390 protein-coding genes, 1 tRNA gene and 1 riboswitch (1 of these 392 cut by a window edge) are annotated in these 461,373 nt (G+C 42.7%); of the genes, 175 read left to right on the top strand and 216 right to left on the bottom strand.

Going from position 1 to position 461,373, the window contains the following annotated elements; all coding sequences use genetic code 11:
* Positions 1-182 precede the first annotated feature (182 nt).
* Positions 183-1,721, bottom strand: coding sequence for a tetratricopeptide repeat protein (locus BC643_RS00235; RefSeq protein WP_120271170.1), 1,539 nt, complete (start codon positions 1,719-1,721; stop codon positions 183-185).
* A 301-nt stretch (positions 1,722-2,022) separates the two neighbouring features.
* Positions 2,023-2,154 (bottom strand): bacteriocin, encoded by a 132-nt coding sequence (locus BC643_RS00240; RefSeq protein ID WP_120271171.1) that lies wholly within the window; start codon positions 2,152-2,154, stop codon positions 2,023-2,025.
* A gap of 105 nt (positions 2,155-2,259) precedes the next feature.
* Between BC643_RS00240 and BC643_RS00245 the strand changes: the two genes are divergently transcribed.
* Positions 2,260-5,178 (top strand): CHAT domain-containing protein, encoded by a 2,919-nt coding sequence (locus BC643_RS00245; RefSeq protein WP_120271173.1) that lies wholly within the window; start codon positions 2,260-2,262, stop codon positions 5,176-5,178.
* Between the two features lie 66 nt (positions 5,179-5,244).
* On the opposite strand, the gene BC643_RS00250 is transcribed toward BC643_RS00245, so the two are convergent.
* Both BC643_RS00250 and BC643_RS00255 read right to left on the bottom strand, forming a co-directional pair.
* Complete coding sequence (locus tag BC643_RS00250; RefSeq protein ID WP_120271174.1) at positions 5,245-5,829, bottom strand: RNA polymerase sigma factor; 585 nt, start codon at positions 5,827-5,829, stop codon at positions 5,245-5,247.
* A gap of 522 nt (positions 5,830-6,351) precedes the next feature.
* Positions 6,352-7,086, bottom strand: a complete 735-nt coding sequence (locus BC643_RS00255) for an energy transducer TonB (RefSeq protein WP_120271175.1) — start codon at positions 7,084-7,086, stop codon at positions 6,352-6,354.
* 146 nt (positions 7,087-7,232) lie between these two features.
* Here BC643_RS00255 and BC643_RS00260 point away from each other — a divergent pair, with 146 nt between their 5' ends.
* Positions 7,233-9,062 (top strand): BamA/TamA family outer membrane protein, encoded by a 1,830-nt coding sequence (locus BC643_RS00260; RefSeq protein ID WP_120271176.1) that lies wholly within the window; start codon positions 7,233-7,235, stop codon positions 9,060-9,062.
* Positions 9,063-9,158: 96 nt separating this feature from the next.
* Here BC643_RS00260 and BC643_RS00265 read toward each other — a convergent pair whose 3' ends face one another.
* Together BC643_RS00265 and BC643_RS00270 are read right to left on the bottom strand one after the other, a co-directional pair.
* Positions 9,159-11,327, bottom strand: coding sequence for a S9 family peptidase (locus BC643_RS00265; RefSeq protein ID WP_120271177.1), 2,169 nt, complete (start codon positions 11,325-11,327; stop codon positions 9,159-9,161).
* 190 nt (positions 11,328-11,517) lie between these two features.
* A complete protein-coding gene (locus tag BC643_RS00270; RefSeq protein ID WP_120271178.1) occupies positions 11,518-14,472 on the bottom strand; it encodes a DEAD/DEAH box helicase in 2,955 nt (984 codons plus the stop codon).
* A 283-nt stretch (positions 14,473-14,755) separates the two neighbouring features.
* On the opposite strand from BC643_RS00270, the gene BC643_RS00275 reads away from it, so the two are divergent.
* From BC643_RS00275 to BC643_RS00290, 4 genes are all read left to right on the top strand, one after another.
* A complete protein-coding gene (locus BC643_RS00275) occupies positions 14,756-15,586 on the top strand; it encodes a sulfide/dihydroorotate dehydrogenase-like FAD/NAD-binding protein (RefSeq protein ID WP_120271179.1) in 831 nt (276 codons plus the stop codon).
* 2 nt (positions 15,587-15,588) lie between these two features.
* Positions 15,589-17,109 carry an NADPH-dependent glutamate synthase gene (gltA, locus tag BC643_RS00280; RefSeq protein WP_120271180.1) on the top strand — a complete coding sequence of 507 codons (1,521 nt, stop codon included), beginning with the start codon at positions 15,589-15,591 and terminating at the stop codon, positions 17,107-17,109.
* A gap of 19 nt (positions 17,110-17,128) precedes the next feature.
* Positions 17,129-18,115, top strand: coding sequence for a dihydroorotate dehydrogenase-like protein (locus tag BC643_RS00285; protein WP_120271181.1), 987 nt, complete (start codon positions 17,129-17,131; stop codon positions 18,113-18,115).
* Positions 18,116-18,201: 86 nt separating this feature from the next.
* Positions 18,202-20,568, top strand: coding sequence for a LysM peptidoglycan-binding domain-containing protein (locus tag BC643_RS00290; RefSeq protein WP_120271182.1), 2,367 nt, complete (start codon positions 18,202-18,204; stop codon positions 20,566-20,568).
* Between the two features lie 57 nt (positions 20,569-20,625).
* Here the strand turns inward: BC643_RS00290 and rocD are convergent, their stop codons facing one another.
* Both rocD and BC643_RS00300 read right to left on the bottom strand, forming a co-directional pair.
* Complete coding sequence (gene rocD, locus BC643_RS00295) at positions 20,626-21,846, bottom strand: ornithine--oxo-acid transaminase (RefSeq protein ID WP_120271183.1); 1,221 nt, start codon at positions 21,844-21,846, stop codon at positions 20,626-20,628.
* 136 nt (positions 21,847-21,982) lie between these two features.
* A complete protein-coding gene (locus tag BC643_RS00300) occupies positions 21,983-24,031 on the bottom strand; it encodes a vWA domain-containing protein (RefSeq protein ID WP_120271184.1) in 2,049 nt (682 codons plus the stop codon).
* A 345-nt stretch (positions 24,032-24,376) separates the two neighbouring features.
* Here BC643_RS00300 and BC643_RS00305 point away from each other — a divergent pair, with 345 nt between their 5' ends.
* Complete coding sequence (locus BC643_RS00305) at positions 24,377-25,261, top strand: MerR family transcriptional regulator (protein ID WP_120271185.1); 885 nt, start codon at positions 24,377-24,379, stop codon at positions 25,259-25,261.
* Between the two features lie 110 nt (positions 25,262-25,371).
* Complete coding sequence (locus BC643_RS00310; RefSeq protein WP_147377088.1) at positions 25,372-26,613, top strand: alkaline phosphatase family protein; 1,242 nt, start codon at positions 25,372-25,374, stop codon at positions 26,611-26,613.
* Here the strand turns inward: BC643_RS00310 and BC643_RS00315 are convergent.
* The 6 genes from BC643_RS00315 to BC643_RS00340 all read right to left on the bottom strand — a co-directional run bounded on the left by BC643_RS00315 (position 26,610) and on the right by BC643_RS00340 (position 29,979).
* Complete coding sequence (locus tag BC643_RS00315; protein WP_120271187.1) at positions 26,610-27,008, bottom strand: YciI family protein; 399 nt, start codon at positions 27,006-27,008, stop codon at positions 26,610-26,612. The two genes, BC643_RS00310 and BC643_RS00315, sit on opposite strands and share 4 nt — an antisense overlap.
* 25 nt (positions 27,009-27,033) lie before the next feature.
* The gene (gene msrA, locus BC643_RS00320) at positions 27,034-27,594 is read right to left on the bottom strand and encodes a peptide-methionine (S)-S-oxide reductase MsrA (RefSeq protein ID WP_120271188.1); all 561 of its coding nucleotides are present in this window, start codon (positions 27,592-27,594) and stop codon (positions 27,034-27,036) included.
* Between the two features lie 63 nt (positions 27,595-27,657).
* On the bottom strand, positions 27,658-27,954 hold the full coding sequence (locus BC643_RS23715) for a DUF6787 family protein (protein ID WP_120271189.1): 297 nt from the start codon (positions 27,952-27,954) through the stop codon (positions 27,658-27,660).
* Between the two features lie 128 nt (positions 27,955-28,082).
* The gene (locus BC643_RS00330; protein ID WP_120271190.1) at positions 28,083-28,658 is read right to left on the bottom strand and encodes an SNARE-associated domain-containing protein; all 576 of its coding nucleotides are present in this window, start codon (positions 28,656-28,658) and stop codon (positions 28,083-28,085) included.
* Between the two features lie 70 nt (positions 28,659-28,728).
* Entirely contained in the window at positions 28,729-29,304 is a 576-nt protein-coding gene (locus BC643_RS00335; protein WP_120271191.1) for a flavodoxin family protein, read from the bottom strand.
* Positions 29,305-29,322: 18 nt separating this feature from the next.
* On the bottom strand, positions 29,323-29,979 hold the full coding sequence (locus tag BC643_RS00340; protein ID WP_120271192.1) for a DUF4159 domain-containing protein: 657 nt from the start codon (positions 29,977-29,979) through the stop codon (positions 29,323-29,325).
* Positions 29,980-30,162: 183 nt separating this feature from the next.
* Between BC643_RS00340 and BC643_RS00345 the strand changes: the two genes are divergently transcribed.
* Complete coding sequence (locus tag BC643_RS00345; protein WP_120274081.1) at positions 30,163-31,398, top strand: aminotransferase class I/II-fold pyridoxal phosphate-dependent enzyme; 1,236 nt, start codon at positions 30,163-30,165, stop codon at positions 31,396-31,398.
* Here the strand turns inward: BC643_RS00345 and BC643_RS00350 are convergent.
* Positions 31,395-32,099, bottom strand: a complete 705-nt coding sequence (locus BC643_RS00350; RefSeq protein WP_120271193.1) for a 16S rRNA (uracil(1498)-N(3))-methyltransferase — start codon at positions 32,097-32,099, stop codon at positions 31,395-31,397. The two genes, BC643_RS00345 and BC643_RS00350, sit on opposite strands and share 4 nt — an antisense overlap.
* Before the next feature lie 16 nt (positions 32,100-32,115).
* Positions 32,116-32,610: a SixA phosphatase family protein gene (locus tag BC643_RS00355; RefSeq protein ID WP_120271194.1), complete on the bottom strand. Its 495-nt coding sequence runs from the start codon at positions 32,608-32,610 to the stop codon at positions 32,116-32,118.
* A gap of 63 nt (positions 32,611-32,673) precedes the next feature.
* Here BC643_RS00355 and BC643_RS00360 point away from each other — a divergent pair, with 63 nt between their 5' ends.
* From BC643_RS00360 to BC643_RS00370, 3 genes are all read left to right on the top strand, one after another.
* Positions 32,674-33,180 carry a metallophosphoesterase family protein gene (locus BC643_RS00360; RefSeq protein ID WP_120271195.1) on the top strand — a complete coding sequence of 169 codons (507 nt, stop codon included), beginning with the start codon at positions 32,674-32,676 and terminating at the stop codon, positions 33,178-33,180.
* Positions 33,181-33,261: 81 nt separating this feature from the next.
* A complete protein-coding gene (locus BC643_RS00365) occupies positions 33,262-33,918 on the top strand; it encodes a helix-turn-helix domain-containing protein (RefSeq protein WP_147377089.1) in 657 nt (218 codons plus the stop codon).
* Positions 33,915-34,643 (top strand): DUF3307 domain-containing protein, encoded by a 729-nt coding sequence (locus BC643_RS00370; RefSeq protein ID WP_120271197.1) that lies wholly within the window; start codon positions 33,915-33,917, stop codon positions 34,641-34,643. The genes BC643_RS00365 and BC643_RS00370 overlap by 4 nt, the downstream gene beginning before the upstream one ends.
* A 14-nt stretch (positions 34,644-34,657) precedes the next feature.
* On the opposite strand, the gene prmA is transcribed toward BC643_RS00370, so the two are convergent.
* From prmA to BC643_RS00415, 9 genes are all read right to left on the bottom strand, one after another.
* The gene (gene prmA, locus BC643_RS00375) at positions 34,658-35,488 is read right to left on the bottom strand and encodes a 50S ribosomal protein L11 methyltransferase (protein ID WP_120271198.1); all 831 of its coding nucleotides are present in this window, start codon (positions 35,486-35,488) and stop codon (positions 34,658-34,660) included.
* A 15-nt stretch (positions 35,489-35,503) separates the two neighbouring features.
* Positions 35,504-36,244: a TerB family tellurite resistance protein gene (locus BC643_RS00380; RefSeq protein WP_120271199.1), complete on the bottom strand. Its 741-nt coding sequence runs from the start codon at positions 36,242-36,244 to the stop codon at positions 35,504-35,506.
* Positions 36,237-36,824, bottom strand: coding sequence for a dephospho-CoA kinase (coaE, locus tag BC643_RS00385; RefSeq protein ID WP_120271200.1), 588 nt, complete (start codon positions 36,822-36,824; stop codon positions 36,237-36,239). The genes BC643_RS00380 and coaE overlap by 8 nt, the downstream gene beginning before the upstream one ends.
* Positions 36,817-37,824 (bottom strand): CdaR family protein, encoded by a 1,008-nt coding sequence (locus BC643_RS00390; protein WP_120271201.1) that lies wholly within the window; start codon positions 37,822-37,824, stop codon positions 36,817-36,819. Before BC643_RS00390 ends, coaE begins: the two co-directional genes overlap by 8 nt.
* 66 nt (positions 37,825-37,890) lie before the next feature.
* The gene (yajC, locus tag BC643_RS00395) at positions 37,891-38,208 is read right to left on the bottom strand and encodes a preprotein translocase subunit YajC (RefSeq protein WP_120271202.1); all 318 of its coding nucleotides are present in this window, start codon (positions 38,206-38,208) and stop codon (positions 37,891-37,893) included.
* Positions 38,209-38,218: 10 nt separating this feature from the next.
* On the bottom strand, positions 38,219-38,644 hold the full coding sequence (locus BC643_RS00400) for a DUF1573 domain-containing protein (protein WP_120271203.1): 426 nt from the start codon (positions 38,642-38,644) through the stop codon (positions 38,219-38,221).
* Entirely contained in the window at positions 38,641-39,603 is a 963-nt protein-coding gene (gene nusB, locus BC643_RS00405) for a transcription antitermination factor NusB (protein ID WP_120271204.1), read from the bottom strand. The genes BC643_RS00400 and nusB overlap by 4 nt, the downstream gene beginning before the upstream one ends.
* Positions 39,604-39,673: 70 nt before the next feature.
* The gene (locus tag BC643_RS00410; protein WP_120271205.1) at positions 39,674-40,414 is read right to left on the bottom strand and encodes a rhomboid family intramembrane serine protease; all 741 of its coding nucleotides are present in this window, start codon (positions 40,412-40,414) and stop codon (positions 39,674-39,676) included.
* Positions 40,415-41,440, bottom strand: coding sequence for a threonine aldolase family protein (locus BC643_RS00415; protein ID WP_120271206.1), 1,026 nt, complete (start codon positions 41,438-41,440; stop codon positions 40,415-40,417).
* 223 nt (positions 41,441-41,663) lie between these two features.
* Between BC643_RS00415 and BC643_RS00420 the strand changes: the two genes are divergently transcribed.
* The gene (locus tag BC643_RS00420) at positions 41,664-42,971 is read left to right on the top strand and encodes a cryptochrome/photolyase family protein (RefSeq protein ID WP_120274082.1); all 1,308 of its coding nucleotides are present in this window, start codon (positions 41,664-41,666) and stop codon (positions 42,969-42,971) included.
* 141 nt (positions 42,972-43,112) lie between these two features.
* Here the strand turns inward: BC643_RS00420 and BC643_RS00425 are convergent, their stop codons facing one another.
* Positions 43,113-45,005 carry a YgiQ family radical SAM protein gene (locus BC643_RS00425; protein WP_120271207.1) on the bottom strand — a complete coding sequence of 631 codons (1,893 nt, stop codon included), beginning with the start codon at positions 45,003-45,005 and terminating at the stop codon, positions 43,113-43,115.
* A 130-nt stretch (positions 45,006-45,135) separates the two neighbouring features.
* Here BC643_RS00425 and BC643_RS00430 point away from each other — a divergent pair, with 130 nt between their 5' ends.
* From BC643_RS00430 to BC643_RS00460, 7 genes are all read left to right on the top strand, one after another.
* Positions 45,136-46,926, top strand: coding sequence for a GNAT family N-acyltransferase (locus tag BC643_RS00430; protein WP_120271208.1), 1,791 nt, complete (start codon positions 45,136-45,138; stop codon positions 46,924-46,926).
* Positions 46,927-47,017: 91 nt separating this feature from the next.
* The gene (locus tag BC643_RS00435; protein ID WP_211337941.1) at positions 47,018-47,887 is read left to right on the top strand and encodes a hypothetical protein; all 870 of its coding nucleotides are present in this window, start codon (positions 47,018-47,020) and stop codon (positions 47,885-47,887) included.
* Between the two features lies 1 nt (position 47,888).
* The gene (locus tag BC643_RS00440; RefSeq protein WP_120271210.1) at positions 47,889-49,229 is read left to right on the top strand and encodes an NAD(P)-binding domain-containing protein; all 1,341 of its coding nucleotides are present in this window, start codon (positions 47,889-47,891) and stop codon (positions 49,227-49,229) included.
* A 46-nt stretch (positions 49,230-49,275) separates the two neighbouring features.
* Complete coding sequence (locus BC643_RS00445) at positions 49,276-50,859, top strand: hypothetical protein (RefSeq protein WP_211337942.1); 1,584 nt, start codon at positions 49,276-49,278, stop codon at positions 50,857-50,859.
* Positions 50,838-52,076, top strand: a complete 1,239-nt coding sequence (locus BC643_RS00450) for a cytochrome c3 family protein (protein ID WP_147377091.1) — start codon at positions 50,838-50,840, stop codon at positions 52,074-52,076. Before BC643_RS00445 ends, BC643_RS00450 begins: the two co-directional genes overlap by 22 nt.
* A 34-nt stretch (positions 52,077-52,110) precedes the next feature.
* Positions 52,111-53,739, top strand: coding sequence for a porin family protein (locus BC643_RS00455; protein WP_147377092.1), 1,629 nt, complete (start codon positions 52,111-52,113; stop codon positions 53,737-53,739).
* Positions 53,740-53,830: 91 nt separating this feature from the next.
* Complete coding sequence (locus tag BC643_RS00460; RefSeq protein WP_120271214.1) at positions 53,831-54,553, top strand: GW dipeptide domain-containing protein; 723 nt, start codon at positions 53,831-53,833, stop codon at positions 54,551-54,553.
* A gap of 46 nt (positions 54,554-54,599) precedes the next feature.
* Here BC643_RS00460 and BC643_RS00465 read toward each other — a convergent pair whose 3' ends face one another.
* Positions 54,600-55,838, bottom strand: coding sequence for an S-adenosylmethionine:tRNA ribosyltransferase-isomerase (locus BC643_RS00465; protein ID WP_245994828.1), 1,239 nt, complete (start codon positions 55,836-55,838; stop codon positions 54,600-54,602).
* Between the two features lie 281 nt (positions 55,839-56,119).
* Between BC643_RS00465 and BC643_RS00470 the strand changes: the two genes are divergently transcribed.
* Positions 56,120-57,181: a Smr/MutS family protein gene (locus BC643_RS00470; protein ID WP_120271215.1), complete on the top strand. Its 1,062-nt coding sequence runs from the start codon at positions 56,120-56,122 to the stop codon at positions 57,179-57,181.
* 58 nt (positions 57,182-57,239) lie between these two features.
* Here the strand turns inward: BC643_RS00470 and BC643_RS00475 are convergent, their stop codons facing one another.
* A complete protein-coding gene (locus tag BC643_RS00475) occupies positions 57,240-58,214 on the bottom strand; it encodes a glycoside hydrolase family 5 protein (RefSeq protein ID WP_120271216.1) in 975 nt (324 codons plus the stop codon).
* A 623-nt stretch (positions 58,215-58,837) separates the two neighbouring features.
* Here BC643_RS00475 and BC643_RS00480 point away from each other — a divergent pair.
* Positions 58,838-58,920, top strand: a tRNA-Leu gene (locus BC643_RS00480).
* A 56-nt stretch (positions 58,921-58,976) separates the two neighbouring features.
* Here BC643_RS00480 and BC643_RS00485 read toward each other — a convergent pair.
* Positions 58,977-61,220: a nitric-oxide reductase large subunit gene (locus tag BC643_RS00485; protein WP_120271217.1), complete on the bottom strand. Its 2,244-nt coding sequence runs from the start codon at positions 61,218-61,220 to the stop codon at positions 58,977-58,979.
* 111 nt (positions 61,221-61,331) lie between these two features.
* Here BC643_RS00485 and ric point away from each other — a divergent pair, with 111 nt between their 5' ends.
* From ric to BC643_RS00525, 8 genes are read left to right on the top strand one after another with little or no spacing between them, the layout of a single operon-like run.
* Positions 61,332-62,054 carry an iron-sulfur cluster repair di-iron protein gene (gene ric / locus BC643_RS00490; protein ID WP_120271218.1) on the top strand — a complete coding sequence of 241 codons (723 nt, stop codon included), beginning with the start codon at positions 61,332-61,334 and terminating at the stop codon, positions 62,052-62,054.
* A 6-nt stretch (positions 62,055-62,060) separates the two neighbouring features.
* The gene (locus BC643_RS00495) at positions 62,061-62,501 is read left to right on the top strand and encodes an RrF2 family transcriptional regulator (protein ID WP_120271219.1); all 441 of its coding nucleotides are present in this window, start codon (positions 62,061-62,063) and stop codon (positions 62,499-62,501) included.
* 3 nt (positions 62,502-62,504) lie between these two features.
* The gene (locus BC643_RS00500; RefSeq protein WP_120271220.1) at positions 62,505-63,014 is read left to right on the top strand and encodes a hemerythrin domain-containing protein; all 510 of its coding nucleotides are present in this window, start codon (positions 62,505-62,507) and stop codon (positions 63,012-63,014) included.
* A 19-nt stretch (positions 63,015-63,033) separates the two neighbouring features.
* A complete protein-coding gene (locus BC643_RS00505; protein ID WP_120271221.1) occupies positions 63,034-63,498 on the top strand; it encodes a hypothetical protein in 465 nt (154 codons plus the stop codon).
* Positions 63,473-64,141, top strand: a complete 669-nt coding sequence (locus BC643_RS00510; RefSeq protein ID WP_120271222.1) for an HPP family protein — start codon at positions 63,473-63,475, stop codon at positions 64,139-64,141. The genes BC643_RS00505 and BC643_RS00510 overlap by 26 nt, the downstream gene beginning before the upstream one ends.
* Complete coding sequence (locus BC643_RS00515) at positions 64,059-64,766, top strand: aspartate/glutamate racemase family protein (RefSeq protein WP_120271223.1); 708 nt, start codon at positions 64,059-64,061, stop codon at positions 64,764-64,766. Before BC643_RS00510 ends, BC643_RS00515 begins: the two co-directional genes overlap by 83 nt.
* Positions 64,756-64,959, top strand: a complete 204-nt coding sequence (locus BC643_RS00520) for a ferredoxin (protein ID WP_120271224.1) — start codon at positions 64,756-64,758, stop codon at positions 64,957-64,959. Before BC643_RS00515 ends, BC643_RS00520 begins: the two co-directional genes overlap by 11 nt.
* Positions 64,956-65,219, top strand: a complete 264-nt coding sequence (locus tag BC643_RS00525; RefSeq protein ID WP_120271225.1) for a DUF2024 family protein — start codon at positions 64,956-64,958, stop codon at positions 65,217-65,219. The genes BC643_RS00520 and BC643_RS00525 overlap by 4 nt, the downstream gene beginning before the upstream one ends.
* A 15-nt stretch (positions 65,220-65,234) precedes the next feature.
* Here the strand turns inward: BC643_RS00525 and BC643_RS00530 are convergent, their stop codons facing one another.
* From BC643_RS00530 to nrfH, 4 genes are read right to left on the bottom strand one after another with little or no spacing between them, the layout of a single operon-like run.
* Entirely contained in the window at positions 65,235-66,020 is a 786-nt protein-coding gene (locus tag BC643_RS00530) for a cytochrome c biogenesis protein (RefSeq protein WP_120271226.1), read from the bottom strand.
* Positions 66,020-67,240, bottom strand: coding sequence for a cytochrome c biogenesis protein ResB (locus tag BC643_RS00535; RefSeq protein WP_120271227.1), 1,221 nt, complete (start codon positions 67,238-67,240; stop codon positions 66,020-66,022). Before BC643_RS00535 ends, BC643_RS00530 begins: the two co-directional genes overlap by 1 nt.
* A gap of 11 nt (positions 67,241-67,251) precedes the next feature.
* Entirely contained in the window at positions 67,252-68,751 is a 1,500-nt protein-coding gene (gene nrfA / locus BC643_RS00540) for an ammonia-forming cytochrome c nitrite reductase (RefSeq protein WP_107824057.1), read from the bottom strand.
* Positions 68,752-68,769: 18 nt separating this feature from the next.
* Positions 68,770-69,354, bottom strand: a complete 585-nt coding sequence (gene nrfH / locus BC643_RS00545; protein ID WP_107824060.1) for a cytochrome c nitrite reductase small subunit — start codon at positions 69,352-69,354, stop codon at positions 68,770-68,772.
* A gap of 267 nt (positions 69,355-69,621) precedes the next feature.
* Here nrfH and BC643_RS00550 point away from each other — a divergent pair, with 267 nt between their 5' ends.
* The 10 genes from BC643_RS00550 (at position 69,622) to BC643_RS00595 (ending at position 79,272) form a co-directional block, all read left to right on the top strand.
* Complete coding sequence (locus BC643_RS00550) at positions 69,622-71,130, top strand: PepSY-associated TM helix domain-containing protein (RefSeq protein WP_120271228.1); 1,509 nt, start codon at positions 69,622-69,624, stop codon at positions 71,128-71,130.
* Positions 71,131-71,243: 113 nt separating this feature from the next.
* A complete protein-coding gene (locus BC643_RS00555) occupies positions 71,244-71,819 on the top strand; it encodes a TetR/AcrR family transcriptional regulator (protein ID WP_120271229.1) in 576 nt (191 codons plus the stop codon).
* 13 nt (positions 71,820-71,832) lie between these two features.
* On the top strand, positions 71,833-72,171 hold the full coding sequence (locus BC643_RS00560) for a cupin domain-containing protein (RefSeq protein ID WP_120271230.1): 339 nt from the start codon (positions 71,833-71,835) through the stop codon (positions 72,169-72,171).
* A gap of 88 nt (positions 72,172-72,259) precedes the next feature.
* On the top strand, positions 72,260-74,578 hold the full coding sequence (locus tag BC643_RS00565; RefSeq protein WP_120271231.1) for an efflux RND transporter permease subunit: 2,319 nt from the start codon (positions 72,260-72,262) through the stop codon (positions 74,576-74,578).
* Positions 74,579-74,589: 11 nt separating this feature from the next.
* Positions 74,590-75,360: an outer membrane lipoprotein-sorting protein gene (locus BC643_RS00570; protein ID WP_120271232.1), complete on the top strand. Its 771-nt coding sequence runs from the start codon at positions 74,590-74,592 to the stop codon at positions 75,358-75,360.
* A 24-nt stretch (positions 75,361-75,384) separates the two neighbouring features.
* Entirely contained in the window at positions 75,385-75,615 is a 231-nt protein-coding gene (locus BC643_RS00575; RefSeq protein ID WP_120271233.1) for a DUF2798 domain-containing protein, read from the top strand.
* A 2-nt stretch (positions 75,616-75,617) separates the two neighbouring features.
* Positions 75,618-76,868, top strand: coding sequence for a DUF1302 family protein (locus BC643_RS00580; protein WP_120271234.1), 1,251 nt, complete (start codon positions 75,618-75,620; stop codon positions 76,866-76,868).
* Positions 76,869-76,884: 16 nt separating this feature from the next.
* Complete coding sequence (locus BC643_RS00585; protein ID WP_120271235.1) at positions 76,885-77,340, top strand: TetR/AcrR family transcriptional regulator; 456 nt, start codon at positions 76,885-76,887, stop codon at positions 77,338-77,340.
* Between the two features lie 167 nt (positions 77,341-77,507).
* Positions 77,508-78,761, top strand: coding sequence for a DUF438 domain-containing protein (locus BC643_RS00590; protein WP_120271236.1), 1,254 nt, complete (start codon positions 77,508-77,510; stop codon positions 78,759-78,761).
* Positions 78,754-79,272: a DUF1858 domain-containing protein gene (locus BC643_RS00595; protein WP_120271237.1), complete on the top strand. Its 519-nt coding sequence runs from the start codon at positions 78,754-78,756 to the stop codon at positions 79,270-79,272. Before BC643_RS00590 ends, BC643_RS00595 begins: the two co-directional genes overlap by 8 nt.
* Before the next feature lie 2 nt (positions 79,273-79,274).
* Here the strand turns inward: BC643_RS00595 and BC643_RS00600 are convergent, their stop codons facing one another.
* Positions 79,275-80,030: a Crp/Fnr family transcriptional regulator gene (locus BC643_RS00600; protein ID WP_120271238.1), complete on the bottom strand. Its 756-nt coding sequence runs from the start codon at positions 80,028-80,030 to the stop codon at positions 79,275-79,277.
* 138 nt (positions 80,031-80,168) lie between these two features.
* Here BC643_RS00600 and hcp point away from each other — a divergent pair, with 138 nt between their 5' ends.
* The 3 genes from hcp (at position 80,169) to BC643_RS00615 (ending at position 83,474) form a co-directional block, all read left to right on the top strand.
* A complete protein-coding gene (hcp, locus tag BC643_RS00605; protein WP_120271239.1) occupies positions 80,169-81,812 on the top strand; it encodes a hydroxylamine reductase in 1,644 nt (547 codons plus the stop codon).
* Positions 81,813-81,921: 109 nt separating this feature from the next.
* Positions 81,922-82,233, top strand: coding sequence for a cupin domain-containing protein (locus tag BC643_RS00610; RefSeq protein WP_120271240.1), 312 nt, complete (start codon positions 81,922-81,924; stop codon positions 82,231-82,233).
* A 50-nt stretch (positions 82,234-82,283) separates the two neighbouring features.
* On the top strand, positions 82,284-83,474 hold the full coding sequence (locus BC643_RS00615) for a DUF438 domain-containing protein (RefSeq protein ID WP_170154412.1): 1,191 nt from the start codon (positions 82,284-82,286) through the stop codon (positions 83,472-83,474).
* Positions 83,475-83,495: 21 nt separating this feature from the next.
* Here BC643_RS00615 and BC643_RS00620 read toward each other — a convergent pair whose 3' ends face one another.
* The 30 genes from BC643_RS00620 to BC643_RS00760 all read right to left on the bottom strand — a co-directional run bounded on the left by BC643_RS00620 (position 83,496) and on the right by BC643_RS00760 (position 114,105).
* On the bottom strand, positions 83,496-84,056 hold the full coding sequence (locus tag BC643_RS00620) for a glycoside hydrolase family 108 protein (protein WP_120271242.1): 561 nt from the start codon (positions 84,054-84,056) through the stop codon (positions 83,496-83,498).
* Positions 84,053-84,463 carry a hypothetical protein gene (locus BC643_RS00625; RefSeq protein ID WP_120271243.1) on the bottom strand — a complete coding sequence of 137 codons (411 nt, stop codon included), beginning with the start codon at positions 84,461-84,463 and terminating at the stop codon, positions 84,053-84,055. The genes BC643_RS00620 and BC643_RS00625 overlap by 4 nt, the downstream gene beginning before the upstream one ends.
* Complete coding sequence (locus tag BC643_RS00630) at positions 84,460-84,792, bottom strand: hypothetical protein (RefSeq protein ID WP_120271244.1); 333 nt, start codon at positions 84,790-84,792, stop codon at positions 84,460-84,462. The genes BC643_RS00625 and BC643_RS00630 overlap by 4 nt, the downstream gene beginning before the upstream one ends.
* Position 84,793: 1 nt before the next feature.
* Positions 84,794-85,426, bottom strand: a complete 633-nt coding sequence (locus BC643_RS00635; RefSeq protein ID WP_120271245.1) for a P-loop NTPase family protein — start codon at positions 85,424-85,426, stop codon at positions 84,794-84,796.
* 14 nt (positions 85,427-85,440) lie between these two features.
* Entirely contained in the window at positions 85,441-86,307 is an 867-nt protein-coding gene (locus BC643_RS00640; protein ID WP_120271246.1) for a hypothetical protein, read from the bottom strand.
* A gap of 1 nt (position 86,308) precedes the next feature.
* Positions 86,309-88,636, bottom strand: a complete 2,328-nt coding sequence (locus tag BC643_RS00645) for an LPD1 domain-containing protein (RefSeq protein WP_120271247.1) — start codon at positions 88,634-88,636, stop codon at positions 86,309-86,311.
* Positions 88,633-92,580: a strawberry notch C-terminal domain-containing protein gene (locus BC643_RS00650; protein WP_120271248.1), complete on the bottom strand. Its 3,948-nt coding sequence runs from the start codon at positions 92,578-92,580 to the stop codon at positions 88,633-88,635. The genes BC643_RS00645 and BC643_RS00650 overlap by 4 nt, the downstream gene beginning before the upstream one ends.
* Complete coding sequence (locus BC643_RS00655) at positions 92,558-93,688, bottom strand: class I SAM-dependent methyltransferase (protein ID WP_120271249.1); 1,131 nt, start codon at positions 93,686-93,688, stop codon at positions 92,558-92,560. Before BC643_RS00655 ends, BC643_RS00650 begins: the two co-directional genes overlap by 23 nt.
* A gap of 13 nt (positions 93,689-93,701) precedes the next feature.
* Entirely contained in the window at positions 93,702-94,202 is a 501-nt protein-coding gene (locus BC643_RS00660; protein ID WP_147377093.1) for a hypothetical protein, read from the bottom strand.
* A 2-nt stretch (positions 94,203-94,204) separates the two neighbouring features.
* Positions 94,205-96,706 (bottom strand): hypothetical protein, encoded by a 2,502-nt coding sequence (locus tag BC643_RS00665; RefSeq protein WP_120271251.1) that lies wholly within the window; start codon positions 96,704-96,706, stop codon positions 94,205-94,207.
* Positions 96,707-96,725: 19 nt separating this feature from the next.
* Complete coding sequence (locus BC643_RS00670; protein ID WP_147377094.1) at positions 96,726-97,331, bottom strand: hypothetical protein; 606 nt, start codon at positions 97,329-97,331, stop codon at positions 96,726-96,728.
* Positions 97,332-97,348: 17 nt separating this feature from the next.
* Positions 97,349-97,825, bottom strand: a complete 477-nt coding sequence (locus BC643_RS00675; RefSeq protein ID WP_120271253.1) for a hypothetical protein — start codon at positions 97,823-97,825, stop codon at positions 97,349-97,351.
* 13 nt (positions 97,826-97,838) lie between these two features.
* Positions 97,839-98,015, bottom strand: a complete 177-nt coding sequence (locus BC643_RS23345; RefSeq protein WP_170154413.1) for a hypothetical protein — start codon at positions 98,013-98,015, stop codon at positions 97,839-97,841.
* Between the two features lie 11 nt (positions 98,016-98,026).
* Positions 98,027-99,148 carry a hypothetical protein gene (locus BC643_RS00680; RefSeq protein WP_120271254.1) on the bottom strand — a complete coding sequence of 374 codons (1,122 nt, stop codon included), beginning with the start codon at positions 99,146-99,148 and terminating at the stop codon, positions 98,027-98,029.
* A 14-nt stretch (positions 99,149-99,162) separates the two neighbouring features.
* Positions 99,163-99,528, bottom strand: coding sequence for a hypothetical protein (locus BC643_RS00685; RefSeq protein WP_120271255.1), 366 nt, complete (start codon positions 99,526-99,528; stop codon positions 99,163-99,165).
* Positions 99,515-100,291: a hypothetical protein gene (locus BC643_RS00690; RefSeq protein ID WP_120271256.1), complete on the bottom strand. Its 777-nt coding sequence runs from the start codon at positions 100,289-100,291 to the stop codon at positions 99,515-99,517. Before BC643_RS00690 ends, BC643_RS00685 begins: the two co-directional genes overlap by 14 nt.
* 19 nt (positions 100,292-100,310) lie before the next feature.
* The gene (locus BC643_RS00695) at positions 100,311-100,700 is read right to left on the bottom strand and encodes a hypothetical protein (protein WP_120271257.1); all 390 of its coding nucleotides are present in this window, start codon (positions 100,698-100,700) and stop codon (positions 100,311-100,313) included.
* Positions 100,701-100,778: 78 nt separating this feature from the next.
* Entirely contained in the window at positions 100,779-101,621 is an 843-nt protein-coding gene (locus BC643_RS00700; protein WP_120271258.1) for a hypothetical protein, read from the bottom strand.
* Between the two features lie 63 nt (positions 101,622-101,684).
* Positions 101,685-102,347: a hypothetical protein gene (locus BC643_RS00705; protein WP_147377095.1), complete on the bottom strand. Its 663-nt coding sequence runs from the start codon at positions 102,345-102,347 to the stop codon at positions 101,685-101,687.
* Positions 102,348-102,381: 34 nt separating this feature from the next.
* Positions 102,382-104,892: a hypothetical protein gene (locus BC643_RS00710; protein ID WP_120271260.1), complete on the bottom strand. Its 2,511-nt coding sequence runs from the start codon at positions 104,890-104,892 to the stop codon at positions 102,382-102,384.
* Between the two features lie 170 nt (positions 104,893-105,062).
* Positions 105,063-105,413, bottom strand: coding sequence for a J domain-containing protein (locus tag BC643_RS00715; RefSeq protein ID WP_120271261.1), 351 nt, complete (start codon positions 105,411-105,413; stop codon positions 105,063-105,065).
* Positions 105,410-105,643 carry a DUF4248 domain-containing protein gene (locus BC643_RS00720; protein ID WP_120271262.1) on the bottom strand — a complete coding sequence of 78 codons (234 nt, stop codon included), beginning with the start codon at positions 105,641-105,643 and terminating at the stop codon, positions 105,410-105,412. Before BC643_RS00720 ends, BC643_RS00715 begins: the two co-directional genes overlap by 4 nt.
* Before the next feature lie 409 nt (positions 105,644-106,052).
* Entirely contained in the window at positions 106,053-106,943 is an 891-nt protein-coding gene (locus BC643_RS00725; RefSeq protein ID WP_120271263.1) for an Rpn family recombination-promoting nuclease/putative transposase, read from the bottom strand.
* Positions 106,944-107,314: 371 nt separating this feature from the next.
* Positions 107,315-110,533 (bottom strand): DNA primase, encoded by a 3,219-nt coding sequence (gene dnaG / locus BC643_RS00730; RefSeq protein WP_120271264.1) that lies wholly within the window; start codon positions 110,531-110,533, stop codon positions 107,315-107,317.
* A gap of 3 nt (positions 110,534-110,536) precedes the next feature.
* Positions 110,537-110,827: a hypothetical protein gene (locus BC643_RS00735; RefSeq protein WP_120271265.1), complete on the bottom strand. Its 291-nt coding sequence runs from the start codon at positions 110,825-110,827 to the stop codon at positions 110,537-110,539.
* Between the two features lie 73 nt (positions 110,828-110,900).
* Positions 110,901-111,212, bottom strand: coding sequence for a DUF4406 domain-containing protein (locus BC643_RS00740; protein WP_120271266.1), 312 nt, complete (start codon positions 111,210-111,212; stop codon positions 110,901-110,903).
* A gap of 17 nt (positions 111,213-111,229) precedes the next feature.
* Complete coding sequence (locus BC643_RS00745) at positions 111,230-111,412, bottom strand: hypothetical protein (protein WP_120271267.1); 183 nt, start codon at positions 111,410-111,412, stop codon at positions 111,230-111,232.
* Positions 111,412-111,702, bottom strand: a complete 291-nt coding sequence (locus BC643_RS00750; RefSeq protein WP_120271268.1) for a MerR family transcriptional regulator — start codon at positions 111,700-111,702, stop codon at positions 111,412-111,414. The genes BC643_RS00745 and BC643_RS00750 overlap by 1 nt, the downstream gene beginning before the upstream one ends.
* A 162-nt stretch (positions 111,703-111,864) precedes the next feature.
* Positions 111,865-112,614, bottom strand: a complete 750-nt coding sequence (locus BC643_RS00755; protein WP_120271269.1) for a hypothetical protein — start codon at positions 112,612-112,614, stop codon at positions 111,865-111,867.
* Between the two features lie 117 nt (positions 112,615-112,731).
* Positions 112,732-114,105, bottom strand: coding sequence for a site-specific integrase (locus BC643_RS00760; RefSeq protein WP_120271270.1), 1,374 nt, complete (start codon positions 114,103-114,105; stop codon positions 112,732-112,734).
* 592 nt (positions 114,106-114,697) lie between these two features.
* On the opposite strand from BC643_RS00760, the gene BC643_RS00770 reads away from it, so the two are divergent.
* From BC643_RS00770 to BC643_RS00780, 3 genes are all read left to right on the top strand, one after another.
* Positions 114,698-116,227, top strand: a complete 1,530-nt coding sequence (locus BC643_RS00770) for a beta-N-acetylhexosaminidase (RefSeq protein WP_120274084.1) — start codon at positions 114,698-114,700, stop codon at positions 116,225-116,227.
* A 139-nt stretch (positions 116,228-116,366) separates the two neighbouring features.
* Positions 116,367-117,473 (top strand): phosphotransferase enzyme family protein, encoded by a 1,107-nt coding sequence (locus tag BC643_RS00775; RefSeq protein ID WP_120271272.1) that lies wholly within the window; start codon positions 116,367-116,369, stop codon positions 117,471-117,473.
* A 9-nt stretch (positions 117,474-117,482) separates the two neighbouring features.
* On the top strand, positions 117,483-118,142 hold the full coding sequence (locus BC643_RS00780) for a carbohydrate-binding family 9-like protein (protein ID WP_120271273.1): 660 nt from the start codon (positions 117,483-117,485) through the stop codon (positions 118,140-118,142).
* A gap of 62 nt (positions 118,143-118,204) precedes the next feature.
* On the opposite strand, the gene BC643_RS00785 is transcribed toward BC643_RS00780, so the two are convergent.
* From BC643_RS00785 to BC643_RS00795, 3 genes are read right to left on the bottom strand one after another with little or no spacing between them, the layout of a single operon-like run.
* On the bottom strand, positions 118,205-119,806 hold the full coding sequence (locus BC643_RS00785) for an efflux MFS transporter permease (protein WP_120271274.1): 1,602 nt from the start codon (positions 119,804-119,806) through the stop codon (positions 118,205-118,207).
* 2 nt (positions 119,807-119,808) lie between these two features.
* Positions 119,809-120,870 (bottom strand): HlyD family secretion protein, encoded by a 1,062-nt coding sequence (locus tag BC643_RS00790; RefSeq protein ID WP_120271275.1) that lies wholly within the window; start codon positions 120,868-120,870, stop codon positions 119,809-119,811.
* A complete protein-coding gene (locus tag BC643_RS00795; protein ID WP_120271276.1) occupies positions 120,870-122,198 on the bottom strand; it encodes a TolC family protein in 1,329 nt (442 codons plus the stop codon). Before BC643_RS00795 ends, BC643_RS00790 begins: the two co-directional genes overlap by 1 nt.
* 105 nt (positions 122,199-122,303) lie before the next feature.
* Between BC643_RS00795 and BC643_RS00800 the strand changes: the two genes are divergently transcribed.
* From BC643_RS00800 to BC643_RS00860, 13 genes are all read left to right on the top strand, one after another.
* Entirely contained in the window at positions 122,304-123,110 is an 807-nt protein-coding gene (locus BC643_RS00800; protein WP_120271277.1) for an AraC family transcriptional regulator, read from the top strand.
* A 355-nt stretch (positions 123,111-123,465) separates the two neighbouring features.
* Positions 123,466-125,097: an arylsulfatase gene (locus BC643_RS00805; RefSeq protein WP_120274085.1), complete on the top strand. Its 1,632-nt coding sequence runs from the start codon at positions 123,466-123,468 to the stop codon at positions 125,095-125,097.
* Between the two features lie 107 nt (positions 125,098-125,204).
* The gene (locus tag BC643_RS23350; RefSeq protein WP_170154414.1) at positions 125,205-125,363 is read left to right on the top strand and encodes a hypothetical protein; all 159 of its coding nucleotides are present in this window, start codon (positions 125,205-125,207) and stop codon (positions 125,361-125,363) included.
* A gap of 181 nt (positions 125,364-125,544) precedes the next feature.
* Positions 125,545-126,123 carry an RNA polymerase sigma factor gene (locus BC643_RS00815; RefSeq protein WP_120271279.1) on the top strand — a complete coding sequence of 193 codons (579 nt, stop codon included), beginning with the start codon at positions 125,545-125,547 and terminating at the stop codon, positions 126,121-126,123.
* A 145-nt stretch (positions 126,124-126,268) separates the two neighbouring features.
* Complete coding sequence (locus BC643_RS00820) at positions 126,269-127,297, top strand: FecR family protein (protein WP_170154415.1); 1,029 nt, start codon at positions 126,269-126,271, stop codon at positions 127,295-127,297.
* Positions 127,298-127,414: 117 nt separating this feature from the next.
* Positions 127,415-130,738 carry a TonB-dependent receptor gene (locus BC643_RS00825; RefSeq protein ID WP_120271281.1) on the top strand — a complete coding sequence of 1,108 codons (3,324 nt, stop codon included), beginning with the start codon at positions 127,415-127,417 and terminating at the stop codon, positions 130,736-130,738.
* Between the two features lie 12 nt (positions 130,739-130,750).
* Positions 130,751-132,301 carry a RagB/SusD family nutrient uptake outer membrane protein gene (locus tag BC643_RS00830; RefSeq protein WP_120271282.1) on the top strand — a complete coding sequence of 517 codons (1,551 nt, stop codon included), beginning with the start codon at positions 130,751-130,753 and terminating at the stop codon, positions 132,299-132,301.
* A 210-nt stretch (positions 132,302-132,511) separates the two neighbouring features.
* Positions 132,512-133,489, top strand: coding sequence for a glycoside hydrolase family 43 protein (locus BC643_RS00835; protein ID WP_170154416.1), 978 nt, complete (start codon positions 132,512-132,514; stop codon positions 133,487-133,489).
* Between the two features lie 30 nt (positions 133,490-133,519).
* Positions 133,520-134,551 (top strand): glycoside hydrolase family 43 protein, encoded by a 1,032-nt coding sequence (locus BC643_RS00840; RefSeq protein ID WP_120271284.1) that lies wholly within the window; start codon positions 133,520-133,522, stop codon positions 134,549-134,551.
* Positions 134,552-134,567: 16 nt separating this feature from the next.
* The gene (locus BC643_RS00845; protein WP_120271285.1) at positions 134,568-136,340 is read left to right on the top strand and encodes a sugar-binding protein; all 1,773 of its coding nucleotides are present in this window, start codon (positions 134,568-134,570) and stop codon (positions 136,338-136,340) included.
* 42 nt (positions 136,341-136,382) lie between these two features.
* A complete protein-coding gene (locus BC643_RS00850) occupies positions 136,383-137,474 on the top strand; it encodes a glycoside hydrolase 5 family protein (RefSeq protein ID WP_211337943.1) in 1,092 nt (363 codons plus the stop codon).
* Between the two features lie 149 nt (positions 137,475-137,623).
* The gene (locus BC643_RS00855; RefSeq protein WP_120271286.1) at positions 137,624-140,350 is read left to right on the top strand and encodes a glycoside hydrolase family 78 protein; all 2,727 of its coding nucleotides are present in this window, start codon (positions 137,624-137,626) and stop codon (positions 140,348-140,350) included.
* 278 nt (positions 140,351-140,628) lie between these two features.
* The gene (locus BC643_RS00860) at positions 140,629-140,805 is read left to right on the top strand and encodes a histone H1 (protein WP_120271287.1); all 177 of its coding nucleotides are present in this window, start codon (positions 140,629-140,631) and stop codon (positions 140,803-140,805) included.
* A gap of 176 nt (positions 140,806-140,981) precedes the next feature.
* Here BC643_RS00860 and BC643_RS00865 read toward each other — a convergent pair whose 3' ends face one another.
* From BC643_RS00865 to BC643_RS23355, 23 genes are all read right to left on the bottom strand, one after another.
* Positions 140,982-142,379 carry a DHA2 family efflux MFS transporter permease subunit gene (locus BC643_RS00865; RefSeq protein WP_120271288.1) on the bottom strand — a complete coding sequence of 466 codons (1,398 nt, stop codon included), beginning with the start codon at positions 142,377-142,379 and terminating at the stop codon, positions 140,982-140,984.
* 315 nt (positions 142,380-142,694) lie between these two features.
* Positions 142,695-143,375, bottom strand: coding sequence for an SAM-dependent methyltransferase (locus BC643_RS00870; protein WP_120271289.1), 681 nt, complete (start codon positions 143,373-143,375; stop codon positions 142,695-142,697).
* 80 nt (positions 143,376-143,455) lie between these two features.
* Positions 143,456-144,028, bottom strand: coding sequence for a hypothetical protein (locus BC643_RS00875; protein ID WP_147377097.1), 573 nt, complete (start codon positions 144,026-144,028; stop codon positions 143,456-143,458).
* Positions 144,029-144,170: 142 nt separating this feature from the next.
* Positions 144,171-146,798, bottom strand: coding sequence for a phosphatidylglycerol lysyltransferase domain-containing protein (locus BC643_RS00880; protein WP_120271291.1), 2,628 nt, complete (start codon positions 146,796-146,798; stop codon positions 144,171-144,173).
* Between the two features lie 164 nt (positions 146,799-146,962).
* A complete protein-coding gene (locus BC643_RS00885) occupies positions 146,963-147,694 on the bottom strand; it encodes an NAD-dependent epimerase/dehydratase family protein (protein WP_120271292.1) in 732 nt (243 codons plus the stop codon).
* A 55-nt stretch (positions 147,695-147,749) separates the two neighbouring features.
* A complete protein-coding gene (locus BC643_RS00890) occupies positions 147,750-147,926 on the bottom strand; it encodes a MarR family transcriptional regulator (protein ID WP_120271293.1) in 177 nt (58 codons plus the stop codon).
* A gap of 205 nt (positions 147,927-148,131) precedes the next feature.
* Positions 148,132-148,704: a Crp/Fnr family transcriptional regulator gene (locus tag BC643_RS00895; RefSeq protein WP_120271294.1), complete on the bottom strand. Its 573-nt coding sequence runs from the start codon at positions 148,702-148,704 to the stop codon at positions 148,132-148,134.
* A gap of 53 nt (positions 148,705-148,757) precedes the next feature.
* The gene (locus BC643_RS00900; protein ID WP_120271295.1) at positions 148,758-148,952 is read right to left on the bottom strand and encodes a hypothetical protein; all 195 of its coding nucleotides are present in this window, start codon (positions 148,950-148,952) and stop codon (positions 148,758-148,760) included.
* A gap of 93 nt (positions 148,953-149,045) precedes the next feature.
* Positions 149,046-150,347 carry a glycoside hydrolase family 88/105 protein gene (locus BC643_RS00905; RefSeq protein ID WP_120271296.1) on the bottom strand — a complete coding sequence of 434 codons (1,302 nt, stop codon included), beginning with the start codon at positions 150,345-150,347 and terminating at the stop codon, positions 149,046-149,048.
* Positions 150,348-150,762: 415 nt separating this feature from the next.
* Positions 150,763-151,632, bottom strand: coding sequence for an alpha/beta hydrolase (locus BC643_RS00910; protein WP_120271297.1), 870 nt, complete (start codon positions 151,630-151,632; stop codon positions 150,763-150,765).
* A 369-nt stretch (positions 151,633-152,001) separates the two neighbouring features.
* Entirely contained in the window at positions 152,002-152,760 is a 759-nt protein-coding gene (locus tag BC643_RS00915) for a YybH family protein (protein ID WP_120271298.1), read from the bottom strand.
* A gap of 241 nt (positions 152,761-153,001) precedes the next feature.
* A complete protein-coding gene (locus BC643_RS00920) occupies positions 153,002-153,325 on the bottom strand; it encodes a hypothetical protein (protein WP_120271299.1) in 324 nt (107 codons plus the stop codon).
* Between the two features lie 89 nt (positions 153,326-153,414).
* Positions 153,415-153,894, bottom strand: coding sequence for a hypothetical protein (locus BC643_RS00925; RefSeq protein ID WP_120271300.1), 480 nt, complete (start codon positions 153,892-153,894; stop codon positions 153,415-153,417).
* Positions 153,895-153,940: 46 nt separating this feature from the next.
* On the bottom strand, positions 153,941-154,492 hold the full coding sequence (locus BC643_RS00930; RefSeq protein WP_120271301.1) for a DUF4231 domain-containing protein: 552 nt from the start codon (positions 154,490-154,492) through the stop codon (positions 153,941-153,943).
* A 149-nt stretch (positions 154,493-154,641) separates the two neighbouring features.
* Positions 154,642-155,367, bottom strand: coding sequence for a hypothetical protein (locus BC643_RS00935; RefSeq protein WP_120271302.1), 726 nt, complete (start codon positions 155,365-155,367; stop codon positions 154,642-154,644).
* Between the two features lie 12 nt (positions 155,368-155,379).
* Positions 155,380-155,742 (bottom strand): hypothetical protein, encoded by a 363-nt coding sequence (locus tag BC643_RS00940; protein ID WP_120271303.1) that lies wholly within the window; start codon positions 155,740-155,742, stop codon positions 155,380-155,382.
* 98 nt (positions 155,743-155,840) lie between these two features.
* A complete protein-coding gene (locus tag BC643_RS00945; RefSeq protein ID WP_120271304.1) occupies positions 155,841-156,407 on the bottom strand; it encodes a YdeI/OmpD-associated family protein in 567 nt (188 codons plus the stop codon).
* A gap of 116 nt (positions 156,408-156,523) precedes the next feature.
* On the bottom strand, positions 156,524-157,174 hold the full coding sequence (locus tag BC643_RS00950; RefSeq protein WP_120271305.1) for a porin family protein: 651 nt from the start codon (positions 157,172-157,174) through the stop codon (positions 156,524-156,526).
* Between the two features lie 129 nt (positions 157,175-157,303).
* A complete protein-coding gene (locus BC643_RS00955; protein WP_120271306.1) occupies positions 157,304-157,858 on the bottom strand; it encodes an REP-associated tyrosine transposase in 555 nt (184 codons plus the stop codon).
* 93 nt (positions 157,859-157,951) lie between these two features.
* On the bottom strand, positions 157,952-158,539 hold the full coding sequence (locus tag BC643_RS00960; protein WP_120271307.1) for a DUF1287 domain-containing protein: 588 nt from the start codon (positions 158,537-158,539) through the stop codon (positions 157,952-157,954).
* A 92-nt stretch (positions 158,540-158,631) separates the two neighbouring features.
* Entirely contained in the window at positions 158,632-159,606 is a 975-nt protein-coding gene (locus tag BC643_RS00965; RefSeq protein WP_120271308.1) for a ligand-gated ion channel, read from the bottom strand.
* Positions 159,607-159,725: 119 nt separating this feature from the next.
* Positions 159,726-160,958 (bottom strand): HEPN domain-containing protein, encoded by a 1,233-nt coding sequence (locus BC643_RS00970; RefSeq protein WP_120271309.1) that lies wholly within the window; start codon positions 160,956-160,958, stop codon positions 159,726-159,728.
* 314 nt (positions 160,959-161,272) lie between these two features.
* A complete protein-coding gene (locus BC643_RS23355; RefSeq protein WP_170154417.1) occupies positions 161,273-161,437 on the bottom strand; it encodes a hypothetical protein in 165 nt (54 codons plus the stop codon).
* A gap of 107 nt (positions 161,438-161,544) precedes the next feature.
* Between BC643_RS23355 and BC643_RS00975 the strand changes: the two genes are divergently transcribed.
* Complete coding sequence (locus tag BC643_RS00975; RefSeq protein WP_120271310.1) at positions 161,545-164,283, top strand: glycosyl hydrolase; 2,739 nt, start codon at positions 161,545-161,547, stop codon at positions 164,281-164,283.
* Between the two features lie 1,041 nt (positions 164,284-165,324).
* Here the strand turns inward: BC643_RS00975 and BC643_RS00980 are convergent.
* Complete coding sequence (locus BC643_RS00980) at positions 165,325-166,359, bottom strand: hypothetical protein (RefSeq protein WP_147377098.1); 1,035 nt, start codon at positions 166,357-166,359, stop codon at positions 165,325-165,327.
* 487 nt (positions 166,360-166,846) lie between these two features.
* On the opposite strand from BC643_RS00980, the gene BC643_RS00985 reads away from it, so the two are divergent.
* The 5 genes from BC643_RS00985 to BC643_RS01005 all read left to right on the top strand — a co-directional run bounded on the left by BC643_RS00985 (position 166,847) and on the right by BC643_RS01005 (position 172,665).
* Positions 166,847-168,178, top strand: coding sequence for a di-heme oxidoreductase family protein (locus tag BC643_RS00985; protein ID WP_394340500.1), 1,332 nt, complete (start codon positions 166,847-166,849; stop codon positions 168,176-168,178).
* A 122-nt stretch (positions 168,179-168,300) separates the two neighbouring features.
* Complete coding sequence (locus tag BC643_RS00990) at positions 168,301-169,569, top strand: hypothetical protein (RefSeq protein WP_120271313.1); 1,269 nt, start codon at positions 168,301-168,303, stop codon at positions 169,567-169,569.
* A gap of 25 nt (positions 169,570-169,594) precedes the next feature.
* Positions 169,595-170,701 carry an imelysin family protein gene (locus tag BC643_RS00995; RefSeq protein WP_120271314.1) on the top strand — a complete coding sequence of 369 codons (1,107 nt, stop codon included), beginning with the start codon at positions 169,595-169,597 and terminating at the stop codon, positions 170,699-170,701.
* Positions 170,702-170,804: 103 nt separating this feature from the next.
* Positions 170,805-171,716, top strand: a complete 912-nt coding sequence (locus BC643_RS01000) for a hypothetical protein (protein WP_120271315.1) — start codon at positions 170,805-170,807, stop codon at positions 171,714-171,716.
* Between the two features lie 67 nt (positions 171,717-171,783).
* On the top strand, positions 171,784-172,665 hold the full coding sequence (locus BC643_RS01005) for a fructosamine kinase family protein (RefSeq protein WP_120271316.1): 882 nt from the start codon (positions 171,784-171,786) through the stop codon (positions 172,663-172,665).
* A 390-nt stretch (positions 172,666-173,055) separates the two neighbouring features.
* On the opposite strand, the gene BC643_RS01010 is transcribed toward BC643_RS01005, so the two are convergent.
* Both BC643_RS01010 and BC643_RS01015 read right to left on the bottom strand, forming a co-directional pair.
* Entirely contained in the window at positions 173,056-173,706 is a 651-nt protein-coding gene (locus tag BC643_RS01010; protein ID WP_211337944.1) for a response regulator transcription factor, read from the bottom strand.
* Positions 173,699-174,658: a sensor histidine kinase gene (locus BC643_RS01015; RefSeq protein ID WP_120271318.1), complete on the bottom strand. Its 960-nt coding sequence runs from the start codon at positions 174,656-174,658 to the stop codon at positions 173,699-173,701. The genes BC643_RS01010 and BC643_RS01015 overlap by 8 nt, the downstream gene beginning before the upstream one ends.
* A gap of 355 nt (positions 174,659-175,013) precedes the next feature.
* Between BC643_RS01015 and BC643_RS01025 the strand changes: the two genes are divergently transcribed.
* On the top strand, positions 175,014-178,328 hold the full coding sequence (locus BC643_RS01025; protein ID WP_120271320.1) for a UvrD-helicase domain-containing protein: 3,315 nt from the start codon (positions 175,014-175,016) through the stop codon (positions 178,326-178,328).
* 36 nt (positions 178,329-178,364) lie between these two features.
* Here BC643_RS01025 and BC643_RS01030 read toward each other — a convergent pair whose 3' ends face one another.
* Positions 178,365-179,270, bottom strand: coding sequence for a hypothetical protein (locus tag BC643_RS01030; protein ID WP_120271321.1), 906 nt, complete (start codon positions 179,268-179,270; stop codon positions 178,365-178,367).
* A 180-nt stretch (positions 179,271-179,450) separates the two neighbouring features.
* Here BC643_RS01030 and BC643_RS01035 point away from each other — a divergent pair, with 180 nt between their 5' ends.
* Positions 179,451-179,738 carry a hypothetical protein gene (locus BC643_RS01035; protein WP_120271322.1) on the top strand — a complete coding sequence of 96 codons (288 nt, stop codon included), beginning with the start codon at positions 179,451-179,453 and terminating at the stop codon, positions 179,736-179,738.
* A gap of 23 nt (positions 179,739-179,761) precedes the next feature.
* Here BC643_RS01035 and BC643_RS01040 read toward each other — a convergent pair whose 3' ends face one another.
* From BC643_RS01040 to BC643_RS01075, 8 genes are all read right to left on the bottom strand, one after another.
* A complete protein-coding gene (locus tag BC643_RS01040; protein WP_120271323.1) occupies positions 179,762-180,124 on the bottom strand; it encodes a bleomycin resistance protein in 363 nt (120 codons plus the stop codon).
* Between the two features lie 11 nt (positions 180,125-180,135).
* A complete protein-coding gene (locus tag BC643_RS01045; RefSeq protein WP_120271324.1) occupies positions 180,136-180,969 on the bottom strand; it encodes an MBL fold metallo-hydrolase in 834 nt (277 codons plus the stop codon).
* 297 nt (positions 180,970-181,266) lie between these two features.
* Positions 181,267-181,788 carry a class I SAM-dependent methyltransferase gene (locus tag BC643_RS01050; RefSeq protein WP_120271325.1) on the bottom strand — a complete coding sequence of 174 codons (522 nt, stop codon included), beginning with the start codon at positions 181,786-181,788 and terminating at the stop codon, positions 181,267-181,269.
* Between the two features lie 160 nt (positions 181,789-181,948).
* Positions 181,949-182,659, bottom strand: coding sequence for a hypothetical protein (locus BC643_RS01055; protein WP_120271326.1), 711 nt, complete (start codon positions 182,657-182,659; stop codon positions 181,949-181,951).
* Between the two features lie 120 nt (positions 182,660-182,779).
* Entirely contained in the window at positions 182,780-183,157 is a 378-nt protein-coding gene (locus tag BC643_RS01060; RefSeq protein WP_120271327.1) for a hypothetical protein, read from the bottom strand.
* Positions 183,158-183,201: 44 nt separating this feature from the next.
* Positions 183,202-183,390 carry a hypothetical protein gene (locus BC643_RS01065; RefSeq protein WP_120271328.1) on the bottom strand — a complete coding sequence of 63 codons (189 nt, stop codon included), beginning with the start codon at positions 183,388-183,390 and terminating at the stop codon, positions 183,202-183,204.
* 155 nt (positions 183,391-183,545) lie between these two features.
* On the bottom strand, positions 183,546-184,094 hold the full coding sequence (locus BC643_RS01070) for a hypothetical protein (RefSeq protein WP_147377099.1): 549 nt from the start codon (positions 184,092-184,094) through the stop codon (positions 183,546-183,548).
* A gap of 328 nt (positions 184,095-184,422) precedes the next feature.
* Positions 184,423-185,439, bottom strand: a complete 1,017-nt coding sequence (locus tag BC643_RS01075) for a LacI family DNA-binding transcriptional regulator (protein WP_120271330.1) — start codon at positions 185,437-185,439, stop codon at positions 184,423-184,425.
* A gap of 190 nt (positions 185,440-185,629) precedes the next feature.
* Between BC643_RS01075 and BC643_RS01080 the strand changes: the two genes are divergently transcribed.
* The 9 genes from BC643_RS01080 to BC643_RS01120 all read left to right on the top strand — a co-directional run bounded on the left by BC643_RS01080 (position 185,630) and on the right by BC643_RS01120 (position 197,796).
* Positions 185,630-186,022 carry an L-rhamnose mutarotase gene (locus tag BC643_RS01080; protein ID WP_245994831.1) on the top strand — a complete coding sequence of 131 codons (393 nt, stop codon included), beginning with the start codon at positions 185,630-185,632 and terminating at the stop codon, positions 186,020-186,022.
* 1 nt (position 186,023) lies between these two features.
* Positions 186,024-187,064 (top strand): aldo/keto reductase, encoded by a 1,041-nt coding sequence (locus tag BC643_RS01085; RefSeq protein WP_120274088.1) that lies wholly within the window; start codon positions 186,024-186,026, stop codon positions 187,062-187,064.
* A 101-nt stretch (positions 187,065-187,165) separates the two neighbouring features.
* Complete coding sequence (locus tag BC643_RS01090; protein WP_120271331.1) at positions 187,166-188,008, top strand: amidohydrolase family protein; 843 nt, start codon at positions 187,166-187,168, stop codon at positions 188,006-188,008.
* A gap of 24 nt (positions 188,009-188,032) precedes the next feature.
* Positions 188,033-189,049 carry a zinc-binding alcohol dehydrogenase family protein gene (locus BC643_RS01095; RefSeq protein WP_120271332.1) on the top strand — a complete coding sequence of 339 codons (1,017 nt, stop codon included), beginning with the start codon at positions 188,033-188,035 and terminating at the stop codon, positions 189,047-189,049.
* 139 nt (positions 189,050-189,188) lie between these two features.
* Positions 189,189-191,939: an alpha-L-rhamnosidase gene (locus tag BC643_RS01100; protein ID WP_120271333.1), complete on the top strand. Its 2,751-nt coding sequence runs from the start codon at positions 189,189-189,191 to the stop codon at positions 191,937-191,939.
* A gap of 47 nt (positions 191,940-191,986) precedes the next feature.
* Positions 191,987-193,105 carry a sialidase family protein gene (locus tag BC643_RS01105; RefSeq protein ID WP_120274089.1) on the top strand — a complete coding sequence of 373 codons (1,119 nt, stop codon included), beginning with the start codon at positions 191,987-191,989 and terminating at the stop codon, positions 193,103-193,105.
* A gap of 42 nt (positions 193,106-193,147) precedes the next feature.
* A complete protein-coding gene (locus BC643_RS01110) occupies positions 193,148-194,074 on the top strand; it encodes a dihydrodipicolinate synthase family protein (protein WP_120271334.1) in 927 nt (308 codons plus the stop codon).
* Between the two features lie 51 nt (positions 194,075-194,125).
* Positions 194,126-195,613, top strand: coding sequence for a sodium:solute symporter (locus tag BC643_RS01115; protein ID WP_120271335.1), 1,488 nt, complete (start codon positions 194,126-194,128; stop codon positions 195,611-195,613).
* Between the two features lie 179 nt (positions 195,614-195,792).
* Positions 195,793-197,796 (top strand): fructose-1,6-bisphosphatase, encoded by a 2,004-nt coding sequence (locus tag BC643_RS01120; protein WP_120271336.1) that lies wholly within the window; start codon positions 195,793-195,795, stop codon positions 197,794-197,796.
* Between the two features lie 35 nt (positions 197,797-197,831).
* Here BC643_RS01120 and BC643_RS01125 read toward each other — a convergent pair whose 3' ends face one another.
* A complete protein-coding gene (locus BC643_RS01125) occupies positions 197,832-200,651 on the bottom strand; it encodes a PAS domain S-box protein (RefSeq protein ID WP_120271337.1) in 2,820 nt (939 codons plus the stop codon).
* A gap of 209 nt (positions 200,652-200,860) precedes the next feature.
* Here BC643_RS01125 and BC643_RS01130 point away from each other — a divergent pair, with 209 nt between their 5' ends.
* The 7 genes from BC643_RS01130 to BC643_RS01160 all read left to right on the top strand — a co-directional run bounded on the left by BC643_RS01130 (position 200,861) and on the right by BC643_RS01160 (position 206,702).
* Positions 200,861-201,649 carry a polysaccharide deacetylase family protein gene (locus BC643_RS01130; RefSeq protein WP_120271338.1) on the top strand — a complete coding sequence of 263 codons (789 nt, stop codon included), beginning with the start codon at positions 200,861-200,863 and terminating at the stop codon, positions 201,647-201,649.
* A 51-nt stretch (positions 201,650-201,700) separates the two neighbouring features.
* Positions 201,701-201,798: riboswitch (TPP riboswitch) on the top strand.
* 106 nt (positions 201,799-201,904) lie between these two features.
* Positions 201,905-202,702 (top strand): hydroxyethylthiazole kinase, encoded by a 798-nt coding sequence (gene thiM / locus BC643_RS01135; RefSeq protein ID WP_245994835.1) that lies wholly within the window; start codon positions 201,905-201,907, stop codon positions 202,700-202,702.
* Positions 202,703-202,704: 2 nt separating this feature from the next.
* Complete coding sequence (thiE, locus tag BC643_RS01140; RefSeq protein ID WP_120271339.1) at positions 202,705-203,340, top strand: thiamine phosphate synthase; 636 nt, start codon at positions 202,705-202,707, stop codon at positions 203,338-203,340.
* Complete coding sequence (locus BC643_RS01145; RefSeq protein ID WP_120271340.1) at positions 203,340-203,987, top strand: TenA family protein; 648 nt, start codon at positions 203,340-203,342, stop codon at positions 203,985-203,987. The genes thiE and BC643_RS01145 overlap by 1 nt, the downstream gene beginning before the upstream one ends.
* Before the next feature lie 97 nt (positions 203,988-204,084).
* Positions 204,085-204,891 carry a bifunctional hydroxymethylpyrimidine kinase/phosphomethylpyrimidine kinase gene (gene thiD, locus BC643_RS01150; RefSeq protein WP_120271341.1) on the top strand — a complete coding sequence of 269 codons (807 nt, stop codon included), beginning with the start codon at positions 204,085-204,087 and terminating at the stop codon, positions 204,889-204,891.
* Positions 204,892-204,999: 108 nt separating this feature from the next.
* Entirely contained in the window at positions 205,000-205,611 is a 612-nt protein-coding gene (locus BC643_RS01155; protein ID WP_120274091.1) for an alpha-ketoglutarate-dependent dioxygenase AlkB family protein, read from the top strand.
* 281 nt (positions 205,612-205,892) lie between these two features.
* The gene (locus BC643_RS01160; RefSeq protein ID WP_211337946.1) at positions 205,893-206,702 is read left to right on the top strand and encodes a hypothetical protein; all 810 of its coding nucleotides are present in this window, start codon (positions 205,893-205,895) and stop codon (positions 206,700-206,702) included.
* 155 nt (positions 206,703-206,857) lie between these two features.
* Here the strand turns inward: BC643_RS01160 and BC643_RS01165 are convergent, their stop codons facing one another.
* Positions 206,858-207,397, bottom strand: coding sequence for a glutathione peroxidase (locus BC643_RS01165; protein WP_120271343.1), 540 nt, complete (start codon positions 207,395-207,397; stop codon positions 206,858-206,860).
* A gap of 203 nt (positions 207,398-207,600) precedes the next feature.
* Between BC643_RS01165 and BC643_RS01170 the strand changes: the two genes are divergently transcribed.
* The 7 genes from BC643_RS01170 (at position 207,601) to BC643_RS01200 (ending at position 213,765) form a co-directional block, all read left to right on the top strand.
* Complete coding sequence (locus BC643_RS01170; RefSeq protein ID WP_120271344.1) at positions 207,601-208,704, top strand: DNA polymerase III subunit gamma/tau; 1,104 nt, start codon at positions 207,601-207,603, stop codon at positions 208,702-208,704.
* 140 nt (positions 208,705-208,844) lie between these two features.
* The gene (locus tag BC643_RS01175; protein WP_120271345.1) at positions 208,845-209,354 is read left to right on the top strand and encodes a hypothetical protein; all 510 of its coding nucleotides are present in this window, start codon (positions 208,845-208,847) and stop codon (positions 209,352-209,354) included.
* A 106-nt stretch (positions 209,355-209,460) separates the two neighbouring features.
* Positions 209,461-209,973 carry a ferritin gene (locus BC643_RS01180; protein WP_120271346.1) on the top strand — a complete coding sequence of 171 codons (513 nt, stop codon included), beginning with the start codon at positions 209,461-209,463 and terminating at the stop codon, positions 209,971-209,973.
* 85 nt (positions 209,974-210,058) lie between these two features.
* Entirely contained in the window at positions 210,059-212,245 is a 2,187-nt protein-coding gene (locus BC643_RS01185) for a RelA/SpoT family protein (RefSeq protein WP_120271347.1), read from the top strand.
* Positions 212,246-212,356: 111 nt separating this feature from the next.
* Entirely contained in the window at positions 212,357-212,794 is a 438-nt protein-coding gene (locus tag BC643_RS01190; protein ID WP_120271348.1) for an organic hydroperoxide resistance protein, read from the top strand.
* A gap of 19 nt (positions 212,795-212,813) precedes the next feature.
* Complete coding sequence (locus BC643_RS01195; protein WP_120271349.1) at positions 212,814-213,290, top strand: glutathione peroxidase; 477 nt, start codon at positions 212,814-212,816, stop codon at positions 213,288-213,290.
* Between the two features lie 49 nt (positions 213,291-213,339).
* A complete protein-coding gene (locus tag BC643_RS01200) occupies positions 213,340-213,765 on the top strand; it encodes a MarR family winged helix-turn-helix transcriptional regulator (protein WP_120271350.1) in 426 nt (141 codons plus the stop codon).
* Positions 213,766-213,770: 5 nt separating this feature from the next.
* On the opposite strand, the gene BC643_RS01205 is transcribed toward BC643_RS01200, so the two are convergent.
* Positions 213,771-213,992 (bottom strand): hypothetical protein, encoded by a 222-nt coding sequence (locus BC643_RS01205; RefSeq protein ID WP_120271351.1) that lies wholly within the window; start codon positions 213,990-213,992, stop codon positions 213,771-213,773.
* Positions 213,993-214,019: 27 nt separating this feature from the next.
* Entirely contained in the window at positions 214,020-214,616 is a 597-nt protein-coding gene (locus tag BC643_RS01210; protein ID WP_120271352.1) for a nitroreductase family protein, read from the bottom strand.
* 102 nt (positions 214,617-214,718) lie between these two features.
* On the opposite strand from BC643_RS01210, the gene BC643_RS01215 reads away from it, so the two are divergent.
* The gene (locus BC643_RS01215) at positions 214,719-215,000 is read left to right on the top strand and encodes a tetratricopeptide repeat protein (RefSeq protein ID WP_120271353.1); all 282 of its coding nucleotides are present in this window, start codon (positions 214,719-214,721) and stop codon (positions 214,998-215,000) included.
* On the opposite strand, the gene tolA is transcribed toward BC643_RS01215, so the two are convergent.
* The 5 genes from tolA to BC643_RS01240 all read right to left on the bottom strand — a co-directional run bounded on the left by tolA (position 215,001) and on the right by BC643_RS01240 (position 223,142).
* The gene (tolA, locus tag BC643_RS01220) at positions 215,001-216,080 is read right to left on the bottom strand and encodes a cell envelope integrity protein TolA (RefSeq protein ID WP_120271354.1); all 1,080 of its coding nucleotides are present in this window, start codon (positions 216,078-216,080) and stop codon (positions 215,001-215,003) included.
* Positions 216,080-216,487 (bottom strand): ExbD/TolR family protein, encoded by a 408-nt coding sequence (locus tag BC643_RS01225; protein WP_120271355.1) that lies wholly within the window; start codon positions 216,485-216,487, stop codon positions 216,080-216,082. The genes tolA and BC643_RS01225 overlap by 1 nt, the downstream gene beginning before the upstream one ends.
* A gap of 5 nt (positions 216,488-216,492) precedes the next feature.
* Positions 216,493-217,194 carry a MotA/TolQ/ExbB proton channel family protein gene (locus BC643_RS01230; RefSeq protein ID WP_120271356.1) on the bottom strand — a complete coding sequence of 234 codons (702 nt, stop codon included), beginning with the start codon at positions 217,192-217,194 and terminating at the stop codon, positions 216,493-216,495.
* A 95-nt stretch (positions 217,195-217,289) separates the two neighbouring features.
* Entirely contained in the window at positions 217,290-218,669 is a 1,380-nt protein-coding gene (gene nhaD, locus BC643_RS01235; RefSeq protein WP_120271357.1) for a sodium:proton antiporter NhaD, read from the bottom strand.
* Positions 218,670-218,795: 126 nt separating this feature from the next.
* A complete protein-coding gene (locus BC643_RS01240; protein WP_120271358.1) occupies positions 218,796-223,142 on the bottom strand; it encodes a translocation/assembly module TamB domain-containing protein in 4,347 nt (1,448 codons plus the stop codon).
* 145 nt (positions 223,143-223,287) lie between these two features.
* On the opposite strand from BC643_RS01240, the gene tsaD reads away from it, so the two are divergent.
* Positions 223,288-224,325 (top strand): tRNA (adenosine(37)-N6)-threonylcarbamoyltransferase complex transferase subunit TsaD, encoded by a 1,038-nt coding sequence (tsaD, locus tag BC643_RS01245; RefSeq protein WP_120274092.1) that lies wholly within the window; start codon positions 223,288-223,290, stop codon positions 224,323-224,325.
* Positions 224,326-224,445: 120 nt separating this feature from the next.
* Complete coding sequence (locus BC643_RS01250) at positions 224,446-225,405, top strand: CobW family GTP-binding protein (protein WP_120271359.1); 960 nt, start codon at positions 224,446-224,448, stop codon at positions 225,403-225,405.
* A gap of 131 nt (positions 225,406-225,536) precedes the next feature.
* On the opposite strand, the gene BC643_RS01255 is transcribed toward BC643_RS01250, so the two are convergent.
* Genes BC643_RS01255 through BC643_RS01265 form a run of 3 tightly spaced genes read right to left on the bottom strand, consistent with a single transcriptional unit; the run spans position 225,537 to position 227,210 of the window.
* Entirely contained in the window at positions 225,537-226,232 is a 696-nt protein-coding gene (locus BC643_RS01255) for an LrgB family protein (RefSeq protein WP_211337947.1), read from the bottom strand.
* Positions 226,216-226,584 (bottom strand): CidA/LrgA family protein, encoded by a 369-nt coding sequence (locus BC643_RS01260; protein ID WP_120271361.1) that lies wholly within the window; start codon positions 226,582-226,584, stop codon positions 226,216-226,218. Before BC643_RS01260 ends, BC643_RS01255 begins: the two co-directional genes overlap by 17 nt.
* Positions 226,585-226,607: 23 nt before the next feature.
* Complete coding sequence (locus BC643_RS01265; protein ID WP_120271362.1) at positions 226,608-227,210, bottom strand: beta-phosphoglucomutase family hydrolase; 603 nt, start codon at positions 227,208-227,210, stop codon at positions 226,608-226,610.
* Positions 227,211-227,441: 231 nt separating this feature from the next.
* On the opposite strand from BC643_RS01265, the gene rpsF reads away from it, so the two are divergent.
* The 4 genes from rpsF (at position 227,442) to BC643_RS01285 (ending at position 229,749) form a co-directional block, all read left to right on the top strand.
* Positions 227,442-227,789: a 30S ribosomal protein S6 gene (gene rpsF / locus BC643_RS01270; RefSeq protein WP_120271363.1), complete on the top strand. Its 348-nt coding sequence runs from the start codon at positions 227,442-227,444 to the stop codon at positions 227,787-227,789.
* A gap of 3 nt (positions 227,790-227,792) precedes the next feature.
* Positions 227,793-228,062, top strand: coding sequence for a 30S ribosomal protein S18 (rpsR, locus tag BC643_RS01275; RefSeq protein WP_120271364.1), 270 nt, complete (start codon positions 227,793-227,795; stop codon positions 228,060-228,062).
* A gap of 16 nt (positions 228,063-228,078) precedes the next feature.
* Complete coding sequence (gene rplI, locus BC643_RS01280) at positions 228,079-228,525, top strand: 50S ribosomal protein L9 (protein WP_120271365.1); 447 nt, start codon at positions 228,079-228,081, stop codon at positions 228,523-228,525.
* Between the two features lie 177 nt (positions 228,526-228,702).
* Positions 228,703-229,749: a Gfo/Idh/MocA family oxidoreductase gene (locus BC643_RS01285; RefSeq protein WP_211337948.1), complete on the top strand. Its 1,047-nt coding sequence runs from the start codon at positions 228,703-228,705 to the stop codon at positions 229,747-229,749.
* Here the strand turns inward: BC643_RS01285 and BC643_RS01290 are convergent.
* Together BC643_RS01290 and BC643_RS01295 are read right to left on the bottom strand one after the other, a co-directional pair.
* Positions 229,736-230,680, bottom strand: coding sequence for a DUF6807 family protein (locus BC643_RS01290; RefSeq protein WP_120271366.1), 945 nt, complete (start codon positions 230,678-230,680; stop codon positions 229,736-229,738). The two genes, BC643_RS01285 and BC643_RS01290, sit on opposite strands and share 14 nt — an antisense overlap.
* Before the next feature lie 190 nt (positions 230,681-230,870).
* On the bottom strand, positions 230,871-232,859 hold the full coding sequence (locus BC643_RS01295; protein ID WP_120271367.1) for a peptidase U32 family protein: 1,989 nt from the start codon (positions 232,857-232,859) through the stop codon (positions 230,871-230,873).
* Positions 232,860-233,382: 523 nt separating this feature from the next.
* Here BC643_RS01295 and BC643_RS01300 point away from each other — a divergent pair.
* Positions 233,383-235,818 (top strand): PAS domain S-box protein, encoded by a 2,436-nt coding sequence (locus BC643_RS01300; protein ID WP_170154418.1) that lies wholly within the window; start codon positions 233,383-233,385, stop codon positions 235,816-235,818.
* Between the two features lie 23 nt (positions 235,819-235,841).
* On the opposite strand, the gene BC643_RS01305 is transcribed toward BC643_RS01300, so the two are convergent.
* On the bottom strand, positions 235,842-237,173 hold the full coding sequence (locus BC643_RS01305; RefSeq protein ID WP_120271369.1) for a carboxypeptidase-like regulatory domain-containing protein: 1,332 nt from the start codon (positions 237,171-237,173) through the stop codon (positions 235,842-235,844).
* A complete protein-coding gene (locus BC643_RS01310) occupies positions 237,170-237,757 on the bottom strand; it encodes an RNA polymerase sigma factor (RefSeq protein ID WP_120271370.1) in 588 nt (195 codons plus the stop codon). Before BC643_RS01310 ends, BC643_RS01305 begins: the two co-directional genes overlap by 4 nt.
* A 111-nt stretch (positions 237,758-237,868) precedes the next feature.
* Here BC643_RS01310 and BC643_RS01315 point away from each other — a divergent pair, with 111 nt between their 5' ends.
* Entirely contained in the window at positions 237,869-239,707 is a 1,839-nt protein-coding gene (locus BC643_RS01315; RefSeq protein ID WP_120271371.1) for a vWA domain-containing protein, read from the top strand.
* A gap of 118 nt (positions 239,708-239,825) precedes the next feature.
* Positions 239,826-240,236, top strand: a complete 411-nt coding sequence (locus tag BC643_RS01320; protein WP_120271372.1) for a secondary thiamine-phosphate synthase enzyme YjbQ — start codon at positions 239,826-239,828, stop codon at positions 240,234-240,236.
* A 120-nt stretch (positions 240,237-240,356) separates the two neighbouring features.
* Here the strand turns inward: BC643_RS01320 and BC643_RS01325 are convergent, their stop codons facing one another.
* A complete protein-coding gene (locus BC643_RS01325; protein ID WP_120271373.1) occupies positions 240,357-241,220 on the bottom strand; it encodes a helix-turn-helix transcriptional regulator in 864 nt (287 codons plus the stop codon).
* Between the two features lie 150 nt (positions 241,221-241,370).
* Between BC643_RS01325 and BC643_RS01330 the strand changes: the two genes are divergently transcribed.
* From BC643_RS01330 to BC643_RS01355, 6 genes are all read left to right on the top strand, one after another.
* Positions 241,371-242,471, top strand: coding sequence for an L-rhamnose/proton symporter RhaT (locus tag BC643_RS01330; protein WP_120271374.1), 1,101 nt, complete (start codon positions 241,371-241,373; stop codon positions 242,469-242,471).
* Positions 242,472-242,484: 13 nt separating this feature from the next.
* A complete protein-coding gene (gene rhaM, locus BC643_RS01335) occupies positions 242,485-242,799 on the top strand; it encodes an L-rhamnose mutarotase (RefSeq protein ID WP_120271375.1) in 315 nt (104 codons plus the stop codon).
* Between the two features lie 43 nt (positions 242,800-242,842).
* Entirely contained in the window at positions 242,843-244,108 is a 1,266-nt protein-coding gene (locus BC643_RS01340; protein ID WP_120271376.1) for an L-rhamnose isomerase, read from the top strand.
* A 94-nt stretch (positions 244,109-244,202) separates the two neighbouring features.
* Entirely contained in the window at positions 244,203-245,555 is a 1,353-nt protein-coding gene (locus BC643_RS01345; RefSeq protein ID WP_120271377.1) for an FGGY-family carbohydrate kinase, read from the top strand.
* A gap of 30 nt (positions 245,556-245,585) precedes the next feature.
* Entirely contained in the window at positions 245,586-246,740 is a 1,155-nt protein-coding gene (locus BC643_RS01350) for an iron-containing alcohol dehydrogenase (RefSeq protein ID WP_120271378.1), read from the top strand.
* 24 nt (positions 246,741-246,764) lie between these two features.
* Positions 246,765-248,060 carry a class II aldolase/adducin family protein gene (locus BC643_RS01355; protein ID WP_120271379.1) on the top strand — a complete coding sequence of 432 codons (1,296 nt, stop codon included), beginning with the start codon at positions 246,765-246,767 and terminating at the stop codon, positions 248,058-248,060.
* Between the two features lie 67 nt (positions 248,061-248,127).
* Here the strand turns inward: BC643_RS01355 and BC643_RS01360 are convergent, their stop codons facing one another.
* From BC643_RS01360 to BC643_RS01415, 12 genes are all read right to left on the bottom strand, one after another.
* Positions 248,128-249,288, bottom strand: a complete 1,161-nt coding sequence (locus BC643_RS01360) for an MFS transporter (protein ID WP_120271380.1) — start codon at positions 249,286-249,288, stop codon at positions 248,128-248,130.
* A gap of 100 nt (positions 249,289-249,388) precedes the next feature.
* Positions 249,389-250,183, bottom strand: coding sequence for an EFR1 family ferrodoxin (locus BC643_RS01365; protein WP_120271381.1), 795 nt, complete (start codon positions 250,181-250,183; stop codon positions 249,389-249,391).
* 88 nt (positions 250,184-250,271) lie between these two features.
* Complete coding sequence (locus tag BC643_RS01370; protein WP_120271382.1) at positions 250,272-251,966, bottom strand: FAD-dependent oxidoreductase; 1,695 nt, start codon at positions 251,964-251,966, stop codon at positions 250,272-250,274.
* Between the two features lie 18 nt (positions 251,967-251,984).
* Positions 251,985-252,767 (bottom strand): MBL fold metallo-hydrolase, encoded by a 783-nt coding sequence (locus BC643_RS01375; protein ID WP_120271383.1) that lies wholly within the window; start codon positions 252,765-252,767, stop codon positions 251,985-251,987.
* Positions 252,764-253,183, bottom strand: a complete 420-nt coding sequence (locus BC643_RS01380) for an acyl-CoA thioesterase (protein ID WP_120271384.1) — start codon at positions 253,181-253,183, stop codon at positions 252,764-252,766. Before BC643_RS01380 ends, BC643_RS01375 begins: the two co-directional genes overlap by 4 nt.
* Before the next feature lie 10 nt (positions 253,184-253,193).
* Positions 253,194-254,030 (bottom strand): Mrp/NBP35 family ATP-binding protein, encoded by an 837-nt coding sequence (locus BC643_RS01385; RefSeq protein ID WP_120271385.1) that lies wholly within the window; start codon positions 254,028-254,030, stop codon positions 253,194-253,196.
* Positions 254,023-254,892, bottom strand: a complete 870-nt coding sequence (locus BC643_RS01390; RefSeq protein ID WP_120271386.1) for a nucleotide-binding protein — start codon at positions 254,890-254,892, stop codon at positions 254,023-254,025. Before BC643_RS01390 ends, BC643_RS01385 begins: the two co-directional genes overlap by 8 nt.
* Positions 254,889-255,746: a nucleotide-binding protein gene (locus BC643_RS01395; RefSeq protein WP_120271387.1), complete on the bottom strand. Its 858-nt coding sequence runs from the start codon at positions 255,744-255,746 to the stop codon at positions 254,889-254,891. Before BC643_RS01395 ends, BC643_RS01390 begins: the two co-directional genes overlap by 4 nt.
* Positions 255,747-255,953: 207 nt before the next feature.
* Complete coding sequence (locus BC643_RS01400; protein WP_120271388.1) at positions 255,954-256,289, bottom strand: NifB/NifX family molybdenum-iron cluster-binding protein; 336 nt, start codon at positions 256,287-256,289, stop codon at positions 255,954-255,956.
* A 14-nt stretch (positions 256,290-256,303) separates the two neighbouring features.
* Entirely contained in the window at positions 256,304-256,540 is a 237-nt protein-coding gene (locus tag BC643_RS01405; RefSeq protein ID WP_120271389.1) for a DUF5320 domain-containing protein, read from the bottom strand.
* Positions 256,541-256,551: 11 nt separating this feature from the next.
* Complete coding sequence (locus tag BC643_RS01410) at positions 256,552-256,998, bottom strand: NifB/NifX family molybdenum-iron cluster-binding protein (protein ID WP_120271390.1); 447 nt, start codon at positions 256,996-256,998, stop codon at positions 256,552-256,554.
* A gap of 168 nt (positions 256,999-257,166) precedes the next feature.
* Positions 257,167-258,195, bottom strand: coding sequence for a LacI family DNA-binding transcriptional regulator (locus tag BC643_RS01415; RefSeq protein ID WP_120271391.1), 1,029 nt, complete (start codon positions 258,193-258,195; stop codon positions 257,167-257,169).
* A gap of 228 nt (positions 258,196-258,423) precedes the next feature.
* On the opposite strand from BC643_RS01415, the gene kduI reads away from it, so the two are divergent.
* The 3 genes from kduI (at position 258,424) to BC643_RS01430 (ending at position 261,494) form a co-directional block, all read left to right on the top strand.
* A complete protein-coding gene (gene kduI, locus BC643_RS01420; RefSeq protein ID WP_120271392.1) occupies positions 258,424-259,266 on the top strand; it encodes a 5-dehydro-4-deoxy-D-glucuronate isomerase in 843 nt (280 codons plus the stop codon).
* A gap of 33 nt (positions 259,267-259,299) precedes the next feature.
* Positions 259,300-260,094 (top strand): gluconate 5-dehydrogenase, encoded by a 795-nt coding sequence (locus tag BC643_RS01425; protein ID WP_120271393.1) that lies wholly within the window; start codon positions 259,300-259,302, stop codon positions 260,092-260,094.
* Positions 260,095-260,261: 167 nt separating this feature from the next.
* On the top strand, positions 260,262-261,494 hold the full coding sequence (locus tag BC643_RS01430; protein ID WP_120271394.1) for a nucleoside recognition domain-containing protein: 1,233 nt from the start codon (positions 260,262-260,264) through the stop codon (positions 261,492-261,494).
* A gap of 79 nt (positions 261,495-261,573) precedes the next feature.
* Here the strand turns inward: BC643_RS01430 and kdsA are convergent, their stop codons facing one another.
* Positions 261,574-262,380 (bottom strand): 3-deoxy-8-phosphooctulonate synthase, encoded by an 807-nt coding sequence (kdsA, locus tag BC643_RS01435; protein ID WP_120271395.1) that lies wholly within the window; start codon positions 262,378-262,380, stop codon positions 261,574-261,576.
* A gap of 345 nt (positions 262,381-262,725) precedes the next feature.
* On the opposite strand from kdsA, the gene BC643_RS01440 reads away from it, so the two are divergent.
* Together BC643_RS01440 and BC643_RS01445 are read left to right on the top strand one after the other, a co-directional pair.
* Positions 262,726-263,466 (top strand): sensor histidine kinase, encoded by a 741-nt coding sequence (locus tag BC643_RS01440; protein WP_120271396.1) that lies wholly within the window; start codon positions 262,726-262,728, stop codon positions 263,464-263,466.
* Entirely contained in the window at positions 263,456-264,541 is a 1,086-nt protein-coding gene (locus tag BC643_RS01445) for a response regulator (RefSeq protein WP_120271397.1), read from the top strand. The genes BC643_RS01440 and BC643_RS01445 overlap by 11 nt, the downstream gene beginning before the upstream one ends.
* Positions 264,542-264,558: 17 nt before the next feature.
* Here BC643_RS01445 and pdxH read toward each other — a convergent pair whose 3' ends face one another.
* A complete protein-coding gene (gene pdxH / locus BC643_RS01450) occupies positions 264,559-265,191 on the bottom strand; it encodes a pyridoxamine 5'-phosphate oxidase (RefSeq protein WP_120271398.1) in 633 nt (210 codons plus the stop codon).
* A gap of 90 nt (positions 265,192-265,281) precedes the next feature.
* Between pdxH and BC643_RS01455 the strand changes: the two genes are divergently transcribed.
* From BC643_RS01455 to BC643_RS01465, 3 genes are all read left to right on the top strand, one after another.
* On the top strand, positions 265,282-265,884 hold the full coding sequence (locus BC643_RS01455) for a thioredoxin family protein (protein ID WP_120271399.1): 603 nt from the start codon (positions 265,282-265,284) through the stop codon (positions 265,882-265,884).
* Between the two features lie 411 nt (positions 265,885-266,295).
* Positions 266,296-267,864: a response regulator gene (locus BC643_RS01460; RefSeq protein WP_120271400.1), complete on the top strand. Its 1,569-nt coding sequence runs from the start codon at positions 266,296-266,298 to the stop codon at positions 267,862-267,864.
* A gap of 27 nt (positions 267,865-267,891) precedes the next feature.
* On the top strand, positions 267,892-268,278 hold the full coding sequence (locus BC643_RS01465) for a response regulator (protein ID WP_120271401.1): 387 nt from the start codon (positions 267,892-267,894) through the stop codon (positions 268,276-268,278).
* Here BC643_RS01465 and BC643_RS01470 read toward each other — a convergent pair.
* Positions 268,270-269,481, bottom strand: a complete 1,212-nt coding sequence (locus BC643_RS01470) for a hypothetical protein (RefSeq protein WP_120271402.1) — start codon at positions 269,479-269,481, stop codon at positions 268,270-268,272. The two genes, BC643_RS01465 and BC643_RS01470, sit on opposite strands and share 9 nt — an antisense overlap.
* A gap of 127 nt (positions 269,482-269,608) precedes the next feature.
* Here BC643_RS01470 and BC643_RS01475 point away from each other — a divergent pair, with 127 nt between their 5' ends.
* The 14 genes from BC643_RS01475 (at position 269,609) to BC643_RS01540 (ending at position 290,939) form a co-directional block, all read left to right on the top strand.
* On the top strand, positions 269,609-271,558 hold the full coding sequence (locus tag BC643_RS01475) for an OmpA family protein (protein ID WP_120271403.1): 1,950 nt from the start codon (positions 269,609-269,611) through the stop codon (positions 271,556-271,558).
* Positions 271,559-271,734: 176 nt separating this feature from the next.
* Complete coding sequence (locus BC643_RS01480; protein ID WP_120271404.1) at positions 271,735-272,949, top strand: outer membrane protein assembly factor BamB family protein; 1,215 nt, start codon at positions 271,735-271,737, stop codon at positions 272,947-272,949.
* Positions 272,950-272,985: 36 nt separating this feature from the next.
* Entirely contained in the window at positions 272,986-274,227 is a 1,242-nt protein-coding gene (locus tag BC643_RS01485) for an outer membrane protein assembly factor BamB family protein (protein ID WP_120271405.1), read from the top strand.
* On the top strand, positions 274,228-275,652 hold the full coding sequence (locus BC643_RS01490) for an outer membrane protein assembly factor BamB family protein (protein ID WP_120271406.1): 1,425 nt from the start codon (positions 274,228-274,230) through the stop codon (positions 275,650-275,652).
* A gap of 11 nt (positions 275,653-275,663) precedes the next feature.
* Positions 275,664-276,632: an NHL repeat-containing protein gene (locus tag BC643_RS01495; RefSeq protein ID WP_120271407.1), complete on the top strand. Its 969-nt coding sequence runs from the start codon at positions 275,664-275,666 to the stop codon at positions 276,630-276,632.
* Positions 276,633-276,815: 183 nt separating this feature from the next.
* Positions 276,816-277,424 carry a 4Fe-4S dicluster domain-containing protein gene (locus BC643_RS01500; RefSeq protein WP_147377100.1) on the top strand — a complete coding sequence of 203 codons (609 nt, stop codon included), beginning with the start codon at positions 276,816-276,818 and terminating at the stop codon, positions 277,422-277,424.
* Positions 277,425-277,426: 2 nt separating this feature from the next.
* Positions 277,427-278,716 carry a 4Fe-4S binding protein gene (locus BC643_RS01505; protein WP_120271409.1) on the top strand — a complete coding sequence of 430 codons (1,290 nt, stop codon included), beginning with the start codon at positions 277,427-277,429 and terminating at the stop codon, positions 278,714-278,716.
* On the top strand, positions 278,694-280,595 hold the full coding sequence (locus tag BC643_RS01510) for an outer membrane protein assembly factor BamB family protein (protein ID WP_120271410.1): 1,902 nt from the start codon (positions 278,694-278,696) through the stop codon (positions 280,593-280,595). Before BC643_RS01505 ends, BC643_RS01510 begins: the two co-directional genes overlap by 23 nt.
* On the top strand, positions 280,567-282,918 hold the full coding sequence (locus tag BC643_RS01515; protein ID WP_120271411.1) for an NAD(P)H-dependent oxidoreductase subunit E: 2,352 nt from the start codon (positions 280,567-280,569) through the stop codon (positions 282,916-282,918). Before BC643_RS01510 ends, BC643_RS01515 begins: the two co-directional genes overlap by 29 nt.
* A 57-nt stretch (positions 282,919-282,975) precedes the next feature.
* Entirely contained in the window at positions 282,976-284,538 is a 1,563-nt protein-coding gene (locus BC643_RS23700) for an FAD-dependent oxidoreductase (protein ID WP_120271412.1), read from the top strand.
* Positions 284,539-284,540: 2 nt separating this feature from the next.
* Positions 284,541-285,650, top strand: a complete 1,110-nt coding sequence (locus BC643_RS01525) for an outer membrane protein assembly factor BamB family protein (RefSeq protein ID WP_120271413.1) — start codon at positions 284,541-284,543, stop codon at positions 285,648-285,650.
* Positions 285,651-285,662: 12 nt separating this feature from the next.
* A complete protein-coding gene (locus BC643_RS01530; protein WP_120271414.1) occupies positions 285,663-286,946 on the top strand; it encodes a glycosyltransferase family 4 protein in 1,284 nt (427 codons plus the stop codon).
* 94 nt (positions 286,947-287,040) lie between these two features.
* Complete coding sequence (locus BC643_RS01535; protein WP_120271415.1) at positions 287,041-287,715, top strand: ABC transporter ATP-binding protein; 675 nt, start codon at positions 287,041-287,043, stop codon at positions 287,713-287,715.
* Positions 287,712-290,939, top strand: a complete 3,228-nt coding sequence (locus tag BC643_RS01540) for an ABC transporter permease (protein ID WP_120271416.1) — start codon at positions 287,712-287,714, stop codon at positions 290,937-290,939. Before BC643_RS01535 ends, BC643_RS01540 begins: the two co-directional genes overlap by 4 nt.
* A 33-nt stretch (positions 290,940-290,972) precedes the next feature.
* On the opposite strand, the gene BC643_RS01545 is transcribed toward BC643_RS01540, so the two are convergent.
* The 11 genes from BC643_RS01545 to BC643_RS01600 form a co-directional block, all read right to left on the bottom strand.
* Positions 290,973-291,827, bottom strand: a complete 855-nt coding sequence (locus BC643_RS01545; protein WP_120274094.1) for a pirin family protein — start codon at positions 291,825-291,827, stop codon at positions 290,973-290,975.
* 154 nt (positions 291,828-291,981) lie between these two features.
* Positions 291,982-293,583 (bottom strand): DUF5123 domain-containing protein, encoded by a 1,602-nt coding sequence (locus BC643_RS01550; protein ID WP_120271417.1) that lies wholly within the window; start codon positions 293,581-293,583, stop codon positions 291,982-291,984.
* Positions 293,584-293,639: 56 nt separating this feature from the next.
* Positions 293,640-295,523 carry a RagB/SusD family nutrient uptake outer membrane protein gene (locus tag BC643_RS01555; protein WP_120271418.1) on the bottom strand — a complete coding sequence of 628 codons (1,884 nt, stop codon included), beginning with the start codon at positions 295,521-295,523 and terminating at the stop codon, positions 293,640-293,642.
* Between the two features lie 11 nt (positions 295,524-295,534).
* A complete protein-coding gene (locus tag BC643_RS01560; RefSeq protein ID WP_120271419.1) occupies positions 295,535-298,780 on the bottom strand; it encodes a SusC/RagA family TonB-linked outer membrane protein in 3,246 nt (1,081 codons plus the stop codon).
* Positions 298,781-298,927: 147 nt separating this feature from the next.
* Positions 298,928-300,304 (bottom strand): pectate lyase, encoded by a 1,377-nt coding sequence (locus BC643_RS01565; protein WP_120271420.1) that lies wholly within the window; start codon positions 300,302-300,304, stop codon positions 298,928-298,930.
* Positions 300,305-301,113: 809 nt separating this feature from the next.
* The gene (locus tag BC643_RS01575) at positions 301,114-301,500 is read right to left on the bottom strand and encodes a DUF302 domain-containing protein (protein ID WP_120271422.1); all 387 of its coding nucleotides are present in this window, start codon (positions 301,498-301,500) and stop codon (positions 301,114-301,116) included.
* Positions 301,501-301,608: 108 nt separating this feature from the next.
* Entirely contained in the window at positions 301,609-301,947 is a 339-nt protein-coding gene (locus BC643_RS01580; protein WP_120271423.1) for a 4a-hydroxytetrahydrobiopterin dehydratase, read from the bottom strand.
* 48 nt (positions 301,948-301,995) lie between these two features.
* Entirely contained in the window at positions 301,996-302,568 is a 573-nt protein-coding gene (locus tag BC643_RS01585; protein ID WP_120271424.1) for an NADPH-dependent FMN reductase, read from the bottom strand.
* A gap of 229 nt (positions 302,569-302,797) precedes the next feature.
* Positions 302,798-303,436: a carbonate dehydratase gene (can, locus tag BC643_RS01590; RefSeq protein WP_120271425.1), complete on the bottom strand. Its 639-nt coding sequence runs from the start codon at positions 303,434-303,436 to the stop codon at positions 302,798-302,800.
* A 22-nt stretch (positions 303,437-303,458) separates the two neighbouring features.
* The gene (locus BC643_RS01595) at positions 303,459-305,045 is read right to left on the bottom strand and encodes a SulP family inorganic anion transporter (protein ID WP_211337949.1); all 1,587 of its coding nucleotides are present in this window, start codon (positions 305,043-305,045) and stop codon (positions 303,459-303,461) included.
* Positions 305,046-305,117: 72 nt separating this feature from the next.
* On the bottom strand, positions 305,118-305,318 hold the full coding sequence (locus tag BC643_RS01600) for a hypothetical protein (RefSeq protein ID WP_147377101.1): 201 nt from the start codon (positions 305,316-305,318) through the stop codon (positions 305,118-305,120).
* 511 nt (positions 305,319-305,829) lie between these two features.
* Here BC643_RS01600 and hrpB point away from each other — a divergent pair.
* The 4 genes from hrpB (at position 305,830) to BC643_RS01620 (ending at position 310,975) form a co-directional block, all read left to right on the top strand.
* Positions 305,830-308,322, top strand: coding sequence for an ATP-dependent helicase HrpB (gene hrpB / locus BC643_RS01605; protein ID WP_120271427.1), 2,493 nt, complete (start codon positions 305,830-305,832; stop codon positions 308,320-308,322).
* Between the two features lie 95 nt (positions 308,323-308,417).
* Entirely contained in the window at positions 308,418-309,749 is a 1,332-nt protein-coding gene (locus tag BC643_RS01610) for a DUF5723 family protein (protein WP_147377102.1), read from the top strand.
* 93 nt (positions 309,750-309,842) lie between these two features.
* Positions 309,843-310,580, top strand: a complete 738-nt coding sequence (locus BC643_RS01615; protein ID WP_120271429.1) for a DUF2293 domain-containing protein — start codon at positions 309,843-309,845, stop codon at positions 310,578-310,580.
* Positions 310,580-310,975 carry a YchJ family protein gene (locus BC643_RS01620; RefSeq protein WP_120271430.1) on the top strand — a complete coding sequence of 132 codons (396 nt, stop codon included), beginning with the start codon at positions 310,580-310,582 and terminating at the stop codon, positions 310,973-310,975. The genes BC643_RS01615 and BC643_RS01620 overlap by 1 nt, the downstream gene beginning before the upstream one ends.
* 56 nt (positions 310,976-311,031) lie before the next feature.
* Here BC643_RS01620 and tal read toward each other — a convergent pair whose 3' ends face one another.
* Positions 311,032-312,075, bottom strand: a complete 1,044-nt coding sequence (tal, locus tag BC643_RS01625) for a transaldolase (protein WP_317127719.1) — start codon at positions 312,073-312,075, stop codon at positions 311,032-311,034.
* A gap of 491 nt (positions 312,076-312,566) precedes the next feature.
* Between tal and BC643_RS01630 the strand changes: the two genes are divergently transcribed.
* Positions 312,567-313,982, top strand: a complete 1,416-nt coding sequence (locus tag BC643_RS01630) for a TonB-dependent receptor (protein WP_120271431.1) — start codon at positions 312,567-312,569, stop codon at positions 313,980-313,982.
* Between the two features lie 150 nt (positions 313,983-314,132).
* On the opposite strand, the gene BC643_RS01635 is transcribed toward BC643_RS01630, so the two are convergent.
* Positions 314,133-316,583 (bottom strand): helix-turn-helix domain-containing protein, encoded by a 2,451-nt coding sequence (locus tag BC643_RS01635; RefSeq protein ID WP_120271432.1) that lies wholly within the window; start codon positions 316,581-316,583, stop codon positions 314,133-314,135.
* A gap of 327 nt (positions 316,584-316,910) precedes the next feature.
* Here BC643_RS01635 and BC643_RS01640 point away from each other — a divergent pair, with 327 nt between their 5' ends.
* The 6 genes from BC643_RS01640 (at position 316,911) to BC643_RS01665 (ending at position 327,353) form a co-directional block, all read left to right on the top strand.
* Positions 316,911-321,545: a hypothetical protein gene (locus BC643_RS01640; RefSeq protein WP_120271433.1), complete on the top strand. Its 4,635-nt coding sequence runs from the start codon at positions 316,911-316,913 to the stop codon at positions 321,543-321,545.
* A 227-nt stretch (positions 321,546-321,772) separates the two neighbouring features.
* Positions 321,773-321,985 (top strand): hypothetical protein, encoded by a 213-nt coding sequence (locus BC643_RS01645; protein ID WP_120271434.1) that lies wholly within the window; start codon positions 321,773-321,775, stop codon positions 321,983-321,985.
* 360 nt (positions 321,986-322,345) lie between these two features.
* Positions 322,346-324,973 (top strand): MGH1-like glycoside hydrolase domain-containing protein, encoded by a 2,628-nt coding sequence (locus tag BC643_RS01650; protein WP_120271435.1) that lies wholly within the window; start codon positions 322,346-322,348, stop codon positions 324,971-324,973.
* A 521-nt stretch (positions 324,974-325,494) separates the two neighbouring features.
* Complete coding sequence (locus tag BC643_RS01655; RefSeq protein ID WP_147377103.1) at positions 325,495-326,172, top strand: hypothetical protein; 678 nt, start codon at positions 325,495-325,497, stop codon at positions 326,170-326,172.
* 267 nt (positions 326,173-326,439) lie between these two features.
* Positions 326,440-326,892, top strand: coding sequence for an IS200/IS605 family transposase (gene tnpA, locus BC643_RS01660; RefSeq protein WP_120271437.1), 453 nt, complete (start codon positions 326,440-326,442; stop codon positions 326,890-326,892).
* A 248-nt stretch (positions 326,893-327,140) separates the two neighbouring features.
* Entirely contained in the window at positions 327,141-327,353 is a 213-nt protein-coding gene (locus tag BC643_RS01665; protein WP_120271438.1) for a DUF5808 domain-containing protein, read from the top strand.
* Here the strand turns inward: BC643_RS01665 and BC643_RS01670 are convergent, their stop codons facing one another.
* A complete protein-coding gene (locus BC643_RS01670; RefSeq protein ID WP_120271439.1) occupies positions 327,354-328,568 on the bottom strand; it encodes an MFS transporter in 1,215 nt (404 codons plus the stop codon).
* 180 nt (positions 328,569-328,748) lie between these two features.
* Between BC643_RS01670 and BC643_RS01675 the strand changes: the two genes are divergently transcribed.
* Together BC643_RS01675 and BC643_RS01680 are read left to right on the top strand one after the other, a co-directional pair.
* Entirely contained in the window at positions 328,749-329,738 is a 990-nt protein-coding gene (locus BC643_RS01675) for a lipoate--protein ligase (RefSeq protein WP_120274097.1), read from the top strand.
* Between the two features lie 129 nt (positions 329,739-329,867).
* The gene (locus BC643_RS01680) at positions 329,868-331,073 is read left to right on the top strand and encodes a porin (protein WP_120271440.1); all 1,206 of its coding nucleotides are present in this window, start codon (positions 329,868-329,870) and stop codon (positions 331,071-331,073) included.
* A 43-nt stretch (positions 331,074-331,116) separates the two neighbouring features.
* Here the strand turns inward: BC643_RS01680 and BC643_RS01685 are convergent, their stop codons facing one another.
* Entirely contained in the window at positions 331,117-331,593 is a 477-nt protein-coding gene (locus tag BC643_RS01685) for a hypothetical protein (protein WP_120271441.1), read from the bottom strand.
* Between the two features lie 338 nt (positions 331,594-331,931).
* On the opposite strand from BC643_RS01685, the gene BC643_RS01690 reads away from it, so the two are divergent.
* Positions 331,932-332,117: a hypothetical protein gene (locus BC643_RS01690; RefSeq protein ID WP_120271442.1), complete on the top strand. Its 186-nt coding sequence runs from the start codon at positions 331,932-331,934 to the stop codon at positions 332,115-332,117.
* 108 nt (positions 332,118-332,225) lie between these two features.
* On the opposite strand, the gene BC643_RS01695 is transcribed toward BC643_RS01690, so the two are convergent.
* From BC643_RS01695 to BC643_RS01710, 4 genes are read right to left on the bottom strand one after another with little or no spacing between them, the layout of a single operon-like run.
* Entirely contained in the window at positions 332,226-332,819 is a 594-nt protein-coding gene (locus BC643_RS01695; protein WP_120271443.1) for a nucleotidyltransferase family protein, read from the bottom strand.
* Positions 332,812-333,828 (bottom strand): XdhC family protein, encoded by a 1,017-nt coding sequence (locus BC643_RS01700; RefSeq protein WP_120271444.1) that lies wholly within the window; start codon positions 333,826-333,828, stop codon positions 332,812-332,814. The genes BC643_RS01695 and BC643_RS01700 overlap by 8 nt, the downstream gene beginning before the upstream one ends.
* A 17-nt stretch (positions 333,829-333,845) precedes the next feature.
* Positions 333,846-336,038, bottom strand: coding sequence for a xanthine dehydrogenase family protein molybdopterin-binding subunit (locus BC643_RS01705; RefSeq protein ID WP_120271445.1), 2,193 nt, complete (start codon positions 336,036-336,038; stop codon positions 333,846-333,848).
* Between the two features lie 35 nt (positions 336,039-336,073).
* Complete coding sequence (locus BC643_RS01710) at positions 336,074-336,529, bottom strand: (2Fe-2S)-binding protein (RefSeq protein ID WP_120271446.1); 456 nt, start codon at positions 336,527-336,529, stop codon at positions 336,074-336,076.
* A 172-nt stretch (positions 336,530-336,701) separates the two neighbouring features.
* Between BC643_RS01710 and BC643_RS01715 the strand changes: the two genes are divergently transcribed.
* Genes BC643_RS01715 through BC643_RS01725 form a run of 3 tightly spaced genes read left to right on the top strand, consistent with a single transcriptional unit; the run spans position 336,702 to position 341,997 of the window.
* Positions 336,702-338,006, top strand: a complete 1,305-nt coding sequence (locus tag BC643_RS01715; RefSeq protein ID WP_120271447.1) for a TolC family protein — start codon at positions 336,702-336,704, stop codon at positions 338,004-338,006.
* Entirely contained in the window at positions 337,981-338,922 is a 942-nt protein-coding gene (locus tag BC643_RS01720; protein ID WP_120271448.1) for an efflux RND transporter periplasmic adaptor subunit, read from the top strand. Before BC643_RS01715 ends, BC643_RS01720 begins: the two co-directional genes overlap by 26 nt.
* 51 nt (positions 338,923-338,973) lie before the next feature.
* The gene (locus BC643_RS01725; protein WP_120271449.1) at positions 338,974-341,997 is read left to right on the top strand and encodes an efflux RND transporter permease subunit; all 3,024 of its coding nucleotides are present in this window, start codon (positions 338,974-338,976) and stop codon (positions 341,995-341,997) included.
* Positions 341,998-342,068: 71 nt separating this feature from the next.
* Here BC643_RS01725 and BC643_RS01730 read toward each other — a convergent pair whose 3' ends face one another.
* Both BC643_RS01730 and BC643_RS01735 read right to left on the bottom strand, forming a co-directional pair.
* Positions 342,069-343,724, bottom strand: a complete 1,656-nt coding sequence (locus tag BC643_RS01730; RefSeq protein WP_120271450.1) for an AMP-binding protein — start codon at positions 343,722-343,724, stop codon at positions 342,069-342,071.
* 208 nt (positions 343,725-343,932) lie between these two features.
* Positions 343,933-344,832 (bottom strand): helix-turn-helix domain-containing protein, encoded by a 900-nt coding sequence (locus BC643_RS01735; RefSeq protein WP_120271451.1) that lies wholly within the window; start codon positions 344,830-344,832, stop codon positions 343,933-343,935.
* 204 nt (positions 344,833-345,036) lie between these two features.
* Between BC643_RS01735 and BC643_RS01740 the strand changes: the two genes are divergently transcribed.
* Positions 345,037-346,020 (top strand): aldo/keto reductase, encoded by a 984-nt coding sequence (locus BC643_RS01740; RefSeq protein ID WP_120271452.1) that lies wholly within the window; start codon positions 345,037-345,039, stop codon positions 346,018-346,020.
* 105 nt (positions 346,021-346,125) lie between these two features.
* On the opposite strand, the gene BC643_RS01745 is transcribed toward BC643_RS01740, so the two are convergent.
* The 6 genes from BC643_RS01745 to BC643_RS01770 all read right to left on the bottom strand — a co-directional run bounded on the left by BC643_RS01745 (position 346,126) and on the right by BC643_RS01770 (position 352,138).
* Entirely contained in the window at positions 346,126-346,761 is a 636-nt protein-coding gene (locus BC643_RS01745) for a DEAD/DEAH box helicase (RefSeq protein ID WP_120271453.1), read from the bottom strand.
* 255 nt (positions 346,762-347,016) lie between these two features.
* Positions 347,017-347,385 (bottom strand): hypothetical protein, encoded by a 369-nt coding sequence (locus BC643_RS01750; protein ID WP_120271454.1) that lies wholly within the window; start codon positions 347,383-347,385, stop codon positions 347,017-347,019.
* 47 nt (positions 347,386-347,432) lie between these two features.
* Positions 347,433-348,413 carry a hypothetical protein gene (locus tag BC643_RS01755; protein WP_120271455.1) on the bottom strand — a complete coding sequence of 327 codons (981 nt, stop codon included), beginning with the start codon at positions 348,411-348,413 and terminating at the stop codon, positions 347,433-347,435.
* Positions 348,413-350,191, bottom strand: a complete 1,779-nt coding sequence (locus BC643_RS01760; protein WP_120271456.1) for an AAA family ATPase — start codon at positions 350,189-350,191, stop codon at positions 348,413-348,415. Before BC643_RS01760 ends, BC643_RS01755 begins: the two co-directional genes overlap by 1 nt.
* Before the next feature lie 665 nt (positions 350,192-350,856).
* Positions 350,857-351,240: a UvrB/UvrC motif-containing protein gene (locus BC643_RS01765; RefSeq protein ID WP_120271457.1), complete on the bottom strand. Its 384-nt coding sequence runs from the start codon at positions 351,238-351,240 to the stop codon at positions 350,857-350,859.
* On the bottom strand, positions 351,224-352,138 hold the full coding sequence (locus BC643_RS01770) for a helix-turn-helix transcriptional regulator (protein ID WP_120271458.1): 915 nt from the start codon (positions 352,136-352,138) through the stop codon (positions 351,224-351,226). Before BC643_RS01770 ends, BC643_RS01765 begins: the two co-directional genes overlap by 17 nt.
* Positions 352,139-352,543: 405 nt before the next feature.
* Between BC643_RS01770 and BC643_RS01775 the strand changes: the two genes are divergently transcribed.
* The 7 genes from BC643_RS01775 to BC643_RS01805 all read left to right on the top strand — a co-directional run bounded on the left by BC643_RS01775 (position 352,544) and on the right by BC643_RS01805 (position 356,636).
* Positions 352,544-353,008 carry a hypothetical protein gene (locus BC643_RS01775; protein ID WP_120271459.1) on the top strand — a complete coding sequence of 155 codons (465 nt, stop codon included), beginning with the start codon at positions 352,544-352,546 and terminating at the stop codon, positions 353,006-353,008.
* Positions 353,009-353,012: 4 nt separating this feature from the next.
* On the top strand, positions 353,013-353,459 hold the full coding sequence (locus tag BC643_RS01780; RefSeq protein ID WP_120271460.1) for a hypothetical protein: 447 nt from the start codon (positions 353,013-353,015) through the stop codon (positions 353,457-353,459).
* Positions 353,460-353,471: 12 nt separating this feature from the next.
* Positions 353,472-353,681 carry a hypothetical protein gene (locus BC643_RS01785; protein ID WP_120271461.1) on the top strand — a complete coding sequence of 70 codons (210 nt, stop codon included), beginning with the start codon at positions 353,472-353,474 and terminating at the stop codon, positions 353,679-353,681.
* 47 nt (positions 353,682-353,728) lie between these two features.
* Positions 353,729-354,340, top strand: a complete 612-nt coding sequence (locus BC643_RS01790; RefSeq protein WP_120271462.1) for an HAD family hydrolase — start codon at positions 353,729-353,731, stop codon at positions 354,338-354,340.
* The gene (locus tag BC643_RS01795; protein WP_120271463.1) at positions 354,337-354,960 is read left to right on the top strand and encodes an amidophosphoribosyltransferase; all 624 of its coding nucleotides are present in this window, start codon (positions 354,337-354,339) and stop codon (positions 354,958-354,960) included. Before BC643_RS01790 ends, BC643_RS01795 begins: the two co-directional genes overlap by 4 nt.
* A 23-nt stretch (positions 354,961-354,983) precedes the next feature.
* Positions 354,984-355,958 carry a DNA-processing protein DprA gene (locus BC643_RS01800; RefSeq protein ID WP_120271464.1) on the top strand — a complete coding sequence of 325 codons (975 nt, stop codon included), beginning with the start codon at positions 354,984-354,986 and terminating at the stop codon, positions 355,956-355,958.
* A gap of 231 nt (positions 355,959-356,189) precedes the next feature.
* Complete coding sequence (locus BC643_RS01805; RefSeq protein ID WP_120271465.1) at positions 356,190-356,636, top strand: TerB family tellurite resistance protein; 447 nt, start codon at positions 356,190-356,192, stop codon at positions 356,634-356,636.
* A gap of 180 nt (positions 356,637-356,816) precedes the next feature.
* Here BC643_RS01805 and BC643_RS01810 read toward each other — a convergent pair whose 3' ends face one another.
* The 18 genes from BC643_RS01810 to BC643_RS01900 form a co-directional block, all read right to left on the bottom strand.
* Complete coding sequence (locus BC643_RS01810) at positions 356,817-359,738, bottom strand: CHAT domain-containing protein (RefSeq protein WP_120271466.1); 2,922 nt, start codon at positions 359,736-359,738, stop codon at positions 356,817-356,819.
* Positions 359,739-359,753: 15 nt separating this feature from the next.
* Positions 359,754-360,146, bottom strand: coding sequence for a hypothetical protein (locus tag BC643_RS01815; RefSeq protein WP_147377104.1), 393 nt, complete (start codon positions 360,144-360,146; stop codon positions 359,754-359,756).
* A 598-nt stretch (positions 360,147-360,744) separates the two neighbouring features.
* Positions 360,745-361,830 (bottom strand): tetratricopeptide repeat protein, encoded by a 1,086-nt coding sequence (locus BC643_RS01825; RefSeq protein ID WP_120271469.1) that lies wholly within the window; start codon positions 361,828-361,830, stop codon positions 360,745-360,747.
* Entirely contained in the window at positions 361,784-362,176 is a 393-nt protein-coding gene (locus BC643_RS01830) for a hypothetical protein (RefSeq protein WP_120271470.1), read from the bottom strand. The genes BC643_RS01825 and BC643_RS01830 overlap by 47 nt, the downstream gene beginning before the upstream one ends.
* 15 nt (positions 362,177-362,191) lie before the next feature.
* Positions 362,192-365,176 carry a type I restriction endonuclease subunit R gene (locus tag BC643_RS01835; RefSeq protein ID WP_120271471.1) on the bottom strand — a complete coding sequence of 995 codons (2,985 nt, stop codon included), beginning with the start codon at positions 365,174-365,176 and terminating at the stop codon, positions 362,192-362,194.
* A gap of 6 nt (positions 365,177-365,182) precedes the next feature.
* A complete protein-coding gene (locus BC643_RS01840; protein ID WP_120271472.1) occupies positions 365,183-367,798 on the bottom strand; it encodes a GmrSD restriction endonuclease domain-containing protein in 2,616 nt (871 codons plus the stop codon).
* Positions 367,791-369,776, bottom strand: coding sequence for a DUF262 domain-containing protein (locus tag BC643_RS01845; RefSeq protein WP_170154419.1), 1,986 nt, complete (start codon positions 369,774-369,776; stop codon positions 367,791-367,793). The genes BC643_RS01840 and BC643_RS01845 overlap by 8 nt, the downstream gene beginning before the upstream one ends.
* Before the next feature lie 124 nt (positions 369,777-369,900).
* Positions 369,901-370,128: an HTH-like domain-containing protein gene (locus BC643_RS01850; protein ID WP_170154420.1), complete on the bottom strand. Its 228-nt coding sequence runs from the start codon at positions 370,126-370,128 to the stop codon at positions 369,901-369,903.
* 5 nt (positions 370,129-370,133) lie between these two features.
* The gene (locus tag BC643_RS01855) at positions 370,134-371,423 is read right to left on the bottom strand and encodes a restriction endonuclease subunit S (protein WP_120271474.1); all 1,290 of its coding nucleotides are present in this window, start codon (positions 371,421-371,423) and stop codon (positions 370,134-370,136) included.
* On the bottom strand, positions 371,423-373,237 hold the full coding sequence (locus BC643_RS01860) for a type I restriction-modification system subunit M (protein ID WP_120271475.1): 1,815 nt from the start codon (positions 373,235-373,237) through the stop codon (positions 371,423-371,425). The genes BC643_RS01855 and BC643_RS01860 overlap by 1 nt, the downstream gene beginning before the upstream one ends.
* 71 nt (positions 373,238-373,308) lie before the next feature.
* The gene (locus BC643_RS01865; RefSeq protein ID WP_120271476.1) at positions 373,309-374,382 is read right to left on the bottom strand and encodes a hypothetical protein; all 1,074 of its coding nucleotides are present in this window, start codon (positions 374,380-374,382) and stop codon (positions 373,309-373,311) included.
* Positions 374,379-375,944, bottom strand: a complete 1,566-nt coding sequence (locus BC643_RS01870) for an AAA family ATPase (RefSeq protein WP_120271477.1) — start codon at positions 375,942-375,944, stop codon at positions 374,379-374,381. The genes BC643_RS01865 and BC643_RS01870 overlap by 4 nt, the downstream gene beginning before the upstream one ends.
* Positions 375,945-375,975: 31 nt before the next feature.
* Complete coding sequence (locus BC643_RS01875; protein WP_120271478.1) at positions 375,976-376,989, bottom strand: helix-turn-helix transcriptional regulator; 1,014 nt, start codon at positions 376,987-376,989, stop codon at positions 375,976-375,978.
* 462 nt (positions 376,990-377,451) lie between these two features.
* On the bottom strand, positions 377,452-378,228 hold the full coding sequence (locus BC643_RS01880) for a hypothetical protein (RefSeq protein ID WP_120271479.1): 777 nt from the start codon (positions 378,226-378,228) through the stop codon (positions 377,452-377,454).
* Between the two features lie 69 nt (positions 378,229-378,297).
* Positions 378,298-381,549: an SNF2-related protein gene (locus tag BC643_RS01885; protein WP_120271480.1), complete on the bottom strand. Its 3,252-nt coding sequence runs from the start codon at positions 381,547-381,549 to the stop codon at positions 378,298-378,300.
* Entirely contained in the window at positions 381,542-382,915 is a 1,374-nt protein-coding gene (locus BC643_RS01890) for an EH signature domain-containing protein (protein ID WP_170154421.1), read from the bottom strand. The genes BC643_RS01885 and BC643_RS01890 overlap by 8 nt, the downstream gene beginning before the upstream one ends.
* 37 nt (positions 382,916-382,952) lie before the next feature.
* Positions 382,953-383,657 (bottom strand): OmpA family protein, encoded by a 705-nt coding sequence (locus BC643_RS01895; protein ID WP_120271482.1) that lies wholly within the window; start codon positions 383,655-383,657, stop codon positions 382,953-382,955.
* Positions 383,654-385,453 carry a MotA/TolQ/ExbB proton channel family protein gene (locus BC643_RS01900; protein WP_120271483.1) on the bottom strand — a complete coding sequence of 600 codons (1,800 nt, stop codon included), beginning with the start codon at positions 385,451-385,453 and terminating at the stop codon, positions 383,654-383,656. Before BC643_RS01900 ends, BC643_RS01895 begins: the two co-directional genes overlap by 4 nt.
* A gap of 1,072 nt (positions 385,454-386,525) precedes the next feature.
* On the opposite strand from BC643_RS01900, the gene maoP reads away from it, so the two are divergent.
* The 4 genes from maoP to BC643_RS01920 are packed head-to-tail and all read left to right on the top strand — an operon-like array spanning position 386,526 to position 392,271.
* Positions 386,526-386,912, top strand: coding sequence for a DUF413 domain-containing protein (gene maoP / locus BC643_RS01905; protein ID WP_120271484.1), 387 nt, complete (start codon positions 386,526-386,528; stop codon positions 386,910-386,912).
* A gap of 18 nt (positions 386,913-386,930) precedes the next feature.
* Positions 386,931-387,761, top strand: coding sequence for a DNA-deoxyinosine glycosylase (locus tag BC643_RS23470; protein WP_211337950.1), 831 nt, complete (start codon positions 386,931-386,933; stop codon positions 387,759-387,761).
* Positions 387,762-387,790: 29 nt separating this feature from the next.
* Positions 387,791-389,398, top strand: a complete 1,608-nt coding sequence (locus BC643_RS01915; RefSeq protein ID WP_120271485.1) for a hypothetical protein — start codon at positions 387,791-387,793, stop codon at positions 389,396-389,398.
* Positions 389,395-392,271: a phospholipase D-like domain-containing protein gene (locus tag BC643_RS01920; RefSeq protein ID WP_120271486.1), complete on the top strand. Its 2,877-nt coding sequence runs from the start codon at positions 389,395-389,397 to the stop codon at positions 392,269-392,271. The genes BC643_RS01915 and BC643_RS01920 overlap by 4 nt, the downstream gene beginning before the upstream one ends.
* A gap of 1,226 nt (positions 392,272-393,497) precedes the next feature.
* Here BC643_RS01920 and BC643_RS01930 read toward each other — a convergent pair.
* The 7 genes from BC643_RS01930 to mnmE all read right to left on the bottom strand — a co-directional run bounded on the left by BC643_RS01930 (position 393,498) and on the right by mnmE (position 400,603).
* Positions 393,498-394,901, bottom strand: a complete 1,404-nt coding sequence (locus tag BC643_RS01930; protein ID WP_120271488.1) for a replicative DNA helicase — start codon at positions 394,899-394,901, stop codon at positions 393,498-393,500.
* A complete protein-coding gene (locus BC643_RS01935; RefSeq protein WP_120271489.1) occupies positions 394,898-395,599 on the bottom strand; it encodes a hypothetical protein in 702 nt (233 codons plus the stop codon). Before BC643_RS01935 ends, BC643_RS01930 begins: the two co-directional genes overlap by 4 nt.
* A gap of 228 nt (positions 395,600-395,827) precedes the next feature.
* Positions 395,828-396,286: a helix-turn-helix domain-containing protein gene (locus BC643_RS01940; protein WP_120271490.1), complete on the bottom strand. Its 459-nt coding sequence runs from the start codon at positions 396,284-396,286 to the stop codon at positions 395,828-395,830.
* A 122-nt stretch (positions 396,287-396,408) separates the two neighbouring features.
* Positions 396,409-397,320 carry a hypothetical protein gene (locus tag BC643_RS01945; RefSeq protein ID WP_120271491.1) on the bottom strand — a complete coding sequence of 304 codons (912 nt, stop codon included), beginning with the start codon at positions 397,318-397,320 and terminating at the stop codon, positions 396,409-396,411.
* 18 nt (positions 397,321-397,338) lie between these two features.
* Positions 397,339-398,562, bottom strand: coding sequence for a site-specific integrase (locus BC643_RS01950; RefSeq protein ID WP_120274100.1), 1,224 nt, complete (start codon positions 398,560-398,562; stop codon positions 397,339-397,341).
* A 53-nt stretch (positions 398,563-398,615) separates the two neighbouring features.
* A complete protein-coding gene (locus tag BC643_RS01955; protein WP_120271492.1) occupies positions 398,616-398,969 on the bottom strand; it encodes a helix-turn-helix domain-containing protein in 354 nt (117 codons plus the stop codon).
* 236 nt (positions 398,970-399,205) lie between these two features.
* Positions 399,206-400,603 carry a tRNA uridine-5-carboxymethylaminomethyl(34) synthesis GTPase MnmE gene (gene mnmE, locus BC643_RS01960; protein ID WP_120271493.1) on the bottom strand — a complete coding sequence of 466 codons (1,398 nt, stop codon included), beginning with the start codon at positions 400,601-400,603 and terminating at the stop codon, positions 399,206-399,208.
* 290 nt (positions 400,604-400,893) lie between these two features.
* Here mnmE and fabG point away from each other — a divergent pair, with 290 nt between their 5' ends.
* The 4 genes from fabG to BC643_RS01980 all read left to right on the top strand — a co-directional run bounded on the left by fabG (position 400,894) and on the right by BC643_RS01980 (position 405,692).
* The gene (gene fabG / locus BC643_RS01965) at positions 400,894-401,640 is read left to right on the top strand and encodes a 3-oxoacyl-[acyl-carrier-protein] reductase (protein WP_120274101.1); all 747 of its coding nucleotides are present in this window, start codon (positions 400,894-400,896) and stop codon (positions 401,638-401,640) included.
* A gap of 99 nt (positions 401,641-401,739) precedes the next feature.
* Positions 401,740-402,618, top strand: coding sequence for a PfkB family carbohydrate kinase (locus BC643_RS01970; RefSeq protein ID WP_120271494.1), 879 nt, complete (start codon positions 401,740-401,742; stop codon positions 402,616-402,618).
* Between the two features lie 38 nt (positions 402,619-402,656).
* Positions 402,657-404,543, top strand: coding sequence for a SpoIIE family protein phosphatase (locus BC643_RS01975; RefSeq protein WP_120271495.1), 1,887 nt, complete (start codon positions 402,657-402,659; stop codon positions 404,541-404,543).
* A 183-nt stretch (positions 404,544-404,726) separates the two neighbouring features.
* The gene (locus tag BC643_RS01980) at positions 404,727-405,692 is read left to right on the top strand and encodes a mechanosensitive ion channel family protein (RefSeq protein ID WP_245994838.1); all 966 of its coding nucleotides are present in this window, start codon (positions 404,727-404,729) and stop codon (positions 405,690-405,692) included.
* Positions 405,693-405,713: 21 nt separating this feature from the next.
* Here BC643_RS01980 and BC643_RS01985 read toward each other — a convergent pair whose 3' ends face one another.
* Entirely contained in the window at positions 405,714-408,230 is a 2,517-nt protein-coding gene (locus tag BC643_RS01985) for an ATP-dependent Clp protease ATP-binding subunit (protein WP_120274102.1), read from the bottom strand.
* A gap of 278 nt (positions 408,231-408,508) precedes the next feature.
* Here BC643_RS01985 and gyrA point away from each other — a divergent pair, with 278 nt between their 5' ends.
* Together gyrA and BC643_RS01995 are read left to right on the top strand one after the other, a co-directional pair.
* Complete coding sequence (gene gyrA, locus BC643_RS01990) at positions 408,509-411,007, top strand: DNA gyrase subunit A (RefSeq protein ID WP_120271497.1); 2,499 nt, start codon at positions 408,509-408,511, stop codon at positions 411,005-411,007.
* Between the two features lie 75 nt (positions 411,008-411,082).
* Positions 411,083-412,267 carry a tetratricopeptide repeat protein gene (locus BC643_RS01995; protein ID WP_170154422.1) on the top strand — a complete coding sequence of 395 codons (1,185 nt, stop codon included), beginning with the start codon at positions 411,083-411,085 and terminating at the stop codon, positions 412,265-412,267.
* A 795-nt stretch (positions 412,268-413,062) separates the two neighbouring features.
* Here the strand turns inward: BC643_RS01995 and BC643_RS02000 are convergent.
* The 10 genes from BC643_RS02000 to BC643_RS02045 all read right to left on the bottom strand — a co-directional run bounded on the left by BC643_RS02000 (position 413,063) and on the right by BC643_RS02045 (position 422,126).
* Positions 413,063-413,242: a hypothetical protein gene (locus BC643_RS02000; protein ID WP_120271499.1), complete on the bottom strand. Its 180-nt coding sequence runs from the start codon at positions 413,240-413,242 to the stop codon at positions 413,063-413,065.
* A gap of 94 nt (positions 413,243-413,336) precedes the next feature.
* Positions 413,337-413,807, bottom strand: coding sequence for a methylglyoxal synthase (locus tag BC643_RS02005; RefSeq protein ID WP_120271500.1), 471 nt, complete (start codon positions 413,805-413,807; stop codon positions 413,337-413,339).
* 236 nt (positions 413,808-414,043) lie between these two features.
* Positions 414,044-414,550: a flavodoxin gene (locus tag BC643_RS02010; RefSeq protein ID WP_120271501.1), complete on the bottom strand. Its 507-nt coding sequence runs from the start codon at positions 414,548-414,550 to the stop codon at positions 414,044-414,046.
* A gap of 10 nt (positions 414,551-414,560) precedes the next feature.
* Entirely contained in the window at positions 414,561-416,606 is a 2,046-nt protein-coding gene (locus BC643_RS02015; RefSeq protein WP_120271502.1) for an alpha-ketoacid dehydrogenase subunit alpha/beta, read from the bottom strand.
* 5 nt (positions 416,607-416,611) lie between these two features.
* Complete coding sequence (locus BC643_RS02020) at positions 416,612-417,916, bottom strand: dihydrolipoamide acetyltransferase family protein (RefSeq protein ID WP_120271503.1); 1,305 nt, start codon at positions 417,914-417,916, stop codon at positions 416,612-416,614.
* Positions 417,917-418,094: 178 nt separating this feature from the next.
* Positions 418,095-418,556: a hypothetical protein gene (locus BC643_RS02025; RefSeq protein WP_120271504.1), complete on the bottom strand. Its 462-nt coding sequence runs from the start codon at positions 418,554-418,556 to the stop codon at positions 418,095-418,097.
* Between the two features lie 80 nt (positions 418,557-418,636).
* Positions 418,637-419,941 (bottom strand): serine hydrolase domain-containing protein, encoded by a 1,305-nt coding sequence (locus BC643_RS02030; RefSeq protein WP_147377106.1) that lies wholly within the window; start codon positions 419,939-419,941, stop codon positions 418,637-418,639.
* Positions 419,942-419,961: 20 nt separating this feature from the next.
* Entirely contained in the window at positions 419,962-420,873 is a 912-nt protein-coding gene (locus tag BC643_RS02035) for a dihydroorotate dehydrogenase (protein ID WP_120271506.1), read from the bottom strand.
* A complete protein-coding gene (locus BC643_RS02040) occupies positions 420,861-421,640 on the bottom strand; it encodes a dihydroorotate dehydrogenase electron transfer subunit (RefSeq protein ID WP_120271507.1) in 780 nt (259 codons plus the stop codon). Before BC643_RS02040 ends, BC643_RS02035 begins: the two co-directional genes overlap by 13 nt.
* A gap of 36 nt (positions 421,641-421,676) precedes the next feature.
* Positions 421,677-422,126 carry a helix-turn-helix domain-containing protein gene (locus tag BC643_RS02045; protein WP_120271508.1) on the bottom strand — a complete coding sequence of 150 codons (450 nt, stop codon included), beginning with the start codon at positions 422,124-422,126 and terminating at the stop codon, positions 421,677-421,679.
* A gap of 792 nt (positions 422,127-422,918) precedes the next feature.
* Between BC643_RS02045 and BC643_RS02050 the strand changes: the two genes are divergently transcribed.
* Positions 422,919-424,142 carry a metallophosphoesterase gene (locus tag BC643_RS02050; RefSeq protein WP_120271509.1) on the top strand — a complete coding sequence of 408 codons (1,224 nt, stop codon included), beginning with the start codon at positions 422,919-422,921 and terminating at the stop codon, positions 424,140-424,142.
* Here BC643_RS02050 and BC643_RS02055 read toward each other — a convergent pair.
* Together BC643_RS02055 and BC643_RS02060 are read right to left on the bottom strand one after the other, a co-directional pair.
* Positions 424,113-426,983, bottom strand: a complete 2,871-nt coding sequence (locus BC643_RS02055) for a TolB family protein (protein WP_120271510.1) — start codon at positions 426,981-426,983, stop codon at positions 424,113-424,115. The two genes, BC643_RS02050 and BC643_RS02055, sit on opposite strands and share 30 nt — an antisense overlap.
* An 85-nt stretch (positions 426,984-427,068) precedes the next feature.
* Positions 427,069-427,743, bottom strand: a complete 675-nt coding sequence (locus BC643_RS02060; protein ID WP_120271511.1) for a hypothetical protein — start codon at positions 427,741-427,743, stop codon at positions 427,069-427,071.
* Positions 427,744-427,954: 211 nt separating this feature from the next.
* Between BC643_RS02060 and BC643_RS02065 the strand changes: the two genes are divergently transcribed.
* The 3 genes from BC643_RS02065 to BC643_RS02075 all read left to right on the top strand — a co-directional run bounded on the left by BC643_RS02065 (position 427,955) and on the right by BC643_RS02075 (position 432,161).
* Positions 427,955-428,884 carry a helix-turn-helix domain-containing protein gene (locus tag BC643_RS02065; RefSeq protein ID WP_147377107.1) on the top strand — a complete coding sequence of 310 codons (930 nt, stop codon included), beginning with the start codon at positions 427,955-427,957 and terminating at the stop codon, positions 428,882-428,884.
* A gap of 143 nt (positions 428,885-429,027) precedes the next feature.
* Positions 429,028-431,052, top strand: coding sequence for a hypothetical protein (locus BC643_RS02070; protein WP_147377108.1), 2,025 nt, complete (start codon positions 429,028-429,030; stop codon positions 431,050-431,052).
* A gap of 62 nt (positions 431,053-431,114) precedes the next feature.
* A complete protein-coding gene (locus BC643_RS02075) occupies positions 431,115-432,161 on the top strand; it encodes a DUF6340 family protein (RefSeq protein ID WP_120271514.1) in 1,047 nt (348 codons plus the stop codon).
* A gap of 16 nt (positions 432,162-432,177) precedes the next feature.
* On the opposite strand, the gene lgt is transcribed toward BC643_RS02075, so the two are convergent.
* The 7 genes from lgt to BC643_RS02115 all read right to left on the bottom strand — a co-directional run bounded on the left by lgt (position 432,178) and on the right by BC643_RS02115 (position 440,606).
* Positions 432,178-432,999 (bottom strand): prolipoprotein diacylglyceryl transferase, encoded by an 822-nt coding sequence (lgt, locus tag BC643_RS02080; RefSeq protein WP_211337951.1) that lies wholly within the window; start codon positions 432,997-432,999, stop codon positions 432,178-432,180.
* A 79-nt stretch (positions 433,000-433,078) separates the two neighbouring features.
* Complete coding sequence (gene secA / locus BC643_RS02085; protein WP_120271515.1) at positions 433,079-436,393, bottom strand: preprotein translocase subunit SecA; 3,315 nt, start codon at positions 436,391-436,393, stop codon at positions 433,079-433,081.
* Positions 436,394-436,881: 488 nt separating this feature from the next.
* Positions 436,882-437,352, bottom strand: a complete 471-nt coding sequence (locus BC643_RS02095) for a hypothetical protein (protein WP_120271517.1) — start codon at positions 437,350-437,352, stop codon at positions 436,882-436,884.
* A gap of 210 nt (positions 437,353-437,562) precedes the next feature.
* Positions 437,563-438,702: a pyridoxal phosphate-dependent aminotransferase gene (locus BC643_RS02100; RefSeq protein ID WP_120271518.1), complete on the bottom strand. Its 1,140-nt coding sequence runs from the start codon at positions 438,700-438,702 to the stop codon at positions 437,563-437,565.
* 81 nt (positions 438,703-438,783) lie between these two features.
* Positions 438,784-439,284 (bottom strand): hypothetical protein, encoded by a 501-nt coding sequence (locus tag BC643_RS02105; protein ID WP_120271519.1) that lies wholly within the window; start codon positions 439,282-439,284, stop codon positions 438,784-438,786.
* A gap of 46 nt (positions 439,285-439,330) precedes the next feature.
* Positions 439,331-439,903, bottom strand: a complete 573-nt coding sequence (locus BC643_RS02110; RefSeq protein ID WP_170154423.1) for a porin family protein — start codon at positions 439,901-439,903, stop codon at positions 439,331-439,333.
* Positions 439,904-440,015: 112 nt separating this feature from the next.
* On the bottom strand, positions 440,016-440,606 hold the full coding sequence (locus tag BC643_RS02115) for a thioredoxin family protein (RefSeq protein ID WP_120271521.1): 591 nt from the start codon (positions 440,604-440,606) through the stop codon (positions 440,016-440,018).
* A gap of 283 nt (positions 440,607-440,889) precedes the next feature.
* Between BC643_RS02115 and BC643_RS02120 the strand changes: the two genes are divergently transcribed.
* Entirely contained in the window at positions 440,890-441,102 is a 213-nt protein-coding gene (locus tag BC643_RS02120) for a hypothetical protein (protein WP_120271522.1), read from the top strand.
* Between the two features lie 28 nt (positions 441,103-441,130).
* Here the strand turns inward: BC643_RS02120 and BC643_RS02125 are convergent, their stop codons facing one another.
* The 3 genes from BC643_RS02125 to BC643_RS02135 are packed head-to-tail and all read right to left on the bottom strand — an operon-like array spanning position 441,131 to position 443,510.
* Positions 441,131-442,093: a D-2-hydroxyacid dehydrogenase gene (locus tag BC643_RS02125; RefSeq protein ID WP_120271523.1), complete on the bottom strand. Its 963-nt coding sequence runs from the start codon at positions 442,091-442,093 to the stop codon at positions 441,131-441,133.
* Between the two features lie 51 nt (positions 442,094-442,144).
* Positions 442,145-442,468: a DUF4907 domain-containing protein gene (locus BC643_RS02130; protein ID WP_170154424.1), complete on the bottom strand. Its 324-nt coding sequence runs from the start codon at positions 442,466-442,468 to the stop codon at positions 442,145-442,147.
* Positions 442,449-443,510: a Kelch repeat-containing protein gene (locus tag BC643_RS02135; protein ID WP_245994840.1), complete on the bottom strand. Its 1,062-nt coding sequence runs from the start codon at positions 443,508-443,510 to the stop codon at positions 442,449-442,451. Before BC643_RS02135 ends, BC643_RS02130 begins: the two co-directional genes overlap by 20 nt.
* Positions 443,511-443,877: 367 nt before the next feature.
* Here BC643_RS02135 and BC643_RS02140 point away from each other — a divergent pair, with 367 nt between their 5' ends.
* Together BC643_RS02140 and BC643_RS02145 are read left to right on the top strand one after the other, a co-directional pair.
* Positions 443,878-445,215: a DUF4270 family protein gene (locus BC643_RS02140; RefSeq protein WP_120271525.1), complete on the top strand. Its 1,338-nt coding sequence runs from the start codon at positions 443,878-443,880 to the stop codon at positions 445,213-445,215.
* Positions 445,208-446,473, top strand: coding sequence for a hypothetical protein (locus BC643_RS02145; RefSeq protein WP_147377109.1), 1,266 nt, complete (start codon positions 445,208-445,210; stop codon positions 446,471-446,473). The genes BC643_RS02140 and BC643_RS02145 overlap by 8 nt, the downstream gene beginning before the upstream one ends.
* 17 nt (positions 446,474-446,490) lie before the next feature.
* Here the strand turns inward: BC643_RS02145 and BC643_RS02150 are convergent, their stop codons facing one another.
* From BC643_RS02150 to BC643_RS02165, 4 genes are all read right to left on the bottom strand, one after another.
* Positions 446,491-447,219, bottom strand: coding sequence for a LytR/AlgR family response regulator transcription factor (locus BC643_RS02150; protein WP_120271527.1), 729 nt, complete (start codon positions 447,217-447,219; stop codon positions 446,491-446,493).
* On the bottom strand, positions 447,216-448,298 hold the full coding sequence (locus BC643_RS02155) for a sensor histidine kinase (RefSeq protein ID WP_120271528.1): 1,083 nt from the start codon (positions 448,296-448,298) through the stop codon (positions 447,216-447,218). Before BC643_RS02155 ends, BC643_RS02150 begins: the two co-directional genes overlap by 4 nt.
* Before the next feature lie 205 nt (positions 448,299-448,503).
* Positions 448,504-449,754, bottom strand: coding sequence for a 2-oxoglutarate dehydrogenase complex dihydrolipoyllysine-residue succinyltransferase (odhB, locus tag BC643_RS02160; RefSeq protein WP_120271529.1), 1,251 nt, complete (start codon positions 449,752-449,754; stop codon positions 448,504-448,506).
* A 14-nt stretch (positions 449,755-449,768) separates the two neighbouring features.
* A complete protein-coding gene (locus BC643_RS02165) occupies positions 449,769-452,495 on the bottom strand; it encodes a 2-oxoglutarate dehydrogenase E1 component (protein ID WP_120271530.1) in 2,727 nt (908 codons plus the stop codon).
* A 222-nt stretch (positions 452,496-452,717) separates the two neighbouring features.
* On the opposite strand from BC643_RS02165, the gene BC643_RS02170 reads away from it, so the two are divergent.
* The 3 genes from BC643_RS02170 (at position 452,718) to BC643_RS02180 (ending at position 455,871) form a co-directional block, all read left to right on the top strand.
* Positions 452,718-453,146 carry a QcrA and Rieske domain-containing protein gene (locus tag BC643_RS02170; protein ID WP_120271531.1) on the top strand — a complete coding sequence of 143 codons (429 nt, stop codon included), beginning with the start codon at positions 452,718-452,720 and terminating at the stop codon, positions 453,144-453,146.
* Between the two features lie 69 nt (positions 453,147-453,215).
* Complete coding sequence (locus BC643_RS02175) at positions 453,216-454,217, top strand: alpha/beta hydrolase (RefSeq protein WP_120271532.1); 1,002 nt, start codon at positions 453,216-453,218, stop codon at positions 454,215-454,217.
* A gap of 136 nt (positions 454,218-454,353) precedes the next feature.
* Positions 454,354-455,871, top strand: coding sequence for a DUF4301 family protein (locus BC643_RS02180; protein ID WP_120274105.1), 1,518 nt, complete (start codon positions 454,354-454,356; stop codon positions 455,869-455,871).
* Positions 455,872-455,930: 59 nt separating this feature from the next.
* On the opposite strand, the gene rimO is transcribed toward BC643_RS02180, so the two are convergent.
* The 3 genes from rimO to BC643_RS02195 all read right to left on the bottom strand — a co-directional run bounded on the left by rimO (position 455,931) and on the right by BC643_RS02195 (position 459,185).
* Complete coding sequence (rimO, locus tag BC643_RS02185; protein WP_120271533.1) at positions 455,931-457,226, bottom strand: 30S ribosomal protein S12 methylthiotransferase RimO; 1,296 nt, start codon at positions 457,224-457,226, stop codon at positions 455,931-455,933.
* Positions 457,227-457,371: 145 nt separating this feature from the next.
* The gene (ftsY, locus tag BC643_RS02190) at positions 457,372-458,322 is read right to left on the bottom strand and encodes a signal recognition particle-docking protein FtsY (RefSeq protein WP_120271534.1); all 951 of its coding nucleotides are present in this window, start codon (positions 458,320-458,322) and stop codon (positions 457,372-457,374) included.
* Positions 458,323-458,417: 95 nt separating this feature from the next.
* Positions 458,418-459,185 (bottom strand): XRE family transcriptional regulator, encoded by a 768-nt coding sequence (locus BC643_RS02195; protein ID WP_120271535.1) that lies wholly within the window; start codon positions 459,183-459,185, stop codon positions 458,418-458,420.
* A 114-nt stretch (positions 459,186-459,299) separates the two neighbouring features.
* Between BC643_RS02195 and BC643_RS02200 the strand changes: the two genes are divergently transcribed.
* Both BC643_RS02200 and BC643_RS02205 read left to right on the top strand, forming a co-directional pair.
* Positions 459,300-460,604 carry a putative DNA modification/repair radical SAM protein gene (locus BC643_RS02200; RefSeq protein ID WP_120271536.1) on the top strand — a complete coding sequence of 435 codons (1,305 nt, stop codon included), beginning with the start codon at positions 459,300-459,302 and terminating at the stop codon, positions 460,602-460,604.
* 3 nt (positions 460,605-460,607) lie between these two features.
* Positions 460,608-461,373: the 5' portion of a TIGR03915 family putative DNA repair protein gene (locus tag BC643_RS02205; RefSeq protein WP_120271537.1), read on the top strand. Its footprint extends 5 nt past the window's final position; only the first 766 of its 771 coding nucleotides appear in the window; the start codon lies at positions 460,608-460,610; its stop codon lies off the right edge, out of view.

Here is a 461,373-nt window from a genome sequence, read left to right on the forward strand (position 1 = left end):
ACTTTTCGAACGGATTTGGATAATTAGGAATTTCATCATGAATACCGAAAAGATTCTTTGCGTAACCAACGATGGATAATTTGAACTAAGGAACTTTTGAACTAAGGATTTGTCAGTATTAACGCACGATCTTTATTTGCTAACTTATCTTTTAAAATATCTTTTGTCTGTTTTAGTTTTTGTTATTCCATTTCAGCCATTTTCCGAAGTATTGCCGATGCTTTTTCGCTGTAGTAGCCATTGTTTTCGGCAATGCGCTGGAATTGTTTGAAAGCTTTTCTTCGGTTATCGTTTTGCAGGTAGCAAAGTGCAGCGTACCATTGTGCTTGTTCGATAAACAGGTTGTTTCTTTCTTTGATTACCTGGTTGTAGGATCTGATCGCGTTGTCGAACTGTCCGAGTTCCTGGTAAGCCATCCCCTGGTAGAAGTTACCCACCGGGTTGGAGGCGTCTGTTTTCAGGATTTCTTCGAACAAGCCTACTGCTTCGGCATATTCAGCCTGGTTATATTTATGGAGTGCGATGCTGATTTGGCTGTCCAGGTCACTGTTGTTTGAACGGAAGATACCGGTTGCTTCATAAGGTCTGAAAAACTGGCTGTAAAGCTCTCGTTCGTTGGTGACTTTGTTTCGGCTCAACAGGCTGGTAATACTGATCAGCAGGATGAGCGAGGCAGCAATTGTAGCCACAGCAATGCGTGAATTCGGGATTCGTGCGATGAATGATCTTTCTTTGCGTTTTTCCTTGATGATATCTTTGCTGATGCGGTCAAGTTTATCACGCAGATGCATTACATCTTTTTCCAGCAGGGCAGTGTCAATTTCGCGGTGCAGATCAAGTTCTGCAACTAAATCAGGATTGTTTGATAGTTCTGATTCAAAGGAAGCCAATTCGTCTTCGGAAAGCTCCATATTCAGGAACTGGTCAATTTCCTCGATTTTACGGGATGTGGAAGACTCGGTTTGCTGGATGGATGCCAGGGTTGCCCGCAGGTCCATAATGTCGGTTTCAGCTGTTGCCAGGTCAATTTCCCGGTGCAAGTCAACATCTTTGAATAAACCTTCATTGATGGCCAGTTCACTTTCAAAATCTTTCAGTGAATCAGGGTCTAAATCCTGGTAGATGTACTGGTCAATCTCTTTAGAACTGAACTCGTGAGCCGGCATGTTTGCAGAGATCTGCTGCAGGTTTGCTCTCAGGTCGGCGATATCTTTCTCTGCCATTGCTTGCTGTACTTCAGCAAAGATAGCTTCGTCGAAAGGTGTAAGTTCAAATTCTTCGTCGTTTGATTGACTTTCCTGGAATTGTTCTTTGTAGTACTGGTGAATGTTTTCTTTTTCAGCGACACGATGTTGTGCCAGGTGCAGTTTTGGTAAACTTTGCCCGAAGTTAATAATATCGCTGATGTCGACCGGTGACTTAAATTCTTTGAAAGATGACATGTCTTCAGATAATTCGAAGCTGTAGTTTTGCCCTTCAGCAACAACGAAGTCTTCCAATTCTTCTTCAGATTCCTGTTTTGCAATTGCTTGCAGGCTGCTGCGTAAATCCATGATGTCAGTTTCCTGGATGGCTGCTTCAATGTCCAGGTGAAGTTCCATTTCTTCCTCCACGTCAGGATTGATGGCCATTTCTGCATTGAAATCTCTTAGCTCGTCGCCGGTCAACTCCTGGCTAAGATATCGGTCAATGTATTCGGTTATGTTTGATTTACGTATCATCTTTCTTTAATTTTTCTTATTAAGCACACACAAAGAACAGTTTGAGTCGTTTTGCTATTTTGTAGTGTTAATTTATCAGTATGAAAAACTATGACTTTTATTTGATGTCAAATACTACAAAATACTTCGATAAAATACAGTGAGAAATACGTTTTGAGATACAGTGAGAAAATTATCGTAACTACTTGTTTGCCATTAGATGGAAATATTTTGCTTTTAGTTTAAATCCGTACTTTAATTTATAATTTATTGAAGCTGTGGATTTTATTTCCAGTTGGCATAAGGTAGTCGTTCGATTTTACTAGTCAAGGTCTTCAACGTAGATGTCAATATCTTTACTGATTCCGCCTTTAACTTCGTTTAATTCATTTTTTGTTAATACTTCGAATGAATCAAAAATGTTTTTTTCGTTGTTAGCAAATAAAGTTTTCATTACTTTTAAATTTTAATGGTTAATACTTAAAAATTCCTTAATTATCCTTGTTCGCTTTTTTATTCGGGAAATAGGGAAAAGGTAACCCCACAAAAAGAGAGAAAAATGAAAAAAATAAACAGGACTAGGCTTAAGTCACTCATAATGAGTGTTTTTAGTTTTATTTTTTTCTTAGTTTTTTTACAACTTCATTCGAATGCGGGTGCTCAGGGATCGAAGACAGCAGTTTCACTGGAGGATACTATTAAAGCAAAGCAATATAATAAAGAAGGTATTTTAGCTGGTCGGCTGGGCGATTTTGAATTATCGAGAGATTATTTTGAAAAACTTAAGGAAATTAGAGAAATACAGTACGGTGCAAATTCGCATAGGCTAGCGGGGACGCTTATTAATATTGGTATTCAAAATAAGAACTTAGGGGATTACGACAAAGCTATTGATGATTACTTAGAGGCTGAAAAACTATACATCCGTGAATATTCCTCGGAGTATCCTAGATTGGGCTTTGTTTATGGAAACTTGAGTACTATCTATAAGATTAAAGGAGATTATTTAAAAAGCTATGAATATAGCGTAAATGCATTAAGGTTATTTTCGAAGGAACCTGATCATTATTATTCAGGGATGATATTATCTCAAGCTGGTATTGCAGAATCGTTGTTCTCATTAAAACGATATGAAGAGGCGATCAAACTATGCGAAGAGCACATGGGGCAGGTTACCGATGACGTCAAATACTACTACTCCAGTTTGCTTGCAAGGATCTATTCAGAGCTTGGTGAAATAGATCTGGCTGAGCAATATTACCACGAGACGTTTGCTCTGCAAAAAAAGACTGGAGGAATTAACAGTTACGATTTAGGTATTGAATATACGGATTACGTCAAGTTTTTACTTTCAATAAAAAAATATGACGATATTCCTCGTTATAATGATTTGTCGGAGGAGATAATCGCAAAATACTTTACAAAGAAAAGCATTCAGTATGCGTCAGTCATGCTAAACTACGCTGATTATTACTCATTGCGATATTCTGAAGCCAGTTATTTGTCTGACTTTAATCTGAAAAAGCAGGATGATTTCTACAAAGCGCTGGATTTTTATCAAAAATCAATTATCGCAGCAACAGGTACATTTGAGAATACAGATCCTAAATCCAATCCGACGGTTGAGCAGTCTGTTTCAGAACTTCAGTTGTTGGAAATACTGAAGAAAAAAGCGCAGTGTTTTTCAGCATTGGGAGATCTGAAACTGAATATGAATAAAAAGAACGAAGCGGTTGACTATTACAAATCGGGGCTTGATGCGATGGAGTTGGCAATAGAATTGGTTCATCAGATCAGGACGGGGTTTGTTTCCGAAGATAGTCGACTTTTTCTTTCGGAAAACCAGCAGTCAACTTTCGTAGAAGCGGTGAATTTAAGTTATAAACTTTACAAGCAAACAGGAGATGAGTCGTACGTAGCAAAAGGTTTTGAGCTGACAGAGAAAAGTAAGTCGGCAAGCTTTCTCGCGGCAGTGAAAGATTCCAGGGCAAAACAATTTGGCGGCATCCCGGATAGCTTACAGAGTCGGGAAGATGTACTAAAAATCAATATCTCCAATTATAAGCAAATGCTATATGAAGAGAGTCAGCAGGAAAGCCCGGATTCAATAAAATTGGCATTATATAGTAGTAAGGTATTCTACTACTCGGAGAAATACACTCAACTGGTGCAGTTATTAGAAGATTCGTTTCCGAATTATTACTCGTTCAAATATGCTAATGAAGTCGCCAATCTGGATGAAATCAGGAATCGTATAAAAAATCACGATGCAATTGTTGAATATTTAATTGATGAACCTAAGGAGGGGCAGTATTCAGGGGGCTTGTTCCGGTTTGTTATCACAAACAAGGAGTTTAGTTTTTCAAGGACACCAATTGATTCTACATTTATGAATCGAATTGAATTTGTCTACCAGTTCTTGACCAGTTCGAATTATCAGTACACTACAAAAGCGGATTATCAGCACTACGCTGGATCAGCATATGAATTATATCGAGACTTGTTCGCTAATTTGAATCAAGACCTGGAAGGAAAGAATTTGGTGGTTATTCCGGACGATAAATTATCGTACATCCCGTTTGACGCTTTGTTGTACGAGCAGCCAGACACATCGGTGATGAACTTTCGGAATTTACCTTACTTGATCAAGAAGCATTCGATTAGCTATACTTACTCGACGACGTTGCTGTTTGAATATTTTGAGCAGAAGAAAAAAGCAGATCATGGTCTTTTAGCCTTCGCTCCGAGTTATGTGAATGATAATCGGGATTACACGGAAGTCGCTGAATTTCGGGCGGGTTTGTTGCCGTTGCAGGCTGTTGATAAAGAAGTCGAGTATGTCAGTGAATTTATGAGTGGTGATATTTTTAAGGACTCGTTGGCACAAGAGACTCGTTTTAAACAATTGGCTAAAGATTACGATGTCTTGCACCTGGCTATGCATACGATCATGAATGACACTTTGCCAATGTATTCGAAACTGGCCTTTGCGAAGCCCACGGCGGACGAAAAAGAAGACGATGGTTGGTTGAATACCAGCGAAATTTATAATATGCAGCTAAACGCCCGAATGGCCGTGCTTAGTGCGTGTAACACAGGTAGCGGAAAGATGCAAAAAGGGGAAGGTGTAATGAGCTTGGCTCGCGGATTCTTGTATGCCGGTTGTCCCTCTATAATAATGACGCTTTGGGAAGTTGAAGATGAGTCGGGAGCTGAAATTATGCGGAGTTTTTACCGATTCCTTTCCAATGGTAAAAATAAAGCTGATGCACTGCGATTGGCGAAACTGGAGCATATCGAAAATGCAGATCCTTTGAAGGCGCATCCTCACTTTTGGTTGGCCTATGTTGCCGTAGGTAATACATCTCCTCTGTTTATGGGAAAAGACCTTTATTTTATCGGAATCGTCGTTGTAATCATCCTTGCATTGGTGGTAGATCAGCTGAGACGCAGAAAAAAGAAGATACGTAATGGATAGCCCAATAATAAAAAAGTCTTCATGGATTCCATGAAGACTTTTTTATTGGTACCGAGTAAAACGATTTTACAGGTTATTCTCCAATATCTTTTTGTATTCAATGTCTTGTTTAATACTTTTTACCAAGTATTCTTTGCACTTGTATTTGCGTTTCTTTGCGTACTTTTCGCTTTGGAATCCCATGACTTGAGCGATTTGTTTTAGCGGAACTTTATCGAAGAACATCTGAAGTACTTTTTGGCAGTCAGTTCCCAGGTTCTTAAAATGCTTTTGATACAAACGATATTTTTCGTTCATATCTGCTGTGGCTTCAAAAGCATTGTCGTAAATATCCGCGTGAAATTCGTGGTTGTCTTGAATCTTTTCACGTTCGTTTTTGCGCTTTTCAAGCTGTTTTAGCCAAAGAAAGCGACAAACAGAGTACAGGTATGTCTCGAATGAACAATCCAGCACCAAATCGTTCGATTTCAGTTTACGATAAATAATAATGATCGCTTCCTGAAAAATATCATTCGAGTCGTCATCATCTCCACTATTCTTTTTGATAAAGAAATTGATTTTATAAAAGAAGTTTTTATAAATGTATTGGAGAATTAAGTTATCATTCCTAAGAATCCCGTGCAGGAGTTCTTCATTCGTATAGTTTACCATATCATTCTCTTTCTGAATTTAAAAAAATTAAAGCCCCAGATTCAACTAATACAATAGAGGAAATCAAGCAATCCAAATTCTTTTGAAATTCCTGGTTAAATATGTCTATAAATTGTTTAAAAAACAAGTAGATAGAGGCAAAATTTTTGTTGAGAAGTGCTGGTGATTTAGGATTCATTAACAAACTGAAGTAGATTAATGAGTTGATTGCTATAGATTTCAGCCATTTACTATAACACTATTTATTTTGTTAATTCTTTCTCTGAATTTCTTAATGTTTACCTAGAAAGCTTTATTCGATAGGGATTTTTATACCGAGCGGGGCAATCGGGGTGGTGGGATAGGGAGATAAAAAATAAAAGGTAGACCCTCTGGCCTACCTTTTCTCACTAAACTAACTAACCTAACTAAACCTAAACTTATGAAAAAAAACGTATCACAAAGATATGCTCTAAAACAGTAAAAGAGTTGAAAAATTTGTTAATTGATGTTAAAAGAGTGTTCTTTTTACACAAAGGCTGATTATTGGGCCACAAATGTGTAAGAAATAAAGCCTTTTTGGAGTGACGGCGCGTCGTTTTTCGCGTTAAAGATGGTTCGAAGTGCTGCTTGCAATGCATATTCCGGAAGCATTGGGTCCGAAATACCCGAATAGGGGCGTAGTTGCGCTTTGATGACTTTACCCGATGGAGCAACCCAAATGTCTACTGTTATTTTTCCTCCTCCGCGTGCCAAGTAAACCGGGATAGGAAGCTTGACGTGATAGCGATCCTCGAGGTTGTAATGGATGTTACTTTCTCCGGAGTAGATCGTATTGGAAATTTTATCGGGATCCATGCCTTCTGTCGTTTCTTCGGGCATTTGAATCTGCTTCATTTCCGGTATTTCCTTCGATAATTGCTTGTTCACATCAGCGACTAGCTTTTGAGCTTCAGCAATCTCCCGTTGATAGTCCTCGTCAAAAAAAGGATCCTTCTTCGCTGCGTCATTGACTGCGCGGTTACTTCTGCTGGTTTGGGACGCGGAGCTCTGATCGTTTGCAGGGGTATTCTCGTCTTCGTGTTGCTCCTTCGCCTCCTCTTTGGTCTCGGGTTGAATTTCGGGTTGACTGAAATCGATGACAATCTCCTCCTCCTTTACTTCTCCTTCAATTTTAACATTGGCCAGTAGGATTGCACCCAAAAGCAAAATGTGAAATGCGAGAGTGCCTATTATGCCGTAGATATTATCGTGATATAATTTTCTTAATCGCTGCATGGAGGGCAAAGTTATAATATGGAAATCAATTTTATTATTAAAAAGTACAAGCTACAACTTAATTTTAGCTACTTTGAAAATAATTTAAGCAGGCAAACTTTAGTTTTTTTAGGAGGTCTTCCTAATTTTAGTATTTGGTAAGTCGAATGGGCGCAAAATCGTACATATTATTTATTTTCCTTTTGGCCTTGGTGATTCAAGCGCAGGGTGAACATTTTCTACCTGATACAACAGCTACCACTTCTTCTCAAAATGCGATGTTCCCGGATAGTGTTACCGACAAAATCAAGCAAAATAGTTTCACACGTTTTGTTTATGAACGGATCGTTAGTGAGAAAAGCCATTCGAACGAACTCTTCGACCAATATGAACGTCTGGAGAGCCTGGAAGGGAAGAAAATCGCATCAATTACGATAAAACAGCTGGATATTTTCGGACCAACGTTCGAGGATACTGCGAAGGTAACCGATGTTGGGATTGAAAAGTTTGCGAACAAAGTACACACGCGGACGAGCGAACGGATTATTCAAAAGAATATCCTTTTTCATGTGGGCGACGAGTTGGATCCGGAGCGCATCCTGGAAAATGAGCGTATTATCCGTTTGCTGCCTTTTATAAAGGATGTTCGTATTCGCGCGAAGGTGAGCGCTATGGACACCTCATATGTGGAAATGACGGTAATTACGAAAGACGTGTTTGCCTTTGGGATGCGGGCCCGGTTTCGGTCGGTTGACTCCGGTGAAATTGAAATGTACAACCAGAATATTTGGGGGGCTGGTCACCAGATTGCAGCTGCCGCTGTTACCAGTGTTGATGAAGAGCCAAATGTAGGATTCGAATCGTCCTATTCCATCAACAACATCCGCGGGCATTTTGTGAACCTCTCCTTGGCGTACGCAAATACTTACAGGCGCGAAGGCGTTTTGCTGGATGCCGAAAAGCAATTTCTTCGAACTAGTACGAAATGGGGTGGTGGTTTGGTTTCTTACAGGCTTTTCAGATCAGATCGTTTTTACGAGAACGATGCGCTGCGTTTTGAAGAACCTTTGGATTACAGATCGTTCGATGCCTGGGCAGGGTATGCTTTTCAGGTTGGCGGAAATACCTCGCAGGATAATTTGCAGCTTGTTTTGGCTGGGAGGTACCGGAATTTGAACTTTTACGAACGTCCGGATCCGGGGGAAGATAACAACCAACTCTTTTCGAATTCGAACTTCTACATGGCAAGTATCGCTTTGTCGCGTCGCTATTACATTCGCGACCACCACATTTTGGGATACGGAATCACGGAAGATATTCCGAAAGGTTTTCTCCACGAATTTGTGCTCGGATTCGACGATAATGAGGCCACCGATCGCTGGTATTCTCATTTGTATTTTTCATCCGGAAACCTCATTAATTACAAACCTTCGTATATGTTTTTATCGGTGGGATTGGGCAGTTTTTTTAATGCAAATCGGATGGAGCAAGGGCAGTTTGAATTGAACTGGAACTACATTAGCCGGCAGTTTCGGATGGGGGCACAGTTGGGGCGCCAGTTTTTGAAGCTTCGCTATGTATACGGAATCAATCGTTTTGACCAGGAGAACCTGACATTGAAAAATAACTACGGGATTCGCGGATTTTATTCTGACGAAGCGCTTGGACAGCAGCGTTTGGTGTTGAGTACCGAAACGGTCATTTTCCAACGAAAGAGCATCTTGAATTTCAATTTTGCTTTTTTTGGCTTTGCAGACCTCGGGATAATTGGATCTGCTGATGAGAATATTTTTACGCAGAATTATTATACAGGAATTGGCGGTGGTGTTCGCTTGCGAAACGAAAGTTTAATCTTCCGCACCATTCAGCTTCGACTTTCATTTTATCCGGGGCACCCGCCTGATGCCAGTGGCTTTGGCTTTAGTTTGCGCGAGTTGAGTGGAACCAGTTTTTACAGCTTTCAACCTCGCAAACCAGAACCCCTTCAGTATAAATAATATTGGGTAACCGAACTTGTGAGAAACAAAAAATCTACCTGCTTGGAGTGAAACGAAAGTTCCAGACAGGTAGATTTTTTTGAAAGTAGAGGAATTTTAGAACGCCTGGCTAATATTTTGCTTTTGTGGCGACTCCTTCAAATAATCGAAAAAGTACTGGCTGATTTTTTGCATCAGGTGTACCCGGTCTTTACCGCGAACATTGTGTTCGTGCGTTGGGTAAGCGAAGAAATCAACCTGCTTGTCTTGCTCAATACATTCACGTAAAAACTTCATGCTGTGTTGCATGACAACCGTTTCGTCCTGAACGCCGTGAATCAGCATGAGTTTGCCCTGCAAGTCGGCGACATGGTTCAGCATGTTCGATTCGTTGTAGCCTTCAGGGTTTTCCTGCGGGGTGTCCATGTAGCGTTCGCCGTACATCACTTCGTACATGTCCCAATCCACAACCGGGCCACCGGCCACGCCAACTTTGAAGGTCTCCGGTTGGCGAGTCATCAGGTTCAGTGTCATAAAACCACCAAAACTCCAACCATGCACGCCAATTCTGTTTTGATCGACATAAGGCAGACTTTTCAGGTATTCAATGCCCTTCATTTGGTCTTTCGTTTCCTCAATCCCAAGCTGGCGGTGAATAACTTCTTCGAAGGCCTGGCCACGGTTGGCTGATCCACGACTATCGACGGTGAACAGAATATAGCCTTGCGAAGCCATATAGTAAAACCACCAATCGGCAGCGTTGTGCCAGGTGTTTCTCACCAGCTGAACATGAGGACCTCCGTACACATAAACAATGGTCGGGTATTTTTTATTCGGGTTGAAATTCGTTGGCAGAATCATTCGTGCATACAAATCGGTTGTACCGTCGGCGGCCGTCAGTTTAACGATTTTATTTTCTCCCAGTTGATAGTCCGCTAAGGTATTTTCAGCTTTCGAAATATTATAGACGAGCTTTCCGCTACTTGTCAACAAATCGGTTTGACCTGGATTCTCATCGGCCGACCACTTGTCGGTAAAATAGGTGAAAGAAGGAGAGAAGTCGGCATCGTGCGTTCCTGCTTCGGAATCCAGTTTCTCAATAGCGCCGTTTTTGATGTTGACGCGGTAGATGTGACGGTCCAGCGGGCTTTCTTTAGTTGCTTGAATGTACGCGTAATTTTCCTTGGCATCGGTGCCGTAGAACTCGGTTACTTCCCAGTCTCCTTTGGTCAGTTGCTTGATAAGCTTCCCGTCGGTATTGTACAGATAAACGTGGAACCAGCCGTCGTTTCTGGTCCAGTAGTAAAATTGGTTGTCGTTGGTTTTCGAAAACAGAATTGGGTGCTGCGGTTCAACGTAAGTCGAGCGGCTTTCTTCCAATATCGTTTTAACTTTCTCGCCACCGGCAACGCGGTATTGATTAAGCTGCATGTGGTTTTGCTCACGGTTCAACTCGGCCATATAAATGAATTCTTCATTTGGTCCCCAGCTGATGTTGGTCAGGTAATGGTCGTCTGGTCCCCCTGATTTCAGGTAGGTTGTTTCGCCGGTTTCGGTGTTGTAAATTCCCAAAGTAACCTGGTGGCTGGTCATGCCGGCCATTGGGTATTTAACAGGTGTTTCTTCTGCCTCGCAAGTCATAAAATCCACCAGAGGATAGTCTTTTACCATACTTTCGTCCTTGCGGTAAAAAGCCAGGTATTTGCCCGACGGGGACCAGAAAGTGCCTTTTTCAATACCAAATTCGCGGCGGTGAACATAGCGCCCGCAAACGATTCCTTCTTGTGTTTCGTTTGTTACCTGCATCTCTTTTCCACCTTTCAAAATGAACAGGTTTTGACCTTTTACGTAGGCTACTGATTGCCCTTCAGCACTAAAATCGGGCACTTCTGCGCCTTCGGGGATTTCCAGTGCGCATTCGAATTGACTGTTTTTGAGATTGAAAACAGAAATTGTATTTCCTGAATTAAATACCAGCTCATTCGCATTTTGAGTAGTGAATGCAGGGATTCTCGCGAAATCAATTTCTTTTTTGGATGCAGCGTCTTTCAATGCAGTGCCGCTAATCAGTAATTTTTTGTCATTTTTCTTTACACCTGTTTCCCAGATCGTGTCATTAGCGACGTAAATCAGTTTGTCATCGCTTAGCCATTGTAACCGGCTAAGTTGACGCGGGTACAAATACGAATAACGGCCTAAAACAGCATCCTCAATGCTCATTTGCTTTTGCGAGAAAGCAGTCAGGGTAAAAAGGAATGCACTTAAAATGAGGTAGATTCTCTTCATATTATTTAAAAAATTTCAACAGTCTTTAATGTTGTGATTTGCTTCAGAACGGGCGCACAAAAATACCCTTTTAACATTGATGATCAATGAGATTTGACAGGCACGCACATTGGCAATTCCGGCTAATGAGTAACAGGTATGGCCGAAAATTACAGTTTTGGGGAGAGGAACACAGTACTTTGATTAATCTCTAACTAAATAAATTCAGGATTTCGTCCTTGGTAATAGCTTTGAACGGATTATTGGAATTGATGAATTTCTCAGCCAGCGACGACTTGCGGTCCTGGAGTTGAAGGATTTTTTCTTCAATACTGCCTTCGGTAATAAACCGGTAAACCATTACTTTTTTGTTCTGTCCAATACGGTGGGCACGGGCAATGGCCTGCATTTCGGCGGCCGGGTTCCACCAGGGGTCGATGATGAAAACGTAGTCGGCCGAAGTGAGATTGAGGCCAACGCCACCTGCTTTTAGTGAAATCAGGAATACCCGGTTGTTCGGATCATCCTGGAAACTTTTAATCACATCTTCCCGATTCGCCGTTTGGCCGGTAAGGAGTGAATATTTCCATTTTCGTTCCTCGAGCTGTGCTTTCACCAATTCGAGATGTTTTACGAACGATGAAAAGATCAATACTTTGTGCTTCTCGGCAATTAAGCTTTCAAGTGTATCCAAAATTTCATCAAACTTGCCCGACTCGGTCTCGTCGGTTCCCTGCAACATCGACGGGTGGTTGGCCAACTGGCGTAGTTTAGTTAATCCTTGTAGCACCACAAAGGCTGATTTTTCGACACCTTCCTGCTCAATGTTTTCCAAGATGCTGTTGCGAATAGCTGATTTTTCCTCTTCGTAAATGCGCTTCTGCTCGCGAGCCATGCCGCAATAGCGGATTTGCTCTGTTACCGGCGGAAGGTCGTCGACCACCTGTTCCTTGGTACGGCGTAATACAAACGGACGAATCAACGTTTGCAGCTTCTGCTGCTTTTCCGGATCGTTTTTCTTTTCAATCGGTGTGATGAATTCACGTTTAAAATAGGCGAGGTTGCCCAGCAGCCCTTTGTTTACAAAATTGATTTGCGCCCAAAGATCCGACAGTGAATTCTCGATTGGCGTGCCGGTCAACACCAGCCGGTGTTTCGCTTTTACCTGCGAAATGGTCTGGTAGGTTTTCGATCCGGGGTTTTTGATGTATTGACTCTCGTCCAGAATGACATAAAAGAACTCAATATCCTTCATCATTTCAAAATCATTTCGAATTGTGCCATAGCTGGTAATGATGATGTCGTAATAATTGGCCAGACTCCTGAAACTACCCGTCTTTTTGCGTTGCAACCCAAAGTGCTTGTACACCTTCAGCGACGGCGTAAATTTCTGGATTTCGTTATTCCAGTTGTGGAGCAGGGAAGTGGGCATCACAATCAGGCTCGCAGACTGCTGTTTCTCTTTCTCTTCGGGCTGTTCGCTATCGTTCGACTGTTCCGTTGCAAACAAATTTCCTTGTGACGAATCCGAGTCGAAATCGGGAATTTCGATTGTTCGTTTCAAACGTTTCAGCTTGAGCAATAGCGTGAGTGTCTGAAGGGTTTTCCCCAGTCCCATGTCGTCGGCGAGGCAACCGCCAAACTGATTTTCATAAAGGTTATACATCCACGAAAATCCCTCGTGCTGGTACGAACGCAGTTTCGCTTGCAGGTTGGTTGGTACCACCACCTTTTGTCCGGCTTTGTTTCCAATTTCCTGCAGCCGGTTGAAAAAGCTCTTGTCGATTCCTTTCAGCCGTTTTTGCAACAACTGGTAGTGGTGCTTTTTCAGTCGCAGGCTATGACCCTCGGTCTTTGCAAAAGGGATAATATCGCTGTATTCGGCAAACCATTCTTTGGGCAGAATGGCAATTTCGCCGTTGGGTAGCTCAAATTCGCGGATGCCGCCCAAAATATTTCTTTTCAACTTAATAAACGGAATGAGGAATTCGCCGAATTGCACATTGCCGTAGATGTCAAACCAGTCTTCTCCCTCTTTGATCTCGATTTCCAAATTCTGATGGTCGGTTGAATAGACCCGGTCGAGGCGGTTTTGCGTGAATTCAAATCCGGCTTCTTCCAGTTTCTGTTTGTTCCGGTTCAGCCAGTTGATCATCTCATACAGCCGGTCTTTTTCATTCAGCAGGTCCATTCCTTTGGGTGAAAAGCTCCCGTTCTCTTCTTTTAATTGCAGATCGGTTAGGAACTGAATTTTAGCTTGCTCCCAAAGCTGATCCCGCTTAATTTTTTGAAAATGATACTGCCCGTTTTTTACTTCAAAATCGACCAAAATAGTACTTCGGCTGTTAGCCAAATATTCATTCGCCCCGTAACGAAAACGTGGCATCAATACCGCTTCCATGCGCAGGTTGGGTTCCAGCGAAAGTAGAGCCTGTTTGTCGGCGTTTCCCTCGCTGATGCTAAAACCGCTGGCCTTCACAGGGAAGTCGCGTAGCGTATTCAGCACGAAAGTCTTGTAATATTTTTCTTCGACTTGAGATGGAATGAAAATCGATTCTTTCTCCAGGAAAGGGAGTAGCTTTTTGGCGCTCAGTTTTTCAAAGACATAAAGTTTGCTTTGGTGCAGAAAAGCTCCCGGCTCGTTGGTTACCACAGTAATTTGCTTGTGCAGCAGCGGCAAGGTTTTGTTCTTAAACGAAAGCTCAAGGTTGTAGTGTGTGCCTTCTGATGTCCGATTGAAGCAGAAGTGAGCCTCCGTGAAAACATCCGTCACTTCAATCAGGTCTTCCTCATACAAATTGGAATACTTGGCCTGCTTGTAAAATAGGCGGGTGTTGCCATTCATTAACAAGTGGATAATTCGCCCCAAATATTTATCGATGTATGGGCTGATGTGGTTTTCGAACAAATCGGGATCCAGTTGCTGGAAAAACTTGCTGTTTTCTTTCTTCTTCGAAAATTTCTGAACCAGTTTTTCATCGCTGTATTGTTCCACCAGTTTTACCAATTCAGCCTGTTCTGCATCAAGTTGAAGGCTGCTAATATCGCGCTGTTTCACCATCTTAACGATGGTGTAAAACGAAACTTTTTTTTCGATTAAAAAAGCCTGAAATAAAAGCCCGAATGTTCGGTGTTCGGTTAACCCGATGATCAATTCCTGAGACATGGTCGCGCAACTTGTTAAAACTCAATGCAGATTTTTCGCTCCCGCTTTTTCGATGCTTGACAGAAACAAAACTTCAAATATAATCAAAAGGCCTTTTGCGAGGACATCTTTAGGAATTTTTAAGATTTGCTTTAATCGTATGGTTTCGGCCCTAAGGAGTTATTGGTCGTCGGCTCTGCGGAATCGTTAAGAATGTGCTGAAAAAAATGACAAATAGAAGGTTTCTTAATGGCACTGTGTTATTTTTGCAGCTCAAACTAAGATCGCTAACAGACATTATTGAATGAACGAAATTATCAACGTTGAATCGTTTTCGGAAAACGTGGTGAAATTGGTGGTGAAAGCCCCGCGAATCGCGCGTTCCCGGAAACCGGGTCATTTTATTATACTGCGTATCGACGAGAAAGGCGAACGCATTCCTCTGACCATTGCAGCTGCCGACGAAAAAGCGGGAACCATTACTTTGGTGGCTCAAAAAGTTGGTGTAACCTCCAAACGCCTGTGCGAAATGAAGCCGGGCGATAGCATCCTCGACCTTGTTGGTCCGTTGGGTAAGGCAACACACATTGAAAAAGTAGGTACGGTGTTGGCTTGCGGCGGTGGCGTTGGTGTGGCTCCGCTATTGCCGATTGTGGAAGGTTTTAAGAAAGCCGGTAACCGCGTAGTAACCATTTTGGCTGCTCGTAGCAAGGATCTGATTATTCTGGAAGACGAAATCCGTAAATGGTCGGACGAGGTGATTGTGATGACCGATGATGGATCGCACGGACGAAAAGGTTTGGTTACTGCAGGCGCTGAAGAGGTGATTAAACGCGAAAAAGTGGACGAGTGCGTGGCCATTGGTCCGGCAGTGATGATGAAATTTACATCGCTGTTGACACAAAAATATAACATCCCGACTCAGGCAAGTTTGAATGCCATTATGGTCGATGGCACCGGTATGTGCGGCGCTTGTCGCGTAAGCGTTGGCGGACAGACGAAGTTCACCTGCGTGGATGGTCCGGAATTCGACGCCGAAAAAATTGATTTTGATGAATTGATTCTTCGCCTTGGTGGCTACAAAGCCGAGGAAAAAGAAGCTTTTGAACGTTTTATGCAAACTGTAACAATTTAAGCATGCAGGAAAACCTGAAAGAAGAGCGTGAGCAAGCGTGGCGGGTAGAGCTGCGTGGCAAGATTAAAAATAAAGACCGTGGCCTGATTGAGCGGGTAAAAATGCCCGAGATGAATGCCATGAAACGGGTTTGTTACCAGGATCGAGAAGTTAACCTGGGTTTGGATGTGCAAAGTGCGGTTCGTGAAGCACAACGATGCATGGACTGTGTCAATCCTACCTGTATGGAAGGTTGCCCGGTGAGTATCAATATTCCCAAATTCATTAAAAATATTGAACGCGGCGAGTTTTTGGAAGCCGCTAAAACCCTGAAGGAAACGTCGGCATTGCCGGCTGTTTGCGGTCGTGTTTGTCCGCAGGAGAAACAGTGTGAAGCCAATTGTTTCTACACCCTCAAATTGAAGAAAACACCGGTTGCAATCGGTTATCTGGAGCGCTTTGCTGCCGACTACGAACGCGAGAGTGGGCAGGCAAGCATCCCGGAAACAGCGCCGAAAAATGGCATTAAAGTAGCCGCTATCGGTTCTGGCCCGGCGTCCTTGGCATTTGCCGGCGATATGATCAAGCTTGGCTATGATGTGACCGTTTTTGAAGCGCTACACGAAATTGGTGGCGTGTTGAAATACGGTATTCCCGAGTTTCGCCTGCCAAATAAAATTGTGGATGTTGAGCTGGACAACCTCGAGAAGATGGGTGTTCGTTTCGAGCGCAACTTCATTGTTGGGCGCACCGCTTCCTTCGACGATTTAAAGGCTGAAGGCTACCAGGCCTTCTTTGTGGCGAGCGGGGCTGGTTTGCCTCGTTTTATGAATATTCCCGGAGAGAATTACAACGGAATTCTTTCTTCCAACGAATACCTGACCCGTGTTAACCTGATGAATGCAGCTGACGACAGTTTCGATACGCCTGTGTTGAAAGGAAAGAATGTTGCCGTGGTTGGTGGTGGAAATACCGCGATGGACTCGGTTCGTACAGCCAAGCGATTGGGAGCCGACCGCGCCATGATAATTTACCGCCGGTCGCGCGAAGAGATGCCGGCGCGGGTTGAAGAAATTCACCATGCGGAGGAAGAAGGCATCGAGTTCATCAACCTGACCAACCCAATCGAGTATTTCTCGGATGAGAACGGCCGGGTAAAAAGCATGAAAGTTCAGCGAATGGAACTGGCGGAAGCCGATGCTTCGGGGCGCCGCCGTCCCGTGGTGATCGAAGGATCGGAATACGAGATCCCGGTGGATGTGGTCGTGGTAGCCATTGGTGTATCGCCCAATCCGCTCGTACCATCTGAGTTGCCGCAGTTGAAAGTGAGCCGTTGGGGAACCATTGACGTGGATTCGGAAACCATGCAAAGCTCGATGCCGGAATTGTTTGCCGGTGGCGACATTGTGCGTGGCGGAGCAACGGTGATCTTGGCCATGGGTGATGGTCGTCGTGCTGCGGCTGGTATGCACCAATACCTTTCGGAACAAAACGCTGCCCTGGCCAACGCTGGTCAGGCGAATACAAGTCAAGCTAAGAACTGATTTAAACCTGATAGAATTTATGGCGAACTTATCAACCCGTTTTTTTGGCCTGGATTTAAAAAGCCCGATCATTGCAGGAAGCAGCAGTTTGACTGCCAAAGTTGATCAAATTGAGAAAATCGCAAATGCCGGTGCAGGTGCTGTGGTCTTAAAATCGCTTTTTGAAGAAGAGATTCATTTGCAATTTCAGGCTGAAATGGGTGCTCGCAGAGAGCTTGCTGCCGATCCGGAATACCTGGATTATTTTGACTATGTAATTAAAGAGGAAAGCCTCAAACGATATATTCAGCTCATTACTGATGCGAAGAAGAAGGTTAACATCCCTGTGATTGCCAGCATCAGTTGCTCCTCTTCGTCGGAGTGGATTCAATTTGCCCGCAAAATAGAAGAAGCCGGAGCCGATGCTTTGGAATTAAATTTGTTTATCATCCCCTCGAACGAGAGCAGGAGCCATGCGGCAAATGAAAATTTCTACTTCGATACGGTAAAAAAGGTGATGGAAGTTGTGAATATTCCGGTTACGGTGAAGATCAGCCATTATTTTTCGAACCTGGCGAAAGTGGTTTGCGAATTGTCGCAGATTGGCGTTGCCGGAATCACGCTGTTTAACCGATTCTATTCTCCTGACATCGACATTAAAACGGAAGAAGTCGTAACAGCGGAAATTTTGAGCAACGGAACGGAATATGTCATGCCGTTGCGCTGGACCGGAATTCTGAGCTCGAAAGCGGCTTGTCCGTTGGCTGGCACAAGTGGTATCCTGAAGGCTGAAACAGCAATTAAGTTTTTGCTGGCTGGCGCGAATGCCGTTCAAATTGCAACCGCAATTTATTCGGAAGGACCGGAAGTAATCGAAAAGTTCAATGGTGAAATCTCCCGTTGGATGGATGAGAAAGGCTATCAGACAATTGACGAATTCAAGGGCAAACTTTGTTTAAAAACCAAGCAAATTGATGCATGGGAAAGAGCACAGTTTATGAACTATTTTGGTGGATTTAGTTATTAAGTTTTAAATTAGCCTTCTGTGTCCGAATTTCGAAAGATTGGCTTCCAATCCAATAAAAGAAAGATAAGAAATTGAATAAAAATAGAATGAAATATCACGCGTTTGTATTGGCGTTTACGCTGAGTTGTTTTGTTGCAGTTGCACAGCCAAACAGCGATAACAGCCAATATGTGAGCTATAAAGTGCAGCAAGGAGAAACGGTTTTCTCGATCAGCAAGGCTTTTAATGTAAGTCAGGATGAGCTGATCGCCGCAAATCCGTCTTTGAAAGCAGGTTTGCGTACCGGGCAGATGTTGCAAATACCGGCCGGAGCAAATTCGCAACAGGAGGAACAGCCTTCCTTTTTAACTTACAAAGTGAAACGCGGAAATACTCTGCATTACATTGCAATGCGCTTTGGTGTAACCGTGGAAGATATTTTGAAATACAATCCGGATGCGAAGAAAGGGATTTCGAAGGGCGATGTCCTGCGAATTCCGGATAAAGATGATTTGGCCCGGATAAAGGCTCAGACAAAAGTGGTAGCGCCGACGGTTGTTGAGCCCACCACCACCAAGCACATCGTTAAACCGGGGGAGACGCTTTATGGTATTTCACGGCAATACGAAGTTGCTATTTCCGATATTTTAAGCTTGAATCCTGAGGCGGGAAAAGGTTTGGGAGTAGGGATGGTGTTGCAAATTCCGGCGCTGCAAACACAAGCTCAGCAGCCGGTACAACCAGTTGTTGATCCGAACCAGGCTTTCGACCCGGGTTCATTCTTCGTTCATTTGGTTGAAAGCGGGGAGACTTTCTGGAGTCTCGAACGCAAATACAACACCACTCGTCAGGAGCTGGAAGCTTACAATCCGGTTCTCGTAGAAGGATTGAAAACAGGATTGCGTATTCGGATTCCTTACAAGAGTGTTCCTAATTTTGAAGTTGTTCCTGATAATGACAGTGCATTCGATAAGCACACGGTTGTTCGTGGCGAAACGGTTTATGGACTGGCCAAACGTTACAATGTCAGTATTGCCGAGTTGAAAAAAGTAAACCCGGTTTTGGATTATCGAGGTTTGGTTGAAGGTGAAACTGTTTTGATTCCGAAAGAGGATCAGAAATTTGTAAGCAGCACGCCGGAGAATCCAAGCACAGAATCGTATGATGACAATTCAGAAGAAGACAATTTCCGCTATTCGCTGGAATTTAGTTCGGAAGATATGCCTGCAGTTTGCCAGCCGAATCCGGCGGCTCGTTTCGAGGAATACAACGTTGCTTTGTTGCTTCCTTTGTACCTGCCGGCCAACGATACCATTAACCGTGTAAAAGTTTTACCCGATCCGCAGAGTCCGGATTACGAGCAGCAAAAACAAATGATGGCTGATTCGTTTGCCATCCGCGAGGATCGTATGATTTACGCTCGTTCGGAAAGTTTTCTTCAGTTTTATGAAGGAGTTTTGGTTGCCGTTGACAGCTTGAAAAAAGCGGGAATGAACGTCAAATTGCACGTGTTCGATACCAACCAAAGCGCGGCTCAGGTTCAGACAATTTTGTACAAACCTGAGTTTCGAAATATTGATTTGATTATCGGGCCGGTTTTCCCGGAGCTGCAGGGACCGGTTGCTGAATATGCCCGAATGAAAGGCATTCCGATGGTTTCACCATTGTCATCATCGGGTAATTTGGAAGAAACAAATCCTTATTACTTCAAAATAAACCCGTCGAAAGAATACTTGATTCAAAAAACAGCCGCCTATATTGCTGACGAATATTTTGACAAGAATCTGATTGTATTGTCGATGGGAAATTACCAGAACCTGCCCGAGGCACAATTGGTGAATTTAACGCGTGAGAAGTTTTTCTTTTCACCCTATCGCGAACAAAGCAAACAGGTGCTATTTCACGAATATAACCTGCAGCAGGAAGGCGCGTTGGGACTGACACGCATTTTGAGCAAGGATCAGGAAAATGTTTTCATCATCCCTTCGGAAACCGAGGCGCAGGTGAGCGTGGCGGTTACTAACCTGAATGCCGCCGCTGAAAATTATCCGGTGACCTTAATCGGCCTTTCAAGCTTTCAGCGTTTCAAAAGTATTCAGACAGAATATTACCATCATGTGCACATGAACACGCTTAGCCCGTACTACGTGGATTACAAGGCGCCGGCAGTGAATGATTTTATCCGTAAATTCCGTCGGAATTTTGCCGACGAACCCAATCAATTCAGCTTCCAGGGCTATGATGTCGGTTTTTACTTTATGTCGGCCTTGTTTAACTACGGAAAAGACTTTATCGGCTGTTTGCCTTATCACCGGGTAAAACTCACCCAAGGGGAGTTCTACTTCGAGAAGGTGAATCGTACGGGTGGTTACATGAATGAAGGTTTGTTTATTCTGAATTACGAGCCGGATTACACAATCCGATTGAAGGGGACGACAGGAAAGTCACTTTATCAGTACAGTGAAACCAATTAAAAGACATAGAAAAGGGAAGACGAAAATCTTCCCTTTTTCATTTTTATAATTTTGAGACTAAGACAATTCTTCGAATGTTTTTTTGATTCGTCCAAGCGCATCAAGCATTTGCTCTTCAGTGATGATTAAAGGAGGTGTGAAGCGAATGATGTGTTCGTGGGTTGGTTTCGCCAAAATCCCATTTTCCTTAAGAGCCAGGCAAACGTCCCAGGCTGTTTTGCCGTTTGTCGGTTTGATGACAATCGCATTCAACAATCCTTTGCCCCGAACAAGCTGGATAAACTCTGATTTTACCGCTTGCATTTCGCTACGGAATAGTTCGCCCATGCGGGTGGCATTTTCAGCCAGCTTTTCTTCCTGCAAAACTTCCAGTGCGGTAACAGCTACTTTGGCAGCAATCGGGTTTCCACCATAGGTTGAACCGTGTTCACCCGGCTTGATGGTTAGCATGATTTCGTCGTCGGCTAGCACACAGGAAACCGGGTACAAGCCGCCGGAAATTGCCTTCCCAAGAACCAGTATGTCTGGACGCACACCTTCGTGATCGCAAGCCAGCATTTTTCCTGTTCGTGCCAAACCTGTTTGAACTTCGTCGGCAATAAACAGCACGTTGTATTTTTTGCACAAATCGGCTGCTTTTTTCAGGTAGCCATCTTCCGGTAGATAAACGCCGGCTTCGGCCTGGATTGGCTCAACCAGGAACCCGGCGACATTCGGATCTTTCAGCGCGTTTTCCAGCGCTTCAATATCGTTGTAAGCAATGTTGACAAAACCGGGCGTGTAAGGGCCGTAATCGTTGTAAGCATCCGGATCAGATGACATGGAAATGATGGTTATGGTTCGCCCATGAAAGTTCCCGTTGCAGACAACGATTTTCGCTTCATTTTTCGGAATTCCTTTCACTTTATAAGCCCACTTTCGGGTCAACTTCAGGGCGGTTTCGTCTGCTTCGGCCCCCGAATTCATGGGCAGCATCTTGTCGTAGCCAAACAGTTTGGTGCAGTATTCTTCCCATTCACCCAAAACATTGTTGTAGTAGGCTCTCGAGGTCAGGGCTAATTTGCCCGCCTGCTCAACCAAGGCGTTGACAATTTTAGGGTGACAGTGCCCTTGGTTAACGGCCGAGTATGCGGCCAGAAAATCGTAGTATTTTTTACCTTCCACGTCCCACACAAAAACTCCTTCGCCACGTTCAAGTACAACAGGTAGCGGGTGATAATTGTGAGCGCCAAAGCGGTCTTCGCGGTCCATGTAGTATTTTGCGTCTTTTGTTTCCATAAAATCGTTTTAAGTGATTTTAATGCAGATTTATGGAATATCTGTGGTTCTGCAAAATTCGTTGGTCTGTTGGATAATACTTTCAGCCCTGAGCAATGTTATTGTTTCCGACCGAAAAATTGCTTATTCATTTAAGCTATTTCCAAAACCGAATAACCAGGAGTTCCGCCAGCAGAAACAAAATGGCCAGGATGATAAAATATTTCCAAAGTTCAATCACATTTAACGAATCCAGATCGTATTGGCCAATGGCATTTGTTTCGGGCTGAGCTAGCTGGAAATTGCTTTTTGAGGCAATTGCTTTCAGCTCATCAAGGCTATAGAAATTCATGTCCGATTCCCGACTGCTGTAGTTGAAGGCCAGCGCACCAAATACTGTGTCGTTGCCAATCAAATCGTAAAAACCTGCTTCGTTGACAAAGTCGGAAGTTGAAAAACGGATGCTTTCTGTTGTTCCTGCAGCAAGCGGAATTTGTATACTGAAATTGCCTTCGTGCTGTTTCATTGTAATGCTCTCAGGCACGGCAAAAGTTGCATCGGTTTTTAGGTTGATGACTGTGTTCGGTTGTAATTCGTATTGAATCGTTTGTGGGAAATAGGAGTGTAGCGCCACGTTGAAAATAACCGGCACGAATAGCGCATTTCGGAAGAAATCGGTGGATTCGCTTGTGAGGGGAAATGAGAATTGATAGACCCGTCCGAGTTTATAGGGGAATTCGTAAAGTGCGGTACTGCCGTCGTTGTTGGTTAAAACCTTGCTGCCAAGGCTCTGGAAAGGCAGCTGCATGGGGTACGATTTATAAAGCGACGGAAGGTTAACCCGTTCGTAGTCGCGAGTGAATACATCGCGGAAAAGATGATTCTGAAGATTCAGCCCATCTATCTTTAACGGCGAATCCTGAATACTTCCATATGTCGCAACATTCAGTCGTCGCAATAACACGTTGTAGTTGTCAATGTCGGCCGTTTCGCCCGGGAACATAATGATGCTGCCACCAGCTTCTGCAAATTTTACAAGTGCATTCTGTAAACCTTCCGACAGTTCCTTCAAATCGATCAGATAAATGCATTGGAAAGCGGAAAAACGCCCGAGTTGGAGTTTGTTGGAAGTCATTGTGCTTAGTTTGACCTGCTCGTCGTCCGAAAAAAGTTTCTCGATCCATTTTACTGCTTCTGAATTTTCGTCTGAAATCTCCAGTGCGCGAACTTCACTCTCAACTTTATAGCTGAAATAGAATGCATTGTCGTAGGTAATGGGGTAGTCGTCCAGTTCCAGTCGGCAATAATGAATGCCTTGTTTCAGATTTTGATAGCTGACCTCCGTTTCAATCGTCTCCTGTGCTTTCAGGCTGACGGCCTGAAGAGCTTTGAGCGAATCGTTCAGGTAAAATTTCAGCGGGATGTTATTGTAGGCTTTTGCCGACTGGTTGGTGATCCGCACTTTCAGAAGTTCCGTTTGTTCCTGCAAACGTCCCGGAGTTTCGAGCCAGCACGTATCGATCAGCAGATTGTCGGTGCTTTGTTGTGCAAATGGAATGACAAAAACTTGTGAAGTGCTATCTGGTTTTATCTCACCGAAATCGGAGAAGTTTTTTTGAAAATCGGAGAGTAAGTAGATGTTGCTTGTTGTTTTGGCGTTGCTCGACTCGATTTGGGTTTTTAGAGTTGCCACAGCCCGGCTTATTTCCATGTTTGACGCGCTGCTTTTCACTTTTCCTATTTCGCTTATCAGCTGGTCTTTCGTTAGGCTTAAACGTGAAACCGGATCCGGGTCGTTGGTCAGAATCACAAATTTGGTTCCCGGTGAAAATGAATTCGCCAGCTCAATGGCTTCCAGTTTTGCTTTGTCCAGCAACGTCCCTTTGTCCGACAAGCCGTTCATTGAGAATGAATTGTCGAGATAAATTCCAACGACAACTTCATCTTGCAATCGGGCTTGTTGGTTTAGTGGAATATATGGACGTGCAAAAGCCAAAACGATAAATGTTACGGCGCTAATTCGGCAAAGCAGGATGATCAATTGTTTCAGGTTATTCCTTTTTTTCGACTCGTTCATTAGCGTTTTCAGAAAGGCTACCTGGCTGAAATAAACCGTCTTGTATCTTTTAAATTGAATGAAGTGAATCAGAATTGGCACAATTACCAAAAGCAGCGCAAGCAGAAACAGGGGATCGGCAAATTTCATTTCTTCTTGATTGAATAACAGGTTAAATCAGATTTTCGCAGGCTTGTCTCTTTTTGAACTTTCTCAACCATCAGATATTTTCACTGCGAAAACCTTCGTCTTTTGAAAATACAATATGTATCCAAATATAGATTAAAAGTGCTGTTCCTGAAATAGAAGTCCCATTTATGGAATTCCAATCTTCCATAGTTACCTAACTATTTTGTTTATTATTACTCGCAAAATTTAAAACAAAACTGCCGACACTTCTGTTTCTTGTATAAATTTGTTTAATCATTTTTATAGAATGATAAACTGGTTGTTGATTAGATTGAAGTGTAAAAGGTTGAACTGCAAGGTCGAATTATGAATTACTACACAATAAAAGATCTCGAATCGTTGTCGGGAATTAAAGCCCACACCATCCGAATTTGGGAAAAACGCTATGGCTTGCTTGTCCCGGATAGAACGAGTACAAATATTCGGTTTTATACTGATGATGAACTGAAACATTTGCTGAATGTGGCTGCTTTGGTGAAACGGGGTCACAAAATATCGAAGGTTTCGGTTTATACTGCACAAAGAATTCGCGAAGAGGTATTGAAGTTGAATCGCGAAGCGAGTTCGATGGATGATTTCATAGATCAGCTGGTGATTCATATTCTCAATTTCGATACGGAAAAATTAGAGGATTTGCTGGATACACTTCAAAGCCGGTTTGGTTTCGAGAAGATGATCACAGATGTGATATTTCCACTGTTCCAGAAAGTTGGAGTTTACTGGCAGATTGGTAGCATGTTTCCGGCGCAGGAGCACATGGTTTCGAATTTGGTTCGACAGCGTATTATCGTTGAATCGTCCAAGATGAATCATGCGCGTAATGGCAAAACTGTTTTGTTGTTTCTTCCCGAGAATGAGCAGCACGAATTAGGTCTTCTTTTTAGCCGGTATCTCGCTCAAAAGGATACCTTCGATACCATCTATTTGGGACAAAATGTTCCCTTCGCAGATATTCATGCTTTGGCCGGAACGAAAGCGGTCGATCTTATTGTGACCGTTTTTGTGAATGCAATGGAAAAAGAGGACATCGAAAAATACCTGCGTGATCTTCGTTCTTTGTTCGGAAATGTCCCGGTTTCGGTTAGCGGGTTGCAGGTTAAAGCCAAGGAACCCGCGTTGCCCGCAAACGTCTATTTTATTAATAATATTGAAGCTTACCGCGACTTGTTGGCAAAAGTGAACCGAGGCTAACTGTGTTAACAACAATTTAATAAAATTTTTCTCCGAGTTCCCCCATGTTTCAGTAGTTTCACGTTTTTATTCGAGGGTGTTAAACCTGTCATTTTAATTTGTCTTATTCCGTGAAATACTGTATAGTTCCCATTTTACTTATTTCTTCGTGGTTCGCGATTTCGTGTACACGCTCATCTGCATCAACAGAAGATGAACCCCGGAGGCCTTATTTGGTTGTGCTTTCTTTGGACGGTTTCCGGTGGGATTATCCGGAAATGTACAATACTCCAAACTTGGATATGTTAGCCCGTAAGGGGGTGAAAGCCCAGTCGATGGAGCCTTGTTTCCCAAGTAAAACATTCCCGAATCATTATTCAATTGCAACGGGTTTGTATCCGGAGCATCATGGTATTGTTTTAAACACGTTTTCTGATCCTGAAGTCGGAGATTTTAAACTGAGCGATCGCGCAGCGGTACAAGATCCGGACTTCTATTTGGGTGAGCCGATTTGGGTAACTGCCGAGAAGCAAAATGTGCGAACGGCCTGTTTTTACTGGCCTGGATCGGAAGCGCCAATCGAAGGAATTTATCCCAGTATCTGGAAGAAATACGATCAATCAGTTTCATATGAAAGTCGGATTGATTCGGTTGTGTCGTGGTTGAAGAAGCCGGAAGGTACACGGCCTCATTTGATTATGACTTATTTTGACGAACCGGATCATGCCGGACATGCCAACGGACCTTTTGCAACGGAAACGAAGGCGGTTATTGAACGCGTTGATAGTCTTGTTGGGGTTTTGGGCGCTAAGCTGGAAAATCTGGATATTGCAGATTCAATCAACTTTGTTGTGGTTAGCGATCACGGAATGGGGCAAATAACTTCGCATAAAAGCATTGCTTTGGCGAATTTCATTAACGAGGAATGGGTGGAGAAAATTCGCGGTGGTAACCCGGTTGTCATGCTAAAACCGTTCGACAATTACGTGGACACCGTATGGCGCGTTTTATCAAGCATTCCGCACGTGAAAGTGTATTCGAGAATGAACATGCCCGAAGAGTATCATTATACCGAGAGTAATCGAATTTTAGATTACGTCTGTGTAGCTGATAGCGGCTATGCGCTGTATTGGAAATGTTCGAATTTTACAGATGGCGGTACACATGGTTACGATCCGGCGAACAGTGATATGCATGCCATTTTTTACGGCGAAGGGCCCGCATTCAAAAAGAACTACGAGTCGACATCCAGCATCCGGAATATTGATTTGTACTCGATGTTCTCCGAAATTTTGGGAATCGAACCGGCAAAAAATGACGGAAGTATTGATGGAGTCGCACAATTCCTGATCGATCCGAAAAGAGCAAATTAAGGCAACTTAGTTCCTTTTGCTCCCCACCAGTAAAAGGCCTGCATTTTCAGACGTTTTGCTTTCACTGCGGGATCTTCGCCTTCGAGTGCCAATGCTTCTTCAATCGTTTCTACATCAAAAATCAGAAGTCCCCGGTATTCGCCTCCGTTTTCAAAAGGGCCGGCAACGACGAGTTTGCCGGAGTCTGCCATCTTATTGAGATGAGCGAGGTGTTGTTCCTGAATTTTCGCCGCTTCAAGTGAATCCTGGCTTCGTTCGGTGCCCGAAAGCAAATGCATAAAAACATAGCGTTTCATTACATAGGTCGTATCACCCTCGGTCATACTAAATTCCCGCTGCGCGAAAGCTGATACGGAAATCAGGAAAGCGGAGATGACAAAAAGTAGTTTTTTCATCGGAATTAGATTAGACGGTTTCAGTTTATTTGACGGAGCTTTTCAGCCGATCTTTGAAGATTTTTCTGAATTTCTCCAGTTTCGGAATTACGACAAACTGGCAATAGCCCTGGCCCGGATTATTGGCCACGTAGTTTTGATGGTAGTCTTCAGCCTTGAAAAAATTTGTCCATTCCGTGACTTCTGTAACAACTTTAGCTCCGAAGATATTTTCATCGTTCAACTGTTTGATGATGGTCTCGGCAATTGCTTTTTGTTCCGGATTGTGATAGAAAACAGCCGACCGATATTGCGTTCCAACATCAGCTCCTTGTCTATTCAAGGTTGTTGGATCATGCGTTGCAAAGAAGACCTCCAGGATCTCCGGAAAACTAACAACCGTTGGGTCAAACTCAATTTCGACGACTTCTGCGTGCCCGGTTTGACCGGTGCATACTTCGCGGTAAGATGGATTAATGATTTCGCCACCCGAGTAGCCGGATGCAACGTAAATCACTCCTTTAAGTTCTCGGTAAATCGCCTCGGTGCACCAAAAACAACCGCCTCCGAGTGTCGCTATTTGGGTTTCTTTTTTTGATTCTGCCATAAGTTGAATTGAAATGAGATTGTAAAATAAATTTACCCGGGTCTTCGCTGCTCGAACAGTTTTTTATTTGATTCTGATTCCGAATCTACGGAGCATTTTCTTTTCGAATCGCCAGAAAAAGACGAATTGTCCTAACAGTGTTCCTAGTGTCAACAAGCTCAGTTGATAAATGGGGACGATGGTGACCACATAAACTAATACTTTGAATAGGAATGGCCAGCTTGGATCGAAATGGATTAGGTGAAAAACAAACTTGCGAATAAATAGCGTTAGGCTTCCACTGACAGAAAACACGAAGAAGATGACGAAAAGCTGCAAGTTTGAATCGACCTGCCAGCGGTCTTTTAATTTGTTTAGCATTCAAATCGTTTTTTCAAGGTCACTGACCTTTGATCGTTGATTAGTTGTTTGCCGAGCAATCTGATAAACCTTTTGAAAGTCGAAACCTGATCACTCTGTTGGAAATAACAGCGATCAACAAATATGGTTTAAAACTGGTGGGTTTGGAAAATAATGAAGCCGTAGATGGAAAAGCGAAGGATACGAAACAAGGCGAAATATAAGTATCTTTTTAAGGGGTACTCTGTGGTTCCAACCAACATGCTAATGAGTGCCCACGGCAGGGGAGTGAGTGCTGCAGCAATAATCAGAACGGAGCCAAACTTGCGAAATAGTGGCCAGTATTTCATGAAAAATTTTCGACTCATAAATCGGAAAAAGACGGTTCGCTGGAGGTACCTTCCAATAAGAAAGGATAGATAGCCGGCTCCATAAGACACCCCCGCAAAGAATATCAGGTTGAGTGTATAATGTAGCACGTCGCCGCCATGGTAAGCCCATAACATGAAAAACTCAGGTGGAAACAGTCCGAATAAAACTTCCGACCCGATGTAGATGAGATAAATAAGTGTTGGATTACTGTAGAATTTCTTCAACCAAACTTCCTGGTTTTCTGCAATGATATATTCCTTGAACAGGTAATACGCAACTCCAATCACCAAGGCATAAATCAGGGCTCGTCCCAGATTTTTAAGCAGAAAACCGGTTTTACTTTGGTTGATCATCAATTGTCTTTCTTATTCCGAACTAAAAGTTACTAATTAAGTCTCAATGGATGGTAAAAATGATTGGATATTAGTCCTTCAATTTACTCAGCAACCAAGCCATGTTTTCGCCCAGCGTCGCAATTATTTCCATCCCTTCAGTGTCGTTAACCACGTCGCCTTCGGCTTTGCCAAAAGCGAAATTCCAATAGGATGAACCAGGAATAATCATTTGGTTGATCAGGAAGAAATTATTGATGGTGTCGAAGGTGTGCAGTTGACCACCTCTTCGCACTGAAATAACAGCTGCACCTACTTTTCTTTTTAAAAGATGGCCGTTTCCCCGTGTTACGTATCCCGCCACGTCTATCAAGGCTTTCATTTCGGTAGTAACATCGGCAAAATAGACCGGCGACCCTAAAATAACAGCGTCGGCCTCAAGCATTTTGGCAATGCATTCATTCAAGGTGTCGTTTTTTATATGGCAGCGTTTGTCCTTTATTTTCCGACACTTGCCGCACGCGGTACACCCGTGAACAGGTTTCCCACCCAGTTGAAATATTTCAGTTTGAAATCCAGCTTCTTCTAAAGGTTTAAATGCCGTCTCCAGCAATATTTTTGTGTTGCCGTTTCGTCGCGGACTACCGTTGATGCCAAGTATTTTCATAAGAATGGTTGCTGATTTTTAGTTGCTGAATACATAGGAAACGATGTTTGCACCCATTTCGAGTGCTTTTTTGCGCACTTCGGGACTATCTCCATGCACAGCCGGATCTTCCCAGCCATCGCTGATATCTGATTCGTACGTGTAAAGACACACCAGTTTATTGTCAATGAAAAGCCCGAATGCTTGCGCCCGTTTGCCGTCGTGCTCATGTATTTTGGGAAGACCTTCAGGGAAGTCAAATTTTTGATGGAAAATAGGGTGGCTGGCAGGAAGCTCAACAAATTCCTGTTCCGGAAAAATCTTTTTCATTTCGCGCCGAATATAGGTATCCAGCCCGTAATTATCGTCGATATGCAGAAACCCGCCTGATTCGAAATAAAGTTTTAGATTCCGGCATTCGTCGGGCGTGAAAATCACATTGCCGTGACCAGTGAGATGCAGCATGGGGTAATTGAATATTTCGGGGCTGCCTGGCTCAACGGTTCCCGGATCGCTGGCAAAGTTGGTATTCAATTCGCGGTTGCAAAAGCTCATGAGATTGGGAAGAGCAGTTGGGTCGCCATACCAGTCTCCGCCACCATTGTATTTCAATAGGCCGATCTTCAGGGTCGATTCCTGCGCCCAACCCAAGTTAATCGACAAAAAAAAGGCGGTAAAAAAAAGCAATTGTTTCATTGTTTATCGGCTGAAACTCAAAGATAGCAAGAAAAGGCTTGTTTCAAATAATGTTAAAGGATAAGCCGGAACATTAATTTGAAAAAACTAATTCGGGCGAAAGCTGTTATTTTTGCGGGCGCTTTTAGTGCGGATCGAAATCCGACGGCGCTAAATATTAGACCGATTGTTAAAAAAATACTGATGGAAAAAAGTTTTACTACCCGTTCGCTTAATATTCCTTTCCCGAAAGAAGATCCTCATCGGGCTTTGGATATGCCTGTTTACGAATCAATTGCTTTTGATTTTGCCTCGTCTGAGGATATTGCAGCCAATTTTAGAGGCGAATTGCCTGCTCACGTATATTCGAGAACTAGCAACCCGACGGTTGAATATTTCGAGCGAAAAATGAAAACATTGACCGGTGCTTATCAGTCGTTGGCGTTGGCGTCGGGAATGGCAGCTATTTCAAATACGATTTTGGCGCTGTGCAAAGCGGGTGATAACATTATTTCCAGTAATCATTTGTTTGGGCACAGTTTTGCCTTGCTTGATCAAAGTTTTGCCAGTTACGGCTTAGAGACTCGGTTTGTTGATACCAATAATCTGGCTGAGATTGAGTCGAATATTGATGAGAATACGCGTTTGATTTATTTTGAAACGGTAACCAATCCACAGCTGGAAATCGCAGATATTGAAGCAATCGTAGCGATTGCCAATAAGCATCAAATTGTGTTGGTTGTTGATAGTACCGTTACGCCGCCGGTAAGTTTTAGTTCAAAGTCGCTTGGTGTCCATGTTGAAGTGATGTCTACAACAAAGTTTATTTCAGGCGGAGCGACTTCTTTTGGAGGTGTAATTCTAGACAACGGTCTGTATGATTGGTCGAAGAACCCGAATACAAAAGATTTCCGGGAAAAGTTTGGAAAAGATGCATTTATCGCTCGTTTGCGGAAAAACTATTATCGCAACACCGGTGGTGCAATGACCGCACACACGGCTCACTACCAGATTTTAGGTTTGGATATTCTGGAATTGCGGTTTGAACGAAGCTATCAGAATTGCATGGCTTTGGGCGAATTCCTGTCGCAACATCCAAAGGTTAAAAAAGTAACCTACCCCGGACTGAAAAGTGACGTTGGTTATGAACTAGCGATGAAACAATTTAATGGTAAACCCGGAACAGTTATGACTTTTGATTTGGAATCTCAAGCAGCCTGTTTTGCCTTTATGAACGAATTGGAGATTATTCGTCGTGCGACCAATTTGAACGATAACAAATCACTGATTATACATCCATTCTCAACAATCTATGTTGAATTTCCGGAAGAAGAACGGAAAGCAATGGGAATTCAGCCTACAATGATGCGTCTCTCGGTTGGGATTGAAGCTGCCCCTGATTTGATCGCTGATATTGAACAGGCGTTGAGTCGAATTTAATCTTCTAAAATGAGGTTACAAGTGTGACAGGCGACTATGGCAGCTGTTTCAGTCCGTAGTCGGCTGTTACCCAAAGTGACTGGGGTGCAGCCGCTTTGCAAGGCTTCTTCTACCTCTCGTTCTGAAAAATCGCCCTCGGGACCAATCAAAATAAGGTTGGACGGACTCTGAATTATTTCGTTTTTTAATTGCCGTTTATCCAATTCGTAGCAGTGCGCGATAAATTTCTTTCCGTCAAATGGAGTTGCTATTAATTCGTTGAATGGCGTTAGTGGGTTCAATTTAGGCAAGTAAGCTTTGATCGATTGTTTCATGGCTGAAACAATCACTTTTTCCAGTCGGTCATCTTTAATCACTTTTCGCTCCGAATGTTCACACAGGATTGGTGTGATTTCATCGATCCCGATTTCGGTTGCTTTCTCCAGGAACCATTCGAGCCGGTCGATATTTTTGGTGGGAGCTACTGCAATGTGCAGGTATGATTTCCGTTTCCCAAATTCAGCTTCTTTCGTGATAACTTTGATCTGGCACCGCTTGGGATTGGCGTCTGTAATTTCAGCCGTGTAGAAATTGCCAATACCATCGATCAGTTTTAACTCGTCGCCATTATTTAATCGAAGAACCCGAACTGCGTGTTTGGATTCCGTTTCATCTAAGGTATAAATCTCAGTTTGTAGATCGGGAGTAAAAAAAAGCTGCATGATCTGTTTTTAATGGTTAGCGGAAAGATCTTGGTTTCAGGTGGGCGACCAAATCTCCTTCCCGTGAAGCAATATTTTTCCAGTTTTCAACCTTGAACTCAATGACTGCAGTTGAGCAGGTTGGTGTGTCGCTGTTGAAGAAGCGAACCAAGTTGTTGATCAAATAATGAATCGTCGGGTTATGTCCAAATACAAATACGGAGCTAATATCTTCAGGGAGGTCGTGTAATAGTTCAATAAAATCCTGGGTTGTCAGGCCGTCGTATAAATCCTCTTCCTTTCGGATCTTCTTTTTGTCGTAGCCGTAGGTCTTCGCATAAACTTTCGCCGTTGAATAAGCTCGTTTGGCCGGACTGGAAATAATTAAATCGGGAGCAATACCGGATTCTTTTAGTTCTGCGCTTAAGATTTCTGCGTCCTCTTTGCCGCTTGGTCTCAGTTTGCGGTTAAAGTCATCTTCGTAACCATAAGGAACCGCTTTGGCGTGCCGGACAATTATTACACGTTTCATCCTTTCAATTTTTTGAGCTAAAATAAGCTATTTTTACGCGATAGAAACACTGAAATTACAAAAATGAAGCGGATAGGTTTACTATCGGATACACATGGCGCGATTAGCGATCGGGTGCTGAAATTCTTTGAAAATGTTGATGAGATCTGGCATGCAGGTGATATTGGAACAGTAGAAGCAGCTGATCAATTGGAGGCTTTTAAGCCTTTTAAGGCTGTTTATGGAAATATTGATAATCATGTTTTAAGGAGGATGTACCCTGAAAATCAACGATTTTTTTGCGAGGAAGTTGACGTATTGATGACGCACATTGGGGGATACCCGGGAAAGTACGAATCTAGAATAAGAAACGAGCTCTATACGAAACCGCCGAAACTTTTTATTTGCGGTCATTCACACATCCTGAAAGTCATCTTCGACCAAAAACTCAATTGTCTCCACATAAATCCGGGCGCTGCTGGTTATAAGGGCTTTCATAACGTTTGTACTGCCGTTCGATTTGTAATCGACAAACAAGACGTCAAGGATCTTGAAGTGCTAGAATTTGAACGGAGTAAATTCGATGAATAAAGTATAGTTTATATAGACTATAAAAATAAAATATAGATTAAATGGTCTAATATGTTTCAATATAGATAAAATGACGTATATTTGAGTGTGGAAAAAATAGCAGTCATATCAGTTGATGTTATCGACTCTTCGAAATTTGAAGAGTCCAGTTATTTACCGTCCTTGACACAGTTGGAAGATCCCGCTCAAACCTATTTGAGAAAAGCCGGAGATATGCTGTTAACGAGTAGAGGAGATAGCTTTCAGGTTATGCTGAATGACTGGCAAACTTCATTTTTAAAGGCTATTTACCTAAAAGCCTTTTTCAAGAAGCAAGTCGCTACGTTAAAATCAAGCAATAGAAAAAAGAATCTGGATGTCAGGCTATCGCTAACTGTTGGTTGGGTGAAGCAATTACCCGAGGATATTGGAAAAACAATGGAAGAACCGTTTATTATCTCGGGAAGAGCGCTGGATAAGATGAAAAGTAAGGGGCAAAATTTCATTGTAACAACCAACAATGACAATATAAATCACGAGCTTGAGCTTGAGTGTGCTTTTTTAGATGACATTTTAAACGGATGGACAGCAGCCCAAGCTGAAGTTATTTATTATCTTGTACAAGGTCTGAAGCAAGTTGAAATCGCATCGGATTTAGGTTTAACCCAACCGTCGGTCAGTAACCGGATTCAGCTTGCTAAATGGGGCCTCATTGAACGGATGAATAAACGTTTTGTTGAATTAATGCAGAGTATATGATTCTATTTCTTCGCTTGCTATTTGCGCATCTTTTGGCAGATTTTCTGTTTCAGCCTACAGCTTGGGTTATTGATAAGAATGAGCGAAAAATAAGGTCGGTAAAATTGTTTTATCATATTGTTGTCGTAACAGTACTGTCCACTCTCTTTACGCTGGATTATTTTAGCTGGCGGATTCCTGTGTTCATCTTCGTATTTCATTACCTGATTGATTTGATAAAAATCTATTTCAAACCATCCATTTCAACCAATTTAAGCTGGTTCCTTTTCGATCAATTTTTGCATCTGCTCCTCATTTTCTGGATTTCTGCTTTATTGGACGAATCGGTGCAAGCTGTTAGTTGCGAAATTTGGGGAAAGCTCAGCAATCCGGATGTTTTTATCTACGTGATAGCCTATTTCCTGATTGTTTGGCCGTCGATGGTTGTGGTAAACCTGGCAACTAAAGAATGGCAGAAGCAAATTGCCGAAAGCGGGGAAACAAATCTCTCGAACGGAGGCAAATGGATCGGCGTACTCGAAAGGCTGCTGGTATTGACTTTTGTACTGGGTGGACAATTTCAGGCCATTGGATTTTTGATTGCAGCCAAATCTATTCTTCGCATTTCGGTGAAGAGCGAAGAGAATGCCCGAATCATGTCAGAGTACGTGTTGGTGGGAACTTTAATCAGTTTCACAATTGCAGTGTTCGTTGGCATTGGAACCAGGGCGATTCTGCAATTGTGAAAAAGATTATCGGGTTACTTTTCGAAAGAACAAGCCACCCAATTATTTTTTACTTTCAGTGTTAGTTTTCGTAAAAACAATTCGGAAGCCCTTCCTACAATATCTTCCAAATCATCTTTGTAGAACCCGCTAACAATCAGAATTCCATCCTCATTCAGTACACTGACGTATTTTTCAATATCCTGAAGAATAATGTTTTTCTGAATATTTGCTAAGATCAAATCGTATTTTTTGTTGCCCAAAAGAGAGGCGTCTCCAATGAAGGCTTCCATATTGTTAACATTATTCAAACGGCAGTTCTCCACAACACTCTCGAACGCCCAGCTGTCTATGTCGATAGCAGTAACTGATTCGCAGCCTTTCATCGATGCAAAGATACCCAGGATACCGGTTCCGCATCCCATATCCAGTACCGTTTGCCCTTCGACATTCAATTCGTCGATGTGCTCGATCATTAGCGATGTGGTTTCGTGATTTCCGGTACCGAAAGCCATATTGGGCTCAATCACGATTTCGTATTTTGCTTCCGGATATTGTGTATGGAAAGGGGCTCGAATCAAGCAATCGGGGCCAATAAGTAATGGTTGGAAGTAGTTTTTTTCCCACTCTTCATTCCAATTAATATCGGGCATTTCCTCTGTTGCAAAGGACACGTCGAAAGGAATATCGCTGAGGATACGCGCGATCTCAGTCTCTTCAACTTTTCCCGTCGGGAAGAAGGCGTTTAACTCGTCCTCCGTTTCATCAAAACTTTCGAATTCCAATTCGGATAAATACGCGGTCAAAATCTCCCGGTTAACTTCGTTGTCGGGAGAAAGTTTAAATGCAGTTTTTATGTATTGCATAAATTAAAGTGACAATTACACTAAGTTTCTTTCTTTTTTTAGTTGTTCGTAGGCTTCATTCACCTTTTGAAACTTCTCATTCGCAGCTTTCTGGAAGTCCTCTCCTAAATAGCTGACTTTGTCGGGATGGTATTTCATCGCCATTTTGCGGTAAGCTTTTTTGATTTCTTCGTCGGTAGCCGAAGGTTCGATTTCCAGAATTTTGTAAGCAGCTTCGGTATTGGCAACAAACATCGATTTGATGGACTCGAAATCTTTCCCGGTGATGCCCATGTTTTGGGCGATATGGTCGATTAAGTTTGCTTCAGAAACGTCAACCTTGCCATCAGCTTGGGCAATACCAAACAAGAAGTGCAGCAACTGCAGACGAGAAGAATAATCCATGTTCTTCTGAATCTGTTGGCAGACTTCAGTTACCGGAATGTTCTGATTCAACAAATCGCGCAGAAGTTTCAGTGCTTCCTGTGCAGATTCGGTACCAAAAGTTCGTACAAAGAAATCCTTGACGTAGTTCAATTCCGACTTTAGCACTTTGCCGTCCGATTTCATAACAGCCGCAACCAAAACCAAGAGACTCATTACATAGCCACCGGTTGTTGTTGTCGAGGAGCTGTATCCGTTTGTTCTGTTCGTTGTTGTTAGCGGGTTGTTTTCGTTTTCAAACATTGAGCCGACCACAAATCCGATAATCCCTCCAATCGGGCCTAAAAAGGCCCAGCCCAATCCGCCGGCAATCCATTTTCCAAATTTACCCATGACTTCTAAATCGTTTATCTAGTTCTATTAATTTCGGAACAATGAGTTCCTTGTTATCATTTTTTACAATGAAACTGGCAAGTTCCATTTTCTGTTCATCCGTCCACTGCTTTTCTATCCGGGCTTTGACGCTTTCTTCCGTTGAATTTTCGCGTTTCATAACCCGCGCAATTCGTTCGGCTTCGGGTGCCGTTACCAAAATCGTGTAATCCATCATTTGGTAAAAGCCACTCTCGAACATGATGGCAGCTTCGTGAATAATGTAGGGTGACTTCTGCAGTTCGACCCATTTGTTGAAGTAAATTCGTACCTCGGGGTGAATGATTCGGTTTACTTTTTCGAGTAAAGTTGGCGAATTAAAAATCAGGCCCGCTAATTTTTTTCGGTCAATGAGCTGATTTGGCAGGTAAATGTCGCTACCAAATTCGGCGATCAATTGATTTTTGATGGCTTCGGACGAGTTGATCAGTTTCTTTGCTTCTGTATCAGCTTCGAAAACTGGTATTCCGAGCGTTCTGAAAAAGTGGCAAATGGTTGATTTTCCACTGCCAATTCCACCGGTTATTCCAACTTTAATCATTTGATTTTTCTTCAATTAGATATTCCACCTGATCCGGAGCAACCGAAACATTCAGAATATTCAGAGGTTTTGAATCCAGGTTGACTTTAAGTATCTCTTTCTTTTCTTCGATATCAGAGTAGGGGACAGTTAGTTCGAAATTGGCATCGGTAATTTCCGAAAAATGGCTCAGGCCGACCAAAAAGCTCACTTTCACTTTCTCGGGGAAAAGCTTGATAATAACGTTATCCGGAACGCCGGTAACGAGAACAGGAACAGACAAGTTTTTCTCGGTATATTCCTCCAGCGGAATCTTCAGAATTACGCGCTTCGGATCGATCGTCAGGTTGTCGTAGCTTTCGAGTAATACGTTGCGCTGAATATTTTTTTCAAGCTCTTTGTAGTGTTGCTTTTTCGTCTGAATATATTTCAAAGTATCCAGCGTTGATTGTGCGCCGGCAACTGTTACAGAATCGGGTTCGGTTGAAATTTCGCCGCTGACGTAATACTGTTGTTTGAGTGAATAAGTAATGTTCGGTTGTACTTTTACTTTGCGACGAACGATCTTGTCGAACTCGAAATACAATGAATCCGGTTGGATCTCTATAATTTGAAGTTCGTTGCTTACCTGCCCCGAGATTCGGTTGATGAATTGGCGTGTTCCGATGCGGAATTTCGAGTTTTCGGAAGACTCCATGCGATGCCCGGTAAAATCATTCACATTGAACACCAACGGTGAAAAAGCCATGCTCAACTTATGGCGCAAAATCGTGAAACCGTACGAATTTACTTTCAATGTAAAATGGTCGGGCGGCGAATTGGCCAGGATTTTATTGTTGGGCAAATTGGTGTACTTTACCGGGAATGATAAATCCACTGTGTACTCTTTATTCAATGCATTTAAAAACCAGAATAAAGTGGCAATTACGAGGCAGACCAGGAAGACCATAAGTCTTCGGTCGTCTTTCATCCGCAACGTTTTGTAGAGCGCGTGAATCTTATTGAACCAAATTTTTTCCACGAAACCAAAGATAAAAAAAAGGGCAGACTAACAAGCCGGCCCTTTCGTATTTCTGATAATGTCAATTTATTTTTGTTGCGGAACGTCAGACATGTCTTTCACGACAGCTGATTTGTCAACACGAAGTTTTACATTGTCATCAACTTGTAACAGAACGTAATTTTCTTTAATCTCTGCTACTTTTCCGTAAATACCTCCGGTTGTAACAACTTTATCGCCTTTTGCCAGGCTTTCGCGGAACTTGCGCAGTTCCTTTTGTCTTTTCATTTGTGGTCTGATCATGAAGAAGTAGAACACCACGATAATCAAAATCATGGGTAAGAATGTCATGATCGGATTTGCTTCGGTTCCCGCTTGTTGGGGTGCCATCAATAAGTAATTCATTGGTCGTTATTTAATTGTATAAATTTATCAATTCGTTTTCAACTCTCGCTGTAATCATCAGCTTTTGAGGTTCATTGCCGTCGTTGGCGAATACCTGAATTTGCTTGACAACATTTCCAACTTCACCCGACGAATTGAAGACCACCTCAATAAAATTGTAATCTCCGGCTTTTACAGCTTCCGGCGGATAGCTAATTTCCAAACATCCGCAGTCTACTTTTGTGCTGTCGATTACCAGGTTACCGGTGCCTTCGTTTGTAAATCGGAAACTGTATGAAAGAACCTCTCCGGCGTGAACGGTTCCAAAATTATGGATTTCTTCCTGAATCGCAAATTTTGGATCCCCTTTTGGCTCTTTTGAATAATCGTTTGATTTTGTGGAACTTTTACAAGCCTGAAAACCAAGTAGGATTAATATGAAAATGAATAATTTCATTCTTCTGCAGCTTCCTCTCCAATTAGCCCGCGACCTGCTTTCTGAATCTGATTTTCTTTCTTCAATGCCTTGAGCGCCTTGTCCAAAATACCGTTGATGAAGTTGCGGCTTTTTTGCGTGCTATAATATTTCGAAAGCTCAATGTATTCGTTCAAACTCACTTTAGTCGGAATGGACGGGAAGTACAAAAATTCGGCAATTGCCATTTCCATAATCAGGTTATCGAGGAAAGCAATTCGCTCAACATCCCAGTTTACGGTGTGTTGTTCAACGATTTTTTTCAACTCATCGTGATTCAGCACACATTTGCGGAACAGGTTCTTCACAAAGTCGCTGTCTTCGTCATCCTTGAACATGGGCATCAAAGCCGAGTTCTCGTTGGCAAATTCTTTGAATTTCTTCACAGTCTTGATGTTCATGCTAACCACAAAATCAAGATCGTCGTTCCAATAGATGCTTTCTTCTTCCAAAATAGAAGACAATTCTTCCGATTGCAGGATGATTTCAGCAAACAGCAATTCGAGCACTTTTTTGTCGTCCTGATAGTTTCTTTCCGGTTTCGACATGTATTCGGTGTAGAAATCAGAATTAACAAGTGCTGTATAAAGTTTCTTGATGAGCTCTGGTTCGTTCGTCCAACTCAGTTTCGACTGTTCCAACTGCTTGATCAGCGCTGCGTTGTTCCGGATCTGGTAGATCAGGTGGTTGGTGATGAACCGTGTGTTTGGATTCAGGTCTTCTTCGGTTGGGAAGTGTTTTTTCTTGCGGAGTTCGATGATTGAATTAGCGTGATCCGCAATTTCTACTACTAACTGAAATAAATAATGGTAAAGGTCGTAGGTTTTCTGGACACTGAAAAAGAGTTCTTTTTCGGTTTGGTTAATCGATTTTTCCGGAGATGTATAGAAGGCGTATAAAACCTGTAATACTTTGGTGCGGATAATTCTTCTGCTAATCATGTTTATAGAACTGTTATCTTTTTAAGAGGGCACAAAGTTAAAAAATTTATTTAGCCCCGTTCAAAAGCGATCAGCTTTTTTTGTTTTCTTCTTCGTCACCGCTTATGTCCAGATAGTGAGTTTGTTCCCCTTCTTCCCGGTCTGTGGGCTGATCCGAATCTTCTTCGCTTTCGTCATCATCCTCATCTTCCCAATCAAAACGGCTGCGTTGTGGCCCGTGTTTACGGTAAAAAATACTCAAAACGAATCCGCTAATCGCTCCCCAAAGGTGGCTTTCCCACGAAACACCCGGTTCGATGGGGAACATTCCCCAGAACATGCCGCCGTAAAGGAAAACAACGATGATGGAAATCGTCAGCAACTTGACGTCGTTGCGCAGTATGCCGCTAAAAAAAAGGAAAGACCCCAGCCCGTAAATCAGTCCGCTGGCTCCGATGTGCCAGGCTTCGCGGGCGCCCACCCAAACGCAGATCCCCGAGAAGAGGTAAATGAGCCAGAAAATTCGCCAGGCCAGGTTGCGATAAAAATAGAACAAGGCGACCGAAAGCACGAAGAAAGGCACCGAGTTGGCAAAAATGTGTTCGAGGCTGCCGTGAATAAAGGGTGAAAAGATAATTCCTCTTAGTCCCTCGAGGGTGCGTGGGAAGATGCCGTACTGCGCAAACTGATTGTCGAGAATATTCTCAATGAGGAATACCAACCAAAATCCCAATACAAACAGGGCGGGGAAGACCATGCTGTATCGGAAGATCTTCTTCTCGATCTCCCGATCCCGGTGGCTTTTGTTGGGATAATAGTTGAATAACGGCATTTACAATAATTCTTTCAGCGCCTTGGCAAAACCGAAAACATCTTCTTCGGTGGTGTCGAACGAGGTCATCCAACGAACCTCGGAGCGCGATTCATCCCAAATATAAAAGAAATATTGCTCTTGCAGCTTCGGGATAATTTCGGCCGGAATAATGGCGAAGACCCCGTTGGCCTGCGTTTTTTGAGTCAATCTAACGCCCGAAATTTTGGCTACTTCGCTCTCTAAAAGCAGTGCCATTTTATTAGCGTGAAGTGCATTGGTTTTCCACAAATCATTTTCAAAATAGGCCAGAAACTGAGCACTGATGAAACGCATTTTCGAGTACAGTTGCATGCTTTGTTTGCGGATGTATTTGGTAAAACGCGATTGTTGCGGGTTGAAGAAAATTACAGCTTCACCCATCATCATTCCGTTCTTAGTTCCACCGAATGAAAGGACGTCGATTCCGGCATCGCGGGTAAACGCTTTGAAAGGTAAACCCAATGCTGCCGCGGCATTCGCAATGCGGGCTCCGTCCATGTGAACGAACAAATCGTATTCATGCGCCAGTTTGGTAATGGCTTTAATTTCTTCGACTGTATATAATGTACCAAGTTCGGTTACCTGCGAAATGGAAATGACGCCCGGCTGAGCGTGGTGCTCAAACCCGAAGCCATGCAGGTGTTTTTTGATTTCCTCCGGGTAGATTTTGCCTTCCCGTGTTTTAATCGGAATTAGCTTGCAGCCGGTTAGTTTTTCGGGCGCCCCGCATTCATCGACCTGGATGTGTGCTGTTTCGGCGCAAAGAACCGAATTGAAGCTTTGGCTCAGGCTAGCCAGCGAAATGACATTGGCGCCAGTGCCGTTGAAGGCGAAGTAAACGTCGATGTCGTCACCAAATTCCTGCTTAAAACGTTCAACAGCTTTTGCGGTTATCGGGTCGCCGCCGTAACCAACCATGTGGCCGTTGTTAACTTCGCTCATGGCCTGCATAATGGCCGAGTGAACTCCGGCGTTATTGTCGCTTGCAAAACCTCTTTGATTCATTTAGGGTGAAATTTCGGATTAATTGAATTGTTGTATCAAAAGACCAAACTTAAAAATTTGCTCCCAATTTAACGAACCCAAGTCAGGTCATTTTCGAAAGTCGGTAATTTATTGGCGAAGTTGATTTGTTTGGGGGTATGATGCTGTCCGTCGCAGGATGTTTTCAACTTTTAGCCCAAACGCGTGTTATGACATTACGCTAACCAACAATCAACAACAGCTAATGAACAAGCAAGAAGTAGCAATTTTCTGGTTCCGGCGCGATTTGCGGGCTGACGACAATCATGGTTTTTACCAAGCTTTAACTTCCGGCCGTCCGGTACTTCCCATTTTCATTTTTGACACGGAGATTTTAAACGATCTGGAGCAGACCGATTCGCGGGTAACTTTTATTCTGCACGAAGTACAAAAGTTGCAGGATTTGTTTGAGCAAAACGGCAGTACCTTTTGGATTTACCAGGGAAAGCCGCTGGATGCTTTCAAGCGTTTGTTGACAGAGTATGCGGTGGCAGAAGTGTTCACCAACCTGGATTACGAGCCTTATGCCCGTGAGCGCGACAAATTGGTTTACGAGTACTTGGGAACACAGAACATTCGCCTTCGAGCTTTTAAAGACCAGGTGATTTTTCACAAAAACGAGGTGGTCAAAGCGGACGGTAAACCATACACGGTGTTTACGCCCTACAGTAAAACATGGCTTTCCAAATTAACTTCGCGTGACTACGAAGCTTTCCCTTCGGAAAAACATTTGGGGAATTTGGTGCAGACCGATCCACTGCCAAAATACCATCACCCGGATCTTGGATTTAAACACGGGCCATACAATGTTCCTCCGTTGGAACTGAATGTTTCGCTGATGGAATCGTATGCCGAGAACCGAGATTTTCCAGCAGTGGCGGGCACTTCGCGGTTAGGAGTCCATCTTCGTTTTGGTACGGTTAGTATCCGGAAGGTGACGGCAGAAGCAGTCAAACATTCGTCAACTTTTTTGAATGAATTGATTTGGCGAAATTTCTACATGGACATTTTGTGGCATTTTCCGCATGTAGCCCAATCGTCATTCAAACCGGCTTACGATTTTATAGCCTGGGATAACTCTGAAAAACTTTTTGCCCGCTGGTGCGAAGGAACAACCGGTTACCCGCTGGTGGATGCCGGCATGCGCGAACTTAGCGCTACCGGGTACATGCACAACCGGGTGCGCATGGTAACCGCCAGTTTCCTCTGCAAGCACTTGCTGATTGACTGGCATTGGGGAGAAGCCTGGTTTGCCGAAAAGCTGCTCGATTTTGAACTGGCCTCAAATAACGGGGGCTGGCAGTGGGCTGCCGGATCGGGTTGCGATGCGGCGCCGTATTTCCGGGTGTTCAACCCCGAATTGCAGCAGCAGAAGTTCGATGCCGACTTTCGATACATTAAAAAATGGGTGCCCGAATACGGCACGTCGGCTTATCCGTCGCCGATTGTTGAGCACAAAACGGCACGGGAACGGGCTATTCGCGTTTACAAGGAAGCATTGAATGAACGATAGTCGGAGAGCAGGGGTTTAAAGGATGACATCTCTTCGAAAAGATGTCATCCTTTAAATTCAGATAACTTAAAAACGAAAAAGGATGCTACCCGTTAGAGCAACACCCTTCATTCTAAATATAATCTTTAACCTATAAACGTTTTAATTCAGGATCTTTTTCAACAGATCCGGTCGGTTTAAACGAGTCAACTCTTCGCGGATTTCGCGTTGGTATTCACGTTTGTACCAGAAGAAGAACTTGCGCTGGCTCAGCTTTTCCTTTTTGCTTTTGGCGGTAAACACTTCCTCCATGGTGTACGGGTGGAACCCGGTGTAGAAGATCACCGTTGCCAATGTCATTGGCGTAGGGGTGAAGTCCTGTACCTGTTCCAGTTTGAAGTCAAGCTGTTTGGTCTCGGCTGCCAGGTTGGCCATGTCGGTACTTTTACAACCCGGGTGACTGGAGATGAAATAAGGAACCAGCTGTTGGTTCAGCCCTTCCTGCTTATTAATCTCGTTAAACACCTTGTTCAATTTATAGAACAATCCAAACGAAGGTTTCCGCATAATGCGAAGCACGTCGTCTGACGTGTGTTCCGGAGCCACTTTCAACCGGCCCGATACGTGGTGTTTCACCACTTCACGCAGGTATTCCATATTATTTTTGTTGACCTGCTTGTCTTTGGTTTCGTGCAGAATCATATCGTAGCGAATACCGCTCCCAATGAAGGCTTTCTTCACTTTTGGGTGCTTGCGAACCTCTTTGTACAGGTCGAGCATTGGTTTGTGATCGATGTTCAGGTTTTTGCAGACATCGGGCCAAATACACGACGGACGCTTGCACTTGTTGCAAATTTCCTGGTGAATACCTTTCATCTGGTACATGTTGGCCGAAGGGCCCCCCAAGTCCGAAATGTAGCCTTTGAAGTCGGGCATTTCGGTCACCTTGTCCAGTTCGCGCATCACGGAAGCCTGCGAACGGCTGGCAATAAATTTGCCCTGGTGGGCCGAAATGGTGCAGAAAGTACATCCGCCAAAACATCCCCGGTGAATGTTGATTGAGTGACGAATCATATCGTAGGCAGGGATCGGCTCTTTGCTCTTGTATTTCGGGTGTGGCAAGCGCGTATAAGGCAACTCGTACACACGGTCAATTTCTTTTTCCTCCATCGGCGGCCACGGCGGGTTTACAACCACCTGCTTGTCACCGGTACGCTGGATCAGCTTGTTGGCTTCAACTTTATTCGACTCTTCTTCGATGTGCATAAAGTTGTGCGCAAACTTTTTCTTATCCTGCAGGCACTCCTCAAAGGAATACAAGTCGAAGGTATTCCATTTCTTCTGTGTTGCGTAATGCTCGTCCTCGTCAACCAGGAATGCCGTTTGCGGCAGGTTGGTCAAACTCTGAGGATTCACGCCTTTTTGTACCAATCGGGCGTAATCAACAATTGATTTTTCACCCATTCCGTAGAACAGCAAATCAGCTTTCGAATCGATCAGAATCGAAGGTTTCAGTTTGTTTTGCCAGTAATCGAAGTGTGTAACACGGCGCAGCGACGCTTCAATACCACCAATTACCAACGGAATTTCCGGGTAAAGTTTCTTCAGAATATTGCTGTATACAATGGTGGCATAATCCGGCCGCTTGTCGGCTTGTCCGCCGGGAGTGTACGCATCGTTGTGGCGTTTGCGCTTGTTCGCCGTGTAGTGGTTCACCATCGAGTCCATGTTGCCCGAGGTAACGGCAAAGAAAAGTCGGGGAGTTCCCAGCTTTTTAAAGTCGCGCAGGTCGTCCTGCCAGTTTGGTTGCGGCACAATGGCCACACGCAGACCTTCTGCTTCCAAAACACGGCCAATTACGGCAGCGCCAAACGATGGGTGGTCAACATAGGCATCACCCGTAAACAAAATGACATCCAGTTGGTCCCAACCTCGCTCTTCAACTTCTTTCTTGGTTGTTGGTAACCAATCGGTTGTTTTGTATTTCTGATAAAGTAAATTCACTCGTCTTGTCCAATTATAATTGTGGTGCAAAGGTAATTGGCTTTTAGTCATTTTAAAAGACTTTTGGGTCTTATTTTTAATGAACTCAGGTAGACAAAGTGGATTTTATAAAAAATTAGTGGGCAATTGTGACGAAATAGAAATTAGATTTTTACATTTAGCATCCTATTTTAACGACTGAATGGAATTAGTAAATCCGAAGGATATCCTGAAAGCCAGTCCGTATCTGGCTTATCTTGGAGGAGAGAATTTGGCGAAGTTTATCATGTATGTTTTGCGCTTTAGTAAGCTGAATAAAATATACCAGCAGATTGCCGATAAACATGGAGTGGAATTTATAGATGCGCTGATCGACCTACTGGAAGTAAACTACGAGTTCGACGAGCGTGATCTGAAAAAAATCCCGAAAGAAGGTCCTTTCATAGTGGTTGCCAACCATCCGTTCGGCGGGCTGGACGGTATTCTGCTTATAAAACTGATTAGCCAGGTTCGACCCGACGTGAAGGTACTGGCGAATTTCCTGTTGAAACGGATTGAGCCGATATCCGATTTCTTCATGGGCGTGAATCCGTTTGAATCGCACAAGGAAGCGGGCTCGAGCATAGGTGGTGTGAAGAACGCACTGGAGCATGTGAAGAAAGGTGGTGCGCTGTGTATTTTCCCGGCCGGTGAAGTTTCGAGCTATGATGCCGATAATAAAATTACTGACCGCCAATGGCAATACCCGGTGCTGAAATTTATTAAGAAAGCGAATGTGCCGGTTGTGCCGATTTATTTCAATGGAAAAAACTCGCGGCTATTTCATTTAATCGGGAAAATTCACCCGAATCTTCGCACGGCCAAGCTGCCGTCAGAATTGCTCAATAAGAAAAACAAGCTTGTTAAAATCCGGATTGGGATGCCCATTTCGGTGAAAGAACAGGCGAATTTCCCGGAGATTTACCAATTTGGGCGCTACTTGCGAGCTAAAACTTACAGTTTGTGCAGCAGTATCGAGGTGAAACGCTTTTTTAATTATTCGCTGAAGCGTCACACGAAAGCTGAGCCAATTGTTCCGCCTACTCCGCCTGATTTGATTCGGGAAGAGATTGCTCAACTGAGCAGTGAACACTTTCTGTTCAAACTGAAAAACTTTTCAGTGTACTGTTGCCCGACACCAAAAATTCCGAACCTGCTGAACGAGATTGGCCGTTTGCGCGAGATCACTTTCCGCGAAGTGGGCGAAGGCACCAATCAGAGCATCGACCTGGACGAATTTGATTTGTACTATAACCAGTTGTTTATTTGGGACGATGACGCCCAAAAACTGGTCGGCGCATACCGGATTGGTAAAGGTGCGGATATTTTGCACGACTACGGAACGGCCGGTTTCTACCTGCAAAGTCTCTTTAAAATGAAGGAAAGCTTTGAACCGGTTCTGCAGCAATCGCTCGAGTTGGGCCGCTCGTTTGTGGTCAAAGAATACCAACGCCAGCCCATGTCGCTGTTCCTGCTTTGGAAAGGAATTTTGTACTTCCTGTTAAAGAACCCGGAGTACCGTTACCTGATCGGGCCGGTGAGCATCAGCAACAATTATTCGAAGATTTCGAAAGAGCTGATCATCAAATTTATCATGACCCATCATTTCGATTGGAACATGGCACGGTTCATAAAGCCTCGGAAGGCTTTCAAATTTAAAAGCGAAGATCCCAACATCAATGTCATTATGGAAAATTTGGGTGATATCAATATGCTTGACAAGTTTATCGGCGACGTAGATGAACTGAATACTGGGCTCCCTGTATTGCTGAAGAAATACATCAAGCTGAATGCGAAAATTGTCGGTTTCAATGTCGACCCAAAATTCAACAATTGCCTCGATGGGCTGATCTTGCTGGATGTGATGGACGTCCCGAAGAGCACCATCGAATCGCTGTCGAAAGAGGTAAATGACGGTTCCATTTTAAATCGCTTTTATTCCCATCGTGAATAGTCAACAGGCGTCAGATTATAGCTGATGCTAAACCTGTTATAGAACTATTGGTAGACTACCACGCCTTTTTCTTTCGTTTGAAAAGGAAAAGATGAGGCAGACCTGGCGCTTGGTTTCTCGCACGACTATGGTTCTGATAGTCGTGTTTACTTTCTTCTTTTTGCTATTGGAAGGCTATTCCTATTATCGTTTGGGAATTGAAGATCGTTTTTACCACGCTCAGCATCAATTGTTGAAGCCAAGCGGTTTACTGGGGCATGGCTTGGGAATCATCGGCTCGTCTCTGATCGTGATTGGAGTATGCATGTACATGATTCGTAAGCGCGTACGTCGGTTTTCGCGCATCGGTGTACTGAAATACTGGCTTGAATTTCATATTTTCCTTTGCTCGTTGGGACCTGTTCTGGTCCTGTTTCACACGGCTTTTAAATTCGGCGGAATTGTTTCTGTTAGTTTTTGGTGTATGGTTGCAGTGGTCGTCAGTGGTATTATTGGCCGGTACATCTACCTGCAAATTCCGCATACCATCGAGGGGCGCGAAATGAGTCTGGCAGAGTTGGAAATGAAGAAGGCTCATTTTAAAGTGTTGTTGCAGGAAAAGTACCAACTCAATTCGCCGCTTGCCGATGAGATTTTGCAAGCCGTAAAGGCTCGGCCGAGCCGGCCGGGCGGGGAAAGTATTAGCCGATTTGTCGAAAAACTTTTGTTTCAACACAAATTACTTCAACGAGTCAGAATGCTTCTGAGAACGAACCATTTCGAACCCCAAACGCGTAAAGAACTATTGCGTTTAATTCGGTATGAAATCAGCCTGAATCGTAAAATTGACCGCCTCGTTACCATGCAAAACTTGTTTCGTTATTGGCATGTAGCGCATTTGCCTTTTGCATTGGTGATGCTGTTGATCATGCTGATTCATATTGGTGTTGCACTGGCTTTTGGTTACCGATGGATCTTTTGATATGAGTGAAACGTTGATTGAAAATATTGTCATCTATGGTGTTGTCGTTCTTGTTTTTGGGCTGACGATGTGGTTCTACCTTCGCAAACTTCGAAATCAAAATCGAATGATTACCGAAAAGATTGTGCAGGCTAAATCTGAAGGACTTTATGAGCCGGTTTCGCTGCACCCGGTTGTCGATCCAAAATCCTGCATTCAAAGCGGCGCCTGCATTGTTGCATGTCCCGAAAAAGATATTTTAGGAATAGTGAATGGTCGTGCTACAACGATTAATGCGTCGCGCTGTATCGGGCATGGCGCTTGTTTTCATGCTTGTCCGACCCAGGCAATCACTTTATATATTGGAACCGAAAAGCGTGGCGTAGACTTACCGCATGTCGATGAGAATTTTGAGACCAACGTGCCCGGCCTGTTTATCGCAGGCGAGATTGGAGGTATGGGCTTGATCCGCAATGCCGTTGAGCAGGGGCGTCAGGCAGTTGAGAATTTGGCAAAAGGATTGGATCGAAAGGTTGCGGCTGACTACGATTTGGTCATCATAGGTGCCGGGCCTGCTGGTATTTCGGCTTCACTGGCAGCTAAAAAACTCGGACTAAGTACACTCACTCTGGAACAAGATTTTCTGGGAGGCACAGTCTTTAGTTTCCCGCGTTCTAAAATCGTCATGACTTCTCCGATGGATCTCCCGTTGCATGGCAAAGTGCGCCTGTTTGAAACCAGCAAACAGGAATTACTCGATCTCTGGCAACAGGTTATTGAAAAGCATGAGATCCGTATTCGTGAGAACGTAAAAGTCGAATCGATTAGCCGGTTAAACGGACATTTTGAAATTTCGGTTTTATCCGATGAAATCTACACCTCCCGCAGAGTTTTGTTGGCCATTGGTCGTCGCGGAACGCCGCGAAAATTGAATGTTCCGGGAGAAGAAAGTCCGAAAGTTGCTTACCGTTTGCTCGATCCGGAACGAATACGGGAACAGCAGATTTTAGTTGTTGGTGGAGGAGACTCAGCTATTGAGGCAGCGCTGCTGTTGGCGGATCAAAATGAAGTGGTATTGTCATACCGGGGTGCTGCTTTTAACCGGTTGAAACCTGCAAATAAGCAACGAATTGATCAGGCAAAGCAAGAAGGGAAAGTGACGATTTTGTATCAATCGAATGTTGTTCGGATTGAGCCTCAGTCTGTATCAATTTTGCTTGATGGGGAAGAAAAACAAAGAGAGATTGAAAATGATCTCGTATACATTTTCGCAGGCGGAGAGTTACCAACTCAATTTTTAGAGAAAGCAGGAATAAAGATTACGCGGAAATTTGGTGAGTCTGTGCTGAAGCATAAAAAATAGGAACTGTCGGTTCGCCAGTCGATTCATATAGTCGGAAATAAAACAATTGAAAAAGCTAATCTACATACTGTTGTTGCTGATAACGCCTTTCGCGGTGTTTGCCCAAATCTCTCCGGGCGATTTATCGCAGGCTCACGAAAAGCTTGAAGGCTTAAGTAATTGCACGCAATGTCATGTGTTGGGCGAAAAGGTCACTAACCAGAAGTGTCTGGCTTGTCACGACGAAATTCAAAGCCTGCTTGCCAGTAGTGAAGGTTATCATGCTTCGGTTGAAGTGAAGGGAAAAGATTGCTTTGCCTGCCACAGCGAGCACCATGGTCGCAGTTTTCAGTTAATCCGCCTGGATCAAGATTCGTTTAATCATGACTTAACCGGTTACAAATTAGAGGGAAAACACGAGGCAGCAAAATGTGCAGATTGTCACCAAATGAAGAATATCAAAGCCCCCGCTCTGAAGAAAAAAGAGCGTACTTTCCTGGGCTTAGAGCAGCGTTGTTTTTCCTGCCACGAGGACTATCACCAAAAAACACTTTCGGCTGACTGTGCTTCCTGTCATGGATTCGATTCGTTTAAACCGACGGTGAAGTTTGATCATCAAAAGACAGCTTTCGCATTAAAAGGAAAACATGAGCAGGTTGCCTGCGAAAAGTGCCATGAGAGAACGGCGCAGAATGGCAAGCCTTTTCAACATTTTTCGGGTCTAAAGTTTGAGAGTTGCGCGAACTGCCATAAGGATGTGCATGAGAATAAATTCGGGCCGAATTGCAGCTCTTGCCATAACGAAAATTCGTTCCATCAAGTGGCGGGAATGACCAATTTCAATCATCAGAAAACCAATTTCCCGTTGGAAGGTAAACACCGGCAGGTTAGTTGCCGATCCTGTCATCAACAGTCATTAACGGCTCCGGTGGCGCATGCGAAGTGCGCAGATTGTCATCGCGATTACCACCGCGGACAGTTTACCAACGAAACGAGTAAGCCGGATTGTTCGGTCTGCCATGATGTAACCGGCTTCACCACTTCATCGTTCACCATAGAACAGCACAATCAACTGAAATTTAAACTGGAAGGGGCACATTTGGCCACACCTTGTTTCGCCTGTCATCAAAAAGGAATTCGGTGGGAGTTCCCACAAATTGGAGAGCGATGTGTGGACTGTCACGAGAATATTCATCGCCGCAAAATTGCTGAAGAATATATGCCGCAAGAAAATTGTCAGCTGTGTCACAATGTAATAGAATGGAGAGATGTAACTTTTGATCATCAGAAAACGGGTTTTACATTGACCGGTAAACACACGATAATCAATTGCCGTTCGTGTCATTTTAAGGAAGAAGGAGACATCGTTGAGCAGCATTTTTCGGGTTTGGGCAAGGACTGTGAAAACTGTCACCAAGATCCGCACAGAGAGCAATTTAAGGTAGATGGGAAAACGAATTGTGCCAAATGTCACCAGTCTTATGCCTGGAAACCGAGCCGTTTCGATCACGACCAAAGCCGCTTTCAGCTGGAAGGTCAGCACGCTCAAACAGCCTGTGTTAGATGTCATCCTTCGCTTGAAGATGAGGAGGGAACATTCACGAAATACAAACTAAAAGCAGATATTAAATGCGCAGATTGTCATTACTGATTTTATTAGTGGGGATATTTCAGCTTTGCTTCTCTCAATCGCCTCATGGCAAGAACTTCCATGTAGATTGTGCAGCTTGTCATTCACCTGAAAGCTGGGAGCTGTTGCAGCTGAGTAAAACCTTCGACCACAATCAAACTTCGTTTAAGTTGGACGGAGCGCATCAAGCAGTTGATTGTAAGGCTTGCCACAAGAGTTTGGTTTTTACTGAAGCTGAGCGCGAATGTGTGGCCTGCCATTTGGATATGCACAACACTACCTTGGGAACGGATTGCAAAAGGTGCCACAAGCCGCAAAACTGGATTGTGACCAATACGACTCAACTGCATCGCGAAGGTCGCTTTCCCTTGATGGGAGCACATCGGACGGCTGATTGTTTCCAATGTCACCAGTCGGCCAGCAATTTGCGGTTTGAACCGCTGAACATAGAGTGCGTGAGTTGTCACCGGTCGGATTATTTGGCGACGACAAGTCCGAATCATCAGGAAGCCGGTTATTCAACCAGTTGTGAGGATTGCCACGGTGCTCAAGCGGTTTCGTGGAATGCGGCAAACTTCGAGCACGACTTTTTCCCTTTGCGTGGCGGACATGCGATTAGCTGTTTTGAATGCCATACCAGCGGTACCTTCGGAAAATTGCCAACAGATTGTATCGCTTGTCACCAGGCGGATTACAACTCAACAGCTGAACCGAATCACCTGCAAGTTGGATTTTCGACAAATTGTACCGAATGTCACCAACCGACTGACGGAAGTTGGGGATCTGCTAATTTCAATCATGATTTCTTTCCATTAACCGGCGGACATGCCATCAGTTGCTCGGAATGCCACACCGGAGGCACAGGTACCAAGCCGTCGACCGACTGTTTGACCTGTCACCAAAATGATTACAATTCGACTACTGATCCCAACCATCAGCAGGCCGGTTTTTCAACCGACTGCAGTTTGTGTCACTCGCCGGATTCGGACTGGGATGCGGCCGATTTCAAATCGCACGACAGCCAGTATTTCCCGATTTACTCGGGGCGGCATAATGGGGAATGGAGTTCTTGTTTGGATTGTCATTCAAACACATCGAGTTATGCGGATTTTACCTGCTTTACTTGTCATGTTCACAATCAAACTGAAACTGACGGTCATCACCAGGAAGTGGCAAACTACTCGTATCAAAGCTCGGCATGTTATTCTTGCCATCCGACCGGCAGAGCTGAAGATTAATTCATTCAATCGACAATAGAAAATGACACCAGACATGCATAAACATCGGCAATATCGAAGCTATCAGATTCACGGCATTCTATTGGTGTTATTTCTTTGCATGTCGGTTTCCGGTCGGGCGCAAAAGGATTTCACAGGAAAGGTGACTTATGTGACCAGCCAGCATGTTTATGCGCGTTTCGACGGTGCGAATGATTTACAGGTGGGTGACACCATCTTTATTCAAACGGACGGCCAGATGAAACCTTTGATGGTGATTGAGTCAAAATCGAGTTATTCGGCCGTGGGTAAGCCATTCCCCGGAAATGTAGTGTCACTTGGTCAGGAAGTTGTTGGGCGTTCGGCGATAACAATAAAGGCGGAGGAAAAAGTAGAATCCGAGAAGTCTGTTTCTCCGGATGAAGAGTTAGTCGCTGCCTCAGACAGTGTCGTTCAAACAAAAAAAGGAGGTGAGTTTAAGCAGAATATTCGTGGCCGAATTTCGCTTTCCTCTTATTCCTCGCTGTCAAATGCAACTTCATCTGATTCTCATCGGATGAGATTCAGTCTTTCCTTACAAGCGAATCATATCAATAACAGTCGTTTTTCTGCTGAAACGTACACCAACTTTAGCTTTTTAAGCTCTGATTGGGCGGCTGTTCAGGATAACCTTTTTAATGCACTGAAAATTTACAGTTTGGCGGTTCGTTATCAGGCAGGGGAACAGTCAGAAATTTGTTTGGGGCGGAAAACCAATCCCAATCTTTCGAATGTTGGCGCTATCGACGGACTTCAGTTCGAAACCGGTTCCGAACATTTCCGCGCGGGAGCTATTGCCGGTTTTCGCCCCGACTATTCAGACTATGGTTTCAACGCAGATTTGTTGGAATACGGAGCTTACATCGCCCATCAATCCGAAAATGAAGAAGGAGCAGTGCGTAGCTCGCTTGCTTTTTTCAACCAAACCAACAATGGCAAAACCGACCGGCGCTTTCTGTACTTGCAGCACAGTAATTCGTTGGCAAGAAACCTGTTTTTGTTTCTGTCGAGCGAAGTTGATTTGTACCAGAATCACGACAACATTTCTACCAATACGTTTCGGTTGACGAGTTTCTACATTTCGGCGCGCTACCGGTTTAATCAGCAGCTTTGGTTAGATGCTTCTTACGATAACCGTAAAAATGTGATTTACTACGAGACATTTAAGAGCCTCGTTGATCAGCTAATGGAAGAAGCGACCCGGCAGGGTGTTCAGTTTCGCGTAAATTACCGTCCATTCCAGCTCATAACCATCGGATTCAATGCGAACTATCGGAAACGGGATTCCGATCCCAAATCATCCACTTCATTTTACAGCTTTTTATCCTTTAACCAAGTTCCGGGGATTGACGCAACTTTCACACTGTCAGCCAACGTATTGAAGACGGTTTATGTTGACGGTTCAGTTTTTGGACTACGGGTTTATAAAGATTTTCTGGATGATAAACTTTCATCTGCGGTGGGGTATCGTTATGTTGACTACCGGTTTCCTGGATCCGAAAGCAGCCTTCTTCAGCATGAAGCAGAAATCGATTTGACTTGGCAAATTACCCGCAAACTCGCGCTTTCCCTGAATTATGAGGCTACTTTCGAGAAAAGGGATCATTACAACCGGATATATATCAATTTGACAAAACGGTTTTGAATTCAGAATTCTCAAATCTTTGATTAACTTTCCATGGTTATTTTGTTAGTTAACTGATGAAATCTAAATCAAGAATAAAAACTTTAAAGTAATGAACATGAGATTTTTTGCCGTGATGATGATGGGAGTTGTGCTGATGACTTCCTGTGTGAAAAAGAAAAAAGAAGCTGTTCAACCCTTGGATACCAGTGCCGGTAGTGAGATGGTGCACGCGGTTGCGGTTAAAAAGGCGTTGCAGGCCAATGCTTATACTTACCTGTTGGTTAGCGAAGGCGACCAGGATTACTGGATTGCTGTGGACAAGATGGAGCCTGAAGTTGGCGGAACTTATTTCTTCGCCGATGCGATGGAAATGAAAGAATTTAAAAGTAACGACCTCGATACCATTTTTGCCAGCGTATTTTTCGTTCAGAAGTTGAGTACCACAAAGGATGCCAGCACGATGAGTATGAAAAATCCGCACGGAACTGCGCCTGGACGCCAGTCTGTTGATCAGGATGAATCGATTTCGGTTGCGCCGGCAGAAGGAGGAATCACCATTGCTTCGTTATTCGAAAACAAGGCCGATTATTCGGGAAAAGACGTGATTGTCAGCGGTAAAGTGGTGAAAGTGAACAACGGTATCATGGGCCGCAACTGGGTGCACATCCAGGATGGTACCAACGCAGATGGATCTTATGATCTGACGTTGACTACCGACGCCGAAGTGGCTGTTGGCGACGTGGTGACCATGCAGGGAACGGTTGCACTGGATAAAGATTTTGGTGCTGGTTATTTCTACGATGTGATTGTGGAAAGTGCCACCGTGAAATAGCGAACAATAAAATCAAGATATTGAAGGAGCAGCGATGCTCCTTTTTTTATGCTTTCAAGTAGAGGTTGCTGTCGCCGTAGCTCAGGAAACGATAATCGTTGGCCAGCGCATGGTCGTACACACGCAGCCAGTCGTTGCCGATAAAAGCAGAGATAAGCAGCAATAATGTACTTTGTGGCTGGTGAAAATTGGTAATCATTCCCTCCACAATCCGGAATTGGTAGCCCGGCACAATGATGATTTTGGTATGCGCGCCAATAACCGGCAATCCGTTCTTCAACATGTAGGCAAGAATGGCTTCGAGCGATTCCTGCTTCGAGTAGCTCTTTTCAGTTTCGTAGGGCAGCCACTGCTCAATATCCAGCTCGTTGAGGGCGCTATCGGGCTTTTGCAGTAGTTTCACCCCGAGCCAGTACAAACTTTCCAGTGTGCGGATCGAGGTGGTTCCAACGGCAAGCAATTTGCCTTGGTGATCCAGCAGTTTTTCAATCAGATCGCGGCGAACAATAATCTGCTCGGCGTGCATTTCGTGTTCGCCAATGGTGTCGGCTTTCACCTGTTTAAAGGTTCCGGCGCCCACATGCAGGGTTACTTCTTCGCACTCAACCTGTTTATTCTTCAAACTTGAAAAAACAGCGTCGGTAAAGTGTAGTCCCGCTGTTGGTGCGGCCACCGATCCTTTTATTTTAGAGTAAATCGTTTGGTAACGTTCAATATCGCTTTCCTCGGTATCGCGGTGCAGGTAGGGAGGAATGGGTAAAATGCCGGCGGCCTCAATCAGGCTGGCAAAATCGGCTTCGGGGCAATCCCAGCTAAATCTCACCTGCACCGAACCGTCAATTTGATTCAGCTTTTCAGCTTTAAAAGCAACCGTCTTTCCGTTCAGTTGAAGGTCTTTTTCAAGTACTTCGTTTTTCCATTTCTTCAGGTTGCCCACCATGCAATTCCAACTACAGCTTTCGGTTTGTTGAAAAGCGATTTGGTAATCGGCCGGCTGCAGCGGGTCGAGGCAAAAAATCTCGATGTTGGCACCGGTCGCCTTTTGGAACAACAAGCGCGCCCGGATCACCTTCGTGTTGTTGAATACCAACAGGCTTCCCTCGGGCAAAAAATCGGGTAGGGAAGTAAACCGCGAGTCGGTGATGTTGCCATCTTGCCAAACCAACAATTTGGACTGGTCGCGCTGCGGCAACGGGTATTTGGCAATGCGCTCGTCGGGCAATTCGTAGTTCAGCGCCTGTGCACTGAGGTTGAAAACGCTTGTGTTGGTATTCATATTATCCATCGGCGGCAAAATTACAAAAAAAGGTCTAATGGCGAAGGGCAGAGAGCAGAGGGCAGGGAGTAAAGAGACTTGGAACTCGAAACTCGAAACATTGGTGGCCAAGTCTTGTTTGAGGTTGCTTCGAGGTGCTCGCAATGAGAATTTACTGGTCGTCATACAGTGGGAGTGAAGTAATCAATTATTAGTTTCCGAAAACAGTTAACCTGCAACTCGAAACTCGAAACTCATAACTCGCAACTCACAACTTAGTTTTTGTTACTTTTGTGTCAAAATAGAAAGCTATGTATCAAATAGGAGATCGGGTTAAGTTTATGAATGCCGTAGGTGGTGGCATTATCACCAAGATTGTAGGCAAAAATATGGTTCATGTTGAAAACGAAGATGGGTTTGAAATACCGGTGATGACTTCGGAAATTATCATGGATGAAATCGATCAGGAAGCCGTGACCAACAGCGATAAGAAACCGGACGTGAGCGATTTTATTCGCCAGGGCATGAAAAAGCCAAAGACCGAAGACCGAAAAGTGAAGGTTGAAGAACCGATTACCATTATTCGCGGTAACGACGAGCCGAAGTTTTACCTGGCTTTTCTGCCCGAGAATGCACGGAATCCGCTGGACGGGCAAACAAAGATTTACCTGGTTAACGACAGTAATTTCTTCATCCTCTATCATTATAGCCATTTTGCGAACGAGCAGTATGTAACCCAGGAAGCGGGCAAACTGGAGCCAAATACCAAGTTGCTGCTGGGCACCCTGTCGCAGGCCGACATTGCAGGCCTTCCGGCTTTTGCGTTCCAAATGATGTTCTACCGCGATAAATCGCCGAAGCTGGAAAAGCCGCTTCGCAAGCGCATCACCATTAACCCCGTGAAGTTTTACAAGTCAGGCAGTTTCAAACAGTCCGACTTCTTCTCCGGAAAAGTCATGCTTTACAAGCTGAACGAGTCGGAAATGGAAAAGGCGTTGAAAGAGTTAACCGATAAGGATGTGAAACAAGCAGCCCGTGAAAAGGAGCCCGCTCGCGCACCGCAACCGGTAAAAGTTGAATTGCCCGAGTTGTTGGAGGTGGATTTACACATGCACGAGTTGATTGACGACACCGCAGGTCTTTCGAATAAAGATATGCTGGATATTCAAATGAAGACGTTCCGCGAAAAGATGGAGGAAGCTATTTCGTCGAACGCGGTGAAGAAAGTTGTTTTCATCCACGGTTTGGGCAACGGCGTTCTGAAAACAGAACTGCGCCGCGAGCTTTCAACCAAATACAAAAAATACGCGCACCAGGATGCCAGTTTCCAGGAATACGGCTACGGAGCAACCATGGTGATCATTCGCCGGTAAAACCAATCAAAAAGCGGAGTTGATGATTTTTCAACTCCGCTTTTTCTTTCAATCCGATCTATTCATTCAGATCATTCAATATTTTACGCAAATACAATCCGTTTGGGGTTAGTTCGTCCTCTGTCCAGTTGCCATTAATGTTGGCTCCCGGCTTTAAAAAAGCGGTTGTTTCTTCTTTATCAGTGATGTTCCAGCAAGCCCAGCTTAGTTGGTGGTCTTCCATCCATTTTAGCCAGATGCGGTTGCGTTCCATATCAAATTTGCCATCGCCATTTGCTTCGCCAACACCCCATTCGGTAACAAACAGGGGCAATCCTTTAGACAAGGCATAGTCGGCCTTTTGGCGAAGTTGTTCCTGGTGGTTATTGTCCGACGCGTAAAAATGGAAGGAATAGCAAATGTTTTGGTAGCCGGTAATCGGATCATCGGCAGCCTCATCAACATTCTGATCCCAGCGCGGGCTTCCCACAACAATCAGGTTTTCTGCGTCGTACTCACGAATCACAGAAATAACCTGTAAGGCATAATCTTTGACCACTTCCCAACTTTGGTAATCAGGTTCGTTGAAAATTTCGTAGATCACTTGCGGGTTTCCTGCATACTTCTGTGCCATTTCAGCAAAAAAGGCTTTCGATGCTTCGACATGCTTTTCTGCATGGTGGTCATGCCAGTCGATCAGGACATAAACCCCGTTTTCGAGGGCGCGATCAAAGACCGTAGTAACTAATTCTTTTTGAAAATCCGGATTGTCCAGAAAGCCACCTTCCGGCTCAATACCCATGGAGACCCGGATCAGGCTGACTTTAAAATCGGAGCAAATCCAGTCGACAACATTGGTGTTGTAATACTTTTGGCCGTTCCAAATACTCCACGAAAAGCTAAGCCCACGGAGTTGCGGTGCTTGGCCGTGCGCATCAACTATTTGTCCGTCGGCAATCGTGAGCGCTCCGTGTTTTTCAATCGGAGTTTGCGCGTTTGCGGCTTGAATCCCGCAGAGGAGGATCATAAGTAATACGAGATGAAAAGTTTTCATTGTGTGTTGGGTTTTAGTAAAAGTTATCGTGTGTTGTTCGAATTTAAGATGGGACGTGGAAAATTCCTTTTTGTGAGTTCAGTAAAAGCAGCAAGCGAGACGATCTGTTCGGGATTGATTTCATAGGTTGTTCGGTTTGCAAGTCGTTTATAACTTGGTAAATTAGGTCGATCGCCAAAATACTAAAATATCCGCAGAAAAGCATCGAGTTGCAAGTTTAGATTGTCATTGAAGGATGAGCTGAAAGCTGCTTGTCTATGTTTTTGATAGATAAAGGAATTGCGTTGATTAAGAGTGGGTTGAGTAGATGTTGACTATTTCTTTTCTACACATTGAAAATAATTTATGCTTCCGAAGATTGATGTTTTGATTATTTTTTTAGTTTTGCACTCACATTTGAAAAGGGGCTTATTGCTACAATGGTTCTTTTTCGTTTTGGTTTTCTTGCCCAGGTGGTGAAATTGGTAGACACGCCAGCTTGAGGGGCATTTACGAAAATTTAGTGTTAAAGAGCTGCAATAGCTGATTAATACTAGGTTTTAAAAGAACTTGAAACAAAAATACAGAATTTATTCGGAAACAATTCGGAAACATTCTGTAAAAAGATAATTTTACTGTCACCAGCCCAGGTGCTGAAATTGGTAGACAGGCGCGGTTGAGGGCCGCGTGTACTACGTACGTGCGGGTTCGAGTCCCGCCCTGGGCACACAAAAACTCCCGACTGATATTTCAATCGGGAGTTTTATTTTTTATACAGATAGATTACTTCTTAAGTGACCATCCACCCTTTAAACCAAAGATGAAATATCCAAGATATAAAGCTCCAACGGCAAAGATTGTGTCTCCAATGGCACGTAACCAGCGCAATGTTTCCATTGTTGGAGTTCCTAAAAATTCAGCAGAACGAGCATACCACAAACCGTGCTTAACACTTGCTACAGTCTGTGCAAGTCCAACAGGAAGAACACTAATTAACACCATTAGTAATAGTCCAATATTCATTGACCAGAATGCAATTTTAATCGGTTTCTCTTTCCAATCTACCTTTAAATTCATATCACGTAATACAAACAACATTAGACCAATCCCAAGCATGCCATAAACTCCAAATAAAGCGGTATGTCCATGAACAGGTGTAGTATTAAGTCCTTGCATGTAATATAATGCTATTGGAGGGTTGATTAAGAATCCAAATATCCCTGCACCCAACAGGTTCCAAAATGCTACTGCAATAAAAAAGTATATAGGCCATTTGTAAGCATTTACCCAGTTTGTAACACGACTAAGTTTTAAATTGTGATATGCTTCAAATCCCATAAACACCAGAGGGGCGACTTCCAATGCACTAAAAGTTGCCCCAAGTGCCAGAACCGCCGTTGGTGTTCCTGTAAAATACAAATGGTGGAATGTACCGATAATTCCGCCTGATAAGAATATTATGGTCGAGAAAAGTACACTTGATGTAGCAACCTTTGCATTAATTAGCTGCATTCTAACAAATAGAAATGCAATAGCAACAGTAGCGAAGACCTCAAAGAATCCTTCTACCCAAAGATGAACAACCCACCATCTCCAATACTCAGCAACCGCCAGGTGTGTTTGTTGTCCCCACATTAAGCCAGCCCCATAAAATGCAGCAATGGCAATAGATGAAATTAAAAACATAAGTAGCAAGTGACGGTTCTCGTTGCGTTCTTTCAGAGCTGGTAGTAATGCTCTACCCATTAAAAACAACCAGATAAACAGCCCTGCAAAAAGAAAAATTTGCCAGAACCGTCCTAAATCGACATATTCATAACCCTGATGACCAAACCAGAAGTTTTGTGCTAATCCTAATTTTTGCATAATCCCCATCCATTGTCCTGCTAAAGAACCAACCACGATTACAAGTAATGCACCAAACAATACATCAACTCCAAGTTTCTGAAATTTTGGTTCTTTCCCGGATACTGCCGGAGCAATAAAAAGACCTGTTGCCAGCCATGATGTGGCAATCCAAAAGATAGCCAATTGTATATGCCATGTTCTTGAAACAGAATAAGGTAAAAAATCAGCTAATGGAATCCCATAGAATCCATTTCCTTCTACCCCGTAGTGTGCTGTTATTACACCCATAATAATTTGTACTATTATTAAAGCAGTAACCACCCAAAAATATTTAAGTGTAGCTTTCATTGAAGGTGTTTGCTGAATACCAGAGAGAGGATTGACTTCCGGCACATTGCCATGTTCGTCTTCTTCTTTTCTGTTTGCAGCGTAATACCAAGCTAACAATCCTATACCTACTAAAAGGATAATAACACTAAAACCTGTCCAAAGGTGTAATGCTCCTGTAGGTTCATTGGCAACTAGCTTTTCAGGAGGCCAGTTATTTGTATAGCTTATTTCCTGCCCTGGACGTTCTGTTACTGTTGACCATGTTGCCCAAAAGAAGAAATTATTCATTTTGGACATTCTTTCTTTATCTTTTATAGTATTCGCTGGAATAGCGTATGCCTCTCGTAGCTCTGCTAAATTTTCATCATCCATAAAAAGAGAGGAATAATGACTACCAACAACATTAATAGCCTCTGCTCGAATATTTGAAATATGTAAAGTTTTTGTTTGTGTATTATAAGTATTGGTTCTCATTTCCTTTTGAACCCTTTTTTCGAGCATTGCCTTTTTTTCTTCATCAAGCTCATTGTAGTTTTTGCCAAACTCGGTTTGTGCAAAATGGTTTAAGATATATAAAGCTTCACGGTGCAGCCAATCCGCAGTCCAATCAGGAGCTTGATACGCACCATGCCCCCAAACTGTTCCTACTTCCTGTCCTCCAATTGATTGCCAAATATTCTGACCATCCTTAATGTTTTGTCCTGTGAAAAGTAAATTTCCATTACCATCAACTACTTTTTCAGGTATTGGTGGGGCTTCTCTATATATTTCCCTTCCGTAATAACCTAAAATTCCAAAGGAGATAACCATAACCAGGATAAATCCAATCCAAAGTTTTTTTGTATTCATAATTCATCTGATTTTAAAATGTATTGACAAATGTATAGAATTTTTATAAAAGGACATTGATGTCCTTTTATAAAAATTCTATATCTTTGCAGAAACAAAAAATAAAACGATATGAATATTGATACAAGAACCAGTGTGGGAGACATCGTAAAAGCTAATTTTAAAACAGCTCAAATTTTTGAAAAGAATAATATTGATTTTTGCTGTGGTGGGGGAATTAGTCTTGATGAAGCCTGTGAAAAGAGTGGAATAAATATTGAACAATTAATACCGGAATTGACTGCTACAATCCAGCTAAATGACCCTGATTCAAAGTACATCGACGAGCTGGAACTCAATGAACTTTGCGACTACATTGAAAAAAGACATCATACTTATGTAAGTGAGACCATTCCATTTCTTCAACAAAAATTACAAAAACTTTGTGATGTGCATGGAGAAAATCATTCTGAGTTACACGAAGTAAAAGCATTGTTTGATGGTGCAGCAGAGAATCTTAGTGTACACATGAAGAAAGAAGAATTAATTTTATTTCCTTATATAAGAAAAATGGTAAAGTCAAAAAAGGAGGGTAAAACAGCAAAAGATGAATATGGTGATGCAGTCGAAACTATTGATACCATGCATGAAGAACATCAAACAGAAGGTGAGCGTTTTGAGAAAATATCAAAATTGACTTCTTCATATACATGCCCCCCTGATGGATGTGGTACATACCAAGTTACTTATCAGACACTAAAGGAATTTGAAAACGACTTACATCGTCATATTCATTTAGAAAACAATATTCTGTTTAAGAAAGCTTTACTTTTGGAAAGTGAATTACTAAAATAAATAAACATGCTATCTAAAAGTACAGAATATGCTATAAGAGCGTTAGTTTTTGTTCAGTTAAAAAATTGGGAACAAAAGAGACCTGGTGTTGGTGAAATTGCAAAAGAAATTGAAGCTCCGGAAGCTTATACAGCAAAAATTCTCCAAACTCTTACGAAGAATAAACTGATGGATTCGATGAAAGGGCGTGGTGGAGGTTTCTTTTTCAATGACAATCAATCGAACTTAACGCTTTATGATGTAATTCATGTAGTTGAAGGAGATGCTTGTTTTCACAAATGTGGCTTTGGACTTAAGCAATGCAATAATGATAATCCTTGTCCTTTGCATGAGCAATACAAAATTGTTCGAGATGGATTTTTTGAAATAGTGAAAACAGAAACAATACAATCCTTATCAGAAAAGATTAAGCAGGGAGAAGCGGTTTTAAATAGATTAAAAAAATAGAAAATGAAAAATATAACTCAAATATTATCAGACGAACACCAAATAATTTTAAAAGTTATTGATGCTGTAAATTCAGAATGTGACGAACTAGAAAAAGGTAAAACTTTAGACATTAGCTTTTTTCAGAAAACAATCAACTTTATAAAAAACTATGCCGACAAGTTCCATCATGCAAAAGAAGAAGACATTCTTTTTAAAGCCATGTTGGAAAATGTTGAACATCTACATTGTAATCCTATTCCGGTGATGTTACATGAGCATGATGAAGGTCGAACATTTGTGTACGGTATGGAACAAGGTGTTTCTGAAAATAATACCGATAAAATAATTCAAAATGCACGAGGATACGGAATGCTTTTGCGAGACCATATTTATAAAGAAGATAATGTTCTTTATCCTATGGCAGAGGAAGCGTTATCTGATGAGCAGAAAGAGTTGGTGAATAAAAAATACACCGAAGTAGAATTACTTCTCAACAAAGAAATGAATGTGAATGAATTAATTTTTGTGTAATTTTTTGAGATATTATTGAATGAGTTGGTATTTAAAGTTCAAAGCTTTCTTATTTCCATTTTGGGCTGGACTAATAAGTGCTATAAGTTTTCTTGAAGCTTGGATAAAGTTCAGGGCAGATGGAGTTACTAGAGAAATAGGATTAAGCATAGGTAGCCTTGTGTTTACTGTTTTAAATAGGATAGAATTAACCATTTTATTAATAATATGGTTACTATTATTTCTACAAAACAAAAGACATGTATTTAAAATTGTTTCTGAAAATATTCTAATTTGCTTAATTAGTTTGGTTCTGTTATTACAAACTATTTGGTTATTACCTAACCTAGTTCATAGAGCGGAAGAAATTATTGCAGGGAATCAGCCTTCGAGTTCCTCTGTCCATATGGTTTTTATAATTTTTGAGGCTATAAAGCTTATTTTGCTTGTTATACTATCTTTTAAAGCTAATCGAAATAATGAAGAATTTACACCGAAGATATAGAGTTGTCAAGTATATAATATATCGTCAAACCTTAGTGAATCCACAAGATCATCTATGGACGTTTATTGGTGCTTTCTTAGGTATTGGAATAATTGGTTTTACGCATGAAGTATTTTCATCATTTAGTGTAAGTGATAAAGTCTTTTTAATAGGGTCGTTTGGAGCGTCTGCAGTATTAATTTATGGAGCAACAAATAGTCCATTGGCTCAACCCCGAAATTTAATTGGTGGACATTTAATAAGTGCCTTTATTGGAGTAAGTGTATATAAACTTTTATCCAGCTTTGATATTTTGTGGCTAAATGCTGCCTTAGCTGTTTCCATTTCAATAATTGCAATGCAATGTACAAAAACCTTGCATCCGCCTGGAGGAGCAACTGCATTAATCGCAAATCTGGGAACCCCTAAGGTCTTAAGTTTGGGGTATTTTTATATTCTTTATCCTGTAAGTACTGGTGTTGGTATTTTACTTTTGATTGCACTTATAACAAATAATTTACCGAGGGACCGGTCATATCCAAACAAGCAATTATTCAGAATTAATATTAAAACTTTAGCTAATGAAAACAATTGGAATATTAGGCGGATTAGGACCAGAAGCAACCGTGGATTATTACAAAGAAATAATAAAAGGCTTCGATAAAATTAACGGAGATGGTAGTTTGAATTATCCTGAGATTGTAATTTTTAGCGTTAATATGGCAAAGTTTATTGGATTACTTGAAGAAGGGAAATATACTAATGCCGCTTCGTATATCGCTTCATGTGTGGATAATATTAGAAATGCCGGGGCTGACTTTGCTGTAATAAGTGCCAATACTCCACATTTACTGTTTAATGAAATTCAAGCGCAAGTTAACATACCATTAATTAGCATTGTTGATGTATGTGCTAAACAAGCCAGGAAGATTGAAGTGAAAAAATGTGCATTATTAGGTACAAAATTCACAATGCAAAACGACTTTTATCATAAAGTATTCAATCTGCACAATATTGAAATAGTAGTTCCTGATGAAAAGCAAATAGAGATTATAAACCAAAGACTCTTTAACGAACTAGAATTAGGAATATTTAAAGAAGAAACAAGGCAGGAAATACTTGAAATAGTCAACAAATTGAAGGAACAACATGAAGTTGATTCAGTAATTCTAGGCTGTACCGAATTTCCATTAATGTTTACCGAAGACAATTATCTGGAATTACCCTTTTTAAATACAACCAAGATACATGTAGATGCAATAATCAAAACCTGTTCAAATGGCAATTGATAAGATATGGCGTGACGATGATATCAACACATGTGTAGCGTGTAAAATATGTCAATCTTTTGCTCCACGAGTCTTTAAAGTATTCGATAAGATGATTGTGATGCCTGGTGTTGATTACGATAAATATGAAAATGAAATACGTGAGGCTGTTGAAAGTTGCCCCACAGGAATAATTAAAATTGAATATAAATGAAAGTAGCTGTTTGGGATACATATGTGCAACGTACCGATGGGAAAAAAATGCACTTTGATATTATTGTACCGGAGAATGTAAAGGATTCTAATGTGATATTTCACTATGGACATGAATACCTTAAATACAAAGATGTTAAATCGAAAAAACTTACCACAAAAGAATGTGAGTTTTGCCATATTGAGTATGCCACGCAAGAAGTTATCTCAGATATAGAATCTAAGGGGTATCATATTGTTGAAATGGAAAATTGTATTTGAAATAAAGGCATCTGCTTAACTAGAATAAACATGCACACTATTTTGTGCTGCCGGAAGGTAGTTAATACCAAACCAACAAATAAGCAGAACAACAAAAGCAAACATTAAAATCAGAAAAACGCTTTTGTGGCTTAAATTACTTTTTATCCTGAAATGGATATGAATAAGATAAACAGCCCATGTGAGAAATGCCCATGTTTCTTTGGGATCCCATGTCCAATAATGCCCCCATGCTTCTTTTGCCCATAAAGCTCCGAATATTAGTCCTAACGTAAGAAAGCCAAAGCCTATATAAACGATGTTATCTGTTTTAAGTACAAAATCCTCTTTCAGATTATCTTTTCTAATTGCATATAATCCAAGCAATCCGTAAAGTGCAGATAAACCTAATAAGGCGTAAGCAATCATATACACAATTACATGAGGTACAAACCAAATGCTTTGCAATGCTGGCATGAGTGTTTTACTGTGAATTTCAGGATTTAGGTAGTTCAATAATAAAAATAGAATAGCCATACCAAGTGAATACATAAGCATTAACTTGATTTTCCATCGCTTAAATATTACATAGCCTGAAATTGCCAGGAAGAATGAATACCAAAGTCTTGTCTCTCCAAGAGTTCTTAATGGTGGGCGTTGGAGATTTGTCCAAAGTAAAACGATAAATACAGCCAAGCTTAAAGTACCAAGGATTGCAGTCAAATTGGCGATTTTGCCCAACTTGTCTGAAAGAGAAGTGCCAATGGCCAGAATCCATGTTGCCAACGAAATAATTGCGAATATTTCAAAATTATGCCACATTACACATCCTCCTTCCTTTTACCAGTCCATATCAAATAGAAAGTTCCTGCAATGAGTAAGAAGAATCCCAAATATACCGATGGCAGCCAAGGGTCTTTAACCAGTTCCAAAATGCTTTTCGTTGACCAACGTCCCATTGTTTCATCATAACTTGTCTGATAAATCTTCCATCCGGCAATCTTGATTGGTTTATTTACCTCAATGATGGTATCATACACAGCTCCGGCTTTTTCATAAACCGTAATTTCAGACAGGAAACGTTTTGCTTCGGGTTTGGTCATAAGCATTATTGTGCTTGAATCAATCTGATACATTTCCTGACGATACAAAATGCTTGGACTTGAAATCCAAATAGTATCAATCGCTTCATTATTGGATTTTAGAATCTTTAAGGATTGAGTTGCCCCCATACCCAGAACAGGCTCAAACCTATTCATAACAGGAGCTGAACTCATTAAAAGTTTGTCAATCTTTAAATCAAAATCCTTATAGTTGAATTGTAAGCCCTCGTGTGGGTCTATCATTAAAGGTTTGTTGTTTTGGTTGATTATCTCTCCGGTACTGTTTTCCACAAAAGCAATTTTTGCAGGGTATTCTTCAATGGAGAAGTCTCGTAGCTTTATAGCAAAATTTAATTCTTCTGTTCTGTTTCCATTTTCAATTCCATACCAAGTAGTTTTGCCTTCTTCAAGATACATATTCAGTTTTTGTATGTCTCCTGCACCTAAATGAGCCGATGCAATACACAGCCATAAACCGAAATGGTTTAGAAAGAAACCGATATTCCTCTTGGAAAGCTTTGTGATGCGTTTAATGGTCACTGTTCCAAGTATGATTAAAAAGAAAACTACTCCAATTGTATAAGTCCAGCTCGATGTAACATCATACAGAAAGAATAAGGAATCTGATGGTTTTTGCGGAATTAAGGCTAGCAATAACGAAGGTACTACGAATGAAGTAATCCCGGCAATTGATGCCGGAACACTATAAAACCATTTGAAAACCGCTCTTTTTTTAGATAACAGATATAGCAATAACGATAAATTTGCTAATAGTGCTATTGAAACAAAGTTGGCTGGCCAAGATATTTTAGGCGCAGTAGTACCTGTTATAAATTCAATTCCTAATGATGCCAAAAATAAGGCAAAAGCTATTAAGAAGCTTTCGGGATACTTCCAGGGAAGCACCCATAAGCTCTTTTTTTCTTTAGTATTTTGCAAGGTAATTTATTCTAATATTTCGATTCTCTTTGACTGGCTTCTTCAAGCCATTGTGGAACTACAGTTCCTAAAAATTCTTCTTTGTCAGAATTTAGTTTAGCCATATCTAAACCAATATATTTCTGGGCTTTCGCTTTGGTCGAAATATCAGGCATTTCAACTTCTTTATTGTGTCCAAGGTGTGCCAATAACCGAGTAAGCTTAATTCTTGCTTCTTGTGCAATATTGATACCCGATGAAACAATACGACCTGTTTCAACAGGTGAGTGGAATGATGCGCCATGAGCGGCTACGGAATAATCCCAACGCCATTGAGCATGTCGAATATCCATAAGTATTGCTTGCATTTGTTCTTCATTCGCACCTTTATCCCATGCTGCTTTAGCTTCTACGTGTGCTTTAACCAATAAATCTTCTAGAATATTTACATTTTCTTTAATCTTATCCTGACGAGAATATACATCGGCAATGAGTTTATGAGCCTCTTCACGGTGACAAACCTGACATGAATTGGCGACATTATTAAGAGGACTTTGAATGTGATGGTCTGTAAATTTCACACCACCTTGGCTTTTATATGGCATGTGACAATCAGCACAAGATACACCACGTTCTGCATGCACTCCTGTTAAGTAAGTTTCATAACCTGGGTGTTGGGCTTTTAACATAGGGGCTTTACTCAGTTTATGTGTCCAATCAGCAAATTCCATATCATCGTAATAAACCTCCATTTGTTCTACAGACATTCCATTATCCCAGGGGAAGGTTAAATATGGAACACCTTCAATTTTCTTTTTATTGAAATAATATTCCACATGGCATTGAGCACAAACCAGGCTTCTCATTTCCTGATGTGTAGCTTTTGTAATATCCTTTCCTTGTCGCTCAAACGCTTCAATTAATGCAGGGCGAGAAATGCGTAGTTGCATAGTATTTACATCGTGGCAATCGGCACAACCAATTGGATTCACAATTTCAGCTCCCCACTTTTCCCATGAACCTTTATAGAACTCTGCAATTCCAACTTCATTCATCATTCTTGGAACATCGGGGCTTTTACAAGTCCAACAAGTATTGGGCATAGGGCTTTTTACACTATCATTCGGTGCTCCTGTTCTAAGAATATTACGAACATCTTCTACTGCATAATAATGTCCTCTCCCTTGGTTATATTCTTTTGAAAAACCATATCCTGCCCAAAGAACAACCATTCTTGGGTCTTCCTCTAATTCATCAATTGTAGCAGAACCATTGTATTTACTTCTAAAGATGGTGTCAGAGGTTTGATAATAAGATTCAAACTCACGAGGAAAGTTAGCTCCCCATTTTTCGTTACGTGGTTCAAACTGAGAAAAATCGTTTTTGGGTGCATAGGCAAACACCGCTTCACTTCTTCTTTCTACAACACTCGATGCTAATAATCCTAAAAGGAATACAACTACAATAGTTCCAAGGAAAAGAACCCAACCTTTCCAAGGTTTTTCTTTGATTTGTTCGCTGAATGATTTCATATCTTTAGTTCTATGTTATTATTCTGTTTCTTCTAATGCTTCTTTTAACCAATCGGGCACTGGACTTTCGGGTAACGGCACTTTAGCGTTAGGTGTACTCGAAAGGCTGTTGACTCTGCCATGAGGAACTTCACGATGGCATTCCCAACAAGTTCTGTCAGTTCTGTCAGAATGAAAATCGGCATGAATGGTATTCATTTTTGCATCGGTAATAAGGTTACTATGGCAACGAATACAATTTTGTTGCACTACATGATGACCTTCTTCTTTTATTTGTATAACCTGTGGCTCGGCACGCATTGTAAAGATTGAAGCGTGTCGCATTCCATCTTTTCCTTTGAAATAATATTTATTGAATACATTATTGTGAGGTACATGGCAATCGTTACAGTTTGCCCATTCACGATGAGAACTGTGCATCCATGTAGCATATTGCGGAGCCATGATGTGGCAATTTACACAGGTTTTTGGGTCATCGGAAAGGTAAGATGATGCATTGGAGACATAGAATAGAAAGAAAAAAAGACCTAAGAGAATTGCTGAAACGATAATGACAGGTATCTTCCATTTATCAGGAGGTAAAATCTTTTTCAATATGCTCATAGCCTCAAATTTCGTTTTTACATTAAACAATCCTCCCCACAAATTCATTATTTCAAAACAATGAATACTCAACCTTCTAATGCAAATATATGTTACCAAGAACAAAGAAGCTGTACCATATGTTACAGCTTGCAATTTTTCTGTTTTTTAATATTGCATTAGATAAATTTAAGAAATTTTCAAGAAACAGAAATAACAATATTTATCTTTTAAGGCATATAAGCAATTGTTATTTAGATAAAAACAAACTCTCAGATAGATTACTTTATGGGAAAACTTTATAAGAAACTACATAAATGGCCAGGGCTAATCATTGCCTTTCTGCTACTATATTTCTCGGTTACAGGCATCATTATGAATCATCGTGAATTCTTCTCAGGTTTTGATATTTCACGTAACAACCTTCCAAAAGAATTCCGTTATCAGAATTGGAATAATAGTGCAGTAAAAGGTAATATTATTTTAAATGGCGATAGCATTTTAGTATATGGTAATATTGGGGTATGGCTTACCGATTCTAATTTTACTGATTATAGTTCATTTAATTATGGTTTCCCAAATGGAAGCGATAACCGTAAGGTTTTTGACCTGTATCAATCAAATGACGGAAATCTATATACAGCAACGCAATTTGGTTTGTTTGCTTTTAGTAAGGAGAAAAAGCAATGGATAAAGTTTGAATTGGATGTTGACATTAAACGCTTTGTGGCTATTGAATGTGTCAACGATACGCTCTATGTTTTAAATCGTTCCTATTTATTTAAAGGTAAGTCGGAAGGAATAAATACCCAATTTGAGAAAATTGAACTCAAAAAACCACGAGATTATAAAAATGAAGTCTCACTTTTTGAAACCATGTGGCAGATTCATTCAGGTGAGATTTTGGGGATTCCCGGAAAGCTGTTTGTTGATGCTTTGGGAGTAATAATCATTTTCTTATCGTTGACAGGAATTATTTATTTCTTTTTCCCGGGATGGATAAAGAGAAGAAAGAAGAAAACGAAATCAGTCACATCAATTGTAAAGACTAATCGTTGGTCATTAAGGTGGCACAATAAAACAGGAGCCTGGTTATTTGTGTGCCTGATAGTCTTGTTTTTTACAGGTATGTTCTTGCGTCCTCCGCTACTTATTGCAATTGCATATTCAAAAGTAAGCCCTGTAAAATATTCTCATCTCGACCAGCCTAATCCCTGGTACGATAAATTAAGGGACATAAAATTTGATAGTGAACGAAATGAATTCCTTCTGGCAACTTCGGAAGGTATCTTCTATATGGATAAAGACCGTCTTGCACCAATTGCTTTTAAAATTCAGCCTCCTGTAAGTGTTATGGGAATTAACGTGCTTGAGCCATTTAATGATGGGGCGTACATTATAGGTTCGTTCAGTGGTTTGTTTTTATGGCATCCGGCTCATCCTGAAATTTATAATTATGCCCAGGGTAAATTACATGTAGGCAATACATCAGGCAGACCTATTGGTGATTTTAAAGTTACAGGATTAGTAACGGATTTGGGAGGTAAGCAATATATGATAGACTACGATAAAGGTGCAGTTCCTTTATATCATGAAATGAAATTTCCTGAAATGCCTAATAATATTCTTAAAGAATCTAAAATGTCACTATGGAACTTATCGCTCGAAATTCATACGGGACGTTTCTTTCGTTTTCTTCTTGGTGATTTTTATATCCTCTTAGTTCCCTTATCAGGATTGGTAAGCGTTATGGTTGTATTGAGCGGATATTTGCTTTGGAGAAAGAAGTTTCGGTAAAATAATTTCTTTAATTACTGACAGTAAGTGTTATATGGGGTTTTAATGAAAATTAATTGAAAAAAAAGCATAAGTTAGCGAACATTAACTAACTTTGTTTCGTAATAAGAAATATGATGCAAACAGAAAGACAAATACAAATAATTGAAGAATCAATAAAACTCATAGCTTTGAAAGGTATTCAGGGTTTTACGATAAAAAACTTATCTAAAGCAATAGGTATTTCAGAACCTGCAATTTATCGTCATTTTGAAAGCAAAACAGCTATTTTGGTTGCAATACTTGATAGTTTCAAAGAAATGGCCGGAATGATGTCGTCATTACCTTTTGATGAGGAGCAACCCGCAGTTGAAAAAATTGCCTTTATTTTTTTTAGAATGCTTGATGTTTTTACTGAACAGCCTACCATCATACCTATTGTATTTGCAGAAGAGATATTCAAAAACGATAATATGCTGAAAGAAAAGATTAACGAAATACAAAACCTGAATTTGCAGAAGATAGAAACAATCATTGAGCAAGGACAGGAAGCAGGCAATGTAAGACAGGATATTGATAAATCATCGCTTGCAATAATATTTTTAGGTTCTTTTCGCTTGCTTATTAAACGTTGGGATTTAAACAATTATAATTTCGACTTAAAAGAAGAAGGAACAAAGCTTGTAAATTCATTTAAACTAATATTATAAAATATTTAATCGTATGAAAATTGTAAAAGTTTCAGAAACAGAAATTAAGCAAACTCCGCATAAGATTGATGCACGAGAGCTTTATAATCACGACAATGCACAAGTGGTTCATATTATGTTGAAACCGGGAGAAAGTCTTAAACCTCATAAAACTCCCGTTGATGTATTTTTCTATGTATTGGAAGGAAGTCCTGATATTTTTATTGGTGATGAAAAGCAGACTGTACCTCAAGATAATTTAGTCGAAAGCCCTAAGAATATAACACATTATTTTGCGAATAACACAGAAAATAATGTTCGTGTTCTTGTTGTAAAAGCACCCAAACCAATGGAACAAACAAAACTGTTATAACTGAAATACTGCTCAATAAGGAAAGCGATTTATAGAATCGTTTTTTTTTAAACAAATAGTTAGTGAGTATTAACAAACATATAAAATTATGGAAAATTTATTGACAAAATTGTTACGCTACAAATGGCTTACCATGTTATTCATTGCAATGATTTCTGTGTATTTTATTTCTGAAATGAAAGAGAATACACGCATGGAAACCGACTTGGACGAATACATGCCCAAAGACCACCCAGCGTTTGTTTATAGTGACGAAGCTGAAAGTTGGTTTAATATTAAAGACGGTATAGTAGTGGCTGTTGAAAACAAATCAGGCATTTACAACACTGCAACACTTGATACGCTGAAACAGCTTACCAAACGCTTACAGAAGTTTGAAGAAATAGATAAAGATGATGTAAAATCACTTTATAATGCCGATAATATTGTGGGGTCAGATGGGAGTCTGGATGTGAAACGCTTTTACAAACGTGTTCCAAAAGCAGAGGAAGAATTACAGGAACTGAGAAAAAGTGTTCGAGAAAATGAAATGGTTTATGGACGCTTTATATCCACAAACGAGCAGGTTGCAGTTATTATTGCAGAAATTGGCGATGATGTGTTTTCTCAAGAGTTTTATAACAATATTCTTAAAACTGTAAAACAATCAGAAACAGATGATATAACTATCCATGTAGCTGGTCGTCCAATTGTTGAAGGCGAAATGGCGTTGCTTGCCCCTGCTGATATGAAAAAAATGGTTCCAATCGTGATATTGGTAATACTAATTGTTCTTTTCATCACTTTAAGAAGTATTAAAAGCACTTTCATCACTCTTGGCGTGGTTTTTCTTTCTACAGTTTGGGCTTTTGGTCTAATGGCGAGTGTAGGAATTCCAATTTACGCTGTTTCAACAATGATTCCGGTAATGCTCATAGCCATAGGGGTAGCCGATGGCATTCATTTATATAGTCATCTTCAAACCTATATGGCTCACAATCCCGGAGTTTCAAAAAAAGAAGCGGTAAGCGAAATGCTCAACCACATGTGGAAACCTGTGGTTATGACTTCAATTACTACTGCTGTTGGCTTTATCTCATTGCTAACATCGGAGGTATATCCAGTAAAATATTTCGGAATCTTTACTGCTTTCGGAGTAATGGCAGCCATGTTTTTCTCCTTGATATTCTTGCCTGCCGGAATCATGATTTTTGGTTTGCCAAAAGTCAAAAAAGCTAATATTGATAATGATATGGAAGGACATTCGCATTCAAAGTTGGCAAATAGTTCTGCTGCATGGATAGTGAAGAATAAATATGTTTCGATTCTGGCAACAGTTGTTATTGTTGCAATATCAATAGTTGGAATGCAAAAAATATGGATTAACTCCAGCTTCCTGGATAAGTTTGAGAAAGACAGCGATATTGTTCAAACAGATAAGTTTATCAATGAAAATTTTGGCGGTACCAGTACATTAAATCTCATTTTGGATGCCAATGGCAAAAAAGATGTTTTTAAAAATCCGGAAGTACTCAAACTTGTGGATAGAATGCAACAGGATGTGGATGCCCAATTGGAGGTTGTTGGCAATAAATTCTCACTTACCGATTACATTAAACGCATGAACAAGGTAATGAATTCCGATAACGAAGCATTTAATACGATACCCAACAGCAATGAGATGATAGCTCAGTACCTTTTACTTTATGAAATGTCAGGTGACCCGGAGAACCTAACCAAAGTAGCAGATTACGATTACGCCAAACTCAACATTACATTTCAGTTAAAGAAGGACGATTCAAAATCAATAAATGCCGCACTTGATATAATTAATTCTTATGAAGATGATTTTGAAACACTTGATATTTCAATGAATTATGCAGGAAGCGGATACAAAGGGCTTGTTTTTACAGACCTCATTCTGGAAGGTCAGATAAAAAGCCTAATCATGTCCATTTTAATTATCATAATCTTGTTGTCTCTAATGTTCAGAAACCTTGTGGTCGGTTTAATAAGTGCTGTTCCAATTATTATAACGGCTCTTATCAGTTTCGGCATTATGGGCTTCCTGAATATTCCTCTTAGTACAACAACAGCATTACTTTCAAGTATTGCAATAGGTATCGGTATTGATTATGCCGTTCATTTTCTGGAACAATACCGTACAAATGCAGCTAATTACAACGATAAGTATAAAGCGGCACAACTTACTATGGCACATTCAGGTAAAGCTATAATATTTAATGCCATTGTTGTAATCGCAGGCTTTATGGTATTACTTTTTTCAGTGTTCCCTCCAAACCGGGAACTTGGGGCGTTAGTATCGCTCAATATGTTTACCAGCTTCGCAGGAACACTCACTATTATGCTGGTACTGCTATACATCGGCAATATTTTCATCAAAAAGAATAATAATAAAAACAATTAAAATTTTAAGGTATGAAAACAATAAAATTAATAGCAATAGCATTGCTTACAATAATCGGATTAAGCGCAAATGCACAGCTTACAGGCGAACAGATAGTAGAGAAAGCGTATAACCGTGAAACCGGAAACGACCAAACATCAACACTTACCATGACCCTTACAAATGCTTCAGGGCAAAACAGGGTGCGTACCATTCAGCAATACACCAAAGATTTTGGCGACAACGAAAAAAGCATTATGTTTTTCCAAGCTCCTGCCGATGTAAAGAACACTTCTTTTATGAACTGGAGCTACGATACCGACCAAGCGGATGACCAATGGATTTATCTTCCGGCATTAAAAAGGGTAAAACGGATTTCAAGCGATAGCAAAAGTGACTACTTCATGGGGTCTGATTTTACGTATGACGACTTAGGAGACCGCAAGCTAAATGCAGATATACATAAACTGCTCCGTGAAGAAACTATAAATAGCAAGGCGTGTTACGTTGTAGAAAGCATCTCCAAGGATGAAGAATATATGTATTCCAAAACAATTACATGGATTGATAAAGAAACCTTTATTGGTGTAAAGAAAGAGTTCTATGATGAAGATGAAGAATTGCTTAAAATTCTGACCATTAAAAAAGTTGAGACAATTTCAGGGTTTCAGATTATCACCAATTCGGAAATGAAGAATATTCAGAAAAATCATTCTACCAGTATGGTATTAACAAACGTGAAAGTTAACACAGGCATTCCAGCCAGTAATTTCTCTGAGCGAATGATGACGAGAGGAATATAATATTAAGATTTTAATCAGACGGAAATGAAAATAAACAAAAAATACGAAGTGCCTTTAACTCTTTTTTTAATGGTATCAATTATGACATCTGTTATAACTTTTGCAAGTATAGCAATGCATCATGGTATAAGCCAGGGATTTATCACAAAATGGATACAAATGTGGGGGATGGCTTTTTCAATGGCATATCCGTTGGTTTTAGTAATCATGTCACCAATAAAAAGATTTGTAGCGCAACTTGTTAAAAACGAATAAATATGAGAAAGAATATAGCAATATTACTAATAGGCTTAGTGTCAGGTTTCGCAACCATGGCACAAAGCCCTGATATTTCCGGTTTTGTAAGAACTTATGAAGGTGTTAACACGGAAACAGGTGATTTCTCTATTATCCAGCAAACCGCCAGTCTTAACTTTGAAAAACGAGGCGAAAAGGTATCTTTCAAGGCTAACCCAATGTTATACTTGTATAATACCGATAGTTTGCAACTTCGACTAAGAGAGGTATACATGGATATGTACTTTAAAAACTTTGATATTCGTATTGGTAAGCAACAAATAGTGTGGGGCAAAGCTGATGGCGTGTTTATAACTGATATTGTTTCACCTCTTGACCTATCGGAGTTCCTCCTTCCTGATTTTGATGAAATACGCCAAGGTGTTATTGCGTCTAAGATTGATTATTATTTTGGCAACAGTACCATTGAGGCTATCTGGATGCCTGCTTTTTCTCCCAATCTTCGACCCGATGCTCGTTCTGATTGGTATATAGCTCCTGATTTTCCTGTTACTCCTACATTTGATTGGAGTAAAAATGCGGTAAATCCTTCACTGGAAAACGGTGAACTGTTTCTTAAATGGTCGGCTATGACCTCAAAAATTGATTTTGAACTGATGGGCGGTTACACATGGGATGATAACCCGGCAATGCATGTTCAGAAAACAATTTCAATAGACACAATACAAGGAGTACCTACACCTGTTTTAACCGGAATATCGGTAACTCCCCAACATCATAGACTCTCTGTGATTGGAGGTTCATTTAGTACTGAAATAAAAGGTCTTATTCTAAGAGGTGAAGGAGCTTATTACAATGGTAAATACTTTCAAACAGAAAACCCTTTGGCGACTGATGCTTTGGTTCAGAAAGATTACTTAAACTATGTTGTCGGACTTGATTTTAGTATTAAAGATGTAAAACTGAGTGCCCAGTTTATTCAAAAATATATTTTAGATTACGAAGACGGTATAAACGAAAATGAATTTCACAATACAGCCACCTTTCTGGCACGATATGATATGATGCGGGAAACGTTGCACCTTGAACTATTTTCTTATATAGGCTTGTCTGACAGCGATGCCCTGATACGTCCAAAAATAAGCTATGATTTTGATGATAGTTTTTCGCTGCTCTTCGGGGCTAATATTTTTGTAGGTGATGAAGGCGGTCAGTTTGGGCAATATCGGGATAATTCAATGATTTATACTAAAATAAAATATAGTTTTTAATCTATATCAGACTGCAATGGAAACAAGTCAACGAATTTACGATGCAGCAAAACATGCATTTCTTAAATTTGGTTACCATGGAACAACAATTGATAAAATTGCCAGGTACGCAGGCTCCGGTAAAGCAATGGTTCATTACTATTATAAATCTAAAGATGAATTGTTTAAATTGATATTTAAAGATTATATTATGTTGCTGTCTGATGCATTAAATAAGCATAAAGCAGAAAAATCACATCCTATTAATCAAGGGATTGAATATCCTGAACTATATGAAATAGCGTGGTTCATAGCAAGTGAGTTTAAGTATAACCATGAATTAGCAATAAAAACAATTCGGGAGAATAAAGAACTGACAGCCATTTTTCTAAAATCATATAACAATCCTGGTTGGTTAGAGAATTTTCAAAATATTATTACTGCACAATTACAGGCAATATTTATTAGAAATAATTTCAAAATTCAGAATTAGTATTAATAATAATCCGGCTTTTGCAATCGTGGTATAAGATTGAAATAACAGGACTATAAGCAGGTACGAACAATTTGACAAAACATAACAATCATGTTTTTGTTTAACTTACACATTAAATCAATAACTTGTATCTATGATGATTTTATTAAAAAAATTCAATTGTTATGAGCGAACTTATTAATAACTCAAAATATCGTAAAGAGCGATTAAAAGAACTGATTCTAAAACTACACCAGGGAGAATCGGCAGAAGCTGTTAAAAAAGAACTGGTTGAAACACTAAAAAGTATTCCTTACGGAGAAGTTGTGGAAGTGGAGCAGGAACTGATGCAAGAGGGATTACCCGAAGAAGAAGTTTTAAAACTTTGTGATGTTCATGGTTCGGTTCTCGAAGGCAATGTAGATTTAAGCGGAGCAAAAGATATTCCTGCCGGGCATCCGATTGATGTATTTAAGAATGAAAATATTGAGCTGAAGAAAGTAGCTGAAAAAGCAAAAACTTTGCTAAAGGCGTTAAGTGCCGTTGATGATTCGGAGTTTCAGCAATTTATTTTTGGGTTACAAGGTGTGTTTAATCAGTTGATGGATTTAGACAAGCATTACCTTCGTAAAGAGTACCTTGTATTTCCACACTTAGAGAAAAACGAAATTACTGGCCCGCCCAAAGTCATGTGGGGTAAACATGATGAGATAAGGGAACAGTTGAAAGGTTGTATCGAGGTTTTAAATACGAAAGAAATTACTAAAACAGACTTAATTGATTCTCTCGATTTGTTGTTTTTTCCTACTCTACAAGCTATAATTGATATGGTACAGAAAGAGGAGGAAATTCTGTTTCCAATGAGTATGGATGTACTAACTACTGAGGACTGGTGGAGCATACATAAACAAACGCTGGAATTTGGTTTTTGCCTGTATGACCCACAAGTTGAATGGAAACCCGAAGGGCTAACCGATGAGAAAGATGATACAGGGGTTACTTCTGACGGAAGCATTCAATTGCCCTCCGGAAGTTTTTCTGCAAAGGAAATAATGGCAATTCTAAATTCCGTTCCATTCGACATGACCTTTGTCGATAAAAATGATAAGGTTAAGTATTTTACCCAAGGAAAAGAGCGAATATTCGTCCGCAACCGTTCAATTATCAATCGTGATGTACGTTTGTGCCATCCTCCAGGAAGTACCCATATTGTAGAAAAGATTTTGGAGGATTTTAAATCGGGTAAAGCTTCTCATGCTCCTTTTTGGATTCAGATGAAGGGCAAGTTTATTAAGATTGAATACTTTGCTTTACGTGGAGAAGATGGTGAGTACCTTGGTACACTTGAAGTTTCTCAAGATTTATCTGAGAACAGGGCTTTAGAAGGTGAAAGACGTATTTTAGAATACACAGACAATAAAGAAAAAGACAATGGATAAACTGATAATTACTCCCAAAACGAAGATATTCGACTTGTTGGAAGCATATCCTCAATTGGAGGATGTGCTAATAGCAGTTGCTCCACCGTTCAAAAAGCTGAAGAATCCTGTATTACGAAAAACCATTACAAAGATTACAACTTTAAGTCAGGCATCTGTAATTGGTGGTATCAAAGTTGAAGAACTCATAAACAAGCTTCGTGCAGAAGTAGGGCAAACAGCAACTGACTCAATTGAAACAGAAGACAGCAATTATACTACAGAAAAGCCTGATTGGTTTGATGAATCCAATATCTCTGAATCAATAGATATAAGAGAAATGCTAAATGCCGGAGAACAGCCAGTGCATGAAGTCTTAGCTTTATTAAAGAAACTTGATTCAGGAAAAATACTTAAAGTGATTGCACCTTTTATTCCTGCTCCACTTATTGATAAGTCCCTTAGTTTAAATTATGAACATTGGCTCAATAAAAAGGGGGATGAAGAATTTTTGGTGTACTTCAAAGCATAGTTTTATTTTAATAAGCCCGAAAGGGCTTTTTTATCCACAATTTTTATATTTCGTCCCTCTGCTTCAATAATACCCTCATTATGCATTTCACGTATTACCCTTCCCAATGATGGGCGTGAAACACCAAATATATTGGCAAGTTCACTTTGCGAATTTTTAAGCGTAAACTCCGTTTTATCTTCTCGTCTGACCTGTTCAAGCAGATAATTTGCAAATTTGCCTCTGATGGATTGCAATCCTAATAACTTAATCTTTTTTGTGAGTTTCTGTGCCCGGTTGGATATAATATCGAGATAGTTTTTTAGCACAGTATTTTCATTACAAAACAAGTTCATTAAGTCTTGTCGTGGAATAAACAAAATTTTGGTTTCTTCAACTGCAATTACATCAACAGGAAGTGTATTATCTTCTCCAAATAAAAAAGCTGAAGCAATAGTATCAGGAGCACGAAGTTCTTCAATACGCAAGGACTTTCCCTGAAAATCCATCATTTCCCCAACAGCAGCTCCTTTAACAATAATTTTCAGGCTATTGCATTTATCTCCACTACTGGCAATCAGTTCATCTTTTTTGTATGTTTTTACCTGGTGGTGGACTTTTTTAATTATGTGGCCAATTTCTTCCGATTTTAAATCCTTAAAAATATAGCTCGATTGTAGCGCATCTACATAATTTAAAAAGCAGAAACTACATTTATCATTACAAGGCTGAATATATTTTTCATTAAAACATTTTTTTTCTGTTGTTATATTCCGCATATACCGTGATTTAGAAATTTTTTTTACACAAAAATAGAAAAAAACACGCTTCCTGTAACAAATGTTACAGCTATTACTCTCAAAATGCCACAACTTTGTATCGTTGATTTGAAATTAAAAACTTAAAAAGATAAAATTATGAGCATGTTTTGTTATCAGTGTCAAGAAGCTTCAAAAGGTACAGGATGTACTACGGTTGGTGTTTGCGGTAAGCAAGATTCTACTTCAAACTTACAGGATTTATTAGTGTATGTAACCAAAGGTGTTTCTTTAGTTGCAGAAGTTGCAAAAAAGAATGCTGTTGCAATTGACAAAGCCGACAAATTTGTTTTTGAGGCATTATTTGTGACCATTACCAACGCTAATTTCGATGATAAAAAAATCACCGATAAAATTATTGAGGGTATTCAGGTTCGTGATGCTTTAAAGAAAGAATTAGTAGGTAAAGGCGTAGAAATCCCAAACCTTCCGGCTAATGCGACTTGGGTTGCAGAGGGCGAAGAAGCAATTAAAGCAAAAAGTGAGATTGTTGGAATTTTAACTGAACAAAACGAAGATATTCGTTCATTAAAAGAGTTGTTAACCTACGGATTAAAAGGGATGGCTGCTTACGCCGAACATGCTTTTAATTTAGGATATACTGACGAGAAAGTATTTGCATTTATGCACAAGGCATTAGTTGCCACTACCCGAACTGATATTACAGTTGATGAATTGGTTGGCTTAACTTTGGAATGCGGTGAGTATGGAGTAAATGTGATGGCTTTATTAGACAAAGCAAATACCGAATCTTATGGAAATCCTGAAATTACAAAAGTAAATATTGGTGTTCGTAATAATCCGGCTATCCTTATTAGCGGTCACGACCTGAAAGATATGGAAGAGCTGTTAAAGCAAACCGATGGAACCGGAGTTGATGTTTACACACACAGCGAAATGTTACCAGCTCACTATTACCCTGCATTTAAAAAGTACGAACACTTTGTAGGAAATTACGGTAACGCATGGTGGAAACAAAAAGAAGAATTTGAATCATTTAACGGTGCAATTCTATTCACGACTAACTGTATTGTTCCTCCAAAGGATAGCTACAAAGACAGAGTTTATACAACTGGTGCATCAGGTTTCGATGGTTGTACTCATATTCCGGACAGACAAGACGGACAACCAAAAGATTTTTCTGCAATCATTGAACATGCTAAGAAATTACCTGCTCCGACCGAGATTGAAACAGGAGAAATTATTGGTGGATTTGCACACAATCAGGTATTACAATTAGCAGACAAAGTAGTTGATGCTGTTAAAACTGGTGCAATTAAGAAATTCCTTGTAATGGCAGGATGTGATGGTAGAATGAAAGGACGTGAATACTATACTGATTTTGCAGACCAGTTACCACAAGATACTGTTATTCTTACAGCAGGATGTGCGAAATATCGTTACAACAAGTTACCATTGGGTGATATAGGAGGTATTCCTCGTGTATTGGATGCAGGACAATGTAACGATTCATATTCTTTGGCTGTTGTTGCTCTTAAACTAAAAGAAGTATTTGAATTGAATGACATTAACGAACTGCCAATTGCATATAACATTGCATGGTACGAGCAAAAGGCTGTGATTGTATTATTAGCTCTTTTACACTTAGGTGTGAAAAATATTCACCTGGGGCCAACATTACCAGCTTTCCTTTCTCCAAATGTTGCAAATGTTTTAGTTGAGAACTTTGGGATTGCAGGAATTGGAACTGTTGAAGAAGATTTGAAACTTCATTTGGCTTAATATAAAACATACTCATTTTTAAACGCTGCAAAAGAGATATTTTGCAGCGTTTCTTTTATCTAATAAAATTTTAATCGTAAATTTTATTATCAATTTCAAGATTTAAACGATGATTTATCCTTATTACGAGAAAAGTGCAGTACTGAAAACAGAGCAAGCGTATGGCTACCTATTGGCAGAAACAGATAACAATGATATTGTTGAATTACACATTTTAAAAAATGGTTTGGTTCCGGCACATGCACTCCCTGTTGATGTTGTTTTTTATGTTATTTCAGGCAGAGGGAAAATCACTATCGCAGATGAAATTACCAATGCCTTGAAAGGAGATGTTATTGCCGTGAAAAAGAACTTGGACAGAACATGGCAAAATCCTTTTGACGAACTTTTGAAGCTTCTGGTAATTAAACAGAAACCTTAATTGGGATTTGCTGTTAATTTTATTATTGAAGGTAATTAAAACAGATGCTTATGTCGGAATTCACAAATACAAAACAGGCAAGGGTAGAAAAACTGCTTGAGGTTTCTAAATTAATTTTAGAAACCGGTAATGCTCATTCGTTTATAGTTGATAACAAGGATTTTATTCCTACGGTAATACCTACTGATTTTATAAACCTCTTTGACGAGATTATAAAACAAGGGCACAAGATGGAGGATATAAAAGTGCTGACAAATAAAGTCCTTAATATTTTCCATGTTCCTATACGTGATTTTGTAAGAGTTGAACCCAAACCGGATTCATTTCTTGGTGTGCTAGAACAGAATAACCATGAAATGGAGGTGCTTTTGGATAAAATCCGTCCTTTTTTTAAGCAATTTGTGAAGGAAACCGACAATACTGATCTGCATAAAAAACTTATAGAACTGTTTACTCAACTCGAAGTATTTGCAAAGCACTATACAATTAAGGAGAATGTGCTATTCCCAATCATTGAAGAAACATGGCCGGACTATCGCTGTTTACAGATTATGTGGTCATTTCACGATGATATTCGCAGAAATATTAAATCCGTTATTACTCAATTACAGGTAGGAAATATAGACCTAAAAATATTCAATAAATGTGTTGGCGACATATTCTTTAATATGCACGCCATTAAATTCAGGGAAGAGCGTATTCTCTTTCCTTGCATATTATCAACCATCAGCGAAAGCCAGTTAGAAAAGATGAATCGTGAAGGCTTTGAGCTGGGCTATCCATTTATTCAACCTAATTTAAAGATGGACAAAGAATTCAAACCAGATTATGAAGGAAACCTTGTAAATCTTGGAACGGGCAAAGTAAGTATCGAGCAAATCAAACTCATTTTTAATCACCTTCCGGTGGATATTACTTTTGTTGATGAAAACAACAAAGTTTGCTATTTCTCAACACCACCTAAACGAATTTTTCCTCGAACAACTGCAATTATCGGGCGTGAAGTAAGTAACTGCCATCCGCCTGAAAGTGTTCATGTAGTTGAACAAATTGTAGAATCGTTCAGAAGTGGAGAAAAAGACCAGGCTGATTTTTGGATTAAAATGCGAGGGGAATATATCCTTATTCAATATTTTGCTGTTCGTGACGAAAACGGAAACTACAAAGGCGTTATTGAAGTCTCTCAGGAAATTTCGGGCATTAAGGCTTTGGAAGGGGAAAAGAGGTTGTTGGATTGGTAGATATTTCGGAAGGGATATTTTCTATTCTTCAAACTCAATCTTCCCAATCCGTTTCAACCAACCTTCTAAAAATAAATGATTATTACCTTTTTTCGCAATGGAATGGTAATACCTTACTCTTGCTCTATGAATGGCAACAAATAAAGTTCTTGGGTCGCAATCATTAATTGCTAATAAAGTTTGGTCCCCGATAATTCCGTCCATTTTCAGGTCTGCACCAAAGAATTGATTTAATACTCGTTGAACACCTCTGGCTCCCCAATGGCCGCTATTAACACACCAATCAAAGATTATTTCTTGTATTGAGCCGTGTAAAATACCATCAATACTGAACTTCTCATAAAATGTATGGCAATAAAAATCCTTTACCATACAATTCAGTTCAGGAATATCAATGTGCAGGTTCCAGGGGATTTCACCGTATGTTTCCTTATAGGCATCAATGTATTCCCATCCTTTCCAATTGGGATGTAAATTCCGGGCAATACCCATGTAGGTTTCTCCTCCTTGGTCGCCCTCTACGTTGGCATAGTAGCCTTCATGCTTGATTACTCCATCGAATAATTCATCGAATGTTTTCATTTTTCACGTCTGTTTTTAAGTTTGACATCGTTTACTCCAGATATTGCACCACCGAAAAGAAAATCAATAATGGTGCTTAGTTTGGTGGATATTCCACCGTTAATGCTGCTTATGAAAGCAATTTGCCAATCGTCAAGCTGAATTGTATTGAAAACAAAGTAGTTCAGCATCACGAAAGTCAAACCACACCAAGCAATCAGGAAGAATATCGCAAAGGATTTTTGCAACCAACTATCCTGAGCGTACAGGCTTCTTGCTGAATTTCTATCGGTGACAGCCATTTTAAAGAGTTCCATTTTTCCCTGGAGCTTTTCTTCCTGTGTGGTGAAAATCTCATCAATTAGTTTTGTTCCTTCTTTTAATGTTTCTGCTGTTGCTGCTCCTGCAAGCTTTTTAAATAGTTTCATTTCTCTACAAATTTTAAAATGGTATCGAGCTTCTCATTAAGCTGTTTAATGGTTTGGTGGAATAGTTCCTTGCTTACATATATTTCCTTAGAGCTGTCCCTTAAATCTGATATTCGTTTGTGCAACACAACAAACTTGTTTTCGCATGAAGCAAGCTCCTTAGTCATGTGCTGAATATCCTTTTCAAGCAAATCAGTTTTGGCATCCACCGTTTCCTTAGTGGCATTTTTTGAGATAGCATTGCGGATAATGAAGGAAACGACACCAACGATAAGCGAACTGAAAGCACCGATAACAAGCCAATAAAATTTAATTGTCATTTCTTCCATGCTAAAAGATTTTAATGGTTTCGGTACTGCCCTCCGGAAAGCGGTTTTTCTCCATTGTTGCACTTTGATTTTCGATGTGCATAATGGCATCCACTATATGCTCCCACTTCGTTCCGCCTTTGGAGCTGCCATCTCTGTTTGCCTGATTGATGATTACAAATGAGGTGTTCGGAAACTGTTTCTTCAGCTCTTTAAATTCCTCGTGAGAAATATCCGTTGTTTGGGTACTGTCGATAAATACCACATCGTAATCCCTGAATAGCTTCGGATTGTAGTCCTCGATGATTCCAATTGGGCTATTAATACCAAGCCTTACAACTTTCTCTTGCATTGTTCCTTTTGCACCTTCTTCATTGGCTACATACAGGACTTTATAGCCATGCTGTTTTACCAATTCATCGGCAAACATCAGGGCTACGGTACTCTTGCCATGAAAGCGTGAGCCGTAAATCATTATATAGAATGGGATATACAGCTTGCCTAAAAGTTTACCGAACTTTCCCCTGATTGAGATGGTCTTAAAGTTCATCTTGGCAAGGTCGTTTGCCAAAACAACCTGGTCGGATGCAATGACTGCGGTTCTTGTGGTGCCGGGATTGAATGCCCTGTTTTGTGAGCCACTACTTTTGGGCATGGAAGTAGTGGCATTTACTTTCCCAATCCGGCAATGCCTTGTAAGCCTTTTAACTGAACATTGGTAACAAGTAGTTTGTCGCTCTCCAGATAATCATGTAAATGCTTTTGAACGTTTTTAACCTGTTCAAATTCCTTGTCAGATTTGTCAACCTTACCATTTTTTAATGAGTTGGTAACTGTGGTAAGTAAGCGTTGCGCTTTTGCCTTTGTGATATTGCCATACAGGTTGATAAACCTTTTAATCAATGCAACTGCCGGAGTAACACCATAGTCATCCACTATCTTTTTCAGCTTCGTGTATAACGAATCCGGAACTTCAAACTTGCAAGTACCATTCATATCCTTGTATGTCTTGATAAGGTCATTGCTGATACTTTTTATTTCAGAGGCATACTTGCTTGTTTTGCGTATGGTCTTTTCGGTAGCTGCCTTTTGAATCACCTTGTACAAAAGCGATACCTGACGTTCTGTAACCTTCTTATTGTGGAAGTTCAGATAACGCCTGATTACTTTTATCTCCAACGGCATCAAATCAACCTCGATGGGTTTTCGTTGTGCTTTTTTGGGTGCTGCCGTTTTCTTTGTGGCTGTCCGTTTTGGTGCTACTTTCTTGGTCACATTTTTTGTCGATTTTTGTGACGAGGTAGTTTTCTTCTTCGCTGGTGCTTTCTTAGGTGCAGGGCTTTTCTTTTCTGAATCCTTTAGGTAAGGTTCAACGATTTTGAAATGATTATCAAGCATCTCTTTTATGTCCTTATCCTCATTGTAGAAATCGGCAAATGAATCGAACTCTTTATGTGCTTCCTGTGCTGCTTCCGGCAACTTTTTGAAGTCAATATTTTTGGTGGCTTCCTTGTAGTTTTTAACTGTAAGTTTCATATCACGATATTTTTAATTGTTTTTGTTTAATGCGAATTGCTTTAGCCCTTATTTTGGCAAGTTTCAGTTTGCGCTCTTTGCCCACTATCACACCTTTGTTCACGCTGCCTTTCTCGGTCAGGTCGATGTATTCATCGGCTCTTTTATCGGTAAATGGCTCAAATGATTTAATGGATAAATGTTCCTTGATTGCATATATCAGGTTGTCAAAGCACTTGTTAATGTAAATGCGTTCCTGACCTTGCGGATATACAGGATGAGAGAACATTCCACCTGATACCAAATAGTTATTTACCCGGTCCTTTTCCTTTAGCTTGTCGTACACATAGCACTCGAAGCTTCGGGCAAACATCTCGGCAATATCTTTCCAATAAGCACCTTGAAGTTTGGAATAGTGATATAGGTAGCTGTCGGTTCTGCGCATCTTAGTCTCGTCAAAATCATTGTAGCTAACCGCTTTATCTTCCAAGGCATAATACCCAAAGCGAAGCATTAGGATAAGCGAAACGATACTTGTATGCACCACCGACTGCCTCTCCTGAAATGTCGGTACAACCTTCTTTAAAGAGGTTTTCAGAATATCCTTAAACCAATCTTTTGTTGGTGATGAATTACCACCAATGAAATACTTCTTACGATACCCTAAACTTTCAATGATGGTATTCAGATAGCTTTCTGAACGTAGCGGTTTGGTTGATAATTCCAAGCCATTCAGATAGTGGTCAAAGAAATGCCCCCACTCATGGGCTACCGAGCCGTCACCGTTTCGTTTGGTCAGGTTGATGAGCTGCCGTGTTGGGTAGTAAGTAGCCATTGCTTTGCCACCACGACCAAAAGCTCCAAATGCAATAGCAAGGGCTTCGTTTATGGATAGGTTGATGTCAAGCACCTCGCACAAATCAACGATGGCTGCAACAAAGTGGCGAATATGTTCTCTGGCTTCATCATCCTTCACGTAGTTTCCTAAAGTGAGCGATTTAAAATGAAGCTTCTTGATAACCGTGTTTTCATCCGCTTCTTCAATTAATAAACCGCCTGTGCGTTTGATATATGATAACGGTACGGCTTCTATTTTAGGCTTGCTACTGCTTTTTGAATTGCTGGATTTCTTTGTTTCTGCCCAGCTCCAATCCGGTTTAAATTCCTTGTATGGGAATCGTTCTTTTTGCTCGTTATATTCTCTTTGGGCATCATTAATAAACCGAGTACAAACTTGAGTAACATACCTTACATAGTCCTCCACAGTCCGAACGCTGCTCAACATGCCTCCCTGAAAAGTCAGGTCGTTTTGCTTGTGGCGTTTCATATCGGCAGGAGAAAGAATTTGCTTTGCAGAATCAATGCAATCCTGTTGGCGTTTTATCCGCTTGTCGGTGTATTCCTTCAACCTTTTTGCATGGGGTTCAGCCAGTTCTTTGGTGATACCTGAATACTGATGGGCTTTCATGTAAGTTTCCTTAACCGCTGATGTAGTCCGATAGCCTTTAATGGTAAAGACAATATTGCGAAGTGCCTTACCGAATATCATCCCAAAATCATGCTTGCCCACAATCTCACCATTATTGGCAATGGTATCGAGCTGCTGCAAATCTGTAATTGAAATGGCATCGTTTAAAACACTTACAAAAGCCTCCGCCATTCTCACATATTGCTCCCTGGCTTCTTTAGTGTTGGCATGTGGCTTTGCCGGGAATGCCTGACGAACCTTTACTTTCAAAAAGGCACAACCTGAATCCGTTCCATTTTCTTTTTCTGCCTGTGGGTCAACCTTTGGAAATACCTTATCCTTTTTAACCAGCTCGATGGCGGTAGCTTCATCTTGTTCGATGCTGTTTAAATCACTACTGCTGATAAGCTTGTTGTACATGGCTTGTTCTTTCCTGGAACCATGAACACGCTTCCCTGCATCTTTAAATTCCCGGTTCTTTTGCTTCTCTTGTAAAGCCTTTTCAACTTCCGTATCAATATCACCAAGGTTATCATTGGGTGTCGCTAAGTTGGCGCAGTAGTTTTCGTATAAAGACCAATCACCGTTGATAATGAAGAAACCATCTTTAGGATTAGGCTTATAACCTTGTTTTGTTTTGTAGCCATTCCGACCTTCAATGAATCCTTGTTTGGTTAAAATCCAAACGAAGTCACCCTTTCTCGGCTTATATCGTGTGGCAATAATATCGGTCGCTTTCTCAAAACCTTTATAGATGGGCAAAGCATTGACATTAACGCCCTCATTAAAACCATTGGCTAAGATGGAAGCCTTTGATTTTCCTTTGGTGCGAATATCCTTGTGAATGGCTTTGTACTTTTTATAAAACTCCTTTTCCGTCATAGTATGGTCTTGATTTTAGGATGAGTACCAAGCCCGGCAACTGCCCGAAGCTGTTTCTGCTTAATCAGGATAGCCTTTGCACGGAGCTTCACAAGCATTAATTGCTTACCTGTGTCAATGCTTACCTTTTTACCTTTAGGTGCGGATTGCTTTTGTTTGGCCAGTCGTTTGGGAAATTCCTTTTTGTCCTGTTCAAACATCTTCATCGCCTCATTGGTAAGGCTATCAGTTGAATTGCCTCGCTTTGTTCCCTTATCCAAAAACTCATCGTAATAATGGCGAGGAATTTTAACCGATAAACTGAATCGTTCACCAAGCAGATTAAGAAGTTTGGGCATCTTACTTTCTTCAACCGAAGCCCTCATATTGCCCGAAACCATTTCAAAACCATCCCGATTATTAACCAGGAGCTTTACCACTTCTTTATCGGTGTAAATGGGAATATGCGTTTTGGTTTTCGGCATGATAACCTTAAAAGTGCCATCATAATGCCTGGCTATTGTAATCCTGTTTTCGGTGGCAATGGTAGCACCATTACGAAGGCTCATAATGTGCTTTTGAAGTTTGGCGATTGGAGCTACAACATAGTTGTCTGCCTTATTATCGTTATTGTCGGGCGACCATGCCTCGCTCATTAAAATGCCTTTCTGAACACCTCTGCCTTTGGTGGTGAAGCTCACCAACTTGCCCGAAAAGTCCGCAGAGCCTTGTAATATGTTTCCTGTTACGATGTATCGGATTTGTCGGTCTGCCGTGAAGTCTTTAATGGCTTCATCCCAACGCTCAATCAAACTTTCCTTTTGCCCTGTTGTGAGCTGCATACTACGGCTCATTACACGCTCAATTTCTTTGGCGGTGTCTCCCGATGCAGGAAGAACGATGTATTTACGGCTGTCAGATATGGCAAAGCGAAGCTTCACCGATGAAGGAGCATAAGGATTCTTGCGTTTGGGATTAATGTCAAAACCAAGAAACACGCAATAGGAATTGGAACTGCTATCTGTTTCAAAACTTACTGCCGGATAGAAATAACCATGACCGACCTTGAAGAACTTGAAAAAGTTGTTCAGGTAGCGTTTACGGTTCTCGCTTTGTGTTTTGGTCTTGGTTATCTCGGCTTGTTTTCCGTCTTCAATTTCTTCGGTTCTTTCAGCGACATAATCTCTTTGGGCTGCTTTGTCATATACAGGAATTTTCTGATAGCCCTTCTCATCGGTAATACCATTAAAAAGGTCTTTGTATTTTTCTTCCAGCTCCTTTAAATCTGTTGTAAGCTTGTTTTGTACAAACTTCTCGTGAGCCGAAACTATTTCTTCAGAAATGCTATCTGGGTGTTTACCGCTTAGTTGTTTTTGAATCAGCTTTTCAAGTTCTTCTTTACCATAGGGCTTTTTAAGTACGTTACATTCACACTTTTCCAAATAGGTATCGTTACCAAATACCGAACGTCCACCTTTTCCGGCAATCACAACACGCTTTTCAAGAGACTCTGCTTTTAGGTTCAGGACTTCCACTTCAAGGTCGTACTCATCGGCTTGCTTGAGGTATTCGATGTAATCGTTGTATCGCTCAATAACCTCTTGGTAAAACTTCTCCTGTTCCTTTACTGATAAAACAGCCACACGCCCTGTTACTTTTGAAGCATCACCTTCTGATGGTGTTTCATCGCTTTCTTTACCCTCAAATTTGAGTGGGTTATCCAGGGCTTTGTTTAGCTCTTCATTTTCCAACATGTATTGGCGAACCACTTTATCACCGTACTTATTCAGAAAGTCATCGGATTCTAATTGTGATTTGCTACTTTTCTGGTTGGAGGTGGTATTGGCATCCAATGATTTCAGCTTCTTTTTGAGCATCATCATAAACCGCTTTTGTGCCGGGATGGATGAGATAATGTAATCGTAAATCGGTTTCATTATCTGCCCTGTGCGGTTGATACGTCCACGCTTTTGAATTTCGGTATTGATGTTCAGTTCAGGTTGGAGTATCACCATCACACGTTGCTTCACCTTTTCTGCTGGAACTTTATCGGTAACAATAGCATGTGCCGAAGCTCCTGTTGAACCACTTTGATTAATCAGCAAACAATCAATTTCATTGTCGTTGAATTGACGAAACAAATCGGCTGTGTTTTCCTTTTTTCGGCTCATCACCAAGGCGGTGGTGTTTTTCTTGTTCAGGTTCTTGTACTGAACACAAAGCTTTCGACCTGTAACTTCACCAACTGAATAGCCGGCTTCTTTTATTTTTTGGATTATCAAATCAAGCGGACTTATAGTAATACCTGTGGATGCCTGTTCTATTCTCCTGATAATATCGTAGTAAGCCAATTGTGCATCTTCCGATAAATCGGCAATATTGAATTGTTTGCCTTGTGATTCTCCGTCAATATCCTTTTCGGTGTATCGAAGAACCGAATCCAATCCTTTTTCCAATACGGTTGAGAAATCACCGTTTATCACATCATCGGGTTTTGCCATTCCTTCTAAAAAGCTTCCCATTGTGGAGGCAAAAGCAATGATAGGTTTCTTGCCTTTTTTCAACCTGTTAATAGCATGGTCGGCAACATGGGCAGCGTTCAGGCTAAAGAGCAATTGATTAATGACGTTAAAGACTTTTGAGAAATACGGAATATTATCAACCCCGGCTTTCTCTGTTCCTTTTCGGGTTTCTACCTCTTTACTTTCGGCTGCTGCAATCTTATCAAGCTGTTCAACCTGTTTGTTGATGTATTTCTCCTGGAACCCGATAATATCACGGATTATGGAAGTAACCTTGTCGGCAGTTTCAGCTTGTTCTTTGGCTTTTTCTTTCAGCTCGATGTAGTTCACTTCCACACCTTCAAAAGAGCGTTCGCGCCTAATCATTTGCCCCTCTGAAACCAATTGGGCTGCCAATACTTCCTGCAATGCTACACCACCTTTTGTGATTGCTTCTACCAAATCCTCTTTGCTCATATTAGCATCGCTCATTGAAGTCTTTTGAGCGTAAATTGGCATATTATCAGGTCGCTTTGCAAAAGTTGCAGATAAGAAACAAACACCTTTGGTTTGCCTTAATACATCTTGCATAAACTCACCTGTATTTGAGCTTCCCGAAGCATTGTGAGCTTCATCCATAATGATGATATTGCCAATACTTGCAGCATTTAAAAATTCCTGTTTGGCAGGCTTTTTCGGTTGATTGAACTGCGAATAAGTGGCACAAACAAAGTTGTAATTATTGGGTACTTTCTTACCCTTGATAATCCTTTCTTGTGTAGGCTTTTCTGGAGCTGTATAAATGACTTCACCGCTTTTATCTTTCACATTGGTTTTGCTCTCTTTAGTGTTCACGATAAACGGAACCAGGGCAGAACTTCCAATGTCCGACAAGTCTCGATACAGGTCAGTAAACAGGTTGGGCTTTTCGGATAAGAACACAGGTTGCAGCCCACTTTTAACACCGTAGCGGATTAAAGCTGCTGCGGTTCTTCCTTTACCAATTCCTGTTTGGTCGCCAACTATGATTCCCTGGCCACGCTTCTCGATATTGTAAATGGCTAGTGAAACCGCATCAATCTGTTCGCACGAAAGCGACTTGACAAGTTCATCATTGCTGTAATCGAGTTTCTCGGCAACATAGTCAAACAAAGGCATCCCTATACTTTTCTTTACTTTCCGGATTGCGATGTGCATTTCATGTCCCATAGAATCAGGAACAGTTGTATCCAGGATAAAACCTTTTTCGGCTGTTGGGATATATGCCATGCCCAGCCCTTTATGACCGAACATTCCTTGTAAATACTCATGTTCATTTTGAGCCAGCTTTTTGGTGCGGACAAAGCTTTTGTTGTTGGTGGTTTTAAAACCCAATTCAATAAGCCTTGCTGATATATGTTTTGGAGGAACGCTACCAAACTTTATGGTAATGCTGTTCTTACTAAATGTTATTGCTTGTTTCATACTGCTTCTGTTTTATGAGAATTGCTTTTGCTCTCAACCTGGCAATGTTCTGATTGATTTTCGTAAGAGTTTCTGGAGATGGTTGAAGTTGAACCCTGTCCCAAAGTTCTTCATGGGTATTTACAACGGTGCTGTGTAATTTATTTTTAAGCGGAGCTGCTCCATCGGGAACTGCTTTTGCTCCATCAATTAGAATCAATCGGGTATTGATTGAAGTTCCTTGTCTGGAATAAAGCTTTTTACCGTTAATCGGGATAATATCTTCAATGTTGTAAAAGTGATAGAGGTAATTCAGGAAAATGCGGTTAGTTCCTGCGGTAACCCGACCGTGTTCGTCCCAAGTGGTATGACCGCCAATGATAATAGCTGCCTTACCGTCATCTTTCATGCAACGCAAAGCGTTCAATGCCATCGCATGTTCCAATCGCTTGATTTTAAACTTTCCGAAAATTTCAGGTTGAGAAAGTGAACCGAAAGGTGGATTCGTAACTATGCCGTCAAAATTTCTGTCATAAGCTGCCGGAGGTTTTAAAGCATCCCAAGAGCTGACCTTTGCAAAAGGTTGTTCTTTCAGGTTGGCAAGTCTTACATCATCCAACTCGTTAACATGGGTATAATGATATGGTAAAGCAATGGTTAAAAGTCCGTTTCCTGCCGATGGCTCTAAATACCTTGGAAAGTATTTTTTGTCATCCGTAAGATGAGCATTGCCGACAATTTTACCCTTTGTACTTCCTTTTACAATGTTCTTAAAAGCTTTGTAGCCTGATAAACTACCTGATTTTAAGATATAACTCGATGCCAGGAACGAAATGGGTGCCGGAGTGGAATATTGCTGCATCAACACACTCATGCTTGTGCGCATGGAAAGATTGACCTGTGATTGATACAGGGCTACAATATCAAGGTACTTTTCGTAAGTGGTTAACGAACTGTCGTGTGCTATCTCTCTTGCGTTAAGGATTATTGCCAGTTCGGTAAATTCTTTCACCAAGTTCTTATTGGCGATACCGAAGCTTTTGGCAATGCTTTCAATAGTGGTTTTAGAGTGCTTACGTCCGCCTTTTAAATCCTCACGAATCCTTGATATGTAGCCCTTTTTATCCATGAACAAACCAGAACTACATGATTGTGTGAGCCAAATAGAAAAGACCTACGAATATCTCTGCTGCCATTGTCAGCTCCAAACACCAGATTCGTTTGTCGGCAAAGCCTGTTGCAATTAAAGCCGAAATAGCAATGATGATAGTATATTCGATATTACCGAAACTGAAATAATAGCTTAATCCAAGGAGCGCAAAACCTCCAATTGCAGATACATAGTGCGCAATACGGATAAACAGGTTTCGTTTAAAGTCGGAAAATACACCGACTAAAAAGATTCCGATACCACCACCGATAACCCACCAATCGGCAGATTCTTTAATGAAAATACCTGTTATGATGATGGCCAGTCCACAAACCCACATCACTATCTCAAATACAAGCTTGTAAGGTTTGCGTAAAAAGTAATTGCTATCGGAAATTGATTTGCGGATGCCATGAACCGCTATGATGGAAGTAAGATAAACTACCAAGGCTATAAATGCCGTGAAAAGGCTTGCTATTACTAATACTTTCATAATTATTGGAGTGTAATGGTTTTGTCTGTTTCGTCTTTGAAAGTGAGCTTCAGGTTGTTTCCTGCAACATCTACCGAAAGGCTATCCACATCGGCATCCACGAAGTTTTTCATGAAGTTGATTTGGAAGTTCAGTATCTCAGTCAGCTTTGCTTCCCAATCTTCACCTGAGAAAATGCCGGAATCAGCATACACCTGTAAGAACTTTTTCAGGAAGTCAGGAATGTTCTGTAAGTTGACATCCCAATCCGCCCCAACTGTGGCATTTTCTTCAATACCTGAAAGCTTATCTTCGTCTGCCTGTGGGTAACTGCGTTTAGCATTATTGGCTTCAATGGCTGCTGCCTGTTCTACCGATATGGTAACAGGTTTATTCTGAATATTGGTGTCCCAATCTGCTCCAACAGTTGCACCTTCTTCAATTCCTCCAAGCTTTGTTTCATCCGCTTCGGGATAAGTGCGTTTTGCTGTATTCGCTTCGATAGCCGTAGCTTGTTCCTCTGAAATAGTGGTAGGCTTATTGGCAATATTCGTATTCCAATCTGCCCCGGCTGTGGCGTTTTCTTCAATGCCCGAAAGTTTGTCCTGGTCAGCTTGTGGGTAGCTTCTTTTTTGGGCATTGGTTTCAATGGCTGCTGCCTGTTCTGCCGATATGGTAACAGGTTTATTCTGAATATTGGTTTCCCAGTCAGCTCCAACAGTAGCACCTTCTTCGATTCCTCCAAGCTTTGTTTCATCCGCTTCGGGGTATGAACGTTTTGCGGTGTTCGCTTCAATAGCCGTAGCCTGTTCCTCTGAAATAGTAGTAGGCTTATTCTGAATATTGGTATTCCAATCAGCCCCGGCAGTTGCGTTTTCTTCAATACCTGAAAGCTTATCTTCATCGGCTTGGGGATAGCTTCTTTTTTCGGTATTTGCTTCAATGGCTGCTGCCTGTTCTACCGATATGGTGACAGGTTTATTTTGAATATTGGTTTCCCAATCACCTCCAACTGTCGCACCTTCTTCGATTCCTCCAAGCTTGGTTTCATCAGCTTCGGGGTAAGAACGTTTTGCCGTGTTTGCTTCGATAGCGGTAGCCTGTTCCGCTGAAATTGTAGTTGGTTTGTTGGCAATATTTGTTTCCCAATCAGCTCCAATAGTTGCATTTTCCTCTATGCCTGAAAGCTTATCTTCATCGGCTTGCGGATAACTGCGTTTAGCATTATTGGCTTCAATGTCGGCTGCTTGTTGTGGGGAGATAGTTACAGGTTTGTTCTGCACATTCGTGTCCCAATCAGCTCCAACGGTGGCATTTTCTTCAATCCCTGCCAACTTGTTTTCATCGGTTTCGGGATAAGAACGTTTTTGTGTATTTGCCTCGATAGCTGCTGCCTGTTCTGCCGATATGGTAGTCGGCTTATTCTGAATATTGGTATTCCAATCAGCTCCGGCAGTTGCACCTTCCTCAATCCCTGCAAGCTTTTCTGCATCTGCTTGTGGGTAGCTGCTCTTTTTGTTATTGTTCTCAATTGCCGTTGCCTGTTCTGCACTAATGGTTGTTGGTTTGTTTTGCAGTTCTTCAAAATTTGAAGTCAGGTTCATATCGTTTTCCAACTGCGAAAGCTTTGTTGGAATGGCAATATTGATATTTCCATCAGGATCGGTTACAAAACCACCATGTACCTCAATACCACCATTGGGCATGTACACAGGACTTTTCTCTGAAATGAGCAAGTCTTCAACATTCCCGGCGATTATCAGACCACCGCTAATTTGCTGAACAATGGTTTTTGGTCTGTATTCCGGAGCGGATTTTGAACGTGCTATATTGATGAATGAACCAACCGAAGCCCTGTCAAGAATGGTGTCCTGAATATCCCTGTTCATCTTGAAGTAGGTATCAGAAAACACAATCTTATTGTAGCCCCTGTCAAATACACACGACTGATTGACCTTCGCCTCGAAACAGCAATCATCAATGTTGGTGGTACTGTTCAGGAAAGCTATTGCACCGCTTCCGGCATCGGTGTATTCAAAGCGTATGTCGGCAAAGTTGATAGCACTATTGTAAATCTCAATAGCCTTATCACTTTGGAAAATCACAGGCTTAACGTATGTTCCAACTACACCATCGACCTTATTGCTCAATGAGCAGATGTTGATTTGATAGGAGAAATCACGAAGGACCAGGAACGTTCCCAAATCGTTGATGTAAGTACCATCCTCGAACATGATGCTGATACTTGCACTTTTGTTTGTGTGATACTTCAATGCTTTGGGCAGGGAATCAAACAGCCTTTGAAGCTTTGAAAACGGAGTTCCCGATGGAATAATAATCGCTTTGCGTTCAACATCGTATTCAAAACCTGTTATCTGCTGGTCTTTACTCATGTCAAACACGCCTTGAAACACCTTGTATTGTTCGTGTTCCATACCCAAATAAGCGTACTGGCCATCCGAAGCCCATTCGCCTTTTTTCAATAACGGTGGGGTCGTTCCCCTAAACATTTTTATCGTTCCCATATCTAAAGTCTTTTAATTGCTAAATCATTGCGTAGGCTTGCTCAAACAATTGGTTGGAGACGTAATTACCACCTGTCTCAACCTTTGTCATTGAAAGCACCAATAAGCGTAGTGTGTTTTTTGTAGGCAGGAGCTTTGCGCTCTTGCTGACCTTTAAATCCTTGCAAACCGTCTGGATGTAATGGTCTGTATTGTTTTCAAATCGGGGAGCGTATTCTTCAACCAATAACGGCACGGTGTTTTTGCCCTTTTCAATATCATGCTTGAGGTCTTTAATCATGGCACGAACACCATAAACCGGAGCAATAAACATTTCAAAACGTCTGTCTTTGTTTTGCTCTTTGGGCAGTTTACCGTTCCACTTGATATTGGTAAAAATCAGGTTTCCCGGATTGTTGTTGCGGATGCCCCTGGGTGCATTTGAGAGGTAGGTATTGCCACCGTTCCAATTCTGAAAGTTTGAGGGCAGTTCGTTATTGTTGGTAGTTAGAACGTTTGAACCACGAGGAGGCAATAGCCCACGCTTGCGTTTGTTTCGTCTGCGAATCATTACAATTGTGGTTACTATTGCCCCTGTGGTTAACACCCCTCCCGAAATAAATAATATCTTTTTCTTCTTGTCCATAGCTTTATTGTTAGAGTTTAGAGAGGGATTCCCCAACTGTCGAACTTGGGTTTGATTTTGGAAATTTCACTTTCGCTGAGTTCCTGTCTGAACCAGCCAATCAGGTTGAAGTCCTGACCTAAAAACGCTGCCCTGGTTCCCCATAAATACTGTTTCATGCCAAAGGCTTTAATCACCAATAGCATATCATCTTTGCTCTGTATCTTATCAATAGTGGAGTAGATAACCTTTTCATCTGTACCAAAGTCGAGCATTGCACCGTACAGCGTATTAGCATATAAAGCAGCATCAGAAGCAGAAATAGTCAGGTTTTGCCTGTCTATAACCGTATCTTTTATTGATGGAGCAACCCTTGATGAAGTGCCATCAGGGTTCTTCTTAAATAATAGCTTTTTAACAGCGTAAATACCGATACCAACGCCCAAAATGGGCAATCCGTATTTAATGCCGTTTGCTATTAATGTTGCTTTATTTACTGGTGGTAACTGTTGCACGGTGCTGAGTTTTTTAGATGTATCGTAATGCGGTCTTTACAATCTTTGGGTTCTTGGCAACCTTGGTCAGAAGCTTAATCATGTCCTGTTGCTCAACTTTGTTGACTGCATTTTGCAAAAGGTTTCCTACTTGCTGAACTACTTCCGTACTGTCAGCTTCAATGGTGATTCCTACTTTAAACTTTCTCATAATCGTATGTTTTAATCGTTATCTAAATCTGCGTTATCAAACTCTGCATTCCCCGGTTCCGGCTCTGATATGCCATTCACGGCTTGATTCAGGAACAGGAGGGTTTTATTAATCAGCTCCGCTTTATCAAGGCATAAGCCAACGATGTTTGCAATCTTGGCTACATCTTGTAGTTCCCATGTCATAAGGGCATCAGATAGCTTTTTGATAATCTCAGCTTTCTTGCGGTCTTCGGGTGTATTAGCTGTACCTATGTCGGTAATCTCAACATTGGTTTCAGGGAGCTGCGTTGCTTCTTCCTCGGTATCATCAAGCATTCCCAAAGCACCTTTGAGTTCTTCGGCTGATAAGCCTAATAATTCTGCTGTTTTTGGACTGTTGGTAAGCAAGCGTGAACCGATACCCACCAATGCTCCCGTGGCAACTCGTTTCATCACTTCATTGGGAGCATACCCGGCAAGACGGCTTTCAAGGTCTGTCTTATCGGTTTTCAGTTCCCTGTTTTCACTTTGGTATCGGTCTTTTTCGGCTCGTAGTTCTGCATTTTCATTGCGTAAACGCTCATACTTTTCTTCCAAAGTATTGTAGCGTGTCTCGAACTTAAAATCATCCAATTGCTTTTGGTAGCTGATTCGCTCAACTTCTTTGTTGTTGCCCGATAAGGCATTGAATACACCAAACAGACCGTCAAGCTTAGATTTTACGGCAGGGTTATCTCCTGAAAATAATCCTAACAAGGAATCCAGTTCACCCAATCCATTGGTGTTGTTTTGGATTTGGCTCTGTTTCATTTCTTCCTGGATAATGGTTTGTATTTCGGCTCTTTCAATGGGTTCTTTGGGTGGGTTCAAAAGCTTACTGATATTTACTGTGTAGCTGTTCAGACTTCTGGCATTGGGGCTTTTGCCTCCAAACACATCAACCCTGAGTGAACCATGAGACTGCTTTGCTTTTTCAATGGCACTTTCAATGTCTCGGTTAAACTTATCCGTTCCGGAGGTTCTTGAAGTGAGTGCCGTTTCCTGTGCTGCGGTAACCAGGTATATTTCGTAAGCGTAAGGATACTTTTGTTCGTCCTCCGAACGCTTTATAAATTCGTATATGCTTTGTATTTGCTCTCTGTAATCCAACATAGTCGTACTTTTTATTAACTCCCACTTTGTGGGTTTCGGTGGGGAATAATCTTTACAAACTCCAATCGGTAAGGCTTAAAGTTTTCCGTTTGGGTTTTGATGTCTATGTAATCGGTGAATACCTGGTATCGGTACTCATCCATAAAGTCGTATTCTTCGGGTGTAGCGGTAAACACATTATCGCTGCTTATGAGTTCCATTTCATCAATGGAGCTTGGCAGACCTTTAGTGTTCAGAATCCACATGTCGTTTTTCAGGTCCAGCGAAATATCAGAATCAGTTACCATTATCACCGTTGGTTTTAATTGGTAGCTGTCTATGGTTCGCATCCCTGAAACACGGTCTTTTGCGATGGTATGTAATAACTCACTCGTGTTCATATTCAATGTAGATTCTAATGGTTAGCGTATTGTCTCCGCTGTTTTTATTGCTCTTAAAAACCGTATGGATATTGCTGTTCACTTCCAAAGGCTCATGGAATGGGATAACCTCTTTGCTTAAATGCTTTACCTTTCGGTTTGCAGTAAGCATGTAATCACGTAGTAGAAAACTGTTGCCATTTACCAATAGGCTGATATTGCCACATTCATAAGGTTCTGGCTGTTTGTAAGCTTTAACAGGACGGAGAAAAATTTCGGATTTATGCAGATAGGCAAAGGTCAATGTTTCCTGTGCTATCAAATCGGCAAATTCAAGGCTTGTAATGATTTGACCTTTTTCAAAAAGCCCGGCTTCGTTGTAGAGATAATCAGCAAACTGCGTATTGAAAAGCTCTGCAATGCTGTTGTTCAGGTTGCTTTGTTGGTCTGCATCGAGGCAAGTAAATTTGATGTTGTTGCTCAAAATATCAACGATTGCCGGAAGTATATCACTTTCAAAAAAGTCTTTGCTTTCTGCTTCGCTTGCCCTTGTGCGTAGGTAAGAATAGAACAGGTTGGTAATCCCATCGGTCAGTAACAAATCGGATATTAAAGCTTGGGGAAAAGCTAAATCCTGTGTTACATCTTCCAATTCCGATTCCTTTTTAACCAGGGCGTTTATTGCAATGCCTGTAATCAGTTTACAGGAAGCAGGGAGTAAGTCCTGTTCGTTGATGTGTTTGTTGCCAACTGAGGTTTTTGTAATTACAAAATATCGTTTCATTGTCGGGAGATTTTTAGCGTTATTTCTTTTTCTCTACCTCGGCAAGCAGATATACACGAACATTGTAGCTTTCATTAACAGCCAGGTTCTCGCTGTCGTCTTTGTAAATGACACGTACAGGGCTGTTCTTGGCTTTTTCATCCAAAGGAAAAGCTACGTCCTTAATGCTCATATCATCGTTATGGTGAAGCAATGCCACCTCGGTATCATCAGGGATTATCTCTGTATCATCAATCCAAACCCTAAGTGTGGCTCCGGGTAATGCCTGTTGGTTGGATAGGCGTAAGAAAATGCCTTTGATACGGTCATGCTCTGTTTTGGTATTGCCGTTAAACTCGTAGGTCTGACCTTTTTTGACCTCGAATTTCACGACCTGTAATTTGCGTATGTTGTTGTCTTGTACTTCCATTTTTGAAATGATTAAGAAGAAAAAAGGGGCGGTTAACAACCGCTGACCGCCCCTGAACGATTATGACATATCAAGCTCTTATGCTTTCTCTGTGATAGTTCCCAATAGCGTTACCTTAACGGCAGGGTGGTAAATCTTATCACCTGATACCGATTTCGGCATGTTCAGCTTTGGTGTAATATCCATTGATGGCTTTAACCACTTTGGATTGGCAAGCTTGTATTGGAATTTGCGTTTTGTGGTATCGGTATCGTCAAACACCGCACATGAGATTTCAGGTACAATAACCTTCGTGCCTAACGTCATCTCGAAAGTACCGTTCAAGATTGCAGGAGGTAAAGCAAACTGACCAAAAGCAAAATCTGCCGGGTCGTTGTCTTCTTCCGATGCTCCATGAGCGTACTCAAGAACAATATCAGTTAACAGGAAATACTTTCCTGAATCCAACTGCGCACGGTTCAGGTTGGTGCGACCAGCCTTTTTATCATCCGATGCCTCCATCAAATCAATATCGGACTTATCCTTAATCGACTTAACGGTGTAGATTGCCGTGTCAACGGTTTGCATACGTGCATCTTTCAATGCTTTCTGCACTTCCGGTGGCAATTGCTGTCTGCGAAGTTCAAACTGACCTTTTGAAGTCAGGTCTTTGGTAAGCCCTGTTTTTACAGCCGTACTTCTTGCTCCGGCATTGTATGACCTACGTACAGCACGTTTACGGCTGGTTCTTCTGCGACTTCTTCGCCCTCTGCGTCTTGTTCTACGGCGTGAACGACCTAAATCGCCAATGCCTTCGACCGCATCGTCCTGGTCTTCTTCTTTCTCTAAAGCATCTTCCTCTTTTTCAAGAATCGCTTCTTCTAAACCCTCTATTTCTTCCATCGAAGGGTACAAATCATTTTGCTCATTAATTTCTGCCATGATAATTTGTTTTGCGGCTTAATAGCCTTGTTATTAAATTGATTAAATGTTATTTAGTGAGAATCAGGATGCCATCATATCGCCCGAAAAGATGTCATAGTCCATGCTATCGGGGTCGAGGTTTTGGATTTTACCAACAGGCTCATCATAATCATCCGAACTGCCAATCGGCTCATCGCTCATTGCATAATCGCTGGCTGCGTTTCCAACAGGGTCATCACTCATCGAATAGTCCGATGCTGCACCTGATACCGAAGCCTGAATTTCACGCTCGATGTCAATGTCGGCTGCCGGGAGTGCTTGCGTAATTGGGTTTAAGGCACGTAGTCCGTCCATTTCGTCCACATCGCTGTAATCTTCATCACCGATAATGCCTTCTAATCCTTGTAAGATGGTTTTACCTGTGGCTTTCTTGATGATGGATTCAACACCTGCACCTGCTGCACCTACCAAGCCCAGCTTTACATACTCGTTTTTGGTAAACTGCGTACCCACCAAACCGCCCATAGTAACGGCTGCCGGAACGATATAGGTTTTCATTTCGTTGCCCAACAAACCGCTAACGGTCTGGCTCTTTTCCAACTTCTTTAAAGCGTACTTGCCAACTGCAAACCCTGCTACGGCAGCAATGGGCTTGCCTATGTTGTTGGTAGCTTTCATAAAGTCAATCTTTGTACCTCTTGAACTTCTCCTTGGGGTACTTGACGTTGATTTTTTAACTGCCATGTTTTCTAAATTTTAATTATTGATTCACAATTATTTATTGAAGCTTGATGCTTCCTAAATCTTCTTTATTGCTTGTTTTCTTGGGGGATGATTTCCGCTTTGCCGGAGTGCTGTCTTTCTTGCGGAACATGAGATAAGCTCCTGTTCCAATAAGAGCTGCAACACCTAAACCAATACCGACTTTTGCACCTTTGCTCAGTTTCTTTTTGCCTGATGCAGTAGGGTTTGTTGTAGTCGATTGTGGTGTGTAGTTCCCGGATTTCATTATGGGTTGGGGAGTGTAACTGCCGGACTGTGGCATGATACTATTGGATGGAGGTATCACGCTGTTTGTTGGTGGAGCATAAGCCTCGGTTGTAGGAGCTGCCTGATTGGTAAACTGAGATACTGCTTCGGTTGCAGGAGCTGCTTTTTTGAATTTACTCTTAACCTTGGTAAAAATGTTTTTGATAGGCTTTAACCAGCTTCCGATTTTTGCCAATACACCACTTGCTGCGGTTACTGAAGCTGCTGTTGCGACTGCACCCATATTTCCCAATTCTGCCAATTCGCCAACGGCTTCCAAGCCTTTCAAATCAGCAAGTAGTCCATCAATTCCTTTAAGTGAGAAGTCGGAACTCTTTTGTTTTGCACCTTTCAGGATGGCTTTTCTAAGGTTCTTTTCTCTCCCTTGTAAACCAGTAAACAGTTTCTTGACTTTGCGGTGAGTTTTTTTGAGTTTGGCTAGTTTTGTTGAGTCAATTTTGTATTTGCTGGCAAGGTTATCTGGCAAATATGCATATTGTAGCTTTTTAGCGATACCAAACATGTTTAAGCGAAGAGCTGCCAATAAACCATTTCGGATAGCAATTGATAAGGGATTAAAGCGGATAATGGCTTTAACTACTTTTTTAGCCACCTTTCCGACTTTCTTAGCAGCTTTTTTTACACCTTTTCCAATCTTTTTCCCAATTCTTTTCAATGATTTAAAGAAACCACCAAGACCTCTTTGACCTTCAAGCCCATCAATTTCTTCATCATAATCATCCAATTCTGATAAACCATCAATAGCATCCGAATCATATTTTATTAAGCCTTTAGCTGATAACTGATTTTCAATTTGAGCTAATTTCTCAAGAACTTTATCTCGCTGTGGAGTATTCCAAAACTTGATAGCCTGGTCCAACATGGAAATAAATTGGTCAGGGTTTTGGACGTGAGCCATTCTATCCTTGTTGTCCCGATTCTTTAAAAGATAATTCCGGGTACGGACTAAATAGTTGTAGGTAGCATCTTCGGCATCACCCAAGCCGTTTATGGCATCGTCAAAGTCAACACCTGAAACAATGGCAATAAGGTCTTCATGATTGGCTTGTGCCTGAACACCGCCAGCTAAGTCAATGCCTGATAAAACCGATATGGGTAATCCTAAAGCACTTGTGCCTGTTATGCCGTCAATACCTCTAAGCCCTGCTAATTGTAGCGGAGACATATCAAAATCAGACCGTTCAAAGCTGTATGGCTTTTGGTAATCGAACTTTGAAAGAACAGGGTCAATAACAATTTCATCTTCGGAATCACCAACGGCAGGAATAATCACATAGATATGCTGAAAGTTCTTTTTACCGTCATACTTGGTAATACGGAGCTTGAACGGAATACCCAAGCACTTTAAAAGAGAACCCACAAAAATGCTGTAATCATCACAGTCAATTCCTGCATCTGATTTACCTCTTTGTTTGAACTTGATTTGTCCGTCTAACCATGAGCGAGAAGGAGTACGGAGCTGTTCCGTTCCGTCATCGTCCTTATGGTACTGCAAGTAGTTGTACGAAAAGTTGAAGATGTTACGGCAAGATTCTTTGAGTGAATCACCTTGAAGCATATTGGCCAATTCCTCGACTTCCCGAAAGTGTGTACCGATAATATCAATACAACTTTCAACGGTTTCAATTACGTTGCCGTTTTTTATAAATGTGTCCTGTCCGTTTGCCTTTTTTATAAGGTGGTTGAAACGTTTACCGTTTTGGGTGTTTCGTGGGCCGGATACAATGCCCAATTCGCCCAATGCTAATCCGTTCATATTTTGTTCCTCTGATAATGATTGCGTGGTAGTGAGAGTTTCTCCATTAACGCTGATGGTCATGGTGAAAGTCATATCAGCTTTAAGCTGCTGTGTATTGGAAAGCACGGAAAGAGTAAGACCTTTACCCATAAGGTTCAGGTATGGAACTTGAAAAACAATTTCAGGCTCTTGTGTTTTGCCTGCACCAATGGTAAGTCCTTTAATATCTGGGGTAGAATAAGCGACTGCCGAACCTTTGTAGTTTGCAACAACCTGGTTAACGGCTAATGTGATGGGGGCTTTTGTGGGATTGTAGCAGCGAAGCTTTACGGCAAACTGAACTTCCTGTAAGTTCATCTTGTGGATGCGGAATCCTAAAAGAGCAAAATTCATTTTTGCCCCGGCAAGAAGCTTTTTGCCTTTTTTAATGAGGTAGAAACCACCACCAACGGCTGCAACTGCTGCTAATGTGCCTAATATTTTCTTTGTGCTTGCTTCCATAATGGAAACAAACATATAGTAGGCTTATGGTGGGGGTGTTGGGGTTTAATGGAGCTTGAGGGAGTTTGTAAGTGTTTGAAGATATTTGTCAAAAATTGAGCATAAAAAAAGTCGGTAGTGTGCCGACTAATTTGGTTATCCAAACAAAAGAATAATTTATTACTACCAAATTATAATTCATTCAAAATGTCAATTACTTGACTTAATAAAGTTTTCTTTAGGGTTGATTCTGAGGTTTGCATTTTCAGTCGTAGGTAATTTTGAGGTACTTGTTTTTTAATCAGGACTTTGGCAAGCTTACTCATCTCGTTTATCAATTCCTTTTCGATAGATGTTGTTTTCCGTATAGGAGTAACAACTTCTTGTTCTTGCTGCAAGTTTAATAGAAATTCCTTGTATTCAGTTTGCATCTCCTGAAAGTCAACGTCAGTTCCGCCTTTATCGGGGTGTAATTGTTTTGCTAATTTTCGGTAATGTAGTTTGGCTTGTTCAATATCGGTTATACCTAAGAAATACTTCATAGCTGTTCAAATTCTTCAAGTGTTATACAAAAATGTTCCAGGATTAAGAGGAGCTGTTGTTTGTTGTAGTAATGGCGTTTGGTTTGCCCTGTACTGGCTATCTGTTCTTTTAATTGGGGACACAATTCAATATCCCTTCGTAGTTGTTGCATAGCTGCATCAACTGAAACGCTATCAGGGTAAAGTTTCTTCACCAAATCCTGCTTTAATATGGTTCTGCGTACTATCATAGTGTTGGATTTGGGTTGAAAAATGAGCGATAACGCACCTGAATTATTGAGAAAAGCAGCCTTGTAGAGTATATTTCAATTGCTTTTGAGGGCTTTTGAGAACTTTTTAGCTTATACAGACTGCTTTTGAGGACTTTAAGACAAAATCTTAAAGACTTTTTTGAATATTGATTTTTTTGGAGGAGACTTTCTGCTATTAATTGAATAAACGGTCGCTTTGTAACCAACAAAAACCTCGAATCGAGACTTGCATTTAGAATGTAATGAAGATTTTTGGGCATAATCTATATAATTATACCCTTGACGGCTATGAATGTAAAGATAGCTTTTTTTAGTCTTGCTTTAAAAAAAAGCAATAAAAAACCCGATACCAAAACTGATACCGGGCTATATCGTAGATTAACTACTCTTAATGAGAGTTGTTTGTCCGAATTTTTTGAATATCCTCAATAGCAATATCTGTTATTTCGGATATTTCTTTATCCGAATAACCTTTTGCAATCATTTTTACAACAACTTCTTTCTTACCTAGGTATTTCAGTTCGTTAGCTGCCTCTGCAAAAGCATCTTTAACTTGTGGTGAAATTGTTTCCATAATCTCATCAATTTTATCAGGTTCTAAACCAGAAACTTTATACAAATATAACGCTATTTTTTGGAAAATAGTTTCGTCAATTTCCTTTAACTGGCTGAACATTTCTCGTGCCAAATCAGGGTTGTTCTTGATAAAGCCAATCAGATTGTCACTCCGTTTCATAAACCATACGGCTACTTTTACACTTGGTCGCTTAAAGTGGCGGATTATAGCATGGTCTTCAATATCCTTTGTGTCGAATAAGGCATAATCAAATAATGGTACAAAGCGTTTTAGTTCCTCCGGAACCTGAACAAAACCCGAATCCGTCCATTTCGGTTTTCCATGATAGAATACCATTGTAATTACAGGAGTAAGTGGCTGTTTGTTAGCTGCTTGATTTTCCCAAACATTCAGAATATAGCGAAGTAACTGTAAGTGTATGTTTTTATCGGGATAACTTTTGTGTTCGTACAGAAGCGATACTTTAATATTGGTATTCCCATAAAACATATTGCATGACACATCTTTAAAGTAGGGGGCAAGTTCCTGGTCAACGTATTCGGTTGGGTCATAAACAAGTGTTTCGGGTTTCAAACCTTGGAGCACTTCTTTGGGCAATGTGCCTAATAGCAAATCTTCAAGATTCTCTTTTACAGAGAAAAGGCTTTTAAAGAAATTGTCGTGAATATTATTGTTTTTCTGTACGTTACTGTTCTTTTTCATCGCATTAAAAGTGTTTATAATGTATATTTATCTTATTCCTGTTTTATTGAAAATTCTTTTGTTTTCAGAGCCTATGGTTTTTTTCAAAAACTGTCCTCATTCCTCATTTATATCCTAAAATGTTAAATGTCAGTTATATATAGTGAGGACTTTGAGGATGGGTGAGGGAAAGGGTGTGCTTTTTCCTCTTTTGTCCCTCAATATTCCCTCAGGTTTCCCTCAGTCGTCCTCACTTATTATTAGAATAGAAAAGTTTATAGTATTATATATCAGTATATTATTATACTCTATACTTAGTAAGTGAGGAAATGAGGACGGTTTTTGCATTACTACCATTTATAAGCTTTAATAATGTGTTTTGATTTATATATTTAGATGAAGCGTTCAAGCTCAATACCTTGGTCTTTCAAGGTATCATAGTTTAGTATGTATGCACTTGTTCTATTGCTTCCGAACTGTACGTTCTTTCTGCGATAGTCAATAAATGAACGATGTTTCTTTAGGTATTCACCAATCACAGCCTGGTCTAACACGGTTATACCTTCTTTGCGAGCTTGTTCCCTGTATAAACCATGTATTGCTCCAACTCTTAGATAAAGATGCTTTACGCTATTTTCAGCAACTACGATTCTATAATGTGTATTATCCGATATTTTATAAAGATTAAGCAGGGATTGTAGCACATGAAAGTATTGCTCCACTTCATCACTTTGGTTTTGTACTGATATGGTAAGTCTTGCAGAACGTATTAAGGCTGTTTTTGCTGTTTGATAATCAAAAGGGAATTTCAAATCAGATTGTTCCATTAGTATTTTCATAGGAGTGAGTACCGATGAAATATTCAAAACAGTTCTGCGGTCAACGTTACCAAATTCGCTTATCAGCTCATCCATAACCTCAGAACTAATACCAGGTTCTTCTTTAGCATAGTTCTCCTCAATTAAATATCGATTGTCGAATACTGAACAGGTAATATTGGTAAACTGCAAACTTTCTTCAGCTGCTTTGAATTCTTTTAGGTCTTCATAGTTTCCCCGATTGGTATCATCAAATTCTCCTAGCAAGCTACGACTTGAGAGAGCCGGGTCTTGTGTTGGTAAATCCTGACCGCTAATAATACCCGAACCCCTGGGCTTTGCAATACGAGTTTCGTTACCTCCAGATTTTACCCCTGTAAGCTTTCCATTGCGGTCGGCAATACCTTTTAACGCCTCGATGGTATTTTTATGGATGCTGTTCTTATACTCATTGCCCCAAAACGGATGGTTGGTTGTAGAGTCCATACTTCGCTGCATACCTGTACTTGTACTACCGGAAGCAAGGTTAATACCGTCTTCCATAGGTGGCTTGCCAAACATATACATGATACTTCGAGCTGCGGTACTTTTACCTGATTGTCTTTTACCAAACAGGAACAACAATGGGAAGTACCCGAAATTGGCTTTATAAATTACATCGCTGAAAACGGTTGCTATGTAGTAGGCAATAAGTAGTTCTGCATTACCAGGATAAACCTTGTACATTGATGATGCCCACTTGCCAAAATTCCAATTGCTGTTCTTTGGTGGTTGAATATACTTTGAGTTTTCCTTAAATGGGTTTCCGCTATCGCTGGTACCAATTCTCAGTAACTTACCATAGGGTAGAAAGAAGAAATGTAAAAGATGTACCTGGCCCTGTTTGATTTTATCTTTCAGGTTATCTGTACCATATTTACCAATAAACTCTGAGGTGGTATTGAGTACATGAAAGGTATCTCCAATACGAATCTGGCTTTCGGGTGGAATTTCTTTAAACTCATCCATGCTGCTTATTCGTTTTGCATGGGTGGTAACACCGTACTCATCAATCTCATGGAATGTTTTATCGTAATACAAACCATTGGCAAATACCCAAAAGTGGTTCTTTTCATTGTAGCCAACCCTTTCTAGTTCCTTTGCTTCGGGTATGCCTAAAAGCTTAACGTTTTTAATGCTATCGAGTTGTGTGTCGTTCCCATACCAAAAGAAACCATGCCTACGGTGAACTTGCTTTTTAAACGATGCAGGAGTACAAAAGTCATCTGATGATATGGTGGCAAGTCGTTTTCGTCCGTATTGGCTCATCAGGTTAAGAATGTATTTAAGGTCTGTTCGCCCTTGTGCATCCCTATGGAAAACACAAAATAAAGCCTCAAAAGTGAAGTTTGATATTTGTTTCGGATTTTTACCTTCCACAGTCCAGTAAGCCCCTTTTTCTTCATAAAACTGATTTTCTAAAAGGTTTTCCTGTTGCTCTTTTTTCAGTTTTATAATGTCGTTGATGTTCTCCTTTTTCTTAACTTTTTTTTCTGTTGGCTGGCTGTTTTCCTTTAGTGCATCCTGCCAAGCTTTTTTAGGTTTAATCTGTTCAGAAACAAAGTCAAGATAAACCTCCTGGTTGGTTTTATCATAGCAACAAATCAGGGCAGCCATCCGCTTAATTACTTCCGATCTCTTAACCGGGTCATTTGCAAATCGTTCAGCGTATTCAGAGGTTTTGTATATGATGTAATCTTCCTGTTTTTCATCGTACTGAAGAAACGTCTCGCTATCGGTAAAAAGTGAATCAGGGTCTTGTTTCTCGGGTAGTACAACTACCGAAACATGGAATTGATTTTTAATCAGTATTTCAGCATTCCGACACATGGCATTTCGTCCGGCACTATCGCCATCGTAGATAAGTGTAGCTTTATTGGTGTATTTTTTCAGGAGTTTTGCTTGTGCATTGGTTAAAGCTGTTCCGCCTGTTGCAACTGAATTAATAACATCAACAGAGTGCATCCGAAGTACATCGGTATAACCTTCTACTATATATGCCCGGTCTTCGTTTTTAATGGCGAATCTTGCAATATTTAAAGCATACAATTCATTCCCTTTAGTGTAGATGCAGCTCTCGTGTGTATTCAGATATTTAACCTTTGGGTTTTCATTCAAATCACGTCCTGCGAAAGCAATGGTTTGTCCTTTGGAATTGCAAACAGGAAATATCAATCGGTTGTAGAAAAAGTCATAAATGCCTTTGTCGTTGCTTTTCAATACGCCAATTTCTTCAAGTATTTCCGTTTTTACACCTTTCTCCCTGGTATGGGCAAGTAGAGCATTTCCACTTGGAGCATAGCCAACATTAAAGCTGCTGTTTTCAGGAATGACAATGTTTCGCTGTTTTATGTAATCCTGTGCATTCTTATGATTGACCTGTTCTAGGAAGAACCTTTCAATGATATTACAAGCTATTTTCAGGCTTTCTTCATGTTTGAATTTGGCTTCATCCCAATTGGTGCTTTTCTTCCATTCAAAATTGAGGTTCAAAAGTTTTGCGCCAATCTCAACGGCTTCTTTGAACTCAACATTTTCATGCTCTTTAATAAACTCAATGGCATTACCACCTTTATCGCAACCGAAGCATTTGAAAATACCCTTTGCCGGATTAACACTGAACGAAGCCGTTTTTTCGTTATGGAATGGACAACACGCTTTGTAATTGCTCCCTGCTTTCTTTAGTGTGACAAAGTTGGAGACAACCTCATAAACTTCATCATTGATTTGCTCTATAACCCTTTTTGCATCCATCGGCTACCAATCTTTACCTGTCAATAATTCACGGTTGTTGCTATCGAGGCTCATAAAGAACTCGTGAACGTTACCTCTGAAATCATAAAACTTGTCTAACAAGTGATAGCCCATGTCTGAACCCCAAATCTTGTAAAAGAGAGCATTCAACTCAAGCTGAGAATCCTCAATCATTTTCTGAACTTTTGTGCCATCAAACGGGATGCTGTTATAGCCGTTTTTCTCATAAAAACTCTTTATGCGGTTATCGAAATAGTATAACTTCGATACCGTATTGGGTGCTAATGCTGTCATAATAATTTGTTTTGAAAATGAACTTTTGTGTAAATGGCAGGATTGCCCTTGTTCAATCCTGCCTAAACCATTATTAGCCGTCAAGGGTGGTTATTAAATTTTTTATATCATTAAATGAAAAGCAGAGGTTTTTTTTCTCTTTCATTGCTGCCGTAAGTTCAATTCTTGCAGTAGTACTATCTTTCCATTTAGGTAACATGTAAATGGTGTCGCTTTCGAGAATTAAACCCAGGCGATGAGTAAGGCTTTTAGACCAACCAAGCCTATCATGTAATTTTTCATCGGGATTAACTATGGTACATCCTAGATTCAATAATTGCCTTTTTAAGCTATGAATGAAATTTTCATCGGTTTCGTAATGAATTCCGGAGAGATATATTGTCATTGCTTACGATATTGAATTTATGGACGACCTAATAAATCATAAATCATCTGAACTTGTTTTGGGGTGTATGCTCTGCCTCGATATTCACCAAGTTCATCTTTTATTGGCTCAAGCCAACGTTGAAGGGTTAAATAGCTTATATTGTATGCCTCCGTTAATTGATGCTTACTTTGAGCGACTGGTTTTTCATTGTTTTCCATTATCTGAATGTTAAATGGTTAGTATTTGCCTCCTCTTTAAGCCTGTTTATCTCGCTTGCATAAATCTGCCAGGAACCGCCTTTAAATTCCTGTCTAGCTTTTAACATGTTTTTCTTGCAATAATGAATGACAGTAGTGTAGGGCATACCTGTCAGTTTGCTGAATTGATTGGGTGTGTAAAATTCAGGTTTGTCTTTTTCCGATAGTCTGTGAATCTCGCTTATGATTTTCTCAGAAAAACTGTTTAAGTCAGCTACGGTAACTAAATTGTTTAAATCTTCTTTCTGCATAATCGTATGTTTTTATTTCTACATCAATTTGTAAGCGAACATACATTTGCTGCAAACACGAAAAAAGGGACAGTGGGGGATGTCCCCCTTTGTCCCCTTTTGGTAACTATCATTAAATCAAGATGTAATAAAATTGATTTTTTTGAAAAAAAATTACAAATGCTATACGGTATTTGCTCTTGCCAACTCTTCAAGTAATGATTCGACCCTGTTTTTTACGTTGTCATTTACCTCTGTAAACTGTTTTCTAATTTGTGCTGCTTTGGGAAATTCAGCCTTTTTAGTAGAAAAATTCTCAGCTAGTATCCTGGATAAATGAGTACGGTTAAAATTTGGGTCAACTGATACTTTTTCCATAATCCTAAATGAAAGATATGCAAGTTCCGGACTTGAGAGGTTTGTTTTAAACCTTTTCTGACTAGACCAATTGCTAGTATCTATTTCAATACCATCGTTTAATGCAGTAAGTTTTAAGACATCGACAGCATTTTCAATTTTATCAATTCGAAGCGTGAAAACTATATGGAGTTTTCGGTAAGCTGTTCTCGCTTTTTTCAGGTACTTCTTTTGAAAATATTTTGGAAAACAGCATTTAAACCTCACTTTTTGCAAGGAGATACAATCGTGACTTTGAGATATTAATTGAATAAATTGCTCATTAAGATGTTCCCTGGTGTAAAGAAACTCATCATAGAGATTATGTAGAAAGGCTTTTCTTGACTGTTTTGAATTTAAACTAAACGGTAAGCTTTGTATTTCTTTTCTGAACTCATTTAGGTATTCATCCAATCTTTCATTGTATTCCTGTTCAGATGAAAACTCCTCGGTAAATGTTAAATACCGTTTTCTAAACTTCCTGGAGTATTTCACCTCAATCTTTCCAATCTTCTCTATAAAATCATATACGAACATTATGTGTTAATTTGAAAATGTTAATAAAAAATAATTATCAACGTGCAAAAGAACTGCGTATGTTCCCTTGTGATTTATTATTGTGTTCGTATATGATTTCATTTCTTGTCTTCTTAATTATTCAACTTCATAAGAGAATTTTGTGGAGCAAGATTGACAATGAAGCGTAAGCTTTTTAATTCTTATCACTCCCTTTTCAAATCTTAATACTTCATTGTCGCAGTTCGGACAAATGGCTAGAGAGTTGGTTAAATTTTCATTATTGAGGTTATTTAATCTATTCCATTTCGACATTTCTTCTTTTCGCTTGTCATCAATGATTTTCGCATAAATCTGAGTAGTTCTTAAATCATTATGCCCCATAATATCAGATACAGTCTCAAGAGACATACCTAATGTCAATGCACTAACAGCAAAAGTGTGTCTTGTGCAATGAAATGAGAGGTGTTTTTTTATGCCCACCTCATTCATTATAAAGCGTAACATGGGATTTATATCGGAACTGCTTCGCACGAAGCCTTTATAAATTTTATCGTTTGGCTTTTTATCACCATCTAAGTCCAGAACAGATTTTAGCCTTTCGGTAATTGGAATTCTGAGCATTTTTTCTTTATCCCTTCTGCTCTTATCCATCTCCATTATTATCATGTTGTTCTCAATATGTTTGTATCGTAATTTTCTTAGGTCAGATAGCCTTAATCCACAATAACAACTTATTAAAATGTGCTGGAGGGTTTCCTGGTACTTCATACCAGTTAGGTAAGTTTTTCCACGCTTATCTTTCTTGTAAATTTTCAGGAACTCTTCTTGATTGTAATAGTCGTGAAGCATGTCCAATTCTTTAAGGGTAAGATGTTCCTTTTTACCATCTTCTTTTAAGAAAGAAAAATTGTGAAATGGATTCCGGTCGATTATTTTCTTTTTGTAAGCGTAGGTTATGTACTTTCTTATCATTGATATATTACCATAAATAGTATTGGCTTTGTTATCTAATGATTCGATAAGGTAGTTTCGGTATTTTTCAAGCCAATTTTCATCAATCTCGTAAATCGTTACATTGGCTTGGTATCTTTCAAGCTTTACAATATCTAATGCTAGACCTTCATAGGTGGATTGCTTGATTCTGTTGCGTTCTTCCTTTAATCTGGTCTTAGCAAATTCAATAAAGCTTCCATTAACCTCACTATTGGAGTAGAGGCTTAAAATATTCTCAAAAGTTACTGATTGTTTTCTTCGCTCTAATTCGATGATGATTTGTTCAACCTCACTTTCCTTATCTTTTAAATAGAGGTTGTTTTTTTTCGCATCAGGCACTTCCCTGATTTCTTTAATCTTTTTGGTTTTGGGATTGTAGTACTCAGGTTTAAGAAAAAGATTTAAAGGAATCTTTTTAGTTTTTCGGTTTAGAGTTACCCTAATGTAAAAACGAGACGTACCATCTTTTTTTGTGTACGAGCTGTCTAAAAAAATACTTACTGTAGCATTTGCCATAATTTAATAAATTTGTGCTATGGCAGTCTTTAGAGCTATTCGGAAACAATTCATAACAACCAATATTTATTCGGAAACAATTCGGAAACAAATATTGTATTTGTTGTAAATATGGGTTCGAATAAGTCGCACTAAATCGGAGTAAATGCGACAAAAAGCTAGTAAATACAGGCATCTTTAAAATAGATTGTAAATTAGATTACAATAATATTTGTATCCCACTAGTTTGAGGGGCTGGTGCCCGTTTTAGGGCGTGCAGGTTCGAGTCCCGTCCTGGGCACAAAAGGAGTTGATTATCAGCTCCTTTTTTTTGTTTCGCACCTATCCGGTTTTATCAGCTATTCTAAATTTAAACTAATTTCTGAGTTCAAAACGATCCCTGCAAACAGTTCAGAAAATGTGGGCAGCAGTATCCTCAATTTTTGTTTCACCTGACTTGTGTGATAAAGACAAAATTGTCTTAAGTATTGATTATTTCTGATCTCTCATATGTGAGAATTCAATCATTGTGTTAGTATTATTGCGAAATAATTCAGATTTTAGGATGCAATTATTTCGCTCGAAAAATACATTCATTTTAATTATACTTTTTATGAGATTGAGATCATGTTCCATGCTGCCGATAGCATTCCTTTTTGTTTTTTCGGCGTGTACCCCCAAGGTGCAGACCGACCTTACTAAAACAGCTTTCATTCCGAAACCGGCTAGTGTTACAGCAACTGGCGACGCATTTGAACTTGACGGTTCAACCGGTATATTTATCCAGGAGGGAGCCGACCATTTGGAGAGTACTGCGCAATTTTTGGCAAAAGCCCTGGGGTCGTCAGCTGCAGTTGAAGCTGTTACGGATGCTCCTTCCAAAGGGATTTATCTTTCATTGGATGCAACCGGTCAAATTCCGGCTGAGGGGAACAAAATGACCATCGACAGTAAATTAATTCATATCGAAGGAGGCGATGAAGCAGGTTGTTTCTACGGAATTCAGACGTTGTTGCAAACACTCCCGGCCAGCATTGCTGAAGGGGAAAAGTTAATTGTTCCAACCGGGGCGATCAGTGATGCTCCTGTATATGGATATCGTGGCGCGATGCTCGATGTGGCTCGCCATTTCTTCTCGGTAGAAGACGTGAAACGTTTTATCGATTTCCTGGCTGAGTACAAAATGAATACCCTGCATATGCACCTGACTGATGATCAGGGGTGGAGAATCGAGATCAAATCTTGGCCAAAACTAACTGAAATTGGTGGCAGCACCGAAGTAGGTGGTGGCGAAGGCGGTTTCTATACCCAGGAACAATACAAAGACATTGTGGCTTACGCCGCAGCAAATTTCATCACGATTGTGCCCGAAGTGGATATGCCGGGTCATACCAACGCCGCTCTGGCATCGTATGCCGAGTTGAATGCCAACGGAAAAGCGACAGACCTTTATACTGGTATTGAAGTTGGTTTCAGCTCGTTCGATACGCGCAAGGATGTTACTTATCAGTTTATCGATGATGTCGTTCGCGAGGTTTCGGAACTTTCGCCAGGCCCGTATTTCCACCTGGGGGGCGACGAATCGCACGCAACCAAGCACGATGATTACGTGTATTTCGTAAATAAAGTGCAGGGAATCGTTCAAAAATACGGCAAGCAGGTGATTGGCTGGGACGAGATTGCAAACGCGGATGTGGTGGAAAATGCCGCCGTGCAGTTCTGGGCTGATGCTGAAAACACTTCATTGGGATTGGAAAAAGGTGCCAAAGTGTTGGTGTCACCAGCCAGTCGCGCTTACATGGATATGAAATATGATACGACAACTGTATTGGGGTTGAAATGGGCCGGAACCATCGAGGTGGATCACGCTTACGATTGGCAACCCGACACGGTTGTGGCAAAGCTAACCAAAGAACAGGTATTGGGGGTTGAAGCGCCTTTGTGGAGCGAAACCATCACCAATATGGATGAGCTGGAATACATGGTTTTCCCAAGACTTCCGGGATATGCCGAAATTGGCTGGACCAAAAACGAAGACCGTAATTGGGATGAGTATAAGGTTCGTTTGGGCAAATTCGGTAAACGATTCGAAGCACAGGGCATTGACTTCTATCGTTCTGCGTTGGTGCCCTGGGAGGAGTAGTCAACGATAAAATTAAAAGGGCTTTATCAGAATTTAAAGCTCCAAAACGTGTACAGGTATCTATTCGGTTCGGCCGGTAGACATCTGTACATGTTGTTTTAAAGAAGTATTTCGGTAAAACTAAATTAACGATACAATTATGAGATACGAGGAGAGCGAATTGAGAGCGATTATTGGCAATTTTATAATCGAAGGAGAGCTTGCGAAAATCATTTTATATGGAGATGGTTTGATCAATCAAACTTATTTCGTGGAAACTGCTGGAGAAAGCAGTCCAGACTACATCCTTCAAAATAAGAACACGAATATTTTCAAAGATATTCCCGGTATGATGAACAACATCCAACGGGTGACGGCTCACCTGAAAGCTAAAGTCAAGCAGGCTGGTGGGGATCCGGAGCGGGAGGCGATGACGGTGATTGAATCCAAATCGGGAGAGCCGTTTTACAAGGACGAACAGGGAAATTTCTGGACTTTGTACCTGTTTATTTCCGACACGCAAACCTATGAAAGTGCTGATACGCCCGAGGACGCTTACGCCGGAGGTAAGGGAATTGGTAAATTTCAACGCATGCTTGCCGATATGGAAGGCGAGCTCACGGATATTTTGCCGGGATTCCACAACATGCGTTACCGTTTTCAGCAGTGGGATGCCGTTTTGGCAAAAGACCCGGTTGGGCGGAAAAAAGAACTTTCCGCAGAAATTAATTGGATTGAAAGCCGTAGAGCAGAGATGATGGATTTCTGGAAACTCGTGGAATCGGGCGAAATTCCTATTCGTGTGACGCACAATGATACGAAGATTAACAACATTCTTTTCGATCAAAAAGGCGAAGTGCTTTGCGTCATCGACCTGGATACCGTTCTGTCAAGTACGGTGTTGAATGATTTTGGCGATGCCATTCGCTCGTACACCAACACGGGCTTGGAAGATGATCCTGACTTGTCGAAAGTGGGCATGGATATGCGAATTTTCGAAGGTTTCACAAAAGGCTATCTGTCGGAGGCCAGAGCCTTTCTTACGGAGTCGGAAAAACATTACCTGGCGTTTTCGGCGAAGTTCATTACCTATGAGCAAGTGTTGCGTTTTCTTATGGATTACATTGACGGAGATAATTATTATCGGGTAAATTCGGAAGATCACAACCTGGTGCGTACGCGCGCGCAATACCAGTTATTGCTGAGTATTGAAGCGCAGATGGATGCGATGAACGCCATCGTTAAGGAAAGTTGTTCGACCATTTAAAAAGGTGCTATGGAATATAAAGTCAAAAAAATAGAGAGTCCGTTGACTGTTGATGGTGATTGGGATAAGGAAGTTTGGCAACGAGCGGAAAGCCTGACGCTGGATCACCACATGGGTGATATCCTGAAGTTTCGCCCCACAGTAGAAGCGAAGTTGTTGTACGACTCAACAAGTTTGTATGTGATCTTCAAAGTAAATGATCAGTTTGTCAAGTGCCGGACAACCGAGCCAAACGGTCCGGTGTGGACCGATTCCTGCGCCGAGTTTTTTTTCGCGCCAAACTTGTCGGTTCCCGAACGTTATTTCAACCTGGAAGTCAATTGTGGCGGAACTCCGCTCATGTTTTACAATTTGGTTCCGCGCAAAGATTTTACCGTTGTTGATGCTGACGAATTGGCGAAGCTGGAGATAGCGCATTCACTTCCTAAAAGTATAGAGGAGGAAATAAGCGAGCCGATTCAATGGACGCTGGAGTATCGCCTGCCCCTGGATTTGATTTCGCGTTATGCCGAAATTGAAAAACCGAAAAGCGGTGTGATCTGGAATGCCAACTTCTACAAAATTGCAGACGAAACATCGAACCCGCATTACCTCACCTGGAACCCGGTGCAAAAGGCAGAGCCTGATTTCCACTTACCGGAGTTTTTCGGGAAGCTTTTGTTTGAGTAATTCGACTTCTAAATCATACAGAGAAGGGGCATGTACTTGAAAGCACATGGCCTCTTTTTTCGTTAAATCGGGATCAGTTTTGTGCGGATTTTTTTGATGTGATAATTAAAATGCGGAATTGTTGCAATCAACAGCAAAACTGCAAAAAGCATGCAGCTCATATAAATGTAGTAGTCCCGCGTGAAAAGTAAATTATCCTGTCCGGCAACGGCTTTCCCAAGCAGGTTCATCGCTCCCGAACTGCTCTCCGCTGCCGAGGCTCCGTGTTGCAAAAGTGCTTGTTTGTATTCGCCCAGGCGATCTGCCAGTAGTGGTTCGTCGGCTGTAATATTTCCGCTAAATGCCTGGTAATGTATTTTCCGAAATACCAATCCCGAGTAACTGGTCAGCGCCATGCTGCTGGTAAAGGTAATTGCCCGGAAGAGAACCCCGGTTACCGAGGCTGAAAATCCGATTTCGGCTGGAACTGCGGTGACATAGAAAACAACAATCGACAAAATGAGCATCCCGTTTCCGAACCCCTGCAGGAAGAGCGGCAAGAGTAAATCTTCAATTTCTGCCTGGTGGTTCAAAACAGATAGCGCAAAAAGGTGATACCCCAACAGTGCGCCAAAGCCCATCATCCAAATGATCCGAATCCGGGTGCCGGCCAAAAGATAACGGGCAGCTAAAAAGGCTCCCAGTACAATACCCACGAAGTTGATCAACATGGTGTAGCCGTAGTGGTAAACATCGAGCTTTACATTGTTTGTGATAAAACCATTGAGTAGGCTCATATCTCCTTTGCCCAAATAGAATAGTACCAGCAGGCCCATTCCAATTCTAAAGTTGCGGGTTTTGAACACGCGTAGGTTTATGTACGGATCTTTCAGGATGATCTGCCGAACAATGAATAAGCCTAACAGAACGATGGAGGCCGAAAAACAAAGAATTATTCGAAGACTCCGAAACCAGTGGTAGTATTGTCCATATAAAATAACGTAGGCCAGCAACAGTAATCCAGCAGCATACAGAATATAGCTAACCCATTCCAGTGATTTTAGCGAAATTTTCCCATTACGACGGAGGTCAATCCCATTCCTTAAAATAATAGATAGTAGGATAATACCTGGTAAAATGCCGAATACACCCACTAAAAAGATTGCGTTAAAGTTGAAATTTGAAAAGATCCAGGCATCGACGATGTACGCCAGCGGAGCCGTTCCGAAAAGTGCGGAGTACATGGTCGCGTAGCCCAGCACCCGACTTCGTTGCGCGTGAAATTGGTTAAACACCAGGTTGAAGACAATGCCAATCAATCCTAGCGAGATGGTGCCGGCCAAAAAGCGGACAACAAGTAAAACCGCGAAACTGTGGTTCAGGTACATTACCAGGTTTGCAGCGATGGACAAGGCTACACAGCCAATGAGGTAGGGCTTTGATGAGAAGTAGTTGAAGAAGCGCGCCTCCATCGGGAAGCCTACCACAATTGAAATGTAGTAGATGATCACCGAATAGCGAATGTCGATCTGATCGACGCCAAAGTAGCTGGTCGCGGTGCTCATTCCACCCAAATATATCCCCAAAGCACAGGCAACGGGCAATAAGAAAAGGGCCAGAGCCACGTAGATTAACCACGTGGGGACCCAATCCTTAAAAATCCGTTTGTTATTGTCGTTTGGCATATTTAATCTTTGACGATAGAAACTTCCGCGTTCATTCCGGCTTTCAATTTGCTCATCACCGGGTTGTTGCCGTTAAAAGTGATTTTCACCGGGAAACGCTGGGTGACTTTCACAAAGTTTCCGGTTGCATTGTCCGACGGCAGCAAACTGAATTGTGATCCTGTTGCGGGCGAGAAGGATTCAATTACACCGGTGAACGACTCTCCCGGGAAAGCGTCCACCGTGATCAGCGCTTGCTGCCCTTCGTGCATGTCGGCAATTTGTGTTTCCTGGAAGTTGGCCACCACCCATTTGCCCTGTTGCTTGTCGACCATGTAGCCAACTGTTTGCCCGGCCTGGATGAATTGTCCTTCCTGCAGTTTTTTGGTTCCCATAAAACCGTTGGACGGTGCAAGGATCACCGCATACTGCAAGTCCAGTTTCACTTTTTCTAGTTCAACCTTTTTCTGTTCCAGGTTGGCTTGTGCCACTTCGAGTTTGGCTTGTGCATCCGATACCTGGTCCTGCGAGTTGACAAAGGTGTTTTTCACCGCTTCGTAGTTCGATTTCGCAATCTCCAGCTGTGTTTTAATTCCTTCAAACTGTTGCTGGGTAACGGCTTCACCTTTTAAAAGCTCTTCGTAGCGTTCGTAATCTTTTTGCTGGCGCCACAGTTGGGCTTCTGCAGCACTGATTTGCGCTTTGTGAATGCTTGATCCACTCGACGCCACCCGAATATTGTTTTGCAAGACTTTTAGTTGTGCTTCGGCTGATCCGATTTCAGCTTCAACCTGGTGCAGCCTTACGGTTGCTTCATTTTTATCCAGAATAACCAGGGTGTCGCCTTTGGCAACCTGCTGGTGGTCGGTGTACCGGATTTCCTGAACGAAGCCACTTGTCCGGCTCAAAATCGGGTTGATATACTCTTCAATCTGAGCATCATTGGTTTGCTCATACCGGTAAAAATCGTACAATTTAATTCCTCCCCAAATCAGCAAAATGCCCAAAATGCATAATGCTGCCACATACGAAATCTTTAAGACCGCATGATCTACTTTTCGATATTTTGCTAATTGATCGCTCATTATAATTCGCCTGTAATTTTTTGTAATTGATAGAAGTGCATGCGCGCCGCGATGTAGTTGTTGACTAAATCGAACTGCGCTTGTTGCAATTGGGTGTCGGCTTCGAGTAAATCGGTAAGTAAGGCCAGCTTGTTGAAGTAGGTTTGGTTCACAATCCGGTAGTTTTCCTCGGCTTGTTGTACGCTTATTTTACTTACTTCAATGTTGTCCTGATCTTCTTTGAAGCGTTTGTAAGCTTCATTGATTTTCGTCCGCAGGGTTTCCTCGGTTTGCTCTTTCGCCAGGTATTGTTGCTGCACTTCGAGCGCTGCTGCCGACTCCTTGTGTTTGTTGTGATACAGCGACGAAAGGTTGTATGAAATCTTTACCCCGGCAATCCCCAGTAAATACGGGGAAGTGGAGTAGGGGTACAACATGATCTGCGGATACGAATAGCTGTATTTCCCAAACATCCCGATACGCGGAAGTTTCTCAGCTTTGATTTCCTTTTGCTCCAACTCCGACATGGAGATTTGTGTGTCGGCCATTTTTTCGAAAGGCGACTGTTTAAGGGCCACCGAAATATAGTCGGCATAGAGCATTGCGGTATCAGGGACGGCATATTCAATGCTGTCGGCTAGTTGCAGCGGGTGTGCATCTTCGTAACCCATGAGCAGGTTCAAATGCTGTCCGGCCAATGCCTTGTTGTTCTGCATCTTTTGCAGGTTTACCTTTTGCTGCGAAAGCTGCAATTGCGCCCGTAACAAGTCGCTCTTTAACACAACTCCGTTGTCATACAACTGGGTTATCTGATCCAGACGTTTCGAGTTGCGGTAAATGTTTTGCTCAATGATTTTCTCAAACTCGTTGGTCCGTAACAGGTCCAGGTAGTAACTCGCTACTTCGTAATGAATTTCAGATTGGGAAGCCTGTGCAATATGTTCGGCCATGTCGGCCTGGGCTTCTGCCTTTTCAACCGACAGCTTTGTTTTTTTGCCATTATAAATGTTGAAGTAAGCCTCGATATTGGCATCGTAAGTGCTGTGATCTTCCAGCGGAATGTATTCCGCTTCGTGCAAAATTCCATTTACAAACACGGGAATGTTAGCCAGCTTTCCGTAACTGGCGTCAACTTCCACCGAAGGAAGCCAGTTCTGCTTGATGTCTAAAACGTGCTCGTTCTTGATTTGCTGGTCGATGCGTTGCGAACGCAGCTCGGTGCTGTATTCGTCGGCTCGTTGCCAGGCTTGTTGTAAATTGATTGGTATATTGGTTTCGGTTGTCTCTTGCGCTGTTGCCGGTTGATTAAAAATCACGCAGAAAGCAAAAATCCATAGAACTATCCTCATATCTTGCGCCTCAAATAAAATCTCGCTGCAAATTTCTTACTATTTTTCGAGGCTTATTTTAGACAATTCGCCATTTGTTTTGTAATTCGCGCCAAATACCCGAAAATGGAAAAGAAAAAACTCAATCTGGATGAAATTAGCGAAAAGGAAGACGTGTTTTATGTTGTTTATTCCAACAGCGAGCAGGAATTCCCGATGCACAAACACAACAAACACCAGTTGTATTATGTAGAAAACGGAATCGCGTTTTTCAATACGCCTACTTACTCATTCTTTTTGCCTGCGCACCATTTTCTTTGGATTCCGGCAGGTGTTGAGCACAACATTAGCTCGCGCACAGCAGTGAAAATGGTGTATTGCCTCTATATCCCAACGTCAATCACCCGTGGAATACAGAAGCTGGAAGAAGGAACCGGCATTTACCCGGTGAACAACCTGATGGTTGAAATGATTAATTACACCCGCGATTGGTATGGTGAAGTCGGGGCGGAACAGGCGACCCGGTACCAGTTTTTGCAGACGTTGACCAATGTGTTGGTGGAGGCAGCCGGGAATATGTCGCTTCCGGTGGAGCTGCCCACAACCGACAACGAGGATTTGCGCCTGGTATTAAAACACATTCATCACCACATCGATCAACCCCTGAACCTGAAGTCGATCGCAGAGCAGCTGGGATACAGCACCCGTTCGTTGTCGCGCTTATTTCAAAACAACATCAATACCTCATTCCTACAGTATGTCAAGCGACTCCGGGTAATTAAAGCCATGGAGCTGCTGTTGCAAACCAACCTGTCGGTCAGCGAAATTAGCTACCGCTGCGGGTACAATACGCTTTCCTCATTTAGCTATGTTTTTCAGAAACTGGTGCATGTTTCGCCGGCCGAGTTTCGCAAGCAGACCCGGCAAATCTAGTCGGCCGGTTTGTATTTGTTTTGTTCTGATGCAGCTCATTTCATCAGAAGATGTCTTTTCACTATATTTTAACGAATATGGTAAATTGAACTCAATTTTTTTCAAAAGAAGGTGAGTATTTGGGTGTGGTCAATTGTATTCTTTTACATAGGATGTACAAGTACCGTGACAACTATTCCGGAATAGAGCACTTTGGCTAAATTGGACTGGTAAAATTCAAGATATTTCAGTAGAGATATTTAAAATGAGTAGTCGTTTATACGTGAAACAGATTGCCCGTTCATAAACGCAAAATCGTACGTTTTTCACCGATGGTGCTAAACACCAATAGAATTTGAAATCAAACAAAGTTGATATGAATAAATTGATCTTTTCTTGTTTGCTCTTAAGTGTGGGACTATTCTTCACCGGCTGTACTTCGAAAGAGGAGCCCAAGCCGGATCGCCCGAATATTTTGTTGATCATGCTGGATGATTCGGGATTTTCGGATTTGGGTTGTTATGGCGGCGAGATCCAAACGCCCAACATCGATCAGCTGGCAGCAACCGGCGTTCGGTTTACCCAAATGCATAATGCGGCCCGTTGTTGCCCAACGCGTGCTTCTTTGTTGACCGGATTATATCCCCAAACTGCCGGGATAACAGGAATGGGGGTCAATCTGAAAATGAATGCTGCTACGATCGCTGAAGTATTGAAGGACAATGGCTACCATACCGGCATGACCGGAAAATGGCATTTGTCGACAACGAGAGCGTTGCCCGAAAATGACGAACAACTACAGTGGTTGGCTCACCGCAAGGACCACGGGCCTTTTTCTCCTTTGGACAATTATCCAAGCAATCGTGGTTTCGAAGAACATTGGGGAACTATTTGGGGGGTTGTTGATTATTTCGACCCCTTCAGTTTGGTGCACAACGAAGAGCCAATCGAAAATGTGCCAGACGACTTTTATGTAACGGATTTTATCACGCAAAAATCAATTGATTTGTTGGACGAATACAGCAAAGACGATAAACCGTTCTTTTTGTACGTGGCGCATAATGCACCGCACTGGCCTTTACACGCATTGCCCGAAGATATTGAAAAATACAAGGATACCTACAACGATGGATGGGAAGTATTGCGACAAAACCGGTACGAACGAATGGTTGAACTGGGCTTGATCGATACGGTTGCTTACACGCTTCCGGAAAATTCATCGGGCCGAAAATGGGATGACTGTGAAAACAAAGATTACGAGGCAGCATGTATGGCGGTTCATGCAGCGATGGTTGACCATGTTGACCGGGGAATTGGTCAACTTATTGACGAACTGAAAAAGAATGGTCAATATGAAAATACGCTGATTTTTGTATTATCCGATAATGGTGCGTCGTACGAACGTGGCTACCCACCCGGTTTCGATCGTCCCGGCTTTACCCGTGATTCAACCATCATTGAGTACAATGCGCAAAATCCCGGTTCGCAAACCACCTGGAATTACATTGGTGATGCATGGGCAAGCGCGTCAAATACGCCTTTCCGCTATTGGAAAAAAGAATCTTATGAAGGTGGCAGCTCAACACCGTTTATTGTTCACTGGCCTCAAAAGCTGGCAGGCATGGAAAACACGATCAACCGGGGACTTGCCCACGTGATCGATATCATGCCGACTTGTTTGGAGCTGGCTGGCGTTGAATATCCCGATAGTATAAATGGTTTGAAAACAAATAAACTGGATGGAACCAGTTTGATGCCGTTGTTGATGGGGGAAACAACTTCGATTCACGATACGCTATTCTGGGAACACGAAGGTGGGCGCGCGATTCGCATCGGAGATTGGAAAATGTCGGCTCTACCGAACAGATCCTGGCAGCTGTTTAATATTACAGAAGACCATACTGAAATGAACGATCTGGCGGCGCAGCATCCGGAAAAAGTCAATGAAATGGATGCTGTTTGGCAGGAGTACTTCGATGAGGTGATGCGAAAGGCGCAAGCTAATTAGCGTTGACAGAAGAAGGGATGTGATGCTCGAAGAAGCTTTCACCTTCGGTTTGCGGGTTGGGCTACAGGAAATACATTGCTCCCCAAAGAAGTGCTACACCGGATTGGTTGAATAATAAGGCTGTTGTAAAAGGCCTGTCTGATGAAGCACAATTATTCAACCTGAAGAATGATGCCGGTGAAAACAAAGATTTGCATGCACTTTATTCGGATATTCAGAAAAAAATGGGGCAGACGTTAAACGGGATTTTAGAAGAGTCACAATAAAATCTCGATTTGGATTGGGAATGAGTTGTTTATGTTTATTTTTTTTCATGCTTAAATGGCGTGAAACTGAACCTAAATGTCAGGTTGTGAATTGTTTCACTACGCTTCTGATAATTTAAGTAAAATTGTTCTTCTCATTATTTCTTTAAATTAGCGCTGATTTGGTTCCATTCCATTAACTATGCAGACGAATCTAAACGAAAACCAACTAATCGATCGCTTGAAGAGGGATGATGCTCTTGCTTTTGATTCTCTTTTTAAGATTTACGGCACCAAGCTGTATTCGTTTGCGCTGAAATACCTGAGATCAGAAAGCGAGTCGGAAGAGTTGGTGCAAGAGGTTTTTGTGAAAATATGGGAAAACCGGAAAGCATTGAAAACCGACCTTTCCTTTAAGTCTTACCTCTTTACAATTGCGTTGAACCAAATCCGAAAGTACTTCAACAAACGCGCAATTACATTAAATTACCTCAATCAGCTCGGCGGCGAAGATTTCGAAACGAATAAGACGGTAGAGTCAATCGATTATGCATCTCTCTTGAAAAGGGTCGATGAGATCGTCGACGGCCTTCCTGATCGCAAAAAGCTGATCTTCCAAAAGAGCAGAAAAGAAGGTAAATCCTCGAAAGAAATAGCGACTGAATTGGAAATCACCATCGGTACTGTCGATAATCAAATTTCAGATGCATTAAAGATTATCCGGGAAGCGCTTCGAAAAGAAGATCTGGCGCTGCTGTTATTCCTGACCTTATTCCTCTAAAAAAAAATCAAGCTGTATCGGTCTTATAATGAGCTTGATTTATTCTGATTGTATTTTTTTTCAATTTAACCCATGAGATGTTTATCCCTGGCGGATATAACATACAGGACGGGAGAAAAAGAATATCCTAAAAATGCAGGATTGTATGGATGACGATTTAAAAAAGCTATTGCAGAAATACCAAAGCGGTAAAATTGCGTTAAAAGATGAACTGAAACTGTCGAAACGATTGGCAGATCATCTGGACGAGGATGCAGAACAGCTTCTCCGAAATGATATTCAAGATCATTTTGAAAACTCGGATGAAGAGAATAAAGACCTGAGCGGTGTTTTGTCCGAGATCCATCATCGTATTCATCTCAATCAATCCGCGCAAAAGAAAAGCAAAATTCGTCTGCTTTACCAGTTGGCTTCCAAAGCGGCGGCTGTCCTTTTCATTCCGCTTTTGCTGTTTGCTGTTTACCAATGGTACAATGCGGCAAAGCCTGTTAATGGCGACGCTCTGGTTGAGATCGTTGCACCAAGAGGCGCACGAATCACTTTCCAATTGCCAGATGGAACCAATGGCACACTGAACGCCATGTCGCATTTAAGCTATTCTCCTTCGTTTTCGAACAATCGCCATGTTGCACTTTCGGGTGAAGCCTACTTTGATGTGGCAAAGGATAAAAAACACCCGTTTACGATATCTGCCAACGACAATGTCGTTAAGGTGGTCGGAACTAAATTTTCCTTATCGGCCTATCCTGAAGACAAGTTGACTGAGCTGGTTTTAGAAGAGGGAAAAGTGCTGTTTACACCTTCCAATTCAAACAAACCAATCGATATTATCCCGGGAGAGAGACTTGTAAGCTCCGATCGCGGGGTGGAACAATCAAAAGTTGAAACCTGGAAATATACAGCCTGGAAAGACGGAAGGCTTGTTTTCAGGAACGACTCGATGGAAGAGCTTGCGCGTCGCATCTCACGATGGTATAATGTTGATGTACACATTGACGATCAGGGGCTGGAAGAATATGTGTTCCGGGGTGTATTTGAGAATGATTCGCTGGAGGAGGTTTTACGTCTGCTGAAATTAACTTCTCCAATTGCTTATCGGATTGAAGATCGGCAACCAAATGCTGACGGAAGTTTCAGTAAAAAACGAGTAATAATCACTAAAAATAACAACTAGCACGATGCACGAAAATTGCAAAAGTCCTTAACAGAAAAAAACAGGCGGGCGCTCCACCGCACACCTGTTTTAACGTGTTAAATATCACTGTAGTTAATAATTTAACGGTCTAAATTTATGAAAAAAAAGTCAGAATCCCGGGCATGGGAGAGCTATGCCCTAAAAAAATGCTTCAAGATTATGAAGGTCTTTTTGTTTATCCTATTTCTGAGTATCGGACAGCTCCTGGCAGTCGACTCCTACTCGCAAAGAACAAAGCTATCTCTTGAACTAAACCATACCGAATTATTGCGCGTTCTCGATGAGATCGAGAATCAAACAGACTTCTACTTCCTTTTTAATGAAAAATTGATTGATGTTGATCGCAAGGTCAGTATCAGTGTGAAAGATCAGGATATTCAAGCCATACTCAGCCAGTTATTTGATGATTCGAATGTTGAGTACCAGGTTGTTGATCGGAAAATCGTTTTATCTCCCAAAGATGTTTTTGAGGTTCAGGCCAATAAAGATGTGAAGGGTACGGTCAAAAATGCTGAAGGCGACCCGATTATCGGGGTAACGATTGCCGTAAAAGGAACAACCCGAGGCACGATCTCTGACGTCGACGGAAACTTCTCTCTAATCAATATTAGCCCTGACGTCACGCTGGTTTTTTCATACATCGGAATGGAACCACAGGAAGTGTTGGTGGGCTCGGAAACCGTCTTTGATATTGTGATGAAGGAAAGCGCCATCGGCCTTGAAGAAGTAGTTGCGATCGGATACGGAACAGTGAAGAAGGCTGACCTAACGGGCGCCGTGTCTGTTGTGAAAGCTGATGATTTCAAAAACGTGACCGCCTTAAACGTGGGGGATGCTATCCAGGGCTTGGTTGCCGGTGTAAATATCCGCTCGAGCGGTGGTATCGGTAGCGAGCCAACGGTGGAGATTCGTGGTTTGGGAAACTTTACCAACAACAATCCGCTGTATATTATCGATGGTTTGCCAACTTCGGGAAACCGCGACTTCAACGTCAATGATATTGAGTCTATTCAGGTATTGAAAGATGCTTCGGCTGCTGCAATCTACGGTTCGCGTGCTGCAAACGGTGTAATCATTATCGAGACTAAAAAAGGCTCGGCAGGCGAAATGAAGGTGAACTACACCGGTAAAGTCAGTATTGACAATCTGCCGATGATGGATTTGATGAGCCGGGACGAATGGATTGACATTACCACACAAGCTTACGAAACCGCAATTGCAGATGGTGTGCCTGATGTACATGCTGTTCCGGATTGGATGGATGGTAATACCGATTGGAATGATGCGGTATTTCAAACTGCGATTGTGCAGGATCACAACCTGTCATTTTCCGGTGGAAGCAAGGATGGGAGATACCTGGTGTCGACCAACTACTACGATAATCCGGGTACCGTTTACGGAACGTCGATGGAGCGGTACAGCTTCCGCGTTAACACGGAAGGTAAAAAGGGAATCTTCACGATCGGGGAGAACCTGGCGGTGAGCAATACCTTTGTTGAAAATCAGAACTCAGTTTTTTCGAAGCACATCGACGTGTTGCGGATGCTCCCGATTATACCGATCTACAACGAAAATAACCCCGGTGGTTACGGGTACGGTGATGAAGCAACAGCCAGAACTTTTGGTTCGAACCCGATTGCTACGGAAGATTTGATGTACAACAGCGACGAAAACCTTCGATTGAGAGGTAATTTGTACGCTACCCTGGATATTATAGATGGCTTGCAGTACAAAGTGAATTTGGGTTACGAAACAAGCCAGGACAATCACAAATGGTTGCGCAAAGTCGGAAACTTTACCCTGAACCAACCTTACGAGCCGTCAACCCGCTACGAGAACAAAGGCAAGTACGTCAACAAATTGATTGAAAATACACTGACCTACAAAAAACAGTTTGGCAAACACGATATCAATGCTGTAGTTGGTAATTCCTACCAGAGTACCTACTACGAAATGATTGCTGCTCAAAAGAAAAACCTGGTACAAGTGGGTGACTATTATTTCGATGTGATTGACGCCGGTACAACCGACCCGAATGCCTGGGGAAATATTGGCGAATCGTCATTGATTTCATACTTCGGGCGTTTGAACTACACCTTTGCCGAAAAGTATTTGTTGAGTGCTACTTTCCGTGAGGACGGTTCTTCAAAATTTGCTCCTGACAACAAGTGGGGTTTCTTCCCTTCAGTTTCGGCAGGTTGGAGAATCAGCAAAGAGAACTTTTTCAATGTTCCCTGGATCAACGATTTGAAATTGCGCTACAGCCACGGTACATTGGGTAACGTGAACATTGGAAACTGGGATTATGTCGCTGTATTGAACTCGTTCCCGATTGCAGTATTTGGAGCTGATCAGCACCTGGAAACTGGGATGACCCAGATAAAACTGGTAAACAGTGATCTGAAATGGGAAGAACAAACACAGGAAAACTTTGGGCTTGATATTGCTGTACTGGAAAACAAACTGCAGTTCAGTGCTGAATACTTCATTTCGACAACGAAAGATGTATTGACACCGATGCAGATTTTAATGACCACAGGTAATGATGGTGGCAACCCACCGGTGAATGCTGCCAGTCTTCGGAATAAAGGTTTCGAGCTGACCGGAACATGGAGAGATAAAAAAGGCGACTTTTCGTATTCAATTGGCGGTACATTTACCCGTTTAAGAAACGAAGTGCTGGAGTTTGGCTACGGTAAAGTGGAGCAATATACCTGGATTACAAAAACCGAAATCGGTCAGCCGTTGGCTATGTTCTACACGATTAAAACCGATGGTCTTTTCCAAAGCCAGGAAGAAGTGCTGGCTCATACCAATTCAACCGGAACAGTTATTCAACCCAATGCCAAGCCTGGTGATATTCGCTATGTGGATGTGAACGATGACGGACAAATCAACAATGAAGACCGCACAATCACCGGTAATCCATGGCCAAAATTTGAAATTGGCTTAAACGGTCAGGTATCATACAAAAACTTCGATTTCAGCTTTGCCGGATTTGGTTCATTCGGACAAGATGTGTTTAACGGGGCGGCCAGCTGGATGGGTGGTTTCTCGGATAACACCAACCACTTGTCTGGTTACAAAGGATGGACGGCTGAAAATCCGAATACCAAAAATCCTCGCGTCATTTACGCGGATAACCGCAACGCCCGTGGCGATCAGGACCGCTGGATTGAAAAAGGTTCCTACTTTAAAATCAGACAAATGACCTTGGGATATACGTTTGATATTCCGAAGTTGAAACAGGTTTTTGATGACCTGCGCGTTTCTGTAACAGGCCAAAACCTGGTTACATTTACGAACTACAGTGGACTCGATCCCGAGTTTAAATCACCGGATATTTGGGTTAAAGGACAGGACGATGCGGCCTATCCGTCACCAAAATCAGTTGTATTCTCACTTTCATTTCAATTCTAAACCCGGATCATTATGAAAAAGATATTAATATATAGTTTATTGGCGGTGGTACTCTCACTGGCCTCCTGTAACGAGGATCTGATCGATATTCCGAACCCAAACTTTCCAACCACCGATACATTCTGGAAATCACCGGATGATGCGCAACTTGGTTTGGATGCGGTTTATACCATGTTTTACAAACCAGGCAGCTGGACCCGTTGGATTTACTTCCGCTACGATTTGACTTCAGACGAAGGATACAGCCAAAGTCCATGGAACGAGTTGAAAGAATGGACACGCTTTATCTACTTCAATTATAACTTCTGGGAAGGTAACGCCTGGATGTGGCGCGACCACTACAAGGCAATTTTCCGTTGTAATCAAGTTTTGGATTTCGTTCCTGAAATTGAATTTGACAATCAAACAGATAAAGACCAGATTTTAGCACAGGCTAAATTTTTACGCGCGTTCTATTACTATAACCTGGCCATCATGTTCGATAATGTGCCACTGGTATTGAATGCCTCAAGCCCGGATGATACGCCTGCACAAAATACCGAAGCTGAGGTTTATGCACAGATCAAGCTTGATTTGCAGGATGCAGTTGCGTCGCTGCCTGACCAATGGGATTCGAGCAACATGGGACGTCCGACCAAAGGGGCTGCCCTGGCATTATTGGGCAAAGTGCACATGCAATTGCACGAATGGCAGGCTGCCAAAGATGCGCTTTCGTGGTTGGTTGAAGGAGCCGGTGCAAGCTATTATGATTTGGTGTCGAATTACAAGGATAATTTCATGCACACAACCGAGAATAATATGGAATCGGTTTTCGAAATTCAGTTTTCGGATGTGAACCCTTCCGGCGATGGTGACGAGCCCAATCAGAATGTTGGGTCGAACCGGGCACAGTTTTTTGCTCCTCGCGGTATTGGCTGGTGCGATGGCCAACCTCGGAGCTGGCTGGTTGATGAGTACAAGAAAGAAGCTACTGTAGATGGGGAGATCGATCCGCGATTGAGAGCAAGTCTTTTCTATCCTGAAATTCAAACAGACTACCCGGATGAAAAAATTTATGGTCGCGACTGGCAAGCCGGTTGGGGAACCGATTGTTTCTTCCGGAAATACCAGGGTGACTATTATCGCGATCACGAAGACTACTATTCACCAATTAACTTCCGTGTGATTCGTTATGCCGATGTGCTGTTGCTTTATGCTGAATGTTTGACCGAACTAGCCAGCGGTACTCCTCCAGCACTGGCTATCGAGTGTGTGGATCGCGTGAGAGAACGGGTGAACCTGCCAACATTGGAGAACAGCACGTTGTATGCTTCTGTCGTAACATCGAAAGATGCATTCCTGAAGCGCCTGCAAATGGAGCGTTCTTTAGAACTTTGTCTGGAAGGCGTGCGTTGGGCCGACCTGAAACGTTGGAATCTTTGGGATACTGCTGAAGGTTTGAACGAACTGATCGGACGCGACCCGGACTTCAGCAACTTCGTTGTGGGTAAATCCAGCAGGCTGCCGATTCCACAATCGGAAGTGGACAACAACCCGAACCTGGATCAAAATCCGATGTACTAGTTGTTATTTCTATATCAAAGGCTGTGCTGTACGTATGCGATGAATTTCCGGGGAAGACCATTGAGTTAATCCGGAATACATCGAGGCTGCAGTACAGCCTTTAAAACTAATTTCAAGACAAAAGCAGTCGATTTTTGCTCAAATGAGTGTGTGTTTTTGTCGGTTAAATGGTATTACTATAAAATGATAAAATTTATAACCTACAGACCAATGAATCTATTTCTTCAGCTTGCCCTGTTTCTTTCGATTTTCGCCTGCAATAAGTCTTCGGACGATGGAGCAATTGTCGATGAAAAGCCGAATCCTGTGACCTTTGGTGATCCGTTCATTCTGGAGCATGACGGAACCTTTTACATGTATGGAACATCGAATGCTGAAATCGGAATTCAAGTTTTCCAATCTACTGATTTGAAACATTGGAGTGGACCAGCCGGAGAACGCTATGGTTATGCTCTTTACCGTGACGACGTTTGGGGTAACTATGGCTTTTGGGCGCCTGAAATTTATGAATTAGATAACCGTTTTTACATGTTTTTCTCGGTGCAGGAACACATTGCTGTTGCTGTTAGCGATAGTCCGCTGGGGCCATTCGTTCAGGAAAATAAAACACCGCTGCTCACAACCCAGGCCATCGATACCCATTTGTTTATCGATGAAGATGGTCGCAAATACCTTTACTACGTCGCCTTTACGGATGGTAACGTGATCTGGATGTGCGAAATGAATGACGACTATTTGTCGATCAAGGAAAATACAATTCAGGAATGTTTTGGTGTTAGTCAGCCTTGGGAAAACAGTCAGAAAGAGCCGGTTGCCAAAGTAACGGAAGGTCCGTATATCCTGAAACACAACGGACTTTACTACCTTGTTTATTCGGCCAACCATTTTGCCAGCCCCGACTATGGCATCGGTTACGCAACGGCACCTTCGCCAACCGGACCGTGGACGAAGTATGAGGGAAATCCGATTGTTGCATCAGATAGTGATATTGTAGGAACCGGGCATTGTGCCTTTTTCACCGATTTGGAAGGAAATCTGAATGTGGTGTACCATTCCCATTATAGCAAGACCAGCGTACAACCCCGTTTGGTGCACATCAACCAATGTCGTTTTGTGACCAATCCGAACGGTGGTCCCGATATTCTGGAAATCGTTGCTCCAAGGATTGATCCAATCCTGGAAAACTAAACTTTCCGCTTAACCTAACGAACCAACACAATGAATTTCAATAAAATTAAAATATTCCTTTACGCAGCTTTACTGCTGTTTGCTTGTACCAGGGTGAGGGCACAGCAACCTGATCCACCGGGACAAGTGGATAATCCGAATGAAGCAGTGAACCAAGCCTATCTTTTTGCGCATATGATCCACGAAGATTATGGGCGGTTGTATTACACGGTGAGCCTGGATGGTTTACACTGGCATGCACTCAACAACATGAAGCGTGTGTTTGAGGATTACAAAGGACACCCTGATATTTGCAAAGGCCACGACGGAAGATATTATATTGTTGGTAACAGAAGCGACGCTTCACCGGATATCAACATCTGGGTTTCCGACGATCTGATTAGTTGGGAATTGTACAATACGTTTACCCCGGATTTAAAGAGTACTCCTGACTATTCGTATGCACTGCAGCGAATTGGGGCCCCAAAGCTTTATTTCGACGAAGACTCAAAACAATACGTGCTCAGCTGGCACACGCCGCATAAAGAAGGGGGCGAGACGTATTGGGCCAGCCAACGTACGTTGTACGTTCTGTCCAAGGATTTGAAAACATTTTCCGATCACCCAACCCGTTTATTCGATTGGGACATGGGAACAATCGATGTGTTTATCCGCAAGATCGGGGAGAGCTACTATGCAATCTTAAAAGATGAAACTTACCCCACGCTTTACTGGACGACCGGGAAAACGATTCGTATCGCGAAAGCCCCGTCGTTGTTGGGGCCTTATTCAGAACCCGGACCGTCAATCAGCCCGAATTTTCGCGAAGCTCCCATGCTCATTCCTTCTCCAGATGGGAAAATCTGGTATATGTACTACGAACAGTACCCGGGAGTTTCCTATGGGCTTTCCATTGCCGATAATATGAACGGCCCTTGGTTCCAGGCGTCTGGCTATACATTTTACAGCGATTGGGACAAGTACAGTCTTCCGGCAAAAGTTCGCCACGGCTGCATGATTACCATTTCGAGGACTGAGTATGACAAGCTGGTCGAGCATTTTGGAATAGAAGAAGAGGATTAATGCAATTGACAGTTAAATGATTCAACCAGGATATAAAAAACAAAAAACGAAATTGTTGACGGTGCTGATCGGTTGCTTTGTCAGCCTGTCGTCCTCCTGCTCGTCCGGTGGCGGTGATGACATTGTGCCGAAAACTGAACCTGCCATTCACGAAAATATAGATGGTATTCGGATTGCCTGGGATTACAGCACGCGAGTGAAAATTGCGCCGGCTGATGATCAGTCTGCAGGCTATTACGGATATGCTCGAATGAGGGAGTTGCATGACGGGCGTCTGGTTTGTGTGTACGAAACTTCATACGGTAATATTGAACTGGTCTTTAGCGATGATAAAGGAGCCAGCTGGGGAGAGCGTCAAACCATATTTGCGACCGAAAATAATATTGCGATGGCGGTGCCCGATCTGATTGAGTTGACCGATCACTCGCTGTTGGTCGCTTGTAATCCGCGTCCGCGACAACCATACTCGGATGACCGGAAATTTGGAATCAAAGTATGCAAAAGTCCGGATGGCGGTCAAAGCTGGGACGAGGAACAAGAGATTTACCAGGCACAGTCGATTTTTGAAGATGGTTGTTGGGAACCGTCGTTTGTACAGCTACCCAGCGGCGAAGTTCAGCTATTCTTTGCGAACGAAGGTTTTTTTACCAGTAGTTCGGAGCAAAATATTTCCATGTTCCGATCGCTCAACAACGGAGACAGTTGGGCCGCGGAGCCTGTTGTGGTCGGATTTCGGCCGGGACGGCGTGATGGAATGCCTGTGCCTCTTCTTTTGGAAGACAAAGGCGAAATTCTGGTTGCTGTCGAGGACAATAAAGTCGGCGAATTCAAGCCAACGATTTATCGGGAGAAAATACCAAACAATTGGAATGACGTATTTATTTCAGCGGATGATTCGCGCAGATCGTATCACCCTATGACTGACCGGCTTGCTGATGACATTTATGCAGGTGCTCCGTATTTGGCTCGCCTGGAAGCAGGGGAGGTGTTGCTTTCTTATCAAACCACACTCAATCGGAGCAAACAGTGGGATTTATCTTCAATGGCAGTCGAAATAGGCGATGAGAGCGGTTTACTTTTTGGCAACCGAACCATTCCTTTCGATATTCCCATTACAAGAAGAGGGCTGTGGAACTCACTCGCGGTAATCGATGGCAATACGCCTGTAGCAATAACTTCTACTGATGCCTGGTCTACGAATTCTGTTCAGGTATGGATGATCAAAGGGCATGTCATTCCTGAGTTTGTAATTCGCCAGGGAACGGCTAGCGTGGACGGTCAGCTGGATGATGCTTGCTGGGATGGCGAATGGCCGTATTTTGTTGGGCATAAGGGTGTTTTGCGCATGTATGCTAGCTTGAGTAAAGATCAGGAGAACCTGTACTTGGCGGCCCGGATTGAAGACACTGATTATTCTTCATCGAATACAAATGAGCTTGTTTTTCAATTTGATACCGAACGGAAAGGTTACGAAAAACCACACCAGGGTATTTTTGCGGTTCATTGCCAAAGGGACGGTGCCATTTCGATTGAAGAAGGATCGTTTGGAGAATGGGAACCGGTTGAAAGTGTTTCGGGTGTTGCTTACAAGGTCGTTCAATCCGGAAGCAGCTATTTCATAGAATTGGCAATCCCGTTAAGCCTGTTTCATTCTGAATTCACGACTGGCAAGCATATGGGGATCAACTTCCAACTCAATTATAGAACGAAAAGCGGTTCCTTGATTCAGGAATCTATGGCAACAGACGACCCGGGAAAACCATACAGCTGGAGCCCGTTAAGATTTTAAATTTGAGTATACTAACATATTTACCTAATGCATATGAACAACATGAATAAAAAAATCTACTTAGGTGTAGTCGTACTGATGATGGCTTTTACGGCTTGCCAAAATTCACCGAAGAAGACGCAGGAAGAAGCGGAACCAGTTGCAAAAATCTGGACGAAAGAACAGGCTCAGGCCTGGCAGAATGAGAATGGTTGGTTGCGTGGTTCTAACTTCAACCCCAGTACCGCCATTAACCAGTTGGAAACCTGGCAAGCTGAATCTTTTGATACGGCCACGATCGATCGCGAGCTGGGTTGGGCCGAGAACATTGGGATGAACTGCATGCGTGTTTACCTCCACCACGTTGCCTGGGAAGTTGATAAGGACGGTTTCAAAGGTCGAATGGATAAATACCTGGATATCGCCGACAGTCACGGTATCAAAACAATCTTTGTAATTTTTGACGATTGCTGGAATCCAACTTACCACGCCGGTAGACAGCCCGATCCGAAACCGGGCGTACATAACTCGGGATGGGTACGCGATCCGGGAGATTTGCTGTACGAAGATTCTACTTTGGTCGATGAGCTGGAAGTGTACGTGAAAGATGTTTTGACGACTTTCAAAGACGACAAACGTATCGCGCTTTGGGATTTGTACAACGAACCTGGCAACTCGAATTACGGAAACCGCTCGATGCCGTTGCTGAAAAAAGTGTTCGATTGGGGATGGGAAGTGCGCCCGTCACAACCCTTGTCGGCTGGCGTTTGGAATCTCTCTTTGTCTGATTTGAATAAATTCCAGGTTGAAAATTCTGACGTCATCACTTATCACAACTACGAAGGGCCGGAAAAGCACCAGGCAGCAATCGATACGCTCAAGTTGTACGGTCGTCCGTTGGTGTGTACCGAGTACATGGCTCGCCGCAACAACAGCTTATTCACCAACATTATGCCAATATTGAAGAAGGAGCATATTGGCGCCACCAATTGGGGATTGGTAGCCGGAAAATCGAATACCAAGTATGCCTGGGATGAGCCGATTTCGGATGGATCAGAACCACCATTGTGGTTCCATGAAATTTTCCATACGGACGGAAAGCCTTACAAGCAAGAAGAAGTTGATTTGATCAAGAGCCTCACACTCGGAGAATAATATTGAAAAAGTTTAAGCACAGCCGCAATGCTTGCTTGAAAACGTCTGTTACTGCATGTATTTCGCCGGATGTATAAGGTGAGTTACATGCAGTTTTTTTAACTTGTAGAAGCCTGCAAACATTCAATAATAAAATCGAATACAGCAAAATGAAGATTACCAAATTTTGGACGAAGCATTGGCTATTCGTCCTGTTGCTTGCCGGTTTGTCCATACCGGCATTAGCAAAAACAGAAGTCACAAACTTGGTGTGTGAATATCACGTCAATCCGATTGGCTTGGATGTACACCAGCCGCGTTTAAGCTGGAAACTTCTATCAGACGATACGGATGTGATGCAAACCGCTTACGAGATCCGGGTAACCGACGGTAGTGCAAACGGAGATCTGCTGTGGACTTCCGGAAAGGTAGATTCTGACCAATCAGTCAATCTTGTTTATGAAGGTCCTGAATTGAAATCGGGGCAGCGTGTTTATTGGCAGGTGCGCGTTTGGGATCAAAACGGAAAAGCAAGTACCTGGAGTGATACCGCCTTTTGGGAAATGGGGCTTCTGAGTCCTTCGGTATGGACTGCATTCTGGATTACGGGTGACATGGTAATGAAAAATGCTAAAGAAAGACCAAGTCCATATTTACGTAAAGAATTCCCTGTTGCGAAAAAGGTAAAATCAGCACGGGTGTATGTCACTGCTTTGGGGCTTTACGAGCTCTATTTGAACGGCCAAAAAGTGAGTGCCGATCTTTTTACGCCAGGCTGGACCAGCTATAACAAACGACTGCAATCCCAAACATACGATGTTACCGGTATGCTTCAATCGCAGAATACCATCGGAGCGATTTTGGGAGACGGATGGTACCGGGGCAACATTGCCTGGAGAGGGAATAACTATTTTGGCGATCAAATTGCACTTTTATGTCAACTTCGGATTGAATATACGGATGGAACAAGTGAGATTGTGAAATCGGATGATAGCTGGAAAGTGGCTACCGGTCCGATCATTTCTTCTGATATCTACAATGGCGAAACCTACAATGCAAATTTGGAAATACTAGGTTGGGCAAGCGCCGGATTCGATGATGCAAAATGGCAACCGGCAGCAGTAATCGACTACACGAAAGAAACTTTAATCGCACCGCAAGGAGAAGTGGTGAAAGTTTGTGACGAAATAAAGCCTCTGAAATTGATTACTACGCCAAAAGGCGAAATCGTTTTTGATATGGGACAGAATATGGTCGGCTGGGTGCAATTGAAAGCAGAAGGTGTGAAAGGCGATACGATTACCCTGAAATTTGCCGAGGTACTGGATAAAGACGGCAACTTCTACACGGCAAACCTTCGGGCCGCAAAAGCTACGGATAAATTTATCTTGAAAGGAGAAGGGGAGGAAACCTTTGAGCCTCATTTTACCTTTCACGGTTTCCGCTATGTGCAGCTGATTGGTTACAAGAAGGAGGCAGAGTTGAGCATGATCACCGGGAAGGTTATTCATTCGGATATGAAGCCAAGTGGATCATTTAGTTGTTCCAATCCACTGATCAATCAATTGCAACATAACATTCAATGGGGACAAAAAGGCAATTTTCTGGATGTGCCGACTGATTGTCCGCAGCGTGACGAACGATTGGGCTGGACCGGTGATGCACAGGTTTTCAGCATGACTGCGGCTTTCAACTACAACGTGGCAGCTTTCTTTACAAAATGGTTAGGTGATGTAGCGGCCGACCAACTTCCCTCGGGAGCAGTTCCTCATGTTATCCCCGATGTTTTGAAAGGGGAAGGCGGCTCAACTGCCTGGGCTGATGTGTCAACAGTCATTCCCTGGAATATGTACCTGGTTTATGGCGACAAGCGGATTTTGGAACGACAATACACGAGCATGAAGGCTTGGGTTGACTACATGCATAACATGGCTGGCGATGATAATTTGTGGACAGAGAACTGGCATTTTGGTGATTGGCTGGCTTTTGCAACAACAAATTCAGACTATCCGGGAGCAACAACCGAGAAAGATTTGATTGCAACCGCTTACTATTCGTATTCGTCGGGAATCCTGGCAAAAACTGCCCGACTTCTGGGTAAGGAAGATGATGCTGCGAACTATCAAAACCTTTCGGATGATATTAAATCAGCATTTGTTCAGGAATACGTGACTCCGCACGGGCGCTTGGTCTCGCATACCCAGACTGCATATTCTATGGCGCTGTCCTTTGATCTTTTGCCCAAAGATTTAATTCCGAAAGCTGCTGCATATTTGGTGCAGGATGTCAGCAAATTTGGGCACCTGACAACCGGATTTGTAGGAACACCATTGCTTTGCAAATCTTTGTCGGATAATGGGTATTCCGATCTGGCCTTTATGTTACTGAACCGAAAAGAATACCCGTCGTGGTTGTACCCGGTTACGCAGGGAGCAACGACAATCTGGGAACGCTGGGACGGTCAAAAGACTGACGGAACATTTCAGGATGTTGGTATGAACAGTTTTAACCATTACGCCTATGGAGCCATCGGCGAATGGTTATACAGCTATGTGGCGGGGATCAATGTCGATCCGCAAAATCCGGGATACAAGCACATCATTTTAAGTCCACATGTGGGAGGAGACCTGACGAATGCTTCAGCTAGCTACAATTCCGTGTACGGTGAAATTAAATCCGACTGGAGAATCGAGGATCATGATTTTGTTTACAATGTTTCAATTCCTGCTAATACAACAGCAACTGTCGTTCTGCCAAAAGCCAAAGGAAAAGAATTGCTTGTTAATTCAAAACCGGTGAATGACGAATTCAAAGCGCGGATTGATTCGGAAAATGATCAAATGCAGATTCATTTAGGATCTGGAGGCTATTCATTTAGGTATCCTTTATCAGACTAAAAGGTATGAAAAACAACTTTTGAGAAGACCGGAGCGTTGCCAAACTGGCGATTGGAGCGGCTTTTATTGCGTTCAAAGTTGGTTTTTAGCCTCGCTGAAAACATGATTTTTGGCAGGTCTCTTGTTTGATGCTTTTCGGCAGATCGTTCATTTCAAGACTTTTGTAGTAGAAAAGTGCCCGAAAAGCCCGAAAAATAAGGAATAATAGCTGTTAAGCAGTTTGGAGTTATCAATAAAATTCTATTTTTGAGGAAACAAATACTTAAGAGAATTACATTATGAAAGAACTTTTGGAAAAAATCAATGCCGAGATCGCATCTTTTCAGGAAAATGCAACTGCACAATCAGAAAATGGTAACAAAGCTGCAGGTACTCGTGCACGCAAGGCTAGCTTGGAACTGGGTAAACTTATGAAGGAGTTCCGCCAGGTTTCATTAGAAGAGTCTAAAAAGTAATTCCATATTCTCCCTGCTCTGATAACCCGGGCAGGGAGAATCTTTTATAATTCGGTGGATGGACAATGATTGTTTGCTGACAAAGATCCAGATCCGTTTTCTGCTTTCCCTTTTCAACTCGTAATACCTGCATCAATCCAATATCAGGCTTTCTCACTACGAGTAATTTATTTCGACTAATTCTTCTCCTTATTTCTGACGTTCAGTCCGTCATATTTATTAATTGAAAAATATTCCACCACACTAATCAATGCCATGATTGCTGTGATTTTCAAGGCCAGCTGAAAATCGACTACGGCGTAATGTCCGCTCGCTGTATTGTGAAAGGAAGCTGCTAAATGTAACAGAATTGCACCTGTTGCAACTCCAATAGCGATGCTAATTTGCTGCATGGTGTTGGCAAGTGTATTGGCATGACTCATGGATGCCTTCGGTACATCGGCAAAAGCCAGTGTATTAAGACTGCTAAATTGCATGGAACGGGTCATGCCGGAGAAAAATAGTAAAGGGATCAGAATCAGGTAGGGCGTTTCCGGCTGCAGGTACGATTGTAGAAATACTGCCAGAGCAAGCAGGATACCGTTCACAATAAGCACCACCCGAAAGTTGAATTTGCGCGTTATCCAGATCGTTGCAGGCTTCATCGCTAAGTTACCGGTCATGCTGGCCATGTACAACAGACCAGCATCGAAGGCATTCAAGCCAAATCCAAGTTGAAAAAACAGCGGTAACAGGTAGGGAGCCGTGTTCATGACAATACGGATCAGGCCGCCGGAGAGAATATTGACCCGAAAGGTTTTTATTTTCACAACCGAAAAATCGATCAGCGGCGAATCAATGTTGATGGAGCGCCATACCGACAAACCAATAAGAACTGCAGACAGCAGAAACAAGGCCAAAATAGTCAGTTTCCCGGTAAGTTCTTCTGCTGTCAATTCGAATACCAGTATCAGGCTCAGCAGGCCCAGACTGCTCAGCAAAAATCCTTTCCAGTCGAGTTTTCGCTGGTTTGTTTCGGTGCGGCTGGGAATATACTTGAATGCCAATAACAAGGCAATGGCACCTAAGGGGATGTTAATGAAAAATATCCAGTGCCACGATTGGTAGGTCGTGAAATAGCCACCGATGAAAGGCCCTAAAATAGGACCGATAAGTCCCGGCCAGGTGATCAGTGCAATTGCAGTAACCAGGTCTTTCTTATCGGTGTGGCTCAGCACAGCCAGTTGTCCGACCGGAACCATTAAAGCACCAGCAATGCCCTGCAAAACCCGTGATGCAATAAATGTAGGAAACGAATTGGAAAAGCCGCACAAAACAGAGCTCAGCACAAAACCAACAATGGCTGCGCTAAACACCTTTTTGACACCAAAGCGATCTGCCACCCAGCCACTGACCGGAATAAAAATAGCGACCATAATAACGTAAGCCGTGATGCCCATGCTCATTGATGCAGTGCTCACACCAAAATCCTCAGCCATCTGCGGAATGGCGGTTGTAATTGCAGTGCCGTCGATCGTTTGCATCAGGAAAGTGCCCCCGACGATGAGTGATATAATAAGTGATAATCGTTTCATGATTAATTTCCTTTCTCTCTGACTAAATTTTGTGGCATTTTTCCCTGCAGACAGCACGAATAGATGTCATCCACAATGAGGACTGTGACCTGTCGGTTAATATTCAATATTAGAATCGTTGGACAGATCGCCTAATCACAGATGTTGGGGATTAGCCTTTCATAAGGTTGGGATCCCTGGGTGTCGGGAGTTTTAATGGAAGTAGACTGTAAAAGTATCTTATATGCGACACTAGTCTTTGCACAATTCGAGGAAAAAGTTGTACAATTCCGGTAGCTCTTTCTGTGGGGCAGGGCGTTGGTCTATCTGCTTGTCCTATTTCTGTTTTAGGATCAGCATTTCGTTGCCGCCTTTCTGAAATTCGTAGTCAACCTTTTCAATATGGACGAGGAAGTCCTTTTCAAAATGGTGAATTAGTTCATGCAGCAGTGCTGGTTTTTGGGCGTCCAGATCCAGGATCGGGAAAATGCGGATTTCGCGGGCAACCCGCAGCATTTCGGTAATTGAGGCGCGGTGAAATTCAAATCCCAGCTGCGCATATAAAATCAGGAAGTGGGAGCTGAGTGCCAGGTCGAACGATTGATCTTCAAATACAGTTTGATTGGGTAGCTCGTGGTTGATGTATCGGCCTGACTTTCTACCGTTCTCAAAATCTTCCAGAAAATCGTTCATGGCCGACAGCCGAGTGCGTTCCAACTCGTCGATATTCCTGATCTTCGTCCAAACGAAATTATCGAGGTTGTTTCGGGTTTGTTTCAGAACGACATCTTTGGTTTCGGCTATGCGCTGGCGCAAATCCGAAGCGGAGAACCGGTAGATAGGATCAATGGATACAACCTGTTTGTTCTGCGCAGTCATTTCCTTGTTGAAGCTGGCCGGTCCGTCGCCAAAGCTGATGATCCGTTTATCCAGATCAGATTCAGTTAGGCTGAATAGGCTTTTATATTCAGCTAAAGTGCGTCCCCAAGGGACAGTTTGCTTTAATTCGAAGGGCATGAGGTATTCGGTCTTATTTTTGGGTTTGAATAAAATATTTGGAGGTGACAATCCATACAAATCTGCTTTAGAGGTATAAGCTATTCATTTACCAGATTCCATTTCTGTTGCGATTTGCGATCGTAGAACTCGATGACTCCTAAGTCGGCTGCCTTTATAAAATACGAGATCCTGGGCGAGAGATTGGCAGTATCTTTCGAAATAACAAATACTTCTGAATATTGAAAACCATTGATCAAAGTATCTTGCATGTATGCAACCTTAATTGAATCAGCAAGAGAGCTTTGGCTAGGGATGTGGAACTTGAAAAAATCACTTTTGGTAATGTTGACGTTCATTCCCCAATTATCAGAGTTATCACTGTAATCCTCGCGTATTTCGTAGCCGTTATCTGCTTGTGAGGTTGAATAGTAACTTTCGGCTTCACACCAAACATCCATAATTAGGACGCCTCTAAATGAATATGGCTCGGTCATGTAATAATCGACCACACTTAATTCGATTGTATCGCTTTTGTTTGTGTATTTTAGTGTTTCACCGATCGAGTAAGGAACCCATTTCATTTCGGATTCGTCAAAACCAGGACATTTGTACTTGCAAGCAAAACTGGTCAATATTAGCAAACTAATTAGAAAATATTTTAGTTGTTTCATGCGCTGGCAGTTTTGTTTGAGGATGCATTTAGATCATCTTTAGTCGCCCTTTGTCTTTCTCAAAAACGTTTCAAATTACGAAACATAAATGAAGAATAGTTCAGTTCGAAGCAATTTGGAATCAATCTGCAAAAGAGTGGTTTCAGGGTTTCACAACCTTTTTCAATGCTGCGGGAACGCTGAACAGGTCGTAGTCGTTGGTGTAAATCAGGTATTTGTTTTGCCACTCGGGTCCGAACTTGTCCTTGAATTCCTTCAGGCCTTTGTAGTGTGCAAACGAGCGCATTTTTTCGTAGGCAAAACGGATGCCGCGTTCGGGGAAGTTTTTACCTTCTTCAATGCCGGCCATGGCGGCAAAACCCAGGTTAGCTGTTTTGTAGCCTTTGTCTTTCAGGTAGAAAAACAGTTCGGCCATCAGGTACTCCAGCAAGCCGTTAGGGCTGTCTTTGGCATTGCGAATCAGGTCGTAGGTGGTGTCGCCCGGCTGGTAGTCGGGGATGATGTTGGCAAAAGCGAGAATTTTTTCTTCTGCATCTTCGACGGTAATCACAGTTTGCTTTTTTAGCTCATCGGTATCGAACAAGCCTTGCGAAAATACCAGCTCGTCGTAATTCCGTTCCTTTTGCCATTCCACCGAGACAGCGTTCAGTTTTTGCAGCAAACCTGCTTTTAATGGTGGCTCGTAAACCTTGGCGACCAATCCCAATTCTTTCTGTTTGTTGGACGAGGTGCGAATGGACTTCTTCGCTTTGCCCTCAATGGTAAACGTTGTTAGGTCGAGTACCGCTTCCTGCCCAATCAGCAATGCTTTCTTTTTTAATTGCTCGTAGACGGGCAGGCTACTTTCAGACACACGGTAAAACAGGCTCTTCATGCCGTTGGCCGTGCAAAAGCTATCGAACTCGCGAATGACCATCGCTAGTTTCTCGGTGTCGGCACAAACGGGGTCTTCCAGTACGACGGCGTAATTCCCTGCCGGGCGGTAGGCCACAAAAGCTTCACCTTCGGCACTGAAAAAAAAGCTTTTGTCGTAATTGGTTTTGAAGTAGTCGAGCGGTGAGTGGCCGTACTTTTGCACAAGTTCCAGTGCCGCTTCCCGCTCATGTTCTTCAGCTTTGGCTTCGAAAAAGTAAGGGCGAACCAGGGTGTAAAGCAGAAAGCCAATGGTGAGGCCGCCTGCTGCATTCAGCGAATACAAAAAGTTGAGCGCGAATTTATCAGCCGGAACCAGTGCATCGCTTTGATAAAAGAAGAAGTTCTGAATGGTGTATCGAAGCGACTGTGCCAGACTAAAATCAGTATTGAAATGTTGCTTATCGAGAAAATAGAAGCCGATGACGCCGTACAACAACATTGCTCCGGCAGCAATGAATGCCGCATTGATCCCAATATTGGCCAGTTTGGGATTGCTGCGCACAAAATACTGGCGGCGTGTGAGGAGCAACGACTCCATGGTAAACAAGGCCAGCGACGCTTCTTCATAATCAATGGCTTTCGTGAGGTGGCCTATCGCCGAAATGGCTGCAAGGACAACCGTGATGTACCAGGCCGACCGGACACCCTTCAGCAAAAAGGCGGAAATGAGCAGCAGGAAAATTCCAACGACAAACACGGCATAGTTCGACAGGTTGATCGCGTACCACGGCAGAAAATCGAGCAGCAAGTGTAACCGGTAATGAATGGCTGGCGTGAGCACCGACGCAATGTTGACCAAGCCGAGAGAGAAGGTGAGTACAACCGGTACGATGCGCAACAAAATGTTGTTGCGGACAAACACGAAACTGAATCCGCCAATGAACAGCAGCAGCCAGAACTCGAAAAAACGGTAAAGGAAGGTGACCGAAACAGCTTCGAGGGTTGAAAAACCGTAGCGGGTGAGGATGAAACCCATCGACAGTTCGATGGCGCCCAGCCCGCGCAGGAACGGGGAGATGAGCAGGAACATCACCGAAACAATGTAGCCGATTATTGCTCCTTCGACCGACAGCGGATACCCCAGCGCACGCATGGCAATGAGCAGGTGCGCAATACCCACAAACTCGATAACAATGGAGATGAGCACCGTACGCATAAAATGTTTGCGGTTAAACCGAATGGCCTTTAATTCGGCATATTGGGCTTCGAAAGGTGGATGCAGTTTCACGATGAGCTGATACAACCATCCTTCGCTGGTGACCGAACGAACAGCAAGCACGATGCCACCGACAAGCAGCAGCAGTCCGACAAAGGTGTAAATCACTTTGGACGAAAGGCTGTTAATCAACAGCGAGTAAGCCAGCGCCGGAATGGCCACAATCACGACCGACAGGATACCCACAAAAGCATAAATGGAGGAGGCGACATGGATTTTCGATTTCGAAACCTGTTGCTTTTCAATACTCCGCGTGAAGAAGGCCAGTGACGAAATCCCCCCGGCCGGCAAAAATACGCTGATAAAATTTCGTTTCACAAACAACAGCATGGCACTGCGCAAAGTCACGCGTTCGCCCACCGCACGGAAACTGTATTGGTACATCACCCCCTGCAGGAAAATAAAAAAGCTCGTAATAGAGATTCCGATTAGTACCCAGATAACTGAGGCGTGTTGCAGTGTTGTTTTTACCTGCGACAGTTCCGTCTTCTCGTGCTTGATGAAATACAGGGCCAGTGCAATAAACAAAAAGGCCAGGATGCCTTGCAGAATGATGGTTCGGTTTTCCCGAATCCGGCTGACGTCGAGAATTTTTGAGCGCTTGATTTTCTTTGCTTCCCGGGTATTGCTTGAACTCATAGTTGACAATTCGTGATTCGTACCGGTTTCCGATTCCGAATTTAGTAAAAATATATGGCAACAAAACAGGGGCTGGAAGAGGGAGTATTCTTAGTCCGGATCAGCAGTATCAGCCTGAAAAAAGTGGCGCGGATATAGTCCCGCGCCACGAGTATGATCTAGTTTTAATTACTGGTTAATCTCCAATCTGCATTCCAACCTAATGTGCCGGTTGCTTTTTCGGTAGAGAGTGATGCGTCGGCCTCCGCTACATTATAGATACCTGTCTGTCCTTTTGTAACTGCTATTTCAGCAGCTTTTGCTGCGGCTTCAACATGAACTGAAGCCGGGGCAATTGGGTTTTCGAAACCTGTTTTCGGACCATAAAGGAGTCCATATCGAAGCACAATCCCTTCAACACCCGATTCCAATACTTGGCGCTCCAGGTTTCGGATACCCTCGGCTGTTTCACCATACACCGGATGCGCAGCCGGTAATAAGGGGTCTTCTTCTACATGTGGTGTTTCACCCTCGTCGTAAATAAAGGAGATACTTTGTGCGATAATTCGTTTGCAGCCTGCCTGTACGGCCGCATCAACTAAATTTTTGGTTCCCTCTGTTCTCAGGCGCGCATTGCGAACCAATGCGGCAGTCATTTCCAGCTCGTTAAGTGCGTAGGGGAGGTCGGTCAGCTGATTGATAACGACTTCCGGTTGAATTTCTGCAAGTACGCTTTGCAAACGTTCTGTATCATATACATCTACGACAACTGGTTCTACGCCCATTTTTTGAAGAAGTGCAGCCTTCTCTTCAGAGCGGGTTGTTCCGTAAACTTTCCATCCATTTTCAATCAGTAGCCGGGAAAGCGGCTGGCCAATGGCTCCTGCTGCTCCTGCTAAAAAGATTTTTTTCGACATGTTTGTATGTTTTAAATTTTGAATAATGTGAGTTGTGGCTTCCTTGGAGGAAGAATTATTTGGCCTGCCAGTAACAGCGTTTGGGAGAGATAATGGCTTCCTCCTTTTTTAATTGCTCCATGGCTTTGTCGACTTGCTTGCGCGGCAGACCAGTCAGTTCGACGATCTTTCCGGCGTTTAAGGGAGTAGCCTCTTTTTTGATGACTTCCAGCACCTGTTCTTTTGTGTCCATTCTGTTTGTTTTTGTTGTTAATTGATGGAAACAAAGGTATTTCGTGGCCGATTCAAAAAACTTAAACTGGTTTAAGAAAAGCAGGACATGTAGCGTTGGTCACCGCGATTCATTGGATTTAAATCAGAGGATTGTTTTAAATAGTGGCAGGCCGAAACCGAGCAATGGAAGCGGTGATCAATGAATTTGGAAAATCAGACCGAAATTAAGAATTCTTTTTTCGCAGTTCGCTGAGATATTCTGGTGTTAGGCCCAGGTATGAAGCCACCATGTATTGGGGCACACGTTGAATAAAATCCGGAAAGCTGGCGGCGAAATGCTGGTAGAATTCCTCCTTGGACATTTCGTAAACGTATTTGGATCTTAACTGCGACGCTGCGAGATTCCGCTGCATGACTATTCTAAAATACCGTTCCAATTGAGGCAGTGCTTCCAGCAACTCATCATACACCTGTCGATCGATTGAAACGACGCGGGAAGTCTCTATAGCCTGAATAAAATAATCAGAAGGGGTGTTGTCCATAAAACTGAAAAAGTCGGTTAGCCACCAACCTTCAAGGGCGAACTGCGTAATTTGTTCCGCTGATTTTTCATTGATGAAATACATTCGTAAACAGCCTTTTTCGACGAAGTAAAGCGATTTGCTAACATTGCCGTTCAAAAGGATCAGCTCCTTTTTCCGGGCTGTTTGGTGTTTGATAAAGGTGTTCAGAAGCAGGACTTCGTTCTCACTTAGGTTCACCAATTTGCGGATATGCTCAACGAGTGTGATTTGCATCGTAATTTTCCTTCTTTTTGAACGATTGAACAGGTTTTAGTCCGATTTACCTCTTATTCCGAATCGCCAGCTTTCTTATTCGAGCGGATAAGTAAAACCAAAAAGTAAAGGGTACCAATGCCAATGCAAACACTGCCGGCAATTTCAAGGACTCTGCTTTTATTGTGCAAAATACCAAAGCCCAGAATGACCAGCAGAACCGCAACAACATCCCAAACCCGCAACAGCGGTTTTTCTTTTTTCGTCATCCTGCAAATATAGAATTATTGCCGGCATTGCGGCGTCCTTTCTGAAGCAGGAAACAAATCCGTTGAATTCTCGAAGATCACTGAAATCAGCTTTTATTTCTGCTTTTCAAATTCCAGGCAGGCCATGATAAACGGGCCGAGCACTTTCCCTTCGGTGATGTTATTGATCATCACATCCTGGCCGCACAGGTAATAGTCGGCGTCGCCCTTGCGGGTGCTGCTCAGGCCTGCTGATTCGCAACTTTGAATGATTTTGATTTTGCCGTCCGGTTCCTCTACAACAAACTGGTCAATCAAGCCTTTGTAAGCCTTTAAGGCAACCGGTTTGTAGGTGTCGCTATCCAGAACTCCCAGGCGGATTCCCTTGAAATAAGCATAGGTGAACATCGACGAAGCGGATGATTCCAGGTAGTTGTTCACACCGCACGAACTGGCCAGGCTATTGTCGTACTGCAGCAGTTGGTACCAGCAACCCGACTGCTGATCCTGGCGGGCAGCCAGTCCGTCGGCCACGAGGTTGACATAGTTAATCAACCGAGGGCGGGCAGGATGATCTTTGGGCATGTATTCCAGCACATCAACCAGGGCGGCAAAGAACCAGCCTTCTCCACGGCCCCAGAACTCCTGCGAACGTCCGGTCTCCGGATCAGCCCAGTGCGAAGAGGCTGCATTACCCGGCTCAGCCGCCCAGGCATGGTAGTTCAGTTTCTTCTTTGCGTCCCAGGTATGGGCAAAAATGGTGTCGAACTGCATGGCAATGTCATCCCACGATTGGGCGTTTTTCGTTTCACCTTCTTCCAATCCAAAGTTTCCCTGCCATTCGGCATACAAGGCCGGTCCCATGTACAAACCGTCCAACCACATTTGGTTGGTGTATTGCTTTTTGTGCCAGAAACCTCCTGCTCCGGGAAGGGGAGACTCAATTCGTCGGTGATCATATTTTAGCTTGTTCCGGCAGATGGTGACGTTCTCTTTATAGGTTGCCGCTTTGCAGTCTTCTCCCCGGGCTTTGGCTGCCCGATACAGTTCGAAATAGATTTTCCCGGCGTTCAGATCGTCAATGTTACTTTCTCCCAAACGCATTTCAATGTGGTCGGCATAGTCTTCCACGGCGTTGTAAAACGGAGCGCTCCACGCTTCTTCCTGGTAATACTCCCAGGTCATTAATATTGCTTTGGCAACCAGGCCGGGAACATAGTCCCATTCAATATTTCGTTCTGTTGTGGCTGTTTTAAAGTGGGTAGTCGCCGACTTGTTTCTGAAATCACCCATTCGCGAGTTAATAATCCAGCGCGAATAAATGGTGTCAGGCTCAAAATCAGCAGCCTGGCTTTGGCTCAAAGTTAATAAACCGATCAGGCTTAAGGCGAGAAGTTTTAGTTTGTCTGTTTTCATGGGTTTAGCAGTATTTCGTTCGATTGCTGCAAATTAGCACAAATATCGCAGATAAACCTAGTTGATTGCAGGGAATCACCAGCAGGGACGAAAGTAAACGAATAAGAATGACTTTTCATAATTGAGGAGAAGTTGTGATCCGATTGGCCTATTTTTCTCGAGACCGGAATCAAACGGAAAGCTTAGTGAAACCGGGAAGCTCCGACTTCAGGAGGAGATCACCCGGCTGAACTTGGCTTTCCGGAAGATGGAGGTTGAAGATAAAAATCAGCCTTGCGTTTTCTGTTTCGTCTTTGGGGCAAGCCAAAGATGAAAACCTGTCCGGTAGGACAAAATATTCGTTTTGAACAAAAGTAGGAGTGAATACAGCAAGGTTGTGCCAGTCACGAATTTTAATTCCGAGAACAGCTTCGTTCTAGCGAAACTGATCTACCCAATGGACGAAAGCTTTCTTCCAGTTCGAGACTTCCAGACTTTCGTCGTAGGCCAGGCCAAAGCCGTGGTGACCATCGGGATAGACCCACAATTCGGAATGAGGCACTTTCTGCTCAACCGTTTCCAGGTAGGAGATCACTTTATCAAAGGGTAGTTTCTCATCGTTTTCAGCAATAGCCATAAAAACGGGAGGAATCTTTTCCGGATTGTCTGCACTTTTGATCAGCCGGGCGTTGTTACCATGATAAATCAGCGCCACAAAGGCCGGGTTCCATTCGTAGGCGCCTTCGTAATATTTGTAAATCATGCGTTCGGCCAGCCAGCCACCGGCCGAAAAGCCCATCATTCCAACTTTGTCGGCATCGAAGTTCAAACTGTCGGCCAGCGCTTTCAATGTTAGCATACTGGTGCAGGCATCCTGGTAAACAGCTCCTTTGTAATCGTCGAAGTCGATGATCCAGTCATTATCTTCATCCCGCCAGTTGGTTCGGTATTTCACCACCATGCAGGTAATGCCCTGCTGGCTAAGCCACAAAGCAATATCGGTTCCTTCTTTATCGAGCCACACATTGCGCAGGCCGCCACCGGGAAAAATAACCACAGCCAGGTGTCGGTTCAGTTCGGGTTTGGCCGGAAAGATTAGATAACTGGGCGTTGTAACGAATCGGTAAACACGGTTTAAACCCGACAATGACTGCGCAGGAACACCCGAGTCGACGAACATCTCCGCCTCCGGGTATGTGACCGGATTATCGGTAATGCCGTTGGGATACAAGAGTTGTTCGGTGGGAAGTTGGGCCAGCAGTTGCATCGTGAACAGCAGGCCGAAGAGTGGTAGTAGTCTTTTCATGAAGCTGTAATTTAGTTAGTTGAGTCAGCTGCCTAAATTACAAATTGTTTCAATTCGGGCGATTCCAATTCAGCCTGATTGTCAGCGAATAAAGCTAATCTGGAATTGTTCTGCATAAGCGGGTTTCGTCTGTTCTTGAAAAGAGGATGTCCCAAAATTCGAAGGAATATTTTTATAACAAATTGAAAACCGCACTGAAGTTTACCCCTCCCGACCTCCCCTAAAGGGGAGGCTTAAAGTCCCCTTCAGGGGATTTAGGGGTCACAGCCAGGAATGGACTTATAACTTGCTTTTTTAGAAAAAATTCCGATCGGCCTTTGGAACATCCTCCATATGGGTGATCAATCTTTCACACCCCCAATTCAATGTTTATTCAATTTTTCCAACTTTCACGTAAAGCTGAGTTTTCAGCACGCCGCTTACCGATTCTGGGATGCTGTCGGCCACATTGTTGAAAGCGTCGCTGTCGTGAATTATTTTGTAGATCTCCGGATTTTTCCAATTTCCGCGAATGAAATAGTTGTACGTATCACTCTTGTCTTCTTTTATTTGCAGCAGCTTGTAGCCGCAATCCCAGTAACCAAGTGAAGAAATCGCTTCGTTTAGTTTTCCGATTGTTCCGCTTAGTTCATCCAGCGCAGCATCGTCAGGTACTTTTAACAGGTGAACACTGGCGTAGTCGGTATCTTCGGGATTTGGTAAATGAGAGCTGTGGAAGTAGCTCAACAACCATTTGTTATTTACCTTTTTCAGAATGTAATCTTCATAGGTCAGAAAGTGAATGACCGCCGGCCCGTTGGTGAAGCTGGCATCAAACTCCACGATTGAACTTGCCATGTTGCCGGATACATCTGTGCTGACAAAGTTGAGCTTCATTACAACGGTTGAACCTTCAATACCCTTAAATAACCCCATGAAATCGTCCAGGCTTTCAAACTTCATCCCGTCTTCGAAAGCAGAAAAGTCGGGCGTGCAGAATGTCTTCATCGTTTCATAATCGAATTTTTGCGCTGCGGAATAAAAGTCGTTGATGGCAGCTTCTACATTGGCCTTTTCTGCCTCCGGATTGGGCTGCTGACAGGCAACGAGCAAAGTTGCCATGACCACGAATAGGAAAAACTGTTTCATGATGAATCAAAGTTTTGGTTAATACCGTGGTTACGATATCTGCGCTTGTAGGGTTCGCATGGAGCTGATGCGACCACTGGCGCTCTTCGCAGCTTTGGTTTTTCCTCTAAGCTCAACTCTGGCAGTTAGGACTTATTTTCTTCGTGATTGGAGAGATCGAGGGTGGTTTTTGGTAGGCTATTTATGCAGATCCTGACGAATGAACGTAAAATTCGGGGGCGCAAAAATAGAGACCAAACATCTATTTAAAGCGGATAAAGACATCGATGTTGTTTTTGTCAATCATGGTTAGTGTATCATTGCGAACGAGATACTTAGCCTTGTAGATCGAACCATCGTAGTCAATAAAAATCGAGTCACCTTTGGTTGTGTATTTCACGTAGGCAAAGTCATCGGGGTAGTAGATGGAATCTTTCAGGATTTCAAAATTTGCATTTTCATTGGGCGAGCTTCCCCAAATGCCCAGCAGTCTGTCTTGATCCTGTCCTTCTGATCTTGTTTGGTATGCAATAAGTAGAATCACAAGGAACAGTGAGAGCGGGATTAGTTTTCGAAATGAGTACATGGTTTTAGTTTTTATTCGTTCGTGCAGATTTCAAATCTATTTCTAAAAATGGAAATGTTATAACATGACTGAAGAACTCCCTGCAAGTGCTACTTTCTGACGATATAATAAGCAGCGTCTAAGGTTGGTCTTCTCCAAATCTCCACTCCGTTGTACCATAGGCACGTTTTTCTTATTCCGTTTGGCAATTTGTCGAAAGTTGCAACAATGGTGTCAGTATCATTTTCATCCCACTCAATAAAAGTAATGCTGGTCGTTTTATAGTGGTTCAGCACAACGCCGAGCTGATATTCGTTCTCGTGTTTTACAACTCTCGAACTGCGGGGATTGGCGTGATTTGAGCTGATAGCTTCTGTGATTTCTCCATTGGCGACATACCATATTTTTATTTGAGACGCGTCGAAATGACCTGTTACTTCAGGGTCTAACAGGTCTTCGTTTTGCGCGTTAAATACTGAAAATTGAAAGCCGTAATCATAGAGGGAATTGTTAATTGTATTTTCTTCTTCTTTCTCACAGGCCGTAAGGCTAATGATAGCGAATAAAAAGAGGCTAATCATTTTTTTCATAGGGTTTGGTTGAATTTAGTGATCAGTGAATTAGTTGCAATACGGACTATTCTGCTTGCCTGACAGTTTTATCCGAATTAATCATTTCCGAGCTGATTAAATAGCTGTTTATTCGTTTGCATTCATTCATGCATAGAAATATGATCTCTCTTGTTAAAGTTTGTTTGTCGCCGACGCCAATTCTCCAGCGATCTACGATTTCATTTTGTAGCCACTTAATTTCGTAAACCGCTTTGATCTGTAAGTTGCGCATGGTGCCCCTGGGAAACAACCCGTCAATTAAGATGCATAAACTGGATATACTCCCCAGAATCGCGGCTAAAATATTAAACTCCAACAAAGCTAAAATTCCGGTGGTTGCAGAAAAAACTATTGCCGGAATCTTTAAAATCCAGAACCAAAGCAGGTTTCGTTTGGCTTGCTTTGAATTGGAATTCGCCCAGTTTTCCAATTCCTGGATTTTGTTTTGAATCTCTATTGGTAATTCTTCCAGCTCCTTTTTTTGATTGTCAGTGCCGTATCTGCCATCACTTCCTCCTATGTCGTAAAAAGCATAGTCAATAGCATCATAGTCGAAGTCGTCTGTTTTTTGCTGCATATATTGATGTTTGGTTTGTTAATTCAATTCGTTCAAAATTTGATTGGGTTTCTTAGTGAAGCTGATATCTGTTTTAATTCGAGTCAAAAAACGTCGGGATTGCAAATTATTGCTGGATCGGATTTGTAATCCTAACGAGCTCGGGAATGCTAATAATACAAGCTATTTAAAAATAGTTCGATATTGGCTCTTGTTCTTTTTTTCGGGTTGATAATTGTTTCAGATTGCCTGTTTTCGATGTTTGCAAGAATCCATAACTCACCGTTTAGAAATTTCAATCCAAACCGGCTTTCATCGTACCAGCCAAATTCTTTTATTTTCTTGTCACGGGAAATAATTTGTTCGTTAATGGTCAATAAATCAATGCTCAAAACTTCTTCCGGAGTTGTGGTTTCAACTTTGGCGGTTAAAGTCGCGGCACTTCCAAACAAGGATAACTCAATGCATCCTCGGGCTTGATGACTGCGATGACTCATGAAATCAGTTTGATATGAAAACTGAAGATTCCCGCTGATCGATTTTTGATAGGCGTCCTGTATGATGTCTTTGTCCCAATCGTTTTCGCTCGCTAGTTTCATAAAACTATCGAAAACGATTTCCAAAAGAACTGCCCGCTTGCTATTTTCATCCAGCCGTTCAAAGTCTTCGCTGTTCAGATAGACCCGGTTTTCTGATATACTACCAAAGCGCAGGATACCTGTTGCTGATTCAGAATCTAAAAATACAATGTTAAGTCTCCGCCTTGAGCCTTTTAAACGATTGTCAAGGTTTTTCAGGAACAACCAGAAAATTTCCTTATAAAATGGAAGGGTATAGTTTTCCCACAGGTGCTCGGGACTGTAATAGATCTCCAGGTAAGGATTTACAAAGTTCATTTTGTGGAAGGTCTAGTTTGTTATCAGTTTATTGATTTCGGCTAAGAACTCCCGAATTTCTCCAATATCGCCATCTTTCACTTTCCGGGACAATACGCGATGGTCGGTCAGCTCAATCTCCAATTCGTAGATATCCCGGTAGTCTTCCATTTCAGTACTAGGGACGACAAAACCATTGACCTCCCGTTGAGCGAAAAGTTTGTTGAACCAAAAGCCTACTTTGGTCTCTACCGGTGCGTAAGCTTTGTCAAACGAAATGCTTTTGATGGTGCTGAACTCCAACACATGTTCTTCCGAGTCGTCGTCGAAGAAAATAATGTGCTCATCTCTGATTTCAAGCCCCAGGTATTTCAAGATATCGTAATCGTCCAGCATCGCTTCTTGTGTTCGAATATGTATAGAAAATTCTATTTTCCAATAACGCTTTTAATCGGTGCAGATTGTAAATGCACACGAGTATTTTATATAATCTTTCAATAGTATTTTTCAATCCCTCCAAATCCTTTAATCGGTTTATTTTCCCGGGTTTTGGCGATAAAGTTGTTTAGCCGCTTTTCAAATTCTTCCGGTCTTTTCCGGGCACTGTCAATGTAGGCAATCCGAATTCGTTTATAGGGTTCCGAAAAGTTTTGATAGTTTTCCCAAACGGCTTTCTTCGATTTTAACTGCGCGATGATGTCTTCGGGAAAAACGAATTCTTGTTGAACTCGTTTTGAAACATCATCCCGAATGGAGTCGTGAATCAGCTTGTTTTCAAACAGCCATTTTAAGCGCTCCAGGTTCGGTTGCGAGAACGATGAGTTCTTGCGTCGTTTGCAAAAACGTTGAATAGCGGTCTCTTCGTCGAGCGACTTTATCGTCGTGTCAATCCAGCCAAAGCACAAGGCTTCTTCAACGGCATCGTTGTACAAGATCCGTTTTCTGCCCGTCTTCTTTAAAGGGTATTCCAACCAGATATCATCAGCGGTCTCAAAATTGGCTTCGAGCCATTTTCTCCAGTCTGCCCGGTCGGTAAAATAGATCGTTGTTATTTCATGCATGGCTTTATCCTCCGCTACCGCGCGATTGCATCGCGTTGTTTTTCAATAGGCTATTATTAGGTCTTTTACGATTCCCTGTCCTCCCGCATAATCAACGGCGCTGCTATATTTGCTTTTTATTGCCAGTTTTTTATTCTCATTTTTAATATGATTTGAAAATATCGATTAGTGTCTTTCGATTCATCGGGATTTTGTATTTCAGAATTTGTCCAAATGAAGTCTTTTGATACTTCAGTCAAACCATGACTATATCTTAAGCTAGTCGTAACAAATTCATTAATTTTGAGGCTAATTCCAATCATACCAGATAATTCGAATCGATTAAGATATTTCACAATATCCTGTGTGTTGGAATCATACTTGTTTTTGGCACTTATCAGATAGTCGATTTCCGGTCCAATGGATATAAAGAACCTATCTGATAAATAAAAGTCGGATAAAATAGGTATTTGAAGATAGTATAATCTCAATTTGTTTTTTTGGTCATTTGAATTGTAAGATTGGTTCCAACCTTTTCGAATTATACCAGGCTCTACTGATAATCCCCAAAAACCGTTATCCTTAAAACTTAGATAACCATTTATATTGTAGGTGCCAATCGATGAAATCTCGTATGTAAGATTGTTCTCTGCAGAATTTGAGAGGTGTAAACTTGCACGGTCAAAACCTGCTGCAATTCCTAAATCAAAATTCTGAGCATTTAAATTCATGCACGAGAAGAATAGTATTCCTATGAAGGTTAGTTTTAATTTCAGTTTTTTATTCATGCTATTCTAGTTTAGTTTTTAATCTTAGGTTACATTTTGCTGGATCGGGTTTGTAATCCGATCCGTTCTGATTCAGGATTGCAAATCCTGACGAGCAGGGGCTACCGCGCGATTGTATCGCGTGGTTTTTCAATAGGCTATTATTAGGTCTTTTACTATTCCTTGTCCTCCTGCATAATCAACGGCGCTGCTATATAGATAGTCTTCTGCCCGAGATACCAATCCCGCTTCAATCGGATTTTGGTGGATGTAATCTATTTTCTCATCCAAAACTTTATTGCTCCATAGTTCAATTGGATGATTATCATGTCTCCAAAACTGATATTCATTTACATTTGATGCATTATTTCCCGCCTTCCTAAATTGAGCGAGTAAAAACTCTTTCCGGCTCTCCTGTGGATTTTCGATTATGGCCCTTACGATTGCTTTGCTGGTAAACCGTTTGAAATCGCCAATTAATAATTCAGGCTTTTGCGTCCCACCACTTTTGAAAATTAAATGCACATGACTCGACATGATGCACCAGGCATAAACCTGCATCCGCTTTTCTTTTTGACAATATTGCAGGCTATCGACGATGATGTTTTTGTACTCGTTGCGAATAAAAACATCCAACCACTCTACAACAGCGAAGCTTATAAAGTAAACTCCTTCAGGATTATGAAATTTGTAGTTGCGGCTCATATCTGCATCTTATATCTAAGGTCTGTTAAATTTAACTACCTGCTACCTATTTAACCACGCGATGCAATCGCGCGGTAGCGGGGGAGTGCGAGACTATTTCTCATAGCGGTAATGCCCGATTATCCGGTAACGAAACAAGCAATCTTCCAAAACCTGCCCCTGGCCAATGTTGTGGATGATGAGGTGCCTCGTTTTGTCGGCCGATTGTTTACGGCTCACAATGCCGATATGCGTGATGCTTCCTCCAAGGTTCCAGCAAACCAGGTCGCCGGGTTCATAATCGCTTGGGTTGTTGGTTATTTCTTTTTGTTCTCCAAATTTCGCGAAAAAGCACATCAGGTTTGGAACCCGCCGGTGATCAATATTTTTATCCGGGCGGCTTAATCCCCAGAGCTTCGGATAGCTGTCAAAATGTTGAAGCATATCCTCGTGAACCTCTTTTTGTAAGTCGATGCCAAGTTTGCGGTACGCCCGGATCACTACATCGGTACAAACGCCTTTATCATTTGGAACGTCGCCATTGGGGTAAGCGATGGTGAAATACGCCGGATCATAATGAACCGCTTGTTGGGTGAGCGTTAAAGCCGAATCTGCCAATTGGCTATAAAAGCTGTCTTGCCCATTGGCTGAGTTCAACGCCAGGCAGATGAGAAAGAGTTTTAGGAATAGGCGAGGCGTCATAGCTACGGGTTGATTTGGTTATTTCTTAATTCACAACTGCAGGGCGTTGCTTTATCTACCACGCGATACAATCGCGCGGGAGTATGGCATTTTTATAATATTAAAATCAGACCAATAACTATTGCTATAGGATATAAAACACGCCCAGAGTATTCTAGAATATTTGCGAGTTTTATTTTCTCATTTTTTTCTAATCTGTATGTATATACTGTTTGAATTAGTGCCAAACAGATCATTGTATAAAATAAGTAAAAAATGAGATCAGACTTGGTGATATAACCGATATTGGGAATATCACCTACGGTAGAAAGTTGAACTGCAATGCATGCAAGTAAAGCAGTGACCGTACATCCAACAGCTACATCTAGTTTATTCGCAGGGATATAAAATACTAAATAAGCAATTAATGAAAGTAGCACACAGGGTATGATAATCTTGAGCAAATAGGATCGGGAATTTCGTTTTACCGTTACTTCATAATTTAGTCTGGAATAATTTGCAGAAAGTGAATAATCAGGATCGCCAAATGTAGTTTTATATATTTTAGTTGATTTATTAAACTTAGATGAAGCCAGTTTATATTCGTCTAAGGTTATTCTGTCATCAAACCCCTGAAAAGCAGAATTTGCATAGGATAAAGTATCTGGATTTAATACTAGAAGATCTTCCGGCAAGTTCGCACTTTCAATTATGATGGGGATAACTTGTCTGTCTTTGGGGTAGTCTCTAAAATTCGGAGTATAGTTGAATTCACCTTTGCAAGTGCCTGAAACTATATAATAGAAAATTGTCTTTCTTGTATCTCCAATAACAATTTCAGCATCCGGTCTGGCATTAATAAATTCCAACGTTGAATATTCACTAATGAGGCTATCCGGAACGCTTAAAGGTATTTTACACCACCAGTAAAAATTCACATAAAAGATAGCATCAGAACTATTGATAGAAAAATCGTTGATATGTAATCCCACATCTAAGTTTATAGCTTGGTTTTCATCATTACTGAAGCAATTTAGTGTCATAAATACTGAAATAATTAAAAACGATGCTTTTAAACCTTTTTTCATGACAAGGGAGCGTTAAATTGTTAGGTATCTGGTTAGTTGTTTGGTAAGGTGATGGATTCGATAATGAATTTTTTCCTGTAGCCAGCAAGTGTTCGTGTATTCTAAAAAGCGAGAGATATTCAATTCTTCATCTCTTGTTTTAATTTAGCCAAACCTTCTTGACCAGCGAGACTGCCTTTTAAACGTCTTATGGCAGTCACAGGATAGAGATTGTTTGGACCTTTAAATTCCCAAAGTTCTACAAGTCCTTTTCTTTCAAGAAGATTTATCAGGTCGTAACTCGATCGATAATCATATCCTTGTGAGCCAAGAAAGTTAGTGACGAAGTGTTTGAGACTGACAAAGTTGTCTCTTGTTTTTGCTGCCCAACTTTCCGATTCATCAAGTTTTTCTAGTAATTTCTCTTCAGAGATCACGTTGTAGCTAGCGAAATTTTGTGTAATGTTTTCCTTAATTAGATCTTTTTCATCGAGGCTAAATGATATGTTATCTATTTTTTCATTTGCTTCTTTGATGATGTCGAATAGATTTTTGCAAATTTCTTCAGATCTTTCAAGGTCTTTAGCTGTAAATAAATTATTGTGGGCAACCTTGTGCCTTATCTTTTCAAGCTCTTCCCATTTTTGCTGGAATTCTTTATCCTTAAATGTATCTTTAAAGAACTTTGTATAATTACTTTCAAGCTCCCTTTTTAGAGTTTTAATCGCTTCAGGAGTTTCCTCTAAAGCAAGTACTTTATTAGCGATGTCATCTCTACTCAAAAAGCCAGAAGATTGAGAATGGACAATTTTTCCAAGCTCATTAAAGTCAATTAAATAGGCCTTATTATCAATATACTCAGAAAAGTCAGTTTCATTATTTTTTCTTTGAATGACCTTTTTCTTCATTTCCGCATCTGCAGTAACATTCCACCAACTAACCCCTAACTTAGTTATGAAAAATTTGATGAGGTACTTTCTTAACTGATTTTCAACCTGATTTATTTTTGGATAAATCTCACATGAAATTTTAGCAGATACATCGTCCGATAAAATGTATAGGTAACTATATCCCTGATTTTTTAAGTGAGCTAAAATTCTCAATCTAAAAACTTCTAGTGGTTCATAGTCTCCCTTACATTTTATTAAAAAAGTGTTTTTTAAGCTAGTATCACTTTCTTCTTCTCGACTCAGCTGCTTAATTCCTAGTGTCAAGTTTTGTTTTTCATCAGAAATTGAGGCCTCACGTTGTTTGGGTTCTATCCATAAATCCCCATTAGCCATCAATGAGTAAGCAAGATTCTTTTCGTTCTTTATTACAGATTTCTCAGAAGAGTCTAGACAAAGAACTTCAAATACATAGTTTGTTTTCATATAAGGCGATAATTATAATTGACGATTGTATAAGGCATGCTGTTATTATTTATTTTTCGAATCATATATAAGTCACCACCTTATAATTATTAGACGATTTATAATATTGGCTTTATTTTCTATTTAAGGAATTACTAATAATCGAATTTTGAAAATACCAATAATTTCTAATATTGATAACAGGTGTTGATAAAATGTGGATAATGAGAGCTTAAAAGGAATGAGTCTAGTTAACTAGTATGTGATGAAATGAACGAAATAGCGATAACAAAAAAGAAAAAGTGCCTGCGTAGTAGCTGTTCGCGGGGAACGGCTTAGAGAACGTAGCTGCTAACCGGATCGCTCCATTTGCGGGAAGGGTTGGAGCCGGCATAAGCGGCGCGGAACAGGTATTCTTTCCCGGGAGTGAGGTCGTCAATCTGGATCATATGCCTGGTGCTGGTCGTTTCGCGCCAAATGCGTTGCAATCGGTTGCGCAAACGCTTCGCCCTTCCCGTTAATTTTTTATTTTTGTAGACTTGCAGCCTGCCCGTTTAACTACTCAAGACAAGATCGTTTCCGGCAGGGGGAACAAAAACTACTAATTATGAAACAATTAAGCCGTTTTCTGCTGGCTCTTCTCCTTGTGGGTGCCGGCCTCAGTTCGAAAGCACAAACACAATCCGATTCAAACACGTATTGGCCTGCCATCAAGCAGGAAGCCAAACCCTGGACCCGCTGGTGGTGGATGGGGAGCGCCGTTGATAAGCCCAACATCGATCGCCTGGTAAAAGAATATGCCGGTAAAGGCATTGGCGGGGTAGAAATTACTCCGATTTACGGGGTGAAGGGCGATGAAGCCAATTACATCGATTTCCTGTCGCCCGAGTGGGTAGCCATGCTGAAGGAAACGGTGGAAGCCGGAAAGGCCAACCAACTGGGTGTGGATATGAATACCGGAACGGGCTGGCCTTTTGGTGGCCCCATGGTCACCGACGAATATGCCGCCAAAAAGATGCTGTTTCACCAACTGGGCGAATTGACCGACGACGAAGTGAAGCACTATCTGGAAACCGTGAAAAGCTCGGAAACAGAAGATTTGATTGCGTTGTCGGCTTACAACGATGCCAACCATCGGGTTGACCTGTTAAACGAAGGCAGCTCACTGTATGATATTTCGGCTGAACACCGTCAGGTGATTGCCATTACCGAAGCCAACACAGGCCAAAAGGTAAAGCGTGCTGCTCCGGGCGGCGAAGGGCTGGTGTTTAACCACTTCTCGAAAAAAGCAACCGACCATTACCTGGAGACTTTTGATGCCGCTTTCAAGGGTGATCCGGGCGTTCGCTGTTTCTTCAACGACAGTTACGAGTTGGAGTCTGCCAGTGCAGCCAGCGAGTTGTTCGATACCTTCAAGGCGTTAAAAGGCTACGACCTGGCGTTGTATGCCAAAGAGCTGAGTGGCGAGGGAGATGAATCGACCATTGCTCGTATTAAATCGGATTACCGCGATGTGCTGGGTGATATGCTGTTGCACAACTTCACCCAAACCTGGACCAACTGGGCGCATTCGCACAACGCTATTACCCGCAACCAGGCACACGGCTCGCCAGGTAACCTGATTGATTTGTACGCGGCGGTGGGTATCCCGGAAGTGGAGACTTTTCAGGCAACAAGCTTCCCGTTTCTGCAGGATTTCATCGATAGCAGCGATGCCAAACATACCGAAAGCAACAAGTTGTTTAAGAAGTTCGCTTCGTCGGCGGCGCACATGAAAGGAGAGGCGTTAGTGTCGAGCGAAAGCTTTACCTGGTTGAATGAGCACTTTAAAACACCGCTTTACCAATGCAAGGCCGAGCTGGACGAGTTATTTATAAAAGGGGTGACGCACCTGTTTTTCCACGGAACGGCTTATTCGCCTGAACGCGCCGGATGGCCGGGATGGTGTTTTTATGCTTCGGTCCACATGGATCCGAACAATCCGCAGTGGGAGCACATGGATGCGATGAACGAATACATTGCCCGCTGCCAGTCGGTATTGCAACAGGGACAGCACACCAATGATTTCCTTGTCTTCTGGTCGCCTGATGATTACAACACGGATGCTAAATCGCTGGATAAAAAGCTGACACTCCACAATTCAGAGAGCTGGGTGAAGATGCCGGAAATTGAAAAGCTGCTGGACAAAGGCTACCTGTTCGATTTTGTAACCGACCGCATCATTGCCAATGCCAAGGTTGACGGTAAAAATGTGCTGACTTTCGGCAAGGTGCCTTACAAAGCGATTGTAATGCCGGGCATTGAACGCATCAAGCTGGAAACCTTTAAAAAGCTGTTGCAGCTGGCCGAGGACGGAGCAACTATCATCTTCAGCAATCTGCCTGAAGAGGTGACCGGCTTTAAAGATTACGAAGAGAAAGAAGCAGAGATGGCCGAATTGGTGGCTGGTCTGAACTTCGAGGACAATGGCCGCTTCCAGGTGGCTGCCACCGGCAAAGGTGCTATTTATGTGGGCGACCCGGAAGCTGCTTTGACCGACGATGGTATCACCCGCGAAACCCTGATGGATCATCACATCAAAAGCATTTCGCGCAAAACGGATTCGGGGTACTACTATTTTATTGCCAACCACGAAAAAGAAGCGGTGAACGACTGGCTTCCGTTTAAATATTTCGCGAAGAATGCGCTGTTCATGAACCCGATGGATGGTAGCCTGGCTGTTGCTGAAACCGATGGCAATAAAGTGAATGTGCATCTCCGCCCCGGTGAGTCGATGATCGTTTATTTCACCGATGATGATTTGACCGGTGTTCCGGCTTACCAGTCGCTGACAGAGGGTAACACAACGGTGCTGTCGAACGACTGGAAACTAAAAGCTTTATCGGGTGGCCCGGAACTGTTCCCCGCGGCAACCATGGCCGAACCTACTTTCTGGACCGATCTGCAAGGCGACGATTACAAGAACTTCTCGGGATCGGCCGAATATTCAACCACCTTTAAAATGGGCAAGCCCAAAGCAGCGAACTACTTGTTGCGTTTGGACAAAGTTGAAGCATCGGTAAAGGTTTTTGTGAACGACAAAGAAGTGGGTACTCTGTGGAGTTTCCCCTTCGAACTGGAAGTTGGCCCGTACCTGAAGAAAGGGGAGAACACACTGCGCCTGGAAGTTTGCAACCTGGCTGCCAACCGCATTCGCTACATGGATCGGGCGGGTATTGAGTGGAAGATTTTCACCAACATCAACATTGTGAACCTCGACTACAAACCGCTGGACGCATCGAACTGGGACGTACTGCCCTCGGGCATCAGCGGCAAAGTGAAACTGATTGAGCAAAACGCCAAATAGGCGAGAAAGATATTTCAACTGAATTTTCAAAAGTCCCCGTCAGCAGCTGTTGGCGGGGATTTTTTTATTTGTTTAGACTCACCCCAAGCTCACTTCGTTCTCTTTTCCCCTCTCTACCCGTTGAGAGGGGATCGGATCGTCCATATCCTTTAGGATTGTGACGATTCAGAGGAGAGTTTATTCAGTTGAACGATGCCAGCGGCATCACATGTTTATAGAAAATAAGGTAATGTGAGCAATTCGACTCCAGCCGGAGTCGAATGGTTAGAAGCGTCTTCTAAGTGCTAAAAACATTTGAATCCTCCGGATTCTACGCAAACCCGTCACAGGAACGGTCCTCCTTCGTTCAATTGCTCCACCAAACGGACTGTCTATTCTGTATGTTTTTAGAGTTTTCCGGTAGTTGACTCACCCCAAGCTCACTTCGTTCGCTTTTCCCCTCTCTACCCGTAGAGAGGGGATCGGATCGTCCATATCCTTTAGGATTGTGATGATTCAGGGGAGAGTTTCTTTAGCTTGAACGATGCCAGCGGCATCACATGTTTATAGAAAATAAGTGAATGCGAGTTGTGCGACTCCAGCCGGAGTCGAATGGTTAGGGGGCTCTTCTCAATCTATAGACATTTGAATCCTTCGGATTCGATTTCCATTTATCAAGCAGTTTTGATTTCTAAACGCTTCAACCACCGATTTTCATAACGCAATTTTCAAAAGGCGGATAGTGCTCCTAAGATGCTTTGGTACGAAAGAAGTCTTTTGAAGGATCGGCCTATTTTCAGCAAGAGAGAGAAGCGAAATGAAAACTTAGTGGAAACGGGAAGTTCCGGCGATAGCCGGAAATCACCCGTTGAACTTAGTTTTTGTAAGCTGAAGCTCGTCGGTGAAAATCAGCCTTGATTTTTTTGACTACTTTTTGTGTCAAGACAAAAAGTAGTTGGGGGTTGGGGCGACGCCCCATAAAAAGACTTGTATTATAGGCAGAAGTCTTTTGTTTTATCGCTGGCGGGAAAGCACTTTCCTTGGAAGCGAGAGTATCCTCGTTTACTTAGCTAAGGCACGCTGTTCATCCGCTTGTGTTGCTTTCTGAATCAACGCTTTGCCGGCTTCGGTGTATTCGGCTGCGTACTCCAAATCGCCAGCCAGGCATTCAATATTTAAGTTCAGGATATTCGAGCTGTTATCGTCGTCGGTTGCATCCATGTGAACCCGCAGCGTCTTTAGACGGGGGAAATACATCAGCTCGGAAGCCAATCCGGTGTTTACATTTCCAGCGGTGCTGAGCAGTTCATTTTCGATGTACTTGATAAAGTCCACCGAGGGATTTTTTTTGCCGTACTCCCAGCTTCTGTTCCTAACATAAACGTCCACCAACGAATCGGACCAGCTTGCATTTTGGGCATACAGGTAAGTGGAGTAGGATTTGTAACCGTTTCGGGCCATGATGTAATTCCCGAGCGCATTTTGGTGCTGGCGAATTGCTAATTCGAGGTAGGGCGAGAAAATAGCAGGGAGTTCTTCATATGTCGACTTTTTCGTGAAGACTCCGCGAACAGCACCATTCAGCGGGATTTCAACTTCTCCGCTTTGAAGATCGGCAACTTTCACAAACCGGTCGAGGCGGCACAACTCGAAAACACCTGTATTGATGTATCCTTTCTCTGCATCGGCTTCAAGTACATCTTTGGCCCCGTTTTTCCCGGGGTTGGAGTGTATTTCCACGACATTGTCAAAAATGTAGGCATGCCCGGAAAAGAACTCCCTTTGGGGAGCCTTTGCTGCTTTTTTATCCTGGTAAAACACCTCTTTGTAAACTAAAACAGGATGGGCAAATACCTTTTGCTGAGTGTTTTCATCAATCTTGACGGGATAATTTGCTTTAAAATCGTAGATGAACAGATGAAACCGAACAAGTGATTTCTTCGATTTCGACCAGTTGGGTTGCAGGTCGACAACTGATTCATACATACCATTCAAGTCACTCGTTGCCACTGCAGAAGCATTGGCTTTCTCCGGACTATTAGCATACAGCACATTGACTATCAATAAAATGATAAATAGGGGGATAAATCTTCTCATTGGTCGACTTGTATTTGAAATTAAGAAATGGATACTCCTCAATTCGCGGTAAAAAATTCTAAGGACTGATTCGCTTATCGCAAAATACAGCACCGACACATCTGTTAAGATGGTTTGTTTAGAACCCGATAAATAATGTTTATGGAACCCGAATCGCGTTAAAATGAACGTTTTGTTCAGCCTGTAAGTTAATTTACGACTAAATCACCAAAATCGAAACATGCGAAATCGAAAAAAGATTGATGCCATGTAAAATTTAATCGGAAAGTATTATCTATATCAATCTTAGACAAAAGCTGTTTTGCATCCGGCAGTTCTATCGGGGGAGAACCACATCTGAAAATCCTGAACATAAAAAGATTTGAATATCCCAATTAATGGGGATTGATGGGCGGTTGTTGGCTGGGTATTTTTGACCCCGAACACAACCAATCTCTCTATGAAAAAATTGAATGCAAAGATTTGCTTTGCCTTACTCTGCTTTGTCGTGGCCTCATGTGCCAGCAAAGACGACGAAAATCTACCCTCGACACTTGATGGAGAAGCAGCCGGAGGCGACATGACTGTTTACCTGAGTACCAGTCAGGCTTTTGGTACACCGGCGCCGAACTTAAGTGCTGAAAATCTGTCTCTTCATCAAAGTGGTGACATTGCCTTTGAGGCAACTTTCGTGTCCAATCCTTCGCCCCGAAACGGTGGCCTGGGCCCTGTTTTTAACAACAATGCCTGTAACTCTTGTCATCCGGCTGATGGGCGTGCTTCGTTCCCTTCGAATGTGAATGCCATGAGCGGCTTTTTCTTCCGCATCAGCCTTCCCGGAACTGGTGAGCACGGTGGTCCCAAACCAGTGCCCGGCTTTGGAACCCAGCTGCAGCACCAGGCTTTGTACGGTTACGAACCTGAAGCGAAGCTACAGGTAACTTACAGCGAGCGGATCGTGGAATTGGCGGATGGTACAGAAGTGAGTCTGCAGGTTCCCGAGTACGAAATCATTAACCCCTACATGGAACTGCCTGTCGATGTGCAGCTCTCGCCACGAATTGGGATGCCGGTGTTTGGGCTGGGTTTGCTCGAGGCTATCCCTGCTAAAGCTATTCTGGCCAATGCTGATCCGGACGATTTGGATGAAGATGGAATTTCCGGAAAAGCCAACTATGTGTGGGACGTTGTCACGCAATCGATGCAATTGGGACGCTTTGGCTGGAAAGCAGGAGCGGCAAGTATTCTGGCACAGTCGGCCGGTGCTTACAGTGAAGACATGGGCTTGACGACCTACCTGCATCCGATACCCGCAACTTATGGCCAGACCAACGGCGATACTGCAATCACAACCATTGAAGTGGCCCGCGAAGAGCTGGAGAAAGTCGTTTTCTACGGCCAAACGCTTGGGGTTCCCGCAGCCCGTAATTTCGATGACGTGCAGGTGATCAAAGGCCGGCAGGTGTTCGACAAGTTGAATTGTAAAGCTTGCCATGTACCCTCGTTCACAACCGGCGCCGATTACACCCTGGCCGAAGCCCGCAGTCAGCAAATTTATCCCTACACCGATATGCTTTTGCACGATATGGGTGATGATTTGGCCGACAATAGAGGCGAGTTTGAAGCAAACGGAAAAGAATGGAAAACCCGCCCGCTGTGGGGAATTGGGTTGACCAAGCTGACTAGTGGACACACAAGCTTTTTGCACGACGGACGTGCCCGCAACCTGACTGAAGCGATTGTTTGGCATGGTGGCGAAGCTGAAGATTCGCGCAACGGTTTTATCGAACTTTCTGCTGCCGATCGGGAAGCATTGCTGGCTTTTTTGAACGCCCTGTAATTCAGATTGAAATATAAGAAACGCAACTGTCAAATCTGAAAATCCCTAGAAATTGGGATTGTAGGTCAAAATTGAAGGACGTTGCTTTGCATAATAAAATACACACTTACAGATCCTATTGTATGAAAAAATTGATTTTACCGGTCATGGTCATCGTATGCTTGTTTGTTACAAACAGTGCGAATGCCCAGGTTCAGGATTCAACCTTTACCGGAGGTTTTAGCAAGTATCGCTTTGGCGGCTATGGCGAAATCTTGTACCAGCACATGGACTACGGTGCCGACCGCTACAACGATCCGGCAGGGGCGCCCAGCGAGAACCGCGCTTCAATCACTATTCCTCGTGTGGTCTTTTCCTTCGACTATAAATTCACCCCCGATATTGTACTGACGTCAGAAATTGAATTTGAATACGGCGGAACCGGTTCTGCGTTGGAGCTGGAATACGAAGAGTTCGGCGAGTATGAAATGGAGGTGGAAAAAGGCGGTGAAGTGATGTTGGAACAATTGCACCTGACCAAATCGTTCAGCCCTTACTTTAATGTTCGCATCGGGCATATGATTCTTCCGATCGGGCAAACCAACAACCGTCACGAGCCGATTCTTTACTACGGAACTGTTCGCCCGGAAAGCGAAAGCAGCATCATTCCACTTACTTGGCACGAAACCGGTCTGTCTGTTTTGGGTCGGTACCGAGCCTGGACATACCAGTTGTTTGTGGTGAATGGTTTGGACGCGAATGGCTTTTCGTCGGGCTACTGGGTGCGTGATGGTAAGCAAGGCATTTTCGAAAATGTGAAAATGACTGACCCTGCTTTTGCCTACCGCATCGAAAATACCCGCATTCGCGGATTACGACTAGCCTCGTCGGGTTATTGGGGAAACAGCACCGGAAACACGCAAAAGCCTGCCAAAATGGAACATCTGGACGGTCGCGTAGCTATCATAACGGGGGAGTTTGAATACAACACCCGCAGACTGTCTGCCCGCGGTAACGTGATTTACGGCGACCTGACTGACTCGCGCGAAATCTCGTCGATCAACCAAACGATTTCTTCAAACATCCAGTACCAGCGCACGCCGGTGGCTAAAAATGCCTTGGCTTACGGCGGTGAGTTTGGTTACAACTTCTACTTGAAACAGCCGGGCTCACGCGTGACTCCTTTTGTGCGTTACGAGTACTACAACTCGATGGAAAATACCGATGGTGATCAGTTGGCCGACGAGCGCTACCAGCGCGATATTGTTACCTGTGGCGTCAATTATTTCCTGAATCCGGCTATTGCGCTGAAAGTGGATTACAGCCACCGTCGCATCGGTTTGGGCGACTACAACAGTGAAAATACCCTTGGACTGGCCTTGGTTTACACGGGCTGGTTCCTATCCAAATAATCTCAAATCCCATTAATCTCACATCATGAAAAAAATTGGAATTTTTATTTTATCACTTTGCTTGTTGAATAGTTGTTCGGACAACGACGACTCAATCGGCGGCGAAGAAAGCTACGACTACACTGAAATTATTGAAGACTTTGTCGACAATACAGCCATCCCGACTTATGCGGATATGAAAGATAACTCGATTGCCATGTTGAGCTCGGTGGAAGCCTTTGTTTCAACTGGTGCTCAAGCTGATTTGGATCAGGCTTGTCTGGACTGGAAAGCTACACGTAAAGCCTGGGAATCGAGCGAAGCCTTCCTGTTCGGACCTGCTGACTATCAAAACCTCGACCCGTTATTGGATTCATGGCCATTGGATCAGGCGCAGCTGGATCAGGTGTTGGCCGGAAATCAGGAATTGACAGCCGATTTTGTTCGCGAAGGACTGGGCGCATTGCTGCGCGGTTTCCACACGCTGGAATATTTGTTGTTCCGCGACGGAGCAGCGCGCACGGCAGCTGATGTGACCGACCGCGAAAAAGAATACCTGGCAGCTGTAACCGAAGTATTGCGCGACGACTGTATCACCTTGTGGGCGCTTTGGGCTGGTGTTGAAGACGGAACGCTGGAAGCAGAAGTGATGGATGACCTTGGCGTTGATGTGAGCAGTCCGTTTGGAACGCAGTTGAAAAACTCCGGTCAAGCCGGAAGCAGCTACCTGTCGCAAATCAATGCCGTTGAAGAAATCATTGAAGGTATGATTGGTATCGCTGACGAGGTGGCCAACGGTAAGATTGCTGAGCCGGTGGGTAGCGGAAACGTGTTGGATGTTGAATCGTGGTTCAGCTGGAACTCGCTGACCGACTTCAAAAACAACATTCGCAGTATTCAAAACAGTTACATCAATGGTTACGACGGAAGCACGCCGGGAGCAAGCCTTTCTGCTTATGTGGCAGAAATGGATGCGTCGGTTGATGCGTCAGTAAAAGCAAAAATCCAGGTTTCGCTGGACGCCTTGAATGACATTCCGGAGCCATTCCGTAATAACCTGAATAACGAGGAAAAAACAACAGCAGCCATCAATGCCATCAACGCGTTGGCTACGGCGCTGCAGAACGAGTTAAAACCCTTGGTTGTGCAATAACGACCAGTCTCCGAGTTAACTGTGATTTTTTATTTTGAAAAACTCTTTCCGGATCCCATGTCCGGGAAGAGTTATTTTGGTTTTAAACAATTCCCTTCGAAACATGAAATTGAATTTCAGATCGGTTTTTACCAAGCATCTCATCGCGGCAGTAGCCCTTGGCTTGATTCTTATCCTGCCTTCTTTTGTACCCACCGGAAAGGAAAATTTAACCGTTGAGCAAATCAGCTATACCAGCGGATCTGAAGAGTTGGCTTTCTTTCAGGTGCGCAATGCGAAGGGCGTTCCGGTGTATTACTACCGCGATATTGATCAGTACCCCTGTAACGATTCGGTTTGTGCGCGGATGGTCTTGCGTTTGTACTGGGACATTTGGGGAAATTTTCTGAAGATCGGCTTAGCCGATGGACAGCAGTTGACAAAGATCGGGCATCAGCCGTTTACCGACAAGGATTACGAGCGCCTGCATCGTTTGCTGAACGACCCGAAATGTAACCTGCAGTACTATAAGATGGATGACCTGACCGATAAGGAATCCGAGCATGCCTATTACAATGTTGATGCCGTTTCGGCGGCAACGGTCGTCAATTTCACCTTCGATTCGGTAAAGGGAGCTGTGAAAACCTGTTACACGCTTTGGAAGATTGTGCATGGCGATATAGTGGCTCAAATTCGGAAAGAAACCGCTGCTGATTTGAATGAGATGATGGGGAACGAGAATCTGAAAAAGTTGGTGATGCTGGTTGAAACCGAAAAAGTGGGAGATGACACACTTGATTCGTTAAATGCAGAATTGGATCTGCAGCAGGAAGCCGGGTTTTTCAGCCTGATTGAACTGAACCGCAAAAATCCTTCCTCCTCCAAAGAATTCATGGAGCAGCTGAGCCTGAGCTTTACCCAATCCGGCTCGGTGAAAGAGGTGGCAAGCTACAATTATCTACTGCTCGAAAAGTACATGAAGAAGTCGGTTCGCAACTACGAACTGTCGCTGGATTATTTCGAAAGCGAGCTTTAAAAACCGCCTTCATTTTTCGAATTCTGCCTCTTGCATCGAATGATAATCTTGTATTATCTTTCAGCCTATGACTGAAAGCATCATCAATTATCTGGAAGAGGAACTGGTTGAAATGTTGGGCTCCGGGTTTCAGGTTCAACGCCGGGAACCGGTTGGCGGAGGCTGTATCAGCCACGCTTTTCGACTTTACACCACCAAAGGGACGTTTTTTCTCAAATGGAATCATTCTTGTGCCGACGATTTATTTGTTCGTGAGGCGGAATGTTTGCGCGAATTAAAGAAGTTTGCCGGAGGTGAGTTGATTGTGCCCGAAGTGATTTTAGCCAGCGAAGCCGATGAGCTCAGTGGCTTCATTTTGCTGGAAAACCTGGAAAACGGCAGTGTCCCTTCACAGGATGTGAAGCTGGGCAGAGGGCTGGCACATTTGCATCGTTACCAGGAAAAGGATTTTGGTTTTGATCATGATAATTATTGCGGTGCTACTGCTCAAATGAACGAACGGAAAGAGTCGTGGCTGGAGTTCTTTATGGAAAACCGCCTGGGTTTTATTATCCGCCTCATTCAAAATAGCCGAAACATTTCTGCTGCCGATTTGCGGACATTTGAATCGCTGATTGAGCGCCTGGATCGTTTCATTTCGTCTGATTCGCGCGCCTCGTTGATTCACGGTGATTTGTGGTCGGGCAATTATTTGTACACCGCGAAAGGCCCGGCAATTATCGATCCGGCATCTTATTATGCAGACCGGGAAATGGAGCTGTCAATTATGCAGATGTTTGGCGGTTTCTCGCCCAAAACATGGGCTGCTTATAAAGAAGCTTTTCCGTTGAGCTCGGGTTGGGAAGATCGGGTGCAGATATACCAGCTTTATCACATCCTGAACCACTACTACCTGTTTGGTGGCGGTTACCTGCAACAAGCAGTTAATGTAGCCAGAAAGTATCTTTGATAGATTTCTGGATACCTGGATTATCGGATTTCTGGACGAGAAGACAGTTCTATGTTTTTAGTCTGATAATCTGAATATCGAGCAATCTGAAAATCTAAAAATAGATCTCTAGATTTTGGGATACTGAATTTCTGGATGATCGATTTCTGGACAAGAATAAACGTCTTTAGTCTAAGAATCTGAATGTCCGGTAATCCGAATATCTGAAATAGATCTCTGGATTTCTGGATGATCGATTTCTGGACAAGAAGGTACGTCCGCGTCTTTAGTCTGATTATCTGAATATCTGTCGTCTGACTATCTGAAGCAGATTGCAGGACAAGAAAACAGATCTCTTATGATCTTATAATCCAATAATCTGAAGATCCGAGTATCTGGTAATCTGATCATCTAAATCTCCACCAGCTTATTTTTGATGGCGTACATCACCAGCTGAGCGGTGTTTTTACATTCGCTTTTTTCGAGGATGTTGGCACGATGCTTGTCAACAGTGCGTTTCGAAATGAACAGTTGGTCGGCAATTTCCTGGTTCGAGAATCCCTGGCAAATCAGGATCAGAATTTCAATCTCACGCTCGGATAATTCCGCTTGTGGTTCCCGGTTTTTGGAGCTTGTTCGCAAGCTGTTCACCAGGTTCTGCAAAAGTTCGGTCGAGAAGTAGTTGCCACCTTCATAAACGGTTTCGATGGCTGTTTTCACTTCGTTCATGTCCGAGTTTTTCAGCAAAAAGCCCTTCACCCCGGCATCCACCATTTTGTAATAGTAGTCTTCTTCGCCGTACATGCTGAGGGTAATAATTTTCAGGTCCGGGTATTTTTCAAGCGCCAGGTTGGCTGCTGCAATTCCATCCATTACCGGCATTTCAATATCGAGCAACACAATGTCCGGAACTTCCGTTTCCAGCAGTTCCAAAAATTCCTGCCCGTTGGCTGCTTCGCCGGCAACTTCGTATTTGTCGATGGTATTCAGTAAAATCCTTAGCCCGTTTCGAAAAAGGGTGTGGTCGTCGACCAACATGATCTTACAAGTCGAATCATTCATTTGCAGTACCTACTTTAATATTTACCTGGGTTCCTTTTCCGGGGGTGCTGTCCACGTGTATTTCCCCTTTCAGCGAGTTGATTCTGGAGAAAATATTGGAGAATCCCATTCCGCCATTGTTGGCCTGGTTCAGGAGTTTGTCCATTTGGAAGCCTTTCCCGTCGTCTTTATACACAATGGTAAGATTTTTTTCCTCGATGTTCAAATCGATTTCAATCTTTTTCGCTTTCGCATGCTTGATGGTGTTGTTGATTAACTCACAGATAACACGGTAAAGTACCACCTCGGTATTGGTCTCGAAACGCTCGTCACCCAAATTCGATTTCAATTTGATATGAAGGGCTTTGGTAGCGTTTATTTTGTTGATGAAGTTGCGAATGGCCCGCGCCAGCCCGAAATTATTCAGCACGTGCGGACTCAGGTTGTCCGAAATTTCTTTCAGCGATTTGATGGCTTCGTTGATCACCATTTCGGTGTTGTTGACAATCTCCTTCGAGCTTTTATCGTGCTCTAGTTGAGACAGGGTTGAAACCGACATTTTCACGGTCGAAAGCAGCGGACCCAAACCATCGTGCAGGTCTTTGGCAAAACGTTTCCGTTCTTTCTCTTCCGTTTGAATAATGGCATTCAGGAACATTTTCTCCGTTAACCGCCGCGAATCTTCCACCCGTTTCATGTACTTGAAGATTTTCTGAATGAAGAAAACCCCGGTCGCGAAAGTCAGTGACATGATCACCCCCGACCAAACCATAAACTCGCCCAGTTCCTGCGACTTGAAGTTGCTCACGTAGGGCAGCAGTTCCACTAGCAGGCGGACGGCCATTACCAGGAAGCCGATGGTGAGCAGCACCCACGAGAAGTTGTATTTGGTTTCTTTAATCAGCTTAATGGCGACCCCCACGGCAAATACCTGCAGAATGATCGCGATAACCAATAGAATCTGGAGAATCATGTTTTTCGGTTTTCGATTGGGATTGCTTAATGTTTAACGCGTTTATCCTATTCAATTTTAAAGCACCGATTGTCGAATTGCCCCCTAAATCCCCTGAAGGGGACTTCGCCTCCCCTTTAGGGGAGGTTGGGAGGGGTAATATCAGAATCGGTAGTTCCATTCATTATGAAAATGAAAAGGATTCGTTTTTACGTTCAAAGGTAAATCCCTAATCCGTTGAGCTACAAATGTACAAACATTCGTTACTTTTCAGAATGAATAGGCGGCTCAAAAAAGCGCTTTTCCGGAGATCAAATTTTTGTACTTTTAGCTTTCGGAACCCTTCTGGGAAAACTCATCAACTCGAATTGTACGCATGTCTCAACTTCAAATTTACAAAGCTTCTGCCGGCTCCGGGAAAACATTCCGACTGGCTGTTGAATACCTGAAAATCGCGCTTTCCGGCGATTGGAATTACAAAAACATCCTGGCGGTGACCTTTACCAACAAGGCGACAACGGAAATGAAGGAGCGGGTAATTGAGGAGTTGTACAAGCTGGGAAAAGGCGAGCAATCGGCTTACCTGGACGTGCTGCAAAACGAAATGGGACTGGCAGCTCCGGAGATTGTTGTTCGGGCGCAGAATGCGCTGAAGCACTTGTTGCACGACTATTCGCGCTTTTCTATCAGTACCATCGACAGTTTCTTTCAGCGAGTGATTAAAGCTTTTAATCGTGAGCTGGGCATCAACACGGCTTACCAGGTTGATTTGGAAGACGACCGCATTCTGGATGAAGCTGTAGACCAGTTGTTGCTGTCGATTGATGATGATCCTGATTTGCTGTCGTGGCTGAAACAGTTTGCCGAAGACAAGATCCGCGAAGGGGGAGGCTGGAGCCTGAAAGGAGACATTCTATCATTGGGACGACAGATTTACAATGAGACCTTTCGTCAGTTGAGCCCGGTACTGAATGAAAAACTCAGCGACAAAAAATTCATTCGTCGTTACCGAAAGGAGTTGCGTCAGATCATCGTGAACTTTGGAGACACACTAAAGGCGCTCGGTGAGCAAGGCGTTGAGATCATGCGGCAGGGCGGTGTTTCGGTTGACGATTTTAAATACAAAAAATCGGGCGCTGCATCAGCTTTCGATAAAATGACCCGCAACGAATTTGAGCCCGGCAAACGGGTGCTCGATGTGGTGGAAGACGTGGCGGCGCTGCACGACAAGAAAGCTTCGGCTCATGTCATCAATATTGCCCATCAGTTGCAGCCGCTTTTGGCGGAAGCAGTGACTTTTCACACCGAAAACATTTCGAATTACAATACAGCCGGCTTGATTGTCGATCAACTTTACACCCTGGGGATTTTGGTCGATTTGCAGGAAACCGTGCGCAAGCTGACCCGCGAAAAAGGCGTGATCCTGATTTCGGAATCGGGAAACCTGCTGAAGCAGATCATCGACGAGTCGGACACACCTTTTATTTACGAGAAAACCGGTGTGTACTACAAACATTTCATGATCGACGAGTTTCAGGATACCTCGGGTTTGCAGTGGGGCAACTTTCGCCCGCTGGTGGGCAACTCGCTGGCCGAAAACAACCTCGGCATGTTGGTAGGCGACGTGAAACAAGCAATCTATCGCTGGCGTAACGGCGACTGGAATCTGCTGGCCACGGAAGTGGGACAGGCGTTCCCCGCGAATGGCGCGGAGGAAAAGGCTTTGACGCAAAACTGGCGTAGTTCGGGAACAGTGATTCGTTTCAACAACCGGGTGTTTCAGGTGGTGCCGCAGCTGATGCAAACACATTTCTCAGGCCAGGTGCAGGAGGCAGGCATTCCCGACGATTTGTTTGGCGATGCCATTCTGAAAATCTACCAGGAAGGTTTACAGGAAATTGGTCGCGAGAAGACGATTGACGCCGGCTACATTCACATGCGTTTTCTTGAAAAGAAGAAAAGCGGCGAAGAGCCTACCAACGAAGAGCAGGTGCTCGAAGAACTGGTTGAAGCCATTAAAGCGGCACAGGACCGGGGAGTGGTTGCCCGCGATATGGCTATTTTGGTGCGTACCAAGGCCGAAGCGAAAGTCATTGCCGATTGCCTGTTGACCGAGAAAGCGACAGGCGAAGGACACTACAATTTCAATGTGTTGTCGGGCGAAAGTTTGTATGTGAAAAATGCGGCTTCGGTATCATTTCTCGTGTCGATGTTGCGCCTGTTGAAAGACCCGGACGACGAGCTGTCGCTGTCGTTTGCCAATTACCAGTATTACGCTACCATCGACCCGGTGTTGCGAGACATGAACAAACAGGTGGATTGGGCAGTGGAGCAGGAGGTTGCCCAATTGCAAATGGACTTTGCACCGCGTTACGAGCCGGAGTTGACCGAACGTTTTGAAGATTATCGAAATAAAGATAACAAGCTGTTTGAGTTCCTGAAGAGTGGTTATTTCAACAACCACCTGGCAGCACAGAATCTGCAGGAAGTGATTTTCAGCCTGAGCAACCGTTTCTGCTTGTTCGACTTTAACGATGAACTGGCTTATTTGCAGGCCTTCATCGATCACGTGTCGAACTACATGAAAAACCGAAGTGCCGATTTGGCTGGTTTCCTCGACTGGTGGGACGAGCAGGGACAGCGCAAAACCATTGCTGTTTCCGAAGAGCTGGACGCGATTCGCATTCAAACCATCCACAAAGCCAAGGGGTTGGAGTACGATTGTGTGTTTATTCCTTTTTGCGATTGGTCGCTGGGTATTTCGGGCCAGCACGCACCTATGCTGTGGTGTCGCCCGGCTGTGGCTCCTTTTAACCAGTTGGAACTGGTGCCCGTGAAATACGGAAAGTCCATGGGGATGTCGCATTTCTTCCGCGAGTATTTCAGTGAGATTCGTAACAACTACATCGACAACCTAAACATGTTGTACGTGGCCTTCACTCGGGCGAAAACGGCACTGTACACCTGGTCGGAATACGGAAAAAGCCTCGGCACAGTCGGCGATTTGCTGAAGATGTGTGTCAATCTGGAGGAAGGCTTTTCGTTTAACGGGCGAGAAGATATTTGCAGCCCGCTAACCAGCCATTTCGACGAGGAAAAGCAACTGCTGGAAATTGGTGCGTTAACAGCCAGCGAAGCCAAAGTTGCAAAAGAGAACCGGGCATTAACGTTGGATGCTTTCAAGTTTAAAGATTTCAGCGCTTATCTGCGTTTGCGGAAGAATCACGAGAACTTCTTCGAGCCGGGTGATTCATATGATAAAAAGATCAATCGCGGACGCTTGGTACACGAGGTGCTGTCGCGTATTGAAACGGCCGATCAGCTGGAGCAGGCTTGCGACGAGCTTGTTTTTAAAGGGATGATGAACGAAGAGGAAGCCGATGAAATGACTGAACAATTGGCTACATTGCTCGAGGATCCGGAAGTGTCGTCGTGGTTTGATGGTTCGTACCGGGTGCTGAACGAGCACAACATCATTACTGGCGTGGGCTACATGGGCGTAAAACGCCCTGACCGGATTATGCTCTCGCACGACGAAGTAATTGTGGTAGACTACAAGTCGGGTGAGCACGAATCGGAAAAGTACGTGAAACAGGTAAGCGAGTACATCGAAGCCATTGAAAAATGTGGTTACCCGAATGTAAAAGGCTTTATCTGGTACACCCGGATGAATAAGCGGGTGAGGGTATAGTGGACTTTTGGGTGACTTACCTTTTTCAGTCTTTGCTCAGTATTTCTGGTTATTTTTAGGGGTGAAAGGAATAATCAGTCCCAGCCATGGAACGGCGATAAAACCATCCATATCCTCGACAATTGGAATCAGCGCTCCATAGTCCAGTGAAATTTTCCGCCAAACTGTTCGTCCGCCAATGAGGAGGGTAACGACAAATTCATCGCCGTCGTTTATAAAATAGTTTTCCGTCAGGAAATAGCCCTTTTTACTTACTCTTCTGATGGCCGAAAAAGAAAATACCGGAGTTTCGCCCCAGCCGTCGCCGGTAAAACCGTAGCCCAAACCCAGGCTGATGTTTTTGTCCTTTTTCCCGAAGGTGAGATTTCCGTATGCCAGTCCAAAAAAGCTGTCACTCTCTCCAATGACGTCACCAATCAAGGCGCCGGCTGCCAGGTTCAATTTGTTCTCAACCAACGGGATTGAAAACTTCGGCGTGATCCAGAGCGGATTGGCATCGCCACCCATCAGCATGATGGGGATGGTACCGATTCCGATGGAAAAGTTTTTTGAAATGCCGGCGCTGAACTGGTTAAAAAAGATCCAGACGTTTTGATAGTAAGCTTCACCTTTGCCAAGCGAATAGCCACTGGGAGCCCAAAAATAACGGGTCGATTGCAGGTGATCCGGCATGTATTCCTCATTGACCATCTTGTTGGTATCTATCCGGATCATGCGTGAAATATTAGCTCGCGAGATTTCAATAAGGCCGTAAGTTTCGGTTTGCAGCTTAATTGCTGCCGGAGTTTCTTCAGTAATGGTTCCGATAAATTCGTTATCGTCGACAGTAATGATTTGCCAAACGGTGGTCGTATCGCTAGCCGTCTGATTGACCTGGGCCTGCACTGACAAGATACTTAGAATAAATACCACGATCAGTATCCCAATAGAACGAGTTTTCATAGGTTAGAATTGAAGTTTGGTATTGAATAGTGAAATTTACGTAACATAACCCTAAAGGTTTATGCCTTGGATCGTCATGCCTGTATTTTGGTTTGAAACATAAGATTTGCTACATTTAGGATTTAGCTTTGTGTTAATTTTAAACGACAAATTTTATTGGAATAACTAAATCGAACACTTATGGGAGGAATGTGGGGCGCCATTGCAGCCATGAAACAGAGTCTGGATCAGAACCGGGCGCAGTTGAAACATCACCGGTCGATGAAAAAGCAGCTGGACGACAAGGGCCTGACGACAAAGATCGGAATGGACCTTGAATTTAAAAAAGTAAGCGACAAAGAGCTGGAGCAAATAAAGGCGAAGATTCGGAAAGATGCTAAAGCGGCTACTATTCGGGCGACCATTGCAGGTGTCATCCTAAGTCTTATTATCGCCGTGATATGTTATTATTTTTTGTTTAGCACCTAATTTTCTGTGCAATAATAGATTCTCTATCTTTCCAGACTTCCCCCAAAGGTCAGTAAATTGTTGTCGGGGTCAAGAATCGAAAACTCGCGTTGGCCCCAGGGCTTGTTTTCTAATCTTCCGTTTGGGTGAATCGGTGTTCCCCGATCCAACAGCGATTGATAATATTCTTCAATTTGGTCGACCCGAATGTAAATCTGTCCGTAGTTTTCGGAGGGATCCAGTTCTTTAAATTCAAAAAAGTGAATCTGGATCTGATCTTTTTCCAGCATCAAATAACCGGCAAAATCAGCACTCCCGAATTCTTTAAACCCCAATTGATTGAAGTAGAATGCACGCGTAACAGCTTTGTTGCGCACCGGTAATTTAGGGTGAACGGCGGTTAGCATGGGCATTGTGTTTATTGGCCAATTGCTTTTTCCATTAAGATACGCCAAACATTCATATGCAGCCATTCGTCGTAATTCATCAACTCTTCGTGCTGGGGCATTTGCACTGTTTTGGGGATTTCAAAAAACGGAGTGCCGTTTTTCATGGCGCTATCTACAGCGGCGTATAAATCTTCGAAATACTGGATTTGCAGATCCAGATCTTTTCTGGTTCCGATTGGGCGGACGTGCGCCATGAGCAACTGGTCAAAATCCAGTTTTTCCATTTCGTACAAGGTTTCAAGCCAAAGTTGGGGTTTCGCATCCGGAAGATAGGCGTACAGCACACGGTCAGGAACTACCAGGTCTACCGTGAAAACTGTGTTATATTCCGGAAATCGAAAAACGGTCATGCCGTCGCCGTGATTTTTACTGTAGTAGTACAGTTCGATATCTTTCCCTCCAAGTGAAAAAACACTTTGATGATCGTTCCAGAGAGAATCCGGACTTACCACTTTCTCGTTTGGCGACATATTTTGAGCAGCTAATGTATGAGCGATAAACTTAGCTCCCTGATCTTTGTAAATTTTGCCGCCTGAATTGTGATCCCAATGATTATGGCTGTATATCACATATTTGACTGGCAAATTGGTGTGCCTGCGAATGGAATTCATGGTTTCAGCAGCAATGCGGTCGTTTATGGGGTCAATCACAACAACACCTTCCGGAGTAATGTAATACAAGGAATAGACGCGATCGCCAACCATATAAAGGCTGTCTTGCGCCTGGTATTCTTTGATTTCAGTCTGGGCAAATACACTGTTTACCAGGAGCAACAGCAATACTAAACAGCTATATTTTATCATTTTACTTTTGTCTTTACAGAATAATTGAATTTGATTTCTGAAGCTTAGAGAATTTCTATGCTTTGTCGAATTTTAGGATTGAACGAAGCTTTTAGTTTCTCTAGTCCCTGATACCAACGAAAAACACTCCTGATTGTTCTGCAAAAATTTTCGCTTGTTTATAGCACAGTGCAGACTCTACACTTGAATTCGTTAGCGCAGCCAGTTGATTTGGTTGCTTAAAAGACGCTAGGGAAAAAAAGTAGCCCGACAGGCTTGCCGAATTTGTGATTGTAGAACCGATTCGTTGCAGAGCGACTATTTCTTTACAAAATTGATCGTGTAGTTTTTATCGTTTCCATAAATTTTGTAGAATTCGAAACCTGAATTTTCGAATAAGTCTTTGACCTCAGAAATCGTCAATTTATCCGGATCTCCTGCCAACTCCGATATCGAGATTATCCCGTCTTTTTTCATCAGCCGATAGAACTCCCTGATGTAGTCTTGTTTGTTTTCAATTTCACCGATGACGGTTACCATAAAGATTCTGTCGAAAGACTCGTCCTGCAGGTCAATTTTTTTCCCGTCGCACAGGTAGTAGTCGACGTTTTCAATTCTCTTTTTCTGGATGCGTTTTCTGGCATATTCGAGCATTTCTTGTTGAATATCAGCCAAAACCAATCTGCCTGTTTGCAGTCGTTTGGCTATTGGAATGCTGAAATAACCGGGGCCGGGCCCAACTTCCAGTACACTTGAGTCTTCTTTTAATTCGAGCCTCATTATCAGTTGCTTTGGCGAAAGAAAAATATTCCGCAAGGGAAGCAATAATGTAAAGGCCATTTGGTGCGGAAAAACTCCTTTAGATGCAAATCGGTCTACGACATTTTTTGTTGTCACTTTATTCTAATTTGGCTGTTACTTTATTTTATGACGGATTGGCAAACCTGTGTAAGTGTGCACATGTTTAATCCCCACAATACGGTGTCGTCCCTACCTTGCTTCAGTTTCTCTTGAGCTTATTTTTTTTCTTCGTTTGTATCATTTCCCCGGTTTTATAGGTCTCCCTGAACTGAATTATCCGCAATTTCGCCAGGTTGGAAATTTGATAAATATAGTCGATGAATGCGATGAATTCTTCATGCTCTTTTGTCGGCAGACCAGCTTTAATTAACTTATCGAGGTAGGAGTGAGGGTTATTGTATTGAATCGTTTGATGGGTTTTATTGTCAAAAATTTCAACGGTATAAACGCCCCCGTCCAGGATGGAGGAGAAGAAATCCCGGTTCTTAAAACGATAAGTGTATCCATCTTTGGATAGTAATAATTCGATCTCATCCTGATTCGGAATTTTTGCGTCAATAAAATGGTTCAGTTTATTTTCAAATTCTTTCCAGTCAATTGATTTCTTTATTGAATCCTGAAACGCGAACGTGGTTTGGTCATCGAGGAACTTGAAATAGCCTAGCCTGTAATTCCAGTTGTGGTCAAAATTCCGCGTAATTTGAACGAGCTTGTCCGGATAGAAAAAGTCGCAAACCCACAATCGTAGTTCATATTGAATAGAGTCTGAGATAATTTCCCGTTCCAGTTCAGTTCCTTTGGCACAGTCCAAAAGAAGCTCTTCATCGCTTTTGGCGGTAAACGTGTTCTGCCCGTTAACTGTTGCCGAAAACAGAACTAGGATAATTACGATGTAGTTGGTTACATTCATTGAGTTGTTGTATGCGGTAGGATGTTGTTTTGAACTTCGTAGAGCATTTTGAGAATCTGCAGACGGTGCATCACTAAACCCGGGCAGCAATATTTACTTTGTTTGGGGTGGATTTTTTATTTAATCAGAATTTTGGTTTTGATCTTTCAAATTTCTTTTGTCTTTCCACTCGCTATATTCACTATTTGTAAAATAAACAATTGTTTCAGCGATACGCCCTGTTATGGCTAGTAATAGGAATAACAAACCTAATCCTATTATTAGAAATATATTCTCATACTCTTTAATTGATTCAATATTTGAAATGTATTCTCGGATTTGAGAAATAAGAAGACCACTAACAAAAAATGATGGTAAAAAACTGAATAGTCCGAAATAAATAGACTTTTTTCTATAACTGATTATTTCATCAGGACAAAAAAAGAAAGTTATGGTTTTTCTCATCCTGTAAATTGGAATCAAACAAATTGCCACAAATAAGTATCCCAGAATTTCCATCACCAGCGAATTTTTTACTTAAGACAAAATTTACCTCTCGTTTTTTAATTGTTTTTTTCAATTGCTCTGTCTACTGCATCTACAAGTCTTGTTTTCAACTCCTGATTCATTTTAGCTTGTGAAATTTCTTTTTTGGTCGATTTGAAAATAATGTTTCCAAAATCATTGGTTTGCATTATCTCTTTGGCTTTTACACCAATCCAATTCCAAGCTTTATTTATCGTAGTAAGCATGTTTTCTTATTTAAGTACAACGAAAAATTGGATGTTGCGTGGCGTTTGCGGTGAGGGTCAGTGTCGACCGAAGGAAGACCTGACGCGGGATGCAACGCTACGCACACGCGGACACCCGCCATTCAATATTCCAAAATGTTACCGTTAGTTATTTTTTATTCTTCCCAATCGCCAAATGTAATTATGGAAAGTGTGTCGTTTTTAAATTTATATTTGGTGTAATTATCACCTCGCTCATCTTTACAAACAGAAATCTGGTTGATTTTATTAATCGTTGAATCAGTGAATTGAAAGTAGTAATTAATTAACTCTGTTTTATTCATTCCTATTTTAATTCCACTTTTTAGTCTTATGTGAGGATTAGTAACTTGTCCCTTCCCAAGGAAAAGTTCTAAATGGTCAGAATATTCTGATTTCCATTTTACTAGTCTTACCGTGTCTTTGTCTTTACTAAAAATAATTGTTTTCGACCCTCCTTCAGTCACTTTTGTAATTTCATAACCTGTCAAGTAACTTGAAATGTCATGCTCAATTAAGAATCCAAACGGGTTGTACAATTCGTCTAAACAGCATAAGCTAACTGTAGAATCCTTAAAGGCCAAGAAATATCGGTTGAATTCTCCTTCAGGAGGGTTCTCTTTTATTTTCTCTGATTTTAAAGGTGCTGTTTTAACGTTTTCGTTTATTAATTCTACCTTTTCCATTATGGCTGTGTTATACAGGTTTGTATCACTTAAAGATTTATTCGATTTCTTTTCTTCACAACCTATAAAAAGAAGCAATATGGATATGAATAAAATGGTCTTTTGCATCTTGGTTTTTAATTAACGGTAACGTTTCAGTAAACGCAATTGTCTTTATTTTCCTTAGATCTGTTTTATGCTATTGTTCTTTCCATGCCAAATTGGAGTGGAAAAGCAAAATTCCACTTTTTTGTTTTCCAATTTACAAAACGTTACAAAAGATATAAGTCGGTCAGTACAATTTGACATCGTTCCAAATAAGCGAAGCGGTTGGTTTGTTGGAGTAGTGTTATTGGGGTTTCTCGGAAGATTCCCGTTCGACCAGTTTGGTTTCAAGGATCACGGTTTCGGAAAGTGCGGCCGAGTGCAGGCGTTTGAAAAACAATTCAGCGGTTTTTTGGCCCATCTCAAAAGTGGGGTGGGTGACCGAGGTTAGCGGCGGATCGACAACGGTGGAGTGAAACTCGTCGGTGAAACCCACAACACCCATGTCGTGCGGGATGCGGAGCCCTGCAGTTTTGATCGCTTTCATGAGGCCAAAGGCAACCGTATCGTTAATGCCGAAAACAGCATCCGGTGGAATGGGAAGCTGCAGCAGTCGGTTCATCGCCGCCTGTGCCGACTCGAAGGTTAAGTCACAGGTTTCAATTAGCGCAGCATCAATTGGCAGTCCGCAGGCTTCGAGACCGGTCAGGTAGCCAGCCATGCGCTCTTTGGAAATACTCAGGTTATCGGGCCCCGAAACGTAAGCAATCCGTCGATAGCCTTTCGAATAAAAATGGGCAACTATTTTCTGTGAAGCGTCTGCATTGTCGGCAATTACCGCCGAAATCTGATTCGTCAGGCAAACCCGGTCAAACATCACCAGCGGAATATCAGCCTTCAGCAACTGCTCGAGATGTTCGGTGTTCGTGGTTTCTCGGCTCATGCAGATGATCAGTCCTTCAACCCGGGCCTGCAACAGGTTAGCGATCGATTCCTTTTCCTTTTCGAGCTTTTCGTTCGAGCTGGCAATCACCACGAAGTATCCCTTCTCTTTGGCAACACTTTCAATGCCCGAGATAATCGACGAGTAAAAGTGCGTCACCAGGTCGGGCACGATAATGCCAATCATTCGTGTGGCCTGTTTCAGCAGTCCCATTGCCAGTGGATTGGGGCTGTAGTTACGCTCGGCAGCCAAACGTTTCACCTTCTTCCGGACTTCCTCGCTGATGTCGGGATGGTCTTTCAAAGCCCGGGAAACCGTTGAAATGGATACATTCAACTCCCGGGCCAGATCTTTCAGTGAAACGTGTCTTTTACTCATGTCCGAATTCTTGTTTCACAAAAATAATCTTTTCGACCTTTTAGCCGATCGAAAGTCGTAAAGGTGCTGTGTTTTAGAACATTTTTTCAGTTCCGCAAAGCTTTGCGGAAAGCTTTGCATGAAAACGACTTGTGTTCAAAGCTTGGTAAACGAGCGGATTTCAGCCACATTTGCAGGAAGAAGAACATGAATGATGAAATTTAAACGCTACTGTAAAACGCTCATGCTTCAGAATGATCCTCAGTTGATCGAAGCATACCTGGCTGTTCACGCCAAAGGAAATACCTGGCCAGAAATCGGACAGGGAATGAAAGAAGTCGGAATCCTTGATATGGAAATCTACCGGCACGAGAACCGCCTGTTCATGATTATGGATACCGTCGCTGATTTTGATCACGACAAAGCCATGGCCGAGTTGGCGACAAAACCGCGTCAGGGCGAGTGGGAGGCTTTTGTGTCCCGTTTTCAGGTGACTTCGGAGTCGGCAACGGCAGATGAAAAGTGGCAGCTCATGGAACGAATTTATGAACTGGACCAACAAGAGGACTACAAGGCAGAAGATGGCCAGCAAAAAGAAATTTAGCATGAAACCAACGACACTAGGCTCAACTGATCTGATTTGTCCCCCGATTATTTACGGTACCAGCTACCTTGGGAACCTTTACCGCGAATTATCGTGGGAGGAAAAACTCTTGCTGATGCAGGAATGGTTCCGGGTTTCGGATGGTAAGGTGATGATCGACAGTGCCGGTAAATATGGCGCCGGTCTGGCTTTGGAGGTTATTGGTAAAGGTTTGCTCGAATTGGGCATTTTACCACGACAAATTACCATCAGCAATAAACTGGGCTGGTACCGGGTACCGCTTGAAACGGAAGAGCCAACGTTTGAGCCGGGAGCCTGGGCAAATTTGGAATACGACGCCGTGCAGCGCATCAGCTACGATGGTATTCTGGATTGCTGGAAGCAGGGATGCGAGTTGCTGGGAGGCATTTACAAGCCCGAAGTGGTTTCGGTGCACGATCCCGATGAATACCTGGCTGCGGCTTCTGATGAAGCAGATCGTGAAAAGCGGTTGGAAGATATTTTGGGAGCCTACAAAGCTTTGTTCGAACTGAAGGAAAAAGGCGAAGTGAAGGCGGTTGGGATTGGCTCCAAAGATTGGCTGGTCATCAAAGAATTGTACGAGAACGTGAAGTTCGACTGGGTGATGTTTGCTAATAAATTTACCGTTTATCACCATCCGAAGGCCATTGTCGATTTTCTGAAACAGCTCGGTGACGACGGCGTTGGCGTGATTAATTCAGCCATTTTTAACGCCGGCTTTTTAACCGGAGGCGACTATTTCGATTACCGGCTGGTGAGCACAGAAAACCCGGATGACAAGCCTTTGTTCGACTGGCGCGAGAAGTTTTTCGCTGTTTGCGAGCAATTTGATGTTACTCCCGGCGATGCTTGCCTGAAGTTTGCCTTGTCGGCTCCTCAAATCCAAGCGGTTGCTTTAAACCCAAGTAAACCGAGACGCATGTTGCACAATAAAGCGCTGCTTGATATGGAGTTTCCGGCTGCATTTTGGGAGGAACTAAAAGCGCAGGGAATTGTCGACTCTGAATATCCTTACCTCTGAAGATCTGTATTCTGAGAATTAGAAAGGAGAGCGAACAAATTGATGCTGAATATTTAAACTCGAAACTCGAAACTCAAAACTGACGACAGCCAACTAAATCTATGATTATTGATACACACCATCATTACTGGAATTACAATCCGATCGATTTCGACTGGATTGACGATGACATGGCTGCTATTCGGCGCAGCTTTCTGCCTCAAGATTTAAAGTCGACCTTGAAAGACACCGGCGTAACCGGTGTTGTTTCGATTCAGGCTCGGCAGTGTATGGAAGAAACAGATTGGCTTTTGAAAATGGCTGCCGAAAACGAATTCATGAAAGGAATTGTTGGCTGGTTGCCTTTGGCTTCCGAAAACATCGATGAACTCTTGGCTCAGTATAGCCCGAATAAATGGTTGAAAGCCGTTCGGCATGTGGTGCAGGGAGAACCCGATCCCGAGTTTATTCTGGGAATGGATTTTAACCGCGGCATTTCTCAGCTGAGAAACTACGGATTGGTGTACGATATCCTGATTTTCGAACACCAGTTGCCGAACACCATTCGCTTTGTCGATCAGCATCCCGATCAGCAGTTTGTGCTCGATCATAATGCCAAACCGCGAATCAAGGCGAATGAACTGGAGCCTTGGGCAAAAAATATCCAAGAGCTGGCGAAGCGCGAAAATGTGTGCTGTAAAATCAGTGGCATGGTAACTGAAGCTGATTTTAAAAACTGGACGGAAGCACAACTGCAACCATACCTGGATGTGGTGCTGGACGCTTTCGGCCCGGAACGTCTGCTCTATGGCTCCGACTGGCCGGTGTGCTTGGTCGCTTCCGAATACGCTAATTGGCTAGACTTGGTCAAGCGAAATCTGGCTCGTTTGAGTGCTGACGAGCAACAAATGATATTCTGTAAAAACGCCGAAAAGGTGTATCAACTCGAAACTCAAAACTTATAACTCGAAACTGATAAACTGAAACTGATGAAAGCAATTGAAATAACCAAAGCAGGCGAGATGCAGCTGGTTGAGCGCGAAATGCCTCAAATGGCTGCCGGCGAAATTCTGCTCAAGCTAAAATATGTGGGCTTTTGCGGCTCCGATTTAAGTACTTACCTTGGCAAAAATCCGCTGGTTCAATATCCACGCATTCCGGGGCACGAGATTTCGGCTGTCATTGAAAAAATTGGGGATGCGGTTCCCGATTCGTTCACTGTAGGACAATCGGTGACAGTTGTCCCATATACCAATTGCGGGCAATGTACGTCGTGCAAGCAGAAGCGTTTCAACGCCTGTCGCTACAATCAAACTCTGGGAGTACAGCGTGACGGCGCGATGGCTGAATACATTACAGTACCCTGGCAAAAAGTGTTGAAGGATGAAGCGCTTTCTGATGTCCAGTTGGCTTTGGTTGAACCAATGACTGTTGGTTTCCATGCCGTTGACAATGGCAAAGTAACCGATTTGGATACGGTGATGATCTTTGGATGCGGAATGATCGGAAGCGGTGCCATTGTGCGTGCCAAACTGCGTGGGGCAACGGTAGTTGCTGTCGATATTGATGATTCAAAATTGGCAATCGCCCAGCAATTGGGTGCCGACTATGTCATCAATTCAAAAGACCAGATTTTACATGAAGAACTGGAGAAAATCACGAATGGTGATGGACCGACCGTTGTGATTGAAGCCGCCGGGAATCCGATCACTTATAAATCGGCAATCGAGGAAGTGGCTTTTGCAGGCCGGGTGGTTTGCATCGGTTATGCCGGAAATGAGGTGGCTTTCCCAACCAAGTTGTGGGTGCAAAAAGAAATGGAAATCATGGGCTCCCGCAATGCCAATCCAACAGACTTTGAGGCGGTAATGAAATATTTGAAGCAGAGTAGTCTGGATGAGAATGTGTTGATTTCGCGGACTGTGGAGCCGGAACAAGCGCCGCAAGCCATGAAAGACTGGTCGGAAGCACCGGGAAAAATCCTCAAAATTTTAGTGAAGTTTTAAAAATTAATTTATGAAAATCGGGTATCCTTAAGCAGAGAAAGGATCACCGATTTTTATTTTGTAAACGTTTTCACGCTCTCGTCTTGTTGCAGCAGATTTAATTCAATAATTTCGAAAGCGGATTTTAACGGTTTTAGCAATGAACGATAAACAAACGCTTACTCTTTTACTAATTCTATTTTTGTCAGCTACTACTTTTGGACAGGTTTCGGTGGGAGGACTCACCTGCGAACTACTGAAAGATCCGGCGGGAATTGAAATACTTCAGCCTCGTTTGGGCTGGAAAATAGAAAGTGATCAGCGGGATATCCATCAAACAGCTTTCCAGATTTTGGTAGCATCCACAGCCGAAAAGTTAGCTGCGGACGATGCTGATTGCTGGAATTCAGGGAAAATAGACAGTGACCAATCGCAGCTAATTTCTTATTCAGGGAAGGAGTTGCAAAGCGCTGACAATTGCTTTTGGAAAGTGAAAGTTTGGACGAATAAAGGTGAAAGCGAATGGAGCGAGCCTGCCCAATGGAGCATGGGCTTGCTGTATTTTAAAGACTGGCGCGCCCGCTGGATCGGATTCGACAAGGCTTTCCCCTGGGATGATGACTCATTCCATGCTCGTCTTTCGGCCCGCTATTTCCGCAAAGAATTCAATCTGAAAAAGGCTATTCAGGAAGCCAAAGCCTATATCATTGGCCTGGGGCTTTACGAGTTGTCGCTGAATGGTGAGAAAGTTGGTGAATCGGTTTTGGCACCTTCGCCTACCGATTATCATGAAAACATCAAATACAATATTTACGACCTGACGGATGAGTTGAAGAAGGGCGAAAACGCTCTTGGTGTTGTGGTTGGAAACGGTCGCTACTACGCGACACGTCAGCACTACAAAGGCTATAAAATCAAAAATTTTGGTTTTCCGAAATTGCTGTTCCAGTTAGTGGTGAAATATACCGACGGGACAACTGAATACGTTATTTCGAACAACAGTTGGAAAGGAACAGCTGATGGCCCTATTCGTTCCAACAACGAATACGACGGCGAAGAATACGACGCGCGCAAAGAAATGCCGGGATGGGATACGGTTGGTTTCGATGATAGCAACTGGCTCGAACCGGAATACGTAGAGCAGCCGGATGGAAAATACGAGGCGCAGCTCAATACGAATATGAAAGTGCTAAAGGAAATCAAACCAGTTTCGGTTCGCGAGCAAAGCCCTGGAAAATACATCCTTGACTTGGGACAAAACTTTGCCGGCTGGCTGCACCTGAACGTGAACGGCAATGCCGGAGATACGATTACGATGCGCTTTGGTGAAATTCTGCAAGACGACGGTGAGCTTTTCACCACGAACTTGCGCGATGCACAGGCAACAGCGCAATACATTGTGAGGGGAGCAGGCGTCGAAAGCTGGGAACCTAAATTTGTTTATTACGGATTCCGCTATGTTGAAATTACCGGCTGGCCCGGCAAACCGACAGTCGATGATTTCATCGGGAAAGTGGTTTCGGATGACATGGCGGTTCACGGAACGTTTTCAACATCGAATGCAATGATCAACCAGATTTACCACAACGCATACTGGGGCATTCTCAGCAATTACAAAGGTATGCCGGTTGACTGCCCGCAGCGCAACGAGCGCCAGCCCTGGTTGGGCGACCGAACCGTTGGGTGCTACGGCGAAAATTTCATCTTCGACAATGCCGCTTTGTACCGGAAATGGGTCGATGACATTGCATACTCGCAAAAGCCAGATGGAACCGTCAGCGATGTGGCGCCGGCTTACTGGCGCTACTACAGCGATAACATGAGCTGGTGCGGAACCTTTTTGATGGTTGCCGACATGCTCTACCAACACACGGGCGATACCGAACCAATCATTAAGCATTATGCAGGCATGAAAAAGTGGCTCAGCTACATGGAAGCGCGTTACCTGGAAGATGGCATCATGACCAAAGACAGCTATGGCGACTGGTGCGAACCGCCCGCAACCATTGAAGAAGGGCGGGGTAAAAGTGCTGACCAAAAGTACCCGAGTGCATTAATTTCAACCGCCTATTATTATCATTATTTGGAGCTGATGCAGCGATTCGCAAAACTAAGCGGTAATGAGCAAGATATTGCAGGCTATCAGGAGCAAGCTGGAAAAGTGAAAGATGCCTTTCAAATAACCTTCTACAAAGCAGAACAGAAAGGTTACGGCGATAATAAATTAACCGAAAATATTCTGGCTGTGGCCATGGGCTTGGTTCCGGATTTGAAGAAAGAAGAAGTCGTTGGAACCATCGTGAAAACCATTGAGGAGACCAACAACGGGCACCTGAGCACGGGTGTGATTGGTACGCAGTGGATCATGCGCACACTGACCGAAAACGGCCATGCTGATTGGGCCTGGAAACTGGCAACAAATACCACTTATCCAAGCTGGGGGTACATGGTGGAGAATGGTGCGACAACAATTTGGGAGCTTTGGAACGGCAACACTGCAGCGCCCAAAATGAACTCGTACAACCATGTGATGATGCTGGGCGACTTGCTAATCTGGTTTTACGAAGATCTGGCAGGAATTAAATCCAGCGACCAAGCGGTTGGCTATAAGCAAATAGAGATGAAACCGCAGCTAATTGAAGGACTGGATTCTGTAAATGCCTCATATAAATCGCCTTACGGAACCATTGCCAGCAGTTGGACGAAGACCAAGAAGAAATTTGAGTGGAGCATTTCGGTTCCGGCTAATACAAGCGCTTTGGTGTCTATTCCGGCCTCTTCGCTGAATGACATCAAGGAGAGTGGAAAAGCAATTGCCGGTAATGCTGCTTTCAACGTTGTGAAAACAGAGGATGGCCGTGTTGTACTGGAAGTTGGATCAGGCAGCTACCACTGGACATCAAAATTGTAGTAGAAAGATTTCCTTATTGGCAAAAGGTTGAATTGACCCAGATGAAAATGAAGAAGATAAATATAAAAACGACTTTCACAGCGGGAATACTTTTCCTGCTGACAATTAGTTGTTGCAAAAGCGACCGGACCTGGAGAGAAGGAATCGTCAAAGATGAATTTGTATTTACTTTCCAGGGAGCTCCGTTCCGCTCGCCACATGCGGCAACCATTGCCGAGACCACCGATGGAACTTTGGTTTGTTCGTGGTTTGGCGGAACATACGAGGGACAGCCGGATTGTAGCATTTATGTCACCCGCTTTGTGGACGGACAGTGGACGCCTCCCGAAAATGTGGCTAATGGAATTCTGAATGACTCGACCCGTGTTCCTGCCTGGAATCCGGTATTGTTTCAGGTGCCGAATGGAGAGTTGCAACTGTACTACAAATTGGGTGCACATCCGCGCAGTTGGTGGGGCATGCGCATTGTTTCCAATGATGGCGGAAAGACCTGGTCGACGCCGGAACAGTTGCCGGATGGGATTATAGGGCCAATCAAAAATAAACCGGAGTTAGTAAATGGCAAACTGATATCTCCAACCAGCACCGAAGAAGATGGCTGGCGCGTGTATTTTGAGATTTCGGATGACATGGGCAAAACCTGGCGAAAGACAGCCCCCGTGAATGATGGTCACGAGATCATGGCCATTCAACCCAGTATATTGAAATATGCCGACGGACGTTTGCAGGCATTGTGCCGCAGTAAAAACCGGGCTATTCTGCAAAGCTGGTCAGACGATAGTGGGGAGACCTGGTCGGAAATGACCAAAACAAGCTTGCCGCAGAATAATTCAGGAACCGATGCAGTCACACTCGCTGATGGACGACAGCTATTGGTTTACAACCACGTTTTACCTCCGGGAGACGCGTTTAAAGGCGTCCGGACACCGCTGAATGTAGCCGTTTCCGAAGATGGTGAAAACTGGTCGGCTGCCTTGGTTTTGGAAGACACGCCAGACTCGAAATTCTCGTACCCGGCAGTGATCCAAACCAGTGACGGGCTGGTGCACATTGTTTACACCTGGAACCGGATTAAAATTAAGCACGTTGTTGTTGACCCTGCCCAAATGGTAATAACTCCAATTGTCGATGGTCAATGGCCCGGACAAGTAGCTAACGAACAGTAAAGAGCAACCGCGATTGTGGTTGCATAAAATATTCAAATCAAAATGGAACCAAAATTTTCAATGCCTTTAAGAGGAATTGTGCCACCCTTGGTAACGCCTCTGCTTGATAATGACACTTTGGATGTAGAAGGATTGGAACGCCTGATTGAGCATATCATCGGCGGTGGAGCCGCCGCCTTGTTCTTACTGGGAACAACCGGCGAATTCGCGAGCCTGAGCTACAAAATTCGCGAAGAACTGGTGCAACTCAGCTGCCGTTTTGTGGCTGGCCGCGTGCCGGTGTTGGTCGGAATTTCTGATTCTGCGTTTACCGAAAGTTTGAACCTGGCACACAAAGCAGCGCAATACGGAGCCGACGCGGTCGTGATCACGCCGCCGTATTACTTTTCATCGGGACAACCGGAGTTGCTGGAGTACCTGAAGCGGATCATGAAAGCAATGCCGTTGCCGCTGTTTATCTACAACATGCCGGTGCATACCAAAGTGATGTTTACACCGGAAACTGTTCGGGCAGCAGCAGAAATTCCCGGAATTATCGGTATGAAAGACAGCTCGGCCAACCTGGCATATTTCAACCAGGTGCAGTACCTGTTAAAAGATCGTCCTGATTTTACCTTCATGGTTGGGCCGGAAGAAATAACCGCTGAGTTTGTGATGATGGGCGGCCACGGTGGCGTGAATGGCGGTGCCAATATGTTCCCGAAATTGTATGTCGATTTGTACAAGGCAGCTGCAGCGCACGACATGCCGAAAGTGCTGGAGCTGCGCGACAAAGCAATGCAGATCAGCACGACCATTTACAATGTTGGGAAATATGGTTCGAGCTACCTGAAAGGACTGAAATGCGCCCTCTCCGTAATGGGGATCTGCAGTGATTTTATGGCCGAACCTTTTCACCGATTTAATGAACCTGAACGAAAAATAATAGAAGCAGCACTGGAAAAACTCGATTATAAGTCCCTTCTTTGAACCTTTCAAACCAAAAACCTCAAACCTAAACTGAAATAAAATCAATTTGAAATGGACAAGTTGGATGTCGCTATTTTTATTGCTTATCTATTGGGAATCGTTGTGTTCGGAAGTTCTTTTTATCGAAAGAACAAGTCGGCAGAAGCGTTTACCCTTGGAAATCAACGAATCCCGACCTGGGTCATTTCGCTTTCAATTTTTGCCACATTTGTCAGCAGCATCAGCTACCTCGCGCTTCCGGGGCAAGCCTATCTGACAAATTGGAATGCGTTTGCATTCAGCTTGTCTATTCCGTTTGCCTCGTACATGGCCGTTCGGTTTTTTGTGCCGTTGTACCGTTCGGTTAACAGCCCTTCAGCCTACACGTACCTGGAAAATCGTTTTGGTCCCTGGGCCAAGATTTACGTGTCGGTGATGTATTTGCTGACCCAACTGATGCGAGCCGGAACGATTCTTTTTTTGCTCGCGTTGTTGATGAATACGCTGCTGGATTGGGATATCGCGACAATTATTATCATCACCGGCTTCAGCGTGATGCTTTATTCGCTTTTGGGCGGTATTCAGGCAGTGGTCTGGACGGATGCCATTCAGGCGATTATCTTAATTGTCGGTGCGCTGCTGTGTATGGGAACGATCGTGTTTAAGATGCCGGAAGGAGTGGGGCAGATATTTGATATCGCCGCTGCCAGTCACAAATTCAGTTTGGGAAGTTTTAGCACCGAACTAACCAGCTCTACTTTTTGGGTCGTGCTGATTTACGGGATCTTCATCAACCTGCAGAACTACGGAATTGACCAAAACTACATTCAGCGTTACATGACTTCGGAGTCGGAGAAAGAAGCAAAGAAATCAGCCTGGGTGGGTGGTTTGCTTTATGTGCCGGTTTCGGCCGTGTTTTTATTCATAGGAACGGCGCTTTTCGCGTTTTACAAGGCGAACGCCGGTTTGTTGCCCGAAGGCACGCAGGCCGATAAAGTGTTCCCCTGGTTTATCGCCCACCAGCTGCCGGTTGGCTTCACCGGTTTCCTGATAGCTTCGGTTTTTGCGGCCGGAATGAGTACAATTTCAACCAGTATCAATAGTTCTGCAACGGTTATCCTGACCGACTTTTTCAAAATTTCGGCAGAGAATCCGGAAAGTGGTAAAAAATCAATGCGGATTTTATACACCGCTTCTTTTCTTTTCAGCGCTTTCAGCATTGGTGTTGCTATTGCCATGATCAATGTTCAAAGTGCGTTGGATGCCTGGTGGAAACTGGCGTCAATATTTAGCGGGGGAATGCTGGGGCTTTTCCTGTTGGGCTATCTATCCCGGAAAATCAACAGCTCGGCAGCCATCATCGGTGTTGTCGCCGGAGTGTTGGTCATTGGCTGGATGAGCCTTTCGCCGATCTGGTTTCCGCAGTGGGGGCTGGAAGCTTACGCCAGTCCGTTTCATAGCTACCTGTCTATTGTATTTGGGACCGTAGCCATCTTCATCGTTGGTTTTCTATTGGGGCACCTTCTTCATCGTACTTTTGGCCGAAAACAAGCTGAATAATTGACATAGACAGATTGGCTGAGCTTCCGTTTATTATTTAATCCGCAATATTGAAGAATACAAAGGATGTCGGCGGGTTCAATTGCGTTCAAGTTCGCTATCTTGTCCTGTGTATACGATCGAAGATCGAATGCAAAAACATACTTCAAGTGGTTTCAACCTTATTTTGACTTTTAGAAATGGTTTTAGATTACGACAAAAGTGAATCACTCCAAAATGATTGCACGGTCGACGAGTTTAAATACCTGAATTTGCTCGCCGAGAAATTTCCAACTGTTCAGTCTGTCTGTACTGAGATTATTAACCTCGAATCAATTTTAAATCTTCCGAAAGGAACCGAGCACTTCCTCACCGACATCCATGGCGCTTACGAGACGTTTAGCCATGTGCTGAGGAATGCATCCGGAATGGTTCGCAAGAAGATTGACGCTGTCTACCAGTACTCGATGGACGAAAAGACAAAGCGGCAATTGGCAACGCTCATCTACTATCCGGAAGAAAAATTGGAGATCATAGCACGAGAAGAAGAAGATCTGGAGAGCTGGTATTCCGTGACCATCCGACGGTTGATTGAAGTTGCGAAAGTCTCGGCAGACAAGTATACGCGCTCCAAGATTCGTAAGGCCATGCCGGATGACTTTGCCTATATCATTGATGAATTGCTGAATGAGCACGGCGCTAAAAAAGAGCAGTATTACAATAGCATCATCAAGTCGATTATCGAGGTAGACCGGGCGAACTATTTCATTGTCGCTATCAGCAAATTCATTCAGCGCCTGTTGATCGACCGGCTGCATATTATCGGCGATATTTTCGATCGAGGCCCCTATGCAGATAAAGTGATGGACGCTATTCACAACCACCACTCGGTAGATATTCAATGGGGAAATCACGATATTTTTTGGATGGCTGCGGCGACAGGTATTCGTGCCAGCATTGCCGGTGTTATCCGGATCAGCGCTCGCTACGACAACCTCGACACCCTGGAAGACGCTTACGGAATTAACCTGCTGCCTCTGGCGACCTTTGCGATGAAAGCCTACGCCGGAGATCCCTGCGAAGCGTTTATTCCGGTCAATACACCGCCCGAAAATGTTGGATCGACCCGTACCAAGTTAACGAGTAAGATGCACAAGGCAGTCATGATTCTGGAGATGAAACTTGCCGGGGAAATCATTCGCCGAAGTCCGGAAATGAACATGGACGACCGTCTCCTATTGGATAAAATTGACTACGCCAAAGGAACGATTACAATCGACGGGCGTGAGCTTGTGTTAACCGACACTAATTTTCCGACCATTGATCCGAAAAATCCATATGAACTGACGTCGGAAGAAAAAGATCTGGCTGAAAAACTCCGGTTCTCGTTTTTAAATAGTGAACGTTTGCAGCGACATGTTAAAACACTGTTTTCGAAGGGAAGTACATTCCTAACATACAATTCCAATTTGTTATATCACGGATGCATTCCGTTGGATGATAACGGTGATTTTAAGGAAGTTACTATTCATGGTAAGAAATACAAAGGAAAAGCTTTGTGCGAGCAATTTGATTTGATTTCGCGTCGGGCTTATTACAATCGCGACCGGCAGGACAAACGAAGCCGCGACCGCGATTACATGTGGTACCTTTGGTCGGGCGCCGATTCGCCCTTATTTGGTAAAAAGAAAATGGCCACTTTCGAACGCTACTTTTTGGATGACAAAGAGGTTCAGCGCGAGGAGAGCAATATGTACTATAAACTGCGCGATGACCAGGAAACCTGTAAACGTATTTTGGAAGAGTTTGGACTCGACCCCGAGAAGTCGCACATCGTCAATGGGCACGTTCCGGTGAAAGTCGCAAAAGGTGAGAGCCCGGTTAAAGCTGGCGGAAAGCTTTTTGTGATTGACGGTGGCATGTCGAAGCCCTACCAGAAGGTGACGGGTATTGCCGGATATACCTTGATTTACGATTCTTACAGCTTGATTTTGGCTGAACATGCACCCTTCGAATCGCGGAGAAACGCCATTCAGGAGGAAGTTGACATTGTTTCGACCCGTAGTATGATCGAACGCGCAACCGATCGAATCCTGGTTGGTGATACCGACACCGGTGTCCAAATCAAAGGACAGATTGAGGATTTGAACCGGCTTTTGGAGGCCTACCGAAAAGGAACCGTGAAAGTGAAAAGCGCGGAGTAAACGGCTAAGTTTTCACCAAAGGGACAAAGGAACGGTTAACTCTTCGGCATTGTAAACCGAAAGGTTGAACCTTTACCTAAGGTGGAATCCAGCGTGATTTTTCCGCCCATTTGCTCCGCCAGTTTTTTCGAGATAGCCAGACCCAGTCCGGCTCCTCCATAAGCCCTTGTCGACGAATCATCTTCCTGGCGGAAACGCTCAAAGATATTTTGCTGCTTGTCGGGGCTGATGCCGATACCGGTGTCCGAAACAAAAAAGGTGACCTGCGAAGCGTCTGAGTTCTCGATTCCAAACCGTATTTCACCCCGATCAGTGAACTTGACTGCGTTGCTCAGTAAGTTGCTTAAAATCTGTGTGAACCGTATTTTATCTGCGTAAATTTCTGCTGATTTGTTATCGCAGCTTTGAACAAGCTTGATAGCGTTTTTATTCTGCTTTTGCAATTGTTGCTGAGTGATCAGAAGCTGATCCTGTACAATCGGGCAGCAGTCGAAAAGTTCCTGGTTGATCTTCAACTGACCGGTCTCAATTTTTGAAATATCGAGAATGTCGTTGATCAGCTGGAGCAGGTTTTCGCTGCTTTGATTCAGGATTGAAGCAAACTCTTTTTTTTCCTCCTGGCTTAAATCTTCGTCGTCCACAAGTAAGTTCGAGAATCCCATAATTGTGTTCAGCGGAGTGCGTATTTCGTGGCTCATGTTGGCCAAGAAGGCTGATTTTAGGCGGTCACTTTCTTCTGCTTTTTCTTTTGCCGCCTGCAAATCTGAGATGATTTTTTTCTTTTCGGTGATGTCTTCCTTCACAGCAACCAAGTGGGTAATTTTACCTTTTTCATCAACGATTGAAGAAATCAGCGCGCTTTCCCAAAATAAGTCGCCGTTCTTGCGCCTATTCAGAAATTCGCCTTGCCATTCTTCGCCTTTTAAAATTGTTTCCCAGAGTTTTTTATAGAACTCGTTCGAATGAACACCCGATTTCAGAAACGATGGATTTTCCCCAATAACTTCGTCTAAGGAGTATCCCGAAACCTCCGTAAATTTGGGATTCGCATAAATAATTTTACCCACGTCGTCGGTGATGATAATGCTAACCGGACTTTGGTCGGTGGCTTTACCGAACAGTTGCAAGCGCCTTTCTGCTTGTTTCCGATCGGTAAAATCCTGATAGATTACCAAATTGAGCATTTCACTATCCCAGAAGATTGTTTTCCGTTTGACGATCAGGTTTTTGATCTTGCCAGACTTGGTTATGATCTCCGTTTCGTAATCGGGCTCCTCCGGCAATCCTTTTTTACGGTTTGCTTTTCGTCTTTCATGTTCTTTGAAACTTTCCTCCGAATAGCGTTGGGATGATGGTGTCTTGTGAAACTCATCCAAATTGCGATAGCCGTACAGATTTAGAAAAGCGGCGTTTGTATACAGGGTTTTTCCGCTGTTGGAGACGATTCGCATACCCAAAGGTGAATCATCCATGGTACGGCGGAAGTTCTCGTGTGATTGGATAAGCTCGTTCTCAGCACGTTTCCGTTCATTGATGTTAATGACAGTTCCTATGTAGCCGAATAGTTTTTTGTTGGGATCATACTCGGGAACAGCTACGCCCAAGACCCAGTTGATGGTACCGTCTGGCTTTACAAAACGATATTCAGTTTCTGAAAGCACCTTGTTTTTAGAGGCAATCTCCCAGTTGTCCGCAATGGCTTTGCGATCTTCCGGGTGAACTGCCGACAACCACCCGTCGCCCAACGCTTGTTCAAATGACAGTCCACTAATTTCCAACCATTTTGGGTTTACATAGGTGGTGTAACCGTCACCCCGGGTCCGAAATATACCAACCGGGGATTTCTCGGTAAGCGTGTGAAAAAGTCGCTCGCTGTCAACCAGTTTTCGCTGAAGGCTCTGCTCGCGGCTTTGATCTTTAAAAACCAGCACAACGCCTGTAACTTTGCCGTTGGTATCCTTAATCAACGAGCTATTATTGGTAATTGGAATTTTTCGCCCATTTTTGGTTTGCAATAGCTTGTTCTTCGAATGTTCGATGGCTTCGCCGCTTACCAAAACCTTTTGAATAGGGCAAATCAATGGATCGCCCGTCTCTGGATCCAATACTTTAAAGATTTCTTCGGCTGATGTGCCAACACATTCCGCCTCGGGCCATCCAGTCAACTCACAAGCTTTAGGGTTGATGAAGGTAACAAGGCCTTTATTATCGGTTGTAATCAAGCCGTCGCCAATGCTGAGTAGAGTTGTCCGGTGGCGGTACTCGTTTTCCTCAAGTTCATCTTCAGCATTCACCCGTTGCGCTTCATTGCGGAAGATCATTCCCATGAACATACAGGCCGCAGGGAAGATCAGCAAAACCGGCAACCAAATATTTTCGATAACATGCCATGCAACTGCTTTGGGTAAAAGCAGCTGGCAGGCCAGCATGGAAACATTCGTGGTCAAACCAAACAAGTAAAAGGTCAGTGCCCGTATATTCTCCGGTTTACCATTGTATGCCCAACGAAAAACAAATCCCCAGGCGACTGATACGATGATCGAAGCCATGCCTGCCCAAAGACCATCGCCGCCAACATACCCCCGGTATGCAAGAGCCATAACCATGGAGATTAATCCGGCTATATGTCCGCCAAACAGGCCGGCCATCGACAACACAATGGACCTGCCGTCGTAGATAATTCCAGAGGAAACTTTCAGCGGGAAGTACATGCCAATAACGGTAATCGATCCAAAAAGCAGGCCCGACAAAACCTGATGTCTTAGCTTGCCGCTATTCTTATGGCGCGAAATAAAGCTGAATAGAACAGTTAAAGTGATCAGCAAGGTCGAGTTTAAAATAAGCTCGGTAATCATTTGATTCAGTATCCTCCTGTTTGTAAAAATAGATTAGAAAATAAACGATCGCAATCACTAAAGTTAAAGGAGACGCAATTTAGCATTAAAAATTGACTGGGTAAAAAATGCTGTACATATACGCCATATTCTTCCAAATTCCGAATATAAAAAACAATGAAATTAGTCTGATGTTCTTATTTTTAAGCCTTTCAAAAATACTACCTCAAATGAGATTCTTAATTTTCCTTTTGCTGCTAAGCGTAACCTGCGTGCAGGTCGATGCCCGGATCGTGAGAAAACGGATTCCTGACAAACTTGTTGTGTTGACTTTCGATGATGCAACTGCCAGCCAGTACTCGATTGTTGCCCCGCTGTTGAAAAAGTACGGATTCAATGCGACGTTTTTTATTTGCGAGTTCCCTCCAAATTTTGGTGATTCCACAAAATACATGAACTGGAGACAAATAAAGGAATTGAACGATATGGGCTTTGAGATTGCCAATCACACGCGCCATCACGAGCACCTTGACAAATTGCATGGGGAAAAAGCATTAGAGGTGCTTCATTACATCGACAACAAATGTGATTCGATGGGAGTTCTAAAGCCGGAAGATTTTGCCTATCCGGGTTATGGTTTGAATCAATCGGCTTTTGCGATACTCGAGGAAGAAGGCTATAACTTTGCGCGTGCTGGAGGAAGTCGTCCGTACAATCCGCTGACGGATCATCCGCTCTTGCTGCCGAGTTGGGCAACAAATTCCGAAAATAAGGCTGATATTATGGACGCTTTTGCACTGGCAAAAGATGGTCAGATTGTCGTGTTGACCATTCACGGAGTTCCGGATGCAGAGCACCCTTGGGTGACAACGCCGCCGGAGTTGTTCGAGGGATATTTGAAATACCTTTCAGAAAATGATTTTGAAGTGATTGCTATGAGAGACCTTAAAAAGTATATCAATGTTGAAAAGGCGATGAAGACGATCAGTCCCGACTTCTCCAGACCTTTGAAAAATTAATAGAATTTTGGTCCTTCGTTTTGACCGTTTCCAATTATCGCTACCTTTGCTACATCTCGTTAGGGGTGTCCGGTTATTTGCCGGACTGAGATTATACCCTGGAACCTGAAATGTATCATAACAGCGTAGGGAAACGAGGATTGTAACCGATCCGTTATTTGTCAAAATACAAGCCGTTTCACTTCCTGTGGGACGGTTTTTTTATGACCTTCCGCAGATGATCATTTCTACATTTTTTAACCGTAAAAAATTGAAATGATGATTACCGTAAAAACGATTAGCACCGATTTGAAGTCGGTGCGCGAGAAATCTCCCTTAGTGCACAACATTACCAACTTTGTGGTGATGAATAACACGGCCAATGCGTTGCTGGCCGTTGGTGCTTCGCCGGTGATGGCCCATGCCGTGGAAGAAGTCACAGATATGGTGAATATTGCTTCCTCGCTTGTGATCAACATGGGAACGCTCAATCCCCAGTGGGTTGATGGAATGATTGCTGCCGGTAAAGCAGCCACTAAAAAAGGTATTCCTGTTGTCTTCGATCCCGTTGGTGTAGGCGCTACGCCATACCGGAATGAGGTTGCTGCACGAATTGTAAACGAGTGCAAACCGACTTTCATTCGGGGCAATGCATCTGAAATTATGGCTTTGGCCAAAGAAAACATTGTGACCAAAGGCGTGGATAGCTCCGCTTCGAGCAATTCGGCGATAGAGGGAGCCAAGCGTTTGGCAACAGAGACCGGAGCGATTGTCGTAATCAGTGGTCCAGAGGATTTTATAACTGATGGAAAAGAAGTGCTGTCAACTAAAAACGGTTCGACCATGATGGCGAAAGTGACCGGGATGGGGTGTACCGCAACAGCTGTTTTAGGAGCTTTTGCCGGCGTTAATGCCAACCGTTTGGAGGCAGCAACGCATGCAATGGCTGTGATGAGTATTGCCGGTGAAATTGCAGCTGCAAAATCAGCAGGGCCGGGGACCTTGCAACTTCACTTTCTGGATACGCTTTACAACCTGAGCGAAGCGGATATTGAAAAGACGTTTAAAGCTTAAAAATGAAGAACTTTGATCTGAGCCTGTACCTGGTCACCGACCGTGCTTTGTCGCTAGGACGTCCGTTGGAATTTATTGTTGAAGAGGCGGTAAAAGGAGGCGTTACAATGGTGCAGTTGCGCGAAAAGGATTGCTCGTCGCTTGAGTTTTATAAGTTGGGGATGAAGCTGAAAAAAATCCTCAATCCGCTGAATATCCCTTTGATCATCAATGATCGCTTGGATATTGCCCTTGCAGTCGATGCTGATGGTTTGCACATTGGCCAAAGTGATTTGCCCTGGCAGGTAGCGCGCCAACTGCTCGGGTCTGACAAGATTCTGGGGCTTTCCGTGGAAACGCAGCAGCAGGCGGAAGACGCTAATCATTTAGATGTGGATTACATCGGTGTTTCGCCGGTATTTGCGACGCCAACCAAAACCGATACGTTTCAACCTTTCGGTTTGGATGGATTAAAGCGAGCTTGCCGTGTTTGCAAGCACCCGGCTGTAGCAATCGGTGGTATCAACCTCAATAATGCAGCTTCAATCATTCAACATGGAGCGGAAGGAGTTGCCCTGGTTTCGGCGATCTCTTCTGCCGAAGATCCGGCAAACGCTGCACGCGAACTAAAATTAGAAATTCAAAAAAATATTCGATAATGACATGGAGCGAAGAAGCGTGGGCCGAATGTAATTCGGTTTTCACAGAAATAACAAAACTGCCTTTTTTGCACGAGCTCATGGATGGTAGTTTGCCCAACGAAAAATTTTTATTCTACCTGCGACAGGATGCTTTTTACCTGGCTGAATACGGCAAAATTCTGGCTGCCATCGCGGCTCGCCTGGACCAAAAAGAATGGCGCGAAGCTTTTCTGGGCTTTTCGGGTGATACGGTAGCTGTTGAACAGGCCTTGCATCAGTTCTATCTGAAAGATCAGTTGGTTGATGCGGAGCCGACACCAACGAACCTCCTTTATACAGGGCACATGTGGCGTCAGCTGGCTGCTCACTCAACAGAAGAAGCACTGGCTTCGGTCTTGCCTTGCTTCTGGGTGTACAAAGAGGTTGGTGATTTTATTTTGGCAAACCAGGCAAAAGGGGAGAATCCTTATCAATCGTGGATTGATACCTATGGAGGCGACGAGTTTGCGAAGGCTGTAGCCAAAGCATTGTTTATCTGCGATAAATATGCCGAAAAATGTACTCCGGCACAACGCGAACGGATGACGGCTGCTTTCAAGTTGGCGTTCAAAATGGAATGGATGTTCTGGCAAAGTGCCTACGAGCAGGAACAATGGCGGGTGTGAGAAGAGTTGCGAGTGATGAGACATGAGTAGTGAGTAGTTTGAGGACCTTTTTCTCAATTATCTAATATCTAGCATCAAACAATCCAGTATCTAAAATATGCACTATAAACGAGTTTTAAGTATTGCCGGAAGCGACCCCAGCGGGGGAGCAGGCATTCAGGCCGACCTGAAAACGATGTCGGCTTGCGGTTGTTTTGCAACAACGGCAATTACAGCAGTTGTTGATGAAAATACGGTTGGTGTGTACGGCGTTCACCCCATTCCGGTTGATTTTGTGAAAGGGCAGATTAGATCGGTGCTGGATGATATTGGTGCTGATGCAATCAAAATCGGAATGCTACACTCGTCGGAATTGATTCGCGGAATAAAGGAAACGCTCGAGCCATACCAGATTCGCAATATTGTGCTTGACCCGGTGATGGTAGCAACCTCCGGCGACAAACTTTTGCTGGATGAGGCAATCGCCACCCTTCAAAATGAATTGATCCCGATGACCCGGGTGATCACGCCCAATATTCCGGAAGCGGAGATTCTATCCGGTCAGAAAATCACTTGTCAGGCCGATTTGCCGAAGGTTGTTAAAAGCCTGACATGCGGAGGAAAAGTCTCCGTGTTGCTCAAAGCAGGTCATCTAACAGAAGATGAGTTGACAGATATTTTTTACAATGCCGAAACAGACGAACTGTTGGAGTTGAAATCGAAACGGGTGAATACAAAAAATACCCACGGCACGGGCTGTACATTTTCGTCGGCATTTGCTTCGTTTCTGGCCCACGGATTGGATTTGAATGCCGCCGTTCGGGCTGCAAAAGAATACATCAATAAAGCGATCATAGAAGGCACCTCCTACGAAATCGGAAAAGGGCATGGGCCTGTGCATCACTTTCATCCGTTTTGGAGATAGAAGTAATAAGTTACAAGTTTAAAGTTTAAAGTTGCGGGATTTGACATTTGATTTCGTTCTTTTCAACTTTTAGCGGTTGCTTCTGTTGTGAATGAAAAAGTAGCGACGATGAATTTGTTTCGTTCACTTCCTTCAAAATCGGATAACCTCTTACCGTTCGACGGAACAGTTGAATATTATGGTTGTGTGCTTTCGCTGGAAGAGGCTAATCATTTTTACAAGAAACTGTTAACACATATTGACTGGAAGAATGACGAGGCTGTTATGTTCGGTAAAAAGATTATTACCAAGCGGAAAGTTGCTTGGTACGGAGACAAACCTTTTCGTTACACCTATTCCAATACCAACAAATTCGCCTTGCCGTGGACGATGGAATTGGAGGCTTTGAAGAAAATCTGTGAGCAACAAAGCGGAGAAAGCTACAATTCTTGTTTGCTCAACTTATATCATGATGGATCGGAAGGTATGGCCTGGCATAGTGATGGAGAGAAAGATTTAAAGCCAAACGGAGCAATTGCCTCTCTGACGCTTGGTGCTGAGCGCAAATTTTCTTTCAAGCACAAGAAAAGCGGCGAAACACGATCGTTAATTTTAGAGCACGGGAGTTTGCTCGTAATGAAGGACGAAACCCAAACGCATTGGCTCCATCGCCTGCCGCCTACAAAAATGGTGCATAGCCCACGAATTAATTTGACCTTCCGAAGTATTGTCGGCCAATAATTTTCAATTTTCATACATAATGTTCCTCTAAGATGTTGTAAATTGTTCGAAGAGTTGCGGTTTCGCAAATCGAACAGCTTTCGAATTTCAGGTTTCCAGAATTCAAAGGAAAGTCCAGTAACCAAAAAACGAAAAGTGATTTAATATTCGATCAGATGTGAGGAGTATCCTTGCTCTGATGATTTTTGAAGTAAAAGAGTGACCCGATTGGTTTGGTTGTGCACGATGACTGTGGAATATTCAAGAAGCTTATTAGCCAGGATTTCTAATTAAGTATGAATATGAAAAAAACAGTATTGATTTTAGGCGCGATTTTGAGTTTTATTCTCTTTAAACCAGCAGAAGCTCAGGAGTCCGGTGGTTCCGATGCTGCAGAGCTGGCCAAAAAGTTGTCGAATCCGATCGCGAGTTTGATAAGCGTGCCGTTTCAGAATAACACCGATTGGGGAATTGGACCCTATGGTGGATCGCGAAATACGCTTAATATTCAGCCTGTGGTTCCGCTTTCGTTAACCGATGATATAAACCTGATCGTGCGATGGGTGCAGCCCGTGATTTCGCAGTATAACATTACCGGAATGGGGGAACATGAATCCGGTTTTGGTGACGCTGTTGTTAGCGCCTTTTTTAGCCCCAAAGCATCCAAAGGCGGCGTTACCTTGGGGGTTGGGCCGGTGTTTCTGGTTCCGACTGCCACAAACGACTTTTTAGGAACGAAGAAATTTGGCGTTGGTCCAACTGCTGTAGGGTTGATTCAAGCCAATGGGATGACAATCGGTGCCTTGTTGAATCAGGTCTGGAGCATTGCCGGCGACAGCGACCGTAGCAGCGTAAGCTCCATGTTTTTCCAACCCTTTTTCACCTACAACTGGAAATCAGGTGCTGGAATTGGCGCTAATTTCGAAATAACCCAAAACTGGAAGGGAAATACAACTACCGTTTGGATGAATCCGGTAATGACGGCGGTAACTAGTCTTGGAAAACAGAAAACACAGTTCCTGTTTGGGCCCCGCATCAATCTGGCTGCCCCAAGTGGCGGTAAAGCCGATTTCGGTGTTCGGGCAGGCGTGGTCTTTCTTTTCCCTAAGTGATAGAAACTAGATTGTGTTGGCAAACTAAATTGATGCTAAGTCGCGCGAATTTGAATTGGAGGTTCTTTTTTACTCGATAGGAGATAACAAATAGAAGGCTCCGATCTTGAATAGATCGGAGCCTTCTGTTTTTCCTAATATGTTACGGTCGTTTCTTAGTTTCCTTCGATCCAACTAACTATTTTAGAATCATCCGGTTTTGTTTTCGGGCTTGCCATATCGACTAGGTTTCCGTTCTCGTCGATCAGGTATTTCTGAAAGTTCCAGCCTACCGACGAGTCCATGACACCATTTTCCGACTTTTCAGTCAACCAGTGGTAGATGGGAGCCATGTCGTCACCTTTAACCGAAATTTTGGACATCATCAGGAAAGTCACTCCGTAATTCTTTTGACAGAATTCCTGAATTTCATCGTTGGTGCCGGGTTCCTGTGCCAAAAAATTATTGGCAGGGAAACCAACAATGACAAAATTATCACCACCATATTTTTTATACAGAGCTTCCAATCCTTCGTACTGAGGTGTGAGCCCGCACTTGGATGCTGTGTTGACCACAAGCACTTTTTTGCCTTTTAAACTGGCCATATTGAAATCATTTCCGTCAATGTCTTTCACTGTAAAATCGTAAAACGATTTCTGCCCAAAACTCAAAAGGGCGGCAAAGACAAACACGATGATCAATTGAAACTTCTTCATATTTTTCAGTTTTAATGAAAGTACATTTTCTAAAAGTATGCCAAAATAATAATTTTAAAATTATTGTTTAGTGCTGAAGTAAAAACAGCTGTTCCCTGAAAAAGTTTAGGCTGAAACAGTTAGAAAAACCCGCTGGAGTGTTAATAAAAATAGCTCCCGGAAATAGGCTAAAATGTTTATCTTTGACCTTCACAAAGAAAACTATGGAGAATTTTATTGTTTCTGCGCGTAAATATCGTCCCGATACTTTTCATTCAGTAGTCGGTCAGGCGTCGATTACTTCTACACTTAAAAACGCCATAAAAAACAGGCAGTTAGCACATGCTTACCTGTTTTGCGGACCGCGTGGAGTGGGGAAGACGACTTGTGCCCGTATTTTCGCGAAGACAATAAATTGCCAAAATCTCACAGCCGACGTTGAGCCATGTAATACATGCGAATCGTGCCAGGCTTTCAACACCAACCGTTCGTACAATATTCACGAATTGGATGCGGCATCGAATAACTCGGTTGAAGATATCCGTACGCTGACTGACCAGGTGCGGATTCCGCCACAGATTGGAAAGTACAGCATTTACATCATCGACGAGGTTCACATGTTGTCGCAGGCTGCTTTTAACGCGTTCCTGAAAACGCTGGAAGAGCCGCCTAAGCATGCACTGTTTATTTTGGCGACGACCGAGAAACACAAGATCATCCCAACGATTTTGTCGCGTTGCCAGATTTTCGACTTCAACCGGATTAAAATTGGCGATATAGCCGGGCATTTGGGCTACGTGGCCAAAAGCGAATCGGTGGAAGTTGAAAGCGAAGCCTTGAATGTGATTGCGCAAAAGGCCGACGGTGCCATGCGTGATGCTTTGTCAATCTTCGACCAGATTGTGAGTTTTTCCGGAAAAAACATCACCTACAAAAACGTTATCGCCAACCTGAATGTGTTGGATTACGATTTCTATTTCCGGTTGATTGACTTGTTCCTGAAAAACGACGTGCCGGGCTCGCTAATGCTTTTCAGCGAAGTGTTGGATCACGGTTTCGACGGTCACCACTTTATTACCGGTTTGAGCAGCCACTTCAGAGATTTGCTGGTGTGCAAAGATCCGATCACCGTGCAGTTGCTTGAAGTTGGTGGCGAGATTAAGGAAAAGTACAAACAACAGGCTGCCGCTTGCGAACAGGAGTTTCTGTTTGAAGCGCTGAAAGTGAGCAATGAATGCGATCTTCAGTATAAGATCAGTCAAAACAAACGCTTGTTGGTTGAATTGGCCTTGATTAAAATGGCACAACTCACCTTAAAAAAAAAATAGCTGACGAAACGGATGAAGAGCAACTGGAACCGATCTTTGATCAGGTTCAGGCCAGTTCTGCTCCTGCTGCACCTAAAGCAGCGCCTCAGGTTCAGCAAAAAGCACCCGAAACAAGTTCGGAAGATACTTCAGCCGTTAAATTGACGACCAAAAAAGTCATTCGACGGAAGGGTAGCGGTTTTACGCCATCGATCAAAGATGCGCTTTCCGGAAAGTTCGCCGAGGAAAAAGTAGAGGAGAATGCCATCGAGAAGATGAAATACTACTCCGGTGAGCAGTTGGCCGAGCCCTTTACCAAAGAGGCCTTTGCTGAAAAATGGGCCGAGTACATGGAGCGACTTGCCGATCGTCCTTCGTTGAAAGCAACGCTCTCTCGTACCCCTGAAATCATTGACTCGTGCAAGTTGAAGCTGCAAATCGACAGTAATATCATGGATTCTGAAATCAGTAAGATCAAGCCCGACCTGGTTTCCTGGCTGAGAAAAGAACTTCGGAATACCAACATCGAACTGTTTACCGAGATTGTCGTAATGGAAAATAGCTCGGGGCGGCCTTATTCCGAAACTGAGAAACTGACGGAGATGATGAAGAAGAATCCGCACGTGAATTTGCTGAAGCAAACGTTCAATTTGGATTTTAGTGATCATTGATAAATTCTATTTTAAATAGAATATAAAAATTGACTAACGTTGCTCCGCCGTGTACGTTCTTGGCGGAAAATCTATATATTTGAAAAAAACACAAAAAATAACCATTATGCTTAAAGAAACAGTAGAGAAAGCGATAAACGCTCAGATAAATGCGGAAATGCATTCTGCTTATTTATACCTTTCAATGTCTGCCTGGTTTCAGGATCAAGGACTTCCCGGTTTTGCCAACTGGATGAAAATTCAATATCAGGAAGAATTAACTCATGCCATGAAATTTTTCGATTACGTGCACGAACGTAACGGTCGTGTGTTGCTGGAACCGATCGCAGCAGTTGATCAAGAATTCGAGAGCATCATCGACGCATTCGAAAAAACATTGGCACACGAGCAAAAAGTTACTTCACTAATCAATGGTTTGATGGATGTGGCTGTTGCGGCAAGTGACCACGCAACGCAAAGTTTCCTGCAGTGGTTTGTTGACGAACAAGTGGAAGAAGAATCTACCGTTAACGGTATTTTGGACGACCTTCGTTTGATCAATGGCCAGGGTAATGGTCTGTTCATGTTGAATCGTGAATTGGCAACCCGTTCATTTGTTGACAGTACCGCGGCAGAATAACATTCGATAAAAAGATTAACGAAAAGGCTGCCAGTTTTGGCAGCCTTTTTTAATTTTGGTAGATCCGAAAAAGAAGGAATAAGAGATGCACAAAGATATTGAACAAGCATGGCATAATTTGGAATCCGCATGTCGGGAGAACCTGAATGAGACAGAACAGGCACAGGTGCGACGTGCTTTCGATTATGCTTACGACATTTTGGAAGAACGAAAGTGGACGACAGGCGAGACCATAATTATCCACTCGTTAGAGGTGGCGTTGGTTGTTGCCGAAGAGGTCAGTTTGGGCGTTGATTCCATTACTGCCGGTTTGTTGCACAATGTTCCTTACGAAGATGTTCCGAAAAAACCGGGTTTTAAGGAGATTGAAGATAATTTTGGGCCTGTGGTCAGAGGTATCCTCGAAGGGATGGCGAAAATCAATGCTTTAGGTACCGACACGGTTGGTCTCCACTCGGAAAACTACAGGAAATTGATGTTGGCCCTGGCCGGCGACGTTCGGGTGATCCTGGTTAAAATTGCCGATCGCCTGCATGTGATGCGTCATTTGGATAATTACCCGGCTGCTTTTCAATCGAAGATTTCGGTTGAGACTTCACACTTGTATGCTCCACTTGCGCACCGTCTTGGTTTGTACTATGTGAATTCCGAATTGCTGGACTTGTGTCTGAAGTACCTCACACCGGATGCTTACAATCACGTTTCTGAATGTTTGACAGAATCGGAAACTGAGCGGAAAAACTTTATCGCAGCCTTTGTAAAACCAATCGAAGAGAAGTTAAAGTCGAAAGGATTCAAATTTGAAATGAAAGCCCGTACCAAGGCCATCAATTCTATTTGGAACAAAATGAAAAAGCAGGGCGTTCCGTTCGACGAAGTTTACGATATTTTTGCCATTCGCGTCATTTTGGATTCGGATCCGAAGGCGGAAAAGTCGGATTGCTGGCAGGTATATTCCATTGTTACCGAGGAGTATCAGGCCAATCCCGAGCGGATGCGCGACTGGATCACGGTGCCGAAATCAAACGGTTACGAGAGCTTGCATGCCACTGTTTTGGGCCCGCAGAAAAAATGGGTTGAAATCCAGATTCGGACCAAGCGGATGGATGAAATTGCCGAGAAAGGTTTGGCAGCCCACTGGAAGTACAAAGGCGGCTCGGCTTCCGCTGAAATGGAAAAATGGCTGGCCAGTGTTCGCGAGATCCTCGAAAACCCGGAATTGAACGTTGTCGATTTCATTGATGAGTTCAACACGAATATTTATACCGACGAGATCTTTGTATTCACTCCGAAAGGTGACCTCAAACGTCTACCAGCCGGAGCAACTCTGTTGGATTTTGCCTATGAAATTCACTCCGTGGTTGGCGATCACTGCGTTGGCGGGATGGTTGACGGGAAGAAAGTGACTCTTCGTTACAAGGTGAAGAACGGCGAGCAGATTTCCATCGACACCTCGAATAACCAGAAACCCAAGTTGGACTGGCTGGATATTGCTATTACCAGCAAGGCGAAGAACCGGATTAAAGCCAGTTTGAATGAAGAACGCAAGCGCGAAGCCGAGAACGGCAAGGAAATTCTGACGCGGAAACTGAAGAACTGGAAAATTGAATACAACGACGAGCTGATCCGGACGCTGCTGAAGCATTACCAGTTGAAATTGGCGCAGGATCTTTATTACAACATTTCGGTTGAGAAAATCGATACGTTAGATATTAAAGAGGTTATCACCGCGAAGGATGACAACCAGTCGGCAAAATCGAAGCTGGAGGAAAGCCTGCCTGTCGAGCAATACAATGACATGGAATTCACCGGGGGAGACGATTACCTGGTGATTGACAACAATATAAAAGATGTAACGCACAAACTGGCGCAATGCTGTAACCCGATCTTTGGTGATGATATTTTTGGTTTCGTCACCATTAAGGAGGGAATTAAGATTCACCGCAGCAGCTGTCCGAATGCCCGCCAAATGTTCGAGCGGTATCCGTATCGGATTATTCCGGCGAAGTGGCGCGACTCCAATAAAAAGAGTTCATTCCAGGCGACCATTAAATTGTCAGGAACGGATGACGTTGGTATTGTAGCACAAATTTCGCATGTTATCTCCAAGGATATCGGCGTTTCCATGCGTTCCATCAATATCGACTCAACGAACGGCGAATTTGAGGGCACTTTGCGTGTGTATGTCAATAATATCGAGCATCTCGAATTCTTGATGCGTAAATTACAGCATATTAAAGGTATTGTGCATGTGTCGCGTGCTGATGGTTAGCACGTGACCTTGCCTCATTTAAGCATTCTTAACATTCTATTTGAATCTATTTATATCGCTTGCGATATAAAATGTCTATATTTGTATCGTAAACGATATAAATAGGACGCTATGTATACAACAAAAGTTACCGCAACAGGAGGCCGAAACGGCCGTGTTACCAGTGAAGATGGTATTTTGGATTTCAGTATTAAAATTCCAAAGGAGATGGGAGGTCCGGGTGGGGAATACACCAATCCCGAGCAATTATTTGCAGCAGGGTACGCCGCGTGTTTTGATAGTGCGCTTCAGTTCGTGATTCTGAAAGAAGGCCTAAAACAAAAAGAAACATCGGTTGAAGCCGAGGTTAGTCTGCACCGCAAAGGCTTGGAATTTGACCTAAGTGTCAAACTCACTGTGCGTATCAGTGATGTTGATTTGGACACGGCGAAAATGCTGACATCGATCGCTCACGCGACATGTCCGTACTCAAAAGCGACAAAAGGAAACATCAACGTTGAACTGGAAGTCATTGATTTTGTTTCTCAGGAAGTTCAAACCGAAGATTAATTTAAATACAGAAAAAGCTATGAAAACAATATATGATTATAAAGCCAAATCGCTGCAAGGCAAAGAGGTGGCATTTGACGAATTTAAAGGGAAGGTTGTCGTTGTTGTAAACACAGCCAGTAAATGTGGATTCACGCCGCAATACGCCGGCTTGGAACAGCTCTATGAAAAATATAAAGATCAGGGATTGGTGGTACTTGGTTTTCCCTGCAACCAATTCGGCAACCAGGAACCGGGCGGAGCCAAAGAAATACAAGAGGGCTGCCTGGTTAATTATGGGGTTTCGTTTCGCATGTTCGAGAAGATTGATGTGAACGGAGAAAAAGAACATCCTTTATATACTTTCCTGAAAGAAAAGCAACCCGGGATTCTGGGTAGTAAAATCAAATGGAATTTCACCAAATTTCTGATTGATAAAAATGGTAACCCGGTGAAACGTTTTGCGCCGATTACCAAGCCCGAAAAAATGGAAAAGGATATTTTGAAACTATTATAAAATGGTAAATTGCAGGTAGCACTAAACACTACCTGCAATTTTCAATACAATGGAACAACTTAAACTCGACAATCAACTTTGTTTCCCGTTCTATTCTGTTTCGCGGATGATTATTCGCAAATATCAGCCGCTTTTGGACGAACTGGAGATCACCTATCCGCAATACCTGGTTTTACTGGTGCTGTGGGAAACCGATTCTATGCCGGTAAACGACATTGCCAAACGCTTGTTTTTGCAAACAAACACGGTTACGCCTTTGCTCAAGCGCATGGAAAGCCAGGGAATTATCACGCGAGAAAAAGCGACGGACGATGAGCGCAAAGTGATCGTTCGCTTAACCGAGAAAGGAAAAGCCATGGAGCAGTTAGCTGCCGAAATTCCATTCAGACTCGCAGAAGCGATGAATAACTTTTCTATCGAAGAATTAACAGCGCTTCACAGCACGCTCTATCGCATGATTGATCAGTTGAAGTGAATTTCCTAATTCTTGTTTTTCTTACTCTTTTTATTCTTCTTTTTTTGTTGACCCGGTGCGTACTCTTTCGCGCTCTTTTCTCCGGTCAATTTTTTCATTTGCCCCGGCGGAATATCGCCATTAGCATTCGTTTTTACCGTTTGGTGTTTCCCGATAAAAATCGTTTTACACGACGAAAAGGTCAAAGTAGTAGCTAGCAAGAGTAATAAAATGCTCTTTGTTTTCATGTTTCCAGTTTTATTTTGATGTAAAAATTATTTGCGGATCCACTCCGTTTTTTGAGCCGCCGGAATGCGCATTCTCGGTGGTCGTTGGAAATTTTCATCAGCTTCACCTAAAATGAAAAAGCCGATTGGTTCATCGTCGGCACCCAGTTCCAGGAAATCCCGCATTTGTTGCGAATAGCAAATACCGCCTGTGCTCAGGTATCCGGCAATATCGTAGGCTTCCAGACTCAAATACATGTTTTCAACGGCACAAGCTACCGAAGCCATGTCCTCCTGTTTTGGGAAACGCTTGTATTGGTCACGTTTCGCGATAACAGCTACAATGTGTGATACGCGCTTGTGCTTATCTGCGTAAGCTTCAAATTTGAAATCCATGTATTTTTCAGCGGGGGTAATTTCCTTGAAAATTTGTTGCTGTACGGCGAAAAAGCGCTCGACAGCGTCTTCTGCAAAAACTTTAAAGTGCCAGGCTTGAACCAGGCCGTGCGAAGGTGCCCAGCTGGCATTTTCCAACAGCTTTTCAATAACAGCGTCTTCAATTTTGCTGCCTTCTTTTAAGCCATTTACAAAGGTAGATTTGCGATTTCGAATCCAGTTTTCAATGTTTTCTGCTTTCGTTGTCATGTCCAGTTTTTTAGGATTTAGTTGAAAAAACAAAATTCAAGCCGATTAGTTTGTAACTTCCGGCATTGTTTGCCCAATCGAACTACGTTGAAATGGAACACTATGACTGAAGCTCAGCTTAAAAATATAAAGACTTTAATTGATCAAAATCAATTGGGTGAAGCTGTTGTAAGAATTGAACAACTGCTGAACTCGAGTGAAAAATCAGCAGATCTTCATTTTCTATACGGACAGATTTTTCAAAAACGTGGCGAATGGGGACGGGCTATCAACCAGTTTCAGTGTGTCCTTGAGCTAGACCCGCAATTTCCCGGAGCGCAAAATCAGATTGAAATGGCCCGTTCTATTTTGGGATTTTACAATCCCGACCTGATGAATCCCTGATTAGTCCAGCACAAATTTGTAGGTGATTGTTCCGGTTTGGAAAGCCGGCGCATTCGGATCGGCGTTGAAGCTCGCTTTTAAAGCCGCTTGTTTAGCAGCTTCCAACAGGCTGGCATTGTAAGTGTTTGTTCCCTGAACACCAGCTTTTGCATTGCTAACCTTTCCGTATTTGTCAACAGTAATACTTACCACCACAACTCCTTCTTCATTGCCAGGATAGCTCGGTTTTGGCAAACCGGTTGCGCTACGACCAGACAGGCTAAATGAGGGTCCGTTTCCGGAATTTCCGCTACCCGTACCACCGTCTCCATATTTTGAGGAATTGCCTCCATTTGGCGATCCTTGATTTCCTCCCGGATAAGAAACGCCTTGCCCGGTACTTTTGGAATCACTGCTTCCCGCCCCACCAGACCCTGAACCGAAGACGTTTGTCATGGAGTTGATTTTTGCAATCTTCGCAGCTTCCTCGGCTTCCTTGCGTTTGCGCTCTTCTTCAGCTTTCCGCTTTGCTTCGGCTTCCGCTTGTTTTTTGCGTTCAATTTCCGCTAAGCGCTGCTTTTCTGCTTCTATTTCTTTTTGTTTTTGGATCTCTGCCTGACGTTTCGCTTCAGCTTCGGCTGTTTGCTTACGCTGAGTTTCCAGCTCTTCTTTTCGTTTTTGTTCCGCCAGTTGTTTTTGGCGAGCCAATTCGTCTTGTTTCTTTTTTGCTTCTTCCGCTTCTTTTTTCTTTTTGGCGGCTTCCAGGGCTACCGTCTTCTCGTAATCTTGCGTCATCAACTCCTCTTTGGCCTCAGCAGGTGCAGCTTGTGCAGCTGCTGGAGGCGGCGGTGGTGGCGTGCTTGCCTGTACCGGCGGTGCAGTTTCTTCCTGCTTTGCCGCAGCTGTGCTTTGACGTGGTGCGGGCGCAGGTTCTTCCTTGCCGGCTCCTTGCTTGCTGTTACCAAAATTCACCAAAACACCTTCTTCTCCCGGCAATGGTAGCGGGGTGAAAAAGCCAAACAGGAATAAGAGGATCAGAATGATCGCATGAAAAATGATCGTTCCCCAAAAACCTTCTTTATGTTCGCGGAAGTAGCTCATTAACGTTCGGGGGCAGTTGCCAAAATCAATTTGTACTTATTGCGGCGTGCAATATTCATCACTTTTACGACCTGCTCAACAGGAACCGACTTGTCGGTATGGAGCGACACATAGGCCTCTGGATTGTCGCCGATGCTTCGTTGAAGTGCCGGTTCAATCTCGCTGAAGGAAACCCGTCGCGGAGTACCGTCGGTGTTCACGTAATATTTCAAATCTGCCGTGATGGAAATCGTTGTGATTGGTTTTGCAGCAGTTTGGTTGTTGCTTTCGGGTAGAAGCAGTTTCAGTGCGTTTGGTGCAATCAGGGTCGATGTAACCATGAAGAAGATCAGCAGCAAAAACACGATGTCGGTCATGGACGACATGCTGAAACTGGCATCTACTTTATTTCTTCGTTTTAAAGCCATTGGTCTTATTTTGCTGGTTCATTCAATAAATCCAGGAATTCGGATGTGGTCGCTTCCATTTTGAAAACCACTTTCTCCACGCTTGATACCAGGATGTTGTAAGCGAAGTACGCGATAATACCGACGGTCAAACCGGCAACGGTAGTTACCATGGCCTGATAAATACCCGACGACAACAAGGTAACGTCGATATTGCTACCGGCATTTGCCATGTCGTAAAACGCCTGAATCATACCAATAACAGTACCAAGGAACCCAATCATAGGGGCACCACCGGCAACACTAGCCAAAACCGGCAAACCTTTTTCCAACTTCGAAATCTCCAGGTTACCCACCATTTCAATGGCCGAATTAACGTCTGACATCGGGCGTCCGATGCGCGTAATTCCTTTTTCAATCATGCGTGCAGTAGGCGTATCCTGAGAACGCGAAAGAGCCAAAGCAGCATCGATTTTCCCTTGCAGAATGTAATCTTTTACTTTTTCTAAAAGCGTGTTGTCCACGCGTCCTGCTTTCTTAACCGCCAAATAACGATCAACAAAAATGAAGACCGCAATTAACGACAATGCGAGGATCGGGATCATGATCCATCCTCCTTTTAAAGCCAAATCAAAAAAGCGGGTTACAATTCCATCTTGCGCAGCTTGAGCTACAGAGTCGGCACCTTCAACAGGTGTGCTCACTTGAAGTAAAACGAAGTTCAGCATATAGTTTTCTGTTTTTTTAAATCCTGAGATAAATAAAACGAGGCACACCAAATAATAGTATGCCTCGCAAAAATAAGAATATTTTTAAGCTGACCTTACAGCATGAACTCAATATAATAGAAAGCTGCACCTGCTAAATAACCTACCAGTGCCAACCAGGAGATTTTCTTCAGATACCAGATGAAATCGATCTTTTCGAGGCCCATTGCAGCAACACCGGCAGCGGAACCAATGATTAGCATACTACCGCCGGTACCGGCAGTGTAAGCCAGGAATTCCCAGAAAGTACCATCTTGCACAAAGCTCGCCATGTAGCCGGTTGCTCCTGTCTCGGCAATCGGGTACATACCCATTGCTCCGGCAACCAGCGGAACGTTGTCGACGATGGAAGACAGCACCCCAATCGCTAAGTCGATCAGGAAGATATCACCAAGATGCTCGTCCAGGTATTGTGACAAAAGATGCAAGTGACCAGCCGATTGCAAAGCCGCAACAGCTGACAGAATTCCTAAGAAGAACAGGATTGTCGGTACGTCGACTTTGCGAAGTACGGCAGTAACACGCAGTTTATGCTTGATCTCGTCGTCCTTGTCTTTGTGCAGAATTTCAGAAACAACCCAAATGATACCCAGCGACAGCAACATTCCCATGTAAGGGGGAAGGTGAGTGGTTGTCTTGAAAACAGGTACAAACAAAAGGCCTGCGATACCCAATATGAGCATTAAAATTTGTTCCCCGGGAGTTGTTAACTCTTTTTCATCGTCTTCAACAACCGGTCTGTTTACTTCACCTTTCATGGTGAAACTCAGGATTGTCAATGGAACCGCCATACAAATAACACTTGGGATAAACACGCCCATCACGATCTTTGCCGCTGTGACTTGTCCACCGATCCACAACATGATGGTGGTCACATCTCCGATTGGAGACCACGCACCTCCGGCATTTGCAGCCAGTACAACCATACTTGCAAAGAACCAGCGTGTTTGCTTGTCGTCAATCAGTTTTCGTAACAGAGCAACCAGCACGATGGTGGTTGTCAGGTTATCCAAAAGCGCTGACATGAAGAACGTCAGGAAACTCAGAATCCACAACAGTTTTACTTTGTTTGTTGTCGTGATTCGATCGGTAATCGCTTTAAATCCATTGTGCTGGTCAACCATTTCAACAATGGTCATCGCACCCAGTAAAAAGAATAATATTTCAGCAATCTCCCCCAGGTGATGGATGATTTCAAACTCGACAATAAACTCGTGAGCTGATTCAATTGATAACCAGACATTGTGTTCGTGAGCAAATTTCTCCCAAGCAGGGCTGTAGCCTAACGAAAAAATGTCCTTGGCCCCAATGATGTAAACGACCCAGCACAGCGTACCAATTATCAGGGCAGAAGCTGCTTTGTCCACTTTAATCGGGTGTTCCAATGCGATGGCCAGGTAACCAAGCACGAACACGACAACCATTAATACAAACATACTTAACAGATTAGGTTAATTTTTCTAGATTTTGATTTTCAAAGATAGAAGAACCTCTGTTTTAAGCTATGATTTTAGGTATAAAAAAAACAGCGAAGAGTGATTTTTACGATCTATTGTTCAACACTATTCGGCTTTCTTTTTGCCGAACAGTCGCAAGAATTTTTGCCACAACTCTTCGAAGGTATCGTAACTTTCGCGATAGCTCAAGCCGATGCCTTGCTTGTAAGGCGAGGTGTCGTAGATGATGTTGTTATTGGAGTGATTGTATGCTTTCAACTGAAGTTTGCCGTTGTTGGTCAGTTTCACATTCACGTCGAAATCGCCAACAATGTTACTGTTGCTGTTATTGTAGGTACTACCGGTTTGATTGGCGTTGTTGCTGATGTTACCGTTAATCGTAACCCGGTCGTTGAAAATCTGCGTGCTCAAAGCCAACTCAATCTCGTCGTCGGTAATTTGGTTGCCCGGGCGGTAGTTGATACCAATGTCGAAATCGTTACTAATCTGCGACAGCCAATTGCTCAATTGGTTCGAGAAAAGTTCGCTGGCTGTTGTTCCAACCAGGTTTGGGTTCTGTGCCTCGTAGGTGCCCCGCAAATATTCGGGCGTGTAAAACTTACCCATTACAAGCAGCGATAGCATTTGCTTGTTCATGTCTTCTTCGGTGTTCATGTATTGCCGAACCTGCTCCCTGATTTGGTCTTCTGCGGTCGGAAATTCAATGTCGAATGCAATATTGGGGTTGCTGAGTTGATTTTTTAACGAGATTTTGCAGTTCACCGGGATGCGTTGATTAACGTCGATATTTTGATAGCTGTTTGCCAGCAAATCGTTCAAGGACGCTTTTAACTTGTAAACGGCATTCAGGTCAATGGTCGCATCGTACGGACTGCCGTTCCAGCGAATTTTTCCGCCGTTCTCGATATCGAATTTCTTATTGATGACGTTCTTCAGCGTAAACAGGTAGTCTCCCCGGTCGACGGTGTATTCGCCGTACATTTCGATATTGAAATCCGGGTCTATTTTCACCTGCAGTGTTCCGTTTCCTGTTGCCCGAATCATATCGCCAACCTGCGAGTTGTAGATCAATTGGAATCTCGCGTCCGGCGTGATGTTGACGTTGAAGTTCATGAAGACGGCCGATTTGTCCTGTGAACCGCGCACAAAAGACGGTTTTTCGGTCGTTGATTTGTGATCGACAAAGCGGATGAAGTCGTAAACTTCGGCTTCCTGCTGGTAATCGAGCGAAATATTCAGCGCTGTGTGACCGAGTGTCGTTGCCGAGCCGTCAATATTCACACGTTGCCCGTGACCGGTAATCCGTACGATACCATTGGCATAGGCTTTCCCGTAAAATTGCGCGTTTAAAGCAGGCGTCGTATTGATGATCTGGAGATTTCTTGAATTGACACTGAGGTTGTAATCCATATTCGAGAAGTTGTCGTGCCGGATTGATCCGTTGAAAACTCCCGTATTTCCTTCAAAATCGTTGATGGTGATGTTCGGGAAAATGATTGAATCGTTTCGGAACTTCACCGTATCGGTAAAATAATAGCCCACCTGTAAATACGTCAAAGCCAGACCAGCATTGGTCGCCAGCACATCACCATTCATTTCTATTTTATCCAGCCCGCCGGTTATTTTTACTTCGCCGGTCGCGTCACCGTGTATATTTTGGAAACTTCCGGCTAAAATAGGGCCGAGCAAACTTAACGAGAGTCCTTCCGCATCCAGCGTCAAATCCAGGCTGTCTTGCTCCGGGAAATAGCTGCCATAGCCGTATAGTGTTTGCCGCGAGTCATTGGAAACAATCAACTCTGTCTGGACAGCGTTGGACGCGCGATCCCATTTACTGAGTGCGCTGATATTGCCGACCTTCGTATCATTGTAGGTAAAATCATTCAATTTAATGTCCGAAAGGAAAAGCGGCCGCTCGTACATGTCAATCAGGCTGATTGATCCATCCATGGTACCGTTGAGCTTATTTCTGTCTCCGAGAAGTAAATTCAGGTTCTTCAGATCAATATTTTTCACCCGTAGTTCTAACTGGTCGTCGTGGTTTTTGGATGCGATGCCGTTGATGGCAATAAACTGTTGTCCGTTCGAGATCATCACATTGTCAAACTCAACCCGGCTCGAATCAATTGCCATTGCCGATGGGTGAACCTGCCAAAGCGTATCGGCGATATAGATTTTACTGGGGGCAATTTTTATATCGACATGGTTGGTTTGGTCTTTCCGTTTTGTGAAGGCCACTTTTCCCTCCAATTCACCGCTGTAAGTCAGAATATCGTAATTGTTCCATAGTAATTTAGTGTCCATTTCATCGTCGGCAGCTGATGCAAGAAGCGCCAGGTTGTACAATCGCTGACTGTCGCCAATCTGAAATTCTTCCATGCGGGTTTTCAGTTCAAGCTTATCGTTGGAATGAATCGACAGAGAATATCCCTTTACAACCATGTTGTTGAGCTGAACATTTTCAATCTCGGAGTATAAATCGATCCGGTGATTTATTTCGTCGAATTTGCCTGTGATATAACCGGGGCTGATGCGGAGTTTGGGATAGAATGTTTGCAGAACGGGCTCCAGATTCTTCATCTCAACATCGAAACTAAACTTGTTTAAGCCCGGTGTTTCCTGGATTTCCGCTGCGCTTGAGGGCAAATAATATTTCACCAGGTTTTCGATCGATTTTCCAAGCGACGCAAAAAGGTAGCTCCCCTCGATATCAGCATCAATGAAGTCTGATTTTATTTCCAGCCTGTTTGTCTCGGCTGCCGTGGTGTTTATTATTAAACTGTTCAGTAAAATCGTATCGTTTTCGTTGACGTATTTCCCGTCGTCGAATTTGATTGCTCCTTTGATATCGTCGATTTTACTTCCTGTGAAATTGGCATTGACGTGCATGGAAAGTTCCGACCGCTTGAAATACTTATCGAGTTGCAGTGCTACCAGGTCCGCTTTGTCCAGTTTCAATTCAAAATCGAAAAGCGAAGAGTCCGGATCCAGGTTCAGTTTACCATTGAAGGCACACTCCAGATTTTTATCGTGAATGTTCAGATCTCCTTCAAAACGATGTTCCTGAATCAAGCCGTCGAGCACAATGTTTTTGTACTTGTAGTTGTTGAATTGAATGCTGTCGATGGCTCCGACCACTGTTGCATTCATCGTATTTTTGTTCTGGTTGAATTGGCCGTCAATTTGCCCGCCGAAAGTTACCCGTCCCAGTTTTGAATTCTGCACAAAGCGCCCCAAGCGGAAATTGATGGTTTTAATATGTCCATTAACGTCCAGTAGGCCGTTGGATGCCGGACGGAAAGAAAGGTCCGTACGGATGCGTCCGAAATTCGAATTAATTGTTCCGTAAGCCACAAAATCACTCAGGAAGCCGGTGAAGTTACCGTTGTATTGAATGACGCCGGCCTCGTTCAGGGTTGACGAGATTTTAGGGTAGGGCGATTCCGAGCTGTTCGGCAGTCGGATTGCAGCAATATCTTTAAAGTCGAGGGTGGAATTCTTCAGATCGAGTTGGATGAATGTTTTTTCAAAATCAGGTAATCCGTTCACATAAAAGTCGCAATTAATTGCCGTCGAATTGCCGGTTTTAATTTGAAGATCCCGTGCCTTCAGTTCCGATATTTTTCCGAAAACGTGGCCCGAAATATCAATTTTCTGATCCATTCCCCTGATTTCTGGAACAACCGTTGCAACATCCTGCAAATCAATTTGCGATTGCTTCAAGTCCACATCGATATACGATTCCGTGAATTTGGAGCCATCCTTCATTTTGCTTTGGTCAAACACAACATCTGCCTGCGTGATCACCGAATTCGGTGTCAACACCTTCAAATTGCGCAGTTTGATCATTTTCCGGTACGATACAAATTCGGCACTCAGATTCGATAAACTAAAGCTCTTGGGATCGTTGAACTGCATTTCATTAATCCTGAAGTAAATTGAATCTTTTTCCAAATTCAGGTCTGATACCTCCAGGTGGATATTCTGCAAGTCGATTAAATGATAGTCCTGTTGATTAAAATAAGAATAACCAACCTTCGCCTGGTCAAACAAAAATGTCTCACAAGTGATATTCCAGCCCAGCGTATCGCGATCAGCTTTCGAACTGCGGAGACTGTCCAGCAGAAATCCATAGTTCGGAAAATGCTGCTCGTTGAGCGACAGAAAGACTTTCGTTCGCAATAAATTGACCGAAGACAGGTTGATATTGTGCTTTTTCAGGTTCAGATGATCGATTGTTGCGATCAAATTATCGATGTACAGAAGTGTATCCTGTTTTTGATCTTCGATGTACACTTCTTTTAAAATCAGCTTGTTGAAGAATGAAATATCAACGCTTTTGATACTGATGGTTGTATTGAATTTCTTGCTGAGCTGATTGGTAATTTGGCGGACAACAAAAGTTTGAACGGCGCTGGTTTGAAAGGCCAGGTAAATTATGAGTAATAACAACGCTAATACTCCCGTAAACCAAACTACTATTTTGACTGTTTTTTTAATACTTTTGTCCCCTTATTTAGACGCAAAATAAACTAAAATCAATGGATTTATTAAGTCCGGCGGCAAAGTTTTCCAGCGAAAAATGTACCAAAAAATCATGGAACAGAAAAAAGATATCATCATTCTCGGAATTGAATCGTCCTGTGACGATACATCGGCTGCCGTGTTGAAGAACGGTTATTTGTTATCGAACATCATTGCCAGCCAAAAGGTGCACGAAGCTTACGGTGGTGTGGTGCCAGAACTGGCTTCGCGGGCACATCAGCAAAATATTGTCCCGGTCGTTGATCAGGCTATTAAACAAGCCGGCATTGACCGAAAGGATATTTCAGCCGTTGCGTTTACTCGTGGCCCGGGCTTACTGGGTTCGTTGCTGGTTGGCACTTCGTTTGCAAAAGGTTATGCGTTAGCTGCCGGCGTTCCGATGATTGAAATCAACCACCTGCAAGGGCACGTTTTGGCTCACTTTCTGAAAGAAGATGGCGCTGAAAACCGTGAACCTAAATTTCCACACCTGTGCTTGTTGGTGAGTGGCGGTAATTCGCAGATTATTTTGGTGAAAGATCACCTGGAAATGGAAGTGATCGGCCAGACCATTGACGATGCTGCTGGCGAAGCTTTCGATAAATGTGCGAAAGTGATGGGAATGCCTTACCCGGGCGGACCATTGATCGACCGTTTGGCGAAAGAAGGAAATCCCGATGCATTCCAGTTTGCCAAGCCACAAATTAAGGATTTGGACTACAGTTTTAGTGGTCTGAAAACAAGTTTCCTCTACTTCCTGCGCGATCAGCTGAAGGAAAATGAAAATTTCATAGAGGAGAACAAACCGGATTTGTGTGCCTCGCTTCAACGGACGATTATCGAGATTTTGATGAAGAAACTCGTGAAGGCCTGCAAAGAGACCGGTATCCGCGAAGTGACCGTCGCTGGTGGTGTTTCGGCCAACTCTGGTTTGCAAAATGCCTTGCGCGAAGAGGCGGCAAAACGCAAATGGAACCTCTTTATTCCGAAATTTGCCTTTACAATGGACAACGCTGCGATGATTGCGATGACCGGCCATTACAAATACCTGAACAACGAGTTCGCCGAGATGGATGCCGTTCCTTTCGCGCGAATGAATATTCAGGAATAACTTCGCGTCATTAGTTGGTGTTAATTGTCATTCGGTAGTCATTTGGTTGACATTTGAGACACCGACCCATCTTTGGAATTTGGATTTTTCTAATTCGGAATTTCTACACCCTTGAGTAGCATGGAGAAAATACGTGTGGTTTTGGTGACCGGCTTTTTGGGAGCCGGGAAAACAACATTCATCAACGAAGTCATCAAAAAACACCAGCACCTGAAATTGGCACTGGTTGAGAACGAATTTGGCGAAAAATCAATCGACCAGGATTTGATTATCGGCATGCGTGCCGACAATATCTTCGATTTGAGCAATGGCTGTATTTGTTGTACCATATCCAACGAATTTTCGTTAACACTTTTGGATTTGGCAGACAAAGCCGGTGAGTTGGATTTTCTGCTGATTGAAACAACCGGAATTGCAGATTTGTCGAATGTGATCCGTCCGTTTTACGACGACGAAGATTTGCGCGAGCGGTATGAGCTGCAGGGGAGCGTTTGCCTGGTTGATGCCCGAAACTTCGAGGAGCAGCTTGCCGGAAACGAGCAACAAATGCAGGTCATTCTGAGTGACCTCCTCATCATTAATAAAACCAACGAAATTGAAGCGAAGACCCTGCCAGGCTTGGAGAGACAGCTGCTTGCTTATAACGGTTCGGCACTTGTGGAGCACACTAATTTCGGACTTCTGGAGGATTTTTCGCTCGCCGAATTCAGTGAGCGTGTAAAAGGAAAACTGGAACAAAAGTTATCGCAGCCGGTCATGTTTCGGGTAGTGGAATCCAAAAAATACAGCACATTCACCCATCAATTCCCTGGTTTTATCAATTTAGAGCGTTTTCAATACTGGTTTAACTACTATGCAGCGATTAATCAGCGGGAAATTTACCGAATCAAAGGTCTTTTGGTTACGCAGAATTCACCGTTTAAAACAATTGTGCAATCGGTAGGCGGGGCGGTGTCTTATGCCGAGGGATCATTTCTTGAGCCCGGCGAAGAGCCCGTAAATACACTGGTTTTTATCGGTAAGGATATTGACCACGAGCGTGTGGTTTACGAGCTGATGCACTACTTGGAAGGGAAGTAGGAAGTCAAAAGTGAAAAGTCGAAAGGCAAAAGGCAAAAGAAGCTGGCAGATTGCTCGGTAGTGTTATTAACAAATTTAAGAACTGCGTAGCTCTTTGAAATTTGGATTTTTTTGTTTGGGATTTTGTTCGTCTAATACCAGCCCATCAGTTGCATCAGAATAACTACCAGCACAGTTGTTAAAGCAGCCACTCCAATGGCAAGGCTGCTCATGGCAGCTTCTGTTTCACCCATTTCAATAGCTTTTGTGGTTCCCAAAGCGTGCGATGATGCACCAATACTCAAACCCTTAGCAACGGGATGTTTTATTCGTAGAAATTTTAATAGAAATGGCGCTATTGATGCACCGATAATTCCCGTAATTATAATCGAAATGATTGTGATTCCCTGAGTTGCGTTCAACATGTTACTGACAGCAATACCGATTGGCGTAGTAACGGAGTGGGGAACAAGCGATCGTTCAAGCATCTCATTTAAACCCAGTATCCGACTTAACCCAACAACTGATAGAATTGCAGACGCAACCCCGGTAATAATTCCACCCAAGATTGCGTATTTGTGTAATGCTAATAATTTACGCTGACGATACAAGGGCAATGCCAACACCACCGTGACAGGCCCCAGGAAAGCGTGAATAACGCTGCCACCTTTCATGTAGTGGTCATAGGGGATGTCCGCTAAAATAAGAATGCAGATAATAATAATAACTGAAAGCAAAAGTGGATTCAGCCAATTTTGACGGGTTCGATGTTTAGCCAGTGAAATCAGGTAAAAAAGGCCAACCGTCAATAAAATTCCGAACAGGTGTGTGTTAGTTATGCTTTCCATTCTTCTTTTCATTCAAATTGATGAATAACTGTGTCGCGAGGGCAGTCGCTGCCATTACCAATATTGTAGAGATCAGAATGACGATAAAACTTTCGAAATAAAAACCCTTTAACGCGTGGTAAGAAATCATCACACTTACACCAGCCGGGATAAAGAAAAATCCCATATTCTGGAGCATGAAGTCAGCTGTTTCGCGTATCTGACGTTCTTTCAGCACTCCGGTAAGCAACAAAATCAATAGCAATATCATCCCGGTAATTGGACCTGGCAGGGGAAAATGCAGGTACCTGCTTATTAAATCACCCCCTAAATTTATTGAGAGGATGATAAAAAGTTGTTTGAAAATTTTCATGTCGAATTGTAGAAAGTTTAGCCTTACTGGCCAAAGTTCTCGTAGGTGAACGGGCGGACGTCAATCAGATACATGCCGGCTGTTTTTGCAGCTTCCATACCCAGAACACCGTCTTCCAAAACCTGGCAATTTTCAGCTTTAATACCTAATAACTCGGCACACTTCAAAAATGTTTCCGGTTCCGGTTTGTGTTTGGTAACGTCGTCGGCGGTAACAATCGCATCGAAATATTTGGTCAGCCCCAACTTTTCGAGTTGCACTTCTGCACTGCGTCGACTGGCTCCGGTGCCGACAGCCATCGGGATTTTACCGTGATATTTCAACATTAAGTCGACAACCGGCTGGTGTGGTTTCAGCAATGACGCGTGATCCCAGAATGTTTCCTGTTTCATTTTCACGATTTCATTCGGATCAACTCCCTGCAAGTTGTTTTCGGCAATAACCCGCTCGGCAAAGCTAATTGTCGGCATGCCGGTCATTTCTTCTATGATTTTCTCGTTGAATGTGCAGTTATAGTGAGCGCATACTTTGTGCCAGGTGGCAATGTGAACCGGAAGCGAATCAGACAACGTCCCATCCAAATCAAAAATCAACGCTTCGGCTTTCGGGTGTTTTTCAAGTACCATAATGTCAAATTTGAGCGACAAAGGTAGAAAACTTCAGATTCCTGTGCCGAAAATGTGTTTTGGGTTAACCGGAAAGGTGAAAATCTTAAAATTTGCTTTAGAATAGCTGGTGAAACAACTGTTCGAGCCGTATTTCAATTGAAAAGGTTTGTTTAGAATTAAAATATTCCTAATTTTGCGCGACCTAAAAGATAGGTGTAAATTTTTAATGTTTAATAAATTAGATGTTTTATGAAAAACCAGTATGAAACCGTTTTCATTGCAACTCCCGTTTTATCTGACGTACAGATAAAGGAAGCGGTAAGTAAATTCAAAGACATCATCACCGAGAACGGTGGCGAAATTGTCAATGAAGAGGACTGGGGATTACGCAAATTAGCTTATCCCATTCAGAAAAAAAGCACTGGATTTTACCATTTATTCGAATTTAAGGCTGAGCCTGAAATGATCGAAAAATTGGAACTTCAGTACCGCCGCGACGAGCGTATTATTCGTTTCCTGACTTTCAAACAGGACAAATACGCTGCTGAGTATGCAGAGAAAAGAAGAAACAAAACTAAAACTGAAAAGGAGAACTAAGCTATGGCAAGTAATCAAGGTGAAATCCGTTACCTGACCCCGCCGTCAGTAGAAATTAAAAAGAAAAAATACTGCCGTTTCAAAAAGAACAAAATCAAGTATGTGGATTACAAAGATCCTGAGTTCTTGAAAAAGTTCCTGAATGAGCAAGGTCGTATTCTTCCTCGCCGTATTACCGGTACTTCATTGAAGTATCAACGTAAAGTGGCTAAAGCAGTAAAACGTGCTCGTCACTTGGCCCTGCTGCCCTATTTGACTGATATGTTGAAATAAGAAAAAGAAAGACAAAATGGAAATTATTTTATTACAAGATATTAATAATCTGGGGAGCAAAGACGATATCGTTAAAGTAAAAGATGGTTACGGACGTAACTACCTTATTCCTCAAAAAATGGCTATTGTAGCCAATGCATCAACCAAAAAAGTTTTGGCTGAAAACATCAAGCAACGTGCACACAAAGAAGCTAAATTGAAAGAAGAAGCTTTGGCACTGGCTGCTCAGTTGGAAGGCAAAACCGTAACTATTGGCGCTAAAACAAGCTCAAGCGGTAAAATCTTCGGTTCAGTGAACACCATTCAGTTGGCTGAAGCAATTGCAAAACTTGGCTTCGACATCGACCGCAAACAAATCCGTTTGGCAGGTGACAGCGTTAAAGAAGTTGGTTCATACACTGCAAAAATCAAATTGCACAGAGAAGTTCTGGTTGACTTCAACTTCGAAGTTGTTTCAGAATAATTAATTTTTTCAAACACACACAGACACACGTTTTTTTTCAAACAATAAAAGCCGTCAGCTTCACACACTGACGGCTTTCTTATTTTCATCCGTCTGCGTTTCGACAGAAATAAATCAGGCTTTCTTCTTTTCTGTACAGACCTTCTTTTGTATATTCGGTTTTCAAAACCGAAGAAGATGATCCAAACAATACAAACAGCTATTGCTTCATTCGGGATGTCGGGCCTGGTATTTCACGGCCCTTCGCTGAAAGCGAATCCCGGTTTCCAGATTAGCAAAATCCTCGAACGTTCCAAAAACTTATCAGCAGCCAATTGTCCGGAGGCTACAATTGTTCGGGATTTCAGCGAGATTCTGGACGATCAGTCCATCGAACTTGTGATCGTGAATACCCCCGATTATTTGCATTACGACATGTGCAAACAAGCTCTTTTGGCTGGTAAGCATGTGGTTGTTGAAAAGCCATTCACCCAAACCGTGGCGCAGGCCAATGAGCTTATTGCGTTGGCAAAAGAGAAAGGCTTAGTACTCACGGTTTACCAAAACCGGCGCTGGGACGGCGATTTTCTGACCGTTAAAAAATTGTTGGAGGAACAAGCTTTGGGGCGTTTGGTTGAGTTTGAATCGCACTTCGATCGGTACCGAAATTTCATTCAACCCGATACTTGGAAAGAAGAAGGAATTGATCGGGTAGGCGTACTTTATAATTTGGGCTCACACATGGTCGACCAGGTGTTGAACTTGTTTGGAATGCCCAAAGGCGTGACCGCTCATCTGGCTACCTTGCGGACCAATGGCCGCGTGCCTGATTATTATGATATTCGCTTACAGTACGACGTTTTTGCTGCTTTACTAAAGAGCTCCTATTTAGTTCGGGAACCGGGGCCACGGTACTCGCTTCACGGAACATTGGGCTCGTTTCAAAAATGGGGGATTGATCCGCAGGAAGAAGCGCTGAAAGCCGGAAAATTGCCTGGAGGACCGGATTGGGGAAAAGAGCCCCAGGATCTCTGGGGATTATTGCACACAGAAAAAGACGGACAGGTTATCCGCGAGCACACCGAGACAATTCCGGGAAACTATCCCATGTTCTACAAGAATCTGTATGAAGCCATCGTGAATGGTGCCGATTTGCTGGTGAAACCGGAAGAAAGCCGTGATTGTTTGAAAGTGCTCGAAGCTTGTTTGTTAAGCGATCGGGAGCAGCGTACTATTCTTTTGTAAGCTGCGAATCATCCAGTTCAATTTCCTTCAGAATGTTACGCTCTTTCACTTTGCCGGTGTACAGAACCACAGTGTAGTTCAGTTCCAGCGGTTCTCCCTGTTTTAGTTGAACCGGGTACCTGCCGGGGAAAACAGCATTTTGCATACTTTCTTTACTGCGTAAAATCCAGCTGTGGGTATTGATGGGATTGTTGGGATCGGCATAAATAATTACGCCACCCGCTCCGTTTCCGTTTCGGGCCATCGAGCCGCTAATATTGATGTAATCGCCGGCTTGAACGGGCGTATTTTCGGGTTGCACATTACCATGATTCGACCGGAATTGAACGTCAGCCGGCAACTTAATACGGGCTGAAAAACCACCGTAGCCTTTTTCATCCTGCGATCCTCCAAGCTTCAGGTTTTCGACCTGCGAAATCAGGCGAATGCGAAAGTGCATGATTCGGTAGTTTCCTTTTTGCTTGTGGAAAGTATAGGTTGTAATTTCCTTTAGGTAGGCCTCTTCGCCGTTTTTGTAAAGTGGCGAAGTCCAGAATGACGTAGTTTGCAACTCACCATCACCGCTTTTCAACCGTCTGAATTCAATACTTTTAACATCAACGGCGAAGTTTTTTAAGTCCCAGCCGTCGCTCACCTGCTGTTCGTCGATCAGGATTTGGTGCCATGCCCAAAAAATTCCCCGGTGATGCAGGTGATCGTCCGGTGCGTTTTCGGTAATGGTTGTCCCGTCGGGAAGCATAACGGGGTGCAGAAAGTTGTTCCGCTTTTCCGCTGCGTTAAACGACATGGGTTCTTTTTGGTAAAAGGCTACATTTTTTCCACCATCAATGATCCAAATGCCGCCTTGTTCTTTTTTTATACTGACTTGTGCCGAGATGGCTCCAAGTCCCACAAAATAGAGGAGTACGAGACTGGTAAGATTTTTTATCATATAGTTTTAGTCGTCAGTTTAAAGCTTTTTTGAGCTTTTGGTTTTCTTTCCTGAACAGGTTTACGCGCGTTGGTTAGGGAACACGCAAATCCTGCAATGCATGCATAGAATCGACCTAGCAGCGCATCTAAGATAAAAAATGTATATCAGACAGGATAAGTTTTTGTCAATTAATCTGCAAAAAATGTAATTACTGTAATCCCTTCTTAAAGTTGAAAATAGTGGACGGCTGAATTGGGTCTCCCGAACGGTAGTTCAAAAATATCTTTTTGATCAGTTTCGGATTCGGTACCTCGTGTTTCAGATCGAACATGAAATGGTTGAATCCTTCTTTTAAAAGCTGATTCTTATATTGAAAGAGGTTCACCGGTCGGTCGGGTGTCACAATGGTGATACCGTCCTTATTTTGCTTCGTATAGGTTTTGCTGAATTCATCCTTGAACTGATTCTTATCCTGTTCCAATTTAACCGGCATTCGCGAATAAAAGAGCTCGGGAGTGGTGTGTAGCAGTACAATTCCCTGTCTGTTTTGAAGCGCCTTCAGGTTCTCGAAATCATTTTCGATCGAATAGCAGAAGTGTTGTGCTCCTTCCGAATTCAAGAATTTAGAGGCTGCATCGTTGTAAACGTAAACCTGTTCGTTACAACTAAACCGACTCGACCGACTGATGAGTAATTGTTGCGAAAGATGGCTCAAAAAGAAATGCTGAATGCCGTTCTCTTCTGCTTTTCGGATTGCCTTTTGCCAGGCTTCAATTTGTCCTTCTGCAATGAATTTGGGGAGCTCGATCGCTAATTTCGCTTTATTTTTTTGAATGAATTTCTGGTCAAAGTTCAATTCTTCCAGCTGTTTTCTCCCAAGTGAAAGAATAATGCATTCGACCTCCTCGGCGCGGATAAACGGAAACCAGTCGGTATCATCAATCCGGATAAACAAGCTGCCTTGGGAGGTCGACTTGGTGCGAAAGGCCTGTTGCTGCAGTATTTTTGTTTTCTGCTGGAATGCCAGGCTAACCGTCGGAGCGGGTACTTTGGGCAGTCGGGAAGGGAAGGATTCCTGCCGCCGCCCAATCCAGTAGATTTCATCTCCTGACGAAATTCGCTCTTTGCCGGTCCAGGGGAGGCTGTAGCGGCCGTTTTCTTCCCAAAAGTCGTCCAGTTTCAGGTTGACCGTTTGATTGCTTTTGAGCAAACGGATGCGCAGGCGATCATTCGCCTGGAGTTCCTGTGCGCTGAAAAAAGTGATCTCCGATTTCGCTGCACGAATGACGTTTCCCATTAAAATACCGGTATTCGAATTTTCGGCGAGTGCCTCCGAGACATTTTGATCCAGGAAATAGCCCGTTTTTTCCCGCCCAAAGTCAAGTTGCAGCATCGCTTCTGCCTCGGCTTTTTGCTCGGGATGATCCAGAGCCAGACGATAGGCTGATGCGACCTGAAAAACGTAATCGGCCGACTTCATCCGACCTTCAATTTTGAGAGAATGGATTCCGGCTTTTTGCAGGCCGTCAAGGTTGTCCAGCTGTTGGTTGTCTTTCAGGTTGAACAGGTATTTCTGCTCCTGCTTATCGGTGTAAGCCATGCGGCAAGGTTGACTGCACATGCCCCGGTTAGCGCCACGTCCACCAATATAACTACTGAAAAAACACTGACCGGAAAAGCTGTAGCACAAAGCACCGTGAATAAAAACCTCGAGCTCGAGAACCGATTTTTGAGCGACATGCTCCAGTTCTGTCATGGTTAGCTCGCGAGCCATCACAACTCGTTGAAATCCGCATTTTGCGGCATGCTGTACCCCTACAGAGTTGTGGTTTCCCATTTGTGTGCTGGCGTGCAAGACAAGTTTTGGAAAGTATTGACGAGCCAGTGAAAACACACCCCAGTCCTGAACGATAATGGCATCAACGCCAACCTTTTCGAGATAAGCCATAAAGTCGAGCAATCGGGGCAATTCCTTTTGCTTGATAACGGTATTCAGGGTGATGTAGATTTTGACTTTGTTCTTGTGTGCTTCCTGCAGAATAGCCGGTAGCTGGTCTTCGCTGAAATTGTTGGCCCGAACTCGGGCATTAAATTGCTTCAACCCCATGTAAATGGCATCGGCGCCCCCCCGAATGGCTGCCCGAAACGAATCGACACTTCCTGCCGGAACCAATAATTCTGTTTTGTTGCTCGTCATCACAATAATTTGTGCAAAAATAGCATTAAAATACCAGCTTGTGAAAGGCTGTTTGTTGGCTGAGTATTTGAACGCAAAGCTTAAAAACTACCTAAAGGTGAATTGACGATTAAGGTGTGGTTATTTTGCAACATAATGTGAAGGCTCTGTCTCGTTCTTCTTTCATTTTGTGCGTTTAACGCGCTGTTTTTCGTGTTTTCTTATTTGGTATAACTATTGAATTTTAGTTCGAAATAGAAATAAATTGTGCAATTTCTGAACAAAATTGCGCAATTATCTATTATGTGTTTTATGTTGGTAAAGGTTCGGTCGACGGAATTTATTCAGATGATTTACGGCTTCAGAATGAGTTCCATTTTAGTCCGAATTAAATTAGATCAATTCTACAGGCCAGCATCTACGATTACACCCCAATTGGACTTTCAGTGTCTTTACTGATTAGTCTAATTTCTCAAATTGTAATAATATTGTAATCGAAATGGATTTTAAATCGGGAGGTAAGGGTCCTACGGAAGGACTTGATATGAAGACAAGGGAATTTGAAATAGACCTACTTAAAAAGGAAATTGATAAGTACAAAGCCAGAGTAGCCAAGCTTGAGCAACAGGCTGATAGGCTGAATAGTTCTCCGACTAATACGGAACCTGTGATGGAAGCGACGGAGTCTTTTACCTCACTCTATTGGGCTGATTTTACCGTTATGTATCAGGAGCTGAAAAAGCTAGAAGATGCGGGCATTGCTGATTTGGATCGTTATTTACTTGAGTTCCCGGCTAAAATTGAAGGACTCCTGAAAACAGTTTGCCTTACGCCTTGGAACAAAACCAAGAAGCTTCAAGCGGAGAATCTGGCTTACTTCTATAATCCGATCCTAACAGCCGAACTCATTGCACTGATGGTGCATTTGCAGCAAGAAGGAGAGGTTTTGAGTACGAAAGTATTCAGTCAAACCTGCGCAAATGAATTGTGGCAGATTGAATTGAATGCGGATTTAAATGGCCAGAGAGCGACAGGGTTGCAATATATTCGTGTTGTTGTAACTGACTTGAACGCGCATCTCGAAGAAAAACAGGCAGTCGCAGAAGGCCGACAACATCTTTCACGACTACTCAAGAATTTGCAAGGTTTTGTTTACCGGTGCCGTTATGATGACGACTATTCGACCTTATTTATTACAGATTCGGCTTATGATGTAACCGGTTTTTCAGCCAATGAGTTCTTGTATGATCCTACCGTAAGCTTCGCTAAAATAATACATCCCGACGATGTTGCTTATGTACGTTCCACGGTGGAGAAATCGTTGAAGAAAAGCACGAAATTCTATTTGGAATACCGCATCTTGACCAAGGAAAAGCAAGTGAAGTGGGTCGGTGAACACTGCATCGGCATTTTGGACGAAAGAGGTGAAGTTGTAGCGTTTGAAGGTTCAGTTCTCGATATCACGCAACGTAAGCAATCCGACATCTCTTTGCAGGAAACAGAAGAACGTTTTCATAATGTATTTGAGTTGAGCCCAACAGCAATCATACTTACCGACCTACACTCAGGGATTATATTGGCTGCTAACGAAGCTTTTGAACGGATCACCGGATGGGATAAGGCGTCCTATGCCGGTAAATCGAAAGAAGACCTGGATGTTTGGCATAACCCGGGAGATCGGGTTGTATTTATGAAGGAACTTCAGGCCCGTGGCCGGGTTGAAAACCACGAGTATAAGCTGGTAACCCGCTCCGGTGCAGTCAGGGTTATACTGATGTCTGCGTCCTTACTTAAAGAGCACAATCGTACTTTAGTAATGTCTGTATGGACAGATATTACGGCTCAAAAAGAGGTAGCTGAAGGGTTTAAAAAGGAACGAAATTTCCTTGACCGCATTATTGAAACCATTCCTGAATCCGTGTGGATTAAGGATAATAATGGTGTGTATATTAACTGTAACCGGCATTTGGAGCAGTACTTCGGAGTGCGTAAAGAAGATGTTATTGGCAAGACCGATTACGATTTTGCCAGGCTAAGTTTAGCCCGTGAATTTCGGATGAAAGACATGGCTGCAGTAAAGTCGGGTAAACCAATTAGGCACCAGGACTGGATTATTCATCCTGCCGATGGGCGAAATATTCTTTGGGAAACGATTAAAAGCCCGATGTACGATTCCGAAGGAAATTTGATTGGTCTGTTGGGCGTTTCCCGCGATATTACAGAAATGAAAAATGTTGAGCAGGAGCTCATCCGCGCGAAAAACCTCGCAGAAGAGGCCAGCCGGTTGAAGTCTGCTTTTTTGGCAACCATGTCGCACGAGCTTCGCACGCCGTTGAATGCCATCATTGGTTTTAGTGGTTTGATTGATGAAGAAATGCCCAAGGAGCAAATTATCGAGCTGGTTGGTATAGTCAACGATAGTGGCAATCACCTGCTGAGTATTATCGAAGATATCTTTGAAATAGCCTTGCTGCAGTCGAAAGGAGCAAATGTTGAACGCGAAGAATTCTCTTTGCTATCCTTGTGCGACAGCATGAAATATTACCTGGAGGCAGAAATCATTAAAAGCGAAAAAGGAAATCTGAATTTCAATGTGCAGGAGCCGGATCAGGACCGGAAGCTGCGGTTGTACACCGATAAAAACAAGGTGTTGCAGATATTGTCCAATTTGGTGAGCAATGCAGTTAAATACAGCGATGAAGGTTTGGTTTCGATGACCTTCCGGATTGAAGAGCAGGATATTGTTTTTTGTGTTGCCGATCAGGGAATTGGAATCGCGGAGGAGAAACAAAAGTTCATTTTCGAACGCTTCCGTCAGGCTGATGAATCGCATACCCGCGAATACGGCGGAGTGGGCCTGGGTTTAGCGATCTGTAAAGAAGTTGCCGAATTGTTAGATAGCGAAATCTGGGTAGAATCTGAACTGGGAGAAGGCGCGAAGTTCTTTTTTAGAATGCCGGGAGTAGTGTTGAAAAACTAGGATTTTGGGTTCAGTAGCTTTGTCTATTTTCGGAATACGACACGCAAATTTATCACAGATTCCTGCGGGTTGCCGTTAATTGTTTTTGCGCGCCAGGCGGGCCCTTCGCTTACAATCTGTGTGGCAAGTTCAACCAAATTAGGATCATTGTCATTTTTGCAACTAATGTCTTTGATTGAGCCATCCCATGCGATCGTTAATTCCAGTTTTACGACTACTTTTTGATTCGGCGAATCGGCTGGTAAAATCGCTTTTTCTTCCAGGTATTTCCGGTAAGCACGCATTCCATCAGCCGGATGTGCGTAGCGGATTTGTTCTTCGGTATCCGGTTTTGTTTGAACGCCATAGCCGATGGCCACAACTTCTTCCATAGCCAATTGATCCGATTCCATGCTGATAAGAACTGTAGAATCGCCGGGCTGGAATTCCTGCTCTTTCATGCCAATAAAACTGGCGACCAGCGGACTGTTGACCGAGTCGCTTAACAATAGTTGAAAATTGCCGTCCAGATCGGTGATCGTGCCGTTGCCGCTGTTCTGCTCAACAATCGTTACACCGGGAATCGGGAGGCTGTCATCTTTTACAATAACTCTTCCTTTAATTAAACGGAAACCTGTCGGTATGGAATCAGACTTCATCGGAATGAAGCTTCTCGTTGATCTTGCTTTTTTGGAAACAGAGCTCACGCCTCGAATGCGGATCACCTTGTTTTTGTCCTCTTCCTGTTGCTTCAATTCTTCTGATTTTTGGGATAAAGCTATTTGAACAGTCACGGGGCTATCTGCATCTTCCTCCTCTGAATCGACAAAATCAAGCATCTCAATTTCTTTTTCTGTTTTAGGGCTTGGCGCATTGTTTTCTGCTATCGTTACACTCGTGGAGGTGGCGGTATTGTTTTCAACTTTTGAATTTTTTGATTGGAAAGGCTCCGCTGAATCTTCAAGCAGAACAATTGCATTCATCTCCGTGTCCGCCGTATCTTCCGGTTCAGGGGCAACATTCTCAATATTTGGCCCTTTCCCCGGCTGTTCCAGTTTTGCTATTTCCTGTGATTCGGGTTTGTTTTGTACAAGAAAGAATAGTGTTCCGGCGGTTATTAACAGCAGGATGCTTGCAGCAGCATACCAAACACGTTTGGTAATCGATGATTTTTTTCGACCTATTTTTTGCTGCAAATTCAGGACGTCTCGTTCAAAAGTGCTCGGATCAACCTGTTCGTAGCCATCAAACGCCTCTGCCAGGAATGGATCTTTTTGCAGCTCGCGTTCAAAAGCATGGCGCTCTTGTTCGTTCATCCGGTTTTCCCGGTAGCGACGAAAGTCTTCGTGTCCAATATGTCTTTGATCCTTGCTCATTGTTTCGATTCCAAACAGATTTTCAGCATCCGCTTTCCGTTTTGGATATAACTTTTTACTTTTTGTTCTTCCAGTTCAAGGGCCGCAGAAATCTCGCGGTAGCTTTTATTTTCAAAATAAAACAACTCGATACAATCTTTTTGTTGCTGCTTCAACTTTTCAATACACGCTTTCAATGCTTCCTCGTTTCGCTTGTTCGGCTCATCGTCTATAGGATGCCATTCCTCTGCTTTTTCCATAAAATTAGCCAATTCTTGTTCGTCGGCCAGCGAACGCAATTGCCCTGTTTTTGCTTTACGAAGTTCCATCAAGCAATAGTTCTTCGATACAACATAAAGCCAGCTTTTAAATGATTTGATATCGTGTTTGGGGATTTCATCAACTAACTTTTCGAAAATCTGGATAACGGCATCTTTCGCATCTTCCCGGTTTTTAAAGTGCTTTAAACACAACCCGTACACCAGGTCCATGTAGCGCGCATACAAATCACCTAAAACGTCCAAATCCCCCGATTGGCGGAAGTCTTGGAGTAGTTGCCCGTCGGTGGGCTGTTTCTTTTTTAGGTGAAAAGGGTTTAGTTGCATGCGTTTGAATTCCTCTCAAAAATAAGAAAAAGGAATTTCCTGAAATTATTTTTATGGAATTTGTTGAATCGGTGCATCCTACAGGTGAAATAAATCTTAAAACGAATTGTCATGAAAAATTTTGCCTTGTTTTTACTGATCAGCCTGGTATTTCCGACCCTGATTCCGGCTCGGGAAATCACCGGCGTTGTTACCGATGAAAGTGGTGCCGTATTACCCGGTGTAAATGTAACGGTTGAAAATAGCCCCCGTGGTACGCTAACCGATGTCAATGGATTTTATAAGATCCAGTTACAACCGGAAGACAAAGTGTTGGTCTTTTCGTTTATCGGGATGGACACGGAAAAGGTGAAGATCAAAGACCAAAGTCGGATTGATGTTGTGTTAAAAGTTAGTGCATTAGAAATGGAAGAATGCATTGTTGTTGGTTATGGAATAAGTTCAGAAAGAAGAACAAAAGCTGCCAGTCAATCAATACGTATTCGAGGTATGAGTACGAAGCAATGTTTAAATTTTACCGACACGGAATGGGATACCGAAAATTATGCAACGGTTCATGAAAACGGCTTTAAAGAGGTGTCTGTTAACCCGCTCTCTACTTTTTCGATTGACGTGGATAATGCGTCGTATTCGAATGTGCGCCGGTACTTGAATCAGGGACAGTTGCCTCCCAAAGACGCCGTTCGTGTGGAAGAAATGATCAACTATTTTTCGTATGACTATCCGGAACCGGAGGGTGAGCATCCGTTCAGTGTCACCACCGAATTGGGGACATGTCCATGGAATTCGGATAATTACCTCATGCGAGTTGGGCTGAAAGGAAAAAGTATTGATAAATCGGATTTGCCGCCGTCCAATTTGGTATTTCTAATTGACGTGTCGGGATCCATGACGCCGGAAAACAAACTACCTCTGCTAAAAAAAGCGTTCGCGTTGCTGGTGAATGAATTAAGACAGGAGGACCGGGTGGCAATTGTTGTCTATGCCGGCGCGGCAGGGAAAGTGCTCGATTCAACCCCCGGGAATAAAAAAGAAAAAATCCTTGAAGCGTTGGACAACTTGCAGGCAGGAGGTTCTACTGCAGGCGGTGCCGGATTGAAGCTAGCTTATCGCATTGCTCGAGAAAATTTCATCCAAGACGGTAATAATCGCATTATTCTGGCTACTGATGGTGATTTCAATGTCGGTGTGTCGAGCACTTCTGAAATGGAACGTTTAGTCGAGCAGGAGCGGGAGAGTGGCATTTTCATGTCGGTTCTTGGCTTCGGTATGGGGAACATTAAAGACGATAAAATGGAAACGATCGCCGATAAGGGAAACGGCAACTATTCGTATATCGACAACATTCAGGAGGCTCGTAAAGTGCTGGTTTCCGAATTTGGAGGTACCTTATTCACCATTGCCAAAGATGTCAAGTTTCAGCTCGAATTCAATTCGCAACAAGTGCAGCAGTATCGTTTGGTTGGTTACGAAAACCGCTTGTTGAATGATGAAGATTTTAACGATGATACCAAAGATGCCGGCGAAATGGGAGCGGGGCACACCGTAACGGCTTTGTACGAGATTGTTCCTGCCGGTAAAAAGGATCAAAAGCCTTCGGTTGATCCGTTGAAATATAGCACGTCAGTTCCAGTCAGCGGGGATTATGCAGAGGAGTTGCTGACGATTAAATTACGTTACAAAGATCCGGATGGCAAAAAAAGCAAATTGTTGGAACAAGCGGTGGAAAACAAGCTGAACACAGAGAATTCAGTGGATTTCAATTTTGCTGCTTCGGTCGCTTCGTTTGGGATGTGGCTTCGTGACTCGGACTACAAAGGAACCACTTCGGCTGATCAAATACTGAAACTGGCCAAAGCCGGTCGCGGAAATGATTACGAAGGTTACCGGTCCGAATTTGTCCGATTGGTACGAACCGTTGAAGATTTGGACTTGCTAAGTAAAAAATAGTGCAGTATCATCCTGTGATTAAATAACAGGTGATAAAGGGGAGTTGGAGCGCCTTTGTGGTGGCCTTGATTCCCCTTTTCGCAACTTTTACTATGTTTGAAAAACAAACAAGCAAGTTATGATTCGACAAAAAGAAATAAGCCTGCCCGCTATGCGACGCGGCTACCACCTGATTACCCGTGAAATTGAAGCTCAACTGCCCGATTTGCCCGATGCCGGATTGTTGCACATTTTAGTTAAGCATACCTCTGCCGGAATTTCGCTGAATGAGAATGCCGATCCGTCAGTTCGACACGATTTTGAATCGTTTATGAATGTGATGATTCCGGAAAATCATCGGGTTTACACACATACTTACGAGGGAAGTGATGATATGCCGGCTCATCTGAAATCGTCGGTTATTGGGGCCGAAATCACCATTCCAATTACCCGTGGAAGGCTGAATTTGGGAACATGGCAGGGCATCTACTTTTGCGAATTTCGCGATTACGGCGGATCCCGAAGGCTTGTGTTGACGGTGTATTCGTGAGGGCATGGTGCAAAGAGCAGGGGGCTTGGGGCGAAGAAGTAGGAGAGTGAGAGTGTGTGACGGTGTGAAGATGAGCGAAAAGCAGGGCTCGAACTCTCTCATCTTCTCAGTGCTCTTCCTCTAGCTCCTTAAATCGCTCGGGCTCACCCCGGTTTTACTTTTAAAAATGCGACTGAAATAGTGAATCGACTGAAAGCCCAGCTCAAAGCTAATCTCCTTCACACTTTTGTCGGTTGACAGCAACAGTTCTTTTGCGCGCATAATCTTTAGCTCCAAATAATATTGGTGCGGTGCCACACCCGTGTAGCTTTTAAACATTTTCCGGAAGTAGGAATAGCCAATATGATAATGATCGGCAAGTTCTTTCAAATCGATACTCGTGTTGATCGCCGCACGCATTTTAAACCGGCTTTCTTCAATAATTGTGGCAATTCGCTTTCCAGTAAACTCCTTTTGCATTTCAAAAGACAGCAGGTATCCCAGTAGTTTAACGATCATGCCGGAGGCAATTTGCTGGTATCCGGGTTTTTCTTCTTTCGCTAAATCAAAAATTTTCAGGTAGGTGTCCAACACTTCCTCGTGCATTCCGATTTGGATAACCGGCAGTTCGGCAGAAAAGAGCGGATGAGCTAAAAATTGTGCTGCAATAGTCCCGTTAAAACCAATGTATTGCTCTTTCCAGCCGGTTTTTTGAAGCGGTCGGTAGCGGTGCCAAACGTTTGGCGAAATCAGAAGCACACTGCCGGGCTTAATTTGGTATTTTCCGGTCCGAGTTTCCAAAATTCCTTTCCCTTCAGTAATGTAGTTTATCTGGTACTCATTGAGCAAACGGCCTTGATCCCAGTTGAAGTGATAGCCAGTTGGGTGGGCTGGAGAGGGATATGGGCTAAATGGTTGAACATGTGAATATCCGGAAACATTCAGATAAATTCCCCAGTCTTTATCCCGCTCTCCCGGAGTTAGGTATTTAAGAAAATCGGCCATCCTTATCTTGTGTCAAAAAGTGCAACTATTTTGCCAATTTGTGTATTGACGATCGCACTTGATCCGTTTATTTTTGTGTCCAGCTTATGAATAAAAATCAATCTCAAAAATAAACAATATTCAATTTAAACCTGATTAATCTACTGAACTATGCAAGCTATTTTAGGAATTATCTTTCACTCTCTTGGAGGTGCTTCTTCTGGAAGCTGGTACATGCCATATAATGTCGTAAAAAAGTGGCGTTGGGAAATCTACTGGATTGTAGGTGGACTTTTCTCCTGGTTGATTATGCCATTTATCGCGGTCCTTTTAACAACTCCGGGCTGGCAGAACATTTTAGCCGAAGCAGATTCTTCTGTTATTGGAACAACTTACACACTTGGTGTTTTGTGGGGAATCGGAGGTCTTACCTACGGTTTGGGTATTCGTTACCTGGGAATGTCGCTTGGTAACTCGGTGTTACTTGGGATCACGTCTTTGGTTGGATCTTTAGGTTTACCAATTCTTCGAAATATTGGACACCTGTATGAAGTTTTACCGGAAGGGGACTCTTTAACAGATATGTTAGCAACCGACAGCGGACGCGTAATTTTGTTTGGTATCCTGGTGTTGATGGTGGGTATCGTTCTTTGCGGTAAGGCTGGTTTGATGAAAGATAAAGATCTTGTTGGTCATAAAGACGGCGTTAACACCGAATTTAAATTGACCAAAGGTTTAATCATTGCCGGTGTTTCGGGTATCTTAAGTGCCTTTTTCAGTTTCGGAATCGATGCTGGTAAACGGATGGGAGAAGCTGTTCGCGAAATTGCAGTGTCGAATAACTTCCCTTTTGTAAGCGATGGTACTTACCTGTTCGAGAACAATATTATCTTCCTGGTTATTCTTTGGGGTGGATTGACCACTAACTTAATCTGGTCAGTGGCGCTTATCCTTAAAAATAAAACAGGAGGCGATTTTGTAGATTCATCGTCGCCACTGCTGAAAAACTACCTGTTGTGTGCATTAGCCGGAACAACCTGGTTCCTTCAGTTCTTCTTCTACGGAATGGGCGAAACTAAAATTGGTAACGGAGCGAGCTCATGGATTTTGCACATGTCGACAATTATTTTGACTGCCAACTTCTGGGGTTTCTATCGCAAAGAATGGGCTGACGTTTCCAGTAAAACACGTACAACCATTTTCCTTGGAATTGGTCTGATCTTATTATCCATCATCATTATGGGTATTGCCAAAAGCGACTTCTTAAACTAAAAATACGTATAAAATGAATCGCTTAGCATTCAAAATGTACCTGAACGAAGGGCAAAAAGAAGAATACAAAAAACGTCACGACGAGATCTGGCCTGAGTTGAAAAAGCTTTTGAAAGACGCCGGCGTGAGCGAATACTCCATATTTCTGGACGAAGAAACCAATATCCTTTTTGCTTTTCAAAAGGTTAGCGGTGACGGAGGATCGCAGGATTTGGGAAAAACCGAAATTGTGCAAAAGTGGTGGGCTTTTATGGCCGACGTCATGAAAACCAATCCCGACAATTCGCCGGTGAGCGTCCAATTGGATGAAGTTTTCTACATGGAATAAGGAGAACAAAAACAGAATAATATAAAATCTAATATCTATAAAAATGAGTAAGACAGAATTGATCAAAAAAGCTTATGAAATAGCTAAAGAACAATATGCTGCACTAGGCGTGGATACTGACGCTGCAATGAAAAAAATGAGCGAATTAGCAATTTCGCTGCACTGCTGGCAAACGGATGACGTGTCGGGTACCGAAAATCCTGATGGTCAATTGTCGGGCGGTATTCAAGCCACCGGTAACTATCCGGGCAAAGCACGTGATATCAACGAAATTTTGGCCGACCTGGAGAAAGTAATGTCTTTGCTTCCGGGTAAGCAACGTATAAATGTACACGCTTTATATGGCGATTTCACAAAAGGAATGGTAGATCGTGACGCGATCAGCGTTGAGCAATTCCAAGGATGGATCGACTGGTGTAAGAAAATGGGAATCGGCATGGACTTCAACGGCTCATTCTTTTCTCACCCAAAAGCCGACAGCGGTTTTACCTTGTCATCAAAAAACGAAGAAATTCGCAAGTTTTGGGTAGAACACCTGAAACGTTCTCGCGAAATCGCGAACGAAATCGGTAAACAATTGGGCTCTCCTTGTGTGTTGAACACCTGGATTCCTGATGGATCAAAAGACACTCCTGTTGACCGTAACGGCATGCGTGCGCAGTTGACAAAATCATTGGACGAAGGTTTTGCAACGGAGTACCCGAAAGAAAACATGAAAGATGCTGTTGAAAGTAAAGTGTTTGGTATTGGTGCCGAATCGATGACAGTAGGTTCTCATGATTACTATTTGGGCTATGCCATCAAGAATAACAAAATGATTTGTTTGGACAACGGTCACTTCCACCCAACAGAGGTTGTTGGTGACAAGATTTCTTCTTGTCTTCAATTTGTTGACGAAGTATTGTTGCACGTAACCCGTCCGATTCGTTGGGACTCTGACCACGTTGTGACTCTGAACGAAGAAATTCAGTTGATTGCTTCAGAAATCGTTCGTAACGACTTTATGAGTCGTGTCAACGTTGGTTTGGACTTCTTCGACGCTTCAATCAACCGGATTGGTGCTTACGTGGTTGGTACACGTGCTGCTCAAAAAGCGTTCCTGATTGCGATGTTGGAGCCGACTAAAGCATTGGTTGAGTTGGAAGAAGCTGGTCAGAACTTCGAACGTTTGGCGATGCTGGAAGAACTGAAAACAATGCCTTTCGCTGCTGTATGGGATTACTACTGTCTGCAGGAAGGTGTTCCGACAGGAGCTGATTACATCGCTGAAATTCAGCAATACGAAAAAGACGTTTTAAGTCAAAGATAATTACATGTTTAATGGAAAATTACCGGTTCTGAAATGAACCGGTAATTTTTGTTTTGCTCTTTTATAAAATCAGGCTAAAGCCCGCAAACTAACCATGAAAGAAGTTATTGCCGTATTCGATATTGGAAAAACCAACAAGAAAGTATTACTGTTCGACCAGTCGTTGAAACTGGTTTTCCAGCACGAACAGAAGTTTACATGTTGCGCCGACGAAGATGAGTTTGAGTGCGACGATATTGACCGGATTACCGATTGGATTAAAACTGAATTGACAACCATCGCGAAAGCCGGTGAGTACGATCTGAAGGCTGTTAACTTTTCAACTTACGGTGCTTCGCTGATGTTCCTGGATGCGCAGGGGGAGCGATTGACACCTGTGTACAACTATTTGAAGGAAGTTCCTTCATCAATCACCGAAAACTTATTTGCAAACTACGGTGGTAAAGACGAGTTCTGCCGTCGTACAGCTAGCCCGGCGTTAGGCTTGTTGCTGAATTCCGGTATTCAAATCCTGTGGTTGAAACAGGAAAAGCCGGACCTGTTCGCGAAGACAGCATCAATCCTGCACTTTCCGCAATATTTAGCTTATACTTTGAATGGAAAAGTAGTTTCTGAGCCGACATCAATCGGGTGCCACACTTTCATGTGGGACTACGATAGCATGGCTTACCATCCCTGGATTGGGGATCACAAAATTGAATTACCACAACCGGTAACCAACGACGTTGTTTTCGAAAGTGAAATTGGCGGAAAAAATGTGTTGGTAGGAACCGGGATTCACGATAGTTCTTCTTCACTCGTGCCTTATTTAAAAGGAAGTGAAGAACCGTTTATTTTGGTTTCAACCGGAACCTGGTGCATCACCATGAATCCGTTCAACAGCGAGCCTTTAACGGCTGACCAGTTGGAACAGGATTGCCTCTGTTTCCTTAGCCCGGACAAACAGCAAGTAAAATCTTCACGCCTGTTTATGGGGCACTTCCACGAAGTGTGGGCCGAAAAACTGGCGACACATTTCAAAACCGAAGGTTCCTATTTCAAGTATGTGAAATGTGATGAAAGCCTGTTGGTAAAACAAGAAGAAACGTTTGGCTCAACTTCCGTTTTCTTCCCAGCCGGGAAAGAAAGCTTCGAAGATGGCTTGAAGTCGGTTGATCTGAGCATTTTCGCCAGCTACGAAGAGGCTTACACGAAACTGATGATCGACTTAACAAACCTTTGTATTACTGCAATTAACCTGGTTATCCCCGAAAACGATTCAACCAGCAAACTGTATATCTCCGGTGGTTTCGCCCGTAACCCGATCTACATTCACTTATTGAAAGAATATTTCACTCAAAAAGAAATTATTACATCCGAGATTGACAATGCCAGTGCATTGGGTGCCGCCTTGGTGGTGGCCGATGTGGTTGGATTCAAGCCGGAAATTAAATTGGCTTTAGATTAACACACTATAAAATCAACAAATTAAAAACAAATGGAAACTGCAAAACGCATTTATTTACCTCCTTTGAGCTTGGTTGGCCCGAATGCCTTGCAAGAACTGAAAGAGGATCTTAAAACGAGTTCATACAAACAAGTTTTATTTGTAACCGACCCGATGTTGGTGCAAATTGGCTTGGCAGCAAAAGTTGAAGAAATCCTGAAAGAAGCAGGTTTGAAATACTTGATTTTCGACCAGGTAAAACAAAACCCGACTGTCTCGAATGTTAACGAAGGCTTAAAGGTTTATCAAGATAACAATTGCGACGCTATCGTAACTTTGGGGGGTGGTTCACCTCAGGACTGCGGTAAAGCAATTGCTATTCTGGCAACAAACGGTGGCGACATCGAATCTTATGAAGGTATTCACAAATCAGCTAAAAAATCGGCTCCGTTGATCGCAATTAACACAACGGCCGGAACAGCCAGCGAAATCACCATCAACTACGTAATTACTGACGAAAAACGGAAAGTGAAAATGGTGATGGTTGACAAAAACTGTTTGGTTGACATCGCTGTTAACGACCCAGTTTTGATGGTGAACATGCCGAAAGGCTTGACCGCTGCAACCGGTATGGATGCATTGACTCACGCTGTTGAAGCTTATGTAACTGCCGGTGCTTACGATTGGTCGGATACCCTGGCTTTAAAAGCAATCAAATTGATTGGTGAAAGTTTGCGTGACGCTGTTGCCGACGGGCAAAACATGGAAGCCCGCAACAAAATGGCCTGGGGCCAATTCATCGCCGGACAAGCTTTTTCAAACTGTGGTTTAGGTTACGTACACTCCATGGCTCACCAGCTGGGCGCTGTTTACGATTTACCTCACGGTGTTTGTAACGCAGTTCTTCTTCCTTACGTTGAAGAGTTTAATGCTCCGGTTTGCGGCGATAAATTCCGCGATGTTGCTGAAGCTTTAGGTGTTGACACAACAGGTATGTCGACTGAAGAAGCCAATAACGCAGCGATTGGTGCCATCAAAAAATTATCTGCTCATGTTGGTATTCCAACAGGTTTGAAAGAATTGGGTGCTAAACCTGAAGATTTCGAAACAATGGCGAAAAAGGCATTGGCTGACGTTTGTACCGGCGGAAATCCCCGCTCGGTGAATTTGGAAGAAACTGTGAAAATTTACGAAGCAGCTTATTAATATTCCATATAAATTTAGTTAGAAATGAGAAAATTAGACACCAAATTGATGCATCCGCGTGATCAGATCACGATGATCATTGATAAGATTTACCGCAGTGGTTTGACAACTACTTCTGGGGGTAACATTTCAATTATCGATGAAAACGGAGACATCTGGGTTACTCCTTCTGCAATTGACAAGGGAACTTTGCGTGCATCTGATATCGTATGTGTACGTAAAGATGGTACGATTGATGGTCGTCACAAACCGTCTTCTGAATTCCCTTTCCATAAAGCGATTTATGAATGCCGCCCTGAAATTAAAGCGGTTATTCACGCTCACCCGCCGGCACTGGTATCCCTCAGTATCGTGCGTCAAATTCCAAACACCAACATCATCCCGCAAGCCAAATACATCTGTGGCGATATCGGTTATGCTGATTACGCCTTGCCGGGTAGTGATGAGTTGGGTGATGTGATTGCCAAAGAATTTGAAAAAGGATTCAACGGTGTAATCATGGAAAACCACGGAACTGTAGTTGGTGGTACCGACATGGTTGACGCTTACCAACGTTTCGAAACGCTGGAGTTCTGCTGTCGCACCATCATCTACGGTAGCCAAATTGGTACGCCAAACTATTTGTCAGACGAGCAAATTGAAGAGTTTGAATCTCAAATTCCTCGTTTGTTGCCTGAAATGGACGCTGTAGAGCATCCTTCTGACGAACGTGCAATTCGCGAAGACATCTGTAAAATCGTTCACCGTGCCTGCGATCAAGGTTTGATGATCAGCTCATACGGAACAGTTTCTGTGCGCTGGAGAGGCGACGACTTCCTGATCACTCCTCCGCAAGTTTCTCGTTGGGATATCCAACACGAAGACATTGTACAAATTAAAGGTGGAAAACGCGAGCCGGGAAAAGTTCCAAGCCGTTCAACCTGGTTGCACCAGGAAATCTACAAGCGCAACCCGCACATCAACTCAATTATTTTGACACAGACACCTTATTTGATGGCGTACAGTGTTACCAATGAAAAGTTGGATGTTCGTACAATTCCGGAAAGCTGGATCTTCCTGCAAGATATTCCAAACATGCCGTTTGGTTCTCACTTCGCAGGCGAGGAAGGTATTTTGAATACCATTTCAAAAGACACTCCGGCTGTGTTGGTAAACAACGATTCAGTAATCGTTACCGGCGACAAGTTGCTGGGAACTTTCGATAAATTGGAAGTAGCCGAATTTAGCGCGAAATCACTGGTGATGGGTGCTTCATTGGGTAAACTTGTTCCAATTAACGACGAACAAGTTGAAGACCTTCGCAAGAAATTCTTAAGCTAGTAAGCTTAGTAAATACAGGGTTAGATTAATTATGAAGCAGGTCGGCGTTTTGTCGGCTTGCTTTTTTTTATGCCTTAACTAATCGAGCCTCGTACTTTCGGATATATTGGGTGAAAAACAGCGACAGGCTAACGATGAAAGCTCCTGCCAGAAACGGGATCCGCCAGTCGATTGTCCACAATATACCGCCAATAGCCGGCAAAACGACGGCCGAGATGTGATTGATGGTGAAGCCTACAGCCATGGAAGGAGCGATGTCCTTCGGTTCGGCGTATTTTCGGAAGAAGCTGTTGATTGCGATTGAAAAGCTGAAAAACAGGTTGTCAACAAGGTACAGACCGGTTGCAAAGTTCCGGTTTTCCACAAGCGCATAGCCCAGAAACACGAGCAACAAACTTCCGTACTCGATGCTCAGCATGGTGCGTTCTCCAAATTTGTTAATGGCTTTGCCAACATAGGGACTTAGAAAATAAGTGATGATATTGTTGGCGACAAACAGCGTTGTGATGTGCCCAACTGAGAAATGGTATTTTTCAACCAGGATAAACACGGCAAAAACAACGAAAATCTGCCGGCGTGCACCACTTAGAAAGTTCAGTGTATAGAACAACCAGTATTTTTTCTTCAGAATTAATTTCTTGTGTTGCGGTGGGAGAGTTTCGTCAACCGGATTGCGGGTAAGTGCATAGGCGCCCAACACGACCACAATAGCTCCGATGATATAGAAGATTGAATGTAGCTCCAGTTGCTTCGAAATAATCCAGATAAAAGCGCCAACGCAGACATTTGTTAATGCTCCAAAACTTTTCAGTTTGGCCAGTACCTGAGGCACGCGATCGCCCTGGAAATACTGCAAACTTAGTGATTGGTTGCAGGTTTCGAAAAAGTGAAAGCCAACCGACATGATCACAATCGTCATCAGCAAGCCACCAAAACTAGGGAACATTCCGGTCAGAAATACGCCAACTCCCAAAAGCATGACAGACAGCGCGGCAAACCGGTGTTCGACAAAAATAAGCAGCAAGTAAACCACAAAGAAGGTCAGGAAACCGGGAATTTCGCGGACAGATTGGATGATACCGATTTGAACGGAATTGACGCCAACCACATCGACCGCAAAATTATTGAAAAGTGTTCGCCAGCCCTGGAAGCCCAATGCAGAGGCAACAACCAGCAGGATCAAGTATTTGTACATCGGGTTTTCCCGATAACTTTTGTATGGAGTCATTTGAATTGCTTAAGAAAAGCAAACATAACAAAAGACTTCCCAGGTGAGATCACAACTGGGTGATTTGGAAGAAAGCTTCACTTAATGGAAATATTTATCCTCAAAGAAAAAACTGCGGCTCTTTTCTTTGCGCGCAATTCTTAAAGAGTCGTTCGCGAATTGTTTGAATAATTTCCACATCGAACGTGCGCGCTTGTTCCGGACATTGCTTAACGCAGGCACAGCACCAAATGCATTTCTCAGCATCGGTAAAAACGTTCCTGTTCACCGTTATGGCACCTGTCGGGCAACATTCGGCGCAGGCTCCGCATAAGGTGCAGTTGGAGCTATTGGTTTCGGGTGCAAGGGCTGGTCGTTGTTTGCGCTCTACAAAAGGTCGATTACCTGGTAGCTGCTTGAGTGCGAATAGGTGATCACGATTAGCGGTTTCCATTTTTACTTTGATCTGGCTCGAGAATGCGTGAATTTGCAGCAGATCATTAGCATCAGGCCGATTGGCTGCAATCGGCTTTTGAGCAGTAGAGTACGAATGTTCTCCGATAAAAGCAGCCGCAGCAATAACCTGAAAATTTGCTTTTTGCGCAAGCTCAGCCAGCTCAAGCAACGCGTCGTCGAACTCCCGGTTCCCGTAAACAACAAGCACGATTGCTTTTGAGCTTTTTCCATCGATATTCAGAAAACGAACGACCGCATCGAGCGGCAAGCGCCCCGAATAGACGGGCATGCCTATAATCGAGATCGAATCTGCGTTAAATTGATCGGTGTTGATCTCAAAATCCGACTTCGTCAAGTTAATCTGATTGACAAGGTTTGAACAGAGATCGTTAGCCAGCGTGTTTGCTATCGTTTTTGTGGTGTGAGTTGGCGAAAAGTAGATGCTGTTTATTGATTCCATAGCATTTGAAAATTAAATCCGGCAGCCTTCAAATTTATAAAAATGAATTTGAGATTGCCGGAGTTTCTCCCCAATAATCATTTGTTGACTATTTTTCTTTTTCGAACGGCCAGCCGGCAATTCCACCTTCCATCACTTTCACGTTGGTGTAGCCATGTGCCTTTATTAGCATCGCTGCTTCGTAGCCGCGCAGGGATATTTTACAATAGGTAACGATCGTTTTGTTTTTGTCGGCGGGAAGTTCGTTGATGCGTTTCCTGAGAACGCCCAGTGGAATCAGTGTTTCACCAACGCCAAGACGGGTTTGTTCGTATTCGTCGGCTCCCCGAACATCGAGAATATAGAGGTCTTCGCCGCTATCGAGCATTGTTTTCAGATCGAGCGCCGAGATGCCATCAAACAGACCGTGCATCTTGTTTTGAAGGATATGAGCCGTTGCGATACTGTGGTCGATTGCCAGTGAAAAGGGTGGTGCGTACGGCAGATCGGCATTCACCATGTCGTCAACCGTTAATTTTCCTTTGATTGCTGTTGCCCAAATGGCTAGTTGTTTGCTCACATCGCCCGGACCAAGGCATTGCGCACCCAGAATTCGCCCGGTTTTCTGTTCTGCAACCAGCTTGGTGAACAGCAGTTTACCATCCATAAAGCCCGGTTTGTCGGGGCTGGCATTGACCGCTTTTACATAGTCAATGTCAGCATCAATCGCTTTGGCTTCCGATAAGCCGGTGATTCCTACGCCGTAATCAAATATCTTACAAACTCCGGTCTGGATCGTTCCCGGAAAAGTCGCTACGTTTCCTTTGATGATGTTTTCGCCGGCTGCACGACCTTCCAGGTTCGCCAGGTCGCCGTAAGGGGCTAAAACATTTTTGCCGGTAATCAGGTTGGGAATTTCGCAGCAGTCGCCGGCAGCGTAAATATCAGGGTCGCTGGTTTGCATGTACTCGTTGACAATGATGCCTCCAAGCTTGCCAATTTCCAGCCCGGCGGCTTTCGCTAAATCAACACGGGGACGTACGCCGATGGCTACAACCGCCAGTTTGCAAGGTATTTCTGTGCCATTCTGGAGTTTAACACCGGTCAGTTTTCCATGCTCTCCAATGAATTCAGAAACACCATTTTTAGTCACCACATTGGCTTTCGATTTCAGGTAATTTTCAACCAGCTTCGCCATTTTCCAGTCGAGGAAGGTGAGGAGTTGCGGCAGAAGTTCAATCATTGTCAGTTCAATCCCGGCCAGGTGAAGGGCTTCCAGGGTTTCGATGCCGATTAAGCCGCCACCGATCACAACTGCTTTTTGTATTTTCTTTTCGTCCCTGATTTTACGCAGGTAGTCGGCATCCTGCATCGATTGCAGTGTCGTGATGCCATCAAGGTTGATTCCCGGAATTGGCGGCATATTCGCTGTTGCTCCGGTCGCAATAACCAGCTTGTCGTATCCCTGCGTGCCGGTTTCACCGGTCAGCAAATCTTTGTATTCAATCTGCTTTTTAGCCCGATCTATTTTCGTTACCTCGGTGTTAATCTTGCAAACAATTCCCTTGGCATTCCAGTAAAAATTAGGGTCGCGAACCACGCCGGTCGGAGTACAAAGCAATTTGTTGCGGTCGTCAAAAAATCCGCCCACGTAATACGGAAAGCCACAGGAAGCCATCGACAGGTCGGGGCCTTTCTGAAACATGGTTATTTCGGCAAATTCGTCCATGCGTCGTGCGCGGGCAGCAGCTTTCGGACCTGCAGCTGAGCCGCCAATAACGATTATTTTCTTGCTTGTAGTCATTTCAAATTCGATTTAAGGTTAGAATTGATGTGTTTGCCCGGTCTTGACGAACGGGTTCGAAAATTGGTTTTGAAAGGCAGCCAATGCCGGTAAGTCAGTGCAATGTGAAGGGAGTATCGTTTCAACTTTTTCCCGCATGAAATAGTTGATGGTTTCCTTCGTTTGAAGGTTATTTTGTTTCAGATGGAAGCCGCCAATCACGGTTTTGATGTGATTGACTCCGCTAATCTTTTTGGCGTATTCGCAGATGTTGCAGATGCCGGAATGGCTGCAACCGGTCACGATGATCAAGGCCTCGTTTTCGATGAAAGCCAGTGCCGAATCATCGGGAACAAAATCTTCGTTCCCGTTTTCGTCAACAAAAGCAGTCATTTGCGCTTCGAAATTGTTTACTCTTGGAATCTCAGCCAGGAAAAAGATGTGTTTGGAAATTTGAACAGGAGTGGCTGAAACCTGCAGATCAAACTGTTTTTCAACTTCCTGGCGGCTCATGCGCAAGCCTAAATTTGTGTGATCGTGTTTCCGAAAACGCTTCATAAACGATTTTGGATGCGTCAGCAACGGCTTATTTTGAATGTATCTCAAGCCGTCCCCGTGATCCCAATGACCATGGCTGAGAACGATCTGATCAACTTGCTCATTCAAATTGAAGCCCAAACGACTGGCATTTTTCAGGAACACATCACTGTGTCCGGTATCCAATAGGATGGTTTTTTCATCATGCTCAATCAGGTACGACAGTCCGTGTTCCGCACAAAAGCTGCCTCCGGCAACGTTTTCAGTTAATACCGTTAGTTTCATGCCATTTTTACAGCAAAGAGTTGATCGAATTTTTCTTTTACAAATTCCGGAATTCGCATGGGCTTCCGGGTCTTACTGTCAACAAAAACAACGGTTGAGTCAGCCGAACACACCAACTGGTTTTGCTCGTTCCGTGCTTCAAACTGAAAATTCAACCGAGTGATGGGCTCTTCAGCAATAATGGTGTGAATTGTCAGCAGTTCGTCGTAACCGGCAGGTCGATGATATTGCAAATTCATACTGATGACCGGCATCATAACTTGTTGTGCCTCCAGTTTACTGTCTTCAATTCCCAATTCGCGCATCAATTCGGTACGAGCCTGGTGAAAGTAATTGACGTAGTTCCCATGGTACACGTAGCCCATTTGGTCGACTTCGCCGTAACGAGGGCGCAGGGTTATTTCTCCTTTAATCATTCCTTCCAATTCAATTTTGTTTGATGTATCTGAAGCCCCAGGCTTTATCCGACACCGATTTTTGAATCGATTCGGCCAAGGCTCTGAATTTTTCAACAATAATCGGGTTCTTGCTTATTTTGAAGGTTTCAGGCGAATTCACTTCATTTTCACAAATTAGCGGCAGTTGAGCCAATAATGGAACATTGAGTTGGTTCGCCAGTAGCTGGCCGCCCCCGTTCCCGAATACAAAATAGCGCTCGTCGGGGTGTTGTGCCGGTGTAAAATAGGCCATGTTTTCGACCACACCCAAAAGTGGCACATGGAGGTGCTCATTTTCGAACATATCAGCTGCTTTCTCCGCATCTGCCAGCGACAATTGCTGTGGTGTGGTCACGATTAGTGCTCCTGAAATCGTTAGTTTCTGGATGGCGGTTAGCTGAATGTCGCCTGTCCCCGGAGGAAAATCCAGGATCAAGAAATCTGTTTCGCCCCACTCGGTCGACGATAATAGTTGCGTCAGTACGCCGGATGCAGCTGGTCCGCGCCAGATCAATGATTTTTTCTTCGTAACGAAGAACCCAACGGACATGAGTTTGACGCCATATTTTTGTACAGGGATATATTTTTCACCTTCCGGATATTTAAAAACCTGTGGCTTTTCATCCTGAACATCAAAAAGAATCGGGCTTGAAGGTCCATACAGATCGGCGTCGAACAGCGCTGTTTTGTAGCCTTCAGACGCCAATGCGACCGCGAGATTGGCAGCCACAGTTGATTTGCCGACGCCGCCTTTCCCGGATGCTACAACGATGATATTTTTTACACCGGGAAGTTTTATTTTTTCGATTGTTGCTTGCTTATTCATTATCAATTAATTTTTTCCAAATAGCTCTGATTTGATCACTTAATTCTGATTCAGGTGCCCAGTCGACAATGCTTTTACAGTTGATCATGGCTTCTACCCAAACCTGAGAGAAAGGGATTTTACTGATTACCGGAATTTGCTTTCCAATAGCCCATTTTTCGATTTCCTCCGTCATTTCCGGGTTGATGTCGCATTTGTTGATCACCAGGAATACTTCCAGTTTGTATTGACTGACCAACTCGGTGATGCGTTTCAGATCGTGCATACCTGATACAGTCGGTTCTGTTACCAACAGCACTTTGTTGATTCCACTCAAGGTTGAAATTACCGGGCAGCCAATTCCCGGGGGACCGTCGATTAAAATGAGGTCAGACTGAAGATTGTGCGCTTCTTTGCGCGCATGGTCGCGAACGAGATTGACTAACTTTCCCGAATTATCTTCGCCTGGTGCCAAACGAGCGTGCACCATTTTTCCGTTCCGAATATCACCGGCAAACCATCGGCTTTCGTTTTGATCAATCATCGTGATGGCGCCAGTTGGGCAAACGCGCGCGCATAATTTGCAACCATCACAAGCTGTTTCGACAACCGAATATTCCCCGTTTGCTAATTTGATGGCATCAAAACGGCAGTAGTCCATGCATTTGCCGCAGCTCACGCATTTTTCGACGGCGACATGAGCCTTTTGCCCGGAGGTATAAACCTTTTCGAGGTAGTTGCGTGGTTCCAGAATGAGGTGTAAGTTCGCGGCATCAACGTCGCAGTCGGCAACAACTACTTTGGGAGCTAAAGTGGCCAAAGCTGCGCTGATCCCGGATTTTCCGGTGCCTCCTTTCCCGCTTAAAATTGCGATTTCTGTCATCTCTGTAGTTGTTTCGTAATATTCTGATGCAACTTCTCGAACAATTCCCTGTACTGCGGGATTTTATCTGTAATCAGGTCGCCTTTAGCATAAGTCTCTGCGATTCGCTTGTCGAATGGAATATGACCTAAAACGGCGATTTCTTCCTTGTTTAAATAGTCTTCAATCAGTTCTTTTCCAATACCGAACCGGTTAATCACGACGCCAAATTCTATTTTCAGTTTGCGAAGTGTTTCAACCGACAGCTTTAAGTCGTTTAAACCAAATGGAGTTGGTTCGGTCACCAGGACAACGTAATCCGCCCGTTCAACAGTTGCAATAAACGGACACGATGTTCCCGGAGGTGAATCCAACAAGGTCAATGTATCTGCTTCGGCCATGTTAATCGTTTGCCCGATAATCGAGACTGGCGAGTAAATGCCGATTTCCGTCTGACTTTCGAGCACATCTGCATTGGCGCTGATGGAATATTGCGTAATACTACCGGTAACTTTTTCTTTTTCGGTAATGGCGTCGTACTGGCAGGCGTAAACACAAGCCCCGCAGTCGTGGCACGAATCCTCAATCACCCGGATTGTTTTGATTGTAGGAAGCATGATGATGGCATTATAACTGCAATGCTCCTGGCACTTGCCGCAAAAAGCGCATTTGTGTGAGTCAATGAGTGGAATGTGCGTCATTGTGAGCGTTTCCTCTTCAACATTTCCCCGAATAAATTCACAAACATTGGGTTCCTCGGCGTCGCAATCGATTAGACTTACTTTTTGTCCTTGCCGGCTAATCACATTGAAGAGGTTTGTCGAAACCAGCGTCTTGCCGGTCCCGCCTTTGCCGCTGGCAATAGCTATTTTCATTGATTTATAGGATTGTCATTTTTCGAACAACGGGTGTTTGCCCGGTGCTTTGGAGAAATACAAACTTCATGTAGCAACCTGATCAATTTCTTAGCAATACAAATCGGGCAGGGTAGAAGGAGCTTCACCCGTTTGATTTGTGCGGAATAAGCCCTTCCTCCTGCCGATTTTGCTTCAGTTATGGTAAGATCTCTACAAAGCGTGAATTTAATGATCACAAGCGTTAGTTCCTGTCATCAGCCTTTTGTCAATTAAATCACGAACCAACTCAATAGCCGGTTTATTGGGTGCTCCGGCATGAATGATGATATTGTTGGATTTGAACAGGTTAATTGCTTTTTGGCCGATGCCGCCAGATATAATTTCTGTAACACCTCTTTCTGCCAACCACTTGGGCAGTAAGCCGGGTTCATGAGGTGGTGCTTCAACAACGATTTCGTTGCCGATAGAATCATTCTTTACTTCAATTAAAGTAAAGTGTTTGCAATGTCCGAAATGAGTACTCAAAATACCGCCTTCGGTTGGGATAGCTATTTTTCTCATTTTTAGTTATTTATTTATCTGCCTCTTCTTCTTCCACCTCCGAATTCACCTCCGTTAGATTGAAAGCGTTGTTTTCCGCGGCCTCTGTTCCTAAACATTGGTCTCATTTCCATTTGTTCCAGATTGTTTTCTGTTGGTGTCACAGTGTTCTCTTCTCCAAAAATCCGGTTTGGTTTGTTTCCGCATTTTCCCATCGAACGACCTGTCATCGGTCCTTCGCCTTTGGGGCCTTTTCTGTTAAATCCTGGCATGGCTTCTGTTTTTAATTTCGACTAATTTGATTCACTATTTCTTCGATGGTAATGTCGTTTTTACCGTGAATAATCATCTGGATATTTAATCCACTAAGTATATCCTTCACTTTGCCACCGAATTCGCCCGAAATTATCCGGTGCACACCCTGTGATGCAATAAATTGAACGGATGCAGGGCCGGCTCCTTCGTTGCTGGCTTGCCCTGGGTTAGAAAGGAACTCTGTTTGTTTCAGTTCTGTGTCGTAAATGGCAAAGAAAGAGCATCTTCCAAATCGATTATCCATTTTCGATTTAATGGTTTGGCCAGTTGCTGTTATTGCTATTTTCATTTGCTTTGTGTTTTTGATTGAATTGAAAATGATTAGTATAATTTCATCAGTAAAGAACAAATGTTCATTTGCAAATATAAAGAAGATATCATTGCAAGAACCAGCAGGGCCTGTTAAATTTTTCATGAATGGATAGGATTTGTAGTTAATGGGTTGGTTTCTAGTAGGATGAAAACAAATAATAAATGATCGGTCATCATTGAAGAATAATGACAAATACAAACAGAAGACACTTTAGATAAAGTGTCAAATGGCTTATCTTAAAAGTTGAAAAGGGGACTGTAAAAAATACTATTATTTCTTTCTCGAAGACGATTCCCGCTGAATCAGTTCAGTTGGAACAGTGTACGTAACGTGTTCTTTCAGACGCGTTTTCGATTCAATTTCCTGGATCAGCAATTCACCGGCTTTTACCCCCATATCGAAGGCAGGTTGTTTCAATGTTGAAATAGAAGGCGTAACGACTTCCGAGAAAGGTTCGTCACTGAAGCCGATGATTCCGAAGTCTTCCGGAATACGCACGCCGATTTTCTTCAGGTAAACGATCATACTCAAGGCTGACGTGTCGTTACCGCAGAAAACTGCGTCGGGAGGTTGGGGGAGTGCCAATAGTTGTTTAATCGCATCCTGCCCATCAATCCGAGTCAACCGGTTATGAATAATCAGGTTTTCGTCGATTTCGAAATTGTATTTTTCCAATGCGGCACGGTAACCATTCATCCGGTCGCGGTAGGTGTGCAGCACAGTTGGTCCAGCCAGGTGTGCAATCCGTTTGTAGCCCTGCTCAATGAGGTGTTCGGTGGCTTTAAATCCGACTCCAAAATCGTCGACAACTATTTTGTGAGCCTCCAGTTCCGGAACCACACGGTCGAAGAATACGATTGGAATTTTCTTTTTGGAGAACAGCTGGTAATGGTCAAATTCATTTGTCTGCATACTCAGGGATGCAATCAGCCCATCGACACGGTTTGAGAACAACGAGTGCACAATTTGCTTTTCTTTTTCCAGCAAATCGTTCGATTGTGAGATAATTACGTTGTAACCCTTTGCAAAAGCAACTTCTTCAACACCGCTAATAAAGGCCGAAAAGAAATGTCGATTAATCAGCGGAACAACTATTCCAATGGTATTGGTTTTTTGGTTTCGGAGGTTCGATGCAATCGTATTGGGTTGGTAGCCCATCTCCAGCGCCTTTGCCTTAATTCTGTCCTTCGTTTCTTTGCTAATCCTTGGATTATTGTTTAGCGCTCTTGAAACAGTTGATGCAGAGATGTTTAATTCTCTTGCAATATCGTGTATTGTTATTGATGCTTTTGTATCCATACCGTGGGTTTCAATGCAAAGATGCTAATATTTTTGAAAATCAAGCTAAAATACAACTTTTTGCGCAATCGATTGCATATTTCTGATTTTAATTTTATATTTGCCCTGAATTAATATGCGGGAAATTCCACATTTGGATGAACCATTTGCCCGATTCTTGTTTGTAAAAGAAAGGTCGCGTATTATTATCGATCGGATTATATTATAAATCAATAAAAATAGGACATTATGGCTATCATTTTCGAAGAGCGTTATGCTTATAATCCTCAGGATTTCAAAACTTATGATACAGAACGAATTCGTAAAGAATTTTTGGTTGAGAAATTGATGGAAGAGGGTAATATTCACATGGTATACTCTCATATCGAACGTTATATTACCGGTGGTGCAGTACCCGGTGCAGAGCCATTGAAACTGGATACAGTTGACGCATTAAAATCAGAATATTTCTGTAAACGTCGCGAAGTAGGTATTATCAACGTAGGTAATACCGGTTCGGTGACTGTTGACGGTACCGAATATGTATTGGAATTTAAAGATGCACTTTACATCGGTCGTGGCGCAAAAGAGGTGGTTTTCAGTTCGAAAGATGCTTCTGCTCCGGCTCGTTTCTATTTCAACTCGGCTCCGGCACACAAAGAATATCCAACAAAACACGTGACTATGGGTGATGCGAATGTGCTTCATTTGGGCGCGTTGGAAACTTCAAACGAACGGAATATCAACCAGTTGTTGATCAACACAGTGGTTGAAACCTGCCAGTTGCAAATGGGGATGACTGAATTGAAACCGGGTAGTGTTTGGAACACCATGCCGGCACATACGCACAGCCGTCGTAACGAAGTGTATTTCTATTTCAATGTACCGGAAGGTCAGGCTGTTTGTCACTTCATGGGACAACCGTCAGAAACACGTCACCTTTGGATGCACAACGAACAAGCGGTTATTTCACCAAGCTGGTCAATCCACTCGGCTGCCGGAACAAGCAACTATATCTTCATTTGGGGTATGGCTGGTGAAAACCTGGATTACACCGACATGGATGTTATTAAACCCACAGAATTGAGATAATCTAATCTATCTATATCACTAAAAACATTTAAAATGAACGAGTTATTTGATTTGTCAGGCAAGGTAGCTTTGGTTACTGGCGGTACTCACGGTATTGGTATGGCTATCGGTAAGACTTTGGGTGCTGCCGGAGCTAAAATTTGCGTGAACGACCTTTCAGACGAAAAATTGGAGCAATGCAAAGAAGAATATAAAGCGGCCGGAATCGACGTGTTCACCGTTAAATTCAATGTAACCAGCGAAGAAGACGTTGATCGCGGTATTACTGAAATCGAAAACGCCGTTGGCCCGATCGATATTTTGGTAAACAACGCCGGTATCATCAAGCGTATTCCAATTCTGGATATGCCTGTTGCCGACTACAAACAAGTAATCGATGTTGACTTGGTTGCTCCGTTGATCGTTGCAAAACGTGTTGCTCCGAAAATGATTGAAAAACGTTTCGGTAAAATTATAAACATGTGTTCAATGATGAGCGTTTACGGTCGTAATTCAGTTTCTGCTTATGCATCTGCTAAAGGTGGTTTGAAATTGTTGACCGCAAACATGTGCTGCGAGTGGGCAAAATATAACGTTCAGATTAACGGTATCGGACCTGGTTACATTGCGACTTCGCAAACGGCTCCGATTCGCGAAGGTGGTCACCCATTTAACGACCTGGTAATGATGCGTACGCCTGCCGGTCGTTGGGGAGAACCTGAAGATATCGGTAATGCTGCGTTGTTCCTGGCATCGAAGGCTGCTGACTTCGTGAATGGTCACATCCTTTATGTTGACGGTGGTATTTTGGCAAACTTCGGCTACGTAAAAGGCGAAAACGATATTTAATTATTGGACGATAGTTGAGTAATCCCATTGTTGTTACGATTCAATAATTACTTTTTTCTTGAAAAACGGAAAGGTTACCCTTGTGGTAGCCTTTCTTGTTTTCGGGCTGTTCTAGTTTGTTCCATTTTTTGTAGATTCACAACCTCGTAACCCCTTACAACCCCATTATGGCTTTAAACTACATTTGGATTTTCTTCTTTCTCATTGCCTTTGTGGTCGGTTTGGTTAAACTCATATTTTTGGGCGACACCGGAATCTTCACCGACATGATGAACTCGACCATGGAGATGGCAAAAACCGGTTTTGAGATTTCACTCGGTTTAACCGGCGTTTTAACATTGTGGATGGGGATTATGAAAATTGGTGAAGACGGCGGCGTTGTGCGGGTTTTCTCGAAGGTAATCGGCCCGTTTTTTCGCAAGCTCTTTCCCGAACTGGATGAAAATCACCCGGCCAATGCCTCGATCATGATGAACATTGCCGCGAACATGCTGAACCTGGATAACGCTGCAACACCAATGGGTTTGAAGGCCATGCAGGAAATGCAGGAGACCAACCCGAATAAAGATACCGCATCGAATGCGCAAATTATGTTTCTGGTGCTGAACACGTCCGGTTTGACTCTTCTGCCAATCAGTATTATGGTTTACCGGGCACAACTCGGCGCGGTTAACCCCAGCGATATTTTCATCCCGATCATGCTGGCGACCTTTTTTTCAACCCTGGCCGGTTTGCTGGCAGTTGCCTATTATCAAAAAATCAATTTGCTGGATAAAGTTATTTTAGCCTACTTGGGAGGATTGACCGCGATAATCGGGGCAATCATCTGGTACTTTTCATCCATCCCTCAGGATCAAATAACGCTAGTCTCAAGTGTCGCCAGTAACCTCATACTTTTTTCTGTTATCATCGGCTTTATTTTGCTTGGACTCCGGGCAAAAATAAATGTCTACGAATCCTTTATTGATGGAGCCAAAGATGGCTTTAAAGTGGCAATCAAGATCATCCCGTATTTGGTGGCTATTTTGGTCGCTATTGGCGTTTTCCGTACTTCCGGGGCAATGGATTGGTTTATAGAGGGAGTTGCCTGGATTTTGACGCAAATTGGCTTAAATACTGATTTTGTACAGGCATTGCCAACGGCGTTGATGAAACCCTTGAGTGGGAGCGGGGCACGTGGTATGATGGTGGATGCGATGAAAACTTACGGAGCTGATTCGTTTATCGGTCGTGTTGCCAGTACCGTACAAGGTGCTACCGACACTACTTTTTATATTCTAGCAGTTTATTTTGGATCAGTGGGCATCAAGAAAACGCGACATGCGCTGGTTTGCGGTTTGTTTGCCGACTTGGTTGGTGTTATTGCCGCAATTACAATGGCCTATCTTTTCTTCCATTGAGAAAGAAATTATATAAAAATAGAAAAGGGTAGGAAGCAGATCTTCTTACCCTTTTTATTTCATCAGTCGGCTTTAAGTTCTAAAGCGAATCGACTGTTTGTTTCAATTTAACCAGCTTGGTTAATAATCCTTCCAGCAAGTCTAATTGCAGCATGTTGGCACCATCTGATTTGGCAACTGCCGGATTTGGATGTGTCTCGATGAAAATACCATCGGCTCCAACAGCAATCGCTGCTCGGGCAATTGTCTCAATCAATTCTGGCTTTCCTCCGGTAACGCCGCTGCTTTGGTTGGGCTGTTGCAACGAGTGGGTAATATCCATAATTACTGGGCAGTTGTTTGCTTTCATAACCGGAATTCCGCGATAGTCAACTACCAGATCCTGGTAGCCGAAAGTCGTTCCGCGCTCGGTCAGCATGACTTTCTCATTACCACAATCTTTCACCTTGTTTACCGCAAATTGCATTGCTTCAGCCGATAAAAACTGTCCTTTTTTGATATTGACAACTTTTCCCGTTTCAGCAGCAGCTATCAGCAAATCGGTTTGACGACATAAAAATGCGGGGATCTGAAGCACATCGACATATTGCGCTGCAAGTGCTGCTTCTGCAGCCGAATGAATGTCGGTAACCGTCGGGATATTGAATTTCTCGCCAACAGCTTTCAATATGCTCAACGCTTTTTCGTCTCCAATTCCCTGAAACGAGTCAATCCGGCTTCGATTTGCTTTTCGGTATGATCCTTTAAAGACAAAAGGAATATGAAGTTTCTCGGTAATCGATAAAATCTTTTCTGCAATTTCAAAAGCCATTTCTTCGCCTTCGATAACGCATGGACCAGCCAGTAAAAGGAAATTTTCTCCTTGAAATCTTAATTTTGGAATCATTTCGTTTTTTATTTACGCGAATATACAATAATCATCCCAAGCTTCAAGTTTACAAAATCATGTATCTCTAACAGGACTGGTTTTAGGTGTATTTGTGCGCATTAATGTACACCTCTGACGCGTTAACACATTGTAAATATTTAGTAAAATTTTTAGGAGTGATAAACTAAAAAAAGTAAATTCGGTTTACTTTAGTGAGAAATAATAAAGCATTGTGGTCTAAATTCTACCGCTTCCTGAAGAAAAAAGGGGAGTAAACCGTCAAAAATGCACTGTTCGTCAATTAGTGATGGTTTCTTCAGGTTTAATTAATAGACAGGTGGTAAATTTGTAAAAGCACAGGAGATGACTTTTAATTTGAAAGACATAGAAGATGGTGAAATTCAGTCTTTGATTCGTCAGGCTGAATTCGATTCGGGAAAGCAAGTTATTAGTTTGATCTCTCATGAAATGAGAACTCCGCTTTCAATTATCAGTTCCAATGTGCAGCTCTTAAAATCGTTCAGTTTTAACTTGGACGACAAAATGGTGAAAGACACATTTACTTTGTGTGAAGAAGCCATCAGTTCGTTGACAAAATTTATTGAGAATATTTACTTCCTGAATTCAGCCTTCAAAGGTGACGTTCGGGTTCATTGTAGTCCGGTAGATCTGAATTCGTTTATCGACGATGTTGTTCGCCAGGTTGCAAATAGTGAATTTAATCAGAGTCGGATTTGTGTTAAGAAAGAGATATTGAGTGAGCCTTTTTTTACGGACAAAGTTTTACTAAAACGCTGCTTGGACAGCCTTCTGACAAATGCTTTGAATTTCTCGTCGGAAGATGTTCAGATGGAGGTTTTGTCTGGTAAAAATGAACTGGTAATAACAATCGCAGATCACGGAATCGGAATTCCGGAGGATGAACTGGATTTGGTTTTCGAACCGTTTAAACGCTGCAGTAATGTGCGAATGATTTCAGGCTGCGGTATCGGTTTGCCGATTGTTAAGATGTGTGTGGATTTATTAAAAGGTAGGATTGATTTTACAAGTAAAGTCAATCAAGGAACAGAGTTCATCATTAAGATTAGTAACCATGAGTGCTAAAAAGATTTTAATCATAGAGGATGATCAAGCGTTGTCAATGACGTTGAAAAACGTCTTGAGCGTTAGCGGCTATGATTCACAACTGGCTAATTCAGGGGCGGAAGGGATTCAAAAAGCCTATGAATACAGTCCGGATTTGATACTGTGCGATATTAATATGTCTCCGATTGATGGCTATCAGGTATATAATATCCTGAATGATAGCTCAATCACAAATAAAATCCCATTTATTTACATTTCTGGAAAGTCAGACCTCGAAGACATCCGTTTGGGGATGGAGTTGGGAGTCGACGATTACATTGTCAAGCCATTCAGCAACGAAGAAATGTTGAAGTCGATAAAAGTACGCTTGGCAAAATATGAAAAGCTAATGAACGCCGGGAAAAGTGATTACCAGGCTCTGGTAGAGCTGTCACCAAACGGCATTTTCCTTTTCGATGGCGATACGATTTACGAAATCAACAAGGCATTTTCGGAAATGGTTGGTGTTCAGCCGGACGACCTGAAGCGGATGACCTTGAAAGATGTTGTATCTGAGAGCACCTATTCAGTAATTCAATCGAAAGTATTTAAATGCTCAGCTGGGCTTCTCAAGAATTTCGATGAAGTGATTGAGGTGAAAACGCCGAATCGTTCTTCAGACAAATTCAAATTATATGTCACAACCAGCCAAAAGTACAAAGGATTTACGTTTCTGATTGGTTTGCTGGCTCCGATTGAAATGACGAAATCGAATGAGCAATTCGAGTACGACCGCTTGGTAACGATTCTTTCGGAAGAAAAGGTTGATGTAACCGGCGAACTAGCCGTTAAATTGCAGAAGGCATTTGATTTTCCGGCAGTTAGGCACATTAGCTCGCAAAAAGCGATGCCGGAGAGCCTGTTTTCAAAACGTGAACAGGAAGTTTTGAAATTATCCTGCAAAGGATTGCCTATCAAAATTATCGCCGACGAATTATCGATTTCTGACCGGACGGTGGAAAAGCACCGAGCCAGCTTGATGGAAAAGACGGGGTCGAAAAACATTGTAGAGGTTATTATTTACGCCCTCAAAAATGATCTGATTGATTTATAAAATAGAAAAGGTTGGCTTTACGGAGCCAACCTTTTTATTTCCCATACATTTTCGCTTTTCAAGAAGTAGCGGATGCGATCGTGAAGCCGGTTAGGTCTTCCTTGCCAAAACTCAATCTCGAACGCATTTACCCGGTAACCACCCCAATTTGTTGGTTTGGTGATTGGCTCGTCCTTGAATTTTTCCGTGTAAAATTGAAAGTTTTCATCAAGTTCTGATCGTGACTGTATTTCCCGGCTCTGAGGCGATGCCCATGCTCCAATCTGACTGTCGCGGGGACGTGACTTGAAATAATCAGCCGACAAATCCTCAGGGAGTTTTTCAATTTTCCCTTTTACCCGAACCTGGCGTTCGAGTTTTGGCCAGAAAAAGTTTAGCGCCACCGAATTATTCGCCGATATTTGTCTCCCTTTAACACTCAGATAATTGGTGTAAAACACGAATCCGGATTGTTCGATTCCTTTTAACAGGACAATCCTCGAGTCCGGTATTCCGTCAACCGCAGTTGATAGTGTCATTGCAGTCGGTTCTTCCTCATTTTTCTCGATAGCTTCCTTCAGCCAGATCTCAAATAAAATCATCGGATCGTTTCCCAACTCATTCTCATCCAAGCTGGCCTGCTCGTAGTTTTTCCTAATATCGCGTAGCATTAACAAATTATTTAGAATTTCCTTTTTTGTGAACTAAACAATGCCAGAAATCGCGTTGTTTCACAATTCATAACCAATACAATTAAGATTATGAAAGGTTTATTGACAGCTTGTTTTTTATTGGTGGGGGTCCTTGCAATGGCAGGTGGCAACCAGTTGACGCTCGGTGAAAAAGCAAGTCACACCGATGTGAAGATGACCGGAATTGCGGGTGAGGATGTTTCGTTGGCAGACCTGAAAATGGAAAACGGAATTGTGGTCATATTTTCCTGCAACACATGTCCTTTCGTATTAGCATGGGAAAATCGATATAACGACATTTTCAGTTGGGCTAAAGCTAATAATGTCGGAATGGCCATGTTGAATTCTAACTACCAAAAGCGTTCCGGAGACGATTCATTGGAAGCAATGAAGGAGCACGCAGCTGAAAAAGGTTATAATTTCCCGTATTTGATTGATAAGGAAAGTTTGTTGGCAAACGCTTATGGCGGACAAACAACACCACATGTTTTCCTTTTTGACAAAGACTTTAATTTAGTTTACAAAGGGGCAATTGACGACAATTTTAAAGACGCATCTGCCGTAAAAGAAAACTATCTGAAAGATGCCATCAGTAGTTTGGCAAAAGGTGAAAAAATTGCAGTTGCCGAGACCAAGCCTACTGGCTGCAGCATCAAAAGAAAGGTCGATTAACGCTTTTGCCTTTAATGCTTTAGCTGATTAAAGAAAGCAAGTTCTGGTTTTGCGTAAAATTGACCGAGCTTGCTTTCTTCGTTTGATAGAATGTTAAACTATATTAAACAATAAACACAACATCTTAATTTCGAAGTTTGAGGCAACCATAATTTGGGTTGAATTGACTAAATTTGACGAGTAACGCAATTCGAATTTCTAATACATATTTCAATTTTGAGGTCGAACTATACTGCGCGACCTTGCCGCTTTAGTGCCGGAAAACCGTTGATATGTTCTTGAAAAAAATTAGAAGGATTTTGTTTTTTAAAATTAAAAAAAAGTTAACTTGTATCATCAGTTTTGGCAGTTTCGACACTGTAGTAGCACGTGAAAATTGTATACAATAAAGCTAAATTTACCCCATTAGGAATGGCAGATCAAAAGCATTCTCCCACAATATTAATTGTATCTGATACCATGGAAAATACCGACCAGTTGAGATCGGTGTTGATAGGTCGCGGGTACTTGCCGGTATGGATGAATAGTGGGCAGGCTGCTGTATTGAAAGCTACACGCGAGAAGTTTGATTTGATCATTTTGGATGTTGAAATCTCGGATAAGAACGGGATTGAGATCAGCCGGAAAATTCAAAAGGAAGTTCAAACTCCTGGAGTTCCCTTGATTTTCATTACACCAGTGGAAGAAGAAGATCGCCTGTTGAAAATGTTCAAGCCCGGCGAGTTCGATTACGTTCAGAAACCTTTCAAATATGAAGAATTGATTATTCGAATTGAGCTTCATATGACACTCAGAAAGGTGCAGGAAGAACTGAAAAAATCGAGAGACGTTGCCGAGAAAGCCGCCAATGCAAAGTCATTGTTCCTCGCAAATATGTCCCATGAAATCCGAACACCGTTAAATGGTATTGTTGGGATGGTGGACATTATGAGGCAAACCAACCTCGATAAAGAACAGCGCGAATACCTCGATATCATTGAAATTTCAGGAGAGACCTTGCTGATGATCATCAACGACATTCTGGATTTCTCGAAAATTGAGGCGGGACAAATATCATTTGAAAAAATTGCATTTAATATCCGTAACGAGATTGAAAACGTGCGGAAATTACTGGCATACAAAATACAGCAAAGCAAACTCGATTTTTCGATAACGGTGAGTGACTCGGTTCCTGTTTTAATCACCGGGGATCCGCTTCGCCTGAAACAAATCCTGATAAACCTGCTTAACAACGCGTTCAAATTTACCGAAAAAGGCTTCGTGAAGCTCAATGTAAGCCTGGAAGGAATTACCAATAATAATTATAAGTTACGTTTTGAGATTGAAGACTCAGGAATTGGTATTTCTAATGAAAATCAAAGTAAATTGTTTAAATCTTTCACGCAAGCCGACACTTCAACAACACGCCGCTTTGGCGGAACTGGGTTGGGATTGGCCATTTGCAAACGTCTTACCCACATGATGAAGGGTGAAATTGGCGTTGAAAGTGAACTTGGTAAGGGCTCTTTGTTTTGGTTTACATCCGTTTTCGAACCTGTGGTTTCCGGTAAGCGACCAGAAAATCCGAACGCGTTTGTCATTTCAGGTGATGGGCCGTTGCGTATTTTGTTGGCGGAGGACAACGAGATCAATGCGAAAGTTTCGATGCTTTGTATTCGCAAGCTAGGCCATAAAGTCATGCTTGCTCGAAATGGCATTGAAGCTTTGGAATTGTTTCATGATAATGAGTTTGATATCGTTTTGATGGACGTACAGATGCCGGGGATGGATGGTGTTGAAGCGACTCAAGAGATCAGGAGGATTGAAAAGACATCGGGCGTCGAAAAAGGGATACCGATTATCGCTATGACAGCAAACAAATACAGTGACGATATTCGGTTGTTTTTGAAAAGCGGGATGAATGATCATTTGGGTAAGCCCTTTAAACCAACAGAATTGGATGTTGTTATAAAGAGAAATCTTAACGTTAGAGAAGTTTGACTATATTATACTTATCTTATTTAGCGCATGGTAACTACTGAATTAGACCTTACTGGGAAAAAAATTCTGATCGTAGAGGATAATGACACTAGTAGGTATTATTATCAAACAGCACTTGGGCAGTGCAATGCAACAAGTCTTTGGGCTAAAAACGGGGTGGAAGCGGTATCGGTTTTTAAGTCAGAGCCTGGCATTGAGCTGATATTGATGGATTTAAATATGCCGGAAATGGATGGTTTCGAAGCCACACGGCAAATTAAAATCATGAACCCATCGATCCCGATTATTGTACAAAGTGCCTTTATTTTATCAGGAGAAGAATCCAAAAGTTATGAAGCAGGTTGCGACGATTTTATTGCCAAACCGGTTCGTCTTCGAACTTTGATGAATGCGATTCAAAAGCATTTAAAATAACTCAACATAGGCTCCAAACTTACAATTTTTGTCAGCAGGAGTTAAGTTGAAAAAACCTTTACGAATAAATCCGTCAGCGAAAGTTGGTGGATTTATTTTTTTCTCGGCCTCTGCAAAAGCTTGAAAACCGCCTTTGGGGTCAAAGAAAATTTTGTAATGTCCATAGCTTTCCGGATGAATTTTTTGCTCGATTTGTTGACTTAAAAAGCCCATGGTGTACCTCGGGTTAATTTCAATACATGCATGAATCTTTAACTTATTGTCTTCGTCCAAATAGACCAACGTATCGATACCAATAATACCCTTGTAAATAGTTGAATAGGTCGATTGTGTAAGCTCTTCGCCCAGTTTTTCACTAATGAGGGTTAGCACTTTTTCGTCAATAGGCAACTTATTTCGAAGTTTGAAATTAAGGTAATGACCGGCATATTGACCATTCGAATTTGTCATGAAAACGCTGTGCCCCAAATAAGAAATACCTCCGTTCCCGTCGCTCTCAAATTGAAAAGAAAGATCCAGTTTTTTATTGAGCCACGAAGAAGCAACCAGGTACCCCTGTTGATCGAGGTTTCCCTTGATCCATTGTCGGTTGGCATTGTTTAATTCGTTTTTGCGAAGAACGAGTAAGCCACGCCCGCTGGAACTCAGAGGGGCTTTCAACACAATCGGAGATTGCCGTTTTAAAAGGTGTTCTATTTCAGCTTCTTTGCAAATAACTAATTGATTTAAACTTCGATCAATCTCCGCGGGTAAGTCGTCCCGTTCCAGAAAACAATTTAAAAAGTCAGTGGATGTCTTTCGTTCAAAAAGTTGCTTTAGATTGTCATCCCAATGAGAGCTGTTGAGAAATTTGAACAGATTTGCTTCAGCAGGGCTTTTCCCCCACGATTGAAGGTCGAATGAGCCTGAGTTGTGCGCTGTCGTATGTTCTGTCAAACTTTCAAGTGTGACAAATTTGCCGTTCATCAAATTCCATTTTTTCCATTCTTCAATGGTCCTCGATGACGGGATTTCACGACAAACAACGAGATCATTTTGCGATGCCAGAACAGACATCACTGTTGCCAAATCAGCCTCGAACTCACAAAGTAATGCTGTAGGGACAAAGTAAGGCGAACCATTCGCAATGGCAATTTCGCAAGTCGGATTAAAATGAAATATTCTTGTTGGTTGTGAAATCACTTTTTGCGGTAAAAATACCAAATCCCTGCATTTTTAGTTATTCAATAAAAGGATTTATATATTCGATGAGAGTGGATCATTATTTTTGTAAGTGGTCGTCTATCGAAAAGTTTATCCAAATCGAAATCGTAGTTAAAGCAGCTTGAAAATGAATGGTATTATGCGAATTTGTGAATTGGTTGTAGTTCTTCTTTTATTGGCAATAACAACATTGCCGGCTACTGCGCAGGACAAAAAGGCCTTGAAGCTTTTTTCCGAAGCGCAGACGGACTATCAGAATCATGACGAAGAGGAGGCTTTAGCGAAGTTAAAAGAAGTTATTCATCGCGATTCGGAATTTGTAGATGCATACATTCTGCTGGCTGATGTTTACAATGAAATGGACTCGACCGAGCTGCAAATTGCAACTTTGAAGCAAGCTATTTCTATCGATCAGGCGAAGTTCCCCAAAGCATACTATGTGCTCGGTAACGCCTGTTATCGCATTGGAGATTACAGAGGAGCTCAGAAAGCTTACCTTCAGTTTTTAAAAACCGGTACAGCCGGAAAACTGGAAGAAAAAACCCAAAAACAAATTGCCGCCTGCGAGGCAGCGTCGGAACTGGTTCAAAATGGCGTACCGTTTGAACCGGAGATTTTAGAAGGCTGTATCAATTCTGAGGGAGATGAATACTGGCCTTCGCTGACGATTGACGGCAAAACCATGATTTTTACGCGATTGGTTTCAACTGGCAATCAGGTTAACGAATTGATGCCCCGGTTCCAGGAAGACTTTTATCAGGCGCAATTGGTCGATGGAAACTGGTGTGATTGTGAACCTTTAAATTCAATCAATACGAAGGAAAACGAGGGTGCACAAAGTGTTTCAGCGGATGGAAAACTCATCTTCTTTACCGCTTGCAATCAGCCGGGAGGCTACGGAAGTTGCGACATCTATTTTACCCGAATGATCGGCGGGGAGTGGACAAAACCCGAGAATGCTGGAAGTCCCGTTTGCAGCACCGCATGGGAGTCTCAACCGTCGATCTCGGCAAATGGTGAGTATTTGTATTTTGTGAGTAACCGGAAAGGTGGTCGTGGTGGAATGGACATCTGGCGTTGCCGGCTGAAAGGTTTCAGCATGAGTGGCAAACCCGATTGGGGCAACTTGGAAAATCTAGGTGAATCGGTCAATACACCGGGAAACGAAAGCTCGCCCTTTATTCATGCGGATGGCGTTACGCTCTATTTTTCATCGGACAGCTGGCCGGGGCTTGGCGGAAACGACTTATTTATAAGCCGACTCACGAATGACACGGTTTGGTCTCGTCCACTGAATTTGGGATATCCAATCAACTCCTACAAAGATGAGCAAGGGATGATTGTTGATGCTTCGGGACAGAACGCTTATTATTCGTCGGATCGAACAGGTTCGGATGGAACTGATATTTACCGTTTTGAGTTGAATGAAAATACCCGCCCGATACCCGTTTCTTATGTGAAAGGAATCGTTTACGATCGAACCGATGGTACGCCTTTACATGCAGAAATTGAATTGTTTGATGTTGATCAGGATCAGTTGGTTGCCCGTTCGGAATCATCACCAGATAAGGGCGAATTTGTGATGTGTCTGCCGCTCGGGAAAGAATATGCTTTCAATATTTCGAAAAAAGGCTACCTGTTTTTCTCTGAAAACTACGCGTTGACCCAGGTTCGGGAGCTGACAAATCCTTTTAGCGTTGAAATTGGTTTGGAGCCAGTGAAAGTTGGCAATTCGACCATCCTAAGAAATGTCTTCTTCGATACAGATTCCTACGAACTACTGCCTCAGTCGAAGGCGGAGCTCGATAAATTGGTTCAGTTTATGACTCAAAACGCTGGTGTTGCCATTGAAATTGGTGGCCATACTGATAATGTAGGTTCGGCAGAATACAATTTGGCACTATCAGAAAACAGAGCCAAAGCAGTTTACCAATACCTGCTGAACGAAGGGCTGGGAGTAGATCGCCTAACCTACAAAGGGTACGGTTTTGATCAGCCGGTTGTATCGAACGACACCGACGAAGGGCGGTCACAAAATCGAAGAACAGAGTTTAAAATTATCGATGTTTCTAAATAAGTCATGGCCTTTCAGAATAGTTTTAATCGATTTAAAACACTATCCAATAATTGATTAATGTCAACTCTGAAGTTGTTAATAAATCTAATTATTTAGAAACTTAACAAATTAAGCTTCGGATTCCTGATTGTGGCAGAGGATTGATAAATTTGAGTACCAAAAATCAATTTGACTCAATGAAAACAATTACTAGCCTGTTACTAATCTGCTTAATTACAACCCTTCAACTTTCGGCACAAGAAGCTACACAATGGCGCGGAAAAAATTCAGAAGCAAAATACGCAGCACCCAATTTGTTGAACAGCTGGCCTGAAGCCGGACCCGATGTCATTTGGCATTTCGATGAATTGGGCGATGGTTTTTCCTCGCCTGTATTTGCCAACGGAAAAATCTATGTGGGGGGAATGGATAACAATGTGGGCTACATTTTTATTCTGAATACTTCCGGAACGCTTGAGCAAAAGATTGAATACGGAAAAGAATTCGAAGTCAACTATCCGGGGTCCCGGGCAACGCCAACTATTGTAGGGGATATGGCTTATATCTCGACTGGATATGGCGAGCTGATTTGCCTTGATTTGGAGACGGCCAAGCGAGTTTGGAGTAAAAGTCTCGAAACTGACTTTGGTGCAGAGAACCTTCGTTTTGGTTTTACCGAGTCAATTGTAGTCGATGGCGATGAACTTTATTTTACCCCCGGTGGAGCTGATTTTAATATCGTTGCGCTGAATCGGATGAATGGTGAACTAATCTGGAAAAGCAACGGGAACGGTAAACTTTCAGCTTATTGCACTCCGAAATTATTGCAAATGCAAGGCCGCCAGATTCTGGTGACTCATATGGCCGACGACATTGTTGCAGTAGACACGAAAGACGGAAAAGTATTGTGGACATACCCGCATCCGAATCAATACAATATTCACCCCAACACACCAATTTTTCAGGATGGAGATTTGCTTTGTTTTAGCGGCTACGGTCAGGGCGGTGTACGTTTGAAATTGAGCCTTGATGGGTCTTCTGTCACAAAGGTTTGGAGCACTGAAAAGATGGATAACCAAATGGGAGCCGCCGAAATCGTGAATGGCCAAATTTACGGTTCCGGACACAAAAGCCGCGGCTGGTACTGTTTGGATTGGAAAACCGGCGAGGTCAAGTGGGCTTCGGCCGAAATGGGAAATGGTGTAATCATCATGGCTGGCGACAAATTCATTCTGTATTCCGAAAGGGGAGAATTGGCTTTGGTAAATCCGAATCCGGAGAGTTTTGAGATCATTTCCAAAGCCAAAGTTGAACTTGGCACAGCACAACACTGGGCACACCCGGTGGTTGCCAATGGTGTTTTGTACGTTCGTCATGGCAAATCGCTGATTGCCTACAAAATATCAGCCTGACAGATTCTTCAGAAAACCTAAACTAATTCCTTTCACATGAAAAAGATACTTGCTGGGCTAATTGGCTCACTGCTTTTTTTCTCTACTCATGCTCAGATTTTTCAGTTTCGGGGTCCTGCCCGCGACGGAAAGTTTGAGGAAGTCGGCTTATTGAAAGCTTGGCCCGCTGAGGGGCCGGAGCTGCTGCTGGAAATTGATAGCATTGGCAAAGGTTATTCCTCGGTTATTTCTGACGGAGAATTTATTTATGTGTCGGGCATGAAAGACACAATGGATTACCTCACTTGTATCGATTTCTCGGGAATAAAAAGATGGCAGGTGCCTTATGGCGAATCGTGGAAAAAATCATTCCCGGATACGCGTAGTACGCCAACAATTGAGGATGATCGCATCTACATTGTCAGTGGAATTGGTGAGTTAGTTTGCCTGAATAAAACGGACGGCTCGATTATTTGGAAACAGAATGTCGATCGCGATTTTGAAGCGGACTGGCATATCTGGGGAGTCTCAGAATCACCGCTAATTGTTGGTGATCTCGCAATCTGCACGCCAGGTGGAACAAAAACATCAGTGGTTGCATTCGATAAGTTCTCTGGTGAATTGAAATGGGAAACAGCAAGTGTCGGCGGCCAGCGGGCTTACGCATCTGCAACAACGTTTGACTTGGATGGAAAGCAATACATTCTGGCCGAGACCGCAACGAACCTGATGGTGATCGATCCGGCAAACGGTTCCGTTAAAATGACTTATCAGTACTACAATCACGACAAGTGGTCTGATCAGCCGGGATTGATCTGGACGAATATTCCACTAATCAAGGGCGATGAGATATTTCTGTCGATGGGGTATGACTATCCCGCTAAAATGATCAAAGTAAATGCTGATAGGACGGGCTTTGAAGAGCTTTATACAGATACCATTTTCGATAACCACCATCATGGATTGATCGAGTTGGATGGCTACATCTATGGCTCTAACTGGGAAAATAACCGCAAAGGAAACTGGCTTTGTAAGAACTGGAAGACCGGCGAAATCACCTACAACGAGCAGTGGAACACCAAAGGAGCTCTGATTTATGCTGACAGCATGCTGTACGTTTATGAAGAGCAACGCGGAACGGTTGCACTGGTAAAACCGAATCCGGAGAAATTCGATGTTGTGAGCACATTTCGGTTTGAAAAAGGAGCCGGTCCTCATTGGGCACATCCATTCATCAACGACGGGAAGCTTTTCCTTCGCCATGGAGACGTTCTGCAAGTCTATAATCTGAGAGAATAAGTGAAGCGGAATCCTGTAAATATCATCATTGGCCTTGCTGCTTTCGCGGGTATTTCTGCCTTTGTTTTTTGGTTGGCGGTCGATCCGATGAAATCGATGGATATCAGTCAGCCGGGAGCCGATAACCGGGAGAAAGGAAGCCTGGTTAAAGAAATCGTCAAGATAGGTGAGAAGTTTCAGCTGTTTGGCGAGTCAAAATCAAACAATTACACAGGCACCTGGCCTCATTTCAGGGGGCAAAACTACGATAATATTGTCAGTGAAAAACAGGATCTCAAGGACAGCTGGAGCGACGACGAGCCTGAGATCTTGTGGTCGCTTGAATTGGGCGAAGGGCACGCCGGCCCAGCAGTTTACAAGGGAATGGTGTACGTGATGGACTATGACGAAGAAGCGCGCGAGGATGCTTTACGCTGTTTCTCGTTGGCAGACGGTCACGAAATTTGGCGACGTTCTTACGGTATTCATGTCAAACGAAATCACGGGATGTCAAGAACTGTCCCTGCCGTTACCGAGTATTATGTGGTCACGATTGGCCCGCGTTGCCAAGTCATGTGTGTTGACCGAAAAAGCGGCGATTTTCTATGGGGAATCGATCTGGTAGAGGAATACGGTTCCGAGATTCCGCATTGGTACACGGCGCAGTGCCCGATGATTGATGGCGACAAAGTGATTTTAGCGCCGGCCGGCAGCAAGCTCATGATCGCCGTCGATATAAAGACCGGCGAAAAATTATGGGAATGCCCCAATGACATTCAATATAAGATGTCACACTCGTCGATTATGCCGATGACCTTAAACGGGAAACACATGTATGTGTACAGCGCTGATGGCGGTATTTGCGGCATTTCGGCAGAGGGGGACGACGAAGGCCAGCTTGTGTGGTATTGCAACGAGTGGCGGTTCTCGGTGGTTGCTCCATCACCGGTCATTTTTCCCGACGGCAAAATCTTCCTGACTGCAGGGTACGGTGCCGGCGGAATGATGATACAAGTTATACCGAATGGAAATTCATTTGAAACGAAAGTTTTAGCCCAATATCAACCCAAAGACGGGCTGGCCTGCGAGCAGCAAACCCCGGTTTACTACAAAGGCTATTTGTATGGCATTATGCCGAAGGATGGCGGTGCTTACCGCAACCAGCTTGTTTGTACAACGCCCGATAATGTACAGCAGTTTCGGTGGACTTCGGGAAAAGTGAGCCGCTTTGGTTTGGGCCCTTACCTGATTGCCGACGATAAAATGTACATTCTGGGCGACGATGGTACACTTACAATGGTGAAACCAGATCCGAATAAGTACGTGCAGCTGGCGCAAAAAAAACTGTTTGACGGGCACGATGCCTGGGCTCCTCTGGCAATTGTCGATGGGCTGTTGCTTTTGCGCGATTCGAAAACGATGTATTGTGTAAACATCAGTAATTAAATGAATTTGGAATGAAGACACGGAAACTCATCAATATCATTCTGATTGTCGTCGCTGTTGCGATCGCTGTCATTATTGGCCGCGACTTTATTTCGAACCGTGCGGGCAAGTCGGTTAAAAATCCCTACGAATTGGATTTAAGCCAATTTGCAAAAGTAGATTCCAGCGAGATTCTTTACAAAGAGGTAAAAGCCATCCAGCTTAATGCGAAGGAAGTCGACGCAATTTCAATTTTTAACGATACCATTTATGTGGCAGCCGATAGTACGATATTGTTGCTCAATACTGACGGACTCATTCTGAAAAAAATAGCAATTCCCACGAAGGCAACTGCTTTGGCTGTGGATGATGCCGTTTTGGTGGCTTTAAAAAACAGGATTATAAAATTGACTAAAACCGGCGATGTTTTAGCTGATTGGCCCGACATGGGACCGCGCTCTGTGATAACATCTCTCGCAGTGGATTCGGATCATCTTTACGTGGCTGACGCCGGAAACCGGGTCGTGTTGGATTACACGAAAAGTGGTGCATTATCACAAATGCTGGGAGAGCGTAATGAAGAAAAAGGCTTGGAGGGTTTCACCGTTCCCAGCCCGTATTTTGATGTGGCGATTAGCGAAGAGGGCTACCTGTGGGCAGTTGATCCGGGGCGTCACAGCCTTATTAATTTTAACGTAGACGGTAGTTTGCGCACTTCCTGGCAACATTCGTCGGCCAACACCGAAGGATTCAGTGGCTGTTGCAATCCTGCCCACATGTGTCTGATGGAGGGCGACCGTTTTGTGACCAGCGAAAAGGGAATCGTCCGCGTAAAAATTTACGACCAGCACGGAAAATATTTAGGTGTTGTGGCAGCTCCCAATCAGTTCGACGAATATAGCGAAGCCCCCGACATTTGTGTGGATAGCGAAGGCCGAGTGCTCTTGTTGGACTTCAGTAGAAAACAGATTCGCTTTTTTCAACTTAAAAAAGAAGAGTAATGAACAGAAGAGATTTTTTCAGAAAATCCGGACGAATCGGAATACTGGCAGCGATGGGCGGAGGGGTTTTGCTTTTGGCCAATCAAAAGCAAATCGATTGGAAATGCGACGAAAATTTAAGTTGTAGAGGATGCGTAGAGTATGCGTCCTGCGATTTGGAACAAGCGAAACAAAGCAGAACAAATGAGCAACGAGAAGCAAGAAAATAAGCGAACCAGCCGGCGCGAGTTTATTCAGAAAAGCATGCGCATTGGTTTGGGAGTGGGCCTGACCGCCGTTGGAGGGTTGGCGGCTTTTCGTGTTCATGCTGAAGATTCGGTTTGGCAGCTCGATCCGTTTAAATGCGTTGCTTGCGGGCGATGTGCCGATTATTGTGTCATGACACCCTCGGCTGTGAAGTGTGTGCATGCTTTCGATTTGTGTGGCTATTGCGACTTGTGCGGCGGCTATCTGAAACCGAACTCGAATGCTCGTTCTACAGCAGCCGAAAATCAGCTTTGCCCAACCTCAGCCATTCGTCGCAAGTTTGTGGAGGAGCCTTATTTTGAATACGAAATAGAAGAGGATTTGTGCATTGGATGCGGCGTTTGCGTTAAAGGCTGCACGGCTTTTGGCAATGGTTCGCTGCACTTGCAGGTGCGCCATAATTTGTGTGTGAATTGCAACGAATGCTCCATCGCCCGGGTTTGCCCGGCCGACGCATTTCAGCGCGTTCCGGCATCGAGCCCTTATCTGATAAAGGGTGAGTGGACCAAAGATTCGAAGAATAAAAAACAACCTCCAACGGAATAGCCATGAGTCAACGAATCATAAAAATGCTTTTAGCTGGGGTGATGTTTTGCTTGACCCTGTCCGGTTTTGCCCAGCAACAGCGCTTTCCAAAACCGGAATTTGAAACGGGCTATTCACAACCGCCAACGCAGCAACCTTTGCCACGCGCAATTTTCCTCGAGTATCTGGATGTCGCTGTGCTAATTGGTGCACTGCTGCTGGTCAGTTGGTTTGTTTTAAAGAAGAGATCACGACAGGGAGTGCTGTGGACCTCCGTTTTTTCGCTGCTGTATTTCGGTTTTTACCGGGAAGGCTGCATTTGCGCCATTGGATCAATCCAAAATGTGGCTTTGGCCACTTTCGATCCAACCTATGTTTTGCCGCTAACAGCCTTGCTGTTCTTCCTTATTCCGTTGATTACTGCGCTATTCGCAGGGCGAACATTCTGTGCAGGCGTCTGTCCGCTTGGAGCCATTCAGGATTTGGTGGCGTTTCGACCTATTGAATTGCCACGCTGGTTGCAGAAGGTTTTAGGCCTGATTCCTTACCTCTATTTGTCGCTGGCGGTGCTGTACGCCGCAACCAAATCCGAATTTTTAATCTGCCGTTACGATCCCTTTGTCGGTTTTTTCCGTTTCGACGGGACGTTTCAAATGCTTCTGCTCGGCGGACTCTTTTTGATCGTCGGGGTATTTGTTGCACGCCCGTATTGTCGTTTTTTCTGTCCGTACGGTGTGTTGCTGGGCTGGATGTCATCTTTCTCGAAAAAGCATTTAACAATCACCCCAACAGCTTGTATTCAGTGCAAGTTGTGCGCCAATTCTTGTCCGTTTGGCGCGATCGAAGAGCCGGATCTGGAAGAAGGAAAGCGTCGTCCCAATGTCAACCGTCTGCTGAAATATTTGATCCTGATTCCTGCCTGGATGCTGATCGGTGGGCTGGCGGGATCGATGCTGCACGGAACACTTTCAAAATTCAATAAGACCGTTTATCTGGCCGAAATGATTGTGGAGAACCCCGATGTTCGCTACGATCAGGAGAATATTGACGCGCGCACATTTATGCAGGCGGGCAAAACGATGGATCAGCTGGTGGCTGATGCACAAAAAATAAAAAGCCAGTTTTATTGGGGCGGCTGGATTGCCGGGGCATTTATGGGCTTGGTAATCGGTTTGGTTTTGGTGAATTTGTCTTCATACAGACGCAGAAACGACTATGAACCCGATAAAACGAATTGTTTGAGTTGCGGGCGATGCATGGATTATTGCCCGGTAAAACAAGAAACAGAACATGAAAATGACTTTAGACGATAAAAAGAAACTGGCACGCGGATTAGCATGGACGGGAGCGGTTTTCAGCCTCGTGGTAAGCGTGATGCTGATTGTTAACTATCTGCAGCTAAAATCAGTCGATCCGCTGGAAAGTCCCGCATTGAAAGCGCTGGTAGAACAATTGCATCAAAATCCAAACGATGAAGTATTGAAGGAAAACATTCGTGCGCTCGATTTCATGATTCGTAAGGCCTACTTTACCAGCCAATGGCAAATCAAAACGGGAACGTTGATGCTGATTCTGGGCGTATTGGTGCTGATTCTGGCGCTGCGTTGGGGCAAGTCGCTTCGCAATGAACTGGAGGAACTGGAGTCGATCAATAAAAATCCGTTTCTGGATAAGCGTCAGGCTCGACTCGGAGTCATTTATGCAGGAGTCGGAATATTTGCACTAGCGCTGCTGTCGGGCTTCTTTTCGTCCAACCTTTTGAGCGATTACGACGCATCGGAATTGACAGCGACCACCCCTGAAACTCCGGCGGTAGAGATTGTGATGGCACAGGAAGCGGAGGCTGTTGATGTACCAAATTCAGAACCGAAAGAAGTAGAAGCACAGCTTGAATCGACTTTCGAAGAAGAGGTGCAATCGGAAGTAAAAGAGATAGTTAAAGAAGATAATCCTAAGCCTGAAAAAGTATCCGAACCGAAACAAGCGACTGCTTCATGGCCTTCTCAAGCGGAGATGCGGAAACAGGTGCCGTTCTTTCGCGGACCAGATGGCGATGGCGTAACTTATCAGAAAGGTTTTGCCAAGTCGTTCGATGGAGCATCGGGCGAAAATGTTTTGTGGAAAGTTTCGGTTCCCAAGCATGGTTACAATTCGCCAATCATTTGGGACAACAAGCTATTCCTGACGGGAGCTGACAATTCGGCTCGCGTGGTCTATTGCTACGATAAAAACACCGGTAAACTTCTTTGGGAAGCTGCTGCAGACAACATTCCTGGTTCGCCGGCAACCATGCCCAAAGTAACGGAAGACACAGGCTTGGCCGCGTCGACGATGGCAACAAACGGCAATTCCGTATTTGCTCTGTTTGCCACCGGCGATTTGATTGCACTGGATTTAACTGGCAATCGAATATGGGCCAAAAACCTGGGAGTGCCGGATAATCACTACGGGCATTCGTCCTCTCTGATTATCTACAAAGACAAGTTGTTGATTCAATACGATACCAATCGGGGCGGAAAACTGATCGCACTTTCAACTGCCGACGGCTCTCAGAAATGGGAGACTGTCCGCGATGTGAAAATCAGCTGGGCATCTCCGGTTTTAGTCAACACAGGCAAACGCGAAGAGCTTATTCTGACTGCCGATCCGCTGGTTGCCGGCTATGACCCCGAGACAGGGAAAGAGCTGTGGAATGTAAGCTGCATGATGGGCGAAGTTGGACCATCGGTGGGCTATGCGAACGGTGTGGTGTACGCTGCGAATGAGTACGCAACAATGGCGGCTATCAAGCTCGGCGATACCCCCGAAATCATTTGGGAACAACAGGAGTATTTGCCCGAGGTATCCAGTATTCTCGCGACAAATGGACTGGCGGTGGTGGCAACCAGCTATGGCGTAATTGCAGCCTACGATGCGCAGACCGGCGAAAAATATTGGGAGCACGAAGCGTCTTCCGGCTTTTATTCGTCGCCTGTTTATGCCGATGGAAATATCTACGCGATCGACATGAATGGGAATTTGAGCGTGATAAAAGCAGGCAAAGAATTCGAGATAGTCTCAGAATCGAAACTGGGAGAAAAGGCCTTCGGAACACCGGTGTTCTCAAATGGAAAAATGTATCTCAGGGGTGTTGAAAATCTGTATTGCATAGGAGCGAATTGTAATGGAAGAAAATCTTCAACATACAAATAGTGTAATCGACGAGATAGTCAGCAGGCGAGGACGGCAAAAAAGTGCACTAATTCCGATTTTGCAGGATATTCAGCATTACTTCAATTACCTGCCGGAAGATGCTTTGAAATACTTGGTTGAGATTACCGACATCACGCCGGAGAATATTACAGGTGTGGCTACTTTTTATTCCCAGTTCCGGTTGAGACCAGCCGGAAAGCACATGATCAAAGTTTGTGTGGGCACCGCCTGTCACGTGAAAGGGGCCATGCAGGTGTTCGACTCATTCAAGCGCCATTTCAATTTAACGCATGATTTAACCGACGCAACCGGAACATACACGCTGGAAAAAGTAGCCTGTTTGGGATGCTGTACCCTGGCGCCTGTGGTTCAGGTTGATGATGTAACATACGGGCATGTCACCTCTGACAAAGTGGCTTCTGTCGTTGCTGATTTCGAGAGCCAGGTCGGCAAACGAGGAGAGCGCAAGCAGTTTCGTAATGCTGATGGAGGCGAGTTTCAGGGCGAAGTTCGCCTTGGATTAGGATCCTGCTGTGTGGCCAGTGGTAGCGAAGAGGTTAAAAAAGAAGTTGAAAATACAATCGTTGGTACCGGTATTAATCTGCAGCTCAAAAACGTGGGCTGTGTTGGCATGTGCCACCAGGTGCCGCTTTTGGAGATCATTGACGAAAAGCAAAATCACAAACTATATGCCCGGGTGAAACCCAACGAGGTTTCAGATATTATTCAATCTCATTTCAAACCGAAAAGTTTCTTCGGCAAATTGAAGGCAAAAACCTACAATTTCCTGGAAAAGATGCAAACCGATGAATCTTGGGAAGGTGTTGAACGCTATGCCCTGGATGTTCGGGAAGATATGGTTTCCGGATTTCTGGACCGACAATTGCCAATCGCAACGGAACACAGGGGTGTCATCAATCCGCTGGACATCGATGAATATCGGAATCACGGCGGTTTTCAGGCCTTGAAAAAGGTTTTAACGATGGATCGTGAGGAAGTCATCCAAACAGTTAAAGAAAGCGGCTTACGGGGCCGTGGCGGCGCGGGATTTTTGACCGGACTGAAATGGGAATTGGTTGCCAAAGAGTCTGGCGAACACAAATATTTGATTTGTAACGGAGATGAAGGCGATCCCGGAGCATTTATGGATCGAATGATCCTGGAATCGTACCCATATCGGGTTATCGAAGGGATGTTGATTGCAGCTTATGCCGTTCAGGCCACAGAAGGCTATTTTTACATTCGGGCAGAATACCCGTTGGCGGTGATCCGTATTCGGCAGGCACTAGCCAATTGCCGCGAGAACGGTTTGTTGGGAGCAAACATTCTCGGTTCCAACTTCAATTTCGACATGCAGATTTATGAGGGAGCGGGTGCTTTTGTGTGCGGAGAGGAGACAGCATTGATGACTTCCATTGAAGGAAATCGCGGGTTTCCGACCATTCGGCCGCCTTTCCCGGCGCAAAAAGGTTTATGGGGATTTCCGACACTCATCAACAATACCGAGACCTTCGCACAGATCTCCTATATCATTCGGAACGGAAAAGAATCGTACAGCTCGGTTGGCACCGATAACTCGAAAGGCACCAAAGTGTTCTCGCTGGCCGGTAAAATTAACCGAGGTGGATTGATCGAAGTGCCGATGGGAATCACGATTCGGGAGATTGTCGAGGAAGTCGGCGGAGGTGTGCAAAACGGTAAAAAATTCAAGGCTGTACAGGTTGGCGGGCCATCCGGGGGGTGTATACCCGCCAGTTTGTGGGAAACGCGTGTCGACTACCAGTCGCTGACGGCAGTGGGGGCAATGATGGGATCCGGTGGCCTGGTGGTGTTAGATGAAGACGATTGCATGGTTGACATTGCCCGCTATTTCCTCTCGTTCACTCAAAATGAATCCTGCGGGAAATGTACTTTTTGCCGGGTGGGCACCAAACGAATGTTGGACATTCTGAATAAAATTTGCTCCGGAAAGGGCGAATACAAAGATCTGGATGAACTGAAATACCTGGCGGACTGGACGAAAAAAGGCAGTTTGTGTAATCTGGGAAAATCGGCTCCAAACCCGATTTTAACGACTTTGACTTATTTCTACGATGAGTATGAAGCACACATCCAAGGGCGTTGCCCGGCTGGAAAATGTGCGGATATGATTACTTATTCGATTACCGACGACTGTATTGGGTGTACCAAATGTGCGCAGAAATGCCCGGTAAACGCAATCAAGTTTGAAGCGCATCAAAAACATTCCATCAACACCGAGCTATGCATCAAATGTGATGCGTGCCGCCCGGTTTGTCCGGTGGATGCTGTGAAGATAAATTGAGTTTCGAATGCAAACTCGCAACTCGCAACTCATAACCCGAAACTCGAAACAGAACAGATGATTCATTTGAAGATAAATAACCAAGCCATTGAAGTTCCGGAAGGAACCACCCTGCTGGAGGCAGCACGAAAGTTGGGAATTGAAATCCCGACGATGTGTCATTTGGAGGGCACCGAGCATTTTACATCCTGCATGGTGTGTTTGGTGAAAGATGCCCGACACGGTCGTTTGGTGGCTTCGTGCTCTATGCCGGCGATGGAGGGAATGGAAATTATCACCGATGACGACGAGTGCCGGGAATCGCGAAAAATGTCGCTGGAGCTGCTGCTGAGTGAGCATGTCGGCGATTGCGAAGCGCCCTGCCAGTCGGTTTGTCCGGCGCATATGAATATTCCTTTGATGAATCGTCTGATTGCAGCCGGAAAGCATCAGAAAGCGATCGAAGTGGTAAAACGTGACATCGCTCTACCGGCAATTTTGGGACGCATTTGCCCGGCACCTTGTGAAGCAGGTTGCCGTCGCAAACCAATCGACGAGGCTGTTTCAATATGCCTGCTGAAAGGATTTGTGGCGGATCATGAAATTCAAAAGGAAATTCCATTGCCAGCCGACTCCGGACGAAAAGTAGCAATCGTTGGTGCCGGACCTGCCGGTTTAGCTGCTGCTTTCTACTTGAGCAAAGCCGGGCATGCGGTTACCCTCTTCGAGAAAAACGCTTTGGCTGGCGGGGCTTTATTAGAGATTGCAGATTCAGTTCTACCAAAAGAAGTACGGGAAAAAGAAATTAACTCCTTGTTGAACTCCAAAATTCACGCAGAATTCAACGTTGAAATCAGTGCCGAACGGTTTATCCAGCTGCAGCAGGACTTTGATGCCGCTATTTTGGCTACCGGAGCGCTGAAAGACGATTTCAAAGATTGGGAACTGAAGCTTTCAAAATCAGGTATTGAAGTTGATAAAAAGACATACCAGACATCTTTGTCCAAGGTATTTGCGATTGGAAATGCGCTACGGCCTTCAAAGCTGGCTGTGCGATCTGTTGGGCAAGGGAAGGACTTAGCTTTCATCCTGAATAACTGGTTTGAAACCGGTGAGTTGCATGCCTTGCCGGAACGTTTCAATTCCAAATTTGGCAAATTGCTTGAGACTGAATATGACAGTTATCTGAAAGAATCGAACCACAAAGCCCGACAAATTGCAGGCAGGGGAAAAGCAATCGGTTTTACCGCTGAAGAAGCGGAGACTGAGGCTTCGCGCTGTTTGCATTGCGATTGCAGAAACCCGGAAAGTTGCAAGTTGCGGGATTTGGCCAATCAATTCGGGGCCGAGCAAAAACGATTCCAGTACGACCAACGCATCCAGATACAAAAAGAATTTGCTGCCGGAACAGTCGTTTTCGAGCCGGGCAAATGTATTAAGTGCGGCATTTGTGTGCGCCTGACCAAACAGCACCAGGAAGAGTTTGGATTTAGTTTTATCGGGCGCGGCTTTGACGTTCGCATTGGTGTTCCATTTTCAAAATCTGTTGGTAAAGCCTTGGCGAAAACGGCAGTCTTGGTTGCCACAAAATGCCCAACGGGTGCTCTGGCGTTAATCGATTCTGAAGAACAAATAGACTAAAAATGAAGATCGGACTAATTACAATATTCTTGTTTCTATCGCTACCGAATTTGTTGTTCGCTCAGAGCGAATGGCCCATTTTCCGTGGCAATCGAGAGCTGACGGCTTCATTGCCTACGGATCTGCCGGCCAAGTTGGATTTACTGGCGTCCTTTCAAACTGACGATGAAGTTAAAGCTTCGCCGGTGGTGAAAAATGGCATCGTCTATTGCGGATCTACTGATGGCTATTTCTACGCGTTCAACTTAAATGGCGAATTAAAATGGAAATACAAAACTGAAAATGGGATCGAGGCGCCTGCCGTTTTATTGGACGGCAAAGTCGTTTTTGGTTGTTTGGACGGCGAGTTTATTTGTCTGAATGAAAACGACGGTTCGCTGATTTGGAAATACAAAACCGAAAACCAGATTACAGGTTCTGCGAACTGGAAAAACGTTGGAGGTAAAATCGTTTTGGCTGTGGGCAGTTACGACTACTTTCTGCACGGCGTCAACCTGTCGGATGGCGTGGGACTGTGGAAATATGAATCGAATAATTTCATCAACGGTGCTCCCGCGTTATCCAAAGACGCGGTTGTTTTCGGCGGATGCGACGGTTTTCTGCACATTGTTAGCCTGAAAACGGGTGAGGCTGTTCGAACCATTGAATTGTCAACTTATGTTGCTTCGTCACCGGCAATCGTGGGCAACATTGCTTACGTTGGCGATTACGACGGCCGTTTCTTTGCTGTTGATCTGGAAGCTGGCAAGGTGATGTGGACCTACGATAATCCGGACAAGGATCTTCCTTTTATCGCTTCCCCGGCCATTAGTGGTGACTTGATTGTCCTTGGAAATGAGGACCGTCAACTTTATGCGATTAGCCGAAAAGATGGTAAATTAGTTTGGTCAAAACGTCTGAGCAACCGAATTGATTCTTCGAGTGTGATTGCCGGTAAATCGGTCTTTACCGCCACAATGGACGGAATGCTTTACCGCCACGATCTGGCAACCGGAGAGCAATTATGGACTTATGATATTGGTAGTCAGATTGCTGGCTCGCCGGCTATTTGCGATGGAAAACTGGTAGTTGGTGCGAACGACGGCCGTATCTACATCTTTGGAAAAGATTAAAACCGAAAGTTTATGAAAATTGCGCATATCATTCCGGGCTCTGGTGGAAGCTTTTATTGCGGGAACTGCCTTCGCGACGCAAAATATATGAAAGCTTTACAGGATTTGGGGCAGCAGGTTATCAAGATTCCGATGTACCTGCCACTTTTTGAAGATGCGCATGACCTGACAGAAGTGCCTGTCTTTTATGGTGCTGTGGATACTTACCTAAAGCAACGCTTTCCTATTTTTCGTTACATGCCGCCGATGGTTGATAAGATGCTGAATTCGAAGGCCGTGTTGAATCTGGCAGCTAAAAATGCGGGCTCAACACGGGCAAAAGGCTTGGAAGAAATGACAATCTCGATGTTGAAAGGCGAAGATGGCTTGCAGCACGATGAGCTGGAAAGGCTGGTTGAATGGCTGAAGGAGGAAACGAAACCGGATATTGTGCACCTGTCAAATGCTTTGCTGCTGGGATTGGCCCGAAGAATCAAGCAGAAGTTGAAGATTCCGGTTGTTTGTTCGTTGCAGGATGAAGATGTTTGGGTCGACGTCATGAGTGATCGCAACAGGGACGAGTGTTGGGAAATCATGAAACGACGAGCCAAAGATGTGGATGCTTTCATTGCCGTTAGCCAGTTTTACGCCGATGAGATGAAACAGCGCCTGCATTTGAGCGACAAGCAGCTGTTCGTTAACCACATCGGCGTTGATGCGAATGACTACGTAGCTAAACCGATTGGCGATAAAAAGCCTGTAATTGGCTTTATTTCACGCATGTGTGAAGACAATGGACTGGATATTCTGGTAGATGCTTTTCTGCTGTTGAAAGAAGATCCGTCTTTTGCAGATGTGGAATTGAGAATTACAGGCGGCAAGACCAACGATGATAACAAGTTTATACAGGAGCAGAAAACGCTCATTGAACAGGCTGGATTGAGTGACGCTGTGCATTGGGTTGACGAATTTGAGGGGAATGCTCGTCATCAGTTCTTTGACACAATTTCGGTGCTCTCAGTACCCGTGTTAAACGGAGAAGCGTTTGGTCTTTATCAGCTCGAAGCTTTGGCTTCCGGAATTCCGCTGGTTCAACCCGAATTGGGTGCTTTTCCCGAAGTTGTGAATTTGTCCGAAGGTGGAATAATTTATCATCCCAATAGTCCGAAGAAATTAGCCAAAGCCTGGAAGAGTCTGATTCTGGATAAGGGATGGTTGGAAGATCTTAGCACTAAAGGATTAGCTGGTGTGAAAAAGCATTTCGACATCCACGAACAGGCCAAAAAGTTAGTGGCGATTTATGAAAAAATAAACTAATAAAAAGAACAACGGAATTCGAATTTCAAAAGGTCAGGTGAGCCAAATAACTCATTTTGAGATTTGGAATTTAAACATTGGAATTTATCTACTCATGCTTGAAATCAAACAACTCTGCAAAAGCTTTCAGTCCGGTTTGGGTGAAAGAAGAGTCATATTGGATAATTTGGATTTAACGGTTGAATCGAGTGAACGTTTGGCTATTGTCGGCCCCTCAGGATCGGGAAAAAGCACTTTACTGAATCTGATCGGCGCATTAGACAAACCGGATTCAGGCGATATTTTACTGGAAAATCAATCCGTTTTAAAGCAGTTCGATAAAGAATTGGCTTCATACAGAAATCGAGAAATTGGCTTCGTTTTTCAGTTTCATCACCTCTTGTCCCAGCTGACGGTGAAAGAGAATATTTTACTGCCAATCTTGGCTCGCGAGCAGCGGGTTGATGCACAACTTTTGCAAAGAGCCGACTATCTGATGGAAAGACTCGGAATTGAGAATCTGCATAAACAGCGCCCTTCGCAGCTTTCGGGAGGCGAGTGCCAACGCACAGCAGTGGCTCGGGCGTTAATTAATTCACCCAAAATATTATTGGCCGATGAGCCAACCGGAGCACTGGATGAAGCATCTTCTGAGCAGCTAACAGAACTTCTTTTGCAACTAAACAAGGAGGAAGAAGTGAGCCTGATCGTTGTCACGCATTCGATGAAACTGGCTTCGCGAATGGATAAAATCTATCGTTTGACAAACGGAAAACTTCAGCAACAATGAGCATTTTCCGGTACGTCTTCAATTCACTGATTCGCTTTTGGAAACTTAACCTGACCATTTTAGTCGGAGTGGCCTTGAGCACTGCTATTTTGCTGGGAGCGTTGATGGTTGGCGACACGGTTTCCTGGAACCTAAAAAAAATCAGCTTACAACGGTTGGGATACACACAATGGACTGTGTCGGGTGGTGAACGCTTGTTTCGGTCAAGTTTGGTCACCGAAATGGACTCGCTGAATTGCTCACCTGCATTGTTTACGCGGGGAATGGCCGTTGTTGGAGGCGGGCAGGCCCGGGCTAACCACATCCAGGTTTGGGGAATCGACAGCGGATTTAACCGGATTGCGGGTACAACAGATGTTTATACACTCTCCAATAACGAGGCTGTTTTGAACGAACAGCTCGCGAATATTCTGGGCATAAAAGTGGGCGAAGAGCTTATGCTTCGCGTGAACCGATTGAGTGAGTATCCGGCAAATACACCTTTTGTTTCGGCTGACGAAAACACGGTTGCATTTCGGGTGATAGTGAAAGCCATTGTTTTCGCGGAGCAATGCGGTAATTTCAACCTGCAGCCGATCCAGTCCGCACCGGGCAATGTTTTCGTGTCGCTCGATTGGTTGAACCGCCAAATGAAACTGCGAGGGAAAGCCAACCTGATTCTTGGCTCGAACGCGGTAATCAATGAGCAAGAGTTTGAAGATTTGCTAAGTAAGCATTGGACACTCGACGATATGAATCTGCAGCTTTTCGAAGATTCGGCAAACAAAACGGTTGGACTCCGTTCCGAGCGCGTTTTTCTGGATCAGGAGCCGGTTAAAAAGATTTTGAGTAGTGATTCTTTGACTTATCCGGTTTTGACCTACTTCGTCAATCAGTTTGAGCATGAAGGCCAGATAACACCTTATTCGTTCGTGTCCGGAATTCCGAGCAACCAATTGGAAATATCAGAAAATGAAATGCTGGTTAATGATTGGTTGGCCGAAGACTTAAACGTTAAAAAAGGAGATTCAATCGAACTTCACTATTTTGAGGTTGGCCCATTGCGTCAGTTGATCGAAAAGCAAACGTCACTTCGGGTGGCAGGTATTGTGCCGCTATCCGGCAAGTGGGCTGATCAGCAGTTGATGCCGCAGATACCCGGTCTCTCGGATGCCGGCCATTGCAGTGATTGGGAAACCGGGGTGCCTGTTGATTTGTCGCTGATTCGCCCGAAAGATGAGAATTACTGGAATACATGGAAAGGAACACCAAAAGCTTTTGTGCGCCTTGAGACGGCCCAAAAACTATGGGGAAACAGCTATGGCGAGGCAACAGCTGTTTATTTCGGGAACAAGTCAGCAGAGCAAGTCGAAAAGGAGATTTTGAGTTCTGTTTCGCCTGCTGATTTGGGCTTCCAAATCAATCCGGTTCGAGAAGATGGACTGAAGGCTGCGAGCCAGGGCGTCGATTTTGGAGGCTTGTTTATCGGGCTCAGTTTCTTTGTGCTTTTTGCTGCTTTGTTGCTGGCCTGGCTCATGTTCAAACTATACCTGAATTTCCGAACGTCGGAAATCGGAACCTTGCATGCGATCGGCTTTCGTGCTTCGTTAATACGTCGGTTGTTTTTCGATGAAGCGCTGGCGATTGTTGTTCCGGGGATTGCACTGGGAATTCCGCTCGGCATCCTGTACAATAGTCTGATTTTAGACGCCATTAATTCGATATGGCGGGATATTGTGCGGACTTCGGTGGTTGAGCCACATCTAAGCTTGCAATCGATCCTGGTAAGCATTACAAGTATCCTTTTGATTTGTATGGGGAGTGTCTGGTTCATCCTGCGCCGGGTTGCTAAGCAATCGGTTGTCGGATCCCAGCGCGAACAAGTTGCAATCGTAAGTCTGAAAAAAAGAAATCTATGGATTGGTCTGGGCTTGAATATTTTGGCATTCGCCTTAATGCTTGCGCAGGGAATTGGCAAGGAAATTCAACCCGAAATATTCTTTACCACCGGCTTTCTGTTGTTGCCGGGACTTCTTTTTCTGGCTGATTTTTTCCTGTTACGGCTAGTATTGAAAGAAGCGAATGGCTTATCCTTCGGGCATTTTTCAAAAACGCTGACCTTTGGCGATCGCCGCCGAAACAACCTGACGATAAGTTTCCTGTCGATCGGAATTTTCCTTGTTTTGTCGACCGGCTTATTTCGGCAGGATTTGACGAGCAACGCCGACAAAGCTTCTTCCGGGACAGGAGGCTATCCGTATTTTGCAGAAACGAGCTTTCCGGTTCTGTTCGATTTGAATACCAAAGAAGGCCGGTTTGAATTGGGATTGGAAGAGGTTCAAACCCACTTTGTGCAGTTTCAATCGCTCGATGGGACAGATGCCAGTTGTTTGAATCTGAACCGCGTTCATCGCCCGCGGGTGCTCGGTTTTGATCCGGCAGAGTTTAATGAACGAAACGCTTTCACGTTTGCATCAACATCAGAAGAATTAGACGGATCGCATCCCTGGCTGACCTTGAAACACAAGTTGAAGAACGGTGCGATCCCTGCAATTGCCGATGCTTCAGTTATTCAATGGAGCTTGGGAAAAGCAGTGGGAGACACCCTGGTGTATCAAAATGAATCAGGACAGTCGATCACATTACAATTAGTTGGCGGATTGGCCAATTCGGTTTTTCAGGGGAATATCTTAATCGGGGATAGTTTGTTTCGGGCTAATTTCCCGTCAGTGAGCGGGTCATCGGTGTTTCTGATTGATGCACCCGCAGATGAAGAAGCCGATTTAAAATCAGCCTTCCGTAATTATGGAATGGATCTTTCGACCACAACCGACCGCTTGCTGTTGTTTTACCAGATTGAAAACACTTATCTCAATATTTTTTTGATGCTGGGCGCTTTGGGACTTTTGATTGGAACCATCGGTTTGGCCATTGTCATCTTCCGAAGCCTGATGGAACAACGAAGCACTTTTGCCTTACTGGAAGCCGTCGGATTCACCCGGCAAAAAATACGGAACACGAGTCTGAAAGGTCATTTATTCCTGGTATTTCAGGCATTGCTTATCGGCTTTATTCCCTCGCTCTTCGCCGGTTTGCCAGCAATTCTATCCGGAAATTATGGAAACCTGATTTTCTGGAGTCTTCTCGTTTTCGGCTCAGTTCTGTTTAGTGCCTGGTTTTGGACTTTTATCGGCCATCGGCTGGCGATGAGGGGTAAAGCAAGTGAAGCCCTGCGCAACGAATAGTCGGGCAGGGCTTCACCAAAAGAACTGATAATATTAATGCTGCCAGGTTCCGAATTTGCCCAAGCGGTAATCCTCGTAAGCCTGAACAATTTCCTGACGGGTATTCATCACAAACGGCCCTTGCGAAACAACAGGCTCGTTCAGTGGTTGAGCATGTCCAACCAAGAGAACAGCATCTTCCATCGCATGTAATTTTATGGCTTCAGGTTCGTTGGCGAATTCAACCAGACTTTTGTTTTCAATTTCGCGTTCGTTCACGTTCATTTTTCCGCGAATGATGTAGAAAAAAATATTGTGATCAGCCGGAATTTCCAGTGAGAAATCGGCGTTTTTCTTCATTTCAATTGTTGTCATGTGCAGTCCGATGCCGGATTCGAAAGCTCCTTTTACACCTTTGTATTCTCCCGAAACCAGGTTTACTGCTGTTAATCCGTCCTCGGATACGATTTGCGGGATACTCTCTTTTTGCAAACCTTCATAATACGGTTCCACCATTTTACTTCTAGCTGGCAAATTGACCCAAAGCTGAAGGATTTCGAGCGGACCACCATCGCGCTTAAATTCTTCGGATGAAACTTCTGAGTGAATCAAGCCGCGGCCTGCTGTCATCCATTGTACGCCGCCGGCTTCAATCACACTCTTGTTTCCGTCGCTGTCGTAGTGAGCAATGTCTCCATCCAATATAAAAGTGACGGTTTCCATGCCCCGGTGCGGGTGAGGCCCAAATGGCAATCCATTATTGCGGGGCGGGTAAATTTGTGGCCCGTGATGATTCAAAAATAAAAACGGATCGAGGTATTCAATCGAATGGGTTGGAATAACCCGGTAAGTGACCAAGTCGGCAATAGGATCGTACACCGGCTTGTGAATTGCTTTAATTGTACGCATTGTTTTCTGTTTTATTTCAACACCAAAAACAGACCACAACCGGCTTTGTTTAGCGGAACACGCGGATTCCCCAACAATAACGGACTTTTAACCATGAAAAAAGAGCTGCCCCAAAGGAACAGCTCTTTGAACTATTGGTTGTTGAAGAAATGGGCTATTGGAAATACCAGCGTGGGTCTCCAGCCGATGTTTTCCCGTCGAACAATTCGTCGGCGATTGAGAAGTCGCCATTGGCAGGATCGGCAAACAAGTCGGTTGAAGCACCTGAATAGCTGTTCAAACCGCCAATTGTTGCGCCACCCAATACAAAATCGCTTGTTGCGTAAGAATTGGTTACAGTCGGGCTTCCGTTGAAGCGGATACCTTTTGCGGTGTCATCCTGGGTTGATCCAAGAATACAGTTACGCATTGTGAAGCCGCTTGTCGGACCGTATGACGAGCTGTAATCGAAGAAATATCTTCCGGCAGCAACAATGTCATCAAAAGTACAGTCAGCAATCAATACACTGTTGTTGTTGGCTTTGTTGTGCAGGAACAAACGGCCGATGTTGTAGAAGGTCGAATTTGTAATGCTGATATTGTCGATTACATGGTTCGAAGCAGACACGTTGATCACGTAATAACTGTCAGGAATATTGTATACAAGGCAATTGTCAATATTCAGGTTCCCGAAGTATTTATCAGCTGAATCCTTCAAACGCAGTGGTGTATTGTTGAAGTCGTGCAACAGACAGTTCGAGAATTCCAAGGTTGCTGTATTCGTTTCACCACTTTGATTGATGAAATAGCTGTTCGAACCACCTGTTGGCGTGCCGGTAGCATCGTAAACCAAGCCGGAAATATCAAGGTTTGTGAATTTCACGTAGTCGTGAGTCGCACCCAATTCCAATTGAGTCAGGTTCAGAATTGCTTTTGAGTCTCCCGGTAATCCGAAGAAGTTAAATGAAACACCAGCTGGTAAGGTTAATGTTTCGGCAAAAGTGAAGAACCCACCTGCAGGGAATGTTACCGTAACAGTTGAAGCTGTGATTTCGTCAAACATTTCCTGGGTCAGCACATCGCCAGCTTGTAGACGGATGTAATATTCAGCATCCGGCACATCAGGGTAAGTTGTGAAGCTGGCAGAACCGCGTTGTTTTGTTCCGTTCATCAACAAGGCTTCGTACGAAGTTTCCGGAGAAAGGCCGGTAACTTCAAGTTCACCAGCAGCCATTTGCTCTGCCGTAATGGTGACATTTTGTACTTCCTTGCCATCAGCATCGTTTAGTACAATATTGGTAACTGTAGCACCTGCTTCCCAACGAAGAGTAACTGTGCGGCTGGCAACATCTCCGGCAGCAACTGTTTCCATAATTTGCTCTGCGCGGGTTTTGAAGTAAATGCTGGCCCATTCTGATTCACCTTTTGAAGCTTCGGTTGGAATTGCTTTTACTCGTAAAGAGTACTGTGTATTTCCATCCAGACCAGTCAATGTAAAGGCATTCGCTGTTGTGTCGAAAGTTGATACAATATTCTCGAACAACAGGCTGTCTGCGCTAAGTTCGAATTGATAATATTCGGTTCCCGGGATCGAAACAAAGCTAAGGTCTCCGGTAGTTGCTGTAATACTGGTAACAGCAAGGTTCGTCGGACGGAATAAACGATCGTGCGATTTATCCACATCCCAATCATTTTTGTCGACACAGGCGTTGAATACCAACAAACCTGCAACGAAGGCAAAAAGGATTTGAATATTTATTTTTTTAATGATATTCATTCTTAAAATCGTTTAGTAAGGAATTTCCGCTTGGCAGAAACTCCGTCAATGATTAATTAATTAAATCCGTATGAGTTTGAAATCGTTCCGTTTGACTGGTTTACAATCTCCTGGTAAATCGGGAAGAAGTGACGATTCGGAACTTCTGCGTCAAGACCAGAGCTATAACGATCGATGATCAGCAGTTGGTTTTGTTTGGAAGTGCTTTCATCATCCAGACCCCACAACCATTTTACGGGTTCTTCATAACCATCGATCAAATCAGTTCCTTTATTTTCATAGAAGTTAACTTCTGAGAAATTGATGGTTTCTTCGTCATCATTGTATTTGATGTAGATTGCAGGTGGTACATCAACTGTTACTCCTGATTGGTTTACAAATTCACCGGTTGAGTACATTTGTTTCAAGGCATCACGTTGTTCTTCAATTTTAGAGCTCAACATGTTCCAACGGATCAAATCGTATTTACGGACACCTTCGCCACCAAACTCAAACATACGTTCGTTGGCTACTGCTTCAAAGAATGAATCGTGATCGTTGTGAGCAGCAATATACGCATCAACTTTAGTTGCCTGGTCAGTTTCGCTGAATGCACGGCTACGAACTTGTTTCAAAGCGTCCATCGCTTCTTGAGTAGGCCCGCCGTTCAATTCGTTTTCAGCTTCAGCAAACATCAAAAGAACATCCGAATAACGCATGATTACCCAGTTGATACCAGACCCAATTTTCGAGGTTGCGCTGATGTTGATATTCATGAATTCATCGCTCATCCAGCGTTGGTCGTATTTACCGATTGTCCATGAGAACGGGTTGCTCACAAACATCTCCATCGGAGCGTTAGCAGCTGTGGTGTTTGGACGATATTCGTAACAAGCTACCGAAATATCGCGACGAACATCTTCTGAATCGAATTGATAGAAATAGTACGGAGTAGTTGAATAAACGTTTGCGTTGTTACCGTAACCGTATTTGGTGTTGGTACGGAAGCGAACGCCAATTGAATAACCAATTTCACTACTTCGAGTCAAGCCCATCGCTACTTCAAACATGTTTTCGTATGAAGAAGTATTCAAAGTCAGGCTACACAGGTCTTGCCAAATTTTCGAATAACTGCTTGTCAAACTGTGAGGACCTTCAGTCATCACTTTGTAGCAAGCATCGCGTGCAATTTGGTAATAGTCCAGGTAATCGGCACTGCGTTCAGTTGGGAACCCGCTCTTGTTTCGGATTGAATAACCACCTCTCCACAAAGCAATACGAGCCTGAAGACCCAATGCAAAACCTTTGCTCACACGTTCCGGAGTTGATCCCCAGTCCATCAGGTTGGCAGCAGTTGTCAGGTCATCAATCATGTGGTCCAAAATCGTGTCGCGGTCGGCAACAGCAGGGTAGAAGTTTTCACCATCCGATTGAGTTGGATCCAGTTTGAAAGGAACATCTCCCCAGTTACGAACCAGCTCGAAATAGTACAACGCACGCAAAGTCAAGGCTTCGCCGTAATAGTTTTGCATGTCGCTTTGTGTATCCGAATTGCTGAATGCCGGGCTGTTCGGGATTTCAGTAATCGCCAGGTTGGCACGTTCAATCCCTTTGTACAAGGCTTTCCATGTCCGGTCCAGGTGACCCGACCAGCTTGGTGTAGCATAGTAGTTACTGATACCACGGTTACCTTGCTGGTTGTAGGAGTTCTGGTCGGCACCAACAACTTCAATATCCGAGTTGGTTGAGTACATCAGCGACAAACGCGAAGAATACATTTCATCATAGGTCATAATATTGTAGATCCCCATGATGGCAGAGTTGGTGTAGGCTGGAGTCGAAAATACCACGTCACTGGTATATTCCGAATCTGATGTCTGATCCAGGAAATCATCGCTACACGATGCAAAGCCCAGCGTCAGAAGAATTAATAATGCAGGTAATATTTTATTTTTAATCATTGCTCGAAAAATTAGAATGTTAAGTTCAGACCAACAACATACTGGCGGCTACGCGGGTAAGCCGAATAGTCAACACCCGGAGTCAGAGGTGTACTTCTTCTGGTATCTACTTCAGGGTCGAAACCGCTGTAGTTAGTCAGGATGGCCAGGTTGTAACCTGTAAAGTACATACGCAGGGTACCTTTGTTTTCACCTTTTTTCCAGTCGAAAGGCATCGTGTAACCTACTGTCACGTTGTTCAAACGCAGGAATGAACCATCTTCAACAGCGTATGAGTGGAGAACTGTGGTTGTGTGCAATGGCATCCACATGCTCTTACCTTGGTTGATCTCTTGCAACAGGGCTGGGTTAGCGTCGTTACCGCTGTAGATGTTCAGACCAGTTGACGGATCAATTGTTGTAAAACGGTGAGCCATGTCCATATCGGTAATCAGGTTCTGATATTTACGAGACAACAATTGGCTTGAATAATCCAATTTGTTGGCGTTGTAAACTTCGTTTCCGTAAGACCAGTTCATGAAGGCAGAAGCGTCCCAGTTTTTGTATTTCGCAGTCAGGTTGAAACCACCGGTGTGGATTGGCTGAGCTGAACCTAAAACAGTTTTGTCATTTTCGTCGATAACACCGTCACCGTTCAGGTCTTTCAGTTTTAAAGCACCAGGACCGAAATAAGCTCCGGCTGAGGTCAGGCTGCTGTTATCAGCGATTGGCGTAACACCATCAGCATAGAATTCATTCAATTTCCAAGAGTTTGACGTGTTGTCGAAGGTGAAATCGTCGAACGAATACATGCCGTCAGTTACGTAGCCGTACATTTGACCAACTTCTTCACCTTCGCGGATGATGTAGTCAGAAGTAGGAGCTGCAGAACCGTTCCAGCCTGAAGAGTAGGTTTTGTAGTTGTATTCGCCGTTGCTGAATTTGTCAACACGGTTTCTGTTGAAAGTAATGTTGAATGAAGCATTCAGGGTGAAATCTCTTTTGTCAACCAAAACAGCGTCCACAACGAACTCGATACCGCGGTTTGAGGTTTGACCAACGTTCATCATTTGGGTTGAATAACCGGTACTTTCAGGAACCGGCTGGTCAATCAACAGGTCAACAGTGCGGTTGTAATAGAAGTCAAGAGATCCGTTTACGCGTCCTTCGAATAAACCGTAATCGAAACCAAGGTTAGCGGTGTGCGTGGTTTCCCATCTCAAGTCTTTGTTGGCCAAAGCCGTACTTGGAATCAACTGAGAAGCTTCGCTTTCATTTGGATAGTATGGTTTGTTGTCGTTATCTGTCGTATAGCTTGTTCTCCACAAACCGCTGTCGATACGGTTGTTACCCGAGCTACCGTAGCTGGCGCGTAATTTCAGGTTGTACAACCAGTTGTGCGAACTTTCCATGAACCCTTCTTCGCTCATTCTCCATCCAAAAGCCAACGATGGGAAGTAACCCCAACGGTTCCCTTCAGCAAATTTACTTGAGCCGTCAGCACGCATTGTCGCTGTGATCAGGTATTTATCGTCGATTGAGTAATTTACACGCGTAAAGAATGAAGACAAGTTGTCTTTAGCGCCGATGCTGGTAACTGTAGGAATTGCTGTTCCCAGGTTGAACATCGCCAATACGTCTTCTGCAGACATGCCGGCAGGGAAGAAGCGAGATTCATTGGTTACTGATTTTCCCCAGCTTGAAGACATTTCCTGTCCCAACAGAACAGTCAAGTCTTGGTTTGGAAGAATGTCATTTTTGTCAAAAGTCAAGGTGTTGGCAAAACGCCAGTTTTCACCGTCATAGTTGTAGATACGTCCAACCGGTTGGCCGGCGTAGTTTTTTGCGGTACTTGTTGCTTCACCCCAAACATAGTCGGTGCGGTTTTGAGTGAACGCGTAACCCCATTCTGTCCGGAATGTCAATGGTTTCGCGATTTTCCAGTTCAACGCCGCGTTGAAGTTCATGTTCAGACGGAACTGTTTTTTGTATTCGTCAAGTACTGACTCAACCGGGTCATACAGCAAACTAGTCGCTTCGGGGCTGTTGATGTCGTCGTTGGCAACATCACCTTGAGAGAATTCGCGCAAACCGGTTGTTGGTGCATATTTTACCGCGTTACGCAGTTTTGTATTCGCGCCTGATTTGTCAGATGAAGTTCCTGCTCCGTCAACAACGCTGTGAGACATGCGGGTGTTGAAGTCCAGACTTACATTATCAGAAATCTCTGTTTTTAATTTGAAGTTCAGGTTATTGCGTTGGAACCCTGAGGTCAACATGATCGCTTCTTCGTCAGAGCGGGTCAAACTTAAGTTGAAAGTTGTGTTTTTCGCACCTCCGCTGATACCTAAGTTGTAGTATTGCTGAGTAGCCGTGCGGCCGAATACTTTGTCTTGCCAGTCGGTACCTTTCACTGATTTGTAAATATCCAAATCGTCGTAAACACCATAGTAGCCTTGAAAAGTTGAAGATTGATCCAATTCGTATTGGTACATCACGTATTCGTAAGGGCTCAAAACAGGCAGCGACTTGATACGTTGACGAACACCAAAGTACGAGTTGAAGCTAACGTTGATACGTCCTTCTTTTCCACTTTTTGTTGTAATCAGGATTACACCGTTTGCACCACGAGCACCATAAATAGCAGTAGATGATGCGTCTTTCAATACAGTGATATCTTGAATATCAGTAGGAGGGATGTTGCTGATTGAGCTTACCGGGAAGCCGTCAACAATGTAAAGCGGTGAGTTGTCCTGTGAAATAGAACCACCACCACGTACACGGATTTTCACTTCTGCATCCGGAGAACCTTCAGTTGTTACAACCTGAACACCAGCCATACGACCGGTGATGGCCTCTGAAGCAGAACTAACAGGAATGTCGCGAAGGGCATCCGATCCAACTTGAGCGACAGACCCCGTCAGGTCTTTCTTCTTCATTGTACCGTAACCTACTGCAACAATTTCTTCTACCATTTGAACTGATGCCTGCAAAGACACTTTTATACCGGTAGTTTGGTTTGCCAATGAAACTTCCTGTGGCTCAAAACCAATACTACTGATTTGTAATGTTTGACTTTTAACGTCCGGAACGTTCAAGGTGAAGTTCCCGTCAAAGTCGGTCGAAACACCAATTGTGGTGCCTTTAACAATAACTGATGCTCCGGGCAAGGTCTCTCCCTGGTCGTCGTAAACAACCCCGGTGACTTGGGTCGTCTGTGCAAAAACACTCAACGAAACCAAGCACATCAGTAAAAAACTAAATAGCTTTTTATTCATAGGATAATTTTTAGAAACAGTCTGAACCACTATTTTCTGATCTAACTAAAATGATTCAACTGATTAGTTTGTAATTGATTGTTTTTAATTAATAATTGATTTTTCCTTTTTCTTTTCTCTACCTTTTTACCGTTTCTATTTCATATTTCAGTGTTTATTTTGGTTGATAATTTGATTTAAATAAGTTTCTAATATCGTATAGCCCGACTTTGTTATTTGCTGACTGTCGGTCGGATCATTGGGATTGAGTTTGTGTTTTAGCTCCCAGTAATCAGGAATTCCGTCAAGATCGGTATCTAAAGGTGCTTCACCGGTTTTTAGCTCAGGCCATCCACCAACATCTGTTTGACTGTCGATGATGCCGGCAATTTTTTCTTCGCCTCCGCTAAAAGTGGTTGTCCCGCTTGATGTTTCGCGGATAATGCGCTGATCAACGGCATCTCTGCGAAAAGATGCTCCAGCCGAAGCCAGGACAGATTTATAGGCTTTTTTTGCTTTCTCAATTTTCAAATCACCCAACACTTCAAAAGGGGATGCAGACTGGATGGTAGCGAACTCACCACCGTCATTCATATCGATCCCAAGGCTGTTGTCTTTGCTAATCTGAGTTTGTCCTTCGAGGATGTTGCCTGAAACGAAAAAAGAGCCATAGCCCCGATCTTCGGCGTAAGGCTGCAGGAATTGTTCTGTGCGTTTCGATTGTGGCCCGGGTTTGTAGTAGTTGTTGACCACATTGAAATGCCCGGTCTCCCCGCCGTAGCTTGTATGGTTGTGCCAGTTGTAGATGACATTGTTGACAAACTCGACATTGCCCCGGTACTCCTGCATTTGTTCGGCTGAGTCGTACACACCGGGATGGTCGAAACGGGGATTGCGGCTATTGTGGTGGGCCAGCAAATTGTGGTGAAACGAAGCATTTTTGCCACCCCAAATTGCACCGTACCCGTGGTCACCTTTTTTATGTACAGAATGGTTCAAACTCTCGGAAAGAATGCACCATTGCATTGTAAAGTTTTCGTTACCATAGAAAGAAGCACTCTCATCCGTGCTCCAGCTTACACTGCAATGGTCGATGATAATTTTTTTGTGGAACTGCCCCTCTAAAGCATCCGCTTGCTGGCCATTTTCATCGCCCATCCGAAAGCGAATGTAGCGGATGATGATGTTGTCGGCATCAAGCTTTGTTGGGTAGCCCTTCAATGTAATGCCTTCACCTGGGGCTGTTTGACCAGCAATCGTGAGGCTGTCGCTTCTGATGAGAAGTTTTTTTGTCAATTCAATTGTTCCCGAAACCTGAAATACAACCGTTCTGGGATATTTGCGAGTCACCGCCCATCTGAGAGATCCTTTTTCGCCGTCGTCACTCAGGTTAGTCACATGCAAAACCTTTCCACCACGTCCGCCATTTGTGTACATACCACCTCCTTCAGCACCTGGAAAAGCAGGCGTATTTTGAGCCATGGTGTAATTTGTATTAATTACAATAAAGAAAACGACTAGGCTTGAAATTATGTTTGCTTTCATGATTTAGACATTCAGAGGTTAATTTTTCTCGGAAACAAAAGGTTGGGAAATAGCACTTTTTGTTGTAGCGGGAAGAGTCTTTTTCTGTAGTCTTAAGAAGAAAGGGAAGACAGTGTAGCCGTCGGCGTTAACGGAATTACGGATAAAAAAATATTTTTCCGAGTAATTGCCGAAACGAAGCGTTTCAATTTTTGAAAATTGTAAGTGATTCTGGTCAGGTGCAGCCGAATATTCACATCCGTTTGCGAACACGGTGTTTCCGTGTACGACACCAGTAAACGAAATTAATCCCTCTTCTCTCATCTCTCTTCTGTTTTCATGGTTCCTAAATTAGCGAGGTTTAATGCGCGTATTTAGGCCTGTTTCCTGGTTTGGGGAGTCAAAAATAAACGAAAAAGCATATTAGCAAGAGAGAATTTCTTAAATAATTCCTAATGAAAAATTAACACGCGGCTGAAGTTTAGAAAAGGAGTTTTTGGTCTGATTTACCTAATGTTAATAGTCAACTGGGGTTAAGTTATTTAGAATATTTAACTAGTTTATGTCTTATTATCATAAGTGTCTATTTAGATTGATTCTATATTGGGGTTGAAAAGGATTTTTAGCTCAAATTCACAAAACTTAACATCATTACTTAGGAAGCTTCTGCCACAAGAAGTTGCTTTCGGGAGAATGTGGAAATATCGTTCAGGCAATATAATTTGGAAGTTCGAAGGCTTGCTTGTGTGAACTGATTTTGGGGAAAGAAAATGGCGACAGAGAATTTTATTAACCGCTGCCGCCATTTGTTTCTGAGAATATTTAGAATCTTATAATGCTTGAATCACGCGCTCCAATCGAGCTTTTATTTCACCGGCAATCGGAGCCAGTTCTTCATTCTGAATTGCCATCATGGAAGCAACCGGATCAACAGCTGCTACTTCTACTTTTTTATCGTCCAATTCGCGAACAATGACATTGCAGGGAAGCATCACCCCAATATGAATCTCTGATTGTAATGCTTTGTAGGCATTGGGTGGATTACAGGCTCCCAAAATGCGATAGCGGTTAAAGTCGACTCCCAATTTGGCTTTTAACTTCTCGTCGATATTGATTTCGCTAAGCACGCCAAACCCTTCTTTTTGGAGTTCTTCTGTGGCTTTTGCTACAGCGTCGTCGAAGGAATAATTGGTAATTTTTTCAATATAATATTTCATGTTGTCTATAAAAAATGGTTTGTATCAGTTCAAATTTACTCGAAAGCATTTAGTCGATTTTGTTTGCAATTGGATACACCTGTGGATTTTTAAACTCACATCCATCGTTTAGTGAAACAGCGCATCCGTTTTGGCAGCCATGATAAAATCGTTGCGGTGCAAGCCCTTGATTTTATGGGTCCACCAAGTGACCGTTACTTTTCCCCATTCAGTCGTAATACTGGGATGATGATCTTCTCGTTCTGCCTGAAGCGCAACACGATTGGTAAAATTCAAGGCATCCAGAAAATTGTTGAAGCGGTACTCGCGTCGGAGCTTCCGAATGTTGTCTTCCGTTACAATTTTCCAATCGGGTATCTGCGAATTCAACAATTGGATCTCTTCTGCGGTCACCTGCGGAGCCCCTGCATGGCAGGCTGAGCAGCGTTGTTCTTTTAAGTCGTTCATTTTATTTTTATTCTAATTTCAGAAAAAATAATCAAACACCACACCATTTTAATTGCGAACAAAATCTTCCAGGTTGACCGATGGGCAAAGGTATTGGTCAATATAATCAATCATATTCAGGAAGAGGGAACGAATTCGCTGTTCCATTTTCGGATTCAAACATTTCCCGTTTTCGTCAAAAACATCACGAACATGCGGAACTGAGACTGGCCCCGGCAACACGATTCCACCAACATGGGAACAAACACTGCGCAAACTTTCGAGCGATTTTATGGCTCCGATATCGCCGGAGGCTACACCGAGCAGCGAGATTGGTTTTCCTGCCAATGCTGAAGGATAACCGAGGTTTTCGATGAAAAGCTTGGTGATGCTACTGAATGATCCGTGGTATTCCGGTGTCGCGAAAATAATCCCGGTTGCTGTTTTCACGATGGCAATCAAACGAATAACATCGACAGAATCCTCATTTTGCCCGGGAAATGGTAGTTTAAAATCATTCGGATCGATTATTTGATAGGAGCAGGTGTGGTTCTTGTTGATTTCGTCGATCAAAATGTTGACGGCCATTGACGTGTAGTTGTGGGGCCGCATGCTTCCTTTAAAAATGACAATGTTTTTCATCGGTGGTAGAATTAAATATTCAACTTTCACAAGCTTTGGCAACGACGCCTCGGCCTCTTCTTATTAATTGTAAGAGAAATTAGTCGAGATGTTTTTTTGTGATTTATACGACGACCATCTTCGAACGTTATTCTCACATCGGAGTTGAATTGTAATCCGTAAAAAGGAAAGCAGAAAAGCAAAGAAAGTCCCCCGGCTTTGGGATCCGGAGGACCATATTATTTTTCAATTAGAGATTCAATTGAAACGTTTCTTCCAGCTGCTCGTTGCTGCTGATATTCACTTCCATATCTTTCACAACCCCGTTGCCAACCGAGTAAACCCAGCCGTGAACGATCAAATCCTGGTTGTTTTTCCAGGCGTTTTGCACAATAGAGGTGCGTGCCAGTCCGAAAACCTGTTCTTTGACGTTGTATTCCACAAACTTATCAAAGCGCTCTTTCTCGTCTTCTATTGCATCTAACTCAGAACGGTGAAATCGGTAAACATCTTTAATGTGACTGATCCAATTGTCGATGATGCCGAATGACGAATTTCCCATAGCCGCCTGGATACCGCCGCATCCATAATGACCGCACACTATGATGTGCTGAATTTTCAACACGTTTACGGCATAATCCAAAACGCTGAGCATATTCATGTCCGAGTGGATGACCATGTTGGCAATATTTCGGTGAACGAAAACTTCACCGGGCTCGGCACCTACAATTTGGTTTGCCGGAACGCGACTGTCGGCACAGCCAATCCACAAAAGCGGTGGCTTTTGTCCATTCGCCAATCGTGTAAAATATTCAGGGTCATCACTTAATTTCTCAGCAACCCATTTCTTATTATTCTCTAAAAGTTGTTTATATAATTTGTGTGGCATTTATAAATTGAATTTAATACGTTTATGATGCTTGTACTTTGAAGATTGAGCCTAAGTGCTCTTCTTCTTTTGATTTTCCGTTCTTGCTAATAAGTAAGATCGAGATGTTTTTGTTTTTGGCTTTGGCTGAAAATTCATAAAGAATTTCAAGAATGTCGTGATCCAAATACCTGTTTTTGCTGATATCAATCTCTAAGATAGTGTTTTCCGGAATCGAATTCAACTCTTTTAAGATCGATGCTTTATTGAAAAAAGTGACTTCTTCTGCCAGCGTTATTTTCATCCGTTTTTTACCTTCTTCTTCCTCTTCGCCTACTTTGTGTACCAGGTGGGAATTCTGATAACTTTTGAAAAGCACGATAGCAACCCCGAAGGCCAGGCCGATTCCGATTCCCCAAAGTAAATCTTTCACGATAATGAAGATCACCGTCAGGGCGAACGGCACAAATTGCTTCCATCCTGCTTGGTACATGCTAATGAACAACTTCGGCTTAGCTAACTTGTATCCAACGATGAATAGCACGGCTGCCAAAACCGACAGGGGGAGCAAGTTTAAAACGCGCGGAATTAGAATCACCGATGTCAACAGCAAAAATCCGTGGAAAATAGTCGACATTTTCGACTGCGCATTCGACTGGATGTTGGCCGAACTGCGAACAATTACCTGCGTTACAGGAAGGCCACCGATTAATCCAGAAAATAAGTTACCTGCTCCTTGCGCGATCAGCTCGCGGTTGGCTGGTGTATTTCGTTTTTTCGGATCAATTTTGTCCGTTGCTTCAACACTCAACAGTGTTTCAATGCTCGCAACCAAGGCAATTGTAGCAGCCACCAGGTAGACATCAGGATTGGTTATTGCGCTGAAGTTCGGAACACTGAACTGGCCGATAAAGGAGTCAAAATCTTCCGGTACCGGCACATTTACCAAATGCGCAGCCTGAATGCCCCAAACCGGGTGGTTTCCAAGAAAACTTTGGTATAGAATTCCCACAACAACCGCAACCAACGGTCCCTGGATCAACTGGAAGATCCTGGCTTTCTTGACCAAAACCTGATCCCAAAGGATGAGAATTCCCAGCGAGACGATGGCAACAAGTGTCGATCCCAATGAAATTTGGCTAACACCTTGCGCCATTTCTTTGAAGACATCTGTATTGCTCATATCAAACAGTCCCCAGTCACTTTCCGGGCTACCGTCGTAACCAAAGAAATGTGGAATCTGCTTCATAATAATAATAATCCCGATCCCTGTCAACATTCCTTTAATAACCGATGACGGGAAATAATTACCGATAACACCAGCCTTGGCGATACCCAGTGCGATTTGAATTAAACCTGCAAGCACGACCGCCAACAGAAAATTCTGATAGCCGCCTAAACTGCTGATGGCAATTAACACAATCGCTGCCAATCCGGCTGCCGGCCCGCTAACACCAAGAGCTGACCCGCTGATGCTCCCGACGACAATCCCACCGATAATACCGGCAATAATTCCGGAAAAGGGGGGAGCACCACTTGCCAAAGCAATCCCTAAACACAAAGGCAGTGCGACAAAAAATACGATTACTCCTGCTGGAATATCGCTTTTAAGGTTCTTAAAAATATTCATGGTTTCGTTTTAACAATTCGTATGATTCCAAAAGATGCTTATGGTTTGATTAGAATTGGAAACATATGCAACCTATACGAATTGCGGAGGTCTGAAAACGTCCAGGGTAAATTGAAAATTATAATGTTGCTCGAGATGACGCTCTTTCAGTTTTAGCATTTGTCGAACAAAATCTGCCACTACGAGTTGCGGAGCGTCTTTGAAATCTTTTTTGAATGATAGTTCGCCGTATTCCTCTTGTTTTTCTTCAGCCAGCGAAGCCATTTGTATCAACAATGAGGGATTTTGATATTGGACGTAGGCGAGAGTCGCAACGAACAGTAAAAACACAAACAAGCAGCACGCGGCTTTAATTCCTGCTTGCAATCTTCGTTTATGTTGCTTCCCTGTTTTGATATTTCGGTTGTTTGTTTGCTACGGGGAAATAACGTGAAAGAAGTTGCTGTGTTCAGCGGATGACGCGGCTTTTAGAATTATTAACAAAAATCAAATTCCTCTGATTTAAGTTTTAAAAGCAACAGTTCATTGAATTTCAGTATTGTTAGCTTTCAGTTTATCGTATTTTTAAAGTTTGTCTTGAAAGAGTAATTTTTTAGGTGAAGATGTCATGAAGACAATAGTTCCTGTCCGATTCCGGCAGATATCAAGACAGACTCTTGCATTTCAACACAATGTTTGTGCGTCGCCTGATCGTTTCGGTCTAACCTTCGGTTGCTTTTCCTATTTTTGCAGGCTGAATGCGGGCAAAGCTCGTGAACATCGACTCATTTAATACCAATTTAGTTTGACATTTCATTCAAAAGAAATCGATTTGCCGGTTGTGACGATTCTCGATGATATTCGCGAAAAGTTGCAAAAACAAAACACCCTAATCGTGAATGCTCCGCCGGGAGCGGGAAAGAGCACGATTGTACCCTTGGACTTGCTCAATTTACAAGAATTGAACGGCCAAAAAATCATCATGCTGGAACCGCGTCGTTTGGCCGCGAGAACAATTGCCGAGCGCATGGCTTCGCTGCTAGGCGAGGAAGTGGGAGAGACGGTTGGCTATCGGATTCGCTTTGAAAACCGGATTGGTAAAAAGACCCGCATCGAAGTCGTTACGGAAGGAATCCTCACAAGAATGCTCCATGCCGATAATTCCTTGGAAGGTGTCGGAGCTGTCATTTTCGACGAATTTCACGAGCGAAGCATTTTTGCTGATGTTGCCCTGGCGCTTTGCCGCGAGGCGCAGCAGATTTTGCGCCCCGATTTACGTATTGTCGTCATGTCGGCCACGCTTAATTTACCACAACTGTCGGAAATACTACAAGCGCCGGTTGTTCAAAGCCAGGGGCGGCAGTTCCCCGTTGAGATCAGTTATACCGGCGAAAACGACGTCCGAATGCTGCCTGAATTGGCTGCACAGACCGTCATCCGGGCCATTCGCGAACAGGAGGGAGATATTTTGACTTTCCTTCCGGGCGAGGGTGAGATTCGAAAATGTGAGAAAATATTGCAAGACGAGCGGCTGCCTGTTGAAATTCATCCGCTTTACGGGATGTTACCCAAAAACAAACAGCTGGCGGCGATTTTCCAGAGCAAGCAGGGAAAACGAAAAATCATTTTAGCCACGTCGATCGCCGAGACCAGCTTGACAATTGAAGGCGTGAAAGTGGTGGTCGATTGCGGGTATGCCAGAACTTCCCGTTTTGACCCGCGCTCAGGCTTGTCGCGTTTGGAGACGGTACAAATTTCCAAAGATTCCGCTGATCAGCGAGCCGGTCGGGCCGGTCGCTTGGGCCCCGGTGTGTGTTACCGCATGTGGTCGCGCGCAACACAGGAACAGCTGGCAGAGCACCGCACACCAGAGATTATTGAAGCCGATTTGGCCGATTTGGTGCTTGATTTAGCCCAATGGGGAATCACCGATCCCAATCAGTTGTCTTGGTTGAGCCCGCCGCCCAAAGGGGCTGTGCTGCAGGCTTCCGAATTACTTCACAACTTGGATGCCCTAGAAGGAAGCAAAATTACACCGCTAGGAAAGGAGTTGCACCGACTGCCTTGTCATCCGCGGATTGCCCACATGCTGATTATGGCTCAAAAAGAAGGCAATGTAGCTTTGGCTACCGATTTGGCAGCTGTTTTGGAAGAACGAGATCCGTTGGGTAAAGAGGCCGGAATTGACATCAATCTTCGGATTGAAGCGTTGCGGAAACAACGGGCGGAAAATCGGTTGTCGAAAAAGCTGAACCGAATTGAGAAAGTTGCCGAATCCTATCGCCAGATTATCAATTGTAAAATCAGCAACGAAGCTGTGAATCCTTATGAAACAGGCTTGCTGCTGGTTTACGCTTACCCCGAGCGGATTGCATGCGCTCGGGTGGGTAACAACGCACAGTTTCAGCTAGCAAATGGCAGTATTGCCATGGCTGGCCATCGCGACGATCTGGCGCACGAATCGTGGCTGGCCGTTGCGCACCTGAATGCCCGAGAGGGAATGGGAACAATTTTTTTGGCATCGCCCTTAAATCCAACCGATTTGGCTCCCTTGGTGAAAACCCGGGAAGTCATCAACTGGGACAGCAAAAAGGGAACGCTGAATGCCGTCAGCGAGTTGCGGATCGGTAGTATTGTGTTGCAGTCGAAACCGTTGCCCAATCCGGATCCCAGCTTGCTGCAGCAAGCCATTACCGATGCGATCAAAAAAGACGGCGAACACTTGCTGAATTTTTCGGAAGAAGTGGTGCAATGGCAAAACCGTATTTTGAGTCTGCGCAAATGGAACCCCGAGCAAAACTGGCCCGATGTTTCCACTGCGGTTTTACTTCACTCGAACCAGGAATGGCTTTCGCCGTATTTGCAAAACATTCGGAAAGCCGATGACCTGAAAAAAATCGATCTGTTGAATGTCCTTCAATATAGTTTGGAGACAGAACTTCAAACAAAATTGAACGAATTGGCTCCCGCGCGTCTGAACGTTCCAAGCGGATCGGCCATCAAACTGCAATACCAACCCAATGGTGCGGCTCCGGTTTTGGCGGTGCGGTTACAAGAAGTTTTCGGGTTGGCAGATACTCCAAAAGTGAATGGTGGCAAACTCGGAGTATTGATGCATTTGCTGTCGCCCGGATTTAAGCCAGTGCAGGTAACATCGGATCTTCGCAGTTTTTGGAACAACACCTATTTCGAGGTGAAAAAGGAATTGAAACGGCGCTATCCGAAACATGCATGGCCCGATGATCCATGGACGGAAGAAGCTGTTCGTGGAGTCAAAAGACGGAAAAACGACAATTAAGCAGCAAATAATTTCATCTGTAGCGAGCGAAAAAGTGGGGTAAAGCTGAGATTTATTGCTTGGGATCGGCTAACTTGTTGATTCAAACAGTCGATATGAAGACAATTGCCTTACTTATTGCATTATTGTTGAGCATATCGTTACATGCTCAGAGATTTCAGGGGATTCATACGAGCCGTTTTTTCCCGCTACAAAATATTTACAGCCAGCCTGCCGATTTGGTCCGGTCTGACTCCCGCTGGAATGTCAACTTTCTGTCAACCAATATTGCCCTCAAGGAGAACTTTGTTTTCAACGAATCCGATTACTGGGATTTAGTAGGTAAAGTTGGATTTGGTGATCTGAAATACTTTTTCGCAACAGAAGAATCGGCCTTGGTCGCCGTGGGAAATGTGATGCTTCCATCTGTTTCGTATAAAATCAATCATCGAAACGCCGTCGCCTTAACAATGCGTTTGCGTGTTAACGGGATTTACAAATCGTCGAACAGTGATCTTTTAAAGCTATTCACAGGAATTGACAATCCCGAAGGCCTGCAAAATCTTTCCAACGAATACTTCAAATCGCTTGTGAATCAATGGATGGAATATTCGGCCAGTTGGTCCGGTGTTTTATGGGAAAACGAAGGCCATCTGCTTACCGGCGGCTTAAACCTGAAATATTTGGTCGGCGGTGGTTCCGGCTATCTCAATATGGATGGCATTAACGTGGATTACAGCAGCTCTGATATCGATCATTTCGATGTACAGGTGTCCTATGCCTACAACAAAAACCTGAGTAATACAATTAGCCAGGGTAAGATTGACTTGTTTGGTGACCGGGGAGTTGGTCTTGATTTTGGGCTAAGCTATTCCTACAAACCTACCGGTAACGATGCAATTCCCTACAAGTACAAAGTTGGATTCAGCATTAGCGATGTGGGCTATGTAAAACACCGTAAAGAAGTTGATCGTTCCAGCTTTCAGGTCGACATCCAGAATATTTCCTTTTCATGGTTTAGCCAAGTTGAATCGATGCGGGCATTAATCGATTCGCTGAAGAATTCAGTTGATTTTGTCGTTGTCAATCAGAATTCATACAAGATGGATTTGCCGAAAACCTTCACCTTGACCGGAGATTATTGTTTCAGCCGCAACTGGTATGTTGAAGGTTTAATTTCCTATCAGCCGGGCTATTACCGCCGGGTAAGCGATATTATCCGCAGCCGGATTTGGACATTCGCAGTGACACCTCGTTTCGAAAATCTAAACTGGGGTGTGTATTTGCCCTTCTTTCACACTTCGCTTAGCACTGATTTGGGCGCAGCATTTCGCTGGAAATTCTTTTTCATGGGCTCCCGGAATGTACTTAGTAATATGCTCTCGAGTGGGCCACAGAACGGAGAGTTCTATTTTGGTATTAACATCCCGATTGGCAAACAAGAGTAGGCATTTCAACTTCCGACTATCCGATTGTTTTTTTACTTTAGCCGCTCAAAACGGTGTGGACGCATCGTACAACGATGCGCAACAAACAGCAGAATGATTAGTAAAGAGAAGCAAATCCAAATTGTGAGCCCTGGCCCCAACGGGCAATTACTAAATGAATACGGCATGCCTGTCAAGCCGCCTGCAGGCTGGAATTTTCTACCGGCAGGTGACGCAAGTGTTACCCGCAAAGTAACGGCGCAGGGAAAATATTGGCGTGTGCAATACAAAAAGGGACGGAAAACAATCTCGAAAGGTGTTTGGGCTCCGGCAGAAACCATTTCGATGGCGCAACAGGATGTAGTAGCTACACGCCAAACTGAAACATACCAAAAGAAACGGGTCGCAGATTTGCAACGTCGCGAAAAAAAGCAGCAAGTGTACGAGGGCGAATTCCTGTCGGCTGTGGAGCAGTACCTCAATTTTCACCCCGAGTATAAAGAAGCGGAACGGTTGATGGCTTTGGCGATTACCGAACATGCCACGCCAGTGGGCAGCGGCACCGTTGCCCGCACACAAATGATTCCGTTGGAGGAACGTGCTGCCAAAGCCGTGATTGCCTGGATGCGCCACCAAACAACAGCCTACGATAACATGAAAATCGCCCGCATAAAAGGCGAACGACGGGCTGTTCGCAGAGATTTGGCGAAACAGTCTGTAGAACTTTTGAAAGCTTACCGGAAAGGAATGGCACTTGCCGAAAACTGTCCTTTACGATCGGCTCTTCGAAAACAAACAAAAGAAAAGTCAGCTACTTTGAATAATCAACCACCGATAAAAACGACACTTTAATGAGTAATTTATGCCCGTGCGGCTCTCAAAAAGAGGCTGAACAATGTTGTTTGCCAATTATTTACGGGAAAAGAGATGCCGAAACAGCCCTGCAGCTGATGCGTTCGCGCTACACGGCCTTTACGAGAGCCGATGGAGCTTACCTGATGCGCAGTCATCACAGTGCAACACGGCCGGTAAAAGACCGGAAGAACATCGAAAACTGGGCTCGTTCGGTGGAGTGGATGGGGCTGGTGATTCTCGGTACAAAAGCAGGCGAAGCCCCCGACAATACTGGCTATGTCGAATTCCGGGCACTTTACCTGGAGCAAGGTGTCCTGCACGAGATTCATGAAAAATCGCTTTTCAAACGCGAAAACGGGAAGTGGGTTTATCACTCCGGTGAGCACTTCTAGAAACGAAAAAAGCAGATCAAATTTGACCTGCTTTCAAAATATAGATTGATGTAACGTTAGAGTTTCTGGCTGATTTTTTCTTCCAGTTTAATAATGTCAGCCGCAAATTTCCGAATACCTTCGGCCAGTTTTTCGGTAGCCATAGCATCTTCATTCATCATCCAGCGGAATGCCTTTTCGTCCAGCGAAATCTTCGGTTGATCGTAACCACCCAAATCATCAGCGTTCAGTTTTTGCTCCAATGTACCATCCATTTCAGCCAATTCTTTCAACAGATTCGGCGAAATGGTCAGCAAATCGCAACCGGCAAGCTCCGTGATTTCGCCCGCTTTACGGAAGCTGGCACCCATCACTTCAGTTTTATAGCCGTATTTTTTGTAGTATTTATAAATTTCGGTCACCGATTCCACGCCCGGATCTTCACTGACAGGAATATCATCAACACCACGATCTTTTTTATACCAGTCGTAAATACGTCCAACGAAAGGAGAGATCAGCTGTACTTTTGCTTCGGCACAGGCAATGGCTTGAGCCATGCTGAATAACAAAGTCAGGTTACAGTGAATGCCTTCTTTTTCGAGGATTTCAGCTGCTTTAATACCTTCCCAGGTCGAAGCGATCTTAATCAGGATTTTCTCCTTTGGGATACCTTCGTCTGCATATAATTTGATCAATTGGTGTGCTTTGTTCACGGTTGCTTCCGTATCGAACGACAGACGGGCATCCACCTCTGTCGAAACACGTAGCGGAACAATTTTCAATATTTCGGTACCAAAATTCACAGATAATTTGTCCATGCAAAGGCTCAGCTGCTCTTCCTTCGAGCCTCCTTTGGCCTTGGCATATGCCACCGCCTGATCAATCAGGTGTTGGTATTTGGCGTCTCCGGTTGCCGCAAAAATCAGCGAAGGGTTTGTCGTGGCATCGCGCGGAGTAAATTTTTTCATCGATTCAAAATCGCCAGTATCGGCAACTACTACAGTCATTGTTTTTAATTGATCAAGCAAACTCATAATCGTATAATTTTTAAGTTCGATCATATAAACAGAGCAGAAGCCAGAGAGTTTATGCAATCGATTGCTTTTAAGTAAAGTTAACATGAAGATTCGAATAAGCCGCAATGAAAAATCAATCCAATACTCAGTCGTTTACCCGTTTATAGAGAAATTGCGGCATTCTCGAAAAATGTAGATTTTTTTGCAATACCATAGCTGTTGCAAAGGGGTGGCTCAGGATAAATTTCACTACGGGCAAAACTGTTCTGTTATTTGTGCGGAACTGAATTCTCATTTTTTTAAGAAGAATTGATTGATGCGAATTCCATTTTCGGCTCAAAAAACAAGAGAACAATTTATGGATATGTTTTGCCAGCAGTCGACCGGATACATGGAAAGCAAGTGCATTTTATCTTCATTTCACATCTTGTTGTCAGAGAAAGCGTTCAATAAAAAATGATGAATCTTGGGCCTTTTCAGTAAACAAAAGGCATTCGAGAACGTTCAAAAAGTGAAATTTTGTAAGGTGAACGCAAAAACTGCTGACTGCCGAGTAACAAAGAGCAGGACAATATATTCAATCAAAATACGCCAAAATGCTTAGTACGAAAGAAAAATCAGTACACATTAATATTGAATCAAATTATTATGGCTCAATCGCTGAAATCGGGGGCGGACAGGAAACAGCCCGACACCTTTTTCAGGCTGGTGGGGCATCAAATACGGTTGCCAAAACCATTTCCGCTTACGATAAAAGCTTTAGCGACCATTTTTATAACAATGGTCAGCCATCCCGTTACGTGGCCGAGGATCGTGTGAAAAAGATGGTGGAATACGAGTATATGGAATTGCTGAAAATTCTGGATGAAAAGATCAACCAGAAATTCTTCGCTTTCGCCAATACCGTTGAAACCCTTAATTACACGAAGACAAATCAGGGAAGTGGCTGGTTGGGAATTGCACTTGAAGGAACTGATCGATACAATCCCAATAAAATATTCATTCACGTTAAACTGCATGAACGCGACACTTTGTTACAGCAATATTCTCTGGGAGACCTGGGGATTAACCTGATTTACGGTGCGCTGTTTCAATGGGAAGATCCCCGAAAAATCCTACTGCAATTGCTTGATAACCTGGATGCCGAAAGGGTAGAGGTTGACTACATTTACGTAGAAGGTCCGGATTTAACCTGGGTCGATAACCGCATTCTGAACCTGATGTTGGTCAGCAACAATATGACACCGGCGATCATGTTCGATCCGCAGGGAAACGTGCAGCAACCCGGCGATATGCTCTACAAGAAGAATGTGCTGCTAATGCGCGGCTATTTCCGGCCGGTAAACAACCTGGTGATCGAATTCCTGGAGAATAGTCTGGAAGTATTTAAGCGCGACGAGGATTACAAACCCGATAACACCATCGCATTCTGCGAAATATCGCTCAACAACCTGATGCACGACCGTAAAGTTGACGAATCGGATTTTCTGCACCGCGTCGATCTGCTGAACATGGTCGGACAAAGTGTAATGGTTTCGAATTTCAGCCGCTATTTCGAATTGGTGAATTATTTCGGGCAGTTTAAAATGATCAAATTGCGTGTGATCATGGGGATGCCAACCTTCGACCTGATTCTGGATGAATCACTCTATCCCGATTTGCGGGGAGGCTTGCTGGAATCGGTCGGTAAACTGTTCCACAACAACGTAAAACTGTACTTATTCCCCTACATCGATACCAAAAGCGGGCGGGTCATTTCTCCGGATACCGATCACTTTGAAGGATCCAAAAAACTACTTTGGCAGTACCTGAATGAAACCAAAAAAATATTGATGCTTGAACTCAAATCGGAAGATCTGATCAAGCAAACAACAGAACAACTTCGTGATTTGATTCGAAACGGCGATCCCCGGTTAAAAAGCTTGCTGCCGGAAAAGGTTTATTCTCACATCCAAGAAAACAAGCTGTTCGACTACAATTGCAATAACAGTCAACAAACAGATTTAATCTGATAATTAAAGAGAAAGATACTTAGAGGCGCGGTTACGACTGCGCCTTTTGTTTTTGTTTGCCGTCCGTCTTTTTTGCAATACCAATCTGGTTTACAACGCGTTTGCTATTTCACAACCAGCATTGATTTGATCCGTTCTAAAATCATCTAATTATTTCTCTGAATGTTTTAGCCAGGCCTGAACCATGCGCAGTTCCCCAAAGCTGAATTCATTGTCCAGCGCGGTTCTGGCTTCGGTCAGGCTGCTATCGGGATGTTCGAGCATATAGTTTTCAATTTTGTCAATCTTTTGGGGATCGATCAATCGACTCAGTTCCAGCTCTCCGGTTTCGATGTAGTGAGCGAGATGTCCCTCGATGGTACTAACGGCCATATTGCGCTCGGTGGCAATGCGGTCAACGCTTTGTCCTTCGAGGAAAAGCTGGTAGCTTATTTCGTGCGACGGCTGCTTCGGCTTTTGCGTTTCTGTTTCCAGTTGCGTCTGAACCTCAATATTGAGTTTGCTGTCGCGGGCATAATCGGCAATAAGTTTCAGAATATCGCTGCCATATTGTTTCACGGTTTTCTTACCGACCCCCTTAATTTCCAATAATCCTTTGGGTGTGATCGGTAATTCGTTTACAATCGAAACCAACGCTTTGGTCGTGAGAACCTGGTAAACGAGCAAATCCCGCTCTTCGGCCATCTCACGCCGCCAAACCGAAAGTCTCCGGTACAGTTCGGGATGCCTGCTACCGACTCCGCCTTGACTCGCTGTAGCTTCCCGTTCCTGCTTTGGCACACTCAGCAAGGCCTTCGCACGGGCTGGCAGGTATTCCTGCACATTCAAACCGTTCTGGCACAATTGCCAGCAAGCCAGTTTGACATACAGAATTTCATTCATCTTGTTCAGCCGTTCCCGGATGTCTTTTTTTAGGGCATGGTTGTCGGTTTCAAACGAAGCCTCGTCAAGCGCTTGCTGCCATTCTTTTTTGAGCTTGTCATAGAAATAATGGCTGGCCTTTTTGAGGCGTTCCTGCAGTTCCGTATTATGCTCCACATCGTCAGCTCGCGATGCCAGACTGTGCACCTGACGCATGAACTTGGCCGACAGCGGAATCAACTCATTCGTACACTGCGACGAGATTGCTGTCAGCTTTTCGCCAATTGTTCCAAGCACCGATCCCGCATTCTCACTGAAAATCTTCACTGCTTGCCGAACCTGGTATTCATAGGTTTTAAAGTTGAACAATTCTTCCAGCAAAGCAAGCTGATAGGCCTTTTGCGATTGTTGCAGGTCTTTTTGTTCGGGCTGATTGTCGGCCATGCGGCTATTGAAACCATTCACTTCGCGGTCGCAAATCACGGCCTTATCTGATAGTGGACTGCTCAATACCAGCCCCTCCATGCTTTTGCAGCGACTCAGGGCGACATAGGTTTGTCCGTGCGCAAAAGCAGCTTGTGCATCAATAATAGCCCGCTCAAATGTCAATCCCTGGCTTTTGTGGATGGTAATGGCCCAGGCAGGTCTCAGCGGGTATTGCAGAAAAGAGCCTTCAATTTTTTCCTCCAGCTCTTTCGTATCTTCATTCAGCACATATTTCACATTGTTCCAAAGCTCCTTATCCACCGGAATGGCCGCAAAATCACCCGGACAACGCACAATGATCAGATCTTCCTCAAAAGCTTCCACCGTGCCGATTTTGCCGTTGAAATAAAGCTTGTCCTGCGAGCTGTCGTTTTTCACGAACATCACCTGTGCACCTTCTTTCAGCACCAGCTTTTCAGCAGTCGGGTAGGCATGCTCCGGAAAAACACCTTCAACTTCGGCCTTAAATTCGTGTGGCGAAGCAGTCAGCTTGTCCATTTCGCGGCCATTGACCTCGTCGGCAACAGAATTGTGGGTCGTGAGGTGAATATAACCTTCTTCCTTTTTCGGGCTGAAGCCGGGCTGGTAGCGCCTGTTCAGAATTTCGAGCGATTGCGATGTAAGCTTATCTTCGCGAATCTCATTCAGAATTTGAATAAAGGCATCATCCGACTGCCTGAAGATTTTCTTTAACTCGATGCTGATAACCTGCGCCTGCTGAAAGGCTTTGCTGCCAAAGAAGAACAGGCTGTTGTAGTGTGATCGCAACAGGCTCCACTCATCGTTGCGGACAACCGGAGCCAGCTGCTGCAGGTCGCCAATCATGAGGAGTTGCACGCCTCCAAAAGGCTGAAATCGGTTGCGGTATTTCCGCAGCACTCGGTCGATGCCGTCCAACAAATCGGCACGCACCATACTGATTTCGTCAATGATCAGCAGGTCGAGTGAGCGGATGATATCAATTTTGCGCTTGGTAAACTTGTGACTGTTGTGTTCTTTCCCTTCTTCAGCGCCTTCCGGAACCGGTAAAATGGGCCCAAAAGCCAGCTGGAAAAAGGAGTGAATGGTCACCCCGCCGGCATTGATTGCGGCCACACCCGTTGGAGCCACAACAACCGAACGTTTCCAACCCAGTGATTTCAGACGTTTCAGGAAGGTTGTTTTTCCCGTTCCCGCCTTCCCGGTCAGAAAGATGTTCCGGTCGGTCAAGTTGACGAAGTTCCAGGCTAGTTCCAGTTCTTTGTTGGTTTCCATGTACTTGTATTTTCGAGCGCTTTCGAGGATTTCTATTGAGCCGCTAATTTACAAAATATCAACCGGAATGCTTGAAAGGAAACAAGTAGATAGAAGATGAAAATAAAATACTTGCTTGTCTTAAAATATTATTGTAATTTGCTAAATAGAAATTGCGACCTCATCTGTTTAAAGATCAACTCTCTGTGTCCATTCTTTCTGAATGACGATTACCATAAGTTTTCAAGCACTGCTAGTTAATTAATCAATACTAGTATTTTCTGTTCTGACTTAACTACCATGTTGGAGCAATAGAGTCGTGCTTCTTTGTCGTAACCCTTGTTCGAAATGAAAAAGATAGCAGCCAAACGCTTAGGCATCCTGTCTACCAGTACCATCGTTGTTGTCGTTGCGATGTTCTTGTATTATTTCTACACGGATCGGGTAAAAGAAACCCGGGTGAAGAAGGAAGCCTTTAAGATCATGTATCGGAAAGCTCAGAATTTGAAGGATTTGGAAAAAGGGTTGGTAATTTCTTATGCTTCAAAACCGTTTCAGGACTATGTTAAAGAGTCGGTAATTGATGGTTTGTGGGATTCAGAAAGCTACTGGCGGAGATTATATGTACTAGAGGACCAATTGGATACTAACCCATTTTTATTGAACCTAATAGATCTTCGTGACTTTGACTCAAAAAGCCAGAAATTCTTACGTTATGATACAAAAGCATATTTAGCTTTTAATGATATGGACGACACAGAATTGGAAAAAAAGGATTCAATAAAGAATAGCAACTCGAAAGCCTATTACAAATTCTTAGACACACTAACTACGCGATATAAATGCACGGAAGAAGATTTAGACTATTATCTTCTTCTTAAGGAGGTTATGGGGAGCTGTGAAGCCTCGGATACTGCAGAGCTCAGAATAAATTTAGGCAAAGATGGGTTTGAAAAGGAAGATATCGATGTCTTTTATTCGACGATTATAACTGACCCCGGGGGCAAACTTCTTGAGGAAAATACTGGTTCAATACGCCCGGAGTTGGATCGTGATTTGACAACCTATTCCGAACTGTACGAAAAATATTACGAAAGCTCCCTTCGAGTAGGCGAGTATTTGAATAAGATTGACCGGTCTTATTCAGCTATATTGTTCAAGCTTTTACTCGGTGATACTCCTTTAGAAATATTCCCGATTTTGGTCCGAAAAGAAAAGTTATTTGATAAAGGTCGTTTTAAAAGTCGTTTGTTCTCCGATTTTTTGGTTTTTGATGAATCCACTTTAATTCATTCGACCAATTCAATTCTAGAATTAGAACTAAAGCAGGGGAAGCTCAAAGGCTTTCATCTTGATTCGTTGAAATATGTTTATGCTGATGCAGATAAAAAACAAACCTATCTCACCGAAATGCTTTCCATCGGGGAGCGGAAACTGAGTAACCCGGATGAAAAACAGCTGGAAATTGAAGTACAAGGGGAGAAATACCAGGCTTTTATCGTGCCTGTTCAGGGAGTGAAATTAAAATACCTGGTGGGTTTAATCCCCAATAGTAAATTTAGTGCTTACACACGCCCTGTAGATCGTCGCCTGGTTTCCTGGACATTGATTTTCATTGTGTTTTTTATGCTCTCGCTTCCCTTTTTGCGCTTGCTCTTTGTATCACAGGGCGAAAACTTTCGGATTAGGAACCTCATGTCTTTGGTTGTTTGTAGTGCCTTGCTGTTTTTCTTTATCGCCTACGGTTCCATTTATTACGCCAGTCAGTATGGAATCCGAAAGAATATTGATGTGCGTCTTGTCGATTTATCAGATACAATCAAAAACTCCTTAAAGGCAGAATTGGATTCAATGCAAGAAAACTTAGTCAATTTTGCTCAGACGAATTATCCGAAAAAGGAAGACCTAAATTCCATGGCTCAGTTAGGAGCTTCACGGGAACTGGACAACCTGATATACATAAAACTAAATATTGCAAGAGATGCTGTTGATGCTATTTTCGATAGCTTTGACAGCAAATACCCCTATTGGAAGAATGCCTTTATAGTCGACAGAAGGCTCGGAGATAGTAAAAATCAAATCATTTTTGACACCCGGAATCCAAAGCGCTACCGGGAGAAAGAGCGAATCTGGGGGGCCGATTTAAGTAAACGAAATTACGTAACTGATCCTGAACTGTATCTTCGAAATGGAAAGTCTATTGGCTTTGAATCGGTTAATTCGTTAACGACCCTGAAACCCGAAGGCGTTTTGTCAATGCCGTATTTGCAAGATACTATTGTTGATGATAAGGGAGATACAACTCTCATAGAAAACTTTGTTATATGTCTGGCTTCTGATTTGTATTCCGTCAATAATACCATTTTGCCGGAGGGATATTCCTTTTGTGTAGTGGACAATCAGGGAGAGGTATGGTTTCACCACGAAAGTGAAAATAACAAAAGAGAAAATTTACTTCAGGAAATTGACGAGGATCCTTCTTTACAGATTGCCCTAAAAGAACGGCGGGCCAAGAAATTTGATTGCATGTACAAGCTTCGGCCAACCCGCATGTATGTGCAGCCGATTTTGCCGGAGTTTGGCTTAACGCTGGTGTGCATGCATACCAAAAACGAAACCCAACAGGTTGTGAACCAGGCATCGTATATTTTAATGGCAACTTTTTTAAGCCTCATGTCAATGTGGCTGATAGTGGCTTGCTGCTACCGGTGGTATGCGCGAGTCAAATTAAAGTCAGAATACCAGTCCGATCTATTACTCGATTTCTATCCAAATCCCTTAAAACAACAGAAGTACTCCCGGCTTATACTGTATAATGGATTGATGTCGGTCTTCGTGTTATTATCCATTGTTTTATTTTACAGGGAAATATACATTTACCACTGGATCCGCATACTACTATTTGTTGGCATCTTTATTCTGTTCTGGAATGCAAAAATCTTACGAATAAAAGAACAGATGAATTGGAATACTTTTGTTGCTAGAAAATCAATTACGATTTTGGTTTTAGCTATCATCTGCACATTTTTGTTCGAAAAAATAGTGGGCCAAATGCCACTGCATGATTATCAAGCTCTTTTTTTTAATCACTCTTTCAATAAATCAACCTTTTTAATAGCATTGTTATCAGTGGTTAGCGTGTTTGTACTGTATCGTCGTATCCCCACTGAGCCTCAGACGTCAGATTTAACTGTTTCCACAAAATTTAAAGAGCTGTTTATAAATGCATACAAAAAGAATATCTATTCATTTTATGTTGGTTCTTTGATTTTGGGGGTGGTCTTTGTCCCGCTATGGGTATTGTACATCGATGTATTTTACCACGAAACAACACTGTACCGGAATGATCAACTTCGATATGTTGCTGATCGATATATGGAGAAATACAATGTATTAGAAGAGGATTTCCCCAAGCATGATGTTTTAGCAGAATTAAAGAATAAAGGAAATTACTTCGGCTCATTGCATGATATGGCTATCTCCAGTTGTTCCAATGATTCCTGTACTGTTTTCCCTTTTTCATTGAATGATAATAAAGATTCTTTAGAAATAAAGGATTTATGTGTAACGGACTATCTGCAAACCTTTGGTCCTACGCGATCAGCTATTTTTTATTTGAATAATTTGCTGGAAGATCGTGGAAACATGGCCAAAGCGAGTTATTATGAATCCACCGATAGAATTTATCATCATTATAGTCTAGGAAAAAGCTTGCTTTTAACCGTCAATAAAGGAGGCGGTACATATCAATACCCGGAGAGTTTATCTATTTCCCTAGATCGATCTAATCTAATCGTCATGCCTGTTCGCTATTGGGGATTTCTGATCGGGTTGTTTTTTGTTTTTACCCTTTTTGCAGCTACTTTCCCGATTATTGGACGATATATATTCCCGTACTATCGATTCAAAGAAGACCCTATGAAAAAATTCAAATCGCTTCCGCCTAGAGGAACTCATAATGTGTATTGCGTGTCAGTTGAGCCAACTGCTGCACAATATGAACCCGCGGATAAGTTGATTCGGATTGGTCAAAAAGCCGATTACCAAGAGGCTAAAGATGAGCTAAGACGGGTGTGTAAAAGGCATATAATTATCACTTTAGATCACTTCAATTTTAAAAACGTTATTGAACTAGAGGACTTTGTTGAATTGTTAGAGATGGCCGTCACTGAAAAATCGAATATCCAACTTGAATCCTGCTATAAACCGTCAATATTAAAGCAACAAATAAAAGTATCACTAGAACGTAAGATAGATAAGAATCACGAGACCCAAATTCAACTTGATGCATTGATGAGCCGACTTTCAAATGCATTGAGCCATTTTCAGGTACAGTTTATTCCAATTAAAATCAATAATTTGAAAGAAGAAGTATTGACTGAAGAACTCAAAAACGCAGCATTTAAAGGCAACTATTATAGGGAACATGTCGCTAATTGTATTGGAATGTTTGCGAATAGTAGTTTCTATCTAAACGTTAATGGTGAAGGTGGCATCAAAAAATTGCTTCCGCTCGACGATTTTGTAGCCAAGTGCTACCAGTTGAATAATACCTATTATCAAAAATTATGGGAGGGCTTTACCCCGGAAGAAAAATCCCTTTTGTTTGATATCGCAGAGGACCATATTATTAACATGCATAAAGACGAAGTTACCGAGGTGTTGATTAAAAAAGGAGTTGTACGTCATGGGCAATACCTCGAATTATTTAATCTCAGCTTTACTCATTTTGTCCGCATGAGGGAGAGAGAAGTGTTCGAGATTAACCAGGAACTCCTGGAAAACAGTCGCATTAGCTGGAGCATGTACAGCTTGCCAATAAAAATTCTGATCGGCGCGGTATTAGTGTTCCTGGTAATTATCAATCAAGAGTTCCTGACCAAGGTTCAATCCATTCTTTTAGCCGTTAGTGGTATACTGGGAATTGGGCTGCGTTTCTTCAGCTTCTCTCCGAAGTCGTTTTTGGGAAAGTCCGATGGATAGCCTGATCTAAGAGAAATTCTCAGTAATAATTATTTAATATAAAGTTTCCTTCTAAGTTCTAACGATCTAATGCGAGTTCCCTAACTTTATTGATCAAACAGCAAGACGGAAATAGTTTCTGAAAATTAAGCTTTCAACAAGAACACAGAAAAGAAGGCAAACAATGGATATCTAAAACGGCTTCTCAAACATTTACACCAAACAGGCAAACACCCAAAACGACGACCATGAAGAAGAAATATGACCCCGATTTTTTAAACGCCATGCAGGGAAACCCCGCTTTCTGGTGGGGCCCCTTTTATGTGAACCCCCGGGATCCCCGTCTTCGGGTTCACAAATTCAACCGATCGAAGGGCTGGACGCTCAACTTTGGAAACCCGCTTGCCTGGTTGATCGTTTCCGGAATAGCTATCGTTGTGGTCATTGGATTGCTATTCTGATCAGCGTCTTTTTCCTTTCTTTTTAAACCTCGAGTTAATACGAATAGTTGAATTCGAAAATTTCGGATAATCATTAGCTCATGCGGATATCATCATGACAGGGTCCTGATTCAAACTACAGCATTATGACTTTCAGAATATCATTTGAGACGCATTCTGTGTGATTTTGATGTTAATTTTTAGCAGCCACCATTAACAAACCGACAGGCTGCGTGTTTATATCGCTATCAATCCTTTCAATGTCGTAACTTATACCATAGTTCAAAATAGCGACTCGAAATTCATTGATAAAACAGATCGTTTTCAAGTCGGAATACCGATCTTAATTTTCAAGACACGTACTTTTTAACAGGCATAGCGATGGACAATACAGGTGAAGAAACGAGACGTCTGCAACGATCGTCTGACAACAGAACCTGGCGGAAGTGGGGGCCTTATATATCCGAACGCCAGTGGGGAACAATTCGTGAAGATTACTCGAAAGATGGCCAGACCTGGGATGCGATTTCCCACGACCAGGCGCGCAGCAATGCGTATCGCTGGGGGGAAGATGCTATTGCCGGATTTTGCGACAGCCAGCAAATTCTCTGCCTGGCCCCGGCGTTCTGGAACGGGCAGGATCCCTTTCTGAAAGAACGTTTGTTCGGACTGACCAACTGGCAGGGAAACCACGGCGAGGATGTGAAAGAAATCTACTATCACCTCGAGTCGTCGCCTACACATTCCTATTGCAAGTACCTGTACAAATACCCGCAGCAACGCTTTCCGTACGAGGATCTTGTGGAGCAAAACAAGGGGAGAGACCGCAACGAGCGTGAGTTCGAAATTACCGATACCGGTATCTTCGATGAAAATCGCTATTTCGACATTTTCATCGAGTATGGCAAAGCCGCCGTCAACGATATTTTGATGAAAATAACGGTGCAGAATTGCGGGCCGGAAGAAGCCTTGATTCATGTGCTCCCACACCTGTGGTTCCGTAATTTTTGGAAACACAACGACGATTTCGAGCGACCTGTCATCAAGTCAATTGGTGCAAGCACGATTCACACCAATAGCCGGCGAAACGGCAGCTATTATTTTTATCACGACGGCGGAGAGCAGTTGTTTTGCGAGAACGAAACCAACAACCAGGTGATCTACAACCTCGAAAACGACTTCGCCTATGTCAAGGATGGCATCAACAATTATGTGGTGGGAGGACTGCCAACGATCAACCCGGAGAAGACCGGAACGAAATTCGCCATTTGGTACTCGAAAACAATTCCGGCGGGCGCTTCGCAGACCTTCTGCGTGCGCTTGAGCAAGCACAAGATGACGGATCCGCTGGCCAATTTCGATGAATTGATGGCTCGTTGTAAAGCCGACAGCGACGAATTTTACGCCAGCTTGCTGACTAAAAATACCAGCGACGAACAAAAGTTCCTCGCTAAAAGTGCCATGGGTGCCTTGCTGTGGACCAAGCAATATTACTATTTCGATGTGTACAAATGGCTGAACGGCGAGAAAGGAAAGACGCCGCCTGTGCGCGATATCGTGCGCAATTACGACTGGCAGCATCTTACCAACCGCAACATTATTTCAATGCCCGATAAGTGGGAATATCCCTGGTATGCGGCCTGGGACCTGGCTTTCCACTGCACCTCGTTTGCTTACATCGATATTGGCTTTGCCAAGCGCCAGTTGCTGCTCATGCTCAAGGAATATTACATGCATCCCAACGGCCAGATTCCTGCCTACGAATGGAATTTCAGCGATGTGAACCCGCCGGTGCACGCCATGGCGGTTTGGCAGGTTTACATCACCGACCGGAAAAAGACCGGGAAAAGCGACTACGTTTTCCTGGAGAAGTCATTCCAAAAACTCCTGCTCAATTTTACCTGGTGGGTGAACCGGAAGGATGCCGACGGAACCGATGTGTTTGAGGGCGGCTTCCTCGGCCTCGATAACATTGGTGTTTTCGACCGCAACAACATGCCTCATGGCATCAAAGACCTGCAACAGGCCGATGCCACCAGCTGGATGGCGATGTTTTCGCTGAACATGCTTCAGATCTCCCTCGAACTGGCGCAATACAACCTGGTGTACGAAGAATCGGCCGCCAAATTCTTCCGTCATTTCCTGAACATTGCCTGGGCCATGAACAACATCGGCTTCAAGGAAATTCCGCTGTGGGACGACGAGGATAACTTTTTCTACGATGTGGTCCGCTTCGAGGACGGCCGCAATGAAAAGCTCCGCGTGCGTTCGTTGGTGGGCATTATCCCGCTGTTTGCGGTAGAGGTGATCCACGAAAGTACCTTTAAGAACTTGCGGCGTTTCAAGCGTCGGGCGGTCGAAATTATCAAGTCGCGGCCCGACCTGGCCTCGCTGATTTCCGACATTGAAGTGGCTAATAGCCGCGGCGAGTATCTGTTTGCCATTATGCGCAACAACCGGCTCGAGAAGATCCTGGAACGCCTGCTCGACGAGGCCGAGTTCCTGTCCGACTACGGCATCCGCTCGCTGTCGAAACACTACGAGCAAAACCCTTATGCGTTCGAGTACGAGGGGGGGCGGCATACCATCGAATATGTGCCGGGCGAAAGCTCGTCGCCCATGTTTGGCGGCAACTCCAACTGGCGCGGGCCCATCTGGTTTCCCCTGAATTACCTCATTGTCATTTCGCTGAAAAAATACTACAAGTTCTACGGGCCAACGGTCACCTATGAGTTTCCGAAAGGCTCGGGCAAGCAGCTCAACCTGAAAGAAATTGCCATGGAGCTCACCCAACGTTTGTTGCGAATCTTCGAAAAGAACGGTGACCCGACCTACCATTATTTTGCCAATCATCCGGTTTATAATGCGGGAAACGGTTCGTTCAACTTCCACCAGTTTTTCGAATATTTCAACGGCGATACCGGCGAGGGGCTGGGGGCTTCGCACCAAACAGGATGGACCTCGCTAATTGCCAACCTGATTATTGAAATGAACGAGGAGGACGAATAAGCGCTCGATATTGTCTCCTTGAATACTGATTATTCCACTGTGCAGCGGTACAATTTTGTAGCGCTGAAAGATGATTCCTTTTGGAACCATAGTAATTCTCTATGGAATAGTGTTACTGCCTTCGAGAATATCGATGATTCCACGTGGCAGAAGGACTATTCCCTTGTGCTGAACGATGATTCCCTTTGGAATGATAGTTATTCTCTATGGAATACACCTGCTGCCCTTTGGAATATCTATGATTCCACGTGGCAGAAGAGCTATTCCTTTGTGCCGAGCGATCATTCTCTGCAGCAAAATCTTGTTTCCTGTTAGCATACCACCGATTTTAAACCCCTTGGAATACTGGCACCCGAGTAATAAACTTATGTTGATAAGTTTCAACCCTAAAAGCTGCTTAACAGAAGTTATATTGGGGAGATTTTGGTAAGTTTAACTTTGCTTTGTTTCGATACATTTTATAGGTTAAAAATGTACCGTTGAAAGCGGTTGCTAAATTGTGGTATGTAAAATGGATATTCATGAATCCGATTGTCAAGCTAAAGCTAAATTCCGATGGTCCCAACGATCTACAAGAACTCACAAATCAAGTTGAGCAAGGGGCTCGATTTATATGTTTTCAGTATTGCATCTCCATACTTTTCGCAGTAACCCTCAGAAGATACTCTCCAGCCATATTGGTGCAACAAGATGATCGTATTGACTCAATTCGCCGTAAATACAATTTGATGTCAGTTTTTTTCGGTTGGTGGGGAATACCCTGGGGCCCCATTTACACGGTTCGTAGTTTACGTTTGAATAGAATTGGTGGTATTGACATAACTGAAGACATTCTTTTAAATATTAACGAATCAAGTTTGGTTAATAAAGAAGTTGAACTAAAAGTGACCAGCCAAATATTTTGCAGTCCCGATAAATGGAATTTGAAAGCTTATAGAAGTTGTTTATCTCCAATATTAAAACAAGAGCATGTGAAATCGGTCGTAGTAGGTGTTTACATCAATACAGCCGAAGGTGAAACACCGATACAAACAATAGGGATTGAAGTTCCTGAGGCGTATTTTGAATCCTGTATCGAAATCGCAGAGAGAAATCTTTCTCGTGAATTCAATAAACACGTTGTTTTTCAATTTTTGAATTTAGAAAAAGAAACTGAATTGAACTCAAAACTTAAACAACAAGGAGTTACCATTAAATGATTACGAATGACATGACGCTTACGCCCCTTCAGGGCTTCGGAAAACCGCGAATGTCCCGGAAACAGGGCGTTGCCCTGCCCTGATGCTTTTGCACCTTTGGTGCGGGGCAGACGTGAATTTGAGTTACAAAATGGAGATAAATAAAAACGAAATAGGCCAACGGCCTTACAGCAATAGCCCGCGGCAACGCCGTGGGAATACGAAACAAGGAAGGTTTCATTGCCCTGAAGGGGCAAGAGCCAATAAAGAACTAAAACGAACCAAACAATGCCGCAATCCCTATCAAGAGTCTACCTTCACCTCACCTTTAGCACGCTAAACCGAGAGGCCTTAATCGATGAAAATATCCAATCGAGGCTATTCGATTACCTGGGAGGAATCTGCAAGGGATTGGAGTGTTATCCGGTTCGAATTGGAGGTGTCGCCGATCACATTCACATTTTGTGCTTGTTATCCCGCAAAATCAGTCAATCCAAATTAGTCGAGGAAATCAAGAAAGAATCTTCGAAATGGATGAAGGCACAAGGAGAGAAGTATCTTCATTTTTATTGGCAACATGGCTATGGGGCATTTTCTGTCAATCCTACGGAAACAGAAATCGTTGTGGAATACATCAACAATCAAAAAGAACATCACCGACATAAAACATTTCAGGAGGAATACCTGGCCTTTCTGAAGAAATACAAGGTCGAATATGACGAACGATATATATGGGATTAACGAATTGCTCACGCCCCTTCAGGGCTTTGGGAATCGCGAATGTCCCGGTAACAGGGCGTTGCCCTGCCCTGATGCTTATGCACCTTTGGTGCGGGGCAGAAACGGACAATAGTGATTAACGCAACACAAAGAAGAGAAACAAAAGCCCAAGGGGCTTATAGCAATAGCGCGCGACAACGCCGTGGGGAAAAGGGAACCTAATAATATTTAACTTTGTCCGTAGAGACAAAAACCAAAAACCAAAACCAATGAAAAAGACAAATTTCGACCAAATGCAACTGGATGTCATGAACAAGGATCTGGCCAACTGGTACGGACCATTTTACGTGAACAGCAAAGATCCGCGTGTGTTTGTGCACAAGTTCAATAACTGGATGGGCTATACCGTCAACTTTGGAAATCCGGCCGCCTGGGTCGTTTTCATCGTTGTAATTGCAGCATTCGTGTTAGTCAGTCTTTAGCTACCTGCGCCGCTTAATCAGCCGGTACGAAAGGATAGCGATAACCAGGGCGAGGCATCCCTGTATGAGCATGGTTGCCGGGCTGCCAATTTGGTGCGACACGGTACCCACCAGCAAACCACCAAGGGGCAGCATACCAAACATGGCCATAGCAAACAGGCTGATCATTCGGCCGCGCACTTCGGGCGCCGACTGCGTTTGAATGACGGTCAGGCAAATAGTCGATTGGGTGAGTGCGCTGAATCCAGCCACTACGGCGATAGCAAAAGCCACATACAGGTTGTTCAGGTGCGAGAAAGCAATGAGGCTAATCCCTAGCAAAAGCATATTGAACTGCAGAATGCGCAGGTACTTTTCGGTTCCCCGCAGTGACGCCAGCGTAAATGCGCCAATCAACGCACCGATACCAATGCAGCTGGCGATAGTTCCATAAGTCTGAGCATCACCATTGAAAACTTCCTTGGCAAAATCGGGCAGCAAGGTATCGTAGGGGAGAATCAGGAAACTGACAACAGCCATATACAGCATCACCGTGCCCAAACGCCGATCGTTCTTCAGGTAACGAAAACTTTCAATGAGTTCCTGGAAGTTGCTGCGTTCCTTAGGTTTTATTTCCTGCGGCTTCACCCGCAAAAACAAAAGCGAAACAATGACGGCCAGGTAGCTTGCTGTGTTGATCGAGAAACAAACACCCGCGCCAAATTTGCTCAAAATTAAGCCGGAAAGTGCAGGCCCCAGCAAACGTGCCAGGTTCACAATCGACGAGTTCAGCGCTACGGCATTGGGCACATCTGCCGGATTATCCACCAACTGGTGTACCAGCGACTGCCGAGCCGGAATATCGAAGGCATTGATGGTCCCCAAAATGGTCACCAAGGTGAGGATTTGCCAAACCTGTGCATGTCCTGCAAATACAATCGCGGTCAATATCGCAGCCTGAATGAGGGATAAAATCTGGGTGGTCAAAACAATCTTCAGTCGGCTATGCCGATCAGAAATCACCCCGCCGTACAGCGAAAACAGGAACGATGGAAACTGGGCTGCAAAGACCGTCAGCCCCAGCATAAAGGTCGAGTTGGTCATCTCGTAAACCACCCAATAGACAGCCGTGCGCTCCATCCACGTACCAATACGCGAAATGCCGTGACCGGCAATAAAAATCCGGTAGTTCCGGTGCTGAAGTGCTCTGAAAATGTTGCGAATTCCTGCTACCATTGGGTTAAACTCATTCCTTTATTCTTTCGAATGGGCTCGATTCGTTGTGGTTTTGTGGTGGTTTGCGCTTTGTGAAACAGTCATCACCAGCCGGAGTTGCCCGTGATTGATTGTGTTCAGGGACGCAAATTTACAGTAAAATCGGCCAAAACTTCCTACTTTTGCGCAAAATCTGATTTTATGCTGATTATTGATTCTCCATCCAACAACGCCTATTTCAATATTGCTTCCGAAGAATATTTGCTGAAGCAGTATCCCAACGAGGAAATCTTCCTGCTGTATGTGAATGCGCCGTCGATTATCGTCGGGCGGTTTCAGAATACCCTGGCAGAGATTAACCTCGACTATGTGACCCAGAACCAGATCAAGGTGGTTCGGCGCATGTCGGGCGGGGGAGCGGTATACCACGATTTGGGAAACCTGAACTTCTCGTTTCACACGCCGCTGGCTGGTGACGACGATTTCTCGGACTTCTCGAAGTTTACCCAGCCGGTTGTCGATTTACTGAACGGGCTGGATGTTCCGGCACGACTGGAAGGGCGAAATGATTTGCTGGTGGATGGCAAGAAATTCAGCGGCAACGCTAAGCTGGCCCGTAACGGAAAAATGATTCAGCACGGAACCATTTTGCTGGATTCGGAGATGAGTGTGTTGAGCGAAGCGCTGAAAATTAACCCGTTGAAGTTTCGTGATAAAGCGGTAAAATCAGCTCGCGCCCGAGTGACCAACCTGATCGATTATTTCCCGGGCGGGATGACTGTTGAGGAATTCAAACAGCTGTTGATCAATCAGATATTGCAGGAGAACGAAACAAATACCATCATCCACCAGCTCAACCCGGTAGAGGTCGCTAAAATTGAAGCACTGGCTGCCGAAAAGTACAGCACCTGGGACTGGAACTTCGGTGGTTCACCAGCTTACAACTTCAACAAAGCCATTAAGGTACCGGCAGGGTTCATTGAATTGCACCTGGATGTGAAGAAAGGAGTCATTCAGCAAACGAAGATCTTTGGTGATTTCTTTGCATCAAGAGCTATTGAAGAACTCGAAGAAAAGCTGAACGGACAACTACACGAAACCGAGCATATCCGGCAAGTGCTTTCGTCGGTGAAGCTCACCGATTATTTCGGGAATGTGACCGTTGACGAAATTCTGGAGCTGTTTAAATAGTCTCGATACTAAAATAGCTGTGCGTTTTGGTAAATCTTTGAATTTACCAAATCTAAAATCTACCGGATAACGGGCTGATTGGTTGCCAAATTGTTCGTAAATTGAAAGGACAAACAAACCACTCCGTCCATGAAAGCAATTGCCACACACCTGGTCCACGGGCTTGTCCTTTCTATTCTCGCCTTGAATCTTGCACTGGCTCAGGAAAGTGAGCCCGTCAAAAACTGGAAGCTGAATTACGGAAGCAAAGGCTTCGAAATCAAATCCACCGATGGGAATTACAAACTCCAGTTTCAGAGTCGTTTCCAGTTTCGCTTTGCCTATCCGTACGACAGTGACCCGGTTGCCATTGAAGACTTTAATGCAGACAGCAATCCGGTGTTTAAACTCAACCGCGCCCGCCTGAAAGTTGGCGGTAATGCCTACAAACCCTGGCTAAAGTTTTACTGGGAATACGACCTGGGAAAATCGTACCTGCTGGATTACCGTGTTATGGTGGAACCATGGGAAGGACTGAAGCTGAAAGTGGGGCAGTGGAAAGTCGAATACTCGCGCGAACGACACATTAGCAGTGGCGATCAGCAATTGATGGATCGGTCGATCATCAACCAGGCATTTACGGTAGACCGTCAGCAGGGAGTCGAAATTTACGGGAGGCTTCGGGATCACGGAGCCGTCGATTTTAACTACTGGCTGGCTGCCTTGACCGGAACCGGACGAGGCAATACGGCCAATGACGATCGGCACCTGATGTACTTTGGACGAGTGCAATGGAATTTATTGGGTGAAGACATTGGTTTTGAAAGCAGCGATCTGGATTTTCGGCAGAAACCTGCAGCAATTATTGCTGTCGCAGGCGTCACCAACCGAAGTCCCTACACCCGCTTTTCATCTTCCGGAGGAGGATCACTGGAAGGCTTTGATGAAGAAGAAAACGGGCAATACCGAGTCAAACAAGTTAATTTTGAAACCGCTTTCGCCTACAACGGTTTTGCCTGGCAGTCGGAATACCATTTGAAAGATATCACCGATAAGCGTAACAACGACGCTTCAACATCTTTGCGGGGATTCTATGTACAGGCCGGTTATTTGGCCGCTGCTGCTTTGGATTGGTGGCCCGAGCCCCTGGAAATTGCAGCGCGCTATGCCCGCTACACCCCCGACACAGATCTGGATCATACATTTGAAAGTGAAAAATCATTGGCCTTTAATTGGTTTTTCCGCGAGCACAAGAACAAACTGACGATGGAATTCAGCCAGTTTCGCTACGAATTAGCCAATAACGCAAGTGGGGACGAGTTTCGATTCCGCCTCCAGTGGGATATTTCATTTTAAAAGAAAAGGAGAAGATGCTCTCGCAACCTTCCCCTGACGCTATTTAATTATTGGATGGTGGACAGACCGTTTTTTCCGGGACGACTTCCCATGTGTTCAGATCGAGGTAGCCTGAACCAATGTAGTGGCTTCCCCAGTTTCCCCGAACATTCCAGCTAAAACTGTAGTGCATCATAGCACCTTCTTCGTAGCGGATTTTGTCCGACTCATTAATAACAAATGTTTCTCCCGTAGCTTCGCTGGTCAACTCGCCGCTGAAACGAACCAATACCATCTGAGTCTGGCCGTTCATCACATGCCAGCGATAATGAGCCATCAGCGATCCATTAAGAACATCAACGGTTTCACCATCGCACATCAGCGGAATAAAATAACCTTCGCCGGTTTTCCATTGGTAGGTCTTGGTGTAAGCCGATTTTTCCTGCGCTTGTGTTGATGAATCGTTCACAAAATCATCAGCTTCGTTACAAGCCACTGCCACTAAAAACAGACTGAGAATAAGTAAAGTGATTTTCTTCATGATTTTGGTTTTTGGATTTAACCCTTCAAAATCGTGAAAATGCGTGTTCCGTTCAATCCGTAGAATTCCTGATTTTACGGGCAGTGTAGCAAAATTAGAGTACCTTTTTCTAAGGTTCAATCAAGCGTGTTAATACTCACTTGTGATAACTTGTTGATTTCTTTTCGTGAAATATGTTCGTCAGGCAAGCGGATATTAAGTATATTTAAGAAATTCCATTAAGAATTTGTAGCAAAATGATATCATACTTGATCTTTCGGATTACGGTAAGGGTGAAATGAACCTTCGGAATTCGAAGAGCCGGCTTGAAATTTTGAATGAATCTTAAAAAATAAAACATGAATACTGAAATTGATTTACACAAGTGGGGCGAAATTTCATTGAAGTTAAGACAGGTTTATCCACAACTAACAACAGCAGATTTGGCTTGGCGACACGGAACGAAAATCGAATTTTACAGAATGATTGCCGGAGAATTGGGAATGAGCCGGAGAGAGTTTGAATCCATGATCGAACAGCTGTAGCCGTAAATCGTAAAATATTCTCGTTTTCACGAAACACGCACATGCAACCATCATGTGTGATTTGTTTTTGTACGCCTCAATGAAAAAGCAAAATCTGACAAACGAGGATTAAATCCGTTTAAGTTGAAGCTTTTTGTAGGCTTCAGGTGTATCTATGTCGGCCAATTGTTCACCGGCATCTATACTGACGACCTGATTTGCATATTTCTCGATGATTGTTTTAGCACCCTGTTTTCCATCCAGCTGGCTTAATTCGTCGAAGTATACCGAATCAAAAAGGGCAGGGACTCCCAGCCATCCGGCTGAAGGTCGAGAGGCGACAATCTGCTTTTTTCCGGGGCGAAATGTATGAATTAGCTTGAAGTAATGCTCCGTATTTACCAATGGCTGATCGATTAATGCGAAGAGCACACCAACAGCATTCGGGAAGAGATTTAACTGCTTTACACCAGCAGCAACCGATGTGCCCATCCCGGCTTCCCAGTTTTCATTGATAACAAGAGTGACGGACTCATTTGCGATGATGGGTTTGATTTCATCCGCACGAGAACCAAGAACGACAATCAAAGGATCGGCAACCGCATTTAACATTGCAATCTGATGCTGAATCAAGCTTGTGTTGCCCCAGGGAAGCAACTGCTTGGCTTGTCCCATGCGCGACGAACAACCTGCCGCCAACAATATCACCGGAATTTTATCCATGAATAGAGCCGATTTTATCGCGCAAGGGAACGGGTTCCTGCCGACGTGTTACACTCAATATTTCAGCTAAAATTGAAACGGCTATTTCCGATGCACTTTCAGCCCCAATACTGATGCCAGCCGGGCCATGAATCTGCTCCAGAAAATCAACCGGGACATCCGGCTGATAGTCAAGCACCATCGAGAGGACCCGTTCGCGCCGGCTAACGGAGCCCAGTAGTCCGATATAAGCAGGGCGGAAATCATTTAGCGCCATTAAATACCGAACATCTTTATTGAAACTGTGCGTCATCAGCACGACTGCGGTTTGCCTGTCGATTGCCAGCGAGCTGATTTCGTCGTAAGCCGGGGTAATTAATTCGTTGGCTCCCGGGAAGTAGTCGCAGGACTTCGATTCGTCTGCACTAGCTACAATAATTACGTCCCAGCCCAGTAGCTTGGCTGCCTGACTCAATTGCGCAGCATCGTGCTCAGCACCGAAAATGTAGAGCTTAAACAGCGGCTCAAATGCTTGGTGAAAGATTTCTTTATTGTCTGAGCCGTTCATCTCATAACCAGGCCGAAACGGATAGTTCTTTCCATTTATGTTGATCGCTGATCCCAAGTCATCGTATTCCCCAACTTCCTGCCGAAAGCTCGTTGTCATACTGAAGGGCTGACGGCCGATCAATTGCTGCTCAAAATTCGCGATTAGTTCATCGGATAAAACAACAGGTTCAATCAGTAGATGGATGATTCCTTCGCAGCCAATTCGAAGACGACCATCGTAAGTAATCACTTTGGCTTTCCAGCTTTGAAAGACACTCTGCGCCTGCCGCCGGATTTCATTTTCTACACAACCACCGCTAACTGCTCCGACCATTTCACCATCCTCACCAATGATCATTCGCACGCCGGGGCGTCGATAGGAAGTTCCGTTCAGTGCGACTACCGAAACAAAAACAGCTTTCTTACCCTCGGTTTGCCACCTTTGGAGTGTTTGAAATAACAGCCTGATCTCATGTGTCATGCTTGCTTCTTTTGACGTTAGACTTCAAATGTGTTTTTGATGAATGGCTGATGATAATAGCGGGTGCCCGTGGCTTTGTACAAAGCATTTGCGAGTGCTGCCATTACCGGCGGATAGGGCGGTTCTCCCAACCCCGTCGGATGGATGGTATTTTCGATAAAATGAACATCGATCTTTTTAGGAGCCTCGGCATGGCGAATGAGCCGGTATCCGTCGAAATTACTTTGGTTGGGTTCGCCATTGTTGAAGGTAATTTCACCAAACATCGCCGTGCCGATACCATCAACGACCGATCCTTCAGTCATGTTGACGGCAGCATCGGGGTTAACTACAATCCCGCAATCAATTGCATTGTAAACGTGATCTACTTTGGGTTCGCCATCGACCATGCTAATATCAAGCACTTGGGCCACGTAACTTCGATGGCAGAAATAAGCCGCCACACCACGGTTTTTGCCTGCAGAATCGGTATCCCATCCCGATTTATCGCGCACCAACTCGAGCACTCCGGCATAGCGTGCGGCGTCATAATCGTTCCGTTCACCCACCGGGTTTTCCTGAGCTCGTTTCAAGAGGTCGAGGCGAAACTGAATTGGATCGACACCCATTTCTTCGGCCAGCTCATCCAGGAACGATTGCTCGGCTGCGGCATTAAAATTGGAGCCGGGTGCCCGCATGGCCCCAACACTAATATTGGAATCAATCGACCAACTCTCGGCCAGGTAATTATCTACCGCTCCGGCAGGGAAACGATTGGCGTGCAAGGCATCTTCGGGGATTCCGCCCATTTTAACATGAAACGCGGCGAGTTTTTTATCGGCGTCCAGTGCAGCACGATAAACGGCGTGGTACATCGGTCGATAGATGCCGGCAGTCATTTCGTCTTCGCGGGTGTACACCAGTTTCACCGGTGCTTTCATTTTTTGAGAAATCAAGGCGACTTCTACCATAAAATGACCATACAAACGACGGCCAAAACCACCACCCATGCGGGTCATTTGTACTTCAACCTTGTCCAGAGGAAGTCCCAGCCGGGCGGCAATCGTCTTCTCCATATATTCAGGCGACTGGATCGGGCCAACCAAAACAGCGCTATCTTCTTTCACGTCGGCAAAGAAGTTCATCGGTTCCATCGGGCTGTGCGCCAGGAACGGAGCCGTGTAGATGCGTTCGAGTACCTTTGCCGCTTTCTTAAAGGCTTCTTCCGGCTCTCCATCTTTACGAACAACGCGACCCGGTTTAGCTGCTTCGGAAGCCATTTTTTTACGGTGATCTGCTGTGCTCTCGAGCTCACTTGTCGGTTCCCATTCAATAGTCAACATCTGCTTGGCCGTCCAAACTTCCCATGTTGAGTCGCCAACAATTGCTACTAAATCTGGAAATGAAGTGGTATCCGACCACTGCTGTTCATAGTCGTCGTTATAAAGTTTTATAGCAAAAACATCTTTAATCCCGGGCATTGCTTTTGCATCCGAAGCATCAAACGATTTCAGCGTCATACCGAATGCAGGAGGATGTACAATCATGGCCGTTAGCATCCCGTCAACGCGGTAATCGAGTCCAAATAAGGGCTTTCCGGTTACAATTCCGAGCCCGTCGACATTCTTTTGAGAATTACCGACGATGCGGAAATCTTTTAAATCTTTCAACTCAACCTCTTCCGGAACGGGGATCGATACAGCAGCCGAAGCAAATTCACCATAGCCCGCCTTCTTGCCACTGTTTTTGTGATGAATAGTTCCAATCTCGGTCGTCACTTCTTCAACCGGAACATCCCAGGCATTGGCTGCTGCTTTCTTCAACATATAACAAGCCGAAGCCCCCGCCATCCGGAGCGATGACCATGAAGTTCGAATGGAATCACTTCCGCCGGCCAACTGGCGGGTGTATTTTTTTGTATTCAGCGGCGCCTGTTCAACCAGCACATTTTTCCAGTCCACATCCAACTCCTCGGCCACAATCATGGGCATCGAGGTTTTTACATTTTGGCCAATTTCAGGATTAGGCGACAGGATGGTGACAACACCATTTTCGCCTATCTTCAGATAGGCATTGATTTCGAACCATTCATCCGGAATTACCAATCCTTTGGGTGCATCGGCCGTGCAGGCTGAAGCCATCCAATTGAAACCAATCAGAAGTCCGCCACCGGCAGCCAGCGAGCTTTTCAGAAAAGAACGCCGGTTGTATTTCGTTTTTACAAGTGTCATGTTTCGTGATATTAGATTAATCAGAGCCTTTGAAATCAGGATTTCGAAGCTGTTTTGATAGCAGCTTTAATCCGGGTGTAGGTTCCGCAGCGGCAAATGTTCCCGTGCATGGCATTTTCAATTTCCTCATCGGTCGGATGCGGATTCTCGTTCAGCAAAGCAGTTGCCTGCATAATCTGGCCAGGCTGACAGTAGCCACATTGCGCCACATCGTGCTCCAGCCAGGCCTTTTGAACCGGGTGGTCTCCATTCTCGGAAAGACCTTCGATGGTGGTGATTTCATGATCGCCGACGGAGTCGACGAAAGTAATGCACGAACGCACCGCTTTTCCGTCGAGGTGAATGGTGCAGGCGCCACATTGAGCCATGCCGCAGCCAAATTTGGTTCCCAGTAAGTGCAAATGATCACGAAGAACCCAAAGCATCGGAGTGGAGGGATCAACATCCACCTGGTACTTCTTTTTGTTGATTGTTAAATTGTAAACTGCCATATTGATTTGGTATTGATTTTCAGGATTTAAGTCAACCGGAATCAGTTTCCATTAAATTTACAAAAAACAGGAAACATGCTTTGCGTTTTGGTTGGCTATTGTCGTAAAAATTCCGAAGTTCAATGTTTAAAATTCGACTGCCGATTTCAAATTCAATCTTTATCGCTAAAGAATGATGATAAGATCTTTCAACAATAAATTCTACTGGATACGTGGCTTTGGTCTATTCCTATTGTTTCTTTGGTCATCGGGTGTACGGGCGCAGAACACTTTTTCGGCCTTTGTAGACAGTGCGATGACAAATAATCCGGAAGCCATTTCCATAAAAACCCAGTCGAGACAATATGATCTCGAAAATCAGATGATTTCGGCGGTATTGCAGTCGCCGAAAATGTACTTGACCAGCGATGTTTTGTTTGCTCCTTATTTTAACAACAACGGTAAACTGGTAGACATAGCACCTTCCGACCAGGCTATTGGCTACGATGTTGGGATTACTAATGGTGGCTTGTATTCAGCGTTGTTTAATATTGACATTCCTGTTTTGAAAGGTGCGGAAGTCAACCACCGTCAGCTACAGAATGAGTTTGCGAAGAAGAAGCTGACCATTCGGCTTGAAACAATTAGGGCGGAACTGCAGCAATCTGTAGGTACACTTTACTTTGACGCTCTTAGCAAACAAGCTGCGGTCGCAAATAACCAAAAGAACACAGCGCTTTTAAACGAAGAGATTCAGCTTGTCAAATTATTGACCCGCAAAGGAATGTACCGGATTTCGGATTATAAGTTACTGGAGCTAGAGCTGCAGTCTGATTCTGTTCTGCTGAAAAGCTCGGTTAATGATCTGGAACTGGCAGTTCGACAACTGAAAGCTGCCTGTGGCATTCAGAATACGGAAGCCGGGTTTTTGACAAACCCGACGATGGAAATGATTGTTCCGGTAACCGGGAACTCGATATTCACCCAAAGCTACGAGCAAGACAGCCTGGCAGCAGCCAATCAAACGGATATTTTCAACGACCAGTATCGACCGCAAATCAACCTGTTTGCCAATTCCGGTTTGAATTCAACCTCTATCCCGTCTATTGAGCGCCATGTGGGACTGAGTGCCGGTGTGCATTTGTCGTACACGCTTTTTGACGGGCATCAGAAAAAGATCAATGAGCAGCAGCAGATGCTGGCTATTGACGAAGCTGCGACCCAAAAGGAATTGAAACAAAAAGAAGTTCGAAGCCAGGCAAATGCCTACTTACAGACCATCGAAAAAACGAAGGATGAGTTGGATCAGCAAAAACAAATACAACAGCAATACGACGCCTTACTGAATTTATACCGTGATGAACTGCAGCGTGCCCAAATCAGTGTGATTGATTTTGTGGCCTACCTGAAAAAATACAGCGATGTGAATCAGGCCGTCGTTCAAAAAGAAATTACGCTAAAGAAATTGATCAATGAATACAATTACTGGAACCACTAACGCCTTTTGGCGTGCGTCGTACGGATTGGTACTACTCGTGATCGCGATGACAGCATGTACATCAGCGACTTCGGAGCAGAAGGCGGAGACAGAGATCAAAAGTGATGTGAAAGTTACCCAACCTGTGATTGCTACGATTGAGCAAACTTCAACTTTTAAAGGGACCACCCGCTATTTGCAAACCAATACTTTTCGGGCTCAGGTCAGTGGTATTCTCAAAAGTGTCGGGTGCCAGGTCGCCGGAACTGTTTCAGATGGGCAACCGTTGTTTATCGTTCAGCCCATGGAAGCAGCTGCGCTTCAGAAATCAGGCTTTAACGACGAAGATTTCAATGCGTTTCAGGACACTACCTTTTCAAATCTGAATGGAACCGTGTCGAGCCTGAATGTGCAGGTCGGTGATTTTGTGCAAGCCGGCGATGTGCTGGCTACCTGCATTCGGACAAACTCCATGCGTATTGTCATTGATGTTCCTGCAGAGCAATTGGGAAAAGTTCGAACAGGCACGAACTGCACGATTCTTTTGCCGGATGGGGAGACGGCGGCAGGTAAGGTGATTGGACAGTGGCCCTCGGCTACCGTGCAAAACCAAACTCAACCTTTTATTATCAAACCGACGAATGCGTTCAGCCTGGCTGAAAATATTAGTCTTTCGGTTCAATTTGAAACAGGCAAATTACCGGATGCTTTGTGGATTCCGAAAAGTGCTTTGCAAGGCAACGAGCTGCAAACGGAGTTTTGGGTAATGAAGCTGGTTAACGATACCACTTGCATAAAGATTCCGGTAACGAAGGGGCAGGAGACCGATAGTCTTGTTCAGCTTCTGGATTCTCCAATAACTAATGCGGATCGGTTGGTATCCGAAGGAGGATACGGTCTGCCGGACACCGCTATCGTGCGAATCATCAAGAATTAGAATGAGAACCTCCGGGAACGCTGTTCAAACCTCATTTTTTAGCCATTTATCATGCAATTGAAAGAAAGTTTCTATCAAAAGTTCAAGAGTCCGCTGGGAATTATTTTCCTGATCATTATCGCTGTGGGGCTCTATTCGTACAGCCAAATGAAGGTGGAACTGCTGCCTAACGTTACATTTCCAAAGGTGAAAATCATTGCAGATAATGGCGAGCAACCGGTTGACAAAATGCTGATCACGGTTACGCGCCCACTGGAAGAGGCAATCAAAAAGAGTGAAAACCTGCAGATGATTCAATCAACCACGTCGCGTGGAACCTGCGAGATTTCAGCGTTTTTCAATTGGAACACCGATATTGACCTGGCTCGGCAGCAAATCGACGCCCGGATCAGCGAAAGCCGAACGGATTTGCCTGCAGACCTGAAAGTGGTGATTGAGAAGATGAACCCTTCCATTTTGGCTGCTGCCGGATATTCGCTGGAAGGTGATCTTAGTCCGGTTGCGTTGAAGAAGATCGCCCAATATACGGTGAAGCCCTATCTAGAGCAAATCGATGGAATTCGGGAAGTTGCCGTTACCGGTGGCCGAAATAAAGAATATCAGTTAGTGCTGAACCCCGAAAAAATGAGTGCATTGGGCATAACACCTGAAGGAATTGGTAAGGCACTTAGCCAGACAAACTTCATCCGCTCCAACGGCTACCTGAACGACAATCACCGACTTTACCTTTCTCTGACCGATGCCGCGGTTAAAGATCTCGGGCAATTGGAAAGAACGGTCGTCAGAAGTACCGGAAACAGCACTGTTCTTTTGAAGGATGTAGCAGACGTAAAAATAGACGGACAAATTGAGTACCTCAAGATTAAGGCGAATGGAAAAGATGTTCCGTTGATCGCGGTGATGAAGCAGCCTGAAGCGAACTTGTCGGATATGGACGCACAAATGAAGCAACGCGTGAATGAATTGAACAGCCATTTATTGCCCAAGGGGGTTAAAATGGTTCCCTATTACAACCAGGCTGATTTTGTAGACACAGCCATCAAGAGTATTCGCGACGTGCTTTGGGTGGGTATCCTGCTTGCCATCATTGTCACGATTCTCTTTCTGCGCTCTTTTAAAAGCAGTATCGTCATCCTGATTACCGTGCCGGTTTCGTTGCTGCTGACGATTATCGCGATGAAAGCATTCGGTTTCAACCTGAATATTATGACGCTTGGTGCCATTGCCGCCGCTATCGGCTTGGTGATAGATGATGCGGTTGTGGTGGTGGAGCAAATTCACCGAACGCACGAAGAACACCCAGAGGAAAACTATCGGACGGTGGTTCCGAAAGCCATTAAATACCTGTTGCCCGCCATGGTTGGCTCGTCGCTCAGCACCATTGTCATCTTTTTACCCTTTGGGCTGATGACGGGCGTTGCCGGTGCCTACTTCAATATCATGACGCAAACCATGATTATTACGCTGACGGCATCTTTCCTGGTCACTTGGCTACTGCTGCCGGTGCTCTACTTAATTTTCTTCGGGAACACCCGCGAAAAACATTTAAAGACGGCTGAAGTGCGGAAGCAAAATTGGGTGCTGTTTTTCCTCAAAAGGCCATACATTGCCATTGCGTTAGTCGCTGTCATGATCGCAGGAATTTTCTTGATTTATCCGGCTTTGCCGTCCGGTTTTCTACCTGAAATGGATGAAGGTTCCATTGTGCTTGATTTCAATAGTCCACCAGGAACATCGCTCGACGAAACAGACCTGATGCTGCAGAAAGCAGATCAGATCGTTACGAGCATGCCTGAAGTGGAAAGCTATTCCCGGCGTGCCGGTACCCAAATGGGCTTTTTCATTACAGAACCGAATCGCGGTGATTACCTGATCAAGTTGAAAACCAAACGGGAACGAACAACGGAAGAAGTTATTGACGACATCCGTACCCGAATCGAGGCTCAGATTCCAGCTTTAACTGTCGACTTCGGGCAAGTGATTGGGGATATGCTTGGCGACTTGATGAGTTCAACCCAGCCCATTGAAATCAAACTGTTTGGCAACGACACCAGGCAATTGGAGGAATACAGCCAAAAGATCGCCGATGTGGTTGATCAAGTGTCGGGAACGGCCGATGTTTTCGACGGGATTACCATTGCCGGGCCTTCGGTTGTTGTGGAACCGGACGAGGCCAAACTGAATCGTTTTAACCTGACACCAGACAACTTTCAGTACCAGTTGCAAACGCAGTTGGGGGGAATTGTGGTCGGCAATATTCAGGAGCCGTTGCAAATGTGCGATGTGCGAATGATTTACCCCAATCGTTTAGGCACTACAGTAGATGCACTAAAGGAATCTCAGATTTTCCTACCCGATGGGCAACTGGTGCCAATGAAACGGGTTGCTGACGTCAGTTTATCTCAGGGGGTGGCCGAAATGAACCGCGAAAACCTGAAAAGTGTGGATTACATTACCGCTCGGCTGAATAACCGGGACCTGGGAAGCACCCTCGCTGATATTCAGAAAGAAATACGCACGAAAATAAACCTGCCACCGGGAATGAATCTAGAATATGGTGGCGCCTACAAAGAACAGCAACAGGCCTTTCAAGAGCTGATGCTTATCCTTATTCTGGCCAGCGTGCTTGTTTTTACAATCATCCTTTTTTTGTTCCGAAGAATAAAAGTCGCGCTGCTACTTATCTTCCTGGTCATGCTGGCTCCCGCCGGAAGCGGCCTGTTACTTTTTCTGCTGAATGTGCCGTTGAATGTCGGCAGTTATGTGGGAATCATCATGATTATCGGGATCGTAGGGGAGGCTTCTATTTTTACCTACCTGCAATACATGGAAGAGCGTCAAAAAGGAGAAAGCGTTAGAGATTCGATCGTTTATTCGATTTCAATCCGTTTGCGCCCTAAACTAATGACAGCTCTCAGTGCGATTATGGCCCTGTTACCACTTGCTTTGGGAATTGGTTCGGGGGCGCAAATGCACCAATCGTTGGCGATCTCAGTTATCGGAGGATTGGTGTTTGCCTTACCCGTACTTTTGATTGCACTGCCAACCTTCCTGGGATTGATTGAGCGGGATTAGATCGAATATTCAAACGCTGGTTCTCTCTCTGAAATTCAATTTTGAGGGATCACAAACCTGAAAGACATCAATTAAATGAAGTCTTTCGCTCTGATTTCCACACGGCGAATTTTACCACTGATCGTCTTTGGTAGTTCATCCACAAATTCGATGATCCGTGGATATTTATAGGGTGCAGTTACTTGTTTTACATGATCCTGAAGTTCTTTTGCCAATTCAGGCCCGGCTTTGTGCTTACAATCAGCAGCCAATACGACGGTCGCTTTCACAATCTGTCCGCGAATCTCATCAGGAACACCAGTAATAGCACACTCTACCACATCCGGATGTGTCATTAATGCACTTTCAACTTCGAATGGCCCAATGCGGTATCCGGAACTTTTAATCACGTCGTCGGCTCTTCCGACAAACCAGAAATAACCATCTTCATCTCTCCATGCTAAATCGCCGGTGAAGTAAATTCCGTCCACCATCACCTCGTTGGTTAATCTTTTGTTGCGATAATAACCATTAAACAGTCCGGACGGGTATTTATCGCCATAGCGGATCACGATCTGGCCTTGTTCTCCAGCTTGAGCACGATGCCCCTCTGCGGTCAACAGGTCGATATCGTAGTGCGGATTAGGCAAGCCCATCGAACCGGGTTTCGGTTTCACCCAAGGGGAAGTAAAGATCGTTAATGTGGTTTCACTTTGGCCATAGCCTTCACGCAGTTTAATACCGGTCAGGGCAAGGAACTTGTCATAGACTTCCGGATTCAGCGCTTCACCGGCAATGGTACACCATTCCAGAGCTGATAAATCGTATTTGGAGAGGTCTTCGCGAATCAGGAAGCGGAATATAGTTGGCGGTGCGCAAAGCGAAGTAACCTGGTATTTCGAGAGAACTTCCAATATTGCAGAAGGGGTGAACTTCTCGTGATCGTAGACGAAAACAGAAGCACCAACCAGCCATTGTCCGTACAATTTTCCCCAAACAGCTTTAAGCCAACCGGTGTCGGCAATGGTTAGGTGAAGGCTGTCTTCGTGCAGGTTTTGCCAGTATTTTGCGGTAACAATGTGTGCCAGCGGGTAAACACTGTCGAGTGTGACCATTTTCGGATCACCAGTTGTTCCCGAGGTAAAACTCACAATGATCGGATCTTCATTTTTAGTTGGTTCTTCCGGCCGCTCAAACGGTTGCGCTTTTTTAATACCAGACTGAAAGTCTTCCCATCGCGCAGGGATATTGGGGCCAATCGAAATCAGCTTTTCAACCGTTGGCGATTCAGGCATCGCACTATTGACATGATGCAGGATTACGTCGTCGCCATCGCAAATGATTGCTTTAATGGAGGCCGCGTTGGCTCGGTAAATAATATCTTTTGAAGTGAGTAGGTGAGTGGCGGGAATAATAACCGCACCGATTTTGTGTAAAGCAATGATGGTGAACCAAAACTCGGCACGTCGTTTCAGAATCGCCATAACCATATCGCCTTTTTGGATTCCCAAAGATGAAAAGTAACCGGCTGTGCGGTCAGTAATTTCTTTCAAGTCGCCAAACGTATATGTTCGGCTTTCTCCCTGGTCGTTTGTCCAAAGTAAGGCTCTTTTATTGGGCTCTTTTTCTGCCCAACCATCCACAACATCGTAAGCAAAATTGAAATCCACCGGGATATTCAATTGATAGTTTGCTTTAAAATCTTCAAAATCGGTAAAAGTCGTTTGGGGTAAATACTTCTCAATCATACAATCTCAGCTCCTTCATACATTCACTCCGGTTAGAGTGCATTTTTTTGTGATTTAGGTTCATCAAATTGATTTCTTTTTGACCTAAAAAGCTAGTCAATTTGAATTGCTCACTAAAGTAGAATTAATTTTTTTTCCCGGAAAGCATTTGGGAGCATAGATTGTCGATGTAACGCAAAGTGCAACTTTTAGGGCATTGCACTTCTCATCAGTTCATCGATCGGTATTCATTAGGGGAGTAACCCGTTTCGTTTTTAAACAACCGACTGAAATGTTGCGGGTATTGAAATCCCAGTTCATAAGCAATCTGGCTAATGGTCTTTTCGGTATCGAAAATCTTTTCTTTTGCCTTGTCAATCAATTTCAGGTGCAAGTGTTCCTGTGCCGACTTTCCGGTTTCCTTTTTCATGAGATCGCCGAAATAATTGGCCGACAGATTTAGCTTTTCGGCAAAATAACCGACAGTGGGGAGGCCCAGCGTCTGCGCTTTATCCGAATCATAATAGTCACTCAGGAGGTTTTCGAAATGTACCAACATCCCTTTATTCAGGTCTTCACGGGTAATAAATTGCCGGTCGTAGAACCGTAAACAGTAGTTCAACAATGTTTCAATATTATTGGAAATCAACGTTCGGCTGTGCTTATCGAATGGCTGATCCAGTTCGTAATCTATTTTCTGAAACAAATCGACAATAATCTGATGCTCCCGTTCCGACAAGTGTAGCGCTTCATTCTGTTCATAGGAAAAGAAGGAATACGAACTCATTTTTTTTGCAAGCGAGGTACCGTTTATAAAATCAGGGTGAATCAACAACGTTTTTCCTTGTGGCTCGTAGTCTGTTTTATTTTTAATGCCAAGCACCTGGCCTGGACCAACAAACACGAGCGTCCCCAAATCGTAATCGTAGGTGTTTCGTCCATATTGCAATTCTCCACAGACAGCTTCCTTGAGGAAAACAGAATAAAATCCGCAGCTATACCGGCCATCCGGCAAAAACTTCGTTTTTGCATCAACATAGTCGAACACACTAACCTTCGGATGCCGGGTTTCAATTCCTTTTAGATCATTAAACTGAGAAACGCTATCTAATCGGATAATATCACTCATGATGCATTGTTTTTGAAAATTATACGACAAATATATGCGTCTGATTCCAGGTTTCTCAGGCATTTAGCTCAAATCAGTAATAATGGTACAACTATCCGTAATCTGTATACAGACCACCCTGCATTTTCGCCGGATATTTGCATTGTAGTCCTGTTCGCAACACAGGATCTTCTTAAGAAATATCAAACAATTAAAGTATAAAACATGAAAACAAGAGAATTAGGAAAAAGTGGATTGCAAGTTTCAACCTTAGGTTTAGGATGTATGGGGCTAAGTTTTGGCTACGGCCCTGCTACTGACAAAGCAGAAGCCATCAAATTGATTCGTTCGGCTTACGAGTCGGGAGTTACTCTTTTTGACACAGCCGAAGTGTATGGGCCATTTACCAATGAAGAATTGGTGGGTGAAGCAGTAGCGCCATTCCGTGACCAAGTTGTGATCGCAACCAAATTCGGCTTCAAAGACGCTCTGACAAATAATGGTATGGACAGCCGCCCTGAAAATATCCGGGCCGTAGCAGAAGCCTCTTTAAAACGTTTAAAAACCGACTATATCGATTTGTTCTACCAACACCGTGTCGATCCGAATATCCCGATCGAGGATGTTGCCGGTACTGTGAAAGAATTAATACAGGAAGGAAAAGTGCGACATTTTGGAATGTCGGAAGCGGGCGCCCGGAATATTCGCAAAGCACATGCAGTTCAACCACTAACTGCTTTGCAAAGTGAATACTCATTGTGGTGGCGTGAACCGGAAAACGAAATCTTTGATACTTTAGAAGAGCTAGGAATTGGCTTTGTGCCATTTAGTCCGCTGGGAAGAGGCTTTCTGACGGGAACAATCAACGAAAACACCAAATTTGACAGCACAGATTTTAGATCAATCGTTCCGCGCTTTTCCGACGAAAACCGTAAGGCAAACCTGGCTCTGGTTGATCAACTGAAAGTGATTGCAGCCGCTAAAGACGCCACCCCGGCACAGGTTGCGCTGGCTTGGTTGCTGGCTCAAAAGCCCTGGATTGTGCCCATTCCGGGAACGACCAAATTACACCGTCTGCAGGAAAATATTGGCGCAGCTAAACTGGAATTAACATCGGACGATTTGAAAGCTATCGAAGAAACCGCTTCAAAAATAACAGTTCACGGAGCCCGTTACCCGGAATCATCACAGAGCATGGTTAACCGTTAATCGAACCTTGCTCATAAATCATTTAGTGTTTAATAAAAGTTGCTGATGCAATAATTGAGTTAGGGGAGGTGCAGCCTCCCCTTTATTGTTTTTGTACTGAACGGCTTATTCTTCTTCGTCACCTTCTTCTGATGCGTCGATGATGATCGGATTGGTCAAAGCACGCTCTTCCAACTCATCGAAGCGATTGGTCCATTCGTTCGCCAACAAGACTTTCTGAACTTTCGGCAGGCCATAAGCCAGGCGATAAACAATACTCTGATACCTTGGTGTCAAAATTTGCTCTGCATCATCAAACGCCAGTATTTTCAATTTCACGGTCGGGATTCCGGTTGCACTGAGCAATTCATCAATCCGAAGTGGTGTTCCAATCAGAATATCAAGCCCTTCGTAAATCATATCTTTTTGATATTGGAGAATCCCTTTGTCGAAAACCACGAAGGTGCGCAGATCCGTTTTTTTTCCGAATTTCTGAAACTGTTCTTCCAGTTCAAACGCTTTCTCCTTAGTCGGGACAACAATGACGGCCCGAGGTGCTTCTTCAAAAGCAGATTTTAGCTGCTGAATAACGCTGATTACCAAAGCCGTTGTTTTTCCACTGCCAGCCGGAGCATTCACAATTAAATCAGCTCCAGACATGATCTTGGGAATGGTTAAATCCTGAACCTCAAGAGGTGTTTGATCAAATCCCGATTCCTTGATCATTTCAACTAAGCCTGGAATAAATTTTTTCAGTTTCATAAAAACAGTTTGTAAAATGAATTGTGCCCTTTGCCGGGCGCTTTATGTGGTTACTTTCCGATACAGAAAGTAAGGATCCAATGTTTGTAGTGGTTGTAGGGTTAAAGGTACAAATAGGAGCCAAAATCATATCAAAAGTTTAAATACTTCAAAGTCGGGTGGGGTGTTACTTTACTTTCCAACCCGGAAAATGAATACTTCCCGACAAAGAAAATAAATATCTGAATATGGACTCCAACATTGAACAACAATATATCAAAATGGAATATCGGGATCAACTGGATAATCCGAAGACCATTTCGATTTTTCCTTTCTGTTGAATGATCGTAGGTCTCTATTTCTACTACTTGAATTAAATCTTACCATCTCTTCGTCATCGTCCCAGCAGTGTATCACTAAAGACCCTTTTTTAATTAAGTATAACATCAAATCTCTGTGTCGTTTTTCAGTGCCAAGAAAGTCCAGAAATGCATTTACAATCGTTTCTGGTAATTCATGCAATAAAGTGTCCTTATCAATCCTGTATTCTTTTAATTCTTTATCCTCGATAATAGTACTCTTTAAAATTTCAAAGCAGTCTTCGTTTTGTTCTTTGTGAATTAGCTCAATTTTTTTTCTCTTCATAGACTTTATATCATAAAATAAGGATATCCCATAAAAAACTTCAATAATTACAATTGATCAATTAGATCATTTTTGATATCTCCGAAGACGTGAGTCTTTTCAAAATGTTTTACCATGTATTTTATGATTTTGCCAATTGACGACAATGCTTCGATCGCTGAGTTTGATTCATCAGGATTAGCTAATGAACGAAATGTTATATCAGTGTGTGTCCTTATTTTATTCATAGAATCAAAATAATTGAATGAATCACCCGTGACTATCCTAATGTAATTTGTAAAAATTCCTCTGTCGTGCTCTTTTACGTTTTGAGTACTAAGAACAAGTCCAATTTTACATTTCCAATTATTCATCATTTTTAGTTCCAATATATCATCATACAATTTTTGGCCATTCAATTTAAACCTTCCTCCTTCGAAAGTTATAATCGTTAAATTATATTTTACTGGAGTTGATTTGTCGAATTGAGTTATTATTTGTTCAAAGTTCGATGTTATCATACTTTCATCGGAGAAAATATAATTATCGACCAAAACTAAATCTGTAAATGGAGTTAGATATTCATCCAGTTTTTGCCAACTGCTAAAATATGGGACTCTACATCCTTCACGGACGGGCAATATCTTCGGTCTTTCAAGTAATTTTAGGTCTTTCCACTTCTCAAGAAAATCATCTTGGAATCCAATTAAATATCCATTTTTCTTGATATACTTATTCTTTTCATCCAAATTAGTTTCGCTTAGACAATAAAAGGAATGAGGTGATTTATTATTTACCTTGTTTCTAAAATATTTGTTTGACTTCCCATTGTGAAATTCAATTTTATAATCCCCCCTTCCAGAGGATAGTTTAGTGACAAAAATGCTATTTAATTCTTCAGAACTTGAAATAAACAGATTGGTCTCTTTTTTTATAAAAGTCCAAAACGTATTCCATTTTTCAATTTCACATTCATTTCCATCAGGAAATTGTGTGGGAAAGCTATTCCAGAACTGCACTAATATTGCACTATCAAGGTAGGTATTCATCAATTAACGTTTTGAATTTTCAATAAATCCATGGTTAATCGGATCGATTCATCGTAAAAGCCTTCACCAAAATCTTGTTTTAATATTCCATCTGGCCTTATTTCAATTCTTTCAAATTGCTTCTTTTTCTCAGCACTGTCTTCTTGATCATGAAAATAATAAAGTTTAACGTCATTCGGCGTAAGTTCCTTTTTAGCAATAAAATACTGGAGCTTCCGTATCAAGTATTCACTATGAGTCTCGATGAAAAATTGAATATTAAAAGTTTTTGCTGCATTAATTATTAAGTCCATTAATTTGGATTGGTATGAAGGATGAAGATTACTCTCTGGTTCTTCAAGAATTAGTACAGAGGGTAAAAATTTATATATATTCGAATCTTCCTCAATCAAGTTTCTTTTCGCGATTAAGGCTATCTTCATGATTATTGGTATCAGCTGAGAGTAACCAAACCCTAGGTCTGCCAGTAATCTTTTAGCATCCCCTTTGTGAATAAATATTTCAGAAGCCGTTCCCTGATGTCTTTCAACCGAAATTCCATCTCCAATATTAAATAGCTGAAGAGATTGATTAATAAATTTTTTTATCCGCGGATCTCCATTAATATTTGATTCTATAAAATTTATTATTAAACTATTTATGTCAACTATGTCAGATGAGTTTCGATAAAGTCTTTCGGTATTGGCCCTTATTGAAGTAAGTGAGTTAACGCCTGCAAAAAAATTCAATACGTATTTAAAGCTATTAGAAATGAAATCCTTGATAAACGTATTGAAGAGATAGTCTCCAAACTCTGACAAAATTATTTCATTTCTACCTTCAATTTCACGTTGAGAGATTATAAAACTTGTAATGTCGTATTCTAAAAACCATTCTAAGGGACTTTGAGGAAATCCTGAAACATCATGATTATCATATGAAACGAATGTTGTATTATTGGCTATTGTATTTATTCGAGCTTCAATCTTTTCCTGGAATTTTTCATCATCTATTATTTCATCAGTAAGACCATTTCTTAAAAAAAACAGTGGTTGACTTGTATCTATTTTTTCACAATCCGGGTCTACTTGGATAATTGATTTTTGGGAATAGAAACTATTGAAAACAGAATTTCCATGTTCAATAGAGCTTGCATAGCCCATCATTGCCTCCAATTGCGAATCTTCAGAAAGAGCTCCATCTAGGATAGCCTCTTGAATGCTTTGGGAAAGTTCAGCTCGCCCAGCGGCTCCTTCCTTCCTTGCAATAATCATTTTCACACATTTGTCTATAAAATAGGGCAGATCTATTGTTAAAGATTTTCTTATTGAACCGTCTAAATCAAAAGCTACTTTTTTATTATAGAAAGGAGTTTCTTGTACTTTTACAATATTTGCAAAATGCAAAATTGATTCTCCATTTTTGAGGATTGAAAAGCTTTTTAAAATTCCATTCTCCGGGAATGATTCTTCTGGGATAAATTCGAATTTAATTTTTATTTCATCATCAAATTGTGGGATTGGGAGTTTGTATGTATATGATATTGCCTTTTCACCTAATAAAGAATCATTAAAGCAATCTGAAAATGTACCAAGTCGTTGAGAGCTTTCAGAGAATAATAGCTTCTCTAACTTTCTTGATTTTAACACACTTTCTCTAAATAACAGAATAGACTTTAAAACAGAGCTTTTCCCTGAATTATTAACACCCGTAAATATTGATATTGGAGCAAAATCAAAATTATTTAATCCTTTGAAGAGTCTGAAATTTTCAATTCCTTGATAGTTTAAGTGTGCCATATGTTTGCATTACATCTAGTTCGTTTGTGGACTAAGCAGGTTTTCTGGAGACTTTAATCCACGGCCAAGCATATTTTTACTTTCGTTACAATTTAATGAATAAATGACAATATATAGGCTTAATAGCTGCAGAAGATAACAAGATCTATACAAAAAGTGATTATCTTATCGAATAGGACTAGAAGTTGTTAGATTTCTAGGATCGGGAGTACGGCGAGCGGAGTGATTTGATACTCAAAACAATTAAATTGCAATCATCTGATAGATTATACTAACCATCAAATTTTACAACACCTTTTCCCCTCAAAGCAGAGTGATTTACCCAAACGGAACGAACAAGATCACCATACACATTAAATGCTTAAGGCGAACAATCGATGCTTTAATTGAAATCACTTAAAAATAGGAGTCTGAATCTGCTTTACCCTTTCGTTCATGTTATCAGCCCAAATAAGAAATTTTGGGTTCTATCGTAGTTGCAAAAACCCGTGAATTTCGTTGTAACATGGTCTTTAATAAAGATTATCGCTAGATAGTATCGGCTGACTCAAGTGTTGGATTCAACTGGAAAAGCTAGTAGTTATTCGAAGCAAAACTTATTCGCAACAATTAATACGAAGTGCATATGCGTCAGTCTGTCAGGTAGTTATTGCTAGGCGAGTTGATCATTCACCAAAAAGATAGTATTTTACTGGCCTATCGTTTCTCTCCGTACCCAAATGAAAATAAAACAGCTTTCCCTCTTCAGGATAAAAGAACGAATGCTTGAGGTTGAAGTACTGTTGGAAGTTGGCGTATTTGAAGCATTCTTTTTCCTCCTCGCGGACGTTGGCGGCCTTTTCGAAATTCTGCTCCTTGATATACTTGAGCTTTTCTTCGGTGAGCTTTGACAGGTTCTCCTCGTTGTATTGTTCGAAATCTATTAGCTTGATCCGTAGATCAGGAATTTCATTTAGTTCGTATGCTAAAGACTGAAGTTTGGACATGTCCAATTCTGCTACATTGAGTAGTTCATTTAGTTTGTCAGCAATTTCAATTAGTCTTTTCATTGGGGTACTGGTTTAGAGCGTTTTTATACTTATCTGTGACTTGCAGTACCAACTCCGGCGGACTGATTACTTTAATATCGTCACCATGGGATAGTATCTCCAACAGGAAGTCATAGGTTCGGTGAATTTTTAAACGGATTCTCAGTTCCGTTTCGTCGTCAGTCAAGACTTCTTGCGATCCGTGCAAAGGCATTGTTTTTACGTACTTGCCTTGGTGAGGAGGGAAGCAAATAACAATCTCTTCTGGTTCTCCTTCATCAGGTGTAATGATCCCAAAACAGTGATGAAAATACTTATCGACACTGAAAGTCTCCGGGACAGCGAATTTCGTATTCGACAGGATCAGATTGGAAAGACGATCCAGGCCGAAGGTTTTGATCTTATCGTCCTTTTTGTCTTTGGCCACCAAGTACCACCGATTTTTAAATTCTTTGAGGGCATAAGGTTCAACCATCCTTGTGGTTAAAAAGTTATCCCAAAACTTTTGGTAAGCGAACTGCACTCGAACTTCTTTTTTGATGGCCTGAATTAAAGGCATCAGATATTCGGAGCCTTGCGGATGACGTTGTTCAAAATGGATAATTTTCGAAATGTCCGTACCGACTTTTAAAGCTTGAAAAGTATCCAAGGCCTCCAAGCGCCGGTTGGTGATATCAGACTCGCTCTCTTCATCAATGAAATAAACATCGCGGCTGACATCATAATCGATGTCCAGCTCGAAGATGGATTTGATATCTTTCAAAATCCGGCCAAATTGGCGTTTGGATACCTGAAAGTTTTCATCCTGCCATTCAGATTGCTGGTTCAGATATGCATCAATTTCCTTGAACGAGGCCGGTGATTTGCGGAGTCTGTTTAGGACGTGAAAATAACGGAGTACTGTTTTGCGGTCGGACATTGGTTCTTTCGTTGGTGATATATAGTTTTTAATTAAAAATCATCGATAAATTGAGAATCAAATTTAATAAGGTCCCCTGTCATAACATGTCCGAAGATGTTTTTTATTTATTGTTCCCGATTTTTTCCATCTCACGCCGTAGATAAAACAAAAATCCATGATTTACTCTCAAAAATAGTCATGTTGTATTATCTCCCAACTTCCTAATACTTCTGAATTTTATTACTGCATAAACATTGCAGTGACGTACTTTTTCATTTATGTTGAAATTGAATATGAAGCTCTATTAAACGTCTGTTGCTTGAAAATGATAGTTTCAATAGTAGATCAAATATTCTTTCACGTGTGCAAGTAGACTGCACACATTCTTTGAATCTTTGTACTGTAATCAAAATACACGATGACATGCAGAATAATGAGCTTCAACTTTTTCAACAAGTAGGCATCGCGACAACCGGAAACTATAAATATTCAGAAATCGCCAATTCATTCAACAGTCCCGGATATACTTCCCTAGCTGGCAATACTTACTTTAACTCGATCTGGTTTGTTGAAGGACTTGCTGTCCTAGCCGACATTGGTATTGGTCATACTTGGACCTTTCTGAACGGGCTTAAGATTGTCAATATACAGGATAAACAGCTCGTCTTTGACTCTACCTACCATTGCCGTTATTACAGCAAGCATGCTGTGATTTCTACGGTTGTTGAAAAAGTCACATGTCTTATTTTGGAATCTGCAGCCAAAGGTGGCTTACCTGTAAATCCACTTCATGTAGAGCAAAAAGTGCGTTCGATTATTGTTGATGGCTTTGCCCAGGATCAACGGTATGTGCTCAACTATAACACTCAAAAATTCTTAAAAGCCTAACAGCATGAATAATAATCTACCAGCAATAAACCATTCTAATTCTGACCTCTGCGGTAACTACGGACTTGAGCTACAAGCTTCCTACTTGGCTCCGTCTGGATTTAATTATCAAGCAGGAGTTCGGGAGCTAGACGGACTTATAATTGTTGAAGCAGTAGCCGAAGGAGTTGGCTGTACTTACCTATGCGGGATCCGCATTTTGAATAAAGCCGATAAAACCCTAGTGGCAGAAATTAACGTCCCAAGGAATGTGCATTATTCCCGCCAAAAATGTGTTGATCTTGTTTCGAAGGAATTGGTTGAGTCGTTGGTGAACGCGGCTGCAAAAGGTCAGTATTGCATAGACCGCGAAGCTGCTTTGGAGAAAATCAATACGCTGTTGGACAATTGCTATTTCGAACAAAGCCGAAAATCTATTCTGATTTGGGCTGAATCAATAGGAATAATATAAAAAGAGGAATATATGATGAAGATTGCGACAAAAATCAGTCCTGTTTCAGGATTTGAATATCGATTAATCATAAATGAGGAGCGGCAGGTGATTGCCATTAATTACTATTTCAAGGGAAATCTTTTGAAAAAGGTTCCCTTAAAAAAAAGATTAATGCCAGCTGATTTTCACCTAGATGAAATTATCTACAGTTTTCTGAAAGATACGGTAGATCGACTCTGAGTATTATTATTTCAAATACTACTAACATATAAATAATCTTATCTGGAATGACAACCATAAAAACTGGAATAATAAGGCTTGATTGCTCTATTAGAAAGGATACTGTTTTCTTTTTTGATATGGACGGAACATTGGTTGATACTGATTATTCAAACAATATGGCTTATTCAGACGCAATTCAGGCAGTATTAGGCAGGAACGATATAATCACGGTGGAACCAACTCAGAGGTTAACAAGAACCGTGGTAGCAGAACTAATACCGTATTTAAATCATTCTGAACTACAACAGATTATTGCCATGAAAGAATTCTATTACAGACACTATTTATCGCACACGACGCTTATTTTAGAGGTTGTTGATCTTCTTAAAAAGTATTATCAAACTCACAAAGTGGTATTGGTAACTAAAAGCTGTGGGAACAGAACCAATTTGACTCTCAAATACCATGGGTTAGAAAAATATTTTGATAAGCTGATTTCTCTAGGGCACAGTAATCCTACAAAAAATAAATATGTGTATGCAATAAATAATTTGAAAATTACTCCTGGAAAAATTATCGTTTTTGAGAATGAGCGTTCAGAGATGGAGAATGCAAAAGCAGCTGGTATACCGTATTCGAATATTTTATCACCAAAAGATTTAAATAAATACTCATGAAGCATTTCTCCATTGAACCTAATCGCTACTTAAATCAATCTGTTGATGGGTTTCATCATGCCAATTTTTACGGCTGCAAGCATCCAGATAATCCTAATTTCCTTTATAAATTGAAGAATGATCCTCACCACAATTGGTCTCAGGTTCAAGTTGCATCAGCAAAGCGGCAACTAGAAGCAATTTTAACGGTTGATTTACCAGTAATGCTAAATAGTTTGGGACGGAGCTTAATCACTGTATGTGTCGTTCCTCGAGCAAAAACAGAAAATTCCTATCGGCCAGATCAACTTTTGTTTAGGGCCGCTGTCCAAAATGTTATTAAGAATTTGATCGGCTTCGAGGATGGAACAAATTTCATCCACAGGAATAAAAATACAAAAACGACTCATCTACGACTGCCTGTCAAAGGTATGACTAATGATGGTGCACTCCCTTATCCTGGGATTACACACGACACGTGTTCAATTTCCAATAGCGTTTTGGGGAAAGATATCCTCCTTATTGACGATATTTACACCAAAACGATAAATATTGATGAAGACGCGATTCAAGCGTTGCTAAATGCAGGTGCGCATTCAGTTACTTTCTATGCTATTGCCTATACGGTTAGCAAATATTAAATGATTAAATAAAATAGTTAGATATGACTTTTACGGAAAATGCACTAAATATTTTAACGTTAAAATCCTTTAAAGGAGTAGGGCGTGCTTGGATCATAAAAAATATAAAGGGAAATGAAAGAGTAGAGGTACTAGTTTCATTATTGAATAACTGTTCTAAAGAAAATCACGAAATCACAGTGAGTTATTTTGAGCGTAAAAGAGAACAAATTAAAACAACCGTTCTTAAGCTTGACGGGTTTGCTGATGGACTCGTTGCACTCGGAGACTCGGAGTTCCCACCTCATAGAGGAAACGTAAAGTTTAGTGAACAACCAATTCTATTGTTCTACCGCGGGGATTTATCTCTTCTAAAGCCAGACAACAAAAATATAGCGGTTATCGGATTGTTAAATCCAGACGGTAATATTAAAGGAATAGAGCAGGAAGTAGTCGCAAAACTGGTAGCTAAAGGTGCAACTATTGTAAGCGGTTTAGCACTAGGATGCGATACAATAGCCCATGAACAAGCTGTTCGGTCGAATGGAAAGACAATCGCAATTCTACCTGGTCCATTAAACAACATCATGCCTGCATCAAATAAAGAACTGGCTAATGATATCGTAAGGTTTGCGGGCCTGTTGATATCAGAATATTCCAACGAAGCAAAATCAAAGATGGAGTTGGGAGGCAGATATCAGGAAAGAGATAGACTTCAAGCCCTTTATAGCGATAGTATTATTTTGACAGCAAGTTATACGAAGAACAATCTTGGTAACGATAGTGGCTCTAGACATGCCATGGAATACGCAAAGAAATATGCGATACCACGAGCTGTCATATACAACGCGACTATTGATGAGAACAATCCTCAGTTTGAGTTAAATAGACAATTGATGGAAGAACAAAAAGATATTTACGTTATTGAACCAAGTAACATCATCTCAGATATCAAAAAAATATTAGACTATAACTCTCGATATACACATCAACAATACATTCAAAAGAGATTGTTTTAGAACGTTTGGTTGAATAGCTGATAGTCGAAATGTAATAACTAATTTTATACCGGTCCAAAGATTTAGTTAAAGAAAAAACTTACTGCAACAATAAAAATTATTGGATAATTCCTATTATTGGAATAAGTAACGCTTAAAAGGCTCCTATGTCGTTTTCAAAAAATACAATGAGAAAAGAGCATTCATTTAGTCGTCAATGTGCTATATTTTTTCAATCTAAACTTTAAACTTATGTTGAAATTTCTAAACAAGAAAAAAGAAAATTCTTTCCACCGTCACGTCAATGGTTTCGCAAACGGTTTTTCTGAAGAGCAAAAGTCTGCTATAATTGGTAGCCTGTTTATGATGGCTAATGCCGATGGCAGTATTCATCCGAGGGAAGTCGATAATGTAACCATGGCTGCAAAACTACTCGAGTTCAACATTGATAGCAAATGTTTTGAAAGAGTAATAGGAAAAGGAGAGAGAGAAGTAATCAAAATATTGAACACGCTAGATAGAAGCCAAAAAGAATGGTTAATAGTATCAATACACGGTATGATCTTCGCAGATGGCAAGATTGAAGATGCCGAGATTGCTGTTGCATTAGCTATTGCAAATTCTATTGGAATTTCTGAATATGAATATGAAATGATCATCAAAAAAACTGAATTTCTTATGAGAGAATTTGGTATGTAAAATACAGTTTTATATTCCTCAGGTCGTTGTTCCCATTGATAAAGGAATGCAATAACGAAGTAAACATATTCAAGGTTCAAAATCACAGAAGAAATCTTAGTCTAAAATGATTTCTTCTGTGATTTTCTCTGGCAGGAACATACAATGATATTGTACTTATATTATCATCATCCGCAGCGACTATTCAATTAGCTGAAAAGCACCCCAATAAAAAGGCTTCTCGTTAATATTATCTCTCAGGTAGCGTTGTGCCTTTTTTAATGCTAAACTTTTCGACAGATGTTCCTGAAAATGATATCTATAGAATAGATTCATTAAAATAGCAGTTTCTTTATCTGGTACTTGCCAAAGGCTAACTAATATATCGTTAACACCAGCAAGTTTAAAAGCACGTTGTAGTCCAAAAACTCCTTCTCCGCCTTTGATGTCTCCAAGTCCGGATTCACAGGCCGATAGGACCAATAAATCCATGCCACTTAAATCAAGCAATGAAATATCATATGCATCTATAAAACCATCATGTTCCGGTGAATATGAGGCACTTCTATTCGCACCAGCAAAGAAAAGTCCAGATCGAAATAGAGGATTCTCCGCAAGATCAACAAACCTATCGTCTGAATTTTCATACTGCCAATTTAGATGTTCCTGAGATTGATAATATCCGTGAGTAGCGATATGTAGGATCTTAGGCGCTTTTTTATTGATTGTTCTAAAAGACTCTTCTGTTGCATCGGAACGCTCCAAACAAACAGTATTATAACCGTTCTTATTCAAAATTGAATCAACCTTGTCTATTTCCACTTTTGTTCCGGGTAGCGGATTTAAATCACCAATTATTCTACTATATCTAGTTTTATTGTTTACGAAATCTGGAGGGTGTGATAGTGAATCGTAATCTATATTACCATAGATAACAGCCGTTTTCCTAGTTATGTCATTTGGCTTTGCATCTATTTTACTGGCAATGTTTCTAGTACTGGTTAAAATCTGAATAGAATTTGTTTCATCTAGGGTAAGTGCAGCAAAAGATATTTGATGTAATATACCACTCAACGAGATATAAACGGTGTCGCATTTGTTGGTATAATTACGGATCGGATTCCATATAAGATTGCATAATCTTTCTTTATTCATAGAATATGCCGCATCGACTCTTTCTTCGGCTGAAGGATATTCATTATTTGAAGGTACTAGACATTTTAATATCTCGGATTCAGAAGTGAGTGGGATTATCTTCGGACTGTCAAATCCAGCGCCTATTATGAGCGCTGAATACTGTCGGTCATCCCTCGACGTGAGATCTGCTGGTAGATTGATAAATTCGATTGCAACTTGGCCTTGCGAAAGCATATTTCTTATGTCAGTCCACTTTACAGCTCTTTTATGCTCTTTGAAATCTTGAGAACTTACAATCTCATTTATAAGAATTGATTCAACACCTCGAATGGAGTCTATTTTGGCAAAGTCTCGCATATGTAAGGTTGTCGGAGAAAAATTGAATTGATCAATTTCAGCCTTCGCTTTTACTAATGAATTGTATTTTTCTCTTAGGCTAGGGTGGTCCGAAATATATCTAAGCATTGATCTATTGGACTCAAGCGCTAATGATTTAGTTTTTAATACATTATCGTATAACCTCTCAATGGATTTTGGAGAAGGGTCATTAACAAGCATAAAATTCATAAACTCAAGTTTATTCTCCCAAAAAGCAATCAGGTTTTCTTTTTCATTTGCCGGAAGTAATAGAAACTCGTCGAAATAGAATTTATCAAATAGACTTAAGATATTTTCAGCTTTTCTTTCTGCATTCAATTTATCACCAGCTTGGTAATCTGCAAGAGCTGCACGAAAAACGATTTGAGTATATTCGTTAGGCGTGATCTCCATCTTCTCACTTTGCTTTAGTAAATCATTGTAAATACTGCTAGCCTTGTTAAATTCTCTACTCTTTAAATAATACCTTGCCAGTTGTTCGCTTGCTGATATCAAGTTAAGATCTGACACACCAGGAATATCCCTTAATGAACTATATACTTTAAGCAGTATTTCCTTTGCTGCATGTTCTTGCCCTTTTGATTCAAAAAGAATGGCTTTTGTTGTGAGGAAATTGTAGTAAATTATTTGATTCTCTTTTCCATCTAGCAATTCTTCACAGGCGTTCAGTTTCGACTCTGCTTCGTCTAACTGATTAATACTGATTAGGTCCTTCGCGAAATTCATCAATAGTAAAGCATGTTCACTTGAGCTTCGGGGTTGTTTTTCATAGGTTTCTAAAGCTTCTTTACGAATCAGCATTGCTTTGGCGATGTCGCCTCGATTACCTAAAAACTTAGCATAGAGAATAAGTGCCTGAGTTTTATAAAAAATATCATTTTCATCTAAATCGCTAAAAATATTTGACACTTTAGAATAGCATTTTTCAACTTCATTGGATTTACCTTGTGCCATGAATATGTTAAAACGACCAATTAATGGGAAAACCAAATACTCTTTTTCGTTATTGAATTTCGAGTGGGACAGTTCTATTGCTTCATTAAAAAGTTGAGCGGCACGATCTAATTCAAGACCTTTCGCTTGTAGACATAGCGCGAGGTTAACGGTTGCTTGATAGAGCGCGTTATTTTTTCGATAGTCATTTAATTCAGAATTTTCAAAGCGATATGCAAAATAAAAGAATGGACTAATATTGTAACTTATCGACAAACATTTATCATAGTCTCTTTGTGCCAAATCAATAGACTTCGAATGTTCTCCTTTTTTAAAAAGCTTTTCAGATCGTTTGATCAAGGTATACCTGTCTTGCATTTTCCAGGAGAACAGAAGAAAAGGGCCAACATAAACTATACTTGCGAATAAAATAGTCAGAATCAAGCTAATTGGGAGACTAAAACTTCTTCCGATTCTGTTGGCCATGAAAAGGCTGTCAATGAAATCCCAAACCACAAATATCGATACAACTATTGTGTGGAGTAATGTTACATACCAAATCAATGAAACAAATCCAACAGGTGAAATAATTGCCCAGAGTAATGTGGCGAGATTCAAATAAAGGTAAATGCCAAATAGAAGTAAAATCAGTTGCTTGGCATTAATGTATTTCATGAATTTAAATCAGGTTTACTTGTAAGTTATTTTTGAAAATTTCTTATTAAAGTATGATTCAATATCTTTCTCTATTCGGAAGTAAATATAATCTGGTGCGTCAGTTTTGCTAAAACTCCACTTCAACATGTGTTTTCCCACAAAGGCATTTTCTAGGCGGAAGATAACAGATATATCACTAAAATGAGAAACAATTTCGTAATGTAGATCTGACCTTCCGATGTAGATATAAGAACGACCTTCTTGGAGAATCTTACAATAGGGGGTTGAATCTATCAAGATATTAATCAGTTCTTTATGAACAATAGCCATTCCTCCTTGACTCTGAATTTCGGTTTCCATTTTCCATTTATCAAATAAAAACCAGCCAACAGTCAGTATCGGGAAAGCTATAATTACAATCCACATTATTGTCATAGTAAATTAAAATGTATGTCTTTGTCCTCCAAATCCTTTTACCAACAGAAAAAACAATGGACTACTACTATAGTCTTTAGGGGTGTTTCGAGACCAAGGTAATGGCTTTTCCGTATATGATATCGAAAGCTTGACTTGCCCTATAATCTCGTCCCTGTTACTTAGGTATATTTTATTTTCACTTTGATTGTATCCAAGAGTACCATCAAGGTATAGTTTGTGACCATTATTAATAAGTGACAGAGCACTAATAAAATATTGCCTTGCCTTGACTAGATCGCAGATATTCATATAAATAGAAGCCAACCGTAATTGGTACATAGGATTACTTTGACTCTCCTCCAACTTTTCGGTAATTTTAACAATCTCGTATTCCGCTTGCTCCTTTAGTGAGTTCAGTTGATACTTAGATCGAAAATATTTGAAACAAAAAAATAGAATAAGACAGATTATAACATACATGGGCTTTTTTCTAAAAGTTGTAATTTGTTATATCAAATATAATATTACACCCAACAATCTACAAAGGCGAACTTGAACAAAACTAATGATATTGAATTGAAATTAGACAACGTTCGAGTTTGGGGAATTAGAACCATCTCAAATCCTTAAGCATATCAGGGTCTCGCCTATGTAGTTCAGGATCCATCTTCTCTAATTCTTTAAGCGTTTCCCTGGCTAAGCTTTCTTTTCCATTTGCTGCATATGAAATCACCAGGTAGTAAAGAACATCTTTTATTAAATCGGGATTGTTTTTTTTCTTCAACAATTCAAGCTTTTCTATACCAGATGAATAGTCGGAAACAAATATTTGACTAATAGCAGAGTAAAGAAATACGCTCTCATTTCGAGCCAAATTCGGCACTTTACTAAAAAGGCTGTTTGCAGCCTTGTAATCGCCACTTTTATACCGAGCTATCGCAGTTTCAATAATTTCACTTTCAAAAGGATTAAAAGGTTCAATTATCACATTGCTTCCTCTCAATGCTTCTCCGTAAGTCATATTAAGTTGATAGTTATTCGCAATCTTATATTTTTCGAAATATGCATCAGGCTGCAACTTTTGGGGCTGCCAGATGATAAGAGCTATTCCGCTTACTACTGCTGCATATGACAAAAACTTAGTGAGTTTGATGACTTTTGAACGATCATTTGTTTTTTGATCGTATTTTGCGAAAGCTGACAATACAGATTGACGTAGAAATGCAGTTTTTTTGATTTCGCTCTTTCTAAATTCAACTTGCTCTGTCGAGTAAATATCAGGTTCTTTTAACGTAGAAGATGACTTTTCTGTGTTGATTTCACCTAGTTTCTCATCAAGTAAGCTTGTTAGTATTGGTTGTTCATTCCACGTTTCAATGATAAAAGGATTTCCCAAAACTGATAGGTCGTCAATAAAAATGTCCTCTGAGGTTCTATGATTAACTTGAAATGAGATTGGTTGAACACGAATAAAATCGTCATCATTTAATCTTTCCGGCCCCATAACGACTACAACAATTGAGTCAACTTCACTTTTCAAGATCATTCCAAGCGAATCTTTGTATGTGTTTTTACACCTCCAGATATCATTCTTTTTTATGTGGGCACAGTGCATATCTATATTAGTCTTAAAGAAATTTGTTTTATTATCTTGTATGGCCTTTGCAAAAGGCAATTTGTGTTTGAAAGTCATGTAGCTGGTTTTCAGACAAACACTGCACATTATCCCAGCCGGTTGAAAGTGCTTCAAGATCCTCGATCAGATAGGGCATTGAAAGTTTTAGTAGAAAATTTGATTTTCTACTAAAACGTGCAAGTTTAACAACAAAAACACAGCTCCCTATTTTGTAGGTTTTTGACGTGCCCGGTGTTAGCTGAACTGAAATACCATCTTTTTTTACTTTCTCAACAATGGCGGGATGATATCCCAGACCATGCAAATTTCTTGCAAAACCGTTGTTCCATATATAATTAGGTGCTGCCCATATAGAACCCACTGTTACCTTTGAGAAATTGTCTAAAATTATTCTTAGTGCCATACTAGTTCCTTTTAATTAAAGCCTTACACCTCTCACTTTTCTATCATACAATTCATTAAACCAAAGTCGTTTAAACATGGTGTTTGCTCTGTCCTCAGAAAGTTTGTTGTAAAATTCAAGTTTGGTATTGATGAAATTCAGCAGCTCACTGTCGATTTCTTCATTGAATTTTTCCTGAATATTGTCCTTCGAGTTATGTTGATTAAAGAAACTCATTAACTCTTCGTTTGAATAGATATTTTCTTTCATCCGCTCGAAATCCACCCGGTCTTCCTCTGTGAGGTCGAGTCCAAAAGTTTCGTTCAAAACCTTTATAATGTTTGTCAGAAAATCCAGTTCTTCGACAGGGGACTTACCTCCGTTGCCTGGTTTCATTCCCTCCATGCTTCCGTCGGCTGATGTTAGTTCAAGGTCAGTGGTGTATTTATGCTGGATTTTATAGCTGTGAAGCTCCACTTCGCCCAAAACGTCCAATGGCAAGCTCGATTTGATGTAAGGAAGTTTCTTTATTAAAGCCGTCAGGAACACGTAATACTTTTCCAGTTCAATATCTGTAAAGGTTATGATGCCTCGTAAAAAACGGTATAGCTTGACGAAAGACTTAGCATCGCCTTTGAATCCGTTTTGTTGGTCTTCGTCTAATTGCTCTTCATACCTCCGGCATACTTCATTAAGAATGGGCTGAAGTTTCTCATAATTATCGCCTTTTCGGAAGAAGATATTTGCAAAGACATCTATCTCATTTTGATACAGTAAATTATATCCGTCTATTTTATTTTGGACATCATAAAGCGCGTTGGGATCGGTTTGATGTTCTTCTTCCATGTAGTTTTTTCCATAGAACTGCTGGAAATCTTCCTGCACCAGTTCGGGGTCATTCACAAAATCGAGCACCATGGTTGAGTCTTTCCCCCGTGTAGTCCTGTTTAAACGGCTTAGGGTTTGAACTGTACTTGTCCCGCCCAATTGTTTATCTACAAACATTGTGTGCAATAGTGGCTCATCGAAGCCTGTCTGGTATTTGTTCGCTACAATCAGAATGCGGTATTTGGGTAGTTTAAGCGCTTCAGGGATGCTTATTTTTCCCTGAAGGTTATTCATGTTAGCCTCGGTATAATCCATGCCTGTTTCATCGTCGCGAACAGTACCAGAGAACGCTACGAGAGCACCATAGGGCAATTTCATTTCACGCATGATGTCGTCGAATTTGCGCTTAAACCGAACTGCGTGGAGGCGGGAGCGTGTGACCAGCATTGCCCTTGCTTTTCCCTGAATTTCGTTTTGTGTTTGAGAAACAAAATGCTCAATCATAATCCGGGCTTTTTTTTCGATAGCATGGTCTTGCAAATCGACATAGGAACCCAGTAAACGGACTGTTTTTTTCTTCTCGTATTCCTTGTCCGGTATTTCGCTACGCTTTACAATTTTGTAGTAACGTTTAAATGAAGTGTAGTTTTTTAGAACATCGAGGATAAAGCCTTCCTTAATGGCTTGTTCCATCGAGTAGATGTCGAAAGGTTCTTTCGTTCCATCTTCTTTCACCGTTCCAAATAGCTCAATGGTTTTTGGTTTGGGTGTAGCTGTGAAGGCAAAAAAGGAAATGTTTTTTTGAACTCCTTTGCTTCTAATTTCTTCTTCAATAATATCAGAAAGTGATTTTTCTTCGCTTTCAATCTTTTCGGCCACTTCAAGCGACAGCGCTTTTCGCATGTGTCCGGCTGCATCACCTGATTGTGAACTGTGTGCCTCATCGATAATTACGGCGTAATTTCGATTCGGTAGTTTGGCTATTGTCTCGGAAATTACCGGAAATTTCTGAAGTGTTGTTACGATAATACGTTTCCCATCGAGAATAGCCTGTTTGAGGTCCTGACTCGTTTTACGTTCATCTATATATGCAACGACTCCGGGAGTATCGTCCAACTGACGGATGTTTTCCTGAATTTGTTTGTCCAATACCCGGCGGTCGGTTACAACAATTGTGGAGTCGAATAGCGCTTTATCGTCGGTATAGTTTTGATAAAAGCCAGACAACCGATAAGCCAGCCATGTAATACTGTTTGATTTCCCTGAACCTGCAGAATGTTGCCCCAGATAGCGGCCACCGATCCCCTCCAAACGAACAGCATCCAGCATGCGGTTAACAATGCGCCTCTGGTGGAAACGTGGAAACAGTAACTTGGTAGAAGATTTTTCTTTTAAAGAGCCCGTTTTATCGTCAAAGTATGTTTCCTTATCGGTTTGCAGACTGATAAAGTTCTGAATCAAATCCAACAGGGAATCTTTTCGTAATACATCTTCCCATAAATAGGCGGTGGCAAAACCATTTTCGTTTTTGTTTTCCAAGCCCTGGTTAAAGGGAAGGAAGAAAGTCGATTCACCTTTTAACTGTGTTGTCATGAATACCTTTTCGGTGCCCACTGCAAAATGTACCAAGCAACGCTGAAACTCCAGGAATGCTTCTCCCTTAGGATTCCGGTCTTTCATGTATTGTTTGATGGCATTGTGATGGTTTTGCCCCGTTAAAGCATTCTTCAGCTCCATGGTAACGACAGGAATACCATTGATGAAAAGCACTATATCAATTTCGTTGGTATTTCTGTTGGAGTATTGTAATTGACGGACGATAGCCAGCCGGTTCTTTTTGTACCACTCCTCGTGTTCGGGCGTTTTGTTGTTGGCCGGTTGAAAATAGACTAAATCCAGCGCCTGCCCACGGTCTTTGATTTTGTGGTGCAGCGCATGCAAGGTTTTATGCATGCTCAAATTACGGGCGACATTACTCACAATCTGGTTATCGACGTTTGTGCCGTACTGTTCTTCGAGTGCTTTGTATTTTTCGGGCTGGGTTTCCTTAATGAAAGCAATAATTTCACCGGGAATAACGCACAATTCCTTGTTGTATTCAGCAGGAGAGAGGGGCTGATATTCCTTTACTGCGTTTACCAGGTAATTCTCGATATGTGCTTCAAAGTCTATTTCTTTTGTTCCGGTTGCCATTTTGTACTATTTTATCAGTTCGGGTTCGCATTCGACTTGGCTTAGTTCGTTTGTGAGTACATTAAGCTTAGTGAGGATTTCCTCATCTGTTGATGCCGATATCCAGTACCCCTGCACGTCTTGGTTGTCCTTCCATATAAATCCATTTCTTTCCAATGCCTCCCTGATAACAGGTGGATAGTACTGTTTTTCCCGCTTCATCTTATCGGTATTGATAAAAGCGATTTCATAAGGAAAGGGCATAAAAGTATCGCCAGGCAACAGATTGTTGTGATCAAAATGCAGATGCAATTCATATTTTGAAGAATTGATATTGGCCTCCAATCTGGCATAGGCATGGTGGCTGGCACTTCTCACATATTCATAATTACCTATTCTAAACGGAGAAATGTCCAAGTTTTTGGAATGAAGTAACTTTCGGATTTTTTGGTCTAAACAATACGAGAAGAGTTCCGAGTGGTAGTGACTTGTAGCCGAACTGCCCAACAAGCGTATATTATTTTCGCCCCAATACCGAATCATCCGCTGGCCGCAAGCCGTTACGGCCTCCGGTGTATGGACTACCTGACATTTCCATCCCGGCATATCATAGCTATCGCATATTTTTTGCATATCCGCTTCAATATTATTTACTCCTATTTTATCAAGCAAACTTTTTATTGCCTTGAGTCGCTCAGGACTTCGGAATACCTTATTCTTCCACGAAGTTTTGGCATCGTTCATTGTCCCGAAGGATTGATTACTATTCACCCCAAAGAGATAACCGGTATTACTATTGTCTACATTCTCTGTCAACAGGGCGCGCTCAAATTTTGTGGTATTGGGTTTGTCCAATTTTAGGTCGAAAATAGCAGCCATCTTTTCTGCATATTTTTCGAAAACCACAATACTCATCGGAGTCACTTCCAATTCAGCTAACTCGATCAAAAATTTTATTTGTCCCTTAAAATAGGGGTGATTTTCATACTTTAGGAATACATTTTCCCAACTCTGATCCATCAAAATATACTTTGCCTTAAGAATTTCTTCGGCCCTTTGATAACCGTCAAAACCGACAAGGGTTACTTTATCCTCATTTAAGTACTCATAAATATGATATGTCTGATCTTCCAGACTCTTAATTGTGCTTATCGATCTTTTGAAAAGAGGCACACTATCGATTGTTGTGTTTTCTACCAGATTTCGAATAACCCGCAACCAACTTCTCAAAGCATCGGTTTCGAGTTCTCCATTAGATTGACTTGTTTTTTGTAGAAATACATGCAAAGCGTAAAATAAGACCTTATCTGAATAGCTAGTCTCCTTATCAATGAATCGTCTGAAGATCGATCCGCGATCCTTTCCTATTAGTGAAATAGATCTATCCTCTGCTTGAATCTTTTGATCAAGTTTCGCCATATCAAATGACTGTTTCGACAAATTCTGGATAGATGAAAATAGCTCATTTAAGTTTTCTATGGTTAGGAGATTATGCTCCAAATAAAACGAGTTTGGAATATACTTATACTCGTTTGTCTCTTTATCGATTTGAGTAGCTAACAAAGCTGCAGTATCGCGTTGTTTTTGGGCATTTTTAATTTTCTCAGGCGTATCCCTCTTATTATCAGCCTCGGGGTTAAAGTTGTCTTGTTGAACCAGGAAAATTTGCATCATGTTTCTGAAGTAACGCATTACCTCTTCATCAATCAGCATATTATCGTCGTCCTTATTAGCCCAAAAAAGGTCAGTCCAGGTTGTATCCATCAGCTCCACCCAATTTTTCTGTCCGAATTTGGCAACCTGTATTTGATTTTCCTGCAAATATTCAATGAGCCAGGCTTTAAAGTTCTCAAAGGGTGTTAATGCAACACCACGAGCATTCATTCTAACATACAACTCGTCGGTCAACTTTAGATTGTCCAGATCAAGAAATTCAAACGTTATTGCCCGGTCATTCACCAGACGGCTCCAATATACTTCCTGATTTTCGCCACCAAAAGTCTCATCGATTTGATCCAACATACGAAGCATCCCTCTTACTGTGGGGTCATTTTTCCAGTAGTCGTAAAACCAGGAAGCTTCATTTTTTATTTTCATGGAAATGGTTGCTCCTTTTAGTTGGGTTAACTCGACTTTGTTTTCGATAAGAGCTTCGCAAAAATCTTTTGACGTGGGGCGAATCCGATAACTAAATTTCTTCAGGATAGTTGAGTTTTCTTCACTTTGCGGCATCAAGTACCAGTGCAACAGAAAAAGAGTCGTTAGTCGTTGTTGTCCGTCTAATGGGACAAACGAAGATTGAAAATTACCATTTCGGATCGCTTGTGGTTCTTTGACCTCGCACAAAATGTCTAATTCCAGGTTTCTCGAATAGGTTCTCACGGCTTCAAGCATGCTTTTCACTGCTTCCTTGTTTTCAGCAAGCTTAACCGCGTTTTGTTTACCGTTTAACTTGCCATAAACAAAATTGAGGTGCAAGGTAGCTTGCTTGTTATCCAGTACTTCCTTAATTTGTTGTGTGAAATTTTTACGGATCTCAGTCGACTGTGTATTTTTGCGTCCCTGCGCATAGTCACGTTGTATAATTGGAATTTCAATGCGATGCTCTTTGATTAGATCCCAAAATGTATAGTTACTAGACATGCTTTACCTCCGCTTTCTCAAAATATGGTTTCAATGTATTTTTTATCTCGCTCAAATAATTGGTTCTATCCTTATAGCCCCACAAATCGTATTGGGTGACTTCTCGTGTATAGTATTTTAAAAATACCTGAACAGTCGCCGGGGGGATGAACACTTTTGAGGGTGAGGCTTTGTCACCATTTGCTCGAACCCATGGTTGTTCATCTTTTTCGAGTATATAGTCTCGCTTTTGTGCAAACGGTTTTTTACCTAAGCCACTATTCGTAGGTCCATCTAAAAGTGCTAAATTACCTAGTTTATGAACATCCAGAAATTCCTTGACATCCTCCATCGCAGCTTTTAGTTGAGTTCGCTTTTCATCACTGAAACTTTCGGAGGCTTCAGCCTGCTCTATGTCTATAGCCAACTCTTCTATTCGTTTTCCTATGTTTTCATTAAAGTTCTTGAGCTTATCGGATAGCATCTCTATCTCATCCTGCTGGGGGTGATTTAAATTGACCTGCTTTTCTAGCTTAACTTTCTGTGTAACTATTTCTTGTTTTATTTCTTTTACATCACTAATCCATGAACTCAATTCACCGATCGTTTCAATATCATCGGCATTTTGGGCATGAATGTGTTCAATTGTCCAGGGGGTGTTTTTAAAGGCTTTGAATGGGAACCGAAATCCCGGGACATTGCGTTGATACTGTTCGATGTTGAATAATAACAACACATTCTTTACTTCGTCATAATCATTTTCGAAAGTAATTTGTTCGAGATCGTGACTTGCCCGATCATCCTTAACTCTATTGAATCTCTCTCGAATTATTTCGTATAGCTTTTCTTCAAAATCCGATTTCGAAATTCCCTTACCATCACTATTCACATGGCTTAAATCGATGAGTTGCTTTGTTGTTGCAAACTTTCGATCTATGATATAGCCGACAAGGTGATACCATTTTCGGTTGTTATACCACTCTCGTAGTTTTAAAAAGTGATTTTTTACCCGTTTCCAATCCAAACGACTTTCATCATTCGCATACCACCGGTATGTGTACAGCTTATCTTTCTCTCCGGAAGGTTTTTCTATGACAATATCAAACAAAAAGTCGATGCGAGTCTGGTATTTACCGGCATCGGTACTGTTGTTTATGAAAAACCAAAAGTCGTCATTGTGTAACGTTTGCTCAATTTCGTCCCATTCGTTTGCAAAGCTATTCTGCTGTAACTCTTGTATTTCTTTATTCGGGTTTTGAAGGTTGTTTATGAAGAGGGCTTTGATCAATTCTGCATTTGTCAACCCGATTTTACCACTGTTCAGGTTACGGAAAACTTTCTTTGCATCCGCTTTGCTTTCGTCGAGGTACCAAATAAAATGAGTATCGTTCAATAACTTGTCGATAAACACATTCTTGAAATTATCATCCTTTTCTGCTAACCATGATTTGATAGCCAGGTAGGCTGCGAAAAAATGATAGTTGTCTATATTATCGAACGTACCTCCGTCAAACTGAATATTCCATTGACTAAGTAGTGCTTTATTCAATTCACTGATAGCTTGTTCGTATTTTTTACCAGCAAAACTGAATGAAAAGGGGAGTTCGCCAACCTTTTCGCGAATAGTGTTTAGGAAGTCAGCACTGCTTTCACGCGTTTGATAACTTATCTGGTATAGATCTTTATCTTTGCTTAGTGCCTTCAATATCAGAAAAATGGTTGTCAACCTCTGTTGACCATCGATCACTTCGAAACATTTTACAGTGCCTGTTTCAAACTGTTTATCACCTATCTTGTCATCCATTGTTTTTACATCCATTGTTTTTACAGCCAGCGGTTGTAAGCTGTAAAAGTTCTCCCGAGCTCTATCGTATGCTGCCAGGTCGTTAAGCAAGTCGAGCACTTGCACCGACGTCCATTTATAGCCCCGTTGGTAGTCGTCAATAAAGAAGTGATAATCTTCAAGTTCCCAAACGGGCTTAGTTTTGAAATTGGTCATGTTTGTGAGGGTGTATTGGGGTTGTTTTTTGGTTTTTCTCAAATCAATTTGCCGGTCGCAACCTTTGTGAACGGCAAGCACGAATTGTTTTATTACACGCTAAAGGTTTCGAAGTATTGTTGTATTAAATGATTGTTTTTACATATTTCGCCAGCTTTTTGCCCTTGCTGAGTTCGGTTGCGTATGATTTATTGATGCCTGATGCCTCGATGATTTGGGCGGCTGTAAATCCAGCGGAATCGATTTGGCTGGCATATTTAATCCCGAATAAATGTATCATGGTTACCTGTTCTTTACCGGGGGCGTTGTGATACATGTCGGCTAATATTTCTCCGAATTGTTTTGCTGTCATAAGTCTTAGTTTGTTGTTATTGTCTCCCAATCCCGCACATCAATTTTGCCGGTAACGGCTTCTGAAATTAGGGATTGACGGTAAAGTTTGAATTTTTCTATCGATATTTGAACCTTGAAAATTGTATCATCTAAACTAGATGTTTTCTCATTTAAATATTTAACTATTTTTTTTTGTTCTTCTTTGTCTTTGGGAAGAGCAATAACAAATTCATTTAAAACACCTATCGTTAGTTGATTGATTGTTGATGAAAGAAACAAACTTGATAAGGCTTTGAAAATTTGTGAATTAAAGAAGTAATAGACAAAATCGTTAAATTCTGAACGGAATACAGTCATAAAAGCCCCCCATGTTTCTCCACTAACCCTTTCGTCAATTTTGATATTCTTACCTATTAAATCCCTACTACCATTTCTAGAACAAATAAGGATGTCTCCATTTTGGGTGTAATATTTAGGATTAATTTCTTTATTGACATATACATTATTGGTTAGCTCTAGCTTGCCGTCTTGTATATTTGAAGACCTTAAAACCAATTTATGGTACTCTCCCGAATCAACAACATCATCAGGAGAATATGTAATACCAGTTATAGACTCTCCAATATATTTTAATTTAGTTGTTTCCCAATGCTCAGGTATTTCACGCAGCCACTCAATGCCACTGTCTTTCAATGGAGCTTTGGGATTTAAGCCTTTGGTTACGGCTTCGTTAATAATGGCCTGGCGTTGCTCTTTGAGCTTTTCAATGAGTTGCTCTTTTTTCTCAATTAATGCATCTATTTGAGCGGTTTTGTGATCGAGGTAGGAGGCTATGGCGGTTTGCTCGTCTTTAGGCGGTTCTATTACCTCAATATTCATAAGTGATTCTTGGGTAAGCTTAGGTTGCGCGGCACCTACAATTAAAGGGGTGTAGTCAATCGTTTCAAGCAATTCTGAAAAATAAATAATACTTCCATCTTTTGGTTTTAGAATATGAGCATGGTTATTTACCCAATACTTCCCTGATGCAATAAACGCTAAGCGTTTACTTCTTGACAATAGATTTGCACCATCTTCACCGATAAGAATTGTCTCTTCATCAAAGAGAAAATTATCGACTTTATCAATTACCCCAGACGCTCCATAATAGTCATAAATGTGTTCTGTCATATCTCCTCTTTCCACAGAGCTTAAAGGAATCCTACGATGGTTCAGATTATCAAGGACATGTTTAATTTTTACCACCTTCCAATTTTCAGGAATTTCGCCCAACCATTCAATTCCACTATCCTTATATTTCTCGTATCGTTTCATTACGCCAGTAAGTCTTTTAAAAGGTCAACAATTCCTTTTTCACCGCTTTCCGGGTTACCATATTCAAGGATTTTAATGTCTTCGGCAATGGTTTCGGAGCTTTCCAATCCTTTGTACTGGTAGAAATACTTGGTGAAGTTGATTTCGTAACCAATCCTGGTTTTGTCTATGTCAATCCACGCATCGGGTACATGGGGCAGTACTTCTGCATTAAAGTAGTCGTCAATATCGGCCGTTAAAGGCACGTTTTCCTTGTCGCGTTTTTTGCTGTCGGGTTTTGGGTTACCGCTTTTATCGGTTTGCACGCGGCCTTTTTTGTCGCGCAGCGGTTGTTCAATGGTTAACTGGTAGTAACCAAAGTGGTCGTTATCGAATATTTTGCAGTATTCGCCTTCTTCAAACTGCTCGTACAGTTCGGTAATTTGTGCAATATACTGGTCGTCGATTTGGTTTCGCTTGTTGCCCAAACTCTTTTTCATAGGATTGGCAAATAGGTACTCCACCTTTTTACTCCCGTTGGTACCTTTTTCGATGTTGGCCGCTGCATTAATCAACTGCACCTTTCCTTTGCGTCTGGCCTCCTTTTTATTGGTAATAAACCAAATGTAGGTGTTAATGCCGGTGTTGTAGAAAAGGTCTTTGGGCAGCGCCACAATACAATCGAGCCAGTCGTTCTCGATAATCCACTTACGAATTTCACTTTCGCCGCTTCCGGCATCGCCAGTAAACAGGGGCGAACCGTTGGTAACAACCCCAATGCGGCTGCCTTCGCGTTCCATTTTGGAAATCATGTGTTGCAGGAATAAGAGCTGGCCGTCGCTGGTGCGCGGCAGTCCGGCATAGAAACGCCCGGCAGGGTTTAAGGCTTCATTTCGGATAAATTTCTCGTCCTTCTTCCAGGTTACGCCATAAGGCGGGTTCGCCATCATGTAGTGGAAGTGTTTTCCCACAAACTGGTCTTCGGAAAAGGAGTTGCCGTGTTTGATGTTGTTGGCATCTTCACCGGTAATTAAGGCTTCTGATTTAGCAATGGCAAATGATTGTTCGTTAATTTCCTGCCCGTAGGTTTTAATCACCGGTTTATGGTCGCTGCTACCGAACAGGGCGTCTTCGATGTACTTTTTACCCAAGTTTACCATACCACCAGTACCACAAGCGGGGTCGTAAATGGTACGAATGATTCCGGGCTGGCTGAGTTCGGCAATTTCTGGCGCAAAAATGATGGCGTTCATCAAGGCAATTACATCGCGTGGGGTAAAGTGTTCCCCGGCAGTTTCGTTGCTTTGTTCGTTCGATATACGGATGAGTTCTTCAAACACATAACCCATGCCGTGATTGTCAATCTTGTCGGTATTTAGGTTTACCCGACAGATCGCATCAATCATTTCATAAAGCAGCTTGTTTTTAATCAGGCGGGCAACGATTTTATCGAACTGGAAGTTGTCGAGGATGTCACGTACATCAGGGTTAAAACCATTCAGGTAGTTATTGAAGTTAATCTCGATGTTGCGCGGGTCGTCTTTCAACGAATTGAGGGTATGTTTCGAAGTATTGTAAAACTTCAAACCTCCGGCAGCTTTACGCAAAATGGGGTCGAGTTTATCCTCTGCTACTTTATCGTGAAAGTTGTTGTAGGCATCGCGAACCTTTTGGTTCACGGGTTCCAGGATGCAATCGAGTCGGCGAATCACCACAAAGGGGAGGAGTACGTCGCCGATTTCATTTTTCTTGAAAGCATCACGCAAAACATCATCTGTAATTCTCCAGATGAATCCTACTTCGACTTTATTATTGTTATTTATTTCGTTGCTCATAGTATGCTTTTATTTTCTCTTTTATTGACACTGCAAAGATAGTTTTAATGTGTGCGGTGGAAGTGCATAGGTTAATTTAAAAGTCGGTTTACAATTAAAGCCGATTCAGTTCCATTTAAATATAGCCTGTAATACCTGTCATTTTGCCCTTGCTTATCTAATTGCCTTTCTGCTTCTATTCTGATCTCTGTCAACCTCTTAATTAATTTACTATGTTTTTTATCAGATGTGATTCTCGGCATCGTATTTAGCAGAGAGTGGTACTGCGCTTGTAAATTAAAATCATTATCATTTCTAATCTTTTTTTGATTGGAAACCGAAAAAATAGCAAACCCATGTTCTGAATTTCCAAAATGATAGTTTTTTAATATTCTTCTTTGGTGAGTATGTTCAAAGATTACAGTAGAACGGTGCACTAATAAGATCTCTACATTGATTGAATAACCTCTTAATTTTTGAATACTATCAGTAATATTCTTTACTATCCGTAATCTGAATGTTTCATTTTCAAACTTTCTGGAGCTTTCTAAGACAAATAGAATATCAAAGGATGCTAGGAGCACATCCGGTAAAATGCAGTCAAAATATCTGACCATGTTAGCAACTCCTACATTTTCCGTGCGCTCCTCATTGGAAAATAGATTTCTGTCTACAATTACAGTACTGTTTGACCTCTCTGATTTAAAACTATTTAAAACAAATCCATACCCTTTTAGAACACCGTCTTTACACTGAATTAGCTCATCTTTTTCAAAATCAAAGTCGATTTCAAAATCCTGAATATCTGATAGTTTACGGGAGGAATAGATTTGAATGCCATATTGAGAACCTAATTCATTTGCCTTGTCTTCATCGATATCCAAAATAAATATTCCAAAGGGGTGATCAACCATTGTTGCTGTATTATCCGCGAACTGAAATTGGTCACCGAAAGCAGACGGTCTCTTAATCGCATCATTTTCGTGATACAAGAGAAACAAAAAGCTTTCCTCGTTATCATCACCTTCTAGTTCTCTGTCCAAAGTAGCCTGATCGATATTTAAATAAATGTTCGCTTGGGTTCCAATTATTTTTTTCCAATTTGGGTACTCGCCAGAATCAAAGATTTCTTCGATTGCTGAAACCTCTGAAAATATATTAATCATCTTACATGCCTGTTTAATTTCAACATTTCCTTAGTAGAGTTGGTCGCAACATTTGTAAATCCACCATCAAAACTTCTATCGAATTTACCCTCAGCCGTATAATTCATTTGATAAGGGCCTTCGGTAAGATGGAAGTAGTAAACTGTAAAAGGATTGGGGTTTGTTTCCTGGGTGGTAAATAAGCCATTTTTTAGCCCAAGAACCTGGGTGCGTCGTATAATGTATTCAGAATGCGTTTCTACAATGAATTTTATACCAAATTCATCATTAATCTCAAAAAAGAAATCTGCAAGTTCGCTTTGTAGAGCAGGATGCAGGTTTAACTCGGGTTCTTCGACTATCAGGTTAATGCCTTTGGTTTCTGCTTTGAAGTGACGGAGCATGGTTGCTATTTTGAAAAACAGCTGCATTAATTGAAGTGAGCCCATGCCCATATCTGCCAAATGTGTTTCAACATCGCCATTTTTTATGAAGCACTCGTATGCTTCTCCTGAAATGAAATTAATGTCGAATGTGTCGCCGATTTCAAAGCGTTTCATCCATTTTTCGACGAATATATATTCCGGTTGACCTTTCTGAATTTTTAACTGGTAAAATTGGTGTATTGCCTGCCCTAAAGCATTCTGCTTATCACGCAAGTAGAAAAGTGCTGACTGTTTTGATGGATTTGCCCCTAAGTAGAATACTTTTTTGGTATTCAATAGATTGACGAATTTTGAAATTGAGTTCTTAATGTTATGTCTATCCGCGTCGATAGCATTAATTTGCTCAAATTGTTCGTTTTCTTCATTCACTAATACTGAAGAATCTTCTCTTTTTCCGATATAAAAAACACGCAGGTCGTGATTACGGGAAAGAAAGTCACTTACCATTTCTTCCAGGGGACTTTCTTCGGTTGATGCGATAGTAAAATCCTTCAACGGATAGTCTAAGTTGTATTTGATTTCTGTGTCATTTGTTCTTCTCGGTCTCGATTCGAGTTCATCGAGTCTCATGTTTAATAAATTGATTTGGTTGATAAGGTTTAGTCCTTCTCTTGACGTTTTGCTTACTCCTTCTAATTCCTTTTTATATTTTATTACACTCTCTCGAATATTGTCTATTACAATCTCGATAGCCATCTCACCTACAGCGTAGGATACTTGTTTTGAAATTCTAACAAACTCGGACACATGGTCAAATAGAAAATCAATTTTATTTTTTTCATCTGTAATTTTTACGGTGTGGACATTTGCAAACGTATAATCTGCATCTTCTTCCGGCCACAACGAGATTTCAACACTATAATCCTCAATTTCAAAATGGAAATCAATGAAACCTGACTCAGAATTTTGACACAGTGCTCTTTCGTAGGTTACAATATTTGCGTCGTTCAATACCTCACTCGCAAATGAAAATGTGTCTTTTTGCTGATTTCGAAGGTAATCGAGAACCAACAAGAGTGCTTTCACTATAGTTGATTTCCCCGAATTGTTTTTACCAACCATGAGGGTTATTTCACCTAATTCTAAAGGTTCAAGTTTGACGAATCGTCTAAAATTTTTGAATCCTATTTTTTTCATCTTGCAAGGTTAATAATGACTTGTGCAGTGATTATACACAGGTCGAATATTTTTGATTTAATACTTTAATTCTGTTTGTAATAGCTGCTCGGAGAGCCTCTGGCTCCAATACTTCAATTTTCTCACCGAAAGAAAAAATCGTTGATTCCAATTCGTAATTCAGTTGAAGTTTTAATTCAATCCGGGTTCCGTCTTCATCCTTTTTTATTTTCTGTGAACCATGAATGGGTTTAGACGTGATGTAAGGTAACAGGTCATCATCGGCCTTTAAAACTACCTTTTGGGGTTCCTGCGCATCATCTACTGATACTCCAATAACGTCGTCGAAATAGTCAGAGAAGTCAATTTTTGTATTTGCGATGTATTTTGTTTTGCTTTCGTTGATTTCCTGAATGCGGTCAAGCGCCAGGTTCGTGATGCTTCCATATTCGTTATTCAACCCAAATAAAAACCAGCGGTTGTTATACTGTTTCAGGTGGTAGGGATGAATTTCAAATAATAACTCTCTTTCTGTTTTAAATGGTTTGTAAGTTATTAGCAGCACCTTTTTGCTGACAATGGCGTTATAAATATCACCAATGTACTCGCGCCCGGTTAAAAATGGGTTTTCTTCAAAACTCAGTATGTTATCATCAGTTTTGAGATTAAAAGTTTGCTCCAAGCGGGCTGTTAGTTCCTCCACCCAGTCAAACTGAGGCATCCCTTTAAAACGGGAAAGCGTTAATAAGGACTCCTTTAATTGTTGCGCTTCTTGCTCGTTTAAAGGTTGGCTGTTAATCGAAAAGCTCAAGTCGGTATAACGGTAAAATGCTTTTCGACCATCTTTAAAGGATTCGATTGGTGCATCAAAACCTTTTGAATCCTGCATGAATTTTATGTCTTCGTATACTTGACGTCGTTTTACCCCTGAAGATTTTGGGTCAACATCCAATAAAGCGTCATTACATGCGTCAATTAAATCCTCGATGTAATATTTTCTACCCGGATTCCGAAAACATCTATCCAAAGCCTGGTATCGTATAGTCGCGTTTTTGTTGGTTGACACGTTTTCTTAGTTTTATTAATTCGATTTTGCTCTACGAATTGCTCTTTCTTCATTTTTATTCGGTTCATAAACCTGCTCTGTCGGCGATAGCATCAGTAGTTTGCTTTCAATTATCTGATAAAATCTATCTATTTAACAATTTGCTTTCTCTTTACTCAGAGATTACCTCTTTCAATTTCCCGAAACATAGCGTCTTAATATCCAATTCAGCAATCAGTTAGCATTAAATCAGTCCTTTCCTTCTCTTAATTCTTTAATTCGTTTTGCCAAAAACATATTTAATACAGTCGATGACAAGGCTAAGTATGGCAATTTACTAAAGAAAAGATAAACATAAAAAACAAAAAACAGGATAATTATCAACATAGGAGAGGGGATTTGTAGGAAATGTAGGAAAAGCAAATTTCCAGTCATGCAAAGAAAAACCTGTCTTATGTACCCCTCATTAGTTATCGATAGAGGCTATTGGTATATATTGATTGTTCTAAGTGAATACTCAATTCCAGCTAATTCTCCACGAAGATGTAGTCTTTCGTCTTTGGTGTCATCGTCATTCTCAATAAGTCTTTTTTCAATTACCTCTTTTCGCTGCATTAGCTGTGAAATGATTTGATCAAAAGATTTTTCAGGCGAAACATCAAAGAGATTAGCTGAATTTTCCCTTTTCCCAGCTAAATACAGGAATTTATCACACAACTCTTCATAGTAAATCAAAATACTGTTGTGGTCAGACAGAAATTTCAGTAACGGATTAAGAAATTGCATGAATAACTCGTGGCTGATAGGGGATCCTTTCTTTCTCGCCATAGGTCTGCCCCTTAATTGCTTTGATGAAAACAAAGAAACTTCTAGTTGTTCACCTGAATTTACCAATTCAAATTGAATACATCCTTTCACTTGAGCCCCTAGTGAACTATAAGCCTCCACTTTAATCCAATTTACCTTATTGTGAGTGAGGTAGAACTCCCAATCCGTAACCACCTTTTTAGCAACAATACTTAGCGCTCCAGCATAATGGTCGTTGAATATTTCTTTTAGTACTGGCTTTACTTTTCTGAAACTTTCATTTTTCGGTTTATCTAGTTTCTCGCCCAATTTAATAAGACAGATATCAATAGCTTGAACTAACTCATAGTTTTCGACCACTTCAGAACTGTATCTTTCATTCCATTTGAAAAAGCTGGTTTTATATCGATCCATCTCGGAACTTATATAATAATAATTGTCTTGCTTAGCCATTCAGAAGGTTTTTACTTTGTGGGGGTTCCATTAGGTTATTAAGATATACACGATTGAGTTATGCACTTGCTAAATCCTTTCATTCATCTTTCCATCAATTTCATTAGTAGTTACCGAAACCTGCATTAACCAGGTTTTGATCGTATCGCGGTCTAATAGTTCTACATTATTCAATCGGCCAAATTCTATGGCATTTGGTGTAAAATACCTATTCGTGATAGCTTGCAAATTAAACTCTTTGTTGAATTTTTCTTTAAACTTCCCCAAAGCATAGTAAACCTCTTGACCTGGAGTTATCCCTTGATTATTAATGCTGTGCTTTACCTGGATTAAATAATTCATACTGTCACAGAAGTGAATTACATCGACCCCTTTATCGTTTGACTTTGAAGTGAGGTAGGTCTTTCCTCCTTTTATCTTCTCAATTAGCACGGCAATAACTGCTTCAAACGCCAATGGTTGTAGCCGATCTAATTCTGAAATTGTCTTAATTCTTTTTTCTTTTGCCTTTGAGCCATCAAATCCCATTGAATCCCAAATTTCTTCTCGACTAATTTCAATTTGTTCGGTCGGGAAAAGTGTTATCTGAGCAAGATCAGTTTTCCGGGACAGCAAATTGTTGAGTATAATGTCAAAGGTTTTGATTTCGTCATCAGGAGCAACTGCCATCGGGTAGTAGACGTGGACTTCTTTTTTTTGACCAATCCTGAATACCCGATCAGTTGCTTGTTGTTCTTTGGCTGGGTTCCAATGTCTTGAGTAATGTATGACGTGGTTCGCTTCGGTTATATTCAAGCCAAACCCAGCCGCTAGGGGAGACATGATTATTGCATTGAAGCCTACTTCAGCTTGAAATTTATCCACCTCTTGTTGTCGTGATAATCTACCTCTTTTTTTGTCTGTAACGCTGCTTGGTGTTTCTCCATTTATGATTGATGCAGAGAGATTGTATTTATCGTGTAGTACCTTTCTAAGTACCCGTTGCATCGATCTATTTTCAGTAAATAAAATGACTTTTTCTTCTTTACTTTTGATTTCGGCAAGTAGCGAAATGACTTTTCTCAATTTCGCAGATGTTTCAATCAACTCATCTGTTGGCAAATTTTCAAGCTGATAATGTTTTAACAGAGGATGATCTGAAATTGTCCTAAGATTTAGCAAGACTCGGAGTATATCGTTTCCGCCGGTTGAATTTTCTTTAACAGACTGCAATTCGTTTAAATAGGCGTTATACTGCACCCTGGGCATGGTTTCCTTTTGGATATAGAAGTTAATTGAGGGTAAGTCTTTTAAGACATCATTTTTCATTCTCCTTAATAATGCGTTTCCGATTTCAGTCCGAAGCTGGTTTGATAATTCCACAGAGCGCGTATTTTGCTGTTTCTGAGGGGTATGATACTTCTTCGCAAAATCAGAGGCATTAGAGAGTAAGCCGGGGCAACAAAAATCGATAATACACCACAGATCCATTAAACTATTTTCTACGGGAGTTCCGGTCATTGCAATCCTGAAATCTGATTTTAATGCTTTGGCTGCATTGGTGACAAGGGTCCCTGGTGTTTTTATCTTCTGCACTTCGTCCAAAATGATGACACCCCAATCAATCATTCCCAATAACACCTGTTGTTTGCGGACAGTCTCGTACGTTGTTAGGAATATAGCATTTACGCTTAGTTTGCTTCTGGTTGATTCCCAATCGTTAATATCAACATACTGTCTGAGTCGGCTACCCCAAAGAGTAATAATTTCCATGCTCGGCGAAGGAAAGAATTTGGAATATTCGTTTTGCCAGTTCTCCAGTAAAGAGACCGGAGCAACAACTAGAATCGGATTTTGCTTCTGCTTTTGCATGTACCATTCTATGAAGTACAATACTTGCAGTGTTTTCCCCAACCCCATGTCATCAGCCAATAATACACCTGGAAACGAGTTGGGTGGGAGGTACAATGTTTGAAGCCAAGCAATACCCTCTATCTGATGATCTTTTAGTTGGATGTCCTTACTTAGGTTGTCAATACATTCAAAGTTAAATTTATCAATCTCACATACATTCAATGATTCATCATATTCAAGAAGCTCTGTGTTCTCTTTTATAATAAGCACTTTGGGCTGATTTAGCTCTGTCCTTTCATCGGACTGGTCTTTGGTGATTGGGGACGACGGATTTCTAAGCTGGTCTTCAAAAGTAGGAATGAATGACTCAACTTCCTTGGTTTCTAATTCCTCGCCTTTGAACTGAAAAGTCTTAGACCCTCTTGAACTGGCTTCTGCCAGCTTCTCTTTTAATTCCAATAGCTCTGACTCATTTTTAATATTAACCAATCTGGTGCCCGAAATCCGATCTTCGATTGCAATTCCAGGGATCCACTCCGATTTATAGGGGCTGATGAATGGATAAAATTTGGGTTTGTAAATGCCTAATTCAACTACGCGTTTGCTGAACAGGTCTAAATCAATAAGATCCTGATCCCAGAATTTGGACGGTGAATTGTAGTTTTCAATTAAGTCCTCCTGCGTATATATTTGTTTAACCTTTAGTTTGGAGAGTTCGTTTTTCAAGCTATTTGATCCATCATCATCCTTCAATACAACGTGAAATTTACTATTGTTATCTCTAAAGTGATATTCCGGTTTTATTGAGGGGAATAGATTAAATTTTTCCTGAAATTTTGATGATTCTTCATTATTAATGACAGGTTTTAACCGGTATTTATCGTCATCTATTTTTTCGATATCTAACTGAACCTTTGCCAGTGGGATAATTGACGTATCTGTCAGTATTTTAGACAGGATAGCGTTGGCAGCTGCTGCCTTTTGTTGCAGTTCACCAATTTCCACTAGCACGTGATTTGAATGCTGGAAATGTGTTGAATTAATTTTATCAATTTGCTTGAATAATAAGTATTGCTCCGAATTAAGTACGTATTCGATAATTCCATTTAAATAAGCCCCTTTGCGGTCAAAAACCAACACATTTCCAGTACCATTCCCGTGGGCAAAATCTTGAAATGTACAGTTGATTTTTAAGGATGTATCCTTCAGCCCGGTTCCTTTGATATCAATAAAAATGTCGAAAGGATAATAGGGGGGGAGCTCTAATATTTCGATTTCATAATCGTCCAGGTTTGATAATTCTTCGTACGGAAGAAAAAGCCTTTCATTATCAATGCTGAATAGTTGCCCATTAACACGTAGATCATTTAGCGTATTAAACAGAACTGGAGGTGTTGATTTGAGCCAATTGTCAAATTCAACGATTTGCTCAAGTTCATTAAAGCATCCAAATTCAATGCCTGATTCTGTGTATGTCTTTCTAATCATTGTATCTATTCATCCACGATTCTATACGATTTTCCCAGTTGCCTTGGTGCGTAATCCGTCCTTCTTTGTTTGTTAATATGTAATTCGGATCTGCTGGATGGTTTCTGCAAGCGTAATGGTTTGGTTTCCATTTTTTTAGGTCGTCGATCTCATTAAATTGCTTAAAAATTGTTTCAAAGGTGTTTTTTAAGTAGATATACAGAGCACCAACATCTGTGAACTCAACAAATACATATTCTCTTAGAAAAATGATAATGGCACAAGTACTTTGATTCCGGCTGGTACATTTGTATCTTGATTCAACTTGTTTCGAGATTCTCTGTATGTTTTTAAGATAGTAGTAGTTGTATCTGTTGCCGCAAAAGATAATATCGTCAATCTTCTCGATGTACTTAGTCCAATAAATTTTGCGCCTTTTGTCTTGTACTAGCTTCTCAAAGAAAACATCGATCAATACTTTATTGAGCCAAGAATTAATCTTTTTTCTTGCTCGCTCTGTTGCATCCAACTCAAACTTTGATAAGCCGCTTGATTGCCACTTATGCTTACTATTCGGATCGCCTATCAATGTGATTGTTTCAGCTTTTATTAAATCCTGGTATTGATGGGAATATGTACTATTAATGATGGATGCACAGGTAATTAGTGTTGTGTCATTATTTTTATGGATTAAAAGAAATCTATAAATCGATTCGAGTACTGTTTTATTAATGGAATTAGTCTGTCCGTTAATTCTGGTAATGTACGATCGCATAAGAACTGAAAAGTAGCTATACGTTAATATCTCTTCCTTTTGGCCGACAAGTTCATGGGCTTTATCAATAGGAATACTTTTTCGAAATAGGTCTCTAATAAAATGCTGAACCGATTGTGTGTTTTCAAAATATCCAGTCGAGAGAACTATTTTCTCTATGTCAGTTCGATTTCCATTGTATTCGTAGGCGCTTTTTGCGATCAGCTCTGTCAGCAACTTAAAATTACGAGGATACGTGATGAGCTGGGTCCAGTTTCTTGCCAGAAGCTTCCAAAGAGTGATCAAGAAGGAATCCTTCCAGTGTGATTTAACTAAAGGGATAACCGTATCTAAATCATTCGAAAAAAGGATAATATTGTCGGTCGCAGCAGGCGCATAGTCGAATGCCCAAATCAATAAACGAACTTCTCTTCTTGTAAATCGCCGAGCACATTCACTTATCGGTAGATGTTTGAATCCTTGAAACTTCCAGTAGATTTCTTCCATCTTCTTGCTGGTGGGTATTTTCCCGTTGCCCAGTGTTTTATCCGAAAGTTCCATCAGTTCTTTTTTTGATGCATCTAGACTTCGCTTTGTGCTATCTTCGAATATGCGCCCGCCAAATGATTTCATATTTGACGGATTAAAGTACCAATTCAATATTTCCCGTTCATTTAGTGGCATAACGTAGCATCTCCCTTATTTGAGCTTCTGCGTCTGTTTTGATCCTAAACTCAACTCGTCTGTTTTGGATTCTACCGTCCTCTGTTTCATTGCTGGCTAAGGGTTTTACCGATGACAAACCGTTAGCCGTTGAACGATCTCTGGTCCATTCGTAAACATTTTGCTCAAGTAGTTTAAGGCAAAATCTTAAAACGGACCTGGTTCTATCCTGAGAAAGCTGCATATTGTAAAAATAGGCGCCCTCCGGGCTCATCCCAACTCGTCCTTCATAGGATGTGTGCCCTTCGATTCTTATTTCCTCAATATGCTCTTTATATTTATTCCGCATTAAAACTTTAATATAACGCGGAAAGAACGATGTTAATCTCCTTTTAAATTCCTCTTTTACTATTGAACTTCCTCCATCGAACATAACGTTTGGTTCTTTGAATCGGATAGTCAATGTTGAATCAAGTTCAGCATGCCATTCCGGTAGATCCATCTTAAATTCATCGTATAGATCGTTATATAACTCGATCTGTAATTCTTTGTATCGTTCAGCAACATCGCTTTTACTATCAAATTCTTCTTGAAGTTTGAGCATCGTACCGACAAGCAATAGCGCAAAAATGAGTAGCAGGGCAGCCATCAAGTCCCCAGTCGATAGAGCAAATTGATTATCATCTTTAATATCCAGAAATTTTTGGCTCATCGTCTACCGTTATATTTTTCAATTTGTTCTGTTAGATCTTCCGCTATTTCAGATAGATTTGCGATATTACTTTCTAGCCCTTTTTGAGCATTAGTCAGCTGTGTTGTAAATTCACGCAGATAGTGGTTTAGATTCTGGGCTGTGACTGTTTGGTAGTCTTGTAGTCCAGTTTGAACCTGCCCGAAGATTCCAGTTAGCCCGGACTCAATAACATTGAACTTTTTAATGTATTGATCAGAAGCTTCGACCGCTTTACCTAAAGTTTCTTGATGGGTTCCGAGCAATTCATGATTTTTCTTAATATAGTTTTCTATACTAGATTTAAATTCATGAGTTGATTTATGCAGATCATCAGATGAGGCCGAAATCTGCTTCGAGTTATCGCTCAATGTTGAAGTGATACGTTCAAATGTCCGAGAAATCTCCTTCGTTTTAAATACTAAATTTTCAAATTGCTTATTTACATGACTATTCGTTGTTAGTGTTTCGTTTATGGTTTTTGTCAAGTCTGCGATTTGTTTAATGTTGTCCTTTTGGCTCGCTAACATGAGCTCCATGTGTGCTTGAATATCTCCGATAGAAGTGGTATATTCTTCTTTAGCTGCGATGAAAGCTTTCCTTGTTTCCTCGCTCTGAACAGCTGCTTCTGCTTTCGTATTTTTTATATTTTCAATTACCGTTTCTTTTAATGTCTCGATCATTTCTTTGACTGTTCCCGATATTTCTGCCATGGTGCCAGGGACATTAGTTATGGATGTGGCTACCTCAGCAAGTTGTTTCGTCAATCCCTCCAATTCATTCTTTGTGTCTCCGGCAATCGACCTTTTAAACTCGTCTAGCATTTCCTTCATTGATTTAGCTAAACGGTCGATAGCGCTCTCGATTATCTGAGTGCCAGAGTCCTGTTTAATGGCTTTCAGATCATTTAGGACAGGAACTAGTTTTTCCTCGATAAGCTTACTTATTTGGGTATTGTTTTCTGAAACCAACAATTCCATTGCGGCCGTGATACTATCGGCTAAATCATCAGAGAATGACTGTAAAGAGGCTGTTTGTTTCTCTGACTCCTCTAAAATCCTTCGGAACACATTTTTTGGTAATTGTTTCCCTTCACTGGTTTCTGCGACGAGATATTCATTAAATAATTCGCCTATTATTTCCCGTTGTTTCTGCTCTCGTTGTTTTTGAACTTCATCTTCGGAGACCATATATTTTGCATCCAGTTCGAAACAAGTTGACTGAATAACTCTTGATACTCGTGTTTGCCAGAACTTAAACACACCAGTGAATAATAGGGATAATCCCATGCCCCAAATCGAAGTAACAAATGCAGTACTCATTCCAGCCATTAGACTATCAATACTTTGAGCAAGTTGTTCTGTCCCTTCGGTGGTTTTTATTCCGGCAATTCCAAAAGCAAGGCCAACAAAGGTTCCCAAAATTCCGATGCCGACAATTATACTCGACATATTATTGACAAGTCTAAAATTTAAAAAATTAAAAAAGATGTTGTTTTCGTTAATATATTCTTCCGCGTGAACAGGGGTTTTAAATTCAGCGCCATAGCTGGAAAAAGATTTTTGATAAGCCCTCCAAGTTGCTTTTAAGGACTTGCTTTTTGAGAGGGAATTGAATGCCAATGCTCTCTTAATTACATAGCCACGTCCCAAAATATAAATCAGCGATAAGAGAGTGATCAAAATCGTAAATAGGACCCAATATCCAGTAAGGCGATTTTCATCAAATGATTGTTGATTGACATATGGAAAAGGGAATATGCGTTCCAAATAGTCCATGGCAGAAGGTTTAGGCTTGTGATTTTATTAGTATAGCTGTGTTTAATGTGTAATTTAAAAAAAATATTTCGAAACTATGATCAATTGATGCCATAACTATCCTAGATTTTTTTGCGTAAATATGGGGTTCTGAGGTTTCTATCCAACTAATTTATTTTGTAAATTATATTCCTTCTTGGTGCTAATAGCCATATTCTTTTAAAAGCTCTATTTGTTGCCCACATATAATTAAGAAGGTAATAATTAGACTAGTTTACTTTCAGAGCGAGATTTTGTTTTGTATTGACAATTCGAGAAAAAATCGCACCAATTTAGATACTCGTCAATATCTCGGTTGGCAACTAGTATATTTAAGATAGACTTAAATTAATGTTGGGTAAATTCTAATCTTATCAAAAATGTATTTTACAAGACTACAAGGACTTGCAACCGTAGGAAACCGCTAAAAAAATTGTAGACCAGTTCTTTCTTAGACTTTATCCGCATTAAGAGTAAAAAATGATGATTACCATTCGTATTGAAAGGTATCGGCGCTATCCAATATTCCCCGAGAATAACTTGGTTTTGGTTATTTAATGTCATAATGTCTCCTGGCCCAAGAACCTAAAATGGGGGAGAATCCTAGTCCAATAGTTATTTTCAAAATTGTCATAGAACATGTGTTTTTGATAAGTATTGCCACAAATAAGATAGGATATTCACTTGGGTCGATTTTAATATTAGAAACGTTCCAAATAAGAGCACTTGTATTCCATTAATCATAAAAATAGATTAATTTGCATTTCAACTATCTTGGGAAAAGTAGAAAACTGGTTTAAGTTCTTTCTGAGTCGGCACCCATTGTTTTTGATTCAAACGAAGAGTTTTAGAAAAACAAAACGCTTTTCACAGGATTTTTACTGCCTTATAGATCGCACTTAAGGGCTTGGCATATAACTCTGTCGTATTAACAAGGGCTAAGATGAAGGAATTAGAAACATTAATTAAGCCGTTCGAATAAAAACTTGGCAGGTAGGCGTGTGTTAGTTAGGTTGCGGAGCTGAGACGCTGTGCCATCCCTAAAGATGGACTTATGGAAACAAAGCAACAACATCTGGCATTTGTACGGGAAAGAGGACCGTTTAAACTCGATTGTTCAGCCGTTATTTTCGGCACTGATGAGCTGGAACTACTTCATCAGTGGGGACATTGGTTTCAAGGGTTGCAGGACGGTACTTTAGAGCCGTTCACCGAGTTGCAGAGAAACTTTATCGCGGTCTGTCGCGGTGAGCAAAAGGCAATAAGTGTTGAAGAAAAGGCCTGGTTCAAGTATATCAATCGCAAACGTATCGAGGCCAAGTCGGGGGACAGTTTGCGTCAGCATTACGAATATCGGGAGCAGGGCTTTTACACGAGAGACATGAAAAAGCAACTGAACCGGATGATGTATGCAGAAATGAAAAAGAATCATAAACTGTAAACCTAAAATCGAAAACTTATGGGAACCATTATAAGAAACCGGACCATTCGACCATCATCGCGATTGGAAAGCTCAAAAAACTATAAAATCGACACCAAAGTTGTTGGCGCAATTGATACTCTAAGGGTAAACATCGACCATGAATCTGACTCTTTTTTGAAAAGCTACTGGTTTCATGGCAAGGATGTTGCCTATCGGAACAGCATCAGTTTCCGGGTTACTGATTATGGACCACGGATTGACATCAGTTGGAGTGGTGCTCAGCCCTATAAAGAAGAACAGAACACAAGGCAGAAACAGAGTGTTGACAAATTACTGGTTGATTTGGACGCAATAAACAGGAAAATGAAAGTTCCGACCGAGGGCATTGTTTATAGCCTAGATCCTGTTGTCGATGACAAATCGAAGATCCTGATTCTGGGGACTATGCCAGGTGAAGAATCGCTGCGTCAACAGGCCTACTACGCACATCCGCGCAACTTATTTTGGAAATTAATTGAAGCCGTCATTGGCGAAAGTTTACCAGGTGATTACGAAGAAAAGAAAAGCTTTTTATTGCATCATGGAATCGCTTTGTGGGATGTTTGTCATTCATGCGAACGACAGGGAAGCCTTGACACAGATATCTCAGACGAATTGCCTAATGATATAGCAAACTTTATTGTCAATTACCCTAATGTTACAACAATTGGATTGAACGGCAAAAAAGCTGCTCAACTCTTTGGGAAATATATTGGATCAATTCAAGGTATTAAGCTTTTCGCTCTTCCTTCTAGTAGCCCAGCTAATGCAAGTATTCCTTGGGAAGAAAAACGCGATAGCTGGTTGAGACTAAAACAATACCTCTGAGTGGCAAAAACTAATCTATCTGAATCGTCATGCCTACAAAAATCTTAGAAAAAAACCAGAGCCGAGTACCCTTCCTTGGCGACAGATTGAGTTTTATTCACGGGCTTGATCCGTTGGGTTTGCAGAATCCATCAGTCCAGTTGTACGGTAATATGCTGCCGGGCTTAAACAATGTTACCAATCGGATTCGGTATTACAGTTTTTACTGCTGGCTGTTGGGAGAGTTTGCCAGAACTATTCGCAGTAAAAATCCCGCTGAGCAAAAGCAATTTATTCGGCGCGCTGAATTTCTCGTTGCCCTTACTGCGGTAAAAGCCGAAATGCAAGGGATTCCTGGAAGCAGTTATTCATATCAACGGATGTTAGAAAATCCAGGTGTTTTCGACTTGAAAACCGGAACGTACAATAAGGACGGATCGACGGACAAAACCTACTGGAAATATTCATTCGGTATCTTCGGTCAGTATTATGTGGGCTCGTTGCGTCAGATGGGATTAATTGATGAACCGACTGACGAAAACGGCGTGTTTATCGGAATTTATCGGCGGACACTGCAAGATAAGCAAGCAGGCATTTCGGGGGAAGAGTTGGGAAACGCATTCGGTGAAAATATTCGACCTGAAACACATGCTCTTTTCCTGAATTGTATCAATGAAGGAAGTGTATCTCAACAGCAGTTGGATATGCTTTTACCCGACTTCAATATGTTATTAATCGATCCAACAACGGAAGAATGGCGTCTTTTAACAATGCTTCTTGAATCTTCCGACAAGCCTCTGGTAGAGGGCGAAGATTCACGTAGTATGCGTCGCGACACGATCAAGCGATTTCTTCGTTTCGTTTTGGAAAATAAGCCAGAGCGTTTGGTACAAGATTTTACAAACTTTGCCTACCGGAAGCAAGGATACCGAAAAGGAACAGTTGATCTTTGCATGACTGGTTGGTACTATTATGCATTGAACGAATATTGGCAAATAGCATGTACTGCAATTCTTAACGGCGGTCTCAATTATTTGGAGGAAAATGTCGGACCAGGCTGGATGGCTCTTCCCGATTTTATAAAGAAAACGGGCGAAGCGGTTTTGAAGTTACTTGTTAATTTAAAACTAGCAGAGAATAAGGAGCAAACCGTATCAGATATGATCAGTAATATAGAGGAAGGCGAAGCTAATCTTCAGCAACTTTTGATACGGGAAAAATCGATTGGCAGGATTGCTTATTCGTTTATTCTGGTCTGGAAGCTATACCAAACGAATAGATTGCAGTTAGACCGTTTGATGGAGTTTACCAGAGACGGTCATTTTGTCGACGGAGAAGATGTTTTAAGTTACTTCCTTAGGTTTAAAAAATTCCTCGACTATCCGCTGGGGCATTTCATTGAAGAATTTCTGTTGGTCAAAGTGATCTATCGACATCATTTTGTTGCCTTCAGGAAAATGGGTAGTGGAAATCAATCGACACAAAAATTTATCCTCGAAAACAACCATATTCGTTTAATTGACAATTTCAGTCCAATCAATACAAGCCCGCGGATCGGTAGCTTAATAAATTTCCTGACAGACCTTGATTTTTTAAATCATGCAAATGAAGTAACACCTCGCGGGATATCCCTGCTTGAAAAATTGGAAGCACTATGATAGACAGACAAAATATCCTTGACCTGATAGGACGCTATGCGAATCGCTACACTTCTTGTGTTATCACCTGTTTTTCATTTGACTTCACCTTTTTTGAAGAAAGGGTAATGACTATACTTCGGACAGCGAACATAAAGAATGTGAACGTATTTATTGATGGTAAATTTCTGGAACAGACACAGGAAATGACAGCAGGCTATGAGTTTAGCAACCATCGTACATACAGTATTAACCCAATTTATGAAACCGGAGTGTTTCATCCGAAGATTATGATGCTAACAGGTCCCAAGCATGGACTGTTAGTCATTGGCTCCGGCAATCTCACAACATCGGGGTTAAGCACTAATGATGAGATTTGGGGAGCTTTTCATCTGGACTCACCGTTAGGTCCTAATGCTTCGATTTTTGCAAATGTTTGGTATTACCTTCAATCTTATTTAGCTCAGGCGAAAGGCTTTAACCAGCAAAAAATAGATTGGATAAAGAAGTGGTCGCCTTGGTTGGAAGAAATTAAATCTCCGGTGACAAATGACTTTGTTCCTATTGACAACAATCAATCAGTTAAGTTTGTAGCCAATCAGGGATCAGCTAACAGCTATACCGAGCTACAACAAAGCTTGCCTAGTCAAACGATAGAAAGATTAACAGTCGTATCCCCATATTTCGATGAAAAAGGGCAATTGCTGGAACAGCTCGATAGTCGCTTTGAAATAAAAACATTCAACTGTTTGACCGACCCATCGGCAGGTATTCTACCTTATCGAATGTCGGAAAAGTTGCGGGAAAGACTAGTATTTTATGATTGGACCAAATTAATCAAGGACTTTGACGATACTGTGAACCGATTGCATGCCAAGATAATTCATTTTCAGTATGCAGACGGTTTGGAATACATGTATTTAGGCAGTGCGAATGCAACACTCGCTGGGTTCGGATATCAATCAAACAAAGCCGCAAATGCAGAAGCTGGGGTATTGATTAAACGGGAAAATGGGAAAAGCTATTTGTCAGAACTCGGGATTCAACTCACGAACAATGCTAAAATCGTGATACCAACAACAAAGGGCGTCCATAGAGGGGAAGGTGATGCGCTGGAAGCTCTGTCATTTGATAACAGAATAGTATACGCCGAAATAAATGGAAGCAAAATTCATTTATACCTGAAACAAGTTTCCAAGCAGCAGTTCAATTTATGTGTTGAAGACAATTTGTTTGAGGTAAAGGAGAGCTTTACACTTGATGCCGGAAGTCTAGAGTACAAGATTGAATTGAAAACAGACTGCAAGGCCAGGCGGGTATACCTGACGCTCGATGATAAAAGGGTCTCAAATTACGCGTTGTTGCACAACGTTGTTTTACAAGCCAAATGTAACCCCGATCCCAGTCAGGCCAAACTGAATGAGATAGTAGCCGGGATACTAAATGATTCTGACGAGGCATTGCTTGCTGACTTATTAAGTCATGCCGATTATCAGTGGATTGACGGTGATGGATACGAGGGGACAAGCATTTCGCGTGGGAGTTCAAACGCAAAGATTGTAGTTGAAAGAGAAAAGGTATACGCGCCTATTACCGAGGATGAATTTAATCAGTTGGAGTCGTTGCAGGCGCGGCATGCCGAGATTTTAAATAGTCCTTCAGTACAAATTGCAGAAGTTCTGAATCTGGTATCGCGGGGGTTGATTAATAAAGAGGTCAAGGTGCACGATAGTGCTGAAGAAATGTTGGCAAATATCGATATAGACGAGCAGGATGGTGTAGAAATTGAATTAGACAGAAGAATCGACGATCGTGCACAACATGAAAAAGAATGCAGGGCTATCTATCGACATCTGGATAAAATTGATAAGCTCTTCGAAAATGGGCTTAAACGCTTTTACAAAACAGGTATTTATAAAGATACGCCCGAAGATCCGGTAAATCATAAGGTATTATCCAATGTTTCAACATTTATCGATCTTTTGTATTTGTGCTACAATAAATATTACGAAACAACTAATACGATCTTTAAGATACGGTTCAAACGAGAGTTTGCAGAACAAATAAAGGCGATTGAAAGTCAGTACGGCCTGGTTTCCACGGAGCAGCTAGACAGAGACGATATCAATGTCAAATTTTACAAGGTAGACTCGGATCTATTTCCAAAAGTTCTGAAAGCGCTTAATGATGTAGATGCTGATCTGTTTATTCATGACGAAGAATATGCAACCTCATCCGACAAAGTATTTTATATTGAAGAGGGCGTCCTTTCGGGGGATGATTCTTGGGGTTTAAAATACTATATAGTCGATACCCTTGCACACTTTATCCTGCATTCAAATTCGAGAGCGGGGTTTAAAAAGTACTCCTACGATTTGGCTAACGAGCGAATGAATAGATTTAGAAAGGACATTTGTGAAAAAGCGATTTTCTTGTTAGGCAATGTTAGTTGGAGGCAAAAGGACGAACATTTGCTGCAAATTCTTGTCCTGGATTTACTTCATTTTGTGTACCCAGAAGCAATAACCGCGGATAACATGATCGATCTTTTTCAGGATATTCATTCGTTTTACGATAACCCAAGGTATATGGGTAAAAAGCTTAAAAGTCAATTGACAAGGATGTTGAATGAATATGTACCAGCCTACATGCAGTGGCGTGCAAAGTATGACTCGAACCGAGATCAGCTGTTTACGGATAAAAATGATGTGGGATTGGGAGACTTTATTTTTAGCAGCAATATTGGTTTTACTCGTCTACGTAATCGTTATCCTTCAAAACTAATGTTAGAAAAGCCCGGTTTTGAATGGGACCAACAAATGAATACTTATTGTATGCCAATTGAATATGCTACAACAAAGATTGTGGCGTTTACTGAAAGACAAACTCGTTGATTTAAGGTGTTCCAATAATGTGAGCAACACGTTAATTGACTGATGATTTGAGGTGTAAAAAGATCAAGAAGATTCATTTTTTTTTTCGAACCCGATTCTTTGAACACTTATAGGTTCATAATCATTTTTTGTTAGTTGTCAGGTTGTATAAGCATCAGTATCGATAATAACGCTTAAAGGTCAGAAAATAAAATAGGCTTGAATTTAACAGAAATGGTGTTAAATTCGAAAGTCCAAATAACAACGCAATACCAATGCCCAACTATCAAACCATTATGTTGCCACTTTTGAAAGCCGCATGAGATGGTAACCGATAGCCAAATCAACACCGTCTACTTATCCAACCTATGGGCGGAAGAGAACCTTTGGTAATTCGCATCAAGTTGTACCTATGATGCAAGCTGGATCGCCGAATATGGAGGGGTATTGAACTTTGCCTGCTGGACCATGAATGAATAAAAGTCAAGGATGAAATTGATCTAGGGGTAGGTGACGATCTTTTACTTAGCCTGTTGCTACCTGGTTCATTTCATTTTTCGCTGGATTTGTGCGCAACTTGTTCTTTTGGTCCCTCAGCTATATTTCATTTTCACCCACAAAAATCCGGTTCAGAGTCTTTTGGGGATTCATGTTCACAGGAGGATGCACTACTGACAACGAACTGATTAAATACGTCAATATTTAACGCAATAACAGGCCAAATGCAAATATGCAACTATCTATATTTCAAATCACTACATGTAAAAGAACACATTACAACGCAAATTCTACACTTCGCGGTCAGTGACCACAAAACTGTCCAAAATCAAGAAGAAGGAACCAAAATATTTCAAACACCAACTCAAAAACGACACATAGCCAAAAACAGCAAAACATTGAATGTGAGACACTTGCAAGAGAGCGCAATATTTCACTATTTCATTCAAATTCTAAAAATATAGTGCTATAAATCTTGTATAATCACTTTGTGACCAACATTGGCCTCCGAGTACTACCATTTTAAACAGCAAATAAATGCCATATAAACCTCGTTAAGTGCTATTTGCGTCAATAATTGACGATTTTTTGTTTTTGAAATTACAGTACATTAATGCTGACGAATAAGTGATTTTACGGCAATACAAATCATTTTACTCGAGTAAACTTTGTCTAAGACAAGAATTCTACATGTATTTATCCTCAATGTGTAAGCACCTATAAATTTTTTAAATGGTTAGTTAGGTTAATTAAAACTCTAAATCTTTCTTTTGCGCTGGTAATTCATAATCTGGCAAGTAGTCATAGAAAGAAGTAGTTTCCTTGTTAAACTTCAGAAGAAAAGAGCCAGTTCCAATATTGCGCCCTTTCTCGATAAGGCATTCCGCTAACCCGAAAGTTAGAATACCTTTGTGTGGTTCATCAAATTCGTTTATTTCGTATGTTTCAGGCCTCCAAACGGTCATTACAACATCCGCAGCTTCTTCAATCTGACCAGAACCTCTCAAGCGGCTTTTGGTTGGCCTGTGATTCCCGTTAGTTGTTCTGCTCAGCTGAGATATCGCAATAACAGATATTCCTAAATCCTTTGCTGCATTTTTGAGTCTGCGGGCTATCTCCGCAATCTGAGCTTCATCACTCTTATTTTTTAGTCCAGACCCGACCAATTGCAAGTAATCAACAACTGCAAGGTTAATCCCGTATTTCATCTTTAACCGTCTCATAGAGGTGCAAATCTGGTCGATGCTTGAAGTACTGCTTTCATCAAAGAAAACTGGCAATGTTTTTATAATTCGCGTCGTTATGGAAACCCTATTAATTTCAGATGGCGATAACTTTTGAGTCAGAATCCTTTTTGACGAAATTCCGGTCTCCTGGGCTACTAACCGTGCCACCAACTGAATTTTATCCATCTCCAAGGAATAAATTGCAGCTCTGGCCTTGTAGTTCATGACTGCGTTTTTAGTAATTGTAAGCGCGAGCGATGTTTTACCTTGTGAACTTTCCCCCGCGATGACTAAGAGATCAGTCTTTTGTAAACCACCGGAAAACTTATCGAACTTATAGAATCCAGTACCGATACCCGACAAACCGGTGTTCGCTTGATTCCAGGTAATTCGTTTTTCAAGACCGTCAACTCCCTCTGAGATCGTTGTTTCGTTGCTTTTACCTGTTTCCTGAATTACAACCAATTCACTTACAGTTTCGTTTACAAGGTCATCTACATCAAGCGTGTCATCATATGCCTTTATTTGTATTTCCGACGAAATCCGGATCATCTCACGTTGTATAAACTTTTGGGCGATAATCCGGGCATGAAATTCAATGTGTGCAGCTGATACAACTTTAGAAGTAAGCTTAGTAATCACCAAGGGACCTCCAATCTCGTCAAGTAAACCACGATTTCGAAGCTCCTGAGTCACCATCAACAAATCGATTGGTTTATTGCTTTGCGAAAGACTTTTGATTATTTCGAAAATTTGTTGATGCTGCAATTTATAAAAGCTTCTTGTATCAATGATTTCGGCTATGCTGATGTAGGCGTCCTGTTCAAGCATTAATGCACCCAATACGGCTTCTTCTACTTCAACAGCTTGAGGCGGAATCTTTCCAAAGACTTCATTAATCTCTTCTATAGTACTTCGAGGTTTCATATGGCGTCAAGTTTTAGTCTTGGTTCCTGATAGTTGGGCGTTTGGCATTTGGGATTAGTTTTTTCTGGCCTCATTCTGGCTATCCATCCAGAAACGGCCTTTTCCCATCTGGTCATCTTATTTTTGCCAACCATCCAGTTTTTAGACGAATAGAAGGCTTCAAATTTTTCTGCTTCTTGCGATGCGTTTAACGTAAATCCCTTTTCTTCAATCTTTGTAGCAAAACATTTTTGAATTTCCAGAAGTGAGGGCGGTGAAAAACAGATAGTTTTTCCCTCTCTTTTATTTTTTTCATTCTTGTCCTTCTTGTTAGAGGTTATATTCGGGTACCCTTTCGGTGGAGTTTCCGGTACTGTTTCAGTTTCCGATTCCTGGTATTTGCGCCAATTCCTCACTGTTAGTAGGTGTTTCCTTCGGTTTCCACTGCCCAATATTTCTCGTACTATCATACCTTCAGTTTCTAGTAATTCAAAGAATTTTACAGTAGTCTTTTTTGAGCATCCAAATAGTGAAGTCCACTGTTCTATGGATCTGAATGATTGACCGGGATTGCATATGTGTAATTCAAGTCCTACCGTGAATTTCGAGGCAGAGTGATTTACATTAAGGAGTATTATTACCCACCATTTAAACTGTTTATCATCCTTGAAGATCCAGTGATTCTGAATTTCTCGATATAGACTTATCCACCCCGCCATTTTAATAGATTTTGATATATTTCTCAATCAGATATGGGCGACGAGTTATTTTTTTGATAAGTCCTTCTATATAAGCTTCAGTTCCAATAACAGATGAACAGTAGTTACCAACTGCCACTTTTTCTGCTGGCTTTACATCCATTGACTCTTTGTATGCCAAGCCAGTATCCAAATTGAAACAAAGACAATACTTGCTAGAGGTCCGCCTTTCGTTTTTTACACTCATGATTAGTCCTCTTGCTTAGCTTGTAAGTATGCCGTAGCCTTCGCATCGATTTCAGCGTTTGAAAGTCTCTTCCCGGCCTTCAAATATTCTTTTAACTCTTGTTTCGAAAAGTATAGCCGCTTTGATCGCTTCATGTGAGGCAATTCGCCCCGGCTTACTTTAGAATACAACGTGGGCTTAGTAATCTTTAAAAATTCGGATGCTTGGTCGGTATCAAGTAATTCATCGGGTAGGGTATCCTGCGTCTGTTGCAGTAGTTCTAGAACTAAGTTCAGTCGTTTCTCATTTTCTTGAGCTTTATAAAGTATCAATTCTACAGCACTGGGAAGATTATCGTGAGAAATGCCCAGTCTCGGTGTGTTGAATTGACTCTCCTGTTGAAGATAAAAAAGACTTCTGTGTTGTCGTTCTTCTGGAGATCCAATTTGCGGTTGGGGTAGTGAAGAGAATGATTTTTTCATTGTGAAGTATATTTTAATTTAATACTTCGACAATGATATTGAATGGTTAATACCACAATCAACCCCCTAGTAACCTTAGGGGGTTACTAGGGGGTTTGTTTATTTTGAAACGCTTTATTTTTTTAATACCTGCTGTAATTTCCTTTGTGTCGTAGCCAGCTACAGAGTCTTTCATCCTTTGGAGGTTCTCCCTTGCTTTTCGTCAAGCAGTCATGAACACTTGACTTATTGAATGGTCGGATTTCTTTTTTATCACCTTTCTTGTACAAATAGGTGAAATTAGAACAAAGCCATTTATTTATTTCAGTAAAATTACCAATCAGAAATCCATTGTATTTGGCCCGCTTGAATAGTTCAACAAACTTGTTCTGGTTGGATGGAAATAAGATAGGAGAAGCCAATATATTTCCATTTAAAGCGGATTGTAGTTCTTTATGGTGATTAGGGAAGAATCCTTTTAACTCATCGTAGATACGACTATTAAATTCATCATCTGGGAATACGATCTGTTTTATTGATGTATTTTTTTGGTGTCCTTTTGAAATCGAAGATGGAGTATTAATCTTATTTTCAGACACAGGAGATGCACTAATTCCGAAGGTCTCGGCCGATATTCCAGACTCTTCAGATTTAAGTAATTTATTTAGTTCGTCAGTGTCAATATCTTTTTTTTCAATCTCATAATTATTTGATTTTTTATGTGTTATATTAAATAACTGTCCTAGATATTTCATTGAAAAAAAGTAAGAACGATCATCACAACTCCATAGCGCTTTCAATAACCAATGTAGTATAAGCTCGTAATCGCTAGCACCATAAAGTCCACTAACTGTTGTGCAAGAATATGTTTTCTCAAAGACTATTACTAAACTTTCGGTTTTCCTTTTTGAACTTCGAATTGCAGAAAACTTGTTGATGTAATCTTTTATTACAGTCAAAATTGTATCTGTCTGTTGTTCGGAAAAACCATAATCATCGATACAGTTAATTCTAATATCCTCTTCCGTGAAAAGAATGTATTCCAATGGTTTCATGTGAATGGTTTGAATGTTCTATAGATCCAGTTTGATTTTATCTGCTGCCTGCTGCTTTGCCTCGTCCATAATTTTCGCGTAAACCTGTGTCGTTTTAAGGTTCTTGTGCCCTAACATTTTAGAAACAGTATAAATATCAGTTCCTTTGCTTAGCTGGAGGGTCGCGTATGTATGGCGAAAGCAATGGAAAGTAATGTCCTTAGTGATACCGGCGGCTCCAATCCATTGAAACAGGTGTTTGTTTTGATAGGCCGAATAAGTTAGTCCATCGAATACTTTTATTCCCGGATCACTCGGTTCACCCATAAACGAAACTGCTTGTTCCGATATAGGCAAAACTTCGCTGCCTTTAGTTTTCTTCTGGGTAAACTTCAAAATATAACGACCTTCATATTTCTCAACTTCACCCCAGGTAAGCTTTTGAATATCTGAAAAACGTAATCCAGTAAGAGCAGAGAACAAGGCAGCGCGTTTCAATAATTCGTTATTGCAAGGTGTTTTAACGAGCTTATTTAATTCCTCAATTGATAGGTACTCTCGCCTTGTATCCCTTTCTTTTATGCTACTTATTTTTCCGTTGAAGTCTGTTTGTATAATGCCATCTTTGAAGGCTTGACGAATTCCTGCTTTTATTTTGTTGAAATATGCTGCAGCGGAGTTTTGTGATAGGGTCGATTTATCGCTCCTGCTACTTTTGGATGTTAGTAAGTGGTCTTTCAGCCCTTCAAAAAACTGCTCCGATAAGTCAGCAAATTTTATACTTCCATTAGTGTAGCTTTCTAAATATTTAAGGGCGGACATCCAACTATCATAATTTGAATTGTTTCGTCTTTCTGCCATGGCCCGAAAGTACGCTACAAAACATCTTTCGCCTAGATCCTTCTTCCTTAGTTGCTCCCGTTCGTAGTCATTGTATATCTCGGGTTTATTTAACTCGTTCTCCCGCTTTTGACGTATTGCTTCAGCCAATTTTAGGGTGTCAGTATTTCCGACTCTATCAAGCGGTGTCAAGGTTTTCAGACTTTTGTAAAGCTTAATTAATTGTATGGTATCTTTACCTTCCGTTTTCCTTTTGTCGATCTCCCTTTTAACTTCAGCCTTATCAGTTAAAATATACATGTTTAAAAACTGCCTCCGGGTTGCTTTCCCATTCCGAACAATAGCCGGATAAAAGTCTAGATAAAGGCTTTTACGCCCGTCAGAAATATTCTTTTGCCGTAATGAGACTTTGATTCCTGTCATATCCTTTGCTTTTAAAATATTAAGAACGTGATCTTTAAAAAAAAGGCCTTCTATCAAGTCAATAAGCTATCGATGTCAGTTCTTTTTATCCGTGTCAATCGTTCCCCGAGGTTGGTAGCTTTTATCTGTCCAGTCTCCACTAAGCGATAAACGGTACGAACAGAACAGCCTAATAGATCAGACACTTCTTTAACGCTTAAAAAGTCTTTCGCTTTCAATTCTTCAATCGGTCGGTTTATTATCTGTTGGGTTTCAGTGTTTGACTGCTTAATCTTTTCCGCACGTTGTCGGGCTTTGTAAAACATTTTTGAGCAATGGTCAGAACAACATTTTGTGACTGTTGTCCGGGCGGTAAATTCCTTTCCGCAATGCTGACAAATCCGTTGTACTTGAATTTTTGATGTCATTAGATAGCCTTTAATGTTATTAAAGCGAAATAAGTGTAATTAAGTGCCATAATTTCCCCTAAAACAAGGCTGATTTTGTACCTCAGCCTTCTAGGTACAACAAAGGTACAAATCGGCACAAAATAAACTAATAACATTACAAAAAACCACAAAATAAAATTCAACAAAAAAAGCCCTTTAAATTAGGGCTTTTAGTGAGTTATATAATGTTTTTGTATTTGCTTATTTTGTTGCAGTTACTTTCCGATACAGAAATTCTTAAAGATATGTCCCAATACTTCGTCATTGGATATTTCACCGGTTATTTCACCGAGATAGTGCAGACACTCGCGGATATCCTGAGCCAGGAAGTCGCCGCTAATGCCGTTATTCAACCCGTCAATAACGCGAACAACTGCCTCGTGAGCATTTGTCAGCGCTTCGAAATGGCGAATATTTGAAACGATGACATCAGCACCTTCGGCTTGTTGCAGGTTGGCGCTTTCTTTCAGCAGATCGATCAGACTATCCAGGTTTTGCTGCTGCTTCGCCGAAATGAATACGACATTTTCGTTGTCGGCAAGATCAATTTCAGAGAGCATTTCCCCGATTTTATCGCGCCCAGCCAAATCGGCTTTATTACCAACGATAATCAACTCCTGATCGTTGACGCGCTCGCGAATCTTCTCAATCCGTTGTTGGATCAAGTCCATCGGATTCGTCAAATCAGTAACTAACAATACAATCTCAGCCTGCTCCAACTTGCTGTAACTGCGTTCGATCCCAAGGTTTTCAATCTGGTCGGTTGTTTCGCGAATACCGGCCGTATCGAAGAAACGGAAGGCTGTTCCATCAATATTAATCACGTCTTCAATAACGTCGCGGGTGGTACCGTGAATATCCGAAACAATCGCTTTCTCTTCCTTCAACAACGCATTAAGTAAGGTAGACTTGCCAACATTGGTCTCGCCAACAATGGCAACCGGAACACCATTTTTCAAGACATTACCCAGTTTGAATGAATTAGCCAACTTGGCTAACAATTCTTCAATTTCTGTGGTTAACCGAACCAATTCCTTGCGATCGGCAAACTCCACATCTTCCTCGCTGAAGTCAAGCTCCAGTTCAACCATCGCAATGAAATGCAAAAGCTGGCCACGCAACTTGCTGATTTCCTTCGAGAAACCGCCGCGCATCTGTTTCAGTGCCATTTTATGGTTGGAAGCGTTGCTGGAGAAAATCAGGTCTGCTACCGCTTCAGCCTGCGAAAGGTCCATTTTGCCATTCAAAAAAGCACGTTGGGTAAATTCGCCGGGACGAGCCATTCGCGCGCCGTGCTTGATCAACACTTGCAACAATCGCTGTTGAATGTAAACCGAACCGTGGCAGCCAATTTCAATGATATCTTCACCTGTAAACGAATGCGGCGCGCGGAACAACGACATCACAACTTCATCAATAATCTCGGCACCTTCGCTGATCGTTCCGTAGTGTAACGTGTTCGCCTTTTGGTTGGCTAGCTTCTTCGACCTGTTGGTTGATTGGAAAACCGCCTCAGCTATGTCAATAGCCTTCTCACCCGACAATCGAATGGTTGCGATGGCTCCCATGCCGGGAGAAGTTGCAATAGCACAAATAGTAGCTTGATCCAGCATATTTCTTATTTTCTGCAAAAGTATTGAAATCTTTAAAGAACACCCAAGTCTGACTTAGAAACTGTAAAAACAGCTCAGAGCTGTAAATGATTAAAACTTTTTAGTCAAAGATTCTACAAACCTGAACGTCTTTGCCGCAAGCTTTTCAAAAAGTCGCAGAGTTTTATATCAAGCTATCGGCAAAGCACTATATTTGTTCCGCTAAATTAATATTGGGGCAGATGCAGCCGGAGCGTGAAGTCAAACCGGCGAGCAAAATTTTTAAACCAATAAATAAACAGTTACAAAAGATGAAATTACTTGAAGGTAAAACAGCTATCGTAACCGGTGCGTCAAGAGGTATCGGTAAAGCTATTGCTATGAAATTTGCCGAAGAAGGCTGTAATATCGCGTTCACTGACTTGTTTGAAAACGAGGCTATGAAAGCAACAGAAGCCGAACTGGCTGCTTTAGGTGTAAAAGCTAAAGGTTATGCTTCAAACGCTGCAAATTTTGCTGAAACGGACGAAGTAGTTAATAAAATCGTAGAAGATTTCGGTCGTATCGATGCATTGGTGAACAACGCCGGTATCACAAAAGATACGCTGTTGATGCGTATGACAGAAGACCAATGGGACGCTGTTATCAACGTGAACCTGAAATCAGTTTTCAACTTTACAAAAGCAGCTCAAAAAGTGATGTTGAAACAACGCAGTGGTTCAATCATCAACCTGAGTTCTGTTGTTGGTGTTAGCGGTAATGCCGGCCAATCAAACTACTCAGCTTCAAAAGCGGGTATCCTTGGTTTCACCAAATCAATCGCTAAAGAGCTTGGTTCTCGCGGCATTCGCAGTAACGCGATCGCTCCTGGTTTCATCATCACCGAAATGACAGGTGCTATTCCGGAAGACGCTCGTAAAGCATGGGAAGCAAACATCCCGATGAAACGCGGTGGCACGCCGGAAGAAGTTGCTAAAGTTGCTTTGTTCCTTGCATCTGATCTTTCATCGTATGTAAGCGGACAAACGATCAACGTTTGCGGCGCAATGAATACTTAATGAATTGTTAGCATACAGCATAAAAAAAGCCGGGATGAATTTCATCCCGGCTTTTTCTTTTATATTTAACGTTAAACCAAACAAACAAAGCAAAGAACCATGCCCGACGTTCTTTTTGCCGGTTTGACGACAATCGATATTCAATATTTTGTCGATCAATTTCCGGGATCAAATCAGAAAATAAAATCTGCATCTCCGGCAATCTTAGTTGGAGGCCCTGCTGCAAATGCAGCTGCAGCTTATGCTTTCTTAAAGGGCAACGCTACTATTCTTACAGCAATTGGAAGAAATCCCTTTCGAAAAACAATTCTGAAGGACTTCGGATCTTTGAACATTGGTGCAATCGATTTCATTGAAGATGAGGAACAAGAAGCTGTTTTGGCAACTGTTATCACCAGTTCGAACGGAGACAGAGCTATTGTATCTCATCATCCGGACGATCATTCGGCTCGGTCGATCGACTTCGGAAACTTTCTGGAGCAACTTAATCCCTCAATTATAATGATTGATGGATTTTATCCTACGATGACGCTGGAGCTTTGCCAGGAAGCCAAAAGGCGAGAGGTGACCGTTGTTTTTGACGGAGGGAGTTGGAAAACGCATCTGGATGAGCTGATTCCATTGCTGGATATCGTAATTTGTTCGGCTGATTTTATGCCCCCGGGATGCTCTACTCATTCCGAAGTAATTGATTTTTTCCAAGCTCATGGTATAAAACGAATAGCCATCAGCAGAGGTGAACATTCGATTTTATTTAGCGAAGAGGGCGATATCAAAGAGATTCCCGTCGGTAAACGATTGGTTATAGATTCTCTCGGAGCTGGAGATTTCCTGCACGGAGCCTTTTGCTACTACTGGCACAAAGGACTTGATTTTGAAGCAAGCTTGCGGGCTTCAAGTGAATTTGCATCGGCAACCTGCAGCTATAAAGGCACCAGGACATGTTTTAGTGAACTCATTCAAAGTGAGTTCGTTTAAATATTTTTTCATAATTTGTGTTGACTTAACCTTGTGAAATGAATAACAGAAGTATCATCTTCCAATTGAGTTTCTACATTTTGGTTACTGTAACTGTTACAGTTGCTATTGGGGTTTACCTGAACTATAATTTCAGCAGGCGAATTCTGATGCAGAAAATTGAAGAGAATGCGATTTATCAGTCCGATAAAGTCACCAATAAGATAGCGCACTACGTTGTTACGGCACAAGAAGTGACCCGGAATGTCAGCGCTCAGCTTCCTTATTATGACGAGAATGGGAAACTGGAAGAGTTTTTGACCAATGTTCTCAAAATGAACCGGATACTTTCCGGATTTCGGCTGGAATTGAAAGGAGATGACGGAAAACGGTACATTGCTATTTTTGCCAAAAGTGAGAAGGAGTTTTTGGTTTTGCATGATGAAAAGTACTGTCAATTTCCAAATTTCGTCGAAATCAAAAGCATTGTAGCCAAGCAGACCGAAGGACTTTGGTCCGATCCTTTTTATTGTCCGCTGGATACCAGCCTTCTTGTCACGAGTTTCACTGAAGCTGTTCGGAATTCCGACGGAACTGTGGTCGGATATTTATCGGGACAAATCAACCTGAACTTCCTCGCCAAACTCGTTGCCGGTATCGATATCGAAAAAGGTGGGCTTTCCTTCATTTTAAGTAAAGACGGAACATTCCTGACACACCCGAATCCAACATGGGTGATGAAAAAAAATATCTATGATATTCCTGAAAAAATCTTCCCAAAAAAACGAGCAGAATATGAAGGCATGATGCGATCGCACCAGGAAGGGTCTGGTTTCGCGTTCCCTGAATTCTTCGGGTACGAAAAAGCCTGGTTTCATTTTTCACCTGTTCCTTACACTTATTGGACCGTTGTTATTATTGTTCCGGCAAACAAACTCTTCCTGGAGTTGGATAGTTTACTTCGAAATGTCATACTGCTGTCTACCTTGGGTTTAATCGCTGTACTTCTAATCATTGTTTACATTATGCGGAAGATGCTTTCTCCCTTGTCAACAATTGCGAAGTCAATCAAACGTTTAAGTACTGGCGATATTCGCGTCGGCGACCAGAGGAACGAAATACAAATGCTTTCGTCGAGCTTAAACGAATTGCAGGCCCGATACACGAAATATGTAAACGAACAAAATCAAAGTAAAAAAGACCGCCGGAAGATTGAGAAAGATCTGAAATCAGCTAAAGAAATTCAAACGGCGATCATCCCTGCTGAATTTAATCCGGGCCGAAAGATGGCTGTGATAGACTTGTATGCCCTGCTGGATCCAGCGGAAACCATTGGAGGCGACCTTTATGACTATTTCTTTGTCGACTCAACCCACCTGCTGTTTACCATGGGAGACGTATCAGGTAAAGGAATTCCCGCTGCCCTGTTTATGGCCGTTGCCAGCACCCTTATCAAGGGTAAATCGACCAGTTTGTCAGCACACGAAATTGTGGAGCATGTGAACAACGAACTTAGCTTACAGAATGCGAATCAGAACTTTTTAACTCTTTTCCTCGGAATCCTGGATATAGAGACCGGCGAGTTTAGTTACTGCAATGCTGCTCATAATTACCCATACATTTTAACAGCTTCGGGCGAAGTGCGCACATTGGATAAAACTCACGGCCTTCCGGTTGGGGTTTATTCATCGAAAGCATACGCCGGGGATACCGGCTATCTGAAGGCTGGCGATCGTATCGTTCTGTATACCGATGGAGTGACTGACTGCCGTGACGAAAGTGGCGAGTTCTTTGGAAACAGCAATTTAGCCCAAACGATCAAGACAATACCTGATTTCTCGGCGAAGGAATCAACACTTTACATTTTCGATCGTTTAAAAGAATTCAGGGGAGAAGCTGACCAATCAGACGACATTAGTTTGATGGTTATCCGCTACAAAGGATAGATGTTCGATGGCCAAAAACTGATTTCTCGCAAGCTTACTAAATCTATACCCGACTTTTGTGTATTAACTCATTAAAGAAAGGAAGAGTAAAACATGGATGAATATCAAAGTGTATTAATAGGCCTAGCCAGTATTCTTATCGGAATCATTTTAGCGAGCTTGGTAATTCGACAGTTATTGAAGATGATCAGAAACGAAACTCAGGAAGTTATTTGGAAGAAAATTCTGCGAAGGTTGAGTCTACCAATGAGTTTCATCATCATTCTAAGTGTGGTTTCGGTCGCAATTCCTTCCGGCTTTTTTGACGATCTGCCCATCAACGCCCATATTATTCAGTCCATCATTTTCAACATCCTTATTTGCTGGCTTTTGATTGCCGCAATTAAAAGTATGCGCCTGATTGTTTTGGCCAAATACGATATCAAATCCGAAAACAACCTGAAAGCTCGGAAAATTCAAACACAAATGGTTGTAATTGAAAGGATTTTAATTGTCATGGTGTTGCTGTTCGCTTTTGCGGTCTCGCTGCTAAGTTTTCCGAAAATCAGGCAGGTGGGGATGAGTTTATTAGCCAGTGCGGGTATTGCCGGTATAATCATCGGTTTTGCAGCGCAACGAAGTATTGCCCTGTTCCTTGCCGGTTTTCAAATTGCATTTACCCAACCAATTCGTTTGGATGATGTGGTGATTGTTGAAGGTGAGTGGGGGTGGATTGAAGAAATTACACTAACCTATGTTGTGGTTAGAATTTGGGACAAGAGAAGACTAATCGTTCCAATCACTTATTTCATCGACCGCCCGTTTCAAAACTGGACCCGAACAACCTCTGAAATTTTGGGAACGGTTTTCATTTATGTTGATTATGGGTTCCCGGTTGATGCGATGCGTGAAGAACTCACCCGAATCCTGGAGAATGCAAAAGAATGGGATGGACAGGTGAATGTGTTGCAGGTAACCGACGCCAAGGAACTGACCATGGAAATTCGCGCATTGGTGAGTGCCGCAAATTCTCCGGCATCGTGGGATCTTCGCGTAAAAGTGCGGGAAGAATTAATCAAATTTGTTCAGGAGAAATACCCACAGCATTTGCCACGAACCCGAGTTGTGTTACCCGACCCAATAGATGCAAAAAATAAAAAGCCAGTTTAAAAACCGGCTTTTCTTATTCTGTTATGCCTTTTCGGCAGTACCTAAGATCTTGACTTTTATCTTTTCGTTTTTCTTATCGAATCCGATCGAAACGGTGTCGCCTTCAGTTAATGAAGCCCGGATGATGACTTCCGCCATCTCGTCTTCCAGGTATTTCTGAATAGCGCGTTTCAACGGACGTGCACCGTACTGAGAGTCGTATCCTTTTTCGGCGATAAACTCTTTGGCTGCTCTCGAAATTTTCAACTTGTAATTCAAAGAAGCAACACGGTCGTACAATCCACGCAATTCGATATCGATAATTTTGAAGATATCTTCTTTCGAAAGTGTGTTGAACATGATCACATCATCGATCCGGTTCAGGAACTCAGGAGCAAACGCACGCTTTAACGCTTTTTCAATCACGTATTTCGCATGGTCAGTTTCTTCCGCTGCTGTTTTTGGAGCTGTGAAACCAATACCACTACCGAACTCCTTCAATTGGCGTGAGCCAATATTCGAAGTCATGATGATGATCGTGTTTTTAAAATCGATATTACGTCCCAAGCTGTCGGTCAAACGACCTTCGTCCAACACCTGCAACATCAGGTGGAACACATCAGGGTGTGCTTTTTCAATTTCATCCAACAGAACCACTGAGTAAGGTTTACGACGAACTTTTTCAGTCAACTGGCCACCTTCTTCGTAACCAATGTATCCCGGAGGCGCTCCAACCAATCTCGAAACGGAGAATTTCTCCATGTATTCGCTCATGTCAATCCGGATCAACGAATCAACACTGTCGAACAAATATTTCGCGATTACTTTCGCTAACTGCGTTTTACCAACACCGGTTGGTCCAAGGAAGATGAACGTACCAATTGGTTTGTTCGGATCTTTTAAGCCGGCTCGGTTACGTTGGATGGCTTTCACAATTTTCTGAATTGCGTCATCCTGACCAACAACAGAACCTTTTAGTTTTTCGCCCATGTTCATCAGGCGCTTGCCTTCAGCTTGAGCAATCCGTTGAACCGGTACACCTGACATCATGGCAACAACTTCGGCCACTTTGTCTTCGGTTACCACTTCGCGGTGGCTCAGCAACTCTTTTTCCCAAGCTTCTTTTTCCTGGTCAAGCAATTGCAACAAGTTCTTTTCCTTATCCCGGAAACCAGCAGCAAGTTCGAAATTCTGGCTTTTTACAGCTTTGATTTTTTCTTCGCGGGTTGTCTCAATTTTTTGTTCCAGTTTCACAATGCGATCCGGAACATTAATATTCGAGATATGAACGCGGGAGCCTGCTTCATCCAACGCGTCAATCGCTTTATCCGGCAAGAAACGATCGGTGATGTAACGAGTCGTCAACTTCACACACGCTTCAATTGCTTCAGGCGTATAAATTACGTTGTGGTGATCTTCGTAACGTTCTTTGATGTTATTCAGAATCTGAACAGTTTCGTCGTCCGAAGTCGGCTCAACCATCACTTTCTGGAAACGTCTTTCCAACGCACCATCTTTCTCGATTTGTTGGCGGTATTCGTCCAGGGTAGTTGCACCAATACATTGAATTTCGCCACGGGCGAGGGCAGGTTTTAGCATGTTGGCCGCATCCAGCGAACCAGTAGCACCACCGGCACCTACAATGGTGTGAATCTCGTCGATAAACAAGATCACGTTATTTACTTTTGAAAGCTCATTCAAAATAGCTTTCATTCTTTCTTCAAACTGACCGCGGTATTTTGTTCCGGCTACAATCGAAGCAATATCCAGGCTCACCACGCGCTTATCAAAAAGCACGCGAGAAACTTTTTTCTGGATGATGCGAAGAGCAAGCCCTTCGGCAATTGCAGACTTACCAACACCTGGTTCACCGATCAGGATCGGGTTGTTCTTTTTACGTCGCGACAGAATCTGAGCTAAACGTTCAATTTCTTTTTCGCGTCCAACAATCGGATCTAAACTGTTTTCTTCGGCTGCCTTTGTGATGTCAACACCAAAATTATCCAGCACGGGAGTTTCAGACTTTGTGGAGCCCGGTTTCTTTTGAGAACCGGAAGTCGGAGATTTTGAGAACGGATCATCAGCTTCTTCGTCTTCCTCACCACCATATTCCGATTTCGCCTCCGGTTGTTTATAGTCTTCCAACCGGGACTTTAAAATATAGTAATTGATGTGGTACTCGTTTAAGATCGTTGAAATCTGACTATCCTTATCCTTAAGGATCGCCAGTAACAGATGTCCTGTGCTGATGGTTTGGCTGTTAAGCGCACGAGCTTCCAAATAAACCAGTTTCAGAGCTTTCTCTGCCGACTTTAAGAGTTGTACCGAAGCTTGCGGATCGATTTCTTTATCGGTCCGAAGTTCGTTTTCAACTGCAATTTTAATTTCAGACAAATTAATTCCTAAACCAGTCAAAATGTCAATCGCAATTCCTTCACCATCTCTCAAAATTCCCAGAAATATATGCTCCAATCCAATTTGCTCATTTCCCAAACGAATCGCCTCTTCGCGACTGTAGGAAAGTACATCTTTTATTCTTGGAGAGAATTGAGAATCCATATGCATTAAAGTTATCTTGTTATGGTTTTTCTGTAACAAAAATCAATCCGAAAAGGTTGTTTCGAATCTTTCTGTAAAAATAGCATTTATAGCTTTAAATTTACACAAAAGGCATGACACGCGGCTTTCGGACTTATTGATTTTTTAAACATCGTGTTGTTGAAATTTAATTCGCATTAAGCTATTAAAAAGCGGTGAATGCCGGCAGTATTAACAGTATTTTTTTATTTTTGTAAGTCGTTTTTTTTACAAGTAAAAATCTTTGAAAGGAGCATTAAATGACTGAAGGCGAAAGAATTATTAAGATTAATATCGAAGAGCAGATGAAAACTGCCTACATCGATTATTCGATGTCGGTAATTGTTTCCAGAGCTCTGCCTGATGTACGCGATGGATTAAAACCTGTCCACCGCCGTGTTTTATTCGGAATGAGTGAGTTAGGCATTCTATCCAATAGACCGTATAAAAAATCAGCCAGGATTGTTGGTGAGGTTTTAGGTAAGTATCACCCGCATGGCGATTCTTCAGTATACATGACCATGGTGCGTATGGCGCAGGAATGGTCGCTGCGCTACCCCCTGGTAGACGGGCAAGGAAACTACGGGTCGATCGACGGTGACAGTCCTGCAGCGATGCGTTACACCGAGGCCCGGATGGCAAAAATCGCAGAAGAAACATTAAGTGATATTGAAAAGAATACCGTTGATTTTCAGCCGAACTTCGACGAATCGTTAAGTGAGCCAACAGTTTTACCAACTCGTATTCCAAACTTGTTGGTGAACGGAGCATCAGGTATTGCGGTAGGTATGGCGACAAACATGCCGCCTCATAACTTGTCCGATACAATTGATGCCATTACGGCATACATTGACAATAAGGAGATTGAGATTACCGAGCTTATACCGATCATTAAAGCACCCGATTTCCCGACCGGTGGTATCATCTACGGTTATAAAGGAGTGGAAGAGGCCTTTGAAACAGGCCGTGGCCGTATCGTTATTCGCGGTAAAGCGCATATCGAAACACATGGTGCCGGACGCGAGCGCATTGTGGTAACTGAAATTCCTTACATGGTCAACAAAGCAGAGTTGATCATGAAAATTGCGGAGTTGGTTAACGAGAAAAAAATTGAAGGTATTTCAAACGTTAACGATGAGTCAGACCGCGAAGGTATGCGTATCGTTATCGACGTTAAGAAAGACGAAATTTCGAATGTCGTTCTTAATAAATTGTACAAATACACGCAGTTACAGACATCGTTCAGCGTAAACAACATTGCCTTGGTGAAGGGACGTCCTCGTCTGCTTAACCTGAAGGATCTGATTCACTATTTTGTAGAGCATCGCCACGATGTTGTGGTTCGCCGTACACAGTATGAATTGGAACAAGCTGAAAAAAGAGCACACATCCTGGAAGGTCTGATTATTGCATCAGATAATATCGATGAAGTAATCGCGATCATCCGCGGCTCGAAAACGCCGGATGAAGCTCGTGAAAGTTTGATTGCTCGTTTCAACCTGTCTGAAATTCAGGCTCGTGCAATTGTTGAAATGCGTCTTCGTCAGTTGACTGGTCTGGAGCAAGATAAGCTTCACCAAGAATATGAAGATATTGTTAAGTTTATTGAACGTTGCCGCGAGATACTCGCAAACGAGGATTTGCGGATGCAAATCATCAAGGATGAGCTGATCGCCATTAAAGAACAGTATGGTGACGAGCGCAAAACCGAGATTGTTCCGAATGCGGAAGAATTCAACCCGGAAGATTTTTATGCAGATGAAGAGATGGTAATCACCATTTCACACTTGGGTTATATCAAGCGTACACCGCTGACTGAATTCAAAACACAGGGAAGGGGTGGAGTTGGTTCCAAAGGAAGCAACACTCGTGATGAAGACTTCCTGGAGCACCTGTTTGTTGCCACCATGCACAACACCTTGTTACTGTTCACCGAAAAAGGTAAGTGTTTCTGGTTGAAAGTTTATGAAATACCAGAAGGAACAAAAACGAGCAAAGGCCGCGCTATTCAGAACCTTCTGAATATTGAACAGGACGATAAAGTACTGGCATACATCAATGTAAAAACACTGAGCGACGAAGAATACATCAACAATAACTTCATTATTCTATGTACTCAGAAAGGTATTATTAAGAAGACGTCGCTCGAAGCTTATTCACGTCCTCGTCAGAATGGTATCAACGCGATTACCGTTCGCGAAGAAGACCATTTGCTGGAAGCGCGCCTGACCAACGGTAATCACGAGATCATGATTGCAGTGAAGTCTGGTAAGGCTATTCGTTTCCACGAAAGCATTGTTCGCGCTATCGGCCGGACAGCTTCCGGAGTACGTGGTATCACACTGGGCAGCGAGAGCGATCAGGTCATTGGCATGATATCTGTTGAAAACCAGTCGGAAGATGTATTGGTTGTTTCAGAAAAAGGTTACGGAAAGCGCTCGACCATTGAAGATTATCGCGTAACGAACCGCGGTGGTAAAGGTGTTAAAACAATCAATGTGACCGAAAAAACGGGCGAATTGATAGCACTGAAGAGCGTTTCTGATAACAACGACCTGATGATTATTACTCAGAATGGAATCACCATTCGTCTGCCGATTTCCGAAGTTCGGGTAATGGGCCGTGCAACGCAGGGGGTTCGATTAATTAACCTGCGCGGCGAAGATGCCATTGCATCGGTAGCACGTGTTGAATTCGAAGACAATGGTGAGGAAATCGAGAACCAGGAGAATTCAGAAGCTTCTGAAAATGAAGATTAAAGAATAACAATGCATTTGCGTGCATGACATTAAAGATTAAATTTGTAGCAAAAAAAGTATCTTAAATTAACTATGATGATGAAGAAAACAATTCTATTGTTGGCCATACTTGTTACCGCTGTGGCTGGCTCTTATGCACAAAAGGGCAAAGTTTCCAGCGCTCAAACATTGAAAGACAGTGGTAAGCTGGATAAGGCGTTGGAAGCGATCAATGAGGCTATTGATCCAAATAACGAAAAAGCTGAAAAATCAATTCCTTGGCCAAGAACTTGGGAAGTTCGTGGTGAAATCTATCACGACATTTACAAATCGAAAGATGAAAACTACAAGAAGTTAGCGACTGATCCGTTGGCTACTTCTCTGGAATCTTTCAAAAAAGCGATTGAGTTAGATACAAAAGGAACAGGAAGCAACGGTGTTAAAATCAACCTGACACTTTTGATCAACGATTTTACCGATCAAGCAGTTAAAGGTTTCAACGAAAATGACTACGAATTAGCACTGAAATCTTTTGAACAGATTTTGGATATTCAAAGCATGCCTTTGATGCAAGAAGATCCTCCGACAGTTGACACTGTGATCATTTTCAACGCAGGTTTGGCTGCTTACAATGCTGAAAACTACGATAAAGCGATTAAATATTACAAAGAAGCTGCTAAATACAACTACAACGAAGCACGTACTTATGAGTTGATCGCTGCCAGTTACACAAACCAACAAGACACAGTAAATGCATTGGCTGCGTTGCAGGAAGGTTTTGAGAAATATCCTGAAAGTAGTTCTTTGCTGGTGCAAATGATCAACATCTATATGAACGCAAACAAAACTGATGATGCGATGAAATACCTGGAACTGGCTATCGAGCAAGATCCTGAAAACGCTTCATTCTACTTTGCTAAAGGTGCGTTGAATGATAAGTTGGGTAACACAGACGACGCAGTTACTTCATACGAAAAAGCTCTGGAGTTGAAAGATGACTACTTTGATGCTTACTACAACCTGGGTGCTATTTACTACAACAAAGGTGTAAAACAATTGGATGTAGCGAATGCTGTTCCTACAAACCAACCAGACAAATACGAAGAAGAAAAAACAAAAGCGGATAAAGAATTCGAGAAAGCAATTCCTTATATGGAAAAAGCTTCAGAAGTAAATCCGGAAGATACTTATTCGTTGGAATCATTGAAACAATTGTACTATCGTTTGAAAATGATGGACAAGTTTGATGAAGTAAATAAGAAACTGGAAGATCTTAAGTAATATTGAAAGGAGGGAATTTTCTCTCCTTTTTTTGCATCTATAAAAATAACATAATATCAACTATAAGACAAACAGTAAATATTGTTTTCGTCCTGGATTCAGCTTTAGACTTGTCAAATCATACCATCACTCTGGTATCAAATCAAAGGATTCTACAGAGGAAGATTTAACTATTATTAGATCCTGTTTTAAACTCCACCTATTTCTATTAACTCAAATGCATAAGGCTTCCTACAGAAAAATCTATCTAAGAAACTACAAGATCACTTCACAAATCCCTTATTCAATTCTTTAAGCATCTAGGGAACTCTCAACATAGCTATTGACGTTTCTCAAATTTCAATCTAAAATAATAACATAATTAACTCAAATTCCTTTCAGTATTCAAATGCATCCGATTAGTTGTCCGCAAAAAGCCAAAATTAGAAAATTGACGAAAAAGGCAGCTTGGAGGAAACTGGACACGATAATCGCTTGAAAATTTTAATTTATACAGTCAATCGGAATTAGTTAGGATCTTTATGTTGTTATAACCCGAAACACCAATCAAAGTGCCCGGACACTATAAGCTTCAAAACTGAATTGTCTATTCGTGTAACTTGACTGAATCATTTCTGATTAATAATCCGCAATAAATCACTTTTGTAAATTATTTACATTTATGTATTTCATTTATTTAGTGAGACTTACTAGGACATCTCCAGTAATCTCAAGGCACAAAAAAGCCCAAGTATCGAAATACTCAGGCATATGTTATTACATTTGTGTCGTAAAAAATGACTAACTAGAGATCTCTCAGTTAGTCCGTAAAGTGTAGAATTCTTCAAGCCCTAAATTGATTATAGCCTGTATGTCGCCAATTACTTTAGACTTTGGCTTCAGCTTAAAGGCTCGATCATCGTCACTTTTCTTTGCCATGATATCTTTTAATAAGTACATGGCTTTAATCATCTTTCTTAATCTTTCTTGTTCCATGGCGAATTGGTTTTTCACAAATTTACCACCTTCGCTTGAATCAATCCTTTACCGTTAAATTATGTCATTCTTAAGAAAATGTAAATGACTTGTATTACAAATCGACTTCGCGCTTGATATACGCTGAATAATCCTTCAATATTGGGCTGTATTTCTGGTGGAACAAATTGGACGAGATGATAAAATCGGCTGTAGACCGGTTTGGCGCTGTTGGGATATTGTAAAGTGTTGCAATCCGAAGAAGCGCTTTAACGTCAACATCGTGCGGTTGCGGTTGCATTGGATCCCAAAAGAAAATCATCATATCGACCTGACCTTCACAAATAAGCGCACCTAACTGCTGGTCGCCCCCCAAAGGGCCTGATTTTAAGCGTGTGACTTCCGGAGGGATCGCATCATGGACTTTGCACTGTTTTTCGATTGTTTCCTGGATCAATTTTCCTGTTGTTCCGGTACAAACCAAACTGTGAGGAAGTAATTCCTTCCAGTTGTACGCCACCCATTCCATCATATCCTTTTTGCGGTTATCGTGGGCAACGAGGGCAATTGTTTTCTTCTTTTTCATTACTCTTTTCTGATTTTGTTCGCCACAAAAATAGCTCAATATTCAAATTCTTACCGGTTTGTTATTCTACCGTGTCGTTCGTTAACGGAAAAATAGCAATAAAAGATGCTTTATTCCATGGAGGATCTTCATGAGGAATGAAAAAGAAATCACTGTCCCCCGAATTGTATCAAGCAAAAAAAAGAGCGCGGTAATTTTTACCGCACTCTTGCTAAATAGAATTATTGTAGGATTTTCTATTTGAACTCTTTTTGGAGCTGTTCAACCCATTTTTCAACCCGTCCTTTTGTCAGTCGAGGTTGATTCTCCTGGTCAATACACAAACCACAAAGCTGGTCGCCACGTTCGGCACGGCTTGCTTCGTATTCGTAACCTTCTTTCGAAGTGAAACCAACCAGTTTACCTCCTTTTGACTCGATCAGATCGGCGAAGATACCAACACCATCGTTGAAGTTTTCAGGATACCCTTTTTGGTCACCCAAACCATAGATTGCGAATTTCTTACCCGACAAATCCATGTCGTCAATTGCCGGAACAAACTCGTCCCAGTAATTTGGTAATTCGCCGTCCCACCAGGTTGCAACACCAATAACGTAGTTGTCGTATTTCAGGAAGCTTTCTTCATTTACTTCCTCTGCGTTGAGAATATCAAGATTGTCTTTCCCGAAAACCTCGATAATTTTCTCGCTTACTTTAGAAGTTTTGTTTGTGTGAAAACTGTAAAATATAGCTGTTTTACTCATGATTTTCCTTTTAATATGCCATTAATTCTTTAGCTGCTGCAACGATCCGTTCAGTATTCGGTAGGATTGCTTTCTCCAGAATACGGTTGAAACCAACCGGTGTATACGGAGAACCAACACGTTTAACCGGTGCATCCAGGTCTTCGAAAGCTTCTTCCATGATCATCGAAGTTACTTCAGAGCCGAAGCCTGCGAATACCTTGTCTTCGTGTACGACCATGACTTTACTGGTCTTTTTAATCGATTCAAGGATCGTTTCTTTATCCAACGGAACAATTGAACGAAGGTCAATCACTTCAACATCGATTCCTTCTTCTTCCAAGGCCTTAGCAGCATCCAAACTGTGAATCAACGTATTTCCGTAAGTAACCAAAGTCACATCTTTTCCTTCGCGACGAACGCGGGCTTTTCCGAATGGCACTTCGAAATCGTCAGGAATTGAAGCGGCAGCTTGGGGAGCGTTATATAAAGCCTTTGGCTCCATAAATACGGTCATCCCTTTCGAACGCATTGCAGTACGCAACAAACCGGCAGCATCGTCAGCAAAACATGGGTAAACAATACGTACACCCGGGATTGTTGCCAAAGCACCTTCCAGGTTTTGCGAGTGGTACAAACCACCACCAATGTAGCCACCTGAAGCCAAACGAATGGTCATATTCGGTACAAACTGACCGTTTGAACGCCAGTAGTCGTGGCTTGAATCAACGTATTGTTCCATTGCCGGCCAGAAGTAGTCAGCAAATTCAGCACCTTCAATAACCAGACGGATTTTATCGTTGAAACGGCTCATACCGTTTGCAGTACCCACGATGAAATCTTCAGCAATTGGAGCACTAAATACACGTTGATCACCGAATTCCTGTTGCATACCTTTGGTTACGTTGAAGGCACCGCCTTTTTCTTTGTTGGCAACGTCCTGTCCCCAAATAAAGGTATCCGGGTTTTCGCGGAATTCTTCTTTCAGCGTTTTATTGATTGCATCAACCAACTTGATTTTTTCACCATCGTGGTTGTGTGTACCTGCCGGGTATTTATCAGCCGGATAAGGTTCTGGCATTACAAAATCGAAGATTGTTGAAGGATCCGGATCCGGAGCTTTCATTGCTTTTTTGTGCGCATCTTTTACAATCGCTTTAGCTTCTTCTTCGATCGCCTGAATTTCTTCCTGCGTGAAACGGTTGTAACGCAGCAACATGCGGACAAATTTCGCCATCGGGTCGTAAACACGAACGTAATTACGCTCGTTTTCGCTGCGGTACAATTCGTGACGGTCTGAGTTCGAGTGTGACTCCATGCGCACACAGTTCGCCTGCACGATAACCGGCTCTCCAACTTCCAAAACGTGTTTTTTCGCCTCTGCCATCGCATTCATCGAGTCGAAAATATCTTTACCGTTACAGTGAATAATACGCAGGTTTTTGAAACCAGAGAAGTTGTTGGCTGCTTTACGGTTTGCTGTTTGCATGTTTTTCGGAACGGAAATACCGTAACCATTGTCCTGCAACACGAAGATCACCGGAAGTTTCTCACGAGAAGCACCGTTGATGGCTTCGTACACGTAACCTTCTGAAGTCGAAGATTCACCGTGTGATGTAATTGAAACACCTTTGTGTCCGTAATATTTCATGGCACGGGCCACACCTACGGCGTGCAAGTCGTGGTTACCTGTACAGCTTGATACGTTATGGATATTCCATTCCGGTTTTGCAAAGTGGTTCGACATGTGACGACCACCACCGGCAACGTCTGTTCCTTTTGAGATACCGTTCAGGATGATTTCTTCAGCTGTCAATCCAGCCGAGAAACAAGTCATCATATCACGGTAATACGGGAACAGGTGATCGGTATGGCGATCAAAAACCTGACCGATTGCAAACTGAATACCATCGTGTCCGGCGTATGGGGCGTGGTACGACCAGCCAATGGCCTGTTTCAGGTAGTTAGGAGCTCTTTCATCCAGTTTACGGCCAACCACTAGGGTTTTCAGCCATTGGTGAAGCACGTCCTTTTCTACGCTCTTTATCGTATAAATTTTGGGATAAATACTACTCATTGGGATTAGATTTTTCTGTTTACGTCAAATTCTTCGAGAAGCTCAGCAATTCGTCTTAGGAAAGCACCGCCTAAAGCACCATCGATAATACGGTGGTCGTACGATACAGACAAGAACATTTTGTGGCGGATGGCAATCACGTCACCAGCAGGTGTTTCGAGAACAGCCGGCTTTTTAACGATGTTACCGGTAGCCAGAATTGCTACTTCAGGTTGGTTGATGATTGGTGTACCGATATCGTTTTTGAACGTACCGAAGTTACTGATACTGAAAGTACCTCCTGAAATTTCGTCCGGAGTCAGTTTGTTGATACGGGCACGGTTAGCCAAGTCGTTCATTGATGATGTCAATCCAACCAGGTTCTTTTGGTCAGCATCTTTAATAACCGGAACGATCAGGTTACCATCAGGCTTAGCTACGGCAACACCAATATTTACTTTACCGCGAAGAATGATTTTATCACCGTCAACAGATGCATTCAACATTGGGAATTCGCGCAGAGCGGTTGCTGCTGCTTCGATAAATACAGGCATAAAGGTCAGTTTTTGACCGAATTTAGCCTGGAATTCGTCTTTTACTTTGTTTCTCCACAAAACAACGTTGGTCACGTCAGTTTCAACCACCGATGTTACGTGAGGCGCAGTAGATACCGATTGAACCATACGCTCAGAAATGATTTTCCGAATACGGTCCATCTCAATCACTTTGTCATCAGCACCGACCGGAATGCTAGGTTTCGGAGCTGCTGGTTTTTCTTTTGGAGCGCTTGCCGCCGGAGCTTCAGCTTTAGGTGCTGCCGGAGCTGCTGGTTTTGCGCCTTTTCCTGCCAGATAATCCAATACATCTTGCTTTTGAACACGACCACCGGCACCACTTCCTTCAATGGTTTCCAGCACTTCCAGTGAGATGTTTTCTTCTTTAGCAATCGATCGCACAAGCGGTGAATAAAAACGTGTTGATTCTTTAAAATCAGCAGGTGCTTTTTCTTCTGATGCTGTGCTTGCTACTTCCTCTTTATCAGTTGCTGCGCTTGCTTCGTCGCTTGATGAATCATCGTCATCACCGTCCTCGTCAGTTTGGATGATGGCAACAATTTCTCCTACAGGAACGATTGAATCTACTTCAAACAGAATTTTTTTAATTACACCGTCAACAGGTGATGGAATTTCAGAGTCAACTTTTTCCGTCGCGATTTCGAAAAGCATATCATCCTCTTCAATTTTGTCTCCTTCTTTCACAAACCACTTCGTAATAGTCGCTTCCTGAACACTTTCGCCCATCTTGGGCATTTGGATTTTAAATTCTGACATTTTCCAATTTATTTATTTAACACATTATTATCTGGAATTTTCACCACATTAAACACACAGGTTTTCGAAATGTTCAAGCAAAATTAGACTTTCCAGAACTTTGAAGAAGCCTGATAAAACAAGAATTTCAGAAGTAAAAAGGTGAAAAAAAATGCGGGCTGAAAATTATAAGTTCAAACTAGTTTTTGATTACGATTTTATCGAAAATTCCAACTAATTCGACCGGATTACTAGTCGCTCTCAATTCAGCCTCCAATGGCGAGGTATCTTCTCTAACGATTAAAATACATTTTTCGAGAATTTTTCGAAATTCGCCTTCGGCGGTTTCTTTCCCGATGGTACCTTTTTTCATGCATTTGCAGAAGTATTTCGATAACTTCTGAACAGAATAATAAACGTCGGGCTTTAAAATCTCGATTGAAGTTTGAAAATCGGGTGCTCCCATATTGATTTTTTTGGAGTACACTTCGTTGAACTGTGCCAGTTTGATTCGCACGTCATCACTCAAATATGGATTGGAAGGGCATTCTTCAATTTTTGGAACCTGTATTTGCGGATCAGCCTTAAACACATACTGATCCTGCGCTTTCACGCAAAGCGCGGCACATGTAGCAAATAATACAATCAACAAAAACTTCATATTCCCCCGATTTTTCCTCCTAAAAATAGAAAGATTAGGGAAAGTTGAGAATTTAAAATCGTTAAAAAATATTAAACGTGCTAATTTGCTTTAGCCAGGGGAAGTGTGTGTATCGGGTAGTAGTTGAACAAATCCTGATCAGGCCATTCTTTGACTTTGTAACAAATTTTATACATCAGCGAGTTGATGTCGTTAGCCAGCAAAGATCCTTTCCAACTGCTGGTATTCGAAATGAAAACCCAGGTTAATCCATCGTCCATGCGCTTAATCATTGCAGATGTACCGGCCATACTTCCGGTCCGGATCCAGGTGCCGTTGTTGAACGAAGTTTTCCAGCCAAGCGGCCCCTTCGCGTAGGTGTTGTCTGTCATTTCTGCAATCGACGAAGCTTTCAGTATGTCTTTCACACCTGGTTCTCCATCGATGTAGGTAACCAAGCGAGCCAATTCAATGGCTGAGCAGGTCCAGCCACCAGCTGCTCCCAAAAGTTCAATCGGGTTTCCTCCGTTCGATTTGGCAACCATTTTCCCCGAACCATTGTATTCGGGAACCAAGGCGCTGCCTTCCGATTCGTAATAACTCACTTCGTTTTCGAACCTGTTGGCTGCGTAGCTATTCGCAATGTGCATATCAACAATCCCATTCGGAACGAGGATATTATCCTGAATAAAACTTTCGTAGGTTTTGCCGCTAACCGTTGCAATTATTTCTCCCAAGAACATGTATCCCATGTTGGAGTAAGATGTTTGAGTTCCCGGGTAGAACGACAGTCTGCGGGTTGCAATGTACTTGTAGTAGGAATGAATTGTCGCCGGAGCTTGATCTCCAACTTTCTCGGCAATAGTAAGTGAATTGAAAGCCGGATCACCATAGCGCTGCGACCAGCCTCCGGAGTGAGCCAAAAGCTGACGAACAGTGATTTTATAAAGCCGTTTATCGCGAACTTTGTTGAAAATGGTGTCTTTAATGATTCCAGTCGGGCCAAAAACCTGTTGGTCGAGATTAAGCTTTTTCTCTTCAACCAATTTCATGATTGCCACTCCTGTCAACAGTTTGGAAACACTGGCTACCCGAAACAGATTTCCGGGCTGTACAACGTCATTTTGGTCGTTTGCAAAACCAAATCCCTGGGCATAAACCAGCTTATCGTCTTTGACAACAGCCAGAGATGCGCCTTTCAATCCCCATTGGCGATTAAACCGGGCAATCTGCTTTTCGATATAGGGCGAGCTGGAGAAGTCTGAAAGTTCGTTGGTAATCCGCTTGTTCAGCCCCTGAACTTCCAGTTGGTAGTATGGAGGTATCTGTTTATGGGTATGGTAGCTCTTCGAACTGTAGCTAAATACCAAAACCATGGCAATAAATAGATACTTGATATACCTCACGTTACAATTGTTAATTCAATTTACACTTGCATTGCGCCAATAATCTCTTTCACAGAACTAAACTGGTGACGCTCTAAATACTCATTAATTCCATCTACGATTTGCACCGGGATAGTTGGGTCGATAAAAATCGCCGTTCCAACCTGAACCGCAGTTGCACCAGCCAGCATAAATTCGATCGCATCGGTAGCGTTCATGATACCGCCCATTCCGATTACGGGAACTTTTACAGCCTGTGCCACCTGCCAAACCATGCGTAAAGCAATCGGTTTGATCGCCGGACCGGATAAACCACCGGTGATGGTTGATAAAACCGGTTTGCGCGTCTCAGCGTTGATCGCCATCCCTAAAAAGGTGTTTACCAGCGACACGCTGTCGGCTCCCTGGCCTTCCACAGCACGGGCTATTTCTGCGATATTGGTTACATTGGGCGATAGTTTCACGATCAGTGGCTTGTGGTAAACCGCGCGAACAGCTTTCACAACAGCTTCTGCCGACGGGCAACTAACACCAAATGCCATTCCTCCTTCTTTCACATTCGGGCAGCTGATATTCAACTCAATTGCCGGAATTTTGTCCAGTTCATTAATCCGCTCAGTCAGCTCAACGTATTCTTCAATCGTCGAACCATTCACGTTAACAATGAAATTCGAGTTAACGTCTTTAATGGTCGGATAGATATTTTTAACGAAATTATCGACGCCTTTATTTTGCAAACCAACGGCATTTAACATCCCTGACGGCGTTTCGGCCATGCGCGGGTAATTATTTCCTTCACGGTGCTTAAGCGTGGTTCCTTTCATAACCACACCTCCCAGCTTCTCCAAATCCACGAAATCGGCGATTTCCTGCCCAAATCCGCAGGTACCGGAAGCGGTTAATACCGGATTTTTGAAATAAAGGTCTTTTATATTTACGCCTAAATCTGCCATGTCAAATCTTTAATGTTAAACACGGGGCCGTCGGTACATACACACTTATGCCCTGAAGTGGTTTTCTCTACGCAACACAAACAAACACCGAAGCCGCAAGCCATCATATTTTCAAGCGAAACCTCGCAGAAAGCCCCGGATTTAGCGGCATCTGCGGCCACTGCTTTCATCATTGGATTAGGGCCACAAGTGTAAATTTTGTCAAAACCCGACAATTCACTTTTGTATACCGGGTGGTTGGTTACAAAACCTTTCTCACCAAGGCTTCCGTCTTCAGTTGTGAAGTAAAAGTTGCCGTTTTGTTTGTAGTCGCTAATGTCGATGTGATCTCGATTGCTGCGTGCTCCAAGCAAGATGTGTACTTGTTTCGGATCGAGTCCGCAAACTTTCGATAAAAACAACATCGGAGCAACACCGCTACCTCCGCCTATCAGCAATATTTTATCGTCCTTTTCAGGGATTGTAAAACCATTACCAAGCGGATAAATTACACTGATCTTTTCGCCGGCTTTGTAAGTGGTTAAAACCTTTGAGCCGCGTCCCAGGATCTTCACCAATAGCGAGAACTGCTTTTTCTCCCGATCAACATCCAGGATCGAAAAAGGCCGCCTTAGGAATATCTCTGTAGCTTGCTTGATTTCAACATTTACAAATTGACCGGGGAAGATCTCTGGTAATTCACTCTCGGATTGCAAAACCAAGCGAAAATTATCGTGATTTAATTGCGTATTCTCAACGAGCAAAAGCTCCTGGATAGTTTTTCTCATTCCAAGTTCAATTTGCCGGCAAATATAGGAGAAAAATTAGTTTGACGGTAGGTATTGTTTAAAAGTTTGGTCGGTGTAGAAGACCACGATTCGCTCTATCTCTTTAGTCGTGGGCGGGATCAGACTTTTCACACTCTCCGGAACTGTTTTATTGGTGTTAATAATTTCAGCTTCCTTTTCGGGTTCTTTTTCCTCCGCAGGTGGGTTTGAAATAACCGGCTGCTCCTCTTTGGGTGGTTTAGGAGTGTCAAAAAGGCCTGTCGGATGTCCGTTGGAGCCTACCAACATGTCGCCTTGCCCTGTGATAAGCCATTTGGCATTGAGTTCGGGGAAAGTTTCAAGCAGCTTACTGATAAACTGAAAACCGGGCTTGTTTCGTCCCTGCAAAACGTGAGTAACATTCGAACGCTGAACGCCAATAGCGTCTGCTAACTCAGAAGGACTAATCTGTTTGTAGTCCATTATTTGCTTAATCCGGTTGTTCATAAATGTCAATCCTTGATTTCACAAAACTAAAAATCAAATTTCATTTTTGCAAACAACAAAAGTAAACTGCGTGAGTGACATTTGTAATTCACAAATTAACCCAATAGTAGTATATCTTTGTTATTCCTCCCGATATAACTATAAACAGATTTAGATGAATTTATTAAAATATTGATTTAATGATTGTTATAAATTAAAACATACTTTAAATGACTGAAATTTGGCGCATTCAGGCAAATACAATAAACAACAGCTGCATATAAACGATATAAACAACTGATTTTAAGTATTTACTGACTGTATTTAGAGAATATTTTATGCCCTGTTTGAGTTGTTTACGGAATTGAATAATCCACTCCCCGCTCCTATTTAGAATTGCAAAATTTTGATGAATTTGCTAAAATCAATCCGTATACTTTTGTGAATCATGTTAAATTCACTGCACCAAATAACTATTTACATTTTAGAATTTAGAATTCTATACGGACATTTTGACTTATCCTTCTTTTATTGTGAGTGTAAATTCTGAATATCAACCTAGGAAATCTCGATTCCCTATTTCTTTGCAATCTTTGCGTAGTTCCGACCGAGAATCGAATTCCATGAAAATCTCAGGCAGTTTATTTTCTCAAAAATGTACCATAAGTTATCTTAAAAGAACAAGTTACGTCACAATCAACGGACTATCTTAAAAAACGATTCCAGCGAAAATTCCAGAAAGTCAGCCAAATTTGATGCTTTCACTCTCGTAGATTCTTATTTTTGGTTAGTCATTCATCAATTCTTTAGTTTATGCGTGGAATTCCCGGATCTGCAGTGATTCTTTTTTTCGTTGCGATTTTAGTCGTCGAGCTATTCGCTTACCTTGGCATCATTCAATTGGTTTCCGGAAAAAGGCAGCGACGATTTTTTTCAATCATCTATTGGGCTGTGACCATTTCCTTTTTAGGTATTTGGCTAACCGCTTTTCTAAATCCGGACAAGATTCGGGAAACGACTGACTACTCCTTTTTTTATTTTGTCATCTCCATTACAATTCTCAATCTTGTCCCTAAAGGACTCAGCGCTGTCAGTGCTTTGATTTCATTTCCATTCCGGATGTTCCGAAAAAAAGTAATTGCAAATACGATCATGCTATCGGGACTATTGCTAAGTTTCGGATTGTTGCTGAGTATTGGTTACGGAATTAGCTTAGGAAAGGAAACGCTGCAAACCAATCAAGTAGATTTACACTTTGACTCGCTTCCCGCAGAATTAGATGGTTTAAAACTTGTTCAGATTTCGGATTTTCACCTCGGTAGTTTTAGTAATGACGATTTCCTGGTAAAAACTTCGGAGGAGATCAACCGCTTACAACCTGATATTATTGTTTTTACAGGCGATATGGTGAACAATTACTACCAGGAAATGAACGGATTTGAGGAAGCCTTGCTCGCGATGAACGCACCCTATGGCAAATTTGCCATCTTTGGGAATCACGACTATGGCGACTATTCAAACTGGAAAATGCCGGAAGCAAAAGTCGCAAACCATGCCGAGATCATTCGAAAAATACGAGCTGCAGGTTTCGATCTCTTGCGGAACCAACATGCAAAAATAAACATGCGCGATACCAGCTTGTACATGATTGGCGTGGAAAACTGGGGACACAAGCCTTTCCCTCAGTATGCTGAATTGGATACAGCGATGGAAAACGTTCCGCAAAATTCATTTCAAATCCTGTTAACCCACGATCCCGCACACTGGAAGGATGAGGTTATCCGGAAAACCAATATTCCGCTATCACTTTCCGGCCACACGCACGGAGGACAACTAGGTGTAAAAATCGCAGGGATTACCTTCAGCCCGATGTATTTTGTGCAAACATTGTGGGCCGGATTGTACCACCACGAAAATCAATATTTGTACGTAAATCAAGGCTATGGTTGCGTCGGATTTCCGGGACGTATTGATATGAATCCGGAAATTACACTGTTAACGCTGCACTCAAATCGAGTCGAAACTGATGGACAGTAAAAATTCGAAGCGGAATTCTTTAAAGTCAGTCAAGTACATCGACCGGAGACCAAGTGATACCGGAGCTGGCAATCGCAAAAAATGTCCGTCAGCTGTTATTTCAGTTCCAATCGAAGTCAGGTATTTTTTGTAGATGCTGTAAATCGATCCGTCATCGTTGTAATTGTTCCCTTCCAGGCTTGAAAAATCGTAGAACAAGTCAGCCCTAAGTCTTTTAAAGTAATAGAGTTTGCCCACGCTTAAGTCCGGGTACCACAAAGGCATGTAGTAATCGGCCGCAAATGTGTATAGATGTGTGTTACTGATCTTTTGAATACCCCGGGGAAACCGCACAACATCAGAGAATGAAATATCGAAGTTTGTTTCCTTCAACTGATAGCCATTATAAATGCGAATACCCTGATTTCTGAACAATCCGGGAAAATACAAATAGCTTTGTGCCGCTTTTAAAGTTCCGATTTTAGTTCCTTTGCCGGGACTGTGTTTCAACGCAAAATCCACGACCTGCCCAAAACGGGGAACCAAATCCAATTCAGCACTTCGCAAAACGTTTTGGAAATACAGACGATACTCCAACGAATTGTAGAATCCACTGTAAAACTGATCCGGTGTAGATTCATCATGCGAGATCCGGGTGTACGAATACTGAACCGACGGCTGAATTAATTGTGAATATTTGCCTTGGCGAAAACTCAACGGAACACGTGTTCCCAACTCATAACTTAGTTCGTTCCACGAGAACGGTACCAAAGTCGTATCCCCTTTTTGTTGAATGAGCCGATATTGAGATTTGCGTTTCCCGTAATTTATTTCGCCACTCAACACCGGGAACAGGCCGGTGTACTCAAAATTGGCTTTAACCTTACCGGCACGCTCAGTCATATCATAGTCGTAACCAATATTGGCAGTGGCCGTTCCCAACTTGTTTTGAGAAAACAAAGAAACTCCCGGGCGAACTTCATAGTCGTTTACGTTGATGTATGCCGGCGCCCAACTGTGAAAGTTGAAAAGATGTTCGAACTTCCGGTAAGGTACAGATTGATAAGAGGCCAGTTTAGAATCGGACAAATCGGGTTTGCCGGATTCCTGGTTAGCCAGTGCATCAGCCAATGAGTTGGAGATTGACCTCTTTTGTCCGCCAGGTTTGTTCAGAAAATCAGACTTATTTAACTCAGCCAATCGGTAACCGTCGGCCGAATAATCGCTGAAAACAAGGGTCGTTCCATCGAAATTACCATAGTCCGCACCAAAAGCCACACTCGTCAATTGCGTCACCGAATGATCGCCAAGGTCGAACTGATAAATATTATCGATTCCAGACTCTGCTGAAGTGTAATACAATTTACTGCCATTACAAGTCAAATTGCGGATATCGTAAAAAGCCGGCTCAGTCAATTTTTCAAACGACGAATCGCTTAAATTCAGTTTGCCAATGTACTTGCCTTTTGCGTTGAGACCAATAAAATAAAGCTCTTCGCCATCCTCGCTCCAACACGGACTCATCAAAAAATCGTTATTGGCTGTTTGAAATTTGTGAACCTGATGACTGTCATCCAGATCATTAATCGACAACAAATATTGATTCCGGTTGTCAACCGAAACAGCGACAAACGATGAATTGTCGGGAGAAATAACCGGGCTAAACAAATTGGTTTCCGATTTGAATTCACGCTTCTCACCTGTTTTCAAATCAAACACCACCACGACTGCATAATCGGCATGCGTCCAACGAATATCCGGCCTCCGTTCCGACCAGATCAATGTTGTTCCTTTTGCTGAAAATGATTCGGACAAAATTGTGCCGGGAGTGTAGAGTATTTGTTCGGTACCATTATCCACTGTGACAATCCGACCAATATCTGTTCGGCTCTGCTTGTACGCAACTACCTGACCATTGTCCAGTTTCGTCGTGTAGGAATAACTATTGTACTCACCATTGTCAATCGTGAGCGGATGGTGCTTCGTCAATTTCAGAGTATCTAACTCATTCTGCCAATTGGTTTTATAATCAGAGAAGAGTTCTTTGTAAAGTTGTTCTTTGTTTTTGCCGGTTTCCTTTTTCAAGACAGCGTTTACCGGATTAATTGAATACGGTCTATTGGCAACCCGGTTCAGAACATCCGACCAAATTTCAGAACCGTACTTTTCGCGAACACCGCCCGCGAACCACCAGCCAAATTTGTAGCGGTCGGGCACATAATCGTTGTACGATCCAAGGCTGGCTTTGTCGTACGAAAATTTTCCTTTCTGGAGCACTTGCGCTTTGTTCTCCATCAGAAAACTTGGGTTTCGCCCTCGCCCGGTTTCCGTCAAAGCAGTCTCAGTCATCACTGCATCTCCTTCCATAAACCAAAGCGGCACATACACTCCAACGACAGCAGCGGCGGCCTGTTCGCCGAAAATCACCTTCAGAATTGCAGGCATCTCCTGCTGTATTTTGTCCATCTGCACCACATGCCGAAACTCGTGAATCGCCAGCTGCTCCAACCAATCCTGCGCATAAATTCGTTGATGGGGTGTTGCGTACAATTCCATTCGTTTGGGCGACCAGGCAACCATCCCGTTCGAGTAAACCGTTTGCGTATGAAGAATCACCGAAATTTTGCGCGGTGGTGTTCCCAGGCTTTTGTAGCCAAATTCATAAACCTTATCAAAAATCCCGGCCAGCTCTTCTGCCTTATTTTCATATTCCTCCGGAAAAATGATTTGAAAATTAGGTGTGACAATTTGCCGCCACTTGATACTTCCCGGATCCGAGCCCGTTGAAAAGTACTGTGCAGCTGCCGAAAACCATAAACCGACAGACAAAAAAAGAATTAACGAGATTTTATTTTTAATCATGGCCAGTCGTTGCTTGAATGAAGCTTGAAAATAAAAAAAAGACCGGGATTCGAGGCCCGGTCCGCTATTAATAATTTTATTTTCACTAATAATCTATCGTTCCGTTTTCCTGGTTCAGTGCCGCTTGATACAAACTGGCAAAAGAACTGTGTATCCAAATGAGTGCCGGAAAGATGCCGATGATGAAGCAGATTAACCCACCAATGGCAATAAAAAACGATGCAATGGCCATGAAAAAGATGGTCCAGCCTTTCCCTCGTGTAAGTTTCCAGCTGCGTTCTACCGCCTGCACGCCATCTAATTTTTCGTCCATTACCAGGTACGGGACAAACGCCAACCGGCAAGCAACAATAATTCCGGGAATAATCAGGAACAGGATGCCTACAAATATCAGTACCATGTGTAAAAGATTGGCAAGAATGATATTCAAATAATTCCGGAATCCGTCGAAGAGCTTTTTAAGGTCAACTTCCTTGTCGCGAACGGCATCCAGGTAAATCATTTTCGATCCGTAGGTTATTACTGGCAAGACGAGGAATGCATATGCCACGCCCACAAAAACGAAGAAAAGAACGAAAGGCAGCAAATGCCAGTTCATGTCGTCCGATGAATATTTCACGCCGCCGCTCGGTCCATTGAAAATACCAACAATGATAACCACGAGCAACAAATACAGGAAATATTTCTTCATGACGTCCCAACCATTACTCAAGCTTCCGCCGAAGGTTGGTGTTAAACGACTGTAATTGATGAGTTCCATTTTGATTCGGTTTTGAAATTCAATTCAAACTTATCACATCACCGTGAATTCTTTTAGCTACTTAAGTAGTGATTTGATCTGAGCAACTTAAGTAGGACTAAACGGGTCGAAAATCAATCGAAATTACGACTTTGGTAGGGTCAGCCTGAGCGATCTTTTTCATACTTTTAAACTTCATTACACTCGATAACTAACTTTAAAACCCGTTGATGTGGAATTTGTACTTTACGTTGTGCTTCTTTTTCTGACACTTGGACTTTCCGCTTTAGGGATCATCACGTCGTACCGTCTCAAAAAAAGCCCACAACTCACTTTCGCATCATCCTTATTCTACTGGAGCTTCTTCATGGTCTCCTTTGGTTACTACGGAATTTGGGGAATGGTTTTCTTCAAGTATTTGGTAACTCCTCCGATTGTCATATCCGACTTTGCCCGAAATCTGATTAGCGTTTTGCCTGCTTTCGGTTCTCCCTTGTTGCTCGTTTCCTGGTTTTTGTTGATTCGTTTCTCCTTCGAATACACCAAACGAAATTTTCCACGATTGCTGACCGTTCTCTATTTTGCGATTTCAGTTCCATTGCTAGCTGTCTTTCTCTACCTGATCAAAATAAAACTTCCGGTTCAGGACTTTAACATCAACAAAATGTATCAAGTTGTACTTTTCATGCACTTAGCAGTCGTACTGGCGGTCACAGTTCTGCTGATTTCTCGGTCAGTTTCAAAGGAAAGTCAACTCTCTCCTATTTTATTATCGATCAGCATCTTGATGCCTGCGATTTTATTAATCGCGTTTTACGAATCCCAATCTTCGCATTGGCTTTGTGCCCAGATTTTTATCTTTTGCTATTTTTTAACTCCGGCTTTTCTGCCATCAATTATATATTTCAAAATTGGTGACTTTCAGCTCCGAAAAGAGACCAATAATAGCTTCGATGACTTTTGCAGACACTTTGAAATCTCCAAACGCGAAGCCGAGATCATTGAACAGATCTGCAAAGGAAAACCCAACAAGGAAATTGCAGATTCCTTATTCATCACCCTTCAGACAGTGAAAGACCATGCCTCGCGGATCTATCTGAAAACAGGAGTTGCTAACCGGGTTCAACTAACAAACCTGGTTCGAAGTTCACTAAAATCTTAGTCTCAACTTCGCCAAAGATCGCCTTGAATGCTTGAGTTTACCGGAAGTATGCTAAATTTGACTAGCAACTTCGGCTATACTAATTCAATTATCAAAAGCAGTTGAAAATATTCTTCGAACAAACGAATTATCTCCTTTTTCTTTTGCCAGCACTCGTCCTGGCGGGTGTCGTCGTATTCATAACTTACAAGTCGAAATCGCAAGCTGAGTTTTACTCAAAACCCCAAATCATTCTACTAAGCAGCCTGCGCTTCCTGTCGGTATTCTTTCTGATTTTATTACTCCTTGCACCTGTAGTTCAGTGGTACCAGTATCATCGTTTGGAACCAACTATAATTGTCGCAATTGACAATTCCAGCTCGATGAAAAACTCCGCCCAGGAAAGCGAAGGGCTCGTCAACAAAGCGAAGCAAGAGCTAAAAGGAGTGAAAACTGACTTTTGGATTTTTGGTGAAAAAGCAAATAAAGAACCGAATATTTCGTTTTTGGATGCCCGATCGAATTACAGTGACTTGTTCGGGGAAGTCGAAAATAGCTACCTGCCCTCGAGTGTTTCGTCCATGATTTTGATCGGCGACGGAATTTTCAACACGGGCACCGACCCTGTGTTTTCAAGCCAAAATATCAATTTCCCAATTTATACAGTCGGCGTCGGCGATACAACCAAACAAGTTGACGCGGCAATTCTCAAGGTCGTGTCCAATCCAACTGCATTCCTCGATGACTTGTTTCCGGTCGAAATCAATCTGTCTTTCCAACAGCTCGCCGGAAAGGATTCAAAACTAACTATTTGGCAAGATCGCCAACTGGTTTATGAAACGAATTTGACGATCCGAAACAACGACTTCTTTCAACAGCAGCTGGTTCACCTGAAAGCAGAGAAAAGCGGAATCGTCAACTACAGGATTGAAACAACTTTGTTTGACTCAGAAAAGAACGCCACCAACAATTCTTATGAATTCTCGATCCGAGTGCTCGATCAAAAACAAAAAGTCTTGATTTTGGAACATGGGGCACATCCGGATATTGCGGCAATAACAAGGGTACTAGATCCACAGGTTAATATTGAATACGATCTCAGAAACGATGCTTCAGGAGATTTCAATCTTTCAAAATACAACCTAGTCATCATGCACCAATTGCCGGATGCCAATAGCGCGAATAGCCCGATATTACAGCAATTATTGAATTCCAGACTTCCTATTTTATGGATTTTTGGTACCGAAACAAGCATTGATCGCCTGAATAGTTTGCAACTTGGATTCACGTTCGAAAACCCGCGAGGCTACGAATATGGCACAGGTTCTGTCAATCCGCAGTTTAACTTCTTTCAGACAAACGAACTTCAGGTTAACCAAATGAAAACCTGGCCGCCGCTTTATGTGCCATTTGCAGATGTGACTTTGTCCGGCGACTGGCAGACGCTCGCATTCCAAACAATTCAGCAGGTCGATATGCAGAGGCCCTTGATTAGTTTGGGACGGTACAGTGGCGTGAAAACAGGACTCATTGCCGGTGAGGGTATTTGGCGCTGGCGAATCAATGATCTAGCACAAAACCAATCATCCGCCATTTTCGATGATCTGTTCTTGAAAATCATCAATTACCTGATTCTAAAACCTAACGAAGATAACTTCAACCTCTTTTATCAAACTAATTATATGGAGGATCAGGACGTAACGCTGGAAGCAGAGTTGTTGAATGAAAGTTTCGAGCCGGTGACTGATCCGGAAGTTTCGATTCAAATCAAAGCGGAATCCGGCTTGACTTATGATTATGTGTTCGACAAGGCCGATAATCATTATGAGTTGAATACCGGCAATTTACCCGTTGGCACCTATTCTTTCCAGGCGGCAACTCAGCTTGGCGATCGCAAATTTACTGAAGAAGGCTCGTTCCGGATTGATAAATTGCAGTTGGAACAGCTTAATTTACAGGCTGATTTCAATTTACTCTACCAGATCGCAGCCAATACTGGTGGTGAATTTATTCGGCCTGAGAAGTTCGAAGAACTACTAAAGCTATTGAAACGGCAATCCGAGTTAAACGAGAATAGAGTGAAGCAACTTGTTTTCAAAGAGTTTATCGCAATGAAATGGCTTGCATTTTTGATTCTATTTTTAGTAAGTGTGGAATGGTTTTTGAGAAAATTTTGGGGTTCCTACTAACGATCACAGAAAGATTTTTTTAACTTTCAAAGTTTTCTGTTTCCGAATCAATATATAGATTTATGAATAAAAAGAGAGTTAACAAGCAGTTGATGAGCCTGCTATTATTGTTGTTTCTTTTTTCATCGTGTTCCTCTTCATATAAAACGCTGTTGATAGAAACGCCTCGGCCATCAGTGCAGCTTTTGCCGGAGGAAATTAGCAGTCTAACCCTGGTAAACAGAGGAATAACCGGAGATTTTCAAAATTTCAATGAAGACAGTCTTCAGCAGTATTTTTTTACAAGAGGGTTTGATTACGACTCAGTCGTTTTGGATAGTCTTGCTGCAGATACAACCTTGAAAGCTTTGGGAGAACTTTTGTTTGAATCAGGACGTTACGATGTTGTGATTCCGGAAGAACGCTACATTGACCGCAACAAAGCGTTCTATCTTATGCCCGAAAGCCTGGACTGGGACGAAGTCTCTTCCTTATGTAATACCTTCAATACAGATGCCCTGCTGGTTATTGAGCGCTATTACAATAAAATCCTGACCAATTATTCAGTTTTTGCCACGCCCAGCGGCGAGCCACAGTACGCGAAAGCGCAAATCGATTCGAAATACGATGCCGTCGTGAAGATCTACGATCCTAGCAGGCAGAAGATCATCCGTCAATTCGCTGTCGACGATACCATTTCCTGGCAAGATGGAGACACTTCAACGAAAGCCATTTTTAGTCGTATGCCCACGATTAAAGAGTGCCTGATTCAGACAGGAATCCAAATTGCATTGGACATTGATGAGCGGTTATCTCCGAAGTGGGTCAAAGAAAGTCGGATTTATTTCGTTATCAATCAGAATGATATAACCAGAATGACCAATTTTGCCAACGATCATAAATGGCAGGAAGCTTACGATTACTGGCTTGGTTATGCCAATTCAGAAAAAGCGTCGGTAAAAAGTAAGGCTGAATTCAACCTCGCTTTGTGTTCAGAAATGTTGGGCAATCTGGATCAGGCAATCGAATGGGCAAACAAATCATACTACACTAAATACATGCAGCAAACCCAAAATTACCTGATTACGCTGAAGAAGCGCAAGGAGATTTTGAAGCAGTTTCAGAACTAAATAAGAAAAACGATATTTATTTTTTCGCAGCCGGATAATTGACATCCGGCTTTTTTAATGCCCTGAAAATTAAGAACAAGCCGCCTAACACAAACGGAATACTAAGTATTTGTCCCATATTCAGTGCCATACCGGCTTCAAAAGCTTCCTGGTCTTCTTTGATGAATTCGATCAGGAAACGGGATAAGAAAACCATCACGAAGAATAAGCCAACGATAAAACCTTCTTTTTTCCGAAGGTTGGTTTTGAAATAAAGGAACATCAGCAAGCCGAAAGTCACCAGGTACGAAAGCGACTCGTAAATCTGAGTTGGATGTTTGGCAACTGTTTCGCCGTTGCGTTCAAAAATGAAACCCCAAGGCATATTCGTTTGAATCCCGTAAATCTCAGAGTTCATCAGGTTCCCGAAACGAATCATTGCTGCAACAAGAGCTGTTGGCACAACCACACGGTCCAAAACCCATAAAACAGAGCGTTTTGAAACCTTGCGACTCCAAATAATCAGTGCAATAAAAATACCGATTGCGCCTCCGTGACTGGCCAAACCACCGTGCCAAACCTTGATAATCTCTGCTGGATGCTGCGAGTAGTAATCCCAGCCATAAAACAACACATGTCCTAAACGCGCCCCGATTACAGTTGATACCAAGAGATAAATGAACAGGCTCTCCAGCCATTTCAAGTCGGTACCGTCGAATTTAAACATACGCTCGCCAATGTTGTAACCAACCAGAAAACCGACTGCGAAAAGCAATCCGTACCAACGCACAGAAAGAGAACCAATATGAAAAATCTCGGGACTAACATTCCAATGGATGAAATTCAGTATTAACTGCATGACATTTATTTTAAGACACTTCGTGTGTTTATTCGTGAAATTTTGAGGAGCAAAAAAAAGAATAAGTAGCCGAAGCTACTTATTCTACAAGTCCTTTACCGTGACAACTTTTATATTTTTTACCACTTCCGCAAGGACACGGATCGTTACGACCGACCTTCTTCTCTACCCTAACTGGCTGAGCTTTTTGCGGTTCGCGTTGTTCCTGGCTTCTGCCTGACCCTAATTCCGGAACTTCCGATTTTTGAGTTGAATATTTACTCATATCAGTTCTACGGGCAACTTCTGCTTCGCGAACCTGGTTCGGGTCCGAAATCGGGATATGTCCCTTCATCAACGTGGAAACAATGTCTTTATTCACCTTTTGAATCATTTGCTTGAACAGGTTGAATGATTCAAACTTGTAGATCAACAACGGATCTTTTTGTTCGTAAGCCGCGTTTTGCACCGACTGTTTCAAATCGTCCATTTCACGCAGCTGTTCTTTCCAGCTTTCGTCGATGGTAGCCAGCACAATCTGCTTTTGGTACGACTTAACAAGCTCTTTACCTTTGTTGTTGTATGCTTTTTCCAAGTTGGTAACAATCTGGAAGATACGTTTACCATCGGAAATAGGAACAACAATATTTTGGTACATGTGCGACTTGTTCTCGTAAACATCTTTGATAACCGGAAAGGCTTGTTTCGAAATTGTTTCAACCTTTCTGGTGTACGAATTGATCATCGCAGAATAGATGCTCTCGATAATGTCTTCCGGTTTCATTTGTTTGAATTTCTCTTCGCTTACCGGAGATTCAATCGACATCAGTCGCATCAGTTCCAGGTTGAAATCTTCGAAATCGCCACCGTAATACTCGTTCACAAGTGCTTCCAGCGAGTCGTACATCATGTTCAGCAAGTCCACTTCCAAACGTTCGCCATAAAGTGCGTGACGACGTTTTTTGTAGATTACCTCACGTTGCGAGTTCATCACATCATCGTATTCCAGCAAACGTTTACGAATACCGAAGTTATTTTCTTCAACTTTTTTCTGTGCACGTTCAATCGATTTGGTGATCATGGAGTGCTGAATAACTTCGCCTTCCTCCAGACCCAATCGGTCCATAATTCCGGTAATACGATCAGAGTTGAACAGGCGCATCAAATCGTCTTCCAAAGACACGAAGAACTGCGAAGAGCCCGGGTCACCCTGACGTCCGGAACGACCACGCAGCTGGCGGTCAACCCGTCGAGAGTCGTGACGCTCGGTACCAATGATGGCCAAACCACCGGCTTGTTTCACTTCCGGACTCAACTTAATGTCGGTACCACGACCGGCCATGTTTGTTGCGATGGTCACCATTCCTTTTTTACCCGCATCGGCTACGATGTCAGCCTCGCGAGCGTGGAGTTTCGCGTTTAACACGTTGTGTTTAATACCGCGAATCTTCAACATACGGCTCAATAATTCAGAGATTTCTACCGAAGTTGTACCAACCAAGACCGGGCGACCGGCTTCGTTCAGTTCAACAATCTCCTGAATTACGGCATTATATTTTTCACGTTTGGTTTTATAAACCTTGTCGTTCCAGTCGTTACGAACAATCGGACGGTTAGTCGGGATAACCACTACATCCAATTTGTAGATGTCCCAGAATTCACCTGCTTCCGTCTCTGCAGTACCAGTCATACCGGACAGTTTGTGGTACATCCGGAAATAGTTCTGCAGGGTCACAGTTGCAAAAGTTTGCGTAGCCGCTTCAACTTTTACGCGTTCCTTCGCTTCAATTGCCTGGTGCAGACCATCAGAATAACGACGGCCTTCCATGATACGGCCGGTTTGTTCATCAACAATCTTCACTTTGTTGTCGATTACCACATATTCCACGTCTTTTTCAAACATGGCATAAGCTTTCAACAACTGGTTGATGGTGTGAACACGTTCCGATTTTACCGCATAATTTTGAAGCAGAACATCTTTCTGCTCAATTTTATCCTGGGCACTTAGCTCGGTGCTGTTTTCGATTTCAGCAACTGAAGAACCAACGTCCGGCAGGATGAAAAATTCAGGATCATCAACATCCGACGAGATCAAATCGATCCCTTTATCTGTCAACTCAACTGAATTCAATTTCTCATCAATAACGAAGAAAAGCGGATCGGTTACAATATGCATGTTCTTGCTGTTGTCCTGCATATAGTAATTCTCTGTCTTCTGCATCGTAGCTTTGACGCCCTCTTCGCTCAAAAATTTGATCAACGCTTTTGTCTTTGGCATCCCTTTGTGAGCACGAAGCAATTGCATTGCGCCTTCTTCTTTTTCGTCTTTCGTGGCATCAGCTTTACCCAACAGACGTTTCGCGTCGGTCAAGCATTGCATGGTGTAGTTCCGTTGTGCAGAAACCAAGCGTTCAACTCGCGGCATCAATTCCTCGAATTTCTGATTGTCACCTTTTGGAACTGGTCCGGAAATAATCAACGGCGTACGCGCATCGTCAATTAAAACCGAGTCAACCTCATCGACAATCGCATAATGGTGTTTGCGTTGTACCAGGTCGCGCGGATTGATCGCCATATTGTCACGCAGGTAGTCGAAACCAAATTCGTTGTTCGTACCATAAGTAATGTCGGCGTTGTATGCTTTGCGGCGGGCATCAGAGTTCGGTTGGTGTTTGTCGATACAGTCGACACTCAAACCGTGGAACTCGAAAATCGGCCCCATCCATTCCGAGTCACGTTTGGCCAGGTAATCGTTCACGGTAACAACGTGAACACCACGTCCAGCCAATGCATTTAGGAATACAGGCAATGTTGCTACCAACGTTTTACCTTCACCGGTTGCCATCTCGGCAATTTTACCCGAGTGCAGAACGATACCACCAATCAACTGCACATCGTAGTGGATCATTTGCCAGGTAATTTCGTTACCTCCGGCCATCCATGAGTTGAACCAGGTAGCTTCTTCACCGTCAATCTGTACGTTGTCTTTGAAAGCAGCCAAATTGCGGTCGAAATCGCTGGCTTTGACAATTATTTTTTCGTTATCGGTAAATCGTTTGGCTGTTTCTTTCACCAGTGCGAATGCCGCCGGAAGGATCTCACTCAGCACCTCTTCGATCTTAACGTCGATTTGCTCTTCCAGCTTATCAACCTCTTGATAGATTTGTTCGCTTTCCTGAATATCAGCTTCTTCAGCTTTGGCTTTTAAGGAAGCAATAGAGTCTTCTTCCGGTTTAATCCGGTCTTTTATGATTTGCTTTAATTTTTCAGATTCTGCTCTGAGTTCGTCGTTGGATAGTTGAGTGATCCGGGCGTATTCATTCCTGATGTTTTCAAGAATTGGCGTGACCTCTTTAATATCCCGGTCTGATTTGTTCCCCAGAAATGCTCCCAGGATTTTACTAATAAAAGCCATTCTATTTTAATTTTTTATATAATTCTGCTTTACTGCCCACAAATGTAATTATAATGAATTATCATACTTAATGCAGGACTAATTTTTTCAATAATAATCGTGCCACTTCCGAATCAGACAAAAATAGCGACAGAATAGCACTTTTGTTATTTTTTTATGACAGAAAAGCAGTGTTAGCAGTGTTTTGCGAATGATAATGAATACACTAATTTTACAGCGAGAAAACCTTGAAATTAGATGAATAACGACTTCTCAACTACCTGTTTTGTATGCGAAGAGCCTGTCGCAAAAGATTGTTTGCGCAATCCGTCCATTAATCTACCTGTCTGCGAAAAATGCCGCGGAACCGAAAATGAACAGAGAGCCGTGAATGAATTACTGGAAGGAATGGCAGACGGCTTTGTTTGCGGTTGCATTTAGAATGAAGAAGCCGCCCTCGGGGGAAGAAGGCGGCTTGAGAATTGATGAAATCTAATTATTAAAATTCGCTAGTTCAACAAATGTTGATAGCTGGGATTTACTAAATCGGGCAAAAAAGCAGCAATCAACGCCAAAGCCCGTTCGTCTGTTACGCGATTTGGGGTGAGGATTCTTTGTTTCGCCAACTCTTCCGAATTTAAGACCGCGGTATTCAATTGACGTGGGAACATGCTTTCGGATTTCTTAACCATGCGTGCTCCAAAACCGTCCTTGGTACATTCGTATACCACCTCAAAATGGTCGCCCCGGACAACATAAGTTTTACAATCTTTGTTTTTCGTGAACGAGATCAAAATCGGACAATCCTGGTTGTCATAGGTTAAAGTCCACGCGGCATCAACACCGGTAAAAAGATCTGCATGCTGCATTTCTTTGATCGTATAATCGTCAAACATGCGATTACCGCCTGCTGCACTTACTGATAGACCTACTGTAACGAGTACAGCGACGATTACTAATTGGAAGATTCTGTTTTTCATGACTGTTTGATTTAAATGTTTAATTTTCTGGCAATTGTTTTCTACTAAAATGTTTCTTTCTGCTTGTTACAATCTAATAGACGGCCGAAAAATCAAATCATTACAGTCTTCGGCTCCGCTTTCGATAAACGATGCCAAAACGACGGTGAACGCGACTGAATAGTCTGTCAATAAAAGGCAGGATAAATGGTGAAAACAGGAAAATCGGGATTATCGATTCTGAATATACTTTTCCAAACGATCGAGCCCCTCTTTAATGTTTTCCAATGAATTGGCATAGGAAAAACGCAGGTATCCCTCACCTCCCGGGCCAAAATCAATACCCGGCGTTACGCCAACATGTGCTTTTTCAAGAATATCGAAAGCTAATTGATAGGAATCTCCTGAAAGATGTGAAGCGTCAACAAATACATAAAATGCCCCTGTTGGCTCTACGGGTATACTAAATCCGAGCTCTTTCAGGCGACTGATCATGTATTTTCTACGCTCGTCGTAAACGGTAAGCATTTTTGAAACAGCTTCTGTTCCCAGCTCCAGGGCTGCAATTCCGCCCCGCTGAGCCGTGGAGCTTGCACAAATGAACAGGTTTTGCTGCATCTTTTGCAATACCCGAATATACTTTTGGGGCGCAATCAGGTAGCCCAGACGCAGACCGGTCATGGCATACCGCTTCGAAAAACCATTAAGTACGAATGCCTGATCGGTGTATTCGAGTATGGTATGTGCTTTTTGCTGATAAACCAAACCGTGGTAAATCTCATCCGAAATAATCGGAACGTCCAGAGAGGCCATCATCCGGAGAGACTCTTCTGTCAACAAATTCCCCGTGGGATTCATAGGACTGTTGATGATAATTGCGCGCGTTTTCGGACCAATTTTTTGGATGACATCCTCGGCATGAAACTGGAATCCATCCTGTGGTGAAACCGGTATCCGGACTGTTGTAGCGCCTATGTAATGTATGAAATTGTCGTAGCAAGCGTAAGCGGGATCCGAAATCAACACTTCGTCGCCAGCTTCACAAAGCACCGACAAAGCCATCAATATTGCCGGCGAAGAGCCCGATGTGACAACGATTTGGTCAGGATCGACCACGACACCGTATTCATCCAAATATTGCCGCGCAATGGCTTTTCGCAACTCCGGATCGCCCAAACTATGCGTATAATGTGTTCGTCCTTCTGTCAACGCTTGACAAATAGCCTCATTCACGCATTGCGGAATATCGAAATCAGGCTCGCCCACTTCCAAATGGATGATGTGCTTGCCTTCTTGTTCCATGGCATGTGCTTTTTCAAGCACTTCCATCACGATAAACGGTTTAATTTCTTTAACTCTGGAGGCTGTCATGCTGACTTTCGGTTTGCTGGCGAAAATACGGAACTTTCGCTGCTCAAACAAGATGAGAAACCTCTAATTTGAAGCATTCCGTCAATAGCCCTGGTTGATTTGAACACCGCCTCCTATCCGAAATTTATCCGATACTTTGTATTCCATGTAGAAGTTGATTCCACGGATGTTCATCTTTGAAGGATCAAAATTTAGCGGTACCGGATCGTAAATAGAATTGGCTGAAAAACTGTTTCCTCCCATTTTCCATCGTTCGCTTAAGCGGTACTCTGCCGACGAATTCACGAAATAAGCCGAGACAAACGGATTAGGATACCAGGCCCCATTAAATCTGCTTTGGTAAAAGTTGGAGAAATTGTATGTTGTTTGAGTTTCAAAAGGATTAGCCCAGTTTAGTTTAAAATTGAATGCCGGACGATCGGGAACCACTGGTCCAAAAGTTGATTCCGTACTGAAATTGAATAATTCCCGATAAAGAAACTCATATTCAACCGGATCGGGCTTCAGTAAGATTGAATCAGCCTGGGCCTTCGCTGCCAGGCTGTAAAATGTGATCACGATCAATACAACCAATTTTTTCATCCTGTAAAATTAAAATGAAAAATGGTAAACTAAATCCTGCGAACAGTTAAAGAAACTTTATACCTAAAGTCACCATAAAAAGTTTTATTTTCTCGTCGCCACCGCCGGTGTGAACATCGCCCAAACTGTTTTCCATGCGAGCATCAAGCGTCAAAAACAAGAAATCAACTCCTGCACCGTACTGAATGCCGACATAGTTGTCTTTCACATTATTGTAATCGAATTCAGAGCCGCTGGTATCGCCGTCTTTCTTTGTAATAAACGAGAAAACCGGCCCTGCATTTAACCGAACATTGACCTTGGCCACATCAATCAACTTGTAACCGAGCAACAACGGCACATCTACAGTGTTCAAATCAAACGATTCTGTCGTTACATCGTTCAGATTTCCTCCTTTCGAGGTGAAATAGCCTTCAGGTTGAAGATACCATTTCTTCAAATTGACCCGCAAAAAGGCCCCAACCAAAAAGTTACTGACAGAACCATCGTTAAACTGATCCAAATCTGTTGTTAACATGGAAGACGAATAACCTGCCTTCAGTCCTAAATTAATCGGCGATCCGGCAAAGGAAGTATTGATAACTCCAAGAAGTACACCAAGTAAGAATAGCTTTTTCATTCGATTAGTTTTTTTCACAGTTTTATGTTGACTCGAGTTGAAAAACCGGTTATTTAAAGTTTGTATAAGAAAGACTTTCAAACAACCAGTTCTCCAAATGTAAAAACAAGAACTATTGATTCCAAACCAGATCACAAGCATCTGCAGGCATCCAGTGCCTGTCTTTCCCATCCCACTTCACATTGCAGCCAATTGGGTTAGTTACCGGAACCGATATTTCTTTTCCACTGGTCAATTCCTCTAAGGTACGTTCCAGGTCATTCACAGTCATCTTCGACGTATCTCTAGGGCTGTCTACAGCCCGCCCGGTGTAAACCAACTTCCGATCCGAATCGAAAACATAAAAATGGGGTGTGCGTAAAGCTCCGTACGCCAACGCAATATCCTGACTCTCATCATACAAATAGGTCCAGGGGAAGTTAAACTCTTCCATCCGTTTTACCATGTGTGGAAAATCATCGTCGGCATAGGTATTCTTACTATTCGAGTTGATGGCGACAAAACGCACTCCTTTATCTTTGAATTTCAGAACTGTTTCTCGAGTTACCTCGTCGCTTCCAATTACATACGGACAATGGTTACAAGTGAAGAAAATAACTAAATAGGGACTATCCCGGAAATCTTCCAATTGGTAATTTTTTCCGTCTGTTGCAGGCAAATTAAAAGGGATGGCCTGTTTCCCGATTTCTAATGTAAAACTCATAGCTTTCTTTTTTCGATTATAACAACATTAAAACCGGAATAGTTTCGACAAAAAACGAAAGCCATATTTCTTGGAAAAAAGAATGAATTCGAATGATAATCATCCCAAAATGACATAAATATTAACTAAAAAGCTTAAATAAGTGTCAAATTTGTAGCTCATTTTTAAAAATATCCACGCAGGTATTGGAAAATAAAAAAAAATTCTAGTAGTTTGGAACTAACGAAATTTAATTCTCTAATTGTTGTTTAAACTTTGTAATCCTAAGTTAATAGCTTAAAAAATGAAATCGAACAAGAACTCAAAAAAGAACTTCAAAACTTCTGATAATGAGAGAAATGACATCGGCAGCCAACACAGTAAAGGTGCAAAAAAAGACAGGAGTGGCAAAAAGCGCTTATCGATCTATGACGAATTTGATGAAGAAGATCTGGATATGATGAATTATAAGCGCGACGACGATGATTTTGAAGACGAAGAAGATGACGAGGATTAGTTCCTGTCATTTTCTAATCACGGTCTAGCTAATTTGGACTATTAACTACATTTTGAGGATTATTCGCCTGATAAGCCTCAAAATTAGCTGCAAGAATTTCCATCAATCTCTTGCGGGCTTCAACTGTTGACCATGCTATATGCGGCGTTATATAGCAGTTCTTAGCTGTCAATAACGGATTACTTTTTAAAGGTGGTTCTGTCGAGAGAACATCCAGACCAGCTGCTGCCAACTTTTCGCTATTCAGTGCGTCTGCCAAATCCTGTTCGTTAATCAATGGTCCTCTGCCCGTATTGATTAGCACGGCACCCTTTTTCATTTGGTTAAATTTGTCCCGATTCATAAATTCCCGGTTCTCTTCCATCAACGGGCAATTCAAACTAATAAAATCCGCAGTCCGAATCAACTCTTCCAATTCTACCTGGCGATAAGCATCCGGCACGTCTTTTTTGAGCGAGCGATTCTGAAAAATCACCTTCATTCCAAAAGCACTGGCAATTTCAGCAACTTTCTTCCCAATCTTTCCAAATCCAACAATGCCGATGGTTTTTCCGGCTAATTCCATCTGCGGGCTCAACGTAAATGAGAAGTCAACACTTTTGGTCCACGCGCCCTCTCTTACACTAGCGGCATGCAAAGCCAATTGATTGGAAATATTCAGAATGAAAGAAAACACAAGTTGCGCAACTGAATCTGCGCTGTAGGCAGGAATATTGGTTACCGTGATCGCTGCGCTATTCGCAGCTTCTAAATCCACAACGTTATACCCGGTCGCCATAACTCCAATGTATCTCAATTCGGGCAATTTGTTGATGACTTCCCTACTCAGAATAACTTTATTAGTAAATAAAGCCGTAGCTCCTTTCGCTCGTTCCAACAATTCCACGTTACTCGTTCTTTCGTAAACCTGCAAATCCCCAAGCTTTTCAATTGCATCCCAACTGAGATCTCCGGGATTGAGTGTGTAACCGTCTAAAACAACAATTTTCATTCGTGCATTTATTTAGAAGTGGAGCGAATTTAAACAAAAATACACGAAAGGTTATTTCGTGTATTGAATATCTAAACTGTCAAGTTCGTGTATCGTTATGGCGGGATTTTGCCTTTTCACTATTTTCTTCAGAACCAACCTCCCCGCTTTCATGGCATCCTCTTCACTTTTGAAGGTTTGATGTCCGGATACAGCCGGGATATAAGGTTGATTGATGTAGACGGAAGTGTCTTTCAAAATCTGGTATCCCCATCCACCATCTGCCTGCTGTGTGCTCTGAACTCCAACCTTTATTTTCGGCTGGCATGAGCAAAAAAATACTCCTGAAAAAATCAGGAGTATTTTGAGGTATCTTTTAATTTCCGTTGTCGTCATCGTCTTGTTCAGCGTTCGGATCAAATCGCCAGATATCATCGAAGTAGTAACTACTGTTTTGACCTGTAGTCACATATCCCATATCGTTGATTGTGAATGCTACTGCATTGTAACGAGATGAACCTTCGAAACCTGTTTTCTCAACCCACAAGTCTGTTGATGGGTTATATTCCCAAACGACAGCACCTGAAGAGTTTTTACCACCGGTTGCAACGTATCCTTTACCACCGCTTGTAAATGCTACACCGTTGTTTCTAACGATATCATCATAATCGTCATCGAAATCATCATCAGTCGCATCAGTGATTGATCTTAATTTTGTCCAAGAATCATCAGTTGCGTTGTATTTCCAGAAGTCACTTACATAAGTACCGTTGTTAATACCGGTAGCTACATATGCTTCGTCACTGATCACAAAAGCAACAGCATCTGTACGTTTAGAACCACCAATCGCAGTCTTTTCAGCCCAAGCTTGAGTTGAAGGATCGTAAGCATAGAAATCTTTCAAAATGTTACCGTCACCATCAGTACCACAACCAACGTAACCAACATCGTTCAAAGTGAAAGCAACTGCTCCTTCACGCCCTACAACATCAGGACTGTTTACGTTGTCGCTCTGCAAGTCTGCAATCTGAGTCCAAGCATTTGAACTTGGATCATATTCGTAGAAGTCTTTCAAACGAACTTTTACAGTTCCGTCGAAACCTGTACCAACGTATAATTTATCATCTGCAGCAAATGAAACGGCATTTGTTCTGGCAGCTCCAGGGAAGTCAGCAATTTGCGACCACTGATCTCTGTCGGCGTCATATGTCCAGAAGTCTGTTAAACGATCATCGTTTGAATCCAATCCAGTTCCCATGTAGCCCAAGGTTCCAACAGCAACTCCGGTAGCACTGGTTCTAGGTACTCCGTTGAAGTCCGAAAGCTTAACCCAGTTTCCAACTAAATCGTCATCATCATCACCACTACACGAAACTAATGGTAATATAATTGAGAGTACAAGCCCGATTTTTATAAACCGAACCGAACGTGTATGCACAAAGAAATTTTTTAGAATCATTTGCTTAATCATTATTCAGTTTGGCCGCAAACATAAGTGGTTAACGATATCTAAAAAAAAATGATAGACGAACAGGCTATTTTTTTATAGAAAATTCAAATATGTCCATATAATTGCCCCGTTTATAGATAAAATTCAAGAATTAGTTAAAATAATTTTCAAATTTTAACAATACTTAAGCGATAAACACTATTAATTGGCCTTTCGTCGATACTTTTTGTCGTTTCATAGACATTAAAAAATATTTAGTCTATATTTCTTTTGGGAACACCAACAATAGGCTTGCTTTGCAGCCGAAGGGATCTTTTCTTTAACTCTTGTATACAAACAATCATTCTACTTTTATATGATTAAAAATCGTCTTTTGGTATTCGTTTGGGCCGTTCTACTAGCTTCATGCAGTACCGATGTTGGAAATTTTCAGATTGGTGAAGACCTTGTCGACAAGCAATCTACTATTTTAATGACCGACAGTTTCTCTGTAAAATTTTCCACAGTGGTCATGGACTCCATTGCAACCTCGGACCCTACGGTAGCTTTGGTCGGAAAATACGAAAACGATCAGATAGGAACAACAGAATTGAAGCACTATTTCAATTTTGACAGATCTAGTGATATTTCCTCTATATTAGATAATACCGGTACTAAAATTGAGATTCTCGATTCTTTAACCTTAAAGTTGAAATACACAGGATTTAATATCGGTGACACAACACAAACATTTACCATCGAATTGCACCGTCTTGCAAAAGAACTGGAACTTCAGGATGTGGGTTCTACAACCGACTACCTTTTCAATATTAGTTCATTTCCTTACGACGAGACTCCTTTAGCAACCTACAGCTTCACTCCGTACCCGAACATTGATGACAGTGTCGAGTTTAGGATTGACGACACCTTCGCGGAAACGCTATTCGAGCAATTCGTCAATTCGGCAGACTCGGTATCGTCGAATGAATATTTTAACTCTTATTTAAGAGGTTTTGTTTTGGTTGCTCCCGAAGCCAATGCTGTGCTAGGTTTCGACACCGATGAAGGTATTCAAATGGTTATGTATACCCACATTGTAGCGGCAGACGTTACTGAAAACGAATATGACTTTGATCTGACGACTGAAAATACAAACTTCAACCAGTCAATCGCCGACCGAACCGGGTCTTTATTTGAGAATCTGGTAGAACGAACCACCGCAGTGTCGTCGACTGACGCCGATGGTCTGGCATACACGCAAGGGAGTACCGGGGTTGCTTGCCGACTCGATTTCCCAACCATAAACGAAGTATTTACATTAGAAGATCACATTTTAATAAAAGCGGAGTTGATACTTATCCCGGCTGCGGAGAATAATTACCGTGATCTACCTTCTTCGTTGATCTTCTACACATCCAACAAGACCAACAAGCTTGGAGACAACCTGACTGTCACATCGTCGTCGGGTACAGAAACAGCGGTGACTGCGACTTTGGTTTCCAATTACCTTACCGGAACGTTCTACTACGTAGCCGACCTGTCAACCTATTTCTTAACAGAATTATCAGATTATTATTACGATACAAATATCGGTTTGTTGGTGATGTTCCCGAGTACCGATTGGTACAACAAATCACAACTGTTGCTTTTCAGTGACAGCAAAGTCAGCCAATTATCTCCGAAGTTGAACCTTTATTTTCTAAAAAATGAGTAAGAGAACCATCCCTGTTAGCCTATTTGCCCTCACCTTGGGCTTTCTTTTCATGCAACCAATTGCAGGGAAGGCACAAAACAATACAAATTCACCGTACTCGATGTACGGTTTAGGAGAGTTAAAATCGCAGCTAAACCCGGTCAACTCGGCCATGGGAGGAGCTGGTTACGGGATGACTTCCTCTAATTTTGTCAATACACTGAACCCTGCTTCTTATGCGGGAATCGACAGCTTATCGTTCATTTTCGATACCGGAGTAGACGGTAAATATTCGACATTTAAATCGCAGGGCGAAACTGCAAGTTTGAAGGACGCGAATTTCAGCTACCTGGCTATTGGCTGGAGAGTAAGCAACAAGTTTGCTGCTGGATTCGGGTTGAATCCTTTCAGCTCGACTGGATACGAAATCAATACAACATCTGAAATTGAAGGTGTGTATGAAAGTGACTATGCAATGAATATTATCGGTTCAGGAGACATCAGCCGTGCATATGCAGCTGTATCTTATTCCTTGCTCGATAATTTATCACTGGGCTTTAAAACATCCTTTTTGTTCGGATCACTCTCGCAAACGCAATATCACAATTTATCGACCATTGGAAGTAATTCGATTTATTACGAAACGACGAATTATTTTCACAACTTCTACTTTGAATTTGGTGCTCAGTACGCTTTCAAAGTAAAGAACTACAATGTTAGCGTCGGTGCGATTTACAACCCGGGACAACGCCTGGTAACAAAAGAAGACTACCAAATTTACAACTCAGCAGGTACTATCCTGGATGAAGATTCTCAAGACAACAACGACTTCTCCATTCCATCTGAGTTTGGTATTGGTATTGCGGTCGACAATAACAAAAACTGGCTTTATGCTTTGGACGCCGGTATGCAAAAATGGTCTGATTACGACTATAAGCTAAGCGGCGTTAAATTGAAAAACAATCCTTACGTAAGAACAGGGTTGCAATATACACCCAGCACTAATTTCCTGGCCAGCTTCTTCAAACGGGTGAATTACCGCGTTGGGTTCCAATTTGCGAAATCGTACCTGGATTTGAGAGGAGTTCAACTCGACGAATACAACGGTTCGTTTGGTTTGGGTTTACCAATCCGCAACGGCAAATCGCGTGTAGACGTGAGTGTTGAAGTTGGTACAAAAGGAACGACTGCCAGTCGGTTAATTCAAGAGAACTTTGTGCGGATGCGCCTTGGCTTCTCAATGCAAGACCTTTGGTTCCAGATGCGGAAGTTCAACTAATAAGTTGAACCCGCAGTTTAAAGTGTAAAACGGTTGATAACCGAGCTTTGGAAATCGCTTTTGTAGTTATCGCCTACCGGGATCCAGCGATCGTGGATAATAATCCGGTTTTTCGTAACTGACTTAATCTTGTTGGTATTCACAATAAAAGATTTATGAACTCTTAAAAAATGGCTTGACGGTAAACTGTCGGCCATTTTTTTCAGGGAATTAAGCGTAATAATCGGCTTGTCTTCATTCTGAATATAAATCTTCACGTAGTCCTTCAATCCTTCAATATAAAGTACCTGATTGAGCTGAATTTTGACAGATTTGTAGTCCGATTTCACCATGATGAAATCCTGTTCAGCATCCGAATTCTCGCTGATCTCTTCCCGCTTAACTTTCCGGTTGGACGCAAACAGCTGATAGGCCTTATTTGCAGACCTCAGAAAGCGTTTAAATGGTATTGGCTTAAGAAGATAATCAACCGCATTCAATTCGAACGCTTCCAGGGCGTATTCTGAATAAGCAGTTGTGAATATAAACATCGGCTTTGTGTCGAGGCTGCTGATAAATTCGACTCCTGACACGTTGGGCAAATGAATATCCAAAAAAATCAGATCAATACTTGTTTTCTGAAGGATCTCTAACGCTTCGAAAACCGAGCTGCATTTTTTTTCCAGTTTCAAAAACGGGATATGCGAGATGTAATCTTCCAATATTTGTTGTGCCAACGGTTCGTCGTCGATTATGATACACTTCATGGTTTTTTATCTTCAAGTATTAATCTTAGTTCAACTGTATATAACGATGAATCTTCAAAAATAGTCAATTCGTGACGATTTGGATATAGTAGTTCCAATCGCTTTTTGATGTTATCCAAGCCTATTCCTGCTTCATCGTCCCCAAACTTACTCATTTTCTTTTTTGGTACGACAACTGGATTGGAAACAATAAAATGCAGAAGGTTGTCTTCTATGTCCAGGTGGATCTTAATTGTTGTTCGTTTCGAGTAGTCGATACCGTGTTTAAACGCATTCTCCACCAACACAGAGAATAGCAGAGGTTCAATCATAATATCTTTGGGGCTACCGGTGATCCTGTAATCGATTTTGACCATTTCAGAAAGACGAATCTTCTGCAAATCAATAAAATTTGAGATGTGTGACAACTCTTTCTTCAGAAGAACTTTTGGTGCTTTTGCATCATAAATAATGTAGCGCATCAACACCGAAAGCATCATAATTACTTCCGGCGTTTTGTCCGATTTCTTCATTGCCAAAGCATAAATTCCGTTCAAAGTATTGAAGAAAAAATGTGGATTTATTTGTGCTTTTAGATACGATAATTCTGCTGACAGCTTCTTATTTTCGATTTCTTTTAGCTGATTTTCGTTTTTGAACCACTCTTTTGTCCCCCTCACACCAGTGCTGACAGCGATTGAGACAGTACTAAGCACCAAAATCCCCAAACTTATCGCAATTGATTTTGGAGGATGAATTCTCTTGATTGCAGGAAAGTCTGGCGGCCCGGGAATACGGCCCATCGCTGTATTTTCGAACGGCAACTCGGTGTAATAACTAATAGCAAAAATGAAAAGCATTACCGCGAGAATCGAAAAGCCGTAATACTTGAACTTCCGTTTGGATAGGAAATAGGGTATCAGAACAAAATAGTTGAGATAGAAAACGCTGACAATAATAACCATCGTTTTCAACAATCGGAGATCATCTTCTATCCCCTCTTCCTCCACCGTCAAATAGTGAAGAACAAACGCAATAAGTCCCCAAATCACAATATTCAGAAGAACGATAAATGAATTGTATTGCGTGCGTTTATTCATTTGTAAAGCGTTTCTTTTCACCGGATAAATTATGACTTGTTGTCCAGTTTTACAAAAGTGTCATAAAATAATCATAAAACAAATTGAAATAATACGCGATTCAAAGATTTCACGGCCTGTCTTCTTTGAATTAATAAAGCGATAGCAAAAAAAAGCAGGATATGAAATCATAGCCTGCCTTGTATGGTATTATTACCTTCTAATATCAGATTTGAAGCAAAAGCTCTTCCGGATCTTTACCATCAGTAAGCAATAACTGCGGGTTCTCCAGCAAGTTTTTCACTTTAACCAGAAATCCAACTGAATCCTTGCCATCGATAATGCGGTGATCGTAGGAAAGCGCGATGTACATCATCGGACGAATAACAACCTGACCGTTTACTGCCATCGGACGATCGACGATGTTATGCATGCCCAAAATGGCCGACTGAGGAGGATTAATGATCGGGGTTGAAAGCAAGGAACCAAATGTTCCGCCATTGGTGATGGTAAATGTACCGCCGGTCAACTCTTCAATGGAAATCTTCTTGGTACGGGCCTTTTCTGCCAGCTCCTTAATCTCCAGTTCGATCGCCGGAATACTTTTACTCTCTGCATTGCGAACGATCGGTACCATCAATCCTTTCGGTGTTGAAACTGCGATGCCGACATCAACAAAAGCAGGCGTCAAAATCTCTTCGCCATCGATCATTGAATTGACTGCCGGGTGAAACTGCATGGCTGTTGCAACCGCTTTGGTGAAGAACGACATGAAACCAAGTTTGAATCCATGTTTTTCAACGAATTTTGGTTGGTGTTTTTTACGAAGCTCCATAATCGGGCTCATATCCACTTCGTTGAAAGTGGTCAACATTGCCGTTTCGTTTTTCACTGCCACCAAACGCTGGCTAAGTTTACGGCGAAGCATGCTCATCTTTTCACGACTTTCTTCGCGCGAGAATAGATTTTTCGGGGCACTTTCAACCACTGGCTGTGCTGCCGCCGGTTGACTTACAACTGCTTCAACCTCCTTCTTACCAATTCGTTGCAGTCCGTGAATGATATCATCCACCGATAAATGATGCTCTTCCATCATCTCCCGGGCAACCGCTGTTGTCTTAATTTTGGGCTGATCTTTCGAAGCACCAACTTCCTTTTTCGGCTCTTCTTTGGCCGCAGGAGCTGCTTCTTTTTTGGGTTCTTCTTTTGCAGGAGGTGCACTCGCTGTCGGTTCTCCCGCCGCATCTGTATCAATCGTGCAGGCTAATTCGCCAACAGCAACCGTATCGCCTTCCTGAACTTTAAAACTAATTTTGCCCGATTCTTCAGCGACGAGTGTCAGCGTTGCCTTATCGGACTCAATTTCAGCAACTTCTTCATTTTTTGAAACGACACTACCATCTTCAACAAGCCATTTACCTAACTCCACCTCAGTTATCGACTCACCGGGCGTAGGTATTTTAATCTCAATAATCATGATTTTTTATTTTTTCAAGCGAAAATTGCTTCGCTAAATATTGTATTCATAATTTTTTCGAGGCGCAGATTATGTTGTTTCATTAATCCTCCGGCTGGAGTACCACTTTCCGGTCTCGCTGCTAATTCTAAATTCAGGTGTTTTAATTTGCGTTGTAAGAAAGGCCATGCCCCCATATTCTCCGGTTCGTCCTGAGCCCAGATAACACGTTTTGCCTTTTTGTATTTTGCCAATACCGCTTCTATTTGGTCGGTTGGCAATGGGTACAACTGCTCAATTCTAACAATAGCTGTTGACTCATCTCCCCGATCCACACGGGCTTTTAAAAGATCGTAATAGAGACGGCCGCTACTGAAGACAATTTGTTTTACCTGGGTTGGTTTTGCGATATGATCGTCGATCACCTCTTTGAATCCACCATGCGACAACTCGTCGAGCGTACAGCTAACCAACGGGTGACGTAACAAGCTTTTCGGTGTAAACACAATCAGCGGCATACGTGTTCCCCACAACAGTTGACGACGCAACAAGTGGAAAAGGTTATCCGGAGTTGAAGGCACGATGACCTGCATATTGTTGTTGGCTGCCAAGGTCAGGAAACGCTCAATTCGTCCGCTTGAGTGCTCGGGCCCCTGCCCTTCGTATCCGTGTGGCAGGAACAACGCCAGGTTATTCATCAAGCCCCACTTCTCTTCTGCTGACGTAATGTATTGGTCAATGATTACCTGAGCCACGTTTGAAAAGTCTCCAAACTGAGCTTCCCAAATTGTTAAAGCATTTGGCTGAGCCATCGCGTAACCGTATTCAAATCCCATGACACCATACTCTGACAGGTGAGAGTTGTAAACATGGAATGGACCCTGGCTAGGCGAAATGTTTTTCAACGGAAAGTATTTCTCATCCATATCTTCCACCACAAAAGCAGCGTGACGGTGCGCGAAGGTCCCGCGCTCACAGTCCTGACCACTTAGACGAACCGGGTAACCTTCATCCAACAAACTCGCGTAAGCCAGCAATTCTGCCATTGCCCAGTCCAGCTTGTTATCTGAAAGCATCATTTTTCGGTCCGAAATAATACGGTTCACCTTGTTAAAGAAGACTTTATCCTGAGGCAATGTGGTCAGTTTCTCACCCAAATGCAGCAGCTTTTCTTTCGACACAGTCGTATCGATACGATCCGTGAAGTCAGTTTTACCCGGTTTCACAAAGTTTTCGTACTCCTGAACCAAAAACTGTTTGATTTTCAGCTTGTCTATTTTCTCCGACTCATGGAACATCTCGTCCAGGTAATTGTCGAAATTCACAACTTCCTGGTTGATTTCCTCCGAACTCATAATATTCAGAGATGACAACTTTTCAGCATAAATATCTCGTGGGTTTTTGTGCTTCGCGATAGCTTTGTACAACAATGGTTGTGTGAAACGTGGTTCATCCCCCTCGTTGTGTCCGTATTTTCGGTAGCAAAGAATATCAACGAAAACGTCCGAGTGGAATTTTTGACGATACTCCATTGCCAGTTTTATCGTATAAATCAATGCTTCAACATCGTCGCCGTTTACGTGGAAAACGGGGCAGCGAGTCACTTTTGCAACGTCGGTGCAATAGGTACTTGAACGAGCATCCAGATAGTTTGTGGTGAAACCAACCTGGTTATTGATAACCAGGTGAATTGTACCACCAGTCTTGTAGCCTTTCAGCTGCGACATCTGGATGATCTCATAAACGATCCCTTGCGCTGCAATTGCAGCATCGCCGTGAATAACGATTGGCGCTAATTTATTGTAATCGCGGTTGTAAAGCGAATCAATGCGTGAGCGCGCCATCCCCTGCACCAATCCGGCTACTGTTTCCAGGTGCGAAGGGTTTGGTACAAGACTCAGTTTGACGTCCTTCCCTGCATCCGATTTAATCGTGTTTTCAAAGCCCAGGTGATATTTCACGTCACCCATCGAAATATCTTCCTCGTATTCAGTACCATAGAATTCCTTAAAGATATTCTGATAAGGCTTCTTCATAATATTACTCAACACGTTCAATCGCCCGCGGTGAGCCATACCGATAATAAATTCGTTGATGCCGAGCTCTGCTCCGTGCTCAATGACAGCGTCCAGTGCCGGGATCAAACTTTCAGCTCCTTCGAGCGAAAAGCGCTTCTGACCAACAAATTTCTTATGAATGTAACTTTCGAAGCCGACAGCCACTTTGAGATGGTAGAAAATGTGTTTTCTTTTTTCGTCGGTAAATGATTGCGAGTTTTTCGAACTCTCCATTTTTGTCTGCATCCACTCCACAATCTCCGGGTGACGAATATATTGATATTCAACACCAATAGAGTCGCAATAGGTTGCTTCCAGATGCGCGATGATATCTTTTAATTTGGCCGGGCCAATTCCAATGCTGTTACCTGCCTGGAATACTTTTTCCAGATCATTCTTTTCGAGTCCGAAGTTCTCAATATCCAGGGTTGGACGATACTTGCGACGGGCGCGTACCGGGTTTGTTTTGGTAAACAGGTGTCCGCGTTGGCGGTAACCGTGGATGAGGTTCAGAATCGCGAATTCTTTATCGATATTACTTCCTGAGAATTCCGATTTGCTTTGATAATTTGTACGTGCTAATTCAAAGCCTCTGAAGAAATTCTGCCAACTCTCGTCTACACTTGCAGGATCTCTCAGATAATCCTGGTAAAGCTCATCAACTGCGGCAATTTCTTGATTTCCAACTTGAGAATATTTATCCATTTTGTAGAGTTAGATAATTCCGACCTTATGTTTTAAAAAGTTTCAAACTTTAACAAATGGTTGATTTTAAAGTTTAACAAATGTCTTGAATTCTATTACGAATTTAAACTTTTAAAGACCACCCACCGTTTATTTAGAAAGCTTCAAAATAAATCTAAAATTTGAAGCGCAACACCCGGTATTTTTAAGCTTTTAAACATCAACCTAATTAATTTACCCCTTATGAAACGTCGCGAATTTGTATCGAAAGTAGCTGTTGGTGGAAGCATTTTGTTTGTCTCCCCCTTCTACCTAAACTCCTGCAGTAAAGGAGGCGACTCCGCAACTGACTCACCGGACACAGGTAATACAGATCCCATCAATATAGACTTGTCTAAATCGGAATTTTCTGATTTAAATACAGTTGGAGGATACGTCTATTACGATAAATATATCATTATTCGCTCGGGCGAGTCTGCATATCACGTTCTGTCCAAGTTCTGTACACACCAGGGTGATTGGGTGGAATACCTGCATTCGAGTAACCAGATTAAATGCAATCTGCATGGATCCATGTTTACGATCGCTGGCGTGGTACTCAACGGACCGGCAACTCGAAACCTGGCCGCCTATAATGTCTCGGTTTCAGGCAATATATTGACGATTGGATAAAATTTATATTTTCAAAAAAAGATTGCTTCAAAAAACGAATGTGCTAAATTCGTTAGAAAAACTACACGTATGAATCGTTTGCTCCGGATTCTTCTCGCACTCATACTCTTCCTGATCTTTTTATATGTCGTTGGCCCCAAGTTTCCTGCTCCGAAACTGAGTAGTGAATTACCAAAAATTGAGGTTCAATTAAACCGACTGGATCGTTTTCTGGCTGATAGGGAAAGTAAATTGCCTGTAAAGTCGGATAACCAAAGTATCGTGGTTTGGGCAAACGACAGCCTCAAACAACAAACAGATTGGTGTTTGCTCTACCTGCACGGTTTTTCGGCGTCGCGAATGGAAGGTTTTCCAACGCATGTGAATTTTGCCAGCCACTTTGGTATGAACGCTTATTTACCACGCTTGGCATCACACGGCTTGGACGTTCCGGATCCGCTGCTGGACATGACACCTGATCGACTTTACGAAACAGCAAAAGAAGCACTGCAAATCGCACACCTGATTGGCAAAAAAGTCGTCATTATGAGTACATCAACCGGCGGTACGCTTTCGCTGAAGCTAGCTGCAGAATTCCCGGAACTTGTCGATGGACTGATTTTACTATCACCGAATGTCGCCATTAACAATTCGGCTGCTTTCCTGCTCTCAGGGCCCTGGGGCTTGCAAATTGCCCGCAAAGTTTACGACGGTAACTATCGCTATACCAACGAAAACCTGCATGATGAAGAATGTGCTTACTGGAACTGTTTCTATAGACTGGAGGCCATTGTTTATCTGCAACAGTTGGTTGATGCCACGATGGATCCGCGTACATTTCATCGGGTAAACACGCCGGTATTTTTGGGTTATTATTACAAGGACGAGGAACATCAGGACGATGTGGTTCGGGTTGAAGCAGCCTTGAATATGTTTGATGAGTTGGGTACAGCTGACAGTTTGAAAGAGAAACAGGCTTTTGATGCGGGCGTTCATGTCATTGGAAGCGGCATGTTCTCGAAGGCACAAAAGGAAGTTGAAGAAGCCGCTATCGGGTTTGGCGAAGATCTACTAAAGATAAAACCGGAATAAGTTTCAGCTGGTTTTCGTTGGTCAAAGAGACTGATATTTTCAAACATTTGACTATCTTCCCTTTTTGTATCCCTTGCCTACCTTGGGTATTTCAAAACAAACAACTACTAAAACTATTCACCTTAATTACGATCTGATGAAATTCACGTCTCAGGATTTAGCTCAAATAAAAGCGATTGGAAAACAGCCTGAAGAAGTTCAGTCACAACTGGACCGTTTCGTTAACGGGTTTCCCGATATTGAATTGTATAGCACTGTTTCAAAAGGAAATGGACTTACGATATTATCAAAAGAAGAATTGAAGCAATGCATTACCCGGTACGAAAAAGGAAGCGCGGCCAAACAACTATGCAAATTTGTACCGGCATCAGGGGCCGCAAGTCGAATGTTTAAAGCACTTTATAACTTCCTCGATGGTCAGACTGACGAGCAAGACGAAGGCGTTCAGACCTTTTTCAATGATTTCGACAACTTTGCTTTTTCTGATGAATTGGCCGCTCTTTTGGGGAATGAAAAAGAGGAACTACTGAAAAATAAAAGCAAGAAAGTCGTCGAACTTTTGCTGTCAGAAACTGGACTTAATTACGGAAACCTGCCAAAAGCGTTGCTGACATTCCATAAATACAAAGACGACAGCGTTACAAAAGCGATCGATGAACATTTAGTTGAAGGAGCTTTGTACTGCGCTGGTTCCAACGACAAAGTTGCAATACATTTCACGGTTTCAGAAGAGCACATGTCTCTGATCAAATCCCACCTGGAGAAGATACTACCGATATTCGAAAAGAAATTTGACAAACAGTATATCATTACTTTTTCCGTTCAGGACAAAGCGACCGATACCGTAGCTGTTGATTTGGACAATCAACCGATTCGGAAAGAGAACGGAGAATTGTTGTTTCGTCCGGGAGGACACGGAGCTTTACTGAAAAATTTGGACGCAATTGATGCCGATATTATTTTCATCAAGAATATCGACAATGTTGCCGCACAATGGCTGATTCAGGATACAATCGACTACAAAAAAGCACTCGGAGGCGTGTTGCTCGAAACACAAAATAAGATATTCGATTACTGCCAAAAACTACAGAATTCGGACTCGATCGATGCAAAGTTAGAGGAAGAGATTTTGGAGTTTCTGGGTATGAAATTGGGGTACAAAGCTCCCAATTCATACAACGAACTAGCCGAGCCGCAAAAGGTAGCTTTCCTTTTCAACAAATTGAACCGGCCAATGCGCATTTGCGGCGTGGTGCAAAGCAGCAACACCGGCGGCGGTCCGTTTTGGGTGAAGCATCCGGATGGTGCATTGAGTTTGCAACTGGTAGAAACCGCCCAGGTAAACCTGCAAACCCCCGCACAAACAACGATTTTGAAATCGTCGGAATATGCCAACATTACCGACTTGGTATGCGGAGTTCGGGATTTTGAAGGAAATAAATTTGATTTGATGAAATTCAGGGATCCGGATACCGGGTTCATTGCTGAAAAGTCGCAGGGCGGAAAAGTACTTAAAGCAATGGAACTACCTGGTCTGTGGAACGGTGCCATGAGTGATTGGAACACCGCTTTTGTTGAAGTTCCGATGACGACATTCAACCCGGTTAAAACAGTCCTTGATTTGCTCAACAAAGAACACCAAGGAGCGCTATAAGATGAAAAATTACTGAGGGCTTCACTCCAAGTGAAACCCTCAGTAATAATCTTATTTATCTAATTTACAGAAGCGAACAAATCGAATTCAGTTGCGTCGTTAATGGTAACTTCGACCATATCGCCAACTTTAATACCATCCGCTTTGTCAATCAGCACTTCACAATCCACTTCGGGCGAATCGTATTCCGTGCGAGCCACAAAATACTCCTCTTCTTCCCGATCAACCAAAACACGCAGCTTTTTACCAATCTGCTGCTGGCTGAAACGAGCCGAAATATCCTGTTGCATTTGCATCAACTCGTCTGCGCGAGCTTCTTTCACTTCTTGCGGGATATCGTCCTTATACATTTTGTAAGCATAAGTATCATCTTCGCTCGAGTAGGCAAAAACTCCCATCCGTTCAAACGGATATTCCTGGATGAATGCTTTCAACTCTTCAAAATCTTCCTCAGTCTCACCAGGGTGACCAACAAGGAAAGTCGTACGAAGAGCAATACCCGGAACTTCTTCACGAATCTTCTGAATCAATTGAATTGTTTCGTCTTTCGTGATTTTCCGGCGCATGGTACCCAACATACGATCAGTAATATGTTGAAGCGGAATGTCGAGGTAGTTTGCCACATTTTTACGTTCGCGCATCACTGTCAAAACATCCATCGGGAATTTCGACGGGTAAGCGTAATGCAAGCGAATCCATTCCAAACCTTCGATATCAGCCAAACGATTGATCAATTCAGCCAATTTGCTTTCGCCGTAACGGTCAATTCCGTAGTAAGACAAATCCTGGGCAATCACCAGCAACTCTTTCACACCGTCTTGGGCTAAACGGGTAGCTTCTTCAATCAAGCTCTCCATATCGCGCGATTTGTGGTTGCCCGTAAATTGCGGGATTGCACAAAACGAACAATGGCGGTTACATCCTTCACTGATTTTCAGGTAGGCGAAATGGCCCAGCGTGGTTTTCACCCGGTGATACATTTTTTGCTCGTAGAACGTCGCGTTTAAGTCTTTCACGACCTCTTTGAAATCAAACTTCCCGTAGAATTTATCAACCTCCGGAATCTCTTTGGTCAGATCTTCCTTGTAGCGAGCCGACAAACAGCCCATCACCAACAGTTTATCCAACTTGCCGGACTTGCGGGCATCAGCAAAATTCAGGATCGTATTGACCGATTCTTCTTTGGCATCGGCAATAAAACCACAGGTATTTAGAATTACAATATTTGCATCGTCGTCTTCCGAATCATGCACCACTTTAAAGCCGTTCAGGTCCAACTGATTCAGCAACATTTCCGAATCGACCAGGTTCTTCGAACAGCCCAGCGTCATGATATTAACTTTACCTCTCTTCATATTTTAATGTCAATTTTCGTCCTCTACAACAATCAAATACAGCTACGGTTTGTAAGCTGAAAAACATTTCAGTATTTCGCACAGACGCTCAGCCTGTACAACGTTTAGTTTACGAGGTGATTTTCGGTTGGTTGATTTGGGTATTTTAGGAGAAAAGCGAGTCTACAAATTCGCCGCGACGGAAAATCTGTAAATCTTCCATCTTTTCGCCAATACCGATGTATTTCACCGGAATTTTAAATTGATCGCTGATACCGATCACAACACCGCCTTTCGCGGTTCCGTCGAGTTTGGTCAGCGCCAGGGCAGTCACTTCGGTTGCTTTGGTGAATTGTTTGGCTTGCTCAAAAGCATTTTGGCCGGTCGATCCGTCCAGTACCAGCAACACTTCGTTTGGTGCACCCGGAACAATCTTCTCCATCACTTTCTTGATCTTCGAAAGCTCGTTCATCAGGTTAATCTTGTTGTGCAAACGGCCAGCCGTGTCGATAATTACAACATCAGCGCCGGAAGCTTTGGCCGATTTCAAGGTATCGAAAGCAACAGAAGCCGGATCCGAGCCCATATCCTGGCGAACGATCGGCACGTCCACTCGTTTTGCCCAAACTTCAAGCTGGTCGATTGCCGCGGCACGGAAGGTATCGGCTGCACCCAAAACAACTTTCTTACCAGCTTGCTTAAAATTATAAGCCAGCTTGCCGATTGTTGTGGTTTTACCAACGCCGTTCACGCCTACAACCATAATAACATAGGGGTCTTCGCCGGCAGGAAGCTCAAAATCGTCCACGTCGCCCGAGTTGTTTTCTTCGAGCAGAGCAGCGATTTCTTCTTTCAGAATTCGGTTCAGTTCTTCAACGCCGAGGTACTTGTCTCGTTCGACACGTTCCTCAATCCGTCGGATTATTTTCAGGGTTGTATCGACACCTACATCCGAAGTAATCAGCACTTCTTCAAGGTTATCGAGTACCTCGTCATCGACCTTCGATTTACCGGCAACGGCGCGGCTTAGCTTCTGGAAAACATTTTCTTTGGTTTTCGCCAAACCTTGATCAAGACTCTCTTTTTTAGCTTTGGAAAATAATCCGAAAAGACCCATATAACTTGAAATTTTGAGTGCGCCAATTTACAAAATTATGCCGAATAACAGCTATTGTTTTAGCAGATTAGCTAAGTTTTCGAAACTAAAATCGTTCAACGGTTGCGTAACTGCCGAATTTCCTCTTTCATCTCCGACAGAATATCCGACAGGCGGCTCACTTCTAAATGATTGGGCTGTGGTAAGTTGAAACTTAAAACACCCTCAGCTTTCCAGATTTCAAGCACATCCTCTGCGTCAACAGCATAAGGCTCATATTCAGGATTATCTGATTTCAGTAAAAAACGGCTATCACCCTGACGATAAACCCGCTTGTAAACCAAACCTGCATCTTTCGTAATCAACACATAGGTTTGGCCGTCTCTCAAATCATCCAACGATTCAACAAACTGGCAAAACATATAAGCTCCAGGCTGCACCGGCAACATACTGTCGCCTTTTAGCTGGAAGACACGATACGTTTTTCCCGGCGATAATTCGGGAACCGGCATATTGAATGCGGGCAACTGCCCGATGTATTCCGGATCAGCAAAACCATTCAAATAACCGGCGGAAGCCTTGACCGGAACAATCGGAATCAACTCTTCATTTTCTGCATTAACGACAATCGGCAGAATCTTCAAACCTCCGATTGACGGCACATTCGCATATTTTTCCTTACTTAAATCATTCCGAATAAGTTGATCTAAACTCAAATCAAAATTCAATGCAATTTGAACAAGCGTGGCGATTTTTGGCGTTGCCCTTCCCTCTTCATACGCACCAATATGTGAGCGTTTCAACCCTAATTTATCGGCTAAATCCTGCTGCGTCAATCGTGATTGCTGACGCAAATATTTCAAGTTATCGGACAAAAAATTCATTCGCTAATATTTTTAGTCATCACTTTAAAATTAACTAATACTTTTAGCTAAAACTAATTTTATTAGTATTTTTGAACAGTCGACTATGCAACAAGACGCTAAATATAGGCTATCATGAAAGAAAATGTACTCGAAAAACTAAAAATATTAGCAGATGCCGCCAAATATGACGTTTCGTGTGCATCGAGCGGCAATAACAGGAGTAACAAAGGTGGTATTGGAAACGCGGTGGCTTGTGGGATTTGCCATAGTTTTACTGATGACGGAAGGTGCGTCAGCCTTCTGAAAATGTTGATGACAAACCACTGCATTTACGATTGCGCTTATTGCATTAACCGACGAACGAACGACCGCCCGCGAGCAACGATGTCCGTTCAGGAGGTGGTTGACCTGACGATCAACTTTTACCGCAGAAATTACATCGAAGGACTTTTTCTGAGTTCTGGGATCATTAAAAACGCAGATTTCACCATGGAACGCCTGATGCTCGTAGCGCGAAAGCTGAGACAAGAAGAGCGCTATCATGGCTACATTCATTTGAAAGCCATTCCGGGATCAAGCCCAGAATTAATCAGACAGGCCGGGCTATTCGCCGATCGTCTGAGTGTAAATATTGAAATCCCGACAGAACAGCAGCTTCAACGTTTGGCACCAGAGAAAACATTTTCATCGGTAATTCAACCGATGGAACAGATTAAAACCGGGATACAGCTCTACAAGGAAGACCGGCGAAAGTATCGCTTCGTGGATCCTTTCACACCTGCCGGCCAAAGCACACAGCTGATCGTTGGTGCCACACCGGAAAGCGATCGTCAAATTCTGGCTTTAGCCTCGGGCCTGTACCAGCACCAAAGTCTAAAGCGTGTTTATTACTCGGGATATTTACCCGTGAACGACTATGACAAGCGTCTGCCTGCGCTGCAATCACCACCATTGGTTCGCGAAAATCGCCTTTACCAAAGCGACTGGCTGATGCGTTTTTACCATTTTCAAGCCGATGAAATATTGAGTTCTGATCAACCATTCCTGGATCTTGAGATTGACCCCAAGCTGGCTTACGCCATCCGAAATCTTCATCTATTCCCTGTGGATATCAATCGCGCCGACTATGAGATGATTCTTCGGGTTCCGGGCATTGGCGTGCAATCAGCCAAAATGATCGTGGATGCCCGTCGGTTCCGGAGGCTGAACAGTTATCACCTCAAACAAATCGGCGTAGTGATGAAACGAGCCCAATACTTCATTACCTGTAATGAACTCCCGGCCCGTCGGGGCGACTGGGATCCAGATGTTTTGCGAAGTCACATCATTCATGAAAGCACTACAAAACGATGCAAAGCAGGCGATACGCAGCTAAGTTTATTTCATTTTCAACCACCTAAAAAGCAACCGGAATTGACTGTTCACTTCAAACAATAAAGCATGGCAATTATCAGATACGACGGCACATTCGCAGGTTTTCTTACAGTAGTTTTCGAGTGTTACGCACGAAAGCTAAACCCTGCCGATATTTGTAAAGAAACGGCCTTTCAGGAAAGCTTGTTTGGCGAAAGCATCCGTATCGAAACCGATGAAAAAAAAGCGCATCGTGTGTGGAAAGGCTTTCAGCAAAAGCTTCACCCTCGCAACAGGGAACTGCCTTTTCGAACTTTTTTATCAGAAGAGAAAGGGATAGAAATGCGCCTGTATCGTTTTATGCGTCGGACCTTTGACTCCAATAAGCGCATCGATACCGATTTTGCAGATTCAGATGTGCTGGCGTTAAAAAAAATTGAGCGACAGGTGATGCGCGAATCTATGCGAATACTGGAGTTTCTGCGCTTTCAGCAAACAATCGACAACATTTACTTCGCTGCCGTCGAGCCCCAGTACGACGTTCTTCCCTTCACCATCGATCATTTTCGAAAGCGTTTTGCTGATCAACAATGGATCATCTATGATTTGAAACGAGACTATGGATTCTTCTACGACCTTCAAGAAGTGCAGGAAATCAACCTGAACGAAAAATCATTCTCGACACACGATGGGAAACTTGCTGAAAACATTGTGATGGAAGACGAATTGCTTTACCAAACTTTGTGGAAAAATTACTTCAATCACGTCAATATAGAAGAGCGGAAGAATGCGAAACTTCAACGGCAACACATGCCTCGGAGATACTGGAAATTTCTTCCAGAGAAAAATCAGG

Source organism: Mangrovibacterium diazotrophicum (assembly GCF_003610535.1).
GTDB classification, from domain to species: Bacteria; Bacteroidota; Bacteroidia; order Bacteroidales; family Prolixibacteraceae; genus Mangrovibacterium; species Mangrovibacterium diazotrophicum.

Bases quoted from the DNA above. Each gene is read 5' to 3' on its own strand.
- BC643_RS00235 (WP_120271170.1), bottom strand. From the start codon at position 1,721: ATGATACGTAAATCAAACATAACCGAATACATTGACCGATATCTTAGC.
- BC643_RS00240 (WP_120271171.1), bottom strand. From the start codon at position 2,154: ATGAAAACTTTATTTGCTAACAACGAAAAAAACATTTTTGATTCATTC.
- BC643_RS00245 (WP_120271173.1), top strand. From the start codon at position 2,260: ATGAAAAAAATAAACAGGACTAGGCTTAAGTCACTCATAATGAGTGTT.
- BC643_RS00250 (WP_120271174.1), bottom strand. From the start codon at position 5,829: ATGGTAAACTATACGAATGAAGAACTCCTGCACGGGATTCTTAGGAAT.
- BC643_RS00255 (WP_120271175.1), bottom strand. From the start codon at position 7,086: ATGCAGCGATTAAGAAAATTATATCACGATAATATCTACGGCATAATA.
- BC643_RS00260 (WP_120271176.1), top strand. From the start codon at position 7,233: ATGGGCGCAAAATCGTACATATTATTTATTTTCCTTTTGGCCTTGGTG.
- BC643_RS00265 (WP_120271177.1), bottom strand. From the start codon at position 11,327: ATGAAGAGAATCTACCTCATTTTAAGTGCATTCCTTTTTACCCTGACT.
- BC643_RS00270 (WP_120271178.1), bottom strand. From the start codon at position 14,472: ATGTCTCAGGAATTGATCATCGGGTTAACCGAACACCGAACATTCGGG.
- BC643_RS00275 (WP_120271179.1), top strand. From the start codon at position 14,756: ATGAACGAAATTATCAACGTTGAATCGTTTTCGGAAAACGTGGTGAAA.
- gltA (WP_120271180.1), top strand. From the start codon at position 15,589: ATGCAGGAAAACCTGAAAGAAGAGCGTGAGCAAGCGTGGCGGGTAGAG.
- BC643_RS00285 (WP_120271181.1), top strand. From the start codon at position 17,129: ATGGCGAACTTATCAACCCGTTTTTTTGGCCTGGATTTAAAAAGCCCG.
- BC643_RS00290 (WP_120271182.1), top strand. From the start codon at position 18,202: ATGAAATATCACGCGTTTGTATTGGCGTTTACGCTGAGTTGTTTTGTT.
- rocD (WP_120271183.1), bottom strand. From the start codon at position 21,846: ATGGAAACAAAAGACGCAAAATACTACATGGACCGCGAAGACCGCTTT.
- BC643_RS00300 (WP_120271184.1), bottom strand. From the start codon at position 24,031: ATGAAATTTGCCGATCCCCTGTTTCTGCTTGCGCTGCTTTTGGTAATT.
- BC643_RS00305 (WP_120271185.1), top strand. From the start codon at position 24,377: ATGAATTACTACACAATAAAAGATCTCGAATCGTTGTCGGGAATTAAA.
- BC643_RS00315 (WP_120271187.1), bottom strand. From the start codon at position 27,008: ATGAAAAAACTACTTTTTGTCATCTCCGCTTTCCTGATTTCCGTATCA.
- msrA (WP_120271188.1), bottom strand. From the start codon at position 27,594: ATGGCAGAATCAAAAAAAGAAACCCAAATAGCGACACTCGGAGGCGGT.
- BC643_RS23715 (WP_120271189.1), bottom strand. From the start codon at position 27,954: ATGCTAAACAAATTAAAAGACCGCTGGCAGGTCGATTCAAACTTGCAG.
- BC643_RS00330 (WP_120271190.1), bottom strand. From the start codon at position 28,658: ATGATCAACCAAAGTAAAACCGGTTTTCTGCTTAAAAATCTGGGACGA.
- BC643_RS00335 (WP_120271191.1), bottom strand. From the start codon at position 29,304: ATGAAAATACTTGGCATCAACGGTAGTCCGCGACGAAACGGCAACACA.
- BC643_RS00340 (WP_120271192.1), bottom strand. From the start codon at position 29,979: ATGAAACAATTGCTTTTTTTTACCGCCTTTTTTTTGTCGATTAACTTG.
- BC643_RS00345 (WP_120274081.1), top strand. From the start codon at position 30,163: ATGGAAAAAAGTTTTACTACCCGTTCGCTTAATATTCCTTTCCCGAAA.
- BC643_RS00350 (WP_120271193.1), bottom strand. From the start codon at position 32,099: ATGCAGCTTTTTTTTACTCCCGATCTACAAACTGAGATTTATACCTTA.
- BC643_RS00355 (WP_120271194.1), bottom strand. From the start codon at position 32,610: ATGAAACGTGTAATAATTGTCCGGCACGCCAAAGCGGTTCCTTATGGT.
- BC643_RS00360 (WP_120271195.1), top strand. From the start codon at position 32,674: ATGAAGCGGATAGGTTTACTATCGGATACACATGGCGCGATTAGCGAT.
- BC643_RS00370 (WP_120271197.1), top strand. From the start codon at position 33,915: ATGATTCTATTTCTTCGCTTGCTATTTGCGCATCTTTTGGCAGATTTT.
- prmA (WP_120271198.1), bottom strand. From the start codon at position 35,488: ATGCAATACATAAAAACTGCATTTAAACTTTCTCCCGACAACGAAGTT.
- BC643_RS00380 (WP_120271199.1), bottom strand. From the start codon at position 36,244: ATGGGTAAATTTGGAAAATGGATTGCCGGCGGATTGGGCTGGGCCTTT.
- coaE (WP_120271200.1), bottom strand. From the start codon at position 36,824: ATGATTAAAGTTGGAATAACCGGTGGAATTGGCAGTGGAAAATCAACC.
- yajC (WP_120271202.1), bottom strand. From the start codon at position 38,208: ATGAATTACTTATTGATGGCACCCCAACAAGCGGGAACCGAAGCAAAT.
- BC643_RS00400 (WP_120271203.1), bottom strand. From the start codon at position 38,644: ATGAAATTATTCATTTTCATATTAATCCTACTTGGTTTTCAGGCTTGT.
- nusB (WP_120271204.1), bottom strand. From the start codon at position 39,603: ATGATTAGCAGAAGAATTATCCGCACCAAAGTATTACAGGTTTTATAC.
- BC643_RS00410 (WP_120271205.1), bottom strand. From the start codon at position 40,414: ATGCCGTTATTCAACTATTATCCCAACAAAAGCCACCGGGATCGGGAG.
- BC643_RS00415 (WP_120271206.1), bottom strand. From the start codon at position 41,440: ATGAATCAAAGAGGTTTTGCAAGCGACAATAACGCCGGAGTTCACTCG.
- BC643_RS00420 (WP_120274082.1), top strand. From the start codon at position 41,664: ATGAACAAGCAAGAAGTAGCAATTTTCTGGTTCCGGCGCGATTTGCGG.
- BC643_RS00425 (WP_120271207.1), bottom strand. From the start codon at position 45,005: ATGACTAAAAGCCAATTACCTTTGCACCACAATTATAATTGGACAAGA.
- BC643_RS00430 (WP_120271208.1), top strand. From the start codon at position 45,136: ATGGAATTAGTAAATCCGAAGGATATCCTGAAAGCCAGTCCGTATCTG.
- BC643_RS00435 (WP_211337941.1), top strand. From the start codon at position 47,018: ATGAGGCAGACCTGGCGCTTGGTTTCTCGCACGACTATGGTTCTGATA.
- BC643_RS00440 (WP_120271210.1), top strand. From the start codon at position 47,889: ATGAGTGAAACGTTGATTGAAAATATTGTCATCTATGGTGTTGTCGTT.
- BC643_RS00450 (WP_147377091.1), top strand. From the start codon at position 50,838: ATGCGCAGATTGTCATTACTGATTTTATTAGTGGGGATATTTCAGCTT.
- BC643_RS00455 (WP_147377092.1), top strand. From the start codon at position 52,111: ATGCATAAACATCGGCAATATCGAAGCTATCAGATTCACGGCATTCTA.
- BC643_RS00460 (WP_120271214.1), top strand. From the start codon at position 53,831: ATGAACATGAGATTTTTTGCCGTGATGATGATGGGAGTTGTGCTGATG.
- BC643_RS00465 (WP_245994828.1), bottom strand. From the start codon at position 55,838: ATGGATAATATGAATACCAACACAAGCGTTTTCAACCTCAGTGCACAG.
- BC643_RS00470 (WP_120271215.1), top strand. From the start codon at position 56,120: ATGTATCAAATAGGAGATCGGGTTAAGTTTATGAATGCCGTAGGTGGT.
- BC643_RS00475 (WP_120271216.1), bottom strand. From the start codon at position 58,214: ATGAAAACTTTTCATCTCGTATTACTTATGATCCTCCTCTGCGGGATT.
- BC643_RS00485 (WP_120271217.1), bottom strand. From the start codon at position 61,220: ATGAATACAAAAAAACTTTGGATTGGATTTATCCTGGTTATGGTTATC.
- ric (WP_120271218.1), top strand. From the start codon at position 61,332: ATGAATATTGATACAAGAACCAGTGTGGGAGACATCGTAAAAGCTAAT.
- BC643_RS00495 (WP_120271219.1), top strand. From the start codon at position 62,061: ATGCTATCTAAAAGTACAGAATATGCTATAAGAGCGTTAGTTTTTGTT.
- BC643_RS00500 (WP_120271220.1), top strand. From the start codon at position 62,505: ATGAAAAATATAACTCAAATATTATCAGACGAACACCAAATAATTTTA.
- BC643_RS00505 (WP_120271221.1), top strand. From the start codon at position 63,034: ATGAGTTGGTATTTAAAGTTCAAAGCTTTCTTATTTCCATTTTGGGCT.
- BC643_RS00510 (WP_120271222.1), top strand. From the start codon at position 63,473: ATGAAGAATTTACACCGAAGATATAGAGTTGTCAAGTATATAATATAT.
- BC643_RS00515 (WP_120271223.1), top strand. From the start codon at position 64,059: ATGAAAACAATTGGAATATTAGGCGGATTAGGACCAGAAGCAACCGTG.
- BC643_RS00520 (WP_120271224.1), top strand. From the start codon at position 64,756: ATGGCAATTGATAAGATATGGCGTGACGATGATATCAACACATGTGTA.
- BC643_RS00525 (WP_120271225.1), top strand. From the start codon at position 64,956: ATGAAAGTAGCTGTTTGGGATACATATGTGCAACGTACCGATGGGAAA.
- BC643_RS00530 (WP_120271226.1), bottom strand. From the start codon at position 66,020: ATGTGGCATAATTTTGAAATATTCGCAATTATTTCGTTGGCAACATGG.
- nrfA (WP_107824057.1), bottom strand. From the start codon at position 68,751: ATGAAATCATTCAGCGAACAAATCAAAGAAAAACCTTGGAAAGGTTGG.
- nrfH (WP_107824060.1), bottom strand. From the start codon at position 69,354: ATGAGCATATTGAAAAAGATTTTACCTCCTGATAAATGGAAGATACCT.
- BC643_RS00550 (WP_120271228.1), top strand. From the start codon at position 69,622: ATGGGAAAACTTTATAAGAAACTACATAAATGGCCAGGGCTAATCATT.
- BC643_RS00555 (WP_120271229.1), top strand. From the start codon at position 71,244: ATGATGCAAACAGAAAGACAAATACAAATAATTGAAGAATCAATAAAA.
- BC643_RS00560 (WP_120271230.1), top strand. From the start codon at position 71,833: ATGAAAATTGTAAAAGTTTCAGAAACAGAAATTAAGCAAACTCCGCAT.
- BC643_RS00565 (WP_120271231.1), top strand. From the start codon at position 72,260: ATGGAAAATTTATTGACAAAATTGTTACGCTACAAATGGCTTACCATG.
- BC643_RS00570 (WP_120271232.1), top strand. From the start codon at position 74,590: ATGAAAACAATAAAATTAATAGCAATAGCATTGCTTACAATAATCGGA.
- BC643_RS00575 (WP_120271233.1), top strand. From the start codon at position 75,385: ATGAAAATAAACAAAAAATACGAAGTGCCTTTAACTCTTTTTTTAATG.
- BC643_RS00580 (WP_120271234.1), top strand. From the start codon at position 75,618: ATGAGAAAGAATATAGCAATATTACTAATAGGCTTAGTGTCAGGTTTC.
- BC643_RS00585 (WP_120271235.1), top strand. From the start codon at position 76,885: ATGGAAACAAGTCAACGAATTTACGATGCAGCAAAACATGCATTTCTT.
- BC643_RS00590 (WP_120271236.1), top strand. From the start codon at position 77,508: ATGAGCGAACTTATTAATAACTCAAAATATCGTAAAGAGCGATTAAAA.
- BC643_RS00595 (WP_120271237.1), top strand. From the start codon at position 78,754: ATGGATAAACTGATAATTACTCCCAAAACGAAGATATTCGACTTGTTG.
- BC643_RS00600 (WP_120271238.1), bottom strand. From the start codon at position 80,030: ATGCGGAATATAACAACAGAAAAAAAATGTTTTAATGAAAAATATATT.
- hcp (WP_120271239.1), top strand. From the start codon at position 80,169: ATGAGCATGTTTTGTTATCAGTGTCAAGAAGCTTCAAAAGGTACAGGA.
- BC643_RS00610 (WP_120271240.1), top strand. From the start codon at position 81,922: ATGATTTATCCTTATTACGAGAAAAGTGCAGTACTGAAAACAGAGCAA.
- BC643_RS00615 (WP_170154412.1), top strand. From the start codon at position 82,284: ATGTCGGAATTCACAAATACAAAACAGGCAAGGGTAGAAAAACTGCTT.
- BC643_RS00620 (WP_120271242.1), bottom strand. From the start codon at position 84,056: ATGAAAACATTCGATGAATTATTCGATGGAGTAATCAAGCATGAAGGC.
- BC643_RS00625 (WP_120271243.1), bottom strand. From the start codon at position 84,463: ATGAAACTATTTAAAAAGCTTGCAGGAGCAGCAACAGCAGAAACATTA.
- BC643_RS00630 (WP_120271244.1), bottom strand. From the start codon at position 84,792: ATGGAAGAAATGACAATTAAATTTTATTGGCTTGTTATCGGTGCTTTC.
- BC643_RS00635 (WP_120271245.1), bottom strand. From the start codon at position 85,426: ATGCCCAAAAGTAGTGGCTCACAAAACAGGGCATTCAATCCCGGCACC.
- BC643_RS00640 (WP_120271246.1), bottom strand. From the start codon at position 86,307: ATGAAACTTACAGTTAAAAACTACAAGGAAGCCACCAAAAATATTGAC.
- BC643_RS00645 (WP_120271247.1), bottom strand. From the start codon at position 88,636: ATGACGGAAAAGGAGTTTTATAAAAAGTACAAAGCCATTCACAAGGAT.
- BC643_RS00650 (WP_120271248.1), bottom strand. From the start codon at position 92,580: ATGAAACAAGCAATAACATTTAGTAAGAACAGCATTACCATAAAGTTT.
- BC643_RS00655 (WP_120271249.1), bottom strand. From the start codon at position 93,688: ATGGATAAAAAGGGCTACATATCAAGGATTCGTGAGGATTTAAAAGGC.
- BC643_RS00660 (WP_147377093.1), bottom strand. From the start codon at position 94,202: ATGAAAGTATTAGTAATAGCAAGCCTTTTCACGGCATTTATAGCCTTG.
- BC643_RS00665 (WP_120271251.1), bottom strand. From the start codon at position 96,706: ATGGGAACGATAAAAATGTTTAGGGGAACGACCCCACCGTTATTGAAA.
- BC643_RS00670 (WP_147377094.1), bottom strand. From the start codon at position 97,331: ATGGACAAGAAGAAAAAGATATTATTTATTTCGGGAGGGGTGTTAACC.
- BC643_RS23345 (WP_170154413.1), bottom strand. From the start codon at position 98,015: ATGAGAAAGTTTAAAGTAGGAATCACCATTGAAGCTGACAGTACGGAA.
- BC643_RS00680 (WP_120271254.1), bottom strand. From the start codon at position 99,148: ATGTTGGATTACAGAGAGCAAATACAAAGCATATACGAATTTATAAAG.
- BC643_RS00685 (WP_120271255.1), bottom strand. From the start codon at position 99,528: ATGAACACGAGTGAGTTATTACATACCATCGCAAAAGACCGTGTTTCA.
- BC643_RS00690 (WP_120271256.1), bottom strand. From the start codon at position 100,291: ATGAAACGATATTTTGTAATTACAAAAACCTCAGTTGGCAACAAACAC.
- BC643_RS00695 (WP_120271257.1), bottom strand. From the start codon at position 100,700: ATGGAAGTACAAGACAACAACATACGCAAATTACAGGTCGTGAAATTC.
- BC643_RS00700 (WP_120271258.1), bottom strand. From the start codon at position 101,621: ATGGCAGAAATTAATGAGCAAAATGATTTGTACCCTTCGATGGAAGAA.
- BC643_RS00705 (WP_147377095.1), bottom strand. From the start codon at position 102,347: ATGGCAGTTAAAAAATCAACGTCAAGTACCCCAAGGAGAAGTTCAAGA.
- BC643_RS00710 (WP_120271260.1), bottom strand. From the start codon at position 104,892: ATGGAAGCAAGCACAAAGAAAATATTAGGCACATTAGCAGCAGTTGCA.
- BC643_RS00715 (WP_120271261.1), bottom strand. From the start codon at position 105,413: ATGAAGTATTTCTTAGGTATAACCGATATTGAACAAGCCAAACTACAT.
- BC643_RS00720 (WP_120271262.1), bottom strand. From the start codon at position 105,643: ATGATAGTACGCAGAACCATATTAAAGCAGGATTTGGTGAAGAAACTT.
- BC643_RS00725 (WP_120271263.1), bottom strand. From the start codon at position 106,943: ATGAAAAAGAACAGTAACGTACAGAAAAACAATAATATTCACGACAAT.
- dnaG (WP_120271264.1), bottom strand. From the start codon at position 110,533: ATGGATGCAAAAAGGGTTATAGAGCAAATCAATGATGAAGTTTATGAG.
- BC643_RS00735 (WP_120271265.1), bottom strand. From the start codon at position 110,827: ATGACAGCATTAGCACCCAATACGGTATCGAAGTTATACTATTTCGAT.
- BC643_RS00740 (WP_120271266.1), bottom strand. From the start codon at position 111,212: ATGACAATATATCTCTCCGGAATTCATTACGAAACCGATGAAAATTTC.
- BC643_RS00745 (WP_120271267.1), bottom strand. From the start codon at position 111,412: ATGGAAAACAATGAAAAACCAGTCGCTCAAAGTAAGCATCAATTAACG.
- BC643_RS00750 (WP_120271268.1), bottom strand. From the start codon at position 111,702: ATGCAGAAAGAAGATTTAAACAATTTAGTTACCGTAGCTGACTTAAAC.
- BC643_RS00755 (WP_120271269.1), bottom strand. From the start codon at position 112,614: ATGTTCGTATATGATTTTATAGAGAAGATTGGAAAGATTGAGGTGAAA.
- BC643_RS00760 (WP_120271270.1), bottom strand. From the start codon at position 114,105: ATGGCAAATGCTACAGTAAGTATTTTTTTAGACAGCTCGTACACAAAA.
- BC643_RS00770 (WP_120274084.1), top strand. From the start codon at position 114,698: ATGAGATTGAGATCATGTTCCATGCTGCCGATAGCATTCCTTTTTGTT.
- BC643_RS00775 (WP_120271272.1), top strand. From the start codon at position 116,367: ATGAGATACGAGGAGAGCGAATTGAGAGCGATTATTGGCAATTTTATA.
- BC643_RS00780 (WP_120271273.1), top strand. From the start codon at position 117,483: ATGGAATATAAAGTCAAAAAAATAGAGAGTCCGTTGACTGTTGATGGT.
- BC643_RS00785 (WP_120271274.1), bottom strand. From the start codon at position 119,806: ATGCCAAACGACAATAACAAACGGATTTTTAAGGATTGGGTCCCCACG.
- BC643_RS00790 (WP_120271275.1), bottom strand. From the start codon at position 120,870: ATGAGCGATCAATTAGCAAAATATCGAAAAGTAGATCATGCGGTCTTA.
- BC643_RS00795 (WP_120271276.1), bottom strand. From the start codon at position 122,198: ATGAGGATAGTTCTATGGATTTTTGCTTTCTGCGTGATTTTTAATCAA.
- BC643_RS00800 (WP_120271277.1), top strand. From the start codon at position 122,304: ATGGAAAAGAAAAAACTCAATCTGGATGAAATTAGCGAAAAGGAAGAC.
- BC643_RS00805 (WP_120274085.1), top strand. From the start codon at position 123,466: ATGAATAAATTGATCTTTTCTTGTTTGCTCTTAAGTGTGGGACTATTC.
- BC643_RS00815 (WP_120271279.1), top strand. From the start codon at position 125,545: ATGCAGACGAATCTAAACGAAAACCAACTAATCGATCGCTTGAAGAGG.
- BC643_RS00820 (WP_170154415.1), top strand. From the start codon at position 126,269: ATGGATGACGATTTAAAAAAGCTATTGCAGAAATACCAAAGCGGTAAA.
- BC643_RS00825 (WP_120271281.1), top strand. From the start codon at position 127,415: ATGAAAAAAAAGTCAGAATCCCGGGCATGGGAGAGCTATGCCCTAAAA.
- BC643_RS00830 (WP_120271282.1), top strand. From the start codon at position 130,751: ATGAAAAAGATATTAATATATAGTTTATTGGCGGTGGTACTCTCACTG.
- BC643_RS00835 (WP_170154416.1), top strand. From the start codon at position 132,512: ATGAATCTATTTCTTCAGCTTGCCCTGTTTCTTTCGATTTTCGCCTGC.
- BC643_RS00840 (WP_120271284.1), top strand. From the start codon at position 133,520: ATGAATTTCAATAAAATTAAAATATTCCTTTACGCAGCTTTACTGCTG.
- BC643_RS00845 (WP_120271285.1), top strand. From the start codon at position 134,568: ATGATTCAACCAGGATATAAAAAACAAAAAACGAAATTGTTGACGGTG.
- BC643_RS00850 (WP_211337943.1), top strand. From the start codon at position 136,383: ATGAATAAAAAAATCTACTTAGGTGTAGTCGTACTGATGATGGCTTTT.
- BC643_RS00855 (WP_120271286.1), top strand. From the start codon at position 137,624: ATGAAGATTACCAAATTTTGGACGAAGCATTGGCTATTCGTCCTGTTG.
- BC643_RS00860 (WP_120271287.1), top strand. From the start codon at position 140,629: ATGAAAGAACTTTTGGAAAAAATCAATGCCGAGATCGCATCTTTTCAG.
- BC643_RS00865 (WP_120271288.1), bottom strand. From the start codon at position 142,379: ATGAAACGATTATCACTTATTATATCACTCATCGTCGGGGGCACTTTC.
- BC643_RS00870 (WP_120271289.1), bottom strand. From the start codon at position 143,375: ATGCCCTTCGAATTAAAGCAAACTGTCCCTTGGGGACGCACTTTAGCT.
- BC643_RS00875 (WP_147377097.1), bottom strand. From the start codon at position 144,028: ATGAAACAACTAAAATATTTTCTAATTAGTTTGCTAATATTGACCAGT.
- BC643_RS00880 (WP_120271291.1), bottom strand. From the start codon at position 146,798: ATGAGTTCAAGCAATACCCGGGAAGCAAAGAAAATCAAGCGCTCAAAA.
- BC643_RS00885 (WP_120271292.1), bottom strand. From the start codon at position 147,694: ATGTCGAAAAAAATCTTTTTAGCAGGAGCAGCAGGAGCCATTGGCCAG.
- BC643_RS00890 (WP_120271293.1), bottom strand. From the start codon at position 147,926: ATGGACACAAAAGAACAGGTGCTGGAAGTCATCAAAAAAGAGGCTACT.
- BC643_RS00895 (WP_120271294.1), bottom strand. From the start codon at position 148,704: ATGCAAATCACACTCGTTGAGCATATCCGCAAATTGGTGAACCTAAGT.
- BC643_RS00900 (WP_120271295.1), bottom strand. From the start codon at position 148,952: ATGACGAAAAAAGAAAAACCGCTGTTGCGGGTTTGGGATGTTGTTGCG.
- BC643_RS00905 (WP_120271296.1), bottom strand. From the start codon at position 150,347: ATGAAAACAGACAAACTAAAACTTCTCGCCTTAAGCCTGATCGGTTTA.
- BC643_RS00910 (WP_120271297.1), bottom strand. From the start codon at position 151,632: ATGAAAAGACTACTACCACTCTTCGGCCTGCTGTTCACGATGCAACTG.
- BC643_RS00915 (WP_120271298.1), bottom strand. From the start codon at position 152,760: ATGAAACAGTTTTTCCTATTCGTGGTCATGGCAACTTTGCTCGTTGCC.
- BC643_RS00920 (WP_120271299.1), bottom strand. From the start codon at position 153,325: ATGTACTCATTTCGAAAACTAATCCCGCTCTCACTGTTCCTTGTGATT.
- BC643_RS00925 (WP_120271300.1), bottom strand. From the start codon at position 153,894: ATGAAAAAAATGATTAGCCTCTTTTTATTCGCTATCATTAGCCTTACG.
- BC643_RS00930 (WP_120271301.1), bottom strand. From the start codon at position 154,492: ATGCAGCAAAAAACAGACGACTTCGACTATGATGCTATTGACTATGCT.
- BC643_RS00935 (WP_120271302.1), bottom strand. From the start codon at position 155,367: ATGAACTTTGTAAATCCTTACCTGGAGATCTATTACAGTCCCGAGCAC.
- BC643_RS00940 (WP_120271303.1), bottom strand. From the start codon at position 155,742: ATGCTGGACGATTACGATATCTTGAAATACCTGGGGCTTGAAATCAGA.
- BC643_RS00945 (WP_120271304.1), bottom strand. From the start codon at position 156,407: ATGCATGAAATAACAACGATCTATTTTACCGACCGGGCAGACTGGAGA.
- BC643_RS00950 (WP_120271305.1), bottom strand. From the start codon at position 157,174: ATGAATAAAAAACTGAAATTAAAACTAACCTTCATAGGAATACTATTC.
- BC643_RS00955 (WP_120271306.1), bottom strand. From the start codon at position 157,858: ATGAGCCGCAACTACAAATTTCATAATCCTGAAGGAGTTTACTTTATA.
- BC643_RS00960 (WP_120271307.1), bottom strand. From the start codon at position 158,539: ATGACGCCTCGCCTATTCCTAAAACTCTTTCTCATCTGCCTGGCGTTG.
- BC643_RS00965 (WP_120271308.1), bottom strand. From the start codon at position 159,606: ATGAAAAAAGGTTTAAAAGCATCGTTTTTAATTATTTCAGTATTTATG.
- BC643_RS00970 (WP_120271309.1), bottom strand. From the start codon at position 160,958: ATGAAAACAAACTATGTATTTGAAGTTCTTTGTCTAGACTCTTCTGAG.
- BC643_RS00975 (WP_120271310.1), top strand. From the start codon at position 161,545: ATGAAACAATTAAGCCGTTTTCTGCTGGCTCTTCTCCTTGTGGGTGCC.
- BC643_RS00980 (WP_147377098.1), bottom strand. From the start codon at position 166,359: ATGAGAAGATTTATCCCCCTATTTATCATTTTATTGATAGTCAATGTG.
- BC643_RS00990 (WP_120271313.1), top strand. From the start codon at position 168,301: ATGAAAAAATTGATTTTACCGGTCATGGTCATCGTATGCTTGTTTGTT.
- BC643_RS00995 (WP_120271314.1), top strand. From the start codon at position 169,595: ATGAAAAAAATTGGAATTTTTATTTTATCACTTTGCTTGTTGAATAGT.
- BC643_RS01000 (WP_120271315.1), top strand. From the start codon at position 170,805: ATGAAATTGAATTTCAGATCGGTTTTTACCAAGCATCTCATCGCGGCA.
- BC643_RS01005 (WP_120271316.1), top strand. From the start codon at position 171,784: ATGACTGAAAGCATCATCAATTATCTGGAAGAGGAACTGGTTGAAATG.
- BC643_RS01010 (WP_211337944.1), bottom strand. From the start codon at position 173,706: ATGAATGATTCGACTTGTAAGATCATGTTGGTCGACGACCACACCCTT.
- BC643_RS01015 (WP_120271318.1), bottom strand. From the start codon at position 174,658: ATGATTCTCCAGATTCTATTGGTTATCGCGATCATTCTGCAGGTATTT.
- BC643_RS01025 (WP_120271320.1), top strand. From the start codon at position 175,014: ATGTCTCAACTTCAAATTTACAAAGCTTCTGCCGGCTCCGGGAAAACA.
- BC643_RS01030 (WP_120271321.1), bottom strand. From the start codon at position 179,270: ATGAAAACTCGTTCTATTGGGATACTGATCGTGGTATTTATTCTAAGT.
- BC643_RS01035 (WP_120271322.1), top strand. From the start codon at position 179,451: ATGGGAGGAATGTGGGGCGCCATTGCAGCCATGAAACAGAGTCTGGAT.
- BC643_RS01040 (WP_120271323.1), bottom strand. From the start codon at position 180,124: ATGCTAACCGCCGTTCACCCTAAATTACCGGTGCGCAACAAAGCTGTT.
- BC643_RS01045 (WP_120271324.1), bottom strand. From the start codon at position 180,969: ATGATAAAATATAGCTGTTTAGTATTGCTGTTGCTCCTGGTAAACAGT.
- BC643_RS01050 (WP_120271325.1), bottom strand. From the start codon at position 181,788: ATGGCCTTTACATTATTGCTTCCCTTGCGGAATATTTTTCTTTCGCCA.
- BC643_RS01055 (WP_120271326.1), bottom strand. From the start codon at position 182,659: ATGAATGTAACCAACTACATCGTAATTATCCTAGTTCTGTTTTCGGCA.
- BC643_RS01060 (WP_120271327.1), bottom strand. From the start codon at position 183,157: ATGGAAATTCTGGGATACTTATTTGTGGCAATTTGTTTGATTCCAATT.
- BC643_RS01065 (WP_120271328.1), bottom strand. From the start codon at position 183,390: ATGCTTACTACGATAAATAAAGCTTGGAATTGGATTGGTGTAAAAGCC.
- BC643_RS01070 (WP_147377099.1), bottom strand. From the start codon at position 184,094: ATGGAAAAGGTAGAATTAATAAACGAAAACGTTAAAACAGCACCTTTA.
- BC643_RS01075 (WP_120271330.1), bottom strand. From the start codon at position 185,439: ATGAGTAAAAGACACGTTTCACTGAAAGATCTGGCCCGGGAGTTGAAT.
- BC643_RS01080 (WP_245994831.1), top strand. From the start codon at position 185,630: ATGATGAAATTTAAACGCTACTGTAAAACGCTCATGCTTCAGAATGAT.
- BC643_RS01085 (WP_120274088.1), top strand. From the start codon at position 186,024: ATGAAACCAACGACACTAGGCTCAACTGATCTGATTTGTCCCCCGATT.
- BC643_RS01090 (WP_120271331.1), top strand. From the start codon at position 187,166: ATGATTATTGATACACACCATCATTACTGGAATTACAATCCGATCGAT.
- BC643_RS01095 (WP_120271332.1), top strand. From the start codon at position 188,033: ATGAAAGCAATTGAAATAACCAAAGCAGGCGAGATGCAGCTGGTTGAG.
- BC643_RS01100 (WP_120271333.1), top strand. From the start codon at position 189,189: ATGAACGATAAACAAACGCTTACTCTTTTACTAATTCTATTTTTGTCA.
- BC643_RS01105 (WP_120274089.1), top strand. From the start codon at position 191,987: ATGAAGAAGATAAATATAAAAACGACTTTCACAGCGGGAATACTTTTC.
- BC643_RS01110 (WP_120271334.1), top strand. From the start codon at position 193,148: ATGGAACCAAAATTTTCAATGCCTTTAAGAGGAATTGTGCCACCCTTG.
- BC643_RS01115 (WP_120271335.1), top strand. From the start codon at position 194,126: ATGGACAAGTTGGATGTCGCTATTTTTATTGCTTATCTATTGGGAATC.
- BC643_RS01120 (WP_120271336.1), top strand. From the start codon at position 195,793: ATGGTTTTAGATTACGACAAAAGTGAATCACTCCAAAATGATTGCACG.
- BC643_RS01125 (WP_120271337.1), bottom strand. From the start codon at position 200,651: ATGATTACCGAGCTTATTTTAAACTCGACCTTGCTGATCACTTTAACT.
- BC643_RS01130 (WP_120271338.1), top strand. From the start codon at position 200,861: ATGAGATTCTTAATTTTCCTTTTGCTGCTAAGCGTAACCTGCGTGCAG.
- thiM (WP_245994835.1), top strand. From the start codon at position 201,905: ATGATGATTACCGTAAAAACGATTAGCACCGATTTGAAGTCGGTGCGC.
- thiE (WP_120271339.1), top strand. From the start codon at position 202,705: ATGAAGAACTTTGATCTGAGCCTGTACCTGGTCACCGACCGTGCTTTG.
- BC643_RS01145 (WP_120271340.1), top strand. From the start codon at position 203,340: ATGACATGGAGCGAAGAAGCGTGGGCCGAATGTAATTCGGTTTTCACA.
- thiD (WP_120271341.1), top strand. From the start codon at position 204,085: ATGCACTATAAACGAGTTTTAAGTATTGCCGGAAGCGACCCCAGCGGG.
- BC643_RS01155 (WP_120274091.1), top strand. From the start codon at position 205,000: ATGAATTTGTTTCGTTCACTTCCTTCAAAATCGGATAACCTCTTACCG.
- BC643_RS01160 (WP_211337946.1), top strand. From the start codon at position 205,893: ATGAAAAAAACAGTATTGATTTTAGGCGCGATTTTGAGTTTTATTCTC.
- BC643_RS01165 (WP_120271343.1), bottom strand. From the start codon at position 207,397: ATGAAGAAGTTTCAATTGATCATCGTGTTTGTCTTTGCCGCCCTTTTG.
- BC643_RS01170 (WP_120271344.1), top strand. From the start codon at position 207,601: ATGGAGAATTTTATTGTTTCTGCGCGTAAATATCGTCCCGATACTTTT.
- BC643_RS01180 (WP_120271346.1), top strand. From the start codon at position 209,461: ATGCTTAAAGAAACAGTAGAGAAAGCGATAAACGCTCAGATAAATGCG.
- BC643_RS01185 (WP_120271347.1), top strand. From the start codon at position 210,059: ATGCACAAAGATATTGAACAAGCATGGCATAATTTGGAATCCGCATGT.
- BC643_RS01190 (WP_120271348.1), top strand. From the start codon at position 212,357: ATGTATACAACAAAAGTTACCGCAACAGGAGGCCGAAACGGCCGTGTT.
- BC643_RS01195 (WP_120271349.1), top strand. From the start codon at position 212,814: ATGAAAACAATATATGATTATAAAGCCAAATCGCTGCAAGGCAAAGAG.
- BC643_RS01200 (WP_120271350.1), top strand. From the start codon at position 213,340: ATGGAACAACTTAAACTCGACAATCAACTTTGTTTCCCGTTCTATTCT.
- BC643_RS01205 (WP_120271351.1), bottom strand. From the start codon at position 213,992: ATGAAAACAAAGAGCATTTTATTACTCTTGCTAGCTACTACTTTGACC.
- BC643_RS01210 (WP_120271352.1), bottom strand. From the start codon at position 214,616: ATGACAACGAAAGCAGAAAACATTGAAAACTGGATTCGAAATCGCAAA.
- BC643_RS01215 (WP_120271353.1), top strand. From the start codon at position 214,719: ATGACTGAAGCTCAGCTTAAAAATATAAAGACTTTAATTGATCAAAAT.
- tolA (WP_120271354.1), bottom strand. From the start codon at position 216,080: ATGAGCTACTTCCGCGAACATAAAGAAGGTTTTTGGGGAACGATCATT.
- BC643_RS01225 (WP_120271355.1), bottom strand. From the start codon at position 216,487: ATGGCTTTAAAACGAAGAAATAAAGTAGATGCCAGTTTCAGCATGTCG.
- BC643_RS01230 (WP_120271356.1), bottom strand. From the start codon at position 217,194: ATGCTGAACTTCGTTTTACTTCAAGTGAGCACACCTGTTGAAGGTGCC.
- nhaD (WP_120271357.1), bottom strand. From the start codon at position 218,669: ATGTTTGTATTAATGGTTGTCGTGTTCGTGCTTGGTTACCTGGCCATC.
- tsaD (WP_120274092.1), top strand. From the start codon at position 223,288: ATGGAACAGAAAAAAGATATCATCATTCTCGGAATTGAATCGTCCTGT.
- BC643_RS01250 (WP_120271359.1), top strand. From the start codon at position 224,446: ATGGAGAAAATACGTGTGGTTTTGGTGACCGGCTTTTTGGGAGCCGGG.
- BC643_RS01255 (WP_211337947.1), bottom strand. From the start codon at position 226,232: ATGGAAAGCATAACTAACACACACCTGTTCGGAATTTTATTGACGGTT.
- BC643_RS01260 (WP_120271361.1), bottom strand. From the start codon at position 226,584: ATGAAAATTTTCAAACAACTTTTTATCATCCTCTCAATAAATTTAGGG.
- BC643_RS01265 (WP_120271362.1), bottom strand. From the start codon at position 227,210: ATGGTACTTGAAAAACACCCGAAAGCCGAAGCGTTGATTTTTGATTTG.
- rpsF (WP_120271363.1), top strand. From the start codon at position 227,442: ATGAAAAACCAGTATGAAACCGTTTTCATTGCAACTCCCGTTTTATCT.
- rpsR (WP_120271364.1), top strand. From the start codon at position 227,793: ATGGCAAGTAATCAAGGTGAAATCCGTTACCTGACCCCGCCGTCAGTA.
- rplI (WP_120271365.1), top strand. From the start codon at position 228,079: ATGGAAATTATTTTATTACAAGATATTAATAATCTGGGGAGCAAAGAC.
- BC643_RS01285 (WP_211337948.1), top strand. From the start codon at position 228,703: ATGATCCAAACAATACAAACAGCTATTGCTTCATTCGGGATGTCGGGC.
- BC643_RS01290 (WP_120271366.1), bottom strand. From the start codon at position 230,680: ATGATAAAAAATCTTACCAGTCTCGTACTCCTCTATTTTGTGGGACTT.
- BC643_RS01295 (WP_120271367.1), bottom strand. From the start codon at position 232,859: ATGACGAGCAACAAAACAGAATTATTGGTTCCGGCAGGAAGTGTCGAT.
- BC643_RS01300 (WP_170154418.1), top strand. From the start codon at position 233,383: ATGAAGACAAGGGAATTTGAAATAGACCTACTTAAAAAGGAAATTGAT.
- BC643_RS01305 (WP_120271369.1), bottom strand. From the start codon at position 237,173: ATGAGCAAGGATCAAAGACATATTGGACACGAAGACTTTCGTCGCTAC.
- BC643_RS01310 (WP_120271370.1), bottom strand. From the start codon at position 237,757: ATGCAACTAAACCCTTTTCACCTAAAAAAGAAACAGCCCACCGACGGG.
- BC643_RS01315 (WP_120271371.1), top strand. From the start codon at position 237,869: ATGAAAAATTTTGCCTTGTTTTTACTGATCAGCCTGGTATTTCCGACC.
- BC643_RS01320 (WP_120271372.1), top strand. From the start codon at position 239,826: ATGATTCGACAAAAAGAAATAAGCCTGCCCGCTATGCGACGCGGCTAC.
- BC643_RS01325 (WP_120271373.1), bottom strand. From the start codon at position 241,220: ATGGCCGATTTTCTTAAATACCTAACTCCGGGAGAGCGGGATAAAGAC.
- BC643_RS01330 (WP_120271374.1), top strand. From the start codon at position 241,371: ATGCAAGCTATTTTAGGAATTATCTTTCACTCTCTTGGAGGTGCTTCT.
- rhaM (WP_120271375.1), top strand. From the start codon at position 242,485: ATGAATCGCTTAGCATTCAAAATGTACCTGAACGAAGGGCAAAAAGAA.
- BC643_RS01340 (WP_120271376.1), top strand. From the start codon at position 242,843: ATGAGTAAGACAGAATTGATCAAAAAAGCTTATGAAATAGCTAAAGAA.
- BC643_RS01345 (WP_120271377.1), top strand. From the start codon at position 244,203: ATGAAAGAAGTTATTGCCGTATTCGATATTGGAAAAACCAACAAGAAA.
- BC643_RS01350 (WP_120271378.1), top strand. From the start codon at position 245,586: ATGGAAACTGCAAAACGCATTTATTTACCTCCTTTGAGCTTGGTTGGC.
- BC643_RS01355 (WP_120271379.1), top strand. From the start codon at position 246,765: ATGAGAAAATTAGACACCAAATTGATGCATCCGCGTGATCAGATCACG.
- BC643_RS01360 (WP_120271380.1), bottom strand. From the start codon at position 249,288: ATGACTCCATACAAAAGTTATCGGGAAAACCCGATGTACAAATACTTG.
- BC643_RS01365 (WP_120271381.1), bottom strand. From the start codon at position 250,183: ATGGAATCAATAAACAGCATCTACTTTTCGCCAACTCACACCACAAAA.
- BC643_RS01370 (WP_120271382.1), bottom strand. From the start codon at position 251,966: ATGACTACAAGCAAGAAAATAATCGTTATTGGCGGCTCAGCTGCAGGT.
- BC643_RS01375 (WP_120271383.1), bottom strand. From the start codon at position 252,767: ATGAAACTAACGGTATTAACTGAAAACGTTGCCGGAGGCAGCTTTTGT.
- BC643_RS01380 (WP_120271384.1), bottom strand. From the start codon at position 253,183: ATGATTAAAGGAGAAATAACCCTGCGCCCTCGTTACGGCGAAGTCGAC.
- BC643_RS01385 (WP_120271385.1), bottom strand. From the start codon at position 254,030: ATGAATAAGCAAGCAACAATCGAAAAAATAAAACTTCCCGGTGTAAAA.
- BC643_RS01390 (WP_120271386.1), bottom strand. From the start codon at position 254,892: ATGACAGAAATCGCAATTTTAAGCGGGAAAGGAGGCACCGGAAAATCC.
- BC643_RS01395 (WP_120271387.1), bottom strand. From the start codon at position 255,746: ATGAAAATAGCTATTGCCAGCGGCAAAGGCGGGACCGGCAAGACGCTG.
- BC643_RS01400 (WP_120271388.1), bottom strand. From the start codon at position 256,289: ATGAGAAAAATAGCTATCCCAACCGAAGGCGGTATTTTGAGTACTCAT.
- BC643_RS01405 (WP_120271389.1), bottom strand. From the start codon at position 256,540: ATGCCAGGATTTAACAGAAAAGGCCCCAAAGGCGAAGGACCGATGACA.
- BC643_RS01410 (WP_120271390.1), bottom strand. From the start codon at position 256,998: ATGAAAAATTTAACAGGCCCTGCTGGTTCTTGCAATGATATCTTCTTT.
- BC643_RS01415 (WP_120271391.1), bottom strand. From the start codon at position 258,195: ATGGATACAAAAGCATCAATAACAATACACGATATTGCAAGAGAATTA.
- kduI (WP_120271392.1), top strand. From the start codon at position 258,424: ATGGCTATCATTTTCGAAGAGCGTTATGCTTATAATCCTCAGGATTTC.
- BC643_RS01425 (WP_120271393.1), top strand. From the start codon at position 259,300: ATGAACGAGTTATTTGATTTGTCAGGCAAGGTAGCTTTGGTTACTGGC.
- BC643_RS01430 (WP_120271394.1), top strand. From the start codon at position 260,262: ATGGCTTTAAACTACATTTGGATTTTCTTCTTTCTCATTGCCTTTGTG.
- kdsA (WP_120271395.1), bottom strand. From the start codon at position 262,380: ATGATTCCAAAATTAAGATTTCAAGGAGAAAATTTCCTTTTACTGGCT.
- BC643_RS01440 (WP_120271396.1), top strand. From the start codon at position 262,726: ATGACTTTTAATTTGAAAGACATAGAAGATGGTGAAATTCAGTCTTTG.
- BC643_RS01445 (WP_120271397.1), top strand. From the start codon at position 263,456: ATGAGTGCTAAAAAGATTTTAATCATAGAGGATGATCAAGCGTTGTCA.
- pdxH (WP_120271398.1), bottom strand. From the start codon at position 265,191: ATGCTACGCGATATTAGGAAAAACTACGAGCAGGCCAGCTTGGATGAG.
- BC643_RS01455 (WP_120271399.1), top strand. From the start codon at position 265,282: ATGAAAGGTTTATTGACAGCTTGTTTTTTATTGGTGGGGGTCCTTGCA.
- BC643_RS01460 (WP_120271400.1), top strand. From the start codon at position 266,296: ATGGCAGATCAAAAGCATTCTCCCACAATATTAATTGTATCTGATACC.
- BC643_RS01465 (WP_120271401.1), top strand. From the start codon at position 267,892: ATGGTAACTACTGAATTAGACCTTACTGGGAAAAAAATTCTGATCGTA.
- BC643_RS01475 (WP_120271403.1), top strand. From the start codon at position 269,609: ATGAATGGTATTATGCGAATTTGTGAATTGGTTGTAGTTCTTCTTTTA.
- BC643_RS01480 (WP_120271404.1), top strand. From the start codon at position 271,735: ATGAAAACAATTACTAGCCTGTTACTAATCTGCTTAATTACAACCCTT.
- BC643_RS01485 (WP_120271405.1), top strand. From the start codon at position 272,986: ATGAAAAAGATACTTGCTGGGCTAATTGGCTCACTGCTTTTTTTCTCT.
- BC643_RS01495 (WP_120271407.1), top strand. From the start codon at position 275,664: ATGAAGACACGGAAACTCATCAATATCATTCTGATTGTCGTCGCTGTT.
- BC643_RS01500 (WP_147377100.1), top strand. From the start codon at position 276,816: ATGAGCAACGAGAAGCAAGAAAATAAGCGAACCAGCCGGCGCGAGTTT.
- BC643_RS01505 (WP_120271409.1), top strand. From the start codon at position 277,427: ATGAGTCAACGAATCATAAAAATGCTTTTAGCTGGGGTGATGTTTTGC.
- BC643_RS01510 (WP_120271410.1), top strand. From the start codon at position 278,694: ATGAAAATGACTTTAGACGATAAAAAGAAACTGGCACGCGGATTAGCA.
- BC643_RS01515 (WP_120271411.1), top strand. From the start codon at position 280,567: ATGGAAGAAAATCTTCAACATACAAATAGTGTAATCGACGAGATAGTC.
- BC643_RS23700 (WP_120271412.1), top strand. From the start codon at position 282,976: ATGATTCATTTGAAGATAAATAACCAAGCCATTGAAGTTCCGGAAGGA.
- BC643_RS01525 (WP_120271413.1), top strand. From the start codon at position 284,541: ATGAAGATCGGACTAATTACAATATTCTTGTTTCTATCGCTACCGAAT.
- BC643_RS01530 (WP_120271414.1), top strand. From the start codon at position 285,663: ATGAAAATTGCGCATATCATTCCGGGCTCTGGTGGAAGCTTTTATTGC.
- BC643_RS01535 (WP_120271415.1), top strand. From the start codon at position 287,041: ATGCTTGAAATCAAACAACTCTGCAAAAGCTTTCAGTCCGGTTTGGGT.
- BC643_RS01540 (WP_120271416.1), top strand. From the start codon at position 287,712: ATGAGCATTTTCCGGTACGTCTTCAATTCACTGATTCGCTTTTGGAAA.
- BC643_RS01545 (WP_120274094.1), bottom strand. From the start codon at position 291,827: ATGCGTACAATTAAAGCAATTCACAAGCCGGTGTACGATCCTATTGCC.
- BC643_RS01550 (WP_120271417.1), bottom strand. From the start codon at position 293,583: ATGAATATCATTAAAAAAATAAATATTCAAATCCTTTTTGCCTTCGTT.
- BC643_RS01555 (WP_120271418.1), bottom strand. From the start codon at position 295,523: ATGATTAAAAATAAAATATTACCTGCATTATTAATTCTTCTGACGCTG.
- BC643_RS01560 (WP_120271419.1), bottom strand. From the start codon at position 298,780: ATGAATAAAAAGCTATTTAGTTTTTTACTGATGTGCTTGGTTTCGTTG.
- BC643_RS01565 (WP_120271420.1), bottom strand. From the start codon at position 300,304: ATGAAAGCAAACATAATTTCAAGCCTAGTCGTTTTCTTTATTGTAATT.
- BC643_RS01575 (WP_120271422.1), bottom strand. From the start codon at position 301,500: ATGAAATATTATATTGAAAAAATTACCAATTATTCCTTCGACGACGCT.
- BC643_RS01580 (WP_120271423.1), bottom strand. From the start codon at position 301,947: ATGAACGACTTAAAAGAACAACGCTGCTCAGCCTGCCATGCAGGGGCT.
- BC643_RS01585 (WP_120271424.1), bottom strand. From the start codon at position 302,568: ATGAAAAACATTGTCATTTTTAAAGGAAGCATGCGGCCCCACAACTAC.
- can (WP_120271425.1), bottom strand. From the start codon at position 303,436: ATGCCACACAAATTATATAAACAACTTTTAGAGAATAATAAGAAATGG.
- BC643_RS01595 (WP_211337949.1), bottom strand. From the start codon at position 305,045: ATGAATATTTTTAAGAACCTTAAAAGCGATATTCCAGCAGGAGTAATC.
- BC643_RS01610 (WP_147377102.1), top strand. From the start codon at position 308,418: ATGAAGACAATTGCCTTACTTATTGCATTATTGTTGAGCATATCGTTA.
- BC643_RS01615 (WP_120271429.1), top strand. From the start codon at position 309,843: ATGATTAGTAAAGAGAAGCAAATCCAAATTGTGAGCCCTGGCCCCAAC.
- BC643_RS01620 (WP_120271430.1), top strand. From the start codon at position 310,580: ATGAGTAATTTATGCCCGTGCGGCTCTCAAAAAGAGGCTGAACAATGT.
- tal (WP_317127719.1), bottom strand. From the start codon at position 312,075: ATGTTAACTTTACTTAAAAGCAATCGATTGCATAAACTCTCTGGCTTC.
- BC643_RS01630 (WP_120271431.1), top strand. From the start codon at position 312,567: ATGCTTAGTACGAAAGAAAAATCAGTACACATTAATATTGAATCAAAT.
- BC643_RS01635 (WP_120271432.1), bottom strand. From the start codon at position 316,583: ATGGAAACCAACAAAGAACTGGAACTAGCCTGGAACTTCGTCAACTTG.
- BC643_RS01640 (WP_120271433.1), top strand. From the start codon at position 316,911: ATGAAAAAGATAGCAGCCAAACGCTTAGGCATCCTGTCTACCAGTACC.
- BC643_RS01645 (WP_120271434.1), top strand. From the start codon at position 321,773: ATGAAGAAGAAATATGACCCCGATTTTTTAAACGCCATGCAGGGAAAC.
- BC643_RS01650 (WP_120271435.1), top strand. From the start codon at position 322,346: ATGGACAATACAGGTGAAGAAACGAGACGTCTGCAACGATCGTCTGAC.
- BC643_RS01655 (WP_147377103.1), top strand. From the start codon at position 325,495: ATGAATCCGATTGTCAAGCTAAAGCTAAATTCCGATGGTCCCAACGAT.
- tnpA (WP_120271437.1), top strand. From the start codon at position 326,440: ATGCCGCAATCCCTATCAAGAGTCTACCTTCACCTCACCTTTAGCACG.
- BC643_RS01665 (WP_120271438.1), top strand. From the start codon at position 327,141: ATGAAAAAGACAAATTTCGACCAAATGCAACTGGATGTCATGAACAAG.
- BC643_RS01670 (WP_120271439.1), bottom strand. From the start codon at position 328,568: ATGGTAGCAGGAATTCGCAACATTTTCAGAGCACTTCAGCACCGGAAC.
- BC643_RS01675 (WP_120274097.1), top strand. From the start codon at position 328,749: ATGCTGATTATTGATTCTCCATCCAACAACGCCTATTTCAATATTGCT.
- BC643_RS01680 (WP_120271440.1), top strand. From the start codon at position 329,868: ATGAAAGCAATTGCCACACACCTGGTCCACGGGCTTGTCCTTTCTATT.
- BC643_RS01685 (WP_120271441.1), bottom strand. From the start codon at position 331,593: ATGAAGAAAATCACTTTACTTATTCTCAGTCTGTTTTTAGTGGCAGTG.
- BC643_RS01690 (WP_120271442.1), top strand. From the start codon at position 331,932: ATGAATACTGAAATTGATTTACACAAGTGGGGCGAAATTTCATTGAAG.
- BC643_RS01695 (WP_120271443.1), bottom strand. From the start codon at position 332,819: ATGGATAAAATTCCGGTGATATTGTTGGCGGCAGGTTGTTCGTCGCGC.
- BC643_RS01700 (WP_120271444.1), bottom strand. From the start codon at position 333,828: ATGACACATGAGATCAGGCTGTTATTTCAAACACTCCAAAGGTGGCAA.
- BC643_RS01705 (WP_120271445.1), bottom strand. From the start codon at position 336,038: ATGACACTTGTAAAAACGAAATACAACCGGCGTTCTTTTCTGAAAAGC.
- BC643_RS01710 (WP_120271446.1), bottom strand. From the start codon at position 336,529: ATGGCAGTTTACAATTTAACAATCAACAAAAAGAAGTACCAGGTGGAT.
- BC643_RS01715 (WP_120271447.1), top strand. From the start codon at position 336,702: ATGATGATAAGATCTTTCAACAATAAATTCTACTGGATACGTGGCTTT.
- BC643_RS01720 (WP_120271448.1), top strand. From the start codon at position 337,981: ATGAATACAATTACTGGAACCACTAACGCCTTTTGGCGTGCGTCGTAC.
- BC643_RS01725 (WP_120271449.1), top strand. From the start codon at position 338,974: ATGCAATTGAAAGAAAGTTTCTATCAAAAGTTCAAGAGTCCGCTGGGA.
- BC643_RS01730 (WP_120271450.1), bottom strand. From the start codon at position 343,724: ATGATTGAGAAGTATTTACCCCAAACGACTTTTACCGATTTTGAAGAT.
- BC643_RS01735 (WP_120271451.1), bottom strand. From the start codon at position 344,832: ATGAGTGATATTATCCGATTAGATAGCGTTTCTCAGTTTAATGATCTA.
- BC643_RS01740 (WP_120271452.1), top strand. From the start codon at position 345,037: ATGAAAACAAGAGAATTAGGAAAAAGTGGATTGCAAGTTTCAACCTTA.
- BC643_RS01745 (WP_120271453.1), bottom strand. From the start codon at position 346,761: ATGAAACTGAAAAAATTTATTCCAGGCTTAGTTGAAATGATCAAGGAA.
- BC643_RS01750 (WP_120271454.1), bottom strand. From the start codon at position 347,385: ATGAAGAGAAAAAAAATTGAGCTAATTCACAAAGAACAAAACGAAGAC.
- BC643_RS01755 (WP_120271455.1), bottom strand. From the start codon at position 348,413: ATGAATACCTACCTTGATAGTGCAATATTAGTGCAGTTCTGGAATAGC.
- BC643_RS01760 (WP_120271456.1), bottom strand. From the start codon at position 350,191: ATGGCACACTTAAACTATCAAGGAATTGAAAATTTCAGACTCTTCAAA.
- BC643_RS01765 (WP_120271457.1), bottom strand. From the start codon at position 351,240: ATGAAAAGACTAATTGAAATTGCTGACAAACTAAATGAACTACTCAAT.
- BC643_RS01770 (WP_120271458.1), bottom strand. From the start codon at position 352,138: ATGTCCGACCGCAAAACAGTACTCCGTTATTTTCACGTCCTAAACAGA.
- BC643_RS01775 (WP_120271459.1), top strand. From the start codon at position 352,544: ATGCAGAATAATGAGCTTCAACTTTTTCAACAAGTAGGCATCGCGACA.
- BC643_RS01780 (WP_120271460.1), top strand. From the start codon at position 353,013: ATGAATAATAATCTACCAGCAATAAACCATTCTAATTCTGACCTCTGC.
- BC643_RS01785 (WP_120271461.1), top strand. From the start codon at position 353,472: ATGATGAAGATTGCGACAAAAATCAGTCCTGTTTCAGGATTTGAATAT.
- BC643_RS01790 (WP_120271462.1), top strand. From the start codon at position 353,729: ATGACAACCATAAAAACTGGAATAATAAGGCTTGATTGCTCTATTAGA.
- BC643_RS01795 (WP_120271463.1), top strand. From the start codon at position 354,337: ATGAAGCATTTCTCCATTGAACCTAATCGCTACTTAAATCAATCTGTT.
- BC643_RS01800 (WP_120271464.1), top strand. From the start codon at position 354,984: ATGACTTTTACGGAAAATGCACTAAATATTTTAACGTTAAAATCCTTT.
- BC643_RS01805 (WP_120271465.1), top strand. From the start codon at position 356,190: ATGTTGAAATTTCTAAACAAGAAAAAAGAAAATTCTTTCCACCGTCAC.
- BC643_RS01810 (WP_120271466.1), bottom strand. From the start codon at position 359,738: ATGAAATACATTAATGCCAAGCAACTGATTTTACTTCTATTTGGCATT.
- BC643_RS01815 (WP_147377104.1), bottom strand. From the start codon at position 360,146: ATGTGGATTGTAATTATAGCTTTCCCGATACTGACTGTTGGCTGGTTT.
- BC643_RS01825 (WP_120271469.1), bottom strand. From the start codon at position 361,830: ATGACTTTCAAACACAAATTGCCTTTTGCAAAGGCCATACAAGATAAT.
- BC643_RS01830 (WP_120271470.1), bottom strand. From the start codon at position 362,176: ATGGCACTAAGAATAATTTTAGACAATTTCTCAAAGGTAACAGTGGGT.
- BC643_RS01835 (WP_120271471.1), bottom strand. From the start codon at position 365,176: ATGGCAACCGGAACAAAAGAAATAGACTTTGAAGCACATATCGAGAAT.
- BC643_RS01840 (WP_120271472.1), bottom strand. From the start codon at position 367,798: ATGTCTAGTAACTATACATTTTGGGATCTAATCAAAGAGCATCGCATT.
- BC643_RS01845 (WP_170154419.1), bottom strand. From the start codon at position 369,776: ATGACCAATTTCAAAACTAAGCCCGTTTGGGAACTTGAAGATTATCAC.
- BC643_RS01850 (WP_170154420.1), bottom strand. From the start codon at position 370,128: ATGACAGCAAAACAATTCGGAGAAATATTAGCCGACATGTATCACAAC.
- BC643_RS01855 (WP_120271474.1), bottom strand. From the start codon at position 371,423: ATGAAACGATACGAGAAATATAAGGATAGTGGAATTGAATGGTTGGGC.
- BC643_RS01860 (WP_120271475.1), bottom strand. From the start codon at position 373,237: ATGAGCAACGAAATAAATAACAATAATAAAGTCGAAGTAGGATTCATC.
- BC643_RS01865 (WP_120271476.1), bottom strand. From the start codon at position 374,382: ATGATTAATATATTTTCAGAGGTTTCAGCAATCGAAGAAATCTTTGAT.
- BC643_RS01870 (WP_120271477.1), bottom strand. From the start codon at position 375,944: ATGAAAAAAATAGGATTCAAAAATTTTAGACGATTCGTCAAACTTGAA.
- BC643_RS01880 (WP_120271479.1), bottom strand. From the start codon at position 378,228: ATGGCTAAGCAAGACAATTATTATTATATAAGTTCCGAGATGGATCGA.
- BC643_RS01885 (WP_120271480.1), bottom strand. From the start codon at position 381,549: ATGATTAGAAAGACATACACAGAATCAGGCATTGAATTTGGATGCTTT.
- BC643_RS01890 (WP_170154421.1), bottom strand. From the start codon at position 382,915: ATGAAATCATTTGGCGGGCGCATATTCGAAGATAGCACAAAGCGAAGT.
- BC643_RS01895 (WP_120271482.1), bottom strand. From the start codon at position 383,657: ATGAGCCAAAAATTTCTGGATATTAAAGATGATAATCAATTTGCTCTA.
- BC643_RS01900 (WP_120271483.1), bottom strand. From the start codon at position 385,453: ATGGACTATTTGGAACGCATATTCCCTTTTCCATATGTCAATCAACAA.
- maoP (WP_120271484.1), top strand. From the start codon at position 386,526: ATGGAAACAAAGCAACAACATCTGGCATTTGTACGGGAAAGAGGACCG.
- BC643_RS23470 (WP_211337950.1), top strand. From the start codon at position 386,931: ATGGGAACCATTATAAGAAACCGGACCATTCGACCATCATCGCGATTG.
- BC643_RS01915 (WP_120271485.1), top strand. From the start codon at position 387,791: ATGCCTACAAAAATCTTAGAAAAAAACCAGAGCCGAGTACCCTTCCTT.
- BC643_RS01920 (WP_120271486.1), top strand. From the start codon at position 389,395: ATGATAGACAGACAAAATATCCTTGACCTGATAGGACGCTATGCGAAT.
- BC643_RS01930 (WP_120271488.1), bottom strand. From the start codon at position 394,901: ATGAAACCTCGAAGTACTATAGAAGAGATTAATGAAGTCTTTGGAAAG.
- BC643_RS01935 (WP_120271489.1), bottom strand. From the start codon at position 395,599: ATGGCGGGGTGGATAAGTCTATATCGAGAAATTCAGAATCACTGGATC.
- BC643_RS01940 (WP_120271490.1), bottom strand. From the start codon at position 396,286: ATGAAAAAATCATTCTCTTCACTACCCCAACCGCAAATTGGATCTCCA.
- BC643_RS01945 (WP_120271491.1), bottom strand. From the start codon at position 397,320: ATGAAACCATTGGAATACATTCTTTTCACGGAAGAGGATATTAGAATT.
- BC643_RS01950 (WP_120274100.1), bottom strand. From the start codon at position 398,562: ATGACAGGAATCAAAGTCTCATTACGGCAAAAGAATATTTCTGACGGG.
- BC643_RS01955 (WP_120271492.1), bottom strand. From the start codon at position 398,969: ATGACATCAAAAATTCAAGTACAACGGATTTGTCAGCATTGCGGAAAG.
- mnmE (WP_120271493.1), bottom strand. From the start codon at position 400,603: ATGCTGGATCAAGCTACTATTTGTGCTATTGCAACTTCTCCCGGCATG.
- fabG (WP_120274101.1), top strand. From the start codon at position 400,894: ATGAAATTACTTGAAGGTAAAACAGCTATCGTAACCGGTGCGTCAAGA.
- BC643_RS01970 (WP_120271494.1), top strand. From the start codon at position 401,740: ATGCCCGACGTTCTTTTTGCCGGTTTGACGACAATCGATATTCAATAT.
- BC643_RS01975 (WP_120271495.1), top strand. From the start codon at position 402,657: ATGAATAACAGAAGTATCATCTTCCAATTGAGTTTCTACATTTTGGTT.
- BC643_RS01980 (WP_245994838.1), top strand. From the start codon at position 404,727: ATGATCAGAAACGAAACTCAGGAAGTTATTTGGAAGAAAATTCTGCGA.
- BC643_RS01985 (WP_120274102.1), bottom strand. From the start codon at position 408,230: ATGGATTCTCAATTCTCTCCAAGAATAAAAGATGTACTTTCCTACAGT.
- gyrA (WP_120271497.1), top strand. From the start codon at position 408,509: ATGACTGAAGGCGAAAGAATTATTAAGATTAATATCGAAGAGCAGATG.
- BC643_RS01995 (WP_170154422.1), top strand. From the start codon at position 411,083: ATGATGAAGAAAACAATTCTATTGTTGGCCATACTTGTTACCGCTGTG.
- BC643_RS02000 (WP_120271499.1), bottom strand. From the start codon at position 413,242: ATGGAACAAGAAAGATTAAGAAAGATGATTAAAGCCATGTACTTATTA.
- BC643_RS02005 (WP_120271500.1), bottom strand. From the start codon at position 413,807: ATGAAAAAGAAGAAAACAATTGCCCTCGTTGCCCACGATAACCGCAAA.
- BC643_RS02010 (WP_120271501.1), bottom strand. From the start codon at position 414,550: ATGAGTAAAACAGCTATATTTTACAGTTTTCACACAAACAAAACTTCT.
- BC643_RS02015 (WP_120271502.1), bottom strand. From the start codon at position 416,606: ATGAGTAGTATTTATCCCAAAATTTATACGATAAAGAGCGTAGAAAAG.
- BC643_RS02020 (WP_120271503.1), bottom strand. From the start codon at position 417,916: ATGTCAGAATTTAAAATCCAAATGCCCAAGATGGGCGAAAGTGTTCAG.
- BC643_RS02025 (WP_120271504.1), bottom strand. From the start codon at position 418,556: ATGAAGTTTTTGTTGATTGTATTATTTGCTACATGTGCCGCGCTTTGC.
- BC643_RS02035 (WP_120271506.1), bottom strand. From the start codon at position 420,873: ATGGCAGATTTAGGCGTAAATATAAAAGACCTTTATTTCAAAAATCCG.
- BC643_RS02040 (WP_120271507.1), bottom strand. From the start codon at position 421,640: ATGAGAAAAACTATCCAGGAGCTTTTGCTCGTTGAGAATACGCAATTA.
- BC643_RS02045 (WP_120271508.1), bottom strand. From the start codon at position 422,126: ATGAACAACCGGATTAAGCAAATAATGGACTACAAACAGATTAGTCCT.
- BC643_RS02050 (WP_120271509.1), top strand. From the start codon at position 422,919: ATGCGTGGAATTCCCGGATCTGCAGTGATTCTTTTTTTCGTTGCGATT.
- BC643_RS02055 (WP_120271510.1), bottom strand. From the start codon at position 426,983: ATGATTAAAAATAAAATCTCGTTAATTCTTTTTTTGTCTGTCGGTTTA.
- BC643_RS02060 (WP_120271511.1), bottom strand. From the start codon at position 427,743: ATGGAACTCATCAATTACAGTCGTTTAACACCAACCTTCGGCGGAAGC.
- BC643_RS02075 (WP_120271514.1), top strand. From the start codon at position 431,115: ATGAATAAAAAGAGAGTTAACAAGCAGTTGATGAGCCTGCTATTATTG.
- lgt (WP_211337951.1), bottom strand. From the start codon at position 432,999: ATGCAGTTAATACTGAATTTCATCCATTGGAATGTTAGTCCCGAGATT.
- secA (WP_120271515.1), bottom strand. From the start codon at position 436,393: ATGGCTTTTATTAGTAAAATCCTGGGAGCATTTCTGGGGAACAAATCA.
- BC643_RS02095 (WP_120271517.1), bottom strand. From the start codon at position 437,352: ATGAAAAACAGAATCTTCCAATTAGTAATCGTCGCTGTACTCGTTACA.
- BC643_RS02100 (WP_120271518.1), bottom strand. From the start codon at position 438,702: ATGACAGCCTCCAGAGTTAAAGAAATTAAACCGTTTATCGTGATGGAA.
- BC643_RS02105 (WP_120271519.1), bottom strand. From the start codon at position 439,284: ATGAAAAAATTGGTTGTATTGATCGTGATCACATTTTACAGCCTGGCA.
- BC643_RS02110 (WP_170154423.1), bottom strand. From the start codon at position 439,903: ATGAAAAAGCTATTCTTACTTGGTGTACTTCTTGGAGTTATCAATACT.
- BC643_RS02115 (WP_120271521.1), bottom strand. From the start codon at position 440,606: ATGAGTTTTACATTAGAAATCGGGAAACAGGCCATCCCTTTTAATTTG.
- BC643_RS02120 (WP_120271522.1), top strand. From the start codon at position 440,890: ATGAAATCGAACAAGAACTCAAAAAAGAACTTCAAAACTTCTGATAAT.
- BC643_RS02125 (WP_120271523.1), bottom strand. From the start codon at position 442,093: ATGAAAATTGTTGTTTTAGACGGTTACACACTCAATCCCGGAGATCTC.
- BC643_RS02130 (WP_170154424.1), bottom strand. From the start codon at position 442,468: ATGACGACAACGGAAATTAAAAGATACCTCAAAATACTCCTGATTTTT.
- BC643_RS02140 (WP_120271525.1), top strand. From the start codon at position 443,878: ATGATTAAAAATCGTCTTTTGGTATTCGTTTGGGCCGTTCTACTAGCT.
- BC643_RS02145 (WP_147377109.1), top strand. From the start codon at position 445,208: ATGAGTAAGAGAACCATCCCTGTTAGCCTATTTGCCCTCACCTTGGGC.
- BC643_RS02150 (WP_120271527.1), bottom strand. From the start codon at position 447,219: ATGAAGTGTATCATAATCGACGACGAACCGTTGGCACAACAAATATTG.
- BC643_RS02155 (WP_120271528.1), bottom strand. From the start codon at position 448,298: ATGAATAAACGCACGCAATACAATTCATTTATCGTTCTTCTGAATATT.
- odhB (WP_120271529.1), bottom strand. From the start codon at position 449,754: ATGATTATTGAGATTAAAATACCTACGCCCGGTGAGTCGATAACTGAG.
- BC643_RS02165 (WP_120271530.1), bottom strand. From the start codon at position 452,495: ATGGATAAATATTCTCAAGTTGGAAATCAAGAAATTGCCGCAGTTGAT.
- BC643_RS02170 (WP_120271531.1), top strand. From the start codon at position 452,718: ATGAAACGTCGCGAATTTGTATCGAAAGTAGCTGTTGGTGGAAGCATT.
- BC643_RS02175 (WP_120271532.1), top strand. From the start codon at position 453,216: ATGAATCGTTTGCTCCGGATTCTTCTCGCACTCATACTCTTCCTGATC.
- BC643_RS02180 (WP_120274105.1), top strand. From the start codon at position 454,354: ATGAAATTCACGTCTCAGGATTTAGCTCAAATAAAAGCGATTGGAAAA.
- rimO (WP_120271533.1), bottom strand. From the start codon at position 457,226: ATGAAGAGAGGTAAAGTTAATATCATGACGCTGGGCTGTTCGAAGAAC.
- ftsY (WP_120271534.1), bottom strand. From the start codon at position 458,322: ATGGGTCTTTTCGGATTATTTTCCAAAGCTAAAAAAGAGAGTCTTGAT.
- BC643_RS02195 (WP_120271535.1), bottom strand. From the start codon at position 459,185: ATGAATTTTTTGTCCGATAACTTGAAATATTTGCGTCAGCAATCACGA.
- BC643_RS02200 (WP_120271536.1), top strand. From the start codon at position 459,300: ATGAAAGAAAATGTACTCGAAAAACTAAAAATATTAGCAGATGCCGCC.